The 454,856-nt window shown below is 62.9% G+C and carries 429 protein-coding genes, 6 tRNA genes, 1 other RNA gene, 3 pseudogenes and 2 riboswitches (2 of these 441 cut by a window edge); of the genes and pseudogenes, 243 read left to right on the plus strand and 196 right to left on the minus strand.

What is annotated here, in order from left to right; translation table 11 throughout:
• Both ARUE_RS01635 and ARUE_RS01640 read left to right on the plus strand, forming a co-directional pair.
• On the plus strand, positions 1-438 hold the end of the coding sequence (locus ARUE_RS01635) for a glycosyltransferase family 87 protein (protein ID WP_014920492.1). It extends 867 nt beyond the left edge of the window; the window shows 438 of its 1,305 coding nt (coding positions 868-1,305); its start codon lies off the left edge, out of view; it ends in the stop codon at positions 436-438.
• Positions 347-1,735, plus strand: coding sequence for a glycosyltransferase 87 family protein (locus tag ARUE_RS01640; RefSeq protein ID WP_011773091.1), 1,389 nt, complete (start codon positions 347-349; stop codon positions 1,733-1,735). The genes ARUE_RS01635 and ARUE_RS01640 overlap by 92 nt, the downstream gene beginning before the upstream one ends.
• On the opposite strand, the gene mptB is transcribed toward ARUE_RS01640, so the two are convergent.
• Both mptB and ARUE_RS01650 read right to left on the minus strand, forming a co-directional pair.
• Complete coding sequence (mptB, locus tag ARUE_RS01645; RefSeq protein ID WP_011773092.1) at positions 1,732-3,339, minus strand: polyprenol phosphomannose-dependent alpha 1,6 mannosyltransferase MptB; 1,608 nt, start codon at positions 3,337-3,339, stop codon at positions 1,732-1,734. The two genes, ARUE_RS01640 and mptB, sit on opposite strands and share 4 nt — an antisense overlap.
• A 186-nt stretch (positions 3,340-3,525) precedes the next feature.
• The gene (locus ARUE_RS01650; protein WP_014920493.1) at positions 3,526-4,422 is read right to left on the minus strand and encodes an SGNH/GDSL hydrolase family protein; all 897 of its coding nucleotides are present in this window, start codon (positions 4,420-4,422) and stop codon (positions 3,526-3,528) included.
• Between the two features lie 286 nt (positions 4,423-4,708).
• Between ARUE_RS01650 and ARUE_RS01655 the strand changes: the two genes are divergently transcribed.
• Positions 4,709-5,818 (plus strand): YhaZ family DNA alkylation repair protein, encoded by a 1,110-nt coding sequence (locus ARUE_RS01655; protein ID WP_043470938.1) that lies wholly within the window; start codon positions 4,709-4,711, stop codon positions 5,816-5,818.
• A 2-nt stretch (positions 5,819-5,820) separates the two neighbouring features.
• Here the strand turns inward: ARUE_RS01655 and ARUE_RS01660 are convergent, their stop codons facing one another.
• Positions 5,821-6,648, minus strand: coding sequence for a helix-turn-helix transcriptional regulator (locus ARUE_RS01660; RefSeq protein WP_014920495.1), 828 nt, complete (start codon positions 6,646-6,648; stop codon positions 5,821-5,823).
• Positions 6,649-6,734: 86 nt separating this feature from the next.
• Here ARUE_RS01660 and ilvD point away from each other — a divergent pair, with 86 nt between their 5' ends.
• The gene (gene ilvD, locus ARUE_RS01665; RefSeq protein WP_043469653.1) at positions 6,735-8,597 is read left to right on the plus strand and encodes a dihydroxy-acid dehydratase; all 1,863 of its coding nucleotides are present in this window, start codon (positions 6,735-6,737) and stop codon (positions 8,595-8,597) included.
• Here the strand turns inward: ilvD and ARUE_RS01670 are convergent.
• Positions 8,594-10,414 (minus strand): thiamine pyrophosphate-requiring protein, encoded by a 1,821-nt coding sequence (locus tag ARUE_RS01670; RefSeq protein ID WP_014920497.1) that lies wholly within the window; start codon positions 10,412-10,414, stop codon positions 8,594-8,596. The two genes, ilvD and ARUE_RS01670, sit on opposite strands and share 4 nt — an antisense overlap.
• A 141-nt stretch (positions 10,415-10,555) precedes the next feature.
• Here ARUE_RS01670 and ARUE_RS01675 point away from each other — a divergent pair, with 141 nt between their 5' ends.
• Positions 10,556-11,293, plus strand: coding sequence for a GAF and ANTAR domain-containing protein (locus ARUE_RS01675; protein ID WP_043469656.1), 738 nt, complete (start codon positions 10,556-10,558; stop codon positions 11,291-11,293).
• A gap of 118 nt (positions 11,294-11,411) precedes the next feature.
• Here the strand turns inward: ARUE_RS01675 and ARUE_RS01680 are convergent, their stop codons facing one another.
• On the minus strand, positions 11,412-11,672 hold the full coding sequence (locus ARUE_RS01680; protein ID WP_043469659.1) for a hypothetical protein: 261 nt from the start codon (positions 11,670-11,672) through the stop codon (positions 11,412-11,414).
• Positions 11,673-12,150: 478 nt separating this feature from the next.
• On the opposite strand from ARUE_RS01680, the gene ARUE_RS01685 reads away from it, so the two are divergent.
• Together ARUE_RS01685 and glsA are read left to right on the plus strand one after the other, a co-directional pair.
• Positions 12,151-12,522 (plus strand): META domain-containing protein, encoded by a 372-nt coding sequence (locus ARUE_RS01685; RefSeq protein ID WP_011773123.1) that lies wholly within the window; start codon positions 12,151-12,153, stop codon positions 12,520-12,522.
• Positions 12,523-12,564: 42 nt separating this feature from the next.
• Positions 12,565-13,581 (plus strand): glutaminase A, encoded by a 1,017-nt coding sequence (gene glsA / locus ARUE_RS01690; RefSeq protein ID WP_014920499.1) that lies wholly within the window; start codon positions 12,565-12,567, stop codon positions 13,579-13,581.
• Between the two features lies 1 nt (position 13,582).
• Here the strand turns inward: glsA and ARUE_RS01695 are convergent, their stop codons facing one another.
• From ARUE_RS01695 to ARUE_RS24420, 3 genes are all read right to left on the minus strand, one after another.
• The gene (locus tag ARUE_RS01695; protein WP_011773125.1) at positions 13,583-13,990 is read right to left on the minus strand and encodes a DUF6855 family protein; all 408 of its coding nucleotides are present in this window, start codon (positions 13,988-13,990) and stop codon (positions 13,583-13,585) included.
• Between the two features lie 30 nt (positions 13,991-14,020).
• Positions 14,021-15,352 (minus strand): MFS transporter, encoded by a 1,332-nt coding sequence (locus ARUE_RS01700; RefSeq protein ID WP_014920500.1) that lies wholly within the window; start codon positions 15,350-15,352, stop codon positions 14,021-14,023.
• A 130-nt stretch (positions 15,353-15,482) separates the two neighbouring features.
• Positions 15,483-15,650: a hypothetical protein gene (locus ARUE_RS24420; RefSeq protein ID WP_167532105.1), complete on the minus strand. Its 168-nt coding sequence runs from the start codon at positions 15,648-15,650 to the stop codon at positions 15,483-15,485.
• Positions 15,651-15,849: 199 nt separating this feature from the next.
• On the opposite strand from ARUE_RS24420, the gene ARUE_RS01705 reads away from it, so the two are divergent.
• Genes ARUE_RS01705 through ARUE_RS01715 form a run of 3 tightly spaced genes read left to right on the plus strand, consistent with a single transcriptional unit; the run spans position 15,850 to position 18,214 of the window.
• A complete protein-coding gene (locus ARUE_RS01705; protein ID WP_043469662.1) occupies positions 15,850-16,668 on the plus strand; it encodes a hypothetical protein in 819 nt (272 codons plus the stop codon).
• On the plus strand, positions 16,652-17,401 hold the full coding sequence (locus tag ARUE_RS01710; RefSeq protein ID WP_011773128.1) for a LamB/YcsF family protein: 750 nt from the start codon (positions 16,652-16,654) through the stop codon (positions 17,399-17,401). Before ARUE_RS01705 ends, ARUE_RS01710 begins: the two co-directional genes overlap by 17 nt.
• Before the next feature lie 21 nt (positions 17,402-17,422).
• Entirely contained in the window at positions 17,423-18,214 is a 792-nt protein-coding gene (locus tag ARUE_RS01715) for a 5-oxoprolinase subunit C family protein (protein WP_014920502.1), read from the plus strand.
• 102 nt (positions 18,215-18,316) lie between these two features.
• On the opposite strand, the gene ARUE_RS01720 is transcribed toward ARUE_RS01715, so the two are convergent.
• The 3 genes from ARUE_RS01720 to ARUE_RS01730 are packed head-to-tail and all read right to left on the minus strand — an operon-like array spanning position 18,317 to position 20,956.
• Positions 18,317-19,126 carry an MBL fold metallo-hydrolase gene (locus tag ARUE_RS01720; RefSeq protein ID WP_014920503.1) on the minus strand — a complete coding sequence of 270 codons (810 nt, stop codon included), beginning with the start codon at positions 19,124-19,126 and terminating at the stop codon, positions 18,317-18,319.
• A 14-nt stretch (positions 19,127-19,140) separates the two neighbouring features.
• Positions 19,141-19,569, minus strand: a complete 429-nt coding sequence (locus ARUE_RS01725) for a VOC family protein (protein WP_011773131.1) — start codon at positions 19,567-19,569, stop codon at positions 19,141-19,143.
• Positions 19,570-19,609: 40 nt separating this feature from the next.
• On the minus strand, positions 19,610-20,956 hold the full coding sequence (locus tag ARUE_RS01730) for a DUF445 domain-containing protein (RefSeq protein ID WP_011773132.1): 1,347 nt from the start codon (positions 20,954-20,956) through the stop codon (positions 19,610-19,612).
• 50 nt (positions 20,957-21,006) lie between these two features.
• Here ARUE_RS01730 and ARUE_RS01735 point away from each other — a divergent pair, with 50 nt between their 5' ends.
• The 4 genes from ARUE_RS01735 to ARUE_RS01750 are packed head-to-tail and all read left to right on the plus strand — an operon-like array spanning position 21,007 to position 23,444.
• Entirely contained in the window at positions 21,007-21,894 is an 888-nt protein-coding gene (locus tag ARUE_RS01735; RefSeq protein ID WP_011773133.1) for a glycerophosphodiester phosphodiesterase, read from the plus strand.
• 52 nt (positions 21,895-21,946) lie between these two features.
• On the plus strand, positions 21,947-22,381 hold the full coding sequence (locus tag ARUE_RS01740) for a DoxX family protein (RefSeq protein WP_014920504.1): 435 nt from the start codon (positions 21,947-21,949) through the stop codon (positions 22,379-22,381).
• Entirely contained in the window at positions 22,378-23,136 is a 759-nt protein-coding gene (locus ARUE_RS01745; protein WP_011773135.1) for an AzlC family ABC transporter permease, read from the plus strand. The genes ARUE_RS01740 and ARUE_RS01745 overlap by 4 nt, the downstream gene beginning before the upstream one ends.
• Positions 23,133-23,444, plus strand: coding sequence for an AzlD domain-containing protein (locus tag ARUE_RS01750; protein ID WP_011773136.1), 312 nt, complete (start codon positions 23,133-23,135; stop codon positions 23,442-23,444). Before ARUE_RS01745 ends, ARUE_RS01750 begins: the two co-directional genes overlap by 4 nt.
• A gap of 3 nt (positions 23,445-23,447) precedes the next feature.
• Here ARUE_RS01750 and ARUE_RS01755 read toward each other — a convergent pair whose 3' ends face one another.
• Entirely contained in the window at positions 23,448-24,077 is a 630-nt protein-coding gene (locus ARUE_RS01755; protein WP_014920505.1) for a TetR/AcrR family transcriptional regulator, read from the minus strand.
• Between the two features lie 92 nt (positions 24,078-24,169).
• On the opposite strand from ARUE_RS01755, the gene ARUE_RS01760 reads away from it, so the two are divergent.
• The 6 genes from ARUE_RS01760 (at position 24,170) to ARUE_RS01785 (ending at position 28,283) form a co-directional block, all read left to right on the plus strand.
• Positions 24,170-24,502 carry a thiamine-binding protein gene (locus ARUE_RS01760; RefSeq protein ID WP_014920506.1) on the plus strand — a complete coding sequence of 111 codons (333 nt, stop codon included), beginning with the start codon at positions 24,170-24,172 and terminating at the stop codon, positions 24,500-24,502.
• 40 nt (positions 24,503-24,542) lie between these two features.
• A complete protein-coding gene (locus ARUE_RS01765; protein WP_011773138.1) occupies positions 24,543-25,214 on the plus strand; it encodes an O-methyltransferase in 672 nt (223 codons plus the stop codon).
• 3 nt (positions 25,215-25,217) lie between these two features.
• Positions 25,218-25,721, plus strand: a complete 504-nt coding sequence (locus ARUE_RS01770; RefSeq protein WP_014920507.1) for a GNAT family N-acetyltransferase — start codon at positions 25,218-25,220, stop codon at positions 25,719-25,721.
• Positions 25,722-25,860: 139 nt separating this feature from the next.
• Positions 25,861-26,157 carry a hypothetical protein gene (locus tag ARUE_RS01775; RefSeq protein ID WP_043469668.1) on the plus strand — a complete coding sequence of 99 codons (297 nt, stop codon included), beginning with the start codon at positions 25,861-25,863 and terminating at the stop codon, positions 26,155-26,157.
• Between the two features lie 2 nt (positions 26,158-26,159).
• On the plus strand, positions 26,160-27,365 hold the full coding sequence (locus ARUE_RS01780) for a cupin domain-containing protein (protein ID WP_502691424.1): 1,206 nt from the start codon (positions 26,160-26,162) through the stop codon (positions 27,363-27,365).
• A gap of 78 nt (positions 27,366-27,443) precedes the next feature.
• Positions 27,444-28,283 (plus strand): sucrase ferredoxin, encoded by an 840-nt coding sequence (locus ARUE_RS01785; protein ID WP_014920510.1) that lies wholly within the window; start codon positions 27,444-27,446, stop codon positions 28,281-28,283.
• A 33-nt stretch (positions 28,284-28,316) separates the two neighbouring features.
• On the opposite strand, the gene ARUE_RS24425 is transcribed toward ARUE_RS01785, so the two are convergent.
• On the minus strand, positions 28,317-28,472 hold the full coding sequence (locus ARUE_RS24425) for a hypothetical protein (RefSeq protein WP_011773143.1): 156 nt from the start codon (positions 28,470-28,472) through the stop codon (positions 28,317-28,319).
• A gap of 117 nt (positions 28,473-28,589) precedes the next feature.
• Between ARUE_RS24425 and ARUE_RS01790 the strand changes: the two genes are divergently transcribed.
• Positions 28,590-29,510 (plus strand): spermidine synthase, encoded by a 921-nt coding sequence (locus ARUE_RS01790; RefSeq protein WP_014920511.1) that lies wholly within the window; start codon positions 28,590-28,592, stop codon positions 29,508-29,510.
• Here ARUE_RS01790 and ARUE_RS01795 read toward each other — a convergent pair.
• Complete coding sequence (locus ARUE_RS01795; protein WP_014920512.1) at positions 29,493-31,247, minus strand: ABC transporter ATP-binding protein; 1,755 nt, start codon at positions 31,245-31,247, stop codon at positions 29,493-29,495. The two genes, ARUE_RS01790 and ARUE_RS01795, sit on opposite strands and share 18 nt — an antisense overlap.
• On the minus strand, positions 31,244-33,031 hold the full coding sequence (locus ARUE_RS01800) for an ABC transporter ATP-binding protein (RefSeq protein WP_286140137.1): 1,788 nt from the start codon (positions 33,029-33,031) through the stop codon (positions 31,244-31,246). Before ARUE_RS01800 ends, ARUE_RS01795 begins: the two co-directional genes overlap by 4 nt.
• Positions 33,032-33,071: 40 nt before the next feature.
• Here ARUE_RS01800 and ARUE_RS01805 point away from each other — a divergent pair, with 40 nt between their 5' ends.
• From ARUE_RS01805 to ARUE_RS01830, 6 genes are all read left to right on the plus strand, one after another.
• A complete protein-coding gene (locus ARUE_RS01805) occupies positions 33,072-33,926 on the plus strand; it encodes a helix-turn-helix domain-containing protein (RefSeq protein WP_286140139.1) in 855 nt (284 codons plus the stop codon).
• Positions 33,927-34,071: 145 nt separating this feature from the next.
• Positions 34,072-35,004 carry an ABC transporter substrate-binding protein gene (locus ARUE_RS01810; protein ID WP_014920515.1) on the plus strand — a complete coding sequence of 311 codons (933 nt, stop codon included), beginning with the start codon at positions 34,072-34,074 and terminating at the stop codon, positions 35,002-35,004.
• A complete protein-coding gene (locus tag ARUE_RS01815) occupies positions 35,001-35,882 on the plus strand; it encodes a siderophore-interacting protein (RefSeq protein WP_014920516.1) in 882 nt (293 codons plus the stop codon). Before ARUE_RS01810 ends, ARUE_RS01815 begins: the two co-directional genes overlap by 4 nt.
• Complete coding sequence (locus ARUE_RS01820) at positions 35,883-36,995, plus strand: iron chelate uptake ABC transporter family permease subunit (RefSeq protein ID WP_014920517.1); 1,113 nt, start codon at positions 35,883-35,885, stop codon at positions 36,993-36,995.
• A complete protein-coding gene (locus ARUE_RS01825) occupies positions 36,992-38,080 on the plus strand; it encodes a FecCD family ABC transporter permease (protein ID WP_014920518.1) in 1,089 nt (362 codons plus the stop codon). The genes ARUE_RS01820 and ARUE_RS01825 overlap by 4 nt, the downstream gene beginning before the upstream one ends.
• Positions 38,081-38,103: 23 nt before the next feature.
• A complete protein-coding gene (locus ARUE_RS01830; RefSeq protein ID WP_286140142.1) occupies positions 38,104-38,946 on the plus strand; it encodes an ABC transporter ATP-binding protein in 843 nt (280 codons plus the stop codon).
• A gap of 13 nt (positions 38,947-38,959) precedes the next feature.
• Here the strand turns inward: ARUE_RS01830 and ARUE_RS01835 are convergent, their stop codons facing one another.
• The gene (locus ARUE_RS01835) at positions 38,960-39,856 is read right to left on the minus strand and encodes a LysR family transcriptional regulator (protein WP_043470943.1); all 897 of its coding nucleotides are present in this window, start codon (positions 39,854-39,856) and stop codon (positions 38,960-38,962) included.
• 137 nt (positions 39,857-39,993) lie between these two features.
• Between ARUE_RS01835 and ARUE_RS01840 the strand changes: the two genes are divergently transcribed.
• The 3 genes from ARUE_RS01840 (at position 39,994) to ARUE_RS01850 (ending at position 43,704) form a co-directional block, all read left to right on the plus strand.
• Positions 39,994-41,382, plus strand: coding sequence for an MFS transporter (locus tag ARUE_RS01840; RefSeq protein ID WP_011773152.1), 1,389 nt, complete (start codon positions 39,994-39,996; stop codon positions 41,380-41,382).
• Positions 41,383-41,386: 4 nt separating this feature from the next.
• Positions 41,387-42,136, plus strand: a complete 750-nt coding sequence (locus ARUE_RS01845; protein WP_014920522.1) for a 3-hydroxybutyrate dehydrogenase — start codon at positions 41,387-41,389, stop codon at positions 42,134-42,136.
• Positions 42,137-42,258: 122 nt separating this feature from the next.
• Positions 42,259-43,704: an HNH endonuclease gene (locus ARUE_RS01850; RefSeq protein WP_014920523.1), complete on the plus strand. Its 1,446-nt coding sequence runs from the start codon at positions 42,259-42,261 to the stop codon at positions 43,702-43,704.
• Here ARUE_RS01850 and ARUE_RS01855 read toward each other — a convergent pair.
• Positions 43,701-45,161: an amino acid permease gene (locus ARUE_RS01855; RefSeq protein WP_014920524.1), complete on the minus strand. Its 1,461-nt coding sequence runs from the start codon at positions 45,159-45,161 to the stop codon at positions 43,701-43,703. The two genes, ARUE_RS01850 and ARUE_RS01855, sit on opposite strands and share 4 nt — an antisense overlap.
• 256 nt (positions 45,162-45,417) lie before the next feature.
• On the opposite strand from ARUE_RS01855, the gene ARUE_RS01860 reads away from it, so the two are divergent.
• A complete protein-coding gene (locus ARUE_RS01860) occupies positions 45,418-47,493 on the plus strand; it encodes an ALF repeat-containing protein (RefSeq protein WP_014920526.1) in 2,076 nt (691 codons plus the stop codon).
• 140 nt (positions 47,494-47,633) lie between these two features.
• Positions 47,634-48,440, plus strand: coding sequence for an IclR family transcriptional regulator (locus tag ARUE_RS01865; protein WP_011773157.1), 807 nt, complete (start codon positions 47,634-47,636; stop codon positions 48,438-48,440).
• 14 nt (positions 48,441-48,454) lie between these two features.
• Here ARUE_RS01865 and ARUE_RS01870 read toward each other — a convergent pair whose 3' ends face one another.
• Entirely contained in the window at positions 48,455-48,892 is a 438-nt protein-coding gene (locus ARUE_RS01870; protein WP_011773158.1) for an SRPBCC family protein, read from the minus strand.
• Positions 48,893-49,054: 162 nt separating this feature from the next.
• Here ARUE_RS01870 and hutU point away from each other — a divergent pair, with 162 nt between their 5' ends.
• The 3 genes from hutU (at position 49,055) to ARUE_RS01885 (ending at position 52,827) form a co-directional block, all read left to right on the plus strand.
• Positions 49,055-50,782: a urocanate hydratase gene (gene hutU, locus ARUE_RS01875; RefSeq protein ID WP_014920527.1), complete on the plus strand. Its 1,728-nt coding sequence runs from the start codon at positions 49,055-49,057 to the stop codon at positions 50,780-50,782.
• Between the two features lie 4 nt (positions 50,783-50,786).
• Positions 50,787-52,379 carry a histidine ammonia-lyase gene (gene hutH, locus ARUE_RS01880; RefSeq protein ID WP_011773160.1) on the plus strand — a complete coding sequence of 531 codons (1,593 nt, stop codon included), beginning with the start codon at positions 50,787-50,789 and terminating at the stop codon, positions 52,377-52,379.
• A 199-nt stretch (positions 52,380-52,578) separates the two neighbouring features.
• Positions 52,579-52,827, plus strand: a complete 249-nt coding sequence (locus tag ARUE_RS01885) for a hypothetical protein (RefSeq protein ID WP_043469675.1) — start codon at positions 52,579-52,581, stop codon at positions 52,825-52,827.
• A 104-nt stretch (positions 52,828-52,931) separates the two neighbouring features.
• On the opposite strand, the gene ARUE_RS01890 is transcribed toward ARUE_RS01885, so the two are convergent.
• The 6 genes and pseudogenes from ARUE_RS01890 to ARUE_RS01915 all read right to left on the minus strand — a co-directional run bounded on the left by ARUE_RS01890 (position 52,932) and on the right by ARUE_RS01915 (position 61,579).
• A complete protein-coding gene (locus ARUE_RS01890; RefSeq protein ID WP_043469678.1) occupies positions 52,932-53,153 on the minus strand; it encodes a hypothetical protein in 222 nt (73 codons plus the stop codon).
• 102 nt (positions 53,154-53,255) lie between these two features.
• Entirely contained in the window at positions 53,256-58,121 is a 4,866-nt protein-coding gene (locus ARUE_RS01895; protein ID WP_014920530.1) for an NAD-glutamate dehydrogenase, read from the minus strand.
• Between the two features lie 139 nt (positions 58,122-58,260).
• Positions 58,261-58,331: transfer RNA gene (locus tag ARUE_RS01900), tRNA-Cys, on the minus strand.
• Between the two features lie 189 nt (positions 58,332-58,520).
• Entirely contained in the window at positions 58,521-59,027 is a 507-nt protein-coding gene (locus ARUE_RS01905) for a hypothetical protein (protein ID WP_014920531.1), read from the minus strand.
• 61 nt (positions 59,028-59,088) lie between these two features.
• Positions 59,089-60,037 (minus strand): annotated as a pseudogene (gene hutG / locus ARUE_RS01910) (formimidoylglutamase).
• A gap of 99 nt (positions 60,038-60,136) precedes the next feature.
• Positions 60,137-61,579 (minus strand): NCS2 family permease, encoded by a 1,443-nt coding sequence (locus ARUE_RS01915; RefSeq protein WP_011773165.1) that lies wholly within the window; start codon positions 61,577-61,579, stop codon positions 60,137-60,139.
• A gap of 114 nt (positions 61,580-61,693) precedes the next feature.
• On the opposite strand from ARUE_RS01915, the gene ARUE_RS01920 reads away from it, so the two are divergent.
• Together ARUE_RS01920 and ARUE_RS01925 are read left to right on the plus strand one after the other, a co-directional pair.
• Positions 61,694-62,326 (plus strand): copper resistance CopC family protein, encoded by a 633-nt coding sequence (locus ARUE_RS01920; RefSeq protein WP_014920532.1) that lies wholly within the window; start codon positions 61,694-61,696, stop codon positions 62,324-62,326.
• A 174-nt stretch (positions 62,327-62,500) separates the two neighbouring features.
• Positions 62,501-62,668, plus strand: a riboswitch (cyclic di-AMP (ydaO/yuaA leader).
• 3 nt (positions 62,669-62,671) lie between these two features.
• On the plus strand, positions 62,672-63,466 hold the full coding sequence (locus ARUE_RS01925; protein ID WP_011773167.1) for an NlpC/P60 family protein: 795 nt from the start codon (positions 62,672-62,674) through the stop codon (positions 63,464-63,466).
• A 226-nt stretch (positions 63,467-63,692) separates the two neighbouring features.
• Here ARUE_RS01925 and ARUE_RS01930 read toward each other — a convergent pair whose 3' ends face one another.
• A complete protein-coding gene (locus ARUE_RS01930; protein ID WP_043469684.1) occupies positions 63,693-64,385 on the minus strand; it encodes an NAD(P)/FAD-dependent oxidoreductase in 693 nt (230 codons plus the stop codon).
• A 418-nt stretch (positions 64,386-64,803) separates the two neighbouring features.
• On the opposite strand from ARUE_RS01930, the gene ARUE_RS01935 reads away from it, so the two are divergent.
• Both ARUE_RS01935 and ARUE_RS01940 read left to right on the plus strand, forming a co-directional pair.
• The gene (locus ARUE_RS01935) at positions 64,804-65,841 is read left to right on the plus strand and encodes a universal stress protein (RefSeq protein ID WP_014920534.1); all 1,038 of its coding nucleotides are present in this window, start codon (positions 64,804-64,806) and stop codon (positions 65,839-65,841) included.
• Positions 65,842-65,860: 19 nt separating this feature from the next.
• On the plus strand, positions 65,861-68,611 hold the full coding sequence (locus ARUE_RS01940; protein WP_014920535.1) for a PEP/pyruvate-binding domain-containing protein: 2,751 nt from the start codon (positions 65,861-65,863) through the stop codon (positions 68,609-68,611).
• A 10-nt stretch (positions 68,612-68,621) separates the two neighbouring features.
• Here the strand turns inward: ARUE_RS01940 and ARUE_RS01945 are convergent, their stop codons facing one another.
• Both ARUE_RS01945 and ARUE_RS01950 read right to left on the minus strand, forming a co-directional pair.
• A complete protein-coding gene (locus ARUE_RS01945; RefSeq protein WP_011773171.1) occupies positions 68,622-69,542 on the minus strand; it encodes a cation diffusion facilitator family transporter in 921 nt (306 codons plus the stop codon).
• Between the two features lie 10 nt (positions 69,543-69,552).
• Positions 69,553-70,053 (minus strand): metallopeptidase family protein, encoded by a 501-nt coding sequence (locus ARUE_RS01950; protein WP_014920536.1) that lies wholly within the window; start codon positions 70,051-70,053, stop codon positions 69,553-69,555.
• Between the two features lie 91 nt (positions 70,054-70,144).
• Between ARUE_RS01950 and ARUE_RS01955 the strand changes: the two genes are divergently transcribed.
• On the plus strand, positions 70,145-71,068 hold the full coding sequence (locus ARUE_RS01955) for a carbohydrate kinase family protein (RefSeq protein ID WP_014920537.1): 924 nt from the start codon (positions 70,145-70,147) through the stop codon (positions 71,066-71,068).
• Between the two features lie 20 nt (positions 71,069-71,088).
• On the opposite strand, the gene ARUE_RS01960 is transcribed toward ARUE_RS01955, so the two are convergent.
• On the minus strand, positions 71,089-72,030 hold the full coding sequence (locus ARUE_RS01960; RefSeq protein WP_014920538.1) for a DMT family transporter: 942 nt from the start codon (positions 72,028-72,030) through the stop codon (positions 71,089-71,091).
• A 247-nt stretch (positions 72,031-72,277) separates the two neighbouring features.
• Between ARUE_RS01960 and ARUE_RS01965 the strand changes: the two genes are divergently transcribed.
• From ARUE_RS01965 to ARUE_RS01985, 4 genes are all read left to right on the plus strand, one after another.
• Positions 72,278-72,350, plus strand: a tRNA-Glu gene (locus tag ARUE_RS01965).
• A gap of 84 nt (positions 72,351-72,434) precedes the next feature.
• Positions 72,435-72,508: transfer RNA gene (locus ARUE_RS01970), tRNA-Asp, on the plus strand.
• A gap of 46 nt (positions 72,509-72,554) precedes the next feature.
• Positions 72,555-72,630, plus strand: a tRNA-Phe gene (locus ARUE_RS01975).
• Between the two features lie 660 nt (positions 72,631-73,290).
• Entirely contained in the window at positions 73,291-73,767 is a 477-nt protein-coding gene (locus tag ARUE_RS01985) for a hypothetical protein (RefSeq protein ID WP_043469686.1), read from the plus strand.
• 625 nt (positions 73,768-74,392) lie between these two features.
• Here ARUE_RS01985 and ARUE_RS01990 read toward each other — a convergent pair.
• The 5 genes from ARUE_RS01990 to ARUE_RS02010 form a co-directional block, all read right to left on the minus strand.
• Entirely contained in the window at positions 74,393-74,869 is a 477-nt protein-coding gene (locus ARUE_RS01990) for a hypothetical protein (protein ID WP_162486105.1), read from the minus strand.
• Between the two features lie 131 nt (positions 74,870-75,000).
• On the minus strand, positions 75,001-75,912 hold the full coding sequence (locus ARUE_RS01995) for a glycoside hydrolase family 25 domain-containing protein (RefSeq protein WP_014920542.1): 912 nt from the start codon (positions 75,910-75,912) through the stop codon (positions 75,001-75,003).
• A gap of 190 nt (positions 75,913-76,102) precedes the next feature.
• Positions 76,103-76,357 (minus strand): DsrE family protein, encoded by a 255-nt coding sequence (locus ARUE_RS02000; protein WP_014920543.1) that lies wholly within the window; start codon positions 76,355-76,357, stop codon positions 76,103-76,105.
• 2 nt (positions 76,358-76,359) lie between these two features.
• Positions 76,360-76,776, minus strand: coding sequence for a DUF302 domain-containing protein (locus ARUE_RS02005; protein WP_014920544.1), 417 nt, complete (start codon positions 76,774-76,776; stop codon positions 76,360-76,362).
• A 33-nt stretch (positions 76,777-76,809) separates the two neighbouring features.
• Positions 76,810-77,067: a metal-sensitive transcriptional regulator gene (locus ARUE_RS02010; RefSeq protein ID WP_014920545.1), complete on the minus strand. Its 258-nt coding sequence runs from the start codon at positions 77,065-77,067 to the stop codon at positions 76,810-76,812.
• Positions 77,068-77,189: 122 nt separating this feature from the next.
• On the opposite strand from ARUE_RS02010, the gene ARUE_RS02015 reads away from it, so the two are divergent.
• From ARUE_RS02015 to ARUE_RS02085, 15 genes are all read left to right on the plus strand, one after another.
• Positions 77,190-77,813: a rhodanese-like domain-containing protein gene (locus ARUE_RS02015; protein WP_014920546.1), complete on the plus strand. Its 624-nt coding sequence runs from the start codon at positions 77,190-77,192 to the stop codon at positions 77,811-77,813.
• On the plus strand, positions 77,810-78,709 hold the full coding sequence (locus ARUE_RS02020) for a sulfite exporter TauE/SafE family protein (protein WP_014920547.1): 900 nt from the start codon (positions 77,810-77,812) through the stop codon (positions 78,707-78,709). The genes ARUE_RS02015 and ARUE_RS02020 overlap by 4 nt, the downstream gene beginning before the upstream one ends.
• 25 nt (positions 78,710-78,734) lie before the next feature.
• On the plus strand, positions 78,735-79,076 hold the full coding sequence (locus tag ARUE_RS02025) for a rhodanese-like domain-containing protein (protein WP_014920548.1): 342 nt from the start codon (positions 78,735-78,737) through the stop codon (positions 79,074-79,076).
• Between the two features lie 30 nt (positions 79,077-79,106).
• Complete coding sequence (locus ARUE_RS02030; protein ID WP_014920549.1) at positions 79,107-79,403, plus strand: rhodanese-like domain-containing protein; 297 nt, start codon at positions 79,107-79,109, stop codon at positions 79,401-79,403.
• A 55-nt stretch (positions 79,404-79,458) separates the two neighbouring features.
• Positions 79,459-79,821: a thioredoxin family protein gene (locus tag ARUE_RS02035; RefSeq protein ID WP_014920550.1), complete on the plus strand. Its 363-nt coding sequence runs from the start codon at positions 79,459-79,461 to the stop codon at positions 79,819-79,821.
• A gap of 4 nt (positions 79,822-79,825) precedes the next feature.
• Positions 79,826-80,236 carry a rhodanese-like domain-containing protein gene (locus ARUE_RS02040; protein WP_014920551.1) on the plus strand — a complete coding sequence of 137 codons (411 nt, stop codon included), beginning with the start codon at positions 79,826-79,828 and terminating at the stop codon, positions 80,234-80,236.
• 91 nt (positions 80,237-80,327) lie between these two features.
• Positions 80,328-81,740 carry an MBL fold metallo-hydrolase gene (locus ARUE_RS02045; RefSeq protein ID WP_043469691.1) on the plus strand — a complete coding sequence of 471 codons (1,413 nt, stop codon included), beginning with the start codon at positions 80,328-80,330 and terminating at the stop codon, positions 81,738-81,740.
• A gap of 79 nt (positions 81,741-81,819) precedes the next feature.
• On the plus strand, positions 81,820-83,094 hold the full coding sequence (locus tag ARUE_RS02050; protein WP_014920553.1) for an MFS transporter: 1,275 nt from the start codon (positions 81,820-81,822) through the stop codon (positions 83,092-83,094).
• 346 nt (positions 83,095-83,440) lie between these two features.
• On the plus strand, positions 83,441-83,638 hold the full coding sequence (locus tag ARUE_RS24570; RefSeq protein WP_014920555.1) for an SOS response-associated peptidase family protein: 198 nt from the start codon (positions 83,441-83,443) through the stop codon (positions 83,636-83,638).
• Between the two features lie 328 nt (positions 83,639-83,966).
• Complete coding sequence (locus ARUE_RS02060) at positions 83,967-84,968, plus strand: SIS domain-containing protein (RefSeq protein WP_014920556.1); 1,002 nt, start codon at positions 83,967-83,969, stop codon at positions 84,966-84,968.
• An 85-nt stretch (positions 84,969-85,053) separates the two neighbouring features.
• On the plus strand, positions 85,054-85,938 hold the full coding sequence (locus ARUE_RS02065) for a PfkB family carbohydrate kinase (protein ID WP_014920557.1): 885 nt from the start codon (positions 85,054-85,056) through the stop codon (positions 85,936-85,938).
• A 74-nt stretch (positions 85,939-86,012) separates the two neighbouring features.
• Entirely contained in the window at positions 86,013-87,119 is a 1,107-nt protein-coding gene (locus ARUE_RS02070; protein WP_014920558.1) for a LacI family DNA-binding transcriptional regulator, read from the plus strand.
• Positions 87,120-87,329: 210 nt separating this feature from the next.
• Positions 87,330-88,655 (plus strand): ABC transporter substrate-binding protein, encoded by a 1,326-nt coding sequence (locus ARUE_RS02075; RefSeq protein WP_014920559.1) that lies wholly within the window; start codon positions 87,330-87,332, stop codon positions 88,653-88,655.
• Between the two features lie 11 nt (positions 88,656-88,666).
• Positions 88,667-89,638: a carbohydrate ABC transporter permease gene (locus tag ARUE_RS02080; protein ID WP_014920560.1), complete on the plus strand. Its 972-nt coding sequence runs from the start codon at positions 88,667-88,669 to the stop codon at positions 89,636-89,638.
• Positions 89,632-90,468 (plus strand): carbohydrate ABC transporter permease, encoded by an 837-nt coding sequence (locus ARUE_RS02085; protein WP_011773201.1) that lies wholly within the window; start codon positions 89,632-89,634, stop codon positions 90,466-90,468. Before ARUE_RS02080 ends, ARUE_RS02085 begins: the two co-directional genes overlap by 7 nt.
• A 22-nt stretch (positions 90,469-90,490) precedes the next feature.
• Here the strand turns inward: ARUE_RS02085 and ARUE_RS02090 are convergent, their stop codons facing one another.
• Positions 90,491-91,216, minus strand: coding sequence for a hypothetical protein (locus tag ARUE_RS02090; RefSeq protein ID WP_014920561.1), 726 nt, complete (start codon positions 91,214-91,216; stop codon positions 90,491-90,493).
• Between the two features lie 235 nt (positions 91,217-91,451).
• Positions 91,452-92,120, minus strand: a complete 669-nt coding sequence (locus ARUE_RS02095; protein ID WP_014920562.1) for a DUF6318 family protein — start codon at positions 92,118-92,120, stop codon at positions 91,452-91,454.
• A gap of 257 nt (positions 92,121-92,377) precedes the next feature.
• Here ARUE_RS02095 and ARUE_RS02100 point away from each other — a divergent pair, with 257 nt between their 5' ends.
• The 6 genes from ARUE_RS02100 (at position 92,378) to ARUE_RS02125 (ending at position 95,618) form a co-directional block, all read left to right on the plus strand.
• Entirely contained in the window at positions 92,378-92,824 is a 447-nt protein-coding gene (locus ARUE_RS02100; RefSeq protein ID WP_011773204.1) for an Asp23/Gls24 family envelope stress response protein, read from the plus strand.
• The gene (locus tag ARUE_RS02105) at positions 92,821-93,012 is read left to right on the plus strand and encodes a hypothetical protein (RefSeq protein WP_014920563.1); all 192 of its coding nucleotides are present in this window, start codon (positions 92,821-92,823) and stop codon (positions 93,010-93,012) included. Before ARUE_RS02100 ends, ARUE_RS02105 begins: the two co-directional genes overlap by 4 nt.
• Positions 93,009-93,389, plus strand: coding sequence for a hypothetical protein (locus ARUE_RS02110; RefSeq protein ID WP_014920564.1), 381 nt, complete (start codon positions 93,009-93,011; stop codon positions 93,387-93,389). The genes ARUE_RS02105 and ARUE_RS02110 overlap by 4 nt, the downstream gene beginning before the upstream one ends.
• A gap of 23 nt (positions 93,390-93,412) precedes the next feature.
• Entirely contained in the window at positions 93,413-94,033 is a 621-nt protein-coding gene (locus tag ARUE_RS02115; RefSeq protein ID WP_014920565.1) for a DUF6286 domain-containing protein, read from the plus strand.
• Positions 94,030-94,641: a hypothetical protein gene (locus ARUE_RS02120; RefSeq protein WP_014920566.1), complete on the plus strand. Its 612-nt coding sequence runs from the start codon at positions 94,030-94,032 to the stop codon at positions 94,639-94,641. Before ARUE_RS02115 ends, ARUE_RS02120 begins: the two co-directional genes overlap by 4 nt.
• Before the next feature lie 122 nt (positions 94,642-94,763).
• The gene (locus tag ARUE_RS02125; protein ID WP_014920567.1) at positions 94,764-95,618 is read left to right on the plus strand and encodes a DUF4397 domain-containing protein; all 855 of its coding nucleotides are present in this window, start codon (positions 94,764-94,766) and stop codon (positions 95,616-95,618) included.
• 275 nt (positions 95,619-95,893) lie between these two features.
• Here the strand turns inward: ARUE_RS02125 and ARUE_RS24575 are convergent, their stop codons facing one another.
• Positions 95,894-96,025, minus strand: a complete 132-nt coding sequence (locus ARUE_RS24575) for a hypothetical protein (RefSeq protein ID WP_286140169.1) — start codon at positions 96,023-96,025, stop codon at positions 95,894-95,896.
• On the opposite strand from ARUE_RS24575, the gene ARUE_RS24580 reads away from it, so the two are divergent.
• From ARUE_RS24580 to ARUE_RS02145, 4 genes are all read left to right on the plus strand, one after another.
• On the plus strand, positions 96,024-96,422 hold the full coding sequence (locus tag ARUE_RS24580) for a class F sortase (RefSeq protein ID WP_286140170.1): 399 nt from the start codon (positions 96,024-96,026) through the stop codon (positions 96,420-96,422). The two genes, ARUE_RS24575 and ARUE_RS24580, sit on opposite strands and share 2 nt — an antisense overlap.
• A 16-nt stretch (positions 96,423-96,438) precedes the next feature.
• Positions 96,439-97,053 carry an RNA polymerase sigma factor gene (locus ARUE_RS02135; RefSeq protein ID WP_014920569.1) on the plus strand — a complete coding sequence of 205 codons (615 nt, stop codon included), beginning with the start codon at positions 96,439-96,441 and terminating at the stop codon, positions 97,051-97,053.
• Positions 97,040-97,831: an anti-sigma factor domain-containing protein gene (locus tag ARUE_RS02140; protein ID WP_011773212.1), complete on the plus strand. Its 792-nt coding sequence runs from the start codon at positions 97,040-97,042 to the stop codon at positions 97,829-97,831. The genes ARUE_RS02135 and ARUE_RS02140 overlap by 14 nt, the downstream gene beginning before the upstream one ends.
• A gap of 97 nt (positions 97,832-97,928) precedes the next feature.
• Positions 97,929-98,645, plus strand: a complete 717-nt coding sequence (locus tag ARUE_RS02145; protein WP_014920570.1) for a DNA alkylation repair protein — start codon at positions 97,929-97,931, stop codon at positions 98,643-98,645.
• Positions 98,646-98,650: 5 nt separating this feature from the next.
• Here the strand turns inward: ARUE_RS02145 and ARUE_RS02150 are convergent, their stop codons facing one another.
• Positions 98,651-99,052, minus strand: coding sequence for a helix-turn-helix domain-containing protein (locus ARUE_RS02150; protein WP_011773214.1), 402 nt, complete (start codon positions 99,050-99,052; stop codon positions 98,651-98,653).
• Positions 99,053-99,302: 250 nt separating this feature from the next.
• Between ARUE_RS02150 and ARUE_RS02155 the strand changes: the two genes are divergently transcribed.
• From ARUE_RS02155 to ARUE_RS02170, 4 genes are all read left to right on the plus strand, one after another.
• The gene (locus ARUE_RS02155; protein WP_011773215.1) at positions 99,303-100,649 is read left to right on the plus strand and encodes an ABC transporter substrate-binding protein; all 1,347 of its coding nucleotides are present in this window, start codon (positions 99,303-99,305) and stop codon (positions 100,647-100,649) included.
• Positions 100,650-100,745: 96 nt separating this feature from the next.
• Positions 100,746-101,711, plus strand: coding sequence for a carbohydrate ABC transporter permease (locus ARUE_RS02160; protein ID WP_011773216.1), 966 nt, complete (start codon positions 100,746-100,748; stop codon positions 101,709-101,711).
• The gene (locus ARUE_RS02165; protein WP_011773217.1) at positions 101,708-102,670 is read left to right on the plus strand and encodes a carbohydrate ABC transporter permease; all 963 of its coding nucleotides are present in this window, start codon (positions 101,708-101,710) and stop codon (positions 102,668-102,670) included. Before ARUE_RS02160 ends, ARUE_RS02165 begins: the two co-directional genes overlap by 4 nt.
• Before the next feature lie 115 nt (positions 102,671-102,785).
• Positions 102,786-103,853 carry a LacI family DNA-binding transcriptional regulator gene (locus tag ARUE_RS02170; RefSeq protein ID WP_014920571.1) on the plus strand — a complete coding sequence of 356 codons (1,068 nt, stop codon included), beginning with the start codon at positions 102,786-102,788 and terminating at the stop codon, positions 103,851-103,853.
• Here the strand turns inward: ARUE_RS02170 and ARUE_RS02175 are convergent.
• The 5 genes from ARUE_RS02175 to ARUE_RS02195 all read right to left on the minus strand — a co-directional run bounded on the left by ARUE_RS02175 (position 103,850) and on the right by ARUE_RS02195 (position 108,105).
• Positions 103,850-104,749, minus strand: coding sequence for a DUF8083 family protein (locus tag ARUE_RS02175; RefSeq protein WP_014920572.1), 900 nt, complete (start codon positions 104,747-104,749; stop codon positions 103,850-103,852). The two genes, ARUE_RS02170 and ARUE_RS02175, sit on opposite strands and share 4 nt — an antisense overlap.
• 32 nt (positions 104,750-104,781) lie before the next feature.
• Positions 104,782-105,588 (minus strand): exodeoxyribonuclease III, encoded by an 807-nt coding sequence (locus tag ARUE_RS02180; RefSeq protein WP_011773220.1) that lies wholly within the window; start codon positions 105,586-105,588, stop codon positions 104,782-104,784.
• Positions 105,589-105,658: 70 nt separating this feature from the next.
• On the minus strand, positions 105,659-106,225 hold the full coding sequence (locus tag ARUE_RS02185) for an HdeD family acid-resistance protein (RefSeq protein WP_011773221.1): 567 nt from the start codon (positions 106,223-106,225) through the stop codon (positions 105,659-105,661).
• A 27-nt stretch (positions 106,226-106,252) separates the two neighbouring features.
• Positions 106,253-106,879 carry a response regulator gene (locus ARUE_RS02190; protein ID WP_014920574.1) on the minus strand — a complete coding sequence of 209 codons (627 nt, stop codon included), beginning with the start codon at positions 106,877-106,879 and terminating at the stop codon, positions 106,253-106,255.
• The gene (locus ARUE_RS02195; RefSeq protein ID WP_014920575.1) at positions 106,876-108,105 is read right to left on the minus strand and encodes a sensor histidine kinase; all 1,230 of its coding nucleotides are present in this window, start codon (positions 108,103-108,105) and stop codon (positions 106,876-106,878) included. Before ARUE_RS02195 ends, ARUE_RS02190 begins: the two co-directional genes overlap by 4 nt.
• 190 nt (positions 108,106-108,295) lie before the next feature.
• On the opposite strand from ARUE_RS02195, the gene ARUE_RS02200 reads away from it, so the two are divergent.
• Both ARUE_RS02200 and ARUE_RS02205 read left to right on the plus strand, forming a co-directional pair.
• Entirely contained in the window at positions 108,296-108,871 is a 576-nt protein-coding gene (locus ARUE_RS02200; protein ID WP_187329913.1) for a GlcG/HbpS family heme-binding protein, read from the plus strand.
• Positions 108,872-108,874: 3 nt separating this feature from the next.
• Positions 108,875-109,585, plus strand: coding sequence for an ankyrin repeat domain-containing protein (locus ARUE_RS02205; RefSeq protein WP_014920576.1), 711 nt, complete (start codon positions 108,875-108,877; stop codon positions 109,583-109,585).
• On the opposite strand, the gene ARUE_RS02210 is transcribed toward ARUE_RS02205, so the two are convergent.
• From ARUE_RS02210 to ARUE_RS02220, 3 genes are read right to left on the minus strand one after another with little or no spacing between them, the layout of a single operon-like run.
• The gene (locus ARUE_RS02210) at positions 109,586-110,800 is read right to left on the minus strand and encodes an acetyl-CoA acetyltransferase (protein ID WP_014920577.1); all 1,215 of its coding nucleotides are present in this window, start codon (positions 110,798-110,800) and stop codon (positions 109,586-109,588) included.
• A complete protein-coding gene (locus ARUE_RS02215) occupies positions 110,797-111,492 on the minus strand; it encodes a 3-oxoacid CoA-transferase subunit B (protein WP_014920578.1) in 696 nt (231 codons plus the stop codon). The genes ARUE_RS02210 and ARUE_RS02215 overlap by 4 nt, the downstream gene beginning before the upstream one ends.
• A gap of 19 nt (positions 111,493-111,511) precedes the next feature.
• Positions 111,512-112,243 carry a CoA transferase subunit A gene (locus ARUE_RS02220; RefSeq protein ID WP_014920579.1) on the minus strand — a complete coding sequence of 244 codons (732 nt, stop codon included), beginning with the start codon at positions 112,241-112,243 and terminating at the stop codon, positions 111,512-111,514.
• Positions 112,244-112,421: 178 nt separating this feature from the next.
• Between ARUE_RS02220 and ARUE_RS02225 the strand changes: the two genes are divergently transcribed.
• Positions 112,422-113,186, plus strand: a complete 765-nt coding sequence (locus ARUE_RS02225; protein WP_011773229.1) for an IclR family transcriptional regulator — start codon at positions 112,422-112,424, stop codon at positions 113,184-113,186.
• Here ARUE_RS02225 and ARUE_RS02230 read toward each other — a convergent pair.
• The gene (locus ARUE_RS02230) at positions 113,179-113,751 is read right to left on the minus strand and encodes a GNAT family N-acetyltransferase (RefSeq protein ID WP_011773230.1); all 573 of its coding nucleotides are present in this window, start codon (positions 113,749-113,751) and stop codon (positions 113,179-113,181) included. The genes ARUE_RS02225 and ARUE_RS02230 overlap by 8 nt on opposite strands.
• Positions 113,752-113,951: 200 nt before the next feature.
• Between ARUE_RS02230 and ARUE_RS02235 the strand changes: the two genes are divergently transcribed.
• A complete protein-coding gene (locus ARUE_RS02235) occupies positions 113,952-114,632 on the plus strand; it encodes a fasciclin domain-containing protein (protein ID WP_014920580.1) in 681 nt (226 codons plus the stop codon).
• An 89-nt stretch (positions 114,633-114,721) separates the two neighbouring features.
• On the opposite strand, the gene ARUE_RS02240 is transcribed toward ARUE_RS02235, so the two are convergent.
• From ARUE_RS02240 to purU, 10 genes are all read right to left on the minus strand, one after another.
• The gene (locus ARUE_RS02240) at positions 114,722-114,910 is read right to left on the minus strand and encodes a hypothetical protein (protein ID WP_011773232.1); all 189 of its coding nucleotides are present in this window, start codon (positions 114,908-114,910) and stop codon (positions 114,722-114,724) included.
• A gap of 45 nt (positions 114,911-114,955) precedes the next feature.
• Entirely contained in the window at positions 114,956-116,983 is a 2,028-nt protein-coding gene (locus ARUE_RS02245) for a BCCT family transporter (protein WP_011773233.1), read from the minus strand.
• A 459-nt stretch (positions 116,984-117,442) separates the two neighbouring features.
• Entirely contained in the window at positions 117,443-118,249 is an 807-nt protein-coding gene (locus tag ARUE_RS02250; RefSeq protein ID WP_011773234.1) for an IclR family transcriptional regulator, read from the minus strand.
• 104 nt (positions 118,250-118,353) lie between these two features.
• A complete protein-coding gene (locus ARUE_RS02255; protein WP_014920582.1) occupies positions 118,354-119,682 on the minus strand; it encodes a molybdopterin molybdotransferase MoeA in 1,329 nt (442 codons plus the stop codon).
• A 124-nt stretch (positions 119,683-119,806) separates the two neighbouring features.
• Positions 119,807-121,024 (minus strand): formaldehyde dehydrogenase, glutathione-independent, encoded by a 1,218-nt coding sequence (gene fdhA, locus ARUE_RS02260; protein WP_011773236.1) that lies wholly within the window; start codon positions 121,022-121,024, stop codon positions 119,807-119,809.
• Positions 121,025-121,171: 147 nt separating this feature from the next.
• Positions 121,172-123,490 carry an FdhF/YdeP family oxidoreductase gene (locus tag ARUE_RS02265; protein WP_014920584.1) on the minus strand — a complete coding sequence of 773 codons (2,319 nt, stop codon included), beginning with the start codon at positions 123,488-123,490 and terminating at the stop codon, positions 121,172-121,174.
• A gap of 10 nt (positions 123,491-123,500) precedes the next feature.
• Entirely contained in the window at positions 123,501-124,385 is an 885-nt protein-coding gene (locus tag ARUE_RS02270; protein WP_011773238.1) for a bifunctional 5,10-methylenetetrahydrofolate dehydrogenase/5,10-methenyltetrahydrofolate cyclohydrolase, read from the minus strand.
• Positions 124,382-125,008: a cyclodeaminase/cyclohydrolase family protein gene (locus tag ARUE_RS02275; protein WP_011773239.1), complete on the minus strand. Its 627-nt coding sequence runs from the start codon at positions 125,006-125,008 to the stop codon at positions 124,382-124,384. Before ARUE_RS02275 ends, ARUE_RS02270 begins: the two co-directional genes overlap by 4 nt.
• 170 nt (positions 125,009-125,178) lie before the next feature.
• Entirely contained in the window at positions 125,179-127,671 is a 2,493-nt protein-coding gene (locus ARUE_RS02280; RefSeq protein ID WP_011773240.1) for a GcvT family protein, read from the minus strand.
• 58 nt (positions 127,672-127,729) lie between these two features.
• A complete protein-coding gene (gene purU / locus ARUE_RS02285; protein ID WP_011773241.1) occupies positions 127,730-128,644 on the minus strand; it encodes a formyltetrahydrofolate deformylase in 915 nt (304 codons plus the stop codon).
• Positions 128,645-128,763: 119 nt separating this feature from the next.
• Between purU and ARUE_RS02290 the strand changes: the two genes are divergently transcribed.
• The 4 genes from ARUE_RS02290 (at position 128,764) to ARUE_RS02305 (ending at position 132,294) form a co-directional block, all read left to right on the plus strand.
• Complete coding sequence (locus ARUE_RS02290) at positions 128,764-129,444, plus strand: GntR family transcriptional regulator (RefSeq protein ID WP_011773242.1); 681 nt, start codon at positions 128,764-128,766, stop codon at positions 129,442-129,444.
• Positions 129,445-129,605: 161 nt separating this feature from the next.
• The gene (gene pdxS / locus ARUE_RS02295) at positions 129,606-130,520 is read left to right on the plus strand and encodes a pyridoxal 5'-phosphate synthase lyase subunit PdxS (protein WP_051024888.1); all 915 of its coding nucleotides are present in this window, start codon (positions 129,606-129,608) and stop codon (positions 130,518-130,520) included.
• Positions 130,521-130,524: 4 nt separating this feature from the next.
• Entirely contained in the window at positions 130,525-130,749 is a 225-nt protein-coding gene (locus ARUE_RS02300) for a hypothetical protein (protein ID WP_014920586.1), read from the plus strand.
• Positions 130,750-130,887: 138 nt separating this feature from the next.
• Positions 130,888-132,294: an MFS transporter gene (locus ARUE_RS02305; RefSeq protein WP_051024890.1), complete on the plus strand. Its 1,407-nt coding sequence runs from the start codon at positions 130,888-130,890 to the stop codon at positions 132,292-132,294.
• Positions 132,295-132,405: 111 nt separating this feature from the next.
• Here ARUE_RS02305 and ARUE_RS02310 read toward each other — a convergent pair whose 3' ends face one another.
• Positions 132,406-133,338: a LysR family transcriptional regulator gene (locus tag ARUE_RS02310; protein ID WP_011773245.1), complete on the minus strand. Its 933-nt coding sequence runs from the start codon at positions 133,336-133,338 to the stop codon at positions 132,406-132,408.
• Positions 133,339-133,507: 169 nt separating this feature from the next.
• On the opposite strand from ARUE_RS02310, the gene ARUE_RS02315 reads away from it, so the two are divergent.
• Complete coding sequence (locus tag ARUE_RS02315; RefSeq protein WP_011773246.1) at positions 133,508-134,812, plus strand: aromatic ring-hydroxylating oxygenase subunit alpha; 1,305 nt, start codon at positions 133,508-133,510, stop codon at positions 134,810-134,812.
• Positions 134,809-136,218, plus strand: a complete 1,410-nt coding sequence (locus ARUE_RS02320) for a ferredoxin reductase (protein ID WP_014920589.1) — start codon at positions 134,809-134,811, stop codon at positions 136,216-136,218. The genes ARUE_RS02315 and ARUE_RS02320 overlap by 4 nt, the downstream gene beginning before the upstream one ends.
• A 34-nt stretch (positions 136,219-136,252) precedes the next feature.
• Here the strand turns inward: ARUE_RS02320 and ARUE_RS02325 are convergent, their stop codons facing one another.
• On the minus strand, positions 136,253-137,527 hold the full coding sequence (locus ARUE_RS02325) for a helix-turn-helix transcriptional regulator (protein WP_011773248.1): 1,275 nt from the start codon (positions 137,525-137,527) through the stop codon (positions 136,253-136,255).
• Between the two features lie 153 nt (positions 137,528-137,680).
• On the opposite strand from ARUE_RS02325, the gene hxlB reads away from it, so the two are divergent.
• Positions 137,681-138,271, plus strand: a complete 591-nt coding sequence (gene hxlB / locus ARUE_RS02330; RefSeq protein WP_014920590.1) for a 6-phospho-3-hexuloisomerase — start codon at positions 137,681-137,683, stop codon at positions 138,269-138,271.
• 52 nt (positions 138,272-138,323) lie between these two features.
• Positions 138,324-138,947, plus strand: a complete 624-nt coding sequence (gene hxlA / locus ARUE_RS02335; RefSeq protein ID WP_011773250.1) for a 3-hexulose-6-phosphate synthase — start codon at positions 138,324-138,326, stop codon at positions 138,945-138,947.
• 7 nt (positions 138,948-138,954) lie between these two features.
• On the opposite strand, the gene ARUE_RS02340 is transcribed toward hxlA, so the two are convergent.
• Positions 138,955-141,108 carry an amylo-alpha-1,6-glucosidase gene (locus ARUE_RS02340; protein ID WP_014920591.1) on the minus strand — a complete coding sequence of 718 codons (2,154 nt, stop codon included), beginning with the start codon at positions 141,106-141,108 and terminating at the stop codon, positions 138,955-138,957.
• A gap of 278 nt (positions 141,109-141,386) precedes the next feature.
• Between ARUE_RS02340 and ARUE_RS02345 the strand changes: the two genes are divergently transcribed.
• The 9 genes from ARUE_RS02345 to ARUE_RS02385 all read left to right on the plus strand — a co-directional run bounded on the left by ARUE_RS02345 (position 141,387) and on the right by ARUE_RS02385 (position 150,370).
• Positions 141,387-141,725, plus strand: coding sequence for a hypothetical protein (locus tag ARUE_RS02345; RefSeq protein ID WP_011773252.1), 339 nt, complete (start codon positions 141,387-141,389; stop codon positions 141,723-141,725).
• Positions 141,726-141,815: 90 nt separating this feature from the next.
• Positions 141,816-143,213 carry a cryptochrome/photolyase family protein gene (locus ARUE_RS02350; RefSeq protein WP_014920592.1) on the plus strand — a complete coding sequence of 466 codons (1,398 nt, stop codon included), beginning with the start codon at positions 141,816-141,818 and terminating at the stop codon, positions 143,211-143,213.
• Between the two features lie 42 nt (positions 143,214-143,255).
• The gene (locus ARUE_RS02355) at positions 143,256-143,828 is read left to right on the plus strand and encodes a hypothetical protein (RefSeq protein ID WP_286140206.1); all 573 of its coding nucleotides are present in this window, start codon (positions 143,256-143,258) and stop codon (positions 143,826-143,828) included.
• 121 nt (positions 143,829-143,949) lie between these two features.
• Positions 143,950-145,449: a CoA-acylating methylmalonate-semialdehyde dehydrogenase gene (locus tag ARUE_RS02360; protein ID WP_014920594.1), complete on the plus strand. Its 1,500-nt coding sequence runs from the start codon at positions 143,950-143,952 to the stop codon at positions 145,447-145,449.
• Positions 145,449-146,522 (plus strand): enoyl-CoA hydratase/isomerase family protein, encoded by a 1,074-nt coding sequence (locus tag ARUE_RS02365; RefSeq protein WP_014920595.1) that lies wholly within the window; start codon positions 145,449-145,451, stop codon positions 146,520-146,522. Before ARUE_RS02360 ends, ARUE_RS02365 begins: the two co-directional genes overlap by 1 nt.
• Positions 146,519-147,460 carry a 3-hydroxyisobutyrate dehydrogenase gene (gene mmsB, locus ARUE_RS02370; protein WP_014920596.1) on the plus strand — a complete coding sequence of 314 codons (942 nt, stop codon included), beginning with the start codon at positions 146,519-146,521 and terminating at the stop codon, positions 147,458-147,460. The genes ARUE_RS02365 and mmsB (ARUE_RS02370) overlap by 4 nt, the downstream gene beginning before the upstream one ends.
• Before the next feature lie 45 nt (positions 147,461-147,505).
• A complete protein-coding gene (locus tag ARUE_RS02375; RefSeq protein WP_011773258.1) occupies positions 147,506-148,285 on the plus strand; it encodes an enoyl-CoA hydratase in 780 nt (259 codons plus the stop codon).
• 168 nt (positions 148,286-148,453) lie between these two features.
• Complete coding sequence (locus ARUE_RS02380) at positions 148,454-149,242, plus strand: hypothetical protein (RefSeq protein ID WP_011773259.1); 789 nt, start codon at positions 148,454-148,456, stop codon at positions 149,240-149,242.
• A 621-nt stretch (positions 149,243-149,863) separates the two neighbouring features.
• The gene (locus ARUE_RS02385; protein WP_014920598.1) at positions 149,864-150,370 is read left to right on the plus strand and encodes a dihydrofolate reductase family protein; all 507 of its coding nucleotides are present in this window, start codon (positions 149,864-149,866) and stop codon (positions 150,368-150,370) included.
• 67 nt (positions 150,371-150,437) lie between these two features.
• On the opposite strand, the gene ARUE_RS02390 is transcribed toward ARUE_RS02385, so the two are convergent.
• The gene (locus ARUE_RS02390; RefSeq protein ID WP_014920599.1) at positions 150,438-151,103 is read right to left on the minus strand and encodes a TenA family protein; all 666 of its coding nucleotides are present in this window, start codon (positions 151,101-151,103) and stop codon (positions 150,438-150,440) included.
• Between the two features lie 107 nt (positions 151,104-151,210).
• Between ARUE_RS02390 and ARUE_RS02395 the strand changes: the two genes are divergently transcribed.
• Complete coding sequence (locus tag ARUE_RS02395; protein ID WP_014920600.1) at positions 151,211-152,077, plus strand: universal stress protein; 867 nt, start codon at positions 151,211-151,213, stop codon at positions 152,075-152,077.
• A gap of 73 nt (positions 152,078-152,150) precedes the next feature.
• On the plus strand, positions 152,151-153,491 hold the full coding sequence (locus ARUE_RS02400; protein WP_043469704.1) for an HNH endonuclease: 1,341 nt from the start codon (positions 152,151-152,153) through the stop codon (positions 153,489-153,491).
• 22 nt (positions 153,492-153,513) lie between these two features.
• On the opposite strand, the gene ARUE_RS02405 is transcribed toward ARUE_RS02400, so the two are convergent.
• Positions 153,514-154,023, minus strand: a complete 510-nt coding sequence (locus ARUE_RS02405; RefSeq protein ID WP_011773264.1) for a MarR family winged helix-turn-helix transcriptional regulator — start codon at positions 154,021-154,023, stop codon at positions 153,514-153,516.
• Between the two features lie 42 nt (positions 154,024-154,065).
• Positions 154,066-155,784: an AMP-binding protein gene (locus ARUE_RS02410; protein ID WP_014920602.1), complete on the minus strand. Its 1,719-nt coding sequence runs from the start codon at positions 155,782-155,784 to the stop codon at positions 154,066-154,068.
• Between the two features lie 133 nt (positions 155,785-155,917).
• On the opposite strand from ARUE_RS02410, the gene ARUE_RS02415 reads away from it, so the two are divergent.
• Positions 155,918-157,135, plus strand: coding sequence for an acyl-CoA dehydrogenase family protein (locus ARUE_RS02415; RefSeq protein WP_014920603.1), 1,218 nt, complete (start codon positions 155,918-155,920; stop codon positions 157,133-157,135).
• A 60-nt stretch (positions 157,136-157,195) separates the two neighbouring features.
• Here ARUE_RS02415 and ARUE_RS02420 read toward each other — a convergent pair whose 3' ends face one another.
• The 4 genes from ARUE_RS02420 to ARUE_RS02435 form a co-directional block, all read right to left on the minus strand.
• A complete protein-coding gene (locus ARUE_RS02420) occupies positions 157,196-158,776 on the minus strand; it encodes an APC family permease (protein ID WP_043469707.1) in 1,581 nt (526 codons plus the stop codon).
• Between the two features lie 145 nt (positions 158,777-158,921).
• The gene (locus tag ARUE_RS02425; RefSeq protein WP_014920605.1) at positions 158,922-160,574 is read right to left on the minus strand and encodes a GMC family oxidoreductase; all 1,653 of its coding nucleotides are present in this window, start codon (positions 160,572-160,574) and stop codon (positions 158,922-158,924) included.
• Positions 160,575-162,086, minus strand: a complete 1,512-nt coding sequence (locus tag ARUE_RS02430) for an aldehyde dehydrogenase family protein (protein ID WP_014920606.1) — start codon at positions 162,084-162,086, stop codon at positions 160,575-160,577. It abuts the gene before it with no gap.
• An 81-nt stretch (positions 162,087-162,167) separates the two neighbouring features.
• Positions 162,168-162,941: a hypothetical protein gene (locus ARUE_RS02435; RefSeq protein ID WP_014920607.1), complete on the minus strand. Its 774-nt coding sequence runs from the start codon at positions 162,939-162,941 to the stop codon at positions 162,168-162,170.
• 185 nt (positions 162,942-163,126) lie between these two features.
• Between ARUE_RS02435 and ARUE_RS02440 the strand changes: the two genes are divergently transcribed.
• On the plus strand, positions 163,127-164,713 hold the full coding sequence (locus ARUE_RS02440) for a molybdopterin-dependent oxidoreductase (protein WP_430515951.1): 1,587 nt from the start codon (positions 163,127-163,129) through the stop codon (positions 164,711-164,713).
• A gap of 278 nt (positions 164,714-164,991) precedes the next feature.
• Here ARUE_RS02440 and ARUE_RS02445 read toward each other — a convergent pair whose 3' ends face one another.
• From ARUE_RS02445 to ARUE_RS02465, 5 genes are all read right to left on the minus strand, one after another.
• A complete protein-coding gene (locus ARUE_RS02445) occupies positions 164,992-165,576 on the minus strand; it encodes a TetR/AcrR family transcriptional regulator (RefSeq protein WP_014920609.1) in 585 nt (194 codons plus the stop codon).
• A gap of 44 nt (positions 165,577-165,620) precedes the next feature.
• Positions 165,621-166,379: a MerR family transcriptional regulator gene (locus ARUE_RS02450; RefSeq protein WP_014920610.1), complete on the minus strand. Its 759-nt coding sequence runs from the start codon at positions 166,377-166,379 to the stop codon at positions 165,621-165,623.
• Between the two features lie 77 nt (positions 166,380-166,456).
• On the minus strand, positions 166,457-167,107 hold the full coding sequence (locus ARUE_RS02455; RefSeq protein WP_011773274.1) for a PadR family transcriptional regulator: 651 nt from the start codon (positions 167,105-167,107) through the stop codon (positions 166,457-166,459).
• 169 nt (positions 167,108-167,276) lie between these two features.
• Entirely contained in the window at positions 167,277-168,098 is an 822-nt protein-coding gene (gene nadE, locus ARUE_RS02460) for an NAD(+) synthase (protein ID WP_014920611.1), read from the minus strand.
• 63 nt (positions 168,099-168,161) lie between these two features.
• Complete coding sequence (locus tag ARUE_RS02465; protein WP_014920612.1) at positions 168,162-169,178, minus strand: LacI family DNA-binding transcriptional regulator; 1,017 nt, start codon at positions 169,176-169,178, stop codon at positions 168,162-168,164.
• Between the two features lie 134 nt (positions 169,179-169,312).
• On the opposite strand from ARUE_RS02465, the gene ARUE_RS02470 reads away from it, so the two are divergent.
• From ARUE_RS02470 to ARUE_RS02585, 26 genes are all read left to right on the plus strand, one after another.
• A complete protein-coding gene (locus ARUE_RS02470) occupies positions 169,313-170,671 on the plus strand; it encodes an ABC transporter substrate-binding protein (RefSeq protein WP_011773277.1) in 1,359 nt (452 codons plus the stop codon).
• 12 nt (positions 170,672-170,683) lie between these two features.
• Positions 170,684-171,736: a carbohydrate ABC transporter permease gene (locus tag ARUE_RS02475; RefSeq protein WP_014920613.1), complete on the plus strand. Its 1,053-nt coding sequence runs from the start codon at positions 170,684-170,686 to the stop codon at positions 171,734-171,736.
• Positions 171,733-172,668 (plus strand): carbohydrate ABC transporter permease, encoded by a 936-nt coding sequence (locus ARUE_RS02480; RefSeq protein WP_014920614.1) that lies wholly within the window; start codon positions 171,733-171,735, stop codon positions 172,666-172,668. Before ARUE_RS02475 ends, ARUE_RS02480 begins: the two co-directional genes overlap by 4 nt.
• A 2-nt stretch (positions 172,669-172,670) precedes the next feature.
• On the plus strand, positions 172,671-173,519 hold the full coding sequence (locus tag ARUE_RS02485) for a sugar phosphate isomerase/epimerase family protein (RefSeq protein WP_014920615.1): 849 nt from the start codon (positions 172,671-172,673) through the stop codon (positions 173,517-173,519).
• Positions 173,516-174,712 (plus strand): Gfo/Idh/MocA family protein, encoded by a 1,197-nt coding sequence (locus ARUE_RS02490; protein ID WP_011773281.1) that lies wholly within the window; start codon positions 173,516-173,518, stop codon positions 174,710-174,712. Before ARUE_RS02485 ends, ARUE_RS02490 begins: the two co-directional genes overlap by 4 nt.
• Positions 174,709-175,629, plus strand: a complete 921-nt coding sequence (locus ARUE_RS02495; RefSeq protein ID WP_014920616.1) for a sugar phosphate isomerase/epimerase family protein — start codon at positions 174,709-174,711, stop codon at positions 175,627-175,629. The genes ARUE_RS02490 and ARUE_RS02495 overlap by 4 nt, the downstream gene beginning before the upstream one ends.
• A gap of 3 nt (positions 175,630-175,632) precedes the next feature.
• Positions 175,633-177,024: a glucuronate isomerase gene (gene uxaC / locus ARUE_RS02500; RefSeq protein WP_014920617.1), complete on the plus strand. Its 1,392-nt coding sequence runs from the start codon at positions 175,633-175,635 to the stop codon at positions 177,022-177,024.
• Positions 177,021-178,352 carry a mannitol dehydrogenase family protein gene (locus tag ARUE_RS02505; RefSeq protein WP_014920618.1) on the plus strand — a complete coding sequence of 444 codons (1,332 nt, stop codon included), beginning with the start codon at positions 177,021-177,023 and terminating at the stop codon, positions 178,350-178,352. Before uxaC ends, ARUE_RS02505 begins: the two co-directional genes overlap by 4 nt.
• A gap of 24 nt (positions 178,353-178,376) precedes the next feature.
• Positions 178,377-179,606, plus strand: a complete 1,230-nt coding sequence (gene manD / locus ARUE_RS02510; protein ID WP_011773285.1) for a D-mannonate dehydratase ManD — start codon at positions 178,377-178,379, stop codon at positions 179,604-179,606.
• Positions 179,596-180,114, plus strand: coding sequence for a gluconokinase (locus tag ARUE_RS02515; protein ID WP_014920619.1), 519 nt, complete (start codon positions 179,596-179,598; stop codon positions 180,112-180,114). The genes manD and ARUE_RS02515 overlap by 11 nt, the downstream gene beginning before the upstream one ends.
• A gap of 293 nt (positions 180,115-180,407) precedes the next feature.
• The gene (chvE, locus tag ARUE_RS02520) at positions 180,408-181,556 is read left to right on the plus strand and encodes a multiple monosaccharide ABC transporter substrate-binding protein (RefSeq protein WP_014920620.1); all 1,149 of its coding nucleotides are present in this window, start codon (positions 180,408-180,410) and stop codon (positions 181,554-181,556) included.
• Positions 181,557-181,682: 126 nt separating this feature from the next.
• On the plus strand, positions 181,683-183,212 hold the full coding sequence (mmsA, locus tag ARUE_RS02525; RefSeq protein ID WP_014920621.1) for a multiple monosaccharide ABC transporter ATP-binding protein: 1,530 nt from the start codon (positions 181,683-181,685) through the stop codon (positions 183,210-183,212).
• A 5-nt stretch (positions 183,213-183,217) separates the two neighbouring features.
• The gene (mmsB, locus tag ARUE_RS02530) at positions 183,218-184,501 is read left to right on the plus strand and encodes a multiple monosaccharide ABC transporter permease (RefSeq protein WP_014920622.1); all 1,284 of its coding nucleotides are present in this window, start codon (positions 183,218-183,220) and stop codon (positions 184,499-184,501) included.
• 81 nt (positions 184,502-184,582) lie between these two features.
• Positions 184,583-185,566 carry a LacI family DNA-binding transcriptional regulator gene (locus ARUE_RS02535; protein WP_014920623.1) on the plus strand — a complete coding sequence of 328 codons (984 nt, stop codon included), beginning with the start codon at positions 184,583-184,585 and terminating at the stop codon, positions 185,564-185,566.
• 5 nt (positions 185,567-185,571) lie between these two features.
• Positions 185,572-186,144, plus strand: a complete 573-nt coding sequence (gene pyrE / locus ARUE_RS02540; RefSeq protein ID WP_011773291.1) for an orotate phosphoribosyltransferase — start codon at positions 185,572-185,574, stop codon at positions 186,142-186,144.
• A gap of 47 nt (positions 186,145-186,191) precedes the next feature.
• Positions 186,192-187,316: a thioesterase domain-containing protein gene (locus ARUE_RS02545; protein ID WP_043469714.1), complete on the plus strand. Its 1,125-nt coding sequence runs from the start codon at positions 186,192-186,194 to the stop codon at positions 187,314-187,316.
• A 146-nt stretch (positions 187,317-187,462) separates the two neighbouring features.
• Positions 187,463-188,437, plus strand: a complete 975-nt coding sequence (locus ARUE_RS02550; RefSeq protein WP_011773293.1) for an ABC transporter ATP-binding protein — start codon at positions 187,463-187,465, stop codon at positions 188,435-188,437.
• Positions 188,434-189,348, plus strand: coding sequence for an ABC transporter permease (locus ARUE_RS02555; RefSeq protein ID WP_014920625.1), 915 nt, complete (start codon positions 188,434-188,436; stop codon positions 189,346-189,348). The genes ARUE_RS02550 and ARUE_RS02555 overlap by 4 nt, the downstream gene beginning before the upstream one ends.
• Positions 189,349-189,533: 185 nt before the next feature.
• The gene (gene lxmK / locus ARUE_RS02560; RefSeq protein ID WP_162486106.1) at positions 189,534-190,643 is read left to right on the plus strand and encodes a class V lanthionine synthetase subunit LxmK; all 1,110 of its coding nucleotides are present in this window, start codon (positions 189,534-189,536) and stop codon (positions 190,641-190,643) included.
• Positions 190,640-191,629, plus strand: a complete 990-nt coding sequence (locus ARUE_RS02565) for a T3SS effector HopA1 family protein (protein WP_014920627.1) — start codon at positions 190,640-190,642, stop codon at positions 191,627-191,629. The genes lxmK and ARUE_RS02565 overlap by 4 nt, the downstream gene beginning before the upstream one ends.
• A 111-nt stretch (positions 191,630-191,740) precedes the next feature.
• The gene (locus ARUE_RS24430) at positions 191,741-191,914 is read left to right on the plus strand and encodes a hypothetical protein (protein ID WP_014920628.1); all 174 of its coding nucleotides are present in this window, start codon (positions 191,741-191,743) and stop codon (positions 191,912-191,914) included.
• Between the two features lie 116 nt (positions 191,915-192,030).
• Positions 192,031-192,204 carry a hypothetical protein gene (locus ARUE_RS24435; protein WP_011773299.1) on the plus strand — a complete coding sequence of 58 codons (174 nt, stop codon included), beginning with the start codon at positions 192,031-192,033 and terminating at the stop codon, positions 192,202-192,204.
• A gap of 109 nt (positions 192,205-192,313) precedes the next feature.
• Complete coding sequence (locus ARUE_RS02570) at positions 192,314-192,952, plus strand: flavoprotein (protein ID WP_238324476.1); 639 nt, start codon at positions 192,314-192,316, stop codon at positions 192,950-192,952.
• Complete coding sequence (locus ARUE_RS02575) at positions 192,949-193,812, plus strand: phosphotransferase family protein (protein ID WP_014920629.1); 864 nt, start codon at positions 192,949-192,951, stop codon at positions 193,810-193,812. The genes ARUE_RS02570 and ARUE_RS02575 overlap by 4 nt, the downstream gene beginning before the upstream one ends.
• Positions 193,809-195,062 carry a M16 family metallopeptidase gene (locus tag ARUE_RS02580; RefSeq protein WP_014920630.1) on the plus strand — a complete coding sequence of 418 codons (1,254 nt, stop codon included), beginning with the start codon at positions 193,809-193,811 and terminating at the stop codon, positions 195,060-195,062. The genes ARUE_RS02575 and ARUE_RS02580 overlap by 4 nt, the downstream gene beginning before the upstream one ends.
• A complete protein-coding gene (locus ARUE_RS02585) occupies positions 195,059-195,976 on the plus strand; it encodes a hypothetical protein (RefSeq protein ID WP_014920631.1) in 918 nt (305 codons plus the stop codon). The genes ARUE_RS02580 and ARUE_RS02585 overlap by 4 nt, the downstream gene beginning before the upstream one ends.
• A gap of 13 nt (positions 195,977-195,989) precedes the next feature.
• Here the strand turns inward: ARUE_RS02585 and ARUE_RS02590 are convergent, their stop codons facing one another.
• Genes ARUE_RS02590 through ARUE_RS02605 form a run of 4 tightly spaced genes read right to left on the minus strand, consistent with a single transcriptional unit; the run spans position 195,990 to position 199,509 of the window.
• The gene (locus tag ARUE_RS02590; protein ID WP_014920632.1) at positions 195,990-196,673 is read right to left on the minus strand and encodes a response regulator; all 684 of its coding nucleotides are present in this window, start codon (positions 196,671-196,673) and stop codon (positions 195,990-195,992) included.
• Positions 196,674-196,721: 48 nt separating this feature from the next.
• Positions 196,722-197,960, minus strand: a complete 1,239-nt coding sequence (locus ARUE_RS02595) for a sensor histidine kinase (protein ID WP_014920633.1) — start codon at positions 197,958-197,960, stop codon at positions 196,722-196,724.
• Positions 197,961-197,971: 11 nt separating this feature from the next.
• Positions 197,972-198,676: a tyrosine-protein phosphatase gene (locus ARUE_RS02600; protein WP_011773306.1), complete on the minus strand. Its 705-nt coding sequence runs from the start codon at positions 198,674-198,676 to the stop codon at positions 197,972-197,974.
• An 11-nt stretch (positions 198,677-198,687) separates the two neighbouring features.
• The gene (locus ARUE_RS02605) at positions 198,688-199,509 is read right to left on the minus strand and encodes an HAD-IIA family hydrolase (protein ID WP_035761154.1); all 822 of its coding nucleotides are present in this window, start codon (positions 199,507-199,509) and stop codon (positions 198,688-198,690) included.
• 261 nt (positions 199,510-199,770) lie between these two features.
• Here ARUE_RS02605 and ARUE_RS02610 point away from each other — a divergent pair, with 261 nt between their 5' ends.
• Both ARUE_RS02610 and ARUE_RS02615 read left to right on the plus strand, forming a co-directional pair.
• Positions 199,771-200,994, plus strand: a complete 1,224-nt coding sequence (locus tag ARUE_RS02610) for a hypothetical protein (protein WP_014920634.1) — start codon at positions 199,771-199,773, stop codon at positions 200,992-200,994.
• Positions 200,995-201,046: 52 nt separating this feature from the next.
• Entirely contained in the window at positions 201,047-201,733 is a 687-nt protein-coding gene (locus ARUE_RS02615; protein WP_011773309.1) for a TrmH family RNA methyltransferase, read from the plus strand.
• Between the two features lie 35 nt (positions 201,734-201,768).
• On the opposite strand, the gene ARUE_RS02620 is transcribed toward ARUE_RS02615, so the two are convergent.
• Positions 201,769-202,740, minus strand: coding sequence for a hypothetical protein (locus ARUE_RS02620; protein ID WP_286140233.1), 972 nt, complete (start codon positions 202,738-202,740; stop codon positions 201,769-201,771).
• Between the two features lie 356 nt (positions 202,741-203,096).
• Here ARUE_RS02620 and fbaA point away from each other — a divergent pair, with 356 nt between their 5' ends.
• Together fbaA and ARUE_RS02630 are read left to right on the plus strand one after the other, a co-directional pair.
• Positions 203,097-204,116, plus strand: a complete 1,020-nt coding sequence (gene fbaA, locus ARUE_RS02625; RefSeq protein WP_014920636.1) for a class II fructose-bisphosphate aldolase — start codon at positions 203,097-203,099, stop codon at positions 204,114-204,116.
• A complete protein-coding gene (locus tag ARUE_RS02630) occupies positions 204,116-204,538 on the plus strand; it encodes a DUF3151 domain-containing protein (protein WP_011773312.1) in 423 nt (140 codons plus the stop codon). The genes fbaA and ARUE_RS02630 overlap by 1 nt, the downstream gene beginning before the upstream one ends.
• Before the next feature lie 70 nt (positions 204,539-204,608).
• Here ARUE_RS02630 and ARUE_RS02635 read toward each other — a convergent pair whose 3' ends face one another.
• Genes ARUE_RS02635 through ARUE_RS02645 form a run of 3 tightly spaced genes read right to left on the minus strand, consistent with a single transcriptional unit; the run spans position 204,609 to position 207,597 of the window.
• The gene (locus tag ARUE_RS02635) at positions 204,609-205,430 is read right to left on the minus strand and encodes an ABC transporter ATP-binding protein (protein WP_011773313.1); all 822 of its coding nucleotides are present in this window, start codon (positions 205,428-205,430) and stop codon (positions 204,609-204,611) included.
• Positions 205,427-206,506, minus strand: coding sequence for an iron-enterobactin ABC transporter permease (gene fepG / locus ARUE_RS02640; protein ID WP_014920637.1), 1,080 nt, complete (start codon positions 206,504-206,506; stop codon positions 205,427-205,429). The genes ARUE_RS02635 and fepG overlap by 4 nt, the downstream gene beginning before the upstream one ends.
• On the minus strand, positions 206,503-207,597 hold the full coding sequence (locus ARUE_RS02645; protein WP_430515952.1) for an iron chelate uptake ABC transporter family permease subunit: 1,095 nt from the start codon (positions 207,595-207,597) through the stop codon (positions 206,503-206,505). The genes fepG and ARUE_RS02645 overlap by 4 nt, the downstream gene beginning before the upstream one ends.
• A gap of 123 nt (positions 207,598-207,720) precedes the next feature.
• Here ARUE_RS02645 and ARUE_RS02650 point away from each other — a divergent pair, with 123 nt between their 5' ends.
• On the plus strand, positions 207,721-208,788 hold the full coding sequence (locus ARUE_RS02650) for an ABC transporter substrate-binding protein (protein WP_011773316.1): 1,068 nt from the start codon (positions 207,721-207,723) through the stop codon (positions 208,786-208,788).
• A 112-nt stretch (positions 208,789-208,900) separates the two neighbouring features.
• Here the strand turns inward: ARUE_RS02650 and ARUE_RS02655 are convergent, their stop codons facing one another.
• Positions 208,901-209,533, minus strand: coding sequence for a hypothetical protein (locus ARUE_RS02655; RefSeq protein ID WP_011773317.1), 633 nt, complete (start codon positions 209,531-209,533; stop codon positions 208,901-208,903).
• Between the two features lie 445 nt (positions 209,534-209,978).
• Between ARUE_RS02655 and ARUE_RS02660 the strand changes: the two genes are divergently transcribed.
• The gene (locus ARUE_RS02660; protein ID WP_011773318.1) at positions 209,979-211,268 is read left to right on the plus strand and encodes an adenylosuccinate synthase; all 1,290 of its coding nucleotides are present in this window, start codon (positions 209,979-209,981) and stop codon (positions 211,266-211,268) included.
• Here ARUE_RS02660 and ARUE_RS02665 read toward each other — a convergent pair.
• Positions 211,265-212,008 carry a DUF2306 domain-containing protein gene (locus ARUE_RS02665; protein WP_014920640.1) on the minus strand — a complete coding sequence of 248 codons (744 nt, stop codon included), beginning with the start codon at positions 212,006-212,008 and terminating at the stop codon, positions 211,265-211,267. The genes ARUE_RS02660 and ARUE_RS02665 overlap by 4 nt on opposite strands.
• A 154-nt stretch (positions 212,009-212,162) precedes the next feature.
• Between ARUE_RS02665 and ARUE_RS02670 the strand changes: the two genes are divergently transcribed.
• Genes ARUE_RS02670 through ARUE_RS02685 form a run of 4 tightly spaced genes read left to right on the plus strand, consistent with a single transcriptional unit; the run spans position 212,163 to position 215,508 of the window.
• On the plus strand, positions 212,163-212,873 hold the full coding sequence (locus ARUE_RS02670) for a TetR/AcrR family transcriptional regulator (protein ID WP_043469719.1): 711 nt from the start codon (positions 212,163-212,165) through the stop codon (positions 212,871-212,873).
• Positions 212,870-214,327 (plus strand): MFS transporter, encoded by a 1,458-nt coding sequence (locus ARUE_RS02675; RefSeq protein ID WP_011773320.1) that lies wholly within the window; start codon positions 212,870-212,872, stop codon positions 214,325-214,327. Before ARUE_RS02670 ends, ARUE_RS02675 begins: the two co-directional genes overlap by 4 nt.
• A gap of 10 nt (positions 214,328-214,337) precedes the next feature.
• Complete coding sequence (locus tag ARUE_RS02680) at positions 214,338-215,234, plus strand: SMP-30/gluconolactonase/LRE family protein (protein ID WP_014920642.1); 897 nt, start codon at positions 214,338-214,340, stop codon at positions 215,232-215,234.
• A 40-nt stretch (positions 215,235-215,274) separates the two neighbouring features.
• Positions 215,275-215,508 carry a DUF6480 family protein gene (locus ARUE_RS02685; protein ID WP_011773322.1) on the plus strand — a complete coding sequence of 78 codons (234 nt, stop codon included), beginning with the start codon at positions 215,275-215,277 and terminating at the stop codon, positions 215,506-215,508.
• A gap of 9 nt (positions 215,509-215,517) precedes the next feature.
• On the opposite strand, the gene ARUE_RS02690 is transcribed toward ARUE_RS02685, so the two are convergent.
• Complete coding sequence (locus ARUE_RS02690; RefSeq protein WP_011773323.1) at positions 215,518-217,266, minus strand: L-aspartate oxidase; 1,749 nt, start codon at positions 217,264-217,266, stop codon at positions 215,518-215,520.
• Positions 217,267-217,337: 71 nt separating this feature from the next.
• Between ARUE_RS02690 and ARUE_RS02695 the strand changes: the two genes are divergently transcribed.
• Positions 217,338-218,279, plus strand: a complete 942-nt coding sequence (locus ARUE_RS02695) for a LysR family transcriptional regulator (RefSeq protein WP_014920644.1) — start codon at positions 217,338-217,340, stop codon at positions 218,277-218,279.
• A 6-nt stretch (positions 218,280-218,285) separates the two neighbouring features.
• Here the strand turns inward: ARUE_RS02695 and ARUE_RS02700 are convergent, their stop codons facing one another.
• Positions 218,286-219,272 carry a malate dehydrogenase gene (locus tag ARUE_RS02700; protein WP_014920645.1) on the minus strand — a complete coding sequence of 329 codons (987 nt, stop codon included), beginning with the start codon at positions 219,270-219,272 and terminating at the stop codon, positions 218,286-218,288.
• A 274-nt stretch (positions 219,273-219,546) separates the two neighbouring features.
• Here ARUE_RS02700 and ARUE_RS02705 point away from each other — a divergent pair, with 274 nt between their 5' ends.
• Positions 219,547-220,824 carry a flavin-containing monooxygenase gene (locus ARUE_RS02705; RefSeq protein ID WP_014920646.1) on the plus strand — a complete coding sequence of 426 codons (1,278 nt, stop codon included), beginning with the start codon at positions 219,547-219,549 and terminating at the stop codon, positions 220,822-220,824.
• Positions 220,825-221,012: 188 nt separating this feature from the next.
• Here the strand turns inward: ARUE_RS02705 and ARUE_RS02710 are convergent, their stop codons facing one another.
• From ARUE_RS02710 to ARUE_RS02725, 4 genes are read right to left on the minus strand one after another with little or no spacing between them, the layout of a single operon-like run.
• Positions 221,013-222,431, minus strand: a complete 1,419-nt coding sequence (locus tag ARUE_RS02710) for an aspartate ammonia-lyase (RefSeq protein ID WP_011773327.1) — start codon at positions 222,429-222,431, stop codon at positions 221,013-221,015.
• A 37-nt stretch (positions 222,432-222,468) separates the two neighbouring features.
• Positions 222,469-223,626, minus strand: coding sequence for a M20 family metallopeptidase (locus ARUE_RS02715; RefSeq protein ID WP_014920647.1), 1,158 nt, complete (start codon positions 223,624-223,626; stop codon positions 222,469-222,471).
• Positions 223,616-224,287 (minus strand): DUF1028 domain-containing protein, encoded by a 672-nt coding sequence (locus tag ARUE_RS02720; RefSeq protein WP_014920648.1) that lies wholly within the window; start codon positions 224,285-224,287, stop codon positions 223,616-223,618. The genes ARUE_RS02715 and ARUE_RS02720 overlap by 11 nt, the downstream gene beginning before the upstream one ends.
• Positions 224,284-224,706, minus strand: coding sequence for a RidA family protein (locus ARUE_RS02725; RefSeq protein WP_011773330.1), 423 nt, complete (start codon positions 224,704-224,706; stop codon positions 224,284-224,286). Before ARUE_RS02725 ends, ARUE_RS02720 begins: the two co-directional genes overlap by 4 nt.
• A 133-nt stretch (positions 224,707-224,839) precedes the next feature.
• Here ARUE_RS02725 and ARUE_RS02730 point away from each other — a divergent pair, with 133 nt between their 5' ends.
• On the plus strand, positions 224,840-225,754 hold the full coding sequence (locus tag ARUE_RS02730) for a LysR substrate-binding domain-containing protein (protein ID WP_014920649.1): 915 nt from the start codon (positions 224,840-224,842) through the stop codon (positions 225,752-225,754).
• Positions 225,755-225,966: 212 nt separating this feature from the next.
• Positions 225,967-227,325, plus strand: a complete 1,359-nt coding sequence (locus ARUE_RS02735) for an MFS transporter (protein ID WP_014920650.1) — start codon at positions 225,967-225,969, stop codon at positions 227,323-227,325.
• 63 nt (positions 227,326-227,388) lie between these two features.
• Here ARUE_RS02735 and ARUE_RS02740 read toward each other — a convergent pair whose 3' ends face one another.
• Positions 227,389-227,988 carry a TetR/AcrR family transcriptional regulator gene (locus ARUE_RS02740; RefSeq protein ID WP_014920651.1) on the minus strand — a complete coding sequence of 200 codons (600 nt, stop codon included), beginning with the start codon at positions 227,986-227,988 and terminating at the stop codon, positions 227,389-227,391.
• A 115-nt stretch (positions 227,989-228,103) separates the two neighbouring features.
• The gene (locus tag ARUE_RS02745) at positions 228,104-230,074 is read right to left on the minus strand and encodes a primary-amine oxidase (protein WP_014920652.1); all 1,971 of its coding nucleotides are present in this window, start codon (positions 230,072-230,074) and stop codon (positions 228,104-228,106) included.
• A gap of 118 nt (positions 230,075-230,192) precedes the next feature.
• Between ARUE_RS02745 and ARUE_RS02750 the strand changes: the two genes are divergently transcribed.
• From ARUE_RS02750 to ARUE_RS02760, 3 genes are all read left to right on the plus strand, one after another.
• Complete coding sequence (locus ARUE_RS02750; RefSeq protein ID WP_014920653.1) at positions 230,193-230,648, plus strand: hypothetical protein; 456 nt, start codon at positions 230,193-230,195, stop codon at positions 230,646-230,648.
• A gap of 21 nt (positions 230,649-230,669) precedes the next feature.
• Complete coding sequence (locus ARUE_RS02755; protein ID WP_014920654.1) at positions 230,670-232,166, plus strand: aldehyde dehydrogenase; 1,497 nt, start codon at positions 230,670-230,672, stop codon at positions 232,164-232,166.
• 217 nt (positions 232,167-232,383) lie between these two features.
• A complete protein-coding gene (locus ARUE_RS02760; protein WP_014920655.1) occupies positions 232,384-233,892 on the plus strand; it encodes an APC family permease in 1,509 nt (502 codons plus the stop codon).
• 7 nt (positions 233,893-233,899) lie between these two features.
• Here the strand turns inward: ARUE_RS02760 and ARUE_RS02765 are convergent, their stop codons facing one another.
• Both ARUE_RS02765 and ARUE_RS02770 read right to left on the minus strand, forming a co-directional pair.
• Positions 233,900-235,249: an MFS transporter gene (locus tag ARUE_RS02765; protein WP_011773337.1), complete on the minus strand. Its 1,350-nt coding sequence runs from the start codon at positions 235,247-235,249 to the stop codon at positions 233,900-233,902.
• A gap of 211 nt (positions 235,250-235,460) precedes the next feature.
• Positions 235,461-236,294 carry an alpha/beta fold hydrolase gene (locus ARUE_RS02770; protein ID WP_011773338.1) on the minus strand — a complete coding sequence of 278 codons (834 nt, stop codon included), beginning with the start codon at positions 236,292-236,294 and terminating at the stop codon, positions 235,461-235,463.
• Positions 236,295-236,390: 96 nt separating this feature from the next.
• Here ARUE_RS02770 and ARUE_RS02775 point away from each other — a divergent pair, with 96 nt between their 5' ends.
• From ARUE_RS02775 to ARUE_RS02800, 5 genes are all read left to right on the plus strand, one after another.
• Positions 236,391-236,954, plus strand: coding sequence for a TetR/AcrR family transcriptional regulator (locus ARUE_RS02775; RefSeq protein WP_011773339.1), 564 nt, complete (start codon positions 236,391-236,393; stop codon positions 236,952-236,954).
• Between the two features lie 44 nt (positions 236,955-236,998).
• Positions 236,999-238,300 (plus strand): cation:proton antiporter, encoded by a 1,302-nt coding sequence (locus ARUE_RS02780; protein WP_014920657.1) that lies wholly within the window; start codon positions 236,999-237,001, stop codon positions 238,298-238,300.
• 363 nt (positions 238,301-238,663) lie between these two features.
• On the plus strand, positions 238,664-239,761 hold the full coding sequence (locus ARUE_RS02785; protein WP_202949979.1) for an ice-binding family protein: 1,098 nt from the start codon (positions 238,664-238,666) through the stop codon (positions 239,759-239,761).
• A gap of 4 nt (positions 239,762-239,765) precedes the next feature.
• Positions 239,766-240,467 carry a class F sortase gene (locus tag ARUE_RS24585; protein ID WP_286140238.1) on the plus strand — a complete coding sequence of 234 codons (702 nt, stop codon included), beginning with the start codon at positions 239,766-239,768 and terminating at the stop codon, positions 240,465-240,467.
• 85 nt (positions 240,468-240,552) lie between these two features.
• A complete protein-coding gene (locus tag ARUE_RS02800) occupies positions 240,553-241,695 on the plus strand; it encodes an App1 family protein phosphatidate phosphatase (protein WP_014920660.1) in 1,143 nt (380 codons plus the stop codon).
• Positions 241,696-241,840: 145 nt separating this feature from the next.
• Here the strand turns inward: ARUE_RS02800 and ARUE_RS02805 are convergent, their stop codons facing one another.
• The 3 genes from ARUE_RS02805 to ARUE_RS02815 form a co-directional block, all read right to left on the minus strand.
• Positions 241,841-242,776, minus strand: coding sequence for a CPBP family intramembrane glutamic endopeptidase (locus ARUE_RS02805; RefSeq protein WP_014920661.1), 936 nt, complete (start codon positions 242,774-242,776; stop codon positions 241,841-241,843).
• Between the two features lie 56 nt (positions 242,777-242,832).
• Entirely contained in the window at positions 242,833-244,554 is a 1,722-nt protein-coding gene (locus ARUE_RS02810; protein ID WP_014920662.1) for a PHP domain-containing protein, read from the minus strand.
• A 140-nt stretch (positions 244,555-244,694) separates the two neighbouring features.
• A complete protein-coding gene (locus tag ARUE_RS02815) occupies positions 244,695-245,798 on the minus strand; it encodes a LacI family DNA-binding transcriptional regulator (RefSeq protein ID WP_014920663.1) in 1,104 nt (367 codons plus the stop codon).
• Positions 245,799-245,978: 180 nt separating this feature from the next.
• Here ARUE_RS02815 and ARUE_RS02820 point away from each other — a divergent pair, with 180 nt between their 5' ends.
• From ARUE_RS02820 to ARUE_RS02840, 5 genes are all read left to right on the plus strand, one after another.
• On the plus strand, positions 245,979-246,845 hold the full coding sequence (locus tag ARUE_RS02820) for an ABC transporter substrate-binding protein (protein WP_043469723.1): 867 nt from the start codon (positions 245,979-245,981) through the stop codon (positions 246,843-246,845).
• A 33-nt stretch (positions 246,846-246,878) separates the two neighbouring features.
• The gene (locus ARUE_RS02825) at positions 246,879-247,667 is read left to right on the plus strand and encodes an amino acid ABC transporter permease (protein WP_011773348.1); all 789 of its coding nucleotides are present in this window, start codon (positions 246,879-246,881) and stop codon (positions 247,665-247,667) included.
• Positions 247,664-248,455 carry an amino acid ABC transporter ATP-binding protein gene (locus ARUE_RS02830; RefSeq protein WP_011773349.1) on the plus strand — a complete coding sequence of 264 codons (792 nt, stop codon included), beginning with the start codon at positions 247,664-247,666 and terminating at the stop codon, positions 248,453-248,455. Before ARUE_RS02825 ends, ARUE_RS02830 begins: the two co-directional genes overlap by 4 nt.
• Positions 248,455-249,516 (plus strand): Gfo/Idh/MocA family protein, encoded by a 1,062-nt coding sequence (locus ARUE_RS02835; protein ID WP_043469726.1) that lies wholly within the window; start codon positions 248,455-248,457, stop codon positions 249,514-249,516. Before ARUE_RS02830 ends, ARUE_RS02835 begins: the two co-directional genes overlap by 1 nt.
• A gap of 64 nt (positions 249,517-249,580) precedes the next feature.
• Positions 249,581-250,693 carry an NAD(P)/FAD-dependent oxidoreductase gene (locus ARUE_RS02840; RefSeq protein WP_014920666.1) on the plus strand — a complete coding sequence of 371 codons (1,113 nt, stop codon included), beginning with the start codon at positions 249,581-249,583 and terminating at the stop codon, positions 250,691-250,693.
• A gap of 79 nt (positions 250,694-250,772) precedes the next feature.
• On the opposite strand, the gene ARUE_RS02845 is transcribed toward ARUE_RS02840, so the two are convergent.
• Both ARUE_RS02845 and ARUE_RS02850 read right to left on the minus strand, forming a co-directional pair.
• Positions 250,773-251,207 (minus strand): SipW-dependent-type signal peptide-containing protein, encoded by a 435-nt coding sequence (locus ARUE_RS02845; protein ID WP_011773352.1) that lies wholly within the window; start codon positions 251,205-251,207, stop codon positions 250,773-250,775.
• 128 nt (positions 251,208-251,335) lie between these two features.
• A complete protein-coding gene (locus ARUE_RS02850) occupies positions 251,336-251,944 on the minus strand; it encodes a TasA family protein (protein WP_014923184.1) in 609 nt (202 codons plus the stop codon).
• A 242-nt stretch (positions 251,945-252,186) separates the two neighbouring features.
• On the opposite strand from ARUE_RS02850, the gene ARUE_RS02855 reads away from it, so the two are divergent.
• On the plus strand, positions 252,187-252,645 hold the full coding sequence (locus tag ARUE_RS02855; protein ID WP_014920667.1) for an iron chaperone: 459 nt from the start codon (positions 252,187-252,189) through the stop codon (positions 252,643-252,645).
• A 12-nt stretch (positions 252,646-252,657) separates the two neighbouring features.
• Here ARUE_RS02855 and ARUE_RS02860 read toward each other — a convergent pair whose 3' ends face one another.
• On the minus strand, positions 252,658-253,794 hold the full coding sequence (locus ARUE_RS02860) for an AI-2E family transporter (protein WP_014920668.1): 1,137 nt from the start codon (positions 253,792-253,794) through the stop codon (positions 252,658-252,660).
• A gap of 472 nt (positions 253,795-254,266) precedes the next feature.
• Between ARUE_RS02860 and ARUE_RS02865 the strand changes: the two genes are divergently transcribed.
• The 14 genes from ARUE_RS02865 (at position 254,267) to ARUE_RS02930 (ending at position 266,837) form a co-directional block, all read left to right on the plus strand.
• The gene (locus tag ARUE_RS02865; RefSeq protein ID WP_014920669.1) at positions 254,267-255,334 is read left to right on the plus strand and encodes a saccharopine dehydrogenase family protein; all 1,068 of its coding nucleotides are present in this window, start codon (positions 254,267-254,269) and stop codon (positions 255,332-255,334) included.
• A complete protein-coding gene (locus tag ARUE_RS02870; RefSeq protein ID WP_014920670.1) occupies positions 255,331-255,945 on the plus strand; it encodes a TetR/AcrR family transcriptional regulator in 615 nt (204 codons plus the stop codon). Before ARUE_RS02865 ends, ARUE_RS02870 begins: the two co-directional genes overlap by 4 nt.
• On the plus strand, positions 255,942-257,216 hold the full coding sequence (locus ARUE_RS02875; protein ID WP_162486107.1) for an alpha-L-fucosidase: 1,275 nt from the start codon (positions 255,942-255,944) through the stop codon (positions 257,214-257,216). The genes ARUE_RS02870 and ARUE_RS02875 overlap by 4 nt, the downstream gene beginning before the upstream one ends.
• Before the next feature lie 44 nt (positions 257,217-257,260).
• The gene (locus tag ARUE_RS02880; RefSeq protein ID WP_014920672.1) at positions 257,261-258,640 is read left to right on the plus strand and encodes an HNH endonuclease; all 1,380 of its coding nucleotides are present in this window, start codon (positions 257,261-257,263) and stop codon (positions 258,638-258,640) included.
• Positions 258,641-258,926: 286 nt separating this feature from the next.
• Positions 258,927-259,481 carry an RNA polymerase sigma factor gene (locus ARUE_RS02885; protein ID WP_011773360.1) on the plus strand — a complete coding sequence of 185 codons (555 nt, stop codon included), beginning with the start codon at positions 258,927-258,929 and terminating at the stop codon, positions 259,479-259,481.
• Positions 259,478-260,332, plus strand: a complete 855-nt coding sequence (locus ARUE_RS02890) for a hypothetical protein (RefSeq protein WP_014920673.1) — start codon at positions 259,478-259,480, stop codon at positions 260,330-260,332. The genes ARUE_RS02885 and ARUE_RS02890 overlap by 4 nt, the downstream gene beginning before the upstream one ends.
• Positions 260,333-260,341: 9 nt before the next feature.
• Positions 260,342-260,767, plus strand: coding sequence for a CoA-binding protein (locus ARUE_RS02895; RefSeq protein ID WP_043469730.1), 426 nt, complete (start codon positions 260,342-260,344; stop codon positions 260,765-260,767).
• A 138-nt stretch (positions 260,768-260,905) separates the two neighbouring features.
• Positions 260,906-261,709: a polysaccharide deacetylase family protein gene (locus ARUE_RS02900; protein WP_286140240.1), complete on the plus strand. Its 804-nt coding sequence runs from the start codon at positions 260,906-260,908 to the stop codon at positions 261,707-261,709.
• Between the two features lie 49 nt (positions 261,710-261,758).
• Positions 261,759-262,169, plus strand: a complete 411-nt coding sequence (locus ARUE_RS02905; protein WP_011773364.1) for an MmcQ/YjbR family DNA-binding protein — start codon at positions 261,759-261,761, stop codon at positions 262,167-262,169.
• Between the two features lie 96 nt (positions 262,170-262,265).
• A complete protein-coding gene (locus ARUE_RS02910; protein ID WP_014920675.1) occupies positions 262,266-262,892 on the plus strand; it encodes a tetratricopeptide repeat protein in 627 nt (208 codons plus the stop codon).
• Positions 262,893-263,069: 177 nt separating this feature from the next.
• Positions 263,070-264,479: an N-acetylglucosamine/diacetylchitobiose ABC transporter substrate-binding protein gene (gene ngcE, locus ARUE_RS02915; protein WP_014920676.1), complete on the plus strand. Its 1,410-nt coding sequence runs from the start codon at positions 263,070-263,072 to the stop codon at positions 264,477-264,479.
• Positions 264,476-265,501 carry a carbohydrate ABC transporter permease gene (locus ARUE_RS02920; RefSeq protein ID WP_187329914.1) on the plus strand — a complete coding sequence of 342 codons (1,026 nt, stop codon included), beginning with the start codon at positions 264,476-264,478 and terminating at the stop codon, positions 265,499-265,501. Before ngcE ends, ARUE_RS02920 begins: the two co-directional genes overlap by 4 nt.
• Positions 265,501-266,394, plus strand: a complete 894-nt coding sequence (locus ARUE_RS02925) for a carbohydrate ABC transporter permease (RefSeq protein ID WP_014920677.1) — start codon at positions 265,501-265,503, stop codon at positions 266,392-266,394. The genes ARUE_RS02920 and ARUE_RS02925 overlap by 1 nt, the downstream gene beginning before the upstream one ends.
• Positions 266,395-266,516: 122 nt before the next feature.
• Positions 266,517-266,837, plus strand: a complete 321-nt coding sequence (locus ARUE_RS02930) for a putative quinol monooxygenase (protein WP_011773369.1) — start codon at positions 266,517-266,519, stop codon at positions 266,835-266,837.
• A gap of 122 nt (positions 266,838-266,959) precedes the next feature.
• Here the strand turns inward: ARUE_RS02930 and ARUE_RS02935 are convergent, their stop codons facing one another.
• Genes ARUE_RS02935 through ARUE_RS02960 form a run of 6 tightly spaced genes read right to left on the minus strand, consistent with a single transcriptional unit; the run spans position 266,960 to position 272,205 of the window.
• Positions 266,960-267,484 carry a flavin reductase family protein gene (locus ARUE_RS02935; RefSeq protein ID WP_011773370.1) on the minus strand — a complete coding sequence of 175 codons (525 nt, stop codon included), beginning with the start codon at positions 267,482-267,484 and terminating at the stop codon, positions 266,960-266,962.
• Position 267,485: 1 nt separating this feature from the next.
• Positions 267,486-267,857 (minus strand): cupin domain-containing protein, encoded by a 372-nt coding sequence (locus ARUE_RS02940; protein WP_011773371.1) that lies wholly within the window; start codon positions 267,855-267,857, stop codon positions 267,486-267,488.
• 2 nt (positions 267,858-267,859) lie between these two features.
• Positions 267,860-269,332, minus strand: coding sequence for a 4-hydroxyphenylacetate 3-hydroxylase family protein (locus tag ARUE_RS02945; RefSeq protein WP_014920678.1), 1,473 nt, complete (start codon positions 269,330-269,332; stop codon positions 267,860-267,862).
• Positions 269,332-270,015 carry a DUF2848 family protein gene (locus ARUE_RS02950; RefSeq protein ID WP_011773373.1) on the minus strand — a complete coding sequence of 228 codons (684 nt, stop codon included), beginning with the start codon at positions 270,013-270,015 and terminating at the stop codon, positions 269,332-269,334. Before ARUE_RS02950 ends, ARUE_RS02945 begins: the two co-directional genes overlap by 1 nt.
• Positions 270,016-270,052: 37 nt before the next feature.
• Positions 270,053-270,847: a carbon-nitrogen family hydrolase gene (locus tag ARUE_RS02955; protein WP_011773374.1), complete on the minus strand. Its 795-nt coding sequence runs from the start codon at positions 270,845-270,847 to the stop codon at positions 270,053-270,055.
• Positions 270,844-272,205 (minus strand): MFS transporter, encoded by a 1,362-nt coding sequence (locus ARUE_RS02960; RefSeq protein ID WP_011773375.1) that lies wholly within the window; start codon positions 272,203-272,205, stop codon positions 270,844-270,846. Before ARUE_RS02960 ends, ARUE_RS02955 begins: the two co-directional genes overlap by 4 nt.
• 221 nt (positions 272,206-272,426) lie before the next feature.
• Here ARUE_RS02960 and ARUE_RS02965 point away from each other — a divergent pair, with 221 nt between their 5' ends.
• Positions 272,427-273,068 carry a GntR family transcriptional regulator gene (locus ARUE_RS02965; RefSeq protein ID WP_011773376.1) on the plus strand — a complete coding sequence of 214 codons (642 nt, stop codon included), beginning with the start codon at positions 272,427-272,429 and terminating at the stop codon, positions 273,066-273,068.
• On the opposite strand, the gene ARUE_RS02970 is transcribed toward ARUE_RS02965, so the two are convergent.
• Positions 273,065-273,358, minus strand: coding sequence for a DUF503 domain-containing protein (locus tag ARUE_RS02970; RefSeq protein WP_011773377.1), 294 nt, complete (start codon positions 273,356-273,358; stop codon positions 273,065-273,067). The genes ARUE_RS02965 and ARUE_RS02970 overlap by 4 nt on opposite strands.
• A gap of 732 nt (positions 273,359-274,090) precedes the next feature.
• Positions 274,091-275,209, minus strand: coding sequence for a histidinol-phosphate transaminase (locus ARUE_RS02975; RefSeq protein WP_043469734.1), 1,119 nt, complete (start codon positions 275,207-275,209; stop codon positions 274,091-274,093).
• Positions 275,210-275,711: 502 nt separating this feature from the next.
• Between ARUE_RS02975 and ARUE_RS02980 the strand changes: the two genes are divergently transcribed.
• The 3 genes from ARUE_RS02980 to ARUE_RS02990 are packed head-to-tail and all read left to right on the plus strand — an operon-like array spanning position 275,712 to position 278,805.
• On the plus strand, positions 275,712-276,890 hold the full coding sequence (locus ARUE_RS02980) for a GGDEF domain-containing protein (protein WP_014920680.1): 1,179 nt from the start codon (positions 275,712-275,714) through the stop codon (positions 276,888-276,890).
• A complete protein-coding gene (locus tag ARUE_RS02985; RefSeq protein WP_014920681.1) occupies positions 276,887-277,390 on the plus strand; it encodes a hypothetical protein in 504 nt (167 codons plus the stop codon). Before ARUE_RS02980 ends, ARUE_RS02985 begins: the two co-directional genes overlap by 4 nt.
• The gene (locus ARUE_RS02990) at positions 277,387-278,805 is read left to right on the plus strand and encodes a putative bifunctional diguanylate cyclase/phosphodiesterase (protein WP_014920682.1); all 1,419 of its coding nucleotides are present in this window, start codon (positions 277,387-277,389) and stop codon (positions 278,803-278,805) included. Before ARUE_RS02985 ends, ARUE_RS02990 begins: the two co-directional genes overlap by 4 nt.
• 74 nt (positions 278,806-278,879) lie before the next feature.
• On the opposite strand, the gene purL is transcribed toward ARUE_RS02990, so the two are convergent.
• Genes purL through purS form a run of 3 tightly spaced genes read right to left on the minus strand, consistent with a single transcriptional unit; the run spans position 278,880 to position 282,209 of the window.
• Positions 278,880-281,189 carry a phosphoribosylformylglycinamidine synthase subunit PurL gene (gene purL / locus ARUE_RS02995; RefSeq protein ID WP_014920683.1) on the minus strand — a complete coding sequence of 770 codons (2,310 nt, stop codon included), beginning with the start codon at positions 281,187-281,189 and terminating at the stop codon, positions 278,880-278,882.
• Positions 281,186-281,956: a phosphoribosylformylglycinamidine synthase subunit PurQ gene (gene purQ, locus ARUE_RS03000; RefSeq protein WP_014920684.1), complete on the minus strand. Its 771-nt coding sequence runs from the start codon at positions 281,954-281,956 to the stop codon at positions 281,186-281,188. The genes purL and purQ overlap by 4 nt, the downstream gene beginning before the upstream one ends.
• Before the next feature lies 1 nt (position 281,957).
• Positions 281,958-282,209: a phosphoribosylformylglycinamidine synthase subunit PurS gene (gene purS, locus ARUE_RS03005; RefSeq protein WP_011773385.1), complete on the minus strand. Its 252-nt coding sequence runs from the start codon at positions 282,207-282,209 to the stop codon at positions 281,958-281,960.
• Between the two features lie 305 nt (positions 282,210-282,514).
• Between purS and ARUE_RS03010 the strand changes: the two genes are divergently transcribed.
• Positions 282,515-282,697, plus strand: a complete 183-nt coding sequence (locus ARUE_RS03010) for a hypothetical protein (RefSeq protein ID WP_011773386.1) — start codon at positions 282,515-282,517, stop codon at positions 282,695-282,697.
• A 164-nt stretch (positions 282,698-282,861) separates the two neighbouring features.
• Positions 282,862-283,152, plus strand: coding sequence for a DUF1540 domain-containing protein (locus tag ARUE_RS03015; protein ID WP_017198375.1), 291 nt, complete (start codon positions 282,862-282,864; stop codon positions 283,150-283,152).
• A 61-nt stretch (positions 283,153-283,213) separates the two neighbouring features.
• Here ARUE_RS03015 and ARUE_RS03020 read toward each other — a convergent pair whose 3' ends face one another.
• Positions 283,214-284,182, minus strand: a complete 969-nt coding sequence (locus ARUE_RS03020; protein WP_011773388.1) for a manganese catalase family protein — start codon at positions 284,180-284,182, stop codon at positions 283,214-283,216.
• A 125-nt stretch (positions 284,183-284,307) separates the two neighbouring features.
• On the minus strand, positions 284,308-285,255 hold the full coding sequence (locus ARUE_RS03025; RefSeq protein WP_014920686.1) for a phosphoglycerate dehydrogenase: 948 nt from the start codon (positions 285,253-285,255) through the stop codon (positions 284,308-284,310).
• 132 nt (positions 285,256-285,387) lie between these two features.
• On the opposite strand from ARUE_RS03025, the gene ARUE_RS03030 reads away from it, so the two are divergent.
• Together ARUE_RS03030 and ARUE_RS03035 are read left to right on the plus strand one after the other, a co-directional pair.
• Positions 285,388-288,399: an exo-alpha-sialidase gene (locus tag ARUE_RS03030; protein ID WP_014920687.1), complete on the plus strand. Its 3,012-nt coding sequence runs from the start codon at positions 285,388-285,390 to the stop codon at positions 288,397-288,399.
• Between the two features lie 316 nt (positions 288,400-288,715).
• Positions 288,716-291,835 (plus strand): S8 family serine peptidase, encoded by a 3,120-nt coding sequence (locus ARUE_RS03035; RefSeq protein ID WP_011773391.1) that lies wholly within the window; start codon positions 288,716-288,718, stop codon positions 291,833-291,835.
• A 90-nt stretch (positions 291,836-291,925) separates the two neighbouring features.
• Here ARUE_RS03035 and ARUE_RS03040 read toward each other — a convergent pair whose 3' ends face one another.
• On the minus strand, positions 291,926-292,330 hold the full coding sequence (locus tag ARUE_RS03040; RefSeq protein WP_011773392.1) for a serine protease inhibitor: 405 nt from the start codon (positions 292,328-292,330) through the stop codon (positions 291,926-291,928).
• A 29-nt stretch (positions 292,331-292,359) separates the two neighbouring features.
• A complete protein-coding gene (locus ARUE_RS03045) occupies positions 292,360-293,298 on the minus strand; it encodes a 3-methyladenine DNA glycosylase (RefSeq protein ID WP_187329915.1) in 939 nt (312 codons plus the stop codon).
• A 187-nt stretch (positions 293,299-293,485) separates the two neighbouring features.
• On the opposite strand from ARUE_RS03045, the gene ARUE_RS25065 reads away from it, so the two are divergent.
• Positions 293,486-293,821 carry a hypothetical protein gene (locus ARUE_RS25065; protein WP_502691429.1) on the plus strand — a complete coding sequence of 112 codons (336 nt, stop codon included), beginning with the start codon at positions 293,486-293,488 and terminating at the stop codon, positions 293,819-293,821.
• 109 nt (positions 293,822-293,930) lie between these two features.
• Here the strand turns inward: ARUE_RS25065 and ARUE_RS03055 are convergent, their stop codons facing one another.
• Positions 293,931-294,392 (minus strand): MarR family winged helix-turn-helix transcriptional regulator, encoded by a 462-nt coding sequence (locus ARUE_RS03055; RefSeq protein WP_011773395.1) that lies wholly within the window; start codon positions 294,390-294,392, stop codon positions 293,931-293,933.
• 116 nt (positions 294,393-294,508) lie between these two features.
• Between ARUE_RS03055 and ARUE_RS03060 the strand changes: the two genes are divergently transcribed.
• Positions 294,509-294,733 (plus strand): hypothetical protein, encoded by a 225-nt coding sequence (locus tag ARUE_RS03060; protein ID WP_011773396.1) that lies wholly within the window; start codon positions 294,509-294,511, stop codon positions 294,731-294,733.
• A 7-nt stretch (positions 294,734-294,740) separates the two neighbouring features.
• Here ARUE_RS03060 and ARUE_RS03065 read toward each other — a convergent pair whose 3' ends face one another.
• Positions 294,741-295,646, minus strand: a complete 906-nt coding sequence (locus tag ARUE_RS03065) for an IclR family transcriptional regulator (RefSeq protein ID WP_014920689.1) — start codon at positions 295,644-295,646, stop codon at positions 294,741-294,743.
• A 94-nt stretch (positions 295,647-295,740) separates the two neighbouring features.
• Between ARUE_RS03065 and ARUE_RS03070 the strand changes: the two genes are divergently transcribed.
• The 13 genes from ARUE_RS03070 to ARUE_RS03130 all read left to right on the plus strand — a co-directional run bounded on the left by ARUE_RS03070 (position 295,741) and on the right by ARUE_RS03130 (position 307,630).
• Positions 295,741-296,454: an ABC transporter permease gene (locus ARUE_RS03070; protein ID WP_011773397.1), complete on the plus strand. Its 714-nt coding sequence runs from the start codon at positions 295,741-295,743 to the stop codon at positions 296,452-296,454.
• Entirely contained in the window at positions 296,447-297,463 is a 1,017-nt protein-coding gene (locus ARUE_RS03075) for an ABC transporter ATP-binding protein (protein ID WP_011773398.1), read from the plus strand. Before ARUE_RS03070 ends, ARUE_RS03075 begins: the two co-directional genes overlap by 8 nt.
• Positions 297,460-298,245, plus strand: a complete 786-nt coding sequence (locus tag ARUE_RS03080; RefSeq protein ID WP_011773399.1) for an ABC transporter permease — start codon at positions 297,460-297,462, stop codon at positions 298,243-298,245. The genes ARUE_RS03075 and ARUE_RS03080 overlap by 4 nt, the downstream gene beginning before the upstream one ends.
• 28 nt (positions 298,246-298,273) lie before the next feature.
• On the plus strand, positions 298,274-299,209 hold the full coding sequence (locus tag ARUE_RS03085; protein ID WP_011773400.1) for a glycine betaine ABC transporter substrate-binding protein: 936 nt from the start codon (positions 298,274-298,276) through the stop codon (positions 299,207-299,209).
• Between the two features lie 2 nt (positions 299,210-299,211).
• Positions 299,212-299,721, plus strand: a complete 510-nt coding sequence (fae, locus tag ARUE_RS03090) for a formaldehyde-activating enzyme (protein WP_014920690.1) — start codon at positions 299,212-299,214, stop codon at positions 299,719-299,721.
• 5 nt (positions 299,722-299,726) lie between these two features.
• On the plus strand, positions 299,727-300,830 hold the full coding sequence (locus ARUE_RS03095) for a mandelate racemase/muconate lactonizing enzyme family protein (protein WP_011773402.1): 1,104 nt from the start codon (positions 299,727-299,729) through the stop codon (positions 300,828-300,830).
• A 10-nt stretch (positions 300,831-300,840) separates the two neighbouring features.
• Positions 300,841-302,358, plus strand: a complete 1,518-nt coding sequence (locus ARUE_RS03100) for an aldehyde dehydrogenase (protein WP_011773403.1) — start codon at positions 300,841-300,843, stop codon at positions 302,356-302,358.
• A gap of 27 nt (positions 302,359-302,385) precedes the next feature.
• Positions 302,386-303,372, plus strand: a complete 987-nt coding sequence (locus ARUE_RS03105) for an NAD(P)-dependent oxidoreductase (protein WP_014920691.1) — start codon at positions 302,386-302,388, stop codon at positions 303,370-303,372.
• A gap of 5 nt (positions 303,373-303,377) precedes the next feature.
• A complete protein-coding gene (locus ARUE_RS03110) occupies positions 303,378-304,565 on the plus strand; it encodes an iron-containing alcohol dehydrogenase family protein (protein WP_051025047.1) in 1,188 nt (395 codons plus the stop codon).
• A 12-nt stretch (positions 304,566-304,577) separates the two neighbouring features.
• Entirely contained in the window at positions 304,578-306,065 is a 1,488-nt protein-coding gene (locus ARUE_RS03115) for an NAD-dependent succinate-semialdehyde dehydrogenase (RefSeq protein WP_502691430.1), read from the plus strand.
• Positions 306,065-306,745, plus strand: a complete 681-nt coding sequence (locus tag ARUE_RS03120; protein WP_014920694.1) for an SDR family oxidoreductase — start codon at positions 306,065-306,067, stop codon at positions 306,743-306,745. The genes ARUE_RS03115 and ARUE_RS03120 overlap by 1 nt, the downstream gene beginning before the upstream one ends.
• 100 nt (positions 306,746-306,845) lie before the next feature.
• The gene (locus ARUE_RS03125; RefSeq protein WP_011773408.1) at positions 306,846-307,076 is read left to right on the plus strand and encodes a hypothetical protein; all 231 of its coding nucleotides are present in this window, start codon (positions 306,846-306,848) and stop codon (positions 307,074-307,076) included.
• Positions 307,077-307,246: 170 nt separating this feature from the next.
• Positions 307,247-307,630: a LapA family protein gene (locus ARUE_RS03130; RefSeq protein WP_011773409.1), complete on the plus strand. Its 384-nt coding sequence runs from the start codon at positions 307,247-307,249 to the stop codon at positions 307,628-307,630.
• Positions 307,631-307,738: 108 nt separating this feature from the next.
• Here the strand turns inward: ARUE_RS03130 and ARUE_RS03135 are convergent, their stop codons facing one another.
• From ARUE_RS03135 to ARUE_RS03145, 3 genes are all read right to left on the minus strand, one after another.
• Complete coding sequence (locus ARUE_RS03135; protein ID WP_011773410.1) at positions 307,739-308,038, minus strand: DUF4193 domain-containing protein; 300 nt, start codon at positions 308,036-308,038, stop codon at positions 307,739-307,741.
• A gap of 155 nt (positions 308,039-308,193) precedes the next feature.
• The gene (locus ARUE_RS03140; protein WP_014920696.1) at positions 308,194-310,689 is read right to left on the minus strand and encodes a beta-glucosidase family protein; all 2,496 of its coding nucleotides are present in this window, start codon (positions 310,687-310,689) and stop codon (positions 308,194-308,196) included.
• The gene (locus ARUE_RS03145) at positions 310,689-311,969 is read right to left on the minus strand and encodes an MFS transporter (RefSeq protein ID WP_286140244.1); all 1,281 of its coding nucleotides are present in this window, start codon (positions 311,967-311,969) and stop codon (positions 310,689-310,691) included. The genes ARUE_RS03140 and ARUE_RS03145 overlap by 1 nt, the downstream gene beginning before the upstream one ends.
• 136 nt (positions 311,970-312,105) lie before the next feature.
• Between ARUE_RS03145 and ARUE_RS03150 the strand changes: the two genes are divergently transcribed.
• Entirely contained in the window at positions 312,106-312,708 is a 603-nt protein-coding gene (locus ARUE_RS03150; protein WP_143711600.1) for a TetR/AcrR family transcriptional regulator, read from the plus strand.
• A 130-nt stretch (positions 312,709-312,838) separates the two neighbouring features.
• On the opposite strand, the gene ARUE_RS03155 is transcribed toward ARUE_RS03150, so the two are convergent.
• Positions 312,839-314,185, minus strand: coding sequence for an aspartate kinase (locus ARUE_RS03155; RefSeq protein ID WP_011773413.1), 1,347 nt, complete (start codon positions 314,183-314,185; stop codon positions 312,839-312,841).
• A 160-nt stretch (positions 314,186-314,345) separates the two neighbouring features.
• Positions 314,346-314,873 (minus strand): DUF427 domain-containing protein, encoded by a 528-nt coding sequence (locus ARUE_RS03160; RefSeq protein WP_238324493.1) that lies wholly within the window; start codon positions 314,871-314,873, stop codon positions 314,346-314,348.
• A 124-nt stretch (positions 314,874-314,997) separates the two neighbouring features.
• On the opposite strand from ARUE_RS03160, the gene ARUE_RS03165 reads away from it, so the two are divergent.
• Complete coding sequence (locus tag ARUE_RS03165) at positions 314,998-316,089, plus strand: DUF4349 domain-containing protein (RefSeq protein ID WP_286140245.1); 1,092 nt, start codon at positions 314,998-315,000, stop codon at positions 316,087-316,089.
• Here the strand turns inward: ARUE_RS03165 and ARUE_RS03170 are convergent.
• From ARUE_RS03170 to ARUE_RS03190, 5 genes are all read right to left on the minus strand, one after another.
• The gene (locus tag ARUE_RS03170; RefSeq protein ID WP_014920702.1) at positions 316,070-316,498 is read right to left on the minus strand and encodes a dihydrofolate reductase family protein; all 429 of its coding nucleotides are present in this window, start codon (positions 316,496-316,498) and stop codon (positions 316,070-316,072) included. The genes ARUE_RS03165 and ARUE_RS03170 overlap by 20 nt on opposite strands.
• Positions 316,499-316,538: 40 nt before the next feature.
• The gene (recR, locus tag ARUE_RS03175; RefSeq protein WP_011773417.1) at positions 316,539-317,138 is read right to left on the minus strand and encodes a recombination mediator RecR; all 600 of its coding nucleotides are present in this window, start codon (positions 317,136-317,138) and stop codon (positions 316,539-316,541) included.
• A gap of 33 nt (positions 317,139-317,171) precedes the next feature.
• Positions 317,172-320,360 carry a DNA polymerase III subunit gamma and tau gene (locus tag ARUE_RS03180; protein WP_081589109.1) on the minus strand — a complete coding sequence of 1,063 codons (3,189 nt, stop codon included), beginning with the start codon at positions 320,358-320,360 and terminating at the stop codon, positions 317,172-317,174.
• A gap of 33 nt (positions 320,361-320,393) precedes the next feature.
• An RNA gene (ffs, locus tag ARUE_RS23555) (signal recognition particle sRNA small type) lies at positions 320,394-320,490 on the minus strand.
• Between the two features lie 206 nt (positions 320,491-320,696).
• Positions 320,697-321,020, minus strand: coding sequence for a YqfO family protein (locus ARUE_RS03190; protein WP_014920704.1), 324 nt, complete (start codon positions 321,018-321,020; stop codon positions 320,697-320,699).
• A 305-nt stretch (positions 321,021-321,325) separates the two neighbouring features.
• On the opposite strand from ARUE_RS03190, the gene ARUE_RS03195 reads away from it, so the two are divergent.
• Together ARUE_RS03195 and ARUE_RS03200 are read left to right on the plus strand one after the other, a co-directional pair.
• Positions 321,326-321,410: transfer RNA gene (locus tag ARUE_RS03195), tRNA-Ser, on the plus strand.
• A gap of 190 nt (positions 321,411-321,600) precedes the next feature.
• Positions 321,601-322,644, plus strand: a complete 1,044-nt coding sequence (locus tag ARUE_RS03200; RefSeq protein ID WP_286140247.1) for an acyltransferase family protein — start codon at positions 321,601-321,603, stop codon at positions 322,642-322,644.
• Here the strand turns inward: ARUE_RS03200 and ARUE_RS03205 are convergent.
• Entirely contained in the window at positions 322,641-323,567 is a 927-nt protein-coding gene (locus ARUE_RS03205) for a LysR family transcriptional regulator (RefSeq protein WP_014920706.1), read from the minus strand. The genes ARUE_RS03200 and ARUE_RS03205 overlap by 4 nt on opposite strands.
• Positions 323,568-323,690: 123 nt before the next feature.
• On the opposite strand from ARUE_RS03205, the gene ARUE_RS03210 reads away from it, so the two are divergent.
• Positions 323,691-327,164 carry a bifunctional proline dehydrogenase/L-glutamate gamma-semialdehyde dehydrogenase gene (locus ARUE_RS03210; RefSeq protein ID WP_014920707.1) on the plus strand — a complete coding sequence of 1,158 codons (3,474 nt, stop codon included), beginning with the start codon at positions 323,691-323,693 and terminating at the stop codon, positions 327,162-327,164.
• A 166-nt stretch (positions 327,165-327,330) separates the two neighbouring features.
• Here the strand turns inward: ARUE_RS03210 and ARUE_RS03215 are convergent, their stop codons facing one another.
• Both ARUE_RS03215 and ARUE_RS03220 read right to left on the minus strand, forming a co-directional pair.
• A complete protein-coding gene (locus ARUE_RS03215; RefSeq protein ID WP_014920708.1) occupies positions 327,331-328,251 on the minus strand; it encodes an oxygenase MpaB family protein in 921 nt (306 codons plus the stop codon).
• A 45-nt stretch (positions 328,252-328,296) separates the two neighbouring features.
• Positions 328,297-329,739 carry an MFS transporter gene (locus ARUE_RS03220; RefSeq protein WP_014920709.1) on the minus strand — a complete coding sequence of 481 codons (1,443 nt, stop codon included), beginning with the start codon at positions 329,737-329,739 and terminating at the stop codon, positions 328,297-328,299.
• A gap of 97 nt (positions 329,740-329,836) precedes the next feature.
• Between ARUE_RS03220 and ARUE_RS03225 the strand changes: the two genes are divergently transcribed.
• The 4 genes from ARUE_RS03225 to ARUE_RS03240 all read left to right on the plus strand — a co-directional run bounded on the left by ARUE_RS03225 (position 329,837) and on the right by ARUE_RS03240 (position 333,726).
• Positions 329,837-330,232, plus strand: a complete 396-nt coding sequence (locus ARUE_RS03225) for a MarR family winged helix-turn-helix transcriptional regulator (RefSeq protein ID WP_011773425.1) — start codon at positions 329,837-329,839, stop codon at positions 330,230-330,232.
• Positions 330,233-330,387: 155 nt separating this feature from the next.
• Positions 330,388-332,040 (plus strand): M23 family metallopeptidase, encoded by a 1,653-nt coding sequence (locus tag ARUE_RS03230; RefSeq protein WP_014920710.1) that lies wholly within the window; start codon positions 330,388-330,390, stop codon positions 332,038-332,040.
• 77 nt (positions 332,041-332,117) lie between these two features.
• Complete coding sequence (locus tag ARUE_RS03235; RefSeq protein ID WP_011773427.1) at positions 332,118-332,600, plus strand: glutathione peroxidase; 483 nt, start codon at positions 332,118-332,120, stop codon at positions 332,598-332,600.
• A gap of 142 nt (positions 332,601-332,742) precedes the next feature.
• Complete coding sequence (locus ARUE_RS03240) at positions 332,743-333,726, plus strand: phosphodiesterase (protein WP_011773428.1); 984 nt, start codon at positions 332,743-332,745, stop codon at positions 333,724-333,726.
• Here the strand turns inward: ARUE_RS03240 and ARUE_RS03245 are convergent.
• Both ARUE_RS03245 and ARUE_RS03255 read right to left on the minus strand, forming a co-directional pair.
• Positions 333,704-335,293 (minus strand): stealth family protein, encoded by a 1,590-nt coding sequence (locus tag ARUE_RS03245; protein ID WP_374100565.1) that lies wholly within the window; start codon positions 335,291-335,293, stop codon positions 333,704-333,706. The genes ARUE_RS03240 and ARUE_RS03245 overlap by 23 nt on opposite strands.
• Before the next feature lie 67 nt (positions 335,294-335,360).
• A complete protein-coding gene (locus ARUE_RS03255) occupies positions 335,361-336,281 on the minus strand; it encodes a Cof-type HAD-IIB family hydrolase (RefSeq protein ID WP_014920711.1) in 921 nt (306 codons plus the stop codon).
• 265 nt (positions 336,282-336,546) lie between these two features.
• Between ARUE_RS03255 and ARUE_RS03260 the strand changes: the two genes are divergently transcribed.
• The 3 genes from ARUE_RS03260 to ARUE_RS03270 all read left to right on the plus strand — a co-directional run bounded on the left by ARUE_RS03260 (position 336,547) and on the right by ARUE_RS03270 (position 338,351).
• Entirely contained in the window at positions 336,547-337,221 is a 675-nt protein-coding gene (locus ARUE_RS03260; protein WP_286140249.1) for a hypothetical protein, read from the plus strand.
• A 160-nt stretch (positions 337,222-337,381) separates the two neighbouring features.
• On the plus strand, positions 337,382-337,681 hold the full coding sequence (locus ARUE_RS03265) for a type II toxin-antitoxin system VapB family antitoxin (protein WP_011773432.1): 300 nt from the start codon (positions 337,382-337,384) through the stop codon (positions 337,679-337,681).
• A 22-nt stretch (positions 337,682-337,703) separates the two neighbouring features.
• Complete coding sequence (locus ARUE_RS03270) at positions 337,704-338,351, plus strand: LytR C-terminal domain-containing protein (protein WP_011773433.1); 648 nt, start codon at positions 337,704-337,706, stop codon at positions 338,349-338,351.
• A gap of 126 nt (positions 338,352-338,477) precedes the next feature.
• Here ARUE_RS03270 and ARUE_RS03275 read toward each other — a convergent pair whose 3' ends face one another.
• Entirely contained in the window at positions 338,478-339,164 is a 687-nt protein-coding gene (locus ARUE_RS03275) for a TetR/AcrR family transcriptional regulator (protein ID WP_014920713.1), read from the minus strand.
• Between the two features lie 107 nt (positions 339,165-339,271).
• Here ARUE_RS03275 and ARUE_RS03280 point away from each other — a divergent pair, with 107 nt between their 5' ends.
• From ARUE_RS03280 to arfA, 5 genes are all read left to right on the plus strand, one after another.
• On the plus strand, positions 339,272-340,273 hold the full coding sequence (locus ARUE_RS03280; RefSeq protein ID WP_043469753.1) for a LacI family DNA-binding transcriptional regulator: 1,002 nt from the start codon (positions 339,272-339,274) through the stop codon (positions 340,271-340,273).
• Positions 340,274-340,458: 185 nt separating this feature from the next.
• On the plus strand, positions 340,459-341,793 hold the full coding sequence (locus tag ARUE_RS03285) for an extracellular solute-binding protein (protein WP_014920715.1): 1,335 nt from the start codon (positions 340,459-340,461) through the stop codon (positions 341,791-341,793).
• 36 nt (positions 341,794-341,829) lie between these two features.
• Positions 341,830-342,750 (plus strand): carbohydrate ABC transporter permease, encoded by a 921-nt coding sequence (locus tag ARUE_RS03290; protein ID WP_011773437.1) that lies wholly within the window; start codon positions 341,830-341,832, stop codon positions 342,748-342,750.
• 2 nt (positions 342,751-342,752) lie between these two features.
• Entirely contained in the window at positions 342,753-343,655 is a 903-nt protein-coding gene (locus ARUE_RS03295) for a carbohydrate ABC transporter permease (protein ID WP_011773438.1), read from the plus strand.
• Between the two features lie 49 nt (positions 343,656-343,704).
• Positions 343,705-345,243 (plus strand): arabinosylfuranosidase ArfA, encoded by a 1,539-nt coding sequence (gene arfA, locus ARUE_RS03300; protein WP_011773439.1) that lies wholly within the window; start codon positions 343,705-343,707, stop codon positions 345,241-345,243.
• Positions 345,244-345,340: 97 nt separating this feature from the next.
• Here the strand turns inward: arfA and ARUE_RS03305 are convergent, their stop codons facing one another.
• A complete protein-coding gene (locus tag ARUE_RS03305) occupies positions 345,341-346,039 on the minus strand; it encodes a DsbA family oxidoreductase (protein WP_011773440.1) in 699 nt (232 codons plus the stop codon).
• A gap of 147 nt (positions 346,040-346,186) precedes the next feature.
• Here ARUE_RS03305 and ARUE_RS03310 point away from each other — a divergent pair, with 147 nt between their 5' ends.
• Entirely contained in the window at positions 346,187-347,242 is a 1,056-nt protein-coding gene (locus tag ARUE_RS03310; protein ID WP_011773441.1) for a glycosyltransferase family 4 protein, read from the plus strand.
• Positions 347,239-349,374 carry an amylo-alpha-1,6-glucosidase gene (locus tag ARUE_RS03315; protein ID WP_014920716.1) on the plus strand — a complete coding sequence of 712 codons (2,136 nt, stop codon included), beginning with the start codon at positions 347,239-347,241 and terminating at the stop codon, positions 349,372-349,374. Before ARUE_RS03310 ends, ARUE_RS03315 begins: the two co-directional genes overlap by 4 nt.
• Positions 349,375-349,384: 10 nt before the next feature.
• On the opposite strand, the gene ARUE_RS03320 is transcribed toward ARUE_RS03315, so the two are convergent.
• The 8 genes from ARUE_RS03320 to ARUE_RS03355 all read right to left on the minus strand — a co-directional run bounded on the left by ARUE_RS03320 (position 349,385) and on the right by ARUE_RS03355 (position 358,185).
• Positions 349,385-349,915, minus strand: coding sequence for a GNAT family N-acetyltransferase (locus tag ARUE_RS03320; protein ID WP_011773443.1), 531 nt, complete (start codon positions 349,913-349,915; stop codon positions 349,385-349,387).
• Between the two features lie 5 nt (positions 349,916-349,920).
• Positions 349,921-351,423 carry a glycoside hydrolase family 32 protein gene (locus tag ARUE_RS03325; protein WP_014920717.1) on the minus strand — a complete coding sequence of 501 codons (1,503 nt, stop codon included), beginning with the start codon at positions 351,421-351,423 and terminating at the stop codon, positions 349,921-349,923.
• On the minus strand, positions 351,416-352,369 hold the full coding sequence (locus tag ARUE_RS03330) for a carbohydrate kinase family protein (RefSeq protein WP_014920718.1): 954 nt from the start codon (positions 352,367-352,369) through the stop codon (positions 351,416-351,418). The genes ARUE_RS03325 and ARUE_RS03330 overlap by 8 nt, the downstream gene beginning before the upstream one ends.
• 47 nt (positions 352,370-352,416) lie before the next feature.
• A complete protein-coding gene (locus ARUE_RS03335; protein WP_014920719.1) occupies positions 352,417-353,505 on the minus strand; it encodes a LacI family DNA-binding transcriptional regulator in 1,089 nt (362 codons plus the stop codon).
• A 69-nt stretch (positions 353,506-353,574) separates the two neighbouring features.
• Positions 353,575-354,972: a NosD domain-containing protein gene (locus ARUE_RS03340; protein ID WP_014920720.1), complete on the minus strand. Its 1,398-nt coding sequence runs from the start codon at positions 354,970-354,972 to the stop codon at positions 353,575-353,577.
• Between the two features lie 10 nt (positions 354,973-354,982).
• Complete coding sequence (locus tag ARUE_RS03345) at positions 354,983-355,948, minus strand: carbohydrate ABC transporter permease (protein ID WP_014920721.1); 966 nt, start codon at positions 355,946-355,948, stop codon at positions 354,983-354,985.
• Positions 355,948-356,835, minus strand: coding sequence for a carbohydrate ABC transporter permease (locus ARUE_RS03350; RefSeq protein ID WP_011773449.1), 888 nt, complete (start codon positions 356,833-356,835; stop codon positions 355,948-355,950). Before ARUE_RS03350 ends, ARUE_RS03345 begins: the two co-directional genes overlap by 1 nt.
• Positions 356,836-356,907: 72 nt before the next feature.
• Positions 356,908-358,185: an ABC transporter substrate-binding protein gene (locus ARUE_RS03355; RefSeq protein ID WP_011773450.1), complete on the minus strand. Its 1,278-nt coding sequence runs from the start codon at positions 358,183-358,185 to the stop codon at positions 356,908-356,910.
• A 334-nt stretch (positions 358,186-358,519) separates the two neighbouring features.
• Here ARUE_RS03355 and ARUE_RS03360 point away from each other — a divergent pair, with 334 nt between their 5' ends.
• Positions 358,520-359,872, plus strand: a complete 1,353-nt coding sequence (locus tag ARUE_RS03360; RefSeq protein WP_051024892.1) for a NosD domain-containing protein — start codon at positions 358,520-358,522, stop codon at positions 359,870-359,872.
• A 68-nt stretch (positions 359,873-359,940) separates the two neighbouring features.
• On the opposite strand, the gene ARUE_RS03365 is transcribed toward ARUE_RS03360, so the two are convergent.
• The 4 genes from ARUE_RS03365 to ARUE_RS03380 are packed head-to-tail and all read right to left on the minus strand — an operon-like array spanning position 359,941 to position 363,499.
• Positions 359,941-360,333, minus strand: coding sequence for a universal stress protein (locus tag ARUE_RS03365; RefSeq protein ID WP_011773451.1), 393 nt, complete (start codon positions 360,331-360,333; stop codon positions 359,941-359,943).
• A 57-nt stretch (positions 360,334-360,390) separates the two neighbouring features.
• Positions 360,391-361,992 carry a tripartite tricarboxylate transporter permease gene (locus ARUE_RS03370; RefSeq protein WP_014920723.1) on the minus strand — a complete coding sequence of 534 codons (1,602 nt, stop codon included), beginning with the start codon at positions 361,990-361,992 and terminating at the stop codon, positions 360,391-360,393.
• Positions 361,992-362,495, minus strand: a complete 504-nt coding sequence (locus ARUE_RS03375) for a tripartite tricarboxylate transporter TctB family protein (RefSeq protein ID WP_011773453.1) — start codon at positions 362,493-362,495, stop codon at positions 361,992-361,994. Before ARUE_RS03375 ends, ARUE_RS03370 begins: the two co-directional genes overlap by 1 nt.
• Positions 362,492-363,499, minus strand: coding sequence for a Bug family tripartite tricarboxylate transporter substrate binding protein (locus ARUE_RS03380; protein WP_011773454.1), 1,008 nt, complete (start codon positions 363,497-363,499; stop codon positions 362,492-362,494). Before ARUE_RS03380 ends, ARUE_RS03375 begins: the two co-directional genes overlap by 4 nt.
• A 291-nt stretch (positions 363,500-363,790) precedes the next feature.
• Here ARUE_RS03380 and ARUE_RS03385 point away from each other — a divergent pair, with 291 nt between their 5' ends.
• Both ARUE_RS03385 and ARUE_RS03390 read left to right on the plus strand, forming a co-directional pair.
• Positions 363,791-365,368 (plus strand): sensor histidine kinase, encoded by a 1,578-nt coding sequence (locus ARUE_RS03385; RefSeq protein ID WP_011773455.1) that lies wholly within the window; start codon positions 363,791-363,793, stop codon positions 365,366-365,368.
• On the plus strand, positions 365,365-366,033 hold the full coding sequence (locus tag ARUE_RS03390) for a response regulator (protein WP_014920724.1): 669 nt from the start codon (positions 365,365-365,367) through the stop codon (positions 366,031-366,033). The genes ARUE_RS03385 and ARUE_RS03390 overlap by 4 nt, the downstream gene beginning before the upstream one ends.
• Positions 366,034-366,046: 13 nt before the next feature.
• On the opposite strand, the gene ARUE_RS03395 is transcribed toward ARUE_RS03390, so the two are convergent.
• From ARUE_RS03395 to ARUE_RS03440, 10 genes are all read right to left on the minus strand, one after another.
• A complete protein-coding gene (locus tag ARUE_RS03395; protein WP_011773457.1) occupies positions 366,047-366,307 on the minus strand; it encodes a type II toxin-antitoxin system RelE family toxin in 261 nt (86 codons plus the stop codon).
• Entirely contained in the window at positions 366,304-366,570 is a 267-nt protein-coding gene (locus ARUE_RS03400; RefSeq protein ID WP_011773458.1) for a type II toxin-antitoxin system Phd/YefM family antitoxin, read from the minus strand. The genes ARUE_RS03395 and ARUE_RS03400 overlap by 4 nt, the downstream gene beginning before the upstream one ends.
• Before the next feature lie 51 nt (positions 366,571-366,621).
• Positions 366,622-367,653, minus strand: coding sequence for an LLM class flavin-dependent oxidoreductase (locus ARUE_RS03405; protein WP_014920725.1), 1,032 nt, complete (start codon positions 367,651-367,653; stop codon positions 366,622-366,624).
• A gap of 128 nt (positions 367,654-367,781) precedes the next feature.
• Complete coding sequence (locus ARUE_RS03410) at positions 367,782-368,276, minus strand: heme-degrading domain-containing protein (RefSeq protein WP_014920726.1); 495 nt, start codon at positions 368,274-368,276, stop codon at positions 367,782-367,784.
• 3 nt (positions 368,277-368,279) lie between these two features.
• A complete protein-coding gene (locus tag ARUE_RS03415; protein ID WP_014920727.1) occupies positions 368,280-369,302 on the minus strand; it encodes a Gfo/Idh/MocA family protein in 1,023 nt (340 codons plus the stop codon).
• Between the two features lie 20 nt (positions 369,303-369,322).
• Positions 369,323-370,042, minus strand: coding sequence for a TolB family protein (locus ARUE_RS03420; RefSeq protein WP_014920728.1), 720 nt, complete (start codon positions 370,040-370,042; stop codon positions 369,323-369,325).
• Between the two features lie 11 nt (positions 370,043-370,053).
• The gene (locus tag ARUE_RS03425) at positions 370,054-371,055 is read right to left on the minus strand and encodes a sugar phosphate isomerase/epimerase family protein (RefSeq protein WP_014920729.1); all 1,002 of its coding nucleotides are present in this window, start codon (positions 371,053-371,055) and stop codon (positions 370,054-370,056) included.
• Between the two features lies 1 nt (position 371,056).
• Entirely contained in the window at positions 371,057-372,232 is a 1,176-nt protein-coding gene (locus tag ARUE_RS03430; RefSeq protein WP_014920730.1) for a Gfo/Idh/MocA family protein, read from the minus strand.
• Positions 372,233-372,249: 17 nt separating this feature from the next.
• Positions 372,250-373,371, minus strand: coding sequence for a Gfo/Idh/MocA family protein (locus ARUE_RS03435; protein ID WP_014920731.1), 1,122 nt, complete (start codon positions 373,369-373,371; stop codon positions 372,250-372,252).
• The gene (locus tag ARUE_RS03440) at positions 373,368-374,144 is read right to left on the minus strand and encodes a sugar phosphate isomerase/epimerase family protein (RefSeq protein ID WP_014920732.1); all 777 of its coding nucleotides are present in this window, start codon (positions 374,142-374,144) and stop codon (positions 373,368-373,370) included. Before ARUE_RS03440 ends, ARUE_RS03435 begins: the two co-directional genes overlap by 4 nt.
• 174 nt (positions 374,145-374,318) lie before the next feature.
• Here ARUE_RS03440 and ARUE_RS03445 point away from each other — a divergent pair, with 174 nt between their 5' ends.
• Together ARUE_RS03445 and ARUE_RS03450 are read left to right on the plus strand one after the other, a co-directional pair.
• Positions 374,319-375,524 (plus strand): ROK family transcriptional regulator, encoded by a 1,206-nt coding sequence (locus ARUE_RS03445; RefSeq protein WP_043469757.1) that lies wholly within the window; start codon positions 374,319-374,321, stop codon positions 375,522-375,524.
• 82 nt (positions 375,525-375,606) lie between these two features.
• Positions 375,607-376,800, plus strand: coding sequence for an MFS transporter (locus ARUE_RS03450; protein WP_014920734.1), 1,194 nt, complete (start codon positions 375,607-375,609; stop codon positions 376,798-376,800).
• A gap of 219 nt (positions 376,801-377,019) precedes the next feature.
• Here the strand turns inward: ARUE_RS03450 and aceB are convergent, their stop codons facing one another.
• Together aceB and aceA are read right to left on the minus strand one after the other, a co-directional pair.
• Positions 377,020-378,672, minus strand: a complete 1,653-nt coding sequence (gene aceB / locus ARUE_RS03455) for a malate synthase A (RefSeq protein ID WP_014920735.1) — start codon at positions 378,670-378,672, stop codon at positions 377,020-377,022.
• Positions 378,673-378,785: 113 nt separating this feature from the next.
• A complete protein-coding gene (gene aceA, locus ARUE_RS03460; RefSeq protein WP_011773472.1) occupies positions 378,786-380,129 on the minus strand; it encodes an isocitrate lyase in 1,344 nt (447 codons plus the stop codon).
• Positions 380,130-380,274: 145 nt separating this feature from the next.
• Between aceA and ARUE_RS03465 the strand changes: the two genes are divergently transcribed.
• Together ARUE_RS03465 and ARUE_RS03470 are read left to right on the plus strand one after the other, a co-directional pair.
• Positions 380,275-381,789: an XRE family transcriptional regulator gene (locus ARUE_RS03465; RefSeq protein ID WP_014920736.1), complete on the plus strand. Its 1,515-nt coding sequence runs from the start codon at positions 380,275-380,277 to the stop codon at positions 381,787-381,789.
• Between the two features lie 140 nt (positions 381,790-381,929).
• On the plus strand, positions 381,930-383,231 hold the full coding sequence (locus ARUE_RS03470) for a serpin family protein (RefSeq protein ID WP_014920737.1): 1,302 nt from the start codon (positions 381,930-381,932) through the stop codon (positions 383,229-383,231).
• Here the strand turns inward: ARUE_RS03470 and ARUE_RS03475 are convergent.
• Positions 383,228-383,842: a TetR/AcrR family transcriptional regulator gene (locus ARUE_RS03475; protein WP_014920738.1), complete on the minus strand. Its 615-nt coding sequence runs from the start codon at positions 383,840-383,842 to the stop codon at positions 383,228-383,230. The two genes, ARUE_RS03470 and ARUE_RS03475, sit on opposite strands and share 4 nt — an antisense overlap.
• Before the next feature lie 303 nt (positions 383,843-384,145).
• On the opposite strand from ARUE_RS03475, the gene ARUE_RS03480 reads away from it, so the two are divergent.
• Entirely contained in the window at positions 384,146-385,078 is a 933-nt protein-coding gene (locus tag ARUE_RS03480) for a cytochrome b/b6 domain-containing protein (RefSeq protein WP_014920739.1), read from the plus strand.
• A 68-nt stretch (positions 385,079-385,146) separates the two neighbouring features.
• Here the strand turns inward: ARUE_RS03480 and ARUE_RS03485 are convergent, their stop codons facing one another.
• From ARUE_RS03485 to ARUE_RS03505, 5 genes are all read right to left on the minus strand, one after another.
• On the minus strand, positions 385,147-385,983 hold the full coding sequence (locus ARUE_RS03485; RefSeq protein WP_502691434.1) for a hydroxymethylpyrimidine/phosphomethylpyrimidine kinase: 837 nt from the start codon (positions 385,981-385,983) through the stop codon (positions 385,147-385,149).
• 52 nt (positions 385,984-386,035) lie between these two features.
• The gene (locus ARUE_RS03490; RefSeq protein WP_014920741.1) at positions 386,036-387,025 is read right to left on the minus strand and encodes a TAXI family TRAP transporter solute-binding subunit; all 990 of its coding nucleotides are present in this window, start codon (positions 387,023-387,025) and stop codon (positions 386,036-386,038) included.
• Positions 387,018-388,433: a sensor histidine kinase gene (locus ARUE_RS03495; protein ID WP_014920742.1), complete on the minus strand. Its 1,416-nt coding sequence runs from the start codon at positions 388,431-388,433 to the stop codon at positions 387,018-387,020. Before ARUE_RS03495 ends, ARUE_RS03490 begins: the two co-directional genes overlap by 8 nt.
• Positions 388,430-389,092: a response regulator transcription factor gene (locus ARUE_RS03500; RefSeq protein WP_011773479.1), complete on the minus strand. Its 663-nt coding sequence runs from the start codon at positions 389,090-389,092 to the stop codon at positions 388,430-388,432. Before ARUE_RS03500 ends, ARUE_RS03495 begins: the two co-directional genes overlap by 4 nt.
• A gap of 185 nt (positions 389,093-389,277) precedes the next feature.
• Positions 389,278-390,687 carry an MFS transporter gene (locus tag ARUE_RS03505; protein WP_043471009.1) on the minus strand — a complete coding sequence of 470 codons (1,410 nt, stop codon included), beginning with the start codon at positions 390,685-390,687 and terminating at the stop codon, positions 389,278-389,280.
• A 456-nt stretch (positions 390,688-391,143) separates the two neighbouring features.
• Between ARUE_RS03505 and ARUE_RS24590 the strand changes: the two are divergent.
• Positions 391,144-391,497 (plus strand): annotated as a pseudogene (locus tag ARUE_RS24590) (methyltransferase family protein); the annotation flags it as partial.
• A 92-nt stretch (positions 391,498-391,589) separates the two neighbouring features.
• Here ARUE_RS24590 and ARUE_RS24595 read toward each other — a convergent pair.
• The 3 genes from ARUE_RS24595 to ARUE_RS03525 all read right to left on the minus strand — a co-directional run bounded on the left by ARUE_RS24595 (position 391,590) and on the right by ARUE_RS03525 (position 393,720).
• Entirely contained in the window at positions 391,590-392,075 is a 486-nt protein-coding gene (locus ARUE_RS24595; protein WP_014920745.1) for a hypothetical protein, read from the minus strand.
• A gap of 77 nt (positions 392,076-392,152) precedes the next feature.
• Entirely contained in the window at positions 392,153-393,061 is a 909-nt protein-coding gene (locus ARUE_RS03520; protein WP_014920746.1) for a TIGR01777 family oxidoreductase, read from the minus strand.
• Complete coding sequence (locus tag ARUE_RS03525; RefSeq protein ID WP_011773483.1) at positions 393,058-393,720, minus strand: TetR/AcrR family transcriptional regulator; 663 nt, start codon at positions 393,718-393,720, stop codon at positions 393,058-393,060. The genes ARUE_RS03520 and ARUE_RS03525 overlap by 4 nt, the downstream gene beginning before the upstream one ends.
• A gap of 250 nt (positions 393,721-393,970) precedes the next feature.
• Between ARUE_RS03525 and ARUE_RS03530 the strand changes: the two genes are divergently transcribed.
• Positions 393,971-394,681 (plus strand): queuosine precursor transporter, encoded by a 711-nt coding sequence (locus ARUE_RS03530; RefSeq protein WP_011773484.1) that lies wholly within the window; start codon positions 393,971-393,973, stop codon positions 394,679-394,681.
• Positions 394,682-394,762: 81 nt separating this feature from the next.
• On the opposite strand, the gene tgt is transcribed toward ARUE_RS03530, so the two are convergent.
• The 5 genes from tgt to ARUE_RS03555 form a co-directional block, all read right to left on the minus strand.
• The gene (gene tgt, locus ARUE_RS03535) at positions 394,763-396,073 is read right to left on the minus strand and encodes a tRNA guanosine(34) transglycosylase Tgt (protein WP_014920747.1); all 1,311 of its coding nucleotides are present in this window, start codon (positions 396,071-396,073) and stop codon (positions 394,763-394,765) included.
• Between the two features lie 47 nt (positions 396,074-396,120).
• Positions 396,121-396,831 (minus strand): SRPBCC family protein, encoded by a 711-nt coding sequence (locus ARUE_RS03540; RefSeq protein ID WP_011773486.1) that lies wholly within the window; start codon positions 396,829-396,831, stop codon positions 396,121-396,123.
• A gap of 60 nt (positions 396,832-396,891) precedes the next feature.
• On the minus strand, positions 396,892-397,875 hold the full coding sequence (locus ARUE_RS03545; protein WP_011773487.1) for a DUF6707 family protein: 984 nt from the start codon (positions 397,873-397,875) through the stop codon (positions 396,892-396,894).
• Between the two features lie 73 nt (positions 397,876-397,948).
• A complete protein-coding gene (locus tag ARUE_RS03550; RefSeq protein WP_011773488.1) occupies positions 397,949-398,488 on the minus strand; it encodes an NUDIX hydrolase family protein in 540 nt (179 codons plus the stop codon).
• A gap of 77 nt (positions 398,489-398,565) precedes the next feature.
• Positions 398,566-399,279, minus strand: a complete 714-nt coding sequence (locus ARUE_RS03555) for a hypothetical protein (protein WP_014920749.1) — start codon at positions 399,277-399,279, stop codon at positions 398,566-398,568.
• A gap of 74 nt (positions 399,280-399,353) precedes the next feature.
• On the opposite strand from ARUE_RS03555, the gene ARUE_RS03560 reads away from it, so the two are divergent.
• Positions 399,354-399,947, plus strand: coding sequence for a YdeI/OmpD-associated family protein (locus ARUE_RS03560; protein WP_011773499.1), 594 nt, complete (start codon positions 399,354-399,356; stop codon positions 399,945-399,947).
• 13 nt (positions 399,948-399,960) lie between these two features.
• Here ARUE_RS03560 and ARUE_RS03565 read toward each other — a convergent pair whose 3' ends face one another.
• The 4 genes from ARUE_RS03565 to ARUE_RS03580 form a co-directional block, all read right to left on the minus strand.
• On the minus strand, positions 399,961-401,127 hold the full coding sequence (locus ARUE_RS03565) for an ABC transporter ATP-binding protein (protein WP_187329918.1): 1,167 nt from the start codon (positions 401,125-401,127) through the stop codon (positions 399,961-399,963).
• Positions 401,124-402,725 carry an ABC transporter permease gene (locus ARUE_RS03570; protein ID WP_014920750.1) on the minus strand — a complete coding sequence of 534 codons (1,602 nt, stop codon included), beginning with the start codon at positions 402,723-402,725 and terminating at the stop codon, positions 401,124-401,126. Before ARUE_RS03570 ends, ARUE_RS03565 begins: the two co-directional genes overlap by 4 nt.
• 4 nt (positions 402,726-402,729) lie before the next feature.
• Positions 402,730-403,779, minus strand: coding sequence for an iron ABC transporter substrate-binding protein (locus ARUE_RS03575; protein WP_014920751.1), 1,050 nt, complete (start codon positions 403,777-403,779; stop codon positions 402,730-402,732).
• 166 nt (positions 403,780-403,945) lie between these two features.
• On the minus strand, positions 403,946-405,118 hold the full coding sequence (locus ARUE_RS03580; RefSeq protein WP_014920752.1) for a glycoside hydrolase family 76 protein: 1,173 nt from the start codon (positions 405,116-405,118) through the stop codon (positions 403,946-403,948).
• A 113-nt stretch (positions 405,119-405,231) separates the two neighbouring features.
• Here ARUE_RS03580 and ARUE_RS03585 point away from each other — a divergent pair, with 113 nt between their 5' ends.
• Complete coding sequence (locus ARUE_RS03585) at positions 405,232-406,026, plus strand: SDR family NAD(P)-dependent oxidoreductase (RefSeq protein WP_014920753.1); 795 nt, start codon at positions 405,232-405,234, stop codon at positions 406,024-406,026.
• Positions 406,023-407,329, plus strand: a pseudogene (locus ARUE_RS03590) (acyl-CoA dehydrogenase family protein). The gene ARUE_RS03585 and the pseudogene ARUE_RS03590 overlap by 4 nt, the downstream one beginning before the upstream one ends.
• A gap of 26 nt (positions 407,330-407,355) precedes the next feature.
• Here the strand turns inward: ARUE_RS03590 and ARUE_RS03595 are convergent.
• Together ARUE_RS03595 and ARUE_RS03600 are read right to left on the minus strand one after the other, a co-directional pair.
• Positions 407,356-408,183 carry a DUF1684 domain-containing protein gene (locus tag ARUE_RS03595; protein ID WP_014920754.1) on the minus strand — a complete coding sequence of 276 codons (828 nt, stop codon included), beginning with the start codon at positions 408,181-408,183 and terminating at the stop codon, positions 407,356-407,358.
• A gap of 260 nt (positions 408,184-408,443) precedes the next feature.
• A complete protein-coding gene (locus ARUE_RS03600; RefSeq protein ID WP_143711601.1) occupies positions 408,444-409,067 on the minus strand; it encodes a hypothetical protein in 624 nt (207 codons plus the stop codon).
• 347 nt (positions 409,068-409,414) lie between these two features.
• On the opposite strand from ARUE_RS03600, the gene ARUE_RS03605 reads away from it, so the two are divergent.
• From ARUE_RS03605 to ARUE_RS03635, 7 genes are all read left to right on the plus strand, one after another.
• Positions 409,415-411,058, plus strand: a complete 1,644-nt coding sequence (locus ARUE_RS03605) for a sigma-70 family RNA polymerase sigma factor (RefSeq protein WP_014920756.1) — start codon at positions 409,415-409,417, stop codon at positions 411,056-411,058.
• 114 nt (positions 411,059-411,172) lie between these two features.
• Positions 411,173-412,087 (plus strand): PIG-L deacetylase family protein, encoded by a 915-nt coding sequence (locus ARUE_RS03610; protein ID WP_286140253.1) that lies wholly within the window; start codon positions 411,173-411,175, stop codon positions 412,085-412,087.
• Positions 412,087-412,998, plus strand: coding sequence for an ATP-grasp domain-containing protein (locus ARUE_RS03615; RefSeq protein WP_011773510.1), 912 nt, complete (start codon positions 412,087-412,089; stop codon positions 412,996-412,998). Before ARUE_RS03610 ends, ARUE_RS03615 begins: the two co-directional genes overlap by 1 nt.
• Complete coding sequence (locus ARUE_RS03620) at positions 412,995-414,290, plus strand: glycosyltransferase family 2 protein (RefSeq protein WP_011773511.1); 1,296 nt, start codon at positions 412,995-412,997, stop codon at positions 414,288-414,290. Before ARUE_RS03615 ends, ARUE_RS03620 begins: the two co-directional genes overlap by 4 nt.
• Complete coding sequence (locus ARUE_RS03625; RefSeq protein ID WP_014920758.1) at positions 414,287-415,402, plus strand: hypothetical protein; 1,116 nt, start codon at positions 414,287-414,289, stop codon at positions 415,400-415,402. The genes ARUE_RS03620 and ARUE_RS03625 overlap by 4 nt, the downstream gene beginning before the upstream one ends.
• 228 nt (positions 415,403-415,630) lie before the next feature.
• A complete protein-coding gene (gene ppc, locus ARUE_RS03630) occupies positions 415,631-418,429 on the plus strand; it encodes a phosphoenolpyruvate carboxylase (RefSeq protein ID WP_014920759.1) in 2,799 nt (932 codons plus the stop codon).
• A gap of 105 nt (positions 418,430-418,534) precedes the next feature.
• A complete protein-coding gene (locus ARUE_RS03635) occupies positions 418,535-418,840 on the plus strand; it encodes a hypothetical protein (RefSeq protein ID WP_011773514.1) in 306 nt (101 codons plus the stop codon).
• Positions 418,841-418,863: 23 nt separating this feature from the next.
• Here ARUE_RS03635 and ARUE_RS03640 read toward each other — a convergent pair whose 3' ends face one another.
• Positions 418,864-419,508, minus strand: a complete 645-nt coding sequence (locus ARUE_RS03640; RefSeq protein WP_011773515.1) for a DedA family protein — start codon at positions 419,506-419,508, stop codon at positions 418,864-418,866.
• A gap of 54 nt (positions 419,509-419,562) precedes the next feature.
• On the opposite strand from ARUE_RS03640, the gene ARUE_RS03645 reads away from it, so the two are divergent.
• A complete protein-coding gene (locus tag ARUE_RS03645; protein WP_014920761.1) occupies positions 419,563-420,114 on the plus strand; it encodes an O-acetyl-ADP-ribose deacetylase in 552 nt (183 codons plus the stop codon).
• Positions 420,115-420,134: 20 nt separating this feature from the next.
• On the opposite strand, the gene ARUE_RS03650 is transcribed toward ARUE_RS03645, so the two are convergent.
• Both ARUE_RS03650 and ARUE_RS03655 read right to left on the minus strand, forming a co-directional pair.
• Positions 420,135-420,794, minus strand: a complete 660-nt coding sequence (locus ARUE_RS03650; protein ID WP_014920762.1) for a PH domain-containing protein — start codon at positions 420,792-420,794, stop codon at positions 420,135-420,137.
• 76 nt (positions 420,795-420,870) lie between these two features.
• Positions 420,871-421,800 (minus strand): pseudouridine synthase, encoded by a 930-nt coding sequence (locus tag ARUE_RS03655; RefSeq protein ID WP_014920763.1) that lies wholly within the window; start codon positions 421,798-421,800, stop codon positions 420,871-420,873.
• A gap of 151 nt (positions 421,801-421,951) precedes the next feature.
• On the opposite strand from ARUE_RS03655, the gene ARUE_RS03660 reads away from it, so the two are divergent.
• Both ARUE_RS03660 and ARUE_RS03665 read left to right on the plus strand, forming a co-directional pair.
• A complete protein-coding gene (locus ARUE_RS03660; RefSeq protein WP_011773519.1) occupies positions 421,952-422,602 on the plus strand; it encodes an ArsR/SmtB family transcription factor in 651 nt (216 codons plus the stop codon).
• Positions 422,595-423,287 carry an SRPBCC family protein gene (locus ARUE_RS03665; protein WP_014920764.1) on the plus strand — a complete coding sequence of 231 codons (693 nt, stop codon included), beginning with the start codon at positions 422,595-422,597 and terminating at the stop codon, positions 423,285-423,287. Before ARUE_RS03660 ends, ARUE_RS03665 begins: the two co-directional genes overlap by 8 nt.
• A gap of 23 nt (positions 423,288-423,310) precedes the next feature.
• Here ARUE_RS03665 and ARUE_RS03670 read toward each other — a convergent pair whose 3' ends face one another.
• Entirely contained in the window at positions 423,311-423,886 is a 576-nt protein-coding gene (locus tag ARUE_RS03670; protein ID WP_043471016.1) for a TetR-like C-terminal domain-containing protein, read from the minus strand.
• A gap of 87 nt (positions 423,887-423,973) precedes the next feature.
• Between ARUE_RS03670 and ARUE_RS03675 the strand changes: the two genes are divergently transcribed.
• The gene (locus tag ARUE_RS03675; protein WP_014920766.1) at positions 423,974-424,483 is read left to right on the plus strand and encodes a DUF4188 domain-containing protein; all 510 of its coding nucleotides are present in this window, start codon (positions 423,974-423,976) and stop codon (positions 424,481-424,483) included.
• Here the strand turns inward: ARUE_RS03675 and yczR are convergent.
• Positions 424,480-425,943 (minus strand): MocR-like transcription factor YczR, encoded by a 1,464-nt coding sequence (yczR, locus tag ARUE_RS03680; protein WP_014920767.1) that lies wholly within the window; start codon positions 425,941-425,943, stop codon positions 424,480-424,482. The two genes, ARUE_RS03675 and yczR, sit on opposite strands and share 4 nt — an antisense overlap.
• Before the next feature lie 60 nt (positions 425,944-426,003).
• On the opposite strand from yczR, the gene yczE reads away from it, so the two are divergent.
• Positions 426,004-426,633: a membrane protein YczE gene (gene yczE, locus ARUE_RS03685; protein WP_011773523.1), complete on the plus strand. Its 630-nt coding sequence runs from the start codon at positions 426,004-426,006 to the stop codon at positions 426,631-426,633.
• A 17-nt stretch (positions 426,634-426,650) separates the two neighbouring features.
• Here the strand turns inward: yczE and ARUE_RS03690 are convergent, their stop codons facing one another.
• The 3 genes from ARUE_RS03690 to ARUE_RS03700 are packed head-to-tail and all read right to left on the minus strand — an operon-like array spanning position 426,651 to position 430,305.
• On the minus strand, positions 426,651-427,883 hold the full coding sequence (locus ARUE_RS03690) for a glycoside hydrolase family 26 protein (protein WP_014920768.1): 1,233 nt from the start codon (positions 427,881-427,883) through the stop codon (positions 426,651-426,653).
• On the minus strand, positions 427,874-428,311 hold the full coding sequence (locus tag ARUE_RS03695) for an STAS domain-containing protein (RefSeq protein WP_011773525.1): 438 nt from the start codon (positions 428,309-428,311) through the stop codon (positions 427,874-427,876). Before ARUE_RS03695 ends, ARUE_RS03690 begins: the two co-directional genes overlap by 10 nt.
• 50 nt (positions 428,312-428,361) lie before the next feature.
• The gene (locus ARUE_RS03700; protein WP_014920769.1) at positions 428,362-430,305 is read right to left on the minus strand and encodes a glycosyltransferase; all 1,944 of its coding nucleotides are present in this window, start codon (positions 430,303-430,305) and stop codon (positions 428,362-428,364) included.
• 293 nt (positions 430,306-430,598) lie between these two features.
• Here ARUE_RS03700 and ARUE_RS03705 point away from each other — a divergent pair, with 293 nt between their 5' ends.
• Positions 430,599-431,861 (plus strand): glycoside hydrolase family 16 protein, encoded by a 1,263-nt coding sequence (locus tag ARUE_RS03705; protein WP_014920770.1) that lies wholly within the window; start codon positions 430,599-430,601, stop codon positions 431,859-431,861.
• A 180-nt stretch (positions 431,862-432,041) separates the two neighbouring features.
• Here ARUE_RS03705 and ARUE_RS03710 read toward each other — a convergent pair whose 3' ends face one another.
• The 8 genes from ARUE_RS03710 to ARUE_RS03745 form a co-directional block, all read right to left on the minus strand.
• Complete coding sequence (locus ARUE_RS03710) at positions 432,042-432,872, minus strand: DNA-formamidopyrimidine glycosylase family protein (RefSeq protein ID WP_014920771.1); 831 nt, start codon at positions 432,870-432,872, stop codon at positions 432,042-432,044.
• The gene (locus tag ARUE_RS03715) at positions 432,865-437,811 is read right to left on the minus strand and encodes an ATP-dependent helicase (protein ID WP_014920772.1); all 4,947 of its coding nucleotides are present in this window, start codon (positions 437,809-437,811) and stop codon (positions 432,865-432,867) included. The genes ARUE_RS03710 and ARUE_RS03715 overlap by 8 nt, the downstream gene beginning before the upstream one ends.
• Before the next feature lie 55 nt (positions 437,812-437,866).
• Positions 437,867-438,523 carry a DUF4232 domain-containing protein gene (locus ARUE_RS25070; protein ID WP_014920773.1) on the minus strand — a complete coding sequence of 219 codons (657 nt, stop codon included), beginning with the start codon at positions 438,521-438,523 and terminating at the stop codon, positions 437,867-437,869.
• A 104-nt stretch (positions 438,524-438,627) separates the two neighbouring features.
• Positions 438,628-439,362: a YcnI family copper-binding membrane protein gene (locus ARUE_RS03725; RefSeq protein ID WP_011773531.1), complete on the minus strand. Its 735-nt coding sequence runs from the start codon at positions 439,360-439,362 to the stop codon at positions 438,628-438,630.
• Positions 439,363-439,486: 124 nt separating this feature from the next.
• Positions 439,487-440,107 (minus strand): hypothetical protein, encoded by a 621-nt coding sequence (locus ARUE_RS03730; protein WP_011773532.1) that lies wholly within the window; start codon positions 440,105-440,107, stop codon positions 439,487-439,489.
• A 210-nt stretch (positions 440,108-440,317) separates the two neighbouring features.
• The gene (locus ARUE_RS03735; protein ID WP_014920774.1) at positions 440,318-440,869 is read right to left on the minus strand and encodes an SRPBCC family protein; all 552 of its coding nucleotides are present in this window, start codon (positions 440,867-440,869) and stop codon (positions 440,318-440,320) included.
• Positions 440,870-441,079: 210 nt separating this feature from the next.
• The gene (locus ARUE_RS24910; protein ID WP_043469771.1) at positions 441,080-441,316 is read right to left on the minus strand and encodes a PLDc N-terminal domain-containing protein; all 237 of its coding nucleotides are present in this window, start codon (positions 441,314-441,316) and stop codon (positions 441,080-441,082) included.
• A 395-nt stretch (positions 441,317-441,711) separates the two neighbouring features.
• Positions 441,712-441,801: transfer RNA gene (locus ARUE_RS03745), tRNA-Ser, on the minus strand.
• A gap of 127 nt (positions 441,802-441,928) precedes the next feature.
• Here ARUE_RS03745 and ARUE_RS03750 point away from each other — a divergent pair.
• The 4 genes from ARUE_RS03750 (at position 441,929) to ARUE_RS03765 (ending at position 445,614) form a co-directional block, all read left to right on the plus strand.
• Entirely contained in the window at positions 441,929-442,936 is a 1,008-nt protein-coding gene (locus tag ARUE_RS03750) for a zinc-dependent alcohol dehydrogenase (RefSeq protein WP_014920775.1), read from the plus strand.
• Between the two features lie 3 nt (positions 442,937-442,939).
• Positions 442,940-443,338 carry a 6-pyruvoyl trahydropterin synthase family protein gene (locus tag ARUE_RS03755; protein ID WP_011773537.1) on the plus strand — a complete coding sequence of 133 codons (399 nt, stop codon included), beginning with the start codon at positions 442,940-442,942 and terminating at the stop codon, positions 443,336-443,338.
• A gap of 185 nt (positions 443,339-443,523) precedes the next feature.
• The gene (locus tag ARUE_RS03760; protein ID WP_014920776.1) at positions 443,524-444,342 is read left to right on the plus strand and encodes a glycosyltransferase family 4 protein; all 819 of its coding nucleotides are present in this window, start codon (positions 443,524-443,526) and stop codon (positions 444,340-444,342) included.
• A 27-nt stretch (positions 444,343-444,369) separates the two neighbouring features.
• Positions 444,370-445,614: a DNA glycosylase AlkZ-like family protein gene (locus tag ARUE_RS03765; RefSeq protein ID WP_043469774.1), complete on the plus strand. Its 1,245-nt coding sequence runs from the start codon at positions 444,370-444,372 to the stop codon at positions 445,612-445,614.
• 18 nt (positions 445,615-445,632) lie between these two features.
• Here ARUE_RS03765 and ARUE_RS03770 read toward each other — a convergent pair whose 3' ends face one another.
• Both ARUE_RS03770 and ARUE_RS03775 read right to left on the minus strand, forming a co-directional pair.
• Complete coding sequence (locus ARUE_RS03770; RefSeq protein WP_014920778.1) at positions 445,633-446,013, minus strand: VOC family protein; 381 nt, start codon at positions 446,011-446,013, stop codon at positions 445,633-445,635.
• A gap of 22 nt (positions 446,014-446,035) precedes the next feature.
• Positions 446,036-446,569: a nucleoside deaminase gene (locus ARUE_RS03775; protein WP_014920779.1), complete on the minus strand. Its 534-nt coding sequence runs from the start codon at positions 446,567-446,569 to the stop codon at positions 446,036-446,038.
• Between the two features lie 22 nt (positions 446,570-446,591).
• Between ARUE_RS03775 and upp the strand changes: the two genes are divergently transcribed.
• The 5 genes from upp (at position 446,592) to ARUE_RS03800 (ending at position 451,044) form a co-directional block, all read left to right on the plus strand.
• Positions 446,592-447,227 (plus strand): uracil phosphoribosyltransferase, encoded by a 636-nt coding sequence (gene upp / locus ARUE_RS03780; protein ID WP_011773542.1) that lies wholly within the window; start codon positions 446,592-446,594, stop codon positions 447,225-447,227.
• A 276-nt stretch (positions 447,228-447,503) separates the two neighbouring features.
• Positions 447,504-447,953: a hypothetical protein gene (locus tag ARUE_RS24020; protein WP_162486108.1), complete on the plus strand. Its 450-nt coding sequence runs from the start codon at positions 447,504-447,506 to the stop codon at positions 447,951-447,953.
• Positions 447,954-448,458: 505 nt separating this feature from the next.
• On the plus strand, positions 448,459-448,836 hold the full coding sequence (locus ARUE_RS03790; protein ID WP_011773544.1) for a VOC family protein: 378 nt from the start codon (positions 448,459-448,461) through the stop codon (positions 448,834-448,836).
• Between the two features lie 60 nt (positions 448,837-448,896).
• Positions 448,897-449,601, plus strand: coding sequence for an HAD-IA family hydrolase (locus ARUE_RS03795; RefSeq protein WP_043469777.1), 705 nt, complete (start codon positions 448,897-448,899; stop codon positions 449,599-449,601).
• A 51-nt stretch (positions 449,602-449,652) separates the two neighbouring features.
• Positions 449,653-451,044: a pyridoxal phosphate-dependent decarboxylase family protein gene (locus tag ARUE_RS03800; RefSeq protein WP_014920782.1), complete on the plus strand. Its 1,392-nt coding sequence runs from the start codon at positions 449,653-449,655 to the stop codon at positions 451,042-451,044.
• Positions 451,045-451,047: 3 nt separating this feature from the next.
• Here the strand turns inward: ARUE_RS03800 and ARUE_RS03805 are convergent, their stop codons facing one another.
• The 3 genes from ARUE_RS03805 to ARUE_RS03815 all read right to left on the minus strand — a co-directional run.
• Positions 451,048-452,139 (minus strand): dolichyl-phosphate beta-glucosyltransferase, encoded by a 1,092-nt coding sequence (locus tag ARUE_RS03805; RefSeq protein WP_014920783.1) that lies wholly within the window; start codon positions 452,137-452,139, stop codon positions 451,048-451,050.
• A 211-nt stretch (positions 452,140-452,350) separates the two neighbouring features.
• Positions 452,351-453,214 carry an aggregation-promoting factor C-terminal-like domain-containing protein gene (locus tag ARUE_RS03810; RefSeq protein WP_014920784.1) on the minus strand — a complete coding sequence of 288 codons (864 nt, stop codon included), beginning with the start codon at positions 453,212-453,214 and terminating at the stop codon, positions 452,351-452,353.
• 3 nt (positions 453,215-453,217) lie between these two features.
• Positions 453,218-453,376, minus strand: a riboswitch (cyclic di-AMP (ydaO/yuaA leader).
• Positions 453,377-453,509: 133 nt separating this feature from the next.
• Positions 453,510-454,856, minus strand: the 3' portion of a protein-coding gene (locus ARUE_RS03815) for a sensor histidine kinase (protein ID WP_014920785.1). 150 nt of this gene lie beyond the right edge of the window; only the last 1,347 of its 1,497 coding nucleotides appear in the window; its start codon lies off the right edge, out of view; its stop codon occupies positions 453,510-453,512.

Consider the following 454,856-nt stretch of genomic DNA (forward strand, 5'->3'; position numbering starts at 1 on the left):
CTGTTGCTCCTTGCCGCAGCCGCCGTCGCCGGTCTGACGTTCTGGGCGTTGCACCAAGGCAAGCTCAACGGAGGAGTGGACCGCACAGAGCTCCTCCTTTCGGGAGCCCTCACCCTGGTGACCGCCTTCATCGTGTTCAACAAAGTGGGTTCACCGCAGTTCATGGTGTGGCTTGCTCCGGCTGTAGCTGTGGGGCTGGCACACAACTGGAAAGAGTGGCGGGTTCCGGCCACCATGCTGATAGTCATCGCCGTTGCCACTTACTTCATTTACCCGCTCTTCTACGATGCACTGAGCCACAACAATCCTTGGATGGCGCTGGTCCTGACCATCCGCAACGTCTTGCTTGTGGTTCTCTTCTTCTGGTCGGCGCGTCGCCTGTATTCACTGGGCCGCAAGCCATCCGTGGTCACCGCCCCAGCTGCCAAGGAGCACTAAGATTTCCGCGACGTTCTTCGACCAGCTGGTCCGTCTCCGCAGCCGTGTCCTGCCTCCAGCAGTCATAGCGTGGTTCGCCCGCCCCGGCAGCGTCTGGTGGGGCTTTGCCGTGGTTCACTTCTACTTCCTGTGCTGGATGGCGTCCTTCTTCCTCAGCGGCAACACGTTCAGTGACACTGAGCAATACCGTCAGTGGGCCATGGACGGTTACAACCCGGAGAACCTCAGCGGGAAGATCAGTCCCTGGGTTTATCCGGTGCTGGCCCAGATTCCCATTTTCCTGGCGGGCATTGCCGGTCCGGACCTCTATTTGCTGATGTGGACCCTGCTCATCACAGCCCTCAACGCGCTGGGCCTGTGGTACCTGACGCGTGGCCCGCGGCGGGTCAGCGGGATCGCGCCCGCATGGTGGTGGCTGTTTTTCACCGTGTTCATGGGGTATCTCAGCTTTGCCCGAGTTGAGGGCATCACCACCTCCATTGTTTTGATTGCCTTGATCTGCGCTGCTCAAAGGCCCGTTGTCGCCTCTGTCCTGTTGAGCATCGCAACGTGGATCAAAGTGTGGCCCGCAGCGGTGCTGGTACCGATCATCATCGCTTCCCGCAACCGTCTGCAGATGATCGCTGCCGGGGTGGGCGTCACCGCCGTCGTAGGGTTTGGAACGTACCTCGCTGGTGGCTTCAGTCACATCCTCGACTTCCTGATCAATCAGGGTGAGCGCGGTATGCAGCTGGAAGCCACCTTCTCCACGCCCTGGGTGTGGCTTAGTGTCTTCAACGTTGCCGGCTCCAAAATGGCCGACAACACAGCCATTAACTCCACGGAGGTGTACGGGCCGGGTGCCGAAGTGGCTGCTTTCCTGATGCAGCCGCTGCTGATTGTTGCCGCGATCGCGGCCGCCATCCTCCTGATCCGTGCACTCAAGCGCGGTGCGGAGCGCGAGGAACTGTTCCTCGAAGGTGCCCTGATGATGACCACGGCGTTCATCGTGTTCAACAAAGTGGGCTCGCCGCAATTCATCATCTGGCTGGCACCCGTGATCATTGCGGGCCTGACGCACGACTGGAACCGTTGGAAGGTACCGGCCGCGTTGCTGATGGCGATTGCCATGACCACGTTCGTGATTTATCCGCTGTTCTACACCCCGCTCATACACGCCCACCCGGTCATGGCAGCCGTGCTGACCACCCGGAATGTCCTGCTGGTGGTTCTGCTGTGGTGGTCCGTGCAGCGGACGGTTGAGCTGGGACGGCGCGTGAACCGCGACGGCGCCCCGGTGGTGCCGAAAGCGCTTTAGCGGATAGTCGGAGGGCGGTGGAGCAGGCGACGGTCAGTCTGCCCCACCCAGCGCGATAGCTTGCCTTGGACCAGCAGCCTGCGGGTATGAATGTCCAGGAACACCAGGTAGAACGCGAAGAGCAATGCGATGGCGAAGGCCAGTGAGGACAGGTCCACCGAGACCTCCACGAAGGACCAGACCGATAGCTGGTCTTGCGCACCGAACACCACAAAGAACGTCACCCCGACATAGAGGCACCGCATCTGCCAGTCGTCCCTGATCCCCGTCACGGCCAGGAAAGGCACGAACCAGAGGATGTACCACGGCTGAATGATGGGGGAGAGCAGCACGATCGCCGCGAAGGCCAGAGCCATCCGCCGCACTACGCGCGAATGATCTCCGCGGAACATCAATACCAGCACCAAAGCCACAGCGCCCCACTTCATGGCGGCTCGCAGGACGTCAGCCATCGCATTGCCAGGCAGCCCCAGGGCGTTGCCGAGGAACTCGATCTGCTGGCCCAGGAATCCCGACGGTGAGTAGCCAGTAAAGCCGGGGGTGGGGTCCGTGATGGCCCACGCCCAACCAAGGCCCAGGCCGTAAGGGATGCCGCTGACCACCAGAATGGCGAAGCTTATGCTCGCAGTAGCTGCCCAAATTCCAAACTTGCGCGGCCAAGACGCACCGGCGCCTGCCCACATGAGGCCGATGAAGGGCAGCAAGAGCACGGTGGCCGGTTTGATTCCAATGGACAGGGTGACCAACAGGATGCCTAAGAGCGGCCGTTTGGTGGCCGCGAAGTAGGTTCCCGCTACGGCAAAGCCCACCATGATGGCGTCGTTGTGGGCGCTGGCCACGAAGCTGATGAGGAAGAGCGGGTTGGCCACCGCGATCCAAAGCGCCCTGGCGCCGTTGATTCCATGGAGCTCAGCGAGTTTGGGCACGTACACAACGCACAACAACACCCCGCCGGCGGCAAGCAGCCGGAACAGCAGGACTGATACGTCCGGCTGGGCTCCCGTGACGGCAACCACGGCGTGGGCCATCCACAAGAAGTAGGGCCCGTACGGAGTACGGGCTTCCGCCCAAGCCGGGTCTGCGCCCAAAGCGAACCAGTTATTCAAAGCCGAGATGCCGACGTCGTAAGGGTCCTGGCCCTCCATCATCAGCCTGCCCTGGCCTATGTACGCATAAACGTCACGCGAATACACGGGAACAGCGAACAACAAAGGAAGGGACCAGGCTCCTATCGCTGCAACGATCGTTTTGAGGGAATTGCCCTCCCAGCTGCCCATCCGTTGGCCCAACCTCAGCCAGGACCGGACCAGCAACATGGCACCCACGGTCAGGAGGACGGCAGAGACCGTCACGCCCCAGCCTTCAGTGCGCAGGGCAATGACTATGGGGTGTCGGATCATCGGGGAACCGTTGGCGATCCACCCGATGCCGATGGACCCTGCAAACATGAACAAGGAGCCGAGGAACCCCTGCAAGATAGCTGGGTACGCTACAGGCTTTGTTGCAGGAGCCGCTGGTTGTGGGGCCTTGGTAGCAGTGCTTGAAGGCTGGTTCGTGGCCGCTGCTGTCCCGGGAAGCGGACGGGGGGTACTGCCTGCCGTCATGACTGGTCGGTTCCCCCACTCACGGTATGGCGCTCCTAAGAAATGAAACGCAGATTGATGCCCAAGAGCTTGTACTTGCGGCAAGTGAAATTTTAGCGTCGATCCAGCCAACACCACCACAGGCGCGGCAAAGGGTGACGGACTGCATACACCGGCAGTTTGCGGTCCGGTCTCTCCCGTCCGGTTCTACAAGGAGTCATCCTTGGCGGTGAGGTTGCGGGGATCGCTGCCAACGAAGCTTCCCGGCGGCATCGCCGCTCCGAAAACGGGGCCCGGCTCCGGGCGCTTGGGGTGCCGCCCGTCGCCGGCGTTTCGCTGTGTCAGGCGACGCACAACCCACGGGAAGAGGTGTTCACGAGCCCATACCATGTCACCTGCGCGTGCCTCACGCCAGTTCCGCTCGGGCAGGGCTTTCGGGGTCAATGGTTCCAGGGAGTGCGGAACATTGAGGGTGTCCAGCACCATGATGGCAATGGTGTGCTGGCCCAGCGGAGAAAAATGCAGCCGGTCCGCATCCCACATGCGCGGATCCGTCAGCTGGCGCAGTGCCCAAAGGTCCGCGATCAGGGCATCATGCCGGGCCGCAATGACCCGGATGTTCTCGTTGTAGATCGCCACCTTTCCGCGGGCCAAGCCCAGCACCGGGGTAGCGCCCCAGTCCGGGCCGGTAAAGAGCACGATTGTGGCGCCGGTCCTGGCGAGACTTTCCACACCTGCATCCAACTCAAGGGCAAGTTTGTCCGGATCGCTCCTGTGGAAGAGCAGGTCATTGCCGCCGGCGTTGAGGGTGATCAGATCAGGTTGCAGCTCGATGGCCGGCCCCAGCTGCTCTTCCAGGATCTGGTGCAGCAGCCGTCCACTGATGGCCAGGTTGGCATAGGCGAAATCCTGGTGACCCGTGCTCAGCTCTTCGGCAACCCGATCCGCCCAACCGCGGAGGCCACCGGGGCTGCGCGGTTCAGGATCGCCCAAACCTTCGGTGAACGAATCGCCCAAAGCCACATAACGGCTCCACGGGTGCAGGCCAGCCCCGAAGCTACCGGAACCGCCCTGCGCCATTCCGTTGGCACTGTGGGCGTTCATCTCCCCATAGTGCGCTTACTGAACGCGCGGCGCCATGGGTGGCCTTGCTAGATCCACTGCGGTGCGTCCGGTACGGCGCCGTGGCCGGCGGTGACGCCTGTGGTGCCGCGGCCCGTGGCCCATTCGACGACGGCGGGCAGGGGACCGCTGATGATCGTCGGGTCGGCGGCGCTGGTGTCGCCCGGGCCGCTTGCGTCCAGCGCACCGCCGGTGGGTGGGCGGCTTTGTGCGCGCTTTGGGTGTCCCTCCCATCGCCTACGATGACAGCACCGGCGAAGGAGAAAACATGGGCGCTATGGATGAGCTGATCGATTCCAGTGTGGTGACCGAACTGCGGTCCATCCTCATGGGCTCCGGGCCTGGCGTTGACCTGCCAACCCTGGAGCGTTCACGCCCGTCCCTTGACGGGGAACGTCTCCGGCAACGAGTGGATATCGTGAGGGACGCGCTGCTCCAAGACCTTCCGGCAGGCTGCTCCTCGGTTGAGCGGATCTTTCTCGAGGCTCTCGACGACCCACGGTTTACAGGATGGATGCTCTGGCCGGTTTCCGAAGTGGTGACCGGCAGGGCGCTCCAATCCGGGGCACTCGCCGACTTCGACGCCGCACTCGCGGTGCTTTCCCGCCTGACTGTCCGGCTCACGGGAGAGTTCGCCATCCGCGACCTCATCGCTGCCCGGCCGGAACGGGCCATCGCGACCATGCAAAGCTGGACGAACCACCATGACCACAACGTCCGCCGACTCGCAACAGAGGGCTCCCGCGCCTACCTGCCATGGGCCAAGAGAGTGCCGTGGCTGGTGGCCAATCCAGCGGCAACGCAGGGGATCCTCGATGCCACCTACCAGGACGATGCCGATTATGTTCGACGATCCGCGGCAAACCATCTCAACGATCTGAGCCGGATTGATCCACTGCTGGTGGTGGCCACGGCGCGCCGCTGGTCAGGGAACCCGGATGCCACCACGGCAAGGGTTATTCGCCACGGACTCAGGACCCTGGTCAAGCAAGGCAATCCCGAGGCACTGGCACTCCTCGGCTACTCGGGTGGCCGACTCGTGGTCATGGAGCCCCGGATCCTCCACCCGGCCATCGCGTGGGACGGAACCGTGGAATTTACAGCGGAGATAGAGAATAAGGGCTCCCAGCCCGCCACGGCAGCCATTGACTATTCCATCGGTTTCCAGCGTTTCAACGGCACGGTAAGCGCCAAAACCTTCAAGCTCACATCCCGCCGGATTGCGCCCGGTGAAACCGTCACTGTCTCAAAAAAACACTCCTTCCGCCCCATCACCACCCGGACCTACTATCCCGGGCAGCACTACGTGGTAGTCCAGGCAAATGGCATCGCATCGGTGCCTGCGAACTTCGTCGTGAACAAGAAGGAGCCCGGCTGACGTCAGGCACCCATCAGCCGCTGCATCTGCGCGCCCGCATCACTCCCGGGCGCCGGCGTGTAGACCACGATGTGCAGGTCCGGCCGGTCCGATGGTGACACCTGGTGGTGCTCCATCTGCAGTACGCCGACCGCCGGGTGGTGAAACTGACGCTCGCGGGATTCGAAGCCCAGGATGTCGTACCTGTCCCAGCTTTCCTGGAACTCCCTACTGGCTTCCTTGAGCCGCTCTACTTGGTATTCGACGTCGGGATCGCCCAGCCGCTGGCCTGTTTCGGCCCTGAACTCAGCCAGGAACCTCTTGCTGGTGACGTCCCAGTCGGGCAGCAGGTCGCGGATGTACGGATCGGTGAAGACGAGCCACAGGAGGTTCCGGTCCGAGGCATTGAAGGTGCCGATGTTGGGGTACAGGGCTTCGTAGGCGCGATTCCAGCCGGCAATGCCCCAGTCCGGGGACAGCGCATAAGAAGGGTTGGGGTCCAGGGCATCCAGCAGGCGCTGGACATGGGCTGGCGCATCGGCGGCCACCGGTCCTTTAGGCGGAGCAGACGAGTAGCCGCCCAAGGAGAGCACGTAGCTCAGCCCGGTATCGGACAAGTGCAGGGCCCGCGCTATGGACTCAAGGACCTGCCGTGACGGACTGATATCCCGGCCCTGCTCAAGCCACGTGTACCACGTGACGCTGACCCCTGAGAGGAACGCGATCTCTTCCCGGCGGAGGCCGCGCTCGCGGGATCGGCCTACCGGCGGCAGGCCGTAGTCCGAACGCAGGGCCTGGGTGCGGCGGGTCCGGAGGAAAAGCCCCAGTTCCTTACGCCTCTCATCTTTCACGCATCCAACACTATTACTCTGGTACTTTCACTACTAGTAGCCACACCGTCTTCCACCCGCCGTAGAACAACAGCAGGATGGTATTCATGCCTGCACTACGCTCACGAACAGTTACCCACGGCCGCAACATGGCTGGCGCACGCGCACTGCTGCGCGCCTCCGGCGTCGCTAACACGGACATCGGCAAGCCGATCATCGCCGTGGCCAACTCCTTCACCGAATTCGTCCCCGGCCACACCCACCTCGCCCCTGTGGGCCGGATCGTCTCCGACGCGATCCTCGCCGCAGGCGCTGTGCCGCGCGAATTCAACACCATCGCCGTGGACGACGGCATCGCCATGGGCCACTCCGGCATGCTCTACTCGCTGCCGTCCCGTGACCTGATCGCCGACTCCGTTGAGTACATGGTCAACGCACACTGCGCCGATGCGTTGGTGTGCATCTCCAACTGCGACAAGATCACCCCGGGCATGCTCATGGCCGCCCTGCGCCTGAACATCCCCGTGGTGTTCGTTTCCGGCGGCCCCATGGAGGCCGGCCGCGTGACCCTGACCGACGGCTCCGTGCGCTCCCTTGACCTGGTGAACGCGATTGCCGACGCGGTGGACGAATCCATCTCCGATGAAGACATCAACCTCATCGAAGAGAACGCCTGCCCCACCTGTGGTTCCTGCTCGGGTATGTTCACCGCCAACTCCATGAACTGCCTCGCCGAGGCCATCGGCCTCGCCCTGCCGGGCAACGGCTCCGTTCTGGCGACCCACACCGCGCGTAAGGCGCTGTACGAGAAAGCCGGCGCCACCGTCGTCGAGCTCGTCAAGCGCTATTACGACGGCGACGACCACTCCGTGCTGCCGCGCTCCATCGCCACCGCTGAGGCCTTTGACAACGCCATGGCCCTGGACATCTCCATGGGCGGCTCCACCAACACCATCCTCCACCTGCTGGCTGCGGCCCAGGAAGCCGGGGTGGAGTACGGCCTGGCCGAGATGGATGCCAAGTCCCGCCAGGTGCCCTGCCTGGCCAAGGTGGCCCCGAACGTCGCCGGGAACAAGACCTACTACATGGAGGACGTGCACCGCGCCGGTGGCATCCCCGCATTGCTGGGTGAGCTGAACCGCGGCGGCCTCCTGCACAAGAACGTCCACTCCGTGCACTCCGCGGACCTGGACGGGTGGTTGGACGACTGGGACATCCGCGGCGGCAAGGCCACCGAGGAAGCACAGGCGCTGTGGCACGCGGCTCCCGGTGGCGTCCGCTCTTCCACCGCGTTTTCGCAGTCGAACGAGTGGACCTCCCTGGACACCGACGCGGAGGGCGGCTGCATCCGTTCCGTGGAGCACGCCTTCTCCAAGGACGGCGGCCTGGCTGTGCTGCGCGGCAACGTGGCAGTGGACGGCGCCGTGGTGAAGACCGCAGGCGTGGACGAGTCCATCTGGATCTTCGAAGGCCCGGCAGTTGTGTGCGAGTCTCAGGACGAAGCCGTGGAAAAGATCCTCAACAAGACGGTCAAGGAAGGCGACGTGGTGGTCATCCGCTACGAAGGCCCCAGGGGCGGCCCGGGCATGCAGGAAATGCTGTACCCAACGAGCTTCCTCAAGGGCCGCGGCCTGGGCAAGAAGTGCGCCCTCATCACGGACGGCCGCTTCTCCGGCGGAACCTCCGGCCTGTCGATCGGGCACATCTCCCCGGAGGCTGCCTCGGGCGGCGCCATCGCACTGGTGGAAAACGGCGACATCATCAGCATCGACATCACTACACGCTCCCTCAATTTGCAGGTCTCCGACGAGATCCTCGCCGAACGCCGCGAAAAACTGGAAGTCAATGGCGGCTACAAGCCCAAGAACCGTGACCGCCAGGTCTCTCCTGCCCTGCGCGCTTACGCCGCCATGGCACTGTCCGCGGACAAGGGTGCTGTACGTGACGTCTCCCTGGTGGAAAACCTCTAAGGCTGCTGCTTGCCTTGAGAGTCCCGCAGCCGGGACTCACCCTCCGCATAGATGTCCAGTAGTTGGCGGGCGTGCTCACCTTCGGCGCCTTCTTGGGCGAGCGCGGAGCGCATGCCCTCCAACTTCTCTGCTCCGGCAGGGAAGGGCGGGAGTAGCGGGATGTCGGGATCGGTCAGGACTTCAATGACAGCCGGACGATCCGCGGACAAAGCGTAGTCCCAAGCGTCGCCGAGCTTGGCGGGGTCTTCCACCCGGATTCCCGCCAAGCCCAGCAGCTCCGCATAGGCCGCGTAGGGGAAGTCGGGGATTTCCTGGCTAGCGGTGAACCTGGGCTCGGCTTCGGTCTCGCGCTGTTCCCAGGAAACCTCGGCGAGGTCTCGGTTGTTGAAAACGCAGACGACGAAGCGGGGGTCCGTCCAGTCGCGCCAGCGGTGCGCCACCGTGATGAGTTCCGCGACGCCCAGCATCTGCATGCCGCCATCCCCGGCCAGCGCTACCAACGGCTGGTCAGGATGCGCGAGCTTCGCCGCCAACCCGTAGGGGATGGCACATCCCATGCTGGCGAGCGTGCCGCTCAGGTGAGCCGGGACTCCGCGCGGAAGGATCAACTGGCGGGCGTACCAGTAAACGCAACTGCCGACGTCGATACTCACCTGGGCGTTGTCGGGGAGCCGGCCGTTGAGCTCCCGCACCACCAGTTCCGGATTCACGGGCTCGGCGGGGACATTGGCGCGCTCCTCTGAAAGGCGACGCCACGCGCGGACTTGGTCTTCGACGTCGGAACGCCACTGGGTGCGTGATGGCTGGTTTCGTGATGCCAGGCGCTGGTTCAGTGCGGTCAGGGTCTCTGCCGCGTCGCCCACCAAGCCCACCTCAACGGGGTATCGGTTGGCGATCTTGCGGCCATCGATGTCGATTTGCACAGCCTTGGCGGTGCCGGGCTTCGGGTAGAACTCGGTCCAGGGATCGTTGGACCCGAGGATGAGCAGGGTGTCGCAGTTCTCGAGCAGAAACGCACTGGCAGTCGTGCCGAGGTGGCCCATGGTGCCGACAGAAAAAGGGAGGGTCTCGTCGACGTAAGGCTTGCCGAGCAGGCTGGTGGTGATTCCGGCGTCGAGCTTTTCGGCCAGCGCCGCAACTTCTTCTTGAGCTCCACGGGCACCTTGCCCAACGAACAGCGCGATCCGTTCACCTGTGGCGAGGATGTCCGCTGCGGCATCCAGCTCTTCCTCGCGGGGCATGACCCGTGCCGGATGCCAGACGGGAGCGGTAACCACTATTCCGTGTTCCTGCTTGAGCTCGGGGGCTTCGGCGGTCTGGATATCGTGGGGCACAATGACAACGCAAGGGGACCGGGTCTCCAGTGCCGTGCGGAACGCGCGATCGATCAGCATGGGGACCTGCTCGGGTGAGCTCGCCAACTGTGCGAACTGGGCTGCGACATCCTTGAAGAGCGTCAGCAGGTCAATCTCCTGCATGTAAGCCGAGCCCAGGACCGTGGTGCTCTGCTGGCCGATGATGGCCACCACCGGGACGCTGTCCATCTTGGCGTCGTAGAGGCCGTTGAGCAGATGGACGGCGCCGGGGCCTTGGGTGGATGTCACGACGCCGACGCCGCCCGTGTACTTGCCATGCCCCACCGCCATGAAAGCCGCTGCTTCCTCGTGCCTCGCCTGGACAAACTCGATCTTGTCTTCGGCGCGGCTGAGGGCGCCCATGAAACCGTTGATGCCATCACCGCTGTAACCGAAGACGCGCTCAACGCCCCACGCTTGGAGGCGTTCGGCAATGAGGTCCGAAACCGTTCGCTGGGTCATGCCTGGCTCCTCGTCAGTAGTTGTGTACCGCCTGGACCATAGTAAGCATGCTTAGTTATGCGGCACGCGGGCGGTAGGTGCGTTGGGCCGGTTTCCCGGCAATGGGTGACGGAAAGCGGAACACTTCCTACCATTAGGCTCATGGAAACCACCGGAAGTGCCGAACACATCAGAAGCCTGCACGAGCTGGTGGTTGGCAGCTCCGACATCCACGGGATCCTGAACGGTGTGACCGGCTTCGCCTGCGATGCGATGAGCAAGGTGGCCGGCGAGAACATCGACTGCGCCCTGACCTTGCGCCGGCGCAAGCGAACCGCCACCGTCGCCGGCAGCAGCGAGAGGGCAGTTCAACTGGACATGATTGAACAGGGACTTGGGGAAGGTCCCTGCCTGGAAGCCTTGGATGTTGGCCATCCGGTGCTGCTGGCTGATGTTGCCACCGACACCAACTGGCCGCGTTACAGCGCCGCCTTGGCGGCTGAAGGCATCCACAGTGCCTTGGGGGTACCCATGGACTTGGGTGAAACATCCCAAGCGGTCATCAACTTCTTCGCACCCACAGCAGGTACCTTCACGGAGGCCGTGATTGCTGAAGCCGCCGCGTTCGCTGACGTTGCCGGGAGTACATTGCGCCTGGCCATCAGAATCGAAACCGTGGAGCAGCTCAACGCCGACCTGAAAACGGCCATGTCCTCCAGAACAGTCATCGACCTCGCCTGCGGAGTCATCATGGCCCAGAACCGTTGCAGCCAGGACGAGGCGTTCGAGTTTCTCACCAAGGCCTCAAGCCACAGAAACAAGAAACTTCACGCCGTTGCATCGGACATCATCGCCCACCTCACGGGCGGCTCCGACAATCATCTGCGCTTCGAGGACTGAACTCCACAATCTGCCCACGCTCGCGCGGCCCGAGGACGCCGGTCCTCGGGCCAAAGTTCCAGGCTGGTGCTGTGACGCCGGGCCAGCCGCGAGTAACCCACGACGGCGGCAGCTGACCTTAAGCAGCCTCGTCGCCAAGGGTGAGCGGCGGCGGCAGGCGCGTCGCACCGCCGTCGGTCTTCTTTTGCTTCACGTCGGTCTTCCTGCCGGGCTTGTTGCGCCCCAGGAACAGTGTGGCCAGTGGTGCAAGCAGCAGGAGCAAGCTAACGGTGGCCGCCCCTGCGACTCCAGTCAAGAAGACCAAGCCGACCATTATCAGAAGGTGGATGTCCGAAGCCTCCGTGAATGCTGGGACGGCGAGACCTAGGGGTAACTTCACGATTTGCTCCTGCGAGGCGTCAGTTGCTCATTTTCTCTTACTACTCATGAGTGTTCTGAGAGGGGGAAAAGTGTCGGCGATTAAGGAGGCGATTCTGGTGGATGTCTGCGGCTCGAACCCCTCGGACAGGGCCGGGCACTCGCCGTGAAGTATCAGAAAAGCAGTGGCAGAAAATAATTCTCCCAACTCCGCGTCACGTTTTCGCAGGTCAAAGCACCTATCCAGTGCCCATGTCGTTGAACCGCGTACTGCGCCGTTGCCCTTTTCGGCTGCGTTGCGGTTCATCGGCGGAGTTAGCAGCGATGGGTGTGGCGGGTTCTGGGGCCCGCCCGGGGCGCCATCGCTGCGTAAACGGGCTAGTGCGGTCGGTCGTCTGAGTCGCGACCGACCGCACGATCATGTGAACGCCAACAGATGGTGGCAGGCAGAGCTGTCCGAACTCTGGTGAATCTTGGAGAACTAGACCTAAGCTGACCGCATGGCGCAGACTCGCATTTTCCGCACTGTTTCCCTGGCGTTCGTTGCGGCAGCCCTTCTGGCCGGCTGCGCGGGAAGCGGCACCAGTCCTTTCGTCGGTGTGTGGGGTGACACCAGCGACACCAAGCAACCCTCCCTTGACCTAAAGTCAGATGGCAGTGTGTCTGGAACCGACGGCTGCAACAGGCTCATGGGGTCCTGGACAGAGGACGGGAAAACTATCGCGTTCGGAGGTTTCGCGTCCACCCGGATGGCCTGCGAGGGTGTTGACACGTGGCTTTCCAATGCCGCCACAGCAAAGATCCAGGAAGACGGAAAGCTGGCGGTGTTCGGTCAAGGGGGAGCCCAGATCGGCACGCTCGCGGGCAAATAGCGGTCCTCAGTAGAAGTATTTCGACGGATCCGGGGGGCACATGTGGTGAATTCAAATGTTGAGGGCGTGGAACAGTCAGTTTCCACGGGAACACTGCCGGGCTGGGAGCAGGTTGATTCGCTGGTAGCCGCCTCTCATGACCGGAATCGTGGGTGCAAGGACGGTGCGGTTGCGGATTACATTCCTGTCTTGGCCCAAGCCGATCCTGAACTCTTCGGCGTCTGTGTGGTGGAAGTGGACGGTGGAGTGCATGTGACCGGCGATGCCGACGTGGAGTTTTCCATTCAATCCATCTCCAAGGCCTTCGTGTATGCCTTGGTCTGCGAGGAATTCGGGCATGCGGCCATGGCTGACCTAGTGGGGGTGAACAACACCGGCCTCGCGTTCAACTCCGTGATTGCCATCGAGCTCAATGACGGGCACCCCATGAACCCCATGGTGAATGCCGGTGCGCTGGCCACCACGGCCCTGATGCCCGGGAGTGCGCCTGACAAGCAGTGGGACGCCATACACTCAGGACTATCCGCTTTCGCAGGCCGGGACTTGATGCTGGATGAGGAGGTCTACCGGTCCGAGGCTGCCACCAACACCCGCAACCGCGCCATTGCTCGGCTCTTGGAAAGCTACGGCAGGATCGGGCGCGACCCGCTGGAAGTGGTGGACGTCTACACCAAGCAATGCTCACTGCGGGTCAGCGCCCGCGATCTGGCCATCATGGGCGCCACACTTGCCGATGGCGGGGTCAACCCGGTCACTGGCAAGAGGGTGGTTTCAGCCGAAGTATGCCGGGACACCCTCGCGGTTCTTGCGGCCAACGGGCTGTATGAAAGGTCAGGGGAATGGCTGTTTGAGATCGGGCTCCCAGGTAAGTCCGGAGTGTCCGGCGGACTGCTCACGGTCTCGCCCGGCAAAGCCGGAATCGGAGCCTTTTCACCACGGCTCGATCCCGCGGGGAACAGCGTCCGCGGCCAACAGGCCACCGCGTATCTCTCCCGCGTCCTGGGCTTGAATATCTTCGCGTCCCAAGCGTACGCACCGAGTGAAAGCCGCGGTTATTGAGCTACTTGGCGATAGCCCGCATGGTGTTGTTCCGCTTCTCGTGGGTGAGCTCAGCCAGGCCGAGGGCTTCGAGCAGCGGCGGCATGTACATTCCAAACCGGCCCCGGTAGCCCTTGCGGAGTCCGTACCAACCGCCCACGGGGTTGTCCTCGCTCCGGCCCCACGCCTCTACTGTTCCCGGGGCAGCATCCTTGCCTTCATCGGCGGCACCGAGGGGAACCCAATCACCCTGCTCCAGCAGCCATGCGTGCAGGTCCTCAATGGCACGTAGTTGGTACAGAAGTTTGGTGGATCCCACTTGGCAAACAATCGCCGGGGGATCCGCGGCTTCGTCCTTGTACATGGTGTAGTCGGACGATCCTGGGGGAGTTGTGAGCTGCCAGGGATCATCTTTGGTACCAGCGGCCATGGGGGAGTCCTTTCTGCGATATGGCACACGCTACACAGAGTCAGGTTGTGTGTCTGCAGATTCTGAAGCCATGGTGGTGGAGGTCAAGGGGTTCTCGATCTCATCGCTCATCATCCGGGCCGCAAAGAGAGCCACAAAAGCCATGATGGGACACACCAAACCGGCGACGAAGAAGATGACCCAGATGGGAACCACCTCGGCAACAGGTCCGGCGAGTGCCATGGATACCGGCATCAGGGCCAGCGAAACGAAGAAGTCCAGGCTCGATATGCGGCCCAGCAAATGCCGTGGCACTCGCCGTTGCAGCAGCGTCCCCCAGATCACCATGCCGACTCCTTCGGTGGCACCGAAGATCAGCATGGCGGCACCGAGCACCCAAAAGTTGTCCATGAATCCGATCGCAGCTACCGGCAGGCTGCCCAGTCCCCACGTCACCACCATCACCGTCAGGTAGCGCCGGGGGAGGCGGACCGTTGCAGTGGCCAGCGCAGCGGCGGCACTTCCCACCCCCATGACAGCCAGCAGAAAACCGAACGTCCGGGAATCGCCACCCAACTGATCGCGGACAACGAACGGCAGCAGGACCTCGATGGGTCCGATCAGGAACAGCACGGACAGGCAAGCCCAAATCAGGGTCCAAAGAAGCCAAGGTGTGCGGATGGTGTAGCTGAATCCCTCCCGGAGATCCTTAAAGAGGGAGGACTTGCGCGAGGCCGGAGCGCCCGTAACAGCAGTGTCCGGACCAGTGTCAGCCAAGCCGGGATCATCAGGCGGTTGACGGCTCAGGAGGTTCACGATCCCGAACGCCAGCAAATGACACACAGCCACACCAGCCACGGCATGGGCCGGGGACAGCACCGCCACCAAGATCCCCGCGAGAGCCGGACCGGCCGCCTGCTGCAATACCGGCCGCACGGTTCCTTCCAGGCCATTAGCGGCCAGAAGGTCGTCGGCAGGGAGGATGCGCGGAAGCATGGCCGAGTAGGCGGGGAAGAAGAACGCCTGGCCCACACCTAGAACGAACGCGCCGATGGCCAGATGCCACAGTTGAAGGACATTGAACATGGCAAGTGCCGTGATGGTGGCGATGACTGCCAGGTTGGCGCCCTCCACTGCGATGATCAGGAGCCTTTGCGGGAAACGGTCGGCCGCGATGCCGCCCGCCAGCACAAAGCCCACCAGTCCGATGCTGGCCGCGGTGGCAACCAAGGACAGTTCCAGCGGGCCGCCACCAAGGTGGATCACCTCATAGACCATCGCCACTGCCCACATGCCGGATCCAAAGATGGAGATGGACAGCGCAGAAATCAGCACCCGGAATTCGCGGTGTGCAAAGGGCCGCAGCGCTCTCAACGAGGCCATCCCACTAGCCTAAACCGGGGGGTTGACGCTGTGGAAGGTGCGCTGGCGCTCTGCACCTTGCGCTGGCGCTCTGCCCCTTGCGCTGGCGCGGTGGCCGGCTGACCGGAACGAAGTCCGGGAGGAATCTAAGTTATGAAGCGCCCGACGGCGGCACGTCGTCGTCGTCGATGTCCGGACCTTCAGCTGCGTCCTGGCTGTGGATGCCGGTATCGTGCGAAACCCAGCCTTCCGTTTCACCCTCCGCCGGAGCGTCGGTGTGGTGTCGGATGACATGCTCGGTTTTGTTTGTCGCCTTCATTACGGATACTCCCTGTCCTTGCATGGACTGCTTCCGTGAGTGCATCCAAGTCTACGCCGAGGCGCGCCCGTTGTGGGCTCCGCTCTGCGCGGAATACTGTCCACATACGCCCATGAACGGCTCTCGCAAGGCGGGGGCGTGGCATAGGCTGAAGCAAGCAGTTCCCCGTGAAACGACTAACTGCCAAGGAGATGTGAAGATGCCCAAGCGCCCCAACCCGGCGGTGAAGATCGCCCAGGAAACAGCCCACAACGCAGTGTTTGACGCCGAAGGCAACGCCAAGCCCGGAGTGCACAATGTGCTTCTGAGGGCTGTCGAAGTCCAGCGACCCCTGGTCCTGGCCAACCTTCGCAGGCTTCAACGCAGGCACCCCCATGATTCACCGGCGCAGCTGGCCGCCAAACTGGAGCGCCACTACCTGCTGGCCATCTCCGGCGGGGGTGCAGCGGTGGGCGTCACCGCCGTCGTGCCTGGTATCGGAACCGCGGCATCGCTGGGACTTTCCGCGCTCGCAACCGTGGGCTTCCTGGAGACCACCGCGCTGTATGCGTCGTCATTGGCGGAGTTGCACGGCATCCGGCTGACTGACCCTGTCCGCGCGCAGACCATGGTCATGGCCATCATGCTGGGCGAGGAAGGCACGTCCATGCTGGGTGCCCTGAGTGGGCAGTCGCTGGGGCGCAGCAAGGGCGTGACCAATGCGTGGGGTCGGACGCTTACCAAGAAAATTCCCGGAAGTGGCTTCGGTGTCATCCGCGATTCCATCCAACGCGCGTTCCTGAAGAACCTCCTCAAGCGGCAAGGGACCGCGTTCCTGGGCCGCGCTCTGCCGTTCGGCGTCGGCGCGGTGGTAGGTGGTGCAGGCAACCTGATGATGGGCCGTGCAGTGGTGTCCACTGCCAAGGAAGCGTTCGGCCCGCTGCCGGACACTGTTCCTGGCGAACTGCTTCCGAACGCTCCAAAGAATGTTTTGAACAACCCAACGCTGGAAGGCGGTAACAGTGGACCTGAACGCTGACCTCGGGGAGTCTTTCGGCTCTTGGACCATGGGAGACGACGCCTCGATGTTCCGCATCGTGAGCAGCGCCAACGTGGCCTGCGGCTTCCACGCCGGTGATCCCCTCACCATGCTGGACAGCTGCCGTGCGGCGTTCGAACTGGATGTCCGTGTCGGTGCCCATGTGGGCTACCGGGACCTCGCAGGCTTCGGCCGGCGCTCACTGGACATGACCTTTGACGAGTTGTTCGGCGACGTTCTCTACCAACTTGGCGCCCTGGACGGCATGGCCCACGCGGTGGGAGCATCGGTGGATTACGTGAAGCCCCACGGTGCGCTCTACAACAGGATCGTCCGGGACGCTGAGCAGGCAGAAGCCGTAGTGGCTGCCGTGCACGCTTACGATCCCGGGCTGCCCGTGCTTGGCCTGCCGGGATCGGCGTGGCTGACGCTCGCCGAGGAATCCGGGCACCCTGTGTTCCGCGAAGCGTTCGTGGACCGGGCCTACCTACCGGACGGAACACTGGTGCCCCGCACCCAGGAAGGCGCCGTCCTGCAGGACCCGGCAGCCGTCGTGGCCCAGGCCGTGCGGCTGGCAACGCGCAAGGAAGTGCTGGCCATCGATGGAACCGTGGTGCCAGTACAGGCTGACTCGTTGTGCATCCACGGCGATACGCCCGGTGCGGTGAACATGGCTGCTGCGGTGAGGGAAGGCCTTGAACAGGCCGGCGTCCAGATCGAAGCGTTCGCTTAACTCTGTGTTCGGGGAGGCCTGATGGGTGCGGTAGTGGTGGAGCCGGGATCGAGCTCCATGGTTCTCGGTCCTGAGCAAGTACTGGACCGCGCGTCCATGCATCTGGCCAATGGCCTGCTGGGTAACCCGGACTCTGCAGCCGGACTTGAGGTGCTGTTGGGCGGGCTGAAGCTGAGATTCGTGTCGGGCTCGGCCGTTGCGGTCACCGGCGCCGAAGGCATGGTGACGCTCAACGGCACCGAACTTCCTCTGAACAAAGCCGTTCGCGTCCCACCGGGAGCAGTGCTCGAGCTTGGCCCTGCCATGTTTGGTATTCGCTATTACCTGGCGGTCCAAGGCGGAATATCTGCGCAAGGAGAGGCCGCGAAAGGAGAGGCAATACGCGCCGGAGCGGCCCTGACCTTCGGGCGGCCCAATAATCATGGTTCCCCGGAGGTGAACCATCCTGCCCGGCGCGCTTTGGACCCCGAACGTCCAGTGGTTGCGAGGGTTTCGCGCGGGCCTCAGGCGCAGAATGACGACGCCGGCACGTGGCTTCGGTTGACCAGCGAACCGTGGATTCTCTCGCCCGAGTCGGACCGCACAGGCGCGCGGCTGGTGGGCCGGCCGCTTGACGTGACCTCCGCTCCAGTACCCCAAGCTCAACCGCTGGTATCAGGCTCTGTCCTGTTGCCGTCGTCGGGCCTGCCGGTCATCGCCTTGGCTGGCCACCCGGACACTTCGCAGTCGCCGGTGATCGCGGTGGTGCGCGATGAAGACCTTGACGTGCTCGGTCAAGCGAGGCCGGGGCAGATGGTGCATCTGCTGGGCTGAGCCGACAAGGAACGCTGTGATGCGGCGCCAATCGTTAACTGAGTCAATACAGTGAGAATCGCAGGGGCCGATTTTCTCAAGAATGGCACTTCATGAGAAAACTCAGCCCCTGCGTTTCTCAGCTAGCCGCTGCAGTTGCCAGGAATGCACATCGGCCATCCAACACAGGGGTGCCGCCGGGCCTACGCGTGGGTCCTGCGGATCACGGCCATCCTGCAGGGCCTGCACATACGCCCGATCCAAGCTGATGCGTTCCAGCAATTGCTCACTTCCGCCCACCGAACCGTGTCCGGGGACCACGGCAAAAACATCGCCGGCCGCGGCTTCGAACTGCTGCAACGCTTCGAGGTAGTCAGAGAGCGGATCAGCCGCCTCCACGTCGAGGAACGGTATCAGGGTGTCCGAAAGCATGTCACCGGCCACGAGGACGCCGCTTTCTTCGACCAAGAGTCCTGCGTGGCCTGGGGCGTGGGCTTGATGCTCCAGAACGCGAACTGTGGGTCCATCCCAGGGAATCTCATCCGCCCCGGCGCGTAAGCCGGTAATGAGCCCCAGCAGATCCATCGGAATCTGCTCGGCATACTCCGGCGGCAGTCCCTCAGCCACTTGGTCCGTCCAGTCCGGCTGGGACAGGACACCCCGGATGGACGCCGCGCAGCGCGCTGTGCCATACCGCGGCGGATCACCGAAGTCCGGGTGCCACAGCACGTGATCCCAATCAGGGTGCGTGGAGAATCCTGCCACCACCGGTTGGCCCAACCGCTGAAGGTCCTCCGCGATGCCCGCCATCTCGTTGACCGTGATGCCGGGGTCGATCAGCAACACTCCGTCCCGGCCCTGTACCACCGTGCAGTTGCTCTGGATGAACTCGCTCTCGTGAACCAGAACGCCTTCAGCGACTTGCTTCAGCATGGCTGTGACTCCCGTTAGAGTTTCTGCGCCAGCATGACCAGGATCCCGCTGGGACCGCGAAGATACGTCAACTTGTAAACGTCCTGATAGTTCGCCACACCGCGGAGCGGGTGGCATCCGTGCTTGGCGGCGATCTCAAGGGCGTGGTCGATATCGTCAACCGAGAACGCGACGCGGTGCATTCCGATCTCGTTGGGAAGGGTTGGGTTCGTCTCGATCGCGTCAGGGTGGATGTACTCGAAGAGCTCAAGCTGGCCATTGCCATCCGGGGTTTGGAGCACCGCGATTTTTGCGTGGTTGCCATCCAGCCCCACAGCGGTGTCGGCCCACTCACCACTGACGGTGTCCCGGCCCACGACCGTGAGGCCCAGATCCGTAAAGAAGGCGACGGTTTCTTCGAGATCCCGGACTGCGATACCGACGTTCTCAAGTTTGATAGGCATGCGTTTGAAGGTACCAAGGGGGACTGAATAGCTCTAGCGTCTAGCCAAACAGCAGATGCGCCACGGTGAAGATCGCCAACCCGGCCAGGGCGCCCACCACGGTTCCGTTGATGCGGATGTACTGGAGATCCTTGCCCACCTGAAGCTCGATCTTCTGGGACGTTTCCTCGGCATCCCAGCGGGCTACGGTATCGGAGATGACGCCGGCGATGTCCGAACGGTACGTGTTCACCAGGTACCCGGCGGCATCGCCAATCCAGGTGTTGATCTTGCCGGCCAATTCGTCGTCGTTGACCAGGCGCGTACCGAAGTCACGGACGGCGCTCTTGAAACGCTGGCTCAGTTCGCTGTCGGGATCGTCGACGGCGTTGAGCAGCGCATTCTTCACCGTTCCCCATGTGCGGGACGCCAGTTCGCGGACCTCGGGGTCGCCGAGGATTTGGGCCTTGATGGATTCGGCGCGCTCGATCATGGCGGGATCGTGTTGCAGGTCTTGGGCCAGATCTGTGAGGTAGGCGTCGATTGACTGCCTCACCTGGTGGTTCTGGTCCGCCTGTACTGCTCGAACAAATTTGGAGAGTTCCACGTACACGCGGTCACCCACCAGGCCATCCACGAACGTCGGCACCCACAGAGGGGAGCGATCCGAGACGAGCCTGTTCACAGTTGCGTGGTTGGCATCTACCCAGTCGGCTGCACGGTCAACCAGGAGGTCAACCAGGGTGTGGTGGTGGCCGTCGGCGAAGATCCGTTCGGCCATCCGGCCTACAGGCGGTCCCCACGGCGGGGTGAGCAGGTGCTTGCGGACCATGCCTTCGATGACAGCCTGCACGTCGTCGTCGTTCAGTACCGTGAAGGCGCCTCGAATCACCGCGCCGCCTTCCTTGGCCACGCGCTCTGCACCGCCTGGGGCCGACAACCACCGGCCTGCCTTGCGGGCGATGTCGATGCTCGCCAACTTGTCCTGCACAACCTCCTGGGACAGGAAGTTGCTCTCCACGAAGTCGCTGAGCGATTCACCGATCTGGTCCTTGCGACGCGGAATGATGGCTGTGTGGGGGATTTTCAGACCCATGGGGTACTTGAACAGTGCGGTGACAGCGAACCAGTCGGCCAGTGCGCCCACCATGCCGCCTTCGGCCGCCGCCCGGACGTATTCCAGCCACGGGTACTGCTTCTGGAACGCGAACGCCACCGTGAAGATCACCGCCATCGCGATCAGCAGCGCCAGGGCCAACCGTTTCATGCGGAGCAACGCTGCCGCTTTTTCCATGTCGCCAGCGGACAGTTCGACGACGGCGGAACGGCCGCGTGCGGGTGCGGAACCTGCCGTGGAATTGGGGTTGGTGACGTCTTCGGTTGGGATTTGTTCAGAGTTCACCTGCATTAGCCCAGCGTAGCCCCCGAGCGTCCAGCAGGGTGGGCTAACGTGTCTGCATGACTAGCGACGACTTCGCCCCGAGCCGGCCCAAGGTCTACGCCCACCGCGGCGCCAGTGCCGCCTTTGCCGAGCACACCCGTGCCGCCTATCTGAAGGCCATTGCCGATGGTGCCGACGGTGTGGAATGCGATGTGCACCTGACCCGGGACCAGCATCTTGTCCTGCTGCACGACGCCGATCTGGACCGCACCTCCACCGGCACGGGTCCGGTTGGTGAGCACACCCTTGAGGAGCTCCGTGCTTTGGACTTTTCTTCATGGAAGGGCGCCCGCATTCCCGAAGCCTACGGGGGAGTGTCTGATCAGTTCCTGACGTTGCCCGACTTGCTGGACATCCTGCGGGGAGCTGGACGCGAGATTGGCCTGGCCATTGAACTCAAGCACCCGAGTCCCTATGGCCTCAAGCTCGAGGAGCGCGTGTTGGCCCTGCTTCATGAGGAAGGGTGGACGCCGGAGGAGTCCCGGCTGGATAACATCCTGGTTTCCTTCATGAGCTTCGACTCGGACTCGGTGCAACGCCTTTTGGAGACCGTTCCCGGAAAGCACATCTGCCAGTTGGTGGACAACTTCACCGCGAAGGAGATCCGCCAGGAGTTCGGTCTGGGCTTCTTCACCGGCGGGGCAGTGGCCAACGTCTTGAGGGCAACTCAACTGGATGCCGAACGCGTCCTGGATGAAGGTCAGGTAGGAATTGCCGGCCCTGGCATTGAATACGTCAGGGAGCATGCACGCAACGTTCAGCGCTGGTTGGAGGCTGGCCGGATCTTCCGGGTGTGGACCGTTGATTCGGAGAAGGACGTGGCCCTGTGCCAAGGCCTGGGCATCCATGAAATCACCACCAACAAGCCGGCGCAGGTGCTGGCGCAGCTGATGGTGTCCAACTAGGTCAACGTGGGCTCGGCTTTGGGGGTCACCTTGCTTGTGATTGAGTGGTCTCATGTCTTTTCGCTGGTCAGCACAAGCAACCCAAGCCACCTCCGCAGTCGCTTTGAGCGCCCTGCTTCTGGCCAGCGCCGCGAAGCACTTCCGTACGCCCACGTTCTATTTCCCGGTGGTTCCGGATTACTTGTGCCGCAAGGATGAGCCTGGCAGCCGTCCGAACGGCCCGCTGGCAGTCATGTCCCGCGAGGAATGGGTTGCGTCGTCGGGACTGCTTGAGGTGACTGCCGCCGTCGGACTTCTGATCCCTGCTACCCGTAAGGTTGCTGCGGACGCTACTACGGCGATGTTCGCTGCATTCCTTGCGGGGCATATAGATGCCTTGCGACGTGCCTATGGTCCCAAGGGCTCAGCCGCGGAACGAAGCATCCACACCGTCCGCCTGCCCCTTCAGATTCCGCTCATCCTCTGGTCCTGGAGCCTGCGGAAATGAGCGGCAGCCCTGCCGCTACGAGACTCAGGGAATCTCCGGCATTCAAAGTGGCGCTGTCCCTGAGCATTGCCACGGGCCTGTACGGCGTGTCCTTCGGTGCCTTGTCCGTGGCGTCCGGTTTCGATTTCTGGCAAACCATGGTGTTGAGCCTCCTCCTGTTCAGCGGAGGTTCGCAGTTCGCCTTCATCGGCGTAGTGGCCGGAGGCGGCTCCGGGGTGGCGGCGATGACAGCCAGTGCGCTGCTGGGTCTCCGCAACGGCATATATGGCATGCAGATCAATGCCATGCTTCGCCCCGGAGGGTGGAAGCGTTACCTTTCCGCGCATGTAACCATCGATGAATCAACGGCGACGGCGTCCGGCCAGTCGGATCCCGACGAGCAACGTCGCGGCTTCTGGACAGCAGGAATAGGCATATTCATCCTGTGGAATATTTTCACGGCCATTGGTGCTCTGGCCGGCGATGCCATGGGTGACCCCAAGCAGTGGGGTTTGGATGGCGCTGCCGTTGCGGCGTTCCTGGCTCTGCTGTGGCCGCGACTGAAGGGCCGCGAACCTTGGGCCATCGCCGCCGCTTGTGCACTGGCCACCATCCTGGCCGTGCCGTTTGTTCCCTCCGGAGTTCCCATCCTGGTGGCCGCCGTAGTGGCAGGCGTCATTGGCTGGTTCAGCCACGCACGCATGGACGAAGGACTGGAACCGGACGTCGATCCCTACGCGGAGAAGCACCAGCGCGGACACGGAGGCAACAAATGAACCTCTGGCTGTGGATCCTCATTGCGTGTGCGCTGGCGTATCTGACCAAGCTGGTGGGCTATTTCGTGCCGGCCAAGCTGCTGGAAAGCCCGAGGATCATGCACGTCGCCGGCACCATGACCATTGGCCTGCTGGCGTCCTTGACCGTGGTGAACGCCGTCGCGTCAGGGCAAGGCTTGGTCCTCGATGCCCGCATCGGCGCCCTGGTTGCTGCCGCCGTCGCACTGTGGCTGCGCGCGCCGTTCCTCGTGGTGGTGATTTCAGGCGCAGCGGCTGCAGCATTGCTTCGGCTGCTGGGTTGGGGCTAAGAACTACACGGCCTCAGTAAAAGTCATCCCCGGGATGCCCGACTGCTCCGGAAGCGGCCGGGAGGGGCGCTCCGTCCGGATGGCATCCTCGATCAGCGCAACAGGACGCTTCCATGCTTCAGATCCCGGCTCCATGGTGTCCACGGAACCGATGAGCATGGCCACCAAACGGACCATGTCCTCGATGGTGATGTCGCGTCGCAGGGAGCCTTGCCCCTGGCCGCGCTCCAGGAGAGTGGCCATGGAGCCGATGAGGCCACCGGTGATGCCCACCAGGAGTCCGCGTCGGCCCGCGACGGCGTCCAGAAGGTTCGCGTCGTCGCTGGCAACCTTCATCACGGCGTCGATGACGTTAGTCAGTCCTTCGGCGGCGTCCATGCCGTCGAGGGCAGCCTCAGCCACCGGGTCCACGTGCAACCGGAGCTGACGTGACAGTGCTGCGAGCACCAGTTGCTCTTTGTCCGAGAAGTTGCGGAACAGCGTCGCGGGGCCAACTCCAGCGGTGGCGGCGATGGTCTGAAGGGGTACCTCGGGGCCATGTTCCCGGAAGCACTGCCGTGCGGCGGTGATGATTTTGTCCACATTGCGTGCGGCGTCTGCCCTGAGGGGCTTGCGTTCAGAGGGCTGTTCCATGCTTGTCAGGGTAGCAATGGAGGCGTGCCGGCCCGTTGTTACGCGGGAGTACGTTGTTATATGACAAACCAGTACATGAAACACTGGATTTCATGTTGCTTGCATTTTCAGTCGCCCCTTCGGGCCAGCCCGCTTCCGCCGCCAACGGGGGGCCAACCCCTGATGCCTCCGTGCACGACGCCGTCGCTGCCGCGGTCAAGATTGTCCGCGAGTCCGGTCTGCCCAACCAGACGGACTCCATGTTCACCACCATCGAGGGCGAATGGGACGAGGTGTTCGACGTCGTCAAGCGCGCCACCGAGGCAGTTGGCCGCTACGGCAGCCGCGTCTCCCTGGTCATCAAGGCTGACATCCGTCCCGGGTACAGCGGTGAGCTGACCGGCAAGGTGGAGCGGCTCGAAGACGCCATTTCCGCTACGGAGTAGTTCCTTCCCCCGGGCTGCGGTGAGTGCAAGACTGGGGCCCATGATTGAACACGTGACCGAGCCCGGTTGGGTTGACGTCGAGCATTACCTGACTGACGTCGTCGTGCGTCCTGATCCTGCCCATAAGCGCGCCCTGACATCCGCCGTCGAGGCCGACATGCCGGCCATCGAAGTGGCCCCCAACGCCGGCAAGCTGCTGCGGATGCTCGTGCAGATGTCCGGTGCGAGGCGGGTGCTGGAGGTGGGAACCTTGGCCGGGTTCAGCAGCATCTGGATGGCGCAAGGACTGCCCGACGACGGCAGGATAGTTACGTGCGAATTCCTCCAGAAGCACGCGGACGTGGCGCGCGCCAACGTGGATGCCGCCGGCGTCGGACACAAGGTGGACATCAGGGTAGGTGCTGCCTTGGACACGCTTCCAACATTGGTGGGCCAGGAATCGTTCGACTTCGTGTTCATTGACGCCGACAAGGAAAACGACTCCAACTACCTCGACTGGGCCATCAGGCTGGGCCACCCGGGCACCGTGATCGTGGTGGACAACGTTATCTGGGACGGCGCCATCCTGGAGCCCGAGCGGGATGAGGTGAATGCGCCCGGAATCGTGGCCATGCTGGAAAAGATGGGCCAGGACCCGCGCCTCGATGCCACCGCCATCCAGACGGTAGGAAGCAAGGGCTGGGACGGCTTCGCGATTGCCAGGGTGCGGTAGCGGATGGATTTCACGATTCGCCCGGCAACGGTGGACGACGCCGAGGCCATGGCCCTGATGCATGTCCAGTCGTGGAAGGAGAGCTACGGGCACCTCCTGCCTCCGGAGTTCTTCGAGAAACAGGAAGCTGCGCTGCCCGACCGCATCGAACGGTACCGGGCGTTCATCGCTGCGGGGCACACCCGGATGTTGGCACACGATCCCGACGGTCACTTGGTGGGCCTCGGCGCGGCAGGCCCCGGACAGGACGAAGACGGTCCGTGCGAACGGGAGCTTTACATGCTCTACACCTTGGAGCATGTCCATGGCCGGGGTGTAGGTCAGGCGCTGGTAGATGCGCTGATCGGCGACGGGCCGGCATACTTGTGGGTGCTCGATGACAATCCCCGGGCCGAGGCTTTCTATCGTCGAAACGGTTTTGTACCGGACGGCAAACGGCAGCTCTGCGACCCTTCCTGGTACTCGCTGCCCGAACATCGGATGGTGCGTCCCTCCGTCGGGCTTTAGCGGTTTTCAGTGCGCGCAAGCTGTTCCCACAGATGATTCATATCGATATGGTGATCACGGGCGGTCTCGGTGCAGAACGCCCGGGAAGCAGGCGCCGAAATCGGAGCCTGGTTACGCCATTAGATTCTCGGGAGGAAGCATGACTAATCCAGAGCAGGATCCAAGCCAGCAGGAAGGCCCGGCAGACGGCGGCGCGGCCGGCGTCCCGGGCACACACGACGGCGGTGCTGACGGGGGCGCCGACGGTGGCGCAGACTCCGGCGCTGAAGGCCCCGCTGACGGTGGCGCAGCCGGCACCCCAGGTGTCCACGACGGCGGTGCAGACGGCGGTGCCGATGGTGGCGCTGATGGTGGTGCCGATGGTGGCGCAGACTCCGGCGCTGAAGGCCCCGCTGATGGTGGTGCCGACGGCGGCGCTGAGCAAAAAGGCAGCTAAGTTTGAGCTCTACCAGCACTGATTTCCAAGACCTCGGCGCTGTGAAGGACGCCGGGGTCTTGGAAACACGCCTGATTGACATCGGCTATGAGAAGTTCGCCAGCGACGTCTGGGGGCGTACTGCGCTGCTCACCCGTGGAGTGGGCGACTTCTCCGATTTGTTCTCAGCCGACGCCGTCGACGAGTTGATTTCGCGTCGCGGACTGCGGACGCCTTTCCTGCGCGTCGCCAAGGGCGGCTCGACTCTTCCCGAGTCCTCGTTCACGTCGCCGGCAGGCGTTGGCGCCACTATCTCCGACCAGCTGGACGACACCCAGCTCTGGCGCAAGTTCGCCGACGGAGCCACCCTGGTTCTCCAAGCGCTGCATCGCACATGGAAGCCAGTGTCCAGCTTCAGCACGCAGCTGAGCACTGAGCTCGGACATCCCGTGCAGGCCAATGCTTACATCACTCCGCCCCAGAACCGTGGTTTCGACGACCATTACGACGTCCACGACGTCTTCGTCCTGCAGATCGAGGGAACGAAGCGCTGGATCATCCATGAGCCGGTCCACGTGGACCCGCTGCGTAGCCAGCCGTGGACCGATCGCCGCTCCGCCGTCGCCGAGGCAGCTCAAGGCAAGGCTTACATCGATACCGTCCTCGAGCCCGGCGATGTCCTCTACCTGCCGCGTGGCTGGCTGCATGCCGCCGAGGCGCAGGGGAAGGTCTCGATCCACCTCACCTTGGGAGTCCACAGCTGGACCCGCCATGCGCTGGCCGAACACCTCGCACAGGCCGCGCTTGCAGCGCTGTGCGACGATCCCGAGGTGCGCCGGTCCTTGCCGTTGGGCGTGGATGGACCTGATGAGGAGATCGCCGCTGTCCGTGAACGCCTCGCCGCAGCCGTCTTGGAGGCGGACACCACGTCCCTTTTTCATCGCACCCGGAGGGGACAGGGACGCCCGGCCCCGCTTGGTCCGGTGGCCCAACTCGCGGCTCTCGATGGCCTGGGCCCGGAGTCGCTGGTGCGGCTTCGGGAGGCATTGGAAGCGCGGCTTGAAGGATCACGCTTGACTACTCGCGTGGGCTGGCTCGACTTCCCCGAGGCAAATCTGCCCTCCGTCAGGCGCCTGCTGGACGGCGAGGCTCACCTCGCGTCTGATCTTGGCGTTGAACTGGTCGAAAGGTTGTTACGCGCTGGAGTTCTCGTCACCGCTGAACTGTGACCATCAACAGTGACAACCTCATCGCTTCCCACACCAGGCTTCTTTTGCGCGGATAGCGCCCGGATTCGCGGCGACTCGATGGCAGGCACGGCGTCACCCGGCTTGGTCTGGGTCCTCGTAGAGTACCGGGGCGGGTGGCCGCCCAACGGCTTCGACGGCCTTGATCTTGGGGCCGGGACCAAGGCCCTTGTACTCTCCGCAGCTCGGACGGCGGGTGCCCGGGTTCTCTTGGTGCGGCGGCCCGGTCCCCGCCGACGCCACGGTCCGAACAGTTGGGCCGTAGTGCGCCATCACAGCTCGGGCGCCTATCAGCAGTTGTGGGGAACGTGGGACCGGGATGAGGACCTGGCCGACATCGTTACCGCTTTGGCATCCCCCGGAAAGCCCGGATTTCCGCCGGTCATCCTGATCTGCGCTCATGGTCGGCATGACCCTTGCTGCGCGGTGCGGGGCCGGCCCGTGGGACGTGCGCTGGGTGAGCGTTGGCCGGAGCTGGTCTGGGAGTGCTCCCACGTTGGCGGGGACAGGTTCGCAGCCAACGCCGTAGTGGTTCCCGACGGCGTGTACTACGGCGGGCTCGATGCCCAGTCCTCAGTCGCCACCATTGAAGAACACCTCGCCGGACGCATCCACGCAGGGTATCTGCGCGGATATACGGATCTTTCCCCACTGCAACAAGCCGCCGTCGCGGCCGTGCTCGAGTGTTTCGGTCCTGCCGGCCGCCATGACTATCTGGTCACGGAGACTTTGCAGGAGGGCGACCACTGGCGTGTCCACATCACCGGCAACCCGCCACACCCGGCGCATATCGATGTGGAACTGCAGCCCCGCCGCTCACCGCAGTGTCAGCTGACCTGCCTGGCGCCGGCCGAGGGCTCGGTCATGGTCTACGAACCCACGTCCATCCGCAGGACCTGACTCTTGCGGACTGCCGATACGAGACGCCAGGCTTTAGCGCGATTCAGAGTCTTCGGGCTGGTCCATGTCGAGTGGTGAGTCGATGAGGCTTGGCGGCTTGGGCACTCGGGCCAGCAGGAGGCAGACGACGGTCAGCCATGCCACTGCGACGGTCAATACCTCCGCCCACACCAATTCACCAAGCTCCATGATGTGATCTTATGGCGCAAACAGCAAAACTGTAAGTATCCTTACTACTTGTGTGACCGTTCGGAGTAATGCGGCGCTCCACTAGGCTTGAAGCATGACTCAGGCAGGGCGGAAGTAGTGGCAAAACGCGGCAGGATCAGTAAGTCGCAAAGGTCGACGGCGGGAGTCGTCGAGGTGCCCACAGGCACCCGCCCCGACGGTCCGGTGGCGGGGGTCTACTACATCGATACCGGCGACTGCGAGTTACTGCAGGACCAGGACAACTCCAACGGCTGGCTCCTGAAGATCAACGGAGTCATGAGCTCGCACATTGACCTTGCTGACCCGCTGTTCCTCGACTTCGAATACATGCGCTGGATTGCGGCGCTGGTGGAGTCGCGCTGGCCCCGGGAACAGAAACCGAAACTGCGTGCCCTGCACTTGGGCGGGGGAGCATGCTCCATGGCGCGGTACTTCCACGCCGCCTATCCGGAAGCGCGGCAGGTGGTTGTGGAGCTCGACGGGAAACTGGCCGATTATGTTCGCGGCTGGTTCGACTTGCCCAAGGCCCCCTTGCTGCGCATCCGTGTGGGCGAAGCCCGTGAGGTGACCGAGTCGCTAACGCCGGACACCCGGGACCTCATCATTCGCGATGTCTTCGCAGGAGCCTTCACGCCCCGGGCCCTGACCACCAGGGAGTTCACCGCGCATGCGGACTCGGTCCTGGCCCCGGATGGACTGTATGTGGTCAATTCCGGCGATGCACCGGACCTCAAGAACGCCCGGGCCGACGCCGCCACCATCGCAGCCACCTTCGAACACACCATGATCATTGCCGATCCCGCCATGCTCAAGGGGCGACGCTACGGCAACATGATCATGGCCGGCAGCCACGCACCGTTCGGCGACGACCCCACCCTCGCCCGCAAGCTCCTGGGAGGAGGCGTTCCCGCGCACATGTGGGACGACGCCAAAGTGCGGGCCTTCGCCCAAGGAATCCCGGTCCGGCACGATCCCGTTACTGTGGCCGCAGACGAACCTTCAGTTGCGGCTGAGTGAACTGTTCCAGGCTTCCCACAGGTGAGCGTAGCGCCCGCCGACTGCCAGCAGTTCCTGATGGGAACCCGACTCGACAATCCGCCCCTGCTCCATGACCACCACGGTGTCAGCCGAGGCTGCTTGGGACAACCGGTGCGCGATCACCACTGAGGTCCTTCCGGCCAATGCTGCTTCGGCAGCCTGATCCAGCATGTGGGCCGATCCTGTTCCGGCCTCAGCAGTAGCTTCGTCCAGGACCGCGATGGGTGGGTCTTTCAGCATCAAACGCGCGAGGGCCAATTGCTGCGCCTGCTCCGGAGTGAGCTGGTGGCCGCCGGCGCCTACGGAGGTGTCCAGTCCGTCGTCGAGCGTTTCAACCCAAGTCGCCCCAACTGTCTCCAGCACGTGCGCAAGCTCATCGGCGGACGCGTCCGGTTTGGCGAGCCTGAGGTCCTCGGCGAGTGTGCCCGAGAAGACGTGCACCTCCTGGCTGACCATGGCAATGCGCTCATGCAGCTCCGCCGGGGCACCAGCGGCTGAGTCCAGCCCGCCCACCCATGCTGTTCCGCTGTGGGGGTGTTCCAAGCCCATGATGACTTTGGCGAGGGTGGTCTTGCCGGCGCCTGAGGTGCCCACAATGGCCACTCGCTCCCCGGGTTGCACCGTGAGGGAGACGCCGTGGAGCGCGGGCCGCTGGCCGGGGTAGGCGAAGGTGACGTCGTCCAGGACGATGCCGGCATCAGCGGCCGCTGGCGAGGGCCGGGCAGTGGTTCGCCCCGCAGACATGGTGAGCCCGAACATCCTGCCCAATCCGGCTGCGGCTTTTTGAAGCTCATCGAACTGCCCCAGAACCAGCCCGATCGGATCGAAGAGCCGGTAGAAGTACAGTGCTGCTGCCGTCGCCGCGCCGATGGTGACGGCGCCCTCGGCGTGGAGCCAGAACCCCACCACCAGGACCGCGGACAAACCGATGAGTTCGGCCAAGTTGAGGCGGTTGTAGAAGCGGGTCAGGTAACCCACCCCGCGCATCGAATGGCCGATGTTTTCGTGGGAGGCTGCCGCCACAAGATCCGCATGCCGCGACCCGAGGCCCAACGCCACAACGGACGGCGAACCATGCACGGTCTCGATGATCTGCTCGGTCCGGTTGGCCTCGGTGATCCGCACGGTCCGGTAGATGGGCGCGGTTCGCTTGAGGAACCACCGCAGGGTGAAGACCTGCAGCGGCGCCGCAACGAGTACGGCAACTGCGAAGCGCCAGTCGATCACGCCCAGACCCAGCAGCGTCACGGCGATGGTGAAGGCGGCGCTGGTGAACGCGGGCAGCACGCCCGAGATGGCCTCGCTGACGGCTTCAACGTCGCCGGAGACGCGGGCCACGACGTCGCCGATGCCCGCCTTTTCCAGCTGGGCGAGCGGCTTCCGGGCGGCGGCGGCAAACACTTCCTCGCGCAGTCCGGCGAGGGCTTCCTCGCAGATCCGCGCCAGCAGGTTCTGGCCCAGAATGCCCAGCAGGGCGCCGAGTCCACCAGCAACCAGCAGCCCGATTGCCAGCCAGAGCAGGGACAAGACGTCCCCGCCCGAGGCCGCGATGTTGACCATCACGCCCAGAAGTGCCGGGGCCGCCAAGCCGCAACAGGACGCCGCCAGCAACACCTCGATGGTCAGGGTGAGCCTGCCCGGGTGTTGCGCCAGCAGGCGCCACATTGCCTTCCGGGTCTCGCGTGGCGTGGCAATGGGCAGGATTTCCGCGCTCATGAGCCCACCACCTCACGGTAGCTGGCGGACGTGGCAAGAAGCTCCCGGTGCGTACCGGTTGCAGGCGGCCCATCAGCTCCGCCCATCACCACCCGATGGCAAATGGCCAGCAGAGTGGGACTCGTTGTCACCAACACCAGGGCCTTGTCCGGGAAGTTCCGCAAGCCATCAGCGATCACCGCTTCGGTGGCGGTATCGACGGCGGTAGTGGGGTCGTGCAGCACCAGAACCGGTTGTTTTTGGTGCAGCGAGCGGCCGAGCACCAGTCGCTGCCGCTGGCCTCCGGAGAGGCTCTGGCCGTGCCCTGTGAGAACAGTTTCCGTGCCTTCCGGCAGTTGCGAGACGAAGTCCCCGACGGCGGCGGCCGCCAGGGCGCGTTCCTCCAGTTCGGTGCTGGATACTGCCACGTTTTCGCGGACACTGCCGCGGAACAGGACACCATCGTGGCTGTCGGCAAAGACCCGTGAACGGACGTGGTGGGGATCAAGCTGGGCGGCGTCGCGGCCATCGATGGATATCAGACCCGCGGGAGCCGGTGTGCGGAAGCCGAGAGTATCAACCAGTTTCCGCGCGTGGTCTCCGTCCGGAAGTACGACGCCCACGATTTCGCCGATTGACGCAGTAAAGGGCGGGAACACGCTGTTGTCTGCCTTGTCGCTGAGTTCGAGCACCGGCGCTGGTTGCCCGTATGGAGCTGGTTCCGCCGGGGAGGTGAGTGTTGCTGCTGAGCCAGCTGCCGCCGTCGTACGTTCTTCCGTGTCCGGGGCGGGTACAGCGTCCGGTTCCTCGAGCAGGACTGCGATGCGTGCTGCCGAGGCGCGTTTGCGCGCCAGTTCCACACTGAGGAAGCCCAGCGACGCCATGGGGCCCTGAACGAACTGGGCCACGCCAACAACGGCCACCAGTTCCCCCACCGTGATGGTTCCTTGGACGGCGAACCAGGCTGCGAAGAAGGCTATACCGGCCAGGAACGCTGCGGACAAGGCCGTGCTGGCTCCTATGTAAGCGGACTTGGCGCGGATGGCTTTCAGGGCCGAAGCGAGGGATTCCCGGCTCGCTGCGCGGTAGCGCGCGATGGCTGCATCCTCGGCGCCAAGGCCCTTGAGGGGGCGTGAGCCGGTGATGAAATCGGTGGCCAAGGCGCCGGCGCGGGCCGCCGTGGACTGCTCCATGTCGCTGCGGTTTTCGAGCGGTTTAGTGAGCCGGTGCATCACCAGCAGCATGACCGGGGTTGCCAAGAGAACGGCAAGGCCCAGGGGCACCGAGATCAGCAGGAGGGTAACGGCCGAGGTGATCACGCCGGCCGCTGCAGCCAGACCGCCGCTGATAAGCCAGGAAAGCCCGGCCACCCTGTCGGCGTCGGAAGAAGCAATGGCCACGATTTCGCCGGGTGCCCGTCGGGCCGCCATACCGCGGTGGTGAAGCGTCCGTTCCACCACCAGTTGCCGGAGGTCATGAGAGCCGTAATTGAAGGATCGCTCAGTGGCCAGGGTGCCGAGACGCCACGACAAAGCGAGCACAACGAACACCACAGCCAAGGCGCCCAGCCATCCGAGGAGCGCGCCGGCGTCGTTCGGTTGAATGGCGTTGTCCACCGCGGCGCCGATGGTTGCCGGCACCAAAGCCTCGCTGACCTGGTGCAAGGCGAGTCCCGCGCAGCCCACCAGCAACAGCTTCCAGCGGCGATTGGCGAACAAAGTGAAGGTGAAGAGACGGGAGACCGTCCAGGGTGCTGGCTTGTTACGTCCGGGCGGGCAGGACGGAATGGCGGAACTGGAGGGCATGCTTACCATAGTAAGGCTCACCTAACTTCGAGAAGGCCAGATGACCCGCCAAGCTATATCGCAATCCGGACAGACCGCGCCAGCTTCGGAAATCCAGTTGGACGCTTCTGTGGAGGGCGAGACGATGTCGCAGGACTATGGCGTTTACACGGGATATTTCGAGTGCGCGACGCCGGCGACGTGGACTGAACACGTCCACGATACCCATGAGCTGCTTTGGGGTGCCCGCGGAGTGCTGACGGTGGAGGCTGGCGGCGGCTTCTTTGCTGTCCCGGCCACCCTGGGGTTGTGGATTCCCGCAGGGGTGGTTCATGCGGTGAAATCCACGCAGGGGACCGACTTCTACTGCTCGCACATATCTACGCAGCTCGCCCCGCAGCTGACAAGCCGGACAGTGGCGGTTACTGTGCCCACGGCCGCTCAGGAGCTGCTGCGCCACATGAGCAACTTCGACATGGACGATTCCATCAGGAAACGTTCGGAGCAAGTTGTACTGGGACTGTTGGATGTAGTGGATGCCAGGCCGATGCTGTTGCCGATGCCCTCCGACCCTCGCCTGGAGCTCATTGCCCGGGCCCTCCTGGATGATCCTGCCCTGGACCGTTCACTGGAGGAGTGGAGCGTGCAGGTTTCCATCAGTGTCCGCAACTTGTCCCGCCTCTTCCACAAGGAAACGGGGATGACGTTTGCTCAGTGGCGCATCCACGCCCGGGTGCGGGTTGCCCTGGGTTTACTGGCCGCCGGCTACCCGGTTTCCTCGGTCAGCAGGAGGGTGGGTTACAACAACCCGAGCGCCTTCGCGCAGGTGTTCCGAAAGGTGATGGGGCACACTCCCGGCTGGTACGTGTCCTCGCTTAAGGCCGGAAACCGCCATTCTTTGGCCGGTTCCGAGTAGAATCCAGGGGCTTCTCAGCCCCTTCCGTTGTTAGGGTAGGTATACCTAACTTCGGCGGCCCGTCGAGATACCTGCGGCCGCTACCGGGAGCTCTCCGTCTCCCCTGAGAATCAAGAGGACCGCAGTGATTTCACGCTCTAAAACCATGTCTGCCGCCGTTGCGGCCCTGGCCTCCGCAGCCCTGCTCCTGAGTGGCTGCGCCACCACTGACGCCAGCGCCACCACCAAATCCGAAACGCGGACGGTCCAAAGTGAGGTCAAGGAAGTAGTCATGCCGGCCGAGCCGAAGAAGGCCCTGGGCATGTACACCACGGACCTGGACATGTTGATCACGCTCGGCATACCACTCGCAAGCCAGCAGCCCATCCGGGACAGCGGATACACGGGCTTCCCGTACTTCTTCGACCAAGATGCACTCAAGGGCATCACCCCATTCACCAACTACCCGGAGTTCAACTTTGAGGCCATCCTCAAAGCACAGCCGGACGTGATCCTGAACGGCCTGGGCTACGAAAAGGAGCTTGACGCCAAGCTCTCCGACATCGCCCCCACCTACACTTTCAACGGCTTCGACGGCAGCGACTGGCGCACCAAGTTCAAGACCGTAGCCGAGGCTTTCGGCAAGACCGACCAGTACCAAGCCTGGATGGATAAGTACCAGGCAAAGGTTGACGACGTGAAGAAGCGCCTGGCCGATGCCGGCAAGAGCAACCTGGTGATTGGCCCGGTGGACTACTACGAAGACCAAGTTTCGGTCAGTTGCTACGGGACGCCGTGCCTGGTCATCAAGGACCTGGGCCTGAAGGTTTCCCCACTAGCCGACGGCGAAGGTGTCAAGCTCAGTGCCGAGCAGCTCCAACAGCTCAACGGAATCGACGCCATCATCACCACCGAGGTTCCCGAGAAGGACGGCGCAAACCCGGACGCCTTCGCTCCGCTGGCCAACAACAAACTGTGGACCTCGCTGCCGTTCGTGGCCAACAAGCAGATCCACACCTACGACCTCGAAATGATCTACGGCTCCCCGAGCGGCCAGTATGCCCTGCTGGAGAAGTTTGAAAAGGCGCTCCTATCATGATGCGGATCTACCGTGCCGAGGTCATTTCCACACTGCTGCTCACCCCCGGAATGATCCGGATTACCTTTGGCGGTCCGGGGCTGGCCGGCTTCGACACCACTGGAGTCGGGGACGAATACCTTCGCGTGTTCTTGCCGGATCCGGGCTGCCATGAGGCCCGCCTGCCCATCTCCACCGGGGACTCGTGGGACTGGTCGCCTGGCGTCGAACCGTCCGCCATGCGGACGTACACGGTCCGCGCGGTGGACGCCGGCGCAGGCACCGTGGACATTGACTTCGTGGTTCACGACGGCGGATTGGCAGCTTCCTGGGCCGGGCGCGCCCAAGCGGGCGACGTCGTCGGACTTAACTCTCCAACCGGACTGTATGAACCGCCGACCGGGCTGCAGTGGCAGATCCTGCTCGCCGACGCCACGGGCCTCCCGGCCGTCGCACGGCTCGTTGAGCAGAGTCCGCCGGGTGTCCGGACGCGGGTCCTGATCGAAGTGGAGGATCCGTCGCACCAGCAGGAACTTACCCTTGGCGCCGGAACCGAGGTTGCCTGGATTTACGGTGGGAACGGCCACAGCCAATCCCGTTTGGACGAGGTTCTGCGCTCCATGGAATTGCCTGGCGGCGTGGGCTACATCTGGGTCGCCGGCGAAACCAAGGTATTGCGCGGGATCCGCAAGTACCTCCGGCATGACAAGAAGCTCAAGCCCGAGTCCTACAAGCTGATTGGCTACTGGACGGACAAGAGCGAAGCCTGGGAAGAGCGCTGGGAAAATCTCGACGCCCAAACGCGCCGCTGGTTTGACGAACTGTGGTCCAACGAGAAGTGGGATCGCGAGGAAATCGTGGACCTTCAGGACGCCAAGTTCGAATTGCTGGGCCTCTAAATGGCGTCCGGGACCATGGCGCCGCGCTCGGCAACTGCGGCGGCGGTCGAGCTGCCAGACGCGGTGCCGGTTGCCGGGGACTCCCCGCCACCCTCGGCGTCGGCAGGGTTGGTGGCCGTGAACCGGTACCGCCTGCTGGGATTGCTCACAGCACTCGCCGCGCTGGCCCTGGTCCTGTGGCTGAGCCTGGTGGTGGGGTCCAAGGACGTTGACTTGGCCGCTCTCTGGCCCGCGATCACTGCCTACGATGGCTCACCGGAACACGTCATCATCCACGACCTCCGCCTGCCACGGACTGTCACTGGCATGGTGGTCGCGGTTGCCCTCGGCTTGTCCGGGGCACTCATCCAGGCGTTGACCCGCAACCCGTTGGCGGACCCCGGCATCCTGGGCGTCAACGCGGGCGCGGGGTTCTCCGTGGTCCTTGGAGTGGCGATCTTCGGCGTCACCAGCATCCAGGAGTACATCTGGTTCTCCTTCGCGGGTGCAGTGGTGGCCACCGTGGCTGTGTACTTCATCGGTTCACGGGGGAGGGGCGGCGCAACCCCGCTCCGCCTCACCCTTGCCGGAGTTGCCCTCGGGGCAGTCCTGGGCGGGATATCGTCCGGCATCACGCTGCTTCGCCCGGCCGTTTTTGACAGCATGCGCAGTTGGAGCGCCGGCACCCTCAGCAACCGTACGTGGGAGATCTTCACCACCGTGGCGCCGTTCATCCTTGTTGGAACGCTCATCGCCCTTGCCATGGCCCGGCCCTTGAACGCCGTGGCCATGGGCGACGACACCGCCAAGTCACTCGGGGCCAACATTGTGAGCACCCGCGTCTGGACCATCGTTTCAGTGACCCTGCTCTGCGGCGCCGCGACCGCAGCCGCGGGCCCCATCGGATTCGTGGGGCTCATGGTCCCGCACGTTGCCCGATGGATTGTTGGTCCGGACCAGCGATGGATCCTGGCCTACACGCTGGTGCTGTCTCCCGTGCTGCTGTTGGTGTCCGACATCCTGGGGCGCCTTGTTCTCCGTCCCGGCGAGATGCAGGTTGGAATCATCACCGCATTTGTTGGCGCGCCCGTCCTCATCTGGCTCATCCGACGCCGGAAAGTGAGCACGTTGTGATTTCGGTTGAGTCAGCTACCCCGGTTGAGCAAGCGGCGCCCGTTGACTTTGGCAGGCGGACCCTCTCCGTCCGCCGCTTCGGCGGGCGCGTCTCACTCCGCATCGACGTCCGCAGCCTGATTGTCACCGCCGTCCTCGTCGCCGCCGCCCTGGCGCTCGCCGTCGTCGCCCTTGGCCTGGGCGAGTTCAGCGTGGCGGTACCGGACGTTGTTTCTGCGCTGCTGGGCCAATCCGGCGGCGCCGTGCACATGGTGGTGGTGGAGTGGAGATTGCCCCGCGTCCTCCTGGCCCTGTTATTGGGGGCGGCCATGGGGGTTAGCGGGGCAATCTTCCAGTCGCTGACCCGAAACGCACTGGGAAGTCCGGACGTGATCGGCTTCAACACCGGTGCATACACCGGCGCGCTGGTGATCATCCTGCTGATGGGCGGCGGTTACTACGCGGTGTCTGTCGGTGCGTTGGTGGGTGGGCTGGTGACGGCGGCGCTCGTGTACGTATTCGCTTACAAGAAGGGCATCCAGGGTTTCCGGCTCATCATCGCCGGCATCGCTATGAGCGCCATGTTGGCGTCGGTGAACACCTTCATGATCCTCAAAGCCTCCCTGGAACAGGCCATGTCCGCGGCCGTCTGGGGCGCTGGTTCCCTGAACAAAGTTTCGTGGGATCAGGTGTTGCCTGTGGTGGTCATCTTCATGGCGCTGCTGGCTGCGTTGTCTTTCTACGGCAGGCGGCTGGGCCTGTTGGAAATGGGCGACGACGCCGCCCGGGCCTTGGGCGTTCGGCTGGAAGGCTCGCGGCTGGTCCTCGCAGTGGTGGGCGTGGCTTTGACGGCAATGGTCACCGCTGCTGCCGGCCCCATCGCGTTTGTTTCCTTGGCCGCCCCTCAACTTGCTCGGCGACTGACCCGGTCCGCTTCTGTGGCAATGGTTCCATCGGCCGCCATGGGTGCGTTCCTGCTGGTGGCCAGCGACATCGTGGCCCAGAACCTTTTCGCGCCCGTCCAACTGCCCGTGGGTGTAGTGACCGTCAGCATCGGTGGGTGCTACCTCGTGTGGCTCCTTGCCCGTGAGGTGAAGCGGCAATGAGTGACGACTTGAAGGAGATTGCAATGACTAACGTGTTGGTTGAACCGGGATCGGCAGGCTCGCGGCCTTCCCGGGTCCGCTCTGGCGTGGGTTCGCGCCTCAGGGCCGATAATGTGAGCCTCGGATACGCTGGCCGCACGGTGTCCTCGGCGCTCGATGTCCGCATTCCCGACGGCGAGTTCACGGTGATCGTGGGCCCGAATGCCTGCGGTAAGTCAACACTGTTGCGGGCGTTGTCCCGGTTGCTGGAACCTTCCTCCGGTTCCGTTGTGTTGGACGGCAAGAACATTTCGTCCTACGGAGCCAAGGAAGTCGCCCGGCGTCTCGGTTTGTTGCCGCAGACATCCATTGCGCCCGACGGAATCACCGTGGCCGACCTTGTTGCCCGTGGACGCTACCCGCACCAGAAGCTGTTGCGTCAATGGTCCGAATCCGATGAAGCCGCAGTAGTTGCTGCGTTGGAGGCCACCAACGTAACGTCGCTGTCCGGTCGCTTGGTGGACGAACTCTCCGGTGGGCAGCGGCAACGCGTGTGGGTGGCCATGGTGCTGGCACAGCAAACCCCTTTATTGCTCCTGGACGAGCCCACCACGTTCCTGGATATCGCGCACCAGATCGAGCTCCTTGAGCTGTTCCGGCGGCTTAACGGCGAGGGCAATACCTTGGTGGCCGTGCTGCACGACCTCAACCACGCCTGCCGCTACGCAACGCACCTCATCGCGATGAAGGACGGCGCGGTGGTTGCCGAGGGCCGGCCCGCCGACGTGGTCACGGCCGAGTTGGTGGAGCACGTATTTGGCCTGCCGTGCGTAGTCATCGACGATCCTGTGAGCCACACGCCGCTGGTGATCCCCTTGGGGTCGTGATTTCCCCCTTGCGCTATTCCGCGCCCAGCAACTCCTCCCGACGCTGCTCCGTCTCCTCCCGCAAGGCCTGCACGACGGCGGCAACTGCGGGGCGGCGTATGGAGTCGGGGCGGAGGACCATCCAGTAGGGCAGGAGCTCCGCGAAGTCCGCTGGCAGGAGCCGCACCAAATCACTGTGCCGATCGGCCATGAAACACGGCAGGAATCCCACGCCCGCCCCGGCACGGGTAGCCTCAACATGCACGAACACATTGGTTGAACTCAGGCCGTCGCGCATGGCTGGGACCAGCCTGCGGGGAGCATCCAGGTCATCCACTTGCAGCATGGAGTCCACAAAGTACACCAGTTGGTGCTGCGTGAGTTCCTCGATGCTGGACGGCGTTCCGTTGTCTTTCAAATAGGCGCGGGACGCGTACATCCCCAGCCGGTACTCACCGAGCCGGATCGCCTCGGCCCGGTGCACCTGCGGCGTCCCCACCACCACCTCGATGTCCAGGCCCGATCGCTGTTGCAACGCCCGCCGTGTCACAGTGACGATCTCCACGCTGAGTCCCGGATGCTCCCTTCTCAAACGGGCCACGGCAGGTGCCGCGATATAGGCGCTGAAGCCATCAGTTGCGGTCATGCGTACGACGCCGGTGATGGGGTCGGGTGCGCGGTCGCTCGGTCCCAGCGCGCCCACCGCCGCTTCGATCCGTTCCGCGACCAGCACCGCTTCCGCTCCCAGCTCCGTTACCTCCCAACCACCAGCCGCGCGCGCGAGGACCCGGCCCCCCAGCGCTTTCTCCAGCGCCGCTATCCTGCGCGAAACGGTGGTGTGGTTGAGTCCCAAGGCTTGGGCCGCCGTCGTAAATTTTCCTGAACGTGAGACGGTAAGCAAGATGAGGAGGTCGTCGGGGTTCGGATTCATATCTGCAATTTTGCACATACTCAGTGCCACTTTGGTCATTGAGTGCGGAAGAATCTGCAGCAATACTCAGTGGAGCATTTCGTGTTGTGGATCACATCACGTTCAAGAGGGTCAAAGAGGACACTGAGGAGATGGATATGAGCGTAGAGCAGCGCTCCGCATCAAGAGCAGGGAAAGGCGCCGGCGAAGGTTCCGGACTCAAGAAGATCGTCGCCGCATCGATGGTGGGCACGGTGGTGGAGTGGTACGAGTTCTTCCTGTACGCCACTGCCGCCACGCTGGTTTTCGGCAAGTACTTCTTCCCGAGCACGGGCAACGAACTGGACGGCATCATCCAGGCCTTCATCACGTACGCCGTTGGTTTCGTGGCCCGTCCGCTGGGTGGCATCGTCTTCGGCCAGATCGGCGACAAGCTGGGACGCAAACCTACCCTGCAGCTGACCATTGTGATCGTGGGCGTCTCGACGTTCCTGATGGGCTGCCTCCCCGGCTTCATGGAAATCGGCTACTGGGCACCGGCCATGCTGGTTGCTCTTCGCTTCATCCAAGGCTTCGCGCTCGGTGGCGAATGGGGCGGTGCTGTCCTGCTGGTAGCTGAGCACAGCCCCAACAAGTCCCGCGGTTTCTGGTCATCCTGGCCGCAGGCAGCCGTGCCGGTGGGTAACCTCCTGGCCACGCTGGTCCTGTTCGTCATGTCCACCACACTGAGCAGCGAAGCCTTCCTCGGCTGGGGCTGGCGCGTAGCGTTCTGGCTCTCCGCGGTGATCGTGTTCGTTGGCTACTACATCCGCACCCACGTCACCGAAGCCCCGATCTTCCTCGAGGCCAAGGCTCAGGTGGAGGAGTCCAAGGCCATCAGCTACGGCGTTGGCGAGGTCATCCGCAAGTACCCCAAGGGCATCCTGCAAGCTATGGGCCTCCGCTTCGCCGAGAACATCATGTACTACCTCGTGGTGAGCTTCGCGATCGTCTACCTCAAGAGCGTCCACAAATACGACACGTCCTCGCTCCTGCTGGCACTCCTGATCGCCCACGTCATCCACTTCCTGGTCATCCCGCAGGTCGGACGCCTGGTGGATTCGTGGGGACGCAAGCCCGTCTACCTGGTGGGCGCAATCACCGGCGCAACCTGGCCGTTCTTCGCCTTCCCCATGTTCGACACCAAGAACGCCGTAGTGATTGTGCTCGCCGTGACCATCGGCCTGTGCCTCCACGCTTTCATGTACGCAGGGCAGCCGGCCATCATGTCCGAGCTCTTCCCCACCCGCATGCGCTACTCCGGTGTCTCGCTCGGCTCGCAGGTCACGTCCATCTTCGCCGGCTCACTCGCCCCGCTGCTGGCGACCCAGTGGCTCAAGGACACCGGCTCATGGGTTCCCACAGCGATCTACCTTGTAGTCGCCTGCGCCATCACCGTCGTCGCCGTTGTTTCACTCAAGGAAACCAAGGGCATCGCGCTGCAAGAGGTGGACGAGGCGGACGCAATCCGGCATGGACTGACTACGTCTTCAGCAGCGAAGGGCTAATTTGATGGACAACTCCTTGAACGGCCGCAAAGCACTGGTGACCGGCGGCGCCAGCGGAATCGGGGCCGCCTGCGCCCGGGCGCTCGCCACCCGCGGAGCGAAAGTAGTAGTGGCCGACGTCGATGCCTCCGGAGCTGCGGCGCTCGCCGATGAGCTGGGCGGCACAGCCTGGACGGTGGACCTGTTGGACGTGGACGCGCTGGCCGCCCTGAGCCTCGACTGCGACATCCTGGTCAACAACGCAGGGATCCAGAAAGTTGCGCCGATAGAGGAGTTCGAACCCGCCGAGTTCCGGCGGATCCTGGCCCTGATGCTGGAGGCCCCGTTCCTCCTCATCAGGGCCGCCCTCCCGCACATGTACGCCAACGGGTTCGGCCGGATCATCAACATCTCGTCGGTCCACGGGCTCCGCGCCTCGGCCTACAAGAGCGCGTACGTGTCCGCCAAGCACGGCCTCGAGGGACTCAGCAAGGTCACTGCCTTGGAGGGCGGCGAGCGCGGGGTCACGTCCAACTGCATCAACCCCGGGTACGTTCGGACCCCCTTGGTGGAACGCCAGATTGCCGATCAAGCCCGGCTCCACGGCATCCCCGAGGCCGAGGTTTTGGCCAAGGTGATGCTGACGGAGTCCGCGGTGAAGCGGTTGGTGGAGGTGGAGGAAGTTGCGTCGTTGGCAGCGTGGATAGCCTCCGACGACGCCGGCATGGTTACCGGTGCGAGCTACACCATGGACGGTGGATGGTCGGCTCGGTAGCCCTGCCGCGCCCACCCTTTCGCCGAGATGGCATTAACTGCCATCTCGGCGCGGGTGCGCTTCAAACGTTTGCTGCGACGCGGGCGTTTGTGGGGTTTTCCACATAGACAACTACAGGTCTGATGTTCGGCCGGGGTCCCTGGAAGAGTAGCTTTATGGGCGGAATTCGGGGATCGCAGGAGGCAGCAGTGGCTTCGCCACTGGCTTTACCAGCCCGTGTCCTGCCTTCTGCACCTCCCGGGGCGGTGGCGTCTGGAGTGGCAGTTAGCGGACGGGGCATCCGGGAGTTCATCCTTGAGCTGGGGTCACGTCAGATCACCGCCGATAGCTCGGCGCTGATTGATGAATTGCGCGATCTTGAGGACCTGAAGTCTGCCATTTCAGCCCGGCAAGCCCGGGTTGCAGTGGCGTTTGATCTGGCGCAGAGGGCCGAGCAGGCCCAGGCCGGGGTTCCCGCGGCAGAGCGTGGCATGGGCGTTGCTGCGCAGGTGGCGTTGGCGCGGCGGGAATCACCGAATAAAGGATCCAGACTCTTTGGCTTTGCCAAAGCGCTTGTCACGGAGATGCCGCGAACCATGGCAGCGCTGGAGTCGGGCCAGTTGAACGAGTGGCGGGCCACGCTGCTCGTGAAGGAAACAGCCTGCCTGTCCGTTGAGGACCGGGCAGCGGTGGACGAGGAACTCGCCCCGGACGCCGGGACCTTCGATGGGACCGGAGACAAGGCCATCATCGCCGCCGCAAAAGCCGCCGCATATCGTCGTGACCCGCGGTCTGTGGCACAGCGAGCCAGCCGTGCAGCTACGGAACGTACGGTCAGCCTCCGTCCTGCGCCGGACACCATGACGTACCTCACCGCACTGCTCCCGGTCGCCCAAGGCGTGGCCGTCTATGCAGCGCTGACCCGGACAGCGGACTCCGTCCGTTCCAGCGGGGACGCACGGACCCGCGGCCAAGTCATGGCTGACACCCTGACCGAACGCGTTACGGGCACGTCGGGTGGTGTCGCGGGCATCAACCTCAACCTCGTCATGACCGATCGCACGCTCTTTCAAGGGGACCCCGAGCCCGCGCGGCTCGAAGGCTACGGAATCGTACCCGCTGAATGGGCAAGGGCGCTTCTGGTTGAGGAACAATCCGGGTATGAGGATCAGCTTCATTGGAACCTGGAGTCCGCGGACCGCAGCGAATTGAGAGTGCTGCTCCGCCGCCTCTACACAGCTCCCCGCAGCGGCGAGCTCCTGACGATGGACTCAAAAGCACGGTTCTTCCCCCAAAAGTTGAGACGCTTCATCCACATCCGGGACAACACATGCCGTACCCCGTATTGTGACGCGCCCATCCGGCACATCGACCACGTCATTCCCTGGCATTCAGAAGGCAGCACCCACCTCAACAATGGGGCCGGGCTTTGCGAAGCCTGCAACCACACCAAGGAGAATCCGGGCTGGACCGCAAAGAGCATGCCCGGTGACGTGCACACGATCCGTGTCAGCACTCCCACCGGGCATAGCTACAAATCCAAAGCGCCACCGCTGCCGGGGCACAAGTCCACGCGCCTCAGAAACTAACGTGCCTTCACCACCGGTAGGGCGGCCGTCTCGTCCACCAGCTCTGCCCTGAGCAAACCGCCACCGCGGACCCACAGCTTGTAGGCCACGAACAGCAGCACCAGCCAGGTTCCGCCAACGTACAAGGCAACACGCGTGTCCTCGAAGACGCCCAGGATCACGATCACCATGGCCATGAACGCCATGGTGAGAATGGACGCAACAGGCCACAGAGGCGAACCGAATTCCGACGCCGGCAGGCCCTTGCGCTTGATCTCCCGCTTCATGGCGACGTGCGAAGCGAGGATCATCACCCAAACCCACACGGTGGCGAAGGTAGCGATCGAGGCAATGAGCACGAACACGTCCTCCGGAATGACAGCGTTCAATACGACGCCCACCAGCAGGATCCCGCCCATCATCACCACGGTCATCCACGGAACACCATGCCGGGAGATTTTGCTGAAGCTCTTGGGCGCGTGTCCCTGCTGGGCCAGTCCGAACAGGATGCGGCCAGCACCGAAGATGTCGCTGTTGATCGCCGAGAGCGCGGCGGTAATGACCACGGCGTTGAGGATATGCGGGGCGGCCGGGATGCCCAAACCATCGAAGATCTGCACGAACGGACTGCCGCTGCTGCCGATTTCATTCCACGGGAAGATGCTCATCAGCACGCCCAAAGTCAGTACGTAGAACAACAAAACGCGGACGGGCACAGTATTAACTGCTTGAGGGATGACCTTCTTGGGGTTCGTGGCCTCGCCCGCCGTGATACCGATCGTCTCGATCCCGCCAAAGGCAAACATCACGACGGCGAACGCGGCCAGGAGCCCCTCGAAACCATTGGGGAACAAACCGCCGTGATTCACGAGGTTCCCGAGTCCCGGTGCCACGCCACCGCCGTCGCCCGTTTGGAAGCCGAACACGACGATCGCAGCACCGCCGACGATCATGGCGATAATCGCCACCACCTTGATCAGCGAGAACCAGAACTCGAGCTCGCCGAACACCTTCACGCTGAGCAGGTTCATGGCGCCCAGAAACAGGATGATCGCGAGCACCCAGATCCATCTGTCCACCTGTGGGAACCAAAAGCCCATATAGATACTGAAGGCTGTGACATCGGCGATGGCCACGATCGCCATCTCGAACACATAAGTCCAACCGGTCACAAAGCCCGCGAACGGTCCCAGATACTTGGACGCGTACTGGCCGAAGGAGCCCGACACGGGGTGTCGGACAGCCATTTCGCCCAGTGCTCGCATCACCATGAACACGGCCGCGCCGCCGATGATGTAGGCCAGCAGGACGGCGGGGCCGGCTTTCTGGATGGCGGAGGCGGAGCCGTAGAAAAGGCCGGTGCCGATCGCAGATCCGAGCGCCATGAAGCGAATGTGACGGACGTTGAGGCCTCGGCTGAGCGCCGTACCCGCGGCTTGGAGGACAGAGCTCTCCACAGCCAGCTTGGTTTGTTGCATAGTAAAACCTTCTCGTCTTTGGGAGGGGATCGCTATCCAGCAGATCACTTTTGGGCGCCTTGTGATGGGACTCACGGGGCTTTGGTGTCTTTGATCGCAGACAGTCCAGTGGCGTCGATTTTCACCGTGGTAAAAGTCATAGTCTCCGGTCGGATATGATGACCGCGGACAGCTCGTCACCGGTCAGGCATCCCTCGCATCCGCGTCGCCCCCATTGAACTCCGCGCTGCCATCGCATCCGTTACTTGGGGGACTCTTGAACTCTGCATTCCGCACTGCCCGGCGCCGTGTTACTGCTGCCCTTGTTGCCGTTGTAGCTGGGGCTTCTTTGCTCCTCGCTGCTCCCGCTCAGGCCTACGAAATTCCAGCTTTTGAAGTTCCGCACGCCGCTCAGGCTCCTGTCCCGTTCGTGGAGCGGGCGACTGATACTGCCGGCGTCGTTGAGCTGTGGAAGGCGGGCGGCCCTGCAACCCGTGCCGCCGCTGCTGCGGCTCTTGTGGGCGGGCCGGAGGCGCTGCAGACATTTCTCGACGGCGGACAGGACGTTACGCTGGCCGCGGACCGCAAGCAGCTGGTTACCGAGCTGACGACGCGGGGAAGCGAGAACGTCAGGGAGAGCGCGGTCCGGGTACTGGCCACGAATGACCCCGCTGTGATTGATAGCTTCCTGTCGAGCGGTTGGGCCAAATCCTGGGAACTTGATTTGCGGATCGCTACAAGCTGGTTCCTCAACTACGAAGGTCCCGTCCGCATGGCTGCTTCCAAGAGCTTGGATCAAGGCGCTGAGGCTATCGAGGGATTCGTTCTCGAGGGCTGGCGTAAGACTGCTCAGGGCCAGGACCGGGAGGCTGTCACACACCTGACAAATTCGCCCATCGCCGGTGTCACTCTCGGAGCCCAAGCGGCTCTGGACACCTATGATCCGGAGGTCCTCGCTACTTTCCTTCGTTACGGCCAGTTTGTTGCTGCCGATCGCGATTCAGAGACGGCAACAGTGACCGGGCTGCTCCAACAAATCAAGTCAGACATCGCAGCCAATCCCAACGGCACCGTTGCGGTCGCTGATCGCGCGAAGGCCGCCGTGGAGAAGGCCAAAAACACAGCATCAGCTGCGAGGGAAGCAGACACGGCCCGATTGATGGCCGACTGGAAATTCCAGACCACACAGGCCGTTCCGCGTGCCATCATCGACGGTGCAAGCATGACCGCTAAGAAGCCGTTTCAAGAAGCTTTTGGAAAAGCAGCCAAAGAGCTTCCCGGGCTTCTCACAACCCTGACGGCGCCCGGTGCCGACCTCGACGCGCTGATCAATGATGCCCGCCAGGCCACCTTGGATCTCGCATTGGTGGGTACGCCTGAGGTTCGGAAAGCCGCGGAGGCTGCGCTGCTGGGTGGCGATGCTGCAATCAAGGACTTCGTCACCGTCGGCCACGATGCTGCCTTTGAGCTGGACGAGGCCGCACTGGTTGCCGACCGCCAGCGTGCTTTCCAATACCAAGCCACGGGTGGCAAGTACGTACAGAAGGCTGCCACCGAGGCCGTGAAGTCTGCCAGCCACGCAGACGTCCGTTACTTCCTGGAGTACGGATTTGCTGGTCCGCAGGACCTCGACAACCGCATCCTCGCTTACCAGAAACTGGACGCCGCAGATCTGGAACTGCGGGTAGCCGCCGATGTTGCCTTGGACGGCAGCCGGGCAGATGCGCACGCATTCGCTACGGTTGGTCAGTTTGCAGCCCTTGATCGGGACATGGCCACAAGGGCCCACGTTGCCTCGATCGACGCCATGATCGCCGAGCTTGCCGGCCTGGCAGATACAGCAGCTGTCGATGCCGGCAAGGCCTCCGACGCTGCCAAAGCCGCCGAAGCCGCACGTCAGGCCGAAGCTGCCGCAGAAGCCGCCCGCCAGGCTGAAGCTGCACGCCAAACTGCCGCGGCCAATGCTGGTGGACAGGCCGGGCAGGCTGCAGCCGGCCAGGTTGACGTCTCCCAGCACTCGGGAACCGGAGTAGCCCCGATCGTGGTTCCTTGGCCGCGTGACTACGCTCCCGCCGTCGAGCTTGCCGAAGCCGGTACGCCGGCCGAAGCCGTAGAAACCCCCGCAGCCACAGCGTCGGCCGCGCCCAGTATTTCAGTGCCGCCGGCCGCGTCAGCTGCCAAGGATGGCGCCTCGGTTGATTCACAGTCGCAAGAGGCCGCCAGTCCGCTGGCTGCCTCATCCAACGGGATGAGCGGCTGGACCATCGGGCTGATCGTGGCTCTGGTCCTGGCCGCGGCGGGAGCCATTACGTTCCTGCTCAGGCGTAAGGGTGTAGCCCCGACCAAGGGTTAGGGGTCGCAAGCGGGTCCGGTATCCGAGACAGGAACAGTGGTTTCGCATTGTCGGATGCCCTGTCAAGGGTGCACGCTTGAGTACGGGATACCGGACAGCTATGCCCGGTATCCCGTCAGCAGCCCAAGCAGCGAGGAACCATGACAACGACGCCCACCGCACCAGGCAAAGCCACGTCCAAAGTCCCGGCCGCCGAAAATACGCTGCGCATCTTGAAACTGTTGGCTTCGCGCCGCGGTCCCATGGCGGCGTCGAACATTGCAACGGCGCTCGGCCTGCCGCGATCCAGCGTGTACCACTTGCTCGGCGTGATGGAGGCGAATGGCTTCGTCCTGCACCTGCACGAGGAGCAGCGCTACGGACTGGGCATCAGCGCGTTCGAGCTCAGCTCGGCCTACTCGCGGCAGGAACCCTTGTCCCGGCTGGGGCGTCCCATGCTCGCTTCCCTGGTGGACGTGATTGGTGAGAGCGCGCACTTGGCGGTGCTTCACGGCCGTGACGTGCTCTACATTGTGGAGGAACGAGCAAAGAACCGCCCGAGTCTGGTGACCGACGTCGGGGTCCGCCTTCCCAGCCACCTCACGGCGTCGGGCCGCGCGATCCTGGCTGCCCTGCCCAAGTCGCAGGTTCGCGCGTTGTATCCAAACGCCGCCGCCTTCACGTCCCGGCACGAGGTGGAGTTCCCCATCATGAAGTACTCCGCGTTATCGTCCCATCTGGACCAGGTGCGGCAACGTGGCTACGCCACCGAGAACGGCGAAATCACGCCGGGATTCGGATCCATCGCCGCCGCTGTGACAGACCACGTGGGATGGCCGACGGCGGCAGTCGCCGTCACGTTCTTGGAGGACAAAGTGCCGGCTGAGCAATGGCCGGTGCTGGCAGCCCGCATCCGGAAAGCCGCTGACGAATTATCGGTGCGAATCCACGGGCGGCCCGGGCAGTAGCGCGCAAACTTCTGTCAGCCCCGTCTCGGCGCGTCGCGCTCGACGAGTTTACGGAAGGTTTCCAGCTCACCTCGGAAGCTGCCCCGGTAGGATCCCAGGGCGAAAAGCCTGCCAAAAATCCCGGCGATGAATCCCCGGGTGACGAACTCCTGGTGGATGCGCGTGCCCTCGCCCTCGGCAGTAAACCTCACGTCGGACTCGCCCTTCAGAATCGCATTGCCGAACCGTGTGCGGATGTGCCGGGGTCTCTCAACTTCAAGGATCTCGGTGGGGCTTGCCATGCGTCCAAACCACAGGGTGTAGCGGCTGCCGGGAACATCGATCGAACCAACGAGGTCGCTCACGCGGGTGACTCCGCCGATCCACTCGGGGTACCGGTCAAGATCCGTCCAGGTCGCGAAAACGTGCTCGGGTGATGCTGCGACAAGCGTCGAAATGCGGAACGTTGCCATGGGTCCAGCATGCGCTCATTGTCGCGTAAATGCGAGGGGTTGAGCATGTCTGTAATCCCGGACAGCACCACTCCAAAAGCCGTTCCTGCCGCTCGCTAAAGGGGCTTTAGTAGAAGCAGAAGATCTTTCCACCACACAGTTCCCACAGACGAAGGAGTCACCATGGCACCCGCCGATTTCACTTCTGGTGCCCGTCCGGTTAAGGCCGCGCGGGGCACTGAGCTTACTGCCAAGTCGTGGCAGACCGAGGCGCCGTTGCGCATGTTGATGAATAACTTGGATCCGGAGGTTGCTGAGCGTCCGGATGATCTGGTGGTTTACGGCGGTACGGGCCGCGCAGCGCGTTCCTGGGCTGCGTTTGATGCGATTACCCGGACGTTGGAGACCATGGAGAAGGACGAAACCCTCCTGGTGCAGTCGGGTAAGCCGGTGGGTGTGTTCCGCACGAATGAGTGGGCTCCGCGGGTGTTGCTGGCGAACTCGAACCTGGTGGGGGATTGGGCGACGTGGCCTGAGTTCCGCCGGCTCGAGGCCGAGGGTTTGATGATGTACGGGCAGATGACGGCCGGGTCCTGGATCTATATCGGTACCCAGGGCATTCTGCAGGGCACCTATGAGACCTTTGCTGCGGTGGGGAACAAGCTGGCCGCGGAGGGACGCCACCCGGCACCGGCGCCGGCTGGTTCCACGGAGGGGCCTTTGGCCGGGACCTTGACGTTGACCGGTGGTTGTGGTGGCATGGGCGGCGCGCAGCCGTTGGCCGTGACGTTGAACGACGGTGCGTGCTTGATTGTTGATGTTGATGAGTCCCGTTTGCGTCGGCGTGTGGGGAAGCGGTACTTGGACGAGGTCGAAACCGATCTGGATGCCGCGATCGCGAAGGTTCAGGCCGCGAAGGATGAGCGTCGTGGCTGGTCTGTCGGGTACGTGGGTAACGCCGCTGAGGTGTTCCCGGAGTTGCTGGCCCGGCACCAGGCCGGGGAGGTTACGTTTGATGTGGTCACGGACCAGACCTCCGCGCACGATCCGGTGTCGTATTTGCCGGAGGGCATCACGGTGGCCGAGTGGCACACCGAGGCCGAAGCTGATCCGGAAGGGTTCACGAAGAAGGCCCAGGCGTCCATGGCCCGGCAGGTCCAGGCGATGGTGGAGTTCCAGGACGCCGGGGCCGAGGTCTTTGATTACGGTAACTCGATCCGGGATGAGGCCCGCAAGGGCGGGTATGACCGGGCGTTTGAGTTCCCCGGTTTCGTGCCGGCCTATATCCGTCCGTTGTTCTGCGAGGGTCTGGGTCCGTTCCGTTGGGTCGCGCTTTCCGGGGACCCGGAAGACATTGCTGTGACGGACAAGGCAATCAAGGAGTTGTTCCCGGAGAACACGCACCTGCACAAGTGGTTGGATGCTGCGGCCGAACGGGTGGAGTTCGAAGGCCTGCCGGCACGGATTTGCTGGCTCGGGTACGGCGAACGCCATAAGGCCGGGCTGCTGTTCAACCAGCTCGTCGCCGAGGGCAAGGTCAAGGCTCCGATCGTGATCGGCCGTGACCACCTGGATTCGGGTTCGGTGGCGTCCCCGTACCGGGAGACCGAGTCGATGAAGGACGGCTCGGACGCGGTTGCTGACTGGCCGCTGCTGAACGCGCTGACCGCTGCATCTTCGGGTGCTACCTGGGTGTCCATCCACCACGGTGGTGGTGTTGGTATTGGCCGGTCCATCCACACTGGCCAGGTTTCCGTCGCTGACGGCACGGACCTCGCCGCGGAAAAGCTCGAACGGCTGTTGACCAATGACCCCGGCATGGGCGTCATCCGCCACGCCGACGCCGGCTACGACCGCGCCCTCGAAGTCGCCAACGAACGAGGCGTCCGCATCCCCATGAACGAGAAGTAAGAACATGACCATCACATCGAACGAACAGCTCACCGTGACCCTCGGCTCCAGCGGCGTTACCCCGGAGGACGTCGTCGCCGTCGCCCGCCACGACGCCAGGGTGACCATTTCCCAGGAAGCCCTGGACAACGTCGCCAAGGTCCGCGCCCACATTGACGATCTCGCCACCAGCGATGTCCCTGCGTACGGGATTTCCACGGGCTTCGGCGCGCTGGCCAACCGCCACATCCCCAACGATCTCCGCACCCAGTTGCAGAAGTCCCTGATCCGTAGCCATGCCGCCGGCATGGGCCCGGCTGTTGAACGCGAAGTGGTTCGCGGCATCATGTTCCTCCGCGCCAAGACCTTGGCGTCCGGCCGCACGGGCGTCCGCCCCGTGGTCCTGCAGACCATGGTGGATGTCCTCAACGCCGGCATCACCCCGCTGGTCCGCGAGTTCGGTTCGCTGGGCTGCTCCGGCGACCTCGCGCCGCTGTCCCACTGCGCCTTGGTCCTCATGGGCGAAGGCGAAGCAACCGGCCCCGACGGCGAACTGTACGGAACCGCTGGAAAGCCGGCAGTTGCTGAGCTGCTCGCCCAGCACGGCATCGAGCCTGTCACGCTGGCGGAGAAGGAGGGCCTGGCCCTCGTCAACGGCACCGAGGGCATGCTCGGCATGCTGCTGATGGCCATCGCGGACATCCGCTTGTTGCTTGCGACGGCGGACGTCACCGCCGCGCTCAGCGTCGAGGCGCTGCTCGGCACCGACCAGGTGTTCCTGCCGGAGCTCCACGCAGCATTGCGTCCGCACCCGGGTCAGGCCGCCAGCGCTGACAACATGCTCCGCGTTCTGTCCAACTCGCCGATCGTTGCGTCCCACCGGATCAACGACACCAAGGTTCAGGACGCCTACTCGCTGCGTTGCGCCCCGCAGGTCGCCGGCGCCGTCCGCGACACCGTGGACCACGCCGCGCTGGTTGCATCCCGTGAACTCGCCGCAGCGATCGACAACCCGGTGGTCCTCCCGGACGGCCGCGTCACGTCCAACGGCAACTTCCATGGCGCTCCCGTAGCCTATGTGCTGGACTTCCTGGCCATCGCCGTCGCGGACCTCAGCTCCATTGCCGAGCGCCGCACGGACCGCATGCTGGATCCCGCCCGTTCGCACGGACTCCCGGCCTTCCTCGCTGGAGACCCGGGTGTGGACTCAGGCCTGATGATCGCCCAGTACACGCAGGCCGGCCTGGTTTCGGACAACAAGCGCCTCGCCGTTCCGGCGTCTGTGGACTCCATCCCGAGCTCCGCGATGCAGGAAGATCACGTGTCCATGGGCTGGCACGCTGCCCGGAAGCTGCGCAAGGCCGTGGAGAACCTTCGCCGGGTGCTCGCCGTCGAGCTTGTCACCAGTGCCCGCGCCATTGACATGCGTACGCAGATGTCCGACGGCGAACTCACCCCGGGTCCTGCCGGTACGGCAGTTCTTGAGGTGCTTCGCGAAGTTGTTCAGGGCCCGGGCGCGGACAGGTTCCTGTCGCCGGAACTGGAAGCGGCTGACCGTCTGGTCGGCTCCGGTGCGGTCCGCGCGGCAGCCGAATCCGCCGTCGGGATTTTGGCCTGACGTCGAATAAAACGCTCATTTGATGGGCAAATTTGTCACGCCCCGGTCTTTGTTCGCAACGCAAGCACCGGGGCGTGGCAAATGTAGTAGAACTTATGGTGTACGTCACGTCCACGCCAACGATGTCGTGGGCTTGACGGTCAACCGTTCAAATAACTCAATACACAACAGAGAACATCCACAAAGGGGTAGAAGTTCAATGAAGGCACGCGGAGCAGTCCTGTCCAGGCGAAGCGCTCACACGGCTACGGTTACCGACTGGAAGACGCTGAAAGTTGGCGAGCGGGTGGAAGTGGTCAAGTACGCCCACGTGATTGCCGCCGGTCGGATCGAGGAGATTTCCAGCAGCGGAAATGTGGTGTGGCTTGAGCATGCAGGCCCCGGGGTTACCGAAGAGGGCAAAGAATTGTTCATGAAGTCCGACGGCGTCACTCTCCGCCGGGCCTAGCTTAAACAGAAACCGGGGCTCGGTCCCTTCCGCGGGTAGTAGATGCGGAAAGGAACGGGCCCCGGTTTTTTGTTCGCTGCCGAAAGTGCCGTCAGGGGTGGCAGTTAGGCAGCGAGGACTTCGTGGGTCTGACCGAAGGGAACGGATTCGTCCAGCGCCACGGTGTAGGTGCCGGGCTCGTGCCGGGTCACCAGTATGCCGCAGTTAGCGTCTGCTGCTGCGTTTGCAATCAGGGCATCCACGGCGCGGTCGAGTCCGTCGTGGATCTCGTCTGCCTTGGAAAAGGACAGGCGAATCTCGCGTTCTGCAATCATTGCAGGGGTCATTGGGGGCCTCCTATTACGTGCCGCATGCGAGGGCGACCCATCAATCATAGTCGGTGGGAGCTTAGTATTTGTAAGATGACTGGTAGGTAAGTGACCTGGGTCTCATCGGCGGACCATGGCGCGGAGCAGTTTGACGGCAACTGAAAGGGCCGCGATATCCACCGGACCAGGCTTAATGGCCTCCTGAATGGTCTCCTGAATCCGTGCCAGCTGCTCGATGTTGCCCCGTTCCCAGTCCGTGATTCGTTCCACTGGATCAGTCGCGGCAGAGGACCGTGAAGTGTGCTTGACCACGGCCTTGGTCATGTCCGCGAGGACCAGATACATGTCATCCCTCAGAGCGGCCCTCGCCAAGGACTCCCAGTGAGTGTCCCGGGGGAGCATGGTGATGTGTTCCAACAGAGGTATGGCGGAGATACGCTCAAAAACGGCGAAATAGACCTCCGCCACGGCCTCTGCCGGTTCCTGCAATTCCTCGGCAATGGCCGAGATATCCAGGAGTCCGTAACTCACCAGAAGTTCTGACGCGCGAATCCCAAGATGATGGGGGAGTCCCACAGCGTCGGTGTGTGCCAGCCGTTTCTGCGAGTGTGCCAGATTGATGCCGTGCAGGAAACGCGTGAAGTTGGCCCGCATCAAGGACATGGGGTTTTCCAGCCGCGTCAGCGCGTCGGAGACGGGCTTGTCCCGGAAATCGTGGGTGACATACCAGCGGACGGAGCGGTCGAGCAGGCGTCGCATGTCCAAGGCAACAGCGGCTCCATGCTCGCTGGGGGTGCTGGCAGGAAGTTCGGCGATTGCCTCGGCCACTGAGTCGAAGCCCCAGATCTGCCGCATCACCACGAATCCGCGGGCAACCGCTGCCGCCGAGACCGTGGTCTCTTCCATGGCCCTGAAAGCGAAGGCGATGCCACCCATATTGATCATGTCGTTAGCCACCACGGTTGCCACGATTTCCCTGCGCAGCGGATGGGTGGAGAGAAGTTCGCCGAAACGTTCGGATACCTGCCGCGGAAAGTACTCGTGGAGCGTCGTGGAGAACCAGGGATCGTCGGAGAGTCCTCCATCGGTCAACTCACGGGCCAGCTCAATCTTCGCGTAGGCGGCCAAGACGGCGAGCTCCGGTGTGGTGAGTCCCTTTCCGGTGAGGACGCGAGCCCTCAGCTCCTTGTTGCTGGGAAGGAATTCGAGACCCCGGTCCAGATCAGTGACGGATTCCAGCCAGTCCATGGTCCGCTCGAAGCTGGGGCTCCACTCCAGCGCCAATTGCTTGTCGTTGAGCAGCAGGACATTTTGTTGGTGGTTGGTCTGCAGCACAAGCCGCGCCACCTCACCTTGCAGTGAGTGCAGGAAGGGGGCGCGTTCCTTCACGGAAATCCTGCCGGCGGCGATCATCCGGTCGAGGAAGATCTTGATGTTCACTTCATGGTCGGAACAATCCACTCCCGCCGAATTGTCGATCGCGTCAGTGTTCACCAGGATGCCCGCCAGTGCAGCCTCGATCCTGCCGCGCTGTGTGACGCCTAGGTTGCCGCCCTCAGCCACGATGTGGGTGCGGAGCTGGTTGGCGTCCACCCGGATGGCGTCATTGGACTTATCCCCGACGTCGGCATGGGACTCTGTTGATGCCTTGATGTAAGTGCCGATTCCGCCGTTATAGAGGAGATCGACCGGGGCCATGAGGATCGCCCGGAGAAGCTCGGGCGGGCTCATCACCAACTGGCCACCGGGATCGGCGCCTTCTTCCATGCCCAAGGCGAGCCGGACCTCTTCCGTGATCAGGATGGATTTATCCGTGCGCGCGAACACGCCGCCGCCGGGGCTTAGCTTGGTGCGATCGTAGTCAGCCCAGCTGGAGCGGGGGAGTTTGAAGAGGCGTTCCCGCTCGGCGAAAGACTCTCCCGGGTCCGGGGTCGGGTCCAGGAAGATGTGGCGGTGATCGAAGGCGGCCACCAGCTTGATGTGCTGGGACAGGAGCATGCCGTTCCCGAATACGTCGCCGCTCATATCGCCGATCCCCACCACCGTGAAGTCCTCGGCACGGGAGTCGATCATGAGTTCGCTGAAGTGATGCCTTACGGATTCCCACGCGCCGCGGGCCGTGATGCCCATCTGCTTGTGGTCGTAGCCCACCGAGCCGCCGGAGGCGAAGGCATCACCCAGCCAGAAGCCGTATTCCGCCGATAACGCATTGGCTATGTCCGAGAATGCTGCAGTTCCCTTATCCGCCGCGACCACCAGATAGTAATCGTCCCTGTCGTGCCGCACCACGCGAGGGGGCGCGACCACATGACCGTTGGTGCCGCCGTCGGAATCCGGTACCAGGTTGTCCGTGACATCCAGCAGGCCCCGGATGAATGTCCTGTAGCTTTCTTGTCCCTCCGCCAACCACGCCGCACGATCCTCTGCCGGGTCCGGAAGCCGCTTCGGGAAGAAACCGCCCTTGGCTCCCGTAGGCACAATCACCGCATTCTTGACAGTCTGGGCCTTCACGAGCCCCAGGATCTCCGTGCGGAAGTCCTCCCGCCGATCGGACCAGCGCAGCCCGCCGCGGGCAATTGGCCCAAAACGGAGGTGAACGCCCTCAACCCTGGGCGAGTAAACCCAGATCTCGAACTTGGGCCGGGGGAGCGGGGCGGCCGGGATGAGGGATGGATTGAGTTTGAAGCTGAGGTACGGCTTGTCCACGTAGAAATTGCTGCGCAACGTAGCTTCCACAAGGCTCGCGAGGGAGCGCAGCAGGCGGTCGGCATCGAGGACGGGGACGGCGTCGATCGCTTCGGCCAGCCTTTCCCGCGCCGCATGGATCGCCTGTGTTCGGTGGCTCAGCGCGCTGCTGTCCGCCTCGAAGACGTCCCCTTCTGCTGTGCCCGGGGTGGAGAGTTCGGGGTCAAAGAGGTCTGGAGTGAAGTTGTCTGGATCGAACTTCGCCTCGAACAGCTCCAAAAGCGCATGTGTCGCAGTGGGGTTACCGCCCAACGTGTCCGCGATGAATCCGTACGAGTTGGTGCTTCCAAGTTGACGCAGATACTTGGCGTACGCCCGCAGGATGGCCACCCGACGCCAGTCGATGCGCTCCCTGATGACCAAGGCATCGAAGGCGTCCGACTCCGCATCACCGCGCATCGCCGCGCAAAACGAACCCGCCAACAGCTCACCGGTGGCAAGGGGGTCCACACCGCGCGGGTACTTGAGTCCGAGGTCGTAGAGGAAGAACTGCCTGCCATCCGCGCGCTGCACGTCGAACGGACGCTGGTCCAGGACCTTCAAGCCGAGATTATGGAAGAACGGGAGGATCTGGGTGAGGCTCTGGGGCCGGGTCAGGTAGACCCGGATACGGGCATCCTCGGTGAGGACGGCCGTGCCAGGCCGGGTGTAGACGCTCAATAGCGGGTCGGTCTCCACGCTGTGGGTCGGTGGGAAGCTCTCGAACTTCGAGATGTCCTCAACAGCGTCCTCAACTTCGTAATCCGCCTTGTAGCTGGCCGGGAATGCGGCGGCCCATTGATGTGACAGCCTGGCCGCTTCCTCCGAGGGATACCGCGCCTGCAGCGCCTCGGCCAGCCCTTGCGCCCAGGACCTCGTGGCAGCGATGATCCGCGGCTCCAGGACTGAGGCATCCACGACGCCGGGAATCCCGTCACGTAGCGACGTCGCGTTGGGCAGCAGCACACGGAAAAACACGCGAGCCATGGCCGATTCGCCCAAGCGAAGTTCGAACTCGATGGAATCCGAACCAAAGGCTTCCCGGAGTTCCCGCTCGATATTGAGCCTGACGGCCGTGCTGTAGCGGCGCCTGGGCAGGAACACGAGCGCGGTCATGAACCGGCCGTACGAGTCCGGGCGGAGGAACAATCGTGTGCTGTGGCGGTCCTGGAGGCGCAAGATCTCACGGGCATGGGTGACAAGCTGTTCGGCGTCGATGTGGAACAGTTCGTCGCGGGGATAGGCCTCGATGACAGCCAGCAGTTCCTTGCCATGATGGGAACTTGCGGGGTAGCCGAATGCCCTCAACACTTCCTTCACGGTGTCGCGGATGACCGGGATCTGCTGCGCGGAGCGGGTTGTGGAGCTGGGGGAGAAGAGCCCTACGAAGGTGTGCGCGATGGCGCCTGTGTCGCCTTCGGTCACCAGGGTGATTTCGTCGAGGTAGGCCCGGCGAAGGACGGTGGAACGCTGGGTGGACTTGGTCAGCGTGAGAGTGGGAGTGGGAGTGGCTGTTGCTGCTGCGCTTGCGTGAGGACGTGGCGTTGGCTCGGTGTCCCGGAGAAGCCCCAACCCGGAGGTCCCCCGACACCCCAGGAACACAAAGTTCCCATCCTCCAGCCAACGGAGTAGTTCCTGGGCTTCGCGGGCCGTCCGATCTGTCTTTGCCGCCTCATCCAGTGCCCGGATATCCCGGGCCAGCTCTTCGCGGATGGCTGCCTCATCCTCCGCCGCGGCACGGACATCGTCCAGGACCTTCTGCAGCCGGCCCACCAGCATCTCCGCGCTCGCCTCATCCGGCAGCCGGGGGATTTCGATGGCCGTCCACGCTTCGGTGAGGAGTCCGCCGTCGTGGTTCTGTTGGGTGGCCCGCGAGCCGGGGGAGCCGGCAGCGGAAGGTTCGACGCCGGCGGGGAGCCCCGTGCGCTGCGGTCCCCTGTGGATTCCGGTCAGGCGGTGGGTGGCTGGATCGCGCGTGACGCTGAAGGTGGGGTGGACCAGGAGCCGGAGGGCGGCGGTGTCACGGGCGATCTCGGCAGTCACGGAGGGAAGCAGGTAGGGCATGTCGTCCGAAACGATGGCCAGCAGGCTGGCATCCGGTTCGTGCAGGACCCCGATGACGGCTTGCCCGGGCTCGCGGCGCACGGCCAGGGACCGGTGGTATCGGGCGCGTTCCAGCAGCGTTTCAGGCGTGTAGTTTCGGACGTCGTCCTCAGCCACATGCTCGTAGTAGTCGGTCAGGAATCCGTCCGTCGGTCCCATACTGGGTGACATGTCGCTGCGCCTCCGCTGCGCAAAGGAGCGGACGTGCGTTGCGGCCCGGCGAAGTCCCTGCGCCTCATTTCATGATCGCTGGGGACGGGCCGGGGGTAAACCCCTAAAGCGGGGAGCCGGCCCCAAGACGTGGTGGCGGGATTCGAACCCGCGTGCGCTGCTTTGCAGGCAGCTCCCTGGCCTCTCGGGTACACCACGTGCAAACGACACTAGGTGCCGGACCGCGGCCGGATCAAAGTTCATTTCCCCGGCTTTCGCAGGGCTACGCTCGGTGTCCCAGGGCTACGGGTTGGCGTCGCCGCGCTAAGGGAAAGTTGCCCTGCGTTGCCTCCCGTGACGGCGCTCCGTGAGCATGCGGATCCTTGGCTTGCTCGTTGATCGCAAGGTTCAAGGGCGGGAGTCTCGGACAAGCGCGGGATCCGTGCCTGCCCGCCGCCGCGAACGTAGCCCGGCCACTTTGAAAACCCCGGACGCCACCAAGAGTGTCAATATGGCCGCCGCCATGTGCGTGTAGAGCATGAGGTGGACCGAGCCGCCACTTGGGGCCGCACCGTTAGCCGGCGCACCGTTAGCCGGCGCACCCGCGGCAGGAGACGTAGCCTGACCGCCGTGCAAGTGATCCAGGATTCCGATGCCGGGGAAGTATCCGCCAAAGGCGTCAAAGCCCAGATGCAGCAACTGCTGGGCCACGCCGGACAGGAGCAGCAGTAACAACGGCCCATGCACCCAGCGGGCAAGCAGTTGGGCGGCCAGGCAGCCGAGCGCGGCGAGGCCCAGGAGCACGGGTATGGCTGGTGCGCTGCCTCCGGCGACCATATGCGCGGCCAAGCCCAGGGCCACAGCTGCCAGCCCTGCAACCCAAGCCAACTTCTCCTGCACAAGTGGTGTGCGCATCGCAGTCCCTTCCTCCACACAGGCTATGTGGAGGAAGCCGGGCGGAAAAGGGGCCCGGGAGCTAAGCGAGGAGCGTGTTCACCAACCGTGCCGCAACCTTCGCGGTCCGGGAGTCGATGTCGAACTCCGGATTCAGCTCGGCCACGTCCAGGTGCAGCAACTTTCCGCTGGCAGCCACTTGCCGGCAGATCGCGCTGATCACCGGCAACGGCACACCGTAAGCGGCCGGCGCGCTCACCCCGGGGGCCACCGACGCCGGCATCACATCCAGGTCGATGGTCAGGTACAGCACGTCCACTCCCGCCAGGAAGTCAGCGACGAAGACCTCCGCTGCTTCCGGCGTGCACAGCTCATCAAGCAGGTACTTCACGCCCAGGTCCCGGGCGGTGTTGAAGAGCGTCCGCGTGTTGTTGGGCTCCGAAATTCCGACGACGGCGTACTGCAGTTCGCGTCCCGCGGCAGCTTCCGCGTGGGCCATCTGCAGGAACGGCGTGCCCGAGCTCGGCGTCGGCTCGTCCCGCAAGTCAAAGTGCGCGTCCAGGTTCAGCACACCCAAACGCTTGCCCCGGACCGCTTCGGAACCGGCCACGCCCAGATAGCTGGCGAACGCGGTCTCGTGGCCGCCGCCAAGCACAACGGTGAGGTTGCCGGCGTCGAGCAGTCCCGAAATGGCGAGCCCGGCGCGCTCTTGGCCCGCCTCCAGTGAGTCGTCCTCCACAACCACATCGCCGGCGTCGAACACGTCACGGTCAAGGTGGAAAAGCCAGCGGACCCAGCGCCGAACGGATCGCGGCCGGAGCCGCGGCGGCACCCACGCGTCCTTTGTTGCGGAGGACGCCGGCGTCGCTGCAGAAACCCAGCACGACGGCGGGACGCGAGGCTGCTGCGGCGGCGCACACGGTGTGGGGTGCTACGGCTTGCCACCATCTCCGGTGCTCGTTGCCCTCGCCGTCAAAACGACCCGTCCACGGAGTGGGGGAGACATCTACGGTGAGGGGCATGGTTTCCATGGTTCAAGCACACCGGACCCGGGCCCCGAAAACCAGCCGTTCCGCCGCGGGAGTGTCTGAAACCCCGGACTCACCCGAGCCCGGAAGCCCGGCGAGGGCTTACTTGACCCCGAGCAACTCTTCCACGGTTCCAATGCCGAAGAACAGCAGGAACGCCGCAGCCACAGCCCACATCAGCGGGTGAACTTCACGGGCACGGCCCTGGAACGTGCGGATCAGGACGTATGAGATAAAGCCTGCGCCGAGGCCGTTCGCGATGGAGTACGTGAACGGCATGAGGGCGATGGTCAGGAACGCGGGAATTCCGACGCCCCAGTCCTGCCAGTCGATCTTGCCCACCTGGGAGACCATCATGAAGCCCACAACTACCAGTGCGGGAGCCACGGCCTCGAACGGGACCAGGTTGATGAGCGGCGTGAAGAACATGGCCACAAGGAAGAGGGCGCCGGTGACGATCGAGGCGAGTCCGGTCCGTGCGCCTTCGCCGATGCCTGCGCCTGACTCGACGAAGATCTGGTTGGAGGAAACCGAGGCTCCGCCGCCCACGATGGCCCCGAGGGCGTCTACCTGCAGGACTCGGTCCACGTTGGGAATGTTGCCGTCTTCGTCCACGGTTCCGGCCTCGTTGGCCAGGCCCACCATGGTGCCCATGGCGTCGAAGAAGATGCTCAGGAGGATCACGAACGCCAGCAATGCTGCAGCGATGAAACCGAGGTGTTCAAACGCGCCCAACGGGTTGGCCTTGCCGATCAGGGATAGATCCGGGGCACCCCATTCGGTGAGCGTGGGAGCAACCAGGGACCAGCCGCGGGGGTTGACGTTGGTGCCGTCAAAGCTCGGGCCGATGTGGAGGGTGAATTCGAGGATGGCGGCCAGCGCAGTGGAGACGACGATGCCGATCAGGATAGCGCCGCGGACCTTGCGGACCACCAGCGCGATGGTCAGGATCAGGCCAACTGCGAACACGAGCGTCGGCCAGCCCATGAGCTTGCCGTCCACGCCCAGGCCCAGCGGGACGGTGGTTCCTGCGGCATCGGGGATGCGGCGGACAAAGCCTGCGTTGACCAGGCCGATGAGTGCAATGAAGAGGCCAATGCCCACAACAATTGCCGTCTTCAGGGCTTCCGGCACGGCCTTGAACACGGCAGTCCGGAAGCCGGTGAGCACCAGGATGAGCATGGTGATGCCGGACAGCACCACGAGCCCCATCATGTCCGGCCAGGTCAGTCCGGGGTGGGACGCCACCGTGACCGCGACGAAGGCATTGACGCCCAAGCCTGTGGCCACGGCAAACGGGTGCTTGGCCCACGCGCCCATGAGGATGGTCAGGATGCCCGCCACGAAAGCAGTGGTGGCTGCCACGGCTGTGAAGCCCAGGGACGCGCCGCTGGAGTCAGGTCCGGAGAGGATCAGTGGATTCAGCACCACGATGTAGCTCATGGCGAAGAAGGTCGCGAACCCGCCCCGAATTTCCCGAGAATACGTGGATCCGCGTTCGGAGATCTTGAAGTAGCGGTCTACTGCAGAACCTTGTTTCAGCATGAAGGTCTCCGGGGATCGAGGGGAGTTTGCTCTCAAATCCTATGTTGTCCGGTGCGGGCCCTCCGAACGATTCGCCTAGTCTGTAAGGAAGCCAACACTAGGAGAAACCGCCCCATGCGTACCATCCGCCCGCTTCTGGCCGCCGTCGTCGCTGCTCTTGCTTTTGCGTCCGCCTTGCTGTTTTCCGCGGCTCCGGCGTCCGCGCACGACGTCGCCGAATCAACCGCGCCAGCCAACGGTGCCAGCGTGGCGGAAGTCCCGGCGTCGGTCTCCATCACGTTCAACAACCGCCCTCTCGCGATTGGTTCCGGAGTCACTGTGACGGCCGGCGGCGAGAACTGGGCGGACGGCCCGGTGGAAATCATTGACAACCAGGCCGTTCAGAAGCTCCGCGAAGGCGCCCCCGCAGGGGAGTACACGGTGGTTTGGCGTGTGGTCAGCTCCGATTCGCACCCCATCGAGGGCACCTTTACGTTCACGGCCGCCGCAGGAAGCACGACGACGGCGAGCGGCCCGGCTGGGGCCTCACCGTCGGTCTCGGCTCCCTCAGCCGCAGTACCCACGGCGGGCACCGCAGCACCGGGGACGGGCGCCAGCGAGCCGGCCGCTGATGCCTCCCAGCCCTTCCCGTGGAGCATCGTCGGGTTGGCTGTTGTTGCTGTTGGTCTCGTTATTTATGTTGCTGTTACCGCACGGAAGAAGCTGGCAGCTTCAAACGACCCCGAGGGCGATACTCCCGCGGAATAGCGCGGTTTTCTACGTAGCTGCGAATATCTCGAAACGATTACCGCGACACGCCAGAGACCCATTTCCCGTTACTTAAATGTGACTTCGACGGAATCATCGCGTACGGTAGTACCTGTGCCTGTTCCACGTAGCGGGCACTTCCGGCCTGATTGCCTAGCTCTGCCGCAGTCCGGAATCCGTTCGCAGACAAACCTACGGCAGAGACGGGGAACCCAATTTAGGCCGCTTTCGAGCGTGCCTTGGGGTGAAGTCACGAAGCTTCCGCTGAACAGCGGGGGATAGTGGCCGGGTGACTCCCATCCGAATCCGACAGCTAACCTCGCAGGCATCGGGAGAGGCTCTTTCATGTCTTCACGCATTCTTCGCGGCCGTCGTAAGGCGGACAGCGTACGTCCTAATCCGTTCATCTCCATCTCGAAGGCAGTGGCCAGCAACGCTTCCGGCGCTGGCCGTCAGGCAGCTGTTATCGCAGCAGCCTCGGGCCTCGTTTTGACCGGTTCCATTGCTGCTCACGCAGCTGAGGCCCCGGTTCAGCGCGACTCCAGCCCCGCAACGGTCGCTGAGACCGTTTCCGAGGCACCCACCAAGGTTGTTACCGCTCTGGCAACGGCTACCGTCAACTTCGAGCGTCCCGCTGTTGCTTCCGTAGCAGCTCCGGTCATCGAAAAGCCGGCTCCCGTTGTTGAGGCTCCCGTAGTCCAGAAGGCAGCTGTCACCACCGCTGCTGCAACGGCTCCCGTCGCCGCCCAGGCTGCGGTTGCTGCTCCCGTGGCTGCCGCACCGGTTGCCGCTGCTCCCGTAGCTGCTGCCCCCGCCGTTGGCGGCGTCAATGCAGCCATGGTTGCCTCGGCTTACGCACAGATCGGCATCTTCCAGGACTGCACCGCCATGGTCGAGAAGGCCCTTGGTTCCGCAGGCATCCCGGTAGGCGACCTCGGTCCCATGCAGTTCATGAACTACGGCAAGGTCGTCAGCGATCCTCAGCCCGGTGACATGATCGTCCAGTCCGGCCACGTTGCCATCTACATCGGCAACGGCCAGGCAATCAGCGGTGGCATCAACGGCAACCAGACGGGCATCCACCCGATCAGCTGGTTGACCGCAACGGGTCCCCTGACCTACGTACGCGCTGGCGCATAAAGCCTCACGCTTCAGTTCAAAAACCGGCGCCTCCCAAGATTAACGTCTTGGGAGGCGCCGGTTTTTGGCGTTAAGTTCTGTTCATAAAAGTCCAGCGCGGGAAGTACGACGGCGGTTCTGCTGGCCTGCGTTGGTGAGGTGGCTTGTGTTGGTGAGGTGGCCTGTGTTTGCCGGACATGACCAGCCAGGCGATGGCGGTGCCGGGGGCTAGGCGACGGCGATGACGCTAGGCGATGGCGATGCCGGGACCTGCCGGCAGGGCTACCTTGGTGGAGATTGCCTGGCCCACTGCTTTGGCTTGCCGCAGCACTTCCTTGGGAGACGGGGTGATCAGGTCCCCAACGCCCACCAAGTGCATCCCCACCGCCCGCATGGCGGCCGCGAAGTTCTGGCCAACGGCTATTCCAAGTTCGGCGAGCATGCGGCGTAACTGGCTTTGGGCGCAACGCGTCACTACTACGTGGTCCGCCAGGAGGACGCCGTTGGCTGTGTGGACTGCCCACTGGCGTGGAGTGGATTCGAGGGGGCCGGATGCGTGGAGGCCTGTTCTCAGTCCGGCCGTGGTCATGCTGGCCGCCAGTCCGTACCCGATCTGGCGGGAGGGGTCCGCCCCCAGGAAATCGAGGCGTACGGCGCGGGTGGTGTTGCGAACGTCTAGTTGATGGTTGGCGGCGTAGTTCCGCAGGTGACGGAGGATCTCGTTGCGTTCCTGCATGGCGGTAGGATCGGCCACCTCGGTGCGTTGAAGCATGCCGGTGTGAACAGAAGGACCTGTGGTGGACAGTGCACCGAACCCGTCTACGACGATGGAGCCCACGCCGAAGCGGCTGAGCTCGCTGGCAACTGCCAAACCGGACAGGCCGGCTCCGATGACCACGGTGGTGGTGCGTTCCGTGGCGGAATCAGGCGTGAGTGACACTGCTTGGTTCCTCCTTGACGTGTGTGCCTTACGGCATCGCGTGGGATCGCGTCCGAGTTCCCCAAGCGGCCGCAAATAAATGGCCGGAGTGTGTGGTGTGAAACATGTTCGCCGGCCATTCGGTGACTCGAACACTACCGAACTTTTTCGGCCATGGATAGCCTCCGCGACTCCGCGTTTTGTGTGTTCGTCCGGAGCGCAATGTGGAAGGCCGGGAACCGAGCCCGGACCGTTATGCACATAGCCCGATGTCGCCTTGATTCGCCACTGCCGACCGAGAATAGTTGGGATTGGGAGGAGAAATTTCCGGGTTTCTCCTGCCCCGGCCATTGACAATGAAACAGTGAGGCAATCCGACGAGGAGAACCTCTGGCAGAATAGCCGGAACATCAAGCAGTAGGTGGAGAGGCAGGCCCCCATGGACCAGCACGGCAGACACAGTGAAGAGCCACAGGACGGCCAGGATCAGGCTGTGGAACCAGGTGGCATCGTGGTCGGAGTGGACGGTTCAGAGCACGGGCAATGTGCTTTGGTTTGGGCCGCGCGGGAGGCTGAACGTCGGCGCCTTCCTTTACATATCGTCACGGCATATTCCGTGCCCATCTTTGCCGCATCCGGGCTGGATGGCGGCTACGCAACAGTTGACGATTCCGTGATTCGCGAGGGCGCGGATGCGATCGTTCGGCAGGCCCTGGATAAGGTCTCCGGATATGCCATCGACGTCGATGCTTCTGTCGAGAACGGCGACGCCGCTGGTGTCCTGTTGGATCTTTCCAGCGAGGCCGCACTCCTTGTCTTCGGGAGCAGGGGTCGCGGCGGATTTGTTGGGCGTTTGCTTGGCTCGGTCAGCAGCGCTTTGCCCGCCCACGCCAAATGCCCCACGGTGACAGTCCCGCTCTACTGTGCCGATCGCCTTGGTGAAAGCACTGAGGACAAACACATCAAGGCTGAACATGCCAAGGCTGGCCCACGTACTGTGGAAAATGTGGTTGCCGTAGGCGTGGACGGTTCCGAGCAGGCCCGCGTGGCCGTGCTCGAAGCTGCCGAGCAAGCACAGCGCATGGGCGCGAAACTCCGGGTGATTTGTGCCGTACCTCAGTACAGCGGTTCCCTGGCATGGGTTCCGGCACCCTTGGACCGGGATGCCTTGTTTGCGGATATCAAAGTCCAGCTGGACGCCGGGGCTGATTGGCTCAGAAGCCATTTCCCTTCATTGCCCATGGAAACGGAACTCAGGGATGGTTCCCCCGTTGATGTTCTGGTGGAAACCAGCCGCAGCGTCGAGCTGGTGGTTCTGGGTACACGGGGCCGTGGCGGCTTCGCGGGGATGCTGTTGGGTTCAACATCGGACGGAGTCCTGCATCACTCCAAGGGGCCGGTAATGGTTGTTCCGGACCGTGACGATCCCAGACTCGCTGACCGCCACAAGTTTGGGCCTATGCTCGGCGCTGCTTAAGCCGGATCCTGTTACGTCCATGGACAAGAAACAGCCCGGGGAACCGTCACAGGATCACGAAGCCAGCCTTGGCGGGCCCGGTCCAGTGTTCGTTCTGGACATCGCCGCAATCCGTGGACCCATGCTGCCGGAGGTTGGCGGCAAGGCAGCCAATCTAGGCGAGTTGGCCAGCGTCGGCCTGCCGGTTCCGCGCGGATTCTGCCTGACAACTGCTGCCTACCGGCAGGCTCTCTCGGGTGTGGGCTTGGAGCCTGTCTTTGCGGCTTTGTCGGAAGCTGATGCGGCCGGCATGGACCAGCTCAATGAGCTTGCCGCCCGCGCCCGGTCTTTGGTGATCGAGGCCGGGGTGCCGGCCGAAATCGCCGAAGCGGTGCGGTCTGCATACCAAAATTTGGGCGCCAACGTACCCGTCGCCGTGAGGTCCTCGGCCACCGCAGAGGACTTGCCGTTCGCAAGTTTCGCCGGACAACAGGACACCTTCCTGAACGTTGTGGGCGTGGATGCAGTCTTGGATGCCGTGAGCCGCTGCTGGGCGTCGCTCTGGACAGACCGCGCCGTGGCCTACCGGACCACTAACGTGATCGACCACGCAACTGTGGCCTTGGCTGTAGTTGTGCAGGAAATGGTGAATTCCGCTACCGCTGGCGTCATGTTCACCGCCAACCCGGTGACGGGGAATCGCTATGAAACGGTCATTGATGCCAGCCCTGGCTTGGGGGAGGCGGTGGTGTCCGGGGCTGTGAATCCAGACCATTACGTTGTGGACGCCCGGCGCGGTGCCGTCCTGACAAAGGTCTTGGGGGACAGGCAAGTGGAGATCCGCGCCACGCCGGGCGGCGGCACGGAGCGGGTTGAACGGCCCTTGCCTGCTGATTCAGCCGTGGAGCCCTGTCTCAGTGGTCGTCAGATCCTCGCGCTTGCCAAGCTGGGCCTTGAGGTACAAGAGCATTACCGTGCTCCGCAAGACACCGAGTGGGCCATCGACGACGACGGAAAGCTCTGGCTCACCCAGGCCAGACCCATCACCACGCTGTACCCGCAAACCTCACGCACGCCCCCGGCTCCCGGCGAGCACGCGTTCCTGAACTTCAGCCTCGCTCAGGGCCTCACCAGGCCTCTGACGCCCATGGGGTTGGCCGGAATCCGGCTGATTGCCTCAAGCGTCGCCAAGACGGCGGCTTTCGACGTTCCCGATCCCCGGTCAGGGCCGCCTGCCTACTACGAAGCCGGACAACGAATCTTCTTCGACTTCAGCGCCGTGCTGCGAAGCCGGGTAGGCCGGACAATCGTGCCACGGGTTTTTGACGTCATGGAAGCCCGCTCCGCAGCCATTATGCGTGGGCTCTTCGCCGACCCGCGCTTCGCGGTGACCATCAAGACACCCGTGAAACTGATCCGCCATATCGCCCCGGTGGCGGCTAAGCATCGTGTCCCGGAGTCATTGTTCCGCGGTCTGTTCCGTCCAAGTACAGCAATGCGGCGTGTGGAGCGGCTCAGTACGGAGTTACGCAGCACCTTCTCCGTCCCCAGTGAAGCCACACCCCACCAGCGGCTCGGCCACGTCCAGAGAATCTTGGGAGAGGAAGTGTTCGCCACGGTTCCGCAGGTGTTGCCACTTCCTGCTCTCGGCTTCGCGATGCTGGCGCTGGTGAGGCGGATTCTTGGTGACCAAGCGCCCTACAGCGAGCTGCAAACAGTAATCCGGGGCCTACCTAACAACGTCACCACGGAGATGGACCTGGCTTTGTGGCAAGTCGCCTCTGAGATTCGTGAGGATCCGGCCGCCGTTGCTTCCATGGTTGCCCGAACACCGGCAGAGCTGGCGGAACAGCATCGGGCAGCCAAGCTCCCGGCAGCTGCACAGGCCGGTCTTGAGAGGTTCCTGCGGAAATACGGACACAGGGCGGTTGCAGAGATCGACCTTGGCATGCCCCGCTGGTCCGATGACCCTACGCACATCCTCGGTGTCATAGCCAACTATTTGAGGCTCTCCGACGGCGCCGAAGCGCCCGACCAACAATTCACGCAAGCAGCCCTCGACGCCGATGAACAGGTAGCGCGTTTCGTGGCCCGCGCCAGGGCGAAGAGTCCGTTGCACGCGGTAATCGTGAGACTTGCTTTGGACCGAACACGGCACTTCGCCGGGTTGCGGGAGTTGCCCAAGTACAACCTGGTTCTGGGGCTGTCAGCTGCGAGGAAGCAGTTGCTCCTGATCGGGGATGAGCTTGTGGCAGCACAGCGGATCGAACGTCCCGAGGACATCTTCTTCCTGGACCTGGACGACGTCGAGATCGCCTTGGCCGGAGACGACGTCCACGAGGTGGTTGCTGAACGACGTGCGGCTTATCTCCAGGAACTCCGCCGCAAGCACATCCCGAGAGTGCTGTTGTCTGATGGTACGGAACCCGAAGCTACGGCCAGCGGGAGCGGCGGCAAGCAGCGCCCCGGCACTTTGTCCGGCAGTCCGGCGTCGGCAGGTCTGGTGTCTGCTCCCGCGCGCGTCATCATGGATCCGGTTGGCGCCCACCTGGAACCGGGAGAAATCCTGGTGGCACCGTCAACGGACCCTGGGTGGACGCCACTGTTCCTCACCGCGGGAGGGTTGGTCATGGAGATGGGAGGAGCCAACTCGCATGGGGCTGTGGTGGCCCGTGAGTACGGCATCCCTGCAGTGGTGGGTGTCCCCGACGCGACATCGCGCATCAGAACAGGCCAGCGCATCACCGTTGACGGCGCTGCCGGGACCGTCAGCATCGAAAACTCCGGGTAGTGAAACAGTGTCAGGCGTGCTGGTGTGATTCGTGCTCGGAGTGGCTCACCGGTTCCAGTTGGAAAGTGCAGTGCTCGGTGTCGAAGTGCCGGCCAAGGCAGGAGCCCAGCTGGTCCAGGATGTTGTCCGCCCCGCTGGCGCTGAGGACCGCATCCTCCACCACCACATGGGCTGAGAACACGGGAACGCCGGATGTAATGGTCCAAATGTGGATGTCATGGGCATCAACCACACCGTCCACGGCAACGATGTGCTCCCGGATCATGTTCACATCAACGCCCTTGGGTGTGGCTTCCAAAAGCACATCCACAACATCACGCAGCAAATGCCAGGCCCTCGGAATGATCATGAGGGCGATCAGCACGGACGCGAGTGGGTCGGCGGCGCTGAATCCCGTGGTCATGATCACGACGGCCGCCACAATGACGGCAATGGAGCCAAGAAGGTCACCGAGAACTTCAAGGTAGGCACCGCGGACGTTGAGGCTTTCCTTCTGCGCTCCTTGGAGGATCAGCAAGGAAACGAGGTTGGCCACAGCACCCAAAATGGCGGCCCACAACATGACATCCGTCTGGATTTCGGTTGGCTCGCCAAAACGGCGAATGGCTTCGATCATGATCACCACGGCGATGACGATCAGGATCAGTGCGTTGGCCAAGGCAGCCAGAACCTCGGCCCTTTGATAGCCGTAGGTTCGCTGGTCGCTCGCCGGTCGGGTGGCAATCCACGCCGCCATCAGGGCAATGAACACGCCCGCCGCGTCAGATAGCATGTGTCCGGCATCGGCCAAAAGGGCCAAAGATCCGGACACGACGGCGCCAATCACCTGGATGCCCACCACCCCTAAGGTGATGGCCAAGACGGCGATTAGCCGCTTCCGGTGCTTGCCGGTTGCTGTGACTCCGTGGGAGTGGTTGTGATCATGCCCCATGCCTATAAGGCTAGCCCCAGCCGAGCTCATGCAAGCGGTCGTCGTCTATCCCGAAGTGGTGCGCGATCTCATGGACCACGGTGATGGCCACCTCGTCAATGACTTCTTCGCGGGTGCTGCAGATGTTCAGGATGGGTTGGCGGAAGATCGTAATTCGGTCAGGCAACGACCCTGCTTCCCACCAGGAATCACGTTCGGTCAGGGGAACTCCCTCGTAGAGTCCCAACAGCACGGTGTCCGGATCTTCCCCTGGCTGTGGCGTGTAGTCGTCCTCGATGAAGATTGCCACGTTGTCCATTGCGCTGGCCGCCTTGGGCGGAATCAACTGCAGGGCATCACTGACAGCTTCCTCAAAATCTTCGGGTGACATCTCGTAAGGCCCCGACACATAGGCCTCATCCGCCGGGGCGTGCTCAACAGGACTGTGCACCGCATTCCGTTCCCGGAGCGGCGATGACGGGCGCTCGCCGTCGGGAACGATGGGCAGGCCGGGAGGGAGATTCGCGGGCATGATTCGACTTTAGTCCGCAAAGGCATTATTGGCGCTGTGCATGATGGGAGATACTGAACTCAATCCTCCTTTCGACAGACACAGGAACCGCATGACCGGCACCGCTTCCCTCGCACCTGAACCCCTCGACGTCGTTGTGGTGGGTGAGGCATTGATCGACATCGTCCAGTCGGCGGACGGGCAAAAGGAGTTCCCCGGCGGATCGCCGGCCAACGTCGCCTACGGCCTGGGCTTGTTGGACGTGAAAACGGGCCTGCTGACGGCGATCGGCCGCGACGAGCGGGGCGATGCCATCGCCGCGCACCTGCAGCGCGCAGGGGTGGTGCTGCTACCCGGATCCATGTCAGCGGGCAAGACCGCGACGGCGACCGCCCGGATAACTGCCGACGGGTCGGCCGATTACACCTTCGACATTGACTGGGCATTGGCTCCACTTGCCCTGCCGTACGCTCCGAGGATCCTGCACACCGGCTCCATCGCGACCTTCCTGGAGCCCGGCGCAAGTGTTGTGCGCAGTTTGCTTGAGCAGGCGCAGGGCGGATGCATGGTCACGTACGACCCCAATATCCGTCCCGATCTCCTGGGAAGCCACCACGAGGCTCTGTCCCTGTTCGAAGAGATGGTGCCGCTGACCGACGTCGTAAAAATGAGCGGCTCGGACGCCCGCTGGCTGTACCCCGGCAAGTCGTTGGAGGAGACCGCGAACCACCTCCTGGCCCTGGGAACCGGGCTTGCTGTGGTGACTCAAGGTGTCAGGGGGGCGCTCATGGCAACCCGGGATATTCACATCAACGTCCCGGCCGTCCCGGCTACCGTAGCCGACACCATCGGCGCGGGTGATTCCTTCACGGCAGCCCTCATCATGGGCTTGCTGTTACGTGGCAGCGACGGCATGGCGCCCACAGTGTTGGAACGGATCGGCACCATCGCATCCATGGCCGCTTCCATTGCTGTCGGCCGCTCGGGCGCCAACCCGCCTACCCACCGCGAACTCCTGGTGGGCATGGCCCGCTAGGGGCTCTGCTAGGGAGCCCGTTAGCGGCTCCGGCGCCGGGTCAATCCAACGCCGATCAGGCAGACAACCCCGCCGATCAGCCCCCAAATGGTTGGTACTTCCTGAAGCACCGCCCAGCTAATCAGAATGGTGGTCCCTGGAACCAGGTACGTAGTGGCAGCCAGTTTTCCGGCCGAGATCAGGGATAGCGCGTAGGCCCACGTAGTGAATGCGATGGCCGTCGGGAAGATCCCCAAGTAGACCAGGCCGAGCGTGGCGGGGAGCGGCGCCGCTTGGACCTCGGAGATGAGCTGACCGGTCCACGGCAGGCAGCAGATCGCGCCCACCATGATGCCGAACCATGTCGCTTGGCCTGCCGTGAATTTCCGGAGCACTGGTTTCTGCAGGATTGCGCTCACCGAGGCGAGTACAGCGGCAAGCAAGCACAACAGCACACCGGCCACGTCCGCCGTCGAACGCTGTCCGGAACCCAACGCGATCATCGCAACGCCGCAGAACGCCACGCCGCTGCCGATCAGCAGCCAGCGTGGGAATCCCTCTTTGAGGAAGACGCCGGCAAGGATGGCGATGAGGATGGGCGAGACGTTGATGAGCATGGCGCTGGTGCCGGCGTCGAGCATGTGCTCCGCGGCGTTCAGCGCAACGTTGTAGCCGCCGAACCACATCACCCCGTATGCCACGATAGGCAACCACTCGCGGCCGCTCGGCCAGACCTTCAGCGTCGGCAGCACCACGATTCCAAGCACGACGGCGGCAACCGCCAACCGTCCGAGCGTCAAGGAACCGGGGGAGAAGCTGGGGCCGACGGCGCGGATGCCCACGAAGGCTGATGCCCATAGGACCACCGTGATAATGACGGCCGCGATGCCGAGTTTGCTGATGGTTGCTCCCGGCGCGGGGGTGGTGCGCGGGGGTAAATCCGGGGAAGGCTGGCCGGATTCGGCCGGGGTGGTGGTTGTCATGAGCCAAATCTATCCGCCATGCAGAGCGGGCGGCTGGCGGTTTTCGGACGCGTCAGGGCAAGATCCTGCCAATGTTGCCCTGACGCCCTCGAGGGGCCCTGATCTGTGGTCCGGGACACTGTTCAAACCTCGATTTGGGAATATCGCTATCTATGCTCTAAAGTTTTAGAGTCCAGTTCGGACGAGCGAGACACGGAAAGAACGCGTAAAGCGTCGCTTTTCCTTGCGAAATCCGAATTGAGTTCAGGCCCCCATCGTCTAGCGGCCTAGGACACCGCCCTTTCACGGCGGCGGCACGGGTTCGAATCCCGTTGGGGGTACGCAAGGAAGTGGTAAATCGGATGAAAAAAGTCTGGTAAGCTAGAAGCCTTGAAAAAAACGCGGTAGAGATACTGCAAACGCAAGGCCCTGTAGCGCAGTTGGTTAGCGCGCCGCCCTGTCACGGCGGAGGTCGCGGGTTCAAGTCCCGTCAGGGTCGCTCTGAGCGCCGAAGAAATTCGGTTCTCAAGGTGACATGTCACCTAGGCTCTGTAGCTCAGTTGGTAGAGCGTTCGACTGAAAATCGAAAGGTCACCGGATCGACGCCGGTCGGAGCCACCACTGGGAAGCATCAGTTCTTCGGAACTGGTGCTTTTCTTCTTTAACGTGGCTGGCACGGCGGGTCCCGGGGCTCAGCTGTAGTTGGTGGCCACGCTTACTATGCTCAGGCCAACAGCGATCATGATCGGCGCGATGGAACTGCCGGGTACTACTTTTCGGACGACCACGGTCCGCCCGATGACGTAGATGGTTGGGAGAAACCCCCAGGCCCAGTGGAAGGGGCGCACGACGCCGAGGCGTTTGAGTCTGCGCCAGTCCAGGTAGGCCATCACGACATTGGCCGCACACGTGGGCCATGCGACACCGCCAACGATGAGATCACCAAGGCTAAGTTCGAGATCGGGATCAGCGAGCTGGGCCCCGTCGGGTCCGATGGCTTAGCCATGGAGAGACTTCACCACGATGTCTCCCAAGGGAGTGTTCCAACGGTGGTGTGCCACTTCTAAGGAAGTGGGACAGGCTGCTGAGGCCGCATAGACGGGCGATCACTTTCCGATTGTCTGGACAGGAGCGACAGCATTTGTGTGGCGGCTTCCCCCCGCTGCTGCTTCTTCGGACCTTCTCTTCAGGAAAGGGGCGTTCAGGAGCTTTGGGCGTACTCTTGCGGTTGCCGATGCCCGAGCGTAACGTCCACATCACAATGTGATCTTGGAGGCTTCCATGTCCGTGATGCAACGCCGCGGCATAGCCGTGGGAGCCATCTTGCCGTTCGTGCTTCTCGGGCCGATTTCTGGCGCTAATGCCGAGGAATTTGAGGTCGAATTTCCGGCGGGTGAGTTCTGCCCTGGTTTCGCCGTACTGGGGGATATCACGGTAAAGGGCTCGGAAAAAACCCTTCCCGGTGACCGATTCTGGCAACACAACGTCGGCACCGGCATCTGGACAAATGCAGAGACTGGCCACACATTCACGCAACGGTCCCGTTACGCTTTGACTGAGACGTACAACGAAGAGGCCAACGATTTCCGCGTCACCATCAATGGCCGATACTTGATTGGGCTCCTCCCTGATGAGTCTCACAGCGTCGCCGGACACCAGACCTTTACCTTCGACGCCGACACCAACACGATCGTCGCGTATTCCCTCGACGGCAGAGTCTTGGCAGATGTCTGCGCCGTACTGGCAGGAGAGGACTAGTTTCCACACATTTGGGTTGGTCACTGGTTGACGTTAAAGTTTTGGCCAAAGGCTGCTTTGTCCGGCCCAGGAGTGCCTCTGATCAACGAGTAGTAGTAGCTGCACCGAATGCGCAGAAATGCGGCCACTCCCCAGCCAGTAGATACCGCGGCCCTCCCGATTGCTGCACTCGGAGGGCGAAGACCGCGACTCAGATGTCCGCATCCTACTCTTCCGCTGTTCTCTGCGATAGAGACTGCAGAGACACCTAGGTGACGGCCCGGAGGGCCCGTCCCTTTCGAGCGGCGCTCGAAGCAGACCCCGCCAACGACAGGGCTTGCAAACCGTAAATGATCCTCATTCAATGGCTTCCGGGCCGGCTCGGACGTGGTACGTTCACTGGTGTTCTCGAGCGAACGTACCTGTACCACCTCACTGTTCCGTACAGCACCATTGCGTTATGCAGCACCCACAGAGCGTCTTGGAAGCTCGGACTTAGCGAGCAAGCAGACGCCGGACGACAAGTGATGCTGCTGACCAGCTCGCTAGAAGGAGAGGCCTTTAGGGTGTCCCGCTTCCAAGGAAGCGGGACACTTCATTTGCGCTCTTGTTGCTTGTCACCACTCGGCAACCGGCCCGGAGGCGGCTATTCAGGTGCAAAAGCTGCACACAGGTCTGTCGCTGTTCCATTGAGCGCGAAAGACGTGCAGACGAAGGTGGACGAGTCCATCGTCACGCCAGCATGGCCGCTGACGCTAAGGAGCAGGCTTGGGTATTCAACCAGACCATAGGGACCCTGGTCTCCCGGAAAGACGGCCATGAACAGTTGACCACTGGTATCAAACACAACCCCGCCTTCCACTGAAGAAGGCCAATCCGTGACATGGAAGCGGCTGCGATGTACGAGCGACTTTCCAGTGTCCACATCGTTGAGTGTTGGGTCGGCGATGTCGTGCGTCACGATCCGTCCATCAGCGAACTCGGTGATCGTCCCCCGGACATCCTCGGCTTCTCCGGCGACGGGGAACGTACAGCCTACACCCGCCGGTATGACGAAGGGCTCGGGAACTGTGATGACCGTTCGAGTTAGCTTCGCGCCTTCCGCAGCCGAAGCGGGGCCCACCACTCACACTGTTGACAACAGCACGACGACCAAGAATTCTCTTGCGAAGTCAGCCTCCAACTCGGCGCGGCCTGTGTAGACCATGCACGTCAGTGCAGGCGCTGCCTAAGATGAGCGCCGCGTTGCGCTGCCTATTTCGACGGGCAGATGTAGTCGTAGTCGAGTCCGGCTGACACGTACTGGGTCAGTGTTACCCTGCTGCCAGGGGTGAGCCCAGGAAGAGAACAATTCGACTTCGCTCCCCGCAGCGTTCTGGCACCTGCAAGCCAGCTTGGCAGACCCGTCAAGGGGCTGCTTGATGGCACGGCCCCGGCGATGGTTCCCCACTGATTGCTTGTTGAGTAAATCCCGACACCGGCAGGCTTAAGGTCGGCGGTCTTATGGTTGGTAGTGATGGTTTTGAAGTAGTCGACCATCCCTTCTAGGGTTGCCCGATTCAGGGCTGTGCTGTTAGGCTCTCCGGCCTGCCAGCTGTTGCCCGTCTCCACGTCCAGCCACCAGAAATAGCTGCCGGGGTCTGTCACGCCTCGGATAGTGGCGTCCTCATAAGCCCTCACGTAGCCGTACACGAATGAGCAGGCGAGGTTGACCGGGCCCCTTGTTGCGCCTTCGAATTCGGGCCCGCATTCACCGTAGCGGTCTGGGGGGACCACCACGTCTTTGTAGACGTTGGACCATGGCCACCAGGAGCCCTCATGTCCTGGGTTGGCAGTGTTCACGTATAAAGAAACTTGGGGCTGGGCAGGGTGGTTCCCGGTTCCGGTGGTCTTTGTCTTAGCCCATTCGATTTGAGCAGCGAAGCAAGGGTTGTTGTTATTGGCCAGTCCACCGTTCACGCCCACGATCGCGAATGCCTGCCCGAGGGGAAGGGTATTCATCTTGTCGCACTGGGGCCAGGAGATGTCGATGCCAACCGGGTCCTTACTCTGGGACGGCGGAGCCGCTGCCACCGGAGCTATTCCTGTGGCGAACAGCCCAATAAGGACCAGGAACGCGCCCGCCATTCTTATCCCGAAACCGGTCATGTCCAAGGCTCCCGTCACCCATGCGTCTGTACATCGAGGTGGTAAAACCTTACGCTCGGGCGCCAAGGGGAGATAGTGCAACGTCCCCTATTTCGTCCCCGAATGGAAATGAGTCGTGGGACTTGTTCCTTGTCTCGTAACCCTTGATTTCCAAGACACTCCTGACGAGCACCTGCACCAGGGCGGGTCTACATCATCAGGGGCGGCGCTACAGCCTGGCGTAGGCCCAGCCGTCCCATTGACGCCGCACCAGGTGGGCGATGGCTGTCGGCGCCGTGCCAATGCCTGGGACGAGGGCTTTGTCGTCCATGCCCGCTGAGCGCATGCTGTTGCCACAGGCGAGGATATCCACGTGGAGTTGCCCGGCGTTTGTGATGGCTTCCGTGGCGGGTGAGTTTGTGGCGAGGAGTTTGACGCCGGGCCCGGCCTGCTTAGTCTCTGGAACCGTTGTTTGCATGGACATCTCTACTTCGCCATTTCGCCCAGGTCGGCGAGGGCCTTTCGGAGGCGCGTGCCGGCGTCGTCGGCGATCTCCTTGACGGCCGGTGCGGCGCTGAGCTTGACCATGGTCTGGGGGTCGATGGCTTCCACCGTGGTCAGTTCTGCATCCTTGTTCCGGCGCACCACAACATTGCACGGCAGCAGCGCGCCGATTTCAGGTTCCGCGGCGAGGGCGCGGTTGGCCAGGGCCGGGTTGCAGGCCCCAAGAATCACGTAGTCGCCAATGGCATCGGCGGCTTTGGCCCCAAGCTTGGCTTCGAAGGTGGAACGGACGTTGATTTCGGTGAGGATCCCGAATCCCTGAGCGGACAGGGCGTCCCGGGTGCGGTCCAGAGCCTCGGTCCACGGAAGGTCAACGGTGGCGGTCAGGGTGTACGTCATGGTTCTCCTTGGGCTGCTCGACAGTTGGTCTGATTAGGCGAGGGAGAGGAAGAGTTTCTCCAGGTCTTTCTTGTCCATCGTTGCGTCCTTTTGGACGATGCACTGCTCGAGGCCAGTTGCGATGATGGCGAACCCTGCCCGGTCCAGCGCCTTCGATACGGCTGCGAGTTGAGTGACGACGTCCTTGCAGTCCCGGCCTTCTTCCAGCATTCGGGTGACTGCGGACAGTTGGCCCTGGGCGCGCTTGAGACGGTTGATGACAGGGGTCAGTTCTGAGGGATTGAGTTCCACGGGTTTCTCCAACTATTGGTGACTTCCCTCAATCTTATACCCCCTAGGGTGTTTTGACTACCCCCCGGGGTATCTGCAATACTCGGTGGGGTATCCAGCCGACCCCTTCCGAGAGGCCAACCATGACTTCCAGTTCCGCGGCAACAGCCGTTACTGCACTCGCCCCTGAAACCCTCCAGTCCTGGTTCAAAGAGCACCGGGACCTCGTGGTGATCGACGTGCGTTCCGCCGCTGAGTTCGAATCCATGCATATCCGTGGCTCCTACAACGTGCCCTTGCCGCTCTTGTCCGAGCACACGGACGAGCTCGCCGCCCGGCTGGGTTCCCGCGTGGTCCTGGTCTGCCAGTCCGGCGTGCGAGCCGAGCAGGCCCGCCAGCGTCTTGCCAAGGCCGGGATTGACACCGCCTATGTCCTGACCGGTGGTGCGCCCGGTCTCGCCGCCGCCGGCGGTGACGTGGTCAAGGGCAAGGACCGCTGGGACCTGGAGCGGCAGGTCCGCCTTGTGGCCGGTTCCCTGGTGGTCCTGGGCCTGGCCGGCGGCAAGTTCATCTCCCCGAAGATCCGGACGCTTGCCGGGGTGATCGGCACCGGCCTGACGTTCTCGGCCGCGACCAACACCTGCGCTATGGGCAAGGCCATCTCGGCCATGCCGTGGAACAAGGCCGCTATGGAGCCCACCCGCGAAAGCGCCATCCTTGCCCTGCCCGTCAACACCGGGGGGAATGCCGAGGCCAAGGCATCATGACCTTCACCCTGCTCCTGGTTCTTGCCCTGTCGGTGGTGATCGGACTCTCGCTCGGCGTCCTAGGCGGTGGCGGATCCATCCTGACAGTCCCGATCCTGGTCTACGTGGCCGGGTTCGAGGCCAAGGAAGCGATCGCAGCGTCACTGTTCGTCGTGGGCGTCACCTCCGCGGTGAGCGTAATCAGCCATGCCCGCGGGGGCAGGGTGATGTGGCGGACCGGCCTGATCTTCGGCGCGTCCGGCATGGCTGGCGCATTCGTCGGCGGCCTCCTCGGCGGGCATATCCCCGGCCAGATCCTGCTTATAGCCTTCGCCGTCATGATGGTGGCCACCTCCGTGGCCATGCTCCGCGGCCGGAAAAAGAAGAACGACGACGGCGCCGCGCCGGTCAAGCACGAACTGCCCATTGGGCGGGTCCTGCTGGACGGCGCTGTCGTCGGGCTCATCACCGGTCTGGTCGGCGCAGGCGGCGGATTCCTCGTGGTCCCGGCCCTGGCGCTGCTCGGCGGCCTGCCGATGTCCGTGGCCGTGGGCACCTCCCTGGTGGTCATCGCCATGAAGTCCTTCGCCGGGCTCGCCGGATACCTCACCACCGTCCAGCTCGACTGGGGCCTCACCCTCGGAGTGACCGCTGCCGCCATCATTGGCTCGCTCATCGGCTCCAAACTCGCCGGCCGCATCCCGGAATCCGCCTTGCGCAAAGCCTTCGGCTGGTTCGTCCTGGCCATGGGAACCTTCGTCCTCATCCAGCAAGCCCCGGCCGACCTCCGGTGGTTCATCGCCGCCGGAGTCGCAGCCCTCGCCGCAGCCACTGCGGGCATCTGCTGGTTCTTCATCAGCTCCTGCCCCCTGCGCAACCGCACCGGCCGCCGCAGCAGAATCCCCTCACCCGCCTGAACTCATCACCACCAAGGAGAACACCATGGGCCTCATCAGCTCTCTGAAAAAAGCCTTCAGCAAGCCCTGCACAACGGTCTCAGTCGCTGAGGCCAAGGACCTCCTGTCCTCAGGCGCCGTGCTGATCGATGTCCGCTCCGCCCAAGAATGGCGCTCCGGACGGGCACCCCAGGCCAAGCACATCCCCCTGGACCGACTGCAAACCAGCCCCGCCGGAATCAACAAGAACAAACCTGTCATCGCCGTCTGCGCCTCCGGAGTCCGTTCCGCCTCGGCCGCCCGGCTCCTCGCCTCGCAGGGGTACCAGGCCTACTCCCTGCGTGGCGGCATGAGCGCCTGGCGCTCGGCCGGCGAGCCTGTCCGCTAGCAGCAGCCCACTATTTCGAAGGAGAATCCCATGGCTGAAATCACCATCCCCGAAGCCGAACAGCGTCGCTCTACCGCCCAAATCCTCGATGTCCGCGAAGACTTCGAGATCGCCGAAGGCATGATCCCCGGCGCCCTGCACATCCCCATGGGCCAACTGCAGGCACGCCTGTCCGAACTGGACCCCGCAGTCCCCGTCATCGCCGTCTGCCGCAGCGGCAACCGTTCAGCCCGCGTCGCCGACGCCCTGAACGGAGCCGGCTACACGGCGGACACGATGGGCGGCGGGATGATCGCCTGGACCCGCGCCGGCCTGCCCACTACTTAAGTCCTGCATCCGCGGGCACCCCCCCACACAGCGCCTGAAAGGAAGCGAAAAGACCATGGCAACCACTGACATCACCGAACAGAACTTCGCCCAGACCCTGGACGACAACGAGATCGTCTTCGTTGACTTCTGGGCAGCGTGGTGCGGCCCGTGCCGCATGTTCGCCCCCACCTATGGAGCCGCGGCGGAACGGCACCCGGACATTATCTTCGCCAAGGTGGACACGGAAGCAGAACAGGCCCTCGCCGCAGCAGCGAGCATCACCTCCATCCCCACGCTGATGGCTTTCAAGGACAAGACCCTGGTCTTCTCCCAGCCCGGCGCGCTCAACGCCACCGGCCTCGAGGAAGTCATCCAGGCCGTCAAGAACGTCGATATGAATGAACTCCGCGCCCAGGCCGGACCCCTGAACGTGTGACTCAATGCCAGGCGCCCATGCGTACCGCACTGTCACGGCAGACGAACTCGCCACGGTATGGCCGCACGCCACACTCGTGGACGTGCGCAGCCGTGAAGAGCACGCCGCCGCGCATGTGGCGGGGAGCCTCAACATCCCACTCGACGAACTGCCCTCCCGGCTCGCCGACCTGCCCAACAACACCATCTATGTGCTGTGCGGGTCAGGAAAACGCAGCAGCCAGGCCGCACGGATCCTTACCGATCGCGGATACCAGACGGTCAACGTAGCCGGCGGGATCACCGAGTGGTACCGGGCAGGCCATCCCGTCACCTACCAACAAGCCCCGGACAACCCGTCGAGGCAACAGCCGGGCCATGCGCTGGCAGGTCCGCGCAGGCTCCTGCGCAGGCTGGTCCGCACGAAATCTACCTAGCCGCACACCGCCTGCATTATACCCCCAGGGGTATATACTGGATGCAGGACCAAGCCCCCCCAAACCCTTTCAATCGAAGGAGATGCACCAGATGCTTATCGAGCGCATTTACGATGAAGACCTCGCCCAAGCCAGCTACCTGATCGGCTGCCAGGCCAACGGCACTGCCGTTGTTGTCGACGGCCGCCGCGACATCGCCGTCTACCAGGAACTGGCTGAAAAGAACGGCATGAAGATCGTGGCCGTCACCGAAACCCACATCCACGCCGACTACCTCTCCGGCACCCGCGAACTCGCCGCCGCCACCGGAGCGAAGATTTACGTCTCCGGCGAAGGCGGACCGGACTGGCAGTACGAATTCGACGGCGAACGCCTCTACGACGGCGACAGGATCACCATCGGCAACATCAGCATCCAAGCCGTTCACACCCCGGGCCACACACCGGAGCACCTTTCCTTCCTAGTCACCGACGGCGCCTTCAGTGACCAGCCCGGCTACCTGCTCTCCGGCGACTTCGTCTTCTCCGGTGACCTGGGCCGGCCGGACTTGCTGGACGAGGCAGCCGGCGGGACCGACACCCGTTTCGAAGGTGCCAAGCAGCTGTTCGCGAGCCTGCGGGACAAGTTCCTGGCCCTGCCGGACTACGTGCAGGTCCACCCGGCCCACGGCGCCGGCAGTGCCTGCGGCAAGGCGCTCGGCGCCATCCCGTCCTCCACGGTGGGCTACGAGCGGCTCTACTCCTGGTGGGGCCCCTACCTCGCCGCCAATGACGAGCAGGGCTTCATTGATGAGCTCCTTGACGGCCAGCCCGATGCGCACGCCTACTTCGGCCGGATGAAGCGGGAAAACCGTGAAGGTCCCGCCGTGATGGGTGAGCGGGCGCCGCTGCCCGAACTGGCAACCGGCATCGTTGCTGCAGGTCTTGCCGAAGATGCCCTGACCTTCATCGACACCCGCTCCAACAGCGAAGTCCACGAAGGCACGGTAGCCCGTTCCCTGAACGTCCCGGCCGGCAAGTCTGTGGCCAGCTACGGCGCCTGGGTAGTGAACCCTGAGACGGACAAGAACCCGCTGGTACTCCTCGCTCAGGACCAGGAACAGGCCATGGACCTGTGGGACCACCTGGTTCGGGTCGGCATCGAGAACGTCGCCGGCTACGTCACCAGCATCGAAGGACTTCCCATGTCCACGCCGAAGCTGATCCAGCCAGAGGAGCTGCAGGGTTCTGACGTCGCCTTGGTCGTGGACGTCCGCAACCGCAGCGAACACATCGCCGGGAACATCCCCGGCTCGTACCAGCTCAGTGGCGGCCGGATCATGTGGCACCTGGACAAGCTCCCCGCCGAGGGCACCATCGTCACGTACTGCCAGTCCGGTGTCCGGAACTCGGTGGTGGCCGGCGCCCTGCGCCGGGCCGGGTACGACGTCGTCGAACTCGATGGCAGCTTCGCTGCCTGGGACGCCTTCCAGCAGACCCGCCAGAGCGCCGTCTCAGCACAGTAGCCTCTAAGACCGCCCGGACGCGTTCCCCCACGCGTCCGGGCACCTTTTATGTCCCCGGCACGAAGGCGAGAATCCCGGAATGGCCAGAACAAAGGCGGGAAGCACCTTGGACTCCACCGGCGTCACTCTGGGCCTGCGACAGAACCTGGCGCAGTTCATGCTGCTGGTTGCAGTCAACGCCCTGGTGGGCGGCACTCTTGGCCAGGAGCGCACCGTGCTGCCGTTGCTGGCAGGGCAGGTTTTCCACCTGGACCTATACACAAGCGCACTGACCTACATCCTCGCCTTCGGCCTGTCCAAGGCCGCGACAAACTACTTCGCGGGAACACTCTCTGACCGGTACGGCCGTAAACCCGTCCTCGTCACTGGATGGCTGGTAGCGATACCCGTCCCGCTCATGCTCATCTTTGGCCCGTCATGGGGATGGATTGTCGCGGCCAACGTCTTCCTCGGCATCAGCCAGGGCCTAACCTGGTCCACCGCCGTAATCATGAAAATGGACCTGACCGGCCCGAAACAGCGCGGCCTCGCCATGGGTTTGAACGAAGCGGCAGGCTACCTCGGCGTCGCCGTCACTGCCCTCGCGACCGGGTACATTGCCTCCGCCTATGGCCTCCGGCCCGGCCCGTTCCTCCTCGGAGCCGCCTACATCGCCCTCGGGTTAGGCCTGTCAGTCCTGACCATTCGCGAGACCCACCACCATGCCAAGACGGAAGCCTCCCAGCACGTAAGTGCACACAAGAGTGCCGACGCCGGCCTCACCACGGGACAGGTTTTCACCCTCACCAGCTTCAAGGACCGCTCACTTTCCGCAGCCAGCCAGGCAGGACTGGTGAACAACCTCAACGACGGCCTCGCCTGGGGCCTCTTTCCGGTCCTCTTTGTCAGCGCCGGGCTAAACCTGAACCAGGTAGGGATCCTGGCCGCCGTTTATCCAGCGGTCTGGGGCGCCGGGCAACTCTTCACCGGTGCCGCCTCAGACCGGTGGGGCCGCAAATGGTTCATTGTGACTGGCATGATTGTCCAAGCCGCGGGACTGGCAATAGTCGCCGCAGCCCACAGTTTCGGGCCCTGGCTCATCGCCGCAGTCCTCCTCGGTATCGGAACGGCTATGGTCTACCCCGCCCTCCTCGCCGCCATCGGGGACGTCGCACACCCCACCTGGCGGGCCCGCTCCGTCGGGATCTACCGCCTCTGGCGTGACGGCGGCTTCGCCATCGGTGCACTCCTGTCAGGTCTTCTCGCAGACCTGTATGGGATTCCCGCCGCCATCGCCACCGTCGCTGCATTGACAGCCGCCTCCGGTCTGGTGGTCGCCGTTCGAATGCGCGGCAACGACCACATGACCGGGTAGAAACTGGCCCTTGGCCCGGCACCACGTCGATCTAACGCCATTTCGCGTGGAACGCGATGGAAGATGTTGGTGGTGTGGTGCCATAGCTGACAGCCAGGAACACAAATACAAACGAACGGATCTGGCGCGCATGCGAGGCGATGGACCGAATCTTGTATGGGGTGGTGATGAAGAAAGGCTCCACTACATCAAGAGCATTAGAAAGTCGTCCGCCGTCCGGATTGAGAAAGCCCTGTGTAGGCGGTGCAACGACACTCGCAGCCAGCCTATTGACCGAGCTTATGAAACGTACTCGGCGTACGTCTGGGAGAACGCGGAGACTCTGTGGGATGCCGCAGGGTTGGATATGAGGGCGATCTTTGCTGGCTTGTACGAGTTCTGGCCCGATCCGGAGCTGCCCGAAGATGACCCTGAACGCTGGATGCTGACCTGCGCGGTGCTGACCACAACGAGCCAGGACGCGTTGGGGCACGTGCACGACAGATCGCCCGTCATCTCCGAAACACCTCTCCGCGGAATGGCTCGACCCGGACCTAACCGATAAAGCTGACGTCCAACACCTCAAAGAGTCCCTGCCGGAACCCACGCTAACTCCGCGCATCGTCACCGCCCGCGTGAACAGCACCGGGCAACAGCGCCCCGAGCTGATGAACCAGCTTAGGGGCGGTTCTGCAGGCAGAATGACCTCGTTAGGGTAGCCCTTTACCGCCTCCTAACCTTTCGCTGCGCCGCAGCAACTTTCTTTCTCCCCTAAAATCAACCCAGCTCAATCTATTGACGCCTCCGATTCCCCATGACACCATGATGACCACATATTGATACCGGTATCAACATGTTTCAACTCTCTCAGCGTCATATTGAAAGGACCATCCGTGCTTGGCTTCAAAGAAGAGGAATTCCTCACGCAGACCCGCAGTGCACTGGCGTTGCAGGGACAGATCGAATCGGTGGTTGACTCCATCCAGCAGCGGGGACTGACCAACCTGTTCCTCATCGGCGCCGGCGGAACCTACGCCGCGATGCTGCCCTACGAGCACTTCATCCGGTCCCGCTCCACCTTGCCTGTCCGTGCATCGATCGGCAAAGAGCTGATGTTGACCGAGGATCCCACGTTCGGTCCCGACTCGGTAGCTGTCTTCGCTTCCGTCTCGGGCACCACCGAAGACGTTATCGAGGCCATCGAGTTCGCCAAGGCCAAGGGCGCCTACACCATCGGGTTCACGGGTTTCGGGGATAGCCCGTTCGCCAAAGCCCTCGATGTTGCCATGGTTACAGAACCCAAAACGTGGCCATTCGATATCCCCATGATTCTTTTGAGTACCCGCCTCCTTGCCGCTCGCGGCGAATTTGAAGGGTACGAAGAACTGGCGGCCGAACTGCAGACGGTTCCGGAGAACTTGGTGGGAGTCGCTCGCCAAGCAGAATCAGTGGCGGAAGCGTTTGCCGAGAAGAACAAGGATGCTGACTACCATTTCCTGGTTGGCACCGGAAACTTGTGGGGTCTCACCTACCTCTATTCAATGTGCATCCTGGAAGAGATGCAGTGGCTCCGGACCACCCGCGTGCACGGCGCAGAGTTCTTCCACGGCTCCTTGGAACTCATTGAGGAAGACACCAGCCTCATGCTGCTCCTGGGAGAGGACGAGACCCGCCCGCTGATGGACCGCGTGGCCAAGTTCGCCGAAAACTACAACAAGAACACCACCTTGCTGGACAGCAAGGACTACGATCTGCCGGGCGTCAGCCCTCGTTTCCGTGCGCTCCTGGCCCCGCTGATTTTGGACACCGTCCTGGACAGGTTCAGCAAGCACCTCGAACGCGTCCGCAACCACTCCCTGGATCTGCGCCGCTACTACCGAGTGGTGGAGTACTGACCGTTCGCCGCACCCCGAACGGGGGAGTAGCGCCACGCTGCGGGCCCGGCTCTGTCCGGGCCCGCAGATTCGAGACAGGAAGAGCATGAAAGTAATCGGATTCGGGGACAACATTGTGGACCGTTTTCTCGACCGCAAAGTGATGTATCCCGGGGGAAACTGCGTTAACGTCGCGGTCTTCGCCCGCCGGCTGGGCGCTGAATCCGCCTATCTCGGCGTCTTTGGCTCGGATCCTCTAGGGGCTTTTGTCCGCGATGCCATAGATGCGGAGGGTGTCGATACCAGTCAGTGCATCATCCGCGACGGCCTCAATGGGGTCACCGAAATCAAGGTAGTGGACGGTGACCGTATCTTCTTGGGATGGAACGACGGAGGTGTCACCACAAGTGATCCCTTCATGCTTGAAGAGGAACACCTCACGTATTTGGCCTCAGCCGATCTGGTGCATTCGAGCGTCTATTCCGCGTCGGAGGACCAGTTGCCTGCCGTGAGAACCACCAAAACGCTGGTCAGTTTTGACTACTCGTCGGAGCCGGAACGTCGAACAGACTCCTATCTAACCCGAACGGCGCCCAACGTGGACCTGGCGCTCTTGTCGTGCGGAAACATGACCGTTGCCGCCGTCGAAAATGACCTCAGGCGAGTCCATGCGGCGGGCGTTTCGCTTGCGGTGGGGACGCGCGGGCAGTCAGGCGCACTGATGTACGACGGCGAACGCTTCCTCACTCAGGCAGCGGCACCCACCGACCCGCTGCGGTTCGCGGACACCATGGGGTGCGGGGATGCGTTCCTGGCGGGACTCGTGGTCAGCCTGCTTGGCTCAGGCTGGAGCCGGGCGTACCGGCCGCCGGCCGACGCTTTGCAGAAAGCCCTGGCTCGTGGCGCGGAGTCGGCCGCGGCTCAGTGTTATGTGGAGGGCGCCTTTGGATACGGCAGGGCAGTCGAGGTAGCGGCCGGGCAGTCGCGGTAGCTACTAGGATCTGATGCAGAGACAAATCAACGGACGGAACCGCAAGCGCGGATTCCACAACTGAAGGGGGCCGGATGGCGACGGATCATCAGAACCACCCGGCTGCCCCCACCATTACCGAAGTAGCAGCAGCTGCGGGAGTGGGGAGGGCCACGGTCGCCCGAACCCTTGGGAACTATGGTTCGGTCAGTGAAGCCACGCGTGCCAAGGTGATGCGGGCCGCCGAGAAATTGGGCTACCAACCGAACACGCTGGCTCGAAGCATGACCACAGGGGTCACCAAAACCCTTGGAATTGTGCTGGCGGATGTGGCCAACCCGTTCTTCTCGGGCGTGCTCAAAGGCATCTCGGAAACGGCGAAAATGGCCGGCTATGACGCCATCATTCTTAGCACTGACGAGAAGCTTGAGCTGGAGCGCGATGCCATTGCCGTTTTACTGGCAAAGCAAGTGGATGGCCTTGTGGTGGCCTCCGCGGCAGGCCGGAGCGACGATGTCTCGCATCTGTCCAATGCCATTGACCGTGGAACTCCTGTAGTGCTTATCGACCGTTTGGTGGACAAGCTGGAGACGGATTCGGTGGTCATCGACAACCGGGAAGCTGCGCGATCGGCCGTAGCGTCGCTCATTCACAACGGTCATCGGCGCATAGCGTTCGCCTGGGGGCCGGTGACCCTGAGCCCGGCGACGGACTTGAAACAAATGCACAGCATCCTGGACGAGGCCCTCTGGAGTGATGGTGAACGGCTGAGGGGTTACCTCGACGCGCTCGAAGAGGCCGGGATCCCTTTCGACACAGCTCTCATTACCCACGTTCTCAAGAATGAGGGCCAGGCGACGCGGGCTGTCAGTGGAATGCTGGCTTTGGCAGACCCGCCAACGGCCATCTTCACCACCGAGACCGAGGCGACGGTTGGGGCCCTTCATTCCTTGCGGGCCAAGAACCTTCGGCTGTTGAAGGACGTCTCCCTGATCGGGTTCGACGACAGCCCTTGGGCTGCCGTCATGGATCCGCCGCTGACCATGATCCAGCAACCCATGCGCCAAATGGGGGCGGTCGCTTCCCAGCAGCTCATTGCAAGGATTGACGGCGATACGTCTGCCCCAAAGAAGCACGTTCTGCCCTCGCTGCTGGTCGCCCGTTCCTCGGACGGCCCTGTGCGCGCTGCCCGCGGCGAATAGAAATTCCCTCCTGTAATTTCCTCTAGCTCTCTTCCCCGCTGCCTCAAATCATGATTCACTGTGGTACCGGTATCACAAGTTCCATCCCCCAGTCCCACTCCAGCAGTTACCCTTTCAGCCCGTCTCCGTGAAGCACATCCCAACGGCGGGCATGACTTCCCACTCCCCTAGAGGACCCCCGGCTGATCGGCCCTTCGACCGAAAGAAGACATGATGCGTAAAAGCACCCAATCACTGATGGCATTGATGGCAGGCGCCGCTTTGGCGCTGACCGGCTGTTCCGACGGCGGTAGCCAGCCGGCCGCTGTCCTGGATCCCAACGCTGAGCCACAGTACGCAGGAACCCTCAGCATCCTCACGAAGTTTGGCGGAGACCCGCTGGAACCGTACTTTGAGGATCTGGCGGCGGAGTACAAGAAGCTGCACCCGGAAGTGTCCTTCGATCTCATCCAGGAGACGGACCAGAGCATCAAGGACAAGACCAAGACGCTGACTGCGTCCCAAGCCATGCCGGACATCTATTTCACCTGGGCTGGCAGCTGGGCCAACAACTTCATTGATGGGGGACTCGCAGCAGATCTGACCCCGGTCATTGCCCCTGGTACCGAGTGGGGCAACAATTTTGGCGAGTCCGCGCTGAAGGCCTTCGCCAAGGACGGCAAGTACTTCGCGGTTCCGCTCTACAACAACGGCAAGTTCATGGGTTACAACCAGCGCATCTTTAAAGAGCTGGGCCTGACACCGCCGTCCACTTTCGATGATCTGATTTCTTCCTGCTCGGTGCTGAAGGGAGCCGGCTACGAGCCGATCTCGTTCGGGAACAAGGATGGCTGGCCGGGGCTCCACTACCTGCAGCAACTCTTCGCCTACGAAGTGCCGGCCGATACGCTGCAAGCCGACTTCAGCCCGGCGACGGCCAAGCTCGAGGACAAGGGCTACCTCAAGGCAATGGACCAGTTCACCCGCTTGGTCAATGAGTGCACCGGCAGCGGCAAAGACTCCAACGGTGTCCTCTACACCACGGCACAGCAGGCCCTGGCTGAGGGCAAGTCAGGTATGTACTACCAGGAGATCCTTGAATTCGACTCCACTGCTTCCGCCGATTCAAAACTCAAGCAGGACGGTCTGGGCATCTTCAAGCTTCCCGCCGCCGCTGACGCCAAGGGCGATACACAAGCGATCGAAGGTTCCCCTGAGGGCTACATCATCAATGCGCGTTCCAAAAACGCCGCGCTTGCAGCTGATTTCATGAAGTTCGTAACCAACACGCAGAACGCAGCCAAACTCTCTGCCCCGCCATACGGCCAGCCCAGTGCGGTCAAGGGCGCGGTTTCCACGGAGAACTCTTCCGGACCTGTCGTCGAGGGCATCAAGCAGGTGAACGAAGCATCCGCGGCGATCACCTGGCTGGACTCCGTCACTGTTCCCGCGGTTGCTGATGCCTGGTTGGCCGGTGGGGAAGCCTTGGTGGCCGGAACGCAAACCCCGGATCAGGTTCTTGCCTCTGTCCGGGCTGCTTCCAGTGCAGCGAAATAGCGGGACACGCCATGACTGTTTCCGATACTGCCTGGAAGTCCGCGGCTCCACCACCGGCGCCCGCTTCCACTAAGTCCCCGAGAACCAGTACGCGAAAGTTTGCCCGGACGACTCACTGGCGCAACGTCGTGTGGGTGTTGCCTGCGGTCCTGCTGTTAGGGGTCTTTGCGTACCTGCCACTGGTTCAGAACCTGGGGTTCAGTTTCCTCAAGTGGGATATCTACAGCGGCCGCCAAACTTTTGTGGGCGCGGACAACTACGTCCGAATGTTCAACGACCCCATCTTCTGGAAGTCACTCCTTAACAACACCCTGTACGCGATCATCTCCATCGCCTTCCAGGTATTCGGTGCGATGATCCTCGCCGCGATGATCGAGGGACTACGAAGCCAGCGGTGGAGGGGAATCCTTCGAGCCGTCTACTTTGTACCCTCGGCGATCTCGCTGACGGTCGCTGGCCTCCTGTTCTACTTCATCTACGAACCCGAGATGGGCATCCTTAACGCGGCGCTGGATTTCCTTGGCTTGGGGAACTTCACTCAAGCGTGGCTGGGGCAGGAAAACACGGCCATTTTTGCCATCATCGCCATGAGCCAATGGCAGGGCTTCGGATACTGCACGCTTCTGTTCTCGGTGGCCCTGCAGCGGATCCCGTCTGAACTGTATGAAGCGGCGTCCATTGACGGCGTGGGACCCTTCCAGCGGTTCTTTTCGATTTCCTTGCCACTCGTCAGGGAAATGACCGGTCTCATGATGATTGTCACGGTGTCGGGAGCTTTCCAAGTGTTCAACGAAGTCATGGTGATGACCAGCGGAGGGCCGAACAACTCCAGCCAGGTCCTCGGTACATGGCTCTACAGAAGCGGATTCGTCCGCAATGACTTTGGCTACGCGGCCGCCGTCGCCACTGCTGTCTTCATCATCACGTTGGTCCTGGCCGTCATTCAGCTTCGTATCTCCAAGAAAAGGAGGGTCCAATGGTGACGCGCTCAGCTGTGCTCCTGGTACTTGGACGGGTCCTGGTCAAAGCGTTCCTGATTGCACTCGCCGTCGTCGTCATTTATCCCTTGGTCTGGATGCTGCTCAACGGCGTGAAGTCCAACTCCGAATTGTTCTCCAATCCCTTCGCCCTGCCCGTTGCGTGGAAATGGGACAACTACGTCACCGCGTGGAACCGAGGGGTGGGCGACTATCTCACTACCAGCGTCCTGGTCACGGTGGCTTCCACTATTGCAACCGTATTTATCAGCGCGTGGGCTGCTTACGGACTGACCCGGGTGAATATCCCGTTCAACAGGGTGGTGCTGATTCTCATCCTCGGGGGCCTGATGCTCGCTCCCACGGTGGCGCTGATCCCGCTGGTCAAGATGTTCCAGAGCCTGGGGCTGTACAACAACCTCTGGGCGTTGCTGATTCTGTACACGGCGTTCCGTGTTCCGTTCACGACGTTCCTTATCCGGGCTTACATGATGGACCTGCCCGCAGAGGTGGATGAGGCAGCCTCAGTTGATGGGGCCTCAAAGGCCCGGGCGTTCTGGCAGGTCATTCTGCCCATGTGCAAGCCAATCCTCGTTTCTACTGTTCTCTTGAACATCCTGTTCACCTGGAACGAGTACCTGTTCGCCATGGTCTTCACCAGCGGGGGAGCGTTGCAGACCCTGCCGGTGGGGCTTACCAACCTGATGTCCAAACACGGCACGGACTACCCTGTGGTGTTCGCAGGCATGGCCATCGCGGCAATTCCAGTGATTGTGCTCTTCTTTGCGGGGCAGCGGTACTTCATCCGTGGTCTAGCCGACGGAGTTGGTAAGTAGCCGTGGGTTCACCCAGCGCAGGCTAGTTTTCCGGGCTGCCGGGGCAGCCCCATGAGTTGGGGTTTTCCTGGCAGGTGTCGGCGACGAGTGCTTTTTCTGTTTTCCAGACGTGGATGGTTTTGGTGGGTGTGGTGATGTCCAGGGTGCCGTTGATGGGTAGTGGTGGGCCGTTGTTGACCGAGTAAGTGCCGGTGAAGCTGGTGGTGAGGGCGGCTTGGTAGTTGCCGGTGTCTGTGTAGGTGTGGCTGGTGCGGGTTTGGTTGTTGAGCCATTCGGTTTCGGGGATGGTGTAGCCGGCGGCGGGGGTGGGTCCGAGGGTGGTGCCGTCTCCGTAGGTGTAGGTGTAGCTGGTGGGTGTGGCGGTCAGGTGGACTGCTTGGCCGAGGATGGTGAGGTCGAAGGTTTGGTCTGCGGCGGTGGTGTAGAAGTTGGTGGGTCCGCCTTTGAGGGTGTGGGGGAAGGGTTGGGCTTCGAGGTTTCCGGGGTTGAGGGGGAGTTGGTGGAAGTCGTTCAGGATCCGGGCGGCGATGTTGGCCAGGACGTTCTCGGGTTGGGGGTCGTAGAGGCAGGTGGGTCCGCTGACGGGGATCCAGTCGGTCCAGCCGGGGTTGGTGATGGCTTTGGGGGCTTCTTTCCAGATGACCGGTGTGCCTTCCTCGCCTGCGGGTGTGGTTGCCGGGCAGTCGAGGGCGTCGCAGCCCGGGTCTTTGGTGTCGGGGCCGTCGGCGCGGCAGTGGGTGTCGGCCATGTACTGATTGGGGTCCTCGGAGGCGGGTGAAGTTGATGTTGAGCCGAGGCTGGGTGCCAGCTGTCCAGTCGCGGGGTCGATTCGAAACCTGCTCGTGAGATCAAGAGCATCCTGTTGATTGTTGTAGCCCGCCCAACTGTCCGTGTCAGCATGCGCTGGACTAAGTGACGCAAGTATGAGTGCGGCGACGGTTATCCTCACGACCGAAGAAGCGCGCGTGAGCCAAGCGGAACGACTAATTGATGAGGCCAAGATTGGTCACCGTCCATCCCGAGGAACCATATGTAGCAACCAGGCCAAAGGCAGAGTTTGTCGCCTTCTCGGAGGCCCGCCCCGGAGTTCCCTCAGCATTGAAATAGTCGATTTGTTCCTGGATAACTTGGACCTTTGCCTGCTGGACGATGGCTCCGTCAACCCAGATGGACTCAACGGCTGGGACGGAAATCTTTCCGCCAACGGACCACCGGCCGTTGATGTGGCTGTCACTGATGCCCTTCTCGATTCGTTTGCAGGTCTGGCACTCAGGTCCGCTGAGGCTGGACCAAACAGACTGGTCGCCGGATTCTGCCGCATAGTTTTGCTGCGCGTACCAGTACCCAATGAACGCCTCCAGCCCGGCTTTCGAGTTCTCCTTCGCAAGCTCGGGCATCACGGGAACGGGCACGTTCTGTGCTTTCCCCGTCGCGTCGGCGGGCTTGTATACGGGGGCGGCAGACGGAGTAGCCGACGCTGCGGGGACCGAGGCGCTTGGGGTGGGCGCCGCCGTCGTCGGGCCTGTTTGGGAAGCTGCGCTGTTGGGTGTGGAGCCGCTCGCGCAGCCGCTCAGAAGCATCGCAACCGCGAGGGCACAAACCGCTGGCAGAGTGCGGACAAAAGGCGAAGACGTGAACGAATGGCGCGGCATGACAGGCTCCCCAACAGCTGTTTTTGGTGATGTGTCGGCCAGTCTAGGCGGGGCGAACTGCCGCGACCCAGTCACGAATTCCAGCCTGTGGATAACGTGGATGTGGGCGAAGGCCTCATCGCTGGCGCTCTCCCATCCAGGACTGAACCGAGCAGATCTGCGAGCAGCCGCCGCCGCGCGCACCCCACTCTCCGACGCTTCTCCCAAAGCGTCGGAGCTAGACGCTAGGGTGGTACTCAAGAGAAGGGGAGTGCTCCATGGAAGACCAGAACGTGCAGCTTGATCCCGTGCCCGGGGGCGAAATCCTTGGGACCGGACGCACCATCATCTCCGAGGCGGCCGTCGCCAAAGTAGCGGGTATCGCTGCCCGCACCGTGCCCGGCGTCTACTCCTTGGGCTCGGCTCCGTCCCGTGCGCTGGGTGCCATTCGCGACGCCGTCGGCAGCTCCGACCATGCAGCAGGCGTCCGCGCTGAGGTCGGGGAGACCCAGGTGGCGGTGGATATCACGTTGGTTGCTCTCTACGGCCATCCCCTGCACGGCGTTGCCAACCAAGTCAGGGCTGCGGTGTACCGCGCCGTGGAGGAACTGGTTGGCCTTCAAGTGATCGAGGTCAATATCGAGATCACCGATGTCTTCATTGCACCGCCGGCCAAACCCGCCGGAGCCAAGGCAGTGGTAGTGGAAAGGGATGCACTCCAATGAGCATGACCGTGGTGGGAATCGCTATCGGCGCTTTTGTAGCTTTCATGTCCTTCTCGTTCGGGTTATGGGGTTTCCTGATCTCCCTGCTGTTCATGGGCATCGGCGCGCTGTTCGGCCGCGCGGCTGAGGGCAAGCTGGATCTTCGCAGTGTGCTGGACGCCATTACGGGCCGGCGCTCTTCGTCATGAGCGTGGCTGAGGCTGTGGAGTTCACCACCAGCCTGGCCGGCCATAACCGGATCAGTACCCAGGCATTGACATCGTTGGCTCGGGCCGCTGCAGCGGAGGCGCTCGGCGTTGAGGCCAGCGACATCCGCGCTGATTGGGCGGACGACGACGGCCTGCTGGCTTTGTCCATCGTGGCACCTATCAGCGTCCCGGCTTTGACCGAGGTGTTGCGTGATCCGCAGCGTGTCCAAGGATTTGGAGGGTCCATTTGGGACCGTGCCGTGGCGGCCAAGGCTTTCGTTCTTGAAACCGTCACGCGGCTCAGCGGCTCCCAACTCAGCAGGGTGGACATCAGGATCAGCGGAGCACACGTCACTGAGGGAGGCCGCGTCCAGTGACCCAGGATCAGGAAACACAACAAATGAAGGCAACGGACCCGAACGCGGGAGCCAGCCCGGTGGCCGGGGAAGACCCCAACATGAGCCGTATCCTGCGCCGTGAGACGCATTCGTCCCGTGCGGGCGCGTCCGTGATTGCGGCTGTCCTCGTCATCATCCTGTGTGTCTATGCACTCCTCGAAGCGGGTGTCCGCGCCATCGGGCAGCCACCTTGGCTCATTGATCCCACCACGGCCGCCGAGCGCATCATTGCCCTCCCGGAAGGCATCTCACCCCTGCTGCTCGGTGCGAGTGGTGCTGTCATTGCCATGGTCGGCCTCTTCTTCCTCCTCCACGCTGTTCTGCCGGGCCGACGCGCCCGTCACTTGCTCCGGGACCCGCGGACCGCCGTCGTGGTTGATGACGAAGTCCTGGCCTCTGCGTTGGCACGTCGTGCACGAACTGCCGCGAACGTTACCCAGGAACAAGTCATGGTAGTTGTCTCGCGACAGTTGGTTGTGGTGAACGTGCGGCCAACCTCGGGCAGCCGGGTCAGCGAAGAAGCAGTGCTGACTGCCGTGCAGGCTGAACTTGAAGAAATGTCGCCCGTGCCGATGCCTGCTGTCAGGGTCAACCTGGCGTCGTGGGGGGTGATCGGAGCGTGAACGGAACGCCGCGTGCCCTCAACCGCGTACTGCTCTTCATCATCGGTGTGAAACTGCTGGCCATCGGGCTGCTTCTCCTGCTGCTGGCTACTGTGCCGGCAGTGGCTACTTGGTGGCATGGTTGGTCGGCTTCCGTGTGGGCAGGCGCCGAAAATGCTTTCCGGCAGACGCACCTCCCCGGACGCGAAGAAAGCTGGCTGTGGATTGTGGCAGGCCTGATCCTGGTGGCGATCATCATTGCGATGATCGCTTGGCTGTCACAGCAGGGCAAAGGCAGGGCCAACTTGCTGGTGGCCAGCGACGACGACAGTGACGTGGACGGCGAAGTCCGGATCGGTGGTGGTGTTGCCGAACAAGCCCTCAGGGCCGCCTTGTCTGAGAGGACCGACCTCGCCGGTGCATCCGTTGCAACCGTTGAGGTGAAGGGAAAGCCGGGCCTGCGCATCCGCATTCAACCGAGGCAAGGAGTGGCGCCCCACCTCCTCGCTGCGGAAGTGTCGCAGCTGGTTGAAGCGCTGGACCTTGTGATCGGACAAAAGACCCCGGTATTGGTGCACATGGTCTCCGGTGCCCGATCCAAGTTCACCAAGGCCGAAAGGGTCCGCTGACAAGGCGCACGCAGAGAAAACATCCACAAAAATACAGCGCATCCGCATCCATAGCCTGCCTTGTGTCGGTAGTAGGGGTATCAGCAAAATCCCCGCACGTCGGGCCGATTGAGGAGAAGGATATGCGCAGCAGAATACTTACGGCAGGAGCAGGAGCCAGCGCCGCAGCACTGGCAGCAGCAATCGTCTTGGCTGTCCCCGCACAGGCGGCGGAGGGTGACGCGCACCTGTCCGTACTGCACGGAGTGCCTGGGTTAACCGTTGACGTCTGGGTCAACGGAGCACGAACCCTGGACGACTTCGCTCCCGGCACTCTGGCCGGGCCCTTGGCACTTCCGCCCGGTGCCTACGATCTGGCCATTACCGCCTCGGACGCTGCCGATGCCTCTGCCCCCGTTATCGGGCCGGTGACGGTGACCTTGGCGGCGAACGGCAACTACACCGCCGTCGCCAACCTCGATGCTGCCGGAAAGCCAACCGCGAACTTCTTCACGAACGACGTCTCGCGCATCGATGCCGGCAAGGGCAAGCTGACGGTCCGGCACACGGCCGCGGCGCCAGCTGTGGATGTGCTTGCCGGCGGCACAGCCGTGGTGACCAACCTGGCCAACCCCAATGAGCAAACGCTCACCCTTGACCCGGGTACGATTTCGGCCGCAGTGGCCGCAGCGGGTACGACAGCACCTGTCATTGGCCCGGCCGATGTGACGGTGTCCGAAGGCACGCACACCATCGTCTATGCGTGGGGAAGCCTGACTGACAAGAACCTTCAACTAGCGGTGCAGACCATTGACGGGCTGCATTCGGCTCCCGGATCGGTACCAGGCGCCTTGGACGGCTCATCGGGCAGTGTCCCGACAGAACCGATGGTCCCGACAGAACAGATGGTTCTGGGCGGCGGATTCGCGGCGGCAACGTTGCTGATGATCGTCGTGGGGCTTGGAAAGGTTCGCACTTCCGCCGCACGGAAGTCCTAAGGCCAAGGCAACGGCATGACATAAGAGCGGAACAGGTCCTGGTCGTCCGATAACGACGGCCAGGACCCCGCATCAATCACGGCAGCCGGAGCATCCGGCCGTAGACGCCAGGAAACAACCGTTGTGACACCAAGTAAGCCAAGCCGAAGCCGCCGGGTGGCGGCGCTCGCCGGGATGGCAGTGCTCGTTCTGACGGCATGCGGAACCGCGACACCGCCGACGGCCGGTAGTTCTTCCAGTGAGGCAAGCGGCCCGAACCCCAGCGAGCTGCAGACTCAACCGTCGCTGCCACCGGCCGAGCCGTCCCGACCACCTGCCGAAGTCTCGCTGAAGGGCACAACTCCCACGCAGCCGGCGGCGGCTCCCCCTCCGGTGTCGCTCAAGGTGGCCGGAACGTCAATTGACATGGCCGTTATCCCCGTGGGGGTCGCGCCCGGTGGGGCTATGGAGATACCGGAGACCTTCTACCAGGCCGGATGGTACCGATTCGGATCCGCCCCCGGAGCCGCGGAAGGCACAGCTGTCCTGGCCGGACACATCGACACCACCTCTGACCAGGCGCCGTTCTCCCAGCTGAAATCCTTGCCGGCCGGAACCTTGATAACCGTAGGGCGGGAGGGTGCTCCCGCACTCAACTATCGGGTTGTCTCCGTCACGCTGATGGCCAAGGACGTCTTTGACGGCGACTCGCTGTTCCGCCGGACCGGACCGCACGAACTCAAAGTGGTCACCTGCGGCGGCAGATGGCTGGACGAACGAATGGACTACAGCGACAATGTGATTGTCACCGCGGTCCTTGAATAAGCACCCCAACCCGGCCGTGGTCCTCGTCGCTGACGCCGGGAAGGAGTCTCCTTTGGTATCCCCAAACGAGGTTTCTTCCGAGTGGGACGATACGTTGACCGCCTCATTCATGGCGGGGGATGAGTCTGCACTTGTGGCTGCTTACAGGCAGTTTGCCCCGCTGGTTCACACGCTCGCTTTGAGGTCCTTGAGGGACCGTGCCGCGGCCGACGACGTCACCCAAGAGGTGTTTATCCGGGTGTGGCGTTCACGGGACACCTTCAACCCCGAGGTCGCGCGCCTGCCGGCATGGATAGTGGGCATTGCACGCCACGTCATTGCGGACGCCCACTCAGCGTCGAACCGGGAAGTTCGTAGAGTCCTTGCCGTCGCCCAGGTCCAAGACACCGGCGGCGGAGGTCCTACGGAGGGAGCTGTGGAGGTGCTGGCCGACAGGCTGCTCCTGGACGGCGAACTCGACCGGCTTGGTGAACCGCAGGGCGCCATCATGAAATTGGCATTCTATGAAGACCTGACGCACGAGCAGATTTCCCGCAGGCTTGAACTACCGCTTGGTACCGTCAAAAGCCACATTCGGCGCAGCTTGATCCACCTAAGAAGCAGACTGGAGGTTGACCATGCCGCACATTGATCCGGAAGAGTTGAGCCTCCTGGCGCTTTACGGTGACTGGCTCGATGAGGAGGGCCGGCAGCACCTTAGCGGCTGCGATGCCTGCTCGGCGGAGTACGCCGCTTTGCGCCGCGCCGTTGACGCCATGAAAACCACGCCGGACAGCAGCACCCTTGAGGTGCCCGGGCCCAGTGTGTGGAGTGGGATTCACCGGGAACTGGGTTTGTCGGACGCAATCCGGGAAGACCCCTTGGGCTCCGCAGCGGGCTCTGCAACAGGAACTGAAACCAGCAAGCCCGGCATTAACGGTCCAACCGAACCAGAGCAACCAGCAGCACCACCCGCGGACATACGTTCCGTCAAGAAACGTCCCCAAGGGTGGCAACGCCGCGGGACCTGGCTGGCGGTCGCCGCAGCAGGTGCCTTGGTCATCGCCGGTGCAACCCTGTGGAACATCAACCAGGCGGCAACGCCGTTGGCACGAGCAGAGCTGACGCCACTTGCCCAGCACACTGCTACAGGATCGGCGACAGTCCTTGAGTCCCCTGATGGAACGCGAACCCTGGAAGTGAAACTGAGCAAAGAAGAAGCGCAGGGCTACCAGGAGGTCTGGCTTATTGGCACGGACCTCACACGGCTGATCAGTCTGGGAATCATGAAGTCGGACTCAGGTACCTTCCCGCTTCCGGCGGACCTGAATCTGGCCGATTTCCCCATCGTCGACGTTTCGGATGAACCACTGGACGGAAATCCCGGCCACTCCAGCGTCAGCATCGTCAGGGGCTCGCTCACTTCCTGAGGGCCCTTCACTGGTGTGAATCGCATTGGCGTGGGCTGCCCTCGCGCTCCTCAGTTGCGGGTAGCCTGAATCCCATACCGAAGGACAGGAGGCCCCAGTGGCTGGAACAACAGTGGCTTCAACATCTGCGCCTGACAAATCTCTGCTCGAGACCACCGTGGCCGGGCTTATGGCGGAACTGGCCGCACTGGAAGAACCCCGGGCTCGCGAAGTGAATGAAAAACACGGCGATGACCACGGGGTAAACCTCAGCAAACTGCGTGCCGTCGCGAAGCGGCTGAAGACCCAACAGGATCTCGCGCGGGAGCTCTGGGACACGGGCGACACCGCTGCCAAATTGCTGGCACTTCTGATCTGCCGTCCCAAGGCCTTTGAGCGGGCCGAGCTGGACAGCATGCTGCGTGAAGCGCGGACGCCCAAAGTGCAGGACTGGCTGGTGAACTACGTCGTCAAGAAAAGCCCGCACTCCGAAGATCTGCGGTTGGCTTGGTTCTCCGATCCCGATCCTGTGGTGGCGAGTGCCGGATGGGCGCTGACGTCCGAAAGGGTGGTCAGGAAGCCGGAAGGCCTGGACATCGTGCAGCTGCTCGACATCATCGAGGCCGACATGAAGGACGCTCCGGACCGTCTTCAGTGGGCCATGAACCACTGCTTGGCACAGATCGGCATTGAGTTCCCGGAGCACCGTGCCAGGGCCTTGGACATCGGTGAGCGCCTGGAAGTGCTGAAGGACTACCCTACGCCGCCTAACTGCACATCGCCGTTCGCTCCGAGTTGGATCAATGAGATGGTGCGGCGCCAAGCCATCAAGTAACTCTTTTAGCCCCTGTTACGGTGCATCATCCGGTAGGTGAGCTCGGCAAGGAGCTCTTCGTCGGAGAGGTGCGAGGCCCGGGCTATGGGAGCGCTGGGAACGGTAACGCGCGGAGGTCCTTGACGTGATTCGTCCCCCGATCGCATGTCGTCGGGGGTGATCATGTCCGGAGCGAAGGTGGACTTGCCTTTCAGGACCTCTGAAACAGACCCTGCCCTCCAGCCCAGGGCATGCTCAAGCTTGCGCTGGTTGATTTCCTGTGTGCGCCGCGTTCCGGACTCCAACGTCCGAACGGTCTTGATGGCGGTTCCCGCCTGTTTGGCCAACTGAACCTGGCTCAGCCCTTGCGCCAGGCGTTCTTCCTTGATCAGGCGGCCAATGGTTTGCAGTGCTTCAAGTTCATCCACGATTCCTACTTTTCCATAGGCAATAGTAGGCAATCAAATCGACATGTCCAATGGCGGAACGTGAAGCCCGACCGCAAATGCCCACTTAGGCCCGGCTACCCAGCTCTCCGCAGCGAAAGTCAGGCTACTTGGTATCGATGCGGTTACGTTACGTGTAAGCGCTTGCATTCCGACGCAGACAATGACTAGTGTGAGCGTCACCACATCAATTGCGCCGCCGAATCTTTGTACTCAGCGAGGAGTCTTTAGCATGAAGAAAACCAAGTACCTGCTACCGGTCGCAGCCGCCGGTGTTCTGGCACTTACCCTTTCCGCCTGTAGCGGAGATGGTGGCGGTGGAGGATCCACCGCCGGCTCGGAGGATTGCTCCGCCTACGAAAGCTATGGCAAGCATGACGGCAAGACCGTCTCCGTCTACTCCACCATCGTGGACATTGAAGCCACCAACCTCGAGGAATCCTGGGCGCAGTTCGAGAACTGCACAGGCATCACCGTTAAGTACGAGGGCAGCAAGGAATTCGAAACGCAGATCGGTGTCCGTGCCCAGTCCGGCACCGCCCCTGATGTGGCGATCTTCCCGCAGCCCGGTCTTCTTGCCACCCAAGCACGGGCAGGCTACCTGAAGCCAGCTCCGAAGACTGTCTCCGATCTTGTAGACAAGAACTGGTCCCCTGACTGGAAGAAGTACGGCACCGTGGACGGCACGTACTACGCCGCTCCGATGCTGGCCAACGTCAAGGGCTTTGTTTGGTACGCGCCCAAGACCTTCAAGGACAAGGGTTGGGAAGTCCCCAAGACGTGGGACGAAATGATCGAGCTGTCCAAGAAGATTGCCGCGGATGACCCGAACATGAAGCCGTGGTGCGCAGGATTCGAGTCCGGTGAGGCTACCGGCTGGCCCGGCACCGACTGGATCGAGGACGTCGTCCTGCGTGCGCATGGCCCCGAGGTTTACGACCAGTGGGTAGCTCACCAGATCCCCTTCAACGACCCCAAGATCGTTGATTCCTTCAACAAGGCCGGCGATATCCTGCTCAACCAGGAAATGGTCAACGGCGGCTTCGGTGACGTCCGCTCGATCCTGAGCACCGGCTTCGCCCAGGCTGGCCAGCCGGTTCTGGATGGTACGTGCGCCATGCACCACCAGGCCAACTTCCAGGCAGCCAACTGGCCTGCAGGAACCAACGTTGCTGAAGATGGCGACGTGTGGGCCTTCATCACCCCGCCGATCGACGAAAGCAAGGGCAAGGCAGTCACCGGTGGCGGCGAAATGGTGGGCGCATACAAGGACACTGCAGAGGTTCAGTCGTTCCTGGCCTACCTGGCAAGCGCCGACTTTGCCAACAACCGCGTCAAGCTTGGCGGCGTCGTCAGTGCTAACAAGGGCCTGGATCCCAACAACGCACAGTCCGACCTCGACAAACTGACCGTCCAGATCCTTCAGGACCCCGAGACTGTGTTCCGCTTTGACGGCTCTGACCTGATGCCGAGTGCGGTTGGTTCCAACTCCTTCTGGAAGGGCATCGTGCAGTGGATCAACGGCACGTCTTCGCAGGATGTTGCCAACAGCATCGAATCCAGCTGGCCTAAGAGCTAACTCCCAAAGTGCTGCCTCCCCTGACTGGAACCCCCAGCCGGGGAGGCAGCGCTTTTCCCGGAACTTAGTGATTCACTCACGCCCCGGAGGTTGGGTATGGAATTTATAGGAGAAAAACTCCTTCAAGTAGTGATAGCCCTGGCGATATTCGCAGCGGTTATCGGCCTCATCATGTTGCTGGTGGACAGGGCTCCGAAATCAGTCAAGGACAAAGTCACCGTGGCCGGCTTCCTTGCCCCTGCCGCGATCCTGATGCTGGTGGGCCTTGTTTATCCGGCCATTCGCACGTCAATGCTGGCGTTCACGGATGCCAGTGGCAACGGCAACGGCTTTGACAACTTTGTCTGGATGTTCACGCAGCCAGAGGCTCTGACCACTCTGCGGAACACCGTCATCTGGACCGTCCTGGTTCCCTTGCTGTCCACAAGCTTTGGACTTGCATATGCAGTGTTCATCGACAAAGCCCGTGGCGAGCGGGTTCTGAAGTCGTTGGTCTTCATGCCGATGGCCATCTCCTTTGTGGGCGCAGGCATCATATGGAAGCTCGTATATGACTACCGCGGTCCAAACATCGAGCAGACCGGTGTCATCAACTTCTTCCGGGACGCCTTGGGCATGGATCCCAAGCAGTTCCTTCTGGACGCACCGGAAAACACCATCTTCCTCATCATCGTCATGGTCTGGATCCAGACCGGCTTTGCCATGGTGATTCTCTCCGCTGCTATCAAGGGTGTCCCCGTGGAGCTCATCGAAGCAGCCCGTCTGGATGGGGCCAACGCCTGGCAACAGTTCCGCAATGTCACGGTCCCCGGTATCCGCGGAGCCTTGGTGGTGGTGCTGACAACCATCACCATCGCCACGCTGAAGGTCTTCGATATTGTCCGAACCATGACGGCAGGCAACTACGACACGTCCGTGGTTGCCAACGAAATGTACACGCAGGCTTTCCGTGCCGGTGAGCCAGGACGAGGTGCCGCACTGGCCCTGATCCTGTTCCTGATGGTGCTGCCGATCGTCGTGTACAACGCTCGAGTCCTTCGCAAGCAAAGGGAGATCCATTGACAGCCACGCCAGCCCCGAAAGAGGCCTCGAAGGCCACCCGGCAGCGTCCTGGATCCGATCCCACGGAGGACGCCCAGCCGATCATGCGTCGGGTCAAGACGAAGCTCACCTCCAAGTGGGCAACAGCGGCAGCGATCATCATCGCCGTCGTATGGTCCGTGCCGACGTTCGGCCTTTTTGTCACCTCGTTCCGTCCGGCCGCCAAGCAGGTGGGTCCCCGCTCCAACGGCTGGTGGAATGCCTTTGTTGACTGGGACTTCACGTTCAAGAACTACGCGGACGTCCTGACCCCGGCCGGCTCGCAATCTGCCAACCTCTCCCAGTACTTCGTCAACTCCATAGCCATCGTCATCCCGGTCACCATCTTTGTGCTGGTGCTGGCCTCAATGGCCGCATACGTTTTCGCATGGGGGAAGTTCAAGGGCCGTGACGCACTCTTCATCTTCGTCTTTGCCCTGCAGATCATCCCGCTCCAGATGGCCCTGATTCCGCTCCTGCAATTCTTCACGCAGACCCTGCAGCTCCCCGCGGGTTCGTACGCGCAGCTGTGGATAGCTCACACCATGTTCGGCCTCCCGCTGGGCATCTTCCTGCTCCACAACTTCATCTCCGAGATTCCCGGTGAAGTCATTGAAGCAGCAAGGGTGGACGGTGCCGGACACAGCACCATCTTCTGGCGGATCATCCTGCCGTTGTCGGTGCCTGCACTTGCTTCCCTGGCAATCTTCCAGTTCCTGTGGGTGTGGAATGACCTGCTGGTGGCGCTGGTGTTCTCCGGTGGAACAGCGGACGTGGCCCCGATTACCCAGCGTCTGGCTGAGATCTCCGGTACTCGTGGCGCCAGGGACTACCTCAACCCGGCAGCGGCATTCGTTTCCATCATCGTCCCGCTCCTGGTGTTCTTCGGATTGCAGCGCTACTTCGTGCGCGGCCTGCTCTCCGGTGGCCTCAAGGGGTAGGAACCGCAGCCTCGGTTGCGTTGCGCATTACGTCGCCGCGTAACCGAGGGCTGCAAACCACAAGTCCACAATTAAGGTGTGAAGGCGGAGCAACGGCGGCCGGAGAGGGGAGCCTGTGTCAAAAACAACGGGTAGATCCCAACGCGGCGGCCATACGGGCGTTAGCATCGAGGACGTCGCAGCGGCTGCCGGAGTCTCCACCGCCACTGTCTCCAGGGCGGTCCGCGGGCTGCCCCGGGTGTCTCCAGCAACCCGGGAGAAGATCCTCGAAGTAGCCAGTTCCCTAGGGTACGTGGCGTCGTCGTCGGCCTCGGGTCTGGCGACGGGCCGCACACGCACCATCGGCGTGCTGGCCCCTTTCGTTAGTCGCTGGTTTTTTTCCAAGGCCATCGAAGGCGCAGACCGGGAACTGCATTCCCGCAAGTACAACCTGTCCTTGTTCAATTTGGGCGGCCACGGCAGCAACCGTGAGCGGCTCTTCAGTTCCACCATGGTCTACAAGCAGATAGATGCCCTGCTGGTGCTATGCATGTCCTTGACCGAGGAAGAGCTGGAACACCTCCACAAGATCGACATCCCGCTGGTAGTGGTGGGTGGTCATGTTGAGGATTGCGCGTACATCGGCATCAATGATTACGACGCCGCGTCCACTGCCGTGCGGCATCTGCTGGACCTGGGCCACAAGGACATCGCTTTGCTTCATGGCGACGATGAAACGGACCTGAACTTCGACGTTCCCCGCGTGCGTATCCGCGCCTTCCAGGAAGTGATGACCGACGCCGGCCTGGCAGTCCGTCCTGAATGGGACCAATGGGGGGACTTCACTGTCGCCAGCGGACAGCAGGCGTTCAACCGGCTCTGGAGTCAGCCCGGCCGTAAACCGACAGCCATCTTCTGCTCGTCCGACGAGATGGCGATGGGCGTCATTTTCGAGGCGGGGCGCCACGGCGTCAGGGTGCCGCAGGACCTCTCAGTCATCGGGATCGACGACCATGACTTCTCGTCGTCCATCGGGCTCACAACCGTGGGCCAGCGGCCCGACAATCAGGCGGAGCTGGCCACCAAAATGCTCCTGGATGAGCTTGACGGTAACCCGGGAGCGGTGCATTCAGAGGTGGCACCCCACAAGCTGATTGTCCGCGAGACAACAGCCCCGCCCACCTTTCCTGGACAGCCAAGCTAAGAAGCGCGGGCCAACTGCCGGATGGGAATCCACCGCGAGGCGAGCCGTCGGTACGCAGCTGCCGCGCCGGTCATGTCGCCTTCAGCCAAGCACTCGATGCCGAGCCGGACATCCATGGGGGATTCGTCCGGGTACACCTTGTCAGCTACGGCACCATAATCCAGCTCCACCATGGACTGAACATGGAAAAGTTCCAGCCATTCCGTGAGCTGCGTCAGGTCGTCCAGCATGTCCAAGTCCGGCGCTGCCAAAGCCAGGTGGGCCACGGCGAAGCGTGCCCGGTCCAGGGCCTCAGTGATGGGTGTCCATACCCGGACGGTCAGGATGCGCCCCTCGGATTCCACCACGTCCTTGCGGTCCGACTCGGTGAAGAGAGAGAACCAACTGAACGGGATTCCCCAGGTTGAGGCTCGGGTATGCACGCGTTTGGCGTCTTCCCCGGCGTTGATGCGATCGATCCTGATTTGGTGCTTGTCCCGCTGCGATACCGGAATAAGAAGATCGGCCAGCGGACTGTGCACGCCGTCCATGAGCGCGTTCGCTGCCAAGCCGGCCCGAATCACCAGCTGGCTGGGGCAGTAGAGCAGCCGTCCGGTGTCGTGATCTTCTTTATTCGCCGCCGTCGCCGACCCCGCCGCGTGCCGTCCGCCCGGCACCCGCGTCATGCGCACCAGGTCAGTGCGGCCGGTGGGGAAGGGGTCACCGCCGGAGCGCGTGATGCGTCCCAGGGAGGCTTGGAGCTCCGCATTTTCGATGGCGGCCCGGGAACCCGCCTTGCTGCCCTCCGCCACGAGTTGGCGCTGCTGCTCGGGCGGGAAGGCCTCGAGGGGCTCGTAAATGCGCAGCGACGACGAGAACGGCAGACCTGCCTGGCCCCGATACAGGTTTCCAGTCATGTCAGCCGCCCCTTTCGTCAGTGACCTTGTACTTAGTCTGCAAGCTCTACGATGACGGGAGCGTGGTCCGAAGCGCCCTTGCCCTTGCGCTCCTCGCGGTCGATGGAAGCGCCGGTGACCCGCGATGCCAGAGCCGGTGATGCGAGGCAGAAGTCGATGCGCATGCCTTCCTTCTTGGGGAAGCGCAGCTGCGTGTAATCCCAGTACGTGTAGACGCCCGGGCCCGGAGTGTAGGGACGGACGACGTCGGTGAACCCGGCTGTTTCGAAGGCGTGGAAGGCGGCGCGCTCGGGTTCGCTGACGTGGGTGTAATTGTTGTTGCGGAAGAGCTCGATGTCCCACACGTCGTCGTCGAAGGGAGCGATGTTCCAGTCACCCATGAGTGCGATCTGGGCGGTCGGTTCGGACTTTACCCATTCGGCTGCGTGGCCCTGCAGGACGTCCAGCCATTTGATCTTGTACGGCATGTGTTCGTCGTCCAGTGAACGGCCGTTGGGCACGTAGAGGCTCCAGATGCGGATGCCGCCGCAGGTGGCTGCGATGGCACGGGCTTCCTGTGCGGGATCCTTGCCTGCCTTGCCGAACGCCGGCTGGTCCAGGAAGGTGCGCTGCACATCGTCCAAACCCACACGGGAAGCGATGGCAACGCCGTTCCACTGGTTCACCCCAAAGTGCGCAACCTCGTAACCCATGCGTTCAAAGAGCTCCCACGGGAAGTTCTCGTCCTTGCACTTGGTCTCCTGGATGGCAAGGACATCACAGTCGCTGCGCTCAAGCCAGGCTTCAACGCGGTCGGCACGGGCGCGGAGGGAGTTCACATTCCAGGTTGCTATCTTCACAGCCACTAACTTACCGAACTTGGCGCTGAGCGCATCCCCTGACGGCTTTTTACCCGGGGGACTCTCAGGGTCAGCGGGCGAACAACGGCGGTGAAGTGGCCAGCTTGCGGAGCCCGATGCCGGACGCGAGCAACAGCAAGCCCGTCACAATCGCGAACCCTGCCAACATCCACACCAGGCTCAGCAGACCGAGACCCGGATTCACCAGCACAACAATCCCGAACACGGTGGTCACCAGGCCCGTCAGGAGCCAGATACCCCAGCTCCGGATAAAATTCCTCGCGGCAAGGGACAGGATGATTTGGGAAAGGCCCAGGACCAGGGCCCACAAGCCAATGAGGACACCGATTGCTGCTGCCGTGATTCCCGGCAAGGCAATTGCCACAATGCCGGCCGCAATGGAGATGAACCCACCTACTACGGTCCAGCGGGAACGGCCAGCGGGGTCGTAAAAGTAATGCGCCACGCTGGTAATGCCGTCAATGATTGCGAAAACTCCGAACATGACAACTACCACCAATGCGGTGGCGCTGGGCAAAACAATGATCAATAGGCCGAAAACTATGGAAAGGACTCCCCGGACCAGCAAAGCAGTTCCCGGGTTTTTGAACATTTTGCGATCCGCTACGTCCGACATACGGTCAGCGTATCCAACCAGCCGCCTTTACCGCATCCCCTCTCGCCGGATAGCTGTGGCAATTGCTGCGGCACGCGTTTCGACACCCAATTTGGCGTAGATGTGCGCGAGGTGGGTTTTGACAGTTGCCTCCGAGATAAACAGCCGTTTCCCGAGGTCGCGGTTGCTGAGGCCTTCGGTAAGGAGGCTGAGCAGCTCTGCTTCGCGGGGAGTGAGGATCTCATCAGGATTCCGCAATTGTTGGAACAGGCGCGAAGCCACCGGCGCACTCATCACGCTCTTCCCCTGCACAGCGCCCCGAACGGCCGCGAAGATCTCCTCCGGGGCCGCGTCCTTGAGCAAATAGCCCATGGCTCCGGCGTCCACCGCGCGGACGATGTCGGCGTCCGAATCGTAGGTGGTGAACACGATGACGGCCTGCTTCGGGTTCCGCTGACGGAGTTGCTTGATGGCTTCGATGCCATCCATCCCGGCGCCCATGGCCAAATCCATGAGGACTACCGCGGGCATATGCTCTTGGGCGGCTTCCAATGCCTCCTCGCCGGAGGCTGCTTCCCCGACGACGGCGATATCGGCTTGGGTGCCCAACAGCGCCTTGAGTCCGCTCCGGACTACGGTGTGGTCGTCCACGAGGAGCACGGAGATGCCGTTCATCGGGCCTCCTTCGGAGCGTTTTCCGGATCAGCAGGCCGGGTCAGCGGGAACTGCGCCGCAATGATGGTTCCTTCGCCGGGCGAGCTCTCCACAGATAATTCTCCGCCCAACTGTTCAACCCGCTGCCGCATGGCCCGCAGGCCGTATCCTCCGTTTGCCGACGGCGGAGGTACCGCTGCGGGATCAAAGCCGCGGCCGTCGTCGAACACGTCCAGGGTGACCGCGTCCGGAAGGTACCCCACAGTCACACTGGCGTGGTTCGCGTGGGCGTGGAGTTTGATGTTGGCAGCTGCGCTTTGCGTGACGCGGAGCAGGGCATGCCGCACCTCGGAAGGAAGGGGCTGAGGCTCACCGGTGACCTGGACGTTGATGTTATCCACATATTGCCGTGCTGCATGTTCCAAGGCCTCCGGGAGCGGACCCGTCTCGAGGCCGGGGGCGGAGAGTTCGTGCACCAGGCTGCGGGTGTCGGCGAGGTTGCGCCTGAGCAAATCCGTTGCCTTGCGTACGTCGTCATGGGCGGTTTCGGCTGGCCATGACCGTTGGGCCGCCTCAAGGAGGAGCAGGCTGCTGGCCAGGCCTTGGGTCACGGTGTCGTGGATTTCTCGCGAAACGCGCTCGCGTTCGGTGGCGATTCCGGCTTCACGTTGCTTGGCGGCGAGTTGCTCCTGGGCCAGGGTGACGTCGTCGAAAAGCCTGCGTTGCAGTGCCGCGTCGCGTTCAATCTTGTCGTAGATCAGCGTGAGCAGGGCGCCCGCCGCGAGGGGCCCGAGCAGCATGGCGATGTCCGTCCAGTCGCTCATCCGGAAGAGGCCGACGGCGGTAGCGGCCGCCGTCGCACCGCCCGCCACGTAGCCCGACCATCCCCGGAAGGCCGTGCGCGTGAGGAAGAAGATGGCGAAGGAACACCAGGCGAAGCTCGGAGCGACCACCACCAGCGCGGCCCATGCTGCCACTAACGCGACCATCCACGGAATCCACAGCTGTTGCCTACCCCGACGTGGTTGCCGATGGGCCAGCACGGCGGTGACCGCATACAGCGCACACACGGCTATGGCCAGGGCGACGGTCCACAGGTTGTCTGCGGGGGAGTGACGCATGACGTACCTGACCGCGGAGGCCACCATCAGCACGGCAAAGCCCGAATGCACTACGGCATCAAGACGGCCATCGATCCGGTTGCTGGGCTGGTTGCCAGGTTCGGGCCGTAAGCGGGTAGTTGGCATGGGCGGTTCCCGGTTTCAGTTGAAGGCGTTCTTTCCATGCTAGGTCCCCGCGGAGTGGTTGGTCTCTCCACCTTTTGGCTGATACCGGTGGAGGAAAGGTTGAGCCCGTGCACGGCGGCCGGCCGATGTGGCGTGGGGACATTCGCGGAAGCATGGAGCTGTACCCGATGCTTACTACGAGGAGAACACAGTGAAGAAGTCCAAGAAGATGATTGCCGCGGCAGCTGCAGGAGCATTGTTGCTTACCGGCGGAGTGACGGCCGTGGCCAACGCAGTGGCCCCCGCTGGCACGCCTGTTGCAGCGCCCGTGAAGGTTGCCGCAGACGTTCTGCCCGCGCCGGAAAATGTCGTCGCCCAGAACCGCATCTCCGTGGGAGCTTCGAGCAAAGCCGTCAACGCGGCGCTGGCCAAGTGCCAGGCCGACAAGCTGCCGTTCGTGACCGTGGCCTTGGTTGACCGTTTCGGCACCGTCCAGGCCCTCCTTCGCGGTGACAACGCCGCCGAGCACACCATCGAAGCCGCCAAGCAGAAGGCCTACACGGCAGCAGCCTTCGGCGCTCCAACCAGCGAGCTCGCCAAGCGCATCAACGGCAACGGTCCGTCCATCGCCGACCTCCCCGGGACCCTCTTCCTGCCGGGTGGCGTTCCGCTGAAGGTCAACGGCGTTTCCGTTGCGGGCATCGGAGTTGGCGGCGCACCCGACGGCGCACTCGACGAAGCCTGCGCCACTGCCGGCGCCGATGCCTTGGCCGCAGCAGCGAAGTAGCCAATGAACGCCCTCGGTACAAAAGCGCGGGTGGTGGGGGCGGGCGTGCTGGTGCTCGGGCTGCTGTCCGGATGTACGACGGCGGCCCCGTCGCCTTCCAGCCCGACGCCGACTCAAGCAACCCCCACCCACGCCGCGTCGTCGAACGCCGGTCCCGGGCCGGCGTCGTCGGCTGCTGTGCCGGCCCAACAATCAGCGGAAGCCAAACTCTCACCGGAGGCCCAAATCGAAACCGACCGACTCCTCATCCTCGCCGCGAAAGCCAACGACGCTGCGAAGGTCCGCGAACTGATCGCGGCGGGTGGCAACGTCAACGCGAAGGACGAGATTCAGGACTCCGCGTTCCTCTACGCCGGCGCCGAGGGTTTCAACGAGGTCCTGCAGCTGACGTTGGCTGCAGGAGCGGATGTTCGCAGCACCAATCGGTACGGCGGCACTGCCCTGATCCCAGCGAGCGAGCATGGGCACACGGAAACTGTTCGGATTCTGATCGCAGCAGGCGTGCCCGTGGACCACGTCAACAATTTGGGGTGGACCGCCATGCAGGAAGCGATCCTGCTTAACAATGGTGGGCCCAATCAGCAGGACGTGGTCCGGCAACTCCTGGCAGCGGGAGCCACCCCGGACATCCGCGACCCCCAAGGCCGAACCGCCCTGCAGAATGCAGAGCGGCTCGGGTTTACGGAGATCGCGGCGCTGATCCGCAACCGCTAGCTACAGCGCTTCCAGCACACTCACGTAGTTGGCGATGCCCACGCCGCCCATGTTCTGGACGGCGCCGCGGCGGGCGTTGGGCAGCTGCATGTCTCCTGCGGTGCCGCTGAGTTGCATCGCGGCGATGACGTGCTGCGATACGCCCGTCGCGCCCACCGGATGCCCCTTGGCTTTCAGGCCGCCGGAGACGTTGATGGGCAGCTTGCCGTCTTTGTAGACCCAACCTTCAGTGATGGCACGTGCGCCCTCGCCGCGGGGAGTGAGACCCATGGCCTCGTACATGATGAGTTCGGCGATGGTGAAGCAGTCATGCACCTCGGCGAAGTCCAGGTCCTCAATGTCCACGCCCGCCATGCCCAGCGCGCGTTCCCACGAAGCCCTCGTGGCGGCGAACTCGGTGGGGTCGCGCTTCTCTGCGGGGAAGAAGTCGTTGGCGTGGCCGAACCCAGCAAGCCGCACTGGTGCGGTTGCGCCTCCGGTCGCCGACGTGGACAGCACGACGGCGGCAGCACCGTCGGAGACCGGCGAACAGTCGGTGCGGCGCAAGGGTTCGGCCACCATGGGGTTCTTCTCGGAGATGGTCCGGCAGAACTCAACGCCGAAGTCCCGGTGCATTTGGGCGTACGGGTTGTCCATGCCGTTGCGATGGTTCTTGGCGGCGATGGAACCGAGGACGTCGCCGAGGCCATTTTCAAAGCCCGGGCCGTTGATTCCTGCCCCGTACCGCTTGTCGTAGTGCTTGGCGACCTCCGCGAACAGGCCGGTGAAACCGGTGGAGGATGCTTTACCGGCCATCTCGTAGGAAGCACCGAGCAGCGCTGCTCCCACAACGTCCGCGCCGGCGTCGGTCATCTTCTCAGCGCCGATCACCAGGACGTTGCGGGCAGTTCCAGACAGGACAGCTTTAACACCTTGTTGGAACGCCGCGGAACCGGAAGCGCAGGCGTTCTCGGTGCGTGTTGCGGGGACGTTGGCAAGGTCCGCCGACAACTGGAGTGCCAGTGACGACGTAAATCCGAGAGGCTGCATACCGGAGTTGAACTGGCCAAGGTAAATTTCGTCGATGTCCTTGGGGGCCAGCCCCGAGTTGCTGATCGCTTCGCCGGCAACCTGGACGATCAGCGACTCCAACGTCTCATCGCCCAGTTTGCCGAACTTGCTGTGCCCCCATCCGGTGAGCAGGATGTCTTTGCCGAACTGGTCCTTCAGGCTCATGCGTGTGCTCCTTCTAGCGTGGGTTCTTCAGCCGTCAGCGCTACCGTGAACGCCGCGTCGGTCTTGATGCGGATTTCTTCCACCGTGAGGCCCGGTGCGAGGCGGGTCAGCAGCAGCCGCGTGCCGCCGTCGTGCTTCTCTGGATCCGGAACTATATCGAAAACGGCCAGGTCCGTGATGATCCGGTCAACGCATTTGAGCCCCGTGAGCGGGAGCGTGCAGTCGGTGACGATCTTGGCCGAACCGTCCTTGGCGTTGTGCTCGGTGAGGACAACCACCCGGGGCGTCCCGGCCACCAAGTCCATGGCGCCGCCCATGCCTTTGACCATCTTGCCGGGGATGGTCCAGTTGGCAAGGTCGCCGGACCCGGACACCTGCATGGCGCCCAGGATGGCCACCTTCACGTGCCCGCCGCGGATCATGCCGAACGACGTGGCGGAGTCGAAAATGCTGCCACCGGGGGTAATGGTGACGGTTTGCTTGCCGGCATTAATAAGGTCCGCGTCCTCCTCGCCCTCAAACGGGAACGGGCCCATGCCCAGCAGGCCGTTCTCGCTCTGGAGCACCACCCGCACGCCGTCGGGCAGGTTATTGGCCACCAACGTTGGAATGCCGATGCCGAGATTTACGTAGTCGCCGTCGTTCAGTTCTTCGGCCGCAATCGCGGCCATCTGGTCACGTGTCCATGCCATGATGATGTGCTCCTTTGCCTTAGGCCGTCAGTGCTTCAGCGCGCCGTGCCTCCGGGCGCGGGCGGACAGTGCGCTGTTCGATGTCCTTGACCCGGTTGATTGCTTGGACGAGCCGCTGCACGTAGACGCCCGGGGTGTCGATGTGGTTGGGATCCAGCTCGCCCGGTTGCACGATGACCTCGGCCTCGGCGATGGTCACCTTGCCAGCTGTGGCGACCACAGGATTGAAGTTCCGGGCCGTGTAGCGGTACATCAGATTGCCGTCGGTATCGGCGGTGTGGGCGTGGACCAGCGCGACGTCGGCGGTGATGGCGCGCTCGCGGACGTACGTCACGCCGTCGAACTCTTCCAACGGCTTGCCTTCGGCAACCAACGTGCCCACGCCGGTTCGTGTGTAGAAAGCAGGAATGCCGGCGCCCCCGGCCCGGAGACGTTCGGCGAGTGTGCCCTGCGGGGTGAACTCAACCTCGAGCTGGCCAGCGAGGTATTGCTCGGCGAAGAGCTTGTTCTCACCCACGTAGGACGCGATGACCTTCCGGACCTGGCCCGCTTCAATCAGGACCCCAAGGCCCTTGCCGTCCACGCCCATGTTGTTGGAAACGATGGTGAGGTCCTTGGCGCCCGACTCACGGACGGCGTCGATCAGGTCCGCGGGGATACCGCTGAGGCCAAAGCCGCCGACGGCGATGGTCAAGCCGTCTGCCATGAGGTCATGGAGCGCTTGGGCTGCGCTGGTGTGGATCTTGGCCATGCTTGACTCCTCTTTGAGTTTTTTGTGCGTATCCACTTTGTGGACTGAGTTCCTCTGTAGTGGAGCCTAGGGTTCTTGCGGATGCGGGTCAACGGCGGGATGTGTTGGTGACTCACGCTGTGGACGCTACGCTTAAAGGTGTCCATATTGTGGATGAATTATTCGAAAGGGTGCCGTGATGGTTCAGGGAGCACAAGTAGTAGGCCGGGTAGCCCTGCTGCTTCGCCTGGTGGGACGCAAGCCCGAAGGCACCTCATTGGCTGGCTTGGTACGTGAGTCCGGGCTGACCAGGCCAACCGTGCACCGGCTGCTGACGTCGCTGGCTGCTGAAGGGCTGTTGGAGCACGATTCAGACTCTGGAAAATGGGTGCTGGGCCCGGAGATCTTCCTGCTGGGATCCGTAGCTGCTGCACGTTTCCCCATGGAGGACATCGCCCGGCCGTCGCTGCGCCGGTTGGCTGCCGAGACAGGGGAGAGTGCCTTCTTCTCCATACGTCGTGGAAACGAAACCGTGTGCGTGTTGCGGGAGGAGGGCTCGTTCCCCGTGCGTTCCTTCGTGCTGCACGAGGGGGTGCGGTTCCCGCTGGGAGTCGCGTCGGCAGGGACGGCGATCATGGCTTTCCTGCCTCCCGAAGAGCAGGAATCGTTGCTCAACGACTGGCCGGGGCATGCGGGCGACTTTGCCGCGGGACATCCGGCCGGCGTAGTGCGGGACAACCTGGAGCAGACCCGTTTGGCCGGCTACTCCGTAAATCCCGGGCTGATTCTTGAGGGCAGCTGGGGGATGGGCGCTGCAGTGTTTGACCAGCAGGGAAGGCCGGCGTGGGCTCTTTCCTTGACAGGCATTGAGCCAAGATTCCGGCCGGACCGCCAAGAGTTCCTGGGCAAACTGTTGCTCGAGGAAGCGCACCGAATGACCGCGCGGTTACAAGGCGCTAGCTGAGGTCTAGGCGCATGAGCACCCTGGGGAAGCCGTTGAGCACGGACGTCGTTTCCGCGACCTTTGTGAAACCGGCCTTCTCGAACAGTCGGCGGGTGCCCACGTATGCCATGGTCAGATCCACCTTGCCGCCCTTGTTGTCCACGGGGTAACCCTCGATGGCAGGCGCGCCTTGGCTCTTGGCGAAGTCAATCGCCCCACGCAGTAACTCGTGCGAAATGCCCTTGCCGCGATGCCCGGGCCTCACCCGAATACACCAGACCGACCACACGTTGCTCTCATCCACCTGGGGGATCTTGCGGTTCTTCGCAAAAGTGGTGTCCGCGCGCGGGTGAACCGCTGCCCACCCGACTACTTCGTCGCCGTCGTAGGCTAAAACGCCTGGGGGCGGGTCCTTAGCTACCAGCTGCTTCACGAACTTCCCGCGCTCCTGCCTCTGGAGCTCCTGGTTCAGTTTCGACGGGATCCGGTAGCTCAGGCACCAGCACACATTCGCATCGGGGCTCTTGGGCCCCACCATGGTTTTCACGTCATCGAACACCGTCGCGGGTCGAACATCGATTGCCATCCGCCCATCCTGTCACCGGGTTACACCCCGCCGCAGCAATCACGAATAAAAACTTTTTCAATTCGCACCCATCCACCCCGTCCCATCCTCCGAATAGCTGATGAGACACAAACCGCTAGTGAAGCAAAAGCATCACTTTCAGCCCGTGTCCCGCCAACCAATGGATCCAACGCCCTGGTTCCAAAAACAAGGAGAATGACATGTTGTCCACAAAGCGCCCCGCCCTCGCCTTCGTTGGCCTCACTGCAGCCGCCCTTCTCGGACTTACTGCCTGTGGTGGTTCAAGCACCACCAGCACGCCGGCTGCTTCGTCTGCCGCCCCGGAAACCTCCATGGCGGCACCGTCGCCGTCGGCCTCCGCCATGTCCAGCGCTGCCATGGATCCGGCCGCTAACCTTGTGGGCCCCGGCTGCGCCGGTTACGCCGCACAGGTTCCGGACGGTGCCGGTTCGGTAATGGGCATGGCCCAGGACCCGGTAGCCGTAGCAGCATCGAACAACCCGCTGCTCAAGACCCTGACCGCCGCCGTTTCGGGTCAGCTCAACCCCAAGGTTGACTTGGTCTCCACCCTGAACGGCAGCGAATTCACGGTGTTCGCACCGGTTGACGATGCTTTCGCCAAGATCGACCCCGCCACAATCGAGACGCTCAAGACGGACGATGCCCTGCTGAGCAAGATTCTCACCTACCACGTAGTCCCCGGTCAGCTGACCCCGGACCAGATCGTCGGCACCCACAAGACTGTCCAGGGTGGCGAAGTGACGGTTGCCGGCACCAAGGATGCCCTCACGGTTGACGGAGCTTCCAACGTGATCTGCGGCGGTGTTCAGACCGCCAACGCCACGGTTTACCTGATCGATTCAGTGCTGATGCCCAAATAGGCCTTAGCTTCCGCCAGCACTAACAGCAAAGCAGGCGCCGGAATCCGGCGCCTGCTTTGTTGTGTAGGGACTAGCTATTGTGTTGGGCTCTAGCGGCTGAAGTCAGTGTCTACGTAGGAGCCGGCCCGGTTGTGTTCGGACCCGCAGGGGCAGTGGTCAACCTCAATACGCACGGTCATTGGTTTGGATGAGTCCAAGGTAAGAGTCACATCCTTGCCGGCCTGGGCACTGGACTGAGTGTTGAGGCGAAGGGTGCCCTGGGTAGCGATTTTGGACATGGTAAACCTTCCTGATGTCTTAAGTGAGGGTCCGTTGAAGCCGGGCTATTTGTCGTCTGATTCCAGTTGGGGTTTGCCAACCAACGGAATGGTTCCCGTGGGTGTTCCCCCGACGCAGTCGGACTCCGTGCATTTTTCAGCGCAATCGTGCTTGGTGACGAGGTCGAACTGAACGCCGCCGTGTTGTTCGACGCCCGTCCGGATGGCTCGTTCCACCACTGAAGTGGCCAAGCGCTTGTGCAACTGCAGCGGGTCGCGGCGGAGGTCTTTGACCAGTGCGAAACAGAGCAGCAGCATGACGATCACGAAAGGCAGCGCCGCCACGATGGTTACTCTTTGCAGGCCTGACAACGCTTCCGATGGTTTATCGCCGCCTGCAAGCAGCATGACTGCTGCCACTGCGCCGGTGAGGCTTCCCCAGAAGATCACCACTCCTCGACGCGGGTGCTCGGCACCATTGGAACTGAGGGATCCCATCACGATGGAGGCTGCGTCGGCGCCGGTGACGAAGAATATCGCCACCAGGACCATGGCCAGGACAATGACGGCTGCGGTCAGCCAACCAGGCATGCCAAGGTTCTTGACCAGATCGAAGAGCGCGCCGTCGAAGTTGATGGAGGGCGCGCCGTCCACCATGGTTACAAGGCCCGGTGTGCCGGCTTTGTCAGCTTCTTGCTGGACGTGGAACGCAGCCCCGCCGAAAATGCCGAACCAGATGACGCTGACAACGCTGGGCACCAGCAGGACGCCGGTGACGAATTGGCGGATGGTGCGGCCACGGCTGATGCGGGCGATGAACATTCCGACGAAGGGCGTCCAGGAGATCCACCAAGCCCAGTAGAAGATGGTCCAGCTGGTCATCCAGCTGCGCAAGGAGTCGTCTCCCACAGCTTCGGTCCGTGAGGACATTTCGGCGAGGTCCCTGGCGTAGTCACCCACGGCGGAAGGGATGAGATTGAGGATGAACAGGGTGGGACCGGCAACGAACACAATAAGGGCCAGGACAACCGCCAACACCATGTTGATGTTGGAGAGCCACTGGATGCCGCGGCTGATGCCTGAAACAGCGGATGCCACGAAGCAGAAGGTCAGAATCGCGACGATGACCACCAGCACGGGAGTGCCGACCTCACCCAGCCATCCATTGGATGTCATGCCGCTGCCGATCTGGAGTGCGCCGAGGCCCAGTGAGGCGGCGGTTCCGAAGAGCGTGGCGAAGATGGCCAGGATGTTGATGAACTTCCCAAGCGGACCTTCCACCATGCGGATGCCGAAAAGCGATGTGAAGGCTGCGGAGACCAGTTGCTTGCGGCCCAGCCGGTAGGTGCCGTAGGCCATGGCGATGCCGACCACTGCGTACATGGCCCAGGGGTGCAAGGTCCAGTGGAAGATGGACGTGGCCATGGCCGTCTGGATGGCTGCTGGTGTGCGGCCGTCTACGGTGCCCGGGGGCGGTGAGATGTAGTGGTACAGCGGTTCAGCCACACCGTAGAACATGAGCCCGATGCCCATGCCTGCGGCGAACATCATGGCTACCCAGGAGATGGTACGGAACTCAGGCTTCTCTCCGTCTTTGCCCAGCGGGATGTTGCCAAACTTGCCGAGGGCAAGCCACAGGACGAAGACGACGAACAATGATGCGAGGACCATGAACAGCCAGCCCGTGTACTCCATGACCCAGTTCAGGGCGCCTTTGGAGGTCGCGGAAAGGCTGTCCCTTCCGACGAAGCCCCAGACCACGAAGGCGACGGCGATGGCGCCTGTGATCCCGAAGGTGACTTTGTCGAGAGTAAGTTTGCGGTTCCGACGGGCCGAAACGGCCTGCTCGGTCTTGGCGTGGCGCAGCTCTTCCATGATCTGTTCGTACTCTTCAGAATCGGGAAGGATTTCTGCGCCTCCGTCCTCAGCGTCGAGGGCTGCCAAGGTGGTGTCGGGGGAGACGCTGATGACTTCTTCAGGGTTCTCCGCGCGGGCGGGGTTGGTTGGGCTGGCTGCAGCCGGGGTACCTGCCACGTGTCCGTTGGCAGGTATTTCCTCGGGTGTCAGCGGTTTTGTGTCACTGTTTATAGCCATGAGCGGGTCCTTTGCTCGGCGTGTCATGAGCCTGCGTTTCTGCGAGGCCTTGGTAAATGGATCGGCGGGAAGGTTGGGGCTTCCTCCGATCCGATGATCATGGCGGGCCGTGGCGCCTCCCCGAGTGCGCGGTCACGGAGCGGGCAGGCGATAGGGATGATTCACCTCTTCTGGTTCGTGGGACGGGGGCGGCTGAGTCGTCGGTCGATGCTCCAGGGCGTGTTCCGCAGGAATCAACAACATCCGCGCTATGCAACAGAGTGCGCTCCGTCACATCCAAAGTCAAGGGTTTCCTGCTCTTTAACAGCAAATTGATATATCAATTGGCTGGAAGAGAAACGTTGCGTATCATGGGTGGGGTTGCGAATAACGCGTCCCTGATGGCGTCAGTGGACAGCGAGCGTCACTCCGGCGAGCTTCGTTCCGGAAAGTAGTGAGGGTATGGCTGAGCCGCGGTAGCTAGCGCGGCCTGTAGCCCATACGGGCACTGATGGTCAGTCCCGCCTCCCGGAGGCTCTTGATGAGCCCTGGCTGTTCCTCGGGTGAAAAGCGGAACGCCGGACCGGAAATGCTGACGGCGGCAATGACGCTGCCCGCGTGGTTGAAAATGGGCACAGCAACGGCAGTAAGGCCGATTTCAAATTCTTCGTGGACTGTGGCGTACCCGTTGCGGGCCACGTCGAGCAGCTGCTTTTCCAGCTCCCCGCGGTTTGTCACGGTTCGTGGCGTTCGTGCGGGCAGGCCCACTGCCTTGAAGACCTGGGTTCTTTCGTCGGCGGTCAGTGCAGCAAGGAGAACCTTGCCGCTGGACGTTGCGTGCAGCGGCGTCAAGCTGCCCACCCAGTCGTAAGTGGCCAGTGTGGAGGGCCCCATCGCCTGATCCACGTTGACAGCGTAGTTGGACCTCAGGACGGCCAGGTTGACGGTTTCCTTGTACTCGGCTGCCAGTGCTTCAAGGACTTCCCGCGCCTCATGCACCACGCTTAGCCTGCCCGGAATGGACGATGCGAGGCGGAGGATCCCAAAGCCCAGCTGGTACTTGCCGCGCTCACTGTTCTGCCGGACGATGTCGCGGTTGACCAAGGAGCCCACCAGCCTGGACACGGTGGATTTGTGAATGCCCATTTCTTCTGCGATTTCGCTCACTCCGGCATCGCCTTCGCGGGCCAGGATTTCCAGGATCTGGAGCGCACGGTCCACAGATTGGACGCCGCCGCCTTGGGCGTCTGCGCCCTTGTCAGTGTCCGCGTGGTTGCGTTCGGCCATGATGCCCCGTGTCGTTGTCCAGGCAGGTCGCCTTGGGCTGATAACCCTGTCCGGCCTGCACCCTCGTCTTTCCTCATCCTAGACGGAGTTTTGCAGGGACCCTTTCACACCATGGGGACTCGTGTCCGGACTTCGGAACTGAAGGATGTCGTCCACGGCAGCGGCAGGACCTGAACAGGCGTGCCAGCTGCTGCACCGGCAGGGGGAACAGCCATGTATCCGTCTGCCCAAGCAAGACCCCGCATCATGCCTGGACCCGTGTGGGAGGCGGGGAACACGAGGTCGTGGACAAGGGTGCAGGGCACGAGCCGGGTCCGTCCCGGGTCCGGATCGATGTCCGCGCCCGACGTCATCAGGACGGCACTTTGGAGAGGCCGGTTTCCCAAGGCCGCCAACAGGGGTTCGCCCAAGGTCATGAGTGCCATCATGGCGGCCAGGGGATTTCCAGGGAGCCCGATGACAAAGCGGCCATCGGGAAGTTCCGCCATCACCGCCGGATGACCTGGCCGCATGGCGATTCCGTCCAGCAGGAGCCGGCCACCGAGTGCCGCAATGGCATCGCGGAAGTGGTCTGTCCCTGATTTCCCCGTTCCGCCGGTAGTGATCGTCACGTCGGGCAGCGGGCCCGCCTGACCGCCGGCCAGCGAGCCCGCCTGACCGCCGGCCAGCGAGCCCGCCTGACCGCCGGCCAGCGCCGCAAGCCACTCGTCGTACGAGTCGCCTATCCTGATCTGGCCACGGGGCTCCCCGCCCAATTGCGAAATGACAGTATCCAGCTGCGGGCCGAACGCGTCGCGGACCTGTCCCGGCGCGGGCTCACCTGAGGTCACCACTTCCGAGCCGGTTAGTACGACGGCGACACTCGGCTTGGGCTGTACCTGCAGTTCGTCGCTCCCCGCCACCGCAGCCAGGGCAATGTGGGCAGGATTGAGGAGCGTTCCGGCAGGTATGAGGACCTCGCCTGCGGATGCTTCCTCTCCGGCAGGACGTATGTGCCGGCCAGGCAGTGTTTCTCCGAGCTTCGCGTCAGGTTTGAGTGTCAGCTGGCGGGCGCCGCCAGCTCCGTCAACAACCACGCCGCTTTCCTTGCGCAGGACGGCTGCGGCGCCTGCAGGGATCAATCCTCCCGTGGCGATGACGCTTGCTTCTCCCGGTGACAGCGGCAGCCCCGCCGTCGTCATTACCCACGGACCGTTGCCGTTGATGGCCCAGCCGTCCATGGCGGACGACGCGTAGTGCGGGAGATCCTGGGACGCTGTGATGTTGGCGGTGAGCGTGCGTCCGATCGCGTCGGCGGGGCGCAGGTTCAGCGGTGGGAGCGGGCCGGCACAGTGGTATGCCAGCTGCCGGGCCTCGGCCCAGGATGGGGCATGCCTTCGTTCGGCCGAAACCGTGGGGCCGGGAACGTCGATGAAGGTAGCTTGTGCAAGCATGGTTGTCCGCTTCCTGAGGTGGTGCTGCTGGTATGACGCAGATACCGGGGACTGCACGGCCTTCCCGTAATTCTTGCCGCGCAGTCCCCGGTATCCGTGTGGTGCGTACTGAGTCTGGTTCGTACTACGCCTTCACGTAGCCGTTGGGGTTCAGCACGAACTTTGTTGCCGCGCCCGCGTCGAATTCGGCGTAGCCGCGCGGAGCGTCTTCGAGCGGGATGGCTTTGGCGTTGACTGCCTTGGCGATCTGGACCTTGTCATGGAGGATGGCCATCATCAGCTGACGGTTGTACTTCATGACCGGGCATTGGCCGGTGGTGAAGGACAAGGACTTGGCCCAGCCCGTGCCCAGGGACAGCGAAAGGGAACCGTGCTTGGCTGCGTCGTCTATTCCGCCCGGGTCGCCCGTGACGTAGAGGCCCGGGATACCCAAGGATCCGCCGGCGGCCGTGATGTCCATGAGGGAGTTCAATACGGTGGCCGGAGCCTCGTGGGAGGCATCCTTACCGTGCCCGCGGGCTTCGAAACCAACCGCGTCCACGCCGCAGTCCACCTCAGGCACGCCGAGGATCTGTGCGATCTGCTCCTTCGGATCGCCGTTGGACACGTTGACGGTTTCGCAGCCGAAGGAGCGCGCCTGTGCCAGGCGGTCCTCGTTCATGTCGCCCACAATCACGACGGCGGCGCCAAGCAGCTGAGCGCCGACGGCAGCAGCAAGGCCCACGGGCCCGGCACCTGCCACGTAAACGGTGGAGCCTACGCCCACGCCGGCGGTGACGGCGCCGTGGAAGCCGGTGGGGAAGATGTCCGAGAGCATGGTCAGGTCCATGATCTTTTCCAGGGCCTGATCGCGGTCCGGGAAGCGCAGCAGGTTCCAGTCGGCGTAGGGAACCAGGACGAACTCTGCTTGTCCGCCCACCCAGCCTCCCATGTCGACGTAGCCGTAGGCGCTGCCGGGGCGGTCGGGGTTGACGTTGAGGCAGATGCCGGTCTTCTGTTCTTTACAGTTCCGGCAGCGGCCGCAGGAGATGTTGAACGGCACGGAGACGATGTCGCCCACCTTGATGAACTCGACGTCGGGCCCTACTTCCACCACTTCGCCGGTGATTTCGTGGCCGAGGACCAGGTCCTGCGGGGCTGTGGTGCGACCCCGGACCATGTGCTGGTCCGAACCGCAAATATTGGTGGTCACGGTTCGCAGGATCGCGCCATGCGGCACTTTCCGCCCGACGTTGGCTGGGTTGACGCCCGGCCCGTCCTTGAGCTCAAACGTTGGGTAGTCAGTGTCAATGATCTCCACGACACCAGGTTCCTTGTAGGCGACTGCTCTGTTTCCTGACATGGTCACTCCCTATTCTTTGGCTGTTGCTGAAATGTGCTGCCCAATGATCCGAAAGCGGTGCTTCGATGAGGAAATACCTCCCCAGGTTTCAGGCCACCGAAGCACCATTCACGGACCATCGGACATGTGGACAACTCTGTTGTGGATCTACGCCTTTTCCATCCTGATGATCACGGACTTTGACGTAGGCGTTCCGCTGGTATCCGCCACGGAATCCAAAGGCACCAGGACGTTGGTTTCCGGGTAGTACGCGGCCGCGCAACCCTTCGGCGTCGAATACGACACGATGCGGAAGTTCTCGGCTCGCCTGTCCGTTCCTTGGAACTCGGAGATGAGGTGCACCATGTCTCCGTCAGCAAAACCCAGCTCGCTGATGTCCTGGGCGTTGACGAGCACTACGCGTCGGCCGCCGTGGATACCGCGGTAGCGATCGTCCTTGCCGTAAATAGTGGTGTTGTACTGGTCGTGTGAGCGCAGGGTTTGGAGGACCAGCCGGCCGGGCGGGATCTTGATGAACTCCAGTTCATTGCCCGTGAAGTGTGCCTTGCCGGACGTGGTGTCAAACTTCCTTGCATCGCGCGGCGGGTGTGGCAGCACAAAGCCGCCGGGATGTTGGATCCGCGCTTCGAAGTCTTCGAAACCATCAAAGACTGCTTCGATGTGCTTCCGGATCAGCGAGTAGTCATCCCGCAGTGAGAGCCACGCGGCCTGGGGTGTGTTGGGCAGGCGATGGTGGCCATCGGTGAACAGCCTGTGTGCCAGATTGCAGACAATTGCCACTTCAGAGTGGAGGTGGTCACTTGCGGGCTTGAGACGTCCCCGTGATGCGTGAACGGCGCTCATGGAGTCTTCCACGGTGACCCGCTGGTCGCCTGTCCGCTGGGTATCCTTCTCGGTGCGCCCGAGTGTGGGCAGGATCAGCGCCCGTCGACCCGTGGACAGGTGCGAGTGGTTCAGTTTTGTGGAGATTTGAACGCTCAACCGGGTCTTGGCCAGTGCCTGCTCGGTGACCTCTGAATCAGGGGCAGCCCGGACGAAGTTGCCACCCATACCCATGAAGAACCGGACTCGGCCGTCCCGCATGGCGCGGATGGCGGCCACGGTGTCATAGCCGTGCTCGCGGGGAGACCGGAACTCGAACTCCTGGTCCAAACGGTCATGGAACGTTTCCGGCATTTTCTCGAAGATGCCCATGGTGCGGTCGCCTTGGACGTTGGAGTGTCCGCGCACAGGGCAGACGCCCGCGCCAGGCTTGCCGATGTTCCCTTGGAGCAGCAGGACGTTGACCACGTCCCGCAGGGTGGGTACGGAATGCTTGTGCTGGGTCAGTCCCATGGCCCAGCACACGATGGTTGCGCTGGAGGCGAGCAGCCGCTCACCCGTCGAACGAATCTGCTCCAACGTGAGGCCCGTTGCCTCCACAATGTCATCCCATTCCACCTTTTCTAGGTAGCGGAGATAGTCATCAATACCCACGGTGTGGTTGTTGATGAACTGGTGGTCCAGGACCGTCTCCAAGCCTGGGGTCTTCCGACCGTCAGCTTCAGCCTCCAGAAGGTACTTGCCCAGACCTTGGAAGAGGGCCTGATCGCCGCCGGCGCGGATCTGCAGGAAGTCGTCCGTCAGCTGGGTCCCCTGAATCATGCCGGCCACGTGCTGGGGGTTTTCAAAGTGCAGGAGCCCGGCTTCGGGAAGCGGGTTGACGGAAACGATGACCGCGCCGTTTTTCTTCGCCTTTTCCAGAGCACTGAGCATGCGGGGGTGGTTGGTACCGGGGTTCTGGCCTGCCACGAAGATCAGCGATGCCGTCTCCAAGTCCGTCAGGCTGACAGATCCCTTGCCGATGCCGATGGTTTCAACCAGCGCGGAGCCGGAGGATTCATGGCACATGTTGGAGCAGTCCGGGAGGTTGTTGGTGCCCAGGCCGCGAACCAAAAGCTGGTAAACAAATGCTGCTTCGTTGGAGGTCCGGCCGGAGGTGTAGAAGACCGCTTCATCAGGGTGTTCCATGCCCCGCAGTTCCTCGGCCATGAGGTCATAAGCGTCGTCCCAGTCGATGGGTTTGTAGTGGGTTGCGCCTTCGTCAAGGAACATTGGATGCGTGAGCCGGCCTTGCTGCCCCAGCCAGAAGTCATCGCGGGTCTTGAGATCGGCAACGGAGTGCTGGGCAAAGAATTCCGGTGTGACGCGGCGACGGGTGGCTTCCTCTGCCACGGCTTTGGCGCCGTTCTCGCAGAACTCCGCGGCGTTGCGCTTTTCGTGCTCGGGCCAGGCGCAACCCATGCAGTCGAACCCATCGAGCTGGTTCACCGCGAGCAGGGTTTGCACGCTGCGCAGTGGGCCCATCTGTTCGAGTGAGATTTTCAAGGCGTTGGCAACAGCCGGGATGCCCACTGCCTTGGTTTTGGGCTTGGTGACGGTCAGCTTTGACTCGTCAATGTTCTCGCGGGGGGCTTTGGACGCCATGGGAAATCCTTCAGATCCGGGAAGTGGAAGCAGTCAGTAAGCCGCTGCGGGACTGCTGCCGGGCGGCTTCGACGGTGTGCAGCAGCAGGAGCGCAGTGGTGACTGATCCTACGCCTCCCGGGACAGGACTCAACCCGGCTGCAACGCCGGTGACGCTGGCCTCGTCAACGTCACCCACCAGGGAGCCGTCGGGAAGGACGTTCGTGCCGACGTCGATCACTACAGTTTCGGGGGAGAGGTGGCTGCCCTTCAGCAGTCCCGTTCGCCCTGCGGCGACAACCACGACGTCGGCTGGCTGGGTATAGCGTTCCAGCGGTCCCGATTTGGAATGACAGATGGTGACGGTCGCGTCCCTTTCGAGGAGGAGCAGGGACAGCGGCTTGCCCACCACGGCGGAACGTCCGACGACGGCCACGTTCCGTCCCGCTACCGGGATCTGGAAGTGGTCCAGCAACTCCACCACGGCCTGGGCAGTAGCGGGCGCGAAGGCGGGCTGCCCCACAGCCAAGCGGCCCAGGCTGAGGGGATTGGCACCGTCGATGTCCTTTTCCGGAGCGATGAGGCCCACCAGCCGGTCAGCGCGGACGGCAGCCGGCAGGGGAGTCTGAAGGATGATGCCGTGAACGGTTGGTTCTGCGCTGAGGTCCGCCAGGACACTGGCCAGAACCTGCTCGGTGGCGTCGTGGCCAAGATCGATGATCCTGCAGCCGATGCCTGCACGCCCGGCGGCACGCTCAATGGAACGGACGTACCAGTGAGTGGATTCGTCGTCCGTTGCCACAACAACAGCCAGGACCGGCCGGACGCCCTCATCATCCAAGAGAGCCGTTTCCTCGTGGGCGCGCTGCTGGATGATGGCAGCGAGCGGCTTGCCGGAAAGGACTTCGGTGGTCATGACAGGATCCTTTCGCGGACACGCTTCACCAGGGCATCGACGGCGAGAACCACTTTGTCCTCAATCCCGTCCGTCTGCTCCGCCAAGCGGGAACGGGCTTCGCCGGGCTTGATGGCCACTACGTTGATGTCGATGTTGACCCGGGCCGTGGTGGCAGCTGCGCGGGCTGCATCGGCAGCAGCGGCGATGTCACTGATGACGTTGGGATTGGCTACGTCGAACAGTTCCGTAGCAAGGTCCACCACTTCGCCGGCAACGTTGATGAGCTGCGCGGGGGTATGGGCAGCCTGGACCAGGGCTTCCTGGATGGCTGCTGTGCGGGCGGCCTTGAGTTCTTCCGTGCCGGACGGGAGCTTGTAGGAGTCGATGACGGATTGGAAGGCGTGCTCGTCCGCGTCCGCGAGACGCAAGGCTTCCACCACCAGGTGGTCGGCGGCGCTGGTGATCCGGGTGACCAGTGCGGCATGTTCCTCATATTTTGCGCCGGTGGTGTATCGGGCCACCATGGCTACCAACGCAGCACCTTGGGCCGCGTGCAGTGCCGCGGCCGCGCCTCCGCCGGGTGTGGGCTGACGTGAAGCAAGCCTGGAGAGGTAATCACTAATGGTTTCTGAACTGATCATGGGTCTTCCTGGCTGACTGAAGAAGAAGGCTGACTGAAGAAGAAGGCTGAGTGAAGAAGAAGGCTGAGTGAAGAAGAGAGCTAACTAAGAAAAGGGAAAGCTGCGGCCCGGACCCTGTCAGTGAGGGGGGAATAGGTCCGGGCCGCATGCTGTCGTTGGCCGTGAGGCTCTTAGCCGCGGAGCCGGCTCATGGTGGGGTCGTACAGCGGATCCTCGGTGACGGTCGCCTGGATGCGGCGTCCGAAGTACTCGATTTCCACGGAGTCTCCCAGGGACACTGCAGCGGGCAGGTAGGCGTAGGCAATCGGCTTGCGGACCGAGTAGCCGTAGGCCGCGCTGGTGACGTAACCCACCGCCTGGTCCTTGTAGAACACCGGTTCCTTACCCAGCACAAGGCTCCTGCCGTCGTCGACAGTCAAGCAGCGCAGGCGGCGGGCCGAGCTTTCCTCGCTGCGCCCTTCCAAGGCGGCTTTGCCGACGAAGTTCTCCTTGGTCATCTTCACCGCGAATCCAAGGCCGGCCTCATACGGGTCATGCTCGGTGGTCATGTCCGAGCCCCAGGAGCGGTAGCCCTTTTCGAGTCGCAGCGAGCTGAAGGCGGCACGGCCGGCGGCGATGACGCCGAACGGCTGGCCGGCCTTCCACAAAGCGTCCCAGAGGCGCTGCCCGTTGTCGGCACTGGTGTAGAGCTCCCAGCCGAGTTCGCCCACGTAGGAGAGCCGCATCGCAGTGACAGTGACGCCTCCGATGGTCACCTTCTTGGCACGGAAGTACTTCAGGCCGTCATTTGAGAAGTCGTCGCTGCTCACCGTGCTGATGAGGTCACGGGCAAGGGGTCCCCACAAACCGATGCAGCAGGTGCCACCCGTTGTGTCCCGAACCTGGACCCAGTCTCCGGCGCCTCCATTTTCGGTCTGGTGCCGGGCCGCGCGCTCGAAGTAGGCGGTGTCCATGTTGCCGTTGGCGCCAAGCTGGAAGGTGTCTTCGCTCAGGCGGGCCACGGTGATGTCGCTTCGCACGCCACCGGCTTCATCCAGAAGCAGGGTATAGGTGACGGCGCCGGGCTTCTTGGCAAGGTCGCCGGTGGTGAGTTCCTGCAGCAACTTCAAGGCTCCCGGGCCGGAGACCTCAAGGCGCTTCAGCGGGGTCATGTCATACATGGCCACCGCGGTGCGGGTCTTCCAGGCCTCGGCGGCAGCAATGGGAGAGCTGAACATTCCGGACCACGCATCACGGGCCGGGGGCTGCCAGTCGTCCGGCATTTCCTTGAGGAGTTCGGCGTTGGCCTCGAACCAGTACGGACGTTCCCATCCGGCGCCCTCAAGGAAGTAGCCGCCCAACTGCTTGTGACGTGCGTGGAACGGGCTGACGCGAAGGTTGCGGGGAGAGAGCTTGGGCTGAAGCGGGTGCATCACATCGTAGATTTCCACGAAGTTCTGCTGGGAGGTCTCACTGACGTATTCGGGCGTCAGCTGGACCTCTTCGAAGCGGTGGATATCGCAGTCTCCAAGATCGATCTGGGACTTGCCGGTGGTCAGCAGTTCGGCAACGGCGCGGGCAATGCCGGCTGAATGGGTGACCCATACGGCCTCGGCCACGAAGAAGCCGTCCACTTCCTTGGATTCGCCCACCAGGGAGCCGCCGTCCGGCGTGAAGGAGAAGATGCCGTTGAAGCCATCTTCGATTTCGCTTTCGCGCAGTGCCGGCAGGATCTGCTTGGTTGCTTCCCACGCGGGCAGGAAATCTTCCAGCGTGAAGTCAAGGCGGGAGGGCATGTTGTGTTCGCTGATGCTGCTGGGTTCGTAGCTGCCCAGTTCGTCCAGGTCCACGGGCATGGGTCGGTGTGCGTAGGAGCCAATGCCGTAACGGTCACCGTGCTCGCGGTAGTAGAGGTCCTGGTCTTGGTGACGCAGGATGGGCAGCTGGGCTCCGTTGGGCAGCTCGTTCTTGCCCTTTTGTGCCGGCACGGGAGTGGTCTTGACGTACTGGTGTGCCAGCGGGAGGAGGGGAACGGACATCCCGATCAACTCGCCTACCTTCGCACCCCAGAAACCGGCACAGGAAACCACGATGTCCGCGGGGATCACGCCGTCGGCGGTCTCGACGCCGGTCACGCGGCGGTTTGACTGCTCGATTCCGGTGACCTCGGTGTTGCCGATGTACTTCACGCCCGCGGCCTCCGTGCGCTTGATCAGCAGCTGGACGGCGCGGGCTGCAAGCGCCAGGCCATCGGTGGGGACGTGGAGGCCACCCAGGATGTCTTCCTCATTGATGAGCGGGTACAGCTCCTTGCATTCCTCGCGGGAGAGGATCTTGCCGTCGATGCCCCACGCTTGTGCGTAGCCGAGCTTGCGTTTCAGGTCAGCCAGGCGGGTCTCGGTGGTGGCAACTTCCAGGCCGCCCACCTGGTTGAAGCAGCTTTGGCCGTCCTCCGTAAGGGACAGAAGCTTTTCCACCGTGTACTTGGCGAAGAGTGCCATGGACTTTGAAGGGTTGGTCTGGAAGACCAAGCCGGGTGCGTGGGACGTGGAGCCACCGGGCATGTTCAGGGGTCCCTGATCAAGGACCGTGATGTTGTTCCAACCGCGGGTGACCAGTTCGTCGGCGAGGTTGGTGCCGACGATCCCGGCGCCGATGATGACAATGCGAGGCGTCGATGTCATGAAAGTTTCTCCTGCTGAAAGTTAAAGGGGTGAGTCTGCTGGTGTTCTATTGCGCGGTTTAGCGGAAGACCACGGTGCTGGTCTGGTCCAGCAGTACCCGGTGTTCGCAGTGCCACCTGACAGCCCGGGACAATGCCAGGGCTTCAGCATCCTGGCCCACGGTTGAGAGCGTGGTGGGACCGTAGCTGTGGTCGACGCGGATGACTTCCTGTTCGATGATCGGGCCCTCATCCAGGTCCGCGGTCACGTAATGGGCGGTGGCGCCGACGAGCTTCACGCCTCGGTCATAGGCCTGGTGGTAGGGGCGCGCACCCTTGAAGCCGGGAAGGAACGAGTGGTGGATGTTGATGGCGCGTCCTTCAAGGGCGCGGCACAGGTCGTCGGAGAGAACCTGCATGTACCTTGCGAGCACCACGAGGTCCACGTTGTATTCCTCCACCAGGTCCAGCAGCCGCTGCTCAGCTTCTGCCTTGGTGTCCGGGGTAACGGGAATGTAGACGAACGGAAGTCCTGCAGCCTCGGCCATGGCGCGGTGGGTTTCGTGATTGGAAGCAACCACCACGAGGTCGCCGCCCAGGCTACCGCCCCGCCAGCGGAAGATGAGATCGTTAAGGCAGTGCCCAAACTTGGACACCATGACCAACACGCGCTTCTTGGTTTGGTCGTGGAAGCTGAACTTCATCTCGAAGCGGTCAGCAATTGCGCTGAATTCCTCTTCGAGCCGCTCCGGCGAGTAGGACAGCGGCCCGGAGAAAGCGGTCCGCAGGTGAAGCGTCTGGCGGAGGCCGTCGTCGAACTGCTGGTGTTCTTCGATGTTGAAACCGCGTTCGAACAGGAAGGTAGTGACTGCCTGAACGATCCCGGCCCGTTCTACGCACGACAATGTGAGTACGAACTTCTGTGCCTGCTCGTCTTTGAGCGTTTCCGGCTTGGGCAGTGTGCTTACGGGTGAGTCTGTCGCCATGAGGGTCATGTCGCCTCCTTTAGATATATTCCTGGGTCCTGAACTGATATATTAGGATTGAATTCAGCGTATACTGGTGACTGAGGCAGGTCAATAGATTTTTCGGATGTGAAGAAAGGGCTGGCGCCGTGGCTTTTGGAACCCTGGCAATCACTGGCGATGCCACGAAGAAATCCTTGGCAGATGTCGCCTACGAGCGACTCCGCGACCGGCTGCTGATGCTGGAGATCAAGCCCGGCGACCTCCTCAATGATGATCAGCTCGCCAAGGAGCTGGAGATCGGACGCACCCCTGTGCGGGAAGCCCTGAAGAGGCTTGAGTTGGACCGGCTGGTCATCACCTATCCGCGGCGGGGCACGTTTGCCACCCGCGTTGAAGTAACCGACCTGGCATTTATTTCAGAGATTCGGGCCCAGCTGGAACCCTTGGCTGCCGCGCGTGCCGCGCGGGTTGCTTCCGCCGCCACCAAAGAACACCTGCGTGAAGTGATGCGCAATGTGGAGGACTTTGATGTCAGCGCCGCGTCAGTGGTTGAAACCTTGCGTCTCGACGCCAGTGTTCACCAGGGAATCTATGCGGCGGCCGCGAACCCGCACCTTGAGGACGTCCTGATTCGCTACGACAATCTGGCGACACGTATCTGGTGCATGGTGCTCGATCGCCTCCCTGATCTTGAGCATCATGTGCGCGAACACCTCGACCTGCTGCGGGCCGTCATTGACGGCGATGAAGAAAAGGCGGCCGAGCTGGCTCGCGTGCACGTCAGCGGCTTTGAGCATGCGGTACGTCAGGCGCTGTTCGCTGCTTAGGCCTTAGCGTCATGCCGGGCTGTTGACTCCATGCCGCAGTGATTGCATACTGAACACTCCAACTAATATATCACCCGGATATCAGATGCGGCTCGCTCTGCACCTCCGCTGTGTCCGGGCGCTTGTGATGCAATCACAGCCTTTATCCCTTGGAGTATCGCGTGACTACAAGACCCCTCCTTTTCGAACACATCCCGCTCACGGGCAGCAGCCGGGTTAAGCGGGGCATGGCGGAGATGCTCAAGGGCGGCGTCATCATGGACGTCGTTAACGTCGAGCAGGCCCGCATCGCCGAGGACGCCGGCGCCGTCGCCGTCATGGCCCTCGAGCGCGTCCCGGCCGACATCCGCGCCCAGGGCGGCGTGTCCCGCATGTCAGACCCGGACATGATCGATCAGATCATCGCCGCCGTGTCCATCCCGGTCATGGCCAAGGCCCGCATCGGCCACTTCGTCGAAGCCCAGGTCCTGCAGTCCCTCGGTGTCGACTACATCGACGAGTCCGAGGTCCTGACCCCGGCGGACTACATCAACCACATCGACAAGTGGAACTTCACCGTTCCCTTCGTCTGTGGTGCCACCAACCTCGGTGAGGCTTTGCGCCGTATCAACGAAGGCGCGGCGATGATCCGTTCCAAGGGCGAAGCCGGTACCGGCGATGTTTCCAACGCCACGGGCCATATGCGCAAGATCCGTTCGGAGATCGCCAAGCTCGCTGCCCTGCCTGAGGACGAGCTGTACGTTGCGGCCAAGGAGCTGCAGGCCCCGTACGAGCTGGTCAAGGAAGTTGCCGCCACCGGCAAGCTCCCCGTGGTCCTGTTCACCGCCGGTGGCATCGCTACCCCGGCTGATGCTGCGATGATGATGCAGCTCGGCGCCGACGGCGTATTCGTTGGTTCCGGTATCTTCAAGTCCGGTAACCCGGCAGAGCGCGCCGCCGCCGTCGTGAAGGCCACCACGTTCCACGACGACCCTGATGTGATCGCCAAAGTCTCCCGCGGCTTGGGCGAAGCCATGGTGGGCATCAACGTCGACGACATCCCCCAGCCCCACCGCCTCGCAGAGCGCGGCTGGTAAGCGAATGACGGATCTTAGTCTGGTCAAAACCATCCACGGCCGGGGCCTGCGGAACGATTGGGCTCAACTCGTCGGCCACACGGTAGAGGTGTGGCTGTTGGAGCACCACGTTCTCACCGGGGTGGTGGAGCAGGCCTCCGACGATGATTCCGTGCTCTGGATCGCGGCGGAGGGACTAACAACCAGGAAGCTGTTTGATAAGTCGACGGGCTACCAGATCTGGGCGTGAGCGACGCGGGCTGGTGAGTTGTAACAAATTGACAGGCTGTGATGAGCGACACTAGCTTGCTCATATATCAGTCTTTTGTTTGTAGTATATTTAGCGCCTCTTTGCAGCGTCGCGAGGAGGCAAAGGCCTAGGAGAACCATGGGACTTAGCTCCACTCTCGATTCAGCACGCTTTTCCTCCTTCCATCGCAAACTCGTGATCGGATGCATGGGTGGCCCACTCCTCGACGGATACATGCTGAGCATCATTGGAATCGCGATGGTTGGGTTGACCGCCCAATTCGGTGCCAACGAGCTTGAAGTCAGCCTCATCGGCGCCTCGGCCTTGGTGGGCATATTCTTCGGCGCGCTGTTCCTTGGGCCGTTGACGGACAAGATCGGCCGGCGCCTCATGTACACCATTGACCTATGGGCCTTGGTGATTGCCTCTGCCCTGCAGTTCGTTGTCCAGGATGCCACCCAGCTGATCATCCTTCGCTTCATTGTTGGCCTCGCAATCGGGGCCGACTATCCCATAGCCAGTGCCCTGCTGGCGGAGTGGCTTCCCCAGAAACGGCGGGGCAAAATGCTGGGAATGCTGATCACGGGCTGGTTTGCCGGCGCAGCATTGGCTTCTTTGGTTGGGTTCATCATGTCCGAGGTCTTCGGCCCGGAAAGCTGGCGATGGATGCTGGGAAGCTCCGCAGTGCTGGGCATAGCCGTGCTGGCAATGCGCCATGGGATTCCCGAGTCACCGCGTTGGCTGTTTAACAACGGACGTCGCAGGGAAGCCGAGGACGCCCTCCGCATTGGACTTGGCGACCAAGTGGACGCCGCGGCCGTGTTCGCGGCGGAAGCACAGGCTCCCGCCCAGGCTCCGGCCAAGGGCAAGGTAGATTTCTCGCTGCTCCTGTGCCGCCTCTACCCCAAGAGGTTGTTCTTCTGCAGTGCCTTCTACATCCTCCAGGTAACTCCGCTCTTCGCGATCTTCACCTTCGGGCCTGTCATCCTTGGTTCTTTCGGCCTGGGTGAAGGCAACCTGGCCAACCTTGGCTCCGTGATCATCAATGCGGTCTTCCTGCTCGGATGCCTTCCCGCCCTGCGCCTGGTTGAGACCGTAGGACGCCGTCCTCTCATCATCTGGAGCTTCGCGCTCATGGCGATCCCGCTGTTTGTCCTGGGATTCGCTCCCGGCGCACCCGTGGCAGTCATCATCGCGTGCTTCTGTATGTACGCGTTCTTCTCCGGTGGTCCGAACATCCTCGAGTGGGCTTACCCCAGCGAGCTCTTTCCCACTGAGGTTCGGGCGAGCGCCATCGGCATCACCACCGGCGCCAGCAGAATCGGTGCTGCAATTGGCACCTTCGTGATTCCCTTCGCCCTGCGAGACTGGGGGATCGGACCCACCATGTTGGCCGCTGCAGGGCTGACCGCCCTCGGCTGGGTGGTCTGCGTCTTCATGGCTGAAGAGACCAAGGGATTGTCGCTCTCGGCGGCAGCCGGCGGCGAGGAGACAATCCCCGCGGCAACTTCACCAAAGCAGTCCGACACCGCCGCCGTCCCGTAAAGATGCCGTGATTGACGCCGTCGGACGTCCTTTTGCCCACCAGTAGGGCCTCTGCGCCCGCCGCCACGCACTAGATGTGGCGGCGGGCGTTTGGCCGTGCCCAACCAGCGCTCAGAGATCGTCTTCGGGTCGGGCGGTGAGGATCCGATTGGCGCGGTCCTGCAGGATGCCGAGCGACTCCTGGATGAGCGGCGAAGCGATGCTGCCCCTGCGCACCGCAGCGACGATGCGGCGCGAGGGCTTGCCTTTGCCTGTGATGCGGAGTCGAACCACGTTCTCTGCGCCATGGAGTGGCGCCAGCCGCGGCAGCAGGCCCACGCCAAGTCCCGCACCCACAAAGGCGATTTGGGTTTCCCATTCAACAGCCTCATGGGCTATCCGAGGTGTCACTCCGACTGCCGTGAACGCCGCGGTGAAGAGGGAATGGTAGGTGGAGCCGGCGGCCTCGGTGATCCACGGTTCCGATGCCAGCTCTTCGAGCGTTACCATCTCCCGCGATGCCAACGGGTGGTCACCGGGAATGATCACATCCAAGGGATCGTCGAGCAGAACCCTCTGCTCGAACCGTGGATCGTCCTCAACATAGGTGTCGGACTGCATGGCGACGATCACCGCGAGGTCGATTCGCTCGGCAACCAACAAGTCGAAGCAGCGGGCCGGGTTGGCCTCGAGGACCTGTACCTCCAGCAGGGGGCGAGTTGAGCGAAGGGTGGCGGCGAGGGGCGCGAGCAACTGGGCGGCCGCCGTCGAGAATCCACCGAGCCCAAAACGGGACTGCACCTGGTCGCCGGCCTCCATGGCTGCGGCGCGCAGGCTCTCCCATTCCGCCACGAGGGCGTCTGAGCCCGCCACGAGGAAGCGGCCGGTGGCGGTCAATCGCACGCCCCTGCCATCCTTCGTCAGCAGCTGCATTCCAAGCAGACGCTGGAGTTCCCGCAGTTGCGCGGAGACGGCGGAGGGGGAGTATCCCGTGAGTTCAGCTGTTGCTCCAACAGTGCCGCAGCGGGCAAATACACGAAGGGTGTTGAGCCTTGCATCGATCATGCACCCATCATGCACCTATTGTGCATGGTTATCTCCAAAATATTGCGCTTTTGTTGCAGTTCATTCGTCCCTAATCTCGTACTACGAAGACTTCGATAACGCCGGTGACGACGACGCACCTGCGATCCCCAAAAAATGCACGCTTACCCAGCCTCCCGGGAGGAAACCCATGACTGCTCCAGTGAACTTGCCCCTCAAATCACGCGGAAAACTCGCTTCATCATTGCCTGCTGAGCAGCTGGCGGAAATCGCCGGGCTGTTTGAATTCCGCCGCACGGGCTACTCACTTGATGCCCCCTTCTACACGGACCCCACGATCTTCAAGATCGACATGGAAGCAATTTTTGGCGAGCACTGGATCTTCGCCGGCAGCGTCGCTGAGCTGCCGGAGCCGGGAGACTACATCACGGTCGATTACGGGCCCTACTCCCTGATCGTGCTGCGCAATGACGATGGCGGCGTGAACGTCCTGCACAACGTATGCCGCCACCGCGGCGCCCGCGTCCTCACCGAAGCCGCAGGATCAACCGGAAACCTGGTCTGCGGCTACCACTCCTGGACCTACTCTCCCGAAGGTAACCTGATCCACGCTTCGGCCCCCGGGGAAACCAAGTTCGATAAGGGCTGCTTCGGTCTCAAGCGCGCCCACAGCCGCGTGGTGGCCGGACTCATCTTCGTTTGCGTCGCCGACGAACCGCCAACCGACTTCGACGAAACCTCAAAGATCTTCGAGCCGTACCTCGCACCCCACGATCTGTCCAAGACGAAGGTCGCCTACCAGCAGAACATCATCGAAGAGGGCAACTGGAAGCTCGTCATGGAGAACAACCGTGAGTGCTACCACTGCGACGGACACCCGGAGCTCGCCTGTTCCCTCTTCCCCACCTGGGGCCTGACGGAGGGCCTGATCCCGGCCCACCTCGAAGAAGTGTGGGACCGCAACAAGGAAGCCCAGTCCTCGCTCGAGGAGCGTTGCCGCCGCTACGGCCTTCCCTACGAGGTGGTGGAAGAGCTCGACACCCGCATCGCCGGAATCCGCATCTCACGTGAATCGCTCGACGGCGAGGGCGAATCGTTCTCGGCTGATGGACGCAGGCTCTCCAAGAAGTTGCTCGGTGACTTGCCGGACTTCCGCCTCGGCCGCTGCTCGATGCACCTGCAGCCCAACAGCTGGTTCCACTTCCAGAGCGACCACGTCATCACGTTCGGCGTCTTCCCCGTCAACGAGCACCAGACCCTGGTGCGCACCACCTGGCTGGTAGCCGACGACGCCGTTGAAGGCGTTGACTACGACCTGGACAAGCTCACCTACACCTGGAAGCAGACAAACCTGCAGGACAAGGCCTTCGTGGAGCTGTGCCAGACGGGCGCCGGCAGCCCCGCCTACGAGCCCGGCCCGTACATGAAGAGCGAGTACCAGGTAGAGGCGTTCATCAACTGGTACGTGCAGCGCGTGCAGGAGCACTTGGCATGATTGAACTCCTCACTGAAACGGCAATCCAGGAGCCACAGCGCATTCGCGGACTTGAGATGCCGTGGAACAGGGTCATGGGCAGCACCGAGGCACCCGCCCGGGCTGCCCGTGCGCTGGGTCCCTGGCATCCACAGGAGTTCATGGCCGAATGTGTGGAGACCGTTCCCGAGGCGGGCGGCCTCATGACTTTCGTGTTCCGCCGCTGCGACGGTGCGCCCCTGGCGTTCCGTGCGGGCCAGTATGTGAACATCGCTTTTCCGGTGAACGGCGAGGACCAGGACCCGGTTGACCGCAGCTATTCGCTGTCCAGTTCTCCAACTGAGCCTTGGACCTTCAACATCAGCGTCAAGCGCGACGCCACAGGACTGGTTTCACCGTGGGTGCACCAGAATGTCAAACCCGGCACTGTGCTGGAGATGCTGGGACCGGTGGGCGCATTCCACTTGCCGGATGCCGACCGGCGGGCGCGGTATCTCCTGTTGGCTGCCGGCGCAGGCATCACCCCCATCATGTCCATGGTGCGCACCATCCACTCCCTGCCCGGACATGCTGATGTTGTGGTGCTGTACCACGGTGCGGAGGCCGGAGGCTTTGCCTTCCATCAGGAGCTGGCCTACATCGCCTCCGTGGACTCGCGCATCAAGGTCTTCTACTCCCTGGGCGACCGCAACAAACCTGAGGGATGGGAAGGGCTCAGCGGAAGGCTGACGGCAGCCATGCTGGATGAGGTGGCTCCCGACGCCAACGGCCGCCAAGTCTATGCCTGTGGCCCCGAGGGCTACTTGAACACCGCCACCGAGCTGCTGGGCAAGGTTGGCGTCGACGACACCTCCATTTACATGGAGTTCTTTTCGGGTGATCGTCAGACACTCCTCGAATACCAGGCGGAGCTCGCGCTCGCAGTGGACATCGCCGAAGAAATCGCAGAGGAAATCGCCGACTCCGCCGAGGACTACTACGAAAGCCAGCCCACAGCGTTCGGGCTCTACGAGCCCGGCTACGACGCCGAGGGCCCCCTCCAAGCCACGGGGTTGCCGCTGGAAACCGTCGACCCTGAGGCGCCCGAAACCTCCGACGGCGGTTCGGCTGCGGAAGCGGAGGCCGAGGCCCCTGATGCTTCGAGCTTCGAAACCGTGGGAACGGGAAGCCTTACCCTGTCCTTCATGCGCACCGGCATCAACGTGCGCATCGACCCCACCGAGCACATCCTCGGTCCCGCCCAGCGTGCGGGCGTCAGGATCGGCGCCAACTGCAAGGAAGGCATGTGCGGCTCCTGCAAGGTCGTTAAGCTTTCCGGTGAGGTGGACATGAATCACCAGGGCGGGATCCGGGCACGGGAAATCGATGCAGGCAAGTTCCTGCCCTGCTGCTCCACCGCACGCACCGATATGGTGATCGACGCCTAACAGCTGACAGCTGCTGCAGCAGATCCAGCAGCGGCTACCGGAGTCCCGCACTGTGGGCCAGCGCAATGGCCTCAGTGCGGGACCGGACGTCCAACTTCCGGAAAAGGTTCCGGAGGTGGAATTTCACGGTGTTTTCGCTGATGCCAAGGTCCGTGGCAATCGTGCGGTTCCGTTGGCCGGCGGCCAGCAACTGAAGGACCTCGAGTTCCCTGGCAGCCAAACCCCACTCCGCTACGTCCCCCGCAGGGGTTGACGGCGGATCCAGGGGCAGGACCACGGAGATATCCGCGCCCCACCCCTGCATAATGTCCACGGTCATGGTCCCGTCCACAGCCTGCACGCGTTGAAGCAACCGTTCAAGGGTGGGCCCTTCAGGCGACAGCTCACCGCCGCCGTCATCCCTGACATTGATCAGAAGGTTCTCGCCATCGCAGTCCCATTGCGTCCGGACCCGATGGACATCAGACTGCTCGGCGATGGCCAGGACCAATCCTCGAACCACAGCCCGGGCGGCATGGGCCACCTCGCCGGGCAAAGCCCTTCCGTTCGCGGGGGGCTCGATGAACTGGATATCGATCTTGCTGAAGTGCATCAGTGGCCGCAGGTCCTCCCGAAGCCTCTCGAAGGCCGTAGCCACAGGCTCTTCCACCAGGTTGCTGGTGCGGTCGTTGAGCGTACGGAGGCCTACCAACGCTTTGACAGTCACATCCGTCACGAACGTGCGCGCCGCGTGATCGTCCAGGGAGTTTGACCGGAGGGCCGCGAGGACGGTCTCCAAAGTTGTTGAATGCTGGTCCACCAGTTCGCCGGTGACGCGGACACGCTCCGCTGACGCCGCCCGGGACTCCAGAAGATACGACGGCGGCGCGTCGCTGACTTTCTCCTGAATGCGCGCCGCTGCCAACTGCCAAAGGTAGGTCACCATCCGGACAGCTGCACTGTCCTCATCCGTGGGCGTTGGAGCCGGATCGCTAAGGACCAACAGAGCATTGCTTGGCGTGTAGCGAAAAGCCAAGACCTCCCGCTGCTGGCCGCCAATGACAGCGGGGCCACGCCACGGTCCTTCCCCTTCCATCGCAGCACGCAGGCGGTCCAGTTCCGGGATGGACACCCGGCTGACGATGTCCTCGGCGCCGGCCTTCTTCTGTGGCCTGCCCGTGCAGTCCTCAGTGAAGATGACCAGCGCACTCGATGCCAGGAAAGGGAGGGTGGCTGCGCGGAGCTCCTCGGCAATCCGGTTCAAGGGTGCCTTCGCAATGGACGCAATCGCGTCCAGGAGAGACCAAGAGAAGTCGGTGGGCTGCGGCATGCCACTAAGCCTAAGCGATTCCACACCACACCGCCTACCCAAAGGGGTGGTCAGAACCGTCCCTTCTTGGCGTTACCCCTACCTGAATCAGCCGGAACAATTGTTGTTAAACCCCATTGAGGGAACAGGGCACCTACCCACGAAGGAACGAATGTGAACGTCACCGCCGAATCAATAACCTTTACCAGTGACGACGTAGCCAGCAACGTATCCCTGATCCTCGGCGAGGTGGCTGACACTGCCTCCGGCATCGACTACAGCCAAGTGTCGCGCCTTGCCGACAAGATCAACGGTGCTGAACGCGTCTTCCTCACCGGTGCTGGGCGGAGCGGCCTGGCCTTACGGATGGCAGCCATGCGCCTCATGCATCTAGGCAAGACCGTCCATGTTGCCGGCGACACCACAACACCGGCCATCAGTGCCGGGGATTTGCTGGTGGTCGCTTCCGGTTCAGGTACCACATCCGGGGTGGTCAAAGCAGCTCAAACCGCGCTCGCAGCCGGCGCGCAGCTTGCCGCAATCACTACCAATTCCACCTCGCCTTTGGCCGGTCTTGCCGACGCCGTGGTGGTTATCCCGGCTGCGCAGAAAACGGACCACGTATCCAACATTTCGCGGCAGTACTCCGGCAGCCTCTTCGAACAGTCGCTCTTCCTGGTGACCGAGGCCGTTTTCCATACGCTCTGGGGCGCCACCGACGAGCCGGCCGAGCAGCTCTGGTTGCGTCACGCCAACCTCGAGTAAGCCCCCTCACTACCCCGATACCCAACCAACCCTCCAAGAAGGAAACAGCACCATGAAACTGCAAGTTGCACTTGACCTCCTCACCATCGAAGACGCCCTGGAACTCGCCGGCAAAGTAGCCGAACACGTGGACATCATCGAACTGGGTACGCCGTTGATCAAGGCCGAGGGTCTCGCCGCCGTTACGGCAATTAAGAAGGCCCACCCCACCAAGATCGTCTTCGCGGACATGAAGACCATGGACGCCGGTGAACTTGAAGCCGACATCGCTTTCAAGGCAGGTGCCGATCTGGTGTCCGTCCTGGGAACCGCGGACGATTCCACCATTGCCGGTGCGGTCAAGGCAGCACAGTCCCACAACAAAGGCATTGTGGTGGACCTGATCGGCGTCGCCGACAAAGTAACCCGCGCGAAGGAATCCCGCGCCTTGGGGGCAAAGTTCATTGAGTTCCACGCGGGCCTGGATGAGCAAGCCCAGCCCGGCTTCGACCTCCGCGGCCTGCTCAATGCCGGCGAAGAGGCCCGCGTTCCGTTCTCAGTGGCCGGAGGCGTGAACGCTTCCACCATCGCGGCGGTGCAATTGGCGGGTGCCGATGTAGCGGTCGCGGGCAGTGCAATCTACAGCGCAGCCGACCCGGAACTGGCTGCAAAGGAACTCAAGGCAGCCATTCAGTAGTTCCAGCCTATTGTTCAGAGCGCCGCAGCTCCGCCCGTTCCACGAGCTCCGTAATCCAAGGCCGCTGCGCGCGGTGGAGTTCCAGGCCTTCCGGAAGTCCCTGAACCCGGGATGAAGAACCTACAACGTCGATGGTGATGCGCCCGCTCCCCATGGGGGCATTACTGATGTGCAGGTCGCCGTAAGACTCCGGCAGCACGGGATCCAGCCAGACGCCTCCCAAGGAAATGTGGGCGTCGTAGCGCATGAGTCCGGTAATCAGCTGGATAGGAGTGGTGGCAGCCCATGCCTGCGGTGAACAGGCAGTGGGATACGGCACGGGCTCCCTGAACTGTTGGCGGTCAAAACCGCAGAAGAGTTCGGGGAGCCTGCCGCCCGAAAACTCCGCAGCTTCGAGAAGGGCCGTGGCAATCCGCTGCGCTTCCTCCACGAATCCATAGCGGAGCAGGCCGGCCGCTATTAGGGCGTTGTCATGTGGCCAGACCGATCCGTTGTGATAGCTGGCGGGGTTGTAGGCGCCCATGTCGCTGGCCAGTGTCCGGACGCCCCAACCGCTGAACATCTCTGGTGACATCAGCCGCTCCACCACAAGGGGAGCCTTGTCTTCATCTACCAGACCGAACCACAAGCAGTGCCCCATGTTTGAAGCACAGGCGTCCACGGGTCGCTTGTCCTTATCCAAGGCCACCGCGTAGTAGCCCTTGTCCGGGAGCCAGAAGTCCTCGTTGAACTTCCTTTTCAGGCGATCCGCGCGTTCCCTCAGCTCAGCTGCCAAGGTGAGGTCGCCGTCGTCGTAAGCCATCCAGGCGCGCGCCATATAGGCGCCGTGCACGTAGGCCTGGACTTCGCACAGCGCCAACGGCGGCTCGGCGATAGTGCCGTCTGCAAAGTTGATGCCGTCCCAGGAGTCCTTCCAACCCTGGTTGATGAGGCCGTGCTGGTTGGGACGCCCGTATTCCACAAAACCGTCGCCATCCCTGTCGCCGTAGTCCCTGATCCATTCGAGCGCGCGATCCGCGTTGGGCAGCAGCTCGGAAATCACGTCCTTGGCGAAGCCCCAACGGCTGACGGAGCCCAGGACAATGACAAAAAGGGGAGTGGCGTCCACGCTGCCGTAGTAGGCGGACTTGCCGCCCAGGGCCAAGCCACTGGAGACGTCCAGCCGAACTTCATGCAGGATCTTGCCCGGCTCTTCCTCGCTGGTGGTGTCCACTACTGTTCCTTGGCGGTCCGCCAAGGTGCGGAGGGTTCCCAATGCCAGTGAGGGGTCAACGGCCAGCGCCATTTCTGACGCCCACAAGGAGTCGCGGCCAAACAACGTCATGAACCATGGTGCGCCAGCGGCTACGACCACCCTGTCCGGATGGTCCGGATCCTGGATCCTCAACGCCCCCAGGTCCTCGTAGCTGCGCCTCAGGGTGCGTTCGATGGAGCGGTTGCCCACCTGCAGGCGGGGGATCTTGGCCACCCATTCCTGCCGACGACGATCACTGGGAGACAATTCACCGCGGGATGGATGGGCGAAGGGCGTTCCCGCGCCGTCAACGGTGGGGACTACGGTCACCCGGGTACTCCAGCTCCCCGAAGCCGGAATCTTCGCCGTGAAGCCCAACGCCCTGGCGCCCGCGCCTGCGCCCTCGGCCCGGATGACCACGCTTTTCCGGATGCCCTCCCACTTTCCGCGTATCTCCAAGGAATCGCCGTCCGGGATGCGGGTTTCTGTCCACTCCCGGGTGATTCGTGCTTCCTTCACTTCAAAAAGATCTGCGAAGTCCGTTTCAGCAGTCAGCAGGATTCGGCATTCCGCCGGCTGCCTGGAGTAGTTGCGGACGGTGATTTCTTCCAGGATTCCGGTCCCTACTTCCCTCAGCCGTTCCACCAGCAAAGGGCTGTCCGCGTAGCCGTCCGAATGAGGCACCCTGCCCACAAACAAGGCACGGTAAGGTTCCCGGGTTTCTGCTGCCAACGGTTCGATCATCTGCCCGTTGATGGTCAGCTCCCACCGGGAGAGAATCCGGGTGTCCAGATGGAAAACGCCGTGGGGAAGTTCGGGGTGGATGTCCCCGTTGGCGGAGGAAATGCAGAACGATGAACCTTCCACCAGTGTGACCGTTCCAGAGCCCAACGGCCCCGCTGCGGTGTCCGAATTCCATCCAGCCACGTGAGGCTCCTTACCACTGAGCGTGCGGATCGCTTGAGCTTGAGCGGCCGCTGGGTGGGCGGCCTCTGCATGAGTGTTATCGACGCTACGCCGGAGAACTTGCAGGCACCAGAGGCGGGCAGTTGACAGAACCTCTGCGGAGGGCAAGAAGTTCCCGCAACCCAGTGTTAACCTCATTTCCTCGCACGGGAAAGCAGAACAGGTCTATAGTGAGGGAACAGGACATTCGCTGATGCAGCCCGGCGGCCCGCTTTTCCTTCCGACGCCGGAGGCCCGTAATGACCGACACCCAAATAGGCAGCTTTATTCGCGACTGCGTGGTGTTTGAGGACGACACTGAGAACGGCTTGGACTTTGACACTTTCTACGGCCTGTACATCAGCTGGTGCGTCCTCGGACGCAAAATTCCCATTCCCGACTCAGCTTTCAAAACCGCCCTCGAGCTTGAGGGCGTCAAGCCCATCAAGGAAAATGGCCGGCGAATCTATCCCGGCATGAGCATGGTAGGTCCCGCAGCAAGGGACTACGTGGTCAACAGCGTTCCCGTGTGGAGTGAGACCGCCACCGACATCCCGGTTTCCGAGATCCGCCAACAAGCTGTGGCGTCTATCGCCTGATCTCACCAGCAAGCGTTCAGCCCGTGCCCCTAGGATTCTTAGGGGGCATGGGCTGTTCCCGTTTCCGGAGGTTCCCGCTGAAAGGAATTAATGAAACCGTCCATCGTTTGGTTTCGCGACGACCTGAGGGTCGCCGATAACCCGGCCTTACGTGCCGCCGTCGACGACGGTGCGGCCGTTGCCCTCTACGTCCTTGACGAAGAGTCGCCGGGCATCCGCCCCCATGGCGGGGCCGCGCGCTGGTGGCTCCACCACTCGCTGACCGCCCTCCGTGGGGACCTGGACAAGCTTGGTGTTCCCTTGCTGCTCCGCCGGGGGCCGGCCACTGACGTGCTCCGGGAGACCACGACGGCGATCGGTGCCGGCGGCTTGTACTGGAACCGGCGGTACGGTTCCGCTGAGCGAACGGTGGACGCCGACATCAAGGCTTGGGCGGGTGAGGCAGGACTGCATGTCTCGAGTTTTCAGGCTTCCCTCCTCCATGAGCCGTGGGAGGTTACCACCAAAACGGGCGGACAGTACAAGGTTTTCACCCCCTTCTGGCGGACCGTGTCTGCGCAGGATTTCCGCGAGCCGCTGGCCGTACCGGAAGCAGGCCATGGATTCACCGGAAAGCTGCCCGTGTGTGACCAGCTGGAATCGTGGCAGCTGCTGCCCACTAAACCGGACTGGTCCGGGGGACTGGCTGAGATGTGGACGCCGGGAGCTGCCGCAGGGCACAAACGGCTGGCCCGGTTCGTGGCGGACGGCCTGTCCAACTACAGTGAGGGCCGCAATCGTCCGGATACAGATGGAAGCAGTTGCCTCTCGCCTTACCTTCGCTGGGGTGAGCTCAGCCCGTTCGAGGTGTGGCATGCACTGGGATCCAAACGCTCCGAGAGCGCTTCGATTTATGCCTCGGAGCTGGGCTGGCGTGAATTTTGCTGGCACCAGTACTTCCACAATCCACAGCTCGCAACGGCCAACCTTCGCCCGGAATTTGACCGCTTCCCGTGGGCGTGGCCGGGTAATAACGGCAACGGCGGCGGTGGCAGGCATCCTGGCCACGAGTCAGCGCCGGAGGAGTTCCGTGCCTGGCAGCAGGGCCGCACAGGTTTCCCCATGGTGGACGCGGGGCAGCGGCAGCTGTGGCATACAGGCTGGATGCACAACCGCGTCCGCATGGTGGCCGCCAGCTTCCTGGTGAAGAACCTGGGCATTCATTGGCAGCTCGGGGAGCAGTGGTTTTGGGACACCCTGGTGGACGCCGATCCTGCGTCGAACCCCGCCAACTGGCAGTGGGTAGCCGGCTCAGGGGCGGATGCTTCACCGTTCTTCAGGATCTTCAACCCGGAGGCTCAACGGGTTAAGTTCGATCCCCAGGGGAAGTACATAGCCCACTGGATTCCGGAGTTCGGAACGCCCGAATACGCGGAGGAAATCGTGGACCTTAAAACCACCCGGGCGGAAGCGCTGGAAGCGTACAAGGAGATGAGGGAGGTCCACTAGGGCTCCCCGAGGTTCCACCGGGGCCGACTATAGGCTGAAGGCATGTCAACCGAGCTCATCCTGAAGATTGTCATCGCCGCGGTCGTCGCAGTGTTTCTTGCAGTAGTTACATGGTGGGCCCGGAAGCACCCCAACAGGTCCAAGGAGTATCCGGAACAGGTCCGCATGCCCAAGGTTGTTCCGATTGTTGGCTGGCTTTTCCTGAGTGTGGGTCTTCTCATGAGCCTGGTCTCGTTCACCTATGACCGTTCCCCTTTGGGCGCCCGAATCACCGCCGTCGCGATTTTCCTGGGCGGCCTGGCCTTCGTGCTGATGTACCGCAACTGGTACGTGGCTCCGCGCGCCCACGAGGTTGCTTTCCGCACAGTGCTTGGCAAGGAACACGTAGTTCCCTACAGCGACATTGCCAACTACCGTGTGCAGGTGATGAAAGGGCAGCCAATCCTGACGGTCAAATCCATTCACGGGGTGAAACTCAGCCTGAACATCCGGACCTACGACGTGACGCCCCTCATGACGGCCATCGATTTCCACAAGGTCACCGGCCACTGGCCTGCCCGCACGGACGTGGTGGGTGAAGGCGCTGGGGCTGAAAAACACCCCTCTGGAAATTAGTAGGAAGTCCGAGTATATTCGGATTCAGAGATGACCTGGATCACAGTTGGTCACGTGTTCCGCAGTGGTCCCAGCACCCGGCGGCACGGCAGTCATTCACGATGCAAAGGAGCATTTCACCATGGTGCGCGAGCTTTCCCACTACGTAGACGGCCAGAGAATTGACGGCACGTCCGGCCGGTTCAGTGATGTCTACGATCCTTGCACGGGCGAAGTCCAGGCGCGGCTTCCGCTGGCCAGCGCGGACGAGGTTCGCGACGCCGTCGCAAATGCCGAAAAGGGCCAGCTCGAATGGGCGGCCATGAACCCGCAGCGCCGGGGACGCATCCTGCTCAAGTTCGTGGACCTGGTCAACCAGAACATGGACGAACTCGCCAAGCTCCTGTCCTCCGAACACGGCAAAACCTTCGCGGACGCCAAAGGCGACATCCAGCGCGGCATCGAGGTAGTAGAGTTCTCCGCCGGGGCACCACACCTGCTCAAGGGCGAATTCTCGGACAACGCCGGCCAAGGAATCGATGTCCATTCGCTCCGCCAGCCGCTCGGCGTCGTCGCAGGCATCACTCCCTTCAACTTCCCCGCCATGATTCCGCTGTGGAAGTCCGGCCCGGCGCTCGCAGCCGGCAACGCGTTCATCCTTAAGCCCTCGGAGCGGGACCCCTCCGTGCCGCTCCGCCTGGCCGAGCTCTACAGCGAAGCCGGCGTGCCGAACGGCGTCTTCAACGTGATCAACGGGGACAAGGAAGCAGTGGATGCGCTGCTCGAAGATCCGCGGGTCAAGGCCATTGGATTTGTGGGCTCCACGCCCATCGCCCAGTACATTTACGCCACCGCCGCCGCGCACGGTAAGCGCGCGCAGTGCTTCGGCGGGGCGAAGAACCATATGGTGGTCATGCCCGACGCCGATCTGGACATGGCTGCCGACGCCCTGATTGGTGCCGGATACGGTTCCGCAGGCGAACGGTGCATGGCGATCTCCGTTGCCGTGCCCGTTGGACAGGAAACCGCCGATGCTTTGGTGGACAAGCTGACCGAGCGCGTCAAGCACCTCAAGGTGGGCCACAGCCTGGACAAGGACTCGGACTTCGGCCCCGTGGTGGCTGCTTCCGCCAAGGAGCGAATCGAAGGCTACATCCAATCGGGCGTCGACGAAGGGGCAACACTGGTCACGGACGGACGCGGCCTCACCGTGGACGGTTACGACGGCGGGTTCTGGGTGGGCCCCACGCTCTTCGACAACGTCACCAAGGACATGAAGATCTACAAGGAGGAGATCTTCGGTCCCGTCCTCAGCGTGCTGCGTGCGGCTGACTACGACGAAGCGCTCAGGCTCTGCAGTGAGCACGAGTTCGGCAACGGCGTCGCCATCTTCACCCGCGACGGCGACTCCGCCCGCGACTTTGCCAGCCGCGTGGAGGTAGGCATGGTGGGCATCAACGTACCCATCCCAGTCCCGATCGCGTACTACACCTTTGGCGGCTGGAAGGCGTCCGGCTTCGGCGACCTCAACCAGCACGGCGCCGATGCTTTCCGCTTCTACACCAAGACCAAAACCGTGACGTCGCGGTGGCCCTCCGGCATTCGCCAGGGCGCCAGCTTCATCATGCCGGCAGGCAGCTGATGGAGTCTGTGGGGTCAGAGGAAGAAGTTCTGTTTGAGCGCCGCGGCAATCTGGGCATCGTGACGCTCAATCGCCCCAAGGCAGTCAACGCACTGAACGCTGGAATGGTGAAAACCATGCTCAGCCAGTTGACGGATTGGGCGGCCGACGACGCCGTTGCCACCGTTTTGGTGCGCGGCGCGGGCGACCGTGGGCTGTGCGCCGGTGGCGACATCGTGGCCATTTACAAGGACATGCTGCACGGCGGCACGGAGACGGCCGAGTTCTGGGCTGACGAATACCGGCTCAACGCGCTCATCTCGCACTATCCCAAGCCATACGTCGCGTTCATGGACGGGCTGGTTTTGGGTGGCGGCGTGGGTATTTCGGCGCACGGTTCCGTTCGCGTGGTCACCGAGAGGACGCGCACCGGCATGCCGGAAACCACCATCGGTTTCGTCCCCGACGTCGGAGGCACCCTTTTACTTTCACGCTCACCGGGGGAGACCGGAACGCATGCAGGGTTGACCGGAGCGCACTTATCCGGTGCGGACGCACTGTTCCTGGGGCTCGCGGATCACTTCGTGCCGTCCCAAAGCCTCCCCGCGTTGGCGGAAGCGCTGGAAAGCTCGACGGCGACGGCCGCCGTCGAGCGCTTTGCCCAAGCCGCGCCGGACTCGGCTCTCGCGGCACAGCGGGAGTGGATCGACGCCGCGTACGCGCATGACGATGCTGAGGAAATTGTGCGGAGCCTTCGGACTTTGGGCGACGAAGCAGCCGCCGCGGCGGACACGATCGAGGCGAAATCCCCAACGTCCGTGAAGGTGGCGCTTGAGTCCTTGCGGCGGGTCCATGGGATGTCCCTCGAAGAAGCACTGGACCAGGAATACCGAGTGGGCTTGCGATGCCTGGCCGGGCCTGATTTCCGGGAGGGCATCCGCGCACAGGTGGTGGACAAGGACCGTAACCCGCAGTGGAAGCCGGCGACGCTCGCTGAAGTCCAGGCGTCCGACGTCGAGGGCTACTTCGCGCCGCTCGGCGAACGGGAGTTGGGACTGACCAGACTAAGCAGCCAGTTGAAGGAGACGACATGACAGAGAACGCAGCTATGTCAGATATCCAAGCCCCGGCAACGGGACTCATCGCTTTCCTTGGCCTGGGCCATATGGGTGGTCCCATGGCTGCCAACCTGATCAAAGCCGGGCACGATGTTGTTGGCTATGACCCCGTTCCGGCGGCCGTCGAGGCAGCCCTCGCCCATGGGATTCCCATGGCTTCCACGGCGCATGAGGCGGCAGCGGAGGCGGCTGTGGTGTTGACCATGCTGCCCAGCGGCAAGCATGTGCTGGACGCTTATCGCGGTGTGGATGGGCCGGGGCTACTGTCTGTCGCCAAGCCGAACACCCTGTTCCTGGACTGTTCCACCATCAACGTGGACGAAGCCCGTGAGGCCGCGGTGATCGCGCTGAAAGCCGGTCACCGTTCGGTGGATGCCCCTGTTTCCGGCGGCGTGGTGGGGGCCGAAGCCGGCACCTTGACGTTCATGGTGGGAGCGTTGCCCGACGACTTCGAAACCGTGAAGCCGATCCTGGAGCTCATGGGCAAGAGAATTGTCCACTGCGGTGATCACGGCGCAGGGCAAGCCGCCAAGGTTTGCAACAACATGATCCTGGGTGTGTCCATGATCGCCGTTGCCGAAGCTTTCGTGCTCGGCGAGAAGCTTGGGCTCACGCACCAGGCATTGTTCGATGTTGCATCCAACGCATCGGGCCAGTGCTGGGCGCTGACCACCAACTGTCCTGTTCCGGGGCCGGTTCCCACCAGCCCCGCTAACCGCGACTACCAGCCCGGCTTCGCAGGCGCGCTGATGGCCAAAGACCTGCGCCTGGCCGTGAATGCCTTGGAAAGCACAGGCGTTGCTGCAGAAATGGGTCCCTTGGCCTCACGTATTTACGACGCCTTTGCCGCCGGTGAAGGCGCCGGGAGGGACTTCTCGGGGATCATCACGGAGATCCGGGATAAATCCGTGTGAGAGTTTGGAACTGAACTTATGACCAGCATTGCGGAGAGGGAGAGCATGACGGAGCAGTATCAGAACATCGTGGTTGAACATCGGGGACGGGTTGGTTTGGTGACACTGAACCGGCCCGAGGCTCTGAACGCGCTCAATACTGCTCTCATGAATGAGCTCGTGGACGCTGTTACGGCCATGGACACTGATCCGGACGTTGGGGCCGTGGTGATCACGGGATCGGCTAAAGCGTTTGCTGCCGGAGCTGACATCAAGGAGATGTCTTCCAACAGCTACATGGAGATGTATGCAGCGGACTGGTTCCGGCGTTGGGAGGACCTCACCCGGCTCCGCATCCCTGTTGTTGCTGCAGTGTCCGGCTTTGCCCTGGGCGGAGGCTGCGAACTGGCCATGATGGCCGACTTCATCATCGCCGGGGACAACGCCAAGTTCGGCCAGCCCGAGATCAACCTGGGCGTGATCCCGGGAATGGGTGGGTCCCAGCGGCTCACCCGGGCGGTGGGCAAGGCGAAAGCCATGGACATGGTCCTGACGGGGCGGTTCATGGATGCCGAAGAGGCTGAACGCTCCGGCTTGGTGTCCCGTGTTGTTCCCGCCGCAGAGGTGATCGACGAGGCTCTTAAGGCTGCCGAAGTCATCGCCTCCAAGTCGAAGCCCGCCGCGATGGTGGCCAAGGAAGTCGTCAACGCAGCCTTTGAGATGGGTTTGGCGCAGGGCGTGGTGTTTGAACGCAGGGTGTTCCACTCTCTCTTTGCCACCGAGGACCAGAAGGAAGGCATGGCTGCGTTCAGCGAGAAGCGTCAGCCGGAGTTCAAGCACAGGTAGCTTTCGGTATTGCAGCACTGGTGTCGTTTACGGCAGCGGTCTCAATACTTCATTGTCACGGGCTCCGTGCGGGGAGGAGACTTGAGGCGACGGCATCCCATCTGGGGCCGCCCGCGGGGCCACCCGGCTGCGGAGCCTCACAGCACCCCGTAGCGGCCTGGTGGATCAATGAGTTCTGTGACACCCCTCGAAAAGGCCGCTCAACGGTCGCGCCATCTCTTGCCTTTGGTGACTATCGCCCTGATTGGATGCCTCGGCGGGTGCGAATATGAACCCGATAGCATCGCCTTCCCGTCCGTCAGTTCTCCGATTACGGAGGCCCGCACGGTCCCGCCGCTGCCGGAGAGTCGCGACACCCGCACGGTCCCATCGCTGCCGGAGAGTGGCGACATCGACGCCGGCACATACCTGGTCCCCGTCGCCGGCTACAAGGAGCCTTTCGAGATCACGGTGCCAGCCGGCTGGTTCGCTCTCGACGGCCACAGCCTGGGCAAGGACGACCCGAATCACCCGGCTGAATGGGCCGTCTACCTGACTCTTTCGCGCGCGTACTATGTGGCGAAGGACGCATGCATCTGGAGGGGCGCCCTTGCCGATTCCGGTCCGTCGGCCGAGGCCTTCGTTGACGCGATGGCGGCGCAGTCGTCAACGGCAAGCACCCCTCCCGCCAAGGTCATGGTAGGCAATTACTCCGGCTTCGAGTTTCACCACTCCGTCGAGGGCAACGTGGACATCACAGCCTGCAACGGCGGTCAGTTATGCATCCACTCAGAAGATACACAACGCTGCTCACGCTGGTACTTGACTCAGAATGAACACGAAACCTACCGGGTGGTCGACCTGAACGGCCAGCGGGCTGTCGCCGCGGTGGGCCATATCGACGAATCGATCGATCCGGAGCTGATGAGAGAGGCACGCGCCCTCTTCGACTCGATTGTGTTCAGGTCCGCCAAGTGACCAGCTGATGCGATAGGCGATCGTAAGCGGAGAACGGTAAGGGGTGTCGCTGCGTGTCAGCTTCGACCAGCCAGGAACGGAAGGTTTTTCGCGTCACGTTTTTCGATCAGCCACCACTTAGCTAATGAACAACCCGCAACGAGGTGCTGGCTCATGCTGTCGCAGCACTGCTCGCGGGGTTGGGTGCCGCGAAGTAGACCCTCGCGGCCCCGATTGTTCACCGTTGGTCAGCTCGATGGGGACTTCGGCCTGACCAACAAAATCCGTTCCATTGCTGCTGCCCCCCGGCTTCGCAATGGTACGAAGAGCCTGCTGCGTGAGACCCGGCGGGTGTGTGGCTGGCTGGACCCCTGTCCGGCCAGCCACATCTTGCGAACCCGCTATTCCGCGTAACTAGAAGGCACTTAACGCGACGATGAGGAAATCAATGGCTGCGCAATTCTGCGATAACGATGACTGTCCGGATAGTTGGCACTGGACGGAGCTGCACTGCACGGATGTAGGCGCTACACCCGAAAGTTGCCGGGATACCTCCGAGGAGGAACACCGGGAAGGGCTTGTGGGCTCATTCTTCGCGGCGTAGGCTCCTTCGGGCCGGAACCGGAGGGGAGGAGTTCGCTCATGGGACAACTGATCGTCCAGGATTTTGTGACCGCCGACGGATACGCCGCCGACAGCAACAACGAGTTCAAGGCGTATGAACTGTTGGAAGGTGGAACGGCTGAGTTTGACCGCGCCCAGCTCGAATGGCTCGGCAGCGTTGAAGCCATGGTCCTGGGCGCCAACACGTACAGGTATTTCGTTGAGTTCTGGCCAACGCCCGCGTCGGAGGGCGAGATCATCGCGCCTGCACTCAATGGCCTGCGACGACATGTCTTCTCACGCCAACTGGAGGCAGCCCCCTGGGGCGACTTCCCGCCGTCGACCGTTGAATCCGGCGACGCCATCCAGGCGATCCGCCGAATCAAGCGGGAGTCCGCAAAGGACATCGTCCTCTGGGGGAGCCTGTCGCTCGGCGAGACGTTCTTCGCCGCCGGAGAAGTGGACGCCGTCCGGCTTGTGGTCATGCCGGTTGGCCAAGGCTCAGGCAGGGGCGTGTTCCCGGCAGGCCACCACCTGCACTGCTGAAGCTCGAGGACGTGAACAGCTACGACCAAGGCCTGGTGGAGCTGAGCTACACAGTCCGGAAACGGCCCTAAACCGAAGCGTCCGCGGGCACCAGCGCGGCGTCAAAGAACGCGCGCTCCAGCCGCACGGCCTCCGCGAAGGTCGCGGCAACGCCTTGTCGTTCCGCGACGTCAACGGGCTCGACGGCGTCAAACTCGTCGCGTAGCCACGTCACCCACGCGTTGTACTCGGGGTTGTTGTGGAGGCGGATCCACTCGGCATGCTTAGCGTGCGCCGGCCAGCGGGCGGGTTCGCCGGCGCGGGCAGCCCAGTCTCCGTAGAGCCACTCGGCAACCAGCAGCACTGCCAAGACGTTCGGGTAGGAACGGGTGGCGAGGGTGCTCCGCATCAGGTGGTCGAAGTTGCGGGTTGCTGGTCCCAGCGCGGGTGCGGCGCGGTCCGCCTCCGGAACGTCGAGTTCGTTGAAGCAATCCTGGAAATACGTATTCTCGTCAGAAGCGAAAGCCCCCAGAACAGCGGCAAACACCAGACGCGAAGGCAGCGAAGGCGCCGATGCCACCGCCTGGCCGAGGAGAGCCGTGAAGGCATCGCAGAACTGATAATCCTGTACGAGGTAGCCGCGCAGGTGGTCATCGGAAAGAGACCCGTCCAGCAGCTGGTCCACGAACGGATGGTTGACGGCGGCGTCCCAATCCTCGGCGTACTGGTTCTTGAGTTCTTCGGCAAAGCCCACGGTGTTTCCTCCTGAGTTGTCAGCAACGGAGCCTAGCAGCGTACTGCGTCATAACGGCGGGCGTTACGCTCTGGTGCCTCGCCCGGTGCCAGCGTAGGCTCTGGGCCATGACGAACCAGCGCACCATGGTGGTTGGCTATGACGGATCCGAAGAATCAAACCTCGCCGTCCAATGGGCCGCTAAGCACGCGATCCTCCGGGACTGTTCCCTCCACGTTGTGCACTGTTCTCTGTGGGTCCTGCTATCCCACAACAGGGGTCCCGTTCCTGGTGTCGCTGATAGCGGTCTGGAACGGGCGGCCCAAAAAGTACTCGAAGAGGGAATGGCGCTCGCCAAGGAGACTGTCCCCGATCTGGAAGTCCGCACCACCTTGCTGCACGGGATGCCGCGCGATCACCTGGCCCACGTTTCAGTCGGTGCCGAGATGCTGGTGCTCGGAAGCCGGGGCCTCGGTGGGTTCATGGGGTTGCTGGTTGGTTCCGTGAGCTTGGAGATGGCGGCAACTGCAGAGTGCCCTGTGGCAGTGATTCGTGCAGACGACCATCCTGAGGGTCCGGTGCTGCTTGCCGTTGATGACGCGGGATCACCGGCGGCCCTTGAGGATGCCTGCGATTTCGCGGCGGCAACTGGTGCCGATCTCATGATCGTTCACGTATTGCACGAGCCGGTTGGCTATCGCCGGTTGCGTGAGCCGGTGGAGGCGTACCCGGAAGCTGAAGCCTTGCTTGATTCGGTGCTGAGCCAAGCCCGTCACAAAGCTCCTGGCATCGCCGTGACCGGAGAGTTGTTGGTGGACGCCTCCTTCTCCAAAGCCATCGTCAAAGCTTCGCAGGGTGCACGCATCACGGTGCTGGGGACCAAAGGACATGGACTTATTAAGGGCACCATAGGCTCCACTGCCCACGCTGTGCTCCATCACGCCCACAGCCCTGTGTTGGTTTCCCGTCGCAGAGCCACATCCGAGGTCGCGTAGGGCGGGGCTTCCAATCGGCTCTCCTGCAATCGATCGGCCTTATATTGTCGGTGCCTGCTGCAAGAGTTAGGGCATGGAGCGGATTGGGGAGAAGCAAGCGGGCGCAGTAATGGCGCTTGGGCGCGCTCCGGTAGTTACGGATTCCCTTCAAGCCGCCACGGTTCCGGCCAACACCGTCAGTACTGACCTGATCGAACAGCTGCGGGTCTTGGAGGAGATGAAGTCGGCCATAACCGCTTTGCAGGCACGGGTAGCTGTGGCTTTCGATCTTGCCCAGCGTGCTGAACAGGCTGAGGCAGGTGTCCCTGCCTCGGAGCGTGGCCGGGGTGTGGGGGCTCAGGTGGCGTTGGCCCGGCGGGAATCCCCGAACCGCGGGGGCCGGTTGCTGGGTTTGGCCAAGGCCCTTGTGACGGAGATGCCACGGACGTTGGCCGCCCTGCAGTCCGGGTACTTGAATGAATGGCGTGCCACGCTGCTCGTCAAGGAAACAGCGTGCTTGTCTGCGGAGGACCGGTGTGCCGTGGATGAGGAACTCGCCCCCGATGCCGGAACCTTTGACGGGAAGGGCGACAAGGCGATCATTGCCGCGGCTAAGGCTGCAGCGTACCGTCGTGATCCCCGCTCGGTAGTCGGGCGTGCCAGCCGTGCCGCAGCGGAGCGGACCGTGAGCCTGCGCCCGGCGCCGGACACGATGAGCTATTTGACCGCACTGCTACCGGTGGCCCAAGGCGTGGCGGTCTACAAGGCGCTGACCCAGGCGGCTGATTCAGCCCGTTCCAGCGGCAATGCAGAGTCTTTCGAGGATGTGGGGTCCGGCCGGGTTGTCCGGCCCCGCGGCCAGGTCATGGCCGACACCCTGGTGGAACGCATTACGGGCACCCCGGGCGGGATTTCGGGGATCACCATTGACCTCGTCATGACCGACCGCACCCTCTTTCAAGGTGACAGCGAGCCGGCCAGGCTCCAGGGGTACGGAGTCGTCCCGGCAGAGTGGGCCAGAACTGTTGTTGGTGAGGAACAGTCAGCCCGGGACCGGGAGTTCTCTGTCTGGCTTCGCCGGCTCTATACCGCGCCGGCTACCGGAGAACTCCTTGCCACCGACTCCAAAGCCCGGCTTTTTAGCGGCCGCCTCCGGCGCTTCATCAAAACCCGTGACGATAGCTGCCGGACGCCATATTGCGATGCGCCCATCCGGCATATAGACCATGTGATTCCGTGGCACTCCGGAGGACAAACAAACCTCGCCAACGGTGCAGGACTTTGCGAAGCATGCAACCACACCAAGGAAAACCCCGGCTGGACCACCCGAGCCGTACGTGCGGACGTGCACACCTTGGAAATCAGCACCCCCACCGGGCACACGTACCAATCAAAGGCCCCACCCCTGCCGGGACACCGCCCCTCCAGGACATAGGAGCTTCTCTGGGGTGAACCCTCTATTCCTCCGTGAAGTCCCCTGCGTCCCTGCGGAAGGTGCCGAGGACGCGGATGAGGTGATCGACGTCGTCGGCCCCGAAACCTGACTTGCCGAAAACCTCCGCGTTCAGTGCCGTTGTCGCCTTCTTGGCGAGGGTGCGGCCCTCTGCGGTGAGCTCTATCAGGGTGGTTCGCCCATCTGTTGGGTGCGGTGAGCGGGCAACCAGGGCGGCTTTTTCCAAGCGGTCGACGGCGTTGGTCACCGAGGTGGGATGGACCTGCAACAGTGCGCTGGCTTTGTTCATGGGCAGCGCCCCGCTGCGGGCGAAACTCAGCAACGCCAGGAGCTCATAGCGCGCGAACGTTAGCCCGAACGGTTTGAGCACTGTTTCGATGCGCGCCAGCAAGATCTGCTGTGTGCGCATGATCGCGGTGATGGCAGCCATGGGCGCTGCAACGTCGCCCCAACCATGCCGTTCCCAGTTGCGCTGGGCGTCGGCGATGGGGTCGCGGGGGAGGGGGGTGCCCATGGGCCTCCTTCTGTTGCTCGATTGGCCTAGTGTTCCGGGTGGCTAGTCTTTCAGATTCGGGAACTCTTCCTCGGTGTATTCGACGCCCAAACCAGCCGGCAACGGACCAGCGCCATGCCGGGCGACTTCCGACCCGCGAAGTTCTACGCGCCGGATCTTGCCCGAAATCGTCTTTGGCAGTTCGCCGAATTCGAGCCGCCGGATGCGCTTGAACGGCGCCAGATGCTCGCGGCAATACTTAAGAATGTCCTCAGCCACCGCGGGGCCGGGTTCGTAGCCCGCAGCCAACACAACGAACGCCTTGGGCACCGAGAGCTTCACCGCATCAGGCGAAGGAACGACGGCGGCCTCCGCCACTGCGGGGTGTTCGATCAGGACGCTTTCAAGTTCGAAAGGCGACAGGCGGTAATCGGAGGACTTGAAGACGTCGTCATCCCGGCCGACGTACGTGATGACGCCGTCGGAATCCCGGCTTGCCATGTCGCCCGTGTGATAGTAGCCATCGCGGAAGGCTTCGGCGGTCTTGGCTTCGTCGCCGAAGTAGCTCTTCATGAGCCCCACGGGCCGGGGATCCAGACGCAAGCAGAGCTCGCCGTCGTCGGACTCCTGCCCGGTGAGCGGATCCACCAGGACAACGTCGTACCCGGGAAGCGGCCGTCCCATCGAGCCGATCTTCACCGGCTGCGCGGGTGTGTTGGCAATCTGGACTGTGGATTCGGTCTGGCCGAAGCCGTCGCGGATGGTGACTCCCCAGGCTTCCTCCACTTGGCCGATCACCTCGGCGTTGAGCGGTTCACCCGCCGAGACCACCTTGCGGGGCGGGGATGTGAGTTGGGTGAGGTCGGCCTGAATGAGCATGCGCCATACCGTCGGCGGCGCACAGAAACTCGTGACGCCTTCGCGGCCCATTTGGTCCATCAGGGCGGCGGCGTCGAAGCGCTGGTAGTTGTAGATGAAGACCGTGGCCTCCGCGATCCACGGCGTGAAGACGTTGGACCACGCATGCTTGGCCCAGCCGGGGGAGGCAACGTTGAGGTGGACGTCGCCAGGTTCCAGGCCGATCCAATACATCGTGGACAGGTGGCCCACGGGATACGACGTGTGGGTGTGCTCTACGAGTTTGGCCCTGGACGTGGTGCCGGAGGTGAAGTACAGCAGCAAGGTCTCGTCAGCGCGAGTGGGCGCGTCGGGCGTGAAGTCCGTGCCGGCGTCGTACGAGTCTGCGTACTGTTTGGCGTCCGCGTTGGTGCGTTGCGCACCGATCTCAACCAGCGTGTAGTTGCCCTCGACGTCGGCAAACTTGCCGATGTTGGCACTTCCGACCGCCATCCAGGTGGCCCCGCCGCGTTCCACCCGGTCTTGAAGGTCGCGGGCCCCCATGAGGGTGGTGGTGGGGATCATGACAATGCCCAGTTTGATGCCGGCCAGCATGAGTTCCCACAGCTCAACCTGGTTGCCGAGCATGATGATCATATGGTCGCCACGCTTGACGCCTTGATCCCGCAGCCAGTTGGCGAGCTGGGAGGACCGCTGGGAAAGGTCTTTGAACGTGCGGCGGGTGGAACTGCCGTCCTGTTCCACGATGACCAGCGCGGGCTTGCTGCCTCTGGTCTCGTCTGCGGCGATCTGGTCGAACCAATCGAGGGCGAAATTGAACTCCTCGAAGCGTGGCCACTGGAATTCGGAGTGGGCCTGTTTGTAGTCCTCGCGCAGTTCCAGCAGCCGGTCGCGGGCCGCACGGAAGTCTTCTGTGACTGTCATAGTCCGCCTTTCGCCTCGGTTTGCGTTGGCATCTTTGCCGCAGCATCCCGCCTAGTGATCCACATCACCTTGCAATATACTAGGACATCCAAGGGTTTGGAAGAGCCCATGCGGGACATGACGAAGGGGTCTAATGCTCGACGAAAAAGCTGCCGGCACCGTTACCAGCGGTGCGGCGTCAGAACGCGTCCTGCCTCCTTATCCGGAGGCGGACTTGATGCACGTCATCGACCTGCTCCCAACGGAAGAGCGTGTGCGGTACCTCGAGATCAGGGAGTTCCTGCAAACGCGGATACGGGCCGCCAGCATTGACTACTGGAACCGGGAGGAATTCCCGTTCGGGCTGCTGGCGGACATGGCCAAGTTCGGGCTCGGCGGACTGCAGACGGACGGCTCCTCCAAGCTGTTCAAAGGCCTCATGTACACGGAAATCGCCCGCGCCGACGTGTCACTTTCGGCGCTGGTGGGCATCCATAACGAACTCATTGTGGGCATGATCCACGAGCTCGGTTCTGACGAACAAAAGCGCAAGTGGTTGCCCGGGCTGGAAGCTTTCACCCAGCTCGGCGCCTTCGCACTTACTGAACCGGACCACGGTTCCGACATCGCCGGAGGACTCTCGACGACGGCGCGACGCGACGGCGGCGAATGGGTCATCAACGGTGCCAAGCGCTGGATCGGGGCGGGGACCATCGCGGACTTCGCGTTGGTTTGGGCCCGCGATCTTGCCGACGGGCACATCAAGGGCTTCATCGTGGAGACGGACCGCCCAGGCTACTCGGCTACCAAGATCTCCAACAAGATCGGCCTGCGCATCATGCAGAACGCGGACATCGTGTTGGACGAGGTCCGAGTTCCTTTGGAGAACCTGCTGCCCGGAGCCACGGAATTTTCCCGTGCAAATGATCTTTTGCGAGATTCCCGGGCATGGGTTGGCTGGCAGGCCGCGGGCATCCAGTTGGCAGCGTTTGATATCGCCCGTTCTTACGCGTTGGAGCGCAAGCAGTTCGGCAAGGAACTGGCGCGTTTTCAGCTGGTGCAACAGCAGCTCGCGGACATTCTGGGCAATGCCAACGCCTCCCTGTCCATGATGGTTGAGCTCGCCCGGATCCAGCAGGCCGGGAACCTCGAAATGGTGCAGGCGGCCATGTGCAAGGCCACCACCACCCGGCTTGCCCGATCATCCGTGTCGATGGGCAGATCCCTCTTGGGAGGGAACGGGATCACCACGGATTACGAGATGGCCAAGCTCTTTGGCGACGCTGAGATCCTGTACACGTACGAGGGCAGTTACGAGATCAACTCGATGATCGTGGCCCGCGCGGTCACGGGGAAGTCGGCGTTTGTGTGATCACGCAAAAGCACTCCTTCGCCGGCGTGACGCTGGCGAAGGAATGCTTTTGCGTGCGAGCTAAGAGTTTGGGGCTGCCACCAAGGCCGGGTCAGGAGGTGTGGTGACGGCCGCCGCGTGTTCGGCCAGGACCCCCGTCCGATGCCTGATGCGAAGACGGTAGAGCAGCGTTCCGCCGATGATGACCGCGGCAACGAACATGACGCCGCCCCATTGCAGGTACCACTCGAACGGCGGCACCGAGTTGTAGATTTCCGGTCGGGGCCACACAAGGTTCAGCGTCATGGCTCCGCCCCAAAGCACCGCCAGGATGTTCACGGGCAGTCCCCACTTGCCCAGGCTGAATCCCGGTTCTGATCCGTCGTCCTTGAGGGGCCACTTCTTGAGGAACCGCCGCCGCAGCATGGGCACAGTGACCAGCAGGTAGGACAGGTAGATCAGCACGATGCTGATGCTGGACAAAATGGTGAAGATGGCTGGCTGGGAGATGTTGACGATCAGGGGAATCACCGCCACTACACCGATAACGATTGCCGCAACCGTGGGTGTTTTCCGGGTGGGGTGCACTTTGCTGAGCTGACGGCTAAAGGGAAGGTTGTTGTCCCTGGCCATGGCAAACATCATCCGGATAGCTGCTGCATGGACAGCCAGCGTACACACAACTACAGCTACTACGATGCATGCCAGGAACGCCTTGCCGAACGGACCACCCAGCACTGAAAGCACGATGTACTGCAGTCCGCCATCGGCCGCCCCGAGCTTGGGATCGGAAAGATCGGGGGCCGCCAGGATTCCGCCCAGAAGGAGCAGCCCTCCCAAAAGGAAGGATGCCGTAACGGCACGGAGGATCGCCCTGGGAGCCGTGCGCTTGGGGTCCTTGGTTTCTTCACCCAGGGAACTGGCGGTGTCGAACCCGTACATGACATAGCCGGATGCCATGGCAGCAATGAGGAACACGCCAAAGAAGCCCAAGGGGTGTTCTTCGCCGAACCCGGCAGTATCGAGCAGGACTTCGGGTCCTCGCACGGAGTGCCAGATGAGCGCCGCAATGAGCAGGACGGCAGCAACCAGCTCCACGAACACGCCCACACTGTTGATCATGGTCATGAGCTTCACGCCGAACGCGTTGATGAGCGTGGAAATGCCGATCATGATGGTGGCCAGGATGACCCCATTGACGGCGAAGTCGTAGGGACCCGTTCCGTCGCCCACCAACTGGAAGCCACTCCAGATCTGCGGCAACGTGATTTGGAGGGCCAGGGCAACGGACCCCAAGGCCATGATGGAGGAGAGCAGCAGCAACCAGCCCGCCAGCCAGGCCCACGTTCCGGTTGAAAGCCTCTTTGCCCAGTTGTAGACCGACCCGGCCACCGGATAACGCCCCGCCAGTTCGGCAAAGCACAGGGCAACCATGAGTTGGCCGACGAAGACGATAGGCCACGACCAGGCATAGGCGGGTCCCGCCGTCGAAAATCCAAAGTAAAACAACTGAAAAACGCCGGTGAGGATGGAGATGTAGCTGACGCCAGCGGCGAAGCTGGCAAACTTACCGATGCTGCGGTCAAGGGTTTGGGCGTAGCCAAACTCGTCCATACCGCTTGCATCGCTCTTGCAGGGTCCTATTTTGCTGGGTTCTGACATTCGAACTCCTAACTCAGACATGCACGAATGGTGATAACCTGCGGCCGCCATTGGACGCAGTGGATATCAAAGTCCGGGCACCACGGTGTGCCTCGGGCTGTTTCCCCCATTGTTTGTAGCGTGGGTCTAAAAGCAGGGCGCCTGATCAGGCGAGGGACAAGCTGAAGTCGGCTTCCGCCGTCGTGGTTTCCTCCGTCCGGCTGGCACTGAGGTCGGCCTTGATAAGGTCGGCGCAACGTTCGCCAATCATCATGACGGTGATGTTGGGGTTCACGGTGACGTGTTCCGGCATGACGGAGGCGTCGGCCACGCGCAGCCCGGTGACGCCCTTGACCCGCAGTTCGGGATCCAGGGGTGACATGTCATCGGCCACAGGTCCCATCCGGACTGTGCCAACCGGGTGGTAGACGGTGTTGTGGGTTTTGCGGATGTAGTCCTGCAGTTCCTCGTCGGTCTGTGCCTCGATGCCGGGAGAAAGTTCGCGGCCGGTCCATTCGGCCATGGCCGGCTGCCCAGCGATTTCCCGGGCCTTGCGGATACCGGCCACCATGACGCGCATATCGTGGCCCTCCGGATCGGTGAAATACCGGGGGTCCACCATGGGCTTGTCGCGGAAGTCCCTGCTCCGCAGACGAACGGTCCCGCGTGAACGCGCGTGGGTGACGTTCGGCGTGAGACTGAAGCCGTTCTCCGTGGTGGGGTAGCCGTAGCGCAAGGTGTTCATGTCGAAGGGCACGGAGCCGTAGTGCATCATCAGGTCGGGGCGGTCCAAGCCCTCCTCGGTGGGAGTAAAGATACCGATCTCCCACCACTGGGTGGAGGCTTGCACCATGGGCTGCTTGGCCTCGAACTGCACAACGCCTTCCGGGTGGTCTTGCAAGTGCTCGCCGACGCCCGGGGAATCCACCAGGACCTCGATGCCGTGCTGTTCGAGGTGCGCCGCCGGGCCTATGCCGGAGAGCATGAGGAGCTTGGGGGAGTCGATCGCGCCGGTGGACAGGATGACCTCGCGATGCGCTGAGAGCCGGTGCGTCCGGCCAAACGCTGAATCAACGACGTCGACGCCGGTGCAGCGCTTCTCTGCGTCAAACACCAGTTGGCGTGCCCGCAGGCCCGTCAGCAGTGTGAAGTTTTCGCGATCGACGATGGGGTGAATATAGGAGACCGAGCTGGAGGAACGCGTCCCATCCGAACGGCGATTGATCTGGAAGAAATTGGCGCCGTTGATCACGGTGGTGCCGTCATTGAACTTTGTGCGGGGGATGCCAACCTGCTCGCAGGCATCAAGGAGCGCGACGCCGGCGGGATCGTTTGGCGGAACGTTCATCAAATGCACAGGACCGGAATCGCCATGGTGGGGAGCATCCGGGCCGGCGTCCTCATTGGATTCCAAACGCTGGTACAACGGCCACGCGGCATCAGCGTTCCAGCCGGTGGCACCGTACTTTGACTCCCACTCGTCCAGGTCTTCGCGGGGAGCCCAGAAGGCGATGCAGGAGTTGTGGCTGGAACAGCCACCCATCACCTTTGCGCGGGCGTGGCGCATGAAGGAGTTGCCGTTCTCCTGCGGTTCCACCGGGTAGTCCCAGTCGTAGCCGGATTCCAGCAGCTCCATCCAGCGGTCCAGCTGCAGGATCTCCGGCAGATTACGGTCATCAGGTCCGGCTTCCACCAAGGCCACGGTGACGGCAGGGTCTTCGCTCAGCCGGGCGGCGACGGCAGCTCCTGCAGATCCTCCGCCGATGATGACGTAGTCGAACCCGCGCTCACTGAGGTCTTCAATGTTGTCAGTGTGCATCTATTTCTCCTTGCCGTGGTCTGCGAACCAGCCGGTCACCTGAGGGCTGGTGTTCTGGTAGATGTGCTTGGCTTCCTGATACTCACCCAGCCCGGTGGGGCCGAGCTCGCGGCCGACGCCTGACTGGCCGAAGCCGCCCCACTCGGCCTGGGGAAGGTAGGGGTGGTAGTCGTTGATCCAGACCGTGCCGTGCCGCAAACGGCCCGCTACCCGCTGGGCCTTGCCGGCGTCCTGGGTCCACACGGCACCGGCCAGCCCGTAGATGGTGTCGTTGGCGGTGGCTACGGCTTCGTCCTCAGTGCGGAAGGTTTCCACTGTGACTACCGGGCCGAAAGCTTCGTCAACCACTACCGACATTCCCCTTTGAACGCGGTCCAGGACGGTGGGCTGGTAGTAGAAGCCGGCGTCGAACTTCTCACCTTCGGGTGCCGCGCCGCCGCACCGCAGCCGAGCGCCTTCTGCCACACCACGCTGCACGTAGGCATCCACCTTCTCCCGGTGTGCCGCGGAAATCAGTGGTCCGCTTTCAGCAGACTCGTCGAACGGGCCACCGAGGCGGATGTCCTGCGCCCTGCGGACCAACTCATCGACGAAGCGCTCGGCGATGGATTCCTCCACTACCAGCCGCGCCCCGGCGGAGCAGACCTGTCCAGAGTGCACAAAGGCGCCGTTCAGGGCATTGTCGACGGCGGCGTCGAAGTCAGCGTCAGCGAACACCACGTTGGGGTTCTTGCCGCCGAGCTCCAGCGCCACCTTCTTCACGGTGCCGGATGCGGCTGCGGCAATGCGCTTGCCGGTTTCCAGCCCACCGGTGAAGGAGACCAGGTCCACGTCCGGGTGCTCCGAAAGCGGTGCGCCCGCTTGTGCGCCCGGGCCGGTCACCAGATTGGCGACGCCGTCCGGCAAGCCAAGATCCTGTAGCAACTGCATGGTCAGGATGGCTGTGGACGGGGTCAGCTCGGACGGCTTAAGGACAAAGGTGCAGCCGGCCGCCAGAGCGGGTGCGATCTTCCATGCGGCCTGCAACAGCGGGTAGTTCCACGGCGTGATCAAGCCGCAGACGCCCACCGGTTCGTAGACGATCTTGCTGACGACGGCGGGGTCCCCGGCGTCGACTACCCGGCCCGCCGACTGCCCGGCGAGCCTTCCGAAATATTCGAAGCAGGCGGCGATGTCGTCGATGTCGATGCGACTTTCGATAATTCGCTTGCCGGTGTCCAGCGATTCGGCACGGGCGAACTTCTCCCGGCGTTCGCGCAACTCTGCTGCGACTTTGAGCAGGAAGGCGCCCCGCTCAGGGGCGGGGACTGAGGACCAAACGCCGGAGTCGAAGGCCGCGCGAGCAACAGCAATGGCGCGCTCGGTGTCTTGGCGGCCGGCTTCGGACACCGTGGCGACCAGTTCGCCGTCGGCCGGGTTGTGGATGCGGCTTACCGCACCGGATGCAGCCGGCTCCCACCGGCCGTTGATGAAAAGAGTGGAGGGGGAATCGGAAAATGTGGCTTGGGTCATACGATGGAGGTTAGTGCATCTTGAACATCTGTTCAAGGAAAATTATGAACAGATGTTCAAGTTACCGACGGGGTGCGAGCATCAAAGCGCGTTGATGGTGATGTTTTTGCGCATCTCAGGAAGCGTGGCTTTGAGAGTCTCGAGAGTCGGGCAAAGTGCTTCCACCTTGAGGGTGACCGCCGGCTTATTGAAGGTCCGAACCATGGTGTAGCCAAAGGCATTACCTGATGTATATGACACCGCCAACATGTCAACATCACGGTTACCGGCTGCACTGTAACCCAGTGTTGCGTCCTTGGCGGAAGCGATGAGTTCAGTCTTGTTGGGGAAGAGGATGGTGAGGACCTTCAAGGTTGATGCCCTGTCGTCGCCGGGTACGAGTTCGGAGGGCTGGTTTCGCACCTGAACCGTCCGTACCTTGCAGCGCGTGTTCTCGGAGCTGAAGGTCATCATGCCGTCTGCCGCCATGCGACTGTAGTCGCCTACCCAACCGGCGGTCGGGTCCGTCAGGGAGCTGGCGATGTCCGGGGTGTGCCCGCCGTTTTCATCCCCAAGAATCCTGTTGCCGTTGGCCCAGGTGAGATCTTCGGTGGCTGCATCGAGCCGTCCGCCAGGGCTGTCGCCGCCAACCCCCGCTGCTTCCTTGGATGAGGCTGCTTCCGTGGGTGAGGCTGCTTCCGTGGGTGAGGCTGCGCCTTGGGCGGCGCTCTGTGAGCTGGTGGAGCTAGTCGGGGCAGTGGAGGAAGCCTCGGTGGTGGCCGGTGCGCCGATGCTGCAGCCTCCCAGCGCGGCAAGGACAAATGCGGACGAGAGCAGTGCAAAGAACGGTGTGCGGTATGGGCTTGGGGTCATCATCAGGATCCTAGGATGTTTGTTCTAGGCCGAGGTGGAAGCCAGCCTCGGCGTATATCTATCGACTGGATTAATTTACCAGTCGGCACACCGTGACATCACAGAAGCGAGGACCTTCCGGCTCCTCAACTTTGATTTCCGAGAATGCTTACACCCATCCCTGCCCGCGGCTGCTACGAACTACTCTCATGAAAAAGCTCGGACTCCGGACCAAAGGCACTGAAACCATGGCGGCGCTGGCAGGCGTGGTCTCGGCCGCCGTCGTGCTGGCTATTGCCGAGCTGATCGGTGCATTCTTTACTGCCAGGGCAACCCCGGTGTTTGCCTTGGGATCCACCTTCATCGACTTCACGCCATCGTGGTTGAAGGACTTTGCGATCGCCACGTTCGGCACCAATGACAAGGCTGCGCTGTTCGTAGGCATGGGCCTGACGATCGCCGTGCTGGCCTGCGTGCTGGGAATAGTGGCTTATCGGAAGTGGGCCTTGGGTGTCCTCGGCGTGCTGTTCATGGGCGCAGTGATCGTGGCCTGCGTCCTGACCCGCGCCGGCGTGGGACCCGCCGACGCCATCCCCTCCGTTGTGGGAACCGTCTCCGGCCTCTTCGTCCTGCGCCGCCTCATGGTGCCGTTGTGGGGGGCGAAAGCGTGGCCGGAAGCCCCCGCTGACATAGCGGCTGACGCCGACAACCAGGCCGGGGGAGCCGGCACCAGCCGCCGTCGCTTCTTTGCTACCGCCGGGATCACTGCGGTGGCGGCGGGGATCGCGGCGACCGGTGGGCGGCTGTTGGGTGCTGCCCGCAACAACATCGCCCAGGCGCGGGATGCCCTCCGGTTGCCCACACCTGTCAGGGCTGCGCCCCCCGTGCCGGCGGGAGTCCAGTCCCCGGTCCCCGGAGTCTTGCCCTGGCTGACACCGAACAGTGAGTTCTACCGCATTGATACGGCCCTGAGCGTCCCGGAAATCAACATCAATGATTGGGAGCTGCGAGTGCACGGAATGGTGGAGGAGGAAGTCACCCTCACCTTCCAGGACCTTCTCGACGCTGATCTGATCGAATCGCACGTCACCCTCACCTGCGTGTCAAACCCGGTGGGTGGAAAGCTGGCCGGAAACGCCAAGTGGCTGGGCCTGCCCATCCGCGAAGTCCTGGCCAGGGCCAAGCCGAAGGAAGGCGCGGACATGGTGCTCTCCACATCCATCGACGGCTTCAGCGCATCTACTCCGTTGGAGGTCCTCCAGGATGACCGCGATGCCATGCTGGCCATTGGCATGAACGGTGAGCCACTCCCGGTGGAGCACGGATACCCCGTTCGGATGGTGGTTCCGGGACTGTACGGATTCGTCTCCGCCACCAAGTGGGTGGTGGACCTGGAGGTGACCCGCTTCGCGGACAGCAAGGCTTACTGGACACAGCGTGGATGGTCAGAACGTGGCCCCATCAAGACCATGGCACGTGTGGACGTACCCAAGTCCTTCGCGAAGTTCCCGCCAGGCAAGGTCGCAGTGGGCGGCACAGCATGGGCCCAGACGCGGGGAATCACCAAGGTGGAAGTACAGATTGACGACGGCGAGTGGGTGGAGGCAACCCTTTCGACCGAAGCTTCCACCATCACCTGGCGCCAGTGGTCTTACGAATGGGACGCCACACCCGGCATTCACTACGTCAAGGCCCGCGCCACCGATGGCACCGGCGAAGTCCAAACCGACAAGCGCGCCGACCCCGTACCTGACGGAGCCTCGGGCTGGCCGTCGGTGATGGTCACCGTGGAGTAATCGAAAATAAGTGTGAAGGGTGTGGCCGGCCCGGGGGTTTGGGCCGGCCACACTATCTACTTGGTGTAGTAGACATCACGCTCTGCTGACGCGTCATGGGGGGACAGTCAACAGTGCGCCGTGAAGACCATCCTGGCAGGCACGTCTCCTGGCCGGACTGGTCGTGGCTACCCGATAGCAGCACGCAGGGGGTAGCCTCACACCATTCAAGTGCAGCGGTCATCCAAAACGTGACGCCAATTTTCACCAGAAGTTAAAAGCGGCCGGTCATGGTGAGGCTAAGACGCGAAAGCGATCTGCTCTGTGCGCGCAATACCGCGCTCGATGGCTGCCTTGTCTATGCCCAAAAGAGTGGTGAGCCACATGCCGTTCTGCACCACCACGATGTCGGCTGCCCGGTCACTGCATTCATCAGGGGAAAGCCCCGGAACGGCATTCCCAATCAGGGCCGCAAGCCCTTGGAGATACCTGTCAAAGGCTGCGGCATTGATTCGCGCAAAGTCCTCATCCGCTTGGGCGAGAGCCCACAGGTGGAGGCGGAGGGACAGGTATGGTGTGGTCAGGAGCCCAGGGTCGGCAACGCGCCGAAGCGACTCCCGGAGTTGCTCGTCCGGGGTTGAAGTGGGCACCGGCTCCACCAGCAGGAGGTCGTGCTCTTCAATCTGGCGGAGCACCGCGCGGATCAGACTCGATTTGTCTTCGTAGTAGTAGTTCACAAGCCCAAGCGCGACGCCGGCTTCACGCGCCACAGCGCGCATGTTGATACCCGAAATGCCGTGACGGGACAATAGCTCCAGAGCTGCTTCGAGAATGCGTGTCTGCCTGTCAGCCTGTTCCCCGGACTTCACGGTGCTTGTACCCATTCGGCCAGACTATTGCCTAACTGGGATCAGCGCATCCTGGCCGCCTAGAGGTTCGTTTCCGCGTAAATCCGCAGCGCGTCCCGAACAAACGTTGCACCCGATTCTCCGCCGTAATTGGCCGCGAACCGCGGATCAGCCACGTACATTTCGCCGAGTCCCGTGACGTAACCCTTGACGTCTCCGCCAGGTGCCGCCGTCGGGGTTCCCGGAATGCCGCGGAGCCACTCGACGTGACGCCGCGCCAGGTCCTGCGCCTCGGTGCTTTCCGCCGAAACCCCGGATTCCGCGGCAGAGATCCAGTCCGCGCCCAACTTTTGGGCGCGTTCCTTCCACTGCTGCTTTTCATCTGCGCTCATACCGCGCCACCAGGAATCACTGGCGGCGTAGGCATCCTTGCCCCACCGCTCTTCCACCTCGTCCTTGTACTGAGTGTGGTCGAAGCCGTCAAACATGTCCTGTGCCATGTACTTTCCATCCCCTTTCATTGTGTCGATGGTCTGCCGAACGGAGGTGATCTGCCGGGTCAGCCTGTCCTGCTCCCGGGCGAGCCATTCCAGATGGCTGCTTAGCGCTTTGACGGTGTCCGTTTCGCGGTCAAGAACTTCGGCGATGGCCGGCAGGCCAAGCCCCAGTTCCCGTAGAAGCAGGATGCGCTGGAGCTGCACCAGAGCCGGACCGTCATAGTAGCGGTAGCCGTTATGGCCGGTCCGGCTTGGCTTGAGCAGCCCGATGTCGTCGTAGTGACGCAGCGTGCGGCTGGTTGTCCCTGCAATCTTGGCGATCTCCTGAATTGACCAGTCCATACGTCCTCCGTCCTGTGCTTGTTCTTCGACAGTAGAGGTTGACGTTACGTCAAGGTCAAGGGGATGGTGGCAAGCACTTAGTCGGCCAGGATCAGGTAGAGCGCCCGGCGCGTTTCGTCGAGCTTTTCGATGGCCGCCTGGCGCTGTTCGTCGGTAGCAGCCGCACGGAACTGATGGATGACACCCATGAGCTTGCCTACGCTTTGGTGGAACGCTGCGCCCGTTCCATCAGCCTCGGTGTTCCAGGCGTTGGCCAGTTCCTCTTCATGCTCGGCGACGTAAGCCTTGCCGTCGTCCGTGAGCGTGAACTCGGTGCGGCGACCCTCGCCGACGGCGACGATCAGTTCTTCGTCCACCAGTTGCTGCAGCGTGGGGTATACCGAGCCGGGGCTGGGACGCCAGGCGCCGGACGTCTTCTCGGCGATGGTCTTGATCAGGCCGTAGCCGTTGGATGGAGCCTCAGCCAGGAGCGAGAGAATCGCTGCGCGGACGTCGCCGCGATTGGCGCGGCGTGACCCGCCGGGCCCGAAGCCCCTCGGTCCGAAACCCGGGCCGAAGCCGGGACCAAAACCGCCCGGGCCGAAGCCTGGACCAAATCCGCCTCCACCATGGCCGCCCGGTCCGCGCCGGCCCTTGCCCCGGTTGAAGCGGCCTCGGCCGTGCCCGTGCTCGGGGTGTCCGTGACCATGCTCGGGAAAAGTGTTGTCGTGTTCGTTGATGCCTTTCATAACAGCATCGTCCTTTCGGTTGAATGGTTCGCCAAAGGAGTATCGGCGATAGTTAACGATATATCGGTAACTATCGGGACGTCAAGAGGTTTCTTAAAGCACGACGGCGGGTGGCAGCTTCTGTAGGGAAGCCGGCACCCGCCGTCGTGAATGGTCTAACGCGACGTAGCTATTTCCACCAGGTATCGAAGATGGTGACCGGAACGGTGCGCTTGTGACGCGTGCGCAGGTACTTCTGTTCCAGCAGCTCTGCCGCGTCCTCGGGAACGTCGCGGCCTTCAAGGTAGTCGTCGATGGTGTCGTAGGTGATACCGAGCTCGTCTTCGTCGGTACGGCCGGGCTTGTTGTCCAGGAGGTCGGCGGTGGGAACCTTCTCCCAAACCCGTGAGGGTGCGCCCAGCTCGGCCAGGAGTGCGCGGTTCTGGCGTTTGTTCAGGCCGAACAGCGGCAGGATGTCCGCGCCGCCGTCGCCGAACTTCGTGAAGAAGCCGGTGACGGACTCGGCGCCGTGGTCCGTTCCGATCACCAGGTAATTGTGTTCGCCGGCCAGTGCGTACTGGGCGATCATGCGTGCGCGTGCTTTGGTGTTGCCCTTATGGAAATCGGAGATCGGGGCGCCAGTGGTCTTCTCGAACTCCTCCTCGAAGCCGTCCACGGCTTGGGAGATGTTGTAGGTCCACTCGGTCTTGGCTTTGATGAAGTCGAGGGCTGCTTGGGCGTCGTCTTCGTCGTGCTGGATGCCGTAGGGGAGGCGGACAGCGACAAAGTTTGCGTCCACGCCCTCGGCTTCCAATTCCTCAACGGCCAACTGGGCGAGGCGGCCGGCCAGCGAGGAATCTATGCCGCCGGAGATACCTAGGACGAATCCCTTGGTGTGCGTCGCCTTCAGGTAATCCTTCAGGAAACCGACGCGTTTGCGGACCTCCTCTGCGGGGTTGATCCGGGGCTGGACGCCCATTTCTTCAATGATCTTGGCCTGGAGTTCGCGCATGGTCCAACACTAGTCAGCATGGCTGTGGACGCTCAACCATATTGCCTACTTCCAGCCCACGTGTCAGCTAGTAGGCGCCGGACCTGTGGAGCCGCGCACGGTGAGGTGGGTGGGCATGACGGCCAGGCGTCTGCTGGATCCGGAGTTCAGCGGATCCAGTTGTGCCAGCAGCATGGACACGGCCACGCGTCCGGCCTGCTCAATCGGCGAGGCCATGGTGGTCAGGGGCGGGTTGCAAAAGTCGGCTCCGAAGATGTCATCGCAACCCACGATGCTCATGTCTTCAGGAACGCGGATGCCGCGCTCGCGGAGTCGCTGCAGCATCCCGATGGCCAGGAGGTCGTTGAAGACGATGCAGGCCGTGGCTCCGGTCCGCACGGCCGCGTCAGCTGCTGCCGCCCCGGAGGTTGTCTTGGGGGTAAAGGGTCCCACTCTTGACGTGGTGATTCCGCGTTCGCGGCTTTCGTCCTCAAAGGTCTTCCACCGTTTGGCGTTGGACCAGGATGACGCCGGCCCGCCGACGTAGCAAATCTTTCCGTGACCCAGGGACGTGAGGTGTTCCAGGGCTTGGACAACTGCGGCGGGGGTATCGATCACCACTGCGGGCGCGTTGGAAGAGGACCGGTTGATGGTCACGATCGCTTGTGATGATGCTGCCTCGAGTATTTGTGCGTCGGTGAGGCGGGATGCGGCGAGGATGAATCCGTCCGCAGTCCGTTGCATCTTTCGGAGGGTGTCTGCTTCCATTTCGGCCGACTCCTCGGTGTCTACGAGCAGCTGCGTGTATCCGGCCGCTTTGAGCTGGTTTTGGGTCCCCCGGATGATGTCGAAGTAGAACGGGTTGGTGACGTCGGGGACCAGGAGTGCGATGGCATTGGTGCGTCCGGAACTCAGTCCGCGGGCCTGTGAGCTGGGGACATAGTTGAGCTCCGCCGCCACTTTTTCGATCCGTTCGCGGGTCACGCGGTTCACCCGGTCCGGGTTGGACAATGCCCGCGAGACGGTTGATGTGGCCACGCCGGCCCGTTCTGCAACGTCACGGATGGTGGGGGCAGTTGCCCTTGCGCTTGTCTCTCCCATGGAAAGATTGCAACACTCTTGGCAACTTTTGGCAAACGCTTGCCGCTTGGATTGCCAACTCCCTAGACTCGACAACGAAGCCCCTGTGACGCACGCCACCACCACCTGCGGGCTTGGTAATCAAGGAGGAAACAATGAAGTTTGCACCATCAGCAAAGCTGGCCGCCGTTTTGGCAACGGCCGCCCTGGCTTTGACCGCCTGCGGGGGAAGCGGCAGCAGTTCGGACAGCACCGGAGGTGCCGTGGACGGCGCCGGGAAGAAGTTGAGCGTCCTCACCGGGGTCAACAACCAATACCCCGAGCAGCAGAAGGAATGGTTCAAGGACATTGCCGCCAAGTTCAAGGCAAAGACTGGCGCGGACGTTGAATTTGAAACTTTCGCGTCTGCCAACGACGAACTGACCCGAATTCAAACGTCAGTGGTTTCCGGCCAGGGCCCGGACGTTTACAGCCTGGGCACAACCTTTACCCCCACGGCCTACGCCACAAAAGCATTCGTGACTCTCTCCGAAGACGACTGGAAAAAGGTTGGAGGAAAGGACCGCTTCAACCAGGCCGCCTTAGGCATTTCCGGCCCGGACGCCGATCACATGGCCGGCATTCCGTTCGTCAGCCGCCCGTTCGTCATGGCGTACAACAAGGACCTCCTTGCCGCCGCGGGCATCGAGAAGCCGGCAACAACGTGGGACGAACTCGCTGAACAGGCCAAAAAGATGACCAATGCCGGCGCCGGGACTTATGGCCTCGCCACCGGGTACAAGGACAACTTCGACCCGTGGAAGTTCATTTGGGCCATGTCCGTTCAAGCCGGAAACCCGCTGGTGGACGGAGACAAGCTCAAGATGGACGATCCCACCGTCAAGAAAGCTTACGAGACTTACTTCGGTTGGCTCACCAAGGACAAAGTAGTAGATCCCGCCGCCATCGGTTGGAGCAACAGCAACGCCGTAGCGGCGTTCGCTTCGGGCAAAGCCGGCTACTTGATGATGACTACCTCCAGCTCCGTCCCCACATTGGACAAATCAGCCATAGCCGGCAAGTACGCCTACTCCGTCATGCCCACTACAGCGCCGGGTGAAACGGCTCCAAAGGGCGACGGCGACAAAGCTGCCAGCATCCTCTCCGGTGACAACGTTGTGGTTGCCGACTACTCGCAGCAAAAGGACCTGGCCTTCGCTTACATCGAGCTCATCACATCCAAAGACGAGCAGCTGAACTACCAGAAGATCTTCGGCGAACTCCCTGCCAATGCGGAGGCACTCGCCGCCCTGACCGACCCGAAACTCCAGCCAATCGCCGACGCCGCAGGCAAGTCCAAGGCAACACCGTTCACCGGTGCCTGGGGCGACATCCAGCTCGGCCTCCTGAACGTCACCGTCCAGTCCATCCCGGACCTGGCCAACGGTTCCGTGGATAACTCGGCTCTGGAGTCACGACTCAAGGACGCACAGTCCAAGGGGCAAGCCTCCCTCGACCGGGCCGCGAAGTCCTAGGCAGGATCTCCCATGTCCACTGATTCCTTCAGGGAAATGAAGGCCGCAACGGGTCCGGCTGCCGAAGGGCAGCCGGGCCGGATCGGCACAATGTTCGACGCCGGTACGTCACCGGTGGCAGGCGCAGGAACCAGTCAGCCTGCCGGACGCGGCAAGAAACCCGTCCGCCGCAAGGGATTGAGCGAGCGGAACCGTCCACTGTGGATGCTGATCCCCGGCGGACTCCTGATGTTCGTCATCATTGTGATTCCGCTGTTCCTGGGCATCTACATGTCGGCCCTCAACCTGGACCAGTACACCCTGCGCAAGTGGGTGAGCGCACCCTTTATAGGAATCGACAACTTTGTAGAGGCACTGACCGATTCGCCGCTGCTCCATTCGGTGTGGCTGAGTGTCAGCTATTCGCTGATCGCCATGGTGATCACTTTGCCGTTGGGCATCGCTGCCGCCGTGGCCACGCAGAACGCCTTCAAGGGCCGGGCGCTGGTTCGCTCCATCTTCCTGATCCCCTACGTCCTTCCATCCTTCGTGGTGGCCACTGTGTGGCGGACCATGTTCCAGCCGGACGGTGTAGTGGATTCGGCGCTGGGCGTGTTCGGTATGGATGGCGGGCTGTGGCTCAACGGGCCGCAGACCTATTGGACGCTCATCCTGGTCCAGATCTGGGCTTCCTGGCCGTTCATCTACCTGCTGGCTTTGTCCGGTCTGCAGTCCGTAGACCATGAGGTCCACGAAGCCTCGGCCCTGGACGGTGCGCTGTGGTGGAACAAGCTGCGGTATGTCATCTTCCCGTATCTCAAGGGACCGCTCGCGCTGGCTTTCCTGATCGGCATGCTGCATCACATCAATAACTTCACGCTCCCGTTCGTGCTGTTCGGCGTGCCGGCCCCGGCCGACGTCGAAGTGCTTCCGATCCTCACCTACGTCACCAGCTTCCAGAGCTTCCGCTTCGGCCTCAGCGCCGCCATGGCTTTTGTGTCCTTGGTGCTGATCGCCATTCCGCTGTTTATCTACCTGCGCGCCGTCAAACTTGACGACGCCGAGACGCCGGGAGGCAAGAAGTGAGCGCATCAACCACCTCCGTCCGCGGCACCGCCCGCCGGGGTTTGGCCGGGGATACTTTCCGGCCCGGCTCCAAACGGCAGCATGAAGTGACACGCCTCCTGCCCGGTCCCATGCTGGCAATCATCCTGACGGTCCTGAGCGCCATTGTGCTGATCCCGGTCGCCTACATTTTCCTGGCGTCAGTGAATTCTGACATCGGCGTAGCCAACGGCGAATTCTGGCCATCCACGTTCTCCCTGGAGAACTACACCAAGATCTGGTCAAGCGTTGGCTTGGCCAAGGGCTTGGCCAACAGCGTGCTCGTAGCCGGAGCCACCGCCGTGGTGTCAGCGGCCATGTCAGTTTCCATCGCGTATGTCCTGGTCAGGTACCAGTTCCGCGGACGGCTAACCATTCTGCGGAGCCTCCTGGCGCTGCAGTCAGTCCCTGGCACGCTGATGGTCCTGCCCGTGTTCGTTCTCTTCTCATCAGCCGCGAGCTACCTGGGTGTCCAGGTCATCGGAACCCAGTGGGGCCTCTTCATCACCTACCTGACGTTCGCGATGCCGTTCTCAACATGGGTGATGGTCACCTATCTGCGCGGCTTGCCCCGGGAACTGGAAGAGGCTGCAAGGATCGACGGCGCCAGCAACCTCGGCGTCCTGGTCCGCATCATCCTGCCCCTTAGCTGGCCTGGAATCGTGGTCTCGGGAATCTTCGCGTTCCTGCTCGGCTGGAACGATGTCCTCTTTGCCTCCGTGATGACCCGGCCGGACAGCCAAACAGCTGCAGTGGCACTGCAGATCTTCGGGGCTTCGCAGGAAGGCGGCGCCATCCCGCTGTACGGCCAGATGATGGCGGCGTCGCTCGTCTGCGCCGCACCAGTAGTGATTCTCTACCTGATTTTCCAACGTTACCTAGTGGGCGGTCTCACCGCCGGAGGAGTCAAATAGCAATGACCGGTTCAGCAACAGTTGAGTGGACGCTCTCGGGCTTCGGAGACGAAATCGACGACGACCCGGTACTGCAGATCGCAGTGCTCCAAGCCTTGGGCGCGAACCACATCGAGGTCCGCAGCGCGTGGGGAACCAACATCGTGGACCTCGCACCGGAACAATTGGCAGAGCTGAAGAATCTCCTGGACAAGGCGGGCATGGGAGTCTCTGCCATCGCGTCGCCCATCGGCAAGGTTGATGTCACATTTCCCGTGGAACACGAGGTGGAGCGCCTTCGGCGTGCCGCCAACGCGGCCCAGGTCCTGGGGGCCCGCTACATCCGCATCTTCTCCTTCTACTACGGCGAGGGCGTCGCGGTGGACAGCATCCGCGATGACGTCATTGAGCGGATGCGTGCCTTGGCAGGAGTGGCCGAAGAGACCGGCGTTGTGCTCCTTCACGAAAATGAAAAGGACATCTTCGGAGACACCCCCGATCGCGTGCTGGACATTATCGAATCCGTGGCTTCACCGGCGCTGAAAGTGGCCTGGGATCCGGCCAACTTCGTTCAGGTGGGTGTCAAGCCGTTCGACGAAGGCTACGCCAAGCTCCGTCCCCACCTCGAGTACCTGCAGGTCAAGGACGCACGGTTCGCGGACGGCGTCGTCGTCCCTGCCGGTGAAGGCGACGGCGATCTCCTTCGCACGGTGGAGGCGTTGAAAGCCGATGGCTTCGTAGGATTCGCGAGCCTGGAACCCCACTTGGCTGGCGCACACGGCCTGGGCGGCTTCTCAGGCCCAACCGCATTCGGGATGGCAGCCCGTGCCTTTGCCAAAGTCGTGACCGAAGCAGGAGTTGAAACCAAGTGAGCAAGCAAACCCCCACTGCTGTCCTCAACGTTGCCATCACCGGATGCGGAACCATCGGACGCACCCACGCGGCATCCGTCGGGGAGATCGCCGACCTTCGCGTCACCGCGCTGGTAGATGAAATCGCCGAAGCCGCCGAGGGACTGGCCCAGCACATCGAGGACAACGGCGCCGCCCGCCCGGCCACCTTCCGAAGCCTGGCTGAAGCGTTCGCCGGCGCCGACGTCGACCTCGTCATCATCGCTACCCCCAGCGGACTGCACATCCAGCAAGCCCTGGAGGTGCTTGATGCCGGCAAACACGTGGTCATCGAAAAGCCACTGGACGTGAACCTGGACCGCGCGGCTGAGATCCTCGCGGCTGCCAAAACGGCGGAAGCCAAAGGACTCGTTGCGAGCGTCATCAGCCAGCACCGTTTCGATCCCGCGAGCATCGTGGTGGACGAGGCCCGCCGTGCCGGGCGCTTTGGGCGCCTCACGTCCGCCATCGCCTCCGTGAGCTGGTACCGCAGCCAGGGCTACTACGATTCCGGCGCTTGGCGTGGAACGTGGGCAATGGACGGTGGGGGAGCTGTGATGAACCAGGGCGTCCACACAGTGGATCTGTTGCTGTGGTTCCTTGGCCGTCCGCTGGAAATCAGCGCCAAGACCGCTCTTTTGGCGCACACGGATGTTGAGGTGGAAGACACCGCCGTTGCCACCGTCACCTTCGAATCCGGTGCCCTTGCCGTTCTGCACGCAACCACCGCCGCCTACCCGGGCCTCACCGTCCGGCTGCAGGTCATGGGCAGCAAGGGCTCTGCCGTGATCGACAACGACCACCTCGAGTACTTCCATGCAGCCGCCTCGGACGAAGAGACCCAAAGCGGACCCATGGGCCTCCCGGGCGCAAGCAACCAAGCCGAGTCCGAACTCGCCAGGTTCGCTGAACCGGCCACCCGGACCAACCTGGATCCCACCCTCTACCCGGCCGGGCACATTCGCCAGTACCGCGACGTTGTGGAGGCCATCCGGACCGGGCGGCCCGCCGGCGTCACCATCAAGGACGCAGTCACGGCACTCGCCACCGTGCGTGCGCTGTATGTCTCGGCCACGTTGGGCCACCCGGTCCTCATCGCCGACGTCACTGCAGGCAAATACAACGATGTCCAGGTACGGACCGGCAATGGACGGCTTGAGGAGGTCACGGCATGAAGTTTTCTGTTTTCACGGCATCGACGCCGGAATGGACTCCCCAGGAAGCAGTCACGGAACTGTCAGCCCAAGGATGGCACGGCATCGAATGGCGGGTCACGGACCAGGCCGACGCCCCGGAACCGGGCTTCTGGGCAGGGAACAAGGCCACGTGGCCCCTGACCGGACTTGAGGAATCACTCCCGGACATCGCACGGATCACCGCCGACGCCGGCCTGGAGTACTCAGGCCTGGGCGGCTACGCCCGATGCGACAACCACGACGACGTCGATCGCGTCCTCGCGGCAACCGCCGAGTTGGGTGCCAGGCAAGTCCGCGTCAATGTCCTTCCGCTGGGCAACTCCACTATGGGTGGCCAGGAACCGACGGGCCTGTCCTACCCGGAGTTGTTCGCCGCGACGCGGGAGCACTATGAGTGGGTGTCCAGCCGTGCGGCCCACCACGGTGTTAAAGCCCTGGTGGAACTGCACCATGGAACGGTGACCGCATCGGCGTCGTCCGCCAGGCGCCTCCTCGATGGCCTCGATCCGCAGCACGTCGGCGTCATCCACGACCTCGGAAACCTCCTGATCGAAGGCTGGGAGTCGCCGCTGCCCGCGCTGCAACTGCTGGGCCCCTACCTTGCCCACGTCCACGTGAAGAACGCACGATGGGTCCTCACGGACCAGCGCGATCCTGCCGGCGGTGCCGTCTGGGCCAGCGAATGGGCGCCCCTCGAAGCAGGAATTGGAAACGTAGTGACCTACTTCAAGGCGCTCGCCGACGCGGGCTACGACGGTTGGGTGACCGTGGAGGACTTCTCCACTGAGGTTCCCCTCGCCGAGCGGACGGCCGGAAACCTGGACTTCCTGCGCCGCGCCGCATCCCTCGCCGGACTTGCCGTTGCCGGTAACGCCGACTCCGTCTCGAAAGGCTGAGCCATGTCCCTCGCCACCCATCCCGACCGCCTGCTGCCGGCCGATCCCGGCACCCGCGGCATCGCCCGCGAACTGCTGCAGCGCGTTCAGGACCTGCCCATCATTTCGCCGCATGGCCACGTGGACGCAGCAGTCATCGAGCAGAACACCCCGTTCCCCGATCCTGCTGCCCTGCTGGTCACTCCGGACCACTACGTCACACGCCTCATCCATGCCTCGGGAATCAGCATGGACAAACTCCAGCCAGGCAACGCCACACCCCGCGAAATCTGGCGGCATTTCTGCGCGGCATGGCCACTGTTCGACGGCACTGCGTCCGGGTACTGGCTGCGAACCCAATTCGAGTCAGTTTTCGGCTGGCGCGGTGAACTGAGCGCGGAGAAGGCCGATGCCAGCTTCGATTCCATCTCGACCAAACTCGCGGAACCAGGATTCCGTCCACGCGAGCTGTTCAAGGATTTCAACATCGAAGTCCTTGCCACCACTGATGACCCCCTGGACAACCTGGAGAGCCACCGTGCGCTCGCCGAGGATCCCTCGTTCCACAGCCGGGTGCTGCCCACGTTCCGTCCGGACGCTTACATCAACATCGCGCATCCGCAGTGGGCCGCCAACGTAGAGCGGATCATCTCCGAGGCGTCCGACGGCGGCAGCGGCTACCGGGGGTACCTCACCGCGTTGGAGAATCGCCGCCGGTACTTCGTGGACCATGGAGCGGTGTCCGCTGACCACGGAGTCAGGACGCCTGCGACCCTGAAACTGGAGGAGGCTGACGCGGAAGCTTTGTTCGAGAAAGCCCGTTCCGGCCAGGCGACAGCCCATGACCGCGACGTGTTCGAAGCCCACATGATGTACCAGATGGCCAGGATGTCCGTGGAGGACGGCTTGGTCATGACCATCCACCCAGGCTCGTACCGCAACCATCATCAGCCCACGTTCGAGGAATTCGGGGCAGACACCGGACACGACATCCCCGTCGCCACCAACTACACCGAGGCTATCCGTCCCCTGTTGCAGGATTTCGGTACTGCCAAGAACTTCCATCTGGTCCTTTTCACCCTTGACGAGACTGTTTTCTCACGGGAACTTGCACCGCTGGCAGGTTTCTACCCTTCGGTCTACATCGGTGCGCCGTGGTGGTTCCTGGACGCCCCGGATGCCATGCTCCGGTTCCGTTCAGCGGTGACGGAAACCGCGGGTTTCTCCCGGTCCTCCGGTTTCATCGACGACACTCGCGCCTTCTGCTCCATCCCCGCACGCCATGACGCCTCGCGCAGGATTGAGGCCTCGTTCCTCGCCCGGCTGGTAGCCGAGCACCGCATCAGCGAGGACCGCGCGCACGAGCTGATTGTCGACGTCGTGGACTCCTCACCGCGAAGGGTCTTCAAGCTATGACCGGGGACCAGGGGCTTCCCCGGCTCAACCGCGGGACCCGGCCCAAGCCGCCCGTCCGCATCGTCCATCTCGGCTTGGGTGCCTTTCACCGCTCCCACCAGGCGTGGTACACGCAGCACGCGGGCGACGCAGCGGAATGGGGGATTGCGGCGTTCACCGGCCGCCGTCCGGATGCTGCCGATGTCCTTGCCGAACAGGACGGCGTGTTCACGGTGGTGGAACGCTCGGGCCGCGGCGACTCCTTCGAAGTAGTTGGCAGCATTGTGGAGGCCGTTGATGGCTCCGACGTCGGACGGTTAACCGAGCTTGTGGCCGCACCTACTACGGGTGTCGTTACGTTGACCATCACCGAATCTGCCTATGCGGCGGATATAGCAGGCAGCGCTGAAGGTTCGACGCCGTTGGCTCGCTTGGTGACGGCCCTCGCCGCCCGCAGGGACGCCGAAAGCGGGCCGATCGCCGTCGTAAGTTGTGACAATCTTGCGGAGAACGGCGACGTGGCGAGGCAAGCTGTTGGCGCTTTGGCGCGTGCCAGGGACGGCGGCCTGGCCGCGTGGATCGACGCCAATGTCAGCTTCGTCAGCACCTCGGTGGACCGCATCACGCCGCGGACAACGCAGGCGGACCTCGACGTCGTTGCGGCCTCCTGCGGCTACCGGGACCTGGCAGCAGTGGTCACCGAGCCGTTCCACAACTGGATCCTCAGCGGGGACTTCCCGGCCGGCCGGCCCCGCTGGGAGGACGCCGGGGCGGTGTTCGTGGACCACATTGAACCGTTTGAGAATCGGAAGCTCTGGTTGCTCAATGGCTCGCATTCGATCCTGGCGTACGCCGGATTGCTCCGCGGGCACGCGACCGTAGCCGAGGCGTTGTCCGATGACGTGTGCAGGGGAGCTGTGGAAGCGTTCTGGGACGAGGCATCCCGGCACCTGCCCGGCGACGAATTGCAGATACCAAAGTACCGGAAGGCCTTGTTGGAACGTTTCGGAAACTCAAGGATCGCCCACCACCTGATCCAGATCGCCATGGACGGAACCACCAAGCTGCGGATGCGCGCCGTGCCGGTCCTCGCTGCCGAACGCAGCGCGGGCCGCTCCGGAGATGGCGCGGCCCGGATGATCGCTGCCTGGCTCGCGTACGTGTCCTCCACCACCGAGCTCCAGGACCCGCTGGCCGCCGACATCCAGGACGCAAAAACGCTCGACGGCGAACACCGCACCGCTGCCTTGGTGGCGCTCATCAGCACTGAGCTGGCGAACGACGCTGCCACTGTTTCGCAAATCCACGGGCAGCTGGATTCGTTTGCCGCCACTACTTCGCACGCATAGACCCACCGGAAGGACTCCCTCACCATGAAAATCATTGCCGCTGAAGTCTTTGTGACCAGCCCGTCCCGCAACTTCGTCACCCTGCGCATCACCACCGAGGATGGTGTGACGGGCATTGGTGACGCGACACTCAACGGCCGTGAACTCGCCGTCGCCGCGTACCTCAAAGAGCACGTCGCTCAGCTGCTGATCGGCAAGGATCCGCACCGGATCGAGGACACCTGGCAGTTCCTGTACCGCAGCTCGTACTGGCGCCGCGGCCCCGTGACCATGGCCGCGATCGCCGCCGTCGACATGGCGTTGTGGGACATCAAGGGCAAGGTGGCCGGCATGCCGGTCTACCAGTTGCTGGGCGGCGCTTCCCGCAACGGGCTGCGGGCTTACGGCCACGCGTCCGGAGCGGACATTCCGTCGCTGTTCGACTCAGTGCGTGAGCACCTGGAGCTGGGCTACAAGTCCATCCGCATCCAGACCGCCGTTCCCGGCATTAAGGCCGTCTATGGCGTTGCCGCGCAGGCTCAAGCCTCGGGTGAACGGTATGACTACGAGCCCGCCGGCCGCGGCAACTTCCCCTTGGAAGAGGACTGGGACACCCGCGCCTACCTGCGCCACCTGCCCACCGTCTTCGAAGCAGTTCGCAACGAGTTCGGTCCGGAAATCCCGCTGCTGCACGACGGTCACCACCGCATGACCCCCATTCAGGCCGCCAAGCTTGGCAAGGCGCTTGAACCGTACGACCTCTTCTGGCTTGAGGACTGCACCCCGGCCGAGAACCAGGAAGGCCTGCGCCTGGTCCGCCAGCACACCACCACCCCGTTGGCCATCGGAGAAATCTTCAATACCGTGTGGGACTACCAGACCCTCATCAAGGAACAGCTGATCGACTACGTCCGTGCAGCGTCCACCCACTTCGGCGGCATTTCCCCGTTGAAGAAGGTCATGGACTTCGCAGCCCAGTATCAGATCAAATCCGGCTTCCACGGCCCCACGGACATCTCCCCGGTGGGCTTCGCCGCCCAGCTGCACGTGGGCCTGGCCATCCACAACTACGGCATCCAGGAATACATGCAGCACTCGGACAAGACCAACGAGGTCTTCCAGCAGTCCATGACCTTCAAGGACGGCTACCTGCACCCGGGCGACAACCCGGGCATCGGCGTCGAATTCAACGAAGAAGCCGCCGCGGCCTTCCCGTACCAGCAGGCGTACCTGCCGTACAACCGCCTCGTGGACGGCACTGTTCATGATTGGTAAGGCGCAACCCCTCCACCACATCGTGGTGATGGGCGTGGCCGGCTGCGGCAAAAGCACCGTCGGTGCCGCCCTCGCCGAGCGCCTGGGTGCTGAATTTCTCGACGGCGATTCGCTGCACCCGCAGGCGAACATCGACAAGATGGCCTCCGGTACTCCGCTGAACGACGACGACCGCGCGCCTTGGCTGGCCGAAATCGGAAGGCGATTCCCGGCGTCGAGCACTGCTCTTGTCATCGCGTGCAGCGCGCTCAAGCGCTCCTACCGGGACATCATCCGCAGCGCTGATCCGTCTGTGGTGTTCGTGCACCTGCACGGGACCCGCGAGTTGCTGAACGCGCGCATGACAGCCCGGCCCGGACACTTCATGCCTGCCTCGCTGCTGGATTCGCAACTGGCAACCCTGGAGCCGTTGCAGTCCGACGAAGTCGGGATCGTCGTGGACATCTCCAAGCCGGTGGAGGACATGGTGAACGAAGTAGCTGTGGCCCTCACTGGAGCCCTGCTCTAGGCCCTGGTCCTCGAAGCCCGGTACCGCCCACAAGGCAGTGCCGGGCTTTTCCTTGTCTTCACGCATTAACGCCGCCAATTGTGAACGCTAACAACGTCTCAAGTCAATAGTCTCGGCTGCGGTTCGAGGCTGCAATCATTTCGTGATCCACGGCACTTGACCGACGGTATTGTTAGCGTTCACAATGGCATTCGCACCACCTTTCGTGGCATGTGGCACCCAGCTGGCCGCAGATCACATAACGCTTCACCGCCGGACGCGCAGATGCTCCGGCCGCATCAGAGTTCGCGGCAATGCTGCCGCGGAAGGAGAGCATCGTGAGATTGAAGAAACTCCTGGGCGCCGTAGCGGTTGTCCTAACCTTGACTGTCGGAGCCACGGGCTGCGGTAGCCGCGGGGGCACGGCCGAGTCCACCAGCAGTGCAAATCCCAGCGATTCACTGGTTGGCATCTCGATGCCCACCCAGACGTCCGAGCGCTGGATCGCTGACGGAGCCAACGTTGAGAAGTCCCTGAAGGACCTTGGCTACAAAACGGACCTCCAGTTCGCCAACGATGACATTCCCACGCAGGTTTCCCAGATTGAGAACATGCTGACGAAGGGTGCCAAGGCGCTCATCATTGCAGCGATTGATGGCACCACGCTGACCGACGTCCTGGCCAAGGCCAAGGAACAGAACGTCAAGGTCATCGCCTACGACCGCCTTATCAATGGAACGCCGAACGTGGACTACTACACCACGTTCGACAACTACACCGTGGGTGTCCAGCAGGCCACGTCGCTGCTGACGGGTCTGGGACTCGTTGATGCCAGCGGCAAGAAGGTAGAGGGCAAGGGCCCGTTCAACGTCGAATTGTTCGCGGGCAGCCCGGACGACAACAACGCCAACTTCTTCTGGACCGGCGCAATGGATACCCTCAAGCCGTACCTGGATGCAGGCACCTTGAAGGTCCCCAGCGGCCAGACCAAGTTCGAGCAGGCAGCCATCCTCCGCTGGCAGGCACCCGTTGCCCAGAAGCGCATGGAAGACATCCTCACCTCCGCTTACAGCTCCGGCACCAAGCTCGACGGCGTGCTGTCCCCGTATGACGGCCTGTCCATCGGCATCATTTCCGCTCTGACCAGCACTGGCGGCTACTCCACCGGCAAGCTCCCTGTAGTGACCGGACAGGACGCCGAAAAGGGTTCCGTGAAGTCCATCATCGCCGGCGAGCAGTACTCCACCATCTTCAAGGACACCCGCCAGCTCGGCGCCCAGGCCGTGAAGATGGTAGACGCCGTACTCAAGGGCAGTGAGCCCGAAACCAACGACACCAAGACCTACAACAACAAGGTCAAGGTTGTTCCGGCATACCTTCTGAAGTCCGTCATCATCACCAAGGACAACTACAAGAAGGAACTCATCGACTCGGGCTACTACACCGAGGCCGACGTCAAGTAACCACCTCCCCAATCTGTGGCCCCACCGCCCTGTGTTGCAGCGCGCAGTGTGGCGGGGCCACAGCATCCCCAGAGCCTGTCGAGCCCTCGACCCGGCCCAGTTTCAACCAGTCAGCGGGAATTGACGATGAACGTACCCATTCTTCAAATGCGAGGAATCACCAAGACCTTCCCCGGTGTAAAAGCCCTTCAGGACGTCACCCTGGACGTCAACCGAGGTGAGGTTCACGCCATTTGTGGTGAGAACGGAGCCGGGAAATCCACCCTCATGAAGGTGTTGTCCGGCGTCTACGCGCACAACACCTTCGACGGCGACATTCTGTTCGAGAATGAACCCTGCGAATTTTCCAGCATCACGGACAGCGAGAAGCGCGGCATCGTGATCATCCACCAGGAACTGGCCCTGAGCCCGTACCTGTCGATTGCCGAGAACATCTACCTGGGCAATGAGCTTGCCAGGAACGGCTGGGTGGACTGGCGGAAGACCAACCTGGAAGCCGCCAAACTGCTGGCCCGGGTGGGTCTCAGCGAGAATCCCGTAACGCCCATCCAGCACATCAGTGTGGGCAAGCAGCAGTTGGTGGAGATCGCGAAAGCGCTCTCCAAGGAGGTGAAGCTGCTCATCCTCGATGAGCCCACGGCGGCGCTGAACGACGAAGACTCGGACCACCTGCTGGACCTCATCCTGCACCTCAAGGGCCAGGGCGTCACCAGCATCATCATCAGCCACAAACTCAACGAGATCCGCAAAGTGGCCGACGCCGTCACCATCATCCGCGATGGCAAGTCCATTGAGACCCTGCGTTTGGACCAGGGACAGATCACCCAGGAACGCATCATCCGCGGCATGGTGGGCCGCGATCTTGAAAGCCTGTATCCGGACCGGACGCCCAACATCGGCGAGGAAGTCCTCCGGATCGAGGACTGGACCGTCCAGCACCCGCAGGACCATTCACGGACCGTAGTGAACAATGCCAGCCTGAACGTGCGCAAGGGTGAAGTGGTAGGCCTTGCCGGGCTCATGGGTGCCGGCCGGACCGAGCTGGCCATGAGCGTCTTCGGCCGCACGTACGGGCGGGCGGTTTCGGGCAAGGTCTACAAGTACGGCCAGGAAATCAACACGTCCACGGTTTCCGACGCAATCGACCATGGAATTGCCTACGCCACCGAAGACCGCAAGCACTACGGCCTGAACCTGATCGAGGACATCAAGCGGAACGTCTCCATGGCAGCACTGAACAAGCTGGCCAAACGAGGCTGGGTGGACGGTAACAAAGAGACCACCGTTGCCAACCATTACCGGAAGAGCATGAACATCAAGGCTCCCTCCGTTGCCGCCATCACCGGCAAGCTCTCGGGCGGAAACCAGCAAAAGGTGGTGCTGAGCAAATGGATGTTCTCGGACCCCGACGTGCTGATCCTGGACGAGCCAACCCGGGGAATCGACGTCGGCGCCAAGTATGAGATTTACACGATCATTGCGGAGCTCGCAGCGGCGGGGAAAGCCGTCATTGTGATCTCCTCTGAGCTTCCGGAGCTCCTGGGAATTTGCGACAGGATCTACACGCTGTCCGCGGGCCACATCACCGGCGAAGTCCCCATCGCCGAAGCCACCCAGGAAACCCTCATGCACTTCATGACTCAAGAGAAGGAATAGCGAACATGTCCGCCCTACGAGAATCCCTTGGCTTCCTCACAAGCCGCCTTCGCCAGGTTGGCATCTTCGTCGCCCTGATCCTGATCGTCATCCTCTTCCAGGTCCTGACCGACGGCATCCTGCTCCAGCCGCAGAACGTCACCAACCTGGTAGTCCAGAACAGCTACATCCTGATCCTCGCCATCGGCATGGTGATGGTCATCATCGCCGGGCACATCGACCTCTCCGTTGGCTCCATCGCAGGCTTCATCGGCGCCGTGGCGGGCGTGATGATCGTGCACTGGGGCTGGGCTTGGTGGCTCGCCATCCCCGCCTGCCTCCTGGTGGGTGCGCTGGTGGGTGCGTGGCAAGGCTACTGGATTGCCTATGTGGGCATCCCCGCCTTCATCGTCACCCTCGCAGGCATGTTGATCTTCCGCGGCCTGACCCTCATCACCCTGAAGAACCAGCAGATCACCCCGTTCCCGAACGAGTTGCGCGCCCTCGGTGGCGGCTTCCTGCCCGACATCTCCGGCGGCACCTCCGTGCTGGAATGGCTGACGGTCATCCTCGGCGTGGGCGGCACGGCTGCCATTCTGTTCCAAGCCATCAAGGAACGCCGGGTTCGCCGCAAGTTCAACCTGGAGAATGAACCGATGGCCTGGTTTGCCGTCAAGAACGGGTTCATCGCCGTCCTGATGCTCATCATCACGTTCCTCCTGGCCAGCTACCGTGGCACCCCGATTGTCCTGATCGTCCTGGCTGTCCTGGTGATCGTCTACTCGGCACTGATGAACAACAGCATCTTCGGACGCCACACGTACGCGATCGGCGGCAACCTCCACGCAGCCGAACTTTCGGGCATCAAGACCAAAAAGGTCACCTTCCGCCTCTTCGTCAACATGGGTGTCCTCGCCGCCTTGGCCGGGCTGGTCTTTACGGCTCGCTTGAACTCCGCACAGCCCGCAGGCGGTACCGGCTTCGAACTCGACTCCATCGCTGCGGCCTTCATCGGTGGTGCGGCAGTCCAGGGCGGCATCGGCACGGTGGCCGGCGCCATGATCGGCGGCCTGATCATGGGCGTCCTCAACAACGGCATGTCCATCCTTGGCTTGGGCACCGATTACCAGCAGCTCATCAAGGGCCTGGTGCTTCTGCTCGCCGTCGGCTTCGACATCTTCAACAAGAACCGCACCGGATCCGGTGGGGGTTCGTCCGTCGGCCGCCGGTTCAAGTGGAAGACCACGCCGCCGGCAACTGAAACGTCCACCCCAGCGAAGCCAGAGCCCGTCGTCGTTGACGCGAAATAGTCGCTGATGTCCACAGGGGGAGTGTCCCGGCCCCGGGTAACGCCCGGGGCCGGGACGGACACACCGGCACGTCCTCCCGTCATGGGAGACGTGGCAAAGATGGCAGGAGTCTCGCACCAAACCGTTTCCCGCGTCCTGAACAACCATCCGAACGTCAGTCACCAGACCAAGCAGCGAGTGGAATCGGCCATTGAAGTACTGGGATACCGCCGCAACACCGCGGCCCGCAGCCTGGTGACCCGGCGGTCCCGGACCATCGGCGTGCTTGCCTGCGAGACGGGCCAGTTTGGACCCGCGAACACCCTTCTGGGCGTGGAGCAAGCCGGCCGGGAAGCAGGGTACTTCGTCAGCATTGCCAACCTCCGCGAAGTGACCGACCACAGTGTCAACGATGCCATGGCGCATTTCCGGAACCAGTCCGTTGACGGGATCGTCATCCTGGTTCCACACCCCGATGTCTTGGCCGTCCTGCGCGATGTTTCCTTTCCCGTGCCGATCGTGGCTGTCGGGGCCGGCGCGGGCAACCAGTTGACCGGTGCCTCCCTGAATCAGCGAATGGGCGCCCGCCTGGCTGTGGACCATCTGATCGGCTTGGGGCACCGGCGGATTGCACACATCTCGGGACCACCGCACTGGATCGACGCCGCCGAGCGCATCAAGGGATGGCAGGAATCACTGAAAACAGCCGGGCTGAGCGCCGATGTCCTGTTGCGGGGTGGCTGGGATGCGGCCTCCGGTTACCGCGCCGGGCTTGAGCTCATACAGCGCCACACCGTCACGGCCGTGTTCGTCGCCAACGACCAAATGGCGGTGGGCGTGCTCCGCGCTGTCCAGGAAGCCGGCCTGCACGTGCCGGACGACATCAGCGTGGTGGGCTACGACGACCAACCCGAGGCTGAATTCTTCATGCCGCCGCTGACCACCATCAAACAGGACTTTGAGGAACTCGGCCGCCGATGCATGGAAGCGGTGCTGCAACAGTTGGGCGGAGACGGAGGAACCGGCGATCAGATCGTCAATCCCCGCTTGGTGATCCGTGCCACCACGGCGGCCCCACTAAACTAGGAGCCATGACTTCCACGCTTGATACTGCTGCTGCCCGCGCCCGCCTTCTTGAACTCATCAAAGAACTGGCGGTGGTTCGCGGCAAGGTGATCCTCTCCAGCGGCAAGGAAGCGGACTACTACATCGACCTCCGCCGCATCACCTTGCACCACGAGGCCTCCAAGCTGGTAGGCCAGGTCATGTTGGCGATGATCGACGACGCCGGCGTTTCAGTTGAGTGCGCCGGCGGACTCACCATGGGTGCCGACCCCGTAGGTACGGCCGTGATGCACGCTGCTGCCGATGCCGGCCGTGCCGTGGACGCCTTCGTTGTCCGCAAGGCCCAGAAGTCTTACGGCATGGGCCGCCAGGTGGAAGGTCCCTCGGTTGAAGGCCGCAACGTGGTGGTCCTCGAGGACACGTCCACCACCGGCGGGTCCGCACTGACCGCCGTCGAAGGTGTCCGTAAGGCGGGCGGCAATGTAGTGGCCGTAGCCGTGATCGTTGACCGCAACACCGGCGCGAAAGAGAAGATCGAAGCAGAAACCGGCGTGCCGTACCTCTTCGCCTTCGGCAAGGACGAACTCGGCCTCGACTAGGAACTACGGGGCTGTAAGGCAGTGCCCGCGAAGCCTATGCTTGCTGCGTGGACGTACAAGTAGGGAAGCTCACGGCGCCGCCGGAGGTGACTGAAAACCTCCCTGCGCCGGTCAGCCAGGAACCGGAGAAGGCAGCGGATCCGGGCTCATGGGCCCGGATCCTTCCTTACGCTGCCCGGCTCAAGAAGACATCCCGCCGTAACTTCCTCATCACCTCCGGAGCTTCCGGTGCGCTCGCCGCGGACATGCTCTTCACTCGTCGTGTGCAGGCCGAGCGACGAGCCACCAAGATTCTCCGTGTGGCGGATCCGTACTCGGACGTGTACTTCCCCAAGGCAAGCTGGATCCTCTTTCCCGGCTATAAGACGAGTTGGGAAGAAGCTCAGTGGATCCTCAACTCGCTGCGTCCCGCCCTGCATCAGCGGGGCCGCCTTGCCGCCGTCGGATATTCCAATCTGGGCCTGGACGTGGACGAAATCGTCCGCGAAATCATCCTGCACGTCCGCGAGCTGGAACTGGAGAAGCTGTACTTCTACGGCCACAGTTTCGGCGGCATGCTCGCCACCCAGGTGGCCGCCCGGCTTCTGGAGCTGCACGGCGTGGAGACGCAGTTGATTGTCCTGGATTCGAGTCCGTTCAGCCGCGCCGACGTCCTGGACCAGAGCTGGTTCGACGGCGTGGTGTTCCTTTACGAGAATGGCTTCCGCATCCCGTCGGTCCTGCGCGGCGGCTATGAGCTGGGCGAGCGCGTAGCGCACAAGGATGAGCGGACGTGGCGGCAGATCCTCGACCAAAGCCTGGAGCAACTGTCGCCGATCGCCCCTTCCAGCGTGCTGATACAGACGGAGTCGGCGTACATCTACCACTTTGACGGCCTCCGCCTGGCCGGAAAAATTGGTGGCGCCAAGATGGCATTCATCGGCAACGCCAAGGACGCCACCGTGGATTACGAGTCGGCGCGTGCGGGGTGGAGCAAGGTCTTCGGATCAAACATGGTGATGCCCACGCTCAGCACGGAAGGCGCCCGGCCCGCCCACGCCAGCCCGCAGTGGAACGGAGGCATCTACCGGCCACTGCTGGAGCGCGTCCAGGATGAGCTCCAACCGCTCCCGCCCCAGCCCGAGGAGCCGTCGTACCGGGAGCCGAACGGCAGGATCATCCGGCCGGCCTGACGTCTCTCCCGCCATGCCTTCGTGCCGTGCCCCGAAAGTGAACTTTCGTACAAGTGAGCTCTGTACTCGAGTACAGGGTGGATATACCCGATCCTCCGTAGCGTCGTTCTTGACAGGAAATAAGAACGAATTTCGAGGAGCGAAGTATGAACGGCCTACAGCTCACGGGGATCAGCCGCAGCTTCGGTGACCGCAGGGTCCTCCACGATGTGGACCTCACGGTCCATCGCGGGGAGATCGTGGGATTCATCGGCGGCAACGGTGCAGGTAAGACCACCACCATGCGCGTGATCCTTGGTCTGCTGACCCCGGACCACGGCGAAGTCACGTGGGAAGCCTTGCCCATCACGGCCAAGGACCGGAGGCGCATCGGCTATATGCCCGAGGAACGAGGCCTCTACCCGCAGATGCCCGTGAGGGACCAGATCATTCACTTCGCCTTGCTGGAAGGGCACCAACCCGACGCCGCACGTGAGGTCGCAGACGAACTCATAGCCTCCCTTGGCCTACAAGGCCGTGAGCAGGCATTGGTCCAGGACCTCTCCCTGGGAAATCAGCAGCGCGTCCAGTTGGCCGTCGCCTTGGTTGGAGACCCCGCACTGCTGGTTCTGGACGAGCCATTCTCGGGGTTGGATCCCCTCGCCGTCGAAACGATGTCCCGGCTCATCCGGGAGCAAGCCGACCGGGGCGTCGGAGTTCTGTTCTCCTCACACCAACTCGAGCTCGTAGAGCGTCTGTGCGACAAGGTATGCATTCTCGATCGGGGCCGTGTGACAGCGAGCGGCAGCGTGGTGGAGCTGCAGGATGACGGGAAGAGCCGCTGGCGACTCGGCTTCTCCCGCACGGCAGATTCATTCGCCGCCGAAGTGTCGATGGCCCGCGGCGTCAACGTGGAATTTTCCGCGGACGACCGTACAACGGTGCTCGTCTCCGTGGACGGCTCAGGGCGGGACGTGCCCGGTGAAATCCTCGCAGCAGCGCAAAGGCACGGCGGACTGAAGAGCATCGTGTCCGCGCAGAGGTCCTTGGCGGACCTGCTTGCCGGCACATTCATTTCGTCCCATCCAGGTACCACCCCGGGGGCGGAGCGCTCCCTCGACAAAGTTGGAGTATCGCAATGAGCACAACAACATTTGATCGCACAACCCGCAGCGCCGCTCCTTCTTCCGGCAGTGGACTCCGCGAGACGCGCCTGATCATACGGCGCGAGGTCCTTACCAGGCTGGGGAACCGGACCATACTCACGGCAACAGGACTTCTGGCCCTTTTCGCCGGCGCCGCCGCCGGGATCGGCGGATGGTTCCTGGTGGACTCGTTGGGCGGGGCTGGTGCAATGAGCTTTGATCCTCGGGCCATTTTTGCCACCGCCATGATCAGCGCGTTGCTGGCCTCCTTGGTCTACTCGGCATCGAGCCTGACCTCCGGGGTGGTGGAGGAGAAATCATCAAGGATCGTGGAGATCCTCCTCACCAAGATCGGCATCGTCCCGTTGCTGGCCGGCAAGATGATCGGCATCGGGCTGGTAACCCTGGTCCAACTGCTGGCGATCGGCGGAACCGCCGTGGTGGGGTTCAGTGTGGTGGGAGGTTGGTCCCTCATCAATGTTGCTGTGGGACCGAGCCTGCTGTGGTTCCTCCTCTGGTTCCTGTTGGGCTACGTGATATTCGCAGCCTTGAACACGACCCTCGCCTCGACGGTGTCCCGACAAGAGGACCTGGGCACTGCGGTGATGCCGCTGTCCGTCCTGCAAATGGTGCTCTTGGTGGTCTCCCTCTACGTCCTGCCAATGAACATGGGGAACCCGTGGCTGGAAGGACTGTCTTTCGTGCCGCTGTTCTCCTCCTACCTCATGCCGATGCGCTTCGCACTGGAAGACGTGTCCACATGGGAGATGGTGCTTGCCGCCGGCATATCGGTGGCAGCTATACCCGCCCTGTTCTGGTTGGCCACCGTGATTTACCGGAACAACGCCCTGCGCACCGGCTCCCGAGTCACCTTGCAACAGTCCCTGACCTCCGACGAGACGGCCTAGCCCCAACTCGTCACTTAGTCCACATACCCGGCTCATCGGGTCTCTCCAGATAGGAAAACCATGCCTGACAACAAGCGCAACCAATCATTGGCCACCAAGAAACTGGTCCGCAACATAGCCCTTCTGCTTATCGGCATCCTGGCCGCCTACGCGGTAACCACTCTGCTGCTCTGATGGAGACCCTCATGATGACCGCCTCAGCCCCGCACCCGCAGTCCACCACTCCGGCGGCCCGCCGCGCAGCCGGCTTGGCAACCACTGTTCTTGCAAGCCACAACAGGGAGGCAGTGGAAGAGATCGCCCCTGCCGCCTTTGCGGGCCGCAATGGCACGTGGAACATGAGGCTGAGGAATGGGGAAAAGGTCTTCGTCAAGCAGATCTCACCGCAAGCTTCCGGCCCGATGGCCTTCGACCGCTCGGTAACCTTCGCCGCATTTGCAGAGCAGTCCCCTGACTTTGCGCCGGCAACGCCACAGCTCATTGGCAGCGACACCGCGAACGGCCTCCTGGTTTTTGAGCACTGCCCCGGCACCAGCCTGGCGCACCTGATGGTGGAGGAGACAATGCCGGACAGCTTCCCGGAGGAAGCGGGCGCGTTGCTTGCCCGGCTCCACGCCGCGCCCGCAATCGGCTTGGAGCGCTCCGCACCTCCAAGCCCACCTGTGGAAATGCTCGCAGTTGGCGTTCCGCACGCCCGCTACCTTGAGTTCACAATGGCGGAGATGGCCCTCTGGTCAGAGCTGCAGAACGACCAGGAGTTGGTGGCCGCTGCGGGCAGGTTGAGGGCATCGGAGCGGATGCACCAAGAACGTCCCATCCACGGCGATCTGCGCCTTGATCAGTTCCACCTCCACAACGGGAAACTGTGTGTCCTTGACTGGGAAGAGTTCGGACTCGGCGACCCTGCCCGGGACCTTGGAATGCTTGCAGGCGAGTGGATCTACCGGGCAGTCCTGGACACGGTCACCACCCGCGGAGGAGCTTCTGCACCCCCTGCCAGGTTCGACGACGAGAGCGCGTCAGCACGCATCGCCGAGCGGATGGCAGCCATTGTTCCGTCAATCCGACGGATGTGGACCTCGTATGCCGAGCATGCCAACTACTACGATCCGGACCTGCCGGTTCGGGCTACCGCCCACGTGGGATGGCATCTGGTGGATCGAACCATCACCAGGGCTCCCATGGTGTCCCGGCTACCCGGCATCGAACGGGCTGCTGCGGGCGTTGGGCGCGAGGCACTGCTTTCACCCGGCCACTATGTCAAAGCCCTCGGTTTCGAAAGGACGCCCCGATGACAGTCACGCTCAACGCTCCGACGCCCGCGTCATTCGAGCAGGTACTGGCGGCCTTGGAACACCGGGTTTCCGTTGACGCCCGCCGGCTCACCGCCAGGATAGACGCCACCACCCTTAGTGCCACCAGCCACAGCGAGTTGCGTTCGCAATTGGCCGGAGCGATCTACACACACCTCCACGTAGGGCACCCAGGCATCGAGACCGTGCCAGGAACAGGCCACCAGGACCTTGCCGCGGCACTTATTGATGCCATCCCGCACCGTACGGTTGTTCAGGCGGCCACCGTTCAGGCGGCCACCGTTCAGGCGGCGTCGAAGAGGACGCAGCTGGGAACATCCGTCCAAGGAGTTCCGCACCAGGTGGTGGAGCTATCCGGAGTGAAGGTCCTCTTTCCCGCAGAGGCCCTGGTTCGTGACCCCTTGGATGAGATTGTGGGGGTGCGTGTTCCCAGTTGGCGAAGCCGCACCACCCCCGGGTTCCTCCTTGCACTCGGTGCCCACGGATCCGTGAATCCTGCGGCCGCTTCAAGGCTGTACCTGTCCTGTTTCACGGCATCAGAAGCTCTTGAAATGTGGCCGAAGATTCTTGGAGCCCTTGCCGCCAGCGGGCTTGGCCATCAGGTCAAGACCCTGTCTTCATCCCTGGCTTTCCCACGCAGTGACGCGATGGTCATCTACGTGTCAGCCAACGATTCGGACGCTGCGGTTTCCCTTGTTGGTCCTGCCCTGAGGTCCTTGTCCGCGCGGGACACCCCTGTCTCGGTTTTCGCCCATAGCGTCGGCGACCGTCTGGCACTTGCCATGGAACCAAAGGATTCGCGGCCGGGGTACCGGGGGCTCAGTTTCGGACAACACCGCTCGCGGGTTCTGGCGGACGCACTTCTCCGTGCGTCTGTGGAGAAGACCGACCTCGAACCCGCTTGGGCTGTCGAAGCTCAAACGGCCTGCATCAACCCTCACCAGCCCGGATACAACGCCGGCCAGTGATGAATCCGGGCAGTGGCCCGCCGCTGCCCGGCACCCAAAGACCTCCCATGAGGAACCCAGAAAGAAAAACCTATTCCCACTTAGTGGGAAGCAAACACAACAGGAGACACCATGTCCAACGCAGTTGTTAACTTCCGCCAGGCCGACCTGACCGATCTTGCACGCGCCCACAGCACCTTCGCGGCCGCTGACGAGCTCGGCGGCGACGCTGCCACCGACGCTCCCGCAACCTCACCGCTGTGCATCGGCATCATTGTTGGCGCCACCCTCGGTGCCGGCTGCTAACTGCCCCTGGGCAGGGAACAACAAAAAGCTCCGCAGCACTACAACAAAAAGCTTTTCACCCAGTAGCAACCCCGGACGCACCCACCACGTGGGGCAATCAACAAGGAGACACCATCATGACTCACGCCATCACTAACATCCCGCAGGCCGACCTCGCCGACTTGGCCCGGGCACACAGCACCTTCACGGCGGCTGACGAGCTCGGCGGCGACGCTGCCACCGACGCGCCGGCCACCACGCCGTTCTGTGCAGGGGTGATCATCGGCGCAACCCTGACCATGGGCTGCTAGGCAGACCTGACCACGGGGAAGGCGCCGGCGAGGTGGTGGAAACATCATCACGCCGGCGCCTCCTGACCCATATCTGTCCCACCCACCCTCCTGAATGCTGAGACCTGCCATGACAACCACTGACAGCAGTCCCCGTCCCATCTGGGCGGACCTCACCCTCGAAGCCTTCGGATACTCCAAGGTTGCCCTGATTCTCACAGGCTCGGCAGTCACCCAAGTTATGCCCTTCTGGATTGAATGGGCGGTTTCCGCGGCGCCGGAAACTGAGTTCAAGGTGGTCATGCGGGACTCCGCGCAGCGCTTCATCACCCGTCACAGCATTGAGTCCCGGTTGAAGTCCCGTGTACAGGCCGATACTTGGGGGGAAGAACTCGTTGCTGCACACATCGATTTGGCAGAGTGGGCGGACCTGATCCTGGTCTACCCGGCAACCCTGGACTACTCATCGCGCCTGGCTCACGGCATAGCCGATTCGCCGTCCTTGCTGGCAGCAATGACCACGGAGGCCCAGGTCTGCATCGCTCCGGCATTGCCGCCCCGGGCCCTGGCGAACCCTATCGTCGCCGAGACCCTCAGGAAACTGCGCACGCCGGAAAACTTTCTGGTCATTGACCCCGTCCCTGGCCCCAGCGAGTCCAGCGACGTCGCCCTGGCCTGGGTGCCGCCGTCGTTCCCTTCCGTGCTGCGCCGGCTGGAAGAGGAACGGCTCCTTCGTGCGGGGATGACCGCAGAGGCGGCTACTGTATGAGCGCCGCGATGGATTCCCGGCAGAAATCAGTCATCCGCTCCACCCGGACCGACCTGCTGTCCACGGGTGTTTACCAGGTTGGAGGGGTTTATGAATGGGTGCACAGCCTCGGGGTTGGAGCGCCGATTCCTTTCTCTTCCCTACCGATCAGCATCGCTCCCGCGCCCGGCGCTGACCTCTTGGTGGTAGGGGTCGGGGGCGATCGCCACCGTTCATACTCGACGCCGGCAGGGTCAACGGTCTTCGACCTCATCACGGCGGGTGTGCCCGCAAACCTCCGGGCGGCAGGGCGGATATGGGGAACGGCCCTGAGCGTTCTCCATGACAATGCGTCGCTCATCGACTTTCCGGGAAGTACTCCACGAACCGTCCAGCGTTCGGAGGCATGGCTGGGAGGGGCATGGGAGCCGGCCTGCGACGTTTTGGGCGATTCCGGCCTGCGGGAGATCCGTCGATGGATCGAGCGCGTACTTTCCGACCCCCACCAAGTGGTTGTGCACGGATATCCCGGGATGGCCCACTGGGTGGTGACTCCCGATGGTGCAGCCGGCTCGCTCCTCACCGGCGAGGACCTGGGGCTTGCCCATCCTGCTTATGACATCGCTTGGGTGCTCGGAGAGATGGCGGAACTGCATGCCTTCCACCCTGTGCTGCGGCCAGCCATCGAAGAACTGCGCAACGGTTTCCATGAGACCTGCGGAGAAGGTCCCGCACCGTCCGAGATCGGCCCGGCATTGGCCTTCAGGATTGCCCAGCATGCCTACGACTGGCACCACTATGCCGGCGCAGGAGAAGCCCAGGCGAAGGCACTTCTTCGCTTGGCGAGCTCGTACTTGAACACCACCCCGGAGACGCGATGACTACCCCTTCCATTCTTGGCACACTGGATGGCCGAGCTGTGTACGGCATGCAGCTGGACACCGGAACAAGGCTGATCGCCGTCCATGATCCCTCCGCCCGCATCCTGTCCGTGAGTCTCGGTGTGCCGGCGGGAATGCGCCATGAAATGCCGGGGGAGGAGGGCATGCTCCACCTCCTCGAGCACATGGTGTACCAGGACAGCGAGAACATCACGGCGTTGGAACGGCAGGTTTCGGTTCACAAAGCCGGGGGAATCCTGGGCGGGAACACCCACATGGACTACTCCGAGTTCTACGAGTCCGGTCCCACGGGACACCTCGAACAGATCTCGAGCCGCCTGGTTGAGCAGGTCTTCCAGCCCGCACTGACGCAGGGGCAGATCGCTGAGCAAATAGATGCCGTTGCCACAGAACGGGCGCAACGGTTGGCTCCGGCTCCCGGGGGAATCCTGCCCTGGCCACACCTGACAACACGCTATTGGGCGGACCACTCCAACGGTCATGACGGCAGCGGCGATAGTGACCTCGCAACCCGGGTCACCCGTGAAAAACTACAGGCGCTTCATGGCCGTCTTTACCGCCCCTCGGCGGCTGTACTGACGGCGGTGGCATCTGAAGACCCTCATTACACGCTCCGGTTGCTGGCGGCCCCGTTCTCTGGAATTTCAGACCAGGCGCCCGTCGTCCCCGTGCTGCAAGACTCCGTCCGCAGAGGTGGTTCGACGTCCACGATCTATTCCGGCGGGGCAACCTCCACTCGTCTACTTTCCGCCACGGCTGCAGCGTTTGGTCACTCGGCAGGCCCGGATCTCCTCGGTGATCTTGTGGCAGCTGAGCTGCTGTCCCAGCAGGATGGCCTCGACGCCAGCGCCGGTCTGTTCGGGCCGGGGGACCTGACCCGGGACGATCTGTTCGTCCTGGTGGACGATACCGGGCAGGCCATTGATCCTTCCGAGAGATTCCGGGCGCTGGCGATCGCCGATGATGCAGCAATCGTCCTTGCGGCCCGTCGCGCCGTACTCCGGATGGAAAGGTTCACTCACGATGACCAACGGCTCGCCCGGACCGTCACCCGCGACGTGCTTCTGAGGGGGACACCGACGTTCGCCGTTGAACTGGCGGATGCCCTCGCCGAAATATCCGACGACGCCACGCGGCTCAGGCCGTTGGTCACCGCCGCGGCACGGCGGCTCGCCGAGCAGGACTCCGTGTCACTGACCGTCCAGCCCTCCGAGGAGATTCTCCGATGATCACCACTCGCCGTTATCTGGCCCAGGTTGACCGGCGCTCCCGCTTCACCACGGTGTCGATGGGCTGGAGAACAACTTCCGACGGCGTCCCGCGCCTGCGCAGCGCCGTTTCCCGGGCGGTGAAACGATGCGGGCCAGCCAGGCAGCCGGTTGCCGTGACATGGACGCCCGGTGATGGCGCCGTGGTGATGACTGCGACCCTGCCGGAGGTGGCTGTACGGGGCTGGACTGAAGATGTCACCAACACCGAGCACCCGGGAATAGCGGAATTCGGTGAGCCCGTGCTTGCTGTTGTGGGTTCTGCCGGCGTTCTGGAAGATCTGGAAGGCAGCCTGTCGGAAGGCGGGGGAGAAGGACCTCCCGCCCCTCGGTCGGCGTTCCGGAGCACCATGCGTCAGACCACGGCACAGGGATTCGAGCAGACGTTTGTCATCGGACAGGACCCCGCGGGCGACGTAGGGTTCGCAGCAACGTTCATGGCCATCTGCCTGGTGGCCGGAGGGCCGGGAACCCTCCTTCCGGACGCCATTCAACAGTCCGGGCACCAGGCAATCCTTCAAGCCGGCCGCGGGCTGCAGGACTCCACGCCGACAGTGAACTGGCAAGTCGTCGCCTCGCGGCCCAACGGTTCGGCTGTTCTGGAAACGGTGCTTTCCACGGTGGCCGGCTACAGAGTTGCCGAGCACAGGGAAGCAGTGGAGCAGGCTAGGGAATTTGCCCGGACAAATCTGAACCGCGCATGGCAGTCCCCGCTTGAACTGGCCCGCTCCCTCGCCCACTACGAGGTGATGGGATGGGGTGGCGAGCTGGTCCTTAACCCGGATACCGCCCTCGACCTTGTGGATTCCGCCGCTATCGGGAAGGCGGTGGAAGGCTTGGTCAGGCCTATCAAGGAGGTCCTGGGACGCAGCTAGTGCGTCATGAACTTCAGGAATCCAACCCTGTCCGAGAACCGGGGCTAAGGTCCACCAGCCCTCCTTCGACCGCGGCCACAAGGATCTGTACGCGGTCCCGCACACCGAGCTTCTCCATGACGTTCACGAAGCGTGCTTTGATGGTGGACTCTGTCACGAAGAGCTCCGCAGCCATCTCACGGTTGCTCATTCCACGTCCGAGTAGCTGGATCACTTCCAGCTCCTTCTTGGTCAGCGCGTCCACGAGCTTGGGGTCCGGAACGACTTCGGCAGGGACGGACTCCGCGAGTCCTGTCACCACATGCCGCGTCACTTTGGAAGACAATACGGATTCGCCGGCCATCACAGTGTGGATGGCGGCGGTGATTTCCTTGGGCAGCGTGTCCTTGACCAGGTATCCCGATGCCCCAGCTCGCAGTAAGTCCACCACGTAGCGATCGGTGGAGAAGGTGCTCAAACCCAGGATGGCGATGTCCGGGAACTCGGCATGGATTTGGGCCGTTGCAGCAACGCCGTCCATCACCGGCATCTGCATATCCATCAGGATCACATCCGGGCGGAGCGAGGCTGCCTGGACCACGGCCACGCGCCCATCCGACGCCTCACCGACCACTTCGATGGACGAATCGGACGAGAGATAATCCCGCAGGATCTCCCGCGCCAACAGCTCATCATCCACCAACAAAACCCGCGTCATACTGATCCCCCAATGTCAGTCCTCGAGCCAATCCTCCCACAAACGCGCTCAGGCATCCGCAGACGCCAGCCCTTCCAGCGGGATGGACACCGCGGTGGTCCACCGCCCCTCGCTGAGGCCGACGTCCATGAATCCTCCGAACACTTCGCAGCGGGCACTCATTGCCTCAAGCCCGGTTTTGGAAGACATGATCGGCTCGGCGGTGGAGACTGTGTTCTCCGAAGCAAGCTGGACGCGATCGGCCCCTACAGTCAAACGCAGATCCACTACCCCGGACGGGTCGGCGTGTTTAAGCACATTGGTTCCCATTTCCCGCACCGTCCGGCGAAGCGCCTGGCGCAGGCTTGCCGGGATGCGGGCTACTTCGCCTTCGACCACGAGGCTCACCTGGAAGCCCGCGCGGTCCAGTGCTTCCACAACTCCGTCGAGATCGTGAACCAATCCAACGGCGGTGGTGGTTTCACCGGACATGGCAGGAGCATCCAGAAAATCAGCGGCCTGTCCTTCACGGTCCAGTAGCTGTGAACCGCCTCCCGGCTCCTCCCTTTCCTCTTCCTTCAGGAGGGTCACCAGGCTGCGCAGATCCTGGAGCGTCTGCTGCGCTGCATTCCCGATGCCCTCCAGGATTTGGGACGTCTTCGCTTGGTCGTTCACAAACTCAGCGCGCCGCGCTTGCATGGCAATGATGGTCACGTCGTGGGCCACGATGTCGTGAAGCTCATGGGCAAGGCGTGTTCGTTCCTCGCTGCGGACTTGCGCCTGTTGCTCCTGCAAATCGCGGATGTGGTGCGTGCTTTGCTCGTAGCGATGCCGGTAAACGTTGACGCTGCGCCATGCCGCGGCGGCTAGGAAGACCACCAGCGCCAGCAGCACTGCCGGCTGGTCGGCCATCTCCGGCGTTGATATGTACAAACCCAGCAAGACACTGGGCACGAACAGCGAGAAATTGATGGCCAGCTTCCACGGAAGAAGGAAGGAACAGAAGGCCACCACCACCATCGTGGGGAAGATCATGGCCACCACAAGGGACGCGTCTCCGCCCAAGACCATGATGAGGACCAAGGACAGACACCAGGCAACAGCGGATTGCATGGCACCGATGAGGAGCGCGAGGAGCGGCAGGTACGGGACTACCAGCTCCAACCATCCCTGAAACGACGAAAGATCGTGCTGTTGCCAGCGAATACCCAACGCCAGGAAAAGCAAGGTTGCCAGGACGATAGCCGAGCGAAGAATCCACCCTCCAGGCAGGGGTTTGACGTCAGCGAGCCAGTTCGTCCTACTCATCCACCCAAGTATTACAGAGCCAGCGATTCAACCTCGACGGCGGTGAGGCCCGCCTCGCGCAGGAAGCTCCGAACGTCCCCGAACTCGCGTGCGAAGCCGGCCAGAAAGTGCCGCATGGCAGCTTCCGGGCTCTGCAGGATCATGAGGTCCGGGCTGAAGTACTCGGCTGGTGTGGAAGGGACGCTCAGGCGCCACGTTTCGGCCATGACCTCCAAGACGTCGGGAAGGTTGGCTGTGGTTGCCGCGTAGTCCGCCACCACGTCGTCTTCGGTTCCGCCTGCGGCGAGGAGCCCAATCGCGGACACCACACCGGTCCGGTCCTTGCCGAGCGAACAATGAACCAGCGTGCGTTTGCCGCGGGCGGCAGGTCGAAGTGCATCTCCCACCCACTCCGGCCGCAGCCGGATCCAGCCCAAATACAGATCGCCGAGGTCCTCGGCCGTTTCCACGGCCTGGAGGGACCCCGCAATGGCGTTCGGGTCCAGCGGATTATGGATGAGTTCGACGGCGGGCTGGACGACGGCGGCAGGCTCGCCGCCGTCGTCGTGAACCAGCCACGGAACCAACGAGCGTTCAAGCTCACTCCGCAGGTCCACAATTGCCTGGATGCCGTGCTCCGCCAAGAAACCGTGCGTTGCAGCGGCGTCCAAACCGAACGGCTGGCTTCCCCTGAGTATTCGACCACCGGCCAAAGGACGCAGATTGAGCACAGCCATTGTTTGTCCCCTTAGATCTGGCTCTTGAGGTCGGCCACGGAGTTCAGGATCTGGTTGGGCCGGAACGGGAAGGACACGATTTCTTCCCGCTGCGTGATGCCGCTGAGCACCAAGACCGTGTGCAGGCCCGCTTCCATGCCGGCCACGATGTCCGTGTCCATGCGGTCGCCGATCATGGCCGTGGTCTCGGAGTGGGCGTCGATCTGGTTCATGGCGGAGCGGAACATCATAGGGTTCGGCTTGCCCACAATGTAGGGCTCGCGGCCCGTGGCCTTGGTGATCATGGCGGCTATGGCACCGGTTGCCGGCATGGGGCCGTCCTTGGAGGGGCCGGTGGCATCCGGGTTGGTGGCGATGAAGCGGGCGCCGGCCAGGATGTGTCGGACGGCCATGGTGATCGCTTCGAAAGAGTAGGTGCGGGTTTCGCCGAGGACCACGAAGTCGGGGTCCGTGTCCGTGAGGATGAACCCGGCCTCGTGCAAAGCGGTAGTGAGCCCGGCTTCGCCGATGGTGTAAGCGCGGTTGCCTGAATCCGAGGACTGGACCTGATCCTTGAGGAATTGGGCAGTGGCCAGTGCTGACGTCCAAATGTTCTCTTCGGGGACTTCCAAGCCGGACGCGCGCAGGCGTGCTGCGAGGTCGCGGGGAGTGAAGATGGAGTTGTTGGTCAAAACCAGGAAGCGCTTGGACGTGTCTACCCAGCGCTGAATGAGCTCAGCCGCTCCGGGGATTGCCTGGTTTTCATGAACCAGGACGCCGTCCATGTCCGTGAGCCAGCATTCGATTTCGTGGCCGTTCCGATAAACCGATGTGGACGTGGTTTCTTCTGCCATATTTGCCTCCGGCTGGGATTGTTCATGCACTGCCACCCAGTCTTTCATCAATCTGCTGCCCCAACATCCTGGAAGCCCCCTTATGTGGGAAGTTCTGCCCATGTGGATAACTCTTGTGACTTGCGTGTGTTGCGTTGGGCTGGACTACGCTGGTTGCGGCGCTGGTGTGCCACCACCATGGGTCGGGGGATCGACATGGTGGATTCATGATGTCGCCGCGCTCCAGCAGGTCCCCACTTACCGCATGTGAAAGGGCCTGTCATGAGCAACAACAACGGAGTGCCGCAGCCTCCCTCCAGCCCCGAGGGCGTGCCGCAGCCTCCCTACAACCCGGACGGCGTGCCGCAGCCGCGTTACGACACCGGCAAGGACCAGTACAGCCAGTACCAGCCCGGGCAGACTCAGCCCTTGTATCAGCCCGAAGCCCAGACTGAAGCCTTCCCCGCCCAACACGCCCCTACCCAGGCGTTCGCCGCGCAGCAACCCCAGCAACACCCCGACGGCGAACACGCCGAAACCGTGCACCGCTATCCCCAAGCACAGCAGGGACAGCCGGGCTTCCCGCCGCCGGGCAGCGGATACCCCGGCCAGCCGGGCTACCCAGGCCAACCCGGTGGACCCGGCCAGAACCCAGGCGACCACAACAAGAAGTCGCTGTTCCTCATCCTGGGTGGTGTCGCCGTCGTCGTGATCATTGCGCTGGTGGTGACGTTCACGTGGCTGATTCCGTCGATGACCAAACCTGTGGCCGTTGATACTCCGCTGCCGTCGGTGACGTCCTCCGATGAAGCCTCTGAGGCAGCCGCCGAGCCTTCTGCTGAACCCTCCGGCGAGGCCTCGGCATCCTCCGAAATCCCCGCAGACGCCATTCCGCTGCCCGCAGGCTGGGACGAGTTGGCCGGACCCAGCAATGTTCCGGCCGACGGTGATCCCCTGTTCAGCAAGTGGGTCACGGGCGAATCGTCCTTCCAGTACCTGGCCGAGTGGACCCACGATGAGTCGTTCGGCATCACCAAGGACCCCACCACTGGCGAGGAGATCCAGAAGAAGGCCCAAGGCACGGTGGAGGCTGACGGCGACGGGATCGCACTCGCCTATGCCTTCTTCGCGGAGTCCGAGGAAGGCAAGTTCGGCAAGGATCCGGCGGAGATCAAGAAAGCCATCCAGGACATTGAAGCCCGTTTCAAGGGGATGACCGCTTCCGAACTGCCCCAGAACCTTGTGGGCCACAAGTGCACGGCCGACTTTAAGACCAGCATGCCGGAAATCCGTGAGTTCCGCCGCGGCGCGGCCGTGGTCATCGGATTCACCTGCACCAACGCCCGCGGCGAACAGATCCAGGCTGTGAACCTGTTCTCCGTGACACCGTGGGGAACCCCGCAGATGCTTGGCGTCAGCGGCCACAAGGAATACTGGGACGCCCACCCCGGACTCTTTGAGCAGTTGGGCAACTCCTACCGCATCAACAAGTGGAAGATGGTCTAAGGACCCTCAAAGGGCGCCAAGACGGGCAACCGGGCAGGGCTAAAGTTGAGGGGTGACTGACCTTCCCCCCAATACAGCCCTGCCCACGCCTGCCGAAACCACCGCGGAGGGCGAGGCGGAAGCGAAACCGGAGGTCGGCGTCGGGCCGTGGGAGGGCGAGTGGCCGGTTGGCGAGCACTGGGACCCGGACCTGTTGAGGGATGGTGACCGCCGCAACGTGGTGGACCAGTATCGCTACTGGAAGCACGACGCGATCGTGGCGGACCTTGATTCCAAGCGGCACGACTTCCACATCGCGATTGAGAACTGGCAGCACGACCTCAACATCGGCACCGTTGTGCGGACCGCCAACGCCTTCCTCGCCAAAGAGGTCCACATTATTGGCCGACGCCGGTGGAACCGTCGCGGGGCCATGGTCACCGACCGCTACCAGCACGTCCGCCATCACCCCACTGTTGAGGACTTTGTCCAGTGGGCCGAAGGGGAGGGCCTTGCCGTGATCGGCATCGACATCTTCCCGGATTCAGTGCCGCTGGAGACCTACGACCTGCCCAAGAACTGCGTCCTGGTGTTCGGGCAGGAAGGCCCGGGCCTGACGCCCGAGGTGCACGATGCCGCCGTCGCGACGCTGTCGATTGAGCAGTTCGGCTCCACCCGGTCCATGAACGCGGCCTCCGCCGCAGCCATTGCCATGCACGCCTGGGTTCGCCGGCACGTGTTCCAACAGCCTGTCAGCTAGGCGAGCTGTCACTATCGGCCCGGGCAACTGCCGTTCTAATAATCTTTGAGGGTGGCTTTTCCGTCGACGATGTGGATCTCACCTGAGATACGGGGCTCCATAACCTCACTATGAGGCTCCCATTTCGGGGCGGCCTCGGTGCCGCGGTTCACTTCGTAGCTAACTGTGGCTTTGCCCTTTCCCTCCGGCTGGATATACCAAATATCCCTGGACAGGGAGAGCGTGAAGGTGGGCTCTTCGTCGATGGTCCACTTCACATTTTGGGTGGGGCGGGATTCGTAGAGATTAAACCCGGAACAACCGCTGCTGAAGGACTGCCTCGCAGTGGCCGAAGCGGACGCGATGCATGTATCCCGCTTTTTTTGGAGAAGAGCCTTGGTCTCATCCAGGAGGAGCTGGCTGGGCAGCACCTTCAGGCTTTGGAAAGTGTCGGAAATCCTCCGGTCGATGCTGACCAGGGCTTTCTTCTCTTCAACTGTTGCGTACTTGTCCCCGGATATACCGAGTTTGTACTCACCGGGAAAGGCCGGCAGGAGCAGCTGGGAATCCGGCGATGCGCTCCCTGAGTCAGGGGCCGCTACGTCCACACCGTTAACGGTGAAAGACTTCACAGGACGATTGGAACTGAGCCGGATTTTCTGGAAGTTTTTGGGCCCCACCTTCCATTCGCCGTCCGGTGACTTGGTCATCATCAGGATGTCCTCTTGCTTTCGGCCGTTCTGGGTTACCTCCGCCCTGACGTACTCGCCCTTTGACTCAAGGATCCGGAAGCCGTCAATGTGCTGACCCGCGCCCTTGTAGATGTTGTCTTGGAGGAGAACCGCCTCATTCTCCGGGACGCCCGGATCCGATACGCTCAACGCCTTCTTGGCATCCCCGTCTTTGAGGGCCTGGTAAAAAGTTGTGGCAGCCTGGCCGCCGTCTGCTGCCGGCGAAAACAGGAGGACCAGCCCAACTGTGGCGGCCGCCAGGACTACCGCCGCACCGGCTGCGATGGCAATGATCACCTTACGGTTCAGTGTGCGTTTCGGCTGAGGAGGGATTATGCCCGGCTGCTGATATGGGACGTTGGGCTGCTGATAGGCGCCGTAGGCAGGGGGAGACGGCGGGGCGGGCGGGTCGGATGGGGTCGACGTTGGGCGGGGGTGGTTGTTTGCGCTCAAGGGGTTCTCCATCCGAGAAGTATATCCATCGTCTGGATGAAACAGTGTAGCCGTGATAAATGCCGACTCGGCGGAAGTGTTAAGGGCCCTCAGTGACCCGAAACACGGCGTCCCGGCGGATATCGCTAGGATGGGTGCTAGCCGTAAGCGGTCTACTCCAGGGTTACCAACCCACAGACGAATTCAGCATAGGAGTCACCATGCCCATTGCAACCCCAGAGATTTACTCCGAGATGATCGACCGCGCAAAGGCTGGCGGATTCGCTTTCCCCGCGGTCAACGTGACGTCGTCGCAGACTCTGAACGCTGCGATCCGCGGTTTCGCCGAGGCCGAATCCGACGGCATCATCCAGGTTTCCACCGGTGGCGCAGCCTACTGGTCCGGCGCCTCCATCAAGGACATGGTTGCCGGTTCCCTCGGCTTCGCCGCGTTCGCCCGCGAAGTTGCCAAGAACTACAACGTCAACATCGCCCTCCACACGGACCACTGCCCGCAGGACAAGCTGGCGGACTTCGTCCTCCCGCTGCTGGCCGCTTCCGAGGAAGCCGTCAAGGCCGGCAAGGACCCGATCTTCAACTCGCACATGTGGGACGGCTCGCACGAGGCCCTCCCCGAAAACCTGCGCATCGGCCGTGAACTGCTGGAACGCGCCGCAGCTGCCAAGATCATCCTCGAAGTTGAAATCGGCACCGTCGGTGGCGAAGAAGACGGCGTTGAGAACGAAATCAACGAGAAGCTCTACACCACCACCGAAGACGCCCTCGCCACCATTGAGGCCCTCGGTGCCGGCGAAAACGGCCGCTACCTCACCGCGCTGACCTTCGGAAACGTGCACGGCGTGTACAAGCCGGGCAACGTGAAGCTCCGCCCGGAACTGCTCAAGCAGATCCAGTCCGAGGTTGGCGCCAAGATCGGCAAGGAAAACCCGTTCGACCTCGTGTTCCACGGCGGCTCGGGCTCCACCGAGCAGGAAATCGCTGACGCCGTTTCCTACGGTGTCATCAAGATGAACATCGACACCGATACCCAGTACGCGTTCACCCGCCCGGTTGCCGGACACATGTTCTCCAACTACGACGGCGTCCTCAAGGTCGACGGAGAAATGGGCAACAAGAAGACCTATGACCCCCGCGTCTGGGGCGCTTCGGCAGAGGCCGGCATGGCCGCGCGCATCGTCGAAGCCGCTCAGCAGCTCGGATCGGTTGGCAAGACCTTCTAATGTCCGACGAATTCCGGAAGAACCTGATGGGGCCGGAGCCCACGCTCCTGCCCGCCGAAACCGAGATCTACCAGCACCTGGCTCTCGGCAACGAAGCGCTGGACCTGGTGGCGAAGAACCCCACGTCGTCTCTTCTGTGGGCCATCCTCGCAGAGGAAGCCTGGGCGGAAGGCCGGACCATCGAGTCCTACGCCTACGCCCGTGTCGGCTACCACCGTGGCTTGGATTCCCTGCGCCGCAATGGCTGGCGCGGCGTCGGTCCCATCCCGTGGGAGCACGAGCCCAATCAGGGCTTCCTGCGTGCGCTCTACGCGCTGGGCCGTGCAGCGTCGGCGATCGGCGAAGCTGAAGAGCCGGAGCGGATCGAGAAGTTCCTGAACGACTCGGACCCCAAGGCCAAGGCAGCACTCGAAGCCCGCTAAGGCGTCAAAGCAAAGCAAACGACGGCGACCCTCACCGAAAAGGCGAGGGTCGCCGTCGTCGTTAGGAACGTTAGTCCGTAACGGCTGAGTGCCGCGGCCTGCCCAGCGGGACCACCAGCGGCGTGTGCGTCACGGGGTCGTCAATGATCCGGCAGGCCATGCCGAACACTTCTTCCACCAAGGACTCAGTGATCACGTCAGCGGGAGCGCCCTCGGCGGCCACGGCACCGTCCTTCATGGCGATGATGTGGTCTGCGTAGCGGCTGGCGTGGTTGAGGTCGTGCAGCACGGCAACAAGGGTGTGGCCCTTGTCCAGGTTGAGCTCGCGGAAGAGTTCCAACAGCTCGATCTGGTGGGCGATATCAAGGAACGTGGTTGGCTCGTCCAGGAGCATGAGCGGGGTCTGCTGGGCGAGGACCATGGCCACCCACACTCGCTGCCGCTGGCCTCCGGACAGTTCGTCCACCAGCCGCCCGGATAACGACGAAACGCCGGTGGCCTCCATCGCCTCAACCACGGCAATCTCATCGGACTCAGACCATTGCCGGAGCAGCTTCTGGTGCGGGTACCGGCCACGCGCCACCAGGTCCGCCACGGTAATGCCGTCGGGGGCGATGGACGACTGCGGGAGGAGACCCAGACGCCGGGCAAGTTCCTTTGCAGGCAGCGATGTCACAGATTTCCCGTCCAGCAGCACCTGTCCGCTCTTGGGCTTGATCAGCCGTGCGAGGGCGCGCAGCAGCGTGGACTTACCGCAGGCGTTGGGCCCCACGATCACCGTGAACTGCCCCTCGGGGATGCGCACATTGAGGTTCTCGGAGATGATGCGTTGCTCGTAGCCGATGGTCAACGCGTCGGCGTGGAGCTGCGGCGCGGCAGTGGTGAGGCTCATGATTTCCTTGCTTCCTTGGCCAGCAGCCAGACGAGGTAGATACCGCCGATGCACACGGTCACAACACCCACGGGCAGTTGGACCGGAGCAAACAAGCGCTGTGCCGCGAGGTCGCTGGCCACCAGGAGGAACGCGCCCATCACCGCGGAGGGGACCAGGGTGATGCCGGCACTCCGGGTCAGCCGACGGGCAAGCTGCGGTGCGGCCAGGGCAACGAACGCGATTGGTCCGGCCACGGCGGTGACGGCTGCCGTCAACGCGACGCCCAGGATCAGCAACAGCAAACGGGTCGGTTCTGCCCGGACGCCCAAGGCGCGGGCGGCGTCGTCGCCCATTTCCAGAAGCTGCATCCGACGCGCCACTGCCAGCGTGGACAAGCCAACCACAACAACCACGACGGCGGCAGGCGCCGCTTGCTCCCAGGTGATGCCGTTGAGGGTCCCGGCTCCCCAGACAGCTGCCGCCAAAGCAGCCTCCAGTTCCGCTTGCAGGATCAGCCAGTGGTTCAAGGCGGCCAGCATCGCGCTGATGCCGATGCCCACGATGATGAGCCGGAAACCTTGGGAGCCGCGACGGTAGGCGAGTAGGTACACGGCCAGCGCTGTGAGGATTCCGCCAACAAGGGCTCCCACCGCGACGCCAAGGTAGCCGCCGCCAACGGTCAGCATCACGATCAAGGCTCCCGTATACGCCCCGGTGTTGAAGCCGATGATGTCCGGGCTGCCCAGCGGGTTGCGGGTCATGGATTGGAAGATGCCACCGCTCATTCCCAGGGCCGCGCCGAACACCAGCGCTGAAAGAACGCGGGGGAGGCGCCACTCCATGACGATGGTTTGGGCCAGTCCCGGCGCATCGCCTGTAAAGGCCTGCAGGACTTGTGGCACGGAGACGTCGTAGTCGCCCGTTGCGAGCGAAACGACGGCCACGGTTAGCGCTGCCAGAACAAGTGGTATGCAGACGAGGATGCTGCGGACATCGAACCGGACGCTCAGAGTACGGTTGCGCACCAAGGCAGTAGGCCGGCCGAAGTGGACGCGGGCCCCGGCTTCCAAACGGCCGGGTTCGAGGCGACTCACAGCCCACTCACTTTCCGACGCCGCGCCAAGGTGATAAGCACCGGCGCGCCGATGAACGCCGTCACCACGCCAACCTGGAGCTCACCTGGTGCGGCAACCCTGCCCACAACATCCGACACCAGGAGCAGGATGGGGGAGAGGATCACTGTGGTGGCCATGATCCAGCGCTGGTCCGGTCCCACGATCCAGCGGGCTACGTGCGGAATCATGAGCCCCACAAAACCAATTGCACCGGCACCGGCTGTTGCGGCTCCGCTGAGGAGGGTGATGGCCACGACGCCCAGGATGCGCGTCCGGTTGACGTTGGCGCCGAGGGACGTGGCGAGGTCGTCGCCCAGTGCCACGGCATTGAGCCCGCGGACGCAGAACAGCGCCACCAGCAAGCCCACGCCCATGAACGGCGCCACGGTCACCACCGACTCCATGCTCCGGGTGTCCAACGAGCCGATGCTCCACGAGCGCAGGTGATCGAAGGCCTTGGGGTTCAGGAGGGTGAGTCCGGAGCCAATACCTGTGAGGACCGCACCCAAGGCAACACCCGCGAGCGTCAGCCGGATAGGGTTCACCACGTTCCTGCCGGAGGTGCCAATCACGTACACGGCAGCAGTGGTCAGGATGGCGCCAATAAAGGCGAACCACATGTAGCCACTGAGAGAGCCGATCCCAAAGACGCCAATGGCGATCACGATGGCAAAGGAAGCGCCCGCGTTGACGCCCAGGATGCCGGGATCTGCCAGGGGATTCCGCGTGATGGCTTGGATGAGCGCGCCGGCTACGCCCAGGGCAACCCCGACGGCGATGCCCATCAGAGTACGCGGCAGCCGATTCTGAAGGATGATGGCGTGATCCGCCGTGTCCTGGGGGTTGGTGAACGCTTCAAGGACTGTTGACGCCGGGATGAATTTGGCTCCCACGCCCAGACTTAGGATCGCGGCGCCCAAGAGGACTGCCGCGGCAAGGACCAGGAAGAGGATCCGCCAGCGGGACTTATTGACGACCCCGGAACGTGGGGCCGCGCTGTTGGCCGGGAGGGCGACGGTGGCTGGCCCGCCGTGGCGCGGCTTGGGCGCGGGGGCGGTCAGTTGGGACATAACGCCGTCAGTGGGGACACAACAGGGGACCATTCCGGAGAGGTGGGGCAGTAATGGGTGGCCAGTCCGTGACTGTCGTCACAACGTCACGAATGTGTGCCTTAATTAGGTTAGCCTTACCCAGTGAAAAATGACGATTTTGAAGTACAGCCGCGCAAGGCCTCCCCTCGTCGCAAATCTGCAGTGCGCAAGCTTGCCATGAAGGTGGCCGGCGCTGCCGTGGCGGTGGGTCTCCTCGCGGGCTGCGGCACCAGTGGTGGCTCCGGCTCCACCGCCGGCAACGCCGATGTTGCCACGGGTGGTTCCAAGTTCACTACCGCGGACCAGGAAACGGCCAAGCTCGGCACGGACGCTGCCCCCGGCGTCTTCCCCCGCACCCTCAAACACGCCAACGGTGAGACCACCCTGGAGAAGAAGCCCACCCGCGTTGTGGTCCTCGACACCGGTGAGTTGGACGACGTCGTGACCCTTGGCATCACCCCGGTAGGCATGGCTACCACCGAAGGCGCCAACCCTGTCCCCACCTACCTGGCCGACAAGGTCAAAGACGTGGAGTCGGTGGGCACCATCCAGGACCTCAACCTGGAAGCGATCGCTGCGCTGAAGCCGGACCTGATCCTGGGCAGCCAGCTCCGTGCTGACAAGCTGTACAAGCAACTGTCCGCCATCGCTCCCACGGTCTTCAGCATCCGCCCCGGCTTCCCGTGGAAGGAAAACTTCCTCCTGGTGGGCAAGTCCCTGGGCGAGGAAGACAAGGCCGTCAAGGCGCTCAACGACTACCAAACAGCAGCAGACGCCCTCAAGGCAGACGTGAAGGGCGACCCCAAGATCTCCCTGGTGCGCTTCCTGCCGGGCAAGATCCGCCTGTACGCAAACAAATCGCTGATCGGCGTCATCTTGAAGGATGCCGGCCTTGCCCGTCCGGAGAACCAGGACATTGATGAACTCGCTGCCGAGATTTCGGCCGAGAACATTGAACAAGGCGACGCCGACTGGATCTTCTACAGCAGCTACGGTGATCCCGCAGCAACCGGAGAAACCTCCGTGGTTGAAGGTGCCGTATGGCCCAAGCTCGGCGCAGTGAAAGCCGGGCAGGCAAAATCAGTCAGCGACGACGTCTGGTTCCTTGGCCTCGGCCCCACAGGCGCGCAGCTGATCCTGAAGGACCTCCGCAGCATGCTGGTCAGCTAACGCCGCCAGCTCACACAAGCACCCCCAACACAAGCAGCCCCAACACAAGCACCCCAACAACGACGGCGGCCCTCACCGGAAAGGTGAGGGCCGCCGTCGTTATTGCTGGTAATTAGGCCTTGCGGGGGATTCCCGTGCGTGCCATGGCCTCGGCGTAGGCGCCGTGGATGGCATCCAGGTATTCCTGCTGGCGGGCCGGGGTGCCGGCAAACGAGCGGCCGCCGAGCGAGCGGACCTTGAAGGTCTTGAACCCGCGGCGGGCGATGCTGGCCGGTGCGGCCTTCATGAGCTGGTCGGCCAGGCGGTGTGCCTCGTTGCCGTGTGCCACCAAAGCGGACGTGCGCGGAAGGAGCTGAAGGAGACGCAGGAGCGGCTTGAGTCCCTCGGTGATGTTGGCCGGCGTGAGCTTGCCCGGTTCCTCGGTGGGTTCGATCCACGGGTACGCGTTCCAGGGCATCATGAGCTCGGGGCGGAGGCCCAGCTGCCACTGCATGCCGAGCATGCGGGTAGTGGCTTCCTCGTCACCCGGGGTGATGAAACCTTCGCCGGTATTGGTGCGCTGATTGGAGAAAAGGCTGACGATGCGGCAGTCATCCATGCTGTGGGCGGGGTCGATGTAAAGGACCTCGCTGCCCGGCTTCTGGACCTTGATGGAGTCGCACAGCTCGTTGACCTCGGCGATGTGCGGTTCATAGCGGCGGTTCCAGAGGATTTCTTCGGGTGATTCAGTCGCCAGTTCTTGCATCAGGGGTTAGGTCTCCTAGGTGTTACAGCGCACCGTTCCAAGGTGCCGCGGGCATGCCGCAGCCAAACCTCAAAGGGTGCTGTTGGGGGCTAACTAACCTTACCGGACTATGGACGTGAACGGGGCCCGCTTCGGCGCGCCTTTCGAATGCGACGCGGCGTGTTGCCCGGAAACGTGGCCGGCATCTCCACGGCGGCGGGCAGCTCTCGACGGCAATACGTGGCGCGCACCCATCCCTGACTTATCCACAACTCCGCCCCAACACCAGCCAAACACCAGAGAAACCGTTGTCATCGGCTAAACTTGGCTGGTAAGAGCCCCGAAACTCTTGCGTATGCCGTGCCCAGTGCCGGCTGCACCAGCTAACGTCGGGGCATTCTCATGTACGGCGTCGAGTCCTGGTCATCCGGCTGGGTCTGGGCCCGAAAGAATGGGGGAGGATCCCATGCCCGCTATCGTGATCGTCGGAGCCCAGTGGGGCGACGAAGGCAAAGGCAAAGCAACCGATCTGCTCGGTGGCCGCGTTGACTACGTGGTCAAGCCCAACGGCGGTAACAACGCCGGGCACACCGTGGTTGTTGGCGGTGAGAAGTATGAGCTGAAGCTCCTTCCCGCGGGCATCCTGAGCCCTAATGCCATCCCCATTATTGGCAACGGCTGCGTGGTGAACCTTGAGGCCTTGTTCCAGGAAATCGATGGCCTCGAAGCCCGGGGCGCGGACACATCCCGCCTGCGCGTTTCGGCCAACGCCCACCTGGTTGCCCCGTACCACCAGGTCCTGGACAAGGTGACTGAACGGTTCCTTGGCAGCCGGGCAATCGGTACCACCGGCCGCGGCATCGGCCCGGCATACATGGACAAGGTGGCCCGCTTGGGCATCCGCGTCCAGGACGTCTTTGACGAGTCCATCCTCCGTCAGAAGGTGGAAGGATCGCTGCGTCAGAAGAACGAACTCCTGGTCAAGGTGTACAACCGCCGCGACATCATTGCGGACGAGATCGTGGAGTACTTCCTGTCCTTCGCCGAGCGCCTGCGCCCGCTGGTCATCGACAGCACCCTTGAACTGAACAATGCCCTGGATGAGGGCAAGGTTGTGCTCATGGAAGGTGGCCAGGCAACGTTCCTGGACGTAGACCACGGCACCTACCCGTTCGTCACCTCGTCCAACCCGACGGCCGGCGGCGCGTCCGTTGGCTCGGGCATAGGCCCCACCCGCATTTCGCGGTCCATCGGCATCATCAAGGCCTACACCACGCGTGTTGGCGCCGGCCCGTTCCCCACGGAACTGTTCGACGAGATGGGCGTTTACCTGCAGAAGACCGGTGGCGAGTTCGGTGTGAACACCGGCCGTCCCCGCCGCTGCGGTTGGTACGACGCCGTCCTGGCCCGCCACGCTTCCCGCGTCAACGGCTTCACGGATTACTTCGTCACCAAGCTGGACGTCCTCACGGGCATCGAACAGATCCCGGTTTGTGTTGCCTACGACGTTGACGGCGTGCGCCACGATGAAATGCCCATGACGCAGACCGAGTTCCACCACGCGGTGCCCATCTTCGAGTACTTCGACGGCTGGACCGAGGACATCACCGGCGCCCGCACCCTGGAGGACCTGCCGGAGAACGCGCGCAACTACGTGCTGGCCCTCGAAAAGCTCTCCGGCACACGTTTCTCGGCCATCGGCGTCGGACCGGACCGCGATCAGACAATCGTTGTTCACGATCTGATCAACGACTAAGCACTCTTGAGTTCACGACGACGGCGGGTCGCCCGAGGTTCCTCACGGAACTTACGGGCGGCCCGCCGTCGCTGTATGAAGTACTCGGCCACCACCAGATTGATCACCCAGGCCGCCCCCATGAGCACAGCCCGCACGGTCTGGTCAGTGGGGCCTACGATCAGCATCCATGACAGCAGAACCAGCGCCTGCGTCCCGGCTCCCACGGCGATTGCGTAGGCTCGCGTCATCCATGCACCGTGTGCAGCAAAGTCCCGCCGGCGTATCGCCAGCAGACCCAGCATGATGCTTCCCAGCATTCCGAAGCCGAAGATCAGGCGAAGAACCAGGAGGGACTGGCCGTCGGTTTCCGGGAGGGTGTAGAACACGGACATCCACAGGCCGGACAAGGCAGCTAGCAGCCCTGCCGGAACCAGGACGCGCCCGGCTGCCTGGTGCCAGGACCGTGTGCGCCGCTGAGGTTGGGAGCCGCGTTGACGCGGGTTAACGCGTCGAAGAGCGGGGACGAATTGAATCGCTCCCAGCAGGCTGTACACCGTGACTGTGACGATATGGGTCACCACCGGGATGGGCGAAGCGAAGAACCTGGCGTTCTCAGGCGTCACAGTTGCGCCGCCGGTGAGTTGGGTGAGGCGCGCCGCGCCGGCGATCACCGGGATGAGGCTGAGGATGATCAGCGCTGCGGGCACGCCCCAATTGATGCCGCGGCTCCGCGCCGAGGGGGTGGTTGTGGATGTCATGGCTGCTGCCTGCGTTCTTGGGTTGTTGGATGTTCTTCTATCACCGTGTGGGCTAGGTGTACGGTGTACACCTCTGTGGACCAAACACTAGGTGTACGCTGTATACCTGTCAAGGCCTAAACAGCCGTGGCTGAGTGCGAAGAAGGGAATTCCCATGACCCAGCTAGTGGAGACGCCGCGGCGGCTTCCTCTGAACCGTGACCGTGTGCTGCGCTCGGCCATTGCCCTGGCGGACACTGAGGGGATCGAAGCGCTCAGCATGCGCAGGCTGGCGCAGGAGCTCGGCGTTGTTCCCATGGCTCTCTACAAGCACGTCGCCAATAAGGAAGAACTCCTTGGCGGCATGGTGGACACCATGGTGGGCGAAATCGAAGCTCCCGTTGCGCGTGCTCCGTGGAAGTCTGCAGTCCGGCAGCGGGTCCTTTCGGCCAGGCAAGTACTCCTGCGGCACGCCTGGGCACGTCCCGTGATCGAGTCCCGCACTACCGTGACGCCTGCCGTACTCGGGTACATGGACAGCTTTGCGGGGATGTTCCTGGCCGGAGGTTTCTCTGCGGACCTCACGCACCACGTGATGCATGCCATGGGTAGCCGAATGTGGGGATTCACCCAGGAAGTCTTTGATGACCCGGCGGAACCGGGCCCGGACCAACCGGAAATGCAGGCCGCCATGGCACGGCAGATGGCGGAGAACTACCCTAGTCTCTTCAGGATCGCCGTAACGGCGGCACATGATGATGAGTCCGTGGTGGGCAGCGGCTGCGACGACCAATTCGAGTTCGAGTTTGCCCTGGACCTGCTCCTGGACGGATTCGAACGGCTCCACCGGCAGAAGTGGACATCAGACGGGGGTAATCACCGATGAGCACAGCGATTGACGACGGAGTCGGGTTCCGTTCCCGGCGTGGGCCCATTCTGATTGCGCTGATGTTGGCCACTGGGCTGGTGGCGATTGATGCCACCATTGTTGCCACGGCCGTGCCGTCCATTGTGGAGGACATCGGCGGTTTCGCCTCATTCCCGTGGCTGTTTTCGGCCTACCTGTTGGCGCAGGCAGTGTCCGTACCTGTTTACGCCAAACTCTCTGACGTCGTGGGCCGTAAGCCGATGATCCTGGGTGGAATTGGGCTCTTCCTGCTCGGCTCGATTTTGTGTGGGCTGGCCTGGAGCATGCCGGCTCTCATTGCTTTCCGTGTGCTCCAGGGACTCGGGGCGGGGGCGGTCCAGCCCGTGGCAATCACAATTGCCGGCGACATTTATACCTTGGCGGAGCGGGCAAAAGTCCAGGGATATCTGGCTAGTGTGTGGGCTGTTTCCTCGGTTGTAGGACCCACTCTGGGAGGTGTCTTCGCCTCGCTGGGAATCTGGCGGTGGATCTTCCTGATCAACATCCCGCTGTGCCTGCTGGCGGGATGGATGCTCCTCCGCACTTTCCACGAGAACGTGGAGCGGACCAAGCACCGCATCGATTACTTGGGAGCGGGGCTGCTGACCATTTCGTTGAGCCTGCTGATCCTCGGGGCCCTTCAGGGCGGCCAAGCATGGGCTTGGGACTCGACGATCAGCATCTGCGTTTTTGCCGGCGGAGCCGTGTTGTTCGTTGCTTTTCTCTTGGTGGAAAGGAAGGTTGCGGAGCCGATCCTGCCACCGTGGGTGGTCTCCCGCAGGCTGCTGGCCACCACGGCGATGATCTCTTTCGGCGTTGGTGCAGTCATGCTCGGGCTGACAACGTACGTCCCCACGTTCTTGGAGGGGTCGCTGAAGACTTCACCCCTTCTGGCTGGCCTGGCCTTGGCAGCGTTGACCATCGGCTGGCCCATCAGTGCGTCGCAAGCCGGCCGGCTCTATCTTCGCATCGGATTTCGGAACACTGCCAGCATCGGCATCGCGATCACGGTGATCGGCGCAGCCGTCCTCGCCCTCACCGCGTCCACGCCCAGTATCCTGCTCGTGGCCATGGCTTGCTTCATTGTTGGGCTCGGACTCGGGCTCGTGGCAACGCCGAGCCTTATCGCCGCGCAAACCAGCGTGGAATGGAATGAGCGCGGCGTAGTCACGGGCACCAACCTCTTTGCGCGTTCAATCGGCAGCTCCATTGGCGTGGCTGTTTTCGGTGCCATCGCCAACGCCATCTATGCCAGCAGCCCTAGTGGTGGTCCCGATCCGGAAACTACTACGCACGCGTCCTCGGCCGTTTTCCTGGCGGTGCTCGTCAGCGCCGTCCTCACTGTGGTGGCGGTTCTTGTGATGCCCGCCGACCGAAAGCGCAGCAGCGATGCACCGGCACGGGAGCCCAGCTCGGAACCTGCCAACGACTAGTCTCGAACACATGGAAGAACTGATCACCGGCCCCTTGGAAAAGTTGTTCGAAGGCACCGTGTGGGCGGAGGGCCCTGTTTGGGTTCCGCAGTCACAGACCGTTCGCTGGAGCGACATCCCCAATAACAGGATCCTCGAGTTCACGCCCGCCACCGGCGCGACCAGCGAGTATGCCACCGGCGTCGAATACACCAACGGGCGCACGCTGGACCGCGACGGTAGCGTGGTGCAGTGCAGCCACGGCCGCAGGCGCGTTGAGCGGGACCACGACGGCGTGGTGACGCCGATCGTTGAAGCGTTCGGTGAGCATCGGCTCAACTCGCCCAACGATGTTGTGGTGGCCGGGGATGGCACGGTCTGGTTTACCGATCCTCCCTACGGAATCCTGCCGGGAACGGTGGAAGGACATGAGGGCGAACAGGAGTACGGCGGCTGCTACGTGTTCCGCTTCGACCCGGAAACGCAGGAACTGACTCCGGTGGTCACGGATTTGGTCCACCCTAATGGCCTTGCGTTTTCACCGGACGAATCCCTTCTGTACGTGGCTGACACGGCGGGCCGGGGCCACGGAGTGCCGTTCCGGATCGCTGCCTATCCGGTTGAGGCTGGAGCATGTGGACAGGGTTGGACGTTCGTTGAACTCGAGGACGACGCGGCTTCGGACGGGTTCCGGGTGGACGTGGAAGGCCGGGTGTGGACGTCGGCGGGCTCGTCAGTGCGCGTGTATGCCCCCGATGGCAGCCTGCTGACCGCCGTCGAGATTCCGGAAAGGGTCTCCAATCTCTGCTTCGGCGGGGCTGATGGTCGGGATCTCTACATCACTGCCACCACGTCCCTCTACCGGCTGCGGACCTCGACGCGGGATGCGGCCCAAAGGGACCTAGGCCCGGGCACCCCGGCCCTATAACCTTGACTCAGCACCACGCACTGCGATCGAGGGAGTGAACGTGTCCGGAAGCAACCCCGACCCGTACGAGGACAAGATCACCGGCCTGGAGCCGGGTGGGGGAGTGCCCCCTGGTGAGACACCCCCCGGCGAAGCATCAACAGCCGGTCCCCAAGGCCACGACGAGGGCGGCCCCAGGAAGGGCACTCAGGTTTTCTGGTTGGCTGCCATCGGTGCCGGCGTGCTGCTCACGCTGCTGTTCTTCATCGGCTACATCGTGGGATTCTTCGACTAGATCTCCCTTTTACTCGACGAGCTTCCCAGCGACGGAGTCGTCCGCGTTGGCCTGGGCCAGGGCTCGGAAGGAATCCGGAGCGGGCGGCAGGCTTTCGAAGCTGACGCCTTCATCTGTTGACCAGACAAAGTTCCCCTGCAGCGAGGGATCTGCCGTCGGGAAGTCAGCACGGTTGTGGGCGCCGCGGGTTTCGCGGCGTTCAAGGGCGCACTCAAGGGTGGCTCGTGCTGCCAGCAGGGAGCCGAGAAGGTCGTAGGCGTGGGCCAGGTCATCGAACCCTGCGATGTCCGGGTGGGCGGTAACGAGCTGGGCGCGTTCCTCCAAAGCGGTCAGCTTAGCGAGTCCTTGTTCCAGTCCCTGTTCGGTGCGCACCACCCCGGCGTGTTCGGTCATGAGGTTGCGTAGTTCGCGCTGCAGCCGCCGTGCCGACTCTGTTCCGCGGTCACTGAGCAGTGACTGCATTTCCCCGCGGGCTATTCCCACAGCGGCGGGATCCCGGACGATATGGGTACGCGAATGGACGTAGTCGGCCACATGCTCGCCGGTAATACGTCCGTAGACGAGGAGCTCAATCAGTGAATTGCCGCCGAGGCGGTTGGCGCCGTGCAGCCCGGAGGATGCCTCGCCGATTGCGTAGAGGCCGTTCACTCCCGTTCCGTGGTCCTCCGGTGCAACCCAGACCCCGCCCATCGAGTAATGAGCGGTGGGCGCAATTTCGATTTTGGTGGTGGTGATGTCCAGCATCTGCAGGTCGATCATGGTGCGGTAGACCCGTGGCAGCTTTTCCATGATGGTTTCCCGTGGCAGGTGGGAGACGTCCAGGTAAACGCCGCCCTTCTCGGTCCCGCGACCTTCGGCGACCTCGGTGAATGCGGCCAGCGCAACCCGGTCACGGGTGGAAAGTTCCATGCGTTCGGGATCGTAGCGTTCCATGAAGCGCTCACCGAGGCCGTTGGTGAGGATGCCTCCTTCTCCGCGCGCTGCCTCGGAGACCAACGTACCGGCCGCGTCGTCGGGCTCCAACAGGCCGGAAGGGTGGAACTGAACCAGCTCGGCGTCGCGGATCCGCGCTCCGGCCAGGGCGGCCAGCCGGAAGGAGTCCCCGGTGTTCTCATCGCGCCGGGACGATGTGTGCCGCCAGATGCGGGTATGTCCGCCTGCGGCCAGGATCACCGCATCGGCGTGGATCTGCACCGGGGTGCCGTCCACGATGTCGAATCCATATGCGCCGAAGACGGTGCCGTCAGCGACGAGCAACCGTGTGATGTAGACGGTGTCGATGATTGGCACGTTCAACTCTGCGGCCCGGCGCATCAGCGTGCGCTGGATCTCCAAGCCGGTGTAGTCCCCTGCGTAAGCCGTGCGGCGATATTTGTGGGCGCCGAAGAAGCGCTGTGAGATGCGGCCATCCTCCTCCCGGGCGAACGGCATGCCCCACTGTTCAAGGTCCTCGATACCGCGGGCCGCGTTGCGGGCTACTGTCTCGACGATGGACGGGTCGGCCAGGAAATAGGACTCCCGCAAGGTGTCGGCGGCGTGCTGTTGCCAGCTGTCCTCGGGATCCATCGTGCCCAAAGCAGCGTTGATGCCACCGGCGGCCAGGCTCGTGTGGGCGTCATGCTTGCGACGCTTACCCACGGCCAGCACCTGCACCCCCTGTTGGGCGAGTTCAATTGACGCGCGCAGGCCGGCGCCGCCAGTGCCGATGACCAGCACGGAGGTAGACATAAGGCGTTCTGGAATGGTGTTGAGGTTCATGCTGTCAACGCTAGAAGGAGCCGCATCATGTATCCAATGAATTGTTCGAGTGAAGTTGATGCATTTATGCTATGACCATGAAGCTAGAGCAGTTACGCTCCTTCGAGGCGATCGCCCGAGTGGGCCATTTCACACGCGCGGCCGAGCAACTGTTTCTCGCGCAACCTTCTCTCAGCAGGCAGATCGCAGCTCTTGAGGCCGATCTAGGAATGGCTCTTTTCCACCGCGGACCGTCCGGGGCGACCCTGACGAACGCGGGGGAGCTCCTCCTGCCCATCGCCCGGCGCATGCTCGGTGACGCGCAGACGGCACGGGAGCAGATGAACGAGCTTGCAGGTTTGCGCCGGGGCCGCATCCGCCTGGGCGCCCCACCTACCCTGTGCGTCTCACTGGTGGCTGACGTACTGGCCTCTTTCCGAAGCGCGCATCCCGGAGTGGAATTGCACATCACTGAAGGCGGCTCCCGTTTCCTGGTGGATGCCCTCAATGAAAGCGCACTGGACCTGGCTCTGGTGGTCACCCGTGGAACGGACCCCGCCGTGCAGGGCACTGAACTGATTCCGTTGCTGACCGAGGAACTGGTGGTTGTTTCCGCCGCCGGAGCGGCTTCGCCGGAAGAACTCACCCTGGAAGAGTTGGCGCGCATTCCGCAAGTGGCTTTCAACCGTAGCTATGATCTGCGGATGGCCACCGAGGCTGCGTTCTCCGCCAGCGGCTTGGAACCTGTGATCGCCGTGGAAGGCGCCGAGATGGACGCCGTGCTGCGCTTCGTGGAAAGGGGACTGGGCGTGGCGGTGGTGCCGGCAATGGTCGTCATCGGCCGGCCCGGACTGCGCAGCGCCCGCCTGGTCAATCCCTCGCTGTCACGCACCGTCAACCTGGCCCGGCGCAACGACATTGGACCATCAGCAGCCGCAGCAGCAATGCAGGAGTTCATCTTCAGCACAGTGGATCGACTAGCGGCGCCCGGCACCGACCTTGCACTGCTGGTCACGCCAACAGCACGTCACTGACGGTCATCAGATCAGGCCGAGTTCCGCCACGGCGGCGCGCTCGTCGAAAAGCTCAGCGGCTGTAGCGTCCATCTTCCTGCGGCTGAAGTCGTTCACTTCCAGTCCTTCAACAATTTCCCAGTTTCCGCCTGAGGTAGTTACTGGGTATGAATACATGAGACCTTCGGGCACCCCATATGATCCGTCGGACGCAACGGCCATCGAAACCCAATCGCCCTCGGGGGTGCCGAGCAGCCAGTCGCGGGCTGCGTCGATGGTTGCCGACGCTGCCGATGCCGCAGAGGACGCGCCCCGGGCCTCGATGATCGCTGCGCCTCGCCCGGCAACCGTGGGGATGAATTCGTTCTCTATCCAGTCCTGATCGTTCACCACCTCCGCCGCGTTTCTGCCGGCGACTTCTGCGTGGAAGATGTCCGGATACTGCGTTGCAGAATGATTCCCCCAGACGGTCATCTTGCGGATATCTCCGACCCTGGCGTGGGTTTTTGCAGCGAGCTGTCCTATGGCGCGGTTGTGATCCAGCCGGGTCAGGGCGCTGAATCGCGAGGCCGGGATGTCCGGGGCGTTGCTCATCGCAATCAAGGCGTTGGTGTTGGCCGGATTGCCCGTCACGCCAATACGGACGTCGTCGGCCGCGACCCGGTTCAGGGCCTTGCCTTGTGCCGTGAAAATATCACCATTGGCGCTGAGAAGGTCGCCGCGCTCCATGCCCTTGGAACGCGGACGGGCGCCAACGAGTAAGGCAAGGTTGACGCCGTCGAAAATATGGTCGGCGTCGTCGCCGATTTCCACCGAGTCGAGCGCGGGAAACGCGCAGTCGTCGAGCTCCATGACAACACCCTCAAGTGCCTTCAACGCGGGCGTGATCTCCAGGAGCCGGAGTTGCACTGGACTATCGCCACCGAACAGGGCACCGCTGGCGATCCGGAACAGGAGGCTATAGCCGATCTGGCCAGCCGCGCCAGTCACAGCGATCTTGATGGGACTGCTCACGTGAGTTTCTCCTTATCGATGTGAGGTCGATGGGCTTTGCAAGCTGTATGTCATGGTGCCACAGAGCAGTGGGTCCCAGTACCGGCGGGTACAGCTTCATCACAATTTCCGATGTTGTTTCGCGGTTTTATTCGCTATGCAGATGCACTTCGGGCGCGTGAGAATGAATTAACCGTCACAGAAAAAGGGCCACAGCGCCCCTCATTCCAGCCGATGCTCCCAACGACGGGAGCCATCTATGCGCGCTGTGACCTTTCGCCAAATAGGAGATCACATGTCAATCCAAGAGGTTGAGGTCCTCGTCGTCGGCGCGGGCCAGGCCGGGGTAGCGATGAGCGAGCACCTGAGCGAGCGGGGAATTCCCCACATCGTCCTGGAACGCCACCGTATCGCCGAGCGGTGGCGTTCCATGAGGTGGGATTCCCTGGTTGCCAACGGCCCCGCCTGGCACGACCGTTTCCCGGGCCTGGAATTCACCGACACCGAGCCCGGCTCGTTCCCCTCCAAGGAACAGGTCGCCGACTACTTCGTGGCGTACGCCCAGAAGATTGGGGCGCCCATCCGTTGCGGTGTTGAGGTGACTTCCGTGCGCAGGAACGTCGGTGCGCCGGGCTTCCATGTGCAAACGTCCGATGGCGAGTTCAACGCCCGCTACGTCGTAGCTGCCACCGGGCCGTTCCAGCGGCCGGTGATCCCCGCCGTCGTTCCCGAAACCGCCGGACTGATGCAAATGCACTCGAGCTCCTACCGCAACCCTGGCCAGTTGCCGGAAGGTGCCGTGCTGGTGGTCGGGGCAGGGTCCTCGGGCGTGCAGATCGCCGCGGAAATCCAGCGTTCAGGCCGCCAGGTCTTCCTCTCAGTTGGGCCACATGACCGCCCGCCGCGGAACTACCGCGGCCGGGACTTCTGCTGGTGGCTCGGAGTGCTCGGCAAGTGGGACGCCTCCACTCCCGCTGCGGGCGCCGAACATGTGACTATCGCAGTCAGCGGGGCGGACGGCGGCCACACGGTCGATTTCCGCGCGCTCGCAGAGAACGGGATCAAGCTCGTGGGACGGACCACGGCGTTCGATAACGGAACCATGCGTTTCGCGGATGACCTCCGTACCAACATCGCAAACGGCGACGCACACTACCTGGAGTTGCTCGACGAAGCCGACGCGTACGTTGAACGCAACGGCTTGGACCTCCCCGAAGAACCCGAGGCCCGCTTCCTGCGACCCGATCCGGAGAGCCTTACCAACCCCATCCGCGAGCTCGATCTCGCAAGTGCCGGAATCACGTCCATCGTGTGGGCAACAGGCTTCGCAGTGGACTACAGCTGGCTGCAAGTGGACGCGTTTGATGACAAGGGAAAACCCCTCCAGCAACGCGGTGTGTCCACCGAACCCGGCGTCTATTTCCTGGGCTTGCCGTGGCAGTCACGCCGAGGCTCCAGCTTCATCTGGGGTGTCTGGCACGACGCCAAGTACGTTGCCGACCAGATCACCATCCAGCGGAGCTACCTGGTCCACAACGAACAGGACGCGCTGGTGGCGAGCGGCGCCGTCTGACTGGGGGGACAAGCACAGTAAAGGGACCATGCCACATCGGCATGGTCCCTTTGCCGTGTCCAACGCCGCGCTTTGCTGGCGCACGCCCGGCTTTGCTGACGCACGCCCGGCTTTGCTGACGCACGACAAAGGGCCCGACGTCGGCACTCGCGTGAGTGCCGACGTCGGGCCTTGCGGGGTTGGTGACGTCAGCCGAGCCCTGCCAGCGACGTGGCCGAAAGAGCCGCCTCCATTTTCTGCGAGTCAAGCAGCCCGCGCTCAATCACCAATTCGGCAATTCCCCGATGGGACGCGAGAGCCTCCTTGGCCAGTTCGGCTGCAGCGGCGTACCCGATCAGTGGTGCCAAGCCGGTGACCACGCTGATCGATTCGACCATCCGTTGCTGCAGCAGCTGCGTATTCGCGGTGATGCCGTCCACGCAGTGCGTCCGGAGTTGGCGGCAGGCCACGGTGAGCCATGCGATCGACTCAAGCAAAGCGTCAGCAATGACCGGCTCGAAAGCATTGAGCTGGAGCTGCCCCGCCTCCACGGCCATGGTCACGGTCGCATCGGCGCCGATCACCCGGAAGGCAACCTGGTTGACCATTTCCGGGATGACCGGATTGACCTTCCCGGGCATGATGGAGGACCCGGCCTGCACTGCGGGCAACGAAATCTCCCCGAAGCCCGTCTGCGGACCCGAAGAGAGCAAGCGGAGGTCGTTGCAGATCTTGGAGAGCTTCACCGCTGCCCTCTTCAAGACACCGGACACGAGCATGAAGACGCCAGTATCACTGGTGGCCTCCACGAGGTTTGTCGCGGAGGTGAGCTGCATGCCGGTAATGGAACTGAGCTCACTGATCACAGCTTCCCGGTAGCCGGGGGAAGCGGTGATGCCGGTGCCGATGGCCGTGGCTCCAAGGTTGGACTCCCGCAAGTGGGGAAGGAGTTCAAGGAGCCGGTGGCCGTCTTCACGAAGGGTGTCGGCGAAGGCCCCGAACTCCTGTCCCATGGACATCGGAACAGCGTCCTGCAGTTGGGTGCGACCCACTTTGATGATGCCGGCGAACTCCGTTGCTTTGGCATCAAATGCTTGGATGAGCTGTGCGTGCTCCGCACAGAACGCCGAGATTTCCCGCTGCAGGGCAATCTTGATGGCCGTCGGATAGACATCGTTGGTGGATTGGCTGCGATTCACGTCATCAATGGGGTGCAATGCAGAGTAGTCGCCCTTACGTTGACCCATCAGCTCCAGCGCGCGGTTGGCAATGACCTCGTTGGCGTTCATGTTGGTGCTGGTCCCGGCTCCGCCTTGGATGGTGTCCACCACAAACTGGTTATCCAAGAGGCCATCCATGACTTCCAAGGAAGCCTTTTGGATGGCCGAGGATTTTTCCGGATCGAGCAGGCCCAAGCTTTCGTTTGCACGTGCTGCGGAGTATTTCACGGCCCCCAGGCTCCAGATGAGGGAACGCAGGGTGCCGATGGTTCGTCCGCTGACGGGGAAATTGTCCACCGCCCGTAGAGTACTGATGCCCCAGTAGGAAGCCTCGGGAACGTCAGCGTCCCCGAGGCTGTCATGCTCCCGCCGTGTTCCCGGGAGGGGAGAAGATGATTGTTGTGTCATGGTCCTGTTCCTGGAAGTGCAGTCATGGAATACCCGGCTACGTTGCCAGGTAGTCCAGCGCCGTGAGTGCCAAGGCGGCTGCGCCGTCGTGAATGGCAAGGTTGGCTGCGTCACCGACGCAATGCGCGGCGAACTCGGGTTGGTGGTTTGCTGCCGGGAAGCAGCCGAGTCCTATATAGGGGTGGATGGCCGGCACCACTTGGGACACATTGCCCATGTCTGTTGACGCCCGGTTCATGGTGGCTTGCTCCGGCGGTGCGTTGAAGTCACGGCCGAGAGTCTCCGCGTGCCGCACGTACAGCTCAAGTGCCCGCAGGTCCGTACGGAACTCCGAATAGGGCTCCGATTCCGCGGTAACCGACAACTCGCAGCCGGACGCCAAGGCCCCGGCCTCGAAGCACCGGTGAACGCGCTCCTCAAGCTCGCCCAACAGGGCAAGTGACTCGGCACGGACGTACCAGCGGCCTTCCGTTTTCTCAGGGATGGCGTTGGGGGCTTCGCCGCCCCGGGTCTGAATCCCATGGACACGGGTACCCGCCGGCAGTTGTTGGCGGAGGAGGCCCAACGCCACCTGGGCAACAATAAAGGCGTCGTTGGCATTGACTCCCTGATCGGGATAAGCAGCAGCATGAGCGGACTTGCCCCTGTACTCCACGTGGTTGTGGGCCACGGCGTACGGACGGGCTTCAGCGGAGTCCACAGGGCTGGGATGCGCCATCATGGCCAGATCCAAGCCCTGGAAGGCGCCTCTCTTGAGCAACTCGATTTTCCCCCCGCCGCCTTCCTCGGCGGGCGTCCCGTACAGTTCCACCGTCAGATCACGCTCGGCGGCGAACTGCGCCAAGGCCACAGCGGCACCGCACGAGATGGCCGTGATGATGTTGTGGCCACAGGCGTGGCCGAGACCTGGAAGTGCGTCGTACTCAGCCATGAGCCCAACGCGGCGGGAGCCCGTTCCGAAGACCGCACGGATCGCCGTGGGGAAGCCCAAGTACTCCCTTTCCACCTCAAAGCCATGGGCGGTCAGATAGTCGGCGGTCCAGGCGGCGGCGCGATGTTCCTGCCAGCCCAGCTCCGGGTTGGCGTGCAGGGTCTCCGAGAGCCGAACCAGGGAAGGCTGCTGGACGGTCACGGAACCCAGCACCCGGTCGCGTTGGACAGCCGGAGCCGAGGTGGTTGCCGGTTCAGCGCTCATCGCCGGCCACCCCATAGCTGACGGAAGCGGCGGGGTCCAGGCCGCGGACCACGTAGTCCTGCCGCTGCGGAAGCCACACTTCCAGCAGTTCCCCCAGTTCAGCGATCGGATCCTCATGCCAGTCCACACGGAGGTCAGTGTCGCGCCAGCCGTGTCCGGACACCACCGAGATACCCGCTGAGCGCACAGGTCCGGCCTCGCCGCCTGCTGCCTCAGCGGCTCGCAGGGCAGCCATCAGGCGCACTTCCAGTTCGCCTTTGGCGCCTTCGAACGCGTCGCACAGGGCCTGGGCAACGCCCGGATGCGCCAGCATATTGCCGGCAGCCACGCTGTTCGCACCCCGTCCTTCGCCGAACGAGCCAAGGGTATGCGCGCCGCTGAACACGGCGGATCCACCCTTGGCGTCCAGAACCACCAGTTGCCGATAGTCCACGGCGGGTGATTCCTGTACGACGGCGTCAATCGCCTCTTGCGCGGAATATCCGGCTTGCATTCGGTCCAGCAGCGCTGTTCCCAGTCGAGGATCGGTGATGTTCTGGGAGCTGACGGCGCCGATTCCGTCACGCAGATGCGCACAGCGGGCTGCAACGGCGGGGGAGGACGAGGAGACCGCTATGCCTAATCTGCCGTGGCTGTCGGTTGCGGCAATACTGAACGTCACTGCTGTGCCTCCGTGGAGAGCACTGCGGTGGCGTCGATTTCCACGAGCCACTCCGGGCGGGCCAAGGCCTGGACAACGATGCCGGTGGACACGGGGAACACTCCCTTGAGCCAGCGCCCCATGGTGCGGTAGACGGTCTCACGGTAGCGAGGATCGATGAGGTAGACGGTCACCTTGACGATGTCCTCCAGGCTGCTTCCGGCCTCCTTGAGCAACATGTCGATGTTGGCCATGGCCTTTTCCGTTTGGGCTTCAACGTCGCCAATGCCCACAGACTCGCGCGTCTCCAGGTCCTGTCCGATCTGGCCCCGAAGGTAAACCACGCCATTGGCCACAACGGCCTGGCAAAGATCGTTATCCAGGTTCTGCTCCGGGTAGGTCTCTTTCGTGTTGAACGTACGGATACGCTGGTGCTTCATGTCGCAGCTTGCCTTTCAGTCCTGTTAGCCGGGTGCTCGTATCCTTCAGCTTCCTGCGGCGCGTTAAATCTGTCCAACAGTTCTTTTAGAACGATTGCATCGACTTTTCTGATGCAGGGTGTACTCTCGTGGCATGGATGTGACCCTCACGCAGTTGCGCTATTTCGTGGAAGCGGCAGCCCAGTTGTCCATGACAGGTGCGGCCGTCCGCCTGAATGTTGCCCAATCGGCAGTTTCGGCTGCGATTGCCCAGCTGGAGCGCCACGTAGGCACGCAGTTCTTCATCAGGCAGCGCTCCAAGGGCCTGGTGCTCACGCCGGCAGGGGAGCTCTTCGTCAGGGACGCGCAGGCGATCCTCGCGCAGGTTGAGGAGAGCGTTGACCACGCACGCGGAGAGCACCAGAGTGTCTCCGGTCGGATCCGCATAGCCTGCTTCAGCACGCTTGCGCCTTTCCTGCTTCCCGGTGTCCTGACCAAACTGCGGGAAGATCACCCCGCACTTGTAGCTGAAGTCATCGAGACCGATACTGCGGGCTGCATCGCCGCTTTGCTCAGCGGGCAGGCGGACTTGGCGCTGTGCTACGACCTGGACCTTCCCGAAGCGATAGCCCGTTCCGTGGTGGATGCCGTTCGGCCTTATGTGGCACTGCCGCCAAACCACAAACTGGCAGGATCAAAGACCGTTCAACTGTCCGCACTGAGCGGCGAACCCTTTGTGTTGCTGGACTTGCCCCACACCCGTGACCTCATGATGTCCATCGCCAGGCTGGGTGGCCAGGAGCCGGACATCAGGTTCCGATCGGCCAGCTATGAAACGGTGCGCACTTTCGTGGCGCGCGGCCTCGGCTATTCCATCCTTCACCAGCGGCCACAGCACCAGTTGACCTACGACGGCGGCCAGCTGGCCGCCGTCGAAATCCGCGACGACGTGCCGGAATTGAAGACAGTTCTGGCGCACTTGAAGTCCCACCGCCCCACGGCGAGGGTGCGGGCGGTAGCGCAAGCAGTCAGGCATCAGATCGTCGCCGCCCGCTCGGCGCGAAGCTAGGTCCGGTTCCCGCTGCATCTGTTCAACAGATGCAATTGGTGTTAAAAATCTATTCGACAGATCACAGTTCCGCGCTCGAAAATGGTTATACCAGCAATCGAGCGTGATCCACATCACGTGCCCTGGTGGCGCAGTCTCAGGTCGGTCAACGTCGACCGCCACAGGCTCGCTCTCCCCATCCCAGCATCGGATCTTTTCCTCCAGGAGGAACTGTGAACACCAATAACATCGAGGGGCAGATCAGCAGAAAGGGTTTGCGCACCAGTGTTGCCGCCGGTTCCATCGGCGTCTTTGTCCACTGGTTCGAATGGGCTATTTACGCCTACCTTGCGTCCACCATCGCCGTGGTCTTCTTCCCCCAACAAGACAGCACAGCGGCCCTGCTGTCAGTTTTTTCCGTCTTCGCCATCAGCTTCGGCGTCCGTCCCCTGGGCGCACTGATCTTCGGAACCCTCGGCGACAGGATCGGCCGCAAGAAGACGCTGTCAATCGTGATTCTCTCCATGAGCGGTGCCACGCTGGTGGTCGGGCTACTGCCCACTTACGACGCCATCGGCCTGTGGGCGCCTATCCTGCTTGTGGCCGCCCGGGTGGTCCAAGGCCTCGCAGCAGGCGGTGAGTTCGGAAGCGCGGCCGCCTTCCTGGCCGAGTACTCACCCAGGAAGCACCGTGGATTCGGCGTCAGCTGGCTCGAATTCGGAAGCCTCCTCGGTTTCCTGGCGGCCTCGCTGGTGGTCTTCGTGCTCTCCAGCGCCATGGACGCACAAGCCATTGCCGGCGGTGGCTGGCGCATTCCCTTCCTGATCGCAGTTCCCCTGGGTGTCATCGGCTTCTACATCCGGTCCAAGATTGAAGACACTCCGGAATTCCGTTCCCTGGAGGAGCTGGGCAACGTCCCGCAGAGCCCCGTCAAGGAAGTCTTCACCAAACACCGCAAGCAGCTGCTTCAGATGAGCGGCTTGGAGATCATGATGCACGTTACCTTCTACGTGGTGCTGGTCTACCTCCTGACCTATCAGGAGAAAGTGCTGGGTTTCGACGCCGGAACAGCCGCGCTGCTTTCCACGGCGGCTTCTGTGGCGGGCCTGATTCTCGTACCGTTAGTGGGCGCGCTGTCCGACAGGATCGGCAGAAAGCCGCTCCTGATCACTGCCGCCGTTTCACTGGTGGTACTGGCGTACCCCTTGTTCCTGGTCATGCAGACCGGCACAGCCTGGGCTGGCATCGTCAGCACCATCGGACTGGGCGTCATCCTGGCCCTCATCCTTGGAGTTCATGCGGCAGCAGCTGCCGAGCTCTTCCCCACCCGAACACGGCAGACCGGGCTCTCTATCGCCTACAGCGTCACCGCGGCCATCTTCGCCGGAACCGTCCCGTACGTCCTGACCTGGCTCATTGCGCAGACAGGAAACGACATGATGCCAGCCTTCTACCTGATTCTGGTGGGCCTTGTAGGACTTGCTGCTGTGCTGAGCATGAAGGAAAGCAAAGGCAAGAACCTGATGGACGAGGAAGAACTGCACTCGGCGGGAACCCCGTCCCGGGCAACGCAGGGCGTGGCGCACACGTAGACACACACACACCAGTGGACAATTCACCCTCGCGTACGGGGGTGAATTGTCTGTTTGATGGGGTCAAACAGTGACGGCAAGCCGCGCCAGCGCCCGCTCCACCAGGTGCCGTTGCCGGGAACCGGTGACGGCGTCCGGATCCAGCATGGAGGTGACGTGCAGGCCCATCATGATGTTCAGCAGCTCATCGGCAACCGCATCCGGATCCGCCAAAGGTGCGCATTCGTCGTCGTGCTCTGCTTGGGCAAGGAAACCCAACACCAGGCCACGCCAGTGCAGCAAAGCCTCCCGACCCACTGCCCGCAGCGCGTCTTCCGTCTGCGCCCGCTGCCAGAAGGACACCGCCACGCGGGCCTCCACCACGGTGAGGGGATCGGCCGGAATGATCTCCAGGCACAACCTTCTGAGGGCCGAAAGGCCGCGACGGCCTGCCGTGCCAGCCGCGATGCGTTCGTTGGTGCGTTCGCAGATCAACTCGTAGGACGCCAGCAGCAGGGCGTCCTTATTGGGAAAGTAATGGGCCAGCACTCCCGGTGCCGCGTAGCCGCATTCACTGGCAATGTCCCGCATGCTGGCGTTCTCGATGCCCTGCTCCGCGATCAGCCGCCACGTGGTTTCGATGATGGAACGGCGACGTTCCTCGTGATCAACCAAGCGGGGCATGCTGTTCCTTCGTTCGGGCGGGTGGCCATGGCCGGACCGTGAGCACCCTACCACCGCGGGGACGCCGGGGCGCGCCCCCGCGGTGGTAGGTGCAGGTAAAACGCGGGTTACGCCCTCAGTGTCCGCAGGTGCCGGTGTTTTGCTCTGCAGGAGCGCAGTGTCCGGTGGAGGACGATGGCACGTTGAGTGTGGGGTTCTGATCGAAGAAGCCGTGCGGCTTCAGGGTGAATCCGGTGGTATCAACGGGCATGATAGGCCAGTCCTCGGGCCGCGGGAAGTGCGTCAGGCCAAACGAGTGCCACACTACGAGGTCCTGGCCATCGATGTCGCGGTCCTGAGCCACGTAACTGGGAAGCCCTGCACCTCCGGGGTGCTGGTTGACGAAGTCGCCTGCGGCGTAAAGCTCGTCCTCTGCGTGCTGCGTGACCCACAAATGGTGTTTGGCAAAGGCGGCCCGCGAAGCGATAGAGGAATCATCCGCCATGGCCAACGTAGGGTTGCCCTCCGGATAAAGGGTGTAGCCCACCGGGTGGCCCAGGTGATTCAGCGAGTCCGGGTTGCTGATGTGCCACACCCTTCCCTTGGTGCCATCGGCATCGCGGACTGCCTCCGATTCACGGGTCAGCACTGTGCGCTTTTGTGTGAAGGCGTTGCCGTGAGGGTTCCCGGGCCCCTTGGGAAGCCGTACAAGGTCCAGTTCCTCAACCCGGTTGGTGCCGCCGTCGACCATCATGTCCAGGCGCGCGCTGAAGAGGTGCTGGTGGTAAGGGGCACCAAGGCCCGGAGCGATCTCCGACGCGTAGGCGTAGTCCTTGTCCGGGAGTGCTGCCGTGAACACGATGCCCGTAGCCTTCGCCTCAAACTCGATGGTGCCGTCCAAATAGAGGTACCAGTAGAAGCCGTAATCGTAGTTGCCCACGGTGGTGAAGAAGGAGACCACCAGCCTGCGGTTGCGGCGAACCTCGTTGGAACCTGCCCACTCGTCCGTGTGCTTCCACAGGATTCCCGCGTCTTCCTCGTGGATGCAAATGCCGTTCTCGATCACGCGCGGATTGCCGAAATCATCTGCCACCACCGGGGACATGTAGGTGATATCGCCCAAGCAGTCGCAACCAAGCTTGAGTGAGTTGGCATCCCGGCCCACCAGGTATTCGCCGGAATCGAAGTAGTTCTGCCAGCTTCGGTACGGGGACGGGTCTCCATACGGCACCACCATTTCGGAGATGGATGCGCGGTGGACCACCGGGCGGCGCCGTCCCTGGTGCGAGTGGTGGAGCTGGTGGAGCACCAATCCCTCGCGGGCGTCGAAGCCGACGCGGAGGTCCCAGCCTGCCCAAGACAGATGGTTGCCTTCCAAGGTGAAGCTGGGACCCTCGGGTTGGGTGATTTCTATTGGCTTCAAATCCGTGCGGAGCTCTCCGTGGATGGTGGGGTCGGTGTAGTTGCCGTTGACCTCTGGTACCGGAACCGGGCCGTCGTCGATCAGGTGGTTGACGCGCCGGTTCTCAATGTCCACGAAAGCCACCAACCCGTCGATCGGGTGGGCCCACGGGTGGTCCGCGGGGTGGTCCTGGTGGAATCCCAAGCCGCGGAGCAGTCGCTTGCCTTCCTCATTCCCGTACTCGAAGACGCCTGCGGAGAGGGGAGCGACGCGGACTTGGGCGGGGGTCAGGCCGCGGCTGGCCAGTGCTGCGTTCCACTGTGGATCTACAGCCAGAATGTCCTCAATGATCCCGAATTCCTCGAGAAGGACCGGCAGTTGGCCATCGATTTCCGGGTTGAGTTCACGCTGATCCAGGACGAGGCCTGTGGCCAGGGACAGCCTGACATCGAGGGAACGCGACTGCGTGGCGTCCCAGAGCATTGCCCGGATCAAGCGAGGGGCATCTGCTGCGTCTGCCTGGAAGACGGCCTTAGGTGGCTCGATCAGGCCCAGGTAAGCGAAGCGTGTGGTTTCTGCGACGAGCCCGGCATCGGCCAGGATCCGGCGCGCCTGGTGGATTTCGTGTGCCGAGAGCTGCTCAAGCGGATGTTGCCCCAGCGGAGCCTGCGTCGTTGCGGCCAAGGGGGTGGTCTGAAGGGTCATGGCACTTCCTGAAGTCGATTTTTGATGGTACAACTGTTCAACCAACGCTTTGATGTTACCCACCTCACAGGCCGGCGTAAAGTCCTTGACCCAAATGTCGCCGGCGGCCAGGAGAACCATGAACCAGCAATCCCGCCTACCCCGGCGGCGCGGCACAACTACGCCCGTTTCCGCGGGCCTCGTGGGCGTTGCTGCTGCTGGCAGCGCTGTAGCCCATGTGGTGGCAGCGGCCAGCGGTCCGGCAGGAGTGATGGCCTGGTGGATGGCCGCGATGGGCGCTGCGTGCTTGAGCTGCGCGGCTCCCATGGCGGGCTTTCCCGCCCGGACGTTCTGCGCCGGACAGGCCGCAACTCGTGCCGCCGGCCACCTCCTGGCCATGAGTGCAGCAATGAACCTCATCCATCTGGTCCTCCTGCTGGGACCTGGCAGCGGCCACCACGGTCACGTCCAGGGCGCATCCACTCCGGACCACCAGCCGGCCATGCTCATCCTCATCGGCGTTGAACTGCTTTGCCTTATGGCTGCTTCGGCGGCCCTCCGTATGACCCGCACCGCAACACCACACCCGAACTGAAACCCCACACCAGGAGTCACCATGAACACAACATCCACTACGCTGTCCTTCGACTGGCACGGCCGAGCCGACGCCCTGGCGATCGATGGCAGGGCATTTATTGACGGCGGCCGGGCGGCGGCAAGCACCGGGCTCGTCCGTCCCACCAGCAGCCCGATTGATGGCCGAGTCCTCGCTGAGTTGGCCGCGTGCGGCCTGGCTGACGTCGATCGCGCGGTGGCGGCCGCGAGGCGCGCTTTCCCGTCGTGGTCCCGTTCCGGGGCCGAAAAGCGAAAGGGACTGTTGCTGGCGTTGGCCAACCTCATGGAGCTGAATGCCGATGAGCTGGCCCTGCTGGAGACGCTGGACAGCGGAAAACCAATCCTGCAGACCACAACCGTGGACGTACCCGGCGCCATCTCCACGCTGCGCTGGTACGCCGAGGCTATAGACAAGCAAAGCGGTGAAATGCCCGCCGTCCCACCCGGAGCCACGGCCCTGGTGACCCGCGAACCCCTGGGCGTAGTGGCCGCCATTGTTCCGTGGAACTTCCCGCTGGAAATCGCGGTGTGGAAACTGGCGCCGGCACTGGCCTCCGGCAACACAGTGGTGCTCAAGCCGGCCGAACAGACCTCGCTGAGCGTGTTGCGCCTCGCCGAGCTGGCCACGGAAGCGGGTCTGCCGGATGGCGTGCTGAACATCATTACCGGTACCGGCCGCGAAGTAGGCGCAGCGTTGGCGCATCACATGGACGTTGATGCGCTGGCCTTCACGGGCTCCACTGCCGTTTCCCGAACACTGTTGGAAGCCTCAGGTCGCAGCAACCTCAAGCGACTGAGCCTGGAAGCCGGCGGTAAGAGTTCCAATATCGTCTTCTCCGATACGGCCGACCTGCCTAAAGCGGCAGCCAAAGCTGCTTTTGGGGCCTTCTACAATCAGGGCCAGGTCTGCTCTGCGAACTCACGGATCCTGGTGCAGCGGGACATCCATGACGAGTTCGCAACCCTGCTTGCAGAAGCTGCGGTTGGTTACCGGGCCGCGGATCCGCTGGCTGGTTTGGCCGGCAACGGCGCCCTCATCAGCAGCGCCCACGCGAACGACGTCGAAGGCTGGATTCGGCGGGGACGCACCGAAGGTGAGGTGCTTTTCGGCGGTGAGCGGCTCGAAATCCAAGGCTCCGATGCCTACCTGGAACCTACGCTCCTGGGCGGCCTCCCGGCGGACCATGACGTTCACCGCGACGAGATCTTTGGACCCGTGGCTGTGCTGCACGCGTTCGACTCGGAGGGGGAAGCGGTGCGGTTGGCCAATGCCACAGACTACGGATTGGCTGCATCCGTGTGGACGTCCAACCTGTCCCGCGGCCATCGGGTGGCAGGGGAGCTCCTTGCCGGAACAGTCTCCGTTAACACCGTTGACGCACTGGGAAACACCACCCCGTTCGGAGGCTTCAAGCAGTCCGGATTCGGCCGGGACCTCTCCCTGCATGCCTTCGACAACTACACGGCGCCAAAGACTACGTGGATCCAGTTCGACTGATCTATCCCATCTGAAAAAACGCTGATATGCATCGTTATTCCATGGTTTACCTGATGCAATTCACGCGCCTACGCTAGGGCTCACAGTGGACCGGACCCGGCACGTCAACGTAGACGAGAGCCCGCCCGCTCCCTCACATCGCACCAGTCGCTAAGACACCTTCCCTTCCCACCCTTCTTGCTCAGTAGCAAACTTAAGCAGTAGCAAAGGATCGATCATGGATCAGCCAGTAGCCTCAACGCGGCTCGCGCAAGAACAAAGCAAGCATCTGCAAAAATCCCTGGGCCGCTTCGACATCTTGTTGTTGGTGGTCGCCGCCGTCATCTCAGTGGAAGTCCTGGGCCAGGTTTCCGGGTTCGGCGGGGAAACCTTCACCTGGACACTCATCCTTGCCATCACGTTTATGGTCCCCTACGGACTCATCTTCGCCGAGACAGGCGGTGCCTTCACTGAAGAGGGCGGCGTCTACGTATGGACAAAAATGGCCTTTGGGCGCGTGGTTGCAGCCATCACGTCCCTTTTCACCTGGGTGACGCAGCCCGTTTGGGTGGGTGGCGCCATGGCCTTCGTAGCAGTGGAAACCTGGTCCGAGTACGTGGGCCATGTGGACGCCGGAAGCCCTGCCGATTACATCTTCAAGCTTCTCTTCATCTGGATCACGGTGACCTCAGCGATCATCAGCTTGAAGCACGGCAAATGGCTACCCTCGCTGGGGGCCATCCTCAAGGTGGCGTTCCTGACCTTCTTCATCATTGTCACCATGATTTACGGGCTGCAGCACGGTTTCAACGGGCTCGACCTGGGCTTCTTCTCACCCACGCTTGCTGGCTTCCTGGGCGTCACGCCACTTCTGCTGTTCTCGTTCCTTGGCTTCGAGTCCGGGAACAGCGCTGCGGGGGAAATGAAGAACCCGGCCAAGGACGTTCCCATCTCGGTTGCCAGGTCCTCCATGATTGCCGCCGCGAGCTACCTGCTCCCCATCTTGGCCATCCTGCTGGTAGTGCCGTTGGACCAGATCACCGGCATTGGAGGTCTGTTCGGCGCAATCGCCACGGTCTACACAGTCTTTGGGCCTGCTGCGGAGGTCATGCTGTCCGTTTCCGCGGTGGTTTTCTGCTTCATCCTGGTCTCGCAAGGCGCCGCATGGATGATCATCAGCGACCGCATGCAGGCCATGGCTGCTGCAGACGGCTCCTTCTTCGGAGGCTTCTTCGGACGCTTCCACCCCAAGCTCGGCACCCCCATCCGCGTCAACACGCTCTCCGGTGTGGTGGCGACGCTGTTCATGCTCGCAGCCATGCAGCTCAGCGGCACCAGCAGCGCACTGTTTGGCGTGGTCCTCTCCATCGCGATTTCCACGTTCCTGCTCAGTTACCTGTTGGCCATCCCGGCCGCCGTGAAGCTGCGGAGCAAGTATCCCCACGCTGACCGGCCTTTCAAGGTTCCTGTCTCGGACACGGGCTTCCGCATTCTGGGTTACATCTGCTTCGCGTGGATCCTGATCGGGTCCTGGGTGGCCATCTTCCCGGGGACACTGGACGTGCTTTTCGGCTTGCCATACGACTTCGAGGCAACGTGGGGCGTCTCGCAGTTCACTTTCGAGGCCTTTGCTCTTGGAACCCTCGGCTGCATTCTGGCCCTGGGGCTTGTTGGATATGCCCGCGGGAAGAAGGTAAGGGAGGCGGTGGCGCCCGTGAGCGAGACAGCTGAGCTGGTCAACGACTAGCTGGGCACTAGCGGGCTTCGAGGTCCTCGAGTGTTTTGCCCTTGGTGTCCGAGGACAGGAGGGTTGCCACGGCCGAGACAACGCAGATGCCCAGCGTGGTCAGGCCGATGACCATGGGGATGTTCGCTGATCCCGGGGGAGCGATTGCCGTAAAGAGGCTCGGGAAGAAGGAAGCGATCATGAGCCCGATGTTTTGCGAGACCGCGAAGCCGGTGACCCTCATCCGCATGGGGAATTGCTCCTGGAAGAACGTGGCAAAGGTGGCGTTCCACATCTGGAAGAGGATGCCCTGAACGATCACGACGCAGACGAACACCAACGGGAGGCTGCGCTGTTCGATCGCCCACAGGTATCCCACGGTCAGCAGGCCGCCGGTGATGCCGCCGGCCACCATCAGTGCCCGGCGGCCGATCTTGTCGGACAGGGCGCCGAACAGCGGGATGGTCAGCACTGCGGCAACATTGGCAGCCATGGTCACCCAGAGGAACTCACTGCTGGAAAAACCGATGCCGTAGCCCTTCTGGGTGGCGAAGGAGACACCGAAGATGAGGGTGGCCATACCGATGACGTTGGTGAACGTCATGATGATGCACCGGAGCAAAACCCAGGGGTGGGTGCGCAGGAGGTCCACCAGTGGGAAGCGACGCTTGGCGCCGGCGTCTTCGGACTGGGCCAGGTATGCGGGAGGCTCCTCGACGCGGCGGCGAATGACGTATCCGGCCACGATCACTACGGCGCTGAGCAGGAATGGCAGTCGCCAGCCCCACGAGTGGAACTGCTCGTCGGGGAGGAATGCGGCGAGGGGAATAAGGACGGCCGTGGCCAGGATGGAGCCCACCTGTGTGCCCTGCAGGCTGAAGCTGGCGAAGAAGCCGCGCTTCGCGTCGGGGGAGTGCTCCACGATCATCGCACTGGCGCCACCGAGTTCACCCGCGACGGCGAATCCTTGGACCAGTCGGAGAATCACCAGGAGGACAGGAGCGAGGAGGCCCACCTGTCCGTACGTGGGCAGGAGTCCGACGGCAAAGGTAGCGAAGCCCATGAGCAGCATCGCGAAAACGAGCACCTTCTTGCGCCCGTGCCTGTCACCGTAGGCGCCCAGGATCACGGCGCCGAGCGGGCGGGAAACGTAACCTACGGCGTAGGTGGCCAGCGACGCGATGATGCCGACGGTGGGATTCTCCGTGGGGAAGAAGATGGTGGGAAACAAGAGCGTCGCGGCCAGTGAATACAGGGCGAAGTCGTAGTATTCCAGCGCGCTTCCGATCCAACCGCTCATGGCGGCTTTCTTCGGATCCTTCTGGCCGGTGGCTTCGCCTTGGGTTGAAGGGACGTCCCTCCCGTGCATCACGGTCATTGCGGCTGAACTCCTATGTCGTCGTTGGCAAGGAACAAGAGCTCTTCCCGTCCAGGACTGAACTTTTGGTGCTCATTCAGCGTGAGGAAGGTTACTTCTTGAATCGATTCATAAAGCATAGGACGTGACCTGCGCTACGTCAACGCACGACGGCGGCAGGCCGCCGCGGGTTCCCTTGGAACCTGGGGTGACCTACCGCCGTCGTTATTAATTACTTGGCCAGGAAGCGAAGCAGGATCTCGTTGACTTCGGTGCCGTGCGTCCAGAGCATGCCGTGCGGGGCGTCTTCGATCTCGACGTATTCGGCGGAGGGGAGGCGCTTGGTGAATTCGCGGCCCGTGGAGTCGATGGGCAGGATGCGGTCGTCGGTGCCGTGGACAATCAATGACGGGACGGTGACCTTCTCGATGTCGGAGCGGAAGTCCGTGAGCCACGAGTCCACAACCGCGAAGGAGGCATACCAGGACGAGCCTGCGGCGACGTTCCACGAATTCCGCAGCGCCTCTTCGCTGAGGCGGTTGCCCAGGAAGTTATCGGTGTTGAAGAAGTCGTTGTAAAAGTTGGTGAACCAGGCGTACCGGTCTTCGATGGCGGCGTTGCGGATGCCGTCGAAGACTGACGATGGAACGCCGGTGGGGTTGTCGTCCGTCTGGAGGAGGAAGGGTTCGAGCGAAGCCAGGAAAGCGGCTTTGGCTACGCGGGCTTCTCCGTACGTGCCGATGTAGCGCCCGACTTCGCCGGTGCCCATCGAGAAGCCCACCAGTACGGCGTTCTCCAGGTCCAAGGTTTCAAGCACGGTGTTCAGGTCTGCCGCGAAGGTGTCGTAGTCATAGCCCGTGGTCGGTTTGCTGGACTTGCCAAAGCCGCGGCGATCGTAGGTGATGACCCTGTATCCGGCGTTCAGGAGGGCGGCTGTCTGCTTTTCCCAAGAGCCGCCATCCAGGGGGTATCCGTGGATCAGGACCACAGGCTGACCCGTCCCGTGATCCTCGTAGTAGAGCTCAATGTCCGTGGTGTTCTCGGTGCCGACCTTGATGAAGCCCATGATTTTGTTCCCTTTTCCGAAGGTGGAGAACGGTCGTTCTCCGGCTGTGTTTTCATCGTATAGAACGATCGTTCTCATTTCAAGTAGAATGGGCACATGGATATTTCCGAGGTCCGAAACCGCATCGTCGCCACCGCCGATGAGCTCTACAACGCGAAGGGAATCCAAGCCGTTGGCATGGATGAACTCCGTTCGGCGGCCGGGGTCTCGTTGAAAAAGCTCTACGGGGAATTTCCCTCAAAGAGCAGCATCGTCATGGCTGTGCTTGAACACCGGCATCAATCCTGGACCCAAGGGCTCGACGCAACCGTCCAGCAAGCCGGGACACCCCGCGAACGCCTCCTAGCCATCTTCGACTACCTCGCGGGATGGTTCTGCCAGGATTCTTTCCGAGGGTGCGGCTTCATCAACAGCTTCGCCGAACTCGGTGCCATCAGCCCGGACGTCGCCGAATATGCGCGGAAGCACAAGGAATCGTTCCAGGAATACGTTGCCCGGTTGGCTGGCGAGGCCGGCGCGCCAAAATACCTGGCACCGCAACTCGCGATTCTCGCCGAAGGCGCCCAAACCACTGCGGCCATCGCGGGAACATCCGACGCAGCCGGACAGGCGCGTCAAGCAGCCGAAGTCCTGATCGACGCAGCGCTGACTTCCAACTAGGCTTCTGGGATGGGCCGAACGGCTCGTCAGGAAGAAGATTATTCGTGTTCGAAGCCCCCAGCATCTTGTTCCTCTCGGCAGGCTTTGCGGTGTTGGCCGCAGCAGTTCTGCCCAAATTGTTGCGCCACATGCCGCTTTCCATGCCGATGGTCTTTCTGGGCAGCGGAATTCTGGCGTTCACCCTGCTTCCCGAGCTACCGGACCCGGACCCCGTCAAGTACGGGGATTTCACGACTCACCTGACCGAAGTGTGCGTCATCATCTCGCTCATGGGCGCCGGATTGGCCCTGGACAGACCCTTCCGTTGGCGCGGATGGTCCACCACATGGCGCCTGCTCGGCATCGTCATGCCTTTGTGCATCCTGGTGATGACGCTCCTCGGTCTGTGGGTGCTGGGCTTGGGACTGGCGGGCGCCATCCTCGTCGCAGGGGCGATTGCACCCACTGACCCTGTTCTGGCATCCGAGGTCCAGGTGGGAAAACCTGCGGACGCGGAAGATGACCCGGACGAGGATGAGGTCCGCTTCGCTTTGACCTCCGAGGCGGGCTTGAATGACGGGCTCGCCTTCCCCTTTGTGTACCTGGCCATCCTGATCAGCTTGGTAGGGGCCTCCCCGGATGCCTGGCTGGGGGAATGGGTCGCTCTGGATGTTCTCTGGCGCACTGTTGCGGGGGTGCTCGTCGGTTTCGGCACGGGCAAGCTCTTGAGCATGTTCTTCTTTGCGGCCAAGGGCAAGACTTTCCGCTTGTCAGAACACTCCGAGGGTTTCGTGGCGCTCGCAGCTACTTTCCTGGCCTACGGCGCTGCGGAAATGGTGGAGGGCTACGGATTCGTCGCGGTCTTCCTTTGCGCTCTGACTATCCGGTCCGCCGAGCACAACCACTCCTATCACCAAGTGCTGCATAGCTATGTAGAGCAGCTCGAACGTCTGATGACCGTGGTGATTCTGGTGCTCCTTGGCGGCGCCATAGCCCGTGGTCTCTTGGAGGGGATCGGTTGGACGGAGGTGTTGGTCGCTTTGGCGTTCCTCTTGCTGGTCCGCCCGTTGGCTGGATGGCTCGGGCTGATGGGTGGCAAGACCGGGCCACGCGAACGCCTGGCCATCTCCTATTTCGGGATTCGCGGGATCGGGTCGCTCTTCTACGTGGCATACGCGCTGACCCATGGAAATTTCGACGCCGAGGCACGCGAACTGTGGGCCCTGATCGGTTTGGTGGTGGCACTGTCCATCGTGGTGCACGGGGCCACCACCGCGCCCCTGATGAACCGCTTGGATCGACTTCGGGTCGCTGAAGCGCGAAAGCAGCATGGCGACGAAGGCCGGGCACCCACCACGGCTGTGTAGCGCCTGCCCGCCCTTGGATTGCGAGGTTTATCAAAATTCTGGAGTAAATTTTTTTCGGCTTTGACAGTTGCCACTGAGCGCAATAGTCAGCATCCTGATGGTCTGAGCAGGGACGATACATATTTGGGTCCTGGCAGAGCAAGATCTGCCCTCTGGCCACGTTCATTTTTGCCCAGCTTTTGCCCTAGGCGCGCCGTGCTTGCGGGCGTACAGTCCGCTGTATAGCTCCCTCACATCCTGTTAGGCAGTTGCTTTGGGGCGTTTGCCCCGCTGGGGGAAGGAACTGCCATGCACCATAGCTCTGCGCGAAAAGATTCACGCACACCATGGATGGGATCACGTCGGCGCCGAAGGACCGTATCGGTGGGGGCTGCCTCCGGAATTCTTCTCCTTGCCGGCGCCATCATTTTGCAGCAGTCGCCTGCATTTGCGGCCACGCCGGTGAACTTGGGTACAGCAGCGTCCTATTCCGTCCTTGCCGCCACAACGGTGACCAACACAGGACCGACCACCCTTCAGCGAGACCTTGGCCTGAGCCCGGGCACCGCAATTACAGGGTTTCCGCCCGGCATCGCCGCTGGCACTACCCACGCAGCAGACGCAGTGGCGCTGCAGGCACAGTCGGATCTGACCACCGCTTACAACAATGCCGCCGGGCAAGCGTTAACGGCCAGCGTATCCGGAGACCTGGTAGGTCGGACGCTCACGGAGGGCGTCTATAAGTCGACGTCCTCATTGGCGCTCAGCGGACAGCTCACCCTTGATGGCCAAGGCAATCCCGCCTCAGTGTTTATCTTTCAGGTCGCTTCTACGCTCATTACGGCCTCAGCCAGCAGCATCGTGTTCACTAACGGCGCCCAGGCGTGCAACGTGTTCTGGCAGGTTGGCAGCTCGGCAACGCTGGGCACTGCTTCGAGTTTCAAGGGGTCCATCCTCGCGCTGACATCGATAACAGCTCAAACCAACGCAGTTGTGGAGGGGCGGCTGCTTGCCCGTAACGGACAGGTCTCCCTCGACACCAACGTGGTGACCACCCCCGCCTGCGTCACCACGCCCACAACATCGGCGCCCCCGGGCACCGCAACCGCGACGCCGACGGTAACGGTCACTCCAACAGAGACGGCGACGGCGACGGCCACCCCCACGGTGACTGCAACTGAGACGGCGACGGCGACGGCCACTTCGACAGCCACTGCCACTGCAACAGCCTCTGCTACTCAGACGGCGCCCGCCACAAGAACTACCGCAACAGCTTCTGCTACGAATCAGGCAGTTCCCTTGGCCGGCACAGGGAGGAACCAAGGCGCCAATGTGGATACCGCCGTCGCTTTGTCCCGTGCCGGCACCACCCAGCAAACAACGATCATCGGAACACTCTTGGTGGGCCTTGGCGGCGTGGGCGTCGTCTTCCTGGCAAGCCGGCTGCTGATGAGCGGGCGCAGGGGAAGCCACAAGGAGTAGTAGCTTGCGGAGACACCGCGCCGAACGACGCAGGGGAGCGTCGTTCTCCGCCCTCGCCGCTGTCGGGCTGACTCTGCTGCTTCTTGGGTGGTGGTGGTCAGCACAGGCAGGGGTACACCATGCCCCATCCACGGCCACTGCAACGGAATCCGTGCCCGCTACCAGCGGGCCGGGTTCCGTACCCGTGGTCAGTGCACAGACAACAGCGCCCATCTTCACTCCGCAGGCCGCAAGGCCGGGCAGTGCTGTTGAACCGGGGCAAGGGAACCCGCCCCTGCACATCACATACGCGGCTGTGGGGATGGATCAAGCCGTGGTGTCGCTGGCTCCGACGCTGCAGGAACTTGAGCTGAATTCGATCGTTCCGCCTCACACCCCGGACGCCTACTGGCTTAGTCCGTACGGAATGCCCGGTGAGGGTTCGATGAACACCACCTACGTTGTGGGGCACAGCTGGGAAGGCGGCGCCTCACCATTCAACAACATCAGCACACTCGCGAAAGCGGGTGATCTGCTGACCGTCACCACTGCTGAGGGGCAACTGGACTTCAAGGTGGACGATGTCACCACTGAGTACAAAGAAACTTTGAGGGACAGCAAAATCTGGGACATAGTGCCAGGTCGGCTCATTCTGATCACCTGCTACGCGGCTGATCTTTGGGGAAAGAACATCATCGTTCAGGCCAGTCCGTTGCCCGCACCATAACCGTTTCAGGGCCGGGTGTCCTGGACACCGCAGAGTTCTTTCGGACACACTGCGTTCGGGAGCCGAGCCATGGAAGACTGGACGCATGTCTCCCCGTCCCATGAAACCGCGCCCCCAGTCCGACGCCGTTGACAATGAAGGCCCCACGCCGCTGAGTAAAGGACGCCGTCACCTCGCTATGAGGCTCGACGACGCGTGGCTTGGTTTTCAGACGCGTCTCGCGATCCGGCGTGGCCGGGTGGAGACCGTCATCCCTTACACCGGATACGGCAGCACTTCCTGGGTTCGGGTCCTCGCGCGTATCGTCCGTAGCGACCCTCGGGACGCAGCGGGCCACACAAATCCGTTGCAGGAAAGCATGCGCGGCTGGCGCAACTTCACCAGTGCGCCGGTGGCCCACGCATCGGTGCAGGTCACCATTGATGGCACCGTCCACGACGTCGTCGCTGACCGCGGAGGGGTAGTCGACGCGCGTATTCCGGTGGCCCTCGATGCCGGTTGGCATACCATCACCCTCCGGTCCGGGGAGTCGGAAACCGTGGAGGCTCCCGTGGAGATCGTCGCGGACGACGCCGTGTTCGGCGTCGTGTCCGACATTGACGACACCGTGATGGTGACCGCGCTGCCCCGTCCGTTCCTGGCAGCATGGAACACCTTTGTCCTTAATGAGCACGCGAGGACCCCCACACCGGGTATGGCTGTGCTGTATGAGCGGATCGCCAGGACCGCGCCGTCCGCTCCGGTGCTGTATCTGTCCACCGGGGCATGGAATGTGGCACCAACCCTGTCCCGGTTCCTGTCCCGCAACTTGTACCCCGCCGGTCCCAAGCTCTTGACGGACTGGGGTCCCACTCCGGATCGCTGGTTCCGCAGCGGCCAGGAGCATAAGAGGACCTCTTTGGAACGCCTCGCCGAGGAGTTCCCCAACATCAAGTGGCTGCTGGTGGGCGACGACGGACAACACGATGAGGCCATCTACTCCGAGTTCGCCCAACGCCATCCCGCCAGCGTCCGGGCCATCGCGATCCGACAGCTCTCCGCGGGTGAAGCGGTGCTCGCAGGTGGTCGGTCGAAGTCCGGCGGCCAGCCCACGCCGGGAGTCCCGTGGATCTATGCCCCGGACGGTGCGGGAATGTCGGCCCAGCTCGAAGAACTGGGCATCATCCGCAATGAGGTGCGTTCCGCGGACGATCCCGAGGAAGGCGAAGTCACTACAGGTTCCGACTAACGAATGCGTGGCTCAGGCGAGTTGACCGTGGTGTAGTGGGTCAGTGCGCAAAGCCACCTGCCCCCGCGTCTGACGAAGATATCTGTCGTCCATTCGTCTGCATCTCACCGTAAGCCCCGGTAATGCGCGGTGCCGCGAGCATCCATCATCCTGTGTTCGGGACGCTGCGGGGCCGACCCGGGGCATCCGGGCGCGGCTTGCGGTTGGTGAGTGACTCGGTGCCGTACTTTTTCAGCAGCCAAGCGGCGAGGACCCAAGGAAGGACCCCGTACACCACCTGGGCAGTGAAGTTTCCGGAAGACAGGACCACGTAAGACTGCCATGCATTGGCGTAGCCGTGGAGGACAACAATCCAGAGGAGACTGCCGGTGTTGTTGTAAAGCCAAGTCAGGACAATGGTGTATCCCACCACACCGATGGTTAGGCCCACCACAGAGAACGCGGCCTGGAAGATGTTCGCGGCGCCGGTCATCAAGGGCAGCAGTACCACCGACGGCACATGCCATAAACCCCACGCCAGTCCCAGGATCCAACTGGCCCTCTCCGCCGTCTGCGTACGTTGCAAGTGAGGCAGTGCAAAGCCCCGCCAGCCCAGTTCTTCGGCCAAGCCCGTGCAAACTATCAGGAACAGCAGGAACGGCACGGCTAACGCCAGGGGCACCAGAAATCTGTAATTGATAGCGGGCATTCCTCCGAGCACCCAGCCCAAGGACACCGCAGTCACGCTGAGGGCAGCGGGAAACACTACGACGAAGGCAATCCATTTCCCGGGGATTCGCGCCTTAGCCAGCCGGGAGAACAGCTCCCGGAGCCCAGGCCTTCCGCGTGCCAGTGCGATGACAATGATGCCTGCTATCGATGGCCCGAAAGAAAAGCACAGCAGCAGGACTGCTACTGCGGCGCCAGCGTCCACTCCGCCGCCACCCAGCTGCCCCAGCAAGAGGAAATTCGACTCATTGGTAGGAACGACGTTGCGCGGGACCAAGTAGAGGTATGCAGGAATTTGCACGGCCCAGGTAATTCCATAGGCGAGGACGAGGAAGAGCGGCCAGGCCCAGCGGCCGCCGTCGGCAACCTTCATGACCCCATTGTCCTCTCACCGGGGCCTGCGAAGAAGACCAACGACGGCGGCAGCAGCTACGCGACGTCGATGAACACCGGGTTGGCGTAGAACCAAGTATCGGTCCACGGGTCAGCGTCCCCGAGGTTGTCTCCGTGGCGGATTGGCCCGGCGGGGTCCACGGATGCGCCGTAATAGCCTGCGCCGTGGCGGTTGCCGTCGCTGCCGCGGAGGCGGAAGTAGCAAGATGCCTGCACGTCCTTGATGACGTGCTTGATGGTGAACGTTCCGGCGCGGCCCGACACATCGATCTGATTCCACACAGTGGTTCCCGGAGCCTTCAAGGTGTCGCGATCGGCAGCTGCACCCGTAACTGCACCGCCGATGACGTCCACGTGGGCGAGATTCGGGAGGATCCCCGCGAAGTTGCGGTAGTCCGTCGTCGTAATGGTGATGGAAATTTCGACGTCGGCACCTCGCTTTACCTGGAGTCGGGAACCGAGGGTGACGCCGTTGCGTCCGTTACCGTTACCGCCGTTGCCGCGTACCTCGCGGACCCGGACGTCGAGTCCTTGAAGGAGGTGTCCGTGGTCCACCCACATGCGGCCATTGCGCATTGCGTCCAGGACGCCGGTGTAGGAGTGCTTGGTGACGCCGGTGTGGAGGCGGCTGAACTGACCCGGCCAGTAGTCGCTGCCGCCCTGCTTTTCGCCGGCATCAAAAGGATCGGGACGCTTGCCGGTGACAGACCAGCGATCGAATTCGTTAGGCAGGCTGAGGTAGGGCTCCTCGGCCGGGTAGGGGCCGGTTTTCCAGGTGTCCTTGACCGTGAGGTGGTTGTCTGAGTTGGACGTGATCCAGAACGGCAGGCCTTCGGCGAGCATGGAATCCCATACGCCGCCCACGGTTGCGGTGGCCCAGTCGAAACCGCCGTAGGGCCTGAAGGCGTCCGCCGGGTAGCCGGGGAAGCTGTACTGGGTGGGGTTGTTGGTGTATTCGCCGCGCTGGTCGCCTGCCCTGGAGAACTGGCTGACGCCTGAGCCTTGCGCGCCGGGCGCACCTTCCATGCCGATCATCACCTCACGGGCGGCGTCACGCCATGCCCGGAGTTCGTGCGGGGAATCGATGCCCAGACGCATGGGGTGGTTTGCCAGGGCCACGACGTCGTCGATGTAACCGGAGCGACGCTGGTTGGCCAACCATGCGATGGCTTCGACTGCTTTTCGCTCGAAAGTCTCCACTTGGGCCGTTCCAGGGGCTGGCTTCTCCCATTGGTTCAGCTTTCCGTCCCACACCAGTTCGAAGGTCCGCAGAAGGTTCACTTCGTTGGGACCGGGGGCGACGAGTACCGACGCGTGCTCAGCTCCCGGGATGTACCACTCGAGTCCCTGGAAGATCAGCAGCTCAGGGCGTGCGGAACGCTGCGCCTGGATTTCCTTGTTGGCATTGACCGCCCCGCCATTGTTGGCGTGACCAAAGTTGCTGTGCTCGGTCAGTGCCAGCCAGTCCACGCCGTAGGACTGTGCGGCGTCGAGCTGCTGCTTGATCAAGTACTTTGCGTCGTGGCTGTACTGGGTGTGAACGTGATGGTCTCCCACAAGCCACTTCAGCTGGGGGTCGTTCCCGCCCGGGTTCGCCATCGCAGGCCGGGCCATCGCTGCCGAGGCGGCTGTGCCGGCGGCCAGGATGCCGGCCGACTGAAGAATGCGCCGGCGGCTCAGCCCCATCGTCTTCAGCTCAGCGTCGACCAGCTCCACGCTTCGGCTGTGGGTGGTGGTGTTTTCTTCTGCGGTACACATGGCGCTTTCCCTCTATTGATTCCGATCCCCCAAGCGGGATCACAGTAGGGAAGCGGGATGGCGCGGAGGTTAACCGGGCGGGAACGGTCGGGTGTGCACCCCTAGCGAGTTCGCGGGAAAACGTCGAAACCACCCGGAAGCTACCAGCGATCCGGCAGGATTCCGGCGATCTCGGCGCCGATACCGGGGGCCCCGACGGACCCCCGCTGGATCAATGTCGCCGCCAACTCCGGGCCGGGTCCAGCCGCCTTCCTGCCCTCGATCTGCCTGATTAGCGCAGAGGCCGCGGCAATTCCCATGTCGTACACGGGCTGTGCGATGACGGTGAGCGGGGGAGTGGTGAGGCGGGTCCATGCGAAATCGTCGTACATGAGGAACGAGACGTCGCCGGGGATTGAGAGCCCGGCTTCCTGGATGGCTTCCACCACGCTCAAGGCGATCAAGCCGTCGGAGGCGATGATGGCCGTGGCGGCGTCCGGTCCGCTCAGCAGGTCCCGCGTGATCCGAATGATGGAATCGGCGTCGCCTGCATTGAGTCGGATGAGATCCGTGGGATGCGGAAGGCCCGCCTCATCGAAGGCCCGGCGGATTCCGTCCAAGCGGTCTGAGATCTGCGAAGAGTCCAAGGTCATCCCGGGAACATAGGGAGCGTCGGTGCGCACTGTGGAAACAAAGGCGATCCGCCGGTGCCCGGCTTGGATCAAGTGCTGGGTGGACTCGTAGGAAATGCTTCCCATGTCCACGGCAAAGGTCTCAACGTCAACTCCTGCGGCAGCGCGATCCAGCAGGACCAAGGGCCGCCCGGACTCACGGACCTGCTGCAGGTGCGAGGTTTCCACGGACGATGCAGGAGCCACGATGAGCCCGTCCACGCGCTTGTCCAGCAGCACGCGGACGGCATCCACTTCGGCTGCCCGTTCCTCGTCCGTGTTGATGAGGATGACGTTGTAGCCGCTTTTCTTGGCGGTGTCCGTGATGCCCCTCATGGCAAGGCCGAAGTGGGGGTTTTCAATATCGCCCACCACCACGCCAATGGTGTTTGATTTGCCGGTGTTCATGCTGCGCGCGAGTTCGTTGGGCCGGTACTCAAGCTCCTCGGCTGCGGCGAGAACGCGCTCACGGACGCCATCGCTCACGGCCCCGTAGTTACCCAATGCCCGCGCCGCCTGCGCTTTGGATACTTTCGCGGCTTTGGCGACGTCTGCAACCGTTACGTCCCGCCGTCGGGATCCTTCAGTGCTCATGTTCACCTTTCAGAAGGGGTGTTGACGCGGCTTTGTGAGTTCCGCTACATTTCTATCAATCGATGTGAGTCCGGTCTCAATCCTAGGGGCTGAGACCGGACTCAACAAGACCCGGCATCGAGTAATACCTTTCAGCGGCTCCTAACAGCACCGCTTTCCCTCCCACGATTGGACAACGCTGTGATCAAACTGAACTTCCGCCCGGCAGCGCTCGCAGCAGCAGCCTTGGCGGCCATCCTCGCCCTCTCGGGTTGCGGCGGATCTACCGCCAGCTCCTCGCCATCCGCCGAAAACCCTTACGGCCTGATCGAGCCCGGCACCATCCGCGTCGCCAGCCTTGGCGACTCCAAGCCCTACACCTTCACGGACAGCTCAGGTAACTTCACCGGCTTTGACGTGGAACTGTTCAAGGACGTGGCCCACCGCGCCGGCATAGACAATGTTGTCTTCACCGGACAGGACTTCTCCGGGCTCCTGGCAGCCGTGGCCAATGGTCAATTCGACGTCGGCGTTGCAGCCATCGGCATCACGGACAAGCGCAAGGAAACCGTGGACTTCTCCGACGGCTATCTCGCCGGATACCTGACAGTTATCACCACCAAGACCTCAGGCATCAACGACGCCGATGGCCTCAACGGCAAGCGCCTGGGCGTGGTCCAAGGCACCTTGCAGGAAGCCTACGCAGTCAAGAACTTCACGTCAGCGCAGCTGGTCCGCTTCCCGGACAACAACACCGCCATCTCTGCAGTCAACAGCGGTTCCGTGGACGCCCACTTCCTGGACTACGAGGCAGCCAAGGAATACCAGGAGCAGTTCGGACTGGTCAGCGCCGCGGACATCCCGTCCTTCGACGCACCGGCGGGCTTCGCAATAGCCAAGGACAAGCCCGCTTTCAAGGAAGCCCTGAACAAGGGCCTGGCCGAAGCAATGGAAGACGGCACGTGGAAGAAACTCTACGAAAAGTGGTTCCCGGGTTCGCCGATGCCGGAGCAGTACCTCCCCAAGGCCGAGCAGACCTCCAGCCCTTCCCCGACAGCCAGCAAGTAAGCCACCCGAACACCTAACGTCTGAGAGCATTCAATGGATTGGCTCAATACCATCAGCCGCACGTTCTTCGACTTTGACGCCATGGTCGAAGTACTGCCCCAGCTCCTCGGAGTTGGCCTCCTCAACACCCTGATCATCTCCATCGCAGCAACCATCCTCGGCGTAGTGATGGGCATGGTGGTGGCGGTCATGGGGATCTCGCGGTCCAAGTGGCTGCGCATCCCGGCAAGGATCTACACGGACCTCTTCCGTGGCCTGCCCGCTATCCTCACCATCTTGCTGATCGGCCAGGGTTTTGCGCGGTTGAGCCAGTCGGTCTTCGGCCCCTCGCCTTACCCGCTGGGAATCATAGCCCTGAGCCTCATCGCCAGCGCTTACATCGGAGAGATCTTCCGGGCCGGCATCCAGAGCGTGGACAAGGGGCAGGGGGAGGCCTGCCGCGCTTTGGGAATGAGCTACTCCAAGTCCATGGCCCTGGTGGTGGTGCCGCAAGGTATTCGCAGGGTTCTGCCCGCCTTGGTAAATCAGTTCATTGCAATCGTCAAAGACTCATCGCTGGTCTACTTCCTTGGACTCCTGGTCAGCGAGCGTGAACTGTTCCGGGTGGGCCAGGACGCCGCAGTACTGTCCGGCAACCTCTCACCGCTGGTCATGGCTGGCATCTTCTACCTGATCATCACGGTGCCCCTGACCCACCTGGTCAACTACTTCGACAACAAGTTCCGCACCGGACGCCGCCGTCCCACGGCACCCACCAGTGGGTTGAAGGAAGTCAAGGAACTCGATGCGGCTTCGCCGCTCATCACCGGGAGCAACACGTGAACCTCACAAGCAGCAGCAGCGCTACCAGCACCAACCAGCCAAGCAGTGACATTGAAAAGTTCCACGGCTCCAGCTTGGAACTGCAGAACCTGACCATGGCCTACGGGGACGTTGAAGTGCTCCGCAACGTCAGCCTCAATGTGGCCCCGGGGACCACCACCTGCATCATCGGCCCCTCCGGCTCAGGCAAGTCCACGCTGCTGCGCGGCGTCAACCGCCTGCACGAACCCAAGAGCGGCGACGTGCTGCTGGCCGGTGAAAGTGCCCTCAAGGTCAAGCCGGACATCCTCCGGGCACGAATCGGCATGGTGTTCCAGCACTTCAACCTCTTCCCGGACCACACCGCCCTGGAAAACGTGGCACTTGCCCTGTGGAGCGTTAAAGGGATGTCCAAGTCCGAGGCCCGGGAACGCGCCCAGCGCCGCCTGGCCGAAGTCGGCCTGGCCGAACGCGCCGACCACCGTCCCCGAGACCTCTCCGGCGGACAGCAGCAACGCGTCGCCATCGCCCGGGCACTCGCCATGGAGCCCGAGGTCATGCTCTTCGACGAAGCCACCAGCGCCCTGGACCCCGAGCTCGTCAAGGGTGTCCTCAACCTCATGGCCGGCCTCGGTCGCCGCGGCATGACCATGCTGGTTGTCACCCATGAGATGGGCTTTGCCCGCAAGGTGGCGGACCAAGTGGTCTTCATGGATGAGGGCGAAGTAGTGGAAATCGGAACTCCCACTGAGCTCTTCGACAACCCACGCAGCGAACGCCTGCAGCGCTTTCTTTCGGAAGTGCTGTGATGGGCGGGACCCCTCTGCCGGGCATGGCAACAGCGGCACCCATCCGGACCGCCGTCGTCGGGTTTGGCGTGTCGGGCAAGGTGTTCCATGCGCCGTTGATCGAAGCGGACCCGGACTATTCCTTGGACGTCATCGTGACCGCAGATCCGCATCGCATGGCCGAGGCCGGGCGGCTCTACCCACAGGCAAGGATTGTCCCCACTCCGGAGGACATGTTCGCCCTGGCCGGCGACTTGGACCTCGTGGTGCTTGGGACACCGCCGCTCACGCACCTTGAGCTCGGTGCCACGGCCATCGCCCACGGACTCAACGTTGTGGTGGACAAGCCTTTCGTCACTACCGTCGCCCACGGTGCGGAGCTTGCCGGGCGCGCGTCCGACGCCGGCGTGCAGCTCACGGTCTTCCAAAACCGCCGGTGGGACGCCGACTTCCTGACGCTGCGCAAACTGCTGCAGGACGGCACCTTGGGCGAGGTGCGGACGTTCGAGTCGCGCTTTGAATGGTGGCGGCCGGAAGGCTTCGGCAACTGGCGCGATTCGGCCACGTTGGCCGAAGGTGGCGGCATCCTCCATGATCTCGGCGCCCACCTGATCGACCAAGCCATCCAGCTGTTCGGCCCTGTGGAGGAGAGCTACGGCGAGACCGCCAACCACGGCCCGCACACGGAGGCTGCCGACACCGAAGCTTTCGTGTCGCTGCGTCATGAGTCAGGTGTCCGGACGCGGCTGTGGATGAACGGAATGGCCGCCCAAGTGGGCCCGCGCTTCCACGTCCTCGGCTCCAAAGCCGGCTACACCAAGTGGGGACTCGACGGCCAGGAACCGGCCCTCGCAGCCGGCATTACGCCGTCGGACGCCACATATGGCACAGAACCCCAGGAGTCTTGGGGGCTTCTGGGAGTGGACGGATCAGCCACGCCGGTCCCGGCGGAAAAGGGCGACTATCCACAGTTCTACAGAGAGCTCGCAGCCTCGCTCCGTGGGCGCGGCCCGCTTCCCGTGCAGCCGGCGGAGGCGCTGGAAACCCTCAGGATCATCGAAAACATTCACGCGTTCGCCTAAGCACTTATCAGCATTCAGAACACAGACGCGTTTCAGAATTCAGAACCCGAAAGAGAGATCACGCATGTCCTCCACCAAGCACGTTGCCGTCATCGGAGGCGGCATCCTGGGCGTATCCACCGCCGTCCACCTTCTCCGCCAAGGCGCCTCGGTAACCCTGCTGACCGAGCAGGGCCTGGCCAGCGAAGCCACCGGCCGCTCGCTGTCCTGGCTCAACTCGGCGGGCGAACGCTCCACGCCGTATCACCAGCTGCGGGTGGCAGGCGTTGACCGGTACCGGACGCTCTTCGCCGCTGACCCCAGCCGTGAATGGCTGCAGTTCGGGGGTGGCCTCATGTGGAACGCCGCCGGGCAGAGCGAGGTCACAGAAGCCCGGCACGCCTACGAGAAGTCCATTGGCTACGACTCCAAGCTGCTGGCCCCTGAAGAGATCGCCTCGGTGACGCCCGGTATAGACGCCGGCGCGGTCCCCGAAAAGGCCATCTTCAACCCCGGCGAAGGCTGGGTCAGCCTGCCGGACTTGGTGAACTTCCTGATGGAGGAATTCCACGCCTTGGGTGGACAGCTGGTCCTTAACGCCGGCAAGGCCTCCGTGATGGTCGACGGCGGCCGGGCCACCGGCGTCGAAACTGCCGGCGGTGAAACGTACCCCGCTGATGCCGTGCTTGTTGCCTGCGGTGCCGCCACACCCGCCGTCGTGAAGCCTTTGGGCGTGGAAATCCCCAACGGTTCTCCGGTTTCCATGCTGGTGGTCACCAAGCCGGTTGAGCACCAGGTCACCGCGGTGATGAACACGCCCCGGGCTGCTGTTCGCCCGAACCCCGGCAACACTTTCGCCCTGGATCACGACTGGTACGAGGAACACATTACGGAGCACGCCGACGGTTCCTTCACCATCCCGGATGACGTCGTCCAGCAGCTGGCTGACGAGTCCTCCAAACTTATCGCGGGCAATCCCGAGCTCAAGCCGGCGTCCTGGAAGATCGGTTACAAGCCCATCCCCGGCGACGGCGAACCGGTCTTCGGTGAACTCGGTCAAGTGCCGGGTTGCTTCGTGGCCTTCACGCACTCGGGCGCCACGCTGGGCCTCATCGCGGGGGAGTTGCTGTCCGGTGAGATCCTGAGCGGCGAAGAGCACCCCATGCTGGCCACGTTCCGCCCGGGGCGCTTCTCCTAAGCCCTCTTAAACAGGCCAATGGCCCCGATACGCCATCTGCTCAAGCGTGTCGGGGCCATTGGAGTTTGAGGTGACCCGTTCAGCAGGTCATGGTGCCCTTGAGGGGCTTCCCTGTCCAGAAGTTAGTGGAGCCCGGAACCTTGTAGTAACCACGGACTTCGTAGCTCCACGTGCCAATGATCTCGATGCCCGAGCTATACGTTCTACCTGCCGCTTGGCTGAGGTCGCCGGTGAACTCGAGGTTGCCGAGGCGGTCGAAGATCTTAACCTCGTAGTAGTTGGCGTTCGCCACTGGTCCATAGGAATTCACCGTCACCACAGTGTGGAGTCCAAGGGTGCACTTCATGGTCACGCTGGCGGTGGCCGGGGCCGGGATACTTGCGGCTGAGAACTGCGGAGTGGCTTGTTCGATGTCCGTGAAGGCGGCCACCGCGGCTGTTGGTGCGACGATCAGGCCGAAGACGACGACGGCGACGATCACCAAGGCGCGCAGGAAACTGTTCCGCGGTGTCATGGTGATTGTTCTCCTTCTTGGCCGTTGGTGGTTTTCTCGCCGGTGGTGTTCTCGCCGGGCCTGATCGGGCTGGGGGGAAAGGAAACCGATCAGGCCCGGCGGGGCTGTTGTTGTTTCTGGGGCAGTGCTTACTTGGTGGTTTCGGTGCGTTGGGTGCCGGTGAAGGCGAAGGCGATGGTGGATGCGGCGCCTTGGAAGTCGTTGTTCGCGGTGGTGGGGAACGCGGTGGTGACTTTGAGGTTGTCGGTTTTGGCCGAGGTCAGGGAGGTGAGGTTGTTCAGGGCCTTGTTCGCTGCGATGACCGGTCCGGAGGCCAGGACGGTGGTTTTGGTTCCGGTGCAGTTGTAGGGTGCAGCGGCGCCGGTCCAGGCTACGGAGCAGTTTTCGATGGTCAGCTGCAGGCCGTTGGTGGCGTCCGTGGTGAGCAGGGATGCGGTGGCGCCGGCGGAGGTGGTGAGGGTGACGTTGTTCAGGTCCGAGTTGCCGGTGTTGGCCAGGGTGACGAGCTTTTCGACCTTGTCGCCGGGCAGCAGGCCCGTGACGGGGACGTTGAGGGTGTTCGCGGGGCCGGGTGCGCCCAGGGCGATGGTGACGGTGCCTGCGGTGACGGCCTGGGAGGCGGAGGTGGAGGAGGTGAACGCGCCGTAGGTGCCCATGCCGGCGACGGCGGCTGCGGTGCCGACCAGTGCGACGGAAGCGAGGATCTTGCCTGAGGTGGTCTTGAGGCTGATGGCCATCTGAGTATGGTCCTTTCGGGAGGCCACCGCGGGTCCGGCCGGCCGTTCTTTTTCAGCCTCTCTGGCTGACAAGAACTACTGTGCCGGGCCCGGATCAAGAACCAATCCTGTGTTCGGTCAACAGTTCCTCAGGAAACCCTCAAGACTCCCGCAGCCCAATTGAGCAGTTTCGGAGAAGCCGCAGATTCATGGGCACCCTACCGTTAGGGGTATCAGCTCTAAGACCAAGGGGAGAGAACGCCATGACGGACACGGAAAAGTCGGCCACGAAGGAAAAGTCCTACGACGGTTTCACTGAAGAAGAGCGCGCAGCAATGAAGGAGCGCGCACAAGAACTCAAGAAGGCGCCGCGCAAGAAATCGTCCAAGGCAGATGGCGAGGCTGACGTGTTGGCCAAGATCGCCGAGATGCCTGAGGCAGATAAGGCTCTTGCCGAGCGAATCCACGCGATCGTCAAGGAGCACGCCCCGGAGCTCACCCCCAAAACCTGGTACGGTATGCCCGCCTACGCCAGGGACGGGAAGAACATCGTCTTCTTCCAGAGCTCCCACAAGTTCAAGGCGAGGTACGCCACGCTCGGCTTCGAAGAGACCGCCCGGCTGGATGACGGCGCCATGTGGCCCACGTCCTTCGCGCTCACCGAGATCACGCCTCAGACTGAGGCAAGAATCGTCGAGCTCATTAAGAAGGCACTGGGCTAAGGAATTCGCCCGCTAGGCCGGTTGGCTGTTGGCTGGCGGGAGATCCGGATTCATGGGTTCCAGGTCCGGATCTTCTGCCGTCCACACTTGGATGATGGCCCACGTGACCGCCGCGATGGGTACCGCCAGGACGGCGCCGATGATGCCCGCAAGGATGGTGCCTGCCGTCAGGGCCATCAGGATGACCAGTGCGTGGAGCTCCAGGGACTTGCCCATGACCACCGGCTGGAGGAGGTCGCCTTCGAGCTGGTTGACGGCGATCACTACGATGATCACGATCAATGCCACGATGGGACCGTTGGCCACGAGTGCCACCAAAGCAGCCAGGATTCCGGCCACTGTGGCACCCACCAAGGGGATGAATGCGCCGATGAACACGATGATGGCCAAAGGGATGGCGAGCGGAACCTGCATGATGAGCAAGGCAGCGCCGATGGCCACGGTGTCCACCAACGCGACGATCGCCGTTCCCCGGACGTAGCCACCCAGGACCTCCATGGTCCGCTTGCCGACGCGGCGAAGCTTGGCTTCGCGCCTGCCTTTGAAGGGCCTCAGGAAGAATTCCCAGATTTTGGCGCCGTCCTTGAGGAAGAAGAACAGGATCACTACCACCAGGCTGGCGCCGGCCAGGAATTCGGTGACTACCGACAGTCCGGTCACTGCACCGGAGCGTACCTGGCTGCTCTGCGCGAACTCCACTACGGCTTCCCGTGCCTGGTTCAGTTGCTCCCGGTCAATGGGAAACGGTCCGGTCAGCAGGAAGTTCTCCAGTTCGTCCAAACCGGCTGCTGCCTGACTGATCAGTTCGTCCCATTGGCTTCGGACTGACATCACAATGACAGTGATGACCCCGCCGAGCACTATCAACAAGCCCAGGAAGGCGACTCCAGTGGCCAGTCCTCCACGCCATCCGCGGCGTCGCAGCATATTCACGAAGGGGCCGATGGCCGCGGCCAGAATCAGGGCGATGAGCACCGGGATGACGAGCAAGCGGATTTGGAGCAGCCCAAAAATCGCCACCACTGTCAGGGCCAGAATGAGCAATATCTGGGACGCCCGGGTGGCCGTCCGGCCCAATGAGTCTTTCCAGAGGTCGGGTTTGGATGGCTTGCGCACGGAAACGGGTGCTGTTTCCTCGGGTGCCGTCATGATGAGCTCCTGTTCGTTCGCATCGGTTAGCCGACGTGATCAAACATAAGCCTACTGACTATTGCCCTGGAGTGGAGACGTCCTGCGCCGGATTGGCCCGCCTAGTGAGTCGGATCGGGGTGCGGTGGAACGGGCCCGGGATCGGGAACCGGCAATGGACCAGGGGTTGGGTTCGGGTCCGGAATGGGGCTGGGTGGAAAGGGGGTGGTGGGATCCGGCGGTGGCGGCACGGGTCCGGGATCCGGAGGGAATGGCTCGGGCTCGTGGGTGGGAGGAAGTGTCACGATCTCTCCTTTGCGTACTCAGGGTATTGCTCCGGCAGATAAGTGCAGCCTACTCCCGGTTTCCAGTCAGCCACAGGGCTGCCTTTGCTGCAACGCGGACAAATGGACCGCGGTGGGCGTATGCCGAGCTCCGACCGCTGCTGGGATGAGTAGTTTGATTTTAGGTCATATGACCTAGAATCAAGCTCATGACTGATTTCCTTGAACTCGATACCACCGGTCCCGTGCTGATCGTCGGCGGTTACGGCACCGTCGGCACAGCGCTGACCCGACTCGCCGCAGCCGAATGGCCCTTGCTCCTCACCGGCCGGAACCCGGAGCGCGGCAGTCATTTGATCAGCAGCAACGTTCCCGGTGAGCAACAAAAAGTGACAGTGCAGAAATGGGACCTCAACCAAACCGAGCCATTCGCCGCCAAGATCAGGGCGGTCATCAGCACCGTCAACGATCCCCATGACAGGGTGCTTCGCGCAGCCGTCTCCGCCGGAATTCCGTACGTCGACGTCACCCGTTGGACCAGCCGCGTCACCAGGGCACTCACTCTGGCAACCCTGCTGCAGCCAACCGCTCCTGTCTTGCTGAGCTCAGGCTGGATGGGCGGGGTCACCAACATCGTCGCAACAGCTTTGGCCCACGATGCAGGCGGCGGGGACCAGATCGACGTCGCCATCCGTTACGACATCAATGACAAGGCCGGAGTCGATTCAGTGGACTTCATGGACCGGCTGGGACTGGACTTCGAAGTACGCAAAGGCGGTCAGGCCGCCGTCGTACGCCCCCTGACTGACGCGCGCTGGGTGGACATTGCCGGGCACCGCACCAAAGTGGCGCGGCTCGACACACCTGAACAGTTCACATTGCCGCTCACCCTTGGCGCCGGATCGGTGTCCACCCGGATCGGCTTCAGTTCCAACGCGTCCACCACGGCGTTGCTCGCCGCACGTGCGGTGGGACTCTTCCGCTGGGGTAGCGGGGCACGGTGGGCGCCGCTGCGAAGGTCCTTCCTCTACTCGCCCGGCTCAGGTGGCACGGCACATATCCGCATCGATGTGAAAGGTCCGGCCGGAACGCGAACTGCCGTCATTTCCGATCCGCAAGGGCAGGCGCACCTCACCGCTTTGGGCGGTTTGCTGGGGCTGCGCAGTGTTCTCGCGGAGGGCGCCGGGCCCGGTGTTACCTTCCCCGAATCCGCACCGGATCCAGCATCCCGTCTGGCGGAACTTGAATCCCACGGTGTGACAATATTGAGGTCATGACCGAAAGCAAGGGCGCCCTGCGGAAGGCGGCGCTCCTTGACGCTGCTCAACAAGTTCTGGTCACCAAGGGCAACGCCAATGCTGCCATGCGGGACTTCGCCGCCGCGGCCGGAGTGCGCATCGGACACCTGCAGCACTACTTTCCTACGCGGGCGGACCTGATCCGCGCTGTCCTTGAGCGAAGCCTTGAACGCTCACTGCAGAGGCTTTCGGAAGAGGCCGGGCTGGACCTTGGTGCCGATGCGGCCGGAAGTCTGACCCGGGAGGATTCCCATCGACTCTTGACGGCGCTGCTGCACGAACACTCAGCGCTTGAAGACGTGAAGATGCACCTGGAGATCTGGGCCCTGGCCTCAGCAGACCAGCAAGCGGCGGCTGCGCTAATGAGCTTTTATGGGCAGTATGCAGCTCACGTCAGCAGCGTGGTGCGGCGCGGCAGGCCAGAGTTGTCGGAGCCGGAACTCGCCGGCGTTGCTGCTGCGATCGTGAGCCTCTTCGAGGGGGCAGCTGTCACACGCTCGGATATTGCCGGCCTCCGGACAGAGCGCGGAGACGGAGCCATTATCCGCGCGGCCCAATGGTTGATCCACGGACAGGAACCCACGCAGTGACTCACCTTGTGCCCACCCCGGCCCAAGTCCGCTGGCAGCAGCTCGAATTTGGCGTCTTTATCCACTTCGGCATCAACACCTTCGCCGGTAAGGAGTGGAGCGACGGCACCGTTCCGGCGTCGATTTTCAACCCGACAGAACTCGACGCCGGCAGTTGGGTCCGCGCCGCGAAAGAGGCGGGTGCGAGGTACCTCGTCCTGACCGCCAAGCACCATGACGGGTTCTGCCTTTGGCCCACAGCCACCACTGATTATTCCGTTGCGTCCTCGCCGTGGCGCGACGGTCAGGGGGACGTTGTCCGCGAAGTCGCGGACGCCTGCGCAGAACATGGAATAGGGCTGGGGCTCTACCTATCCCCGTGGGACCGGAACGCCGAGTGCTACAACGATCCCGCAGCCTATGACGATTTTTACGTCCAACAGCTGACTGAGCTCTGCACAGGCTACGGTCCGCTCATGGAATTGTGGTTCGATGGCGCGGGCTCGGTGGGTCGCGAGTATGACTGGGGCAGGATCATCGCTGTTGTTAAGGAACACCAGCCTGAGGCGATGATCTTCAACATGGGCCAACCCACCATCCGCTGGGTGGGCAACGAGAATGGACTGGCGTCGGACCCCGTCAACTATGTTGTGGACCGCACCTCTGACACCCAGTACACCGAGACCAGCTCAGGGCTGCCGGCCGAACACTACTTGCCGCCGGAATGCGATGTCTCCATCCGCCGAGGCTGGTTCTGGCATCCGGACGACCAGCCAAAATCCGTGGAGCACCTGCTCGCCATTTACTACCAATCGGTGGGAATGGGCGCGAATCTCCTGCTGAACCTGCCTCCCGATAGTCGCGGACGCCTTCCTGACGAGGATTCCGCGAGGCTCAGGGAGTGGAAGCGGGAATTGGATCGTCGACTCTCCGGGGTGGTGGAAGCGTCGGTTGAAAACCACGACGGCGGAGCGACCCTCAGTTTTCCGGCTTCCGTCACGTTCAATCACCTGGAGCTGGTGGAGGACCTGAGCTCGGGGCAGCGGATCCGCCGGCACGTGGTGGCTGCCGATGGCGTGGACCTTGCAGGCGGGATGACTGTTGGCAACCGTCGTATCCACCAGTTGCCGGCCACCACCGCAAGCCGGCTGCACGTGAGGTTCGGTGGTGGCGGCGACGGTGAAGGTGGCGGCGGACGCCTGGTCTCTGCGCGGGTATATACAGGTGCTCTGGATGCTGGAGTACCAGCGATCCCCGAAGGATATGAAGCCCCAACAGGCGAGCCGGAGTAGTTCCTTGAGGGGCGTCTAATAATGTCGGTGCCTCCTGCCAGAGTATGGACATGGAGCGGAATCGGGAGAGGCAAGCAGTAGTGGCGGATGCGCTTGTTGCTGCCTCGTCTCGTGGCTTGCCGGCAAGCGCTCTTCAGCTCGGCCCCGTTCCGGCCAGCAAGGTTCCGGCCGGCCCCGTCAGCACTGACTTGATCGAGCAGCTGCGTGTACTGGAGGAGATGAAGTCCGCGATCTCCGGTTTGCAGGCGCGGGTTGCCGTGGCCTTTGACCTTGCCCAACGCGCCGAACAAGCCGAAGCCGGTGTTCCTGCGTCCGAACGCGGCCAAGGCGTGGGCGCCCAGATCGCACTCGCAAGGCTGGAATCACCCAACCGTGGATCCCGGCTACTCGGACTGGCGAAGGCACTGGTGACGGAGATGCCACGCACCCTGGCCGCACTGCAATCCGGGCAGTTGAACGAATGGCGGGCCACGCTGCTCGTAAGGGAAACAGCCTGCCTGTCGGTTGAGGACCGCTGCGCGGTGGACGAGGAACTCGCCGCGGACACCGGAACCTTTGCCGGCAAGGGCGACAAAGCGATCATTGCCGCTGCGAAGGCTGCCGCTTGCCGGCGGGATCCGCGGTCGGTAGCGAGGCGTGCCAGTCGCGCCGCCGCTGAACGGACGGTCAGCCTGCGTCCGGCGCCGGACACCATGACCTACCTGACCGCGCTGCTTCCCGTTGCCCAGGGAGTGGCCGCCTACGCAGCCCTGACCCGGGCAGCTGATTCGGCCCGCGCCAGCGGTGACGCCGGCACCCGAGGCCAGGTCATGGCCGACACCCTCGTCGAACACATCACGGGGACCCCTGGCGGGTTTTCTGGGATCAACCTGGATTTGGTGATGACCGACCGCACTCTTTTTCAGGGGTACAGTGAACCGGCCCGGCTGAAGGGTTACGGAATCGTCCCGGCCGAATGGGGAAGGGAGCTCCTCGGATTGGGGCAGGCAGTGAGCCCAGCACCGGCAGTGAGCCCAGGGCCGGCGGTGCAGGATCAGGAGCTCACTGTTTGGCTTCGTCGGCTTTACACCGCGCCGGCCTCAGGAGAACTCCTGACCATGGACTCCAAAGCACGGCTGTTCCCCACAAGGCTCCGGCGCTTCATCGAAATCCGTGACGATACCTGCCGCACCCCGTACTGCGACGCGCCCATCCGGCATATCGACCATGTGCTTCCGTGGCGCTCCGGCGGGACCACCACTGTGGAGAACGGTGCAGGGCTCTGCGAAGCCTGCAACCACACCAAAGAAAACCCCGGCTGGAACAACAAAACCGTGAACAGGGACGGACAGGGCAATCACACGCTCGAAGTCAGCACGCCTACCGGGCATACCTACCAATCGAAAGCCCCACCCCTGCCCGGGCATCGGCCCTCCAGAACGTAGGCACAGGCTCCGTTGGGGCTCTGAAAAACTTTTTCAAAAAACCTTGTACCCCGCGTAACCCTTTGGCGTGCCGTGACGATTACGTCTTTGAAAGGGCCGAGCTGGAATTTGTCCCCCATCATGTTCCAGCTCGGCTCTTCCTTGTCTCCAGGGTGTTTGTCGGGCAAGCGGGTCCTTCCACGGAAGGGCAGATAGAGCAGTTACCCTTGGTGGGGTCGTCCGTTGGTGACAAGCGGACGTCCAGACCCAAGCAACGGACCTGCCGCCAACCGAAAGCCTCATTTCTGTGACCGACGCATTGACCGATGAAGCGCTTCAGGCGCTCAAGGGCAATAACGCGGAACTGTTCGGCGCCGTCTACCAGGCATATGCCGGTCAGGTTCTGGGCTATCTGACGGCCAAAGGTGTGTCAGATCCGGAAGCAGTCACGCAGGACGTGTTCCTGGCCGTTCTACCCCGACTGGATGGCATCAACGGTGGGGTCCACGGCCTCCGGACTTTCGTTTTCTCGGTGGCACATGCCCGCATGGTGGATGAGCACCGGAAGCAAAGCAGGTCGCCCGAACAGCACGAGTTCGAGGCTGAGCGGGATACACGGGAAGCGAGTTCGGCCGAGGCCGAAGCCATGGGTCGCTTGGCACCGTATGAGGTCATGGCGCTGTTGGACCACCTCGGGGCCGAGCAGCGGGAGGTTCTGACGCTTCGCATTGTGGCAGGCCTGACCGTTGACCAGGTTGCCGAGATCATGGGGAAATCCGCTGGTGCAGTGAAGCAACTGCAGCGGCGGGCACTCATAACGCTCCGTGAGCTTTCGGCAGTGAAGGAATACGTGTCGCCATGACATATAGGGATAGTGAACGCGAAGCGATGGTGGACGAGCTGCTGCTCGACGCTGATCTGGTCGACGCCGCTGACATCCGGCAGGCGCTGCTCTCCATGGGTTCCTTCGCCAACCTTGAAGCCCCAACGCCGGGACCGGAGCTCTCCGCCATGCTGGCTGGTCCGCATGATGAAGTCAGCAAACGCCGCTGGAGGCACAAGCACCGAACGGCAGTAATAAGCGTAGCCGTGGTGGCAGCAATGGGCCTCGGCGTCAGCGGGGTTGCCGCCGCCAGTTCCGGGTTCACCCGGAACCCCTCCTTCATCGATGAACTCCTGGGTAACTACAGTCCGCAGCCGGCAGCCGCGCCCGTACTGCCGGTTCCCGACGCACCGCGCGTCACCACGGAACCTGCTCCGGTGGTAGATCCTGCAGCGGTTCCGCCCATCCCGGCAGCTTCATCCATTCCCGTACCCGGCAGTGCAGCACCTACGGAAACACAGGCACAGGCACAGGCAGCGGCACCCACCGAGGCCCTGGCTCAACCACAACCACAGGCACCCGCAGCACAGGCACAGCCGCCGGTACCCTCAGTGGTTCAACCTCCCGCCGATGCCCCGCCGAGCAACGTCGCCCCAAACCCTGCCCGCAGCCCGCAGGCAGAGCCGGGCCCGGCCAAAGACGAGAAGCAACAAGCCGCCAAGCCTGATGCTTCGCCGCAGGATGCCGGGAAGCCCGCGAAGCCCTTGCCCGGAGTGGAAGGTAATAGGCCCGGACACGTGCCTCCAGGGCTGATCAACCAACGGGCCGAAGAGCAGTTCCAAGGCGGCGTCGACAAGTGGAAGCAGTGGCTTAAGCGCGGCGACCATTAGGCTTGGGTCATGATGCATGTCAACGATCCGGCCGTCGTCGAGCGGTTGATGCGAACCAAAGGCACCTGGGCCGTCGTGGGCCTTAGCACCAACCAATGGCGCTCCGCGTATGACGTCTCGCTCTATGTCAGGGACACCATGGGCATGGAGATCATTCCCGTCAACCTCAAGGGCGAGGATGTGCACGGCGAAAAGGGGTACAAGAGCCTTGCTGACATTCCCGAGGCCAAGCACCCCATCGACGTTGTTGAATGTTTCGTTAATTCCCAGCGCGTAGGCGCGGTAATAGATCAGGCGATTGCGATCGGCGCCAAGGCCGTGTGGCTGCAGTTGGGCGTCTTCGACGACGACGCCGCACAGCGCGCACGCGAAGCCGGACTGGACGTGGTGGTCAACTCGTGCCCGGCACGTGAAGGCTGGCATTACGGCCTGTAATTCGAGGACGGATTCATCTGCTAGATTGCAGCTGAATCATTTCTTGAGTCTTGGGGGACAGCCATGTTCGGCGGCCATTCTGCGGTGCGTATTTCCACTCCCAGCAGACGGGCCGTCTTTGGTGTTTTAGGTGCTTCCGTGGTGGCAGGGTTGTCGGCTTGCACTGCCGCTGAAGGCGCTGGAACCACTCAAGGCGCTGGAACCACTCAACGCCCGACGCCGGCGCTGACGCCGACTGCCGCTGCCGAGTCGCCTGGGGTTCCGGCCGCATCCGCGTCCCCGACGCCCACCCCCACGCCCACCAAACGCATCCGGCGCACTTTCATCCCGGATTACCAGCTGCCGCCGATCGTTGGTGGCCTGGCTCCGGTGATCACCAAAATCGAGACCAAGCATCCGGTGGTGTTCCTGACCATCGATGACGGCAACATCAAAACACCGGAGTCGATCAAGCTCATGGCGGAGTACGACTATCCGTCGTCACTGTTCCTCACCAAGGACACCGTCGCGGACAACCCGGCGTTCTTCAACGCGTTCAAAGCCCAGGGCAGCTTGATCGAGAACCACACGGTGACCCACAACATCAATATGGTGCGGCAGTGGGGTTACCAGCAGCAGCTGAACGACATGGTGGGCATGCAGGAGTACGCGTTGCAGCACTATGGGCGCCGTCCTACACTGTTCCGGCCGCCGGGAGGCGCATATTCCAATGTGATGCGCCAAGCTGTGGCTGACGCCGGCATGAAGGCGATCATTACGTGGGAGGCGAAAGCAAACGCCGGGAAGATGGACTACCAGGTGGGCAACGCATTGCGTCCCGGCGATATTGTCCTCATGCACTTCCGGGCCGAGTTTGCAGCCGACCTCGCTGCTTTCCGCGCCGCCCAGTTGGCGGCGGGACTGGAAGTGGTGCTGCTGGAGGACTTCCTCGGCGTGGCATAGGCGCGGCATCAGCGTGGCCCCTCGCTCGGAGCACCAGTAGGCTCTCCCCATGGACGTTCCCACCCTCCGCGCCATTTGCCTGGGCTTTCCCGGCGCGTTCGAAGACTTCCCGTTCGGGCCTGAAACCTCCGTGTTCAAGGTGCGTTCCGCCGTCGCCGGTGGTTCGCGTCAAGAGGCCAAGATGTTCGCACTGTCCAGTATGGATCCGGAGAACTGGTCCGTAAGCCTCAAGTGCGAGCCCGCGTTGGCCGAGCAACTCAGGGCAGCGAACCCCGAGATCACCGGTGCCTGGCACATGAACAAGACCCATTGGAACGGCGTTCGCTTGGATGGAACACTGCCCGACGACATGATCCGGGACATGGTGGAGGACTCCTATGACCTGGTGGTGGCCACTCTGAGCCGCCGGCAACAGGAGCAACTCGGCTGGGCCAGGCTCGCTAAACCGCAAGGCAACTGACACGCCCGCAAACCCCCTCCCCACGGCGCTGACATGGGACTAGATTGATACTGCATACCTAAAGACCTCAGCCATGCGCTGGTCAGGAGCGGTTTGATGCTGGATCAGAAGACACTGGACCACCTTTGGAACTTTCGCGATCCGGCAGCCTCCGAGGCGACGTTCCGCGCCGCGATGAGCAAGAAAGCTTACGACGCCGACGAACGCGCCGAGTTGGCAACCCAGCTTGGGCGGGCCATCAGTTTGCAGGGCCGCTTCGAAGAAGCCGACGCCCTTCTGGACAACATTGACGACGACGAGCCAACCGTGGGCGTGCGTATCCTCCTTGAGCGCGGGCGGGTTTTGAACTCCGGCGGACGAGGCGCCATGGCTGTGCCTCTCCTGGAACAGGCGGCCGAGTTGGCGGACCATCTTGGTGAGGAATTCCTGGCCGTCGATGCCCTGCACATGCTCTCGATCGCAGATGCCGCGAATGCCGAAGTTTGGATGCGCAGCGCACTGGAATATGCCTCCACGGCCCATGATGAGCGAACCAAGCGATGGATGATTGCTTTGCACGCAAGCCTCGGCGAGTTACTGCAGGGTAAAAAGCGGCTCACCGAAGCCTTGGTGGAGTACCAATTGGCCGAACAATGGGCGGAACGACTGGGAACTGAGCGGCAGAGGGCCATGGCCCGGGATGCGATAACGGAGTGCGGAAAAGCTCTCGCAGAAGGTCCGTAGGAAGATCACGCTTTGACAAATGTTGATCGAAACTGCCGAGAAAGATTGATTTTCGATCATTCGTGGTGAATTATGTCACAGAAGGTTGGTGCTGCCAGAGTGCCAACCCAGACTGTCCGACTGAACGGCTTTCCTGCCGCAACAGTCTGACACTACGAGTCACTGGAGGGTTTAGAAATGAACGTTCAGCACCAGTCCGTCGGTCGCCGTGGATTCCTGCGCGGAGCACTCGCAGCAGCAGTGCTCGTGCCCATGGGAGGAACCATTGCTTCCTGTGCCGCGGGTGGCGGCGGCACTACCACCGGCCCCACGGGCACTGTTTCCGACACCAACCCGTTTGGCATGGCGGAAAAGGCAACCCTCGACGCCGTGATCTTCAAGGGTGGCTACGGCATCGACTACGTCGAGTTCGCCGGCAAGATCTTTGAAAAGACCCACGAGGGTTCCACGGCCAAGATTTCACCGTCCACGGACATCGCGCAGGAGCTTCAGCCGCGCTTCGTCGGTGGCAACCCGCCGGACCTCATCGACAACTCCGGGGCCAAGGCCATTGGCTTCAGCACCATCCTGGCCCAGCTCGAGGACCTGACCCCCCTTGTAGAGGCCAAGAACCTCGAAGGCAAGGTCATCAAGGACACCCTGTACACCGGCGTATTGGCTCCAGGCACCTTCGACGGCAAGCTTGCCGCCCTGAACTACGTGCTGACCGTGTTCGCCATGTGGTACTCGGATTCCCTGCTCAAGGAAAACGGCTGGACACTGCCGAAGACCTGGGATGAGATGTACACCTTGGGCGAGCAGGCCAAGGCCAAGGGCAAGTACCTGTTCGTGTGGGGCAAGGAAGCTGCCACGTACTACCAGGAAATGGCGATTGCCTCCGCAATCAAGGAGGGCGGCGACGAAGTCCGCATCGGCTTGGAAAACCTCACGGCCGACTCGTGGTCCCACCCCGCTATCCAGTCCGTTTTCACGGCACTGGACAAGATCGTCAAGGCCGGCTTCTTCAAGCCGGGCGGCTCCGGCACCCAGTTCACCGCAGCCCAGGCACAGTGGACCAACGCCCAGGAGGCCGTGTTCTACCCGTCGGGTTCCTGGATCGAAAACGAAATGAAGGACCAGACCAAGGCTGGCTTCAACATGATGGGTGCTCCCGTACCCACTGTCAGCGCCAGCCCCAAGCTGCCGTACACGTCCCTCCACAGCGCTGCAGGCGAGCCGTTCATTGTTCCGTCGCAGGGCAAGAACGCAGCCGGTGGCAAGGAATTGCTCCGCATCATGCTGTCCAAGGAAGCTGCAACGAACTTCGCCAAGACCAAGCTTGCTCCCACCATCGTCAAGGACACAGTCCCGGCCGACGGATTCGGTTCCACGGCGCTGGTCTCGCAGACCAAGTTGCTCGCTGACGCTGGTGAGGACATCTTCACGTGGAACTTCATTGACCTCTACGGAACCAACAAGGATCAGCTGGTTGTCTGGAACAGCTTCCTGGACGGCAAGTCGGACGTTGCAACCCTCACCTCCGCGCTGCAGAACATCTCCGACAAGGTCCGCAACGACAGCTCGGTCAAGAAGATCGAAGTGAAGTGACTTCAGTGAAAACTCAGCAGAGCCGGAGCGACGACGGGCTGACCGCCGTCGTTCCGGCCACGGCTCCGCAGCAAGTGGTTAAGCGGCGTCGGAAGCCGTTGACGTGGGACAAGGTCAGCTTCTTCGCGGTGTTCCTCGGACTACCGCTGGCGATCTACCTTTTGTTCGTGATTTGGCCTTTCGTTCAGGCGTTTGGATACTCGTTGACCGACTGGTCAGGTTTTTCGCCTACCCAGAACTTCATCGGTCTGGAGAACTACGCCAAGATCTTTACGGACGACATTTTCATGAAGGCCATGGGGAACAACATCCTCCTGGTCATCTTCCTCCCGATCATCACTATCATCCTCAGCCTGGTGCTGGCGTCCTTGGTGACGGTTGGCGGGAGCAGCAAAGGCCAGATCAAGGGCCTACGGAATTCCAGTTTCTACCGTGTTGTGTCGTTCTTCCCGTACACCATCCCGGCGATCGCCATCGGCATCATGTGGGGACAGATCTACGATCCCTCCGGAGGCCTGCTGAACGGCATCCTCACCGGACTCGGCTTTGACCAGTTCAAGGACTTCGCCTGGCTGGGTGACAAGAACACCGCCATGATCGCTACCATGTTCGTGATCGTCTGGGGCTTTGTTGGCTTCTACATGGTCCTGTTCGTGGCAGGCATCAAGGGCATTCCTGCCGAGCTCTTCGAGGCCGCGAGGATCGATGGCGCCGGTCGCTTCCGCACCGCAGTGTCCATCACCATCCCTTTGATTCGGGACAACATCCAGACTGCCTACATCTACATGGGCATCCTGGCGTTGGATGCCTTCGTTTACATGGCAGCCCTCAACTCGGGCGGTGGCCCGGACAACTCCACGCTGGTCATGGCACAGCAGCTGTTCTTTACCGCATTCAGCAAGGGACAGTTCGGCCTCGCCAGCGCCATGGGCGTCGTGTTGGCCGTTGCCACGCTGATTTTCTCCGGATTGGTCTTCCTGGTCAACCGGCTCACCGGCGGCGATAAGGATGTGAGCCTGTAATGACTACCAAAGTCTCAACTCCGGAAATGAAGTCATTGCACTTCCAACCGCGGACCCCGGCAACAACCACGGGCGACAAAGTGGTGGGAGCGGTGTCGCACACCGCCCTGACCATCTGGACCCTGATCGTCATTCTTCCTTTGCTGTGGACTTTCATGTCCTCCTTCAAGACGTCCAGCGAGATCTTCGCCTCGCCGTTCGCCTTGCCGGCTGAATGGAAACTGGATAACTACGTCAAGGCCTGGAGCGAGGCAGGCATTGGATCTGCCTTCCTTAACTCCGTGCTGGTTGTGGCTGTCGCACTGGTGATCGTCATGGTCCTCGGCGCCATGTGTGCCTACGTCCTGGCCCGCTACACCTTCCGGGGCAGCCGGGCGATCTACTACCTGATGCTCGCTGGACTGACGTTCCCGATCTTCCTCGCCATGGTGCCGTTGTTTTTCGTCCTGAGGAACATGGGGCTCCTGAATACCCTGCCGGGCCTCATCTTGGTGTACGTGGGCTTCGCGCTTCCGTTCACGGTGTTCTTCCTGTTCTCCTTCTTCAAGTCGCTGCCGCACGAAATCACCGAAGCAGCAGCCCTCGATGGAGCAGGGGAGTGGCGGACGTTCTTCCAGGTCATGTTGCCGATGGCAAAGCCGGGCCTCGCCTCGGTTGCCATCTTCAACTTCCTGGGGCTGTGGAACCAGTTCCTCATTCCGGTGTCCATCAACGCCGCCGGTCCTCGCGTCCTGTCACAAGAGCTCGCGGCCTTCGCCGGACAGATGGGTTACGCAGTAGATTACGGCGCGCTGTTCGCAGCCGTCAGTGTCACCGTCATTCCAGTGCTCATCGTCTACGTGATCTTCCAGCGCCAGCTGCAGGGTTCCGTATCGCAGGGCACGTCGAAGTAGTACAACCGAGCTAAAACAGCGTTCGACGGCGGTCCTCACCTAAACGGTGGGGGCCGCCGTCGGGCGTTAAAGGCAGTGACAGAATGGAACGGATTCTGTAATGCAACGAAAGGAAGCAGCCCGTGATCTTTATTGTGGTCAAGTTCAACGTCAAGCCCGAGTGGTCCGAGCGCTGGATGGACCTGGTGGCCGACTTCACCGAGGCGACCCGCGCAGAGCCCGGCAACTTGTGGTTCGACTGGTCCCGCAGCGTGGACAACACGAACGAGTTCGTCCTGGTGGAAGCTTTCCAGGACGACGCCGCGGAGGCCCACGTCAATAGCGATCACTTCAAGAAGGCCATGGCAGACATGCCGCAGGCACTGGTGGAGACCCCGCACATCATCAGCCGCCAGTTCGAAGGCAGCGGCTGGGACCGCATGGGTGAACTGACCATCGCGTAGCGGCTGTACCGCATCCACCCACTTTGGAAGCAAACCGCCCCCGACACACCTTCAAAAAGGCGTGTCGGGGGCGGTTGTGATTCAAAGAAGGTCGTGGTGGCACAGGCCCGTGACCGTACTACTCAGAACATCCAGGGGATCTCCGCATGGCCGAAGTCGCTGAACGAGCCGAAGCGGCCCGCCTTGAACGCCAGCACCTCGCCGTCCCTGTCCCGGCACGTGGTGACCTGGCCGAAGAAGACCTGGTGATCGCCGACGTCGTACTGCTGCACAACGGTGCAGTCCGCCTGGGCGAGGGCGCCCTTGATCACGGGAAGGCCGTTGTCGGTGATGTCGAAGTCTCCGTCGCCGAAGCGGTCGCCGCCGCGGACTGCGAACCGCCGTGCCACCGACTCCTGCTTGGCGCCGAGGATGGACACGGCGAACTTGCCGCTCTCCATCAGGGCTTCGCCGGTCCGGGTACCGAAGTTCAGCGAAATCATCAGGATGGGAGGCTCCAAGCTGATGGAGGTCAGCGAGCTGATGGTCATCCCATATTGCTCGTCCTCATGCTGGGTGGTGACCACGGCGACGCCCGTGAGGAAGCGGCCCATAGCGCGGCGCATCCCCATGGCGTCGGGGATGGTGAAGGCTGGTGCCAGGCTCATGTCAGTTGCTCCGCTCCGCTGGTGTCGGCTCCGTGTAATACCGAACTTCGAACATTTTGGCTCCGTTCTCCGAAACCCATGGCCCGTGTTCCATGCCCGGCGGACGGGTGGCCCAGTCGCCGGCTTTGAAGGTCCGGCCTAGGCGCTGGTCCACGAACGAGCCCTCAAAGATGAAGACTTCTTCCCAGAAATCATGTGTGAGGACGCCGTTGGGTGAGGTGTCGGTGCCGGGCTCGAACTTGAGGATGCGCGTGACGCTGTCGTTGTCCGAATCCCTGGCGAGGATGGCCTCGGACAGGCCTTCGATGTGCGGGTTGCAGGGTGCGAAGTCCACCGACGATACGGGGGTGAACTCGAATTCCGGCTTTGCCATGGTCAGATCCCTTCCGATTCGGTGGCGCTCGCGATGCTGTAGGACCCCAGGAAGGTGTCCAGCTCTGCCACCAGGGCGTCGTAGCCGTAGTTGCGGTACGTGTAAGCGCCTCGGACCACGAACGGTGCACCGGCGTAGAACATTTCGTACTGCTGGTGGCGTCCGGCGAATTCGGAACCGATGATGTCCCAGGCAAGCTTGAAGAGCTTCACGCGCTCCTCGCTGGTAACGCCGGGGGACTGGACGTAGCGTTCCATGTCCGGGCGGGTCACGCTGCTGGTCATGTCGGCGATGCTGGACGGCAGCTGCAGGACGCCGCCACCCACCAGGTCGCGGAGGATCGAGATCACGCGGGGGTACGTCTCGGACTGTAAGCCCATTGCCCCGTACAGTGCGCTCTTCCCCGGAACGCGCATGCCGGCGTCGTCCGTTGTTGCCGTGTATTCGGCGGCGAGGACGGCCGACTCAACCGACTGCACAATTGCGGCGAGCTCGCCCAGCTTCTCCTGGACGCCGGGGATCTTGTCCGTGCCGTTCACCTGAGTGACCTTGCGGGCCACCGACGCGATGAACTTCAGCTTGGTGGAGAACCGGATTTGTGCCTGCCAGTTACCCAGGGCATGGGCGCCGGTGTCGAAGAATTGGCGGCGGAGGGTGTCGATGTTCCGGTTGATGAACACGCGGTCCCATGGGATGAGCACGTCGTCGAACACCACCAAGGCGTCGGGCTCGTCGTAGTGGCTGGTGAGCGGGTAGTCGAAGTCGCTGGTTGCGGCGGGCGCGAACGGGCGGCGGCAGTAGAGCTTCAGGCCGTCGGTGGCCACAGGGATGGCGAAGCTGACCGCGAAGTCAACGTCGTCCGGGCCCAGCGGCTTGATGCAGGTGACAAAGACTTCGTCGGCGATCGCGGCACCTGTGGCGAGCATCTGGGAACCGCGGACAATAATGCCCTCCTCGGTTTCCCGCACGACGCCGACCTGAAGGTATTCGCCTTCCCAACCGGACGCTGTGGTTGCGCGCGAGACCTGCGGGGGAATGATCGCGTAGGAAAGGTACAGGTTCTCGGACAGGATCTTCTTGTAGTACCGCTCCACGTTGCCGGCGAAGTCCCGCTCGTCGTTCTTGAAGACGTCCGGGTGGGAGCCGAAGGCGGCGAAGAAGGTACCAACATGGTCCGGGCTGCGGCCCACCCAGCCGTGCGTGTGCTTGGCCCACTTCTCGATCGCCTGACGGCGCAGGACCAACTCTTCCTGCGTGCGGGGAGCTGCGAACGTGCGGTTGGCAGGCCCGTCGATTTCCTCGGAATGGAACTGCATTCCATTCTCGGGATCAGCTGCGATGTCGAACAGCTCGGCCATGGTCCGGGCAACGTTCGCGAAGGCCGGGTGTTCCAGGACGTTGCCGACAACCTCGCCGTCGAGGATCACCGACCGGCCATCGTTCAGGGACTTCAGGTACTCTTTTCCGGTCCTCATCAGAGTGAGCCTTTCTTGATTTTGTAGTTATGTTCAATGGTGGTCCCATTCGGGAAGGAGAGCTCCAACTTCCAGGAAGTTCCATCCACAAACTTTCCGTTCAGCAGCGGCAGGGTGCCGCCGAGGCACATGAAGTCTGCGTCGCCGATGTCGGTGCGGGCCAAAAGGCGCTCGACGACGTCGGCCGGCTTGCGCAGGCCGCTCAACGAACCTTCCTGGTACAGGGTTCCGTCAACCCACGAGCGCGCGGTGCATGTATCGAGGTCGAGGTCCTCCAAGGATTCGACGGCGATAACCTCGCCTGCGACGGGCTTGGGGCATGCGCGCTTCGAATCGCCAATGTCCCGGGCTTCGATGTCGCGGTCCGTGTGGTCAGAGCCGATGCCGAGGTAGTACTGGCCGTTGTGGCGGATGTAGAGGGGTTCGATCTCACCGGAGGTCAGGTTCTCCGACGTGTCATGCTCCCCGGAAGTTTCGAACAGGTCCGAGTCCATCCGGTAGAACATGGGAACCTCTGGCGGCGGAGCTACGCCTATGGCTGCCAATTCGTCGATGTGGTGCTGGACTGCCTTCGGATCCCGGCCGGTGTAACCAGCCACTACTCCGTGGAAATCCGAGACCACGATTGTCTGGTCCGTGCCCACCACCCTGAAGGTGAGTGGGACTTGCCTTGTTGTTTCCATTCCGTCTCCTTGGAGGGCTTCTGAACGTTCTTGGGGTCTAAACGGTGAGTGTGTTGTAGGCGGGGAGCCGGTCTCCGATGACAGGGAATTCGCTGCGGACGGCGTCCACTTGCAGGGGATCGATGTCCACCATCAAGACGGCCTCGTCGGAGTCCGCTTCGGCGAGGACAGTGCCGGATGGGTCCACCACCCTGCTGTGCCCGCCAAGTGCCACACCTTCCTGGGTTCCTGCGGCGTTGCACGCGATCACGAAGATCTGGTGCTCCAGCGCCCGGGCAGTGGTGAGCAGGCGCCAGTGTTCCCGTCGGGCTGCCGGCCAGGCCGCGGGGACTATGACGATCTCCGCACCGCGTGTGCTCAGCTCCATCCACAGGCCAGGGAAGCGGAGGTCGTAGCAAGTGATGCCGGCAACGGATCCGAACGGCAAAGGAACCACGGGAAGCGAGGATCCGGCTGTGAGCAGGCTGGCTTCCTTGGACTTGTAGCCGAACACGTGGATCTTCCGGTAGGTGTGGACCACGCTGCCGTCCGGCCCCAGCAGGATGGAGGTGTTGCTGAGCTGCCCGTCCTGGCCGGCCTCGATGATGCTGCCGAGGTGGAGGTATACGCCCAGATCCGCCGCTACCCGTGAGCACATGGAGACGGTGGGACCGGTAAGCGTTTCGGCCAATGCCTCGTACTCGTCGAAGTGGAAGTAGCCGGCGCTCCAGAGTTCAGGGAGCACGATGAGTTCGGCGCCGTTGATCCCGCGGAGAATCGCTTCGACACGATCAATCCGGTCCTCGCGGGTTTCGGAATCCGGGCTGGCCACCTGGACGAGTGCGATTTTCATGCTTGTTCCTTCTCTTTGCTGGTCGGCTCGTCCAAATCGCTCAGCTTCAGGCCCTTGGTTTCCTTGGCGAACATCACCGAAACCATGGAGATCAAGCCCATGGCGGCGAGGTAGATGCCGATCGCATAGCCGGTTCCGAAAGCGCTGTAGAGTGCCAGGGCGATGATCGGGGACAAGGAACCGGCGATCAGCGACGCCAGGTTGTAGGACACCGAGGTACCGCTGTACCGGACGTCCGTTGGGAAGAGTTCCGAGAAGAAGGCGCCGATCACCGAGCTGTAGGCCGCGAAGATCAACAGGCCTCCGACGGCTGCGGCGATGATGCCCCACACTTGGCCCGTGTTCAGGAGGAAGAAGAACGCGAAGGCCCACACCATGGTGGCAATCGAGGCGCCAATGAGGATGGGTTTCCTGCCTACCTTGTCCGCGTAGATCGCCAGGATGGGAATGGCGACGACGGCCACTCCTTGGCCGATCATGACGGCGGTAAGGCCTGTCTGCCTCTGCAGTCCCATGATTTGGGTGACGTAGGTGATGATGAACAGCGAGTAGATGTAGAAACCCGCGTTCTCGCCCATCCTGCTGCCGGTGGCGATGAGGATTTCGCGCCAGTTGCGGCGGAACAGGATGGTCAGCGGCATCTTCCGTTCCTTGTTGCCTTCGGCCTCGCGCTTCCGCTGTGCTTCCTTGAACAGCGGGGTTTCCTGCACGTAGAGCCGCAGGATGAGGCCAATGACCACCAGCAGGGCAGACAATCCGAACGCGATGCGCCAACCCCACGCCAGGAACTCGCTCTCCGGCATGGTGGCGGCGAGGATGGCCAGGACGCCGGCGGCCATCAGGTTGCCGAGGGGTGGTCCCATATTGGGCCAGGAAGCCCAGAAGGCACGACGGGTGCTCTCGTTGCTGTGCTCCGAGACGAGGAGAACGGCTCCGCCCCACTCGCCGCCAAGCGCAAACCCCTGAATCAGGCGGAGCAGGAGGAGGAGCAAGGGTGCTGCAAGGCCGATGGCAGCGTACGAGGGAATGAAGGCAATGAGGGTGGTGGCTACGCCCATGAGCATCAGGCTGGCCACCAGGGTTGCGCGGCGGCCGTGCTTGTCGCCGAGATGGCCCAGCACTATGGCCCCGATGGGGCGGGCCAGGAAGCCGGCCGCGAACGTTCCGAGTGCCAGCATGGTGCCCACCAAAGGATCGTCGGTGGGGAAGTAGAGCTTGTTGAATACCAATGCGGCGGCGGTGCCGTAGAGAAAGAAGTCATACCATTCCACCGCGGTGCCGGCCAGGCTTGAAGCGGCCACCACGGGCAGGCTTGAGTGCTTCTGTTGCCTCAGTTCTGCTTTCTTCAATTCGGTCATTCTGGAGGTCCTTTGCGATGGGGAGCGGCGGGCTGCCGGTGGAACCGGTGGCCGGGGCTCCCAGGAAATTGGGGTCTTTCCGGTGCGTGAGCGGAGTCACTGAACTTCACTGTAGACGGGTTGTATACAACCTGTCTATAGTTAGGGGAGAAGTTTTTCGGGACGTCCGGAACATCCGGAATGCAACTCGTATACTGTGGGCTTCGCGAGAAAGGCTCTGCATGATCCAGATGACCCCCGCTGCACAGTCGCAGCCAGAAGTGGCCTACCAATGGATGAAAAGCTTCATCTCAGCCCTGCCAAGGGAGGAAGAAACCTTCCTGAACGAGGCGGTCCTGGCCAAGACCACCGGTACGTCACGTACGCCCGTGCGCGAGGCATTGCTGCGCCTCGAAGCTGAAGGGTTCGTCAAACGGATCCCGCACAAAGGCGCTTTCGTGCCCCCCATCTCCGACCCCGACGTCCGGGCTATCCTGCAGGCCAGGTCCGTGGTGGAGAAATGGGCGGTCTCGGCACTGGAGAGCATGCTGGATGCCCAGATCGACGCATTCCAGCGCGTCATTGACCAGCAGCAGGAAGCCAAGGATGATCCCGCCCGGTTCATCGAACTGGATACCGAGTTCCACACCCTCATGGTCCGTGCCGGAGGTAATCCCGTCCTTGCCGATTTCTACGCTTCGCTCCGGCAAAAGCAACTCAGGATCGGCGTCAAGGCAGTAAGCCAGCAAACGGACCGCGCAGGGGATGTCCTCAGGGAGCACCAGCTCATTGTGGATGCGCTGCGCAGCCGCAGCCTGGATGCGGCACACCAAGCGATCGACGCCCACCTGAACTCAACGCGCCTGGCGGTCATCGGCTATTAGTCCTCGCTGTGCAGCTCCCGCTGCCGTGCGCTGAGCAGCTCAAACTCAGGCCGGGCAGCCACGAACCGTTCAACGGCGTCGAGCACTTGCTGAAGATGCGCGTGGTCCGGTGCCACCACAGCGGCGCCAACCAGCGCCCGCCGGTGCTGGTCCTGGAGCCCGGTTTCCGCAGCAGAAACATCGAAGCGCCGCTTCAGTTCGGCCACCAAGGGCCGTACGAGCGAGCGCTTCTCCTTCAGGCTATGGACATCGCCCAAGAGGACGTCGAACTCAATCCAACCGATCCACATGGTTCATTATCGCCGCAAACCAAATCTTGTACCGATAGCGCAAGATCCTTTACTGCGTTCGAGGCAGGTCTCGCGTGGTCTTCAAGGATTCCTGTTTCGGAATCTGACCTCAACCACCCCGTCGCTCTGACGAAGTTCCGCGCGGGACTGGTCGCCTTCTATCCGACACAGATGACCTCATGCTGAGCGTAGCGGGAACTCGGACGCATTCGTCAGTCGGAAAACGTGCTGGACCACCTGCTGCACTTATCCACAGCCTAGATTTGAGTGATTTGTACCTTGCGAATTCAGCCCATATCATGCTCGCTTTGTGAAGGTAAAAGTACAATCTGCCGATCATTGACTAGAAAGTCCGGCGCTGTGGCGCGAGGGCTATATTCTGTTGTTCGGATGTTCTCGAAGATCGACTTGCGTGGGCCCCCACGCCCAATCTGATTTTCCCCATAGGATGACCAATTGGGGACAACATATGGTGACCATTAGGGAATATGTAGATCTTCTACATGCGGCTGGCTGGGCTGACGTTGATGCAGAGGATTGGACTGACGATTTGGTTGCATCGCAGCGTTACGGACTAGCAATTCTAGATGCTGAACGAGGCAGCATTGTCGAGAGGTATGGTGAAGCCGTCCACCGATCATTGGTGGATCGGTGGACGGCTAAGTTGGTAAACTCGACGTCCGGGCAACTCTCGTGGATGGCACTAACTGCTCGGAAGCCTGGGTGAAGATCTCAAACGCCTAGGGGCCGAGAATTAATGAGATACCTCCGAAGGGCTTCCAGGAACTTAGTGGTTTCCTTTTCGGTTCCAGCTGTCACCCGAAGGTAACCCTCAGGTCCAAGTTCGCGAACCAATACACCGTGTTCCAGAAGTGCTGTCCAGCATTCACGCCTATCTTGCAGACCACCGAACAGTACAAAGTTTGCATCTGAGGGCACTGGTGACAGTCCCATACCTGCTAGTTCAGTGACGATTCTGTCACGTTGCTCTTTGATCCGGTTGACGTCTTTGAGCAGAGCGGCGGCGTTGTGGAAAGCGGCTATCGCCGCCGCCTGTGTCAACGCAGAGAGGTGATATGGCAGGCGTACCAAGCGCATGGCATCAGCCACTTGCGGCGCTGCGGCAAAGTAGCCGACTCGTGCACCGGCCAAGGAGAACGCTTTCGACATCGTCCGGGTAACGATCAGCCGCTGACGCCCTTCCAATAGACGCAAAGCTGTCTTCTCAGGGGTGTGGGAAAACTCGGCATATGCTTCATCCACTACGACGATTGTTGACGATGGCTCGCCAGCTTCGTAGATGGCTTGGACTACGCCATCTTCCAGTGAGGTTCCCGTGGGGTTGTTGGGCGACGAGAGCAGTACGATGGCCGGTTGGTGGTGCTCAACGGCTGCTACGGCCCCATCGACATCAATGGAAAAGTCATGGCCCCTGTTCATGGCTATGAATTCAGTGTCCACGCCCCCCGCAAGGATCGGGTACATCGGGTAACTGGGTACGAATGTCAACAATGATCTGCCGGGGCCACCGAATGCCTGAAGGATGTGGTGGAGCACTTCATTAGATCCATTTGCTGCCCAGATATTTTCGTGGGTCAGGTCATGTCCGAGATAGGCGGCCATCGCTTCACGAAGTGAAGTGAACTCGCGGTCTGGATAGCGATTCAAGTCCGAGAGGATTCCAGCGATCTCCGTCGAGATAGACTGCTGGACAACGGGTGGCAATGAATGCGGATTCTCATTCGTGTTCAGCGCCACAGGCACATCAATCTGTGGAGCTCCATAGACCTCCCGCGCTCGAAGAGATTCGCGCAGCGGAAGACTGTTGAGAAGGTCATTTCGTCGCATCATTTTCCAAACCTATCATTTGGTCATTTCAGCGAAGAGACTTAAGTGTCGTCCGGTTGTCCACAACAAAGCGATACGTGTTTAGGGCTAATGGAATTCAAGTGCTGAACTGTCGCATTGGACGGTTAGGCGCAATTGACCAGCTGAATCTTAACTGCATCGTACGGCGGCGGACACGGTGAGGTGGTCGGTACCTAACGATTTCAGAGAATCAGTAATCCAACATCCAGTCTGACAAATATGGGGTACATCCAACGTTGCCCACTTGGACACAGGCCGGCAGTCCATCGGTACCGACCGCTTTAGGCGAGGGTGTCCAGGACATACCCGGCCGGGTTGCTGTTGATCTCGCCGGCTCACCCTCGGCAAGTTGTCTTGATCGACTGGTAGAGGTGGGACCACAAACGATCTTGAGCAAATCCTGAGCAAATGCCGCATCGAGGTTGAGAAAGCCCCGCGACACTGGACTCAAAGGCAGAATGATGACCAGCTGAGGGGGTTGGACATGGTGCTCGATGCGTTCTCGGTAAGGGTTGCGCTTGGCGTAGTCACGGTCACACTCTTGCTGCTGTTCTGCGCCTCATTCCACCGCACACGCTCGCCGTACGCAGGCTGGTGGAGCCTCGCTTTGCTCGAGTTCATGGTGGGAAACGCGGCGTTCCTCCTCAACGGAACTCCCCACCAGCTGTGGGCCAACCCCTTGGGTAACGTCCTTGTTGTGGCTGGAGCCTTCAGCGTCTGGGCCGGAGCGAAGACCCTGAGGAACCGGAAAGCCGCACCATGGCAGTTGGCGCTTGGACCGGCCCTCACTGCGGTCGCGTCGTTCCTGGAAAACCCGGGAAACAATGTTTGGTCGGGCGGCCTGGTCTATCTGGCCATGATGACCCTGGGCATAGCACTTGCAGCGTATGACCTCTGGTTTATCAAGTCCTCGCACTCGCAAGTCCACAAAGCCCTGTCCGTGGCCGCGGGTATGTTGGCCGTCTACTACTTGTGCCGCTGGGTGGTCTACGCGCTCGAAGGGCCGGCCAGTTACACGTTCCGCACCTACTTCGGACCCGGACCGTCCGCACTGATATCAATGGTGCTTCTGGTCACCGTGTCCTTCAGCATGACGGCCCTTACCAGTGATCAACTCATCAAAGGCCTCCGTGAACGTGCCACCCGCGACCATCTGACGGGACTCCTCAACCGCGGAGCTTTCCTGGACCTTGCCACCACTGAACTTGAGCGTCTGCAATCCACGGGCTCGGGCGCATCCGTAGTCCTGGCGGACCTGGACCACTTCAAAGCCGTCAATGACGAGCACGGGCACGGGGCCGGGGACGTGGCCTTGCGGGCATTCGCTGAAGCCTGCGCCGGATCGGTCAGGTCCACGGACCTCATCGGACGGTATGGAGGGGAAGAGTTCGTCCTCTTCCTGCCGGGCGCAACGCAGGACCGGGCCGAGAACATCGCAAGCGAAATCAGTCGCCGGATGGCAGCCATGCAGACCCCCGAAGGTGTGGTTTTCCCCACCGTCAGCTATGGAGTAACGTCCAGCATCCCCGCTGTCGCAGACCTCAATTTCATGATCGAGGTAGCGGACGCAGCACTTTACAGCGCAAAGGCGCAAGGCAGAAACAGGATTGTAGGAGCCGACCGCCTCGAGGCGGCCACTATCGCGGATGAGGCACGATCATGACCTTCAACGAACTCACCACCCGGATCCAGATCCAGCACACCCAGGAACTGTCCGCGTTCCGGCAAGACATCACCAGCGCTCCCTACAAAGCAGGGACGCCCACAACGCTGAACGCGGACCGCCGCTCGGTCAGGATGAGCCCTGTTCAGTCGGTGGAGGACAGCAACGCGAATCTGACCATAGTGGCCGACGTCGAAGGCCTCGCCTGGTTCACCGCGGACAAGGGCCTCCTGGGCAGCTGCATCACGCTGTCCATCGCTGGTCATCGCAGGAACACCGGCACACGTGTTCACCTCCCGCTGGCAGAGTGCGATGCCTGGATTGAGGCAATCCTGGGCGGGGCATGGATCACCCACGTTTACCGCGCAGGAAACAAGGTGGAGCCCGACGGCAGGCTGGACATCGCTTCCTACCGGCTCTTCCTGGACGAACGCCGCAACCCCGTATCCAAGCCGCAAGCTGTGGCTGACTCATCATTGCGACGCCTGGAAGAGTCGTGAGCGCCACCAAGCCCCACCGGCTGGTCCCCGCTGATTCACGGATCGAGAAACTGGAGCGGCACGTCCAGGCTCTCATGCAGGAGCTCCACCAAGCACGCTATGAACAGCGCCGAGATGCCCTCACAGACGCCCTCACCGGGCTCGGCAACCGCCAGGCGCTGGTCAATTCCTTCATCGAAGCCCAGGACGCCGCGGCCAAAGGCGCCGTCCCGCCGGCACTCCTCTTGGTGAACCTGGACGGCTTCAAAGCACTGAAGAACTCCGCCGGCCATGCCGCCTCGGACCAGATTCTGGTCACCGTCGCCATGCGCGTCCGGTCGGCAGTCCGGGAGAACGACGTCGTCACCCGCTTGGGCGGCGACGAATTCGCCGTGCTGTTGCCCGCCACCCCGCAAAACCGGGCCACCGCCGTCGGAAACCGCATCCTGGCAGCGCTGGAACCGAACATTGACCTCGGGAACAACAGCATCCGCTGCGGCGCAAGCGTCGGCCTGCGTACCGCGGAACCGCATCACAGCATCGAGGACATTCTCCAAGAGGCCGATCTGGCCATGGAAGATTCCAAAAACGAGGGCAGGAACAAGCTGAAGGTGTTCGATCCCGCAACCCTGCACGCGCAGCTGCTCCAGCGGCAGATAGTGGGGGAACTCCGCGAAGCCATCCGTGCAGACCAGCTGGTCCTCTACTACCAGCCGATCGTGGAGCTCTCCACCGGCAGGATCGAAGGCTGCGAAGCTCTGGTCCGATGGAACCACCCCGTGCACGGCCTGATCATGCCGGACCAGTTCATTCCCATAGCTGAGGCGACCGGCCTCATTGCCGAACTGGGCAGGTGGGTCCTGCGCACGGCCGTGCGTCAGTTGCGGCGTTGGCGGGACCATCCTGTCACTGCACAGCAGGACTTCTCCATGAGGATCAATGCCTCGGCCGCGGACCTTCAAAGCCTGGAGTTCGTGGACGCTGTCAGTGCGGCCTTGGCGGAGGAGCACCTGGCCCCGGATTCACTGGTGCTGGAGCTGACTGAGAGCGCCATCATCCAGAACAACGAGCTGGACCGTTACACACTGGCGAGTCTGCACAGGCTAGGTGTCGGACTTGAGATCGACGACTTCGGCGCCGGCTACTCGTCCATGGGCTACCTGCGGAAACTGCCCGTGGACCGGGTGAAAGTGGATCGGCAATTCGTGAAGGACTTGGGGAAAGATCCTTCCCAGCTGGGCTTCCTGGCCGCCATCCAGCAAGTCATCCATTCTTGTGGTTTGGAGGGCGTTTGGGAGGGAATCGAGACCGCCGAACAGGCAGAGGCACTTCGGAGCATTGGCTGCGCGAGCGGCCAAGGGTATTACTTTGGCAGGCCGTTGCCGGAGGCGGAGTTCACTGAACAGTTGTCGCGGCTGCGGACCTGGCCGGGGTAAACCCTGTGAGACAGCAAAAGGCCCCTGCACACGTCCTGGCGGACGCTCGCAGGGGCCTTTTGGCTTAGTTGTTCTTAACCGAAGTACTTGGGCAGGGTGGCTTCGTGTGCTTCGCGGAGAGCGTCCAAGGAGAGCTCGTCCACGCCGTTGATCTCCAGCTTTCCACCGGCAGCGTCAACAACGCCGATCCGGAGGTGGGCGAAGCCGCGGGCCGTGCACATGTCCTTGAAGCGGACTTCCTCGGAGCGCGGCACGGACACGATTGCACGGGCCTGGGACTCGGAGAAGAGGGCGGTGAACAGGTCCACGCCGTCGCGCTCCATGAGTTCCTCAAGGGCGATGCGGGCGCCCACGCCGTAGCGCAGCGAGGACTCAACCAAGACAGCCGCGAGGCCACCTTCGGAGAGGTCGTGTGCTGCGTCAACCATGCCGTCGCGGGAAGCGTTGATCAGGATCTCGCCCAATGCGCGCTCAGCTGCGAGGTCCACCTTCGGCGGCAAGCCACCAAGGTGTCCGCGCAGGTTGGACCATTCCGAACCGTCCAGCTCTGCTGCGGTGGTGCCCAGCAGGTAGATGGCCTGGCCGTCCTCGCGCCAGCCTGTCGGCGTGCGGCGGGCGACGTCGTCGAGCTTGCCCAGGACAGCCACCACGGGGGAGGGGTGGATCGGCGTGGTGCCGGTCTGGTTGTAGAGCGATACGTTACCGCCGGTGACCGGGATGCCGAGCTCCATGCAGGCGTCGGACAGGCCACGGATGGCTTCGGCCAACTGCCACATGACATCCGGGTCTTCCGGTGAACCGAAGTTCAGGCAGTCGCTGACGGCCATCGGAACAGCGCCGGAGGTGGCAACGTTGCGGTAGGCCTCGGCCAGCGCGAGCTGTGCACCCTGGTAGGGCTCCAGGTAGGTGTAGCGGCCGTTGGCGTCAGTGGCCAGTGCAACGCCTAGGCCTGTTTCCTCGTCAACGCGGACCACGCCGGCATCGTCCGGGAAGGCCATGGCAGTGTTGCCGCCAACGTAGCGGTCGTACTGCTTGGTGATCCAGGCTTTGCTGCACATGTTCGGCGATGCCACGAGCTCGGTGACGGCCGCAGCCAGCTCGGTGGGAGCCGACGGACGGCCTGCGTCTTCAACAGATCCGGTGAAGGAGTTGGCCTGAACCGAGTCCTGCCACTCCGGGCGGGCGAACGGACGGTCGTAGACCGGGCCGTCGTGCGCAACGGTGCGGGGATCGACGTCGACGATTACTTCGCCTTCCCAGGTGATGATGAGGCGACCGGTATCGGTGACCTCACCCAACCAGGAGTACTCCACAGCCCACTTGTCCATCACAGCTTCGAACGCTGCGATGTTCTCCGGGGTGACCACGGCCATCATGCGTTCCTGAGATTCGGACATGAGGATCTCACCCGGGGTCAGCGTGGGATCGCGCAGCAGGACCGAGGTCAGCTCCACCTCCATGCCGCCGTCGCCGTTGGAGGCGAGCTCGGACGTGGCGCAGGAGATGCCTGCAGCGCCGAGGTCCTGGATGCCTTCAACCAGCGAGCCCTTGAAGAGCTCCAGGCAGCACTCGATGAGGACCTTCTCTGCGAAGGGGTCGCCCACCTGGACGGCCGGACGCTTGGACGGCTTGGTGTCGTCGAAGGACTCGGAAGCGAGCACCGAAGCACCGCCGATTCCGTCGCCACCGGTGCGCGCGCCGAACAGGACAACCTTGTTGCCCTTGCCGGAGGCGTTGGCCAGGCGGATGTCCTCGTGGCGCATGACGCCCACTGCCAGTGCGTTCACCAGCGGGTTGCCCTGGTAGACGGAGTCGAAGACCATTTCGCCGCCGATGTTCGGCAGGCCGAGGCAGTTGCCGTAGCCGCCGATGCCGGCAACAGCACCATGCATGACGCGGGCGGTGTCCGGGTGGTCGATCGCACCGAAGCGCAACGGATCCATCACGGCGACCGGGCGGGCACCCATGGAAATGATGTCGCGGACAATACCGCCGATGCCGGTAGCGGCACCCTGGTACGGCTCAACGAACGACGGCGAGTTGTGCGACTCGATCTTGAACGTTACGGCCCAGCCGTCGCCCAGGTTGGTGACGCCGGCGTTCTCGCCGATGCCAACCAGCATGTCCTTCTTCATTTCCTCGGTGACCTTCTCGCCGAACTGGCGAAGGTGGTTCTTGGAGGACTTGTAGGAGCAGTGCTCGCTCCACATGACGGAGTACATGGCCAGCTCGGCACCGGTGGGGCGGCGGCCAAGGACCTTGACGATCTCGTCGAATTCGTTCTGCTTCAAGCCGAGCTCGGCCCACGGGAGTTCCGTGTCCGGGGTCTTGGCAGCGTGCTCAACGGTATCGATGTTGAACTTCTTGGTGGTTTCCGTGGTCACTTGTCGCCTCCCACAATCTTGGTCAAAACGGAGGTGAAGAAGCCCAGGCCGTCGGTGTCGCGGGGCGCGCCATCAAGGGACTCCGGGCCGAAGCCGGTCTCCACTGCGTGCTCGGGGTGCGGCATGAGGCCCACTACGTTGCCGGCCGCGTTGGAGATGCCCGCGATGTCGCGGCGGGAGCCGTTCGGGTTGAAGCCCACGTAGCGGAACACCACGCGACCCTCAGCCTCAAGGGCGTCCAACGTCTTCTCGTCAGCGATGTACTGGCCGTCCTGGTTCTTCAGCGGCACAACGATCTCCTGGCCATCCGTGTAGTCCACAGTCCAGGCAGTGTTGGCGTTTTCCACGCGCAGTGTCTGGTCCCGGCAGATGAACTTCAGGTGGTCGTTCTTGATCATGGAACCGGGCAGCAAGTGCGACTCGGTCAGGATCTGGAAACCATTGCAAATACCCAAAACCGGGAGCTTGGCGTCGGAGTTCGCGGCGTCAATGATCTTGGACATTAACGGAGCGAACCGCGAGATGGCGCCGGCGCGGAGGTAGTCACCGTAGGAGAAACCGCCGGGGATGATGACCGCGTCAACATCGCCGAGTTCAGTGTCTGCATGCCAGAGCGGCACCGCCGTTGCGCCTGCAAGCCGCACCGCACGGGCGGCGTCGCGGTCGTCAAGGGTGCCGGGGAAGGTGACGACGCCGATCTTGGCGCCGGCCAAGCGGGGTTCTGCGGCGACGGCCACAGCCTCGCCAATCAGGGGAATCGACGTCATATCAGGCCTCGACGACCTCGACGTTGACAACATCCTCGATCACCGGGTTGGACAGGAGAGTCTCAGCAGCTTCACGGGCCTGAGCCAGGATAGCGTCGGTCACCTCGCCGTCGACGGTCAGTTCGAAGCGCTTGCCCTGGCGGACTGCGCTGAAGCTGTTGAAGCCGAGGCGGGGCAGAGCACCCACGATGGCCTTCCCCTGGGGGTCCAGAATCTCGGGCTTGGGCATGACGTCAACGACGATCCGGGGCATCCGGTAACTCCTGTGCGTGAGTTGGGTGAACCTTAAATAAGGCTGCCGCGGAGGTGCCGTCTCACGCCGTTCAGCCGCATTCAAACAGCGTTATGAACACAGGTTAAACACGGTTGTGAACTGCAATGTTTGAACGGCATGGGGGGCGCTCCGCGAGCTTGCACACCTATTCTACCGGGAGCGGCGCGCATACCCTATTCAGCCGGATTGCGCGAGGACACCCCGCCGCGGCGGGGGAAAAAGCCTCAATTGACGGCTCGACGGCGGCACTTTCCCTGCGTGGCGGGCGTCACTAGGATTGCGGCATGGCTGAGAAACCGAAATCGATGGTGCTGGGCGTTGTGGCCGCAGCCGTTTTTGCAGGTCTGGGCCGAATGGTCATCCAAAAGATCATGGCTGACCGGGCGGCGCGGGAGCATCGCGTCACCGCGCCCTTGGATAAGGAAACGCGAGCCAAAATCAGCGACGCCCTGCGCACCCCAAAGTAAGCAGGACCTAACCTCCGAGTGGCTGTTTTCCGGCGGAATGACGCGGATTAGGGCACATACAAATGCGCTATTCAAAGCGGTTAAAAGGCGTGGTTTCGGCGTAGTTTGGAAGTACACCAGGGGTAAAGCCCCGGTACCTTTCAGGACCCACACCAGGAGGAACAATGACCGAACACATTGCCGAAGTATCCGCCTGTAGCGTTGGCACGTGCGGATTCAACCACAACGGATGCACGGCATTCGGAATCACCATCGGTGGCAGCCAGGACCACGCCTCCTGCGCTACGTTCATTGACACGAATGCCATGGGTGGCCTTCCCAAGGTTCTTGCCCACGTTGGCGCTTGCCAGCGCTCCGAATGCGTCCACAACAACAACCTCATGTGCGAAGCACACGACGTCAAGGTTGGCCCCGGCCGTGAGGCCGCCGACTGCCTGACGTACGAGCACGCCTGATATTTCCTGACGACCAAAAGGGTCCCCGCCTCGGTTGAGGCGGGGACCCTTTTTGTGTCCGCTATTTCTTCTTGGTTGCCGCAGGCTTGGCTTCCTTGGGGCTATCGGCTTCCTTCATTTCCTGCTCTGCCGTGGCCTGGATCAAGGCCAGCAGCTCCGGGTCCAGGCCGGGAGCAAACTCTTCCTTGCGTTCCGGAGAAATGGTGATCGGGAATCCTTCGGGCATGACGTCCGTGCTCAGCTCGGTGCCGTCATTGGAGGGCGACGCTCCGCGGTAGAGCTTCCCTGCTTCGCTGAGGTTGTCGGCGCTGAAGGTGTACTGGATGCTCTGGAGACCCTTGTCCAGCAGCTTCTTCACCTCGGGGAACTGCTCCGCGTTGGTCTTTGGGATGGGGAGGACCTTGCCCCAGTTCACGCCCAGGCTCTCCAAGGCCTTGGCATAAGCATTCTCGTGGGCTTGGTCGCGAACGATCAGGTACGCGATGGTGGAGCGCGCCGTCTTGTTTTCCGTCATCTCGTAGATACGGCACTTCTGGAGCCTGCCCGTTGACTCAAGCATCAGGTTGTAGAGCAGGTCCAGCACCAGGTTGCCACTGTTGTAGACGTAGGATCCGCTCCACGGATTGCCCGCGGCGTCCACGGGCAGGGCACCCTGGGCACCCACCAGATAGTGGTGGATGTTGCTGGTGTCCAGCGCGATCTTCAGGGGAGTGGCTCCGCCGGCACCCGGCTGGTCCACAGGATCGGACTTTTTCCCCTGGTAGCGGGGCGAGCCGTCCAAGAGCTGGGAAATGGTGGTTCCAATGAGCTCCACGTGGCTGATCTCCTCAGTGCCGATGCCCTGGAGGAGGTCCTTGTAGGGCTTCGAGGCGGCGTCGCCCCGGAAGTTCATGCTTTGGAAGAGGTACTGCATCATGGTGCGCATCTCGCCGAACTGTCCGCCGAGGCCTTCCTGGAGGGCATTGGCGGCTGCGGGATCTGGCTCGTCTGCAGCGATTTCATTGATGAGAAGCTGGGTGTGCAGGTACATACGTTTCCTCACGTTGTCTCATGCTATGCGTGGGATGGAAACCCTCTGCTGGCCACCCCGGAATCATTACAATAAGCATGCTTACTATTTCAATGCAAGGAATTCCGTGAGGAATTGGGGATTGCTTAGCCCGCAACTTTGTTGGTTAGTGGCTTGCCGTCCCTCAGTGCGGAGATGTTGGCTGTGACCAGCTTGGCCGACCCCTTGGGGCGGTTGCCTGCCACATGGGGAGTGATGATCAGGTTGGGGGCGCTCCAAAGTTTGGAATCGGCGGGCAGCGGCTCGTCCTTGGTGACGTCCAGGGCGGCCGCCCGCAGCCTGCCCTCTTCCAGCGCGGCAATCAAGGCCTCTTCGTCAACGGTGGCTCCACGGCCAACGTTCACGAAGACTGCGCTGGCCGGGAGGCTGCGGAGGATTTCTTCGTTCAGGGCATCCGCGGTGTCCTGAGTGGCCGGCAGGATGGAGACCAGGACGTCCGTGGTGCGCAGGACATCGGGGAATTCGTCCTCGGCCACCACCGGGAAGCCATAGCGCTCGCCCTTGGAGCTGGCGACGCCGGTGACCTTTGCACCCAGTGCGGCCAGCAGGGGAGCGAGCCGCCCGGCAATTGAACCGAAGCCCCAAATGGTGACCTTGGCGCCGTCGAGCGTGTAAAGGTGCTCAGTGTCAGGCACGGACTGGGCTGCGTTATATGCCTGGTTCCAGGACGAGGCCTTCTGGGACTCCATCAGCTGGTCCAGGCGGCGCACTGTGGCCAGAATCAGGGCAAGTGCGTGTTCGGCGACGGGGCCGTCGTGCAGTGAGCGGCCGGACGTGATGGCCACGTTGTCCGCGAAGCCCGCTGCCAGCACTGAATCCGGGCCCGCTGCGAGCGTCTGCACCAACCTGAGGGCGGACATTTCCTTAGCGGCGTCGGACAAGTTCTCCGAGGTGTTCCGCCACACCACCAGCACCTCAGCGTCACGGTGTTCGCTGGGGACGGGCTTGTCCACCGCGTAAACCACCACATCGTCACCCGCGGCAACCAGATGGGCGAGGTCCAGTTCGATGGTGTCCGGGACGAGGATTTTCACGGGGGGCTCCAAGGGTAAATGTGGCGGGTATTTTCGCTCTCGAGGCTATCGCTTCACCAGGCTCGGAGAGGCTACTGCGATTCATCTCTAGCAATGTGACGACTGACACCCTATGGTTGTAGGACGTTCGACGTGGCACGTAACACAAGTAGTCTGCACGTCGTTTCGCATCCTCCCGCTCGAAGCAGTTTCGAAAGGACATCGGATTTGAGATCCTCTTCATCACCTCTCGCCCGCATCGCCGCCGTCGGCACCGTCAGCCTGGGCCTTCTGGCCGGCTTGGGCCTTCCCGCCACCGCTGCACCCATTCCGCCCAGCAACCCCGCGGCAGCTCCCGGTACATTCACCGAGGCCAACATCGGCGCTGACCGTACGGCCGCCAACTTCTTCTACCGGATTCCGGCCCTGACCTATCTGGGCAACAACGTGGTGCTCGCGGCCTGGGACGGGCGTCCGGGCTCGGCCGCGGATGCCCCCAACCCGAACTCGATCGTGCAGCGCCGCAGCACCGACGGCGGCCAGACGTGGGGACCCGTTACCGTCATCGCCGCGGGACATGTTGGCGATGCCAGCGGACCCAAATACGGATACAGCGACCCCTCCTACATTTACGATGCCGAAGCCGGCAAGGTCTTAGCCTTCTTCGTGTACTCCAAGGACCAGGGCTTCGGCGGCAGCCAATTCGGCAACAATGACGCCGACAGGACTGTGATCTCCTCGGCAGTTATCGAGTCCTCGGACGGCGGCGTCACGTGGAGCCAGCCCCGACTCATCACCAACGTCACCAAGCCGGGCACCAGCAAGACCAGCCCTGTTGCCGGCGATGTCAGGTCCAACTTCGCATCCTCCGGCGAAGGCATCCAGCTCAAGTACGGCCAATACAAGGGCCGCCTGATTCAGCAGTTCGCCGGCGATATCCGCCAGGCGGACGGCACCAACAAGATCCAGGCATACTCCGTTTACTCCGATGACCATGGCGCCACCTGGCACAAGGGCGACAACGTCGGGGACCGCATGGATGAGAACAAAACCGTGGAACTTTCCGACGGCCGCGTGCTCCTGAACTCACGGGACAACGCCAACCAGGGCTACCGCAAGGTGGCCATTTCCACGGACGGCGGCGCCACGTATGGCCCGGTCACGCAGGACACCGAACTCCCGGATCCCGCCAACAACGGCGCCATTGCGCGGATGTTCCCCAACGCTGCGCAGGGCTCGGCTGATGCCAAGAAGCTCATCTTCACCAACGCGAGCTCCAAGACCGGCCGCGAAAACGTCTCGGCCAGGGTCTCCTGTGACGACGGCGCCACCTGGCCGGGCGTCCGCACCATCCGTTCGGGTTTCTCCGCCTACTCCACGGTCACCCGCCTGGAAAACGATAAGTTCGGTGTGCTCTACGAGGGCAACTACACGGACAACATGCCGTTCGCGAAGTTCGACGACGCCTGGCTGAACTACGTCTGTGCCCCGCTGGCTGTCCCGGCTGTCACCACCGCGCCGGGGGCCACCCAGCAGGTGCCCGTGACTGTCACCAACCAGGAAGCCGCCACACTTTCGGGCGCCAGCGCCACCGTCTACACACCCAGCGGCTGGTCGGCCACCACGGTGCCGGTTCCCGACGTCGCCCCCGGCGCTTCGGTGACCGTCAACGTTGCCCTAACGGCACCGGCCAACGCCAGCGGTCCGCAGAACCTCAATGCAGCCTTCACGACGGCGAACGGCCGGGTTTCGCAGTTCACCTTCACCGCAACGGTGCCGGCAGCTCCGCAGGTAGGCCTCACCATTACCGGGACGGCACCCGCCCGCGATGTCGTGGCCAGCCCCTACCAGATGGGCGACGTTCTCAGCTACTCGCTCAACGTCAAGAGCACCGCCAACGTCACGGCCAATTCAGTACCGGTTTCCGGGACGTTCGACTCCGGGTTCCTGCCGCCGTCGGCCCCCAACTGCCGGTTCAACAATCTGGCCGCAGGTGCCAGCTACACCTGCACCACCGCCAAGCACGTGATCACGGCAGCCGACATCCAACGCGGCTATTTCGTGCCGGAGGCCAGCTTCAGCATCACGGCAAGCTCGACGCCGTCGCTGACCAAAACGGTACCGTTCACCGGCGCTGCGGTGGCCTTGCGTGACGGCCTGCTGACGGCCGATATCAGCGGGGCGCGCGCCGACGTTGGACGTGATCTGGCAACCCAGCCATACGCGGCCGGCGACCAGGTCCCATATGCCTTCACGGTGAAGAACACGAGTCCGCTGGTGGAGAAGGTGGTCCCCACAGCCGGTAACTTCAGCCCGTTCCTGCCGGAAGGGCCCGGCAACTGCCGCTACAGCGTGCTACCGGCCGGCCAAAGCTACCAGTGTGCCACCCCGCGCCACACCGTGACCGCTGAAGAAGCCGAGCAGGGTTTCTTCATTCCGAAGACCACCTGGGAGGCCAGCTCGGCCGGTCAAAGCACCAAGACCATTACGGTGGACGGCGGCGAAGTGGACCTCAAGGTTCGCGAGCCCAAGCTGGAGGGAACCGTGTCTGCCGAGTGGAGCGACGCTGACGGCGACCGCTTCGCGAGCGTCGGCGATCCCGTGACGTACACGTACACGGTGGGCAACGCCGGGAACGTCGCAGTGACCGGATTGGAGGCGCCCGACGCCGGCATCTCGGCGGCCACGCTGCCTGCCGGTGACACCGTTACGGCTACACGAGAGCGTGTGCTGACAGCCGCGGACGTTGCTGCGGGGAGTTTGGGTGCTGTCTCGTTTGAAGCGACGGCCTGGAATGGTTCCCGGGCAGTTGCGGCCGCAGCCGGGAGTGACCCGCTGGCGCTCGCCGTTCAGCCAGCGCGTCCAGACTCTGTGCCGACACTGACTGTCCAGGAGTTGGGCACGCCGCCGACGGACCTCGGGACTGCGGATAAGTACCGCACGGGCCAGAAGGTAGTGCTCAAGGGCTTGGAGTACGGGAATTGGTACTACGTGTACTTGAATAAGACGGGCTACCGGCTCGGATGGATTTTCCCCACCACGGATAACGCCGTGGAGTTCATTCTTCCGTCGGACGTGAAGAACGGCCGGGATGACGCGGTGGTCCTGGACAAGGACGGCGGCCAAGTCTCCTTCGACCGCCTGCAGGTGACCCCCAAGGGCTAGCCATGTGGCTCGGAAGCAGGCGGCGGATCGCAGGACTCTCCTGCGGTCCGCCGTTTGTCATTCCATGACGAATCACCCTTGTTGTGACAAGACAAAAATCTTGAAATGTGCTGTATGTCATATTCGGCTATCACTAGGTACTCTGTGACTCGGCTGGTTGCGCGGCTTTGACAAGAACTGTCAAAGGTTCAACCAACTGAAAGTTGACAGGCCTGGGCGATGGAGCCCGGTCCTCCCTCAGTGAAAGGTGCAACCACTCGTGAAATCACAAGGAAAGAGCTTCGTCAGAAGCGGGGGACTCCGGAAGGCGGCGGCGATGGCCGTCGGCCTGCCGTTGCTGCTCTCGTCCATGGCGATGCCGGCCCAGGCCGCTCCCGCCCCGGAGGCGCCCGGGAATGTTGCAGGCGTGGCCAAGAAGAACCTTGACCCCGGCTCCTACAAGGACGGCCGTTACATGGTGGTCCTTGCCGAGAAGCCTGCAGCCACATACGACGGCGGCACGGCGGGCCTTGCGCCCACCAAGCCCGAAGAGGGCAAGAAACTGGACGTCGACAGTGCCGAGGTGAAGCAATACCAGCAGCACCTCCAACAGAAGCAGCAGGAAGTCGCCCAGCAGGAAAACGTCACCATCAAGCGTGACTTCACCACTGCCGTTAACGGCTTCAGTGCCACCCTTACGGCAGACCAAGCAATCAACCTCGCCAAGGATCCCAAGGTCCTCATGGTGGCGCCGGATACGCAGTACGCTCCGGACTACTCCACTACCGACTTCCTCAAGCTCAGCGGCCCCAACGGAACCTGGGCTACGCAGTACGGCGGCCAGGACAACGCCGGTAAGGGCACCGTTGTTGGCGTAATCGACACCGGCTACACCCCGTCCAACCCGTTCTTCGCCGGTGAGCCCGTTGGTCCGCTGGTGGGCAACCCCCAGGTCGGCGTTCCCTACCGCACCGCCGACGGCAAGATCGCCATGCTCAAAGCCGACGGCGATACTTTCGTCGGCGAATGCCAGCCAGGTACCGATACCGGCGCGGATTACGACGGCAGCGCGTGCAACTCCAAGGTCCTCAGCACCCACTACTTCGCGGACGCCTTCCTCGAAACAGTTCCGCCGGAAAACCGTGCCCCGGAAGAAGTCATTTCACCCGTGGACGTGGACAGCCACGGCACCCACACAGCCAGCACGGCAGCGGGCAACGCCAACGTTGACGCCGTCGTAGATGGCCGCAGCTTCGGAACAACCAGCGGCATCGCACCCGCCGCCAAGCTCTCCGTATATAAGGTCTGCTGGGAAGACACCGATCCCGCCACCGGCGGCTGCTACGGCTCCGCTTCCGTGGATGCAATCGAACAAGCCATCCTGGACGGCGTGGATGTCCTGAACTACTCCATCTCCGGTTCAACCACGTCCACCACGGATCCTGTGTCGTTGGCATTCCTGTCAGCCGCTTCCGCAGGCATCTTCGTGGCAACCTCGGCCGGCAACTCCGGACCGACCGCCAGCACCGTGAACCATGGAGCGCCGTGGTTGACTACCGTAGCCGCCACCTCCTTCTCGCAAGAGCTCCAGGGCACTGTTGAGTTCTCCGATGGCAGCAAATTCCGCGGAGCGTCCATCATGAACCGCGAGGTGACCGGGGCCGGCGTCGTGCTTTCCACCAACGCCGCAAGCGGTGAAGGCAACGCGGCACTCTGCGCCCCGGGCTCGCTGGACCCGGCCAAGGTAGCCGGCAAGGTTGTTGTCTGTGACCGCGGCGTTGTTGACCGGACCGCCAAGAGCGCGGAGGTTCTGCGCGGGGGTGGCGTTGGCATGATCCTGGTGAACCTGACTGATTCATCGTTGGACACCGATAAGCACATTATTCCCACGGTGCACGTGAACCCGCCCGCCACCCAGACCATCAAGGACAAGGTCACGGCCAACCCGGCCATCACCGTGTCCCTGCTAAACCGGGACACCACGGGCCTGCCTGCTGAAGCGCAGCCGCAGATCGCCGGATTCTCCTCCCGCGGTCCGCTGCTCGCCACGGACTCGGACCTGTTGAAGCCTGACGTGTCCGCGCCGGGCGTCGCGATCCTCGCAGGCGTTTCGCCGATCGGAACCGGAGGGGACAACTTCGGCTTCCTCTCCGGAACGTCCATGGCTTCCCCGCACGTTGCCGGTTTCGGCGCGCTGATCCTGGCCAAGAACCCCCAGTGGTCCCCGGCCACCGTGAAGTCCGCCATGATGACCACCGCTGGTCCGGTCAAGCTGGCCAACGGCGCCGTCAACAAGGACGTTTTTGCCACCGGTGCCGGGCAGGTGGATCCTGCGAAGGTACTCTCACCGGGCCTCGTGTACGACGCCACCACCGAGGACTACCTGAAGTTCATCCAAGGCACAGGCATGGACCTGGGCATGGAAGGGCTGGGCACCACCCAGGCACGCGACATGAACGTACCTTCCTTCGCCCTGGGCAACCTGGCCGGCAAGATCGAGGTCACTCGTACCCTGACGGCATTGACTCCGGGAACATACCGGGCGTCAGTCAACGTCCCCGGTGTCAACGTCAAAGTCACACCGTCAGTCCTAACCTTTGGGGCTCCCGGCGAGAAGAAGACCTTCAAGGTTCAGTTCGAAAACAACAACGCTGCCCTGGGCAAGTTCGCCATGGGTTCGCTGAACTGGCAGGGTGCCAACAAGACCGTCACCTCGCCCATCGCAGTGCGGCCGCAGTCAGTCATCGCGGATAAGGCGTTGGCCTTCACCGGAACGGGCCCCAACGGCTCCGGAACCATCAACATCACCTCAGGCACCAACCTGCCGGTGGGTGTGACCATTGATGGTCTTTCCAAGGCCGATTCCTCTGCAGTCGAGCTGGTTCCCGGTCCGTTCGCGGGCGAGACCAATGCGTCCAACTATGTGAAGAAGGTCACCGTTGGTGAGGGCAGCGCCCTTGCTAAGTTCTCGGTCATCTCCTCCAACGAGGCCGCGGACTTCGACATGCTGGTGGTCACCCCGTCCGGTCAGCAACTGCCGGCCGCCACCGCCTCAGCAAGCGAAACCCTGTCCGTGCCCAACCCGGCAGCAGGCGACTACTACGTCTACGCCAACCTGTACGCGAGCCCCAACAACCAGGCCACCAAGGCAACTGTTGATGCCGCGGTCCTGGGCGCCAATCAGGGCAACGCCTCCGTGACGCCGAATCCGATCCGCCTCGCCAACGGCAAGACCGGTCAGATTTCGCTGAACTGGAAGAACCTTGAACCCGGTTCCTACATTGGTCGTCTGACCTTCGCAGGAACCAGCGAGCCGAGCTTCGTCACCGTCCTGGTCAACCCGGGCGGAGCCGTGGTGGTTCCTGATGAGGAAGACCCGAAGAAGGACAAGAAGGACAAGAAGCACCGCGGCAAGATCCGCGCTGACGAGCCGACGCAGAGCAACAACGCCGGCTGATCCCCTTTGAGTCGATAAACAGCAGTGGCCGGTGGGTGTTCCCGCCGGCCACTGCTATTGTGCAGCCGGAAAGGGTGGCGCGAGCCGGGCTTAGCTTGCCCCGGTTGAGCCCCCTGTATTGCCCAACAAGGCAGCTAAGGTCTTCCAACGGGCGATCTCGCAACCATCGGTCCTGCTGAACTGGCTGTGAACTTTGCGTCCCCGGAACCAACCCTCCACCACAGCTACCTGCGGGCCGCCGTACTGCTGCGTGCAGATCCGGTCCGGACGGGGTTCCGGAAAGAAGATTTCCTCTCCGAACTGCTCGACGGCGGCCAGCGCGGCACGTGCGTCCGGCAAGTTCGAGTCCAGCGAGTCAGGGTCGGGCGAGAGGATGCCGGTGGCGGACCGGAGGAAAAACTCGTGGCTCTCAGCGCCAGGTGCCTCTGTCAGCGTGACTGTGAGGTCGACGTCGTACTCGCTCGTGCTTGTGTCGCTCGTGTTTGCGGAAACCATGGTTACCTTTCGCTGGTGGCGGCGGGTGCTCAGGCAGCCAAACCGCTCAGCTCGTCCAAGAGCGGCCCTACTGCCTGGAGCACGCGGGCCCGCAGCTCCTGGGATTCGGCCGCGAAAGCCCGCTGGTATTCAACGTACTCGGCCTTGCCCTCCGGTGTCTCAATCCTGATGGGCGGGTAGCCCCATTCCTCAAGATCGTAGGGAGATGCTTGCATGTCCATCGCGCGGATTCGCCAGGACAGTTCGAAGCAGTCCATCACCAGCTCACTCGGAAGCGCCGGCGTCAGCTTGTAAGCCCACTTATACAGGTCCATGTTGGCATGCAGGCATCCCGGCTGCTCCATGCTGCGCTGGTTCTCGCGGGTGGGCGTGAGCTCATTCAGTGGGATGGCATCGGGTGTGTAGAAGCGGAAAGCGTCAAAGTGCGAGCAGCGGATGCGGTTCTCTTCAACAACTGCGTCCGTGCCATCGCCGCCGAGCCTCAGTTGCAGGTACTCGTGCCGCAGCTCAAACTTTTCCTGCCGGTACACCATGGCCCACTCGTGCAAGCCAAAGCAGCCAAACTGTGCCGGTCGCTTGGCCGTGCCCCCGAGGATGATTCCCGCAAAGCGGACAGCTTCGGCGCGATCGGTCATGTAGCCGCCCCGATCAAAGGTGACCGCCGGTGTGTCCGGGGCCAGCCCCACTGAGGCGAGCTCGCCGTCGTCGAGCGTTCTGTAGAACTTCCAAGCGGCGCGCTCCAAGGCGCGTTCGCCGCTGAGGACCACGCCGTCGCCGGGATGCCAGCGGAGCAGCTGGCCCGGTTTCTGCGTGTAGTAGGTGAAGAGGAAGTCCTCCACAGGGTGTTTCTTGCCGGCCGAACGGCGGGCCACATAGGGATCGGCGTAGCGAGCGACGCGCGCGTGATGGGCTGCCTCCAGCCCGAGCCACTGCGCTTGGGGGAGGTGCCGCAGCCTAGAGGCCGCCATCTGAACCGAGGACGCTCTTTGCGGCGTCCCATAAGCCGATCTGGCAGCCATCCGTGCGGTTGAAGGAAGCGCTGACCTCCTTGCCATCCACGGAGCCGGTACCTTGGCCGTTGCCGGGCCGCCGTACTGCATGGTGCAGGCCTGATCCGTCCGGGTGGGGGCCGGGCTCAGGAGGGAGGGGCTGTTCTTGAGTGCAGTGCAGGCCTCGGCCGCCGAGGGGTGGCTGCTCTCAGCTGCCGGCGCGCCGTTTGTGCAGACGAGCGTGAACATCTGGGGTGCCGCTTCCGGAGTTTCAAGGAGCGTGATGGAGAGCTCCGCGTTCCCCTGTCCCGGCGCCGCCGAGGTGCTGGTGGGGGAGGCGCTTGGAGTTGCGGTGCTGCTTGGGCTGCTGGAGGTGGCCGACGACGACGGCGCCTGGGTTGCGCTTCCCGTAGTACCCGGGGTGGGGCTGCCTGAGCATGCGGCGAGTCCGGCGACGGCCAGTACAGCCAGTAAGGGCCGAACAAATCGCATGCGCATCTAATCTCCTAAGTTGCATCCATTTTACGTGGCAGTTCCGGTGCTCGTCTCAAGGAGACCACTGAGGCTGTGCGCTTGGCTAGGGGCAACGCTGCCGGGTTTGTCCGGTTCGCCTAGTTGTTCCGCTGGGTGGCGGCGATCAGCCCGGTCATGGCCTGGTGGAGTTCAGCTACTTCTTCGCGGCTGAGTTGCAGGCGCTCGCGGATCTCGCCCGGAACAGCGGTGGCCTGCTCGCGGAGTGCGGCACCTTTATCCGTCAGCTTCACAGCCAACGCCCGCTCGTTGCCGGGTACGCGCTCGCGGGTGATCAGCTCGGCTTCCTCCAAACGCCTCAGCAAAGGGGAGAGAGTGGCAGGCTCGTGGAGGAGGCTGTCGCTGATGTCTTTCAGGGTCCGGGGGCTTCGTTCCCAGAGGGCCAGCATTACCAAGTACTGGGGATGGGTGAGTCCAAGGCGCTCCAGCACAGGCTTGTAGACGCCAACAACACTGCGGGAGGCCACGGTCAGGGCGAAGCACAGCTGGCGTTCCAGAAGGAGGTCGTCCGTCTCAGGGGTGGACTCATCAACGGCTGTCATGGCTGCCTCCTGTGCTCGCTGCCTCATCTATTAGCGCACACCCGGCGATTAGTTAGTGCACTAATTATTAGCGTACTATGGACTCATTGAACCGCCTAAAAGAGGAGTCGATCCGCGTGGCCAAGGAATCCTTCACTCGGAAATTCATGCGCGCGACAGGGAAGTTCCGGATAATTTTCGGCCCCGCGCACAGCAGCTCCCTGGACCACGAGATGACCGACGCCAACCGGAAACTGCTCGCCCAGCGCCAGGCTGAGACGCAGCAATGGGAAACCCTCCGCCGGCCCGACGGCAGCACCTATGTGGTGCCACGCAACCCGGAGGACAAGTCGCTGCGGTAAACCCGTCTCAGCGGGGGATTTCGGCGTTGGTTGAAGCGCCAAGAGCTACGGAAAAGTCCCGGGCAACCTTCGCGGCCAGCACCCCCGCTTGATCCAAATGCCGTCCAAACCGCTGCTTGGGCGCGCTGACATTGAAGGCTGCAACGACGCGTTGCTTGAAGTCGTAGACGGGTGCCGAGACGCCCACTACGCCCAGTTCGAATTCTTCGTCCACCACCGCATAACCCTGCCGTCGGATGAGGTTGATCTCGGCGCGAAGGTCCTCGAACGTTTGGATCTTGGACGTGAGGTCCCCTGTTGACGGGCTTTGGCCCGCTTGAAGCGCCAAGGGCGAAAGGTCCTGCCGATCAGGCCGAACCCCGGCCTTGGCTTCGGCGGTATGCGTGTCATACCAATCCTTCAGGGCGGCGTCGTCCCAGTCGCTGACGAGTACCCTGCCGGCTGATGTGCTCCAGGCGTCCACGCTGACACCTTCCCAGCCCAGCGCCCTATAGGTGTGATTGGACATTTCACTCTTGAGGGTCAGGACGGTGCCGCCGCGCAGCACGCAAAGGTGCGTTGTTTCGTGAGTAGCCGCCGACACCCGCTTGAGGTATTGTGCCGATGCGCTGACCATACGAGCCTCGGTGGTCCGGGCAGCCAAGGCGTAGAGGCTGTGACCGAGAGTGTAGAGCAGGCTCTCCGGGTCCCTGCTGACCAAGCCCGCTTCCGCCAGTGTGGCAAGTGTCCGGGACACTTGGGCTTTGTCCCGCCCGGTGATCTCGGCAACCTTGTTTACTCCGAGCCCCCCTCCGGCCACGGCCTCCGGGGAGCCCAGGATCTCCAGCAGTTCCAAATCCCTGCGGAGGCCCGAGGAATTGCGCCTGGGGATGGGTGTTCCGTTCACGGCTGGCTCCTTGGTTGTTCCGATCACGCTCCGATCCTAACCGTTATGGCGTTGACATTTCAACAACATTCATTGCGCAAAAGGGAACGCCCCCTCTACGGTTGTGTCATGGCTCACGGAGATGTGGGCCCCGATCCTTACCCCCAATGAAGTGAAAAGGAGGATCACGTTGAACGACACCCTTCTGTCCGACCTTGGACAGTTCCTCGTCAAGAGATCGGCAGACATTGCCGAATCCGCCGCCCAGCACCTGGTGGTTGTCTTGGTTTCCCTGCTGATAGCAACGGTCATCGGTGTGGGGGTCGGTGTCCTTGTGTGGAACAAGCCCATCAGCCGCTCGATGGCCATCGCCGGGGCCGGTGTTGGCCTGACCATTCCGTCCATGGCGCTCCTGGCACTCCTTATCCCCGTGCTGGGCCTCGGCTGGACTCCCACCGTTGTGGGTCTGGCCTTCTACGCGCTGCTCCCCATCATCCGCAACACGGTGGTGGGGCTGCGCGAAGTACCGCCGGCAGTGTCCGAATCCGCATTGGGCATGGGGATGGGCACCGTGAAGACCCTGTTCCGGGTCCAGCTGCCCATGGCTTGGCCGGTAGTGCTCACCGGAGTCCGTGTTTCGGCCCAACTGTCCATGGGTATCGCAGCCATCGCTGCTTATGTGGGTGGTCCCGGTCTGGGCGAAATGATCTTCAAAGGCCTGTCGAGCCTGGGGTCCAAGAACGCCCTGAACTTCGCCGTCGTCGGAACCGTCGGTGTCATTGTCCTTGCCCTGCTGCTGGATGGCGCGTTCGTGCTCATCCGCCGCGTTACTACCTCAAGGGGACTTCGTGTCTGAATCAACAACCCCGGCCGCCGGCGCCCGGATCGTCCTCAAGGACGTCACCAAGACCTACCCCGGTCAGGTGATTCCCGCCGTCGAATCCTTCTCCATGGACATCGCACCAGGCGAACTGATCATGTTCGTTGGTCCGTCCGGCTGCGGCAAGACCACCACTATGAAGATGATCAACCGGATCATCGAACCGAGCTCGGGCTCCATCACCATCGACGGTGAGGACGTCCTGTCCCTGAACCCCAACGAGCTGCGCCGTCGGATCGGCTACGTCATCCAGCAGATCGGCCTGTTCCCGCATATGACCATCGCGGAGAACATCTCGGTGGTGCCCAAGCTCCTGGGCTGGGACAAGAAGCGCACGCGGGACCGCGTCGAAGAGCTGCTGGCCGTCGTCGAGCTTGACCCCAAAACGTTCGCCTCCCGCTACCCGCGCCAACTGTCCGGCGGGCAGCAACAGCGTGTTGGCGTTGCGCGGGCCTTGGCCGCGGATCCGCCCGTGATGCTCATGGACGAACCCTTCGGTGCCACGGATCCCATCACTCGGGAAAAGCTGCAAAGTGAATTCCTGCGCCTGCAGGAGAAACTGAGCAAGACCATCGTGTTCGTCACGCACGACTTCGATGAAGCGGTTCGGCTCGGCGACAGGATCGCGGTGCTGTCCGAACGAAGCCAGATCGAGCAGTTCGACACCCCCGCGAACATCCTGGCCAATCCCGCCAACGATTATGTGTCCCAGTTCGTAGGACACGGTGCCGCCCTAAAGCGGCTGGGACTCATCCCTGTGGGCCACGCGGCGCTGGGTCCGGCCGGGGGACAAACCGCCATGACCATAGGTGTGGACGACTCCCTGCGAGACGCGCTGGATGCCTTGGTGCTGTCCGGTGGCCTTCCCGTATCGGTCCTGGACCGGAACGGCAGTTCTGTGGGAACCATCGACATCGAACGAATCTCCGCTGTCCTCGGCGCCGAAATTCTCCCGCCAGCCCTTGCCGGGGGAGTGCGGCCATGACTGCGCAGGCAACGCGGGATCTGGCGACGTCCTTCGGCACCGCCTCAAACCGCAAAGGCAAGTACTTCTCCTTCAAACGGTTCGGAACACCGCTGATCATCGTGGGCGCATTGCTGGCATTGTTCCTCTGGATCTCCTCGCTGACGCTCGATTCCATTGAGTTGCGCACCCTGAACTGGGACTACCTTGCCGATCGGACCAGGGAACACCTCCTGCTGACCGTCACGGCGTCCGCGATCGTGTCCCTGATTGCCATCCCGGCAGGTATTGCCCTGAGCAGGGTGCATTCCAAGGCTGTCCACGCAGTGGTGTTCGGGATTGCCAACGTGGGGCAGGCAACACCCGCCATCGGCTTGGTGATCCTGCTGGCCATCGTGTGGAAGACAGGCTTCGAAGTGGCACTGGTAGGCCTGGTTGCCTACTCGGTCCTTCCTGTCCTCCGGAACACCCTGGTGGGACTCCAACAGGTTGACTCCAGCCTCACGGAAGCGGCCAAGGGCATGGGCATGCGTCCGCTGGAAGTGCTGGCCCGCATCGAGCTCCCTTTGGCCGTGCCGGTGATCATTGCCGGACTTCGGACCGCGCTGGTGTTCTGCGTCGGCGTCGCCACAGTGGCCACATTCATCAACGCCGGCGGCCTGGGCGACATGATCGTCAACGGCCTGAAACTCCAGCGCTGGCCCGTCCTCATCACCGGAGCCGTGGTGGTCTCCTGCATCGCCCTCACCATCGACTGGCTGGCAGGCCTCGCAGAGGACCTGCTCAAGCCCAAAGGCATCTGACTTTTCCTACTTTCGCAAGGACAACATCATGAAAAAACCCGCAATGACCCTCCTGGCCACCGGCGTGGCCGTGGCCCTCAGCCTCACAGCCTGCGGCGGCTCGGCCTCCTCCACGTCAAGCGGAGCCGGAAGCAACGAACTCGAAGGCCTCACCGGCGTGTTCGGTGCCAAGGACTTCTCCGAGCAGTTCATCCTGTCCCACATCACCAGCCAGGTCCTGAACGCCCACGGCGCAGACACCACCACCAACACCAGCGTGGTGGGCTCGGCCAACGTCCGCACGGCTTTCGAGACCGGCCAGTTCGCCGGCTACTGGGAGTACACCGGAACGTCCTGGATCACCTACAACAAGCAGACCACGCCTATCAAGGACAAAACGGAGATGTTCAAGGCCGTGAAGGATGCCGATGCCAAGAAGGGCATTGCCTGGCTGGACCCCGCACCGCTGAACAACACCTACGCATTCGCCGTTCGCGAGGATAAGGCCAAGGAACTCGGCATCAAGAGCCTCTCGGACGTGGCCAAGCTTCCCGCCAGCGAGCAGACCTTCTGCGTGGAGAGTGAGTTTTCAACCCGCGACGACGGCTGGCCGGGACTGCGCAAAGAGTACGGTCTGAGCCCCGACGCCAAGGTCTCCATGCTTGACACCGGCGTCATCTACACCGCCACCCAGAAGGGCCAGGACTGCAACTTCGGCGAAGTCTTCGAAACGGACGGCCGCATTCCCGCGCTGAAGCTTCAGGTCATGGAAGACGACAAGAACTTCTTCCCGATTTACCAAGGTGCCCTCACTGTCAAGGCCGACATCCTCGCCAAGTACCCGGCCATCACGGACATTATGGCCAAGGTCTCCCCGAAGCTCACCACCGAGGTCATGCAGCAGCTGAACGCCAAGGCTGACGTGGATGGCGAAGACCCGGAAGACATTGCCAAGGAATGGCTCGAATCCGAAGGACTGATCTGAAAATGACTGAACAGCTTCAAATCGGCGAGTCCTTCATTGGGGACGGCGTCAACGCAGCGCACGTCAACACCGTACTGGGACACCGGAGCGGCCCCGCTGGAACCGCGTGGGCCACGGCTTTGGCATCACCGAGTGCCGGCCACGTTCCGTTCGTCGCCGTCCTCCGGCCCTCGCTTCCCGTGAAGCCGCTGACGCTCTTCGTCACCAAGGCGGCGCCGTCCAACGACCAGCACGGCAACCTCATTTGGGGTGCAGCGCAGGCCGGCATCGCCGCAGGCGTGGCAGACGCTGTGGCCGACGGCATCCTCACGGACGAACAGGCCGATTCGCACGCGCTGATCGCCGCGGTGTGGGTGAACCCCAACGCCGACGACGACGACGCCGTCTACCGCAATAACCGTGAGTCAGTCCGGACTGCTTTGGAGAACGGGGTCAAGAACCTTCCCTCCACGGCAGAAGTGATCGAGGCACGCAACTCCCCGTCCAACCCCTTCTTCACCCCGCGAGGCTGACAGCAATGAAGATCACCGCAATCCGGCTGACCCGCATGGTCCTGCCCCTGGACCCGCCGTTCAACGCTGCTTGGGATCCTGAACCCCGCACATCATTCCCGGCAACTTTGGTGGAGGTGGAAACTGACGAAGGCATCACCGGCGTAGGCTCCGGCGACACGATGGATGGCTTCGAGGCCTATGAGCACCTGTTCATCGGGACCGACCCTATGGCCATCCTCAACCAGGTCCGCAGGATCGAAACCATCAACTTCCACGGCGGCCGCTACTGGCCACTCGAAGCGGCGCTGTGGGACATCATCGGCAAAGTTGCCGGACTCCCGGTAGCTACTCTCTTCGGCGGAGCCCAGGATCGCCTGGTGGCCTACGCTTCCTCCGGCGAACTGAAGGCGCCCGCAGCGAGGGCCGAGTCTGCACTCGCGGCGAAGGAGCGCGGCTTCAAAGCCATGAAGATCCGTATTTCCCGGGACCACCTGGACCAAGGCGTGGAGTCCGTCCGCGCTGCCAGGGAAGCCGTGGGCAAGGACTTCGACCTGATGGTGGACCTCAACCAGATGTGGCGCATGAGCGGCGACATCGAACCGGCCCTGGAACTTGCCAAAGTCCACCGACTCGCAGCCCAGCTGGCTGAACTGGATGTCCGCTGGCTCGAGGAACCACTTCCGCAGGCCGATATCAAGGGCGCACAGCGCGTGCGTGAGCAGACCGGCATCCAGGTCTCGGGAGGCGAGATGGTCCGCAGCATGCCGGAAATGATGGCCCTCATCGAAGCCGACGCCTACGACATCTACCAGCCCGACGTCGCCCTGGCAGTTGGCATGTACCGCGCCCGCCAAGTGGCCGAAACGGCAAACCTGAAGCACCGCTTCTTCACACCGCACACGTGGAGCAATGGTTTGGGCTTGCTGGCCAACCTGCACGTAGCCGCAGGCGTGGACGCGGGGCCATACTTGGAATTCCCCTATGACCCGCCGGGCTGGACCCCCGAGCGCCGCGACTTCTTCATGGAGCCCCTGGACATCGACGACGACGGTGCACTCCGCGTGCCCGACCTTCCGGGCCTGGGCGCCGTCATCGACTACGACGCCGTCAAGAAGTACTCGGTCTAAGGAGCCCGCCATGGCAACAACGAAGAACGACTGGATCGAGCGGGCGGCAGCCCAGCAGCCAGCCACGGGACTGTATATCGACGGCGGATTCCGCTCCGCGCGCAGCGGTGAAACATTCCCCACTGTCTCGCCGAGAGACGGCTCCATCACGGCTCACGTGGCGGCAGCGGGGGATCAGGACGTGGACGATGCCGTCCGGTCCGCGCACCGTACTTTCGAAAGCGGCGTGTGGTCGAGGACCGATCGCCGCCACCGGCAAACAGTCCTGACCAGGCTCTCGGACCTGATCCTGGAAAACCTCGAGGAACTCGCGCTCCTGGAGTCCACGGATGCCGGGCACCCCATCAGCGACGCACTCGCCGTTGACGTGCCCAGCTGCGCACGGACCTTCCGCTGGTACGCGGAAGCTCTGGACAAGGTCTACGACGACGTCGCACCCACTCCGCGCAACGCCCTCGCGGTCATTTCCCGCGAGGCACTCGGTGTGATCGGCGCAGTGGTTCCGTGGAACTATCCACTGATCATCACTGCCTGGAAAGTAGCTCCCGCCCTCGCCGCCGGAAACTCCGTGGTCCTCAAGCCCTCGGAGCAGACCAGCCTGACTGCGTTGCGCCTGGCCGAACTCGCCACTGAGGCGGGCGTGCCGGATGGCGTATTCAACGTCGTCCCCGGCCTCGGCCACGTTGCGGGTGCTGCCTTGGGGCGGCATGACCTCGTGGACAAGATCACCTTCACGGGCTCACCGGAGGTTGGGCGGTACTTCCAACGCTACGCCTCCGAATCCAATGGCAAGCAGGTGGCGCTGGAGCTCGGTGGCAAGTCGCCGCAGGTGGTTCTTCACGACGTCGGAGACATCGCAGCCTGCGCTTCGGCTGTGGCCTGGGGGATCTTCTACAACGCCGGGCAGACCTGCCACGGAGGTTCCCGACTCCTGGTGGACGAACGCGTCCACGACGAATTGATCGAAGAAGTCATCAAGGTGGGGCGCTCGCTGCAGCTCGGCGACCCGCTGGATCCTGCCACCCAGATCGGGGCGATTATTGATGACCGGCAGCTTGAGAGCATCCTCGGCTACTACGCCGTCGCAGAAGGCGAGGGCATCGCGGTGGCCAGCGGCGGCACCCAAGTCCACCCTGCCGGCGTCGAACATGGCTACTACCTGGAACCCACGGTCCTGGACCGGGTCAACAACGCCGGCCGCATCGGCCAGGAAGAGATCTTCGGGCCGGTACTGGCAGTATCGACGTTCCGTGGCGCTGCGGAGGGCATCCGGATGGCCAACGACACCAAGTACGGGCTGGCTGCCAGCGTGTGGACGCAGGACATCACCAAGGCGCACACAGCCGCGCGTGAACTCCGCGCCGGCACCGTCTGGGTGAACACCTTCGACGTCGCGGACATCATTACGCCCTTTGGCGGTTTTAAGGAATCCGGGTTCGGCAGGGACCGTTCCCTGCACGCCCTGGACGCCTACTCCGCACTGAAAACAACCTGGATCAACCTGGGCGACGCTGCCCTGGACGACTGAACCACCCAGCCTGAATTGAGACTCGATATGACTGCAACAACGCACGTTTCCGCCACGGAAACACAACCCCTCACGCCCGGAACCGCCCGCATCGGCTTCATCGGCCTCGGAAACATGGGCTCGGGCATGACGCGCAACCTCCAAGCCGCGGGCTTTCACCTGGTGGTCAACGATGTCCGCAAGGAATCCGCGGCCGCACTCCTAGCGAACGGAGCAGAGTGGGCGGAGGACGCAGCGGCAGTCGCCGCCGGCTCCGACGTCGTCATCACCATGCTCCCCACGCCCAAGCACGTGGAGACGGTGGCCATGGGGCCCGGCGGCATCCTTGCCGGGATGCCCGACGGCGGCACCTGGGTGGACATGTCCACCTCGGTTCCGGAGGTGGCCAACAGGGTTCGCGAGGCGGGCTCAGTACGCGGCATCCGCGTCCTGGACGCACCCGTCAGCGGCATGTCCGTAGGCGCTGCGAACGGCATGCTGCAGATCTTCGTCGGTGGCGAGCCTGCCGACGTCGAACGTCTTCGTCCCGTGTTCGAAGCTATGGGCGATCCTGAACGGATACTGCACGTGGGCGGCCATGGCGCCGGCTACGCGGTGAAGCTCATGATCAACCAGCTGTGGTTCTCGCACCTGGTGGCCACCGCGGAGGTCCTGAGCACAGGCGTCAAGGCGGGTGTGGACCTGGAAGTCCTGAGGCAGGCGCTCATCGCCAGCCCGGCGAACTCCAACTTCGTCCAAAACGATGTCCTGTCCATCCTCAACCACGGCGACTACGACGAAGGCTTCGCGATCGCCTTGGCCTGCAAAGACCTCGGCCTGTCCGTGGACCTGGCCCGTTCCGTTGGAGTTCCCATGGAGTTGTCCGGCTTGGTGGAGCAGCTCTACCGCCGGGCCAAGGCTCTTTACGGCGACAAGGCCGGGGAGATGACCCCGGTAAAACTTTACGAAGACGCTATCGGCATGCAGTTGCGGACGCCCGTGCAGGCCTCCGGCAGCGCCACGGAAGGAGCTTGACCATCATGCAGACACGTATGCAGATCCACGCTGAACTGGCCTCCACGGAGCTGACGCTGGATCCGAAGCCCACCGCCTACTTTGGGCGGGGCCGCGTGGTTGAGATTGGAGGGATTGTCGCTGCCCTCGGCGCGAAATCCGCCCTGATTGTCACGGACCCTTTCCTTGCCACCACAGACGTCGTAGCGGCCGTGCGGGAGTCCCTGGAAGCAGCCGGGCTCTCCGTCAGCGTGTTTGACGGCGTCACGCCCAACCCGACCACCACGTGCGTGGATGCGGGTTCGGACCAGGCCGCGGCATCCGGAGTCGATGTACTGGTGCCTGTTGGCGGGGGATCGTCCATGGACGCAGCAAAGGGCATCTCGCTGGGTGCCGTGAACCCGGCCCGGGGAGCGGGACTGGACTGCAGCAACCACTTTGAGAACCCGGCGCTGCCTATTGTTGCCGTGCCCACCACCGCCGGCACCGGTGCGGAGGTCAACGCGTTCGGGGTGGTCACGGACGTGGATGCACACCGAAAGTTCTACGTCGGCCACGAATCGGCGCTACCCAAGGCCGCGGTCCTGGATCCTGAGCTGACCCTTGGGCTGCCGCCGAAGGCTACCGCGGCCACCGGCATGGATGCGCTCACGCACGCCATTGAGTCCTACTTGTCTATCCGGCAGAACCCGTACTCGGACGGCATTGCCCTTCAGGTGGTCTCTATGGTGGCCGAGTTCCTGCCCCGCGCAGTGGCCGACGGCAGTGACATCGAGGCGCGTTCGCAGCTGCTCCTGGCCTCACACATTGCGGGCGTTGGCTTCTCCCACACCGGTCTGGGCCTGGTGCACGCCATCGCCCACCCGCTGGGCGGCCGTTTCAACATCCCGCATGGCCTGGCGCTGTGCCTGGTGATCGAGGACGTCCTTCGCCTCAACCTCCGCAACCGGCTTGACCGGACCGCGCGGCTCGCCTTCGCGCTGGGTGTCGGAGACACTGCGGCCACGGTCGAACAGAACGCGGATGCCGCCGTCGAGGCTGTTGCCACGCTGGCGCGGGAGGTGGGCATGACAGCCCGACTTACCGACTTCGGCGTGACTGAAGCCGACCTCGACTCCCTCGTGGAGGACACCTTGGCGGACTCGGTCATCAACAACACCCCGGTGCCGCCCACCGCCGTCGAAATCCGCACGATCCTCGAGAAAGCGCTCTAAGTGGAAAACACCTTGACTTTTGATACGTCCGCTCTGACAGGCGCCGAGCGGAAATTCGTCGAGTCCCTGCCCACGCAGCTTTACATCGACGGCCAGTGGACAGACGCGTCCGACGGCGGGACGTCCGTTGTTGAGGACCCCTCCACGGGCGCTGTGCTCACCAGGATCGCTGACGCGACTCCCGCTGACGGCCACCGTGCGTTGGAAGCTGCTGCCCGCGTCCAGGAATCCTGGGCGGCAACCCCGCCTCGCGAGCGTGGCGAGATTCTTCGCCGCGCCTTCGAGCTGGTCACGGCCCGGGCAGAGGACTTCGCACTGGCGATGACCCTCGAGATGGGCAAGCCGTTGGCCGAGTCCCGGGGCGAAGTGGCGTACGGTGCCGAGTTCCTGCGCTGGTTCTCCGAGGAAGCGGTGCGGGTTTCGGGCCGCTACTCCACGGCACCGGACGGCAAGTCCCGTCTGCTCGTGACCAAGCGCCCGGTGGGCCCGTGCCTGTTCATCACCCCGTGGAATTTCCCGTTGGCCATGGCCACGCGGAAGATCGCCCCGGCCATTGCCGCCGGCTGCACCATGGTCCTCAAACCGGCCAACCTTACTCCGTTGACGGCCTTGTTGTTCACTCGGGTCCTGGAGGAAGCAGGCCTTCCGGCGGGCGTCCTGAACGTCATTCCCACCACCCGCCCGGGCGACGTCACGGGGCCGCTCATCCGGGACAGTCGCCTCCGGAAGCTCTCGTTCACCGGATCAACCGGCGTGGGGCAGCAGCTCATCGCTGACTCTGCGCAGCAAGTGCTCCGGACTTCCATGGAACTGGGCGGCAACGCGCCGTTCCTGGTCTTCGAGGATGCGGACCTGGATGCAGCGATTGATGGCGCCATGGTGGCCAAGCTCCGGAACATGGGGGAGGCCTGCACAGCGGCGAACCGGTTCATTGTCCACGAATCGCTGGCTAGTGAGTTCAGCGAGCGTTTGGCGGAGCGGATGTCTTCTTTGGTGTTGGGGCGCGGGTCCGCGGATGGCACCAACATCGGGCCGCTCATTGATGCCAAGAGTCGCGCGAAGGTGGACGAACTGGTGACTGATGCCGTTGACTGCGGCGCGACAGTTTTGACTGGTGGGGCTCCATCGGACGGGGAGGGCTACTTCTACCCGCCCACCGTGCTGACGAACGTTCCCGCCTCAGCCCGGATCCTGCATGAGGAGGTGTTCGGTCCTGTGGCGCCCGTGGTCAGTTTCTCCACCGAGGATGAAGCGATCGCTTTGGCGAACGACACCGAGTACGGCCTGGTGGCCTACGCCTACACGCGGGACCTCAACCGCGGTATCCGGCTGTCCGAGAAAGTGGACGTGGGCATGTTCGGACTCAACACAGGCATCGTGTCCAACCCGGCGGCGCCGTTTGGCGGTGTGAAGCAATCCGGCCTTGGCCGCGAAGGTGGCACCGAGGGCATCGAGGAGTTCCTGGAGACCCGCTACATCGGTATCGCGGACCCCTCCTGATGCTTCGTTTACTTGTCACGGGCGGCACCAGCGGGATCGGTGCCGCCCTGGTCAGGGAGTCCCTGCAGGCCGGGCATTCGGTGTTCACCACGGGCCGTGACCCTGCGAAACTCGCAGCGTTCCTTGAGACATGCTCTGGCCTTGGTCATGTTGGTGGTGTGGTGGCAGATGCCGGCGACTGGGAGCAGACCCGGGATGCCGTTTCTGCAGCGCATGAGTTCCTTGGCGGCATCGACGTCGCCGTGGCAAACGCCGGGTTCTCCGCGGCCGGTGATCTCTCCGACGGCGACCCGGACCAATGGCGGCACATGGTCCTCACCAACGTCTACGGCCCCGCAATCCTGGCCAAGGCCGCCCTGCCGCAACTCCTGGAGAACCGTGGACACATGGTACTGATCGGCAGCACGGCAGGGAGGAAGGTATATCCCGGAAATCTGTACACCGCCACCAAATGGGCCGTGACCGGGTATGCGGAGTCACTTCGCCAACAGTTGGTGGGGACAGGAGTGCGGGTGCTCCACATCGCGCCGGGCCATGTAGACACCCCGCTGTGGAAAGAAGCACCGGATGCTCTCATCCCGCCCGAGTCCGTGGCTGGGACCATGCTGTGGGCTCTGACCCAGCCACCCGGCGTCGACGTTTCAGAAGTCATGGTCCGGGCGACCGGCCAGGCGTTCTAGCCCCGCCTCAGGCCGCGCCTTTTTCCCTCAACGGGCGTAAAATTGCCTCACTGATTGGCACTCGCTTTTTCTCTCTCCGGTAGGGAAGGAGGTGGAAAACATGGGACGCAGAATGGAAGGCTTCGTCCATGTGACCGAGCGGCTGCAGTCCGTTTTTGGACCGGCAACCCACGGCGATACGGACGGCCCTGTGGTGCACAAGCACGATGATTTCGAGACCGCTTCCGAGGCGGATCTGAAGAACTTCGACGTCGAGACCGACTCTGAGGGCCATCACTACGCAGTCCGGAACAATGATCCCGGGCCAACCAGCACCGACTACAGCCTTTAAAAAGGCGTGAGATGCCGAAGGGTCGGACCGCGAACTCCGGCCCTTCCTTACGTGCAGACCGGCACGGCACCTTGACCCTGATTCCCTTACCGTGCCACTGTTGAGCAACTAATCAGCATGCTTATTATGTGAGTAGTACGGTAAATGCTGGTCTACAGAGGGGGCCTTCCATGAGTTTCCAAGATGATGCAGCAAGCGTACCGAACAGCTCCGCCCGTCCGGATCGAGGTAGTTCCGAGCGCCGGAAACCAGTAACCCCGACGCCCTCGTCAGGCCACGACAGGCCAACCCGCACCGCCGCCCTGTGGGTGGCAGTAGCCGTTGGTTTGGTGGTCCTGGTGATGCTCATCGTGTTCTTCGTCCAAAACCAGGACATGATCACGGTCCGGTTCTTTGGGCTGGAGGGGACGCTCGCACTCGGCACCACGCTGTTCATAGCGGCTGTAGGTGGCGGCGTGCTGGTGGCGCTCGCAGGAGGCGCCCGCATCCTTCAGCTGAGGATGAGCAACCACCGCCGCAAAAAGGCCGTTGGTGGGCCGGGCGTGGCCCCTTAGACCTGTTAATTGCGGAAGGACCGGAGCGCTTGCTCCGGTCCTTCCGCAATTTAATCCCGACGGCGGCACTCCCTGACGATGTTAAGTCCGCCGGGGTGTTGTGTCGTCTTAGCCTTCGCAGTCAGTGCAGTAGGCGACGCCATCTTTTTCGCGTGCGATCTGCGAGCGGTGGCGGACCAGGAAGCAGGAGTGACAAGTGAACTCGTCGTTTGCCTGCGGAATGACCTGGATGACCAGTTCTTCGGCGACGATTTCGCCGCCGGGGCCGTTGGCGTCGAGGCCATCGGTTTCGTCCAGTTCAAGCACGACACTCTTGGCCGTGGGAGCGCTGGCGGACTGGAGAGCCTGGAGGGACTGCTCCTGGTTCTCTTTTACATCGGTACGGAGTTCGTCGTAATCGGCTGCCACTTTTTAATGCCTCTTCGTGTTAGGGGGTTACCGGGTATGCAACGTACAGCATGCCACGAAAATTCCATACCATACCCCAGTTCTACAGCTTGTGGCGAAAACCACGTGGGTGGCGGCCAAAAAAATCCGCCACCCACGGTCATTTCGCCTCTGTGTTACCGAAGTTCTATGTTCAGAGATTGGAAGTCGTCGGCCGCGTGTCGACCTACAAGCAGGCGGAACGTGCCCTGCTCAAACTGCCACCCGCCGTCGTAATGTGCAAACGCTTTGGCCGGGATGCGTATTTCCACACTCTCGGTGCCAGCGGGGGCGAGGTGCGCTCCCGCATAGCCAGCGAGCCAGCGGACCGGGCGTTCAACCGCGGATTCAGTGCGCTCGACGTAGACCTGCACCACTTCGCGGCCAGTGCGTGTGCCGGTGTTCTTGACCGGCACATGGACCACAAGATCCTTTCCTGCGGTCACCGCCTGGGGTGCGTGGGCTTTGCCGAATTCAAACGTTGTGTAGCCGAGCCCGAAGCCGAACGGCAGGGCAGGGGCTGCACCGCCTTCGGCTTGCTGCTTCAGCCAAGCACGGTAGCCGATGTGGATTCCCTCGGAGTAGACCACTTTGCCGTCTGTGGGCGTGGTGTTGAGGACGGGAACATCATCCAGTGCGGAAGGCCAGGTGGTGGGAAGGCGTCCACCCGGTTCCTCGACACCCAGCAGGATGTCTGCGACGGCGCTGCCGAACTCCTGGCCGCCGAACCAGCCCAGCAGGACCGCGTCAACCGTGTCCAGCCACGGCATCAGCACAGGCGAGCCCGAGTTCACAACAACCACCGTGCGGGGGTTGGCCGCCGCGACGGCCTTCACCAGCTGGTTCTGGTACCCGGGGAGATCCAGATCCTTGCGGTCGAATCCTTCAGACTCGATGGCCGCGTTGGTGCCCACAACAACGACGGCGACGTCGGAGGCCCGTGCGGCTTCCACAGCCGCGTCAATCTCGGCCTGCGGTTCCGCAACCACCGTTTCCTCGCCCAGCAGGATGGCGGTGAAAGGAATGACCTGTTCCTTGGGCAACTGGTACTCTGCCTCGATCCGAATGCTCTGGCCGGCCGTGGTGTCGATTGCATGGACGGTCTTGGGCGGATCGAACAGGGCGGCGCCCAGGACTTCGGTGTCGTCCTCAAGTTCGCTGTTGAAGACTTCCGTACCGTCCAGGACAAAGCGGATCCGGCCCACGGTGCCGACGCCCAGGTGGTGGACGCCTGCTGTTTCGGCAGTCCAGTCCGCTTCCATGCGGATGGAGGCCGCGCCGTCGGGAATTCCAATGCCGAACCAAATCAGGTGCGACGCCAAGCGGTCTTCGCCTGAGATCTCCGTGCCGTCTTCCGCCAGGAAAGTCACGCGGATTCCAGGCACATTGGAGACCGGGTTGTGCAGTGACGTTCGGGGGAACGCCTGGATACCCTCGGCAACCTTGGCGCCGCGCGCGTAGGTGACCTTGACGCCCTCGGGCAGTGCCTTCCGCAGCCCTTCCAGCGGTGAGACCGTGTACTTAGGCATCACTGTGGCGCTGCCGCCGCCTTGGGTGCGGGCTTCGTCGGCGTTGTGGCCGATCACAGCCACGCTGCCCAGCGCCTTGGCATCCAGCGGGAGGAGGCCCTTGTTGCGGACCAGCACGGCGCCGCGGACGGCAACTTCACGCGCGACGGCGGCACCGTTCAGTTCGGTGGGGAGGTGGGTCACTGCTGGTTCGAAACCTTCGAGTGAGCCCACCCTGGCAGCGAGCCGCAGGATACGGGTGACCTTCTCAAGGATAGCTTCGCGGCTAACGCGGCCTTCGTTGACGGCAGCGAGGAGCTTGGGTCCCCAGTGGCCTACCGGGCCGGGCATTTCGAGATCCTGATGGGCGTTGGCCGCGTCGATCGAGCGGACGCCGGTCCAGTCGGATACCACGACGCCGTCGAAGCCCCATTCGGTGGACAGCGGGGTTTCCAGCAGCTTGTTCTCGCTGGCCGTGGTGCCATTGATGGAGTTGTAAGAGCTCATCACCAGCCAGGCGCGGGCCCCGGTGATGGCGTCCTCGAAGGCTGCCAGGTAGAGCTCCCTCAGGGGGCGTTCGTCCACCACGGAGTCCGCGGTGAAACGCTCGGTTTCGGCTTCGTTGGCCAGGTAGTGCTTGGGCGTTGCACCAACACCCATGGACTGGACGCCGGCCACATATCCTGCGGCCATGGTAGCTGTGAGGCGCGGGTCCTCGCTCATGCACTCGAAGTGGCGGCCGCCCAGCGGGGAGCGGTGGAGATTGATGGTGGGCCCCAGGACGGCGTGGACGCCCTTGCGGCGGGCCTCTTGGCCCAGGACCTGGCCGTAGCGGCGCGCCGTTTCGACGCTCCAGGTCGCGGACAAAGCCGAGGACGACGGTAAGGAGACTGAGTCGTGGCGCTCATCAAAATCTTCACCGCGGACGCCGGCCGGACCATCGGACATGACCACGCGGGACAGGCCGATCTCCGGGATGGCGTGCGTGGACCAAACGTCCGCACCCGTCAGCAGTCGAACCTGCTGTTCGAGAGTCAGGCTTTGGGCGAGGTCGCGGATCTCGGCTTCCGCATCCTGAGTTCCTGCTGATGGGGCCGTGACGGCGGCTGAGAGTGTGGGATTCATTACTTGACTCCTTTGATACGGGTGACGAGGAGGGCTCCGATGATGCCGACAACGGCACCGCCGAGGAACAACGCGGGGTAGCCACCCAGGGCGATCACAGGGAAGGCGATAGCAGGCACCAGGGACTGAGGGAGGGCCTGGGCGATGTTGAAGACACCGAAGGTCTTGGCATTTTCTGACTGGTCGCTGGGCAGGAGGTCCGTAATGAGGGCTACGTCCACGGCGCTGAAGACTCCGAGGCCTAAGCCCAGGATCCCTTGGCCCACCAGCACCTGACCTGTGTTGGTGCTGGTAGCGATGACGACCAGGCCGCCCATCATGATCAGGGCGGAGATGATGACCATACTCTTGCGCTTACCAAGGCGATCGCTGATCCAGCCACCTGCGAGGCTGGTGATCACGGTGCCGGCTGAGCTCACCAAGGTTGCTTGGAACACCAAACTGGTGACCTGCGTTTCGGCGACGTGGAGGTGGTCCGTGAAGAAGTACGGCAGGTAGAGAAGGCCGGCGCAGTAGCCCACGTAGACCAGGAATTTGGTGACCCAAGCCCACCCCAGGCCCGGGTAATCCTTGGGGTTGAAATAGAAGGAACCCAGGATCTCCTTGAAGTTCAGCGGTGCCGGTTTCTCGGTGAGGACGCGGTCCTTGAAGGTGAAGGCAAAGGCAATGGCTATCGCCGTGCCCACGATCCCCGGGACTACCGCCATCTGCAAGGCGGTTTCGAACATCTGTGCAAAGAAGGCCGCTGCAACAAGGCCGATGGGCAACGTCATGCCGATCAGCCCGGAAAGGCGTCCGCGCTCCATTGGGCCGGCTTGGTCGGGAAGGGTTGCAACCAGAGCGGCCAAGCCGGCGTTGAAGCCCAGCTGTGCTACAACCCAAGCGATCAGAACCACTCCGACTTCCGTGGCCGAACCCAGCAGGAAGAGCGCTGCAAGGCCCACCAGGGAGCCGCCGACGATCCACGGCTTGCGCATGCCGAATCGTGACGTGGTGCGATCGCTGAGTCGGCCAAAGAACGGGTTGGCGAGCAAGGCAACAGCTGCTCCGACGCCAGCCACGAGGCTGAGTGCTCCAGCGCGCGTGTCCGGTGTGGTGATCTCCGAAATCTTGATGGCAAGGACTACCAATGCGGGGGCAAGGACAGCCATCCAGAGGCCGGCGCTCGCGATGGGCATACCGATGACATAGGCGCGGGAAGCGGCTTTAGGCGGGGTGCTTCGAAGCCCCGGGCTGACGGTTTCCGCGCCTGCCATCTGCTGATTGAGATTGAGGGCCACATTGCCTCCTGGTGAACGGGTGACCCACCGTTGGGTCTCGAAGAACGACTTTAGCCCTAAAAATCTAGTGTGACTAGGTTTTTGCGTAAAAAGTCGAGTGAAGCTAGGTTTTGGGATGGTGAAATACACTGAACGGATGTCTACGTCGAGTTCGAGGGCCCGGGGCCAGTACGCCAAGGGTGCGGAACGCCGTGAACAGATCATCCAAACGGCAACTGATGTTTTTGCCACTGAAGGCTTTGAAGGAACGGCCCTCAAGCGCGTAGCTGAACTTGTGGGAGTCAAGGAAGCCACGCTCTTCCACTACTTCAAGGGGAAGCAAGAGCTCCTCACTGCCGTGCTGGCGGAACGCGACCGGCGCTCCATTGCAGTCAGCGGCCAGGAGGACGTGGGGCTGAACCTGATGCCGCCTATCGCGGAACGGAACGAGCGCGAGCCCGGCCTCACCACCCTTTACGCAGTGGCATCGGCCACGGCCAACGATCCCGGGCACAACTCCCACAGCTATTTCAAAGAGCGCTACGAGACGGTGGTGCGGGACATTGCCGCTGACATCCAACGGCGCCAGGCCTTAGGGGAGGTGCGCACCGACGTCGACTCCGTGATGCTTGCGCGGCTAACGATTGCCGCGTTCGACGGCCTGCAACTCCAGTGGCTCTACGACAAGTCCGTGGACATGGCGGACGGGCTACGGCAACTCATTGACGTGCTTTTGGCGCCGGCAGCCAAGGAGGCATAGCTACCCGGGCTCCTCCTCGCTGCGCGAAGGGGCTTGCGACACGTCCTCAACGAATTCGAGTGCCACCAAACTAATGCAGGAAGGACCGGAGCGCTTGCTCCGGTCCTTCCGCTGTTAAGACTTGGTGGCTCTAGCGGCCAGTGCCGCCGTAAACGGTGGCCTCAGCGTCGCCGTCGAGCTCGAACGCATTGTGGATGGCGCGCACGGCATCATCCAAGGCGTCAGCGCTGGTGACCACGGAGATGCGGATTTCCGAGGTGGAGATCATGTCGATGTTGATGCCGGCGTCGGAGAGGGCCTTAAAGAACGTGGCCGAAACGCCCGGGTGCGAACGCATGCCCGCGCCGATGAGGGAGAGCTTGCCAACATGCTCGTTGTATTCGATGCTCTCGAAGCCGATCTGGCCTTCGGCAGCACGCAGGGCGGCAAGGGCGTCGGCGCCTTCCACGATGGGAAGGGTGAACGAAATGTCCGTGCGGCCGGTGCCGTGGGTGGACACGTTCTGGACGATCATGTCGATGTTCGAGTGCGCGTCTGCGATCACCTGGAAGATCGCGGCAGCCTTGCCGGGGATGTCCGGAACGCCCACAACGGTGACCTTGGCTTCGGACCGGTCGTGTGCAACGCCGGAGATGATTGGCTGCTCCAAGGCAACTCCCTCTTGAATGTTGAACTTTTCATCGGCGCCGGGGATGACCCAAGTGCCTTCGTGCTGGCTAAATGACGAGCGGACGTGCAGCGGCACGCCGAAGCGGCGGGCGTACTCCACACACCGCAGGTGCAGGATCTTGGCACCGGAAGCGGCCAACTCCAACATTTCCTCGCTGGAGATACGGTCGATCTTCTGGGCGGAGGTCACAACGCGGGGGTCGGCGGTGTAGATGCCGTCCACGTCCGTGTAGATTTCGCAGACATCAGCCTCAAGTGCGGCGGCCAACGCAACAGCGGTGGTGTCCGATCCGCCGCGACCCAAGGTGGTGATCTCGTTGGTGCTGCGGCTCATGCCCTGGAAACCTGCCACGATCGCAATGTGTCCCTTGTCCAGGGCTGTGCGGATGCGGTGGGGGTCGACGTCGATAATCCGGGCCTTGCCGTGGATGCCGTCGGTGATCATGCCGGCCTGGGAGCCGGTGAAGGACTGCGCGGAAGCGCCGAACTTGTTGATGGCCATGGCGAGCAAAGCCATGGAAATTCGCTCGCCGGCGGACAACAGCATGTCCATCTCACGGGCGGGAGCGGAGTCCGTGACCTGACCCGCAAGGTCCAGGAGTTCATCGGTGGTGTCGCCCATCGCGGAGACAACAACCACAACCTCGTTGCCGGCCTTCTGCGCATCCACGACGCGCTGAGCGACCCGTTTGATGCCGTCAGCATCTGCAACCGAGGAACCGCCGAACTTCTGAACGATCAGCTGCTTGGTAATCGCAGCCTCGTTGGAGAGCTCTTCGATCTTCACTTCGGTAGTGGGCATAGTCATGCGCGCACCCTCACTGCATCAATAGGGTTCGAACGCGGCATGCCAAATTCCAAATTTGAGCACGCCAGCGTAGCTTATTTGCCCAGTTTATCGCCGCGCGCAGGGCTGGTAGGAATTGTGACCACATAGCGGCCACGCACCATACATATGGTGAGTCGTCTCACCAACCTGACGTGGCCGGACCGCCTTTGAACGGGCCTACTATCTGCTGAGTGATCCACCCGCCGTAGAAGCCGCCTTGCTGGAATGTCACCTGCTCGCCGTTGATCTCGCAGGAATCCATATGTTGCGGGTAGAGGGCCACCCGGCTGCTGAGGGGCTCGAAACCCCTGGCCGGGTTCGCGTAAGTCCACCCGCCGCGGGATACGACAACACCGCCGGCAACGACGTCGAAATAGCTTGCCTCTCCCTTGAACTCGCAAAAACTCGTGCCGGCGTGAGGAACCAGCACGCCGGAAGGGAAGGCATCAAAGGGTAGGTAGTAGACGGGCGGGTGGCTTGTCTCCAGAACCCGCACAGCGTCAGTGGTGTCCACGATCACCTGACCCCCAAGCCGGACAACCACCCTTTCCGAGCGTGGTTCGATCCTCGGCGGACGTGGATAGTCCCACACCGACTCCTGTCCCTTCTTGGGTTTGATGGGCCGGGGGCGCCGAAAGACGCCAGAAACACTGCGACTGGAGACCATGTCCCATGGTGGCACGCTTGGCTGGGATCTCCCCGTGAAAGCCGGTGCATCGAAGCCTGGACCCCGGCGTATCGGTTGGGGCGTGCCCGGCGTACCATCCAACTCATGAGGTTTGTGAGCGGCGATGGCCGGTTTGCCTGACCATACGGGCGGTTCGGGTCCGGGATGGAACGAGCCCGAATATGAAGTCATCGGCGGCGGGATGATCGATGATCAGCCGTCCAAGGTGACCGACCGGAAACCAGGCACGGGGCCGCCGCTCGCCTCTGGAAATTTCTCAGTGACTGCCGGCGAGGCGTGGCGGAACACCCGGGAGTCCTTCACGTCATGGTGGTTCTGGCTGGCCTGCGCACTTGGGATTGCTCTCGCCTGGGGGATAGCCGCCGCCTTGGTGGCCTGGGCAGAATCCAGCGGGGGGTTTGAGGCCGGGGTCGCCAATGCTGTCCATTTATTGATGGCGGCATTTCTGGCACTCTCAGCGGCCGTGCTGGGCGCCGTGTGGGGCTTCCGGCATCCCAACGGAAGCGTCCCTTCACTGCTGCTTGCAGGAGCCATGCGCGGGGTGGCCTTGGCCGTGCCGGCTTGCGCTGTTCTGATGGTGGTGGGCTTCAACGTCGGCGGGCCGATCGCGCTGGCCGGTGCCGCCGTCGTCGTCATTGTCGTTGAAGTAGCCCTTTTCGGGCTGATCGGTGCTGGTTCACGGAGATGCTTCGCCAAGGTCATGCCGGCAGGGGTTTTGGCTGTGGTGCTGATGGCTTTCCTTTGCATAGGAAATGTGGCGGTCACGGTCCTGTTGCTGCCCGCGACCACAGGTACGGGTCAGGCATCCGTGCCGGTGAACGTGGAGCGGGACGACTCCGGAAGGATCACTGCCTATGAATGCGTTGGCAATCTTCGTCCGGTTGAGGTGGCGCACACGGATCGGGTTGCCTGGCTGGCCACCACCAACCCTGCCCTGCTCCTGGGCAGCGTGGGCGGGGAACTGGCGCCCACGGACAATCCGATTGGATGGATGTTGTCCGGACTGCAATGGGCCGCCGACGGTCCGTCACGCGAAGTCCCGTGCCTTGGCGGGGAATCAAGCGACGGCCTTGCTCCATCCATGCCTGTGGCGCTGACGGGCTTGGTACTGCAGGCAGCACTCGCCGCGCTGGCGATTATGTCGGGACGCTGGCTGGCTGACCGCCGGGCGGCGGCTAGTTCGGGTCCTGGCTGAGCTGCCTCCGAGCGTACTCAGAAATGACGACTCCCGAGCCGAACGCCGTCGTCGAAACCTCATTGAAGGCGCTGGGCTGGTAGGTGCCGGGCGCAAACAGCGGGATGCCGTCGCCAAAGAGCACCGGACTGCGTTTGAGCACAAGCCGGTCGATTTCACCCGCGAGCTGCGTTGCCAGTTGCCCGCCGCCACAAAGCCAAATCGACTGGCCGGGCTCGGACTTCAACCGGCGAACAACGTCTACCGGATCTTGATCCGTGACTTTCAGGTTCGGGTGCTCTCCGGGTATGTCCGACTCGGTCCGTGTCCGGGAAAACACCACTTGTTTGAGGTGCTGATACGGGCTTGTGATGCCCACCGGCAGTCCAACAGCGTAGGTGTTCCAGCCCATCACGACGGTGTCGAACATGGTCCCCGTGCGTTTGACGGTTGATGTTGTGATTGCGAGACTACAACAGCGCGTTGCGCCTGCCCTCGAACGCGCGGCCCAAGGTGACCTCGTCCGCGTACTCAAGGTCTCCACCCACGGGGAGGCCCGACGCCAGCCGTGTCACCGTGATCCCGATCGACTTGAGCATGCGGGCAAGGTACGTTGCCGTAGCTTCGCCCTCAAGGTTCGGGTCAGTGGCGATGATGATTTCCTGGATGGCGCCGTCGTTGAGGCGCGTGAGGAGTTCACGGATGCGCAACTGTTCCGGCCCGATGCCGGCGATGGGATTAATGGCCCCGCCCAGCACGTGATAGCGCCCGCGGAAGGACCGTGTGCGCTCGACGGCCAAGACGTCCTTGGACTCCTCAACGACGCAAATGACCGACGGATCACGACGCTGATCCCGGCAGATATTGCACGTTTCCTGCTCGGTCACGTTGAAACAGACAGTGCAGAACTTCACGCGTTCCTTGACCGTGGTGATAGCCGTGACAAGACGCTTCATGTCCTCGGGATCTGCCTCAAGGATATGGAACGCCAGGCGCTGCGCCGATTTAGGGCCCACACCGGGAAGCCGGCCGAGCTCATCAATCAGCTCTTGAACTGCACCTTCGTACACAATGTCCTCATTAGTTTGAAATCAGTGCTGGAGTCAGCGGGGTTGTAGGGGAGAACCGTCCAAGGCGCGCTCTTCAATCAGCTTTCCGCCCAGAATACGCTCCACCGCAGCCCGCCCAAAGACCCGGGATTCCTCGATGGTTTCATCTTCCGGACTGGGAATGTCCTCCGGGACTGACTCCGGCTTCGCCTGAGTCCGCACCGGGGCCTGCACACGGCCGGCCTGGGCTTCGGGGCTGTTCGTCAACCGCTGGTACAAGCTCTGCCGGCCATTTGGACTGCTCGACGGCGCACCCTCCTCAAGCGTCGCAACCGAACCATGCGACTCCTCGGGTTGCGTAGCCAAGGATGGCCAGGTTGCCGGTGCGTTGCTGGCAGCCGGGGCGCCGCTGGTTACCGGGACGCTGCCGGCCGTGTCGCTGCTGCCGGCAGGGTCGGGCATGGATTGCGTTCCCGGCCAGCTCGACGCCGGTGCGACGTCCCAGCTGGAGCTTGGGTTCTGTTCGGCATTGGTTGGGTGGCCGTAAGTTCCGGAGGGTGTTTCCGGGACCTGCGCCGCCGCCGGTTCATAGTCCGGGGCGTCCGTTGCGGGTGCGCTTTCTTCAGGAGAGTCGAGGGGTCGCTTGCCCACGTTGGACTCCGTGCCCACAACCCACGTCCCAGGAGCCTGCTCCACCGCGCGGGACCATGGATCGTCGGACCCGTTGATGCCCGCAGGGTTTGCCGCTGTGGAAGCGGTGGCAGAAGGGACGGCCTGGGCCGGCGCTGCTGATGCTCGCGGCGCCGTCGGTGACGGGCTCGAGGAAGGTGATCCGCTTGCCGGGGACTGGGCGGGGGCCGGCGTAGCCGGCTGTGAGCCCGTGCGGCCGTATCCCGACGGGGGTTCCCAATCCGCCGGAGGCTCTTCATCCAAAGGCGGGGCATCCTCGTCGAGCGGCGGACCCCAATCGTCGTCAGGGTACGAGTAATCCGTGGATGGCTCGGCGGGTGCCGAAGTGGCTGGCGCGGGGGCGGCGGGTGCGGGTGCTGCCGGCGATGCTGCCGCCGGGGCGGGTGCTGGCGCGGCCGGCGTCGGGGCAGCCGGGACTTCTGGCGCGGGTACTGCTGCTGGAGCTGGCGATGCTGCTGCCGCTGGTGCCAGCCCCCACGCAGAGTCGACCGCTGATACCGGGGCTGGTGCAGGAGCTGATTCAACAGGCGGCGAAGTGGGGTTCGCGGGGGTGCCTGCTGACGATGCAGCAGCCGGAGTTTCCCGGCTAGTAGGTGCTTTTGGGTTTGGCTCAGAGCTCGCTGAGCTGTTGCCGCCAGCCACGGCGACGATCTGGCAGTCGATGCCGATGGTCTTGTGGATCGCCTGGCGAAGGTTCTCGGAATGATCCGCGCGTCCAAACGCCCCTGCAAGGCCGCCTGTTGTGAAAGCCAAAGTCAGCACTTGGCCATCGAACTGGGCAACTTGGGCATTCGGTTCCACCAGTGCCCAGGTGCTGCGCTTGATCTTGGTCAAGGTCTGCAGGACGTCAGGCCATGCGCGACGCAGGGCCTCTACGTCGCCGCTGCCACCGGAAACCGAAGCTGCAGCAGCAGGCTGCGGAGTGGGGGCAGGTGGCTGCTGGGCTGCGGCGGGTGGCTGTTGGGCTGCCTGCGCCGGGGCTGTCGGCTGAACCTGCGGGGCAGCCTCCTGCGAGGGAGGAGGCGTAGGAGCTTGAACAGGCTGGGTTTGCTGTGGTGATGCCGACCCCGGCTGCGGCTGCGGCTGGCCTGGAGCGGCCGGGGATGCGGCAGCCTGGGGGGAGCGGCCGGCAGCCGGACGGTCCTCGACGGGCCAATCGTTGGTGGAGACTCGCGGTGCCGTGATGGCGTCGCGTGATCCTGCTTCAGCGGACGGCTCGGAAACCGCCGGAGCCGAAGCGGGCGTTGGCTGGGCATCGGCCGACGCAACAACAGCGGCCGCAGGGGCGGCAGCGGGCGTCGTCGGGGCTACCGGCGAAGCCGTTGGCGTAGTAGCTGCAGCCGCCGGTGGGGCGGCAGCAACAGCCGGAGCACCGCCGTCGCCCGTGTAATTCAGGCGACGTTCCACGCGGTCGATGCGGGCAGCGATGCCACGCTCCGTCTGTTCGGCGCTGGGCAGGAGGATGCGGGCACACAACAGCTCAAGGTGGAGACGCGGGGACGTGGCCCCGGTCATCTCGGTGAGCGCGGTATTTGTGACGTCCGCTGCCCGGGACAGCTCGGCTGCGCCCAAGTTGGTTGCCTGGTTGCGCATCCGAGCGATCTGATCGGCCGGCATGCCGCGAAGGATGGCCTGCGCGCTCTCGGGCATGGCCTGGACGATGATGAGGTCGCGGAAGCGTTCCAACAGGTCTTCGACGAAGCGCCGGGGGTCGTGACCGGTCTGGATGACTCGGTCCACCGCGCGGAATACGGTGGCAGCATCCGCGGCAGCCACGGCATCCACGATGTCGTCCAGCAAGGAAGCGTGCGTGTAACCGAGCAGCGCAACAGCGAGCTCGTAGTCCAAGCCGTTGGGTCCCGCGCCAGCCATGAGCTGGTCCAGGACGGACAGGGTGTCACGAACAGAACCGCCACCCGCGCGGATGACCAACGAAAGTACGCCGGGAGCGACAGGAACATTCTCCTGCTGGCAGAGCAGCTCAAGGTATTGCATCAGCGGCTCGGGCGGCACCAACCGGAAGGGATAGTGGTGCGTCCGCGAGCGGATGGTCCCGATGACCTTGTCCGGCTCGGTTGTGGCAAAGATGAACTTGATGTGTTCCGGCGGCTCTTCAACAATCTTGAGCAGCGCGTTGAAGCCGGCAGACGTGACCATGTGGGCCTCGTCAATGATGAAGATCTTGTAGCGGTCACGCACCGGGGCGAACGTTGCGCGCTCGCGGAGATCGCGGGCGTCGTCCACGCCACCGTGGCTGGCGGCGTCGATCTCTATGACATCAAGCGAGCCGGAGCCGCCGCGTGCAAGTTCGATGCAACTGGGGCATTTTCCGCAGGGGGTGTCAGTGGGGCCCTCGGCGCAGTTAAGGCAGCGGGCCAGAATGCGCGCAGAGGTGGTTTTGCCGCAACCGCGGGGGCCGGAGAAGAGGTAGGCGTGGTTCACACGGTTCTTGCGGAGCGCCGTCATCAGCGGCTCCGTGACGTGTTCCTGCCCGATAACGTCCGCGAAAGAGTCCGGGCGATACCTTCGATACAGGGCAGTTGTAACAGTCACAAGTGAAACCTACCTATAGAGACTGACATTTAAATAAGTGACCCCTCATGCACCCGCCAGAGCCCATCTACCCTTGCTACCTTCCGGTCCTGGGGGAGTTCAACAGGATGACGCCACATGAGGGGCCGTCGACAAGCTTACCCGAACTTGGGTTGGGGTTCGAATCGGCTCGAAGGGCTGTGGATAAGGCTCGACGGCGTTCGGCTGGCCTTCTCATTTTGTCGGGGCTGGCTGGTAATCGTCGTACTGCAGGAGAGGTTCGTCGGAACGGGTGTGGCTATGGTGCGGGATGGGTAGTGGGGAGTGGGTGGGGTTCGTGTCCTGGCGGTCTCCCCGTCACCGCCAGCCATTCACCGGCCATGTCATGAAAGCCGGCTCCTCGTATGGGTGCGCGGCCCGCAGAGCCAGCACAACGCCGTCGAGCATGTCCTCCTGAACAACGCACTCAACCCGGGTTTCGGGCACCTGCTCCTCGATCCCCACCTCACCGATGGCTGGCCGTGCTCCCGGTAGAGGCGTGAAGCGGCCGGTGCCTGGTGAAGTAAAGGCGCAGTGGGAGTAGTCGCCGATTCTCCCGGCGCCTGCGTCGCCAATGGCCAGGAGGACTTCCTCGATATGCGTCTCAGGAACGTAGACAACCAGGGCATGCAGCTGAGCCATAAGGACATCCTGTCAATAAACTTCGGCTACAAACAGGTCTCAACCATTGCAAAACGAGGGACTGCAGCGGACCATGGGTATGTACACCGATTGGGGCAATCTCAAGGTTGTGAGCTGCGGGGCCTGGGAGCGAGGGGCCGGACCCGGCAGCTCAACGGTGATACCGCAAGAATGGGCGCGTTGGGGGCGTCCATTTTTCCGTTAACGACCGCTTCTCCGAGGGTGCTTCGGCGTGGCAAATCAGCCCGATTACACGATGCCGAAATTCTCAGGTACAGTAGTATCTGCTTTCGAATCGGAAGCAAGGAGAATTCGCCTAGCGGCCTATGGCGCACGCCTGGAACGCGTGTTGGGTTAACGCCCTCGGGGGTTCAAATCCCCCATTCTCCGCCGAAAAAGGCTCCGGGATCCAGCTGATCCCGGAGCCTTTCTCTTTGCCCGAAACCCGAGTCCGGCCATGACGGTTTCCCGCATCACGTCCCGCTCATTCCCAGCGCACCATTTGTCCTATGACGTGCTTGGCCGGACCTTTATGCCCTCCTAGGATTGCTTGGACTTGCTCGCAACCAGAGGGGATCCGGTGTCGGACTTCAGTGTAGGAAGAGTCCGGGGCAGGCACCTTGCAGTCCCGCCGAACCGGCACAGCGCGGCCCCGTCGAACCGGCACAGTGCGGCCCCGTCGAACCGGGCTCGGGCGGCGGATCTGGACGCCATCAGGCTTACCGGTATCGCAGCCGTAGTGGTTGGTCATGTCTGGACATCCGGGCCGTTCACCGATGCCCTGTTTGCGTGGCATGTCCCCGTATTTTTCATCCTGACGGGCTATCTGTGGAAGTCGGGCCGGACGGTGCGGGATGAGATCACCCGCCGCTCCAAGACGCTCCTGGTCCCGTACGTTGCGTGGCTGGCCGTCCTCAGTGTCGCGTTCGCTTCCGTGGAGTATCTGCGTGGCGGATCCCTGCCCGTCGAAGCACTCCGAAATGCGGTCTATGGCGGAGCGTTCGCGGTGCGCCCGTATTCGGCGTTCTGGTTTGTGCCGGTCCTCTTTTTCACGGCCGTGCTGTTCCGCTGGCTGGAGCGATTTCCGCCCTGGATGGCGTGGATCATCGCTGGACTTGGGCTGGCAGCAAGCGTTTTTGCCGGGGAGGTGATGGCAAAGACGCCCTTAGGAATAGCCTTGGCGGTGCCGTGCCTGGTGTTCGTTCTCGTCGGACGCGCTTTGCCTGCCATGGTCCATCGCGTCCGGTACAAGACGGCCGTGGGCGTGGGTCTGGTACTTGCTGGCGTTGCCCTGACGGTCGGCGGTGTGGTTCAGCCGCTGAACATGAAGGACGGCGACTTCGGCACAGTCGCGCTGAGCGTGGTCAACGCCTCTGCAATTAGCCTGGGACTGATCCTCGTCTTCGCAGCGCTGTACCGCATGGTCAGCCCGGCGGTGAATCGCCTGACGATCCAGCTGGCCTCCGCCGGGCTGGTGGTGGTTCTCACCCACGCGTTCTTCCTCTACCTGCTCAACACGCCTGCGTCGGGATCGATCTTTGACGCCGTTGTAGCTTTGGCGGTGCCCTTTGCTCTCGCATTGCTGGTGCTCCGGTCGCCGCTCCGGCGCTGGCTGGTGGGTTAGCCGTCAGCCCGCTGCTCGGTATCTTTCTGCTGAGGGGCAGCCACGCGTTCCAGCACTTCCCGGCAGGCCAGAATTGCCGGGTGGATCCGGCCGGCCGTTCTGGTGGATGTGAACACGGTTCGCTCCGGGAGACCGGGAAGGTCCAGGAGTTGGACCGTGCGGGTGCGCCCGGTCCATACGAGGTCCGGCATGAGTGCCACGGCGTTCCCGGATTCAATGAGCCGGATCTGGGCTTGGAGGTCGGCTGTTTCGTAGCGCACGTCCGGTTCGAAGCCCGCGGACCGGCAGGCCTGCTCCGCCCAGTGCCGGGATGCTGCGCCGCGGGGTTCCATGACCCACGGCATTGAGGCGGTGTCCGCGAGGGTGGCTACGGTTTCGCCGCCAAGTCCTACGGGGGGAGTGGCCAGCCGGATGGCGTCGCTGGTGAGGGTTACCCGGTCCAGCCCGCTGTGGTGCGGGGCCGCGTGGCCTGGGTATTGCTCGGCCACCACAAGGTCGAAGTCCCGCGCCCACGTTTCGTAGAGTGCAGTCTCGGGCTCGCGCTGCGTCATCTCCACGCGGACCTCTGGATACTCCTGGCGCATGATGCTGAGGAAATCGGGCAGCAAAGCCAGTGCCGCGGATTGGAACACGGCCAAGCGCACGGTTCCGGTCACCATGGAGAGCGACGCCGCGAGCTCGGTTTCCGCGCGCTCCAAGGTCTCCAGCAGCGCCGCGGTGTGGGCCACGAGGATCTCCGCTTGCGGAGTCAGTTGCACCCGACGCCCCGCTTTTCGCAGCAGCTCCACCCCGGCTTCCTTCTCCAGCAACGTGAGCTGCTGTGAAACTGATGAGGGGCTGTATTGCATCGCATCGGCCACCTCGGCGAGGGTTCCGCGGATCTTTAACTCGTGCAGCAAACGCAGCCTGCGGACGTCCAGCAAGACGACCTCCAAAGGTTCGGGATGGGTAATCAATATTCGTCAGAAAAGATCGCTTTTCCTAACGTGATTGTAGATCCATACTGATGGAAACAAACAAACTTCTCCGTCTCAGAAGGAGCCCCCATGACCAGCACCCTCCCGGATGCCACCGCCCCGCGCACCCAGGATTCCGGGCAGTTCGATGCTTTGGCTCAGGAAGCCATCGCCTTGGTCCGCCACTGGCTTACCGAAGCCAGCAAGATCCCCGTGGATGTGTCCGCGCAGCGTCTCGCCGGTGTCCTGAAGGACCCGAACGGCCTTGACTTCACTGTCGGATTCGTCGACGGCGTCATCCGCCCCGAGGACCTGTCGGTCGCCGGCCGCAAGCTCGCAGAGCTCGCTCCCAAGGTGCCCAAGTTCCTCCCGTGGTACATGCGCAGCGCTGTGCGCGTGGGTGGCGTCATGGCTCCGATTGTCCCGCAGGTTGTCATCCCGATCGCCCGCCGCGTGCTCCGCGAAATGGTGGGCCACCTGATTGTGGACGCCACCGACGCCAAGCTCGGCCCGGCCATCGCCAAGATCCGCCAGGACGGTGTGCACCTGAACGTCAACCTCCTCGGCGAAGCAGTCCTGGGCGAGCACGAAGCCCAGCGCCGCCTGGAAGGCACGTTGAAGCTCCTTGCCCGCGATGACGTGGACTACGTGTCCATCAAGGAATCCTCCACCGTGGCACCTCACTCCCCGTGGGCCTTCGACGAAGCCGTCGACCACGTGGTGGAGAAGCTCACCCCGCTCTACCGCCTTGCCGCGTCCTTCCCCAAGCCCAAGTTCATCAACCTGGACATGGAGGAATACAAGGACCTCAGCATGACCATTGCGGTGTTCAAGCGCATCCTTGACATGCCCGAATTCAAGAACCTTGAGGCCGGCATCGTCCTCCAGGCCTACCTCCCGGACGCCCTCGGCGCCATGCAGGAACTGCAGGAGTGGGCCTCGGCACGCCGCGCCCAGGGTGGCGCACCCATCAAGGTCCGCGTGGTCAAGGGCGCCAACCTTCCTATGGAACAGGTTGAAGCCTCGCTGCATGACTGGCCGCTGGCTACGTGGGGCACCAAGCAGGACTCGGACACCAGCTACAAGAACGTCATCAACTACGCCCTCACCCCGGAGCGCATTGACGCAGTCCGCATCGGCGTGGCAGGCCACAACCTGTTCGATGTCGCTTTCGCCTGGCTGCTGGCGAAGCAGCGGGGCATTGCCCAGCAGGGACAGGGAGCGATTGAATTCGAGATGCTCCTGGGCATGGCAACCGGTCAGGCCACCGCAGTCCGCAAGGACGTGGGCAGCCTCCTCCTGTACACACCGGTGGTCCACCCGGGCGAGTTCGACGTCGCCATCGCCTACCTGATCCGCCGCCTCGAAGAAGGCGCCAGCCAGGAAAACTTCATGTCCGCAGTGTTTGAGCTGAGCGAAAACGAAGCCCTGTTCAAGCGCGAGCAGCAGCGCTTCCTGGACTCCCTGGCAGGCATGACGGACACGGTTCCCGGCCCCAACCGCCAGCAGGACCGCCGCCTCCCCGCCGAGCCTGCCCCGCTTGAAGGCTTCGCCAACACCCCGGACACCGACCCGGCCCTCCCGGCAAACCGAGCCTGGGGCCGTGACATCCTCAAGCGCATCCCCGGTTCCACCGCCGGCAACAAGATCGTGGAGTCCACCAAGGTTTCCGACGCTGCCCAGCTGGATCGCATCATCGCCACCGCCGTAGACCACGGCAAGGCCTGGGGCGCCCGCCCCGCCGCCGAGCGTGCAGCCATCCTGCACCGCGCCGGCGAGGTCCTCGAAGCCCGCCGCGCGGAACTCCTGGAGGTCATGGCTTCCGAGACCGGTAAGACCATCGACCAAGGCGACCCCGAAGTCAGCGAAGCGATCGACTTCGCGCATTACTACGCCGAGCGTGCCAAGGACCTGGAAACGGTCGACGGCGCCACGTTCGTCCCAGCCAACCTCACCGTGGTGACCCCGCCGTGGAACTTCCCGGTGGCGATTCCCGCAGGCTCAACGCTCGCAGCGCTCGCCTCAGGTTCCGCCGTCGTGATCAAGCCTGCAAAGCAGGCCCGCCGCTCCGGTTCGGTCATGGTGGATGCCCTGTGGGAAGCCGGTGTGCCGCGCGAAGTGCTGGCACTGGTGCAGCTTGAAGAGCGTGAGCTCGGCACCCAGCTGGTTTCGCACCCCAGCGTTGACCGCGTGATCCTTACCGGTGGTTACGAAACCGCTGAGCTGTTCCGTTCCTTCCGCCAGGACCTGCCGCTGCTCGCGGAGACCTCCGGTAAGAACGCCATCATCGTCACCCCGAGTGCCGACCTGGACCTCGCCGCGAAGGACGTGGTGTATTCGGCATTCGGCCACGCAGGCCAGAAGTGCTCGGCTGCCTCGCTGGTGATCCTGGTGGGCTCGGTGGCCAAGAGCGCACGCTTCCACAACCAGCTGATCGACGCCGCACGCTCACTGACCGTGGGCTACCCGGAGAACGCCACCACGCAGATGGGGCCGATCATCGAGCCGGCCAACGGCAAGCTCCTCAACGCCCTCACCACCCTGGGCGACGGCGAAACGTGGGCCATCAAGCCCGAGCGCCTCGACGAAACCGGCCGTTTGTGGTCCCCGGGCATCCGTTCCGGCGTCAAGCGTGGCTCCTACTTCCACCTGACCGAGTTCTTCGGTCCGGTCCTGGGTGTTATGACCGCGGAGACCCTCGAGGAAGCCATCGCCATCCAGAACGAGATCGAGTACGGCCTCACCGCCGGCCTCCACTCACTGGACTCCGCTGAAATGGGCGTCTGGTTGGACACTATCCAGGCCGGAAACCTGTACGTCAACCGCGGCATCACCGGTGCGATCGTCCAGCGCCAGCCGTTCGGTGGATGGAAGAAGTCGGCCGTGGGCGCCGGAACCAAGGCCGGTGGACCGAACTACCTGATCGGCCTGGGCAGCTGGCTTCCCGCCGAGGCCAAGGCCAAGCGCGGCACCGTACTTCAGGGCGCTGCCGCACAAATCCTCACCGCCGCCAAGTCTGCGGACGTGACCGCCGAGGAACTCCAGACCCTCCAGCAGTCGCTCTTCAGCGATGCCGCAGCGTGGGAATCCGAGTTCGGCACCCGCAAGGACGTCTCCGCCCTTTCCGCAGAGCGCAACGTCTTCCGTTACCGTTCCCTCCCCGTCACGGTCCGCCTCTCCGAAGGCGAGCGGCTCGCTGAGCTGCTGCGCGTTGTAGCAGCCGGCGCAGTGGCAGGTTCGGCGCTCAAGGTGAGCTCCGCCGTCGTACTTCCTGACGCTGTGGTTACCGTGTTCGCGAACCTGGGCGTCAGCGTCCGTATCGAGGACGACGCCGCGTGGCTGGCCCGTGCAGCCAAGTTCGACGCCGGACGGATCCGCCTGATCGGTGGCGACTTCGCCGCGCTGAGCGCAGCCATGGGTGGTCGTCCGGATGTCGCGGTTTACCACGGTGCTGTGACCCAGGCCGGCCGGATCGAGATGCTGCCGTTCCTCCGCGAGCAGGCCGTGTCCATCACTGCCCACCGCTTCGGCACCCCGAACCACCTGTCGGATCACCTGATCTAGGACCGTTCGCCGAGGGGTGAGCTCTCGGCTGTAAGCACACGTGAAAAGGTTGAAAGCTAACCCCTCGGCGAAGGCCCCCACAAGGTGGGCTTGCGTCGAGGGGTTAGCTTTCGGAGTTATTACCCCGCGAAAGGGGTGAGAGCTCACCCCTCGGCGAAGGCCACGCTCAGGCCGCGTACCCGAGCCTCTGCAACCTCCGCCGGGCAGCCTGCTCGCTGGGCCCGTGGGAGCCCAGGGCAAACCGGACCATGCCCAGGACGGCCCGGGCGGCTGTGATCACGGGCAAAGGAAGAGGACCCAAGCCGGCGCGGCGAATACCCAGCATCTCGCGATACCTGGGTTCGAGGCTTGCGACGGCGGCCGCGAACAGGATGCTGTAACCCGGCTTAAGCAGCGGGCTGAGAGGTGGATAGCGGATAAAGGACACCGTCTCGGCAAGTCGCTCATCAGCCCGAAGTATCCCGGAGGCGTACCACTGCTCAAGTTCTTGGTGGACCTGGGCCTCGGTGAGGGGCGGGTTCTCAACTCCCATCAGCCGCCCTGCTGCTGCCCACTCGCGAACGTAGGCATCGGGCCCGCCGGGGATGGGCCGGCCCCAAATACGGTTGGCGGTAATGAAGGAGTCGGCGTAGGTGACGTGAACCCAGCGCAGGAGTTCCGGATCATTGGCGGCGTACTCGCGCGTTACACCGTTGCCGTCCACGTACGTCCCCCGCACGCGCTCGTGGATCTTCCGCACACGGGCGGTGGCTGCTTCGGCTGCCTCCGTGGAACCGTACGTCACCGTAAAAATCCATCGGACCGTGTTCGCCAGGCGGCCGAGCGGGTCTTTCTGGAAACCGGAGTGCTCGTAGACCCCCGCCAGCGCGCCGGGGTGCAGGGCCTGCATCAACAGGACCCTGATCCCCGCCACGATGGTGGCCACGTGGCCGTGAACCGCCCAGACGGCCGACCCCGGAAGGTGATAGCCGGCGTCGTTCCCCTCTGCGAGGCGCGGCACCCACTCCGGAGGCGTGCCCGACGTTCCTGTGAAGGTGCGCTGCAGTTCGTGCCTGTACTCCGTGAGGTAATTCCTCATAAATCCCATGAGACCTCGCAATTGCGCCGGTGTACAGGGGAAAAACGTGCGGGGTCAGGTGCGGACTCGTCGCCGGGATGGTGCTGCGGCCACCAGCAGGGCGGCGATGGCGACGGCGGCACTCAGGATGAGGCCCGGACGGTACTGTTCCAGCATGGCTTGGGCGCTGACGGTTCCGGCTGCCTGACCGTGACCGCTCACCAGCGCCGTAGTGACCGCCAAAACCAAGGCGGCTCCTACCTGTGTGCTGGTCTGGATCAACCCGGCAGCCAGCCCCTGCTCCGAATCCTTGATCCCGGCCGTCGCCTGAACGTTGATGGACGGGAAAGCCAGAGCGAATCCGATGCCCAGCAGGACCACCGACGGCAGGATGTCCAGCACGTAATTGGGTGTGGTGCCCACGCGGAGGAACAGGACATAGCCGAGACCAAGGGCCGTGAGCCCTGTCAGAATCAGCTGCGTGGCGCCGAACTTTTCAATGAGCCGGTCCGCGAACGGCGCGCTTGTGGCCACCAACAGACCTGCCGGCAGCAGGGCCAGGGCCATTCCCAGCGGCGTCCAACCCAGCACGGACTGCAGGTACATGGTGACGATGAACTGGAAGCTGAGATAGGAGCCGAAGAGCCCCACCGCGCTGAGATTGGCCCGTGCGACCCAGCCTTCTTTGAGGATGCTGAAGCGGATCAGCGGATGCTTGACCTTGTTCTCAATTACCGCGAAGGCTGCCAGCACGGCGATGGAAACTGCGAATCCGGCGATTGTTGCCACAGATCCCCAGCCCTGCTCCGGTGCTGAAACCAGGGTATATACCAGGCCGAGCATGCCCAGTGCGAGGGTCACGGCGCCCCAGATATCGTGCCCGCTGTTCTCCGCTGACGGCTTGTCCTTGGGAATGAACTTCATGCCCAGGAAGACAACGACGACGGCGATGGGCACCGAAACCAGGAACGTCCAACGCCAGCTCAGGCTGGTCATCAGGCCGCCCACCACCAGGCCCAGCGAGAAACCGCTGGCGCCGAACGTGGTGAAGATGGACAGAGCTTTGTTGCGCTCGCGGCCTTCCGCGAAGTTGGTGGTGATGATGGAGAAGCCAGTGGGTGCGGTGAACGCGGCAGCCAGTCCCTTGATGAACCGTGTGGCGATCAGGATGGCGGGGTCATCCACCAGCCCGCCTAGCAGCGAGGCCGCGGCGAAGACGGACAACGCAATGAGGAAGATTCGACGCCGGCCCAACAGATCGGCGAGACGGCCACCAAGGAGCAGGAGGCTCCCGTAGCCCAGAACGTATGCGGAAACGATCCACTGCAGGGAATCCGTTCCGAGGTTGAGCTCCTGTCCGATGGACGGCAAGGCAACGCCGACCATGGAGACGTCCAGCCCGTCCAAAGCCAGGACGGTGCACACAACCATGAGCAGCAGCCACTGGGCCCGTGTCCAGTGAACGGCTGAAACCAAAGGCGGCTCAGTTGAGGTTTTGAGGGTGGTGGGTGATGTCATGGATTCGAATGTACATGACGCGTCATTCAATGACAAGGAATATGATGTGTCATCTTATGACGTGGATTCTAACGCCGTGATGAACTAGAATCGGACCATGGCAACGACGCGTGACCGTCAACTGCATGACCGCCAATTGGTGGAACAGTGGCGCAGCATCCAGAACTCCTACTTCCGCACCGCAGGAGCGATCGACCGCGCCCTCGAAGCCAAGTTCGACATTGGCCTCAACGAGTTCGAAATCCTGGACCTCGTGGCCGAGAGCGAAGAGTCCGCGTGCCGCATGAAGGCCTTGGGGGAGCGCACCCCCATGACCCAGAGTGCCGTGTCAAAGGTGGTGGATCGGCTGGAAAAAGCAGGGCTGGTGTCACGCGAAACCTGCGCCGACGATCGCCGTTCCCTCTTCCTGGAATTGACTGAGGCGGGCCGCGCACTTCACGCCAATGCCGCCGTCGAACACCGTGCCCTGCTGAAGGAAAACCTCGGATCTTAACCTGCGGACGCAAAGCTCAAGATTCTTGAGCCAAAACTGAGCCAACCTTTCGTTGGATGGCACCCGGTAAGCCTTTATTTTCGCTTCCATTCCCGCAACAATGGTGCTTGCACGCCAGGCTGGGGTTTGGTGCCGCTGGCTTTGGGGAGTGTTTTGTGGGCAAGCATCATGAATCAGACCGGGCAGTAGACCTGATCCGCACCGTAGGCTTCCATCGCGTTCTGATCGCGGGAAGCCTGGCCGTCCTGGCTTTCTTTGCGTTTGGGTTCCAACCTCTAAGTTCCGTCTCCAGCAGCTCCGTTGGTGGAGCACTGGCGCAGGGGGTGGTTGAACCAACGGCCCTAGGCACCTTGGTGCCGCCGGAGGCCGAAACGCTGGTGATCGACACCATGCCCGAACCCCCGGAACAAGTCCCCGGCACGCCCATGGTCTACTTCGACCGCGCCTTGGTCCGTACCGTCAGCAAGGACGGCTCCACGGGCCTTACCGTCGCCTCCGCAGGCCTGTCGCGACCACCCGCAGGCAGCCTGTACTCACCGCTTGAGGTCCTCAACAAGAGCTCCTCCTACGGCTACCGCTACAGCCCCTTGACGGGCCTTGCCGGAGAATTCCACTGGGGCCAGGACTACGCAGCAGGCTGCGGCACCCGCGTCTACGCAGCCGACGCCGGTGTAGTGCGGGCCGTCGGGTGGCATGTATGGGGCGGTGGCAACCGTGTTGAAATCGAGCATGGCAACGGCCTGGTCACCACGTACAACCACCTCCAGGCAATAGGAGTCACGCAAGGCCAGTCGGTGCGGGTGGGCGAGGTCATCGCAGAGGTTGGCACCACGGGCTGGTCCACTGGCTGCCACCTGCACTTTGAGACGATCGTGAACGGTTTGCACACTGACCCCGCCAACTGGTCGTTGTTGCCCATCCGGCAGGTTGATGCGCTGCAAACCATCGCCATGGTGAACTACCAGCCCGGCGTTGGCACCGGCACCTCGGCCACACCGCAGTGGGCCGTTCCCGTATCGGATGGCACCACCCGGGCCGTCATCGGTGGAGAGCACGAACACGACGAACCGCTTCCTGTTCCACCCGCGGCACCGTCCGGCACCACTCCGCCGGCAGCTAACCCCCCGAGCAGCCCTGGCGGCACCCAGACCACTCCGCCAGCAACTACGACGCCGGTTCAAACCACGACGCCGACGCCCTCACCTTCCGTGACGGCAACGCCGACGCCGACGGTCACGGCTCCGCTGCCGACCACTGTGACGCCAACCCCGACGACCACTGTGACGCCAACACCGACGACCACTGTGACGCCAACCCCGACGGACAGCACGACTCCACCGCCGTCGACGACCACCGCCCCGGAAACCAGTACCGTCCCGCCGGCAGTTGTTGAACCGGCACCGGTTGCTCCGGCAGTTGTGGAGCCGGCCCCGGCACCCGTTGCTCCGGCCCTTGTTGAGCCTGCCCCGGTTGTGGTGGCTCCTGCACCCGTTGCGCCTGCCGTTGTGGAGCCGGCCCCGGTTGTGGTTGCCCCAGCCCCCGTTGCTCCGGCCCTTGTGGAGCCGGCCCCGGTTGTGGTTGCCCCGGCACCGGTCATCGTGGAGCAGGCTCCGGTAGTGACCCAGACCGTGGTTCCGGCAGCTCCTGCCCCTCCGGTCGCTCCGGCGCCCGCACCGGTTGCTGTCCTCCCGACGTCGCTGCCGGCAGTGGTCCTTCCGCCCGGATACATCCTGATCGCACCAGACCTGGTCCAGCGGCCGGACGGCGTGATCGTGCCGTTGTCCTCGCTCATCATTCCGACGCCCTAGGTTTCTCTACCTGAGTCAGCTCCCGTAAGCTCGATGGCGGCAATCCCGCCAGACGACGTCGTCAGGAAGCGAATCCCATGACCAGCCTGTACAGCATTCCCCTCACCTTCAACGATGGCACCGAAGCGGACTTCGGCCGGTTCGAGGGCAAAGCGGTGCTGGTGGTGAACGTCGCTTCCGAATGTGGCTATACGCGCCAGTACGCGGGCCTGGAAGAGCTGTATGGAAAGTATCGGGCGCAGGGTTTGGAAATCCTCGGCGTGCCCTGCAACCAGTTCGGCGGGCAGGAGCCCGGCGCTGATGACGTGATCGCCGAGTTCTGTGAACGCAATTTTGGTGTGACCTTCCCGCTCACCAGCAAAGCCAACGTCCTTGGCAAGCAGCAGCATCCCCTGTTCGCGGAGCTGACCCGGGACGAGGACGGGCAGTCGGCCAAGGTGAAGTGGAACTTCGAAAAGTTCGTCATAAATCGCGGGGGTGAACTCGTGGCAAGGTTCCCATCCGCAGTGGAGCCTGACTCCGAAGACCTTATGGAAGCAGTGGAAAAGGCGCTGTTGTAAGCCGCCGATTCCGAAAGGAGGAAAAGTAATTTTCCAACATTCCGCCGGAAGTTAGCCGGTTGTTGGCTTGTTGTCTGGTTGGATTGGGACTACTGGATTGATACGGGAGGCGCCGTCTCCCACCAAACGCTAAGGCGAAGCTATGGAGCTCATCGAGGCCGAATACCCCAAACCAGGTCATGTGCTTTTGCACCTGAGCGATCTTCACCTGGTAGGTGGTCCGGGCACGCTCCACGGTTCGGTGGACAGCGCAGCCAGGCTTCAGGAGATCTGCGAGCAGATCGTGGCCTCCAGGATCAGGCCCGCAGCCATCATCTTCACCGGAGACCTCGCGGACAAGGGCGAGCTTGAAGCCTACGAGAGTCTCCGCGAGATGATCGAACCTCTCTGCGACTCACTGGGTGCCAAGGCCATCTGGGCCATGGGCAACCACGACAACCGCGCAAATTTCCGGTCCGCGTTCGCTGACGCCTCCGAGGCCAGCAAGCCGCAGGACCCGGTAGACCGCAGCTACTTTGTCAACGGACTCCGCATCATCACCTTGGACACCACGGTTCCGGGGCATCACCACGGTGAGTTGTCGGAATCCCAGCTGGACTGGCTGGCCTCCGAATTAGCCACACCGGCCCCGGACGGCACCATCCTGGCACTGCACCACCCGCCTGTCCCGTGCGTGCAGGACCTCGCCGTGTTGGTGGAGTTGCGCGGCCAAGCCGCACTGGCCGCCGTCGTGCGTAATACGGACGTCCGCACTATCCTGGGTGGCCACCTGCATTACTCGACGACGGCGAGCTTCGCCGGCATCCCGGTTTCGGTTGCCTCCGCCACGTGTTACACCCAGGACCTGGCGGTGCGCGCAGGTGGACAGCGAGGGCGCGACGGAGCGCAGTCCTACAACATGATCCACGTTTACGAACACACGATTGTGCATTCGATAGTGCCGATGTCCGGTGGTGTGACCGTGGGTGAGCCGGTGGACGCAGCAGAGGTTCAGCGGCGACTGGCCGAGGCCGGCATCCGCATTCCGCACGAGTCCAGGGTGGGGGCCCACACCTCACCGGGCACGCACACCTCGTCGCTCCCGCTTGTTTCGCCCGGAGCTTTTACTTCTCCCAAGGCGCCTTGACGGGGAAGTACTTCTCCAGGAAGTCGGTCACCAGGTCGGCGCGCTCGTTGGCTTCAACCTCCGGGAAACTGCCGTCATTCAGGCAGAAGAAATCCATGTGGCGCTTTGCCAGAAGCTTGGGCAGGTAGTGGAGCCCGGCCCACATGGTGGAGTCCACGTATCTGACTTTGGCGCTGGTCTGGGTGACGGCACGGCCGGTGAGCAAGGCGTAATAGTGGTAGAACGAGTTGGTCACCGAGATGTTGTCCGCGGCCCGGAAGCGACTGCCGGCGGTCTTCGCGAACTCGGCCGGGAATTCCTTCTCCATGCGGGCCACGACGCTGCGGCGCAGCGGCGCCGCGGTGTGCTCAAGGTGCCTGGTGGTGATCCTGCCGAAGCGCTCCCATAGGAGCCTGCGGTTCACACGGGCGGCGTTCTCAAAGCCGCTGCGTTCGGCGTCATTCTCGCCCAGCCCAATGCGGGTGTCCGCTTCGATGAACTTGGTGATGCCGCCGGGCGTGAAGAACATGTCCGGGCCCACGGGACGGCCGAAGAACATGTCGTCATTGGAGTACAGGAAGTGCTCTGAGAGGCCCTTGATGTGGTGCAGCTGGCATTCCACGGCCTGCGAATTATGGGTGGGCAGCACGGAGGGGTCGGCGAAGAATTCCTCGCTGCGCACAATGGTCACCGACGGGTGGTCGGCCAGCCATTCCGGTGCAGGGGAGTCCGTGGCGATGAAGATCCTCCGGATCCACGGCGCGAACATGTGCACCGAACGCAACGCATATTTCAGCTCGTTGATCTGCCGGAAGCGTGCCTCATGATCGTCGCCCTCGCCGAGGACAGCCTCGGCCTGCTGCGCGCGCCTCCTGGCGATGTACTCGGGGTCGCTGCCGTCCACCCACGAGAAGACGATGTCGATGTCAAAGTCGATGTCGCTGGCGTGATCAGCGAACATGTTCTCGATGGTGGGCCAGGTCAGTCCGTGCCGCTGAACTGTGCCGCGCACCGCGTCCTGGCGCAGCATGGTGCGGCGGGTCAGGGAGTTCTCTACGGGCAGTTCCAAGTGATCGCCTTCGAACCGCCACAGCTCCAGCTGCACGCCCAAGGCCGGGCCGTACCAGAGGCCGCCACCGATCTCGACGCGCGGCCGGTAGAGGCGGAAGATGCGGGCCTTCCGGTTAGCCGTGAGATCGCCGTCGGCCACCAACATGGAGGTCTTCTTCTTGGCGTCCACGGTCATGGAATAGAAGGGCTCATTCCGGAACGCCGTGACCAGTGCCTCACGGACGTCCTTCCGCGACTCCCAGTCAACCGCAATAACAGGCCGCTCATCATTGCCACGCACCAGGATGAAGTCCACACCAGCGGCGTCCAAAGCGGCCCGGACAGCCAGAAGATCGGACACCATGGCCTGTTGCGGGGTCAGGTCGCCGTTGACCAGGGCGTACCGCCCGCGGTGACGGACGACGTCGGACCTGTGCTTAAGATGCGCGACGACGGCAGGCGAGATTGCCTCGGCAATCGTGTCCTCTTCGATGGACGGGCTGCCGTGGTAAATCGGATCGACCTGTGCTTGTGTGATGGCTGTATCTCCGGGATCGTTGCGGTGCGGGTTGCTCTGAAACTCTAAAACTATGTTGCGCTGGAACTTAGATGGAAAGTGCCTCGCGCCAGCTGCGGAGGAAAGCGCCGCCGGCGTCGTCGTGGATAACGTCGTCCGTCAACTCCAGGTCAGCGGCCGTCAGGACGGTGTAAGGCTTCACCGGTACGCCATCTGCGGGCCGGACGTCCACGTGCTTCACATCGTGATCGTTGTGGTGAAGCCAGTCTGCCATGGCGTAGTCCGTACGGGAATCACCCACTGTCCTCCAGGAGAGCGGGGTGATGCCCTGCGCTGCCAGGAGTTCAACGGCGCGGCTGGCTCCGAGGTCCTTGCCCAGGCGGACGGATTCGATGTCCGTGGAGATGATGGTGGGGTCCAGGCGGTAATCCGCGGTGTCATCGGACCCAGGTGCGTGGTGGTCCAGGATGGCGGCGTTGAGGCCATGGCGTCCCATGATGTCCAAGGCATCGGCGTCGAAGAGTTTCTGTTCGGCCAGGTAATCTTCGCTGGCCACCTCAACGTGCTGCTCCACGGAGACCATGGCGCGCTTGGTCTCATCGAAGAACATATGCGCGGAGTAGTCTTCGGCAACAAGCCTGCGGATGTCATCCCCGTATGCCTTGGGCACGGCGAGTTCGTGGTCCACGTGGATGGGGCCAGGGCCGGCAGCGGTGTAGCTGAACCAGACGGCGCCCTTTTCGCAGATGGCGTGGATGACGGTATCAGCCGGCATTCCGGCCTCGATCATCGGCCCCATGACCTGTTCGCTTATGAAGGCATCCGAGCGGCCAGTGTTGAAAATGACGGGGATGCCGGCCGAGGCAAGGGCCACCATGTCCGCGATGATGTCCGGCTTGACGTCGCGCGTCACAGGGCTGGCGATAGGGCCATCGACATCCAGCAGCAACGCCAAAGCTGGCGTGGCGCGGGCAGCGGTCCGGTCAGTACCTTGCAGCGGTTGAGTCATGACCCCATTCTGTCAGTCCCGGAGGTTCGCTTCACAGCTGTGACGTCTGTGACGCCTGTGGAGGAGATTCTTCGGTGACGGCATGCTTACGGTGTGGCACGTTCAGTCGAAGCCAAGATTCAAGCCCTTACAGCGCGCCAACCTTTTCATCGCCTTGCCAGAGATACGGCCCTCTGGTCAGCGGGCGTGTGACAAAGGGCTGTCGTATCCGGCCCGTAGTCTCTGGAGAGACCTTCCAACGATGATGTACGAGAGAGACCGGACTATGGCCCACGAATTCGCCCAGCAGCCCCACGCGACACCACCCAACTATCCCAAGCGCGAGGCTGACGACGGACAGGAAGAGGGGCCGTTTTTCTTCCCCGACCTAGAGGGCGCCGCGTTCAGGTCCAAAGCCACAACCTTTGCCGTCATCGGGATTTTCTTCTTCGGCGTCATCTTTGGTCCCCTGGCGATCAGGAATGCTGCCAAGGCCGAGGCCCTGGGGGTGCGGGCTCCATTCGGGAGAATCTGTGGCTGGATTGTCCTTATTCTGAACGGCCTGAACATTTGCCTGCTCATGCTCGGAGCCGTTCTCGCCCTGTCCGGAGCCTTCAACGGTTCATCCCCATCGGTCGAGAGCACAGTTAAGTCCGTTGTCGAGAAAGCGCGCAATCTTCAGGGAGAGCTCCCGATGCAAGTGGACTCCGTCACCTCCTTGACTGGAATCGAGGCCGAAGGCGATGCGATCCGTTACGACCTCGTCCTCTCGTCCAGCGTCGACCCGTCCACACTCAGCGCAGAGTCCGTACGCGGCATGGTCCTTCCGACCGTATGTGCAGCCACATCGACGAAAGAAATTCTTGATGCCGGTATCAAGATGAAGTACGTGTACACATTCGAGGGAAGCGCCAAGAGTGTGGAATTCACCGTCACCAAGGCGGCGTGCGCAGCTCTTTGAGCAAGCGCTGGGGGTAGGTCCTCGCGCGGGACGATGGGAACCGCGTCAGTAGAGTGAGCCCATGGTTGGAGCAGAAGCTGATAGTCACCTTTTGGCTACAACGTGCCTGTGCTGCCGGTCACAAGTTCCGTTCGGGCGGCTTCTTCCATAGGCTTGCAGAGTGATCTTCAAAGCTGTGGGCGAGGGACGCCCGTACCCTGACCATGGATACTCTGCGCCGCGGGACTGGGCTGCCCTTCCCCCGCGCCCTATCCGCCTGGATGAACTGGTTACCACCAAACGGACCCTGGATTTGGAGGCACTGTTGGCTGAGGACTCAACCTTCTTTGGTGATTTGTTCCCGCACGTCGTCCAGTATCAAGGCGTCATGTATCTCGAAGACGGGCTTCACAGGGCGGTTCGCACGGCTCTCCACCAGAGGACGGCCATTCACGCACGTGTATTGGTGATCGATGGCTAGTAAGCGCAGGCGTCCCAAGGATGTGACGCAGCTCCACGGTCACCGCGTGGTGACAGGCCCGGAGCTTCGGGCAACCTTTGCCGAGGACGCCCAGGCGCACAAGGGCCGCTTCGGGCGGCGACTGTTCCATGGGATCGTCCTGGTCCTCCTGGTTGGCGTCATAGCGGCCGGTGCCGTGGGTGCGTGGGCGATCATGAACGGGGTGGTCAAGGTTCCAAGCTCCATCGCCAGCAAAGCGCCCACCAGTCTCTGTCCCACCACCCAGTTCGACTACGTCCCGAACGAGACCGTGACACTCAATGTCTTCAACGCCACGTCACGCGGAGGACTGGCCGGCACGGTGGCAGACCAGTTCACGGCCCGTGGCTACAAGGTGGCGTCGGTGGACAACAGCGATACCGCGTACTCGGGCATCGGCGTGGTGGTCTCCGGAGTCAAGGGCCAGGCGGCGGCGTTCAACGTCCAGCGGAACCTTGCCGGTACGGATTACTTCGAGGACAACCGCGAGGACGAGTCGGTGGACGTCATTCTCACGCCTGGCTTCGAGGGATTGGTGGAAGCCCAGCTGGTGGACCAGACCCCGGGCACACTGCAGTGCCCGCGTGAGGACCTGCGGATCGCGGACAACTCCAAGTGGCCCATTATCCCCACGCTTCCAGCCGCACAGTAGCTAGCCGGGCTTGATGAGTGCTTGATGAGCTTGCCCGTTTCGATGGGTAGCTGCGCCTCGTGCCGTGCGAACGGCATCGTGTGCAGTTAGCCCACGAATCGGAAGGTATCCGTTGTAACGGGTTGCTCAACCCGCCAGGGCGTCGTGGGTCGGCTCTTCCAGGCGCAAAGGCCGGCCGGCTTCGTCGAAGCGGGCCCCTGCGCCCAACTGGATGAACCGCACTGTCTGCGCTGTGCGGGCTTCGACGTCGGAGGTTGGGGCTGGCGGGGGAGTGTCGCCGTCGGGCGTTCGGTTGCGTCGTGCGGCGCTGGCGGACAGTGTCCCGTGAATGAGCCGCGCCAACTGGGCGACGTCGATGTCCGGAAGGTATCCCTGCCGGACCCCGTCCTGGAGGATGTCCTGAAGCAGGACGTTGAGATCGCCCACATGGTCTGCGAGCTTCGCGAAGGACCCGGGGGAGAGGACCGCGGCCATGGCCGGACCCGGAGGCAGGTGGCGGCGGCTGAGATCCTCCACCTGGGCGCGAACATACAGCGCAAGCCTGTCCACGGGGTTTTCCAGGGCGGCCAGCGAATCCCGGAGGTCCACGATGAAACGCTCGGTCTCGTCCAAGGCGTACGCGATGAGCAGTTGTTCCATGTCCGCGTAATAGTTGTAGACCGCGGTGCGTCCAACGCCTGCGTGTCGGGCGACGTCCGTCATGGTGAGCCCGGGGAGGCCATGGGTGAAGAGGAGCTCTCCAAAAGCGGTCAGAATCCGACGTTGGGTCTCGGCACGTTGGGCAGCATTCGTGGCGGCCGTGATCCTGGGCATATAGACACTTTACAGTGATCTGTCAGCAAACGGGTGCCCGACGCGGTGACTGACGAGGCGGGCGGTAACATCGTCAGCAAACGCATAACAAGCATCTAGGGGGCGTCTTGCGCGCAACGGTTAAGGACGTCGCGCGCCGTGCAGGGGTCTCGCCTAAGACGGTATCGAACGTGATGAACGGGATCGTGCCCGTTAGTGGCCCCACGCGGCTCAGGGTAGAGCAGGCCATGGCGGAGCTGGACTACGTCCCCAATCTTTCGGCCCGCGGACTGCGGAACGGCCGCTCAGGTGTCATTGGACTGGCGTTGCCGGATCTGGCTACCCCCTTCTCTGCGGAGATTGCCCAAAGCATTGTGGAGGTTGCCCACGAGCAAGGCTTCAGCGTGCAGATCGAGGAAACCGGCTCTGACCCGCAGCGTGAGCACGAGTTGATGACACGTGCGCGTGCCAACCTCATCGACGGACTGATCCTCAACCCCGTTGTGCTGAGGGAGAGCGCCGTCCAGGTGGGTGTCGCGCTCCCTCCAGTGGTCCTCCTGGGGGAAGTTAAGCAGCAGTTGGCCGACCGTGTCTTCGTGGACAGCTTCGCGGCGGCGCGGGACATGACCCTGGCTCTGGCCAGACCCGGGCGAACGCGTATTGCGGTTCTGGGTGTCAATCGCGGAAGGCAATCCGCCACGGCGATCCAGCGGGCGGGCGGCTACGAGGCCGCACTCCAGATGCTGGGTATTGCCAAGGATGAGTCGTTGCTGATCTCTTGCGACAGTTGGACGCCCGCGTCATCCGCTTCAGCACTGGCAGAGTATCTGGACGCGAATCCCCTGCCCGAGGCTCTGTTCTGTTTCACCGACTCCATGGCTCTGGGCGCCCTGAATACCTTGTGGAAGAGGGGAGTGCGCGTTCCGGATGACATCGCGGTAGCCGGTTTCGACGACGTGATCGACGGGCGCTTTGCGGTACCTTCCTTGACCACGGTGTCCTTCGACAAACGGGCTATTGCCACGGAAGCCCTGCGCCTGCTGACCGAACGCATGTCCGACAGGTCCCACGGTCAGCGCTTGGTGGAGATCGATTACAGCATCGTGGAACGGGACAGCAGCAAGGGCTGAAACGATAGCCCCGCATTAAATTGTGCGCGCTAACAATTTTCTCTTGCCCTGCCTATTACATCGATGTAATGTGAGACCTGCGTCACCCCCGGGCCAACCTTTACCCGAGCGTGGGGACGCAACGGAGCCGGACTTTGAGCAGTAGAGCAGTGACCTTTCAGCGGACCCATCCAAAGGAGTGACGGGTGAAGCAGTTTGAATCTTTGACCGGGAAACAGTTGTCCCGGAGACAGTTATTGACAGGATCGGCCCTTCTGGGCGGCGGCCTCCTGGCCACAGGCCTCACCGGCTGCGGAGGCGCAGCCCAGGCCGCCGCAGTGCAGGACATCGGGTTTTGGCACCTCCTTTCCGGCGGTGATGGCATCAAGATGCAGGCCATGATCAACAGCGCCAACCAAGCCAATGCCGGTTTCAAGGTGCACCCCACAGTGCTTGCATGGGGTCCGCCGTACTACACCAAACTGGCCATGGCCTCCGCTGGCGGGCGTCCTCCAGAGGTAGCCATCATGCACGCCAGCCGGGTTCCCGGGTATGCGCCAGGTGGACTCATTGAGCCGTGGGACCTGGACCTGCTTGCAGAGAATGGCGTCACGGCCTCCGACTTCGCTCCCAGGATCTGGGAGAAGAGCCAACACAACGGCAAGGTCTTCTCCATAGCCCTGGACTCCCACCCATTCGTCATGTTCTATAACACCGACGTAGCCGGCAAAGCGGGACTCTTGGGCAGCAACGGCCAGCTCCAGGAAGTGCGCTCGCCGGAAGAGTTCAAAGCCATGGCGCTGGAAATGCAGAAGGTGACCAAAGCCCACGGCCTATCCTTCGGCTACCTGGGCAGCGGCTCGCAGATGTGGCGCCTGTTCTACACCCTCTACAAGCAGCACGGCGTGGACATGGAACTGACACCGGGCCAGCCCATGAAAGTGGACCGGGACGCGGCCATTGAATCGCTGGAGTTCATGGCCTCCCTCTTTGATGACACCATCGCAGCCCAGGCCGGAGACATCAGCACAGGCATCGCGGAGTTTGCCCGCGGCGGCTCCGGAATGCTGTTCAGTGGCGTATGGGAACTGCCCACCATGAAGAAAGCCGGAATACCCGTTGATGCGGCCACCATTCCCACTCTTTACGGGACCCCGGCCTCCTATGCGGACTCGCACTCCTTTGTCCTCCCGCGCCAATTAAACCTCAACGAGGACAAGCGCAGAGACGTTTACAAGTTCGTCACGGACGTCCTCAAGGGTTCGCTGTCCTGGGCAGAAGCGGGACACATCCCCGGCTACCAGCCAGTGGTCCAATCACAGGCCTACCGTGAGCTCACGCCCCAGATCCACTACGCCAACGCGGCGGACATCATCGCCTACGACCCCGAGTCCTGGTTCAGCGGCTCCGGCTCGGACTGGCAGACCTACTTCGCGGAGAACGTGCAGAACGTCCTCCTTGGAAGGGACAAGGCAGCCGCAGGATGGGATGCCTTCGAGCAACGCACCAACACCCTCCTCTCCCGTCCCAACCCGGTCTGACCGGCCCACGTACCGAGCGACCAAAGGAGTTCTTCAATGAGTACCTCTACGCTGTCCCGGCCGAGGCCGGAGAGCCTGCGCAAACCCGGAAGCCGCACCCGAAGCAATCTGAGCGGCTGGGGATTCGCCACCCCGTTCCTTGTTTTCTTCCTCGTTTTCCTCGTCTGGCCGATTATTTACGGCTTCTACATGAGCCTCACGGGAAAGTCCCTCACCGGCGCCAACGACAGTTTGATTGGCTTCGCGAATTACGCCGAAGCCCTGGCCGACGCCGATATGTGGCGTTCCCTGGGCAACACCCTCTACTTCACGGTCATCAGCACCGTCCCGTTGGTCCTCGTTGCCCTGGTCATGGCCGCATTGCTCAACATCGGGCTTCCGGCCCAGTGGCTGTGGCGGCTCTCCTACTTTGCGCCGTACCTCCTGGCCTCCACGGTGGTTTCGTTGTTCTTCACCTGGATGTACAACCCGCAGCTTGGCCTGATCAACGAGTTCCTGACAGGCATCGGGCTCCCCAGGGTTGCCTGGCTGAATGACCCCAACGTGGCCATGTGGGCAATCGTCATCGCCACGCTGTGGTGGACCGTGGGATTCAACTTCCTGCTCTACCTGGCTGCGATGCAGAACATCCCGGCCCAGCACTACGAGGCAGCATCGCTGGACGGCGCCGGAGCATGGCGCCAGTTCTTCTCCATCACGCTCCCACAGCTGACCCCCACCACCGTGATGATCGTGCTGCTCCAGATCCTGGCGTCACTGAAGATTTTCGACCAGGTGTACCAGATGACCGCCGGAGGCCCCGGTGGTTCCACCCGGCCCGTGGTGCAGTACATCTTCGAAACCGGGTTCACCGGTTACCGGCTGGGCTACTCGGCAGCCATCTCCTACATCTTCTTCGGACTGATCGTGGTCATCTCCATCATGCAGTTCGTCATCACCCGTCGCAGGAGTGCATAACCATGGCAACCCCTACTCTGACCCGTCCCGCACCACGTACAACCACCAGCAACAGCCTCAAGATCCGCCAGCCACGCAAGAAGCTGACGGTCGGCAGGATCGCCGCCATCGTCGTCGCTGCCTTCATTGCGGTGCTGTGGCTGATCCCGTTCGGCTGGGCCACCGCCACCGCTTTCAAAACCGAGACGGATGCCGCAGCCCCGGACGTCACGTGGCTGCCGCCGTCGGGCTTTACTCCCGAAGCGTTCGTGAAGGTGTTCCAGGACGGCAACATCCCGCTGTGGACCTGGAACTCGCTCTACACCTCTGCGGCCATCACGGCCATCACCCTGGTGATCTCTGCTTTGGTTGCCTACGCGCTCTCGAGGATCGACTTCAAGGGCAAGAAGGTGCTGATGACGGCGATCATCGCGTCCATCATCATTCCGCCGCCCGTCCTGATCATCCCGCTGTTCTACCAAATGCTCGCGCTGAACCTGATCGATACCTCGTGGGCCATCATCCTGCCGCAGGTCATTCACCCAGCCATGGTGTTCGTGCTGAAGAAGTTCTTCGATCAGATCCCGCGCGAACTCGAAGAAGCGGCCGTCATGGACGGTGCCAGCCGTTTGAGGATTTTCACACAGATCATCCTGCCGTTGTCCCGGCCCATCCTGGCCGCCGTCGCGATTTTCGTGTTCATCGGCGCGTGGAACAACTTCCTGTGGCCGTTCATCGCCACCAACGACGGCAACCTGCTGACCCTCCCGGTCGGATTGCAAACCATCAAGAGCGCCTACGGCATCCAGTACGCGCAGAACATGGCGTCCGCACTGCTCGCCGCGCTGCCGCTGATCGTCGTATTCCTGTTCTTCCAGCGCCAGATCATCAAGGGCGTCGCGACGACGGGACTCGCCGGAACCTGACCGGCACCTTCCACTTATCAACAGTTTCAGAACACAACCAAGGAGATACATGTCCCGCGCACGCATCACCCTCGACCGCGACTTCACCATTGGCGAGGTACCCCGCCGCCTGTTCGGCTCCTTCGTGGAGCACATGGGCCGCTGTGTCTACACCGGCATCTACGAGCCCGGCCACCCCGAAGCTGACCAGAACGGCTTCCGCCAGGACGTCCTGAAGCTCGTCAAGGAACTGGGCGCCACTGTCATCCGGTACCCCGGCGGCAACTTCGTCTCGGGCTACAACTGGGAAGACGGCATCGGTCCCCGCGAAAACAGGCCACGCCGCCTGGATGGGGCCTGGCACACCGTGGAGACCAACGCCTTCGGCCTGCACGAATTCGTGGACTGGTCCAAGCAAGCCGGTACGGAAATCATGGAAGCCATCAACCTGGGCACCAGGGGAGTGGACGCGGCCCGCGAAATCGTGGAGTACGCCAACCACCCCGGCGGAACCTACTGGTCCGACCTCCGCGCCAAGAACGGCCACAAAGACCCGTTCAACATCAAGCTCTGGTGCCTGGGCAACGAGATGGACGGCCCGTGGCAAATCGGCCACAAGACCGCCGATGAGTACGGACGCCTGGCACAGGAAGCCGCCAAGGCCATGCGCTTTGTGGACCCCTCGCTGGAATTGGTGGCCTGTGGCAGCTCCAACTCCGGAATGCCGACCTTCGGCGCCTGGGAACAGACCGTCCTGACGCACACCTACGACGAAGTGGATTACGTTTCCCTGCACGCCTACTACCAGGAGCACGATGGCGACGTCGGCAGCTTCCTGGCCTCCGCCGTCGACACCGACTACTTCATCGAATCCGTGATCGCTACCGCGGACGCGGTGCGTGCCAAGGGAAAGCACAAGAAGCACATCAACTTGTCCTTCGATGAGTGGAACGTCTGGTACCAGCGCGGCTTGGACACCGAAGACCAGCCGCACAACGTGATCAAGGCCGGTTGGCGTGAGCACCCCCGCGTGATCGAGGACAAGTACAACGTCACCGACGCCGTGGTGGTGGGGACGCTGCTCAATTCGCTGCTCCGCCACGGTGATCGTGTGAAGATCGCCAACCAGGCGCAGCTGGTGAACGTGATCGCGCCGATCCTGTCGGAGGAAAACGGTCCGGCCTGGAAGCAGACCATCTTCCACCCGTTCGCACGGATGGCCGAGCTCGCCAAGGGCCAGATCCTGCGGCTCTCGGTGGACTCGGACAAGTACTCGAATAGTCGCTTCGGGGACACGGACCTGGTGGACGTCAGCGCTACGTGGAACGAGGAAACGGGCCGGGTGGCACTGTTCTTCGCGAACCGCGGCTTGGAAGAGGCTGCCGACGTGGAGGTTGCCTTGCGCGGTTTCGATGCCCGCCAGGTGCTCCGCGCCGAGGTCCTCGAAATCCCCGAAGGGGGCGACCGCCTCACCATCAACACCCAGGATCAGCCGGGCCGTGTTGGCCTGACTGCCTTGGAAGGTGTGAAGGCGACCGGTTCGGAGCTGCGCCTGACGCTGCCCGCATTGTCCTGGGCCGTCGTCGAGCTTGATGTGGTGAAAGGCTAGCCGCGTACCCAGCTGAGTGACAGCAAACGTCGCAATGAGCGCTCATTGCGACGTTTGCCGTCACCTACGTGGGTTGATGCACGACGGCGGGGGCTACTTAGACTGCGCAGCCGTCCGGGCCGCAGGCCTCGGCATCGGAAGCGCCCACCGGGATCAGCGGGTTGGCTTCCTGCCACGCCTGGTTCAGGGCCTGGCTGAAAAGGTCCGCGGGTTGGGCGCCGGAGATGCCGTACTTGCGGTCTATGACGAAGAACGGGACGCCGGTGACGCCGATGGCGCGGGCCTCGTTGATGTCCTGGTTGACGGCGTCCGTGTACTTGTCAGAGGTGAACAGCTCGGCGACTTCATCTGCCGGCAACTGGAGGGAGGCGCCGAGTTCCGTGAGGTACTCCTGGTTCCCGATGTCCTTGCCGTGCTCAAAGTGATCGCTGAGCAACTGTTCCTTGGCCGCGTCCTGGCGTCCGTGGGATGCCGCGAGGTGGATGAGGCGGTGGGCTGTGAAACTGTTGGCCACCACAACCTTGTCGAAGTGATAATCCAGGCCTTCGCCCTTAGCTGTCTCCGTGACGTGCGCGAACATCTGCTTGACCTGCTCAGGGGCCATGCCCTTGCGATTGCTGAGATAGTCCAATTCCGTGCCGTCATAGTGCTCAGGAACGGAGGGGTCCAGCTGGTAGCTCTTCCACTCGATGTCCACGGAATCGCGGTGCGGGAACTGTGCCAGGGCGGTCTCAAAACGGCGCTTGCCGATGTAGCACCACGGGCACGCGACGTCTGACCAGATCTCAATCTTCATGATCTGGACAACCTGCCAGGACAGCCCGGCATTCCTTACACGACTGTTATTTTGCTCACCCGTTGTTGTTCCACCCGAAGCCCAATATTCTTGAAACGGGTTAAGAAGCCAGCCCTTGGACTGGGGGTTTTGCGCGGAGGCTCTAGCATGCGCATCGGACTTATCGTCGGCCCTTGGTTTACCGTGCCGCCCGAAAAATACGGCGGAACCGAACGTGTCGTGGACGCTTTGGCGCGGGCTTTGGTGGACGCAGGACACGACGTTCTGTTGGCGGCGGCATCGGACAGCATCTGCCCTGTCCCGCAGCTTCCGGGCTTTGGACCCAGCGAACCCGAAGAAGTAGGCCTAACGCTGAGCGAGCTGGCTCATGTCATTAAGGCCTACCGAGATATGGGCGGAGTGGACATCATCCACGATCACACCATGGCCGGCCCGCTGTACGCCCACCGCCCGCTGGATATTCCCGTAGTAACCACCATTCACGGGCAGCTCTCGCCACGGGCGGCAACACTGTACCGGGACATGGCCCAGGACACCGCCATCATCGCCATCTCACACGACCAGTGCAGCCGGGTGCAGGACCTCCGGATCTCGGCAGTCATCCATCATGGACTCGACCTTTCCAGTGTTTCTGTCGGAGCAGGGGATGGCGGATACGTGTGCTTCGTGGGGCGGATGTGCCCGGACAAGGGACTCTTGGAGGCGGTGGCTGTTGCCCGGGAAGCCGGAGTGCCACTGCGCATCGCAGCCAAGATGCACGCCAAGGATGAGCAAGAGTACTTCCGGGACATGGTCCAGCCAGTCCTCGGGCCGCAGGAAGAATTGCTCGGTGAGCTTTCCGATCCGGAAAAATACGAGCTCATGCGTGGTGCGTCAGCCCTCATCAACCCTGTCCAGTGGCACGAACCGTTCGGGCTGGTGATGATCGAGGCGTTGGCCACGGGAACTCCAGTGGTGGCCACCCCCATGGGTGCTGCTCCCGAAATTGTCCGGCATGGCGTCACCGGGTACCTCGGTGGGATCGACGAATTACCCGGATTCGTGGAGGCGGCGGCCCAGCTGAGCCGGGCGGAGTGCCGGCGCTCAGTGGATGAATATTTCAACGCCACACGCATGGCGGCAGACCACTTGGACCTCTACGCCAAGGTGATCAAACAATTCAAGCCCTCAAGCAAGACTCCCGAGGAGGCCTTCCGGCCATGACCGCTTGGAACGAAGACACCGAAGCCGGGGCGTCAGAGCTGGGTGCCGTCACCGTCGTGGAAGGTTCATCCTTCTGTATCTCCTCGCACTCGGGTGACATTCACGGAGGCGGTTCCCAAGGCGCCTACTACCAGGACACGAGGATCGTTTCGCGCTGGATCCTACGGATCAACGGGGCGCTCAGGGAGCCATTGGTAGCTCGGAATCCCACCGCGTTCCAGGCTGAGTACGTCGGCCGGGCATGCTCAGCTGACGGCAGGTTCGACAGTCCGCTGGTAGTCCAGCATCAACGGCACGTGGGGGCGGGCCTCCGGGACGACATCACCATCCGGAACTACTCGGGACAGGATGCCCCGTGCGAGATTGAACTGCTGATCGACGCCGACCTCGCCGACCTCTTCGACGTCAAAGGAGGCCGTACCAACAAAGCCGCCACCCCCCTGAAGAAGGCGCACAAGAAGGAGCTCCACATCGATGCGCTCCACTCCAGCGGCCAACGCAGGGGAGTGGCATTCCGGGCCTCCGGCGCCAAAGTGTCCAACGACGGCTTGCGGTTCCACATCAGCATCCCCGCACGCAGCCAATGGTCCACCAGCATCATCGCCCTTCCCCTGGTCAACGGAAAGGGGCCCAACGATCCCTTCACCGAGACCACGCCGCTGCACCACACCCCGGGCGTCCGCCGTCACGTCGCCTGGGAAGAGCATGTTCCCCGGATCGCCGTGACGGACGCCAACGTGGAGGAAGTCCTGGAGCGCAGCCAACGCGACCTGGGCTCGCTGCGCATCTTTGATCCCGAGCATCCGGACCGGGTGGCGGTGGCGGCCGGAGCGCCCTGGTTCATGGCACTGTTCGGACGCGACTCCCTCCTTGCGTCCTACATGTCACTCATGGTGGACCCGCGTCTGGCGGCCGGAACGCTGCAGACCTTGGCCGCGCTCCAAGGCAGCAAAGTGGACATAGATTCCGAGGAAGAACCCGGGCGCATTCCTCACGAGGTCCGTCTCGGCGTGACCGCCGGGCTCTCGCTGGGCGGGACCGCGTACTACGGAACCGCAGATGCGACACCCCTGTTCGTCTCCACGCTCGGCGAGCTCAGCAGATGGGGCCTCGGCTCGGACATCATCGACTCCCTCCTCCCGCACGCGGACCGTGCCATCGAATGGCTGGAACAGTACGGAGACCGCGACGGCGACGGCTTCATCGAATACCAAAGGCCCAACGAGCACGGACTGATCAACCAAGGCTGGAAAGACTCCTGGGACGGCATCAACTTCGCCGATGGCCGGATGGCGGAAGCGCCAATAGCCCTCTGCGAGGTGCAAGCCTACGCTTACGCAGCCTACGTAGGCCGATCCCTGCTGGCCCGCGCGGCGGGCGATACCGCCGTCGAACGCCGTTGCGCCGACCGCGCCGAAACACTGAAAGCCGCCTTCAACGAGGCGTTCTGGCTCCCCGATCAGGGCTATTTCGCGCTGGCGCTGGACAAGGACAAGAAGCCCGTGGACTCCTGCACGTCCAACATGGGGCACTGCCTGTGGGTGGGCATCGTGGACGAGGACAAGGCACCGCTGGTGGCCGAGCGGCTGATGTCCCCGGAGATGTTCACCGGGTGGGGCATCCGGACATTGGGGTCCGACATGGGCGCGTACAACCCCGTCAGCTACCACAACGGCTCGGTGTGGCCCCACGACACCGCGCTCGTGGCCACAGGACTCATGCGGTACGGCTTCGTGAAGGAAGCCAGCCGGGTTGCGAGCGGACTGTTCGACGCCGCCGAACACTTCGGCGGTCAGCTTCCGGAGCTTTTCTGCGGCTTTGACCGTGGCGACTTTGCGGAGCCGGTACCGTACCCGACGGCGTGTTCCCCCCAAGCGTGGGCGGCTGCGGCACCCGTTCAACTCGCCCGGATCCTGCTGCGGTTCGACCCGGATTTCACCCGGAACGTGCTGCACCTGGCGCCGATCCTGCCGGACGCTTACGGGTCGTTCCGAGCGGAGAACGTGCTGCTGGGGCGCTCGCGGATCACTGTGCAAGCCTCCGGTTCGTCCGGTACGGTAAGTGGGCTACCGGCCGGGCTTGAACTGCGCTCCGATCCTCGACCGCCACTGACGGGGGACTTGTTCGGCTAGTTCCTGTTTATTAGAGCGCGTGCTCCATCACGAAGTCGTGCTCTACGGAGTCGCCGAGCTTGAACGACTTGGTGCCCACCCGCTGGAAACCGCTCTTTTCGTAGAAACGGATGGCTTTCGCGTTCTCGCTGTTGACGCCGAGCCAGACTCCTGACGCACCTTTATCTGCAGCGTCAGCGATCGAGGCGCTGATGAGTCGCGATGCAGCGCCTTTGCCGTGGTGCTCGGGGTGGACGTAGCACTTGCTCAGCTCCGTGGAGGGGAGCGCCGAGAGAACGGACGCGACGTCGGGGTCGCTGGCCGGTTTGGCAACCAGCATGGTGTACCCGTTGAGCTGCCCGCCGTCGTCGAGCACCAGGATGGTGATGTTCGCATCGGCGAGGTAGTCCGTGAAGTTGGCTTCGCTCAACGTCTTTTCGAGGTGCGCTTGGATGTCCGCCCGTGAGGCGCCCGGCGGGCACGCCAGCGGGAAGGTGACGGCAGCAAGCTCAGCCAGCTTCCCGGCGTCGTGCGTTGTGGCGGTGCGGATGGTCTCGGTCATAGGAGTCAGGATACGGCCGAGACGGTAAGTTTCCGTACTGTTGCTGTGCCACCCTCCGCACTCAGTTCGGTGCCCACGCTCCCTGGGCCGGGGAACACGAGATCGGTCAACGCAACCTTGCCGCCTTGGGCGAAGACCTCCACGGAGCCATGGTCCACGATCACTTGGAGCCTCAGGATGCCGTCCTCCAGAACCACAGGTGCCGATTCAGTGGAAGCGAACTTTTCGTGGAATGTGGTGTGACCGGAGTTTCGGCGATCCAAGGTGAGCTGGTGAGTGGCGGCATCGAAACTGAGGCGGGTGGCCCCGAAAAGTGTCAACGAGACAACCCGGGCCGTACCCGGCAGGATGTCGGCATCGATCACTTGGGCGGTGTCAAAGTCCGGCAGGGCTAGAGGGGAAGAACCAACCTCCATGTCCTGCACGGTGTGGATGTTCCTCCCGAAACCTGGGGACAGAACAGGGCGCTGGACCAAGCGGGGTAGTCCATTGATCGTGGTCAGTTCCACCTCCCGTGCCAGTGACATGCTTGACCGCCACGGCTGCGTTGGGAGGGAGTTGGCGTAATCCCAGTTGTTCATCCATCCGATCATGATCCGGCGGTTGTTGGGAGCGTTACTGAAAGAGACGGCCGCATAGTAGTCGCGGCCCCAATCGAGCCAAAGACAATCCGGGAGGTTCACCGTTCCGTCTGCACTGGGTTGAACCAGGGAATCGGGATCAGCGATGAATCGGACGCCATCGAAGTGGCCCACAAAGTACTGCCCTCCCGAACCGCCGGCCACGGCACCGGGATTGATGTTGACCACCAGGATCCACTTGAGCTGATGGGGATCCCCGTCCACGGGAAGGGGGAAGAGATCAGGACATTCCCACTCGCCGCCGGTGGCATTGGCGGGGCCGAACGTGCTCAGGTACTCCCATGCTTTGAGGTCGTCGGAACGGTACAGGACAACCTGCTGATGCTGGGCCTCCACCGCAACCATCACCCAGAAAGCACCGTCGGATCCCTCATGGCGAAACACCTTGGGATCCCTGAAATGTGCCGAGCCCCGGTTGAGGACAGGATTGCCCGCGTACTTCTGCCACGTCATGCCCGAGTCGGTGGAGAAGGCGAGCGACTGTGCCTGGGTCCCCTGCAGCCCTGAGCCTTCCTTGAAAGCACTGGTGTAGATGGCAACCAGCGGAGGGTTCTCCAGTGTGCCCAAACCGGACGTGTTATCTTCGTCCACCACCACGCTGCCGGAGAACACGTCCTCCTGCTCGTCGCAGGCGATGGCAACCGGGTGTTCCGTCCAGTGCAGTAGATCCTCTGAGGTGGCGTGACCCCAGGACATGTTGCCCCAGACGTTATCGAACGGATTGTTTTGGTAGAAGAGGTGATAAACACCCTGGTAGTACACCAGCCCATTGGGATCGTTCAGCCAGGTGTTGGTGGCCGTGTAGTGAAGTGCGGGCCGGCTCATAAGTTGGGCGGCACCGGCAGGGTGAGTGGTTGTATCAGTCATTGGAGTTCTTTCGGGAAGTGTGTGCCAGTTCCAGCGATCCGCTCAGTTCGGCCCGCGTTGGCGGGTTGGCTCCGTGCCGTCCCACGGTGATGGCCGCAGCGAGGGAAGCCGCCGTTCCCAGCCCGGTGAGGTCGGCGTCGTCGAAAACGGCCTGCGGGTTCTCCACCAGTCCTGCGATCAGGGCGGACATGTAGGAATCGCCCGCGCCGACAGTATCTTTAACCGCCACAGCTGGCGCCGGCACATGGACCTCGGCGGTCTTGGACCATAGATAGGACCCTGACCCGCCATCGGTGATGATGGCCGCTTCCGGCCCCAGGCCAAGAAGGTGGCGCCCGACGGCGGCAGGAGACCACCGTGGGTAGAGCCAGAGGGCGTCTTCCGAACTGAGTTTCACCACGGTAGCCAGTGCCGCGGTGCGCTCGAAGGTTTGCAGGGCTGCAGCGTGGTCCGGGAGGAGCGTGGGGCGAATATTGGGATCGTAGGTGATGGTGCAGCGGCCGGAGAACAGTTCCAGGACGGAGCGGACCTGAGTTGCCCCGGGCTCCATGAACGCGGCCAAAGACCCTGTGTGCAGTACCTTCGGGAGGAACGTCGGACTGATAGCGGGGAGATCCCACTGGAAGTCGAACTCGTACTCCGCGGAGCCTTTGCTGTCTAGGATCGCCCTGGCAGTTGACGTCCTGGGGAGGTGTTCGGCTCCCGGCATCATGGACACGCCAGCGCTCGCCAAGTGCTCCTGAATCCGCGCGCTGCGGTGGTCCTTGCCCAATGCTGTGAGAAACGCAGTGCTGATACCCAGGCGACCGAGCCCGAAGGCAACGTTGAGCCCGGAACCGCCCGGGAACTCGACGGCTCCTGCCGCTGTGTCAATGACGTCGATGAGGGCTTCGCCAACGACTACGACGTCCGTTTCAGGGCAGGAGGGGACAGGGCGGCTGTGCATTGATGATCCTTCGTGGTGGGCGCGTCCGAGGCCGGACGCGGTGGAAGTCAGGTGGTGGTGCGCGCAATATGTTCTGCACTGCCTTCGCGAGGCCCGGGCTGCGGGGACGCGACGGAATTGCGCAGGACCAACGGGCAGGGAAGAACGGTGGGATGGGCCGTCAACAGTTGCAGGTCCGTTTTTCCCTCGATGGCGTCAATCAGGTTTTTGGTTGCCCACGCGCCCATTTCATAGTGCGGAAGGGCCACAGTGGTCAGCGATGGGTAAAGATTTTCCGCGATGAGCTGCTGGTTATCGAATCCCACAATGGAGAGGTCCTCCGGTATTCGCAGCCCAAGCTCCCCGGCTGCCCTGTAAGCACCCATGGCCATACGGTCGTTGTAGCAGAAGATGGCCGTGGGGCGGTGAGGCGATTGCAGAACCCGCAGTGCCGCTTCATGGCCACCTGGCACCTCGGACAGTTCCGAGTGGACCAGCTCTTCATGGAACGTCAGCCCGGCGTCGGCCAGCGTGTCTTGGAAAGCCTTGAGCCTGGAGTGCGTTGCCGGTACGTCATCGGTGTTGTTGATCATTCCGATCCGCGTGTGACCGGCGTCGATCAGGGTTTGCACCGCGAGGCGTGCACCGCCGGCTTCGTCGGGGATGACTGCTGAAACGGAGCGGTTGATGTCCTCGGAGTCCACGAGGACCGCCGGAACACCGGTGAGATTCTTGGGAAGGGACAGCTTCCGGTGATACATGGTGGCGTACAGGATGCCATCCACTTGCCGGTCCAACAGATCAGCGACGTCGCTTTCGCGTGAGTCCTGCGAACCCGTGCTGGTGGAGTTGATGATCATGATGTTGTACCCACGTGCCCGTGCTGTTTCCTCGGCCCCGAGGATGATCCGGCCTGCGTGCGGAGTGGTGGCGATCTCTTCGCTGATGAAACCGATCATCCCCGAGCGTTGGGTGCGAAGGGCCTGGGCCAGTCGGTTGGGCCCGTAACCCAGCTGTTGAGCCGCTTGGTGGACCCGTTCCCTCGTTTCGGTGCCTACGCGGGCGTAGGCAACGTCATTGAGGACATGGGAGACGGTGGTGACAGAGACACCGGCTGCGGCGGCCACGTCTTTGATACCGACAGATCTTTTGGTCATTGCTTTCCCACGTCCTCAAGGTGTTGATGATTGTTGCTGATCCTACGTCCGCTTACTGGTCTCAGTAGGCTATCGAGGAATACCCGCGCCCTGGCTGCTTTGGGTGGCCTCGGCTGCCTCAAAGCCCACGGTGGGCGTGGCCCTCACAGCATTGGCACCCCTGTCCGCGATGACCTGGGCGTCATTCCCGGAGTCAAGGATGGTATTCCGTGCCGAGGTGGAGTCGACCAGCACCGCCGTTACTGCGAGTCCGTCCGAAGCTCCGGTGGTCAACAAGGCATCCACTTGGGCCGAGAAGCAGGAGTCACTGGACGCAGAGCGAACATCCATGGCCACCACGTGGTTGTTGGAGACGAAGTTGCCCGCCCCCTCCGCCAAGCGAATGATCACCGGCGTGGCCCCTGACGGCCGGATGCTTTGTGCGTCCACAACCTCGGAGAAGTGGTTGCCGATCACTGAGTTATTGCTGCCACTGATGCGGAGGATCCCGTAAAGGTCATCGCGCCCGTTGTCGACTTCCAGGAACGGCGTCCACGGCTCGTGATCGCGCAGGAAGTGGTTGGTGGCCACAAGGTTTTCCGAACTGTTTTCCGCCAGGACAACCATTCCGGGGTAAAACGAGTGCAGGCGGTTGTTGGAGACGCTTGAACGTGTGACACCTTCGAAGTGGATGCTGCTGGCGCCGCGGGGGAAGATGTTGTTCGCGGTGATCAGGAGACCGCCATGGTTCTGGGCGTAGATCGAGTGCCCTTTAAATCCGGCCCCTATCAAGTTGTCCGTGATCTTTGAGGCCTGGCCCCAGCCGCGGAGTTCTATGCAGCTTCCGCATTCAGCAATGAAGTTGTCGTGGACGGACAGGGCGTCTGCCTTGCAGATGGTGAGCGCGTTCTCAAGGTAGACGAAACCCATTCCATTGACCCGGAATGAGTCATTGGCGCTCGCCACATAAATGCCGGTCTTGCCGTTGACGTAACTGTTCTCCGCAGGCAGTTCGGACCCGTCCAGGGTGAAGTGCAAGCCGTCGATGCAGAAATTGGCGAATTCCACTGAGCTGATCCGGGGGCTCCCGCTACGTTCAATGTAGAAGGCGGCGCCCTGGGATTCGTCGTCCCTGAGTAAGTCGTCGCGGAGCGGAATGTCGACCATGACGCGGCTCCCGCCAGGCCACAACTCATGAAGATCGGGCCATTCGGCCTCGGGAACGTTGAAGCGGATGCTCGAGGACGTGAAGCCGTGACCTGAGCCTTCAATCCTGAGGAAGCTGACGTCGATGACTACCTGTGTCCGGAGGCGATAATCGCCGGGCGGAAGATAAATCACCGCTCCCGGCTTGCCGCCGTCGTTCTCATCCGTGGCCGTTTGCCGGTCCTTGATGTCCGCGATGATGCTGTTGATGACTTCACCAACGTCCGTGAACGGATCGCCGATGGGCCAGGTGGTGACGTTGTAATAATTGCTGTTGGACATGGTTCCTTCCTTAGCCCTTAACCGCGCCGAGCGTCATGCCGGCAACGATCTTGCGCTGCAGCAGCAGTGTCAGGAGGATAACGGGAATGGAGTAGACGGCCGCGAGTGCGGTCATGGAGCCCCAGTCCAGTCCGAACTGGGTTTGGAAGTTCGCGATGACCACGGGCGTTGTTTGCGAGCGGATTGCGGTCATGAGGAGCGCGAACAGGAATTCGTTCCACGACGCCAGGAAGGCGAAGATCGCGGTGACGGCGATGCCACCGGAGACCACCGGGATGACTACCCGCCAGAGCGCACCCAGTCTGCTGCAACCATCCACCGTTGCCGCTTCCTCCAAGTCGCGGGGGACCGCCTCGAAGAAGCTGGACATCAGCCAGATGGACAACGGCAGGGAGATGGTGGTGTGGGCGATGGACAGGGCGATGGGTGTGTCTGCCAGGCCTACGGAGGACATCATGGATGCCAGCGGAATACCGATTGCTACCGGCGGGACCATCCGTGTTACCAGTGCCGCCATGATGAACACGCGGCCGCTGGGAGTCTTATAGCGCGTGATGCCGTAGGCGGCCGGGATAGCCAGGACCAATGACAGCAGGGTGCTGATGACTGCGGTCTGAATGCTGTTGATGAACGAGGCCAAAACTCCACTCCGGCCCAACGCGTTGGCGTAGTTCTCCAGCGTCCATTCCGTGGGGAGGATGGTGGGCGGGACGGCGATGGTGTCGATCGGCGTCTTGAAGGACGTAAACAGCAGGTACAGGAACGGGAAGCCATACAGCACCATGGCCACGGCCAGCAGGATCCACAGAATGATCCGGGTGCTTCGGCGCCCTGCTTCCAGGCCCTCGCGGTTGACTCCGCGGCGCTTGCGCGGGCCGTTCAACGAGGCGGCGTTCGACGTCGGCTGTTCGCCCTGGCTTGTCACGTCGCCCTCTGTTGTGGCTTGGTTCCGTTTGATCGCGGTCCGGGAGGTCATCAGTTGTCCTTTCCTGGCCGCCAGATGGTGGCCACCGCGAAGAATGCGACGGCGAGCATCGCCAGCAGGTAGATGGTGCCCATGGCGCTGGCCAGGCCGGGATCGCCGAAGCGGATCATGGTGCGGTAGATCAGCAGGCTCATGGTTTCGGATGCGGACTGGGGGCCGCCGTTGGTTTGGATCAGGATGGTGTCGAAGGCGCGTGCGGCGTCGATCCCGCGAACTACCAACGCCACTGCGATCACCGGGCGGAGGAGCGGAAGAATGATCTGGAACAGGAGGGCAGGGGCCCTGGCGCCGTCCAGGCGTGCAGCTTCAATCAGATCACCGGGGATGTTCTGCAGTCCGGCGAACAAGACGAGGCACATGAAGGAGGTGGTGAGCCAGATGTCTGGAACGGCCACTGAGAACAGCACGATGTTCGGATCTGACAACCAGCCGATCTGGTTCGGATTGGAAAGAATACCCGCCTGATGCAGGAGGGTTCCTATGAGGCCGAAGTTATCGATCATGAGGAACTTCCACAGCAAACCTGCAACGATCGGCGCGATCATCAGGGGGTATAGGAAGACGGTTCGCCAGATTTGGGATTTGCGTCCGAGGGTGGTGAACAGGAGCGCCATTCCCAGGCCGAGGGCGAACTCGAGGGTTACGACCACCACGGTGTAAGCCAGGGTCCGCCATCCTGCGCCCATGAAGGCTTCGGAGGCGAAGGCCGTGACGTAGTTCTGGAATCCGACGAAGTCCCGGGGGCCGCCGGCAATGGGGGAGATTTTGTAGAAGCTGTCGGCGATAAGGCGGAACAGCGGGTAAGCCACGAAGACGCCTAGGAACAAAGCCGCCGGGGTCATCAGGTATAGGGCGAAGCGGCGATCGGAGATGCGCACGATTTTCTCTTCTGCTGGTTGGGGCCGCGGCCGGCACGGGGTTTATGGTTCCGGGTGCCGGCCGCGGAGTCTTTACTTGAGGAGGTCCTGGATCTGCTTCTTGGCGTCGGCCAGGAGGGTTGCGGAGTCACCGCCGGCCACTGCCTTCTGCAGGAGCGGCACCAGGACGGTGTCAACGATTTGCTGCCACTTGGCCGTTGCCGGGCGGGTGGCTGTGGCTTTGCCGTTGAGGGTTTCGATCAGCGGCTTGAAGCTCTCGTATCCGGGCTGGTCCTGGTACTTCTCGAACGCGGAGATTCGGGAGGCCAGGCCAAGGCTGGATTCGATGCCCAGAGAGTTGTGGTCATAGGCGCACTTGATGAACTTCTTCGCAGAGTCTGCGTTTTTGGTGGCCTTCGGTACGGACAGGTACCAGGGTCCGGGGACGCCTGCGACGCCGGCGCTGCCGCCAATCATTGCTGCCGTTCCCACTTTTCCTGCCACTGGTGAATCCTTGGGGATCTGGCGGTAAGCGTGGGCCCAGAAGCGGGTCATGGCGGTTTTGCCTTGGTTGAACAGGTTCTGGGCTGCAGCCCAGTCAACCTGTGCTGCACCTGGAGGCGCAGACTTTGTGAGGCTGACGTAGAAGTCGAGTGCTTCCTTGTGGGCTGCGTTGTCGATCACCACGTTGTCGCCGTCGAGGACCATGGGGGAGCCCGCTTGCAGGACGTGGGCCAGCCATTCGGTTTCCACGGCTCCCTTGACGTCGGTGCCGTACATGCCGTCCTTGGTGAAGAACTCCGAGATGTCCTGGTACTGCTTCCACGTGGTGGGCGCAGCGAGTTCATAGCCGTACTTCGCCTGGAAGTCGGCCTTGTTTTTGGCGTCTTCGAAGAGGTCCTTGCGGTAGAGGATGATCTCGGCGTTGGTCCACGCAGGCAGGCCGATGAAGTGACCATCCACGTTGGCTTCCTTGACCAGGGCGGGGAAGATGTCCTTCTTGGCCTCATCGGTGAAGATTTCGTCGATTGGTTGGACCGCATCCTTGAAGCTTGGGAGCCACACGGAGTCCAGGGCGGCAACGTCGAAGGAAACGTTGCCGGAAGAGAATTCGCTGGAGAGCCGGTTGAACATGCCGTCGTACGGCAGCTCGACGAAGTTGACGTCGATCCCGGTGTCCTTCTTGCATTGTTCGGCCACGCCGGTGAGTTCGGCGTGACCGCCGGCTTCCACCAGGACGTTGACGGTGCCGGCGGCGCTGCCCGATGTCGGTGCCGGGCCCCCTGCGCCGCATCCGGTAGCTGCGAGTGCGACGGCGGTGCAGATGCCGCCAAGGGTGACGAGCCTGGAGATGGTTTTTCGAGTGGACATCGCTGTCGACTCACTTTCTCTTGAACGGGTGAAAGGAGTGATTTGGTTGAAGAATCGTTTTGCCAAAACGTCTTGGCAACACTGTATGGCCGAAAGTTTGGAAGTGTCAAGAGTCACTTGGAGTGGTGTTGGGTGCCAAAATTGCTGCCCGGATTTTGTCGTTGACAGTGATCTTCAGCGCAGCTTAGTGTTTCTCTCAGCTTCAGATAAAACGATTTGGCACATTTTTGGCATCAACACCGTGGCATAGACGCCAATGCCGGGGCGCCACCGCATGGACGCCGGAGCGCTGCCCCGGACAAACCAATGGACCAAGGATTGGCAGGAGAACCCTATGGGAATTGATAAGACGCTTGATATGAACAACACCAGCCGGCGGAAGCTGGTGGGTGCGGGAGCCGTGGGCACGCTGGCAGCTGCCCTGAGCCTAGGGATGGCCCCAAAGGCAGAGGCTGCCGACGGCGCGAAAGTCAGCCCGTTGAACTCGCCGAATGTCTATGACGTCACGGCCTGGCGAATCAAGGGCCAGCCCAAGGTCACGGCAGAGTCGGATATAGGCGCCGTCATCAACGACATCATCGCGGACATCAAGAAACGCCAATCCACACCGGAAACCAGACCGGGAGCCGTGGTGATCATCCCGCCGGGGGACTACGACCTCCACACTCAAGTGGTGGTGGACGTGGATTACCTCACCATCGCCGGTTTTGGCCATGGCTTCTTCTCCCGCAGCATCAAAGACAACGTGGACACCACGGGCTGGCTGAACCTTCAGCCGGGTGGCAGCCACATCCGCGTCCTCACGCCCCCATCCTCGCCCCAGGCATTCCTTGTGCGGCGGGACGGGAGTCCGCGCCTGTCCGGGATTGTGTTCAAGGACTTCTGCCTTGACGGAGTCAACTTCGTCCCGGACGGAAACAGCTACAAGAACGGTAAGACCGGCATTGACGTCGCCTCCGACAATGACTCCATCCACATCACCGGAATGGGGTTCGTCTATCTTGAACACGCTCTGATAGTTCGAGGTGCGGACGCCCTCCGGGTCCACGACAACATGATTGCCGAATGCGGGAACTGCGTTGAACTGACCGGTGCCGGACAGGCAACAATTGTCAGCGACAACCTGATGGGTGCCGGCCCCGAAGGTGTGACGCTTCTCGCCGAAAACCACGAGGGCCTCTTGGTCACAGGGAACAACTTCTTTCCTCGAGGACGCAGTCTCCTTGAGTTCAGCGGCTGCAACCGCTGCAGCGTGACATCAAACAGGTTCCAAGGCTTCTACCCCGGCATGATGCGGCTGCTGAATGGCTGCAAGGAAAACCTCATCACGTCCAACCATTTCCGCCGGGGCACGGAAGGGTTCCCTCCGTTCATTGACCGCACCAACGGATTGGATGACCTCTACGGCGTCATCCACGCGCTGGGGGACAACAACCTGATCTCGAACAACCTGTTTGCCTACGACGTCCCGCCGAACAAGGTTGCCCCTGCGGGAGCCCAGCCCACCATCGTGTTGATCGCAGGCGGGGACGGCAACGTCATAGCCACCAATCACGTCATCAGCAACGTGGACACCCAACACGTGGTTCTTGATGGATCGGCAACCCGGTCCAAGGTCCTGGACAGCGGCGCCGCCTCCACCATCACGTCCTACAGCCCGGACACAGCCATTCGGCCCACGCCCTGACGTATGGCCGCAAACGCGCGACGGCGGCTGGTCGCCAAGGTGACCAGCCGCCGTCGTGCTTTCTGAAGTTAGTCCGCTTTGACCGCCAGGACCGGGCAGTCGGCCTCCAGCAGGATCCGTTGGGAGACGCTGCCCATGATGAGCTTGCCCACCGGGCTGCGGCGGCGAAGGCCGATGACAATCAGGCTGGCGTCATTGTCGTCGGCGGCGTCCAGAACCTCGGCCGCTGCGTCGTGACCGCGGACGGGTTGCTTGATGATGTGCTGGATGCCGTGCTCGGCGAGGCGCTCCTCGATGCTCTGGATATCCGGTTCCTGGGCATATCGGTTATCCACCAAGGCGTCGCCCTTGGACGAGTTGATGACCAGCAGGGTGTCGTTGCTTTTCTTGGCCTCGGCGATGGCTTGCGTCAGTGCTGCTTCGCCTTCAGGTGTGGGGACGTATCCCACCACGATGGTCATGGTTTCTCCTTGGTGTATCTGTAGTTGGAAGGGCGGCTGGCCTTGACAGGCGCCAGGCTAGCCATCGCCGTCGCCGTCTGCCGTTCCGTCGGCGCGGTGGCTGCCGTGGCTTACACCGCCGGCTTCCCTCGGGACAGTCGCCCCGGAGTTGCCTGGGATCACTGTTGCTGCAGCAGGACGGTTGCGGCGGATGAGCTTGTAGATGAACGGCCATGCCAGGATGATCGCCACGATGATGTAGACCACTATCGCGATGGGTTCGCTGAAGAGGCCGGCAGGATCGCCCGCGCTCAACTGCAGAGTCTTGCGGAGCTGGCCTTCGATGCGCGGCCCCAGGATGACGCCGAGGATCAGCGGCAGCACCGGAAGTCCGAACCGCCGCATCATGAAGCCCAAGGCGCCGAGCACCAGCAGGATCACCAGGTCGAAAGCCTGCAGGTTCACCGAGTAGGCACCCAAAGTAGCGAAGAACAAGATGCCTGCGTAGAGGTACGGGCGGGGGAGCTGCAGCAGCTTCGCCCAGACCGGCGCCAGGGGCAGGTTGATGAGCAGGAGCAGGAAGTTGCCGATGAAGAGGCTTGCGATCAGCGCCCACACCAAGGGTCCCTGGCTGGAGAACAGCTGCGGACCGGGCTGGATGCCGTAGGACGTGAAGGCCGCGAGCATGACGGCGGCCGTCGCGTTGGTGGGCAGGCCGAGGGCGAGCATCGGGGTCAGCGTGCCTGCAGCGGCCGCATTGTTGGCTGCTTCAGGTCCGGCGACGCCCTCAATGGCGCCCTTGCCGAACTCCTCCGGGTGCTTGCTGAGACGTTTCTCCGTGACATAGGAGAGGAAGGTGGGAATTTCCGCGCCACCGGCTGGCAAAGCGCCGAACGGGAAACCAAATGCTGTGCCGCGCAACCAGGGCTTCCAGGAGCGGGCCCAGTCCTTCTTGCCCATCCACGGACGGCCCACGGGAATGATGTGCAAGGGAGTCCGGCGCAGGTGGGCGGCAACCCAGAGGGCTTCACCTACGGCGAAGATGGCAACAGCCACCACCACAATGTCCAGGCCGTCCACCAGCAGCGGCTGGCCGAAGGTCAGGCGGCGTTGGCCGGTCACCGAGTCGATGCCCACCAGTCCGATGGCCAGGCCCAGGGCCAGTGACGAGAAGCCGCGGAGCCTGGACGAACCGAGGACGGCGGTCACCGCAAGGAGGGCCAGAATCATGATGGCGAAGTAGCTTGGCGCACCGAGGCTGACAGCGAATTGCACCACGATGGGTGCAAAGACGGCCAGCAGCGCAGTGCCGATGGTACCTGCAATGAAGGAGCCGATGGCCGCGGTGGCTAGAGCCTGCGCGGCCCTGCCGGCTTTAGCCATCTTGTTGCCTTCAATGGCTGTCACCACCGACGACGATTCTCCTGGTGTGTTGAGCAGGATGGAGGTGGTGGAACCGCCGAACATGCCGCCGTAGTAGATGCCGGCGAACATGATGAACGCGCTGGTGGGCTCCAATGCGGCAGTCACCGGAAGCAGCAAAGCCACAGTCATGGCCGGGCCAAGTCCGGGAAGAACGCCGACGGCGGTGCCCAGGAGCACGCCGATCACGGCGAATAAAAGGTTCATGGGGGTCAGGGCGGTGGCGAAACCGTCCATCAGGGAGGACCAGACGTCCATTAGAGGATTCCTTCCAGGAGCCCGGCTGGAAGGGCGATGCCCAGGCCGAGGTAGAAGCCGTAGAAGGTCAGCAAGGAGAGTGCGACGGAAATCAGGCCGTCACGGATGTAGCGGCGGCTGCCGAGGGCCAGCACGCTGCCCCAGAACAGGACGGTTCCGGAAATGACCCAGCCGGCCCAGTCGATGAGCAGGATGTTCAGGATGAAAGCTCCGGCCAACGGGAGGACGGTCTTCCAATCGGCAGGGTGTGCCAGGTCAACGTCTTCGCCGCCTTCGGCTTCGCCCTTGCCGCCACGGAGGACGTTGATGGCAAGGAGAATGGCGCAGACAATCAGTAGTCCGGAAACAATGAACGGAACGGTCTTGGGACCCACCGGGTCCGACTGCGAGTACGGGGTGACCAGGCCGTTCGCGTCCAAGAAGACCAGAACGCCGACCACGCCGAGCAGGAGGGAGACCCCCAGCTCGGCGCGGCCTTTGAGGCCTGTGGCTAAGGAGCTCACGCCAACCCGAGCTTGCTCAGGACGTCTGCCACCCGCTTGTCCTGGTCGGTCAGGAACGTCTGGAACTCGTCACCGGTGACGAAGGCATCGGACCAGCTGTGGGTCTTGAGCGCTTCCTTCCAGCCTGCGGAGGCGTGCATCTTCTCAAGTGCTGCAATCAGGGACTTCTTGTCGTCGTCGCTGATACCCGGAGGGGCCACAATGCCGCGCCAGTTGGTGAAGACCAGGTCAATGTTGGATTCCTTCAGCGTGGGTGCGTCCACGCCTTCCAGACGGTTCTCGCCACTGGTGGCCAAGACCCGGATCTCACCGGACTTGATCTGCTGCAAGTACTCTCCGGCACCTGAAGCGGCGAAGCCGAGCTTGTTGCCGAGGATGGCTGGGAGGAGGTCGCCACCGCCGTCGTAAGAGACGAAGTTGACCTTGGTAGCGTCGATGCCAACAGCGCCGGCCAACTGCATCGGCAGGAGGTGGTCCGGGCCGCCCGGCGAGGAACCGCCGCCAACGGCAATGGAACCCGGGTTGGCCTTCCACGCCGTCACAAGGTCATCGATGGTCTTGTAGGGTGAGTCCTTGCTGACCATGATGGCGCCGGGCTCCTCAATGAGCTTTGCCAAGGGAGTGGTCTCGGTCAGCTTCGACTCGGATTTGTTGGTGTAGCTGGCTCCAACAACACCCAGGCCCATCAGCATAGTGAGGTCGCCGTTGCCCTTTTCATTGACGATGCGGGCGAGGCCCACTGTCCCGCCGGCACCAGCAAGGTTGAAGACCTCGGTGTTGGTGGAGATCTTCTCGTCGTCCAGTACCTTGGCGGCCGCGCGGGCGGTGGTGTCATAGCCGCCACCCGGAGTGTTCGGAACCATGATCTGGAGTCCGGTGATGGGTCCTGCTGCTGCGCCGGTGCTGTCAGAACCGGTGGACTTACCTGTGGCACCGCAGCCGGTGGCCATCAGGGCGATGCCGGCAGCGACGGCGGCGACTCGCAATGCGCGGATCTGGCGCATGGTGTTCCTCTTCTCATCATTGAAAATTCAGTGCAGGGCGATCAGCGTTGTGCCCCGTTGATTTGATGCTAGGCGCGTCAGTGACAGGGATCACTCTTGTGTTCGCAGTGATCTTTAAGTTCATTGCGTTCACGGGTTTCTGCGGTCTGAGCTGGTCTTTCGTGCCGCTGGGGTCTTCTGTGCCGCTGGGGTATAGTTCCGATACGCCACGGGGGAAGCTGTTGTCCGCCCCTCCGATCTCCGGCACCACCAAAGGAACCAGCAGTGACTCGACTGACTCGAAGAAGAGGCATGTCCTTGGCAGGGCAGTACCTTGTGCTGCAGTTGCTGATCGTCCTCGCAGTTCTTGTTGCCGTTGTTGCCATTTCTTTGGCTCAATCCGCCGCCACCTTCGAGCGGACTGAAGGACGCCGTGCGCTGCTGGCCGCTGAAGCCTTGGGCAGCAACCCCACCGTCCGCGCATTGTTGCCGGAGGCCGAACCGCGCGTCGGTTCAGCCCTTCCGGCCGTGGCCGAATCCGTGCGCACCGTTTCGGGATCATCACATGTGGCACTCGCCAAACTTGACGGCACCGTGGTGGCATCATCGGATCCCAGCCTGTTGGGCCAACCCCTGCCGCTGGGTGAGAGCCAGGTGATGGAAGGGCGCGCCTGGACAGGTGTGCTGCCAGGAAGCAGCGGTGCCGTGCTGTCCGCCCACGTCCCGGTCCTGAACGATTCCGGAAAAGTCATTGGCGTCGCATCAATCAGCAGGAACTACCCATCCACCATTGAGCGACTCGGCGACGCCGTTCCCAACCTGCTCACCTATCTGGGTGTCGCCAGCATCCTGGGCGTCGCCGGATCCCTCCTGTTGTCCCGCCGCGTCAAACGGCAAACCCTCGGCATGGAACCCCGCGAAATCACGGGCCTCGTGGAGAATCGTGAAGCGATGCTGCAGGGCCTGAAGGAAGGCGTGGTCGCCTTGGATCCCCACGAGCGCATCACGGTGGCCAACCAGAGCGCCCGGCAACTCCTCGGCCTGCCACCGGATTGTGTGGGAAAGAAGTTGCGATCCCTCCACGTGGATCCGGCCCTGAAGATAGTCCTCACCCGCGAACAGTCAGACGCGGATCAATTGGTACTCGTGGGGGAGCGGCTAGTGGTCATGAACCGCGTTGCCCTGCGTTCCCACGGACGCGACATCGGCTCCGTCACCACGCTGAGGGACCGGACCGAACTGTCCTCTCTCGAAAGCGAACTCGGTGCCACCCGCACCGTCACCGATACCCTGAGGGCCCAGGCCCACGAGTTCGCCAACCAACTCCACGTCATCTCCGGCCTCATCCAAATCGGCGAATACGACTCCGTGGTGCAATTCGTCAATGGCGCCACCGTAGACCGGACACGGCTCAACGACGACGTCACCAGCCGCATCGAGGACCCCGCGCTCGCAGCCCTGCTGATCGCCAAAGCCAGCCTGGCAACGGAGCGCGGTGTGGACCTGAAACTGGACCCGAGGTCCGCGCTGCCACGCGTCAACGAGGAACTGTCACGCGACCTCACCACCGTGGTGGGGAACCTGGTAGATAACGCGTTCGACGCCGTCACTGGCCTTCCCGGGGCGTCGGTCCAAGTGTGGGTGGTCAACTCGGGTGACGACGTCACAGTCACAGTCAGGGACAACGGTCCCGGTGTTCCTTCCGGCTCCGCAGAGGATATTTTCCAACAAGGCTTCTCCACGAAAGAGCCTGGACCGGGCGATGCGCGGGGGTTTGGGCTGGCGTTGTCCCGGGTGATCTGCCGGCGCTCCGGGGGAGACTTGACGGTGGTCAACGACGACGGAGCCGTCTTCACGGCTCGATTCACGAAAGGGGCCTCCCAGCCATGATCCAAGTACTGATTGTTGACGATGACTTCATGGTGGCCAAGGTCCACGCCGGATTCATCCAAAGGACCCCAGGGTTCGGAGTGGTGGGCGTGGCACACACGGGTGCGCAGGCCCTAGTTGAAACGCAAAGGCTCCAGCCCGACCTCGTGTTGCTGGACATCCATCTCCCGGACATTAACGGACTGGAGCTCATGCACCAGCTGCGTGATGTTGCACCGGACCTCGATGTCCTGGTAATCAGCGCTGCCCGCGAGGTGGAAACCGTCCGAAAGGCCTTGCGCGGCGGGATCGTCCATTACCTCATCAAACCCTTCTCCCAGTCTGACCTGCAGGAACGCCTGGAGCATTACCTCAGTGCCTACCAAGGCCTGGACGCTTCCAAGGTGGAGGCCGAACAGTCTGATGTGAACAAGGTCTTTGGGCTGTCTGCTTCCGAACGGACACTGCCCAAGGGTTGCAGCGTGGAAACCCTCGGACTGGTTGAATCAGCCCTGAAAACAGCGCCTGGGGATCTCTCCGCAGCGGAGCTGGCCGAGCAACTTGGCACGTCCCGTGTCAGCGCCCGCCGTTACCTGGAGTACCTCCACGACGAAGGGGCGCTGGAGGTCAGACTCAAGTACGGCGTCGGGCGTCCTGAAAGGCGATATGTGCTGAAGGGGCGGTAAGCCGGACGCTCACCTAGTGCTGGTAGATGTCCCGCCTGTGGCCCATGGCTACCACCAAAACAATGAGTTGTGCGTCGCGGATCTCATAGATGATCCGATAGTCACCAGTCCGGACGCGCCAGTCTCCGCTGCTTCCGGAGAGCTTCTTTGCCCCGGGAGGACGAGGTGTTTCGGCGAGGATTTCGATGGCGGCCTGGATGCGCCGGCGTGCTTCCGGTGGGATCTTTCGCAACTGGCGGACCGCCGCGGGCGCAACCTGAACGGCGTAACTCAAGCCAGGCCCAGCTCCGCTTTGACTTCCTCCCATGGCACGGCGGCATCGCCGGTCTCTGTCATTTCGGTCCGTGCAGCGTTGGCTGCGCGGAGGTCGTTGAGGTCCTCAGCTGCCTCAATCAGCTTGGCGAGATCTTCTGCGTCGATCAGTGCTGCCACGCGGCGGCCACGGCGCAACAAATACACCGGTTCATGGCTTACTCGTGCCGTGTCAACCGCTTCGGAAAGTCGGCTCCGGGCCACGGTGACTGTCATCTCGGTCATACTGCGATTTTACGCCCCGAGCGCTGAAATGTACATAAAGGCGCTTTTGGCTCACATGCTCGCTTTCCACCCCAAGGCTGGCCCCAATTTCCCTGCGATGTCAGTGAGGATCTGCACGTAGTCCTCGTGGTCGAAGCTGAAGGGCAGTGCGAACGCCACCTCGTCCACTTCCTGGAATCCTGCGTGTGAATATAGTTGCTCGGCGATTTCGTCGCTGGTGCCTATGAGATCCCTGGCAAACATCATGCCCTTCGGTCCCTGCGGTGACTGTGTGCGGGGAGTGCGTTCATCGACGTAGCGCTGGTACTTCGCACGCTGGCCGCTGGAAGCAGAATCTGTGGGGATCACCACCAAACCTTGCGATGCCCGGGCGGTGTTTCCGGCTGCGGCGGCTGCTTCGCGGTACGCGCGGATCTGCGATTGCTGGACCTTGGCGAAGTCCGGCTCCTGGTCCTCGTCCGGGAAGATCACGCTGCTGGAGAGCAGGTTGAAACCGTTTTCTCCGGCCCAGACGGCTGATTTCATGCTGCCTGCCCCGTACCAGAGGCGGCTGCGCAGTCCGGGGGAGTGCGGCTCCACCCGGTTGGAGAATTCCTCCACAACGCCCTGTTTGCCGGAGAAGTCCCGAACTTTGTCGCCTCTGACCAGACGGGCGAAGCGTTCCACGCGGGCGTATGAGAAGTCCTCTGATTCTGTGGAATCCGGGTACAGCTCATGCTTCACGGTGTCGTAGTGCATCGGTTCTCCCACGCTCAACCCCGGATTGATCCGTCCGCCTGCGAGCAGATCCACGGTGGCCAGGTCCTCGGCCAGCCGCAACGGGTTTTCCCAACCCAGCGGGGTTACCGCGGTTCCGAGCTCAATCCTTGACGTGCGCTGGCTGGCGGCGGCCATGACTGCTACCGGGGAGGAGATTCCGAACTGCAAATGACGGTGCCGGAGCCAGGCACTGTCGAACCCCAACTGCTCACCGAGCTCGATGATCTCCAGCGTGGACCGGTGGCCAGCCGCCGGGTCCGCAGCGTCGAACAGGCCGATAGTGAGAAAACCAAGCTTGCGGAGGGGCTGTTCGGGGCGGGGCATGGACGTCCTTCGGGTTGGGTCGGCAGTTACTGCCCAGAATAGGCGGCGGTACCGGGGACGACGGCGGGAGGTTACCTTTTGTGATGGGAGCGGGCAAGCCGCCGTATCTCACTGGCGGGACGAAGCCCTCAGCCTGGGAGCTGAACCTGATTCCCTACCGTCTTCAGGTAGTTCCGGATCCCGTCCACCACCATCTGGTGGTCTTCATCGGACGTCAGCCCGGATACGGTGATCGCGCCGATCACGCCTGCTCCGCGGACGCGGATGGGGAACGATCCTCCGGCCAAGGTGTAGTCCTCATGCGCAAGCCAGCCACCACCCAAAGGGCTATGACCGCGGGCAGAAAACTGCTCGGACAACAACGCCGTGCTGTGCTCAAAGCGCAGCACAGAAGCAGACTTGCGGCGGATCCACTCCTCTTGGTCTGAGGTGGCTCCCGGCAAAACGCAGCGGAAGAGCACGATGTTGTGGCGGCGGATATCGATCGCCACTCCAAACCCGGACGCGATGGCGTGGTTGGCGATCAGCGAACCAAGCCGCCAGGCGTCGTGGTTGTCGAACGATGCGAAGACCAGCTCTTCTTCCTGCTGGCGGAGTTCAGCGTGCCGCGGTGACTCAGTCATTGTTCATTTCCCTTCCACTGCAGCGTCAGCCTCGTAGCTCAACCCGATCTGGCGTCGGATCTCATCCATCGCGGCCATGATGGACACGGTCTCACCCGGCGGCAAGATGGTTCCGGCGGTCTCTCCTGCGCGGATCAGGCGTTCCAGCTCAGCAGCTTGGAACTGCATTCCACGGCTGCCGACGGGCTGCTCATACCGTTCAACAACACTGCCATCAACGGCATGAACCGTGAACGGCACAGGGTTGTACCAAGTGTGTTCAATGTCGATCCACCCATCCGTCCCGATGACCATGGCGCGGTTGGCACTGGCGGCGTCGAGCTCGCAATCAACAATCGCCTGAGCACCGTCTGCGTACTCAAAGATCGCTGCCGTTTGACGGTCCACGCCGGTGGGCGACATGGTGGCGCTGGCCCGGACTGCGGCCGGGGTGCCGAGAATGTCGAACGCGAAGGAGATCGGGTAGATGCCTAAGTCCAGCAGCGCTCCGCCACCGAGCGCGGGATCGTTGAGCCGGTGTGCAGGGTCCTGGGGGAGGCTCTGGTTGTGGGTGGCCACAACCTTGCGGACCTCACCAATAGCGCCGGCAGCGATGAGTTCGCGGATGCGGATCATGTGCGGCAGGAATCGCGTCCACATCGCTTCGAGGGCAACGAGTCCCTTGGACTCAGCGAGGTCAACGATGTCCTGTGCTTCGCGCGCATTCATGGTGAACGACTTCTCCACCAGCACGTGCTTGCCCGCATTCAACGCCAACAGGGCGTTCTCGTGGTGGAAGGGGTGAGGCGTGGCGATGTAGACCACGTCAACCAGCGGGTCTGCCACCAGATCTTCATAGCTCCCGTGAGCGGTGGTCACGCCATACTGCTCCGCGAACGACTTGCTTGAGTCCGATGAGCGCGAACCCACCGCCTGCACCGCAAAGCCATTCTCTTTCAGGTCCTGCGTTTGGAGCCCGGCAATAAATCCTGTGCCGAGGATTCCCCAGCGGATTGTTCCGTCGGAGGTGCCATTGCTGAGGGTCACGTGCTTAGTCCTTTGTTGAGTCAGAAATTGGGTACGCCACAAACGCAAAGCGCACGGAATCCGGCGACCAGCTGTTGACGTTGAGGGTACCTTGGCCGCCGAAAAGTGGCCATGTATGGAGGGGAGTGGTCCAGTCCTCGGGCGAAACAAGGACGACGTCGACCGGCAAGTCGGCGGGGTGGCCTTCCGTTCCGGTAGAGCCACTTCCCATCCGGCGAGTACTCCGGGCCGTCGCAGTGACCGGACCCGACATCAACGCGGGCGATAGCGCCGCCGTCGGACGCTATGGTCATGAGGCGACCCGGCTGCGTAAAGTCGCCCGCCTCGATGCCCACGTAGGCCAGTTCCTTGCCGTCCGGGCTGACGCCGTGGAGGAAATGGAAAGAGCCGTCGTCGTCCGTGATCCTGGTGGCGGGGCCACCGGAAAGCGAGGCGCGGTAGATGTGGCCGTCGTTGGCGGAGAGGAAGATGCTCTCTCCATCAGGTGCCAGCACATGATCGTTATTGAGGTCAGGGATACCGGTGAGCGGAACTTCCACGGGATGACCACCGGTCACGTCCAGCGTCCACAGCTTTCCGTCCCCGTTGAGGACAAGCGCGTGGCCCGATCCCTTCGAAGTCAGGGTCCAGTTGGGTGCTTCGAAGAGTACGTCGTCAGTGCTGTAGAGCAGCTCGGCCTCGCCAGTTACCGACGCGACCCACACCTCGCAGCGCTGACCTGGTTGAAAGGTGCGGATCACGTCGGTTGGTCCTAGTCCTTGCTGCTGAAGGCGGCGTCGAAGGAGGTCTGTGAGGCGGGGAAGTCGAACTTCTTCAGCGCCGCGAGGGCTTCGGGGGCGCCGTGGAGGCGGTCCATGCCTGCGTCTTCCCATTCCACGCTGATGGGTCCGGTGTAGCCGATCGCGGTCAGGGCCCGGAAGGACGATTCCCAGGGCACGTCACCGCGTCCGGCGGAGACAAAGTCCCAGCCGCGGCGGGGGTCGCCCCAGGGCAGGTGCGAGCCCATCACGGTGTTCCGGCCGGTCTGGCGGAGCTTGGTGTCCTTGCAGTCCACGTGGTAAATCCGGTCCTTGAAGTCCCAGATGAAGGACACGGGGTCGATGCCTTGCCACATGAAGTGGGACGGGTCCCAGTTCAGGCCGAACGCTTCCCGGTGTCCGATCGCTTCGAGGGTCCGGACGGTGGTCCAGTAGTCGTAGGCGATTTCGGAGGGGTGGACTTCGTGGGCGAAGCGGACCCCGCATTCGTCGAACACGTCCAGGATGGGGTTCCACCGGTCGGCGAAGTCCTGGTAGCCGGCCTCGATGACCTTTTCCGGGACGGGCGGGAACATGGCGACGTATTGCCAAATGGAGGAGCCGGTAAACCCCACCACGGTGTCCACGCCGAGCGCTTTGGCGAGGCGGGCGGTGTGTTTCATTTCCTCTGCGGCGCGTTGCCGGACACCTTCGGGTTCCCCGTCGCCCCAGACGCGGGATCCGACGATCGCTTCGTGGCGGAAGTCGATGGGGTCATCGCAGACGGCCTGGCCCTTGAGGTGGTTGGAGATGGCCCAGACCTTCAGGTTGTACTTCTCCAGGATGGCGAGTTTGGACTCGACGTAACCGGGCTCGTCCCAGCGCCAGGCGTCCAGGTGGTCTCCGGAGACGGCGATTTCCAGGCCGTCGTAGCCCCAGCCCGAGGCAAGACGCGCGACTTCCTCGAAGGGAAGGTCGGCCCACTGACCGGTGAACAGGGTGTACGGGCGGGGCATGTCAGGCTCCTTCAGTAGCGGTGCTGGTTGCCCTTGCGGACAGCTGGATCAGTGAGCTTTTAGCTGCGGCGGACTCTTCCACTGCGGCCAAGATCTGTTGGATGTTCAGGCCGTCCTCGAACGACGGCGACGGAGCAACACCTGTGGCGATGGCAGTCAGGAAGTCCCGGATCTGGTGCGTAAACGTGTGCTCCCAGCCGATGATGTGCCCCTGCGGCCACCACGCTTCGAGGTAGGGGTGTTCGGGTTCGCTGACCAGGATCCGTCGGAATCCTTGCTCCCGGACGGGCACTGTGGTGTCCATGAACTTGAGTTCGTTGAGGTTTTCCAGATCGAACGTCAGCGATCCGAGCGAACCGTAGATTTCGAGCCTGAGGGAGTTCTTCTGGCCGGTCGCTACGCGGGAGGCTTCCACTGAGGCGATTGCTCCGGAGGCGAGCGTCAGATTGACCCAGGCGGCGTCGTCGACCGTGACATCCTCCAGCCCATCAGCGCCTGGGCGCTGATCAACAAAGGTCTGCAGGCGGCCGGATACCTCCGTGACGGGATCGTCCAGGAGGTACAGGATCTGGTCGATGGCGTGCGAGGCGATGTCGCCCAGCGCACCGGATCCGGCGGTTTCCTTGCGGAGGCGCCAGGTCATGGGGGACTCGGCGTCGGTCAACCAGTCCTGCAAGTACGCGGCGCGGACGTGGCGGACAGTGCCGAGGCGACCTTCGGCGATGAGCTCGCGGGCCAGTGCCAGGGCAGGGACCCGGCGGTAGTTGAAGCCGATCATCGATTGGACGCCGTTGGCCCGGGCTGAAGCGGCGGCGGCCACCATCGCCTCGGCCTCGCCCAGAGTGTTGGCCAGCGGCTTCTCCACGAGGACGTGCTTGCCTGCTTCCAGCGCGGCAGTGGCGATTTCGGCGTGCATCCATCCCGGCGCGCAAATATCGACGATGTGGATGTCGTCCCGTTCAAGCACGGCACGCCAATCCGTGGCGGATTCGGCCCAGCCATATTTGGCGGCGGCCTCCGCGACGGCACCGGCGTCCCGGCCCACGAGCACTTTCTGCTCGAAAGCGGGGACGTCGAAGAAACTGCCCACGTTCCGCCAGGCATTCGAGTGGGCCTTGCCCATGAAGGCATAGCCGATTACCGCCACTCCCAGCGGGGAGGAGTTGGAAATAGTCATCAGGTTCCTCGCCGGTTCTAAAGGGTCGCGGTTTCGGGTGCCCAGTCCTCAGGGAGGGCAGCCGAGACGGGGGCGTTGCTGGTGACGTCCACGAACGTTCCCGATTCCACGGATTCGGCGATCGAGACCATGCTGTCCAGCACGTGGTAGGCGAGATCACCTGTGGCGCGGTGGGCGGTGCCGGCACGGAGGGCGCGGGCCATGTCCAGAACACCCAGGCCGCGGCCGTTGGCCGGACCCGTTGCAGGGACGATTTCCGGTTCTTCGGCTCCGGGACGCCAGAGCTTCAGGTCGCCGTCGAAATAGTTCGGATCCGGGAGGGACAGCGTCGCCTCTGAGCCGGTGATTTCCACGAAGCCCATCCGCAGGCGCGGGGACTCGAAACTGAACACGCTGTGCGAGGACTGGCCACCTTCGAACTGCGCCATCGCGGACACATGCGTGGGAACCTCGACGGCGAATTCCTCGCCCGCCTTGGGACCGGAACCAATGACGCGGGTCGCCTTGGCAGAGGAGCCGACGGCGGCCACCTTACGGATCGATCCGAAGGTCTGGATCAGCGCAGTGAGGTAGTACGGTCCCATGTCGAACAGCGGACCGGCGCCGTGCTGGAAAAGGAACGCCGGGTTCGGGTGCCAGGATTCCGGGCCGGGGGTTTGGAACGTGGTCATGCCGGTCAACGGCGTCCCGATGTCCCCACGTTCGATGATCCGGCGGGCCGTCTGCAAACCGGCTCCGAGGAACGTGTCCGGTGCGGTGCCCAGGCGGATGCCGGCGGCGTCTGCGGCCTTGAGCAGGCCAAGCCCGGACTCGCGGTCTAGCGAGAAGGGCTTCTCAGTCCAGACGTGCTTGCCCGCGTTCACCGCAGCCGTGGCAACCTCGACGTGCGCTGCCGGGATGGTCAGGTTCACGATGATTTCGACGTCGGGATGGTTCAGTGCCAGCTCGGGCGCACCAAACTCCGGGATCCCGTATTCCTTGGCCCGTGCTTCGGCGGCCTCGACGAAGAGGTCTGCGATCACCAAGACCTTCAGGTCCGGGAAGACCGTGAGGTTGTCCAGATACTGCTTGCTGATGTTGCCCGCGCCGATGACGGCGACGCCAACCGGGCCTTTGCGGGTTGAAGGTGCGAAGCTCATGCGCCGGCCTCCCAGGAAACGGTGCCCTCGGCGGCGTTGGCGCTGGCAGCGGCGGTCAGGAATTGCAGGCTCTCGGTGATGCCTTGGAAGATGTCGCCGGAGTAGTCATCAAACTCCACGACGCCTACTTCCAGGGACTTGGCTGCGGCGATAACGTCCAGCACCGGAATGGTGCCCTGGCCTGCAGGCTGCTGTGCCTTGGTGTCTGTGTTACCCGGTCCGTCCTTGATATGGATGAGCTTCACGCGGTCACCCAAGCGGGCCAAGAGCTCCACGGGATCCTGGCCGCCGACCGCCACCCAGTACGTGTCCACTTCCAGGACAAGTTCCGGATCCAGCAGTCCTTCGAAGTATTCCAGGGCGGTCTTGCCCTCAATGGTGGACTCCAGCTCCCACGCGTGGTTGTGATAGCCCACCCGGATGCCGTACTCAGCGCCCTTCTTGGCTGCAGCGTTGAGCTTGGCTGCCGTGGCCTGGATGGTTTCGGCGTCCTGCCAGTGCTCGGCCGGGAGGAAGGGATCGATCACGGTGGTGATGCCCAATTCCTTGGCCGCTGCAAAGATCTCGTCCTGGTCCTGGGACAGGAGCGGTGCGTGGCCGGAAGGAGCGGTGAGGCCGTTCTCCTTCAGTGCAGCACCGAGCTCCTTGGCCGTGGCCACGAAGTTGTACGGCTCAACCTGCGTGAAACCAATCTCGGCAACCTTCTTGATGGTTCCCGGCAGGTCTTCCTGCAGAGCGTCCCGCAAGGTGTAGAGCTGGATCGAGTAAGACATTGGTTTCCTTTTCCGGAGAGGGCTGTTCAGGAATATTGGCGAGATGGCGTCAGTCTAGTGAGCGCACTCATTTCAGCCTAGAGGGACTTTTGCCGAGCGTCTAGCAAAAGTTGTAAATATTCCGCCGAACTTCCGGCGGATGACATGCATAAGCAATCATGCTTCACTAAATGCATGACAACAGCGGCCGGAAACACCGCCGCGCCAGAGGCCGGCAATCTCTCGCGCGCCGGGAATCTCTTCCAACTCCTCCGCGACGGAAAGGCCCGCACCCGTGCTGAGCTCGCCGAAACCACCGGGTTGGCCCGGTCCACGGTGGCCTCACGCATTGACGCGCTCATTAACTCCGGGCTCGTCGGGACCGCCGGTGAAGCGACCTCCACAGGCGGCAGGCCGCCGTCGCGCATTGCCTTCAACCCGGCAGCGCGGGTAGTCCTTGCCGTCGACGTCGGAGCTACCCACGTGATTGTTGCCGTCACCGACCTCGGTGGCAACGTTTTGGCGGAGCGACGCTTGGGGCAGGAAGTCGCCGATGGTCCGGACGTGGTCCTGGGCCGCGTGGTGTCAGCGGGCCGGGAACTCCTGGCCGAAGCCGGCCGGGAACTTGGCGACCTTGCCGGGATGGGCATTGGACTGCCCGGCCCCGTTGAGCACGATTCCGGTCGACCGGTGAAGCCGCCCATCATGCCTGGCTGGGACGGATTCGACGTCGTCACTTACGTTCAGCGCTCCCTGCCCGTTCCCGTCCTGGTGGACAACGACGTCAACATCATGGCGCTCGGCGAACGGACCGCGTACTGGCCGGACCATGACAACTTCCTGTTCATCAAAGTGGCCACCGGCGTCGGCGCGGGCATCATCAGCAGCGGTCAGTTGCAGCGTGGTGCCAACGGCACAGCCGGCGACCTCGGCCACGTCCGTGTTCCGCGCGGCGACGACGTCCTCTGCCGTTGCGGCAATCACGGCTGCCTGGAGGCGCTCGCGTCAGGTCCCGCCGTCGCACGTCAACTGCAAGCGCAAGGTTTGGAAGCTTCCAACGGTGCTGATGTCCTGCGCCTCGTGGGCGAAGGGAACCTTCAGGCCATCCAGGCGCTGCGGCAGGCCGGACGCGACGTCGGCGATGTACTGGCCACCGTGGTCAACCTGCTCAATCCGTCCATGATCATCATCGGGGGCAGCGTGGGGGAGGCCGGCGAACACCTCGTGGCCGGAATCCGCGAAGTGGTTTACCGGCGATCCCTGCCCCTGGCCACAACGCACCTGCGCATCGGCATTTCCATAGCCGGCCAGCGCGCCGCCATCCTCGGCGCCAGCCACATGGTCACCCAGCACGTCTTGTCACCGGCAGTGATTGAGGCCACGCTCCAAGCAGCGGGATGAGCCTCGCTGGATGCCGGTTGCCGGGTAGCGCCGTGATAGCAATGAAACTGATGTTTATTTTCCTTGCTTCGTCGTGCGCCCAATGAGCCGTCTATTCGCCAAGATTCCCCGCGGCTGGCTGATCCTTGCGTGCATCGGGCTGATTGCCCTCAACATGCGGGGTCCTTTCGTGGCCGTGGCGCCAGTGGTGGACTCCCTTCAGCAGGACCTCGGCTTTTCGCCGGTTGAGCTGGGGCTTCTGACCGGCATCCCCGTGCTCTGCTTCTCCCTGGCTTCGCCCTTGGCCTCACTGGCGGGCCGGCGTCTCGGGGCAGAAGTCGCAGTGATGCTCACCCTGCTCGGAGTCCTGGCCGGTGTGATCATCCGCTCCAGCGGCGGCGGCGTCTCGGTGATGGTGGGCACGGTCATCATTGGCGTGGCCATCACCATCGGCAACATCGCGGTGCCGCTCATCATCCGGCGCGACTTCGCACCCCGGCGCCAGGCAACCGCCATGGGCGTGTACACCGCCGCCCTCAACGTCGGCTCATTCCTGACATCCGTGGCAACGGCACCCCTTGCTGAGTTGGTGGGCTGGCGGTTGGCCTTGGCGGCGAGCGCCCTGTTGGCGTTGGCGGCAATCCTGTTCTGGGTGCCCACTGTGGGGGCTCGCAAGGCTTTTATTCCCCTTGCGGTTCCTGTTCCTCCGGCTTCCGGCTCCGGTCCCGTTGCGGGTGTGGGCTGGCTGACGGTGGGCCTCACGCTCGGCTTCGCGGGGCAGGCGTTTTCTTACTATGGCGTCACCGCGTGGCTGCCCAGCTTCCTGTCCGACGAACTCGCCATGGGCACCGCCGACGCCGGCGCAGGCTCCTCGCTCTTCCAGATCTTCGCGATCGTGGGCGGCTTGGGTGTGCCGCTCCTGGCCCGCTTCGCGAGTACGACGACGGTGGCGGTCACCTTGAGTGCGCTGTGGCTGACGGTACCTGTGGGCTTGTTGCTGGCCCCTGGGTTCTGGTGGCTGTGGTCCTCGCTGGGCGGTGTTGCCCAGGGTGGCGGCATCACGGTGATCTTCATAGCCATCATCAAGTTCGCGCACTCCCAAGCCGCTGCCGGGAAGATGTCCGCTGTGGTGCAAGGTGTTGGCTACTGCTTCGCTGCGTTGGCTCCCACTGTTGTTGGGTTCGTTCACAGCGTTACCGGGGGTTGGACGGTGCCGCTGTTCGTGATCCTTGGCTCGGTGCTCGCGTTCTGCGTGTGCACCACGTTGTCCGTGCGCTGGGTGGCCCGGCAGCGCTGAGCTTTTCTCGCTTGGCCGGCCCGATTCGGGGGTTCCCTGCTGATCGTGCCGTGCGCACGGCACGGTGTGCAGCGGGGCATCGAAATGGGCGGCTCGGGCATGGACTCGGGCATGGAGAAGCCCCGTTGCTGGGCTGCCTCCCCGACGGTCGGGGTCACTTGTTGCGAAGAGTGCAGGCAGCCCAGCGTCGGGGCTTGATGGTGTCGCCACCCAGTAGAACTAGGCCGCGACGAGTTCCTCCTCCGTGGCCTCTTCACGGGCCTCAGTGAGGAAACGGGCGTACGCGGGGATGGTCAGGAAGGTGGGGAATTCCTCGGCCAGGGTGACTTCTTCGAAGATGGCGCGGGCATCAGCGAAGCGGTCTCCGTCGAAGCGTTCCAGGCGGGCGTATTCCTCATCCAGCATGTCCTCAACCCATTCGCGGGTAATGATGTCACCGTGGTCAGTGATGGCGTGGGAGTGGATCCACTGCCACAGCTGGGAGCGGGAGATCTCCGCGGTGGCGGCGTCTTCCATGAGGTTGTGGATGGCCACAGCTCCGTTGCCCCGCAGCCAGGACTCGATGTAGCGGATGCCCACTTCGATGTTCAGGCGAACCCCGCCCTCGGTGATGGTGCCCTCGGTGCTGGCGATGTCGATCAGTGCGCGGTCATCGGGAGTGACGTCCTCGCGTGAACGGTCCAGCTGGTTGGGGCGGTCTCCGAGAACTTCGTCAAAGACTTCCCGGCACACCGGCACCAGGTCCGGGTGGGCCACCCATGAACCGTCGAAGCCGTCGTTGGCCTCACGGGTCTTGTCCGCACGGACCTTCTCGAACGAAGCCTGGTTTGCTGCTTCGTCCTTGCGGTTGGGAACAGCAGCAGCCATGCCACCGATCGCCATGGCCCCGCGGCGGTGGCAAGCCCGGACCAGCTGCTCCGTGTAGGCACGCATGAACGGCTGGGTCATGGTCACCTGGCCGCGGTCCGGGAGGACGAAACGCGGTCCGCGGGTGCGGAAGTTCTTGATCAGGGAGAAAATGTAGTCCCAACGTCCGGCGTTCAAACCCGAAGCGTGGTCACGCAGCTCGTACAGGATCTCTTCCATCTCGAACGCAGCCGTGATGGTTTCGATCAGAACCGTGGTGCGAATGGTGCCCTGCGGGATGCCGAGCAGGTCCTGGGCCAGGACGAAAATGTCATTCCACAAGCGGGCTTCGAGGTGGTTCTCGATCTTCGGCAGGTAGAAGTACGGGCCCTTGCCCTGGGCGATCAGGCGGCGGGCGTTGTGGAAGAAGAACAGCCCGAAGTCCACGATGCCTCCGGCGATTGGCTTGCGATCGATCAGCATGTGCTTCTCCGGCAGATGCCAGCCACGGGGGCGGACCACGATGGTGGGCAGGTCCTCGGCGGCCTTGAGCTTGTATTCCTTGCCCTCAGGAGAAGTGAAATCGATCCGGCGCTCTAAAGCATCGGTCAGGTTCAGCTGCCCTTGGATCACGTTCCGCCACGTCGGTGTGGACGAGTCTTCCATGTCAGCCAACCAAACCTTGGCACCGGAGTTCAGGGCGTTGATGGTCATCTTCTTGTCCACCGGGCCCGTGATCTCGACGCGACGATCCTCCAAGCCCGGCGCCGGGGGAGCGACACGCCACGACGGGTCATTCCGGATGGCTTCGGTCTGCGGCAGGAACCGTGGATCCTGGCCCCCCGAAATTTGGTTGCGGCGGGCGTGCCGTGCCTGCATCAGCTCCTGACGACGATCCGCCGTCGCCCGGTGCAACTTGCCAATGAACTCGAGGGCGTCCGGCGTGAGGACCTCGTTCTGCCGGCAAATGGGCTGCGCGGTGATGGTGATGCCATTGATAGTGAAGTTGTCAGTGAAGCTGTTCATTTCAATCTCTCCTATGAGAAGCAAATGTTCGACGGCGGCACTTCCGCGAGATGCGCACCAGGCCAAGGAGCCGGTCCGCAGGCCGGAGGCGACAGCCGCCGTCGGGAATTGGTTTAGTGGAACTGGCCCTCTTCGGTCGATCCGACCAGTGCGAGGGTGGATGCGTTCGGGTTGAGCGCTGTTGCGATGTCGTCGAAGTAGCCTGTGCCGACTTCGCGCTGGTGCTTGGTGGCGGTGTAGCCGCGGGACTCGGAGGCGAATTCCTTTTCCTGGAGCTCGACGTAGGCACTCATGCCTTCACGGGCGTAGCCGTGGGCGAGGTCGAACATCGAGTAGTTCAGGGCGTGGAATCCGGCCAGGGTGATGAACTGGAAGGTGAAGCCCATGGCACCGAGTTCGCGCTGGAACTTGGCGATGGTGGTGTCGTCCAGGTGCTTGCGCCAGTTGAAGGACGGGGAGCAGTTGTAGGAAAGCATCTGGTCCGGGAACTCGGCCTTGACCGACTCGGCGAACTTGCGGGCCAGCTCCAGGTCCGGGGTGCCGGTCTCCATCCAGATGAGGTCGGAGTACGGTGCGTAGGCCTTGGCGCGGGCGATGCAGGGTTCGATGCCGTTGCGGACCTTGTAGAAGCCCTCGGCCGTGCGAACAGGCTGTCCACCTTCGCGGAGGATGAATTCCTGGTCGCGCTCGTCAACGTCGGAGGTGATCAGGGTTGCTGCTTCGGCGTCGGTGCGGGCGATGACCACCGTGGGGGTGCCGGCGACGTCGGCTGCCAGGCGGGCTGCGTTGAGGGTGCGGATGTGTTGCTGGGTGGGAATCAGGACCTTGCCACCGAGGTGGCCGCACTTCTTTTCGGACGCTAGCTGGTCTTCCCAGTGAACGCCCGAGGCGCCGGCGGTGATCATGGACTTCATGAGCTCGTAGGCGTTCAGCGGGCCACCGAAGCCGGCTTCGGCGTCGGCGACGATCGGGACGAGCCAGTCCTCAACGGTCTTGACGCCCTCGGCATATTCGATCTGGTCTGCGCGGAGCAGGGCGTTGTTGATGCGGCGGACAACCTGGGGTACCGAGTTGGCCGGGTACAGGGACTGGTCCGGGTAGGTCTGGCCCGAAAGGTTGGCGTCAGCTGCAACCTGCCAACCGGAAAGGTAGATGGCGCGGAGGCCGGCCTTGACCTGCTGCACTGCCTGGTTGCCGGTCAGCGCACCCAAAGCGTTGGTGTAGCCGCCGGTAGGAGCTTCTTCGGTGAGCTGCTTCCACAGCTTCTCCGAACCGCGGCGGGCCAGGGTGTGCTCTTCGGAGACGCGACCGCGGAGGCGGACGACGTCGGTAGCCGAGTAATCGCGGGTGACGCCTTCCCAACGCGGGTTGGCGGACCATTCAAGTTCCAGCGCTGCGGCCTGCTCGCCTGCTGTGTCCTGGGCGGACGACTCTGCTGGTTCAAATGAAGCGGTCATCTTTGATCTCCTATGTGGTGCCCGGGCCGGCCTCCGCTGCGCCTTTGCTGCATCGGCCGGCTTGCCCGGGGTCTGTATTTCTTTTTCGTAAGACCTACTTTTCTGCACTTCCAAGAGGGTTACTAGGGGAAAACTATGGAAAGAAATGCACTTCTTCGCGTATTCTCAAGAAATGTCGCCTGTGAGCTGGAATCGCGAAGTCGCGTCGCCGTCGTTACCCGCTGCGTCCCCTGAACTGGACGTCATCAGCCTTGGCCGCCGCGTGCGCCATCTGCGCAAGCAGGCGGGGCTGACACTGGACGACTTGAGTGCCGCCGTCGGGACCGCACCCAGCCAGTTGAGCCTTATCGAAAACGGCAAACGCGAGCCCAAGTTGGGGCTGCTGCAGCAGCTCGCCGCGTCACTGAATGTGACCATCGATCAGCTGCTCGGAGCCGAGCCGCCAAGCCGTCGGGCGGCCTTGGAAATTGAGCTCGAACGGTACCAGCGCGGGCCGCTCTACGAGTCTCTCAACCTGCCCAAAATCCGCATCAGCTCGCGGCTTCCGCTCGATGTGCTGGAGTCTCAGGTGGGGCTGCTCCAGGAGCTCGAACGCAAACTTAATGAGCAGGTGGCGACGCCGGAAGAAGCCCGCCGTGCGAACGGCGAGTTGCGTGCCATGATGCGCGAGCGCGGCAACTATTTCCCCGAGTACGAGGCGGAGGCGCAGAAGGTCCTCAAAGGAGTGGGTTACACCACCGGTCCGCTGAGCCAGCACGTTATCGCGGACATCGCCGAGAACCTGGGTTTCACCCTGCACCATGTGGGTGATCTTCCCCATTCCACGCGGTCCGTGACCGATTTGAAGAACCGCAGAATTTATCTGACGCAGAACCAACGCCAGGATCATGACCCCCGTTCGGTCCTCCTGCAGGCGCTGGGCCACTACGTCCTGGGGCACGAAACTCCGCGCAATTACGGGGATTTCCTGGCGCAGCGGGTGGCGACCAACTACTTCGCTGCCGCTTTGCTCCTCCCCGAGCAGGCCACGGTGGAGTTCCTGCAAAAAGCCAAGGCCGCCAAGGAAATTGCCGTGGAGGACATTCGCGACGCCTTCGCCGTGTCCTACGAAACGGCCGCGCACCGCTTCACCAACCTGGCCACCAAGCATTTGGGCATCACCACGCACTTCCAGAAGACCCACCAGTCCGGCATCATTTACAAGGCCTACGAGAACGACGGCGTCACCTTCCCGCAGGACCACACCGGGGCAATTGAAGGACAACCGTCCTGCAAGGCGTGGACCTCCCGTGCAGTGTTCGATGTGCCGGACAAATTCAGCGCCTACAGCCAGTACACGGACACCCCTTCGGGTACGTACTGGTGCACGGCTCGGACCGAACGGTCGGCCGCCGGTGAATTTTCCCTGAGTATTGGTGTGCCGTACCAGCATGTGAAATGGTTCCGGGGGCGCGAGACCACTGCCCGGGCAACGTCAAACTGCCCGGATCCCAATTGCTGCAAGCGGCCCCCGGCATCATTGGCGAACGAGTGGGCCGGCAACGCGTGGCCCTCCGCCCGCGCGCACTCGCACCTGCTGGCAGCCATGCCCCCGGGTGCGTTCCCCGGCGTGGACGAGACAGAGGTATACAGCTTCCTGGCGGCCCACTCCGAGCGCTGACCCTCTCTCACATCCCTCGTGCTTGGCCGTGACCCTCTCTCACATTCCGGCAACATTTGGCCATCCCTCTCTCAGATCGCGTGAGTTCCCACCACAAACGGAGCACCATGTGAGGACGACACCAAGCAGGGGGATGCGTCATGAATCGAGTCCGCAAAGCGACAACGCTGATCGCGGCAGCCGCGCTGGTCAGCGGCTCCGCGACGATCAGTGCCTGCGCGCCCCAACCAGCCGACGTCGGGCTCTTGACGGCCGACGGCGTGACTCGCGTTTCGGTTCAAACTGCGGACTACTCTGCGCAGCTTGAGGCTTTCAATGCGTCAGCGCGCAAGCTCGGGGTCACGCTGCTCGCCGATGGCGGCGACTCCGGCAACGGCAACGTGGTGTCGTCGCCCGCCAGCCTGCTGATTGCGTTGAGCATGCTCCGGGCCGGGGCGTCGGGGGTCACTGCTGCGGAGATGGACTCGGTTCTGGGTTTGCCGGCCGAAGGGCGCGACGAAGCGATGAACGCGCTGCTCGCCTCCCTTGAAAAGTTCGACGGCGACCCCGGCTCAGTGGACGAAGAGAACCCGCCGCAGAAGCCGGTCATGCACGCTGCCAACGGGCTGTTCGTGGACAAAGGCGTGCCCACTGGCGAGGCTTTTCTGACCACGCTGGGTAAGCATTTTGGCACGGGCGTGTATCCGGTGAACTTCAGGGACGAGGCCGTGACCAAGCCCGCCATTGACCAGTGGGTCAGCAAAAACACCGGTGGGCGGATCAAGGAAGCCCCTGCACAATACAGTCCGGACAACACCTTCAGCCTGCTCAACGCCCTCTACTTCGCCGCAGCCTGGCAGGCTCCCTTCGACGCGAACGACACGGCGGACAGCCCCTTCACCAAGGCCGGAGGCGAAGTGATCAACGTACCCACCATGCACTCATCACTCACCATGGCCTACGCGGAAGCTCCAGGTTGGAAGGCAGTGGACCTGCCTTACGCCGAGGGCTTCGTGATGCGGCTGACACTGCCCGACGGCGGTGCGTCTGGTCCGGACGGTCCGGCTGCGGTTTCTGCGGAGGTGCTTGCCGATGTGGCGAGGGAGCTTTCCGGGGCACAACAGGACATGGTCCACATCAGCATGCCCAAGTGGGACCACAAAACCACGTTCGAACTGCGGAAAGTGTTCGAAACGCTGGGACTCAAGGACATGCTGGCGACTTCCACCGACTTCGATTCCATCCAGCAGGGTATGAAGCTGACGCAGGCGGCCCAGGCAGCCAACATCACTGTTGCTGAGAAAGGGACCATCGCTTCAGCGGTGACCCAAATCAATGCAGAGGCGTCCAGCGCGATGGTCCCGGAACGGAAGATCATCCTTGATCACCCGTTCCATTACCAGATCGTTCACAGTGAGACGGGCATGCCCCTCTTCACGGGGTGGGTGGCAGACCCGCGCTAGCGGACCAGTCGCTCCACCAGGACTGCAGCTGCTTGAACAACCTCGTCGGCTGCCTGCTTGGATGCGCTCAGAGCCACTTCCTGCCCGGACACTGTCACGATGTCCGTGATCACCGCGACCGTGAGCCTGCCCAGGGTGTCGTCGCTGGCGCCGAGGAGCACGGTGTTCTGCCGGACCCATTCGCGGCCGCGTTCCCGCCTGAGTACTTCGAAGCCCGGGGGAGTGTCGCCTTCGATGAACACGCGCTCCAGATCCCGGTGCTTCCAGGTGTAGTCGAAGTAGCTGCGACTGCCCACGTTGAACAGCGCTAAGGGATCGTCTTCGCCGGCCTTCCGGGCTTTGGCCACGGCCGCGGCGACCAGCCTTTCGTGCTCGTTTTGGTAGTCGTCCCAGAGCGCGAGGAAGAGTTCGGTCTTCCCTCCGAAGTGGTGATAGAGGCTGCCGACGCTGGATCCGGCGCGCGCCACGATGTCCGAGATGCTCGCGTCGGTGAAGCCATGCTGGACGAACACTTCGGTGGCAGCGTCCAACAGGTTGCGTTGGGTGGCAGCTGTCCGGGTCCATTGCCAGGAGCCCGCATTGTTGGCTACTTCGGATGTCTTGCGGACCATGCTTTGGGCTCCTCTCACAGGCAAGGCAAAGACCGGAGTGTCGACCGGCCATTTTTTGGAATCCTACCTCCGAAAGAATCCACATAGCCATCAACAAGCCTTGACTGCCCCGTGAAACACAGGAAATAATTCTGGAAGTCTGTTCTAGAAATACGTATTGCGGCATGTATCCGAATGCTGCGATTTTTGACGTCGAACGCCCCGAAACCCGGGTGCCGTTTTCACCGTCGGGCTGCAACTGGTTGAATCGCTATATAGCGCCAACTGGTCGCAGCCAAACAAGCCAGAGAGGAACGCGGCCTGATGTCCGTTTCAAGCAAGTCGTCCGGGATCACGTCGAACAGGTGGTTCAAACCCGTCGTCGTCACCGCAGGAGCTTTGGTGGTGGCCCTCATCCTGGTGCTCGTGGCGCAATGGCTCCGGACCCTTCAGCCGGTCCAGCAGTTCCTGGTGGATTACCCCGGGCACTCGGCCGTTCCTGAGGGCGCTCCCACCGGCTTCCCCGCCTGGCTGGGGTGGCAACACTTCCTGAACATGTTCTTCATTGTCCTGATCATCCGTTCGGGCTGGCAGGTGCGGACCACCACACGCCCGGCGGCAAACTGGACCCGGAACAACAAGGGATTCATCAAGACCAAGAACCCGCCCACCAAGATCAGCCTGGACCTCTGGTTCCACCTGACGCTGGACGCGCTCTGGGTCCTGAACGGCATCATCTTCATCGTGCTGCTTTTCGCTACCGGTCAGTGGTTGAGGATCGTTCCCACCAGCTGGGATGTCTTCCCCAACGCCGTCTCCGCCGGATTGCAGTACGCCTCGCTGAACTGGCCGGTTGAAAACGGTTGGAACAACTACAACAGCCTCCAGCTCCTGACCTACTTCATCACGGTGTTCATCGCGGCACCGCTGGCCATCCTCACGGGCATTCGGATGTCCGGGGCATGGCCCAAGAAGGCTGCGATCAACAAGTTCTACCCGATCGAACTGGCCCGGAAGATCCATTTCCCGGTGATGATCTACTTCGTGGCCTTCGTGATCGTCCACGTCACCCTGGTGCTGGCTACCGGCGCCCTGAGGAACCTCAACCACATGTACGCGTCGAACGACGATAACAACAGCTGGTGGGGCTTCGGCATCTTCGCGGCTTCCATCGTCTTCACAGCGGCCGCCTGGTTCCTTGCCCGCCCGCTGTTCCTGCGGCCGATCGCCTCGCTCATGGGCAAGGTCTCGCGCTAGCCAAACGCAAAGACAACAGCCGCCCCGGAAGAGTTTCCGGGGCGGCTGTTCTCGCATGTGCCGCAGAGCTAGCTCAAAGCCCCGCCCTGCCACAGGGCATCGAACGGCGCACCGGAGGACACCCGGTTCTTGATGCCGGCAGTCACGAAAGCCTTCGCAGTCCGGGCTGCTTCAAGGGGCCTCGCACCCTTGGCGAGCTCGGCGGTCACAGCTGCAGCAAGGGAGCAACCAGCGCCGGACACAGCCACTTCGCCAACCTTCGGGGCGCGCAGGACTTCCAGCGTCTCGCCGTCGTAGTAAACGTCGACGGCGTCGGGGCCTTCCAGCCGCACGCCACCTTTGGCGAGGACTGCTGCACCGCTGATCTCGTGGATCCTGATAGCAGCAGCCTTGAGCGACTCTTCATCGCTAATGGTCAGCCCTGACAGCGACTCCGCTTCGAAGTGGTTCGGCGTGACGAAGGTAGCCAGCGGCAGGATCTGGGCCTTCAGCGCCTGATCAGTGTCCAAGGCGTGGCCCGGCTCCTGGCCCTTGCAGATCAAAACCGGGTCCAAAACCACATTCGCGAAATCGCCGTCAGTCAGTGCCTTCTCCACGGTGCTGATGGTTGCTGGGCTTCCCAGCATGCCGATCTTCACGGTGTCCAGGACCGAAGGTGCGCCGGAAGCGGCACCGTATGCCGCCGTCGTGGCCTCCAACTGGTCCGCGATGACCTGCTGATCCACCGGGACAAAACGGTGGTTCCAGTTGTCCTGCGGGTTGAAGGACACGATGCAGGTGAGGTTTGCTATGCCGAACACTCCGAGTTCCTGGAAGGTCTTGAGGTCGGCCTGCGCACCGGCGCCGCCGGTCGCTTCGGAACCGGCGATGGTCAGGGCAATGGCAGGGGCAACGGCTGAAGTCATGGTTTCCATTTTGCCAGTTGCCCGGCCGTGGACCGATTTTGGCCCGTGAGGGCTACCCATGCAGTGCCCGATAGGCGGCCTCCGCCGCCGGATGCAAGGGGACACCGGCCGTGTTGATTAACGTCTCCGGGCTAAGGAATTGCACGCCGGTGCTGGATTTCGGAACCAGATCCTGGGCTTGTTCCACCAACAGCTCCACAGTTTGCCGAACAACATGGTCCGCCAGATCGCTGCGGCACAGAAGAAGGTTCGCGACGCCGACGGTCCACACAGCCGGCGCGTCCCCGTAGCTGTTGGCGGGGATGAGGACGCGGTCGTAGAAGAACCCGGACTGAGCCCGCGTGGCCGGAATGAGGTCGGAGAGGTCAAGCAGCCGGACGCCGAGGTCCCGCGCCGCGGCAGCGATGGGTGCCGTAGGTACGCCTCCCGACTGGATCATGACGTCGATGGACCCGTCCTTCAAGGCAGCCAGAGCTTGGTTCAAACCAAGGTTCACCTGCTTCACAGCCCGGTCCGGCTCAGACAGTCCCGCGGCCGCAATGATCCGACCGGCCGTGAGCGTTGTCCCCGAGCCCACTTCGCCCACGCCCGCAGCCTTCCCTGCCAAGTCAGTAAAGGTGCGGATTCCGCTGTCCTCCCGCACCAGGCAGTGGACGTAGTTCTGGTACACCTTCCCAAGCGCCACCAACTTGCTTTCGGGCTGCGCTGGCTTACCGGCGGGCGCGGCTGCTTGGGCTGCTGCGTCGGCCAGCGCGACGGCGAAGGTCGCCTCGCCGGACAGGACCCGCTGGATGTTCTCCAGACTGCCGCCAGTGGTCAATGCGACGGCCCTTCCGGCGACGCGCTCCCGCTGCAGCAGCGCCGCCAGGAGGGTGGCGAACTCCAGATAGAAGCCGCCGGCTTCACCACCGGCGACGGTGAGCTCCTGCAGGGGTTCCTCCGGAGTGCACGCGGCGGTGGCCGTGAGCAGACTGCCGCCCAGGCTAAGTGCGACGGCGGTTTGAAGGACACTCCGCCGGGACATGACAGGGAACTCAAGCATGACCGTCCTCCCGTGGTCGTGCGAACTCGAGACGGGCAGTGAGCCCGTGCGGCTCGCGCGATTCCAGGACCAACTTCGCGCCATTTGCTTCTGCCAGCCGCTCCACGATGGTCATGCCCAGCCCGTTGCCAGGGATACTGCTGTGCTGCGGCGCCCGCCAGAACCTGGTGGTGGACGCGGCGAGCTGTTCGGCCGGGAGGCCGGGACCGTCGTCGGAAATCTCGACGGCGGTGCCTCCTTTCGTAGCTTTGATGGCCACGGTAATGCGGGCACCCGGGGCGTACTTGATGGCATTGGCGAGGAGTTCGCCCACCATGTGTGCGAGTTCGTCGGGGTCGCACACGATCGGGCTGTCAGACGGTGGGCCCACCAACGTCAGCTGTGCCCCCGCAAGGTGAGCTGCCGGCGTCGCCCTTTCCACTTCGCCCTGAAGGACCGGGAAAGGATTGGTGATGCCCAAACGCTGGTGCCCTGATTCCTGTTCCGCACGGGCAGACCCTTCAGAAGCCCAGTGTTCAGCGGTAGCCAGCTTCAGCACGCCTTCGAGCATTTCCTCAACCCGCTCAAGTTCCGCCACCACGCCGGCCGCAGCTTCTTTCCCGGGTTCCGATCGCAGGGCGAGCTGCAGCAGATCGATGCGCAGGCGCAGCGCGCCAACAGGGTTACGGAGCTGATGTGAAGTATCGGCGATGAGCCGGCGCTGTGACTCCATGCTTTCGGTCACGGTATCTGCCATGGCCGTGAAGGACCGGCTCAGCTCGCGGAGCTCAGGCGGACCGGCCTCGGGAAGCTGGCTGGTCTTACCCGTGGCTTCGAGCTCGTGGACTGCCTTGCTCAGTCTGTGGACCGGCCGAAGAACCCAAGCCGTGATGCGGGACGCCGCCACCAGGAGCAGCGCACCCAGCGCCGCCGCGGCAAGTCCAACCACGAGCCACCGCTCGCGTAGTTTCTGCCGCGCGGCGTCGAGGTTGACTTCAACAACCACTTCGCCGAGGACCTGGCTCGCTGTGCCGAAGGGCCTGGAAATGATGTCGTTGCCGGTCCCGAAGGCGCGAATGGGGTTCAGCGTGGTGTCGCTGAGGTTGAGACTCGCCCGGTTGAGGGCGTCGCGGACCTCGGGCTGGTCCTCGCTGAGGCCGCCGGAGCGGATCTTCTTTTCTTGAAGCCGGATCAGGATCCCTTCACCATAAAGCTCGGAATACCGGTCCATTTCCCGTTGCAGTTGAGTTGTGTTGTTGTCCTCTGCGGAGTCGCTGGCCAGCTGCGCGAAACGGTTAAGGGCTGCGACACGGTTGATCTGCAGTTCCTGGGTGAGCTCTCGGCTGGCCGATGTGAGGATCACGCTGGAAACCGTCACAACGATGACCACCACAAGCAGGCTCAGGATGGCCAGAACGCGGACTTTCACGGTTGCTCTACGCGGTAGCCGACGCCTCGGACGTTGATGATGAATCCGGGAAGCTGGAGCTTGGACCTGAGGCCTGTGAGGTGCACGTCCAAGGACCTGGAGTGTGCCAGGAACGCGTCACCCCAAAGCGCGTCCAGGATCTGCTCCCGGGTCACCACCGAGCCTGCGTTCCTGACGAGGAGGCTCAGGAGGTCGAACTCCGTTGCGGTCAGGGCCAGTTGCCTTTGGCCCACGGATGCCAGGCGGCGGTCGAGGTCCACTTCCAGTTCTCCGAGGACTATGTTGTGGGGTGCTGTGTTGCCCACCCTGTTGGTCCGACGCGTCACGGCTTCGATCCTGGCGAGCAATTCCACGAGCTTCACCGGTTTGACGAGGTAGTCATCCGCTCCGGATCGGAGACCCAGCACCACGCTGCGTTCGTCGTCGCGGGCAGTCAGGATCAGGATGGGGATCTGTGTGACCTGGCGAAGTTTCCGCAGGACGTCCAAGCCATCCAGGTCCGGAAGGCCGAGGTCAAGAAGGATGACCTCGTGCTGGCGGTGAGCGAGCAGCGCATCCTCCCCGCGGGAAACCCGGGTGTGCTTGTGGCCGGCGGAGGCGACGGCTGCACTCAAGGCCGACGCCATGGCGTCGTCATCCTCGACGATGAGCACGTGCACTGTCATGTCCTTTGGCTTGCCGTGGGCTGGTCCGCGGGGCTGGTCCGTTCGAGCTGGTTGGGCCAGTCCGTAGGGCTTGTCCGCTACTAGAGCTTAACGTTGTGAGGCCCGCTCCGCGCCCTTCGGAGTATCCAAAGAGCGCAGAACGGGCCTCACAAGGCGCACAGATCAGGCGCAGAAACAGATCAGGCGTTGACCAGGTCCTTCTTGTCGTCGTCGTCCTTCGCAGCGCCCTTTGCGGTGCCTTTCGCCACGAAGGCGTGGCCCTGCTCCGCATCCAGGTGAGTCGACTTCTTGTTTTTCAGCGCGAAGATGTAAACCAGCAGCGAGATGAAGATCGCGGCGGTGACGTAGGTGAAGAACAAATCCACCTGGCCCGACTTCTGCAGCGCAGCTCCAATCAGTGGAACGGTGCCGCCGAACAGCGAGTTGGCAATCGCATAACCGAGTCCAACGCCGAGTGCGCGGATGGATGCCGGGAACAGTTCAGCCTTCACCAGCGCGTTGATGGACGTGTAGCCGCCCACCATCAGCAGGCCACCGAACATCAGGAGGAATGCCACGAACGGGTCCTTGGTTCCAGCCAGTGTGGAGAGCAGCGGCCACGTGAACAGTACGCCAGTGACGCCGAACCAGATCAACAACGGCTTCCGGCCGATCTTGTCCGAGAGCATGCCATACACGGGCTGCAGCAGCATGAAGATGAACAGAGCCCAGAAGTTGATGACGGAGGTGTCGGTCTTGGCGATGCCGGACGTATCGTTCATGAACTTGAGGATGAAGTTGGTGTACGTGTAGAACGCCACGGTGCCACCCAGGGTGATGCCGATGCAGATCAGCAGCGGCTTCCAGTGCTTGGTGAACAGCAGCTTCATGGTGCCAGGCTGCGCTTCACCCTCAACCTTGACGTGTGCGGCGCGGAGTTGGTCTGCGGAAAGAGTCTCTTCCATCGAACGGCGAAGCCAGAGAACAACCAACGCAGCAACGCCACCCAAGGCGAACGGAATGCGCCAACCCCACGCCGTCAGGTCTTCCTTGCTCATGGTGTTCTGCAGGATCACCAGCACCAGGAGGGCCAGCATCTGGCCGCCGATCAGCGTCACGTACTGGAAGCTGGAGAAGAAACCGCGGCGCTTGGCCGTTGCAGCCTCGGACATGTACGTAGCGCTGGTGCCGTACTCGCCACCCACCGAGAAGCCCTGGATCATGCGGATAAACACCAGCAGGATCAGAGCCCAGAGGCCGATGACGTCCTGCGTTGGCAGGATCGCGATGGCGAAAGATCCCGCCGACATCATGGTCACGCTGAGTGTCAGCGCAGCTTTGCGGCCCTTACGGTCGGCGTAGCGGCCGAAGAACCAGCTGCCGATCGGGCGCATAAGGAACGACGTCGAGAAGACCGCCATCGCCTCAAGGCCTGCCTGCAGATCGTCCGAGGAGTTGAAAAAGTGCGACTGGAAATACGCCGCAAAAGCGGTATAGACATAAACGTCGAACCACTCCACGAGGTTGCCCGCGGAGCCCTTGAGGATGTTGCTCACGGCCTTGCGTGTCTGGGCGGCTTCGCTCAGAGGTGCAGCTTGTTGGGTGCTCATCAATGAACCTTCCTGGACGGCAGCGTTTTGCAGCGGCCGTGTCTTGCATGAGTTCGTTCTGTCCATGAAGCTCGTGCTCATGGCGTCCTTGCGCATGGCTCTTCGTCGACTAAGAAAGGCCCTCCAGGGTGAAGAGGACATGTTCCAAACTATGGGTGATGCACGGCACAGCCCTAGTCCGCGGGGGATTTCCTAACACTTCCTTAGGTTTCGGCTTGAGTTTGGTGGGACCCCAACCCGCGAACGCCAAGGCTCGACGGCGGCGGCTCGGCTACGCGGCACGACGCTCTCTCACATCACCCGGGTTTGGCTGCGTCGCTCTCTCAGGTCCCTCGGGTTTGGTTGCGTCGCTCTCTCAGGTCCCTCGTGTTTGGTTGCGTCGCTCTCTCAGTAGCTTTCGGGAACGGCCGGAGTTATCTTCGTGGCATGGGCGCAGTTCTTCGAACAGCTCGCGTAATGCTGCAGGAGGCAGCGAGGATCCCGCTGCCGCCAGGACAGGTTGTTGGCCTGGTGCTTGATGAAGTCCTCAATCGCCTGCGCCCCGCTCGCGTCGCAGAGCCCAATGCCCGGCTCAAAGCAGCCGGTGTTGGCTTGGCATTGGTTGGCGCGGGGATCGCCGGGTGGGCAGTCGCGGAGCGCCGGCGTAAAACGACCGGAAACTTTTCCTTGGGCCACCCCGAGGACCTGGTCACCAGCGGACCCTATGCCCTGAGTCGCCACCCAATGTACCTGGGGTGGTGGCTCATCCATGCGGGAGTTGCAGTCAACCGAGGTTCTGCTTGGGCTGTGATGACTTTGCCTGCTGGAATGCTGGTGGAACACCTTGGCGCGCAGTGGGAAGAGTCTGCGCTCCAGGAGCGGTTTGGCCAGTCCTACGCAGACTATGAGAGGGATGTTCCCCGCTACGTCGGATCGCCGGCGTGGTTGATTCGCGCCAGCTTCCAGACAGCGAGGCGGCCAACGCCGGCTGCGAAGGCGATGGATAAAGGGAAGGTCCATGCGGAGGAGCTCCAAAATCCTCCGAAGGGGACGCAGATGATCGCCCCGGCCGCGAAGAATGCGGCTACATGAACCCACTGGTTGCGGATGCTTCGCAATGCCACCCCCAAAGGCCAACCGACAGCTGTCCCCACGACGCCGATCGGGATGATCCCTATGATCATCGCCGTCGCCGTCATGGTCATGGTGTAGCTGGCTTGGCTTGGGTTGAGGTTCCAGGACGGAATGGCCCAGGAGAGGAAGAACACCGCGTCAGCCACGACGATTCCTACAACTAAGCCTTTCCAACCCAGCACCACCCGGTCCTTCGGGCCGTAACGCCAGCCTCCGGTTGGGCGTTTTGTTGCCAGCGCGTACTCATCTTCGTCGGTCCATGGTTCCTGGCTCACGATTACCTCCGAGTGATGTGAGAGAGCGTTCGGCTGAAGGGGCGGTTAGGTGAGAGATGGTTTGGCTGAAGGGGCGGTTATGTGAGAGAGCGTGTGGGGTTCGCGATCTGGTTGAGGGCGCCTGCCAACGACGGGTACTCAAACGTGAAGCCGGCATCGAGCAGTTTTCGGGGCTCCACCCATCTGCTCTTCAGCACCAACTCCGTTTGCGTACGGATCAGAACGGCTCCGGCCTCAAGCAGCCACGCTGGCGTCGGGATGCCAAAGGGGACACCCATGCTCCGTCGAACCAGGGCCATCAGCTCCCGGTTGTCCACGGGGTAGGGCGACGCTGCGTTCACCGGACCCGTCACTCCGGGATCCGCGTGGATAAACACCACCGCCCGGAACAAGTCCTCCACATGGATCCAGCTGAACTTTTGCGTGCCCGGGCCCATGTGTCCACCCAGGCCAAGCCGGGCCAGGTTACGGAGGGGGCTCATGACCCCGCCGGCCCCCAACACGATCGCAATGCGCAGCGGCACCTTCCGCGTAGCCGGCACAACAGCAGCCGCTAACTCATCCTCCCAAGCCCGGGCTACGTCCACGGAGAACCCGCTGCCCAATTCGCCCGAGACCTCCGACTGTGGGTGATCTTCGGCGTGCCGGTAGATGGTTCCAGTACTCGAGTTGATCCACGTCCGGGGCGGTTCGGCGCAGGCAGCCACAGCCCGGCCCAATGCACGTGTGGTCAGAACGCGGGAGTCCAGAATCTCCCGCCGGTGCTTCTCGTCGTAGCGGCAATTCACAGACCGTCCGGCGAGGTTCACCAGCAGCTCGGCGCCGTCCAGCACTTTGGTGATGGCGCCGTCGTCGTGCCATTGCGCGTCCGCCGAGGCGTCCCGCCCAACGGTCCGGACCTGCCACCCCTCGGCAATGAACCGCTGCTTGAAGTAGCCTCCAATGAAGCCGGAAGCACCCGCGATCACCACCGTCCGCGACATCATGACTCTTCCTTGACACTGCGCACGAGCCCCAGGACGTCGTCGAACACCTTGCTGACACCGGGAATCTTCGCCAGCGACAGGCCGCGCGCCACCAGCGGGGCAGCGCCGTCGATAAGTTTTCGTGTCCGGCGCTGGTCCTCGGATTTGTCGTAAACCCAGAACAGCGCGACGCCCATGTACGCCAACCACAGCAGCTCAGGCAGGTCGCCGCGCAGTTTCTTGGCGACGGCGGGAGAGGAACCTTCGACGGCGGAACGGAAGATCGCGAGGGAAGCCTCGCGGGCGGCGGTGGACGCCGCGCCGAACGGATTGACGGGCGACGACGGCCGGATCGCCGTCGCGATGAAATCGGAACCGAACTGGTGGTACGGCGCCATGACGTCGACGCCGGTGTGGAGCACTGCTTTCAGGCGCCCCGCGAGATCCTGAACCCCTTCGAGGGCCTGCGCCGCAACCACGGCGTGCTCATCCTGGACTTGGATGTACAGCTCCTGGACCAGCTCGTCCTTGGAAGCGAAGTAGTAGTAGGCGTTGCCGACCGAGACTCCGGCCTCCTGTGCAATGGCGCGCATGGTGGTCTTTTCGAAGCCGACTTCGCGGAACATCTTCAGCGCAACATCGGCCACCAATTGCCGGGTCTGTTCACTCTTTGCTGCCACCAGCTGCTCCTTGCGTGAATTTTGAACGTGTTCAAGAACGAGTATGTCACTTTTCTGAACGTGTTCAAAACGGCGACGGGATGGTGGGAGGTGAGAGAGGGCTGCTCGGAAGCGCGCGGGATGTGAGAGAGGGTCCGTGGTGGGAGAATGGAACCGGTGCCGGGCCCGATGCCCCACCAACCACAGTGCTAATACAGCGGGGCAACCTCACTATGGGGGCCTGCGCGAACCACTACGAAATGGATGACCCATGCCCTCGCCCTCCGGCTCCAGTACTTTGAGCAAGCCCGCTCCGCGCTTCGCTTCGATCGGCTCCCCGTATTTCGGCATCATGCTGGCCATCATGGCCGTGGTGCTGATCCTGTCCAACATCGGCGCGTCCAAGGGCGTCGTGCTTGGCCCGATCATCACTGACGGCGGGTTCTTCCTGTTCCCGCTCGCCTACATTCTGGGCGACGTCATGAGTGAGGTCTACGGCTTCAAGGTGGCGCGCAAGGCCATCATCACCTCGTTCGCGCTCTCGGTGTTCGCATCCCTTTGCTACTGGATCATCATCGTGCTGCCCGGCTTCAATGACGAGTATGGAACCGCCAAGCAGGCTGCCATCGAAGGTGCCTTGGGCCCGGTTCCGCTGATCGTCCTCGGTTCGCTGCTCGCTTTCCTGGCCGGGCAGACCATCAACTCCTGGATCCTGGTGAAGATGAAGGCCCGCACCGGCGAGAAGTCACTGTGGGCGCGCCTGATGGGCTCATCGGTGGTGGGTGAATTCGTGGACACCCTGATCTTCTGCAGCATCGCGGCGTCGGTCATTGGCATCACGGACTTCGGCTCGTTCCTGAACTACGTCCTGGTGGGCTTCGTCTACAAGACCGCCGTGGAGTTCCTGTTCGTCCCGGTCACAGTGCTGGTTGTTGGCTGGATCAAGAAGCGCGAGCCGAGCTACGGAGTCGTCGCGGCGTAGGCTTTCGCCGAGTTCGCCGGAAGCGTGTGAGGTCGCCGCAAGATTCCGCACGCTCACGCATGCTTCCGGCGAACTCGACGCCTAGGAGTAGTACCGGCCCAGAGTCTCCGCCTTGAACTCAAGGAAGTCCCCGGATTCGATGGCGAGGCGGGCGTCGTCCACCATCTTCACCACAAAACGCTCGTTGTGGATGGAGATCAGGGTTGCCGAGAGCATTTCCTTGGCCTTGAACAGGTGGTGGATGTAGGCCCGCGAATAGTTCACGCAGGTGTAGCAGTCGCAGCCGTCCTGCAGGGGCCCGAAGTCGGTCTTGTACTTAGCGCCGGACAGGTTGAACCGGCCGAACGGCGTGTAGAACGCGGAGTTCCGGGCAACGCGGGTGGGGGAGACGCAGTCGAACGTGTCGGCGCCGTTCTCGACGGCCGTGAAAATGTCGTCCGGCTCCGAGATGCCCAGCAGGTGCCGGGGCTTGTCCTCGGGAAGTTCCTCGTTGCACCAGCGGACGATCGTGCCAAGGTTTTCCTTCTCCAGCGCCCCGCCGATGCCGTACCCGTCAAAGGGCATGGCGCCAAGGTCTTGGCATGCCTTGCGGCGCAGGTCCTCGTACTGGGCGCCCTGGATCACGCCGAACAGCGCCTGGTACGGCTTGCCCACACGGGATGAGGTCAAGCGAGCGTGCTCCTCCAAGCACCGCAGCGCCCACAACCGGGTCCGTTCAAGCGACTCCTCCTGATAAGCCCGTGAGTTCTGCAGCGTGGTGAGCTCGTCGAAAGCGAACATGATGTCCGCGCCGATCTGGTGCTGGACTTGCATGGAAATTTCGGGGGAGAAGCGGTGCCGATCCCCGTTGAGGTGCGATTTGAACCAGACTCCGTCGTCGTCAATGTGCGCCAGCCGCTCCTTGCCGGGCGCTACTGCGTCGTCGGGTCCTGAGCTGTCCACGTTCTTCATGTCGATGACTTTTTTGAACCCGGAGCCGAGGCTCATCACTTGGAATCCGCCCGAGTCTGTGAAGGTAGGCCCGGACCAGTTCATGAACGCGCCCAGCCCGCCCGCGGCGTCGAGGATCTCAGGTCCCGGCTGCAGGTACAGGTGGTAGGCGTTGGCCAGGACAGCCTGCGCGCCGAGCTCGGCGATCGACTCCGGCAGCACTGCCTTGACGGTTGCTTTGGTCCCGACGGCGATGAACGCGGGCGTCTGGATGGTCCCGTGCGGCGTGGTGATGGTTCCGGTGCGGCCCAGGAAAGCGCCGCCGTTGGCGTCCACCTGAGAGTCCGACGGCGAGCACGTTTCCGTCAGGCGCTTGCCCACCGAAAAGGAGAACTCGGATTGCCGTTGGGACAAACCGGGCAGCGCAGGAGAAGAAGCAGGAGCAGAAGAGGAAGCTGGCACGCTACCAAGTGTGCCAGCTTTACCGCGGGTAACTTGCCCAAAAACCTCTACGAACCGTAGTTCTCAGCCTTCCAGTTGTCCCACGAGGACCGGATGTCAGCCAACGTGTGGGCTCCCAGATCGTAGGTGGAGGCAATCACCATTGACCCGCCGTCGGGCCTTTTTTCCGGAATCGGCAGCTGCTCCGCGACGATCAGCAGTCCGTCCCCATGCTCGGCGTAGCTGTGCACGGTGAGGCCCACCTGGTGGCGGCTCTTGAACCAGACCTTGCCGGAGATCTTCTCGCCGGTGGCGAGTGTGAGTGAGTACTCCTCCCCAACAGGCGGCAAATCCCCGAGTCCCAGCTTCTCAATCGCCGGCCCGCCCTTGCCCGGAAGAGAGATGAAGTGCGTACGTCGGTGCCCGTGGGGGTGCCGTTCCAGCGCGAAGCGCAGCTGGTGCAGGAACGTGAGCCAGCCCTGGGTGATGTCCTCATCCCACTCGGCCCATTCCGAGTTGTGGTCGAGGGCGGCCCTGGTGACCCGCACTTCGGTACCACCGGAGACGGGGTGGAGCTCAAAGACATCGCCGCCGTTGACGGTCAGGCTCGTATGATCGGGCCCCTCCACAACATCTGTGTTGAAGTAGATCTGTTTGATTTCGTCGTTGAGGTCATCGGCTTCCCAGCCGTGCCATTGGGCTACCAGCGACGGTTCACGCAGCATTGTCCAAACCTGCTGCGCGTCGGCATTAATCACAACGCTCAGATTGTTCGTCATGGCCCCGAATCTACCGCCGTTGGCGCCCACAGAACAGGGCTTGATATTCCCGAAATAGCGTTACGCGCGCACCGACTCGAGTTCATTGCCGATCCGCCGGGCCAGCTCGTCCTCGTCGATGGTCTTCGATCCGCCGTGGGCGCGCAGGAACATCAGCGCTTCGAGCCGCAGGAACCGCCATTCGCGCTCGGCTTCGTGGTTGCCGTTATCGATCGCCCGGAAGATTTCTTTGTCGTACAGGTTGGGTTCGTTCAGCGAGCGCTGCCGGACCCGGGCATTGATCCGGGCTTTGAAGGGGTCTTCTTCCTGGGACTCGGGCGCGCGCAGCAGTTTCTCGTAGACCGCGGCTCGTTCGCTTTGTCCGGCCTCGCGGCAGATGAAACTGGACAACGCCAGCGCCCGCTCGATGGACGCCCAGCGGTCCAGGTTTCCGTCAAACGGCAACACATTCAGCAGGTCGGCGACGGTCAAGGCGTGGTCCGGATCGCGCAGCACGATGCACAGGTCAAAGGCGAGGTCACTGAGGTCCCGGAGGCAGCTTCCGGACTTCGTGTTGATGCCCTTCGCCAGCCGTTCTGCCAGGACCTGCACCCCGTTCTTGCCTTTGTGGTTGGCGGCGGCGGCACGGACTACGGCTTCGGGTGTGCCGTCGGGCTCGGGGATGAGGGCGAGCTCTTCGGCGGTGGGGCCGGTGTACGCCGGCGGCGTCTCCGGGCGGGGAGGAACCACGACGGCGGGTCCGGCGGGAGCCTCGGCGTCGCCTTCCGCGGAGGTGCTGGAGTCCGCGGCGCTTGGGATGGAGCCTTCGGCGTCGGCCGGAACACCGTCACCCACAGGAACGGTGGATCCAACAGCGATCCGCACCGTGCCGCCGTCGACCAGTGTCACCAGCAGCAACGCGGCAAAGCCGTAATCGTCGTTTTCCACCTCAACGGCGGCGATTTCCTCGGCCGGCCCGTCGCCGGGTGGGAACACAAAATCCCCGGGCTGCAGGTCCCCAGCCTGCTTTTCCTTGTATTGCTGTGTGGCTGGGCTGTGAGTCATCGGAAGTCCTTTGGTTCTCGTGGGGTCCGCCGTCCAGTCTACAAAGAGCTGCCGACGCGGGTGTCGGGACCCGCTAGAGGACGATGCCCGAGAAAGCCAGTGCCTGCCGCACGAGGTTCCCGCGGCCGCCGTCGAATTCCTGCTGCACGTTGTCGCTGAGCACCTCTTGGGGCGTCATCCACGTGAGTTCCAAGGCGTCCTGGCGGGGGTCGCATTCGCCGGTCACAGGAATGATGTAAGCCAGCGAAACGGCGTGCTGGCGGTCGTCCGTGAAACCTGTCTGGGAGGGAGCCGGGAAGTATTCGGCCACCGTGAAGGGAACAGGGCTGATGGGCAACTGCGGGAAAGCCAAGGGGCCGAGGTCCTTCTCCATGTGCCGCAGGAGGGCCGCGCGGATGGTCTCGCGGTAGAGGACGCGGCCGGAGACGAGGTAGCGGACCATGTTTCCGTCGGCGTCGCCCTGGAGGAGGGTGCCGACTTCGTTCACATACCCGAGCGGGTCCAGCCTGACCGGAACAGCCTCCACATAGACCATGGGGAGTCGGCCGCGGGCTTCGAAGAGGTCTTCATCTGAAAGCCAGCCTGGATACGGGTCGGGTGTACGTACGCTCATGGTTAAGTTCTACCGCATCCCCAGCCGAACTTCCTTGGCTGCGTCGCCGTGGCTGCGGGGTTACGCTCTCGGCTGTATTACGGGCGGGAACCGGTAAGTTTCCCTATGGTTATCGACGCCGGGGCCGCGCCTCTCACGGCGTCCGGGTTGGCGACGTACAGGACGTCCTCATCGATCCTGGCCTCAATGTCTGCATCTTTTACACGGGACAGCAGTGGTTCCAGATCGCCGTCGTACTCGAACGCGAGGTCCCCGTTAGTGGCATCCGCGCCGTGAATGATGCGAAGGGTTCCGCCGTTCTTGGTGGTGAACGTGGCTGATTCGTCGTCCTCCGTGCGCGGCCGGGCGCCGATGTTCCGGAGGTCGTTGGCCGCCAAGCCCACAAAGGGACTGACCCAGGTGGCTACCACGGTGAGCGCGGAATCGGCCTCACTTGAAGTGGCCCACGTGCCATCCATGGCACGCCGCGCGGGGAATGCGAAGAACTCGAAACCGTCCTCCGTGGAGATACGCACAGTGGCTCCGTCGGGAGTTTGGTGGAGCTCTGCCTGCGTGCCGGCTTCCTCGGTGCGGCGTGCGAACTCCTCTAGGTTTCCTGCTTCGACCCCAAAGATCGTGGATCCGTCCAATGGATGGCCATGGTCCACGGAGCCCACCGCAACGCGACCCGAACCGGCGTCGTATTCGCGCCAGGCGTCGTCGTCAACGGTCTTCACCAAACCCAGAGCCTGAAGGAGCGCGTCCCACTGCTCGGGGTGGGACGTGTAATGAGTGGGGCGGGCTCGCAACATCGGTCCTCCTGGGATTGTCAGGGCTTCTGCGTTTCAGCCTATGCCGTATCTGCCGTTCCCAGCAGAATGAGTCCATGCCCATTGAGCTTGAAGAACTTCTTGTCCGAGACGGCGCCGCGTGGCGTGCTTGGCTTTCGGAGCATGCCGCAGACAGTCCCGGCGTGTGGCTGATCCTGCACAAGAAGGGCGGCAACGTCACGGAGTTGGACTACGACGCCGCGTTGGACGAGGCCCTGTGCTTTGGCTGGATCGACGGCCAAGCGAAAAGCCGCGACGACCAAAGCTATTTCCAGCGGATGACACCCCGCGGCCGCAAGAGCATCTGGTCAGTGCGGAATGTGGGGCACATTGCCCGTCTGGAGTCCGAGGGCAGGATGACCGACGCCGGACGTGCCGCCGTCGAGGCCGCCAAAGCTGACGGACGCTGGGAAGCGGCCTACGCCGGGCCAGCGGACTCCGTGGTCCCGGACGACCTCGCGGCAGCCATCGCCGCAGTCCCGGAAGCTCAGGCAATGTTCGACGTCCTGACATCACAGAACCGGTTCGCCCTTATTCACCGCACCAACGGGGTTAAGCGCGCAGACACCCGTGCGCGCAAGATCGCCGGTTTCGTGGAGATGCTTGCCCGCCACGAAACGCCGTACCCGCAGAAGAAACGGCCGACGTAATGCACCAGGCCGGTCAGGTTTCGGACGGAAACGCCACGCCTTCGCCCACCACGCGCAGACACAATTCAGTGCCGGGCTTGGTGATCGAAGCGTTCCAATGCCTGATGGTGATGATCTCCCCGCCGCCAGGGTAGCGGTGACTGTTGCCCGACGCGCCGCCGTCCGGGGCCGTGTACTCACCCAGCTTGATACGAACAGTGGTTTCCGGCCCGAAGTAATCCGTGTCCACCACCACTCCGCGGATAGGCCCATCGGAGGCAATGCGGATTTGCTCCGGCCGCAGCATCAGCTGCACCCTTCCCTGCGCCGGCGGGCGGCGGACCGGAATTCCGCCCAGCGAGCACGTGGCCAGGGAGCCTTCCATCCACGCCTCAAGAATCACGGCGTCGCCAAGGAATTCAGCCGTGGCGCGATCAGCCGGACGGGTGTAAACCACAAAGGGGTTGCCTATCTGGGCCAGCTTGCCGCCGCGCATGATGGCCACCTGGTCAGCGAAGGAGAGCGCTTCGGCTTGATCGTGGGTCACGAGGATGGTGGTCACACCGGCAGCACTGAGCACCTTGGCTACGGCCCTGCGGGTGGCTACCCGAAGTCCGGCGTCGAGCGCTGAAAAAGGTTCGTCAAGGAGCATGAGCTCAGGTTCCCGGGCCAACGCCCGGGCCAAAGCGACCCGCTGCTGCTGACCGCCGGACAATTGGTGCGGCCGGCGCTTGGCCATGGACGCATCCAAGGACACCATCTCAAGCAGTTCCTGCACCCGCGACCTCACGGCGCCGCGACCGCCGTCGAGCTTTCCTGAATCCAAGCCGAACGCGACGTTCTGTCCCACCGTCAAGTGCGGAAACAAGGCGCCGTCTTGGGCAACGTACCCTACCTGCCGTTTGTGCGCGGGCACCCACTCGCCTTCTCCGGCCACCCGGGAACCGTTCAGGCTGATGGAACCTGTGTCCGGATGCTCAAAGCCCGCGATCAACCTCAACAGCGTGGTCTTGCCTGAACCGGAAGGGCCCACGATCGCAGTGGTCCCGCCCTTGGCGACGGAGAGGTTCACGCCCTTCAGCACGGCCTGGGAGCCAAAGTTCTTGGTGACCTCCCGGATATCCAGGTGCGCATTCGTGGTGGGAGCCACCGATGGGGCTACCCGCGGCGCAGGAAGCCTGGAAGGGGATTGTTCGGTCACTGTCCGGCTACTTTCTTGGACTGTTGGAAGAGAAGGTATGTCATGGGGGCTGACAGCAGGATCATCAGCAACGCGTAAGGTGCGGCGCCGGCGTAGTCGATCTCGCTGCTCTTGCTCCAAAATTCAGTGGCCAACGTGCGCGTACCGTTGGGCGAGAGGAGCAAAGTGGCCGTCAACTCGTTGACTATGGCCAGGAACACCAACGCAGCACCGCCGGCAGCGGCCGGGGCAGTGAGCCGCAACGTCACCTTGAAGAAGGACTCCAAAGGGGTCTTGCCCAAGGACTGCGCGGCCTCATCGAGTTCTTTGGGGGCTTGTGCCAAGCCAGCACGGATGTTCACCAAGGCCCTCGGAAGGAACAGCAGGACGTACGCCGCTATCAGGACCCCCGCGGTCTGATAAACCCCGGGGACCACCCGGATGCTGACGGTGACGAACGCCAGGCCCACCACGATTCCGGGCAGCGAACTGGTGACGTAATTGGACAGTTCCAACATCTTGCTGAACCAGCTCGGGTGCCTTACAGCCAGGTAAGCCATGGGGAATGCCACCACCGTGGTGACCAGTGCCCCCGCTGCCCCGTACATGAGGGTTTGCGAGAGCGCCGGGATTAAGTCTTCAGCCGCCCATACGTCCGAACCGCCCGCCATCACCCACTTCAGCACAAACCAGAGCGGCAACCCGAAGGCCAGGACAGTGAGGGCCAGCAGTGCAAGCTGAGCAGGCCATTGGTAGGCCCCCAGAGGCACGCGGATAGCCTTCGCCTGCGCGCCGGAGCCGATCCGGGCGTAGCGGGCAGTGCCCCGACTTTTGACTTCGGCCAGCAGCAGCAGCAAGCACAGGAGCACCAAGACGCTCGCCAGCATGTTCCCTGCAGTGCCGTTGAAGGTGGACTGGAATTGGACCATGATCGCCGTGGTGAACGTATCAAAGCGGATCATCGCGAAAGCACCGTACTCAGCCAACAGATGCAGGGCCACCAGCAGGGCGCCACCGGTCATGGCGATGCGCAGTTGCGGCAGGACAACGCGGAAAAACACGGCCCAGGAACCCAGGCCCAACGATGCCGCGGACTGCTCGATGGCGGGGTCCAACCGGCCAAGCGTCGCCGCGGCAGGGATGTACACCAACGGGAAGTAGGACAACGTGGCGATCAGCACACCGGACCAGAGCCCCTCCAAGGAAGGAACGGCGGACACCCAGGAGTAGCTGTTGACGAACGCCGGGATAGCCAAAGGCGCGGCCAACAGCACCGCCCACCAGCGGTGTCCGCGGAGCCTGGTTCGTTCCACCAGCCAGGCACCGCCCACTCCGAGCCCCAGGCATAGCGGCACTGTGAAGACCATCAGCAACACCGTGTTCAGCAGGAGTTCGCCCACACGGGGACGCACGATCAGATCGACTGCGGTGTCCCAGCCGGTCACTGCTGTCATGTACAGCACGTAGCCCAGCGGAATCAGGGAAAACAGCGCTATCAGCACCGCCAGCAAGGACACCGTGGAAACGCCGAAAGGCGGGCGGGGGCGCTTGCCCCGGCCCGCCGTCGTCGTGCTTCCCTCTGAACGTGGAACGTTGGGAGCCGATAGATCAGTGGTCACAGAATTACAGGAGTCCTGCCTTGGTCATCAGATCGGTGACCTTGGTGGAGTTCAGCTTGGCGGGATCCACCGTGGGTGCCTGCAGGTCCTTGATGGGAACAAGCTTTTCATTGGCATCAACCTCTGAGGCGATGGCGTACTCAAAGGAGGTTCCGGTCTTGAGGATCTCCTGGCCGGCCTTGCCCGTGATGAACTTCAGGAACGCCTGGGCGTCGGCTGCCTTCTTGGACGACTTGAGGACGCCGCCACCGGATACGGACACGAACGCGCCCGGGTCCTGGTTCTTGAAGTAGTACGGTGTGACGTTCTTGGAGTTCTCGCCGGTCTTGGCCTGATCGCCATAGTAGTAGTAGTGGTAGATCAGTGCTGCGTCCACTTCGCCGGCGTTGACGGCTTTCATGGCGGTGCTGTTGCCCTTGTAAGCCTTGAAGTTTTCCTTCATGCCCTTGAGCCATTCTTCGGTTGCGGCCTCACCCTTGAGCTCAAGCAGGGCCGAGACGATCGCTTGGAAGTCGGCGCCGGAGGGGGAAGCGGCCCACTTTCCCTTCCACTCGGGCTTTGCCAGATCCAGCATGGACTTGGGCAGCTGGTCATCGCTGATCTTGTTCTTGTCGTACACCAGGACGGTGGAGCGCGCGGCAATACCAGTCCATTTGCCGGTGGACGGGCGGAACTCGGCCGGAACCTGGTCGACGGTGGCTTTGTCGACGTCGGCGAACAGGCCCGCATTCTCCACCTGCGCCATTGCAGGGGAGTTCTCGGTGAGGAAGACGTCTGCCGGTGAAGCAGCGCCTTCCTGCACAATCTGGTTGGACATCTCGGTGTCCGAGCCCTGGCGCAGGGTGACCTTGATGCCGGTCTCCTTGGTGAAGGCGTCGATCCATTCCTTGGTCAGGCTCTCGTGCTGAGCGTTGTAGACCGTGATGCCATCGCCGGCAGCCGCGGATTCGGAGGAACCCGGTGCAGTGGTGGTGTTGGAACCGCAGGCGGAAAGGCCAAGAGTGGCAGTGGCGAGGAGCGCGATTCCGGCCAGAGCGTTTTTGGGGAGCTTCATGGGGGGCTACTTTCTGGATACAAGCACGGCAGTCCAAGAACTGTGGCTTGGGTCCGTGCTGGCGGGTAGGTTGGGGAGCCCGCTGAGGAAAGCGTAGGTTAGGCATACCTTTGTTTGAAGATGAAACGGCAATAAGTGACGAGGATCACTAGAAGTATTGCGTGTCTTAATTGCTTGGAATGCTCGCGGCGGCTTCCAGTGCCATCCAGGCTTGAAGCTGCGTGGAAAGCTCGACGGCGGCCCCCACCGGATACGTTTCGCTCGCCGGTCGCTGGGGGTCGAATGAGAAGACGATGGCAGGAGTTCCGCGGCGGGACGTGGCCTGGTTCTGGTTCTCGCGGCGGCCGGTCCACAAGGCATCGGCCGTGCTGCGCACCAAGGACGTGGCCGTCTCTCGCGTTGTCGCCGGGAGTCTGGCGTCCCTGGCAGCCAGCGCGAGGTAGCGGAGCAGGATGCCGGTAAAGAGGCCGCCATCTCCTGTGCCGTCACCGCGGACCACCTGCGTGCCGGGAAGCGTCAGTTCGCGTTCCACGGCGTCCACAAGCAGGGCGGCTCTGCGCAGATTGTCCTCACCGCCCAGTTCCAGCAGCGCACCCAGGACCGGGCCCTGGTTGTAGGTGTAGATGGCCGCATCCAGCTCTGTTTTGCCGTTGCTGATTCGCAAACCATCCAAGTACACGCCGCGTTCCGGGTGGAGGAGTTTGTTGTTGAGCCAGGTCACCAGTGATTGCGCGCGCTCTTGGTGGCCTGTCCGCGCATAATAGAGGGCCACGGGGGCAGTAGCGGGTGTGTTCTTGAAGTCGCGCTTGGTGCTCCAAAAGGTGCCGCCACCAAGGTGGTCGGTAGAGGCCGAATCGAACTGCAGCGTCAGGCTCTTTTGGACGTACGCGTTGCGCCGGCGACCAGGCTTCTTGGTCTCCTCCGCCAGCTTCTCCAAGCGCAGCGTGGCGAGGGCCAGCCACGCCATATCGTCGTAGTAGTCGTTCACGAAACGCAGCAGATTCCGCAACCGGATAGTGGTGACCAGCCGTGAAGCGAGCCGGCCGGCGCTAGGGCGGGAGGCGCCGTCGAACTTTGTTTTGCTCGCGAGTTCACGGCGGCCGGCGTCCACCAGGCAATCGACGTAGTGCGCTTGCCACCAATAGTGCCAAGGGCCGGAGATGCTCTTGAGGGTGTTGCTGGGCAGACTCACCGCGCCGATGTGGGTACCTGGCAGGAAGAGCAGTCGCCTACCGAAGCTTCGGGTCACTGAGCGGGCCGCCTGATTGGCGCGCGACGCCCATTCGGTGGCGTCTGTGGAGGGGGCCGGCTTCCCGGTCGGCTCGATCTGGCTGGACATGTCATTAGCCTAGCGGGGTCGGGGAATTGGCCTATCGAAGCCGGTAGTGTGCGCTGGACCACAATTCCAGTTAACATGCATTAACGGATTTGGGTCTGCATCAAGGAGGATGAATGGACATCAAGGGCACAGTCGCGCTGGTTACCGGCGGGGCATCAGGGCTGGGGGCGGCTACCGCCAAGCGCTTGTTCGACGCCGGGGCCTCGGTGGTGCTGGTGGATCTGCCACAATCTGCCGGGGACGCCTATGCCGCCGAGCTGAATGCGGCAGGTTCCGGTGAGGCACGCGCGGTCTTTGCTCCCGCGGACGTCACCAACGAGTCCCAGGTCCAGGCCGCCGTCCACGCCGCCATGGCTTTGGGGCCACTGCGCATCGTGGTCAATTGCGCCGGAATCGCGACCCCCGGGAAAGTTCTGGGCCGCGAAGGCGTACTGCCGCTGGAGACCTTCAACAAGGTCATACAGATCAACCTCGTGGGCACCTTCAACGTCATCCGCTTGGCCGCAGCAGCCATGGCGGAAACCGAGCCTGTCTCAACGGAACTGGGCGGGCCCGAACGCGGCGTCATCATCAACACCGCGTCCGTGGCTGCCTTCGAAGGCCAGATCGGCCAGCCTGCCTACGCCGCATCCAAAGGTGCGGTGGCGGCCATGACACTCCCCTTGGCGCGGGAGTTTGCCCGTTCACTGATCCGGGTGGCCACCATTGCACCCGGCATCTTTGAAACGCCCATGATGGCCGGACTTCCCCAGTCAGCCCAGGACTCCCTTGGCCAGCAGGTCCCGCATCCAGCACGCCTTGGCCGCGCCGCGGAATATGCAAACCTGGCGGCCCACATCGTGGAAAACGCCATGCTCAACGGGGAAACCATCCGACTCGATGGCGCCATCCGTATGGGGCTCAAATGATGGGCGACTACAGCGGCTCTCCGGGATTTCCCTCTGGTTCCGTTCCGTCCGGGCCCGTTCCGGCTGGGTCCGTTGGGTCCGTTCCGCCGTCCGTGGCTGACCTTCCTACGGCTGACTTCTTCGACTTCGAATCGCTGCTCAGCGTTCAGGAACAGCGGAAACTCAACGAACTCCGGGCATTCCTTGCCTCCGAGATCGCCCCGCACGCCGGGCAATGGTGGGAGAAGGCAGAGTTCCCGGAACACATTCTCCCCAAGCTTGCTGCCCTCCGGCTCAGTGCGCCGGCACAGCGTGGGTATACACACCTGTTTGCCGGACTGGTGATCGCAGAGATGACACGCGTTGATACTTCCATCGCAACGTTCTTCATGGTCCACCACGATCTCTTCGTGGAGTCCCTCTACGACTTCGGCAGCGACGTCCAACAGGACCGCTACCTCGACGACGCCTCCAATCTCCGCACCACCGGAGCCTTCGCGCTCACAGAACCCAACCACGGATCGGACGTCGCCGGCGGGATGGAGACCACTGCCGCCGTGTTGAGCGGGCAGATTCCGACGGCGGCGATTACTGGGTGATCAACGGTGCCAAACGCTGGATTGGAAACGGGACGTTCTGCGACTACATGTTGGTGTGGGCCAAGGACGAAAAAGACGGCGCAGTGCGTGCCTTCATCGTTGACGCATCCCTGCCGGGCATCACCCGCAGCCGCATCGAGAACAAGATAGCCCTGCGGACGGTGCAGAACGCCGACATCGTCTTTGCTGACGTCGAGGTAGCTGAGGCAGATCGCTTCGCCGGCATCAGCAGTTTCGCCGACACCAACCACCTACTCCGTGGATCACGCATCATGGTCGCCTGGCAGGCAGTGGGTCAACAACTGGCAGCCTTCGACGTCGCCCGGCAGTACGCCGTCGAGCGCATGCAGTTCGGCAAGCCACTGGCCAAATTCCAGCTCATCCAGCAACACCTGGTGGACATGCTCGGAAACGCGGTGGCCAGCATGGGGATGATGGTTCGGATAGCGCAACTGCAGGAGGACATTTTCACGGACGCCCAGGGGGTCCGTCACGGAGGCGCCGACATGGCACAGGTGGCGCTCGCCAAGGCCTACTGCAGCGCAAGGATGCGGGAAACTGTGGCGTTGGGCCGGTCAATCCTGGGCGGGAACGGAATCGTCACCGATTACCGCATCGCTAAAATCTTCGCCGACGCCGAGGCCATCTATACGTACGAAGGCTCCTACGAAATCAACTCGCTGATCGTTGGCCGCGCCGTAACGGGGGTTTCAGCCATCACCTAGACCGCCCTGGCTGTACGGTCCGGGTGCTAGCCCTGCGGAAGTTTCTCTCCGGCCTCCACCCGCACGTCGACTGAATTGCCCCGAACAGGCATGGGGCAGGTGCCATAGGGAGTGAAGGCACTGGGGTAGTTGATGGCACGGTTGAAATCGATCACCACGGACCCGTCGGGGCGAGGCCTGGGGATGAACACCTTCCGCCATTCATCCGTGGTGTCACCGTTGGTCTCATCGTGGAAAGTGACGTTAAGCGCGCCCAGCTTCTCCTCTTCCGCGTGCAGCCGGATTTCGTGGGGAACGCCCGGTGCCCGGAACACCACCTCGCCCACGGACCTGTGGACACCGTCCACCAAGGGGTTGGCCGTGCCGATGGGTACGTCCATGGGCTCAGCGTAAGGTTCGAACCGGCCCTCGATAACCCAAGCAGGGCTGTACGCATAGGTGGGGACACCCTCGAACCCAGTCAACACGGGGGAGCTGTTGTCGCGGGTGCGAACCGCGTACTTGTCCGCACGCATGGCAAGTTCCACCACAACTTGCTTGCCGTCGTCGCCTCCAAACTGCACCCACATCAGCGACTCTTCGTCCTGCAGTGTCGCCGTAATGGTCCCCTCAACAACCTGTCCTGTCTCCACCAAGGTGAGCCCGTCCGCGGCGCTCGCCGTGAGGAAAGCCGTGGTGCCATCAGTGGACCAGAGGCCCGGAACAAGTTCAACCTTGGACGGTTGAGCCTCAAGCCACTGGAAGGACGTGAGCGTCAACCAGCCGTGCTCGGTGGCCAGGGCCGCATTTCGACCGGCACGGAACCGTTCCCAACGGGCGAGTTGGGGATCGATTGTGGTGGTGGGCGAGCTCATGGTTCTCCTCGGCTGTGTTCACGTCAGATCTCGGTGTTGCACTTGGCTCAACTATGCGCTGGACGCCGTAATTCCCCGAATCCCGGAAACCTCACGGGGTGTTCAGTGGTACGGCTCGCGCTGGCCCTTCAACACATGCCAGCGCGAGCCGGGTTTGACGGACGGCACGAGCAGGCAGGCGCTGGGTGCCTTGCCAGCGAATGCCGGTTGGTAGTGAGTGTTCGCGCTGTGCGGTTCGTGACGCTGTCGCGCAGCTTTGCCTATTGCCTTTCGCAGGAAGAATCCCGTGGCGCCGTTGTGGTGGTGGCAGGCGCCGCCGACGGAAGCGGATAGAACTTGGTGCGAGCGGGGCTGAGGGCGCCATCACCCAGGGCTTCCACAGCGATCTTGCACTCGATGACCCGGGATATGTTGCTCTCGCTGAGGGGGAAAAGGACATGGATGGCCGAGTTTTGGTACATAGCCATTGCTCCGGTTCCATCCAGCTGGCCATTGACGGCTTCTCCGATACGTGCCAGCAGCGTCCAGGAGTGGTTCAAACTGTTGCGGGGGCCGGCCATCGAGATGATGGCCAGAACCACCGTCCCGGGCCGTTCGGATCCAAATGTTGAGATCTCGTGGAGACGACGCCGGAAATGGGCCTGGGTAGCCAACCCCGTGTAGACATCCGTACACGAAACCGGGGGCGCCGTTTCCATGGCTTCCGCCCACCCTTCTGCCAGGGACTGCAGAGCTTCGACGTCCACATTCTTCCCTGCGGCAGCGAAGAGAGCACGGAAGTCAGCCATGGTCTCAGTGATGCCGACACCATTCCTGGCACGGGCAGCGCCAAGCGACTTGGCTGTGGGCCCTGGGATCACCGCGCTCTTCGCGAGGGAAGCCACCACAGTCCCAACTTCCGGCAGGAACCAATCCGCACGAAACCGCCAACCTGCCTGATAGCTGGTGTCCTGCCATTTTCGCAGCAAAGGGTGCCGCGAGAACGTGCAATCTGCGAGTGATTTTCTCCGGAACGATGTCATATCCGAACAGTGCATAGCAGCGTTGTTTCGTGACGAAGATGCTCCGGGATCGCCTGTCAAAGAAGTCTTTTGGCGTCTTGGTTCAACACATTGTATAAACCGCGTCACGACTTGCTGTCTGCCCTCACTCCATAAATATGGGCAGGATTACTCACAGTTTCGGGATGCCATAAATGGCGCACGGGGCACATACGGGCCGCAACGTAAACATGGAGGGTGAAGTTGACAGCGATCAACACCTCATTGAGCTGGTGAGAGGCGGAGACATATCTGCCTTCGACGGACTCTATAAACGTCACCTGTCCATTGCGTCCTCCATTGCCAAACGGAATGTCGACAATCCGAGCGACGCCGAGGATGTTGTGGCTGAGGCTTTTCAATCCGTTCTGCAAAGCATCGTAGGGGGAAAGGGACCGCGTGCCTTCTTCAGGGCGTACCTGCTGTCCATAGTCACCCGGCTATCCCATCAACGCAATCGAAAATCAAACAAAATCCTGCTCAGCGGTGATGATCCTGTTTTGGACGAAGCACTGGTCGAATCAGACGCCGTCATCAGCGCTTTCGAGTCACGCACAGTGGCCAAGGCGTTCCGCGCCTTGCCGGAACGGTGGCAGGCTGTTCTCTGGTACATGGACGTCGAACGCATGAAACCCGCAGCCGTGGCACCGATTCTTGGGGTGACCCCCAACGCCGTTTCTGCACTCGCTGTCCGTGCGCGTGAGGGCCTACGACGCCAATACCTCCAAAGTCATCTCGCGAACCAGACGGGCAGGTGCGCCGAATTCGCGTCCAAGCTTGGCAGCTTCCTCAGGGGTGGGCTACCCAGCGCTACTGAACGCATGGTTCGCAATCACCTGGATAGCTGTTCCACATGTACGGCCGCGCTTACGGAACTCGAAGACGTTCAGGGAAGCATGCGGGCGGTACTGCTGCCGCTGGTGACGGGAATCCCCTTGGCTATGTGGGCGGGTAAAGGCGCTGCGCTCGGTTTCCTTAGCGGGATGGTCCCGGCCAAAGTGGCCCTCGCAGTCCCTGCTTTGGCGCAGCCAGCCGTTATGGCTCTCTTTGCAGCGGCAGGGGTTGGCCTGATGCTGGGGGCGGGGGGATTAGCTGAGGGACTGGCTCCGGAGATATTTGCGGAACAGCAGACAGTTGAGACATCCGCAGCGCGAATCGAAAGCGACTTAAGGCTGGCCTCCCCGTCGCCAAGTCAGACCGAGGCTCCGGACCCAGCACCGTCGGCACAGACTCAGCCGCTGCCTGCCGCACCCGTGCCGCCCCCCGTTGAGCCTCTTCCCGCGCCGTCCCCGGAGCCGGTTGAGCCTCTTCCCGTGCCGGCCCCGGAGCCGGTTGAGCCTCTTCCCGTGCCGGCCCCGGCAGAGTCCTTGCCGTCGCCGCCGAAGGCGTTGCCTCAGCCGATAGCTACGACTCCTGCCCCCGTTTCGCCGCCAGCAAAGCCCCCCGCGCCGGCCGCTCCTACCGGTTCGTCAGCGGCCGTCCCGGCAAAGGTCTCGGGCACCGTGCGGGAGATCCGTGAGAGAAGTAGCTCCAGCGGTACCGCCATGGAAATCGACTTCAATGCCTCCGGCACCGGCCCCTTGGGCAGCGGCAAGGTTGTGTTTTCGGTAGGAAGGCATGCGCGCATTGTGGAGAGCTCACTGCGTGCGCCCGACGGGTGGGAGTGTTCCATGGAGGGGCAGTCCGTCGTCATGTGCCTCACGGAATCGGTGCAGCGAGGCAGCCTCCACTTTCATGTGACCGCGGAATCCGTACGCTCCAGGGACGGCGGCGTCTTCAACTATTCCTTGAGTGGGAAAGGTCTTGTCCAAGGCGACTTCGCGTACCGGTACTGAGCCCAATTCGTGGCAGGGTCTGCGTCACGATCCTGCTGCCCCGCCCACTTAGTCAACGGCGGTGCCTGGGAAATCCGGAAGCCGCACACATCTCAACTCCATCTTGAAGGAATTATGAACGCAACGTTGTTTGCCGTTGCTGGTTTGCCGGGGCTCCTGGTTCTGGTCTGGACAGTGCTCCCGACTGGTCGAAACTGGTTCGTCCGCAGGTACAGGTGGCCGCATCGCCTGCGGGGTACATTGGCAGCTTTGGGCGGCGTCCTGCTGATGGCCTCAGTGGGCTTCGCAGCTGATCCAAAGGATCATTCCTGGCTTAGGGTTTTGGTACTGCTCGCCGGGGTAGGCATGATCGGCGCGTGCCTCGTGGCCCCCACGTTCCGCATTCGCCACGGTGTGGCCACTCAGCCTCGGAAGGTGCTCGCTATTGGTGCACACCCTGATGATCTGGAGCTGGCCTGCGGGGCTACCCTCGCAAAACTGTCGGACGCCGGCCACGAAGTCCGGACCATGGTGATGAGCGCAGGCAGCAAAGGCGGAAACAGTGCTGTACGGGTGACAGAAGCTACTGCGGGTTCGGACTTCATGGGAGCATCCGCTGTCCAGATCCACAACTTCCAGGACACCTATTTGTCCGAGCATGGACAGGAAATGGTCACCGCGATCGAGGCCTTCATTGAGGAATTCCGGCCTGATGTGGTCATAACCCATTCCCGTAACGATTACCACCAGGACCACCAGGCGGTTCATAGTGCCACCATGCGGGCGGCCCGGCGCCACTCCTCCATCCTGTGCTTTGAGAGTCCCTCGTCCACGCGCCAGTTTGATCCCACTGTCTTCGTGGACATCGCAGGATATCTGGACGTCAAAATTCGGGCTGTCGCCATGCACAGGAACCAGAAGGGGAAGCCGTACATGAGCGCCGAAAAGGTCCGCAGTCTCGCGGCTTTCCGGGGTGAACAGGTGAAGACTTCCTACGCCGAGGGTTTCGAGCCCGTTCGGTTACTCGGTTCAGCCGTAGGGGAATTCTGATGGCGCGGATTCTTGTAACCGGGGTTGGGGGACCGGCCGGGCTTTCACTCGCCCGGCAGTTAAGGGGCTTGGGCCACTGGGTTCTGGGTGTCGATATGCAGGAGGTTCCGGCGTCAGCAGCGGACATTGTGTCGTTGGTGTCCCCCGCAAGTTCTGCCGGCTACCTGTGGGAGTTGCGCGGGCTTGTGGCCAATCACGGCATCGAACTCCTGGTGCCCACCGTCAGCGATGAGCTTGTTCTCGTAGCTGAGGCACGGGAAGACTTCGCCCCGGGCGTCGAAGTCCTTATTGCTGATCCGGCTCCAGTGCGTATTGCCAATGACAAATACCTCACCATGCGTTGCCTGGATACTGCAGGCGTCGCCGTGCCTGGTTTTGGGCTGCCCGGAGATTTCGCTTCGGTTAGTGAGGCCATGGCCCGCTTTGGCGGGGCGCTGGTGGTAAAGCCGAGGGTTTCCAGGGGTGGACGCGGGGTCCAAATTCTGGAACGAACCGCTGACGGGGGACGAAACGCTGCACGGATTTGGGCTTCCCTGGATGACTCTTGGATCGTGCAACGCTTCGCGCCCGGAACAGAGTACGCGCCGGTGGTCTTCCGCGGTGAGCTTGCAACCGGGGACGACGGTCTTGTGGTGGTGCTGGAGAAAACCGAGCTCAAGGAAGGGCGCGTAGGCAACGCCGTCTCCGTCAGGAAAGTGGAGTTGTCCATGGCCGCCGACGTAGCCCACGTGGCCCGGGCAGCGACGGCAGCCCTCGGATTGACGGGCCCCATTGACGTGGATGTCCGTCGCATGCCGGACGGAAAGCCCGTGGTGCTGGAGGTCAACGCAAGGTTTGGAGCGAACAGTGCCCATGCACCGGAGCTTCTGGACCACGCACTCCGCCGCTATGTTCCGGGACGGCTTGTGTGACGTTCCCGAGCGTGGCGTTGGTGGTGGTGTACGTTGGCGGTTTGGTGATTCTCGGTTTTGGCATGGCCAAAATCGTCTATGTTCCCATGGCGTTGTATTTCGACTGGCTTTACCGCTCCATCTGTGCCCGGCATCGGTATTCCGTGTTGAGCGATAGGCCTTTGGTGTCGGTGATTGTCCCGGGCTACAACGAGGCCGTGGTGATCACCGGCTGTGTTGAGTCCATTTTGGCCAGCCGGTACTTGCGCCTGGAAGTCATTCTGGTGGATGACGGTTCCACGGATGAGACCGCCTCCATCATGGAAGGCTTGGCGCAGCAGTATGACCGGGTGCGGTTCCTTTCGCAGGCCAACGCGGGCAAGGGCGCCGCTTTGAATTGTGGGATTGCAGCAGCCCTCGGGGACATTCTGATGTTTGTGGACGCCGATGGAGTCTTTGCTCCAGACACGTTGATACACATGCTGGAGGGTTTTGACGATCCGAAAGTGGGCGCAGTGTGCGGCGATGACCGGCCGGTCAACCTCGATCGCCTGCAGACCATGATGCTTGCGATCCTGAGCCACGTGGGTACGGGATTGGTCCGTAGGGCTCTATCCCTCATGAATTGCCTGCCCATCGTTTCCGGAAACATTGGCGCCTTTCGCAGCGATTTGGTCCGGGAGCTGGGAGGGTTCCACGAGGACACGCTCGGGGAAGACCTTGAGCTGACATGGCGGGTCTACAAAGCCGGATACCGGGTTCGATTCCAGCCCAAAGCACTCGTGTACGCCGAGTCTCCCTCCACCATGGGTGGCTTGTGGCGTCAGCGGGTCCGCTGGTCGCGAGGGCTGCTCCAGACGCTGAGGTTGCACAGCGGAATGCTCGGGAGCCGCCGCTACGGAATGTTCGGAGCGTTCCTGGTTTTCAACGCCATCACCATGGTGTTGATCCCTATTCTGCAACTCGTCGTCCTGGCTCTACTACCGTTCCTGTACGTGGCAGGCATGGGACCCGTCCCAGCTGAAGTCCTCGCAATCCTCGGCTGGCTCGGGGTCTTTGTGTCATTGGCGCTGATCGTCTTCTCCGTTGGCCTGAACCGCTCATGGCGGGATCTGCGATTCCTGTGGACGCTGCCACTGTGGCCCTTTTACTCGGTGTTTGTGGGCTTGGCCCTGGCCAGCGCAATCGTGAAAGAAATCCGTGGCAGTCCGGCCCGTTGGAACAAGTTGCAGCGGACAGGCATCAAGTCTGTGACTGCCACGCATTCTGTGACCTCCACTGATGTGTCACAACGGCAGGAAGCGCACGCGTGAAGGGCGTCCCGGGTACTGCAGCGTCCCTAACGTTGGCCATTGCCTTTGTGATGTCGCTCCTTCTGACGTCCGCCTGCGCGGTGGAACCGAAGAATCGTCCCGCGGACCGCATGGTCAATCTGGGTTTCGAAGATGTGGTCAACAGCGATCCCTTGTACTTGACCGGACTCGCCGAGCGCTTGGACTCGGTTGATGCAACAGCGGTATCGCTCGCAGTAGGACGCACGGACTGGACGGCTTTCCCTTTGCAGGGCCAAACCGAGACGGAATCCAGTGAGGTTGCTCGGACCGGTCGGGACTACGTGGCCGAGTCAATTTCGGCGTTGGAGTTCGCGGAGGATGGAAGGAAACGCGATGTTGTCCTCACCATAGATGCTCTGCTGGACCGCGCGCTCACCGCGGAACCGGCACTTGCCGGGCGGGACACGTCCGGAGCAGCGTCCTCAACCTTTGCCAGTGTGTCGTCCTTGCGGCATGGAAAAGCCGGCTCCCGGTTGGCCTCCCTTGCGGCGGTGATCGCCGGTAGATACCGGCCCACGGCGGTCAATCTGACGGAGCTGATGTTCGATGACTTCACTTTCGGTGAAGAGGATCTCATCGACTTCAAAGCCACCACGGGAGCCAAGGATTGGCCGAGGAAGAACGATGGTTCGATCGATGCGTCGGACGCGAGTATCAGCGGCTGGCGCAGTGAGGCTATGGCGGACATCGTCCTGAAGGTGCGGACCGCCGTCGAACCTTATGGCGTCAAACTCGATATGGACGTGCGCGCACCGCGTGAATCACCCTCACTGGACCGGGCGGACAGCGGACATGACTACGATCTCCTGCTTAAGCAGGCGCATCGGCTTCATGTTTGGGAATATGTGGGACTGAACAGTGAGAGTTCGCCGCAAACCAAGGAATTGGCGGAAGCAATGAACCGCAGGGCAGGCTCGCGCATTTCATTGTCCGTGGGGCTCTGGGGCAATGATGGCCGGATATCAGCCGGGGAATTAGCCACCGCACTGCGGGATGCTGTCCTCGGCGGGGCGACGTCAGTGTCCGTAACACCGGCGAGTCTCATGGAAGGCCAGCACTGGGACGTCCTCAAAGAGGCCTGGGCCAGGTAATGAAGGGGTAGGCGTCGGCTTTTAGCGGGCGTACGCTGACCGCATGGGGCTGTTGGGCGGAAAGGTTGTCCTTCAAGGTCATTCCCGCCCGGACGGTGACGCCAAAATCTGAGACGCATTCTTTTGTTGAGTTCTGTGCGGGTAAGATCCCGTAGGAAACATTAGTAATCCGGCTCACAGTATCCAGCGCAGTGTACGGGCCACACCAGATCCCAAAGGTAAGTATCAATGGTTCACACTGCCCATCAAGACACCGATCTCGCTGCCGAACTGCGTGCCGACGTACGCCGGGTTTCCACACTTCTCGGCGAGTCCCTGGTACGACAACACGGTCCGGAATTGCTCCAACTCGTGGAGCAAGTTCGCTTGCTGACCAAGGAGTCCAAGGAAGCCGCACGGGGCGGCGCGGATGCCACCGGCCCATGGAGCGCGCACGACGTCGTTGCCCAGGTTCGCGAGTTGCTCGCCTCCCTGCCGCTGGACCAGGCGACTGACCTGGTTCGTGCCTTTGCGTTTTACTTCCACCTCAGCAACGCGGCGGAGCAAGTACATCGCGTCCGTGGACTGCGCACCCGCCAGGAAAAAGACGGTTGGCTGGCGAAGGCGGTCTCAGAGATAGCCGGCCAGGCGGGACCCCAGGTTCTGCAGGATGTGATCAACGGACTCGACGTCCGCCCCATTTTCACGGCGCACCCCACCGAGGCTTCACGTCGTTCTGTGTTGGACAAGGTCCGCAAACTTTCGGACGTCCTTGCTGAGCCCACAGCTGACGGGACCTCCGCGCGGCGCCGTCAGGACCGGCAACTCGCTGAAATCATCGACCAAATGTGGCAGACCGACGAGCTCCGCCAAGTACGCCCCACTCCTGTGGATGAGGCCCGGAATGCCATCTACTACCTGAACAGCATTCTGACGGACGCCATGCCGGAAATGCTGACGGACCTTTCGGAACTTCTGGCCGAGCATGGTGTCACACTCCCTGCCGCCGCCGCACCGCTGAAGTTTGGTTCGTGGATCGGTGGCGACCGCGACGGCAACCCGAACGTTACTGCTGCTGTCACCAAGGAAATCCTGCAGTTGCAGAACCAGAATGCTGTCCGCATCAGCATTGCCCTCATCGACGAACTCATCTCGGTACTTTCCAACTCAACGGCTCTTTTTGGGGCCGACCAAGAGCTGCTGGATTCGATCACCGCGGACCTCAAGAACCTCCCCGGACTGGACAAACGCATCCTTGAACTGAACGCGCAGGAGCCCTACAGGCTCAAGCTGACCTGCATCAAGGCCAAGCTCATTAACACCGGTCGCCGCATTTCAGCTTCGACTTATCACGAGCCGGGCCGCGACTACGCAACCACTCCTGAGTTGCTGGCGGAGTTTGGACTGCTTGAAGCCTCGTTGCGGAACCATTCCGCTGGACTGGTGGCAGACGGCGCCCTGGCCCGCGTCCGCCGGGCAATCGCTGCCTTTGGTCTGCACCTGGCAACCTTGGACATCCGTGAACACGCCGATTACCACCACGATGCCGTAGGGCAACTCGTGGACAGGCTCGGCACCGAAAAGCCTTACGGCGAATTGACGCGTGAGGAACGCTTCACCTTCCTGGGGGCCGAGCTGGCTTCCCGCCGCCCGCTCTCCGGCCACCCGATCAAGCTTGAAGGCACTGCGGACGGCACATATGACGTCTTCCGGAGTATCCGCCAGGCCCTGCACACCTATGGCCCGGACGTCGTGGAAACCTACATCATTTCCATGACCCGCGGCGCCGATGATGTCCTGGCCGCAGCAGTCCTTGCCCGCGAGGCCGGTCTGATCGACCTCTTCAGCGGCAAGCCCCATGCCAAGATCGGGTTCGCTCCGCTATTGGAAACGGTGGAGGAACTCCGGGCCTCGGCTGAGATTGTGGACCAGTTGCTGTCCGATCCGTCCTACCGGGAACTTGTCCGCCTCCGCGGAGACATCCAGGAGGTCATGCTGGGTTACTCCGATTCCAATAAGGAATCCGGCGTGATGACCAGCCAGTGGGAGATCCACAAGACCCAGCGCAAGTTGCGCGATGTGGCGGCCAAGCACGGCGTCCGCGTTCGTCTCTTCCACGGCCGCGGTGGATCCGTTGGCCGCGGTGGCGGACCCACCTACGATGCCATCATGGCTCAACCGAACGGCGTTCTGGAAGGCGAGATCAAGTTCACGGAGCAGGGTGAGGTCATCTCGGACAAGTACTCCCTCCCCGAGCTGGCCCGCGAAAACCTGGAGCTCTCCCTGGCCGCCGTGATGCAGGGTTCGGCGCTGCACCGCACTCCGCGTACATCGGATGATGAACGTGAGCGCTACGCCAATGTCATGGAAACCATCTCGGATGCAGCGTTCGCCCGCTACCGCACGCTGATTGACGATCCCCAGCTTCCGGCGTACTTCCTGGCGTCCACACCTGTGGAGCAGCTGGGTTCATTGAATATCGGTTCGCGGCCCTCCAAGCGTCCGGATTCCGGTGCGGGACTTGGTGGCCTGCGGGCCATTCCGTGGGTTTTCGGCTGGACTCAGTCACGCCAGATCGTTCCCGGCTGGTTCGGAGTGGGCTCCGGTTTGAAGGCTGCGCGGGAAGCCGGCGACACGGATCAGTTGCTGGAGATGATGGACCGCTGGCACTTCTTCCGGTCAGTCATCTCCAACGTGGAAATGACCTTGGCCAAGACGGACATGGAAATTGCCGGTCATTACGTTTCGTCCCTGGTCCCCGAGGAACTGCACCGCTTGTTCCACATGATTCGTGACGAGTACGAGCTCACCGTTGCCGAGATCGAACGGCTGACGGGTGAGATGGAGTTGCTGGACGCCCAGCCTACGCTGAAGCGTTCACTCGAAATCCGCGACCAATACCTGGATCCGATCAGCTATCTGCAAGTGGAGCTCCTTCGCCGCGTGCGCGAGGAGCAGCTGTCCGGGGGCGAGATCGACGAGCGCCTCCAGCGGGCCATGCTCATCACCGTCAACGGCGTAGCCGCCGGCCTGCGCAATACCGGCTAGCAACCCTCTCTCACATCCCTCGGGTTTCCCCGGATCCCTCTCTCACCCGGTGAGAGAGGGATCCGTCCAAGGGCGTGGGATGTGAGAGAGCGTTAGGGTAGTGGGATGCCGTCGTTCCAGACCAAGTTGAAAATCACTGGCCTCAAACCGGGCAACGCACCCGAATCGGTGATGGCCGCAGCGGTGGAAGCGCTGGAAACCCGCCACCACGTCGAATCGAACCAGCTCGACATCGTGGGCGGCGTCCCGCAGATCAGCCTCCGCTTCACGGTAGGCGACCGCGACTACTCAGGCGAGAACGACGAAGCCCGGACGTCGGCAGCCATGATGCGTGACGCCGTCGAGCGCGTGGCGGTGACCGGCAGCCTTTACGTGTTGCGCCGCAGCCGTGGCCGTTGGTCGCCGGTCTAAAACGCCGCTCCATGACGCCGGCGCTACTCGGGCTGCGGAACGTCGTCGGGCTTGTCGGCGTCGTAAGGTTCGTCCACGGGTGACCGGCTTCCGCGGCGGCGCGTGACGATCAGCCCCACCACCACGCCGATGACCAAGCCGAGCCCCACACCGATCAGGGAACTGGCCCAGAAGGGAAGCTTGGTGGTGGAGCCCGTGAAATAGCCCAGGCCCACTTGCCATACGGCCCACAGCACAGCGCCCAGGCCGGCACACAGGCTGAACCCGCGTGCCGAAACATTGGCGATGCCTGCCGCGGATGAGGTGGCGAGCCTGCCTCCCGGAATGAAGCGGGCGCCGATGATGGCGCCGTACGTTGAGGAGCGGCCGGCTTTGGCAATGGCCTCGTGGATTCCGCGATGGATGCGGCGGCCCCAGGACCACCGGTCCAAAACGTGGCTAATACGGCGTTTGAACAGCATAAACACGGCCATGTCGCCCAGCCAGGATGCGAACGCAGCCAAGAACAGGACGAGCCAGAAATTTGCATGGCCGTCGGCTGCAAGTGCCCCGCCGGTGATCACCACCATCTCGGAGGGAATGGGCGGGAAGATGGCATCACCCAGCACGATAGGGACGATCCACAGGTAAATCGCGGATCCCCACGTTTCGGGGGTGATGAAGTCCATGGGCACAAGGTACCGCACTTGCCGCGCCCGCCGCTCCGGCGCGAGACTGACCGCATGCGAATCGACATTCTGCACGGCGACATCACCACGCGTTCCGTGGACGTGATTGTCAACGCCGCCAACTCGTCCTTGCTCGGTGGAGGGGGAGTGGACGGTGCCATCCACAGGGCGGCTGGATCGGAACTGCTTGAGGCCTGCCGCGAGTTGCGTCGGACGGAACTGCCGGAGGGACTTCCGGTGGGCGCCGCCGTCGCGACCCCTGCCTTCCGGCTCCCCGCGCACTGGGTGATCCACACCGTGGGTCCCAACCGGCATGCGGGTCAAACCGATCCGGCGCTGCTTGCCTCGTGCTTCCGGGAAAGCCTGAAGGTGGCGGCCGGGCTTGGTGCCCGATCCCTCGCCTTCCCTGCGATCAGCGCCGGAATTTACGGTTGGGACTCCCGTCAGGTGGCGGAAGTAGCGTTCGACGCCGTGGGGTCGTTTTCGTCGTCGTCCTCCGTGAGTGCCGCTTCAGAACGTGGGCTTGAGTTGGTGGAGTTCGTGCTGTTTTCGGAAGAGACGACCACGGTCTTCCGGGCTGCGTTGGATTCCTCACCGGGGGCCTGAGGTGTTGCGGAGCGCAGGCGTCACGCCGGTTCCGGGCTGGCACCCTGTGGCGCCTCAGCCGCCCGCTTGTGCCCAAGGAACCTACCTGCTTTGAAGTACCAGTACGGCCACGCTGCCCACGACGACGCCCCGGCAATGAAACCCACTCCCATCACCGCGTAACGGAGCCACTCGGGCCCGGGAAGGAGGAAACCGAGGCCGGCAACGGGAAGCCCGATCAAAAGTGCTCCGCCGATGAACCGGCCGAGCTTCGCGAGCACTTTCGGGTAGTCCTCAACGTGGAGAAGCTTGTTGTTGGCCATGAGGAACCAGACCCCTTGGATCACGATGGCCGCCACGGAAACTGCAGTTGATGGCTCAAAGTCCAGGACCTTAAGTACAAGCAATGCCGAGCTCGTGGCCCCGGCCGCGCAAGCTGCCACTGTTACCCATTTCAGCGGCTCAGTCCACGGTGCTTTGGGGAGCCGTTTGTGGACCTGCATGATCACGGGGATGACCAGCACGTTGAACACGGCTCCGGTGGCGTCGTTGATTGCACCAAAGACGAAGGGGCCGCCCCTGGGGACTTCCACGGCGTACATGGCCCCGAGTGTCAGGACGCCCGCCACGCCCACGGCGGCTGCAGAGTAGGCGAGGACCGAAACGGCCCTGTCGCCCGGTATTTCAGTGAATTGTTCCATCGGAACTCCCGCGTTCTGCCCAGCAAACCCATGGTAGTCCTGCGGAGTAGCGGAAGGAACGGGCTCCTGCCCTACGTCAGGCGTGGGCTTCGCTGAGCTCCAACTGGCTGCGATATGCCACCGGCTGCTTGCTGATGGGGTCCACGAACGTGATGCCGCGGGCCAGTAACTGCAGGGGTTTCGTGTAGTCGTCCGGAGCCTTGTCCAACAGGTCCGGGTAGAAGGCGTCGTTGACGATTCCCAGCCCGAGGGAGGCCATGTGCACCCGGAGTTGGTGCGTCTTTCCGGTGTGCGGCTCCAAACGGTACAGTGCGCGTTGGTGAGTGCCGGCGTCGAACGTTTTTGTTTGTTCAATGCGCGTTTCCGCGTTCGGTTCGCCGTCGATGACTTCGGCCAGCAAGTAGCTGCGCGACTTGGTCATGCGGTTGCGGACCACTGCGGGGAACTCGACGGCGGGAAAGCCTGCGGCGGGCGTCGCGGCGGACACGCACTCGTATTCCTTCTGGACCTGGCGCTTCTCGAAAAGCACCTGATACTTGCCGCGCGTCTCCGGGTTGGTGGAGAGCAGCAACAGGCCAGCGGTCATGCGGTCCAGGCGGTGCATGGGGATGAGGTCAGGGAGGTTGAGCAGGTTTCGCAACCGGACCAGGGCGGATTCCTGGATGTAGGTGCCGCCGGGTGTGGTGGGGAGGAAATGCGGTTTATCGACCACCAGGATGTGCTCGTCCTGATGGAGAATGTTGATTTCGACGGGCAGCCGCGTCTCCGGGGGGAGCGTGCGGTAATACCAGATGAAGGTATGGTCCTCGAGTTTGGTGCTGCGGTCCAGCGGTACACCGCCTTCGCCCACGATCTCGCCGGCGTCGAATCGGTCCTCGATGCCCTGGGGGTCGATGTGTCCCCAGCGGTGCATCATGTAGTCCATCGCTGTGGTCCACGGTCCCTCGTCCGGCAGGCGCAGGCGGGTCGCGTTCACGCCGTCGCGCACGGGGAGGGGGGATTGCATCACCGAACAATTCTACCGGGGCTGCGGTGCGGGGCCCGCTCTGCACCCCAAATCGCGCTCAGAGCATGCAGAGTAGGCCTCGCAACGGGGGGTTGATCCGACGATAAAAAAGTTCTTGACAAGAAAAGTTGTCGGTGACAATACTTGAAGCATGTTGGACATCGAAGTCATCGAGGACCCGGCCGCGGCGGAAGCTTCATTGGACCCGATCCGCACCCGCATCCTCCAGGAGCTCTCCGAGCCGGCGTCCGCCACGCAACTGGCGGCGAAGGTTGGACTGCCCCGGCAGAAGGTCAACTATCACCTAAAATCCCTGGAGCGCCACGGCCTGGTGGAGTTGGTGGAGGAACGCCGCAAGGGCAACGTCACCGAGCGAGTACTTCGTGCGACGGCGGCCTCGTACCTCATCTCACCGGTGGCACTGGCCTCCGTGGCCCCGGATCCCCGGCGCTTCTCGGACCGGTTCTCCGCTTTCTGGCTCCTATCGCTCGCCTCCCGCACGGTGCAGGAGATGGGCAAGCTCATCGCCGGCGCCGCCGTGGCCAACAAAAAGCTGGCCAGCTTCGCGATCGACGGCGAGATCACCTTCCGCTCTGCCGCGGAACGCGCGGCGTTCGCGGAAGAGCTCGGCGTAGCGGTGACGAAGCTCGTGGATAAGTACCACGACGGCGGTGCTACCGCGGTGGCGGGCGGCGCACGCAAGCACCGGCTCGTCGTCGTGCTTCACCCTGCCCTTAAGACCCCTCCAATCGAACATGCCTCCTCGGAGAAATCAGCAGAAAAGGACCACAGCAATGACTGACAACCGTAAATTCGAAATCGTGGCGGACACCGAACTGCCCGGCACCCCGGAGCGTGTGTGGCAGGCGGTAACCAAGGACACGCCGGCTTGGATGTTCCCCACGGATCAGTGGCCGGACGTCAAGACCACTGAGGAGTACCCCAGCCACCTGGTGTCCCGGATGGATGGTCCGGACGGATGGTTCAACCAGCTGGAGCACGTCCTTGAGCCCCTTGAAGGTGGCCGTGCCAAGCTGCACTACGTCCACAGCGGGATCTTCGCCGACAACTGGGATGAGCAGTACGACGGTGCCAGCAAGCACACAGAGTTCTACCTCCACACCCTTGGCCAATACCTGCAGCACTTCGACGGGAAGCCGGTGGTGTTCACGGATATTCAGGCGCCCCCTTCATCACAGACGCCTGACGGTTTCGTGCAGCTGAAGCAAGCGTTGGGTGTGGACGGGCTGCCCGCCGGTACTTCCGTGGACGTGGATATCGACGGCGTCGGACGGCTTAGCGCCGAGGTGGACTTCTCCAACGAGAACTTCCTGGGCCTCCGAACCGCGGACACCATGTACCGGTTCTTCGGCCGCAACGTGTTCGGTGCTCCGGTTGGTATGACGGTACACGAGTTCAGTGGCTCGGGCGATTCGGAACTCACGGCCAAGGCTTGGGGCGCGTTCTTGGAGAAGGTGTACGCGTAGGAGGTTCTCCGCCAGTTTCCCCTTTAAGGGGCCCAAGCCCGTGTCACGGATTCCAAGGCGGCTTCGTAGATCCCCGGCCAGTCCGTCGCGGGGTCGTTCATCTGCGCCAGCTCCAAGCTGACGAGCCCGTGGACCTGCCCCCAGATGGCCATGGCTATCACCGTGGGGTCTTCTTTGCGCAGGGCGTCGGTTGACTGGGCGGCGACTACCGCCTCCACCAAGGGGAGCATCGAGTCGGAGGCGACCTCCGGCGTCGGACTGCAATCAACAAAGGCGGCCAGGGCGCCGCCGAACATGAGGCGGTAAAGGGCTGGATGCTCAAGTGCCCAGACGCGGTACGCCCGGCCGAGCCCGGGAAGCCCGTCTGCGGAGGCGTCCCGTTGGGACTCGCCAAAGGATCGGAAACCGTCGTCGACGGCGGCCGTCAACAGTTGCGATTTCCCGCCGAACAGCGAGTAGATCGCAGTGGTGGACGTTCCCGCCGCTGCTGCTACGTCGCGAAGGGTGACGCGGGCGGGCCCATCGCGGTCCACGAGCTCAGCGGTCACCTCCAAGAGTCTCTGCTGGACGTGCTGGTCATGAATTATGGGTCTTGCCATGCCTTCAAGTGTTTCATAACATTGTTTCATAACAACGTTACGGAACCCGGATTCGGAACCGAGCTGTTCTTCAACCGAAGGAATCACATGGCACAGGAGATTTTTCCCGGCCGCTTCACCGCGGATATCGGGCGCGATACAGTGACCGTCTTCCTCATCGGAATGCGGGCCAACAGATGGTGGAAAATGGGCCGCGTCGCGAAGGTAGCCTCGGCCATGCCCACCATGATGCAGCACCTAGCTACTCATCCTGAGGCCGGGCTCCTGGGCAGCGAACAGTGGTTCGGGCGTACCACCATTCTGCTCAGCTACTGGGAGAGTCCGGAGCATCTGCGTCGATTTGCCGCGGACAGGGATTCGCCGCACCTGGGCCCGTGGCGGAAATTCATGAAGGAGATTGCGGGGAGCGGCGACATCGGCGTGTGGCACGAGACGTACCAGGTGCCGGCGTCGGGCATTGAAGTGGTGTACAACGGCATGCCGCTGTTTGGTTTGGCCAAGGCGACGCAGCACGTACCTGTGGGACCAGGCAGCAACACGGCGAAGCAGCGGATGGGCTCGGTGGGGCGAGTGGCTCCCAGTCGGTTGGGTGGCTAGGCAACCGCGACCGCGGGTGGCCGTGCGGACTTGAGCGTCCGGCGGAGGTGGGGTGAGGCGTCCAACTTGTTCTGCGCGGCGCGGAGCGCACCGACGGCGAACTCCAACTGTGCAGCCGGCAAGGTGTAGGGAACGCGTAGGTAATGCTCGAAAGCGCCCCCCACCCCAAACCTAGGTCCGGCCGCCAAGCGTACGCCGAAGTCGGGCGCGAGCACGGTCAGGGCAGTGCTGCACGGCGTGGGAAGGCGACACCACACTGTGAGTCCGCCGCGGGGTCGCTCCACGTCCCACTTCGGCAGGTGCTCCGAAAGCAACCCCAGCAGCGTTTCCCGGTTGTTCCGAAGCTCCTCAAGCCGGGCATCAAGCGGCTCTGCGAAGGACCGCACCAGGCGTGCCGCCGCCAGTTGCTCCACCACGGGCCCACCCAGATCCATGACGGTCCGGGTAGAGACAAAGCGGGCAATCAGGGCCTCGTCTGCCCGGATCCACCCGGTCCTCAGCCCGGCCCAGTGCGACTTGCTGAGCGAGCCGATGGAAACAACCGCCGGACTGTAAGCCGACATCGGCGCGGTGCGGACGCCGTCGAGGTTCAGCCCCCGCAGCGTTTCATCCACCACCAGTATGGTCCCGGAAGCAGTGGCTGCCCGTGTGAGTCGTCGGCGTTGAAGATCGGACATGATGCGCCCGGTGGGGTTGTGGAAGTCCGGCACCAAGTAGGCCATGGCGGGACGTTGATGATTCATGGTCGCCACCATGGCATCTATGTCCCACGCCGGTGACGTACTCGACTGTATGAGAGGTAGTGCTACGGGCAGCGGCTTGCACCCTGCAGCACGGATGGCGTCCAAGGCATTGGGGTAGCTGGGGTGTTCCACCATCACCCGGTCCTGCTTTCCAGCCAGCGTGCGCAGCACGATGTTGAGTGCATGCTGCGCACCCGAGGTGACCAGGATTTGGCCGGGCGTCGTTGGCACCCCTTCCGCCGTGTATTTGTCTGCGATGGCTTCCCGGAGGGCCGGCACTCCCACGGCCTCGTACCCGAATCCGGGCAGGAGGGCAGGTAACTCGGTCAGGGCGTCGGCGAAGGCCCGATGCACTACCTCGCCGGCGGCCGGCAGTGACGCATACGCCAGGTCCAAGAGACCCTCAGGAACGGCAAGTCCGGGCGCACTCACTGGCGCGGTTCGGTGGGGGATGCACGTCCGCCCGCGGCTGCCCTGGCCCGCCGTCAGGAATCCCTGTTCGCGCAGGCTCGCATACGCGGCAGTGACCGTGGTGCGGCTGAGGCCGAGTGTCTGGGCGAGCGCCCGCTCGCTGGGCAGTGCGACGTCCAGCGGTATGCGCCCGTCCATCACCAGCAAACGCACGACGTCGGCCAGCTCGCGGTAGGCGGGCAGGGCGCCGGAGTTCCAGGAGCCGAGGAGGCGGACGAGTGCGGTGGGATTCAGGGAGCCGGACATAAGACCAGTATTACAAACTGGCTATGGAATACAAGGCCAGTTTTCAGCGACCATGGATTCATGATGACCCGAAGAATCACACAACTCCTGATCGGCCTCGCAATGTACGGCATCTCCTTGGCCATGTTCATCCGGGCCGGCCTCGGCTTGGACCCTTGGGACGTTTTCCACCAAGGTGTGTCCGAAAAGACCGGATTCAGCATTGGCGTTGTGGTCATCGCGGTCAGCTTCCTGGTTCTCCTCCTCTGGATCCCGCTCCGGCAGATGCCAGGGATCGGAACCATCGCCAACGCGGTCCTCGTGGGGCTCTTCGCCGATCTGGGGCTATGGCTCATCCCGGAGTTCTCACACCTTGGCGGACAGATCGCCATGCTCGCCGGCGCTGTGATCCTCAACGGCATCGCCTCCGCTTGCTACATCGGTGCCCGCCTTGGGCCCGGCGCCCGTGATGGCCTGATGACCGGACTGGTCCGCCGCACCGGTTGGTCCGTGCGGCTGGTCCGCACGGGCATCGAAGTAGTTGTCCTTGCTGTGGGTTTCCTGCTGGGCGGATCCGTGGGCGTGGGCACCGTGGTGTACGCCCTGGCCATCGGCCCGATTGTGCAAGTGCTGCTGCCGAAGTTCATGGTTCCGGAGCGGGCAAAGGCAACGGCCCCCACGGAAGCCGTGGAGGCCGCGCCTGCAGCGTAGGGCTTAGCGCGCAAGCACTAACGGCACGCCTCCAGGTCCTCGCCGTACCGCAACCAGTCCGGAAGGTCCTGGGCCAGCGCATCGCGGATAGCGGGCGATCCAGCGCTACGCCAGTCGACGTCGTCGTTAATCTCGATCTCGTATTTCTTCCACTCGAACCAGTTGATCATCTTCAGCTGCGGGTACTTCTGGTGGGTTTCGGCGGAGAAGACTTGCCTCCACCAGGCCTGCTTGACGTCCAGCTCGGAGGCCCCGCCCCGCGCGGGCGTGTAGATGGCCGCGGTCTCCGGAATGCCCACCGGCTTGCCGTGGTCCACCCCGTACACCTGGTAAAAATCGGGGACGGAACTGTCATCACCCGCGGTGCCGCTGTAGCTGCCGGTGAGCATGGCCAGGAATTTGCCCGGTTCCGAAACGTCGTTGTTGCCCCATGGCCGCTGGTTGCCCCAGTGATACAAGGAAACCCCCACCCAGTCCACGGCGTCGTCCCCCGGATAGTAGGGCGCGTAGGTGTCGTCGGCCATGGTGAGGGTGCCGTCGTGATCGGTATCCAGGGCAGCGAAGTCCGGGGTGCCTGGTCGCGCCGCGAACTGGCCACCCGTGAACGGGTAGCCGCCGCCATAGTTTGGCGCCCACATCATGGACGTCCCCGGAGCCTGCGAGTGCACCGCCGCCGCCACCTTGCGGAAAACCTCCACGTAGCGGATCGGCTGCTGGCCCCACGAGTACCAGGAGCCATTCATCTCATGCGCAAAACGTACGACGACGGTGGTCCCCTGATCGTTGATGGCCCGTAAGTCGGTGGCCAGTTTGGCGATCACTTCGTCGCTCATGGTCTCCAAACCGCCGTGGGGCTCGAGGGTCAGGAGCAGCGCGCCGCCCGTTTCCCGGACTTGCGTGACGGCGTTGGTGGTGTGCGACCACGTTTCGTCGTCGTAGGGGATATCCGAGAACTGCACCACCACCGCGGGATCGTGGCCGAGGTTTGCTCGGTGTTCGGCCAAGGTCTCCGAGTCCCAATCCAGGTTGACGCCCAAGAGCACGCCATCCCGGGGGATCAGGGTGGAGGCATCTCCGGCCCGGCAAAGGGACAAGGCCTGGACCACGGGCACCACCTCCTTGGAAGCAAAACCCAAACACGTGGCAGCCAAGGCCGTCACCACCAAGGGGATGAGCAGGCTGGCCCGCCGTCGTTTTCGGTTCGGATGCCCGATGAAAGCTGGTGGAGTCTGCGCCATGGTCAGCCCCATCCGAGGGAGCGGCGTCGGCGCCCGAAGAGGGTGCGCCAACTGAACCGCGGCGCAAGCCCGCGCGGCCGTACGAGTGCTGCGCCGCCGTCGATCGCTTCCTGGCGGTTTGCGTAGATCCGGGCCACGTGACCCAGATGGGCCTGGAGACGGGTTTCCGCCAGGGCGCTGGAGTCCCCGAAGAGGCGCAGATCGCCGCCTCGTGAGCGCAGCAGGTGCAGCACCTCAAGCAGCCCTACGACGCCGGACGCTCCCACGGAAGTCACCGCCGCGATATCGAGCAGGACCAGAACGGGACCGTCTGTGGCGGCCTTGGCGGACGTTTGGCGAATAGCGAGAACGGACGCAGCGTCCAAGGTGCCGGTAATGGTCAGGTCCACCGATTTCAAGGTGGTTGAGATGGTGTTCGGGGCATGGGAAAGAGTGGACATGGGGGTCGCTCCTTGCTGGGGGATGGAACGGCGTCTGTTGACGGTTGCTGTCAGTGCAGGGGTTTGCTAGGCGAACCTTTCGGCGAAGCCAGGACGCTGGTGAGCTCCTTAGGTGTGGGCATCGGTTCCACGAGGTCCTCTCCCGGCCCCCGGTACCTTGCGGCACCAATCACCACGCTGAGCAGGGCCAGGTCCAAGGCGACCCAGGCCAGCGTGATCAGGGTTGGATAGAGCGGCGCTTCCCCGGATGACACCCGGGCAACGCCGATGAGCGAGGACACAACGAGCAACCCCATCGCCGCCACTTGGAGCCTGACGTGCTGGAATCCGCGTCCTGTGGCCTGCTTACTCTTGGCTGTCACGGAGAAGGTGAGGTGCCTGCCCAGGAAGACCGCGGCCGCACCTGAACACGTGGCCGCGATCCAGGTGGGAAACAGCGCGAAGGACCACTGCTGGCCGCGCCACAGCCCCTTCGACCCGTTACCTGCAACTTGGAAGAGCAGCTGGCACGAAATGAAGAAGGGAAGAAAAAGGCAGAAGAACACCACAGGACTGGCAGTCAGCGGGTAGGTACCGGCCACCAGGAAAACCACCGGCGCTGCGATGTAGCTCAGCGCGGCGAAGCCATTCAAGTAGCTCGTCATGGTGCCCAGGTACATGAGGCGCTGGGCCAACGTGAGACCCCGAAGGAACAGGGGATTGTCGTTGAAAAACACCTGCATGGTGCCCGCCGCCCAGCGATGCCGCTGCGAGAGCATGGTGGACACGTCCTCCGGGGCAAGCCCATGGACCAGGACCTCGTGGTGGTAGATGCTGCCCCATCCCATCGCGTGGAGGTGCATGGCCGTTGCCATGTCCTCGGTGATGGTGGTGGTATCCATGGGATGGATCGCCAAAGCCTGGTCCGTATGTGCAACATCCACGGATTCCAGGACGGCGTCCAGTTCCGGCACAACGTCATCCATCGCATCCGGGACTGCCAAAGCGGCGGCATGGAAGGCCACACGGAGCTCGAAAGTGATCTCGGCCAGGACCTCGCCCCTACGCACTTGGTGCTCAGCACGCGCCACCGCCTCCAAAGCACTTTCCACCACGGGCATGGCGGCGGGATGGCGCCTGCCCAATTCGCTGTGAAGGTCCTGCAGCCGCGACCGACCCCTGCGTAAAGCACGCCACGTCTGCTCCGTGGCTGTCCGCGTGTAGCGGGTCAAACCAAGAGCCATGAGGGCTTCCCTGCGAAGCACAGCGTTCGAACCGCAGAAGAACGCTGCGTCCCACCCGTCCTTGCCCTGCTGGATCGGGCCATAGAAAAGTTCCGCTTGGCTTCCCAACGGGTCCCGGTCCGGAACATTCCAAAAGTGTTGCGGCGTCTGGACGAAAGCCACTTCCTCGGCATCGAAATAGCCCAGAACGCGGTCCAGGAAACGCGGTTCAGGAACCTGGTCCGCGTCAAAAATGGCCACGAACTCGCCGGTGGTCATGGACAGGGCGTTGTTGACGTTTCCTGCTTTCGCGAACCGTTGCCGGCCATCCCACTCAGGACCGCGGGTGATGTATCCGACGCCGATCTGCCGGGCTGCGCTCGCAAACTCGGCGCGGTCGCCGTCGTCGAGTATCCACGTTTCGTGGGGGTACTCCATGTCCCTGGCCGCTATGGCCGTTTTGAGTACCAGGTCCAGCGGCTCGTTGTAGGTGGCGATGAATACGTCCACCGATCTGCCCGGCAGGGCAGGCGGGGGAGGCGGCCGTCGTCGTGCGTTCCACATGGTGACCGCATACAGCGCCGACTCGCCCAGGCTGTAGGTCTCCGCGGCCACCAGGGGCAGCGAAATCCACCAGGCGTCCCAGGCGACGGTACTCGACCAGCGCCAACTGATGTAGATCAATCCGAAGGAAACCACCAGAACTGCAAGGATCCTTACCAGTATTTGTCTGTAAATGCCCATCTTTAGCCTCCGGTAACTGCTGGGGAAAAGGCCAAGGCGCGTCAGCATGTCCAACGCCCCTCAGGGCGAAGTTTGGGAGGACACGGCTGACGCGCCTGGAGCTGCATCGTCGATGCTCAAGGGAAGGAATTCGGCTGCAAACGGAATGTCCTTTTGCCAACAAACTTGAAGGAATTCTTTTCAAGCTAATTGGTTCCTGATTCCACCATCTCCCGCCGATATTTCGTCCTCGTTACGGAATTGAAAAGTAAAACCGCGTTGATTATTTCCTAGCTGTGACGTTTTGCGTGTCGCGTCGAAAAAGCTTGCGCGCCACGGGGATGGCCCTACAGAGTGGCACCATGAAGCGAAGACTCATGCCCCTGACGATGCTCGTCGCAGGCCTGACCATCGCAGCTACCCTCATAGCCCCGGAACCTTCTGCACTTGCAGCCGCTGGCATGCCCGCCCCCGGAAAACTGGTCTGGAGCGATGAATTCAACGGCCCCGCCGGCATGGCGCCTGACCCCGGGAAATGGACTCACGACACGGGAGGATCCGGATGGGGCAACGGCGAACTGCAGTACTACACCAGCAGCACCAGCAATGCCGCAGCTGATGGCCAGGGAAACATGGCCATTACCGCCCGAAAGGAAAACCCTGCTGGATATCAGTGCCACTACGGGCCGTGCCAGTACACATCCGCCCGGCTGATAAGTGCTGGAAAGTTCAGCCGGACACAAGGCCGGTTCGAAGCCCGGCTCAAAGTGCCCAAGGGGCAAGGCATGTGGCCCGCTTTCTGGATGCTCGGAGACAACGTGTTCACCGACGGTTGGCCCGCCAGCGGTGAGCTGGACGTCATGGAAAACGTTGGCAAGGAACCCGGAACGGTGTGGGGAAGCATCCACGGACCCGGCTATTCGGGGGCAAACGCCTCCAACGCCAGTTACACACTGCCCGGCGGTAAGGCCTTGGGGGATGCTTTCCACACATTCACCGTGGACTGGGGACCCGATTCCATCACCTGGTACATCGACGGAATTTCCTACTCACAAAAGACCAAAGCCACAACGTCCGGACCGTGGGTCTTCGACCACGATTTCTTCCTCCTGTTGAACCTTGCCGTGGGCGGCTACTGGCCGGGAGCGCCGAACTCGGGCACCCAATTCCCGCAGTCGTTGCTGGTTGACTACGTCCGCGTGTACGAGCTTGCCTCAGGGCCGGCGAGGCCCGTTTCGCCAGCCAGCACGCGCATCCAAGGCTATGCCGGAAAGTGCATTGATGTGGCCGGTCGGCAGGCTGCTGACGGGGCCCCACTGCACCTGTGGGATTGCGACACAGCGGCATCAGAGCAGTGGACCTTCGCTGCCAACGGCACCATCCGCTCGCTGGGCAAGTGCATGGACGTGGCGTGGGGTTCAACGGCCAACGGTGCACCAGTCCAGCTCACCAGCTGCAATGGCAACCCGGCGCAGCAATTCGTCCTGAACAATGCCGGGGATCTGGTGAACCCGCAGGCCAACAAATGCGTGGACGTAGTTGACTGGAATTCATCCAACGGTGCGAGGCTGCAGTTGTGGGATTGCGCCGGTACCACCAACCAAAAGTGGTGGCGGATGGCGTAATAAAAACGTCCGACGGCGGCGCGCAGCTTTGCGGGGTCCGGCGGCTATTGCTGGGGCGGCTGGGGAGCTTCCTGGAGTAGCGGGCCGGGCTGGCAAGTGCGCGCAGCCGTCGCGGCGGTTGTTGGCCGGACCTGGCCGGCTTTCATGTGGCTGGGTCCGGCCGGTGGTTGGCGTTCTTGATTAAGGCGCCGGCTGGCAGCGTGGGCAGAAGTAGATGTCCCGCTCCTCGGTGCCGTCCGGTCCTGCAAGCAAGCCGCGGCGTACAGTGGTGCCGCAGCGCCTGCAGGGTTGGCGTTCCCGGCCATATACCCAATACCCGGGTCGCATGGCGCGCGGTCCCAGGGTGGTCCTCCGCCCTGGGCCCAGGTTTTCGCCGAGTAGCCGTTTGGCGTCGTTGACTGTCTTGGCGAGGTCGGGGACTTCGCCTACCGGCAGGGCAGGGTGAATCCCGGACAGGAAGCATGCCTCGCATCGGTAGATATTGCCGATGCCCGCAAGCTTCCGCTGGTCCAGCAACGCGAATCCCACGGTGACGTCCGGTTCAGCGCGAAGCCTGCGCAACGCTTCTTCCTCGTCCCAGTCGGGCCCGAGCAAGTCCGGCCCGAGGTGCCCTACTATCTTGTCTTCCTCGGCTGTGGGCACCACTTCCAGGATGCCCAACGAGAATCCGACCGCGTCTGCGGAGTCCGTACGGAGCACACACCGTGCGGTGTGGCCGGGTTTGGTCCAGCGACCACCCGGCGGGTAGATCATCCAGTTCCCTTCCATTTTGAGGTGGGAGTGGATGGTCAGGGTCCGGGGCTTCCTGCTGGCGCCTGGTTCTTCATCAACGGGGCCGGCCAGGCGCATGAGCAGGTGTTTGCCCTTGGGAACAACTTCGGTCATGGTCCAGCCAGACAGGTTCAGGGTGGCGAACCGGGGCACCCGAAAGTCGGAGGACGTGATGACCTTCCCAGCCAATGCCTCGTTCAGTCGCGTCGCAGCCCGCCATATGGAATCGCCTTCAGGCACGGATACGGAGTCCCTTCGGAGTGGAGTACGCCCCCGCTGCCGCGAGGGCAACGGCGATCGGAGTGCCCAGGAGATCGTGGCCGTTGACTTTCTCCATGAAGAGCTTGTCCACGGCACCGCGGCGCACCACGTCCACCAACGCCTGGGCCGCAACTGTCAGCACGGCGTCGTCCTGGCTGAAGGTGAGCAGCGTCTTGCCGCCGCGTTCCACGTAGAGGACCAACGCGCCGTCGACCATCACCACCAGCGCTCCGGCCTTGCGCCCCGGACGGTGACCGGAACCGGCGTCGACAGACAGCGCGGGCCAAGGAAGGGCAGCGCCGTAGGGGTTGGCGGGGTCGGTCGCGGCGAGTGCAAGGGCGGCTGGTTCGGCCTTGGAAATGCGGGCATCCTCCGTGAAGGACCTGAGCCGGTCCACCGTGGCGGGGACGGCGAACTGGGCTGCCCCCAAATGCTCGATGAAGTAACCGCGGCGGCAACGCCCGGCTTCTTCCAAGCGGGCCAGCACTTTGTACATGAGCCCGAAACCGCCGATGATGTTCTCTGCCATGACCGAACCGCGAGTTACCACGCCGTAGCGGTCCAACAGGAGCTCAGCCGTGCCGCGTGCGTGGATGGTCGGGTCCAGTTCCGGGGCGGGAAGAGCGGACCATCGACCCACTGCCGACGGCGGTGCAGGCGCAATTCCGCCTGATACCGAGCCGTAGCGACCCCCCGTTAGTCCGGGGGAGCCGAGCAGGCCCGTCCCATGGGAACGGCCGAGCCTGCTCATGCGCGGGGCCCGGGCCCTGGGCGCCTTGGCTACTTGCCGGTGCGCGGTTTTCCCTCCGGCGATCATGGCTCTCACGGGTGCAAAGGTATCGCCCGTTACGCGGCCGGCCCAGACGAGGTCCCAGAGCGCGGAGACCACGGCGTCGTCGCTCAAGACTGCATCCATGCCGCCGGCAACGTCCGTGAGTTGCCGGAAGAAGTAGCCACCGCCCGCACTGAAATGTTCCAAGAGACGCTGTTGGGCATCGCCGGGTTCGAACTCGGGGTCGGGGTTGAGCGTCAGCTCAGCGGAATCGGCTACGTGCAGGCTGATCCAGCCATCGTTTCCGGGCAGCGAGCCTGCGCCGGACCAGAGGAGCTCGCCGGCCGCCATGAGTTCGTCCAGCATGGCCGGCTTGTAGTCCGCCACCCTGCTCGCCAGTACCAAGGGTTCCCACGCGGATGCCGGGATGGGTACTCCGGATAGTTGGTCCACGGCTGTGATGATGCCGTCCAACCCCCGCAATGCCTGGCTTCGAGACTTGCCCGGCGCGGTCACGTTCTGCCAGGCAGGCAGGAACCGGCCGTAGGCGGCGGTGTCCACTGGCTCCACTTCGGCCCGCAGCGCAGCGAGCGAGCGACGCCGCAGTTTCCGGAGGACTTCGGCATCGCACCACTCGCTGGACGGTGGGGCGTCAATGGTCATAAGCTCTGCGTCGGGTGCGTCCGCAGGCTGCTCCGCGACGGCGTGCGGACGGAATTCGCCTTCCACCACGCGACCGTCGCCAGCCAACCGCTTCAAGGCGGTGTTGACTACCGCGACGCCAAGCCCCAGCCGCGCCGCAGCTTCAGCAGCAGTGAAGGGGCCATGGGTGCGCGCGTACCGGGAAACGAGGTCGCCCAGGGGATCGTGGACTGGCTCAATGAAAGCAAGCGGTACGCCCATGGGCAACGGAACACCGATTGCGTCACGCAGCCGCGCCGCGTCCTCAACTGCGGCAAAGCGCTCGACGCCGCCGATGGTTACCTTGAGTGCGCGGTTGGCTTTCTGCAATGCCGCAAGGTGGGATCCGGCGTCGACGACGCTGCCATGTGGCGCAGCCGCCGGGGCTTCGTCGAAGTGGTCCGCGCCTTCAACCTCGGCCTGTTCCACGCATTGGAGCCGCTGGGCCACTTCTTCAACGCTCAGGGGGCCCAGCAGCCGCAGCAGATCCGCGACGCCTTCCATTCCTCGAACGCGTCGGTCCGGGGCGAGGCGCTGCAGCTCCAACTCAGTTGAGTCGATAACCGCGGCATCCAGGAGCTCGCGCAGTTCCACGCGGCCCAGGAGCTCATTGAGGAGCGTGGAGTCCAAGGCGAGGGCAGCGGCCCGGCGTTCGGCCAAGGGGGAGTCGCCCTCGTAGAGGAACTGGGCCACGTACCCGAACAACAGGGACTTCGCGAAAGGGGAGGGTTGCTGAGTGGTGGTCTCCACGATCCTGAGCTCCCTGCGCTCCACAGAAGCGGCAATGTCTTTCAGGGCGGGCAGATCATAAACATCCTGCAAGCATTCCCGCACTGTTTCGAGCACGATGGGGAACGAAGGATACTTCCGGGCGACATCCAGCAACTGGGCAGAGCGCTGGCGTTGCTGCCATAGCGGCTGACGCTTGGCCGGATTCTGTCGTGGAAGAAGCAATGCACGGGCGGCACATTCGCGGAACCGGGAAGCGAACAGTGCGCTGCCGCCTACTTCTGCGGTGACGATTTGCTCGAGTTCCTCCGGGTCGAAGAGAAAGAGCTCAGCGCCGGGCGGCTCATCTTCCATCATGGGCACGCGCAGCACGATGCCGTCGTCTGCTGCCATAGCGGATCCATCGAGGCCGTAGCGCTGTTGAAGGCGTTGGCCTACTGCAAGAGCCCACGGGGCGTGAACGGGCATGCCGAAAGGACTGTGGAGGACTACCCGCCAATCGCCGAGTTCGTCGTGGAAGCGCTCCACCACCAAGGTTCGGTCGCTCGGGACAATCTCCGTGGCTTCCTTTTGCTCCCTGAGGTACTGGATCAGGTTGCTTGCGGCGAAGGCATCCAATCCGCTGGCCTGGCAACGTTCCATGGCTGGGGCTTCGTCTGCGGCCGAGAGTTCACGGATGAAGGCACCCAGCGCGCGGCCCAGGTCTACGGGCCTTCCAAGGGAATCGCCCTTCCAGAAGGGAAGCTTGCCGGGTTGGCCGAAAGCGGGGGAGACCAGCACGCGGTCGTGGGTGATGTCCTCGATCTTCCAACTGGTGGCACCGAGCGCGAAGACGTCTCCCACCCGGGATTCGTACACCATCTCTTCGTCGAGCTCACCAACGCGGCGTCCACCCTTGGCGGCACGCGCCGAAGCGGTGGGTTCACTGCCGTCCGCGTTGGCGGGGGAAGCTGAGCCCTCAACTTCCGTGCCGATGATATACACGCCGAAGAGTCCACGGTCAGGGATGGTGCCACCGGACGTGACGGCTAGGCGCTGGGCTCCGGGCCTGCCCTCGATGGTTCCGGCATGCCGGTCCCAGATAATGCGCGGCCTTAGTTCGGCAAACTCATCCGAAGGGTATCTGCCGGCCAGGAGGTCCAAGGTGGCCTCAAATGCAGAGCGCGGCAGGCTCGCGAAAGGCGCAGACCGCCGCACCGTACTGAACCAGTCCTCAACGTCTATGCTGCCCAAGGCGGTTGCTGCCACCGTTTGCTGGGCCAGGATGTCCAACGGGTTGGCTGGGATGCTCAGGCGCTCAATCTGCCCACTCAGCATGCGTTCCACCGTGACGCTGGTGTGGAGGAGGTCAGCGCGGTGCTTAGGAAAGAGCACGCCCTCGGAGATCTCGCCCACTTGGTGTCCGGCACGCCCCACGCGCTGCAGGCCACTGGCCACCGATGGGGGAGACTCCACCTGGACCACCAAGTCCACGGCACCCATATCGATGCCGAGTTCCAGTGATGACGTTGCAACCACGCAGCGGAGCCGGCCGGACTTGAGGTCGTCCTCGATCATGGCCCGCTGGTCTTTGGAGACCGATCCGTGGTGCGCGCGCGCAAGCACGGGATCGGCGCCAGTAGAGCTTCCGGCCTGCGCCATCATGTGCGCCGGGGTTGCCGTGGAGGCCGGGATTCCCGGGTTGGATTGGGGGGCCGCCCCGGGAGCAGCCCACTCGCTGCCGCCTACCGCCATCAACTGGCGCTCGGCGTAGATCTCGTTGAGCCTGGCTGTGAGCCGTTCTGACAAGCGACGGGAATTGGCGAACACGATGGTGGATTGCTTGGACAAGACCAAGTCCACAATCTGCTCCTCCACGTGCGGCCAGATGGACGCCTGTGGCTGCAACCCCGACGCCGGCCCGGAGTCGAACGCTCCGGCAGCGCCCTGCAGATCGGACATGTCCTCCACAGGTACGGTGACCGTGAGGTTCCAATTCTTCTTGGACGGCGGAGCGACGATCTCCACGGGGGCTTGGCCGGCCAGGAACTGCGCCACCAGCTCACGCGGCTGAACGGTTGCCGAGAGCCCGATGCGCTGCGCAGGCTTCGGAAGCAGGGCATCCAGGCGTTCCAAAGAAACGGCCAAGTGTGCGCCACGTTTGGTGCCGGCTACAGCGTGCACTTCATCGATGATGATGGTGTCCACTTCGCTGAGCGTTTCCCGGGCACGGGAGGTCAGCATGAGGAACAGGGATTCCGGCGTTGTGATGAGGATATCCGGCGGGTTGGTCAACAGCGTGCGGCGATCCGCCGCCGTCGTATCTCCTGAACGTACGCCGACTGTCACCAATGGTGCGGGGAGTCCCAACCGCTTGGCAGTTTGGGTGATGCCGATCAGGGGTGCGCGGAGGTTCCGCTCCACATCCACACCCAGCGCCTTCAGCGGCGAGATGTAGAGGACGCGGGTCTTGGTTTTAGGCCGCTTTGCCCGACCCTTGCCATTGGCTGGGACAGTCTCAAGACCTGGCAGCGTGTCAGTGGGCTTGGAATGCAGGCGATCGAGCGCCCACAGGAACGCCGCAAGGGTTTTGCCGGAACCTGTTGGCGCCACTACCAGGGCATGGGAGCCCGAGGAGATCGCGTTCCATGCACCATCCTGCGCGGGTGTGGGCTCGGAAAAAGCGCCGAGGAACCATTCCCTGGTTGCCTGGCTGAAACGGCTGATAGCGCCATCCGACGCCTTCGGCTCCTGCATTCCTCCATCATGCCTCACGGCTCCGACAGAATAAGCCGGAGCCGTGAGGAGACGGTCAGACTGCCTGGAAAGCGGTGATGGTCAGGAGCTTGATGCCGGCGTTGCTGCACGCATCGTGGGGCTCCGGGATGAACAATGAGGCCGTGTCGTTCGGCGGGTAGATGCGGAAACCGGCGGCGGCCACCTTGGTGCAGTCGCCGTAGTTGCCGGCTTGCGTGTACCGGATTTCGGCCCACGCCGACTTCCCCGGAGCCAGTTCGATTTTGGTGACCGGGGTTGTGGTTTCCCGGGTTGCCGGTTCGCCGATCGGTTCACCGTTGGCGTCGGCAGTCAAGGAGACTCCTGCGAAGCCCTCCAAGATGCAGGGGGCGCTGCCGGAGTTGGTCAGGATCAACTTCTCATAGATGCTGCCCGCCGCGCCGCCTCCGGTCGCATCGGTTGCAGCGGTGAGGGACGCTGCTTTGCACAGCCCCGGTGCTGCTGGTGCCGCGGACGTTGCTGTCGCTGAGGGTGACGGCGTGGCCGTGGCCGTCGCAGAAGGCGGGCTTGACGTCGCCGAGGCCGACGGAGTCGAGGAAGTTGGCGTCGAAGAAGTTGGCGGGGCACTGCTGGTTCCCGACGGGCTGGGGCTTGGCCCGCAGGCAGCAAGAAGGAGCAGCGCAGCGGCTGCCGTCGTCGTCACAAGTCCGGTTTTGATGCGCTGAGTCCACATGGGCACCAGCCTTGCCCCGGCCCTGATCCGAGTCAATTCAGCCACGGTCAGGAGTGCGGATTGGCGCCCGGATTGTGATCTTCCGGGCGCCAATCCGCTTTCAACTACTTGGTGTCGGCTTTGGCCACGGCCGGCTTGGCGGAGCGGCTGCGGAAGAACGCAGCACCGCCCAGACCCAAGCCAGCGATGCCGGCGATCAGGCCAGCCCAGCTTCGCGCCTGCGAGCCGTCGTCAGTCACAGCGGCGGCCTGCTCGGTGGAGACGGCTTCTGCAGCGTGGTGGTCGCCTGCGGTATCGGCTGCCGTGATGGTGACTGACGGCGCCGGTGCCTTGAGATCGTGCGGGTCCTGGCCCTCCTTGGCGATCTCGGACCAGTCTGTCTGGCCCGTCTCGCAGGTCTGCAGCGTGGGGAAGTAGATGGTCTTGCCCGCTGCGTCCGGCAGCTTGACCGACAAAACAAGGGCGTCGCGCAGGTGCGGATCCAACGGCGCCTTGGCCGTGTAAACGATCTGGCTTGTCCGCTTGGTGATGGTGGTGCCGTCATCGAGCTTCTTGGGCTCAGCGAGTGTCTCCGTGACCTTTTCCACGGTCCAGTTGGGGTTGACGGTCGGCTGAGCGTCGTTCAGTTCCTCAGGGAGTGAAATGGCCACTTTGGTGGTGCCGGACGTGTCGCAACCGTGGGGGATTCCAAAGGTCACCAGCGCGTACGAGTTAGCTGCGGTCTTGTTGGGGTCGGCGCCGACGTGGGCGGATGCTCCGGCCAGACCGGCCATCATCAGGGCAGCGGTTCCACCGGCAACGGCGGTAGCGGACAGGGTGCGACGAATCGAGGATTTCATGGGATGTGCCTTTCAGGGGCGCCAGATGAAGCGGCGCGGGGGTACGGGTTTGAGGCCCGTCACCATGCAAAGGCTGTGCTGTTGCAGCGCGTGGTTTGTTGTGCGCAGAAGGTGCCGGGCGGAACTAAGGAAGTACGACGACGGCGGGCGGGCCGCGGCGGCTGTCTTGCCTAAGGTTCCGCCAAGGGCGGGGGACAAAGACGTTGGGTGTGCCGACCGCGACAGGCGAGGCGCCGGCGTCGGGCCTGAACACCAAAGTTGGCAGGGCGAGCAGCGGCCGCAGCCAGGCGGCGAGCTGCCACAGGGCATCCTCACCCTTGGCCAGGACGACGGCAGAAGCGATGGTGGCGAGCACGTGGCCCACAAACATCATGGTGCCGAAGGCTGTGCCGAGTTCATGAGTGTGAGTCGCCGCTACGTCCAGCCCGGAGCTCAACGGTTCAGCGCCGAGGTGGTGATTTGTCCCCTGCACGTTGGCCGTGATCGGGCTCAAGGCCGTGAAGGCTTCGTGGAGTGCCAACTGTCCCGCGCCCAAGAGCCCCGCCATGGTGAAAAGGTTCAGCTTGAACCGGGTGGCAAGTGTGGCAGCCAAGGCCGTCAGCGCCACGAGCGCCAGCAGGACCGGTGCTGTGGGGAGTTCTCCGCCGCCTATGATGTGGGCCCCTGCAGCAAGGAGAACCACCACAATCGAGACGGCGCCCGACCGCAACGCATGAAAGGGTGCCCGGGACTGCGATGTGCGCACGGGTCCTCCCTCATCTGGCTGCTTGATTGATCGGCGTCTTGATTCTATCGGGAGTTCGGCGCGGGCCTGGCCTCGGATGGGTGCGTACGTGCACGTTCCTGCGTTCCTCCCCAGTTACCTCCGGCTTTCCGGTGCTCGCCATGCCCGGACTCCTGGAATTCCGCGGTACGCCTGGGGTGCGGGTGGAGGTAACCGGGAAGGAACGTCAACCTAGCGCTGCGCCCACCGCGCGAAGGTTGGCCTCGGAGGCTCCGGAACGTTTGTTGAGCCCGCGGGTGAACGCCGACGGCGGAGCTCAAGTTTCAGGCTTTCCTCACCGCGTGCCATGGCCCAGTGATGGTTGGCAGAGAACGCCGGTTTGAAGAGCCAACTCAGACGGCGAAGCAAGGGCTTGGCTGCGCTGACCCGCCAGTCGTAGGTGATGACGACCTCGGGCCCGTCGGTCTCGAAAGTCCAGCGGCCTGTGCCGTTGAGATCTCCTTCAGCGGTGAGCGCGAAGCCGTCGAGGGTCACCGGTTCGGTAATGGTGAGCCGCCACCGCAAGGTGTACGGGAGCCAGCCCTTGGTATGAAGGTCGAAGGTGGCGCCCACGCCATCGGGTCCGCCTTGCGCTACGGGCGTCACCGTGAGGTAGACAGCGGGCCACCACTGTTTGAGGGCCGCGGCGTTGCCCAGGATGTTGACGACTTCCTCGCGTGTGCCCGCCACACGCCACACGGTGACGAATGCGTAGTCGGTGCTTTTGGCTTTTCGCTGGGCCATTGTTGCCTCCGCGGTCCGTGTCGGTTCCGAGGGTGTCTTACGGCATCCGGGAACAATCTACGCCTGCCAACGCCGAAGGGTTAGATCTCGGGGCTTTGGGCCGCCCAAAGTGCCGAGATCCCGCCCCTCGTTGCGATAGTCACTGAACGCCGAGGTCTGAAAGTGGGATTCATGGCCGCCTATCGGGTTTTTGCTCGTGAGGGGTGCCGACTACCTATAACGCGAGGTTGGTTCGATTTCCTTTGGCCCGATCCAAAACCACGCGATAGCCCCAAGAACAGGCGCAACCAGGACGATAAGGATCCAAAGAGCTCGCGTCATAGAGTCGAAGGCCGGGCGCTGCGCAATCTGAACTAGAGCCTTAACCATGAGCGCAGTTATCGCGAGACCAACGGCGCCCATGAACAGTACGACCCAAAGTGGACCCGCGTCGTAACCAATTCTCATGCTTCCCCCAACAAGGCAGCGGTCGGCGGAGCCGGCCAGCGTATCTTCGCTTGGACCTCACCGTACTCGTCCGGGCATGAATGACAAAAGGTGTTTAGTGGTGGACCATGAGCGACACGAAGCAAGAACCTCCCGAGCTCTGTCTAGCCTGCAACGCAGACTCCTTGTTCGGCCCCCTGCATCTGTACCCGGGGACGGGAATGGGAAAGGGCGAAGTACTCGTCGCAACGTCGGGGTCTTCGCGGGCATTCGGGAAGGTACGGAGTGTGCCGCTCAGGACATTCGCTTGCCGACAGTGTGGCAACCTCTCGATGGCCATGGCTTGCCGACCCAACCCGGGCAAAGCAAAAGGCCCCGCCTCCCTCATAAACAAAGGGAAGCAGGGCCTTTCTCATTGGCGGTGACGGTGGGATTTGAACCCACGTTGGCTTTTACACCAAACAACATTTCGAGTGTTGCACCTTCGGCCGCTCGGACACGTCACCAACTGAAATAGGGTACCGGAGTTGAGGCCGGTTCCCCAAAACGAGCACCGGGAAGCAAGCAAGCGGAGCGCGCAGAAACACAGCCAACTTCCGTCCGCAGCGCCCCACCGATAGATTCGTAAGTACCATGACGATTTCGCAGCACCACGAACAAGAACACGAAGTACGGGCCTACTGGGTCACTGAGACCGGCGATGGCGAGCTGCGCCGTGAGGCCCTGCCCGCGAGGCGAGACGGGGAAGCCCTGGTCAGGACCCTGTACTCAGGCGTTAGCCGAGGCACGGAGCGGGTGGTCCACGAAGGCCGCGTCCCGGATCGTGTGGCCGACCTCATGCAGGCCCCGCACCAGGAGGGTGACTTCCCCGGCCCGGTGAAGTACGGCTACCTGAACGTCGGCATTGTGGAAGAAGGCCCGGACGAATGGCGAGGACAAACGGTCTTCAGCCTTCACCCTCATCAGGACTTCTACGTGATCCCCACGAGCCAACTCACCGCCATCCCGGAGGAAGTCCCCGCGAAACGCGCCGTGCTCACGGGCATCGTTGAGGTTGCCATCAATGCGCTCTGGGAAGCCGGACCGAGGCTGGGAGACCGTGTCGCCGTCGTCGGTGGCGGTTTGGTGGGTGGCGTTCTGGCGACGCTGCTGCGGAAGTATCCGCTGGGCCGCCTGCAACTGGTGGACGCGGACCCGGAGAAGCAAAACCTCGCGCAAAAGCTCGGCATCGAATTCGCCGAGCCCGAAGACGCCAAGAACGACAACGACATCGTCTTCCACTGCTCCGCCTCCAATGAGGGCCTCAAATTGAGCCTCCAGCTCGCGGGCGACGACTCTGACGTGATCGAACTTTCTTGGTTTGCGGACAAGGAAGTCACCCTGCCGCTCGGCGAGGATTTCCACGCCCGCAGGCTCAATATCCGCTCCAGCCAGGTGGGCGCCGTCGCCCTGCCCAGGAGGCACCGGCGGTCCAACGCCCAGCGCTTGGAGCAGGCGGCAACCGAACTAAGGGACCCGCTGTTCGACACCTTCATTACCAGCGAATGCCTGTTCCAGAACCTGCCCGCCACGCTCACAAAATTGTTCGAACGGCCCGGCGGTTTCTGCCACGTGGTCGCCTACCCCCACCCGGAGGATTAATACATGTTCAGCTTGACCGTCCGACGCCACTTCATGATCGCCCACAGCCTTCCCCGCGAAGCGTTCGGCCCGGCCCAGGGCCTGCACGGCGCCACGTTCGTAGCCGAGGTCACCTTCCGCCGGCCCAACGTCAACGACGACGCCATAGTCCTTGACATCGGTGCCGCCGGCGGCATCCTCGAGGAAGTCCTCGCCGACCTGAACTACAAGAACCTGGACGAACACCCCGCTTTCAAGGGCAAACTCTCCACCACCGAAGCGCTCGCGAAGCACATCGCCGACGCCATGGCGGCCCGAATCCAGGACACTGCGGACGGTCCGGCCCTCACCGGCATCGACGTGGTCCTCCGCGAAAACCCGGACGCCTGGGCAGGCTACTCGCTGGAGCTCCCGGTCAAGTAAACCCGGTCAAGTAAGTGCACATCCGCTTCCTGGTCCCGGGGAACGTCCGGCACGGCTCCGGCGGCAACAAGTACAACGCCAAGCTCGCCGAGCACCTGTCCGCCTTGGGCGTCGAAGTTGAAACAGTAACGGTCGACGGCGACTGGCCGGTTGGGAGCCCCGCGGACCGGCAGCGCTTCGCTGACATGCTCGACGGCGCCACAACAGCGATTGCCGACGGCTTGGTGGCGAGTGGGGCGCCGGAGGAGATCGCAGGCGCCGCAGGTAAAGGAACACGGGTCTGGATCCTGTCCCACATGGCGTTGGCGGACCATCCGGATCTTGAGGCCAAGGCGCTGGCTGCGGCGACCGGGATCATTTGCCCGAGCGCCCATGCCGCCGCGGAACTGCGAGCCAGGCACGGGCACCAGGACATTGTCGTGGCCACACCCGGGGCCGTTGAAGCAGACCCTGCCAAGGGATCGCAACCGCAGCACATCGTGGCTGTCGCGGCGTTGTTGCCTAACAAGAGCCAACTCGAACTCGTGGAGGCCCTCAGCCACACGCAGGATCTCCCCTGGACCGCAGCCCTCATCGGCTCCAACGACGCTGACCCGAGGTACGCCGCGGAGGTGAGGGCCGCCGTCGAGCATCACGGGCTCCAAAACCGTATCAGCGTCACCGGTGAGCTGACCGGCGAGGCCCTCGAGGATCAGTGGCACGGGGCGGACCTTAGTGTCCTTATTTCACGCTCCGAAAGCTATGGAATGGCGGTCTCGGAGTCGTTGGCTCATGGCATCCCCGTGCTTGTGCGGCAGGGGACGGGAGCAGTGGAAGCACTGGGTAAGACAGGGGCGGGCACTGCCTTGGAACTCCCAGAAAACGGGAACCTCACCAACACCCTCCGTAGGTGGCTCACTGACCCCGCGCTCCAAGAGCGTTGGCGGACCGCCGCCCTCAAAGCCCGGGACCATCTCCACGGCTGGGACACCACCGCGACCATCGTCCTGAAAGCCCTCACGTAGCAGCGGGGGAGGGTGCAGAATGGGGCCATGACTAGCACAGTCCAGACCGCAACTAGCACGGTCCAGACCCTCCCGGCAACGGAAACCCTCACGCCTGAGCGCCTGAGGGCGTGGGCCTGGCAACGGCAGGGACTTGACGGCTCGCTGAACGGCAAGACTTCCGAAGAAGTCCTGGACCACGCTGGCTGGGCCCGCTCGGTAGGAGGCGCCAACCCGTACCTCACATTGTTCGCCAGGGCAGGAATCAGCCGCGAGCAAGCAGACCGGGACGTCAAAGCGCTGAAAATCCACGAACTCCCCACAGCCCGAGGATGCACCTACGTCCTGGGCAAGGCCGACTACGCCTGGGCCCTGCAGATCGGCCGCGACGCCGCCATAGCCCCCTTCAAAGTACTGGCAAGGCTGGGCGTCGAACGCGGTGAGATTACCCTCCTCGAGGACGAGGTGGAGCACGCCCTCAGAGAAACCAGCAGTCCCATGGACCCCAAACAACTCCGGGATGTGCTGGGCGACTCGGTCCGCAGCCTGGGCGAGGAAGGCAAGAAAAAGGGCGCCTCCACCACGCTGCCCACCGCCTTGGGACTCCTGCAGGCAGACGGCCGCATCCGCCGCGTCCCCGTCAACGGCCGCCTCGACCAGCAGCGCTACGCCTACACCAAATGGGGCCTTCCGCCCGGCAAACTGGACGACGACGGCGCCCGCTGCCTTTTGCTCGAACGGTACCTGCGCTGGACCGGGGGAGCGACCTTCAAACAGAGTCAGTGGTTCACTGCGTTCACCGTGGCTCAAAGCAAAAAGGCGCTCGCCGCCATTGGCGCAGTGGAAGTGCCCACAGCGTGCGGTGAGATCCTGTGGATGCTGCCCGCCGACGTCGAACCCTTAGCTGACTTTGAAGAGCCCGGTGACGAGCAAATCCAGCTGCTGGCAGGCACCGACTCACTGGTCCTCCTCAGGCGGAACTCGGCAGACATGTTTGCGGACGAGGACAGGGGCAAGAGCGTCCTGGGCTCCACGCTCGCGCTGCAGGCCGACCTCCCGGACCATCCCATCCTGGACCGTGGGAGGATCATCGGGCTCTGGCAGTACGATCCCGGCAAGGAAAGGATCGCGGCGTGGACCTTCGATCAGCCGACAGAGGCGGTCCGCGAAAGAATCACGCAAGTAGAAGCATGGATTCGGGACGAACTCGGCGATTTCAGGTCGTTCAGTTTAGATTCCCCGGCATCACGCCAAATCCGGATCGATGCGCTGGATGAGGCCGCCCGACGCTGACGCCTTCAACGAACCAGCTCAGCCCGAGCCATACGGCCTGGTGATCGCCTCAAGGAAGTGCCCGTCGGGGTCGCAGAAGTACATCCCACGGCCGCCGTCGTTGTGGTTGATCTGTTGTTCGCGGGAACGGGCAGGATCGGCCCAATAGGGGATGTGTTCCGCGGTGATCCTCAGGAAGATCTGATCGAACTCCTCCTCGCTGACCAGAAACGCGTAGTGCTGCGGGGCGATCTCCCCGGAGGCCTCAAGGAAGTCCAGCGCTACCCCGTTCTCCAACGCCACGGTCACGAAGGACCACATGGGCTGCGGCTTCGGAAGCCCCAAGATGCGGGCCAGGAACTCCGCCGAACGGTGCTTGTCCGTGGCATAGACGATGGTGTGGTTGAAAGAGACAGACATGATGTGCTCCCACTTGGAAAGATCAGACGGGGCGGTGCTCCACGGCCGGTACCCGGTGTGTAACGAAGAAGTCCCTGAGCAAGGCAGCGCACTCGTCCTCGCGAACGCCCGCGTACACCTCCACCCAGTGATTGAGCCGGCGCTCGCGGAGGATATCGAAGACAGACCCCACGGCACCGGCTTTCTCGTCCCACGCGCCAAACACGACGCGGGGAATACGGGCAAGGACAATAGCCCCGGCACACATGGCGCAGGGCTCAAGGGTGACCACCAAGGTGCAATCCTCAAGCCGCCAACCGTCGCCAGAGGCGCCCGAATCGTGAGCGAGCTGACGCAGCGCAGCGGCAGCTTCGCGGATGGCGACGATCTCCGCGTGAGCCGTCGGGTCCCCGTGAGCTTCCCGTTCGTTGCGTCCGGAACCCAGCACACCGCCGTCGGGCCCCAACACCACGGCGCCAATCGGCACGTCGTCCGTTTTCAACGCCAACCGGGCTTCGTCCAGGGCAAGGCCCATCCAGGCCAGGTGATCTGCGTGATACGGCTCGGTGGCGCTCATGTCTCAATGATAGTTTTGGGGGATGCGCACACTCGTCGTGGACCACCCGCTGGTCGCTCACAAGCTCACCGTTCTGCGGGATAAGAACACTCCTTCACCGGTCTTCCGGCAACTCACTGAAGAACTCGTCACCCTCCTGGCCTACGAAGCCACCCGCGAGGTCAAGACGCAGCCAGTCGAGATCGAAACACCTGTCACCAAAACCGTGGGCACGGCGTTCACTAAACCCACTCCGCTTGTGGTCCCCATTCTGCGCGCAGGCCTTGGCATGCTCGAGGGCATGACCAAGCTGGTCCCCACTGCTGAGGTCGGCTTCCTGGGCATGGCCCGCGACGAAGAAACCCTGGACATTATCACCTACGCCGAGCGCCTCCCCGAGGACCTCACCGGCCGTCAGATCTTCGTCCTGGACCCCATGCTCGCAACTGGTGGCACCTTGCGCGAGGCCATCAAGTTCCTGTTCAAGCGCGGTGCCTCGGACGTGACCTGCATTTGCCTGCTGGCCGCTCCGGAGGGATTGTCCAAGCTGGAAGAAGAGCTCTCCGACGCCAACGTGAAGATCGTTCTGGCTTCCATTGACGAGAAGCTCAACGAAAAGTCGTACATCGTGCCCGGCCTGGGCGACGCCGGCGACCGCCTCTACGGCGTGGCGGGTTAAGGCATTCACGGTCCCCTTTCTTAGTCCCGAGCTGTGGTGCGCTTATCGCAACTGCGGTAGGCTCACATGCCGCCTTGCTCCGAAGGTTGCTTGCTTGCCGCTTCACGCGGTGCAGTGACGCGATGTGCCGGCAGTACTCGTCGTCATTCGGATTCCTTGACTCGTGTCTGCTCATAACGGACTAAGTCTTCCCCGTTGTGGTTCCCGTCACGATTCGTGCCCTGGCTCACTTCAATAGTGGGCGGACCCTCCGCTCCGCGTTGTGATGGGGGACGAATGAGATTGAAACAATTCGCTGCGCTCGCTTGTGCTTCGGCCATCGCCATTTCCCTTGTGGTGCCAGCGGCTGCGCAAGCCAGAGAGCATGATGAATCCGTTAAGGAAACTGCTGAGACGGCGGCCGCCGTCATACAGGAGGCGGTGGTCTCCGCGGGCCAAGACTCGGCTGCTGCCGTGCAACCCGACATAGAGTCGTCCGATTCGGTAACAACCAATGTCAAGGAATCGACCGTAGAAGTTTCAAAGGATGGGGGCGATGCCACTGCATTGCTGGACGGAGGCTCGGACGGATTACAACTCTCATTGGAACTGCCGACGAGCGGTCAGGCTGATGATGCGGAGGTGGCCGGGGATGGTACAACTGTCTTTGCGGACCCAACCAGACAGACTGATGTTGGAATTCAAACGCTTGAAGATGGCGCCGTTGCCAAGACATGCCGTGCGTAAGTGGGTCCTGCTGGGAGCTGCCTTGATTCCGTGGGCACTCGGATCCTTCGCCGTTTATGTTACGTCCGCGCAGTATTCCGGTCTCGGCATCTTCGAGTCTTACGGGGCCTTTGAGGGCGGTTCCAACCTAGGCAACATCTTGTGGTTCCTCGTGTGGACAGGGGTCTCTGCTGCGGTTTGTTGGTTTCTGGTACGAAAGCCGGGCGCCATCGCAGTGATCCAACCCGTGTCTCGCGCACTGTATTGTTACGGCACCCCGGCCGCCCTGTTGGTTTTTCCAGACGCAGCCATGGGATTCGCCATTTCGCACGTCCGCGCGTTCACTGACGACACTGCCTTGCATTCGCCCTTGGTCGAGTTTCTTGTTATCAGCGGCGTGGGGGCCCTGGCTTGCGCTTCCCTCATGTCCCTCGTATTCAGGAAAGAGAGACCGCAGAGGACGGCTTAGGCTATCGAAATCAACCACCCCTACCGGTTTTCGACGCCCCCCGCTAGCCTGTGGCGCATGGACTGGAAACTTGAACTGGTGTTTGTCCCTGTGTCCGACGTCGATCGCGCGAAGGACTTCTACGTCAACAAGGTTGGTTTCAACGCCGATTTCGATGAACGTCCCATGGACGGCATCCGCTTCGTGCAGCTGACACCGCCGGGGTCGGCGTGTTCCATCGCCATCGGGGAGGGCCTCAGCGACGCTCCTCCAGGCACAGCGCCAAGCCTTCAAGTGGTGGTGGCGGACATCAACAAGGCGCACGAGCAACTCAAAGCCAACGGCGTGGATGTCAGCGACATCGACGTCCAGGACTGGGGTCACTTCGTCTACTTCGCTGACCCCGACGGCAACAAGTGGGCGATCCAGTACATCCCGCAGCGGCCAAACGGCTAGGCAGTCTTCGGCCAAGTCACACTTCGGCGCTGTACCCCGGACGTGCGGCAGGATGGAACCATGACCCAACCTGCCAAGCCCGCCCTCCCCACCGGGCCACCCACACTGACCGTCCGCGCCGTCCTTTTCGACATGGACGGCACACTGGTGGATTCAACGGCGATCGTTGAGCAAGTGTGGCTGGAGTTCGCCGAGCGATACGGCTTGGATTTCGACGAGATCCTCCGCACCTCGCACGGCGTCCAGGCCGGCGATACTGTCCGCCGGTATGCGCCAGCCGGCGCTGACTTCGACGCCCTGACTGCCGAGCTCGGTCAGATGGAACGTTCCCGGACAGACGGGGTCATAGCGCTTCCCGGGGCAGAAGCCCTGCTGGCGGGGCTTCCTGATGACGCCATCGCTTTGGTCACCTCGGCGGACCGCATCCTTGCTGAGATCCGCATGCAGGCGGCCGGACTCACCATGCCGTCCACCACGGTCACCGCCGAGTCCGTCACCCGCGGTAAACCGCATCCTGAGGGGTACCTGAAGGCGGCGGCGCTGCTGGGAGCCGACCCGGCCGACGTCGTGGTCTTTGAAGACGCACCTGCCGGTATCGCCGCGGCGCGTGCTGCGGGGATGCGGACCGTTGTGGTGGGCAAGGCCGCTGCCAGGCACAATGCGGAGCTGGAGCCGGGCATGTGGCGGATCCCGGACTACTCGGCGGTGACGGTCACAGCAGCGAAGGACGACGACGGCGGTCACCTCCTGACGCTGACGCTGTAGCTGTTCCTGAGCGGGCTGTTCCAAGCGGGAAACCCGGCGTAGGCTGTGCGCATGTCTGCGATGCCGGAGGCGTACAGTGCTGCATTGAAGCGGGCCATGGTGCACGCGACGGACTGGTTGGCGTCGGTTCCCGACCGCCCCGTCCGTCCCGCGGTCGACGCCGATCAGGTGGCCGCGAGCTTGGCATCGATCCTCCCGGACGGGCCAACTGAAGCCGCTGATGTGGTGGACGAGCTTGCCACCCTGGCCGAACCGGGCTTGATGGCCATCCAGTCCGGACGGTTCTACGGGTGGGTCATGGGTGGAACCCTGCCCGCCGCCATGGCCGCCGACTGGCTGGTTTCGGCATGGGACCAGAACACCGGACTCCGCTTCGCCACTCCGGCTGCGGCTGCCATCGAAGAATCCGCCGCCGCCTGGCTTCTTGACCTCCTGCACCTGCCCGCAACCTCCGACGTCGGCTTCACCACCGGGGCCACCACCGCGAACTTCGTGGGACTGGCCGCTGGCCGCCAATACCTTATGGATCAGGAGGGCTGGGATCTTCAGTCCTTGGGCCTCTCGGGTGCTCCACGCATCACCACCTTCGCGGGACGGGAGCGCCACGCGGCCGTTGACCTGGCGCTCCGGTATCTCGGGTTGGGGGCCTGCGTTCCAGTGGACGCTGATGAGCAGGGTCGCATTCTGCCCGAGGCACTGGCGGCTGCCATGGATGAGCAACCCGGGCCATCGTTGGTCTGCCTGCAAGCGGGTAACCTGCACTCCGGCGCCTTTGACCCCATGGCGGAAGCTGTAGCCGTTGCCCATGAACGCGGGGCATGGGTGCACGTGGATGGTGCTTTTGGTTTGTGGGCGGCCGTCAGCCCAACGTTGCGGGAACGGCTGGCTGGTGTTGAGGGCGCCGACTCCTGGGCTACCGATGCACACAAAACACTCAATGTTCCCTACGACTGCGGCTTGGCGATCGTTGCGAGCCCGGAAGCACTTCGCCGGGCGTTCAGCATCCACACGAGCTACTTCATCGCAACGGACGCCGGACCGGGGGACCCTTTCGAGAAGGTTCCCGAGTTGTCGCGCCGCGCCCGCGGCATTCCCGTGTGGGCCGCCCTCAGGCAGTTGGGCCGCCATGGAGTGATCGCCATGGTTGAACGGCTTGCGGCGAACGCCCGTGCGTTGGCTGAGGGCCTCGCGGCAATCCCGGGCGTCGAGGTCCTCAATGATGTCGTCTTTACGCAGGTCTCGGTGAGCTTCGGCAGCGACGACCGCACGCACCGCGTCACGCAACGGCTCATGGCCGAGGGCGCGGTGTGGATGTCGGGCTCGGCCTGGCGCGGCCGGGAGATCCTGCGGATCTCGGTCAGCAACTGGTCCACGGACGCGGGGGATGTTGCAGCGTCCATCGCAGCGGTCCGGCGTGCGGTGGAGGCCGAACCGGAGGCGTAGCGCTCAGAAGTTGCTTCCCCGCACCACGTAACGCCGGAACGGGCGCGTTACCCAAGTGGTGAGCAGCAACGCCACGACGCTCGCCATCCAAGGGTCCATGACGTTGCGGACCAGAAGGAAAACCACAGCGTAGGCCAAGGTCCACGTCAAGGCCCGGAACACGCGCCGGGACAGACTGCCCCTCAACATCGCTTTCACTCCCAGTTCACGCCGAAGCTCGTGGACCGGAATGCGGCGCAGGTTTCGGTTCAGGCGCGCCATACCGCGCAGGTCGGCCAGGGCGGTTCGTACGACGTCGACACGGGAGTCAGCGTCGTCGGTCCAGTCGACGGGTACTTCATGGACGCGCAGACCACAGCGTTCAGCGATCACCAGAAGTTCGGTATCGAAGAACCACGAGTCGTCCGTGGTGTGGGGGAGGATGCGGTGCGCTACGTCGGCGCGGACGGCCTTGAAGCCGCACTGGGCGTCGGAGAAACGAGCCCCCAAGACCGTCCGAAGGAGCGAGGTGTAGCTGCGCGAAATGAACTCACGATGCGGACTGCGGGTGACACGGGAACCCGGCGCCAGACGCGTGCCGATGGCGAGGTCCGAGTGGCCGGAGATCAGCGGTGCCACAAGGGGCGCCAGCGCGGAGAGGTCCGTGGACAGATCCGCTTCCATGTAGGCAAGCACAGGTGACGGCGACGACTGCCAGACCTGGCGGAGAGCGTTCCCGCGTCCCCTCTCTTGGAACCGGACCACCGTCAGTTCAGGGAGTTCACGGGCAAGGCGCTCGGCAATCCTCAGCGTGCTGTCTGTGCTGGCGTTGTCCGCCACGGTGATCCGGAACGTGTGCGGAAAGGACCTCGTCAGATGCCCGTGCAGCTGGCGGAGGTTGTGTTCCAGGCGCGATTCCTCGTTGTAGACAGGGACGGTGAGGTCCAGGACGGGAACCACAACACTGGTGTCAACGGGGAGACGCCGGGGCTGGGGGCTCGGACCCGTCTGGCCTTGGAGGAGAGCCGGGTGACCAGTGGGCAACGCCGCGCCACGCAAGCGAGCCGAATGAGTCCTTCGTGCCAAAGCGCTGGTGGTGGGATCTGTGAGCGTCATGTATCCAGCATGGGACCGCCGATTATGAACGCTTTAGGCGGTAGCTGTGACCTCACTGTGAACCACGTGCTGGAGCTGTGAACCACGTGCCGGAGCTGTGAACCACGCGCCACAGCTGTGAAACGGCAAAAGCCGCGCCCGCTCCCGCCATTCGCTCCAGTTGGTACTGGTGCAAACGGCGGCAACGGGCGCGGCGATCAAGCGGCTCGGCTTAGTACCAGTTGTTGGCCAAGTGGAAGCCCAGAGCGGCGGACGGGGATCCGTAACGCTCCTTGATGTAGTTCAGGCCCCACTTGATCTGGGTCTGGTAGTTGGTTTCCCAGTCAGCGCCGGCAGTGGCCATCTTGGAGGCCGGCAGGGACTGGACAATGCCATAGGCGCCGCTGGAAGCGTTCATCGCCGTGGTCTTCCAGTTGGATTCCTTCTCCCACAGCGTGTTCAGGGCAGCCATTTCACCGGCGCCCCAACCGTAGTTGCCCAGGATGCTGAGTGCATAGGCCTTGGCAGCAGCGGGGTCGTCAACAGCCTTGGGTGCTGCAGCAGCTGCTGCGGCTTCCGCGGCGGCGGCGGCAGCAGCGGCGTCGGCTGCTTGCTTGGCGGCAGCGTCAGCAGCAGCCTTCTCAGCAGCAACCTGTGCGGCGGCCTGATCGGCGGCAGCCTTCTCAGCAGCAGCCTGTGCGGCGGCGGCCTGGTCTGCGGCAGCCTTCTCGGCAGCGGCCTTCTCAGCGGCTGCCTTGGCAGCAGCGTCAGCAGCGGCCCTGTCAGTTGCGCCCTTTTCGGCGGCAGCATTCAGGGAAGCGGAGATCTCAGCCGACTTGTTGGAGTTGACCTGGGCGCTCGCTTGGGTTCCGGCTACGCGGCTTGCCTCGGGGAGGGTCAGTGCGGCGTTGGCGGCGGTTCCGAGCGATGCAACGCCCAGTGCAGCTGCCACGACACCGGCTACGACGGACATGCGGTGGCCGGACTTACCCTGGCGGGCTGCGTTCTTGAGGACGGACTGCGACTTGGTGAGCGGTGCGTTGTTCTCGTCGCGGCGACGCGCGGAAGGGCGCGTCTGATCGTTAAATTCAGACATGTGATTACCTCTCAGCGCCTGCGGAGTTAGCTGTCGGGTTCGGATGAGGTCATCCGGCCGCGCATCACGCTGCGGCTTCACCCCAAGGGCCGGCAAAAAGCCTGGCCCGGAGACTCTGGGTCCCCCGTCTCTGCCTCGGAGAAAGAACGGACTCCGGGAAGTGGCAGAGCTCGGCGCATCCCGGATGTGGGCCTGCTAGGGGCGACCCACCCTTTCGACGGTACAGGAGGTTTCCGCAGAAGTCACATTTAGGTAACAGAGATCACGACGCCGGTGAGTCGCCTTGCCCGATTCGTTACAGGCCTTCGGTGCTCACCGTGGGAAGTCGAAGGGCGAACTCCGTGCGCCCCGGCCGTGAGGTCACTTCCACGCTACCGCCGTGAGCTGAAACAATGGATTCCACAATGGACAGGCCGAGTCCGGAGGTGCCTTCAGAGCCCGATCGTGCGGCGTCGGCGCGGGCAAATCGCGAGAAAATCCGGCCCTGGAAATCTTCCGGAATGCCGGGGCCGTTGTCCGTCACGCTGACCACGGCGCTGCCATCGGCGGAGAGCATGACGCCGGTGACCACAGTGGTGCCGGGGTCGGTGTGTTTGCGGGCGTTGGACAGCAGGTTCGCCAGCACCTGATGCAGTTGCGTGGCGTCGCCGCGGACCGTGATGGGCTCGTCCGGGAGCTGGAGCTGCCAGATGTGATCGGGTGCCATGACTTTCTCGTCACTGACCGTCTCGATCACCAACTGAGTGAGGTCCACATCCTCAACTTTCACGGGTTGGCCCTCGTCCAACCGCGCCAACAGCAGCAGGTCCTCCACCAACGTGGTCATGCGCTCGGACTGGCTTTGGACGCGAGCCAGCGACTTCCGGCCGTCTTCGGTGAAGTTCTCGGTCATCCTCAGCAGCTCGGTATAGCCCCGGATGGCGGTCAGGGGAGTCCGCAGCTCGTGCGAGGCATCGGCCACGAACTGACGCACCTTCGTTTCGCTTTCCTGGCGGGCTTCCAAAGCGCTGGAGACGTTGTTCAGCATTTGGTTCAAGGCATAGCCGACACTGCCCACTTCCGTCCCGGGATGAGAAGCCGACGGCGGTACGCGCACCGCAAGTGCCACCTCACCGGCGTCGAGAGGCAGCCGCGAAACCTTCGTGGCCACTTCGGAGAGCTGCTCCAGCGGACGCATGGTGCGGCGGATGATCACGGTGCCGGCCAGGCCGATCACCACCAGGCCGCCCAGCGAAACCAGCACCATGGTCCACACGAGCGAGGCCTCCGCACTCTGTTTGTCCGCCAGCGGCAGGCCCGTCACAATCACGTCGCCGTACGCGGTTTCGACCGCTACCAGACGGTAGTCGCCGTTGGACAGGGAACGGTCCACTGGCCCGTTGTCCCTGGGGAGCGAGAGCAGCACCTGCTCGTCGTCGGTTGAAAGCGAGACGCGGTGACCTTGGGCATCGATCAAACCGGAGCTACGCACGGTTGAGCCGTTGATCCTCGCGTTGAGCGTGCCAGCCGCTTGGCCGCGCGCCTCCAGCGGATCAGGCCTTCCGGAGGGTGACGGAAAGTTCGACGGCGGCCTGCCGAAGTCATTCGCGCGGCTGGACGCCTGTTCCAGCTGCCTGTCGAGCTGCCTGTTGAAGACCATGTC

The sequence above is a fragment of the Arthrobacter sp. Rue61a genome (genome assembly GCF_000294695.2).
In the GTDB taxonomy this organism is placed as follows: Bacteria; Actinomycetota; Actinomycetes; order Actinomycetales; family Micrococcaceae; genus Arthrobacter; species Arthrobacter aurescens_A.

Bases quoted from the DNA above. Each gene is read 5' to 3' on its own strand.
- mptB (WP_011773092.1), bottom strand. From the start codon at position 3,339: ATGACGGCAGGCAGTACCCCCCGTCCGCTTCCCGGGACAGCAGCGGCC.
- ARUE_RS01650 (WP_014920493.1), bottom strand. From the start codon at position 4,422: ATGAACGCCCACAGTGCCAACGGAATGGCGCAGGGCGGTTCCGGTAGC.
- ARUE_RS01655 (WP_043470938.1), top strand. From the start codon at position 4,709: ATGGGCGCTATGGATGAGCTGATCGATTCCAGTGTGGTGACCGAACTG.
- ilvD (WP_043469653.1), top strand. From the start codon at position 6,735: ATGCCTGCACTACGCTCACGAACAGTTACCCACGGCCGCAACATGGCT.
- ARUE_RS01670 (WP_014920497.1), bottom strand. From the start codon at position 10,414: ATGACCCAGCGAACGGTTTCGGACCTCATTGCCGAACGCCTCCAAGCG.
- ARUE_RS01675 (WP_043469656.1), top strand. From the start codon at position 10,556: ATGGAAACCACCGGAAGTGCCGAACACATCAGAAGCCTGCACGAGCTG.
- ARUE_RS01685 (WP_011773123.1), top strand. From the start codon at position 12,151: ATGGCGCAGACTCGCATTTTCCGCACTGTTTCCCTGGCGTTCGTTGCG.
- ARUE_RS01695 (WP_011773125.1), bottom strand. From the start codon at position 13,990: ATGGCCGCTGGTACCAAAGATGATCCCTGGCAGCTCACAACTCCCCCA.
- ARUE_RS01700 (WP_014920500.1), bottom strand. From the start codon at position 15,352: ATGGCCTCGTTGAGAGCGCTGCGGCCCTTTGCACACCGCGAATTCCGG.
- ARUE_RS24420 (WP_167532105.1), bottom strand. From the start codon at position 15,650: ATGAAGGCGACAAACAAAACCGAGCATGTCATCCGACACCACACCGAC.
- ARUE_RS01705 (WP_043469662.1), top strand. From the start codon at position 15,850: ATGCCCAAGCGCCCCAACCCGGCGGTGAAGATCGCCCAGGAAACAGCC.
- ARUE_RS01715 (WP_014920502.1), top strand. From the start codon at position 17,423: ATGGGTGCGGTAGTGGTGGAGCCGGGATCGAGCTCCATGGTTCTCGGT.
- ARUE_RS01720 (WP_014920503.1), bottom strand. From the start codon at position 19,126: ATGCTGAAGCAAGTCGCTGAAGGCGTTCTGGTTCACGAGAGCGAGTTC.
- ARUE_RS01725 (WP_011773131.1), bottom strand. From the start codon at position 19,569: ATGCCTATCAAACTTGAGAACGTCGGTATCGCAGTCCGGGATCTCGAA.
- ARUE_RS01730 (WP_011773132.1), bottom strand. From the start codon at position 20,956: ATGCAGGTGAACTCTGAACAAATCCCAACCGAAGACGTCACCAACCCC.
- ARUE_RS01735 (WP_011773133.1), top strand. From the start codon at position 21,007: ATGACTAGCGACGACTTCGCCCCGAGCCGGCCCAAGGTCTACGCCCAC.
- ARUE_RS01740 (WP_014920504.1), top strand. From the start codon at position 21,947: ATGTCTTTTCGCTGGTCAGCACAAGCAACCCAAGCCACCTCCGCAGTC.
- ARUE_RS01745 (WP_011773135.1), top strand. From the start codon at position 22,378: ATGAGCGGCAGCCCTGCCGCTACGAGACTCAGGGAATCTCCGGCATTC.
- ARUE_RS01750 (WP_011773136.1), top strand. From the start codon at position 23,133: ATGAACCTCTGGCTGTGGATCCTCATTGCGTGTGCGCTGGCGTATCTG.
- ARUE_RS01755 (WP_014920505.1), bottom strand. From the start codon at position 24,077: ATGGAACAGCCCTCTGAACGCAAGCCCCTCAGGGCAGACGCCGCACGC.
- ARUE_RS01760 (WP_014920506.1), top strand. From the start codon at position 24,170: ATGTTGCTTGCATTTTCAGTCGCCCCTTCGGGCCAGCCCGCTTCCGCC.
- ARUE_RS01765 (WP_011773138.1), top strand. From the start codon at position 24,543: ATGATTGAACACGTGACCGAGCCCGGTTGGGTTGACGTCGAGCATTAC.
- ARUE_RS01770 (WP_014920507.1), top strand. From the start codon at position 25,218: ATGGATTTCACGATTCGCCCGGCAACGGTGGACGACGCCGAGGCCATG.
- ARUE_RS01775 (WP_043469668.1), top strand. From the start codon at position 25,861: ATGACTAATCCAGAGCAGGATCCAAGCCAGCAGGAAGGCCCGGCAGAC.
- ARUE_RS01785 (WP_014920510.1), top strand. From the start codon at position 27,444: ATGGCAGGCACGGCGTCACCCGGCTTGGTCTGGGTCCTCGTAGAGTAC.
- ARUE_RS24425 (WP_011773143.1), bottom strand. From the start codon at position 28,472: ATGGAGCTTGGTGAATTGGTGTGGGCGGAGGTATTGACCGTCGCAGTG.
- ARUE_RS01795 (WP_014920512.1), bottom strand. From the start codon at position 31,247: ATGAGCGCGGAAATCCTGCCCATTGCCACGCCACGCGAGACCCGGAAG.
- ARUE_RS01800 (WP_286140137.1), bottom strand. From the start codon at position 33,031: ATGCCCTCCAGTTCCGCCATTCCGTCCTGCCCGCCCGGACGTAACAAG.
- ARUE_RS01805 (WP_286140139.1), top strand. From the start codon at position 33,072: ATGACCCGCCAAGCTATATCGCAATCCGGACAGACCGCGCCAGCTTCG.
- ARUE_RS01810 (WP_014920515.1), top strand. From the start codon at position 34,072: ATGTCTGCCGCCGTTGCGGCCCTGGCCTCCGCAGCCCTGCTCCTGAGT.
- ARUE_RS01815 (WP_014920516.1), top strand. From the start codon at position 35,001: ATGATGCGGATCTACCGTGCCGAGGTCATTTCCACACTGCTGCTCACC.
- ARUE_RS01820 (WP_014920517.1), top strand. From the start codon at position 35,883: ATGGCGTCCGGGACCATGGCGCCGCGCTCGGCAACTGCGGCGGCGGTC.
- ARUE_RS01830 (WP_286140142.1), top strand. From the start codon at position 38,104: ATGACTAACGTGTTGGTTGAACCGGGATCGGCAGGCTCGCGGCCTTCC.
- ARUE_RS01835 (WP_043470943.1), bottom strand. From the start codon at position 39,856: ATGAATCCGAACCCCGACGACCTCCTCATCTTGCTTACCGTCTCACGT.
- ARUE_RS01840 (WP_011773152.1), top strand. From the start codon at position 39,994: ATGAGCGTAGAGCAGCGCTCCGCATCAAGAGCAGGGAAAGGCGCCGGC.
- ARUE_RS01845 (WP_014920522.1), top strand. From the start codon at position 41,387: ATGGACAACTCCTTGAACGGCCGCAAAGCACTGGTGACCGGCGGCGCC.
- ARUE_RS01850 (WP_014920523.1), top strand. From the start codon at position 42,259: ATGTTCGGCCGGGGTCCCTGGAAGAGTAGCTTTATGGGCGGAATTCGG.
- ARUE_RS01855 (WP_014920524.1), bottom strand. From the start codon at position 45,161: ATGCAACAAACCAAGCTGGCTGTGGAGAGCTCTGTCCTCCAAGCCGCG.
- ARUE_RS01865 (WP_011773157.1), top strand. From the start codon at position 47,634: ATGACAACGACGCCCACCGCACCAGGCAAAGCCACGTCCAAAGTCCCG.
- ARUE_RS01870 (WP_011773158.1), bottom strand. From the start codon at position 48,892: ATGGCAACGTTCCGCATTTCGACGCTTGTCGCAGCATCACCCGAGCAC.
- hutU (WP_014920527.1), top strand. From the start codon at position 49,055: ATGGCACCCGCCGATTTCACTTCTGGTGCCCGTCCGGTTAAGGCCGCG.
- hutH (WP_011773160.1), top strand. From the start codon at position 50,787: ATGACCATCACATCGAACGAACAGCTCACCGTGACCCTCGGCTCCAGC.
- ARUE_RS01885 (WP_043469675.1), top strand. From the start codon at position 52,579: ATGAAGGCACGCGGAGCAGTCCTGTCCAGGCGAAGCGCTCACACGGCT.
- ARUE_RS01890 (WP_043469678.1), bottom strand. From the start codon at position 53,153: ATGACCCCTGCAATGATTGCAGAACGCGAGATTCGCCTGTCCTTTTCC.
- ARUE_RS01895 (WP_014920530.1), bottom strand. From the start codon at position 58,121: ATGGGACCGACGGACGGATTCCTGACCGACTACTACGAGCATGTGGCT.
- ARUE_RS01905 (WP_014920531.1), bottom strand. From the start codon at position 59,027: ATGCGCACACCACTTGTGCAGGAGAAGTTGGCTTGGGTTGCAGGGCTG.
- ARUE_RS01915 (WP_011773165.1), bottom strand. From the start codon at position 61,579: ATGCTGAAACAAGGTTCTGCAGTAGACCGCTACTTCAAGATCTCCGAA.
- ARUE_RS01920 (WP_014920532.1), top strand. From the start codon at position 61,694: ATGCGTACCATCCGCCCGCTTCTGGCCGCCGTCGTCGCTGCTCTTGCT.
- ARUE_RS01925 (WP_011773167.1), top strand. From the start codon at position 62,672: ATGTCTTCACGCATTCTTCGCGGCCGTCGTAAGGCGGACAGCGTACGT.
- ARUE_RS01935 (WP_014920534.1), top strand. From the start codon at position 64,804: ATGGACCAGCACGGCAGACACAGTGAAGAGCCACAGGACGGCCAGGAT.
- ARUE_RS01940 (WP_014920535.1), top strand. From the start codon at position 65,861: ATGGACAAGAAACAGCCCGGGGAACCGTCACAGGATCACGAAGCCAGC.
- ARUE_RS01945 (WP_011773171.1), bottom strand. From the start codon at position 69,542: ATGGGGCATGATCACAACCACTCCCACGGAGTCACAGCAACCGGCAAG.
- ARUE_RS01950 (WP_014920536.1), bottom strand. From the start codon at position 70,053: ATGCCCGCGAATCTCCCTCCCGGCCTGCCCATCGTTCCCGACGGCGAG.
- ARUE_RS01955 (WP_014920537.1), top strand. From the start codon at position 70,145: ATGACCGGCACCGCTTCCCTCGCACCTGAACCCCTCGACGTCGTTGTG.
- ARUE_RS01960 (WP_014920538.1), bottom strand. From the start codon at position 72,030: ATGACAACCACCACCCCGGCCGAATCCGGCCAGCCTTCCCCGGATTTA.
- ARUE_RS01985 (WP_043469686.1), top strand. From the start codon at position 73,291: ATGTCCGTGATGCAACGCCGCGGCATAGCCGTGGGAGCCATCTTGCCG.
- ARUE_RS02000 (WP_014920543.1), bottom strand. From the start codon at position 76,357: ATGTCCATGCAAACAACGGTTCCAGAGACTAAGCAGGCCGGGCCCGGC.
- ARUE_RS02005 (WP_014920544.1), bottom strand. From the start codon at position 76,776: ATGACGTACACCCTGACCGCCACCGTTGACCTTCCGTGGACCGAGGCT.
- ARUE_RS02015 (WP_014920546.1), top strand. From the start codon at position 77,190: ATGACTTCCAGTTCCGCGGCAACAGCCGTTACTGCACTCGCCCCTGAA.
- ARUE_RS02020 (WP_014920547.1), top strand. From the start codon at position 77,810: ATGACCTTCACCCTGCTCCTGGTTCTTGCCCTGTCGGTGGTGATCGGA.
- ARUE_RS02025 (WP_014920548.1), top strand. From the start codon at position 78,735: ATGGGCCTCATCAGCTCTCTGAAAAAAGCCTTCAGCAAGCCCTGCACA.
- ARUE_RS02030 (WP_014920549.1), top strand. From the start codon at position 79,107: ATGGCTGAAATCACCATCCCCGAAGCCGAACAGCGTCGCTCTACCGCC.
- ARUE_RS02035 (WP_014920550.1), top strand. From the start codon at position 79,459: ATGGCAACCACTGACATCACCGAACAGAACTTCGCCCAGACCCTGGAC.
- ARUE_RS02040 (WP_014920551.1), top strand. From the start codon at position 79,826: ATGCCAGGCGCCCATGCGTACCGCACTGTCACGGCAGACGAACTCGCC.
- ARUE_RS02045 (WP_043469691.1), top strand. From the start codon at position 80,328: ATGCTTATCGAGCGCATTTACGATGAAGACCTCGCCCAAGCCAGCTAC.
- ARUE_RS02050 (WP_014920553.1), top strand. From the start codon at position 81,820: ATGGCCAGAACAAAGGCGGGAAGCACCTTGGACTCCACCGGCGTCACT.
- ARUE_RS24570 (WP_014920555.1), top strand. From the start codon at position 83,441: ATGAGGGCGATCTTTGCTGGCTTGTACGAGTTCTGGCCCGATCCGGAG.
- ARUE_RS02065 (WP_014920557.1), top strand. From the start codon at position 85,054: ATGAAAGTAATCGGATTCGGGGACAACATTGTGGACCGTTTTCTCGAC.
- ARUE_RS02070 (WP_014920558.1), top strand. From the start codon at position 86,013: ATGGCGACGGATCATCAGAACCACCCGGCTGCCCCCACCATTACCGAA.
- ARUE_RS02075 (WP_014920559.1), top strand. From the start codon at position 87,330: ATGATGCGTAAAAGCACCCAATCACTGATGGCATTGATGGCAGGCGCC.
- ARUE_RS02080 (WP_014920560.1), top strand. From the start codon at position 88,667: ATGACTGTTTCCGATACTGCCTGGAAGTCCGCGGCTCCACCACCGGCG.
- ARUE_RS02085 (WP_011773201.1), top strand. From the start codon at position 89,632: ATGGTGACGCGCTCAGCTGTGCTCCTGGTACTTGGACGGGTCCTGGTC.
- ARUE_RS02090 (WP_014920561.1), bottom strand. From the start codon at position 91,216: ATGGCCGACACCCACTGCCGCGCCGACGGCCCCGACACCAAAGACCCG.
- ARUE_RS02095 (WP_014920562.1), bottom strand. From the start codon at position 92,120: ATGCCGCGCCATTCGTTCACGTCTTCGCCTTTTGTCCGCACTCTGCCA.
- ARUE_RS02100 (WP_011773204.1), top strand. From the start codon at position 92,378: ATGGAAGACCAGAACGTGCAGCTTGATCCCGTGCCCGGGGGCGAAATC.
- ARUE_RS02105 (WP_014920563.1), top strand. From the start codon at position 92,821: ATGAGCATGACCGTGGTGGGAATCGCTATCGGCGCTTTTGTAGCTTTC.
- ARUE_RS02110 (WP_014920564.1), top strand. From the start codon at position 93,009: ATGAGCGTGGCTGAGGCTGTGGAGTTCACCACCAGCCTGGCCGGCCAT.
- ARUE_RS02115 (WP_014920565.1), top strand. From the start codon at position 93,413: ATGAAGGCAACGGACCCGAACGCGGGAGCCAGCCCGGTGGCCGGGGAA.
- ARUE_RS02125 (WP_014920567.1), top strand. From the start codon at position 94,764: ATGCGCAGCAGAATACTTACGGCAGGAGCAGGAGCCAGCGCCGCAGCA.
- ARUE_RS24580 (WP_286140170.1), top strand. From the start codon at position 96,024: ATGGCCGTTATCCCCGTGGGGGTCGCGCCCGGTGGGGCTATGGAGATA.
- ARUE_RS24575 (WP_286140169.1), bottom strand. From the start codon at position 96,025: ATGTCAATTGACGTTCCGGCCACCTTGAGCGACACCGGAGGGGGAGCC.
- ARUE_RS02140 (WP_011773212.1), top strand. From the start codon at position 97,040: ATGCCGCACATTGATCCGGAAGAGTTGAGCCTCCTGGCGCTTTACGGT.
- ARUE_RS02155 (WP_011773215.1), top strand. From the start codon at position 99,303: ATGAAGAAAACCAAGTACCTGCTACCGGTCGCAGCCGCCGGTGTTCTG.
- ARUE_RS02160 (WP_011773216.1), top strand. From the start codon at position 100,746: ATGGAATTTATAGGAGAAAAACTCCTTCAAGTAGTGATAGCCCTGGCG.
- ARUE_RS02175 (WP_014920572.1), bottom strand. From the start codon at position 104,749: ATGACTGGAAACCTGTATCGGGGCCAGGCAGGTCTGCCGTTCTCGTCG.
- ARUE_RS02185 (WP_011773221.1), bottom strand. From the start codon at position 106,225: ATGTCGGACGTAGCGGATCGCAAAATGTTCAAAAACCCGGGAACTGCT.
- ARUE_RS02190 (WP_014920574.1), bottom strand. From the start codon at position 106,879: ATGAACGGCATCTCCGTGCTCCTCGTGGACGACCACACCGTAGTCCGG.
- ARUE_RS02195 (WP_014920575.1), bottom strand. From the start codon at position 108,105: ATGCCAACTACCCGCTTACGGCCCGAACCTGGCAACCAGCCCAGCAAC.
- ARUE_RS02205 (WP_014920576.1), top strand. From the start codon at position 108,875: ATGAACGCCCTCGGTACAAAAGCGCGGGTGGTGGGGGCGGGCGTGCTG.
- ARUE_RS02210 (WP_014920577.1), bottom strand. From the start codon at position 110,800: ATGAGCCTGAAGGACCAGTTCGGCAAAGACATCCTGCTCACCGGATGG.
- ARUE_RS02215 (WP_014920578.1), bottom strand. From the start codon at position 111,492: ATGGCATGGACACGTGACCAGATGGCCGCGATTGCGGCCGAAGAACTG.
- ARUE_RS02220 (WP_014920579.1), bottom strand. From the start codon at position 112,243: ATGGCCAAGATCCACACCAGCGCAGCCCAAGCGCTCCATGACCTCATG.
- ARUE_RS02225 (WP_011773229.1), top strand. From the start codon at position 112,422: ATGGTTCAGGGAGCACAAGTAGTAGGCCGGGTAGCCCTGCTGCTTCGC.
- ARUE_RS02230 (WP_011773230.1), bottom strand. From the start codon at position 113,751: ATGGCAATCGATGTTCGACCCGCGACGGTGTTCGATGACGTGAAAACC.
- ARUE_RS02235 (WP_014920580.1), top strand. From the start codon at position 113,952: ATGTTGTCCACAAAGCGCCCCGCCCTCGCCTTCGTTGGCCTCACTGCA.
- ARUE_RS02240 (WP_011773232.1), bottom strand. From the start codon at position 114,910: ATGTCCAAAATCGCTACCCAGGGCACCCTTCGCCTCAACACTCAGTCC.
- ARUE_RS02245 (WP_011773233.1), bottom strand. From the start codon at position 116,983: ATGGCTATAAACAGTGACACAAAACCGCTGACACCCGAGGAAATACCT.
- ARUE_RS02250 (WP_011773234.1), bottom strand. From the start codon at position 118,249: ATGGCCGAACGCAACCACGCGGACACTGACAAGGGCGCAGACGCCCAA.
- ARUE_RS02255 (WP_014920582.1), bottom strand. From the start codon at position 119,682: ATGCTTGCACAAGCTACCTTCATCGACGTTCCCGGCCCCACGGTTTCG.
- fdhA (WP_011773236.1), bottom strand. From the start codon at position 121,024: ATGTCAGGAAACAGAGCAGTCGCCTACAAGGAACCTGGTGTCGTGGAG.
- ARUE_RS02265 (WP_014920584.1), bottom strand. From the start codon at position 123,490: ATGGCGTCCAAAGCCCCCCGCGAGAACATTGACGAGTCAAAGCTGACC.
- ARUE_RS02270 (WP_011773238.1), bottom strand. From the start codon at position 124,385: ATGACCACCGAAGTCCTTTCCGGCAAGCCGCTCGCTGCCATCATCCAG.
- ARUE_RS02275 (WP_011773239.1), bottom strand. From the start codon at position 125,008: ATGATCAGTTCAGAAACCATTAGTGATTACCTCTCCAGGCTTGCTTCA.
- ARUE_RS02280 (WP_011773240.1), bottom strand. From the start codon at position 127,671: ATGACATCGACGCCTCGCATTGTCATCATCGGCGCCGGGATCGTCGGC.
- purU (WP_011773241.1), bottom strand. From the start codon at position 128,644: ATGACCCTCATGGCGACAGACTCACCCGTAAGCACACTGCCCAAGCCG.
- ARUE_RS02300 (WP_014920586.1), top strand. From the start codon at position 130,525: ATGACGGATCTTAGTCTGGTCAAAACCATCCACGGCCGGGGCCTGCGG.
- ARUE_RS02305 (WP_051024890.1), top strand. From the start codon at position 130,888: ATGGGACTTAGCTCCACTCTCGATTCAGCACGCTTTTCCTCCTTCCAT.
- ARUE_RS02310 (WP_011773245.1), bottom strand. From the start codon at position 133,338: ATGATCGATGCAAGGCTCAACACCCTTCGTGTATTTGCCCGCTGCGGC.
- ARUE_RS02315 (WP_011773246.1), top strand. From the start codon at position 133,508: ATGACTGCTCCAGTGAACTTGCCCCTCAAATCACGCGGAAAACTCGCT.
- ARUE_RS02320 (WP_014920589.1), top strand. From the start codon at position 134,809: ATGATTGAACTCCTCACTGAAACGGCAATCCAGGAGCCACAGCGCATT.
- ARUE_RS02325 (WP_011773248.1), bottom strand. From the start codon at position 137,527: ATGCCGCAGCCCACCGACTTCTCTTGGTCTCTCCTGGACGCGATTGCG.
- hxlA (WP_011773250.1), top strand. From the start codon at position 138,324: ATGAAACTGCAAGTTGCACTTGACCTCCTCACCATCGAAGACGCCCTG.
- ARUE_RS02345 (WP_011773252.1), top strand. From the start codon at position 141,387: ATGACCGACACCCAAATAGGCAGCTTTATTCGCGACTGCGTGGTGTTT.
- ARUE_RS02350 (WP_014920592.1), top strand. From the start codon at position 141,816: ATGAAACCGTCCATCGTTTGGTTTCGCGACGACCTGAGGGTCGCCGAT.
- ARUE_RS02355 (WP_286140206.1), top strand. From the start codon at position 143,256: ATGTCAACCGAGCTCATCCTGAAGATTGTCATCGCCGCGGTCGTCGCA.
- ARUE_RS02360 (WP_014920594.1), top strand. From the start codon at position 143,950: ATGGTGCGCGAGCTTTCCCACTACGTAGACGGCCAGAGAATTGACGGC.
- ARUE_RS02365 (WP_014920595.1), top strand. From the start codon at position 145,449: ATGGAGTCTGTGGGGTCAGAGGAAGAAGTTCTGTTTGAGCGCCGCGGC.
- mmsB (WP_014920596.1), top strand. From the start codon at position 146,519: ATGACAGAGAACGCAGCTATGTCAGATATCCAAGCCCCGGCAACGGGA.
- ARUE_RS02375 (WP_011773258.1), top strand. From the start codon at position 147,506: ATGACGGAGCAGTATCAGAACATCGTGGTTGAACATCGGGGACGGGTT.
- ARUE_RS02380 (WP_011773259.1), top strand. From the start codon at position 148,454: ATGAGTTCTGTGACACCCCTCGAAAAGGCCGCTCAACGGTCGCGCCAT.
- ARUE_RS02385 (WP_014920598.1), top strand. From the start codon at position 149,864: ATGGGACAACTGATCGTCCAGGATTTTGTGACCGCCGACGGATACGCC.
- ARUE_RS02395 (WP_014920600.1), top strand. From the start codon at position 151,211: ATGACGAACCAGCGCACCATGGTGGTTGGCTATGACGGATCCGAAGAA.
- ARUE_RS02400 (WP_043469704.1), top strand. From the start codon at position 152,151: ATGGAGCGGATTGGGGAGAAGCAAGCGGGCGCAGTAATGGCGCTTGGG.
- ARUE_RS02405 (WP_011773264.1), bottom strand. From the start codon at position 154,023: ATGGGCACCCCCCTCCCCCGCGACCCCATCGCCGACGCCCAGCGCAAC.
- ARUE_RS02410 (WP_014920602.1), bottom strand. From the start codon at position 155,784: ATGACAGTCACAGAAGACTTCCGTGCGGCCCGCGACCGGCTGCTGGAA.
- ARUE_RS02415 (WP_014920603.1), top strand. From the start codon at position 155,918: ATGCTCGACGAAAAAGCTGCCGGCACCGTTACCAGCGGTGCGGCGTCA.
- ARUE_RS02420 (WP_043469707.1), bottom strand. From the start codon at position 158,776: ATGTCAGAACCCAGCAAAATAGGACCCTGCAAGAGCGATGCAAGCGGT.
- ARUE_RS02425 (WP_014920605.1), bottom strand. From the start codon at position 160,574: ATGCACACTGACAACATTGAAGACCTCAGTGAGCGCGGGTTCGACTAC.
- ARUE_RS02430 (WP_014920606.1), bottom strand. From the start codon at position 162,086: ATGACCCAAGCCACATTTTCCGATTCCCCCTCCACTCTTTTCATCAAC.
- ARUE_RS02435 (WP_014920607.1), bottom strand. From the start codon at position 162,941: ATGATGACCCCAAGCCCATACCGCACACCGTTCTTTGCACTGCTCTCG.
- ARUE_RS02440 (WP_430515951.1), top strand. From the start codon at position 163,127: ATGAAAAAGCTCGGACTCCGGACCAAAGGCACTGAAACCATGGCGGCG.
- ARUE_RS02445 (WP_014920609.1), bottom strand. From the start codon at position 165,576: ATGGGTACAAGCACCGTGAAGTCCGGGGAACAGGCTGACAGGCAGACA.
- ARUE_RS02450 (WP_014920610.1), bottom strand. From the start codon at position 166,379: ATGGACTGGTCAATTCAGGAGATCGCCAAGATTGCAGGGACAACCAGC.
- ARUE_RS02455 (WP_011773274.1), bottom strand. From the start codon at position 167,107: ATGAAAGGCATCAACGAACACGACAACACTTTTCCCGAGCATGGTCAC.
- nadE (WP_014920611.1), bottom strand. From the start codon at position 168,098: ATGCGCGAACTCCAGGCCAAGATCATTGAAGAAATGGGCGTCCAGCCC.
- ARUE_RS02465 (WP_014920612.1), bottom strand. From the start codon at position 169,178: ATGGGAGAGACAAGCGCAAGGGCAACTGCCCCCACCATCCGTGACGTT.
- ARUE_RS02470 (WP_011773277.1), top strand. From the start codon at position 169,313: ATGAAGTTTGCACCATCAGCAAAGCTGGCCGCCGTTTTGGCAACGGCC.
- ARUE_RS02475 (WP_014920613.1), top strand. From the start codon at position 170,684: ATGTCCACTGATTCCTTCAGGGAAATGAAGGCCGCAACGGGTCCGGCT.
- ARUE_RS02485 (WP_014920615.1), top strand. From the start codon at position 172,671: ATGACCGGTTCAGCAACAGTTGAGTGGACGCTCTCGGGCTTCGGAGAC.
- ARUE_RS02495 (WP_014920616.1), top strand. From the start codon at position 174,709: ATGAAGTTTTCTGTTTTCACGGCATCGACGCCGGAATGGACTCCCCAG.
- uxaC (WP_014920617.1), top strand. From the start codon at position 175,633: ATGTCCCTCGCCACCCATCCCGACCGCCTGCTGCCGGCCGATCCCGGC.
- ARUE_RS02505 (WP_014920618.1), top strand. From the start codon at position 177,021: ATGACCGGGGACCAGGGGCTTCCCCGGCTCAACCGCGGGACCCGGCCC.
- manD (WP_011773285.1), top strand. From the start codon at position 178,377: ATGAAAATCATTGCCGCTGAAGTCTTTGTGACCAGCCCGTCCCGCAAC.
- ARUE_RS02515 (WP_014920619.1), top strand. From the start codon at position 179,596: ATGATTGGTAAGGCGCAACCCCTCCACCACATCGTGGTGATGGGCGTG.
- chvE (WP_014920620.1), top strand. From the start codon at position 180,408: ATGCTGCCGCGGAAGGAGAGCATCGTGAGATTGAAGAAACTCCTGGGC.
- mmsA (WP_014920621.1), top strand. From the start codon at position 181,683: ATGAACGTACCCATTCTTCAAATGCGAGGAATCACCAAGACCTTCCCC.
- mmsB (WP_014920622.1), top strand. From the start codon at position 183,218: ATGTCCGCCCTACGAGAATCCCTTGGCTTCCTCACAAGCCGCCTTCGC.
- ARUE_RS02535 (WP_014920623.1), top strand. From the start codon at position 184,583: ATGGGAGACGTGGCAAAGATGGCAGGAGTCTCGCACCAAACCGTTTCC.
- pyrE (WP_011773291.1), top strand. From the start codon at position 185,572: ATGACTTCCACGCTTGATACTGCTGCTGCCCGCGCCCGCCTTCTTGAA.
- ARUE_RS02550 (WP_011773293.1), top strand. From the start codon at position 187,463: ATGAACGGCCTACAGCTCACGGGGATCAGCCGCAGCTTCGGTGACCGC.
- ARUE_RS02555 (WP_014920625.1), top strand. From the start codon at position 188,434: ATGAGCACAACAACATTTGATCGCACAACCCGCAGCGCCGCTCCTTCT.
- lxmK (WP_162486106.1), top strand. From the start codon at position 189,534: ATGATGACCGCCTCAGCCCCGCACCCGCAGTCCACCACTCCGGCGGCC.
- ARUE_RS02565 (WP_014920627.1), top strand. From the start codon at position 190,640: ATGACAGTCACGCTCAACGCTCCGACGCCCGCGTCATTCGAGCAGGTA.
- ARUE_RS24430 (WP_014920628.1), top strand. From the start codon at position 191,741: ATGTCCAACGCAGTTGTTAACTTCCGCCAGGCCGACCTGACCGATCTT.
- ARUE_RS24435 (WP_011773299.1), top strand. From the start codon at position 192,031: ATGACTCACGCCATCACTAACATCCCGCAGGCCGACCTCGCCGACTTG.
- ARUE_RS02570 (WP_238324476.1), top strand. From the start codon at position 192,314: ATGACAACCACTGACAGCAGTCCCCGTCCCATCTGGGCGGACCTCACC.
- ARUE_RS02575 (WP_014920629.1), top strand. From the start codon at position 192,949: ATGAGCGCCGCGATGGATTCCCGGCAGAAATCAGTCATCCGCTCCACC.
- ARUE_RS02580 (WP_014920630.1), top strand. From the start codon at position 193,809: ATGACTACCCCTTCCATTCTTGGCACACTGGATGGCCGAGCTGTGTAC.
- ARUE_RS02585 (WP_014920631.1), top strand. From the start codon at position 195,059: ATGATCACCACTCGCCGTTATCTGGCCCAGGTTGACCGGCGCTCCCGC.
- ARUE_RS02590 (WP_014920632.1), bottom strand. From the start codon at position 196,673: ATGACGCGGGTTTTGTTGGTGGATGATGAGCTGTTGGCGCGGGAGATC.
- ARUE_RS02595 (WP_014920633.1), bottom strand. From the start codon at position 197,960: ATGAGTAGGACGAACTGGCTCGCTGACGTCAAACCCCTGCCTGGAGGG.
- ARUE_RS02600 (WP_011773306.1), bottom strand. From the start codon at position 198,676: ATGGCTGTGCTCAATCTGCGTCCTTTGGCCGGTGGTCGAATACTCAGG.
- ARUE_RS02605 (WP_035761154.1), bottom strand. From the start codon at position 199,509: ATGGCAGAAGAAACCACGTCCACATCGGTTTATCGGAACGGCCACGAA.
- ARUE_RS02610 (WP_014920634.1), top strand. From the start codon at position 199,771: ATGAGCAACAACAACGGAGTGCCGCAGCCTCCCTCCAGCCCCGAGGGC.
- fbaA (WP_014920636.1), top strand. From the start codon at position 203,097: ATGCCCATTGCAACCCCAGAGATTTACTCCGAGATGATCGACCGCGCA.
- ARUE_RS02630 (WP_011773312.1), top strand. From the start codon at position 204,116: ATGTCCGACGAATTCCGGAAGAACCTGATGGGGCCGGAGCCCACGCTC.
- ARUE_RS02635 (WP_011773313.1), bottom strand. From the start codon at position 205,430: ATGAGCCTCACCACTGCCGCGCCGCAGCTCCACGCCGACGCGTTGACC.
- ARUE_RS02645 (WP_430515952.1), bottom strand. From the start codon at position 207,597: ATGTCCCAACTGACCGCCCCCGCGCCCAAGCCGCGCCACGGCGGGCCA.
- ARUE_RS02655 (WP_011773317.1), bottom strand. From the start codon at position 209,533: ATGCAAGAACTGGCGACTGAATCACCCGAAGAAATCCTCTGGAACCGC.
- ARUE_RS02660 (WP_011773318.1), top strand. From the start codon at position 209,979: ATGCCCGCTATCGTGATCGTCGGAGCCCAGTGGGGCGACGAAGGCAAA.
- ARUE_RS02665 (WP_014920640.1), bottom strand. From the start codon at position 212,008: ATGACATCCACAACCACCCCCTCGGCGCGGAGCCGCGGCATCAATTGG.
- ARUE_RS02670 (WP_043469719.1), top strand. From the start codon at position 212,163: ATGACCCAGCTAGTGGAGACGCCGCGGCGGCTTCCTCTGAACCGTGAC.
- ARUE_RS02675 (WP_011773320.1), top strand. From the start codon at position 212,870: ATGAGCACAGCGATTGACGACGGAGTCGGGTTCCGTTCCCGGCGTGGG.
- ARUE_RS02680 (WP_014920642.1), top strand. From the start codon at position 214,338: ATGGAAGAACTGATCACCGGCCCCTTGGAAAAGTTGTTCGAAGGCACC.
- ARUE_RS02690 (WP_011773323.1), bottom strand. From the start codon at position 217,266: ATGAACCTCAACACCATTCCAGAACGCCTTATGTCTACCTCCGTGCTG.
- ARUE_RS02695 (WP_014920644.1), top strand. From the start codon at position 217,338: ATGACCATGAAGCTAGAGCAGTTACGCTCCTTCGAGGCGATCGCCCGA.
- ARUE_RS02705 (WP_014920646.1), top strand. From the start codon at position 219,547: ATGTCAATCCAAGAGGTTGAGGTCCTCGTCGTCGGCGCGGGCCAGGCC.
- ARUE_RS02710 (WP_011773327.1), bottom strand. From the start codon at position 222,431: ATGACACAACAATCATCTTCTCCCCTCCCGGGAACACGGCGGGAGCAT.
- ARUE_RS02715 (WP_014920647.1), bottom strand. From the start codon at position 223,626: ATGAGCGCTGAACCGGCAACCACCTCGGCTCCGGCTGTCCAACGCGAC.
- ARUE_RS02725 (WP_011773330.1), bottom strand. From the start codon at position 224,706: ATGAAGCACCAGCGTATCCGTACGTTCAACACGAAAGAGACCTACCCG.
- ARUE_RS02730 (WP_014920649.1), top strand. From the start codon at position 224,840: ATGGATGTGACCCTCACGCAGTTGCGCTATTTCGTGGAAGCGGCAGCC.
- ARUE_RS02740 (WP_014920651.1), bottom strand. From the start codon at position 227,988: ATGCCCCGCTTGGTTGATCACGAGGAACGTCGCCGTTCCATCATCGAA.
- ARUE_RS02745 (WP_014920652.1), bottom strand. From the start codon at position 230,074: ATGACCCTTCAGACCACCCCCTTGGCCGCAACGACGCAGGCTCCGCTG.
- ARUE_RS02750 (WP_014920653.1), top strand. From the start codon at position 230,193: ATGAACCAGCAATCCCGCCTACCCCGGCGGCGCGGCACAACTACGCCC.
- ARUE_RS02755 (WP_014920654.1), top strand. From the start codon at position 230,670: ATGAACACAACATCCACTACGCTGTCCTTCGACTGGCACGGCCGAGCC.
- ARUE_RS02760 (WP_014920655.1), top strand. From the start codon at position 232,384: ATGGATCAGCCAGTAGCCTCAACGCGGCTCGCGCAAGAACAAAGCAAG.
- ARUE_RS02765 (WP_011773337.1), bottom strand. From the start codon at position 235,249: ATGACCGTGATGCACGGGAGGGACGTCCCTTCAACCCAAGGCGAAGCC.
- ARUE_RS02770 (WP_011773338.1), bottom strand. From the start codon at position 236,294: ATGGGCTTCATCAAGGTCGGCACCGAGAACACCACGGACATTGAGCTC.
- ARUE_RS02775 (WP_011773339.1), top strand. From the start codon at position 236,391: ATGGATATTTCCGAGGTCCGAAACCGCATCGTCGCCACCGCCGATGAG.
- ARUE_RS02800 (WP_014920660.1), top strand. From the start codon at position 240,553: ATGTCTCCCCGTCCCATGAAACCGCGCCCCCAGTCCGACGCCGTTGAC.
- ARUE_RS02805 (WP_014920661.1), bottom strand. From the start codon at position 242,776: ATGAAGGTTGCCGACGGCGGCCGCTGGGCCTGGCCGCTCTTCCTCGTC.
- ARUE_RS02810 (WP_014920662.1), bottom strand. From the start codon at position 244,554: ATGTGTACCGCAGAAGAAAACACCACCACCCACAGCCGAAGCGTGGAG.
- ARUE_RS02815 (WP_014920663.1), bottom strand. From the start codon at position 245,798: ATGAGCACTGAAGGATCCCGACGGCGGGACGTAACGGTTGCAGACGTC.
- ARUE_RS02825 (WP_011773348.1), top strand. From the start codon at position 246,879: ATGGATTGGCTCAATACCATCAGCCGCACGTTCTTCGACTTTGACGCC.
- ARUE_RS02835 (WP_043469726.1), top strand. From the start codon at position 248,455: ATGGGCGGGACCCCTCTGCCGGGCATGGCAACAGCGGCACCCATCCGG.
- ARUE_RS02840 (WP_014920666.1), top strand. From the start codon at position 249,581: ATGTCCTCCACCAAGCACGTTGCCGTCATCGGAGGCGGCATCCTGGGC.
- ARUE_RS02845 (WP_011773352.1), bottom strand. From the start codon at position 251,207: ATGACACCGCGGAACAGTTTCCTGCGCGCCTTGGTGATCGTCGCCGTC.
- ARUE_RS02850 (WP_014923184.1), bottom strand. From the start codon at position 251,944: ATGGCCATCAGCCTCAAGACCACCTCAGGCAAGATCCTCGCTTCCGTC.
- ARUE_RS02855 (WP_014920667.1), top strand. From the start codon at position 252,187: ATGACGGACACGGAAAAGTCGGCCACGAAGGAAAAGTCCTACGACGGT.
- ARUE_RS02860 (WP_014920668.1), bottom strand. From the start codon at position 253,794: ATGACGGCACCCGAGGAAACAGCACCCGTTTCCGTGCGCAAGCCATCC.
- ARUE_RS02865 (WP_014920669.1), top strand. From the start codon at position 254,267: ATGACTGATTTCCTTGAACTCGATACCACCGGTCCCGTGCTGATCGTC.
- ARUE_RS02870 (WP_014920670.1), top strand. From the start codon at position 255,331: ATGACCGAAAGCAAGGGCGCCCTGCGGAAGGCGGCGCTCCTTGACGCT.
- ARUE_RS02880 (WP_014920672.1), top strand. From the start codon at position 257,261: ATGGACATGGAGCGGAATCGGGAGAGGCAAGCAGTAGTGGCGGATGCG.
- ARUE_RS02890 (WP_014920673.1), top strand. From the start codon at position 259,478: ATGACATATAGGGATAGTGAACGCGAAGCGATGGTGGACGAGCTGCTG.
- ARUE_RS02895 (WP_043469730.1), top strand. From the start codon at position 260,342: ATGATGCATGTCAACGATCCGGCCGTCGTCGAGCGGTTGATGCGAACC.
- ARUE_RS02905 (WP_011773364.1), top strand. From the start codon at position 261,759: ATGGACGTTCCCACCCTCCGCGCCATTTGCCTGGGCTTTCCCGGCGCG.
- ARUE_RS02910 (WP_014920675.1), top strand. From the start codon at position 262,266: ATGCTGGATCAGAAGACACTGGACCACCTTTGGAACTTTCGCGATCCG.
- ngcE (WP_014920676.1), top strand. From the start codon at position 263,070: ATGAACGTTCAGCACCAGTCCGTCGGTCGCCGTGGATTCCTGCGCGGA.
- ARUE_RS02925 (WP_014920677.1), top strand. From the start codon at position 265,501: ATGACTACCAAAGTCTCAACTCCGGAAATGAAGTCATTGCACTTCCAA.
- ARUE_RS02935 (WP_011773370.1), bottom strand. From the start codon at position 267,484: ATGAGCCTGGCACCAGCCTTCACCATCCCCGACGCCATGGGGATGCGC.
- ARUE_RS02940 (WP_011773371.1), bottom strand. From the start codon at position 267,857: ATGGCAAAGCCGGAATTCGAGTTCACCCCCGTATCGTCGGTGGACTTC.
- ARUE_RS02945 (WP_014920678.1), bottom strand. From the start codon at position 269,332: ATGAGGACCGGAAAAGAGTACCTGAAGTCCCTGAACGATGGCCGGTCG.
- ARUE_RS02950 (WP_011773373.1), bottom strand. From the start codon at position 270,015: ATGGAAACAACAAGGCAAGTCCCACTCACCTTCAGGGTGGTGGGCACG.
- ARUE_RS02955 (WP_011773374.1), bottom strand. From the start codon at position 270,847: ATGAAAATCGCACTCGTCCAGGTGGCCAGCCCGGATTCCGAAACCCGC.
- ARUE_RS02960 (WP_011773375.1), bottom strand. From the start codon at position 272,205: ATGACCGAATTGAAGAAAGCAGAACTGAGGCAACAGAAGCACTCAAGC.
- ARUE_RS02965 (WP_011773376.1), top strand. From the start codon at position 272,427: ATGATCCAGATGACCCCCGCTGCACAGTCGCAGCCAGAAGTGGCCTAC.
- ARUE_RS02970 (WP_011773377.1), bottom strand. From the start codon at position 273,358: ATGTGGATCGGTTGGATTGAGTTCGACGTCCTCTTGGGCGATGTCCAT.
- ARUE_RS02975 (WP_043469734.1), bottom strand. From the start codon at position 275,209: ATGATGCGACGAAATGACCTTCTCAACAGTCTTCCGCTGCGCGAATCT.
- ARUE_RS02980 (WP_014920680.1), top strand. From the start codon at position 275,712: ATGGTGCTCGATGCGTTCTCGGTAAGGGTTGCGCTTGGCGTAGTCACG.
- ARUE_RS02985 (WP_014920681.1), top strand. From the start codon at position 276,887: ATGACCTTCAACGAACTCACCACCCGGATCCAGATCCAGCACACCCAG.
- purQ (WP_014920684.1), bottom strand. From the start codon at position 281,956: ATGACGTCGATTCCCCTGATTGGCGAGGCTGTGGCCGTCGCCGCAGAA.
- purS (WP_011773385.1), bottom strand. From the start codon at position 282,209: ATGCCCCGGATCGTCGTTGACGTCATGCCCAAGCCCGAGATTCTGGAC.
- ARUE_RS03010 (WP_011773386.1), top strand. From the start codon at position 282,515: ATGGCTGAGAAACCGAAATCGATGGTGCTGGGCGTTGTGGCCGCAGCC.
- ARUE_RS03015 (WP_017198375.1), top strand. From the start codon at position 282,862: ATGACCGAACACATTGCCGAAGTATCCGCCTGTAGCGTTGGCACGTGC.
- ARUE_RS03020 (WP_011773388.1), bottom strand. From the start codon at position 284,182: ATGTACCTGCACACCCAGCTTCTCATCAATGAAATCGCTGCAGACGAG.
- ARUE_RS03035 (WP_011773391.1), top strand. From the start codon at position 288,716: ATGGCCGTCGGCCTGCCGTTGCTGCTCTCGTCCATGGCGATGCCGGCC.
- ARUE_RS03040 (WP_011773392.1), bottom strand. From the start codon at position 292,330: ATGGTTTCCGCAAACACGAGCGACACAAGCACGAGCGAGTACGACGTC.
- ARUE_RS03045 (WP_187329915.1), bottom strand. From the start codon at position 293,298: ATGGCGGCCTCTAGGCTGCGGCACCTCCCCCAAGCGCAGTGGCTCGGG.
- ARUE_RS03055 (WP_011773395.1), bottom strand. From the start codon at position 294,392: ATGACAGCCGTTGATGAGTCCACCCCTGAGACGGACGACCTCCTTCTG.
- ARUE_RS03070 (WP_011773397.1), top strand. From the start codon at position 295,741: ATGTGGGCCCCGATCCTTACCCCCAATGAAGTGAAAAGGAGGATCACG.
- ARUE_RS03080 (WP_011773399.1), top strand. From the start codon at position 297,460: ATGACTGCGCAGGCAACGCGGGATCTGGCGACGTCCTTCGGCACCGCC.
- ARUE_RS03085 (WP_011773400.1), top strand. From the start codon at position 298,274: ATGAAAAAACCCGCAATGACCCTCCTGGCCACCGGCGTGGCCGTGGCC.
- fae (WP_014920690.1), top strand. From the start codon at position 299,212: ATGACTGAACAGCTTCAAATCGGCGAGTCCTTCATTGGGGACGGCGTC.
- ARUE_RS03095 (WP_011773402.1), top strand. From the start codon at position 299,727: ATGAAGATCACCGCAATCCGGCTGACCCGCATGGTCCTGCCCCTGGAC.
- ARUE_RS03100 (WP_011773403.1), top strand. From the start codon at position 300,841: ATGGCAACAACGAAGAACGACTGGATCGAGCGGGCGGCAGCCCAGCAG.
- ARUE_RS03105 (WP_014920691.1), top strand. From the start codon at position 302,386: ATGACTGCAACAACGCACGTTTCCGCCACGGAAACACAACCCCTCACG.
- ARUE_RS03110 (WP_051025047.1), top strand. From the start codon at position 303,378: ATGCAGACACGTATGCAGATCCACGCTGAACTGGCCTCCACGGAGCTG.
- ARUE_RS03120 (WP_014920694.1), top strand. From the start codon at position 306,065: ATGCTTCGTTTACTTGTCACGGGCGGCACCAGCGGGATCGGTGCCGCC.
- ARUE_RS03125 (WP_011773408.1), top strand. From the start codon at position 306,846: ATGGGACGCAGAATGGAAGGCTTCGTCCATGTGACCGAGCGGCTGCAG.
- ARUE_RS03130 (WP_011773409.1), top strand. From the start codon at position 307,247: ATGAGTTTCCAAGATGATGCAGCAAGCGTACCGAACAGCTCCGCCCGT.
- ARUE_RS03140 (WP_014920696.1), bottom strand. From the start codon at position 310,689: ATGAATCCCACACTCTCAGCCGCCGTCACGGCCCCATCAGCAGGAACT.
- ARUE_RS03150 (WP_143711600.1), top strand. From the start codon at position 312,106: ATGTCTACGTCGAGTTCGAGGGCCCGGGGCCAGTACGCCAAGGGTGCG.
- ARUE_RS03155 (WP_011773413.1), bottom strand. From the start codon at position 314,185: ATGACTATGCCCACTACCGAAGTGAAGATCGAAGAGCTCTCCAACGAG.
- ARUE_RS03160 (WP_238324493.1), bottom strand. From the start codon at position 314,873: ATGGTCTCCAGTCGCAGTGTTTCTGGCGTCTTTCGGCGCCCCCGGCCC.
- ARUE_RS03165 (WP_286140245.1), top strand. From the start codon at position 314,998: ATGGCCGGTTTGCCTGACCATACGGGCGGTTCGGGTCCGGGATGGAAC.
- ARUE_RS03170 (WP_014920702.1), bottom strand. From the start codon at position 316,498: ATGTTCGACACCGTCGTGATGGGCTGGAACACCTACGCTGTTGGACTG.
- ARUE_RS03190 (WP_014920704.1), bottom strand. From the start codon at position 321,020: ATGGCTCAGCTGCATGCCCTGGTTGTCTACGTTCCTGAGACGCATATC.
- ARUE_RS03210 (WP_014920707.1), top strand. From the start codon at position 323,691: ATGACCAGCACCCTCCCGGATGCCACCGCCCCGCGCACCCAGGATTCC.
- ARUE_RS03215 (WP_014920708.1), bottom strand. From the start codon at position 328,251: ATGGGATTTATGAGGAATTACCTCACGGAGTACAGGCACGAACTGCAG.
- ARUE_RS03220 (WP_014920709.1), bottom strand. From the start codon at position 329,739: ATGACATCACCCACCACCCTCAAAACCTCAACTGAGCCGCCTTTGGTT.
- ARUE_RS03225 (WP_011773425.1), top strand. From the start codon at position 329,837: ATGGCAACGACGCGTGACCGTCAACTGCATGACCGCCAATTGGTGGAA.
- ARUE_RS03235 (WP_011773427.1), top strand. From the start codon at position 332,118: ATGACCAGCCTGTACAGCATTCCCCTCACCTTCAACGATGGCACCGAA.
- ARUE_RS03240 (WP_011773428.1), top strand. From the start codon at position 332,743: ATGGAGCTCATCGAGGCCGAATACCCCAAACCAGGTCATGTGCTTTTG.
- ARUE_RS03255 (WP_014920711.1), bottom strand. From the start codon at position 336,281: ATGACTCAACCGCTGCAAGGTACTGACCGGACCGCTGCCCGCGCCACG.
- ARUE_RS03260 (WP_286140249.1), top strand. From the start codon at position 336,547: ATGGCCCACGAATTCGCCCAGCAGCCCCACGCGACACCACCCAACTAT.
- ARUE_RS03275 (WP_014920713.1), bottom strand. From the start codon at position 339,164: ATGCCCAGGATCACGGCCGCCACGAATGCTGCCCAACGTGCCGAGACC.
- ARUE_RS03290 (WP_011773437.1), top strand. From the start codon at position 341,830: ATGAGTACCTCTACGCTGTCCCGGCCGAGGCCGGAGAGCCTGCGCAAA.
- ARUE_RS03295 (WP_011773438.1), top strand. From the start codon at position 342,753: ATGGCAACCCCTACTCTGACCCGTCCCGCACCACGTACAACCACCAGC.
- arfA (WP_011773439.1), top strand. From the start codon at position 343,705: ATGTCCCGCGCACGCATCACCCTCGACCGCGACTTCACCATTGGCGAG.
- ARUE_RS03305 (WP_011773440.1), bottom strand. From the start codon at position 346,039: ATGAAGATTGAGATCTGGTCAGACGTCGCGTGCCCGTGGTGCTACATC.
- ARUE_RS03310 (WP_011773441.1), top strand. From the start codon at position 346,187: ATGCGCATCGGACTTATCGTCGGCCCTTGGTTTACCGTGCCGCCCGAA.
- ARUE_RS03315 (WP_014920716.1), top strand. From the start codon at position 347,239: ATGACCGCTTGGAACGAAGACACCGAAGCCGGGGCGTCAGAGCTGGGT.
- ARUE_RS03320 (WP_011773443.1), bottom strand. From the start codon at position 349,915: ATGACCGAGACCATCCGCACCGCCACAACGCACGACGCCGGGAAGCTG.
- ARUE_RS03325 (WP_014920717.1), bottom strand. From the start codon at position 351,423: ATGACTGATACAACCACTCACCCTGCCGGTGCCGCCCAACTTATGAGC.
- ARUE_RS03330 (WP_014920718.1), bottom strand. From the start codon at position 352,369: ATGCACAGCCGCCCTGTCCCCTCCTGCCCTGAAACGGACGTCGTAGTC.
- ARUE_RS03335 (WP_014920719.1), bottom strand. From the start codon at position 353,505: ATGACCAAAAGATCTGTCGGTATCAAAGACGTGGCCGCCGCAGCCGGT.
- ARUE_RS03340 (WP_014920720.1), bottom strand. From the start codon at position 354,972: ATGTCCAACAGCAATTATTACAACGTCACCACCTGGCCCATCGGCGAT.
- ARUE_RS03345 (WP_014920721.1), bottom strand. From the start codon at position 355,948: ATGACCTCCCGGACCGCGATCAAACGGAACCAAGCCACAACAGAGGGC.
- ARUE_RS03355 (WP_011773450.1), bottom strand. From the start codon at position 358,185: ATGTCCACTCGAAAAACCATCTCCAGGCTCGTCACCCTTGGCGGCATC.
- ARUE_RS03360 (WP_051024892.1), top strand. From the start codon at position 358,520: ATGGGAATTGATAAGACGCTTGATATGAACAACACCAGCCGGCGGAAG.
- ARUE_RS03365 (WP_011773451.1), bottom strand. From the start codon at position 360,333: ATGACCATCGTGGTGGGATACGTCCCCACACCTGAAGGCGAAGCAGCA.
- ARUE_RS03370 (WP_014920723.1), bottom strand. From the start codon at position 361,992: ATGGACGTCTGGTCCTCCCTGATGGACGGTTTCGCCACCGCCCTGACC.
- ARUE_RS03380 (WP_011773454.1), bottom strand. From the start codon at position 363,499: ATGCGCCAGATCCGCGCATTGCGAGTCGCCGCCGTCGCTGCCGGCATC.
- ARUE_RS03385 (WP_011773455.1), top strand. From the start codon at position 363,791: ATGTCCTTGGCAGGGCAGTACCTTGTGCTGCAGTTGCTGATCGTCCTC.
- ARUE_RS03390 (WP_014920724.1), top strand. From the start codon at position 365,365: ATGATCCAAGTACTGATTGTTGACGATGACTTCATGGTGGCCAAGGTC.
- ARUE_RS03400 (WP_011773458.1), bottom strand. From the start codon at position 366,570: ATGACCGAGATGACAGTCACCGTGGCCCGGAGCCGACTTTCCGAAGCG.
- ARUE_RS03405 (WP_014920725.1), bottom strand. From the start codon at position 367,653: ATGCCCCGCCCCGAACAGCCCCTCCGCAAGCTTGGTTTTCTCACTATC.
- ARUE_RS03410 (WP_014920726.1), bottom strand. From the start codon at position 368,276: ATGACTGAGTCACCGCGGCACGCTGAACTCCGCCAGCAGGAAGAAGAG.
- ARUE_RS03425 (WP_014920729.1), bottom strand. From the start codon at position 371,055: ATGCCCCGCCCGTACACCCTGTTCACCGGTCAGTGGGCCGACCTTCCC.
- ARUE_RS03430 (WP_014920730.1), bottom strand. From the start codon at position 372,232: ATGACTATTTCCAACTCCTCCCCGCTGGGAGTGGCGGTAATCGGCTAT.
- ARUE_RS03435 (WP_014920731.1), bottom strand. From the start codon at position 373,371: ATGAGCTTCGCACCTTCAACCCGCAAAGGCCCGGTTGGCGTCGCCGTC.
- ARUE_RS03440 (WP_014920732.1), bottom strand. From the start codon at position 374,144: ATGTCTTACTCGATCCAGCTCTACACCTTGCGGGACGCTCTGCAGGAA.
- ARUE_RS03445 (WP_043469757.1), top strand. From the start codon at position 374,319: ATGACAACAGCGGCCGGAAACACCGCCGCGCCAGAGGCCGGCAATCTC.
- ARUE_RS03450 (WP_014920734.1), top strand. From the start codon at position 375,607: ATGAGCCGTCTATTCGCCAAGATTCCCCGCGGCTGGCTGATCCTTGCG.
- aceB (WP_014920735.1), bottom strand. From the start codon at position 378,672: ATGAACAGCTTCACTGACAACTTCACTATCAATGGCATCACCATCACC.
- aceA (WP_011773472.1), bottom strand. From the start codon at position 380,129: ATGACCGCTTCATTTGAACCAGCAGAGTCGTCCGCCCAGGACACAGCA.
- ARUE_RS03465 (WP_014920736.1), top strand. From the start codon at position 380,275: ATGCACTTCTTCGCGTATTCTCAAGAAATGTCGCCTGTGAGCTGGAAT.
- ARUE_RS03470 (WP_014920737.1), top strand. From the start codon at position 381,930: ATGAATCGAGTCCGCAAAGCGACAACGCTGATCGCGGCAGCCGCGCTG.
- ARUE_RS03475 (WP_014920738.1), bottom strand. From the start codon at position 383,842: ATGGTCCGCAAGACATCCGAAGTAGCCAACAATGCGGGCTCCTGGCAA.
- ARUE_RS03480 (WP_014920739.1), top strand. From the start codon at position 384,146: ATGTCCGTTTCAAGCAAGTCGTCCGGGATCACGTCGAACAGGTGGTTC.
- ARUE_RS03485 (WP_502691434.1), bottom strand. From the start codon at position 385,983: ATGACTTCAGCCGTTGCCCCTGCCATTGCCCTGACCATCGCCGGTTCC.
- ARUE_RS03490 (WP_014920741.1), bottom strand. From the start codon at position 387,025: ATGCTTGAGTTCCCTGTCATGTCCCGGCGGAGTGTCCTTCAAACCGCC.
- ARUE_RS03505 (WP_043471009.1), bottom strand. From the start codon at position 390,687: ATGAGCACCCAACAAGCTGCACCTCTGAGCGAAGCCGCCCAGACACGC.
- ARUE_RS03520 (WP_014920746.1), bottom strand. From the start codon at position 393,061: ATGATGTCGCGGACGGTGGTGATCGCGGGTGCTTCCGGCTTCATTGGA.
- ARUE_RS03530 (WP_011773484.1), top strand. From the start codon at position 393,971: ATGCCCTCGCCCTCCGGCTCCAGTACTTTGAGCAAGCCCGCTCCGCGC.
- ARUE_RS03540 (WP_011773486.1), bottom strand. From the start codon at position 396,831: ATGACGAACAATCTGAGCGTTGTGATTAATGCCGACGCGCAGCAGGTT.
- ARUE_RS03545 (WP_011773487.1), bottom strand. From the start codon at position 397,875: ATGACTCACAGCCCAGCCACACAGCAATACAAGGAAAAGCAGGCTGGG.
- ARUE_RS03550 (WP_011773488.1), bottom strand. From the start codon at position 398,488: ATGAGCGTACGTACACCCGACCCGTATCCAGGCTGGCTTTCAGATGAA.
- ARUE_RS03555 (WP_014920749.1), bottom strand. From the start codon at position 399,279: ATGTTGCGAGCCCGCCCCACTCATTACACGTCCCACCCCGAGCAGTGG.
- ARUE_RS03560 (WP_011773499.1), top strand. From the start codon at position 399,354: ATGCCCATTGAGCTTGAAGAACTTCTTGTCCGAGACGGCGCCGCGTGG.
- ARUE_RS03575 (WP_014920751.1), bottom strand. From the start codon at position 403,779: ATGAAGCTCCCCAAAAACGCTCTGGCCGGAATCGCGCTCCTCGCCACT.
- ARUE_RS03580 (WP_014920752.1), bottom strand. From the start codon at position 405,118: ATGTCCAGCCAGATCGAGCCGACCGGGAAGCCGGCCCCCTCCACAGAC.
- ARUE_RS03585 (WP_014920753.1), top strand. From the start codon at position 405,232: ATGGACATCAAGGGCACAGTCGCGCTGGTTACCGGCGGGGCATCAGGG.
- ARUE_RS03595 (WP_014920754.1), bottom strand. From the start codon at position 408,183: ATGAGCTCGCCCACCACCACAATCGATCCCCAACTCGCCCGTTGGGAA.
- ARUE_RS03605 (WP_014920756.1), top strand. From the start codon at position 409,415: ATGGAGGGTGAAGTTGACAGCGATCAACACCTCATTGAGCTGGTGAGA.
- ARUE_RS03610 (WP_286140253.1), top strand. From the start codon at position 411,173: ATGAACGCAACGTTGTTTGCCGTTGCTGGTTTGCCGGGGCTCCTGGTT.
- ARUE_RS03615 (WP_011773510.1), top strand. From the start codon at position 412,087: ATGGCGCGGATTCTTGTAACCGGGGTTGGGGGACCGGCCGGGCTTTCA.
- ppc (WP_014920759.1), top strand. From the start codon at position 415,631: ATGGTTCACACTGCCCATCAAGACACCGATCTCGCTGCCGAACTGCGT.
- ARUE_RS03635 (WP_011773514.1), top strand. From the start codon at position 418,535: ATGCCGTCGTTCCAGACCAAGTTGAAAATCACTGGCCTCAAACCGGGC.
- ARUE_RS03640 (WP_011773515.1), bottom strand. From the start codon at position 419,508: ATGGACTTCATCACCCCCGAAACGTGGGGATCCGCGATTTACCTGTGG.
- ARUE_RS03645 (WP_014920761.1), top strand. From the start codon at position 419,563: ATGCGAATCGACATTCTGCACGGCGACATCACCACGCGTTCCGTGGAC.
- ARUE_RS03650 (WP_014920762.1), bottom strand. From the start codon at position 420,794: ATGGAACAATTCACTGAAATACCGGGCGACAGGGCCGTTTCGGTCCTC.
- ARUE_RS03655 (WP_014920763.1), bottom strand. From the start codon at position 421,800: ATGCAATCCCCCCTCCCCGTGCGCGACGGCGTGAACGCGACCCGCCTG.
- ARUE_RS03660 (WP_011773519.1), top strand. From the start codon at position 421,952: ATGTTGGACATCGAAGTCATCGAGGACCCGGCCGCGGCGGAAGCTTCA.
- ARUE_RS03665 (WP_014920764.1), top strand. From the start codon at position 422,595: ATGACTGACAACCGTAAATTCGAAATCGTGGCGGACACCGAACTGCCC.
- ARUE_RS03670 (WP_043471016.1), bottom strand. From the start codon at position 423,886: ATGGCAAGACCCATAATTCATGACCAGCACGTCCAGCAGAGACTCTTG.
- ARUE_RS03675 (WP_014920766.1), top strand. From the start codon at position 423,974: ATGGCACAGGAGATTTTTCCCGGCCGCTTCACCGCGGATATCGGGCGC.
- yczR (WP_014920767.1), bottom strand. From the start codon at position 425,943: ATGTCCGGCTCCCTGAATCCCACCGCACTCGTCCGCCTCCTCGGCTCC.
- yczE (WP_011773523.1), top strand. From the start codon at position 426,004: ATGATGACCCGAAGAATCACACAACTCCTGATCGGCCTCGCAATGTAC.
- ARUE_RS03690 (WP_014920768.1), bottom strand. From the start codon at position 427,883: ATGGGGCTGACCATGGCGCAGACTCCACCAGCTTTCATCGGGCATCCG.
- ARUE_RS03695 (WP_011773525.1), bottom strand. From the start codon at position 428,311: ATGTCCACTCTTTCCCATGCCCCGAACACCATCTCAACCACCTTGAAA.
- ARUE_RS03700 (WP_014920769.1), bottom strand. From the start codon at position 430,305: ATGCTGACGCGCCTTGGCCTTTTCCCCAGCAGTTACCGGAGGCTAAAG.
- ARUE_RS03705 (WP_014920770.1), top strand. From the start codon at position 430,599: ATGAAGCGAAGACTCATGCCCCTGACGATGCTCGTCGCAGGCCTGACC.
- ARUE_RS03715 (WP_014920772.1), bottom strand. From the start codon at position 437,811: ATGCAGGAGCCGAAGGCGTCGGATGGCGCTATCAGCCGTTTCAGCCAG.
- ARUE_RS25070 (WP_014920773.1), bottom strand. From the start codon at position 438,523: ATGTGGACTCAGCGCATCAAAACCGGACTTGTGACGACGACGGCAGCC.
- ARUE_RS03725 (WP_011773531.1), bottom strand. From the start codon at position 439,362: ATGAAATCCTCGATTCGTCGCACCCTGTCCGCTACCGCCGTTGCCGGT.
- ARUE_RS03735 (WP_014920774.1), bottom strand. From the start codon at position 440,869: ATGGCCCAGCGAAAAGCCAAAAGCACCGACTACGCATTCGTCACCGTG.
- ARUE_RS24910 (WP_043469771.1), bottom strand. From the start codon at position 441,316: ATGAGAATTGGTTACGACGCGGGTCCACTTTGGGTCGTACTGTTCATG.
- ARUE_RS03750 (WP_014920775.1), top strand. From the start codon at position 441,929: ATGACGATTTCGCAGCACCACGAACAAGAACACGAAGTACGGGCCTAC.
- ARUE_RS03755 (WP_011773537.1), top strand. From the start codon at position 442,940: ATGTTCAGCTTGACCGTCCGACGCCACTTCATGATCGCCCACAGCCTT.
- ARUE_RS03760 (WP_014920776.1), top strand. From the start codon at position 443,524: ATGCTCGACGGCGCCACAACAGCGATTGCCGACGGCTTGGTGGCGAGT.
- ARUE_RS03765 (WP_043469774.1), top strand. From the start codon at position 444,370: ATGACTAGCACAGTCCAGACCGCAACTAGCACGGTCCAGACCCTCCCG.
- ARUE_RS03770 (WP_014920778.1), bottom strand. From the start codon at position 446,013: ATGTCTGTCTCTTTCAACCACACCATCGTCTATGCCACGGACAAGCAC.
- ARUE_RS03775 (WP_014920779.1), bottom strand. From the start codon at position 446,569: ATGAGCGCCACCGAGCCGTATCACGCAGATCACCTGGCCTGGATGGGC.
- upp (WP_011773542.1), top strand. From the start codon at position 446,592: ATGCGCACACTCGTCGTGGACCACCCGCTGGTCGCTCACAAGCTCACC.
- ARUE_RS24020 (WP_162486108.1), top strand. From the start codon at position 447,504: ATGAGATTGAAACAATTCGCTGCGCTCGCTTGTGCTTCGGCCATCGCC.
- ARUE_RS03790 (WP_011773544.1), top strand. From the start codon at position 448,459: ATGGACTGGAAACTTGAACTGGTGTTTGTCCCTGTGTCCGACGTCGAT.
- ARUE_RS03795 (WP_043469777.1), top strand. From the start codon at position 448,897: ATGACCCAACCTGCCAAGCCCGCCCTCCCCACCGGGCCACCCACACTG.
- ARUE_RS03800 (WP_014920782.1), top strand. From the start codon at position 449,653: ATGTCTGCGATGCCGGAGGCGTACAGTGCTGCATTGAAGCGGGCCATG.
- ARUE_RS03805 (WP_014920783.1), bottom strand. From the start codon at position 452,139: ATGACGCTCACAGATCCCACCACCAGCGCTTTGGCACGAAGGACTCAT.
- ARUE_RS03810 (WP_014920784.1), bottom strand. From the start codon at position 453,214: ATGTCTGAATTTAACGATCAGACGCGCCCTTCCGCGCGTCGCCGCGAC.